The 448,388-nt window shown below is 65.5% G+C and carries 433 protein-coding genes, 4 tRNA genes, 1 other RNA gene and 4 riboswitches (2 of these 442 only partly in view); of the genes, 200 read left to right on the forward strand and 238 right to left on the reverse strand.

Annotation, left to right across the window (positions count from 1 at the left end):
- Together AC4D2Q_RS02930 and AC4D2Q_RS02935 are read left to right on the forward strand one after the other, a co-directional pair.
- On the forward strand, window positions 1-829 hold the 3' portion of the coding sequence (locus AC4D2Q_RS02930; RefSeq protein ID WP_490944817.1) for an LLM class flavin-dependent oxidoreductase. 191 nt of this gene lie to the left of the window's left edge; only the last 829 of its 1,020 coding nucleotides appear in the window; its start codon lies off the left edge, out of view; the stop codon is at window positions 827-829.
- 58 nt (window positions 830-887) lie between these two features.
- A riboswitch (SAM riboswitch) is annotated at window positions 888-1,027 on the forward strand.
- Between the two features lie 15 nt (window positions 1,028-1,042).
- The gene (locus AC4D2Q_RS02935; protein WP_490944819.1) at window positions 1,043-1,426 is read left to right on the forward strand and encodes a hypothetical protein; all 384 of its coding nucleotides are present in this window, start codon (window positions 1,043-1,045) and stop codon (window positions 1,424-1,426) included.
- Here AC4D2Q_RS02935 and AC4D2Q_RS02940 read toward each other — a convergent pair.
- The 4 genes from AC4D2Q_RS02940 to AC4D2Q_RS02955 are packed head-to-tail and all read right to left on the reverse strand — an operon-like array spanning window position 1,383 to window position 4,933.
- Window positions 1,383-2,108, reverse strand: coding sequence for a tyrosine-protein phosphatase (locus tag AC4D2Q_RS02940; RefSeq protein WP_490944822.1), 726 nt, complete (start codon window positions 2,106-2,108; stop codon window positions 1,383-1,385). The genes AC4D2Q_RS02935 and AC4D2Q_RS02940 overlap by 44 nt on opposite strands.
- A gap of 9 nt (window positions 2,109-2,117) precedes the next feature.
- A complete protein-coding gene (locus tag AC4D2Q_RS02945; RefSeq protein WP_490944824.1) occupies window positions 2,118-2,966 on the reverse strand; it encodes a 3-hydroxyacyl-CoA dehydrogenase family protein in 849 nt (282 codons plus the stop codon).
- Complete coding sequence (locus AC4D2Q_RS02950; RefSeq protein WP_490944826.1) at window positions 2,966-3,721, reverse strand: enoyl-CoA hydratase/isomerase family protein; 756 nt, start codon at window positions 3,719-3,721, stop codon at window positions 2,966-2,968. Before AC4D2Q_RS02950 ends, AC4D2Q_RS02945 begins: the two co-directional genes overlap by 1 nt.
- Entirely contained in the window at window positions 3,722-4,933 is a 1,212-nt protein-coding gene (locus tag AC4D2Q_RS02955) for a thiolase family protein (RefSeq protein ID WP_490944828.1), read from the reverse strand.
- A gap of 193 nt (window positions 4,934-5,126) precedes the next feature.
- Between AC4D2Q_RS02955 and AC4D2Q_RS02960 the strand changes: the two genes are divergently transcribed.
- The gene (locus tag AC4D2Q_RS02960; RefSeq protein WP_490944830.1) at window positions 5,127-5,564 is read left to right on the forward strand and encodes a VOC family protein; all 438 of its coding nucleotides are present in this window, start codon (window positions 5,127-5,129) and stop codon (window positions 5,562-5,564) included.
- Window positions 5,565-5,610: 46 nt separating this feature from the next.
- Here the strand turns inward: AC4D2Q_RS02960 and AC4D2Q_RS02965 are convergent, their stop codons facing one another.
- Genes AC4D2Q_RS02965 through AC4D2Q_RS02985 form a run of 5 tightly spaced genes read right to left on the reverse strand, consistent with a single transcriptional unit; the run spans window position 5,611 to window position 9,361 of the window.
- Window positions 5,611-6,339 (reverse strand): CPBP family glutamic-type intramembrane protease, encoded by a 729-nt coding sequence (locus AC4D2Q_RS02965; protein WP_490944833.1) that lies wholly within the window; start codon window positions 6,337-6,339, stop codon window positions 5,611-5,613.
- A 2-nt stretch (window positions 6,340-6,341) separates the two neighbouring features.
- On the reverse strand, window positions 6,342-7,217 hold the full coding sequence (locus tag AC4D2Q_RS02970; protein WP_490944835.1) for an NAD(P)H-hydrate dehydratase: 876 nt from the start codon (window positions 7,215-7,217) through the stop codon (window positions 6,342-6,344).
- Complete coding sequence (locus AC4D2Q_RS02975; RefSeq protein ID WP_490944838.1) at window positions 7,201-7,929, reverse strand: histidine phosphatase family protein; 729 nt, start codon at window positions 7,927-7,929, stop codon at window positions 7,201-7,203. The genes AC4D2Q_RS02970 and AC4D2Q_RS02975 overlap by 17 nt, the downstream gene beginning before the upstream one ends.
- A 41-nt stretch (window positions 7,930-7,970) precedes the next feature.
- A complete protein-coding gene (locus AC4D2Q_RS02980; RefSeq protein ID WP_490944842.1) occupies window positions 7,971-8,747 on the reverse strand; it encodes a hypothetical protein in 777 nt (258 codons plus the stop codon).
- Window positions 8,744-9,361, reverse strand: coding sequence for a hypothetical protein (locus tag AC4D2Q_RS02985; protein WP_490944843.1), 618 nt, complete (start codon window positions 9,359-9,361; stop codon window positions 8,744-8,746). Before AC4D2Q_RS02985 ends, AC4D2Q_RS02980 begins: the two co-directional genes overlap by 4 nt.
- A gap of 421 nt (window positions 9,362-9,782) precedes the next feature.
- Between AC4D2Q_RS02985 and AC4D2Q_RS02990 the strand changes: the two genes are divergently transcribed.
- Together AC4D2Q_RS02990 and AC4D2Q_RS02995 are read left to right on the forward strand one after the other, a co-directional pair.
- A complete protein-coding gene (locus AC4D2Q_RS02990; protein ID WP_490944845.1) occupies window positions 9,783-10,127 on the forward strand; it encodes a hypothetical protein in 345 nt (114 codons plus the stop codon).
- 46 nt (window positions 10,128-10,173) lie between these two features.
- A complete protein-coding gene (locus tag AC4D2Q_RS02995) occupies window positions 10,174-10,782 on the forward strand; it encodes a hypothetical protein (RefSeq protein ID WP_490944847.1) in 609 nt (202 codons plus the stop codon).
- Window positions 10,783-10,800: 18 nt separating this feature from the next.
- Here AC4D2Q_RS02995 and AC4D2Q_RS03000 read toward each other — a convergent pair whose 3' ends face one another.
- The 5 genes from AC4D2Q_RS03000 to AC4D2Q_RS03020 are packed head-to-tail and all read right to left on the reverse strand — an operon-like array spanning window position 10,801 to window position 19,053.
- Window positions 10,801-12,033 (reverse strand): MFS transporter, encoded by a 1,233-nt coding sequence (locus AC4D2Q_RS03000; protein WP_490944849.1) that lies wholly within the window; start codon window positions 12,031-12,033, stop codon window positions 10,801-10,803.
- 36 nt (window positions 12,034-12,069) lie between these two features.
- Window positions 12,070-12,879 carry a respiratory nitrate reductase subunit gamma gene (narI, locus tag AC4D2Q_RS03005; RefSeq protein WP_490944851.1) on the reverse strand — a complete coding sequence of 270 codons (810 nt, stop codon included), beginning with the start codon at window positions 12,877-12,879 and terminating at the stop codon, window positions 12,070-12,072.
- Window positions 12,876-13,574: a nitrate reductase molybdenum cofactor assembly chaperone gene (gene narJ, locus AC4D2Q_RS03010; protein ID WP_490944854.1), complete on the reverse strand. Its 699-nt coding sequence runs from the start codon at window positions 13,572-13,574 to the stop codon at window positions 12,876-12,878. Before narJ ends, narI begins: the two co-directional genes overlap by 4 nt.
- A complete protein-coding gene (gene narH, locus AC4D2Q_RS03015) occupies window positions 13,571-15,334 on the reverse strand; it encodes a nitrate reductase subunit beta (protein ID WP_490944856.1) in 1,764 nt (587 codons plus the stop codon). Before narH ends, narJ begins: the two co-directional genes overlap by 4 nt.
- Window positions 15,334-19,053 (reverse strand): nitrate reductase subunit alpha, encoded by a 3,720-nt coding sequence (locus AC4D2Q_RS03020; protein ID WP_490944860.1) that lies wholly within the window; start codon window positions 19,051-19,053, stop codon window positions 15,334-15,336. The genes narH and AC4D2Q_RS03020 overlap by 1 nt, the downstream gene beginning before the upstream one ends.
- 162 nt (window positions 19,054-19,215) lie before the next feature.
- On the opposite strand from AC4D2Q_RS03020, the gene AC4D2Q_RS03025 reads away from it, so the two are divergent.
- The 3 genes from AC4D2Q_RS03025 to AC4D2Q_RS03035 all read left to right on the forward strand — a co-directional run bounded on the left by AC4D2Q_RS03025 (window position 19,216) and on the right by AC4D2Q_RS03035 (window position 22,279).
- Window positions 19,216-20,169, forward strand: a complete 954-nt coding sequence (locus AC4D2Q_RS03025) for a 1,4-dihydroxy-2-naphthoyl-CoA synthase (RefSeq protein WP_400933188.1) — start codon at window positions 19,216-19,218, stop codon at window positions 20,167-20,169.
- Window positions 20,170-20,179: 10 nt separating this feature from the next.
- Window positions 20,180-21,322 (forward strand): AMP-binding protein, encoded by a 1,143-nt coding sequence (locus AC4D2Q_RS03030; RefSeq protein ID WP_490944863.1) that lies wholly within the window; start codon window positions 20,180-20,182, stop codon window positions 21,320-21,322.
- Between the two features lie 72 nt (window positions 21,323-21,394).
- Window positions 21,395-22,279 carry a 1,4-dihydroxy-2-naphthoate polyprenyltransferase gene (locus AC4D2Q_RS03035; protein WP_490926284.1) on the forward strand — a complete coding sequence of 295 codons (885 nt, stop codon included), beginning with the start codon at window positions 21,395-21,397 and terminating at the stop codon, window positions 22,277-22,279.
- 80 nt (window positions 22,280-22,359) lie between these two features.
- Here AC4D2Q_RS03035 and AC4D2Q_RS03040 read toward each other — a convergent pair whose 3' ends face one another.
- Entirely contained in the window at window positions 22,360-22,671 is a 312-nt protein-coding gene (locus AC4D2Q_RS03040) for a DUF4229 domain-containing protein (protein ID WP_490926283.1), read from the reverse strand.
- Window positions 22,672-22,792: 121 nt separating this feature from the next.
- Here AC4D2Q_RS03040 and AC4D2Q_RS03045 point away from each other — a divergent pair, with 121 nt between their 5' ends.
- Complete coding sequence (locus AC4D2Q_RS03045) at window positions 22,793-23,173, forward strand: PLD nuclease N-terminal domain-containing protein (protein WP_490926282.1); 381 nt, start codon at window positions 22,793-22,795, stop codon at window positions 23,171-23,173.
- A gap of 236 nt (window positions 23,174-23,409) precedes the next feature.
- On the opposite strand, the gene ccsB is transcribed toward AC4D2Q_RS03045, so the two are convergent.
- The 5 genes from ccsB to AC4D2Q_RS03070 all read right to left on the reverse strand — a co-directional run bounded on the left by ccsB (window position 23,410) and on the right by AC4D2Q_RS03070 (window position 28,544).
- Entirely contained in the window at window positions 23,410-24,495 is a 1,086-nt protein-coding gene (gene ccsB, locus AC4D2Q_RS03050) for a c-type cytochrome biogenesis protein CcsB (protein WP_490926281.1), read from the reverse strand.
- A complete protein-coding gene (gene resB, locus AC4D2Q_RS03055) occupies window positions 24,495-26,192 on the reverse strand; it encodes a cytochrome c biogenesis protein ResB (protein ID WP_490926813.1) in 1,698 nt (565 codons plus the stop codon). The genes ccsB and resB overlap by 1 nt, the downstream gene beginning before the upstream one ends.
- A gap of 191 nt (window positions 26,193-26,383) precedes the next feature.
- The gene (locus AC4D2Q_RS03060; RefSeq protein ID WP_490926280.1) at window positions 26,384-27,184 is read right to left on the reverse strand and encodes a cytochrome c biogenesis CcdA family protein; all 801 of its coding nucleotides are present in this window, start codon (window positions 27,182-27,184) and stop codon (window positions 26,384-26,386) included.
- Window positions 27,185-27,189: 5 nt separating this feature from the next.
- Window positions 27,190-27,825 (reverse strand): TlpA family protein disulfide reductase, encoded by a 636-nt coding sequence (locus AC4D2Q_RS03065; RefSeq protein ID WP_490944864.1) that lies wholly within the window; start codon window positions 27,823-27,825, stop codon window positions 27,190-27,192.
- A 56-nt stretch (window positions 27,826-27,881) separates the two neighbouring features.
- A complete protein-coding gene (locus AC4D2Q_RS03070) occupies window positions 27,882-28,544 on the reverse strand; it encodes a histidine phosphatase family protein (RefSeq protein WP_490926278.1) in 663 nt (220 codons plus the stop codon).
- Window positions 28,545-28,685: 141 nt separating this feature from the next.
- Between AC4D2Q_RS03070 and AC4D2Q_RS03075 the strand changes: the two genes are divergently transcribed.
- From AC4D2Q_RS03075 to AC4D2Q_RS03085, 3 genes are all read left to right on the forward strand, one after another.
- Window positions 28,686-29,228, forward strand: coding sequence for a YceI family protein (locus AC4D2Q_RS03075; protein ID WP_490926277.1), 543 nt, complete (start codon window positions 28,686-28,688; stop codon window positions 29,226-29,228).
- A 160-nt stretch (window positions 29,229-29,388) separates the two neighbouring features.
- Window positions 29,389-30,162 carry a hypothetical protein gene (locus tag AC4D2Q_RS03080; protein ID WP_490944865.1) on the forward strand — a complete coding sequence of 258 codons (774 nt, stop codon included), beginning with the start codon at window positions 29,389-29,391 and terminating at the stop codon, window positions 30,160-30,162.
- 211 nt (window positions 30,163-30,373) lie between these two features.
- Entirely contained in the window at window positions 30,374-31,141 is a 768-nt protein-coding gene (locus tag AC4D2Q_RS03085) for a hypothetical protein (protein WP_490944866.1), read from the forward strand.
- A gap of 42 nt (window positions 31,142-31,183) precedes the next feature.
- On the opposite strand, the gene AC4D2Q_RS03090 is transcribed toward AC4D2Q_RS03085, so the two are convergent.
- Together AC4D2Q_RS03090 and AC4D2Q_RS03095 are read right to left on the reverse strand one after the other, a co-directional pair.
- Window positions 31,184-31,894, reverse strand: a complete 711-nt coding sequence (locus tag AC4D2Q_RS03090; protein WP_490944868.1) for a redox-sensing transcriptional repressor Rex — start codon at window positions 31,892-31,894, stop codon at window positions 31,184-31,186.
- 102 nt (window positions 31,895-31,996) lie between these two features.
- Entirely contained in the window at window positions 31,997-32,251 is a 255-nt protein-coding gene (locus AC4D2Q_RS03095) for a glutaredoxin family protein (protein WP_490944869.1), read from the reverse strand.
- 87 nt (window positions 32,252-32,338) lie between these two features.
- Between AC4D2Q_RS03095 and AC4D2Q_RS03100 the strand changes: the two genes are divergently transcribed.
- Window positions 32,339-33,151, forward strand: a complete 813-nt coding sequence (locus tag AC4D2Q_RS03100) for an HAD family hydrolase (protein WP_490944870.1) — start codon at window positions 32,339-32,341, stop codon at window positions 33,149-33,151.
- 82 nt (window positions 33,152-33,233) lie between these two features.
- Here the strand turns inward: AC4D2Q_RS03100 and AC4D2Q_RS03105 are convergent, their stop codons facing one another.
- The 5 genes from AC4D2Q_RS03105 to AC4D2Q_RS03125 form a co-directional block, all read right to left on the reverse strand.
- The gene (locus AC4D2Q_RS03105) at window positions 33,234-33,332 is read right to left on the reverse strand and encodes a 30S ribosomal protein bS22 (protein WP_003792170.1); all 99 of its coding nucleotides are present in this window, start codon (window positions 33,330-33,332) and stop codon (window positions 33,234-33,236) included.
- A 147-nt stretch (window positions 33,333-33,479) separates the two neighbouring features.
- The gene (locus AC4D2Q_RS03110; RefSeq protein ID WP_490926271.1) at window positions 33,480-33,692 is read right to left on the reverse strand and encodes a helix-turn-helix domain-containing protein; all 213 of its coding nucleotides are present in this window, start codon (window positions 33,690-33,692) and stop codon (window positions 33,480-33,482) included.
- Window positions 33,693-33,865: 173 nt separating this feature from the next.
- Entirely contained in the window at window positions 33,866-35,206 is a 1,341-nt protein-coding gene (gene gdhA / locus AC4D2Q_RS03115) for an NADP-specific glutamate dehydrogenase (RefSeq protein WP_490944871.1), read from the reverse strand.
- Window positions 35,207-35,290: 84 nt separating this feature from the next.
- The gene (locus AC4D2Q_RS03120; protein ID WP_490944872.1) at window positions 35,291-35,878 is read right to left on the reverse strand and encodes an ArsR/SmtB family transcription factor; all 588 of its coding nucleotides are present in this window, start codon (window positions 35,876-35,878) and stop codon (window positions 35,291-35,293) included.
- Window positions 35,879-35,965: 87 nt separating this feature from the next.
- Window positions 35,966-37,174, reverse strand: coding sequence for an acetoin utilization protein AcuC (locus tag AC4D2Q_RS03125; RefSeq protein WP_490944874.1), 1,209 nt, complete (start codon window positions 37,172-37,174; stop codon window positions 35,966-35,968).
- A gap of 168 nt (window positions 37,175-37,342) precedes the next feature.
- Here AC4D2Q_RS03125 and AC4D2Q_RS03130 point away from each other — a divergent pair, with 168 nt between their 5' ends.
- A complete protein-coding gene (locus AC4D2Q_RS03130) occupies window positions 37,343-38,752 on the forward strand; it encodes a TrkH family potassium uptake protein (RefSeq protein WP_490944876.1) in 1,410 nt (469 codons plus the stop codon).
- Complete coding sequence (locus AC4D2Q_RS03135) at window positions 38,745-39,413, forward strand: potassium channel family protein (RefSeq protein ID WP_490926266.1); 669 nt, start codon at window positions 38,745-38,747, stop codon at window positions 39,411-39,413. The genes AC4D2Q_RS03130 and AC4D2Q_RS03135 overlap by 8 nt, the downstream gene beginning before the upstream one ends.
- Window positions 39,414-39,763: 350 nt before the next feature.
- Here AC4D2Q_RS03135 and proC read toward each other — a convergent pair whose 3' ends face one another.
- The 6 genes from proC to AC4D2Q_RS03165 form a co-directional block, all read right to left on the reverse strand.
- A complete protein-coding gene (proC, locus tag AC4D2Q_RS03140; RefSeq protein ID WP_490944878.1) occupies window positions 39,764-40,612 on the reverse strand; it encodes a pyrroline-5-carboxylate reductase in 849 nt (282 codons plus the stop codon).
- Between the two features lie 35 nt (window positions 40,613-40,647).
- Window positions 40,648-41,478, reverse strand: coding sequence for a sugar phosphate isomerase/epimerase family protein (locus AC4D2Q_RS03145; RefSeq protein ID WP_490944879.1), 831 nt, complete (start codon window positions 41,476-41,478; stop codon window positions 40,648-40,650).
- Window positions 41,479-41,481: 3 nt separating this feature from the next.
- Window positions 41,482-42,582, reverse strand: a complete 1,101-nt coding sequence (locus AC4D2Q_RS03150; protein ID WP_490944881.1) for a Ppx/GppA family phosphatase — start codon at window positions 42,580-42,582, stop codon at window positions 41,482-41,484.
- Between the two features lie 89 nt (window positions 42,583-42,671).
- A complete protein-coding gene (gene topA / locus AC4D2Q_RS03155; RefSeq protein ID WP_490944883.1) occupies window positions 42,672-45,407 on the reverse strand; it encodes a type I DNA topoisomerase in 2,736 nt (911 codons plus the stop codon).
- 175 nt (window positions 45,408-45,582) lie between these two features.
- Window positions 45,583-47,271 (reverse strand): DUF7059 domain-containing protein, encoded by a 1,689-nt coding sequence (locus AC4D2Q_RS03160; protein ID WP_490944885.1) that lies wholly within the window; start codon window positions 47,269-47,271, stop codon window positions 45,583-45,585.
- A gap of 9 nt (window positions 47,272-47,280) precedes the next feature.
- Window positions 47,281-49,080, reverse strand: coding sequence for an FAD-binding protein (locus tag AC4D2Q_RS03165; protein ID WP_490944887.1), 1,800 nt, complete (start codon window positions 49,078-49,080; stop codon window positions 47,281-47,283).
- 240 nt (window positions 49,081-49,320) lie between these two features.
- On the opposite strand from AC4D2Q_RS03165, the gene AC4D2Q_RS03170 reads away from it, so the two are divergent.
- From AC4D2Q_RS03170 to AC4D2Q_RS03215, 10 genes are all read left to right on the forward strand, one after another.
- A complete protein-coding gene (locus AC4D2Q_RS03170; RefSeq protein ID WP_490944889.1) occupies window positions 49,321-51,525 on the forward strand; it encodes an acyl-CoA dehydrogenase family protein in 2,205 nt (734 codons plus the stop codon).
- A 97-nt stretch (window positions 51,526-51,622) separates the two neighbouring features.
- On the forward strand, window positions 51,623-53,776 hold the full coding sequence (locus AC4D2Q_RS03175; protein ID WP_490944890.1) for an acetate--CoA ligase family protein: 2,154 nt from the start codon (window positions 51,623-51,625) through the stop codon (window positions 53,774-53,776).
- Between the two features lie 80 nt (window positions 53,777-53,856).
- Window positions 53,857-54,468 (forward strand): TetR/AcrR family transcriptional regulator, encoded by a 612-nt coding sequence (locus AC4D2Q_RS03180; RefSeq protein WP_490944891.1) that lies wholly within the window; start codon window positions 53,857-53,859, stop codon window positions 54,466-54,468.
- 25 nt (window positions 54,469-54,493) lie between these two features.
- Window positions 54,494-55,318, forward strand: a complete 825-nt coding sequence (locus tag AC4D2Q_RS03185) for a VOC family protein (protein ID WP_490944893.1) — start codon at window positions 54,494-54,496, stop codon at window positions 55,316-55,318.
- Between the two features lie 81 nt (window positions 55,319-55,399).
- Window positions 55,400-56,605 carry a thiolase family protein gene (locus tag AC4D2Q_RS03190; RefSeq protein ID WP_490944895.1) on the forward strand — a complete coding sequence of 402 codons (1,206 nt, stop codon included), beginning with the start codon at window positions 55,400-55,402 and terminating at the stop codon, window positions 56,603-56,605.
- A gap of 10 nt (window positions 56,606-56,615) precedes the next feature.
- A complete protein-coding gene (locus AC4D2Q_RS03195) occupies window positions 56,616-57,047 on the forward strand; it encodes a Zn-ribbon domain-containing OB-fold protein (RefSeq protein ID WP_490944898.1) in 432 nt (143 codons plus the stop codon).
- 1 nt (window position 57,048) lies between these two features.
- A complete protein-coding gene (locus AC4D2Q_RS03200) occupies window positions 57,049-58,515 on the forward strand; it encodes an aldehyde dehydrogenase family protein (protein ID WP_490944900.1) in 1,467 nt (488 codons plus the stop codon).
- Between the two features lie 141 nt (window positions 58,516-58,656).
- Window positions 58,657-60,141, forward strand: a complete 1,485-nt coding sequence (locus AC4D2Q_RS03205) for an MFS transporter (protein WP_490944902.1) — start codon at window positions 58,657-58,659, stop codon at window positions 60,139-60,141.
- A gap of 99 nt (window positions 60,142-60,240) precedes the next feature.
- Window positions 60,241-61,725, forward strand: coding sequence for an MFS transporter (locus AC4D2Q_RS03210; RefSeq protein ID WP_490944904.1), 1,485 nt, complete (start codon window positions 60,241-60,243; stop codon window positions 61,723-61,725).
- A gap of 64 nt (window positions 61,726-61,789) precedes the next feature.
- Window positions 61,790-62,719: a MaoC/PaaZ C-terminal domain-containing protein gene (locus AC4D2Q_RS03215; RefSeq protein ID WP_490944906.1), complete on the forward strand. Its 930-nt coding sequence runs from the start codon at window positions 61,790-61,792 to the stop codon at window positions 62,717-62,719.
- A 76-nt stretch (window positions 62,720-62,795) separates the two neighbouring features.
- Here AC4D2Q_RS03215 and trhO read toward each other — a convergent pair whose 3' ends face one another.
- Window positions 62,796-63,689 carry an oxygen-dependent tRNA uridine(34) hydroxylase TrhO gene (gene trhO / locus AC4D2Q_RS03220; protein WP_490944908.1) on the reverse strand — a complete coding sequence of 298 codons (894 nt, stop codon included), beginning with the start codon at window positions 63,687-63,689 and terminating at the stop codon, window positions 62,796-62,798.
- 82 nt (window positions 63,690-63,771) lie between these two features.
- Here trhO and AC4D2Q_RS03225 point away from each other — a divergent pair, with 82 nt between their 5' ends.
- A complete protein-coding gene (locus AC4D2Q_RS03225; protein WP_490926246.1) occupies window positions 63,772-64,422 on the forward strand; it encodes a GNAT family N-acetyltransferase in 651 nt (216 codons plus the stop codon).
- 106 nt (window positions 64,423-64,528) lie between these two features.
- The gene (locus tag AC4D2Q_RS03230) at window positions 64,529-66,913 is read left to right on the forward strand and encodes a DEAD/DEAH box helicase (RefSeq protein ID WP_490944911.1); all 2,385 of its coding nucleotides are present in this window, start codon (window positions 64,529-64,531) and stop codon (window positions 66,911-66,913) included.
- Window positions 66,914-66,957: 44 nt separating this feature from the next.
- On the opposite strand, the gene AC4D2Q_RS03235 is transcribed toward AC4D2Q_RS03230, so the two are convergent.
- The 7 genes from AC4D2Q_RS03235 to ssd form a co-directional block, all read right to left on the reverse strand.
- On the reverse strand, window positions 66,958-67,341 hold the full coding sequence (locus AC4D2Q_RS03235) for an Rv3654c family TadE-like protein (protein WP_490944913.1): 384 nt from the start codon (window positions 67,339-67,341) through the stop codon (window positions 66,958-66,960).
- 36 nt (window positions 67,342-67,377) lie between these two features.
- The gene (locus AC4D2Q_RS03240; RefSeq protein WP_490944916.1) at window positions 67,378-67,752 is read right to left on the reverse strand and encodes a TadE family type IV pilus minor pilin; all 375 of its coding nucleotides are present in this window, start codon (window positions 67,750-67,752) and stop codon (window positions 67,378-67,380) included.
- A 5-nt stretch (window positions 67,753-67,757) separates the two neighbouring features.
- A complete protein-coding gene (locus AC4D2Q_RS03245) occupies window positions 67,758-67,991 on the reverse strand; it encodes a DUF4244 domain-containing protein (protein ID WP_490944918.1) in 234 nt (77 codons plus the stop codon).
- Between the two features lie 309 nt (window positions 67,992-68,300).
- A complete protein-coding gene (locus AC4D2Q_RS03250) occupies window positions 68,301-68,930 on the reverse strand; it encodes a type II secretion system F family protein (RefSeq protein WP_490944920.1) in 630 nt (209 codons plus the stop codon).
- A complete protein-coding gene (locus tag AC4D2Q_RS03255; RefSeq protein ID WP_490944922.1) occupies window positions 68,930-69,730 on the reverse strand; it encodes a hypothetical protein in 801 nt (266 codons plus the stop codon). Before AC4D2Q_RS03255 ends, AC4D2Q_RS03250 begins: the two co-directional genes overlap by 1 nt.
- Window positions 69,727-71,025 (reverse strand): TadA family conjugal transfer-associated ATPase, encoded by a 1,299-nt coding sequence (locus AC4D2Q_RS03260; protein WP_490944924.1) that lies wholly within the window; start codon window positions 71,023-71,025, stop codon window positions 69,727-69,729. Before AC4D2Q_RS03260 ends, AC4D2Q_RS03255 begins: the two co-directional genes overlap by 4 nt.
- Window positions 71,022-72,302, reverse strand: coding sequence for a septum site-determining protein Ssd (gene ssd / locus AC4D2Q_RS03265; protein WP_490944926.1), 1,281 nt, complete (start codon window positions 72,300-72,302; stop codon window positions 71,022-71,024). Before ssd ends, AC4D2Q_RS03260 begins: the two co-directional genes overlap by 4 nt.
- A gap of 155 nt (window positions 72,303-72,457) precedes the next feature.
- Between ssd and AC4D2Q_RS03270 the strand changes: the two genes are divergently transcribed.
- Window positions 72,458-74,173 (forward strand): bifunctional 3'-5' exonuclease/DNA polymerase, encoded by a 1,716-nt coding sequence (locus AC4D2Q_RS03270; RefSeq protein WP_490944928.1) that lies wholly within the window; start codon window positions 72,458-72,460, stop codon window positions 74,171-74,173.
- A gap of 8 nt (window positions 74,174-74,181) precedes the next feature.
- On the opposite strand, the gene AC4D2Q_RS03275 is transcribed toward AC4D2Q_RS03270, so the two are convergent.
- Genes AC4D2Q_RS03275 through AC4D2Q_RS03285 form a run of 3 tightly spaced genes read right to left on the reverse strand, consistent with a single transcriptional unit; the run spans window position 74,182 to window position 77,104 of the window.
- Window positions 74,182-74,865, reverse strand: a complete 684-nt coding sequence (locus tag AC4D2Q_RS03275; RefSeq protein ID WP_490944930.1) for an NUDIX hydrolase — start codon at window positions 74,863-74,865, stop codon at window positions 74,182-74,184.
- Entirely contained in the window at window positions 74,862-75,659 is a 798-nt protein-coding gene (nth, locus tag AC4D2Q_RS03280; protein WP_490944933.1) for an endonuclease III, read from the reverse strand. Before nth ends, AC4D2Q_RS03275 begins: the two co-directional genes overlap by 4 nt.
- Window positions 75,660-75,718: 59 nt before the next feature.
- Window positions 75,719-77,104, reverse strand: a complete 1,386-nt coding sequence (locus AC4D2Q_RS03285; RefSeq protein WP_490944935.1) for a hypothetical protein — start codon at window positions 77,102-77,104, stop codon at window positions 75,719-75,721.
- 315 nt (window positions 77,105-77,419) lie between these two features.
- Here AC4D2Q_RS03285 and acs point away from each other — a divergent pair, with 315 nt between their 5' ends.
- Window positions 77,420-79,408, forward strand: coding sequence for an acetate--CoA ligase (gene acs / locus AC4D2Q_RS03290; protein WP_490944937.1), 1,989 nt, complete (start codon window positions 77,420-77,422; stop codon window positions 79,406-79,408).
- Window positions 79,409-79,505: 97 nt separating this feature from the next.
- Here acs and AC4D2Q_RS03295 read toward each other — a convergent pair whose 3' ends face one another.
- The gene (locus AC4D2Q_RS03295; protein WP_490926228.1) at window positions 79,506-79,925 is read right to left on the reverse strand and encodes an organic hydroperoxide resistance protein; all 420 of its coding nucleotides are present in this window, start codon (window positions 79,923-79,925) and stop codon (window positions 79,506-79,508) included.
- Between the two features lie 101 nt (window positions 79,926-80,026).
- Here AC4D2Q_RS03295 and AC4D2Q_RS03300 point away from each other — a divergent pair, with 101 nt between their 5' ends.
- The 3 genes from AC4D2Q_RS03300 (at window position 80,027) to aroQ (ending at window position 82,511) form a co-directional block, all read left to right on the forward strand.
- Window positions 80,027-80,584 (forward strand): TetR/AcrR family transcriptional regulator, encoded by a 558-nt coding sequence (locus tag AC4D2Q_RS03300; protein ID WP_490944939.1) that lies wholly within the window; start codon window positions 80,027-80,029, stop codon window positions 80,582-80,584.
- An 87-nt stretch (window positions 80,585-80,671) separates the two neighbouring features.
- Window positions 80,672-82,036 (forward strand): MFS transporter, encoded by a 1,365-nt coding sequence (locus AC4D2Q_RS03305; protein WP_490944941.1) that lies wholly within the window; start codon window positions 80,672-80,674, stop codon window positions 82,034-82,036.
- 7 nt (window positions 82,037-82,043) lie between these two features.
- Window positions 82,044-82,511 (forward strand): type II 3-dehydroquinate dehydratase, encoded by a 468-nt coding sequence (gene aroQ / locus AC4D2Q_RS03310; protein ID WP_490926225.1) that lies wholly within the window; start codon window positions 82,044-82,046, stop codon window positions 82,509-82,511.
- A 7-nt stretch (window positions 82,512-82,518) separates the two neighbouring features.
- Here aroQ and AC4D2Q_RS03315 read toward each other — a convergent pair whose 3' ends face one another.
- A complete protein-coding gene (locus AC4D2Q_RS03315; protein WP_490926224.1) occupies window positions 82,519-83,703 on the reverse strand; it encodes a MarP family serine protease in 1,185 nt (394 codons plus the stop codon).
- Between the two features lie 228 nt (window positions 83,704-83,931).
- Between AC4D2Q_RS03315 and AC4D2Q_RS03320 the strand changes: the two genes are divergently transcribed.
- Window positions 83,932-84,609: a Crp/Fnr family transcriptional regulator gene (locus AC4D2Q_RS03320; RefSeq protein WP_104053107.1), complete on the forward strand. Its 678-nt coding sequence runs from the start codon at window positions 83,932-83,934 to the stop codon at window positions 84,607-84,609.
- A gap of 101 nt (window positions 84,610-84,710) precedes the next feature.
- Here AC4D2Q_RS03320 and AC4D2Q_RS03325 read toward each other — a convergent pair whose 3' ends face one another.
- The 4 genes from AC4D2Q_RS03325 to sp36 form a co-directional block, all read right to left on the reverse strand.
- Window positions 84,711-85,580: a pentapeptide repeat-containing protein gene (locus AC4D2Q_RS03325; protein ID WP_490944944.1), complete on the reverse strand. Its 870-nt coding sequence runs from the start codon at window positions 85,578-85,580 to the stop codon at window positions 84,711-84,713.
- Window positions 85,581-85,783: 203 nt separating this feature from the next.
- Window positions 85,784-86,695, reverse strand: a complete 912-nt coding sequence (locus AC4D2Q_RS03330) for an NUDIX hydrolase (RefSeq protein ID WP_490945698.1) — start codon at window positions 86,693-86,695, stop codon at window positions 85,784-85,786.
- Window positions 86,688-87,107, reverse strand: coding sequence for a RidA family protein (locus AC4D2Q_RS03335; RefSeq protein ID WP_490926809.1), 420 nt, complete (start codon window positions 87,105-87,107; stop codon window positions 86,688-86,690). The genes AC4D2Q_RS03330 and AC4D2Q_RS03335 overlap by 8 nt, the downstream gene beginning before the upstream one ends.
- A 59-nt stretch (window positions 87,108-87,166) precedes the next feature.
- Entirely contained in the window at window positions 87,167-87,325 is a 159-nt protein-coding gene (gene sp36, locus AC4D2Q_RS03340) for a Sp36 family protein (RefSeq protein WP_400933078.1), read from the reverse strand.
- 37 nt (window positions 87,326-87,362) lie between these two features.
- On the opposite strand from sp36, the gene AC4D2Q_RS03345 reads away from it, so the two are divergent.
- The 6 genes from AC4D2Q_RS03345 (at window position 87,363) to AC4D2Q_RS03370 (ending at window position 95,637) form a co-directional block, all read left to right on the forward strand.
- Window positions 87,363-89,624: a transglycosylase domain-containing protein gene (locus AC4D2Q_RS03345; RefSeq protein WP_490944946.1), complete on the forward strand. Its 2,262-nt coding sequence runs from the start codon at window positions 87,363-87,365 to the stop codon at window positions 89,622-89,624.
- Between the two features lie 2 nt (window positions 89,625-89,626).
- On the forward strand, window positions 89,627-90,559 hold the full coding sequence (locus tag AC4D2Q_RS03350; RefSeq protein ID WP_490944948.1) for a metallophosphoesterase: 933 nt from the start codon (window positions 89,627-89,629) through the stop codon (window positions 90,557-90,559).
- A 310-nt stretch (window positions 90,560-90,869) separates the two neighbouring features.
- On the forward strand, window positions 90,870-92,741 hold the full coding sequence (locus AC4D2Q_RS03355) for an ABC transporter ATP-binding protein (protein ID WP_490944950.1): 1,872 nt from the start codon (window positions 90,870-90,872) through the stop codon (window positions 92,739-92,741).
- A complete protein-coding gene (locus AC4D2Q_RS03360; protein WP_490944952.1) occupies window positions 92,738-94,630 on the forward strand; it encodes an ABC transporter ATP-binding protein in 1,893 nt (630 codons plus the stop codon). Before AC4D2Q_RS03355 ends, AC4D2Q_RS03360 begins: the two co-directional genes overlap by 4 nt.
- A 94-nt stretch (window positions 94,631-94,724) precedes the next feature.
- Window positions 94,725-94,801 (forward strand) — tRNA-Pro (locus AC4D2Q_RS03365).
- A gap of 194 nt (window positions 94,802-94,995) precedes the next feature.
- A complete protein-coding gene (locus AC4D2Q_RS03370) occupies window positions 94,996-95,637 on the forward strand; it encodes a dihydrofolate reductase family protein (protein WP_490944954.1) in 642 nt (213 codons plus the stop codon).
- A 10-nt stretch (window positions 95,638-95,647) separates the two neighbouring features.
- On the opposite strand, the gene AC4D2Q_RS03375 is transcribed toward AC4D2Q_RS03370, so the two are convergent.
- Complete coding sequence (locus tag AC4D2Q_RS03375) at window positions 95,648-96,541, reverse strand: phosphoribosylaminoimidazolesuccinocarboxamide synthase (RefSeq protein ID WP_490944956.1); 894 nt, start codon at window positions 96,539-96,541, stop codon at window positions 95,648-95,650.
- Window positions 96,538-97,929, reverse strand: a complete 1,392-nt coding sequence (gene purD / locus AC4D2Q_RS03380; protein WP_490944958.1) for a phosphoribosylamine--glycine ligase — start codon at window positions 97,927-97,929, stop codon at window positions 96,538-96,540. The genes AC4D2Q_RS03375 and purD overlap by 4 nt, the downstream gene beginning before the upstream one ends.
- Before the next feature lie 117 nt (window positions 97,930-98,046).
- Between purD and AC4D2Q_RS03385 the strand changes: the two genes are divergently transcribed.
- The 6 genes from AC4D2Q_RS03385 to purM all read left to right on the forward strand — a co-directional run bounded on the left by AC4D2Q_RS03385 (window position 98,047) and on the right by purM (window position 104,282).
- Entirely contained in the window at window positions 98,047-99,789 is a 1,743-nt protein-coding gene (locus tag AC4D2Q_RS03385) for a molybdopterin-dependent oxidoreductase (protein ID WP_490944960.1), read from the forward strand.
- 4 nt (window positions 99,790-99,793) lie between these two features.
- Window positions 99,794-100,816 carry an asparaginase gene (locus tag AC4D2Q_RS03390; RefSeq protein WP_490944961.1) on the forward strand — a complete coding sequence of 341 codons (1,023 nt, stop codon included), beginning with the start codon at window positions 99,794-99,796 and terminating at the stop codon, window positions 100,814-100,816.
- 18 nt (window positions 100,817-100,834) lie between these two features.
- The gene (locus tag AC4D2Q_RS03395) at window positions 100,835-101,215 is read left to right on the forward strand and encodes a sterol carrier family protein (RefSeq protein WP_490926206.1); all 381 of its coding nucleotides are present in this window, start codon (window positions 100,835-100,837) and stop codon (window positions 101,213-101,215) included.
- Window positions 101,216-101,240: 25 nt separating this feature from the next.
- Window positions 101,241-101,528, forward strand: coding sequence for a hypothetical protein (locus AC4D2Q_RS03400; protein ID WP_490926205.1), 288 nt, complete (start codon window positions 101,241-101,243; stop codon window positions 101,526-101,528).
- Between the two features lie 73 nt (window positions 101,529-101,601).
- Window positions 101,602-103,170, forward strand: coding sequence for an amidophosphoribosyltransferase (purF, locus tag AC4D2Q_RS03405; protein ID WP_490944962.1), 1,569 nt, complete (start codon window positions 101,602-101,604; stop codon window positions 103,168-103,170).
- Window positions 103,167-104,282: a phosphoribosylformylglycinamidine cyclo-ligase gene (gene purM, locus AC4D2Q_RS03410; RefSeq protein WP_490926203.1), complete on the forward strand. Its 1,116-nt coding sequence runs from the start codon at window positions 103,167-103,169 to the stop codon at window positions 104,280-104,282. Before purF ends, purM begins: the two co-directional genes overlap by 4 nt.
- A 180-nt stretch (window positions 104,283-104,462) precedes the next feature.
- On the opposite strand, the gene AC4D2Q_RS03415 is transcribed toward purM, so the two are convergent.
- Window positions 104,463-104,699: a DUF3073 domain-containing protein gene (locus AC4D2Q_RS03415; protein ID WP_104102792.1), complete on the reverse strand. Its 237-nt coding sequence runs from the start codon at window positions 104,697-104,699 to the stop codon at window positions 104,463-104,465.
- Between the two features lie 275 nt (window positions 104,700-104,974).
- On the opposite strand from AC4D2Q_RS03415, the gene AC4D2Q_RS03420 reads away from it, so the two are divergent.
- Window positions 104,975-106,066, forward strand: coding sequence for a septum formation family protein (locus tag AC4D2Q_RS03420; RefSeq protein ID WP_490944963.1), 1,092 nt, complete (start codon window positions 104,975-104,977; stop codon window positions 106,064-106,066).
- A 36-nt stretch (window positions 106,067-106,102) separates the two neighbouring features.
- Here AC4D2Q_RS03420 and clpB read toward each other — a convergent pair whose 3' ends face one another.
- Both clpB and AC4D2Q_RS03430 read right to left on the reverse strand, forming a co-directional pair.
- On the reverse strand, window positions 106,103-108,733 hold the full coding sequence (gene clpB, locus AC4D2Q_RS03425) for an ATP-dependent chaperone ClpB (protein ID WP_490926201.1): 2,631 nt from the start codon (window positions 108,731-108,733) through the stop codon (window positions 106,103-106,105).
- Between the two features lie 258 nt (window positions 108,734-108,991).
- A complete protein-coding gene (locus tag AC4D2Q_RS03430) occupies window positions 108,992-109,600 on the reverse strand; it encodes an SRPBCC domain-containing protein (protein ID WP_490944964.1) in 609 nt (202 codons plus the stop codon).
- A gap of 392 nt (window positions 109,601-109,992) precedes the next feature.
- Here AC4D2Q_RS03430 and betT point away from each other — a divergent pair, with 392 nt between their 5' ends.
- The gene (betT, locus tag AC4D2Q_RS03435; RefSeq protein ID WP_490944965.1) at window positions 109,993-112,101 is read left to right on the forward strand and encodes a choline BCCT transporter BetT; all 2,109 of its coding nucleotides are present in this window, start codon (window positions 109,993-109,995) and stop codon (window positions 112,099-112,101) included.
- 49 nt (window positions 112,102-112,150) lie between these two features.
- Window positions 112,151-114,106, forward strand: coding sequence for a penicillin-binding transpeptidase domain-containing protein (locus AC4D2Q_RS03440; protein ID WP_490944967.1), 1,956 nt, complete (start codon window positions 112,151-112,153; stop codon window positions 114,104-114,106).
- A gap of 2 nt (window positions 114,107-114,108) precedes the next feature.
- Here the strand turns inward: AC4D2Q_RS03440 and AC4D2Q_RS03445 are convergent, their stop codons facing one another.
- Complete coding sequence (locus AC4D2Q_RS03445) at window positions 114,109-114,585, reverse strand: YccF domain-containing protein (protein ID WP_490944968.1); 477 nt, start codon at window positions 114,583-114,585, stop codon at window positions 114,109-114,111.
- An 89-nt stretch (window positions 114,586-114,674) separates the two neighbouring features.
- Between AC4D2Q_RS03445 and AC4D2Q_RS03450 the strand changes: the two genes are divergently transcribed.
- Window positions 114,675-115,160, forward strand: a complete 486-nt coding sequence (locus tag AC4D2Q_RS03450) for a pyridoxamine 5'-phosphate oxidase family protein (protein ID WP_490944969.1) — start codon at window positions 114,675-114,677, stop codon at window positions 115,158-115,160.
- Window positions 115,161-115,186: 26 nt separating this feature from the next.
- Complete coding sequence (locus AC4D2Q_RS03455) at window positions 115,187-115,750, forward strand: HutD/Ves family protein (RefSeq protein ID WP_490944971.1); 564 nt, start codon at window positions 115,187-115,189, stop codon at window positions 115,748-115,750.
- Between the two features lie 79 nt (window positions 115,751-115,829).
- On the opposite strand, the gene AC4D2Q_RS03460 is transcribed toward AC4D2Q_RS03455, so the two are convergent.
- Window positions 115,830-117,452: a DEAD/DEAH box helicase gene (locus AC4D2Q_RS03460; RefSeq protein WP_490944974.1), complete on the reverse strand. Its 1,623-nt coding sequence runs from the start codon at window positions 117,450-117,452 to the stop codon at window positions 115,830-115,832.
- Between the two features lie 323 nt (window positions 117,453-117,775).
- On the opposite strand from AC4D2Q_RS03460, the gene trmB reads away from it, so the two are divergent.
- The 5 genes from trmB to AC4D2Q_RS03485 all read left to right on the forward strand — a co-directional run bounded on the left by trmB (window position 117,776) and on the right by AC4D2Q_RS03485 (window position 122,301).
- Window positions 117,776-118,657 carry a tRNA (guanosine(46)-N7)-methyltransferase TrmB gene (gene trmB, locus AC4D2Q_RS03465; RefSeq protein ID WP_490926194.1) on the forward strand — a complete coding sequence of 294 codons (882 nt, stop codon included), beginning with the start codon at window positions 117,776-117,778 and terminating at the stop codon, window positions 118,655-118,657.
- Between the two features lie 5 nt (window positions 118,658-118,662).
- Window positions 118,663-119,676, forward strand: coding sequence for an NYN domain-containing protein (locus tag AC4D2Q_RS03470; protein ID WP_490944976.1), 1,014 nt, complete (start codon window positions 118,663-118,665; stop codon window positions 119,674-119,676).
- Between the two features lie 115 nt (window positions 119,677-119,791).
- Window positions 119,792-120,472, forward strand: coding sequence for a class I SAM-dependent methyltransferase (locus AC4D2Q_RS03475; RefSeq protein ID WP_490944977.1), 681 nt, complete (start codon window positions 119,792-119,794; stop codon window positions 120,470-120,472).
- 87 nt (window positions 120,473-120,559) lie between these two features.
- Window positions 120,560-121,531, forward strand: coding sequence for an ABC transporter ATP-binding protein (locus tag AC4D2Q_RS03480; protein WP_490944978.1), 972 nt, complete (start codon window positions 120,560-120,562; stop codon window positions 121,529-121,531).
- Window positions 121,528-122,301, forward strand: a complete 774-nt coding sequence (locus tag AC4D2Q_RS03485; RefSeq protein ID WP_490944979.1) for an ABC transporter permease — start codon at window positions 121,528-121,530, stop codon at window positions 122,299-122,301. The genes AC4D2Q_RS03480 and AC4D2Q_RS03485 overlap by 4 nt, the downstream gene beginning before the upstream one ends.
- A 25-nt stretch (window positions 122,302-122,326) precedes the next feature.
- Here the strand turns inward: AC4D2Q_RS03485 and AC4D2Q_RS03490 are convergent, their stop codons facing one another.
- From AC4D2Q_RS03490 to AC4D2Q_RS03510, 5 genes are all read right to left on the reverse strand, one after another.
- Complete coding sequence (locus AC4D2Q_RS03490) at window positions 122,327-122,839, reverse strand: heat shock protein transcriptional repressor HspR (RefSeq protein ID WP_490944980.1); 513 nt, start codon at window positions 122,837-122,839, stop codon at window positions 122,327-122,329.
- Between the two features lie 85 nt (window positions 122,840-122,924).
- Entirely contained in the window at window positions 122,925-123,920 is a 996-nt protein-coding gene (locus AC4D2Q_RS03495; protein WP_490944982.1) for a DnaJ C-terminal domain-containing protein, read from the reverse strand.
- A 121-nt stretch (window positions 123,921-124,041) separates the two neighbouring features.
- A complete protein-coding gene (locus AC4D2Q_RS03500) occupies window positions 124,042-124,677 on the reverse strand; it encodes a nucleotide exchange factor GrpE (protein ID WP_490944983.1) in 636 nt (211 codons plus the stop codon).
- A 2-nt stretch (window positions 124,678-124,679) separates the two neighbouring features.
- Window positions 124,680-126,560 (reverse strand): molecular chaperone DnaK, encoded by a 1,881-nt coding sequence (gene dnaK, locus AC4D2Q_RS03505; protein WP_490926185.1) that lies wholly within the window; start codon window positions 126,558-126,560, stop codon window positions 124,680-124,682.
- 127 nt (window positions 126,561-126,687) lie between these two features.
- Window positions 126,688-127,194 (reverse strand): DUF3995 domain-containing protein, encoded by a 507-nt coding sequence (locus AC4D2Q_RS03510; RefSeq protein ID WP_490944984.1) that lies wholly within the window; start codon window positions 127,192-127,194, stop codon window positions 126,688-126,690.
- Window positions 127,195-127,347: 153 nt separating this feature from the next.
- Here AC4D2Q_RS03510 and AC4D2Q_RS03515 point away from each other — a divergent pair, with 153 nt between their 5' ends.
- The 3 genes from AC4D2Q_RS03515 to pabB are packed head-to-tail and all read left to right on the forward strand — an operon-like array spanning window position 127,348 to window position 130,910.
- Entirely contained in the window at window positions 127,348-128,151 is an 804-nt protein-coding gene (locus AC4D2Q_RS03515; protein ID WP_490944985.1) for a class I SAM-dependent methyltransferase, read from the forward strand.
- A gap of 57 nt (window positions 128,152-128,208) precedes the next feature.
- Entirely contained in the window at window positions 128,209-128,727 is a 519-nt protein-coding gene (locus AC4D2Q_RS03520; RefSeq protein WP_490944986.1) for a low molecular weight protein-tyrosine-phosphatase, read from the forward strand.
- Entirely contained in the window at window positions 128,724-130,910 is a 2,187-nt protein-coding gene (gene pabB, locus AC4D2Q_RS03525; RefSeq protein WP_490944988.1) for an aminodeoxychorismate synthase component I, read from the forward strand. Before AC4D2Q_RS03520 ends, pabB begins: the two co-directional genes overlap by 4 nt.
- 9 nt (window positions 130,911-130,919) lie before the next feature.
- Here pabB and cls read toward each other — a convergent pair whose 3' ends face one another.
- Window positions 130,920-132,395 carry a cardiolipin synthase gene (cls, locus tag AC4D2Q_RS03530; RefSeq protein ID WP_490944989.1) on the reverse strand — a complete coding sequence of 492 codons (1,476 nt, stop codon included), beginning with the start codon at window positions 132,393-132,395 and terminating at the stop codon, window positions 130,920-130,922.
- 70 nt (window positions 132,396-132,465) lie between these two features.
- Here cls and AC4D2Q_RS03535 point away from each other — a divergent pair, with 70 nt between their 5' ends.
- The gene (locus tag AC4D2Q_RS03535; protein WP_490944992.1) at window positions 132,466-133,341 is read left to right on the forward strand and encodes an aminodeoxychorismate lyase; all 876 of its coding nucleotides are present in this window, start codon (window positions 132,466-132,468) and stop codon (window positions 133,339-133,341) included.
- A 17-nt stretch (window positions 133,342-133,358) separates the two neighbouring features.
- Here AC4D2Q_RS03535 and AC4D2Q_RS03540 read toward each other — a convergent pair whose 3' ends face one another.
- From AC4D2Q_RS03540 to AC4D2Q_RS03550, 3 genes are read right to left on the reverse strand one after another with little or no spacing between them, the layout of a single operon-like run.
- Window positions 133,359-134,213, reverse strand: a complete 855-nt coding sequence (locus AC4D2Q_RS03540; RefSeq protein ID WP_490944994.1) for an energy-coupling factor transporter transmembrane component T family protein — start codon at window positions 134,211-134,213, stop codon at window positions 133,359-133,361.
- A complete protein-coding gene (locus AC4D2Q_RS03545) occupies window positions 134,210-135,769 on the reverse strand; it encodes an ABC transporter ATP-binding protein (protein ID WP_490944997.1) in 1,560 nt (519 codons plus the stop codon). Before AC4D2Q_RS03545 ends, AC4D2Q_RS03540 begins: the two co-directional genes overlap by 4 nt.
- The gene (locus tag AC4D2Q_RS03550) at window positions 135,756-136,397 is read right to left on the reverse strand and encodes an ECF transporter S component (RefSeq protein WP_490944999.1); all 642 of its coding nucleotides are present in this window, start codon (window positions 136,395-136,397) and stop codon (window positions 135,756-135,758) included. Before AC4D2Q_RS03550 ends, AC4D2Q_RS03545 begins: the two co-directional genes overlap by 14 nt.
- A 58-nt stretch (window positions 136,398-136,455) precedes the next feature.
- A riboswitch (TPP riboswitch) is annotated at window positions 136,456-136,595 on the reverse strand.
- Between the two features lie 90 nt (window positions 136,596-136,685).
- On the opposite strand from AC4D2Q_RS03550, the gene AC4D2Q_RS03555 reads away from it, so the two are divergent.
- Entirely contained in the window at window positions 136,686-136,949 is a 264-nt protein-coding gene (locus tag AC4D2Q_RS03555; RefSeq protein WP_490926175.1) for a DUF4235 domain-containing protein, read from the forward strand.
- A 27-nt stretch (window positions 136,950-136,976) separates the two neighbouring features.
- Here the strand turns inward: AC4D2Q_RS03555 and mnhG are convergent, their stop codons facing one another.
- Genes mnhG through AC4D2Q_RS03585 form a run of 6 tightly spaced genes read right to left on the reverse strand, consistent with a single transcriptional unit; the run spans window position 136,977 to window position 143,524 of the window.
- Window positions 136,977-137,543 carry a monovalent cation/H(+) antiporter subunit G gene (mnhG, locus tag AC4D2Q_RS03560; protein ID WP_490945001.1) on the reverse strand — a complete coding sequence of 189 codons (567 nt, stop codon included), beginning with the start codon at window positions 137,541-137,543 and terminating at the stop codon, window positions 136,977-136,979.
- Between the two features lie 3 nt (window positions 137,544-137,546).
- Window positions 137,547-137,807, reverse strand: a complete 261-nt coding sequence (locus tag AC4D2Q_RS03565; protein WP_490926174.1) for an MrpF/PhaF family protein — start codon at window positions 137,805-137,807, stop codon at window positions 137,547-137,549.
- A complete protein-coding gene (locus tag AC4D2Q_RS03570; protein ID WP_490926173.1) occupies window positions 137,804-138,430 on the reverse strand; it encodes a Na+/H+ antiporter subunit E in 627 nt (208 codons plus the stop codon). The genes AC4D2Q_RS03565 and AC4D2Q_RS03570 overlap by 4 nt, the downstream gene beginning before the upstream one ends.
- Window positions 138,427-140,037 carry a Na+/H+ antiporter subunit D gene (locus tag AC4D2Q_RS03575; protein ID WP_490945006.1) on the reverse strand — a complete coding sequence of 537 codons (1,611 nt, stop codon included), beginning with the start codon at window positions 140,035-140,037 and terminating at the stop codon, window positions 138,427-138,429. The genes AC4D2Q_RS03570 and AC4D2Q_RS03575 overlap by 4 nt, the downstream gene beginning before the upstream one ends.
- The gene (locus AC4D2Q_RS03580) at window positions 140,034-140,522 is read right to left on the reverse strand and encodes a Na(+)/H(+) antiporter subunit C (protein WP_490926170.1); all 489 of its coding nucleotides are present in this window, start codon (window positions 140,520-140,522) and stop codon (window positions 140,034-140,036) included. Before AC4D2Q_RS03580 ends, AC4D2Q_RS03575 begins: the two co-directional genes overlap by 4 nt.
- A complete protein-coding gene (locus tag AC4D2Q_RS03585) occupies window positions 140,519-143,524 on the reverse strand; it encodes a Na+/H+ antiporter subunit A (RefSeq protein WP_490945009.1) in 3,006 nt (1,001 codons plus the stop codon). The genes AC4D2Q_RS03580 and AC4D2Q_RS03585 overlap by 4 nt, the downstream gene beginning before the upstream one ends.
- A 243-nt stretch (window positions 143,525-143,767) precedes the next feature.
- Here AC4D2Q_RS03585 and AC4D2Q_RS03590 point away from each other — a divergent pair, with 243 nt between their 5' ends.
- Window positions 143,768-145,138, forward strand: coding sequence for an MFS transporter (locus tag AC4D2Q_RS03590; protein ID WP_490945014.1), 1,371 nt, complete (start codon window positions 143,768-143,770; stop codon window positions 145,136-145,138).
- Here the strand turns inward: AC4D2Q_RS03590 and dcd are convergent.
- The gene (gene dcd / locus AC4D2Q_RS03595) at window positions 145,135-145,710 is read right to left on the reverse strand and encodes a dCTP deaminase (protein ID WP_490926166.1); all 576 of its coding nucleotides are present in this window, start codon (window positions 145,708-145,710) and stop codon (window positions 145,135-145,137) included. The two genes, AC4D2Q_RS03590 and dcd, sit on opposite strands and share 4 nt — an antisense overlap.
- 45 nt (window positions 145,711-145,755) lie before the next feature.
- Complete coding sequence (gene kynA, locus AC4D2Q_RS03600; RefSeq protein ID WP_490945017.1) at window positions 145,756-146,610, reverse strand: tryptophan 2,3-dioxygenase; 855 nt, start codon at window positions 146,608-146,610, stop codon at window positions 145,756-145,758.
- 122 nt (window positions 146,611-146,732) lie between these two features.
- On the opposite strand from kynA, the gene AC4D2Q_RS03605 reads away from it, so the two are divergent.
- From AC4D2Q_RS03605 to AC4D2Q_RS03615, 3 genes are all read left to right on the forward strand, one after another.
- A complete protein-coding gene (locus tag AC4D2Q_RS03605) occupies window positions 146,733-147,254 on the forward strand; it encodes an SseB family protein (RefSeq protein WP_490945019.1) in 522 nt (173 codons plus the stop codon).
- Between the two features lie 134 nt (window positions 147,255-147,388).
- Window positions 147,389-148,435 carry a M4 family metallopeptidase gene (locus AC4D2Q_RS03610; protein ID WP_490945021.1) on the forward strand — a complete coding sequence of 349 codons (1,047 nt, stop codon included), beginning with the start codon at window positions 147,389-147,391 and terminating at the stop codon, window positions 148,433-148,435.
- 8 nt (window positions 148,436-148,443) lie between these two features.
- Window positions 148,444-148,689 carry a protealysin inhibitor emfourin gene (locus tag AC4D2Q_RS03615; protein WP_490945023.1) on the forward strand — a complete coding sequence of 82 codons (246 nt, stop codon included), beginning with the start codon at window positions 148,444-148,446 and terminating at the stop codon, window positions 148,687-148,689.
- A 10-nt stretch (window positions 148,690-148,699) separates the two neighbouring features.
- Here AC4D2Q_RS03615 and AC4D2Q_RS03620 read toward each other — a convergent pair whose 3' ends face one another.
- Entirely contained in the window at window positions 148,700-149,029 is a 330-nt protein-coding gene (locus AC4D2Q_RS03620; protein ID WP_490945025.1) for a hypothetical protein, read from the reverse strand.
- Window positions 149,030-149,135: 106 nt separating this feature from the next.
- Here AC4D2Q_RS03620 and AC4D2Q_RS03625 point away from each other — a divergent pair.
- The 7 genes from AC4D2Q_RS03625 (at window position 149,136) to AC4D2Q_RS03655 (ending at window position 156,006) form a co-directional block, all read left to right on the forward strand.
- Window positions 149,136-149,209: transfer RNA gene (locus AC4D2Q_RS03625), tRNA-Gly, on the forward strand.
- A 198-nt stretch (window positions 149,210-149,407) separates the two neighbouring features.
- Window positions 149,408-150,334: an AEC family transporter gene (locus AC4D2Q_RS03630; protein ID WP_490945027.1), complete on the forward strand. Its 927-nt coding sequence runs from the start codon at window positions 149,408-149,410 to the stop codon at window positions 150,332-150,334.
- A 166-nt stretch (window positions 150,335-150,500) separates the two neighbouring features.
- Window positions 150,501-151,820 (forward strand): extracellular solute-binding protein, encoded by a 1,320-nt coding sequence (locus tag AC4D2Q_RS03635; protein WP_490945028.1) that lies wholly within the window; start codon window positions 150,501-150,503, stop codon window positions 151,818-151,820.
- A complete protein-coding gene (locus AC4D2Q_RS03640; protein ID WP_490926157.1) occupies window positions 151,817-152,779 on the forward strand; it encodes a carbohydrate ABC transporter permease in 963 nt (320 codons plus the stop codon). The genes AC4D2Q_RS03635 and AC4D2Q_RS03640 overlap by 4 nt, the downstream gene beginning before the upstream one ends.
- On the forward strand, window positions 152,779-153,621 hold the full coding sequence (locus tag AC4D2Q_RS03645) for a carbohydrate ABC transporter permease (RefSeq protein ID WP_400930865.1): 843 nt from the start codon (window positions 152,779-152,781) through the stop codon (window positions 153,619-153,621). The genes AC4D2Q_RS03640 and AC4D2Q_RS03645 overlap by 1 nt, the downstream gene beginning before the upstream one ends.
- 36 nt (window positions 153,622-153,657) lie before the next feature.
- Window positions 153,658-154,926, forward strand: coding sequence for an ABC transporter ATP-binding protein (locus tag AC4D2Q_RS03650; RefSeq protein WP_490945030.1), 1,269 nt, complete (start codon window positions 153,658-153,660; stop codon window positions 154,924-154,926).
- 96 nt (window positions 154,927-155,022) lie between these two features.
- Window positions 155,023-156,006 carry a hypothetical protein gene (locus tag AC4D2Q_RS03655; protein WP_490945032.1) on the forward strand — a complete coding sequence of 328 codons (984 nt, stop codon included), beginning with the start codon at window positions 155,023-155,025 and terminating at the stop codon, window positions 156,004-156,006.
- 85 nt (window positions 156,007-156,091) lie between these two features.
- On the opposite strand, the gene AC4D2Q_RS03660 is transcribed toward AC4D2Q_RS03655, so the two are convergent.
- From AC4D2Q_RS03660 to AC4D2Q_RS03705, 10 genes are all read right to left on the reverse strand, one after another.
- Entirely contained in the window at window positions 156,092-158,071 is a 1,980-nt protein-coding gene (locus AC4D2Q_RS03660; RefSeq protein WP_490945034.1) for an NHL domain-containing thioredoxin family protein, read from the reverse strand.
- Window positions 158,071-160,098 carry a bifunctional copper resistance protein CopD/cytochrome c oxidase assembly protein gene (locus AC4D2Q_RS03665; protein ID WP_490945699.1) on the reverse strand — a complete coding sequence of 676 codons (2,028 nt, stop codon included), beginning with the start codon at window positions 160,096-160,098 and terminating at the stop codon, window positions 158,071-158,073. Before AC4D2Q_RS03665 ends, AC4D2Q_RS03660 begins: the two co-directional genes overlap by 1 nt.
- A 218-nt stretch (window positions 160,099-160,316) precedes the next feature.
- Window positions 160,317-160,604, reverse strand: coding sequence for an HU family DNA-binding protein (locus AC4D2Q_RS03670; RefSeq protein ID WP_104053170.1), 288 nt, complete (start codon window positions 160,602-160,604; stop codon window positions 160,317-160,319).
- 288 nt (window positions 160,605-160,892) lie between these two features.
- Entirely contained in the window at window positions 160,893-161,198 is a 306-nt protein-coding gene (gene rpsN / locus AC4D2Q_RS03675; protein ID WP_400930857.1) for a 30S ribosomal protein S14, read from the reverse strand.
- 2 nt (window positions 161,199-161,200) lie between these two features.
- Window positions 161,201-161,368: a 50S ribosomal protein L33 gene (gene rpmG, locus AC4D2Q_RS03680; protein WP_013602737.1), complete on the reverse strand. Its 168-nt coding sequence runs from the start codon at window positions 161,366-161,368 to the stop codon at window positions 161,201-161,203.
- Window positions 161,368-161,604, reverse strand: coding sequence for a 50S ribosomal protein L28 (rpmB, locus tag AC4D2Q_RS03685; RefSeq protein WP_104053173.1), 237 nt, complete (start codon window positions 161,602-161,604; stop codon window positions 161,368-161,370). The genes rpmG and rpmB overlap by 1 nt, the downstream gene beginning before the upstream one ends.
- Window positions 161,605-161,994: 390 nt before the next feature.
- Window positions 161,995-163,143: a glucose-1-phosphate adenylyltransferase family protein gene (locus tag AC4D2Q_RS03690; protein WP_490945036.1), complete on the reverse strand. Its 1,149-nt coding sequence runs from the start codon at window positions 163,141-163,143 to the stop codon at window positions 161,995-161,997.
- A 50-nt stretch (window positions 163,144-163,193) separates the two neighbouring features.
- Complete coding sequence (locus AC4D2Q_RS03695; protein ID WP_490945038.1) at window positions 163,194-163,709, reverse strand: MarR family winged helix-turn-helix transcriptional regulator; 516 nt, start codon at window positions 163,707-163,709, stop codon at window positions 163,194-163,196.
- A 65-nt stretch (window positions 163,710-163,774) separates the two neighbouring features.
- On the reverse strand, window positions 163,775-165,274 hold the full coding sequence (locus tag AC4D2Q_RS03700; RefSeq protein WP_490945040.1) for an MFS transporter: 1,500 nt from the start codon (window positions 165,272-165,274) through the stop codon (window positions 163,775-163,777).
- Between the two features lie 238 nt (window positions 165,275-165,512).
- The gene (locus tag AC4D2Q_RS03705) at window positions 165,513-166,292 is read right to left on the reverse strand and encodes an SGNH/GDSL hydrolase family protein (protein WP_490945042.1); all 780 of its coding nucleotides are present in this window, start codon (window positions 166,290-166,292) and stop codon (window positions 165,513-165,515) included.
- Window positions 166,293-166,397: 105 nt separating this feature from the next.
- Here AC4D2Q_RS03705 and AC4D2Q_RS03710 point away from each other — a divergent pair, with 105 nt between their 5' ends.
- Window positions 166,398-167,360, forward strand: a complete 963-nt coding sequence (locus tag AC4D2Q_RS03710) for a diacylglycerol/lipid kinase family protein (RefSeq protein WP_490945044.1) — start codon at window positions 166,398-166,400, stop codon at window positions 167,358-167,360.
- A gap of 85 nt (window positions 167,361-167,445) precedes the next feature.
- Here AC4D2Q_RS03710 and AC4D2Q_RS03715 read toward each other — a convergent pair whose 3' ends face one another.
- From AC4D2Q_RS03715 to AC4D2Q_RS03740, 6 genes are all read right to left on the reverse strand, one after another.
- A complete protein-coding gene (locus tag AC4D2Q_RS03715; RefSeq protein ID WP_490945046.1) occupies window positions 167,446-168,192 on the reverse strand; it encodes a M23 family metallopeptidase in 747 nt (248 codons plus the stop codon).
- A gap of 205 nt (window positions 168,193-168,397) precedes the next feature.
- A complete protein-coding gene (locus tag AC4D2Q_RS03720) occupies window positions 168,398-169,378 on the reverse strand; it encodes a siderophore-interacting protein (protein WP_490945700.1) in 981 nt (326 codons plus the stop codon).
- Window positions 169,379-169,452: 74 nt separating this feature from the next.
- Entirely contained in the window at window positions 169,453-170,364 is a 912-nt protein-coding gene (locus AC4D2Q_RS03725; RefSeq protein WP_490926146.1) for an ABC transporter ATP-binding protein, read from the reverse strand.
- Between the two features lies 1 nt (window position 170,365).
- Window positions 170,366-171,379: a FecCD family ABC transporter permease gene (locus AC4D2Q_RS03730; protein WP_490945701.1), complete on the reverse strand. Its 1,014-nt coding sequence runs from the start codon at window positions 171,377-171,379 to the stop codon at window positions 170,366-170,368.
- A gap of 77 nt (window positions 171,380-171,456) precedes the next feature.
- Window positions 171,457-172,476, reverse strand: a complete 1,020-nt coding sequence (locus AC4D2Q_RS03735) for a FecCD family ABC transporter permease (protein ID WP_490945702.1) — start codon at window positions 172,474-172,476, stop codon at window positions 171,457-171,459.
- A 191-nt stretch (window positions 172,477-172,667) separates the two neighbouring features.
- On the reverse strand, window positions 172,668-173,726 hold the full coding sequence (locus AC4D2Q_RS03740) for a glutathione S-transferase family protein (RefSeq protein ID WP_490945048.1): 1,059 nt from the start codon (window positions 173,724-173,726) through the stop codon (window positions 172,668-172,670).
- Between the two features lie 154 nt (window positions 173,727-173,880).
- Here AC4D2Q_RS03740 and AC4D2Q_RS03745 point away from each other — a divergent pair, with 154 nt between their 5' ends.
- Window positions 173,881-174,918, forward strand: a complete 1,038-nt coding sequence (locus tag AC4D2Q_RS03745; protein ID WP_490945050.1) for an NAD-dependent epimerase/dehydratase family protein — start codon at window positions 173,881-173,883, stop codon at window positions 174,916-174,918.
- On the opposite strand, the gene AC4D2Q_RS03750 is transcribed toward AC4D2Q_RS03745, so the two are convergent.
- Window positions 174,884-175,837 carry an NAD(P)/FAD-dependent oxidoreductase gene (locus AC4D2Q_RS03750; RefSeq protein ID WP_490945052.1) on the reverse strand — a complete coding sequence of 318 codons (954 nt, stop codon included), beginning with the start codon at window positions 175,835-175,837 and terminating at the stop codon, window positions 174,884-174,886. The genes AC4D2Q_RS03745 and AC4D2Q_RS03750 overlap by 35 nt on opposite strands.
- Before the next feature lie 66 nt (window positions 175,838-175,903).
- Between AC4D2Q_RS03750 and AC4D2Q_RS03755 the strand changes: the two genes are divergently transcribed.
- On the forward strand, window positions 175,904-177,220 hold the full coding sequence (locus AC4D2Q_RS03755; RefSeq protein WP_490945054.1) for an APC family permease: 1,317 nt from the start codon (window positions 175,904-175,906) through the stop codon (window positions 177,218-177,220).
- A 93-nt stretch (window positions 177,221-177,313) separates the two neighbouring features.
- Here AC4D2Q_RS03755 and AC4D2Q_RS03760 read toward each other — a convergent pair whose 3' ends face one another.
- The 6 genes from AC4D2Q_RS03760 to AC4D2Q_RS03785 all read right to left on the reverse strand — a co-directional run bounded on the left by AC4D2Q_RS03760 (window position 177,314) and on the right by AC4D2Q_RS03785 (window position 182,353).
- A complete protein-coding gene (locus AC4D2Q_RS03760) occupies window positions 177,314-178,387 on the reverse strand; it encodes a YihY/virulence factor BrkB family protein (protein WP_490926139.1) in 1,074 nt (357 codons plus the stop codon).
- Between the two features lie 105 nt (window positions 178,388-178,492).
- Complete coding sequence (locus AC4D2Q_RS03765; protein WP_490945056.1) at window positions 178,493-178,804, reverse strand: PRC-barrel domain-containing protein; 312 nt, start codon at window positions 178,802-178,804, stop codon at window positions 178,493-178,495.
- A gap of 112 nt (window positions 178,805-178,916) precedes the next feature.
- Window positions 178,917-180,071: a mechanosensitive ion channel family protein gene (locus AC4D2Q_RS03770; protein ID WP_490945058.1), complete on the reverse strand. Its 1,155-nt coding sequence runs from the start codon at window positions 180,069-180,071 to the stop codon at window positions 178,917-178,919.
- Between the two features lie 217 nt (window positions 180,072-180,288).
- Entirely contained in the window at window positions 180,289-181,338 is a 1,050-nt protein-coding gene (locus tag AC4D2Q_RS03775) for an iron-siderophore ABC transporter substrate-binding protein (RefSeq protein ID WP_490926136.1), read from the reverse strand.
- A 130-nt stretch (window positions 181,339-181,468) separates the two neighbouring features.
- Window positions 181,469-181,807 (reverse strand): bifunctional 3-phenylpropionate/cinnamic acid dioxygenase ferredoxin subunit, encoded by a 339-nt coding sequence (locus tag AC4D2Q_RS03780; protein ID WP_490926135.1) that lies wholly within the window; start codon window positions 181,805-181,807, stop codon window positions 181,469-181,471.
- A gap of 105 nt (window positions 181,808-181,912) precedes the next feature.
- Window positions 181,913-182,353: a MarR family winged helix-turn-helix transcriptional regulator gene (locus AC4D2Q_RS03785; RefSeq protein ID WP_490926134.1), complete on the reverse strand. Its 441-nt coding sequence runs from the start codon at window positions 182,351-182,353 to the stop codon at window positions 181,913-181,915.
- A gap of 231 nt (window positions 182,354-182,584) precedes the next feature.
- Between AC4D2Q_RS03785 and AC4D2Q_RS03790 the strand changes: the two genes are divergently transcribed.
- From AC4D2Q_RS03790 to AC4D2Q_RS03805, 4 genes are all read left to right on the forward strand, one after another.
- Window positions 182,585-184,558: an acyl-CoA dehydrogenase family protein gene (locus AC4D2Q_RS03790; protein WP_490945060.1), complete on the forward strand. Its 1,974-nt coding sequence runs from the start codon at window positions 182,585-182,587 to the stop codon at window positions 184,556-184,558.
- Between the two features lie 168 nt (window positions 184,559-184,726).
- Window positions 184,727-185,509: an SDR family oxidoreductase gene (locus AC4D2Q_RS03795; RefSeq protein ID WP_490945062.1), complete on the forward strand. Its 783-nt coding sequence runs from the start codon at window positions 184,727-184,729 to the stop codon at window positions 185,507-185,509.
- A 20-nt stretch (window positions 185,510-185,529) separates the two neighbouring features.
- A complete protein-coding gene (locus AC4D2Q_RS03800; RefSeq protein WP_490945064.1) occupies window positions 185,530-186,816 on the forward strand; it encodes an acyl-CoA dehydrogenase family protein in 1,287 nt (428 codons plus the stop codon).
- Window positions 186,816-187,940: a phosphotransferase family protein gene (locus AC4D2Q_RS03805; protein WP_490945066.1), complete on the forward strand. Its 1,125-nt coding sequence runs from the start codon at window positions 186,816-186,818 to the stop codon at window positions 187,938-187,940. Before AC4D2Q_RS03800 ends, AC4D2Q_RS03805 begins: the two co-directional genes overlap by 1 nt.
- Window positions 187,941-187,950: 10 nt before the next feature.
- On the opposite strand, the gene AC4D2Q_RS03810 is transcribed toward AC4D2Q_RS03805, so the two are convergent.
- The 3 genes from AC4D2Q_RS03810 to AC4D2Q_RS03820 form a co-directional block, all read right to left on the reverse strand.
- Complete coding sequence (locus AC4D2Q_RS03810; RefSeq protein ID WP_490945068.1) at window positions 187,951-188,985, reverse strand: NAD(P)-dependent alcohol dehydrogenase; 1,035 nt, start codon at window positions 188,983-188,985, stop codon at window positions 187,951-187,953.
- Window positions 188,986-189,149: 164 nt separating this feature from the next.
- Window positions 189,150-189,260, reverse strand: a complete 111-nt coding sequence (locus AC4D2Q_RS03815; RefSeq protein WP_490926128.1) for an MFS transporter small subunit — start codon at window positions 189,258-189,260, stop codon at window positions 189,150-189,152.
- Window positions 189,257-190,648: an OFA family MFS transporter gene (locus AC4D2Q_RS03820; protein ID WP_490926126.1), complete on the reverse strand. Its 1,392-nt coding sequence runs from the start codon at window positions 190,646-190,648 to the stop codon at window positions 189,257-189,259. The genes AC4D2Q_RS03815 and AC4D2Q_RS03820 overlap by 4 nt, the downstream gene beginning before the upstream one ends.
- Before the next feature lie 330 nt (window positions 190,649-190,978).
- Between AC4D2Q_RS03820 and AC4D2Q_RS03825 the strand changes: the two genes are divergently transcribed.
- Window positions 190,979-193,858, forward strand: a complete 2,880-nt coding sequence (locus AC4D2Q_RS03825; RefSeq protein WP_490945070.1) for a beta strand repeat-containing protein — start codon at window positions 190,979-190,981, stop codon at window positions 193,856-193,858.
- A gap of 125 nt (window positions 193,859-193,983) precedes the next feature.
- Here AC4D2Q_RS03825 and AC4D2Q_RS03830 read toward each other — a convergent pair whose 3' ends face one another.
- The 7 genes from AC4D2Q_RS03830 to AC4D2Q_RS03860 all read right to left on the reverse strand — a co-directional run bounded on the left by AC4D2Q_RS03830 (window position 193,984) and on the right by AC4D2Q_RS03860 (window position 201,121).
- Window positions 193,984-194,604: a dihydrofolate reductase family protein gene (locus tag AC4D2Q_RS03830; RefSeq protein ID WP_490945073.1), complete on the reverse strand. Its 621-nt coding sequence runs from the start codon at window positions 194,602-194,604 to the stop codon at window positions 193,984-193,986.
- 69 nt (window positions 194,605-194,673) lie between these two features.
- Window positions 194,674-195,222, reverse strand: coding sequence for an acyl-CoA thioesterase (locus tag AC4D2Q_RS03835; RefSeq protein WP_490945075.1), 549 nt, complete (start codon window positions 195,220-195,222; stop codon window positions 194,674-194,676).
- A gap of 45 nt (window positions 195,223-195,267) precedes the next feature.
- A complete protein-coding gene (locus tag AC4D2Q_RS03840; protein WP_490945703.1) occupies window positions 195,268-196,644 on the reverse strand; it encodes an APC family permease in 1,377 nt (458 codons plus the stop codon).
- A 201-nt stretch (window positions 196,645-196,845) separates the two neighbouring features.
- Window positions 196,846-198,219, reverse strand: coding sequence for an HNH endonuclease (locus AC4D2Q_RS03845; RefSeq protein WP_490945077.1), 1,374 nt, complete (start codon window positions 198,217-198,219; stop codon window positions 196,846-196,848).
- A 330-nt stretch (window positions 198,220-198,549) separates the two neighbouring features.
- Window positions 198,550-199,248, reverse strand: coding sequence for a DUF6308 family protein (locus AC4D2Q_RS03850; RefSeq protein ID WP_490945080.1), 699 nt, complete (start codon window positions 199,246-199,248; stop codon window positions 198,550-198,552).
- A gap of 217 nt (window positions 199,249-199,465) precedes the next feature.
- Complete coding sequence (locus AC4D2Q_RS03855; RefSeq protein WP_490945082.1) at window positions 199,466-199,936, reverse strand: DoxX family protein; 471 nt, start codon at window positions 199,934-199,936, stop codon at window positions 199,466-199,468.
- Window positions 199,937-199,945: 9 nt separating this feature from the next.
- Window positions 199,946-201,121: a M20 metallopeptidase family protein gene (locus AC4D2Q_RS03860; protein ID WP_490926119.1), complete on the reverse strand. Its 1,176-nt coding sequence runs from the start codon at window positions 201,119-201,121 to the stop codon at window positions 199,946-199,948.
- A gap of 258 nt (window positions 201,122-201,379) precedes the next feature.
- Between AC4D2Q_RS03860 and AC4D2Q_RS03865 the strand changes: the two genes are divergently transcribed.
- The 7 genes from AC4D2Q_RS03865 (at window position 201,380) to AC4D2Q_RS03895 (ending at window position 208,766) form a co-directional block, all read left to right on the forward strand.
- Window positions 201,380-203,299, forward strand: coding sequence for a hypothetical protein (locus AC4D2Q_RS03865; protein ID WP_490945084.1), 1,920 nt, complete (start codon window positions 201,380-201,382; stop codon window positions 203,297-203,299).
- A complete protein-coding gene (locus tag AC4D2Q_RS03870) occupies window positions 203,300-203,944 on the forward strand; it encodes a hypothetical protein (RefSeq protein WP_490945086.1) in 645 nt (214 codons plus the stop codon).
- A 10-nt stretch (window positions 203,945-203,954) separates the two neighbouring features.
- A complete protein-coding gene (locus AC4D2Q_RS03875) occupies window positions 203,955-205,331 on the forward strand; it encodes a sensor histidine kinase (protein WP_490945089.1) in 1,377 nt (458 codons plus the stop codon).
- A 76-nt stretch (window positions 205,332-205,407) separates the two neighbouring features.
- Window positions 205,408-206,142, forward strand: coding sequence for a response regulator (locus tag AC4D2Q_RS03880; protein WP_490945091.1), 735 nt, complete (start codon window positions 205,408-205,410; stop codon window positions 206,140-206,142).
- A 111-nt stretch (window positions 206,143-206,253) separates the two neighbouring features.
- Window positions 206,254-207,135 carry an ABC transporter ATP-binding protein gene (locus AC4D2Q_RS03885; protein WP_490945093.1) on the forward strand — a complete coding sequence of 294 codons (882 nt, stop codon included), beginning with the start codon at window positions 206,254-206,256 and terminating at the stop codon, window positions 207,133-207,135.
- The gene (locus AC4D2Q_RS03890; protein WP_490945096.1) at window positions 207,132-208,325 is read left to right on the forward strand and encodes an ABC transporter permease; all 1,194 of its coding nucleotides are present in this window, start codon (window positions 207,132-207,134) and stop codon (window positions 208,323-208,325) included. Before AC4D2Q_RS03885 ends, AC4D2Q_RS03890 begins: the two co-directional genes overlap by 4 nt.
- Window positions 208,326-208,433: 108 nt before the next feature.
- A complete protein-coding gene (locus tag AC4D2Q_RS03895; protein WP_490945098.1) occupies window positions 208,434-208,766 on the forward strand; it encodes a DUF6507 family protein in 333 nt (110 codons plus the stop codon).
- On the opposite strand, the gene malQ is transcribed toward AC4D2Q_RS03895, so the two are convergent.
- Together malQ and AC4D2Q_RS03905 are read right to left on the reverse strand one after the other, a co-directional pair.
- Window positions 208,763-210,922 carry a 4-alpha-glucanotransferase gene (gene malQ / locus AC4D2Q_RS03900; protein WP_490945100.1) on the reverse strand — a complete coding sequence of 720 codons (2,160 nt, stop codon included), beginning with the start codon at window positions 210,920-210,922 and terminating at the stop codon, window positions 208,763-208,765. The two genes, AC4D2Q_RS03895 and malQ, sit on opposite strands and share 4 nt — an antisense overlap.
- Before the next feature lie 40 nt (window positions 210,923-210,962).
- The gene (locus AC4D2Q_RS03905; protein WP_490926110.1) at window positions 210,963-211,292 is read right to left on the reverse strand and encodes a DUF6221 family protein; all 330 of its coding nucleotides are present in this window, start codon (window positions 211,290-211,292) and stop codon (window positions 210,963-210,965) included.
- Between the two features lie 123 nt (window positions 211,293-211,415).
- On the opposite strand from AC4D2Q_RS03905, the gene AC4D2Q_RS03910 reads away from it, so the two are divergent.
- Window positions 211,416-211,667: a hypothetical protein gene (locus AC4D2Q_RS03910; protein ID WP_490945103.1), complete on the forward strand. Its 252-nt coding sequence runs from the start codon at window positions 211,416-211,418 to the stop codon at window positions 211,665-211,667.
- On the opposite strand, the gene AC4D2Q_RS03915 is transcribed toward AC4D2Q_RS03910, so the two are convergent.
- From AC4D2Q_RS03915 to AC4D2Q_RS03925, 3 genes are all read right to left on the reverse strand, one after another.
- Window positions 211,664-212,422: an SDR family NAD(P)-dependent oxidoreductase gene (locus AC4D2Q_RS03915; RefSeq protein WP_490945105.1), complete on the reverse strand. Its 759-nt coding sequence runs from the start codon at window positions 212,420-212,422 to the stop codon at window positions 211,664-211,666. The genes AC4D2Q_RS03910 and AC4D2Q_RS03915 overlap by 4 nt on opposite strands.
- Window positions 212,423-212,569: 147 nt before the next feature.
- Window positions 212,570-212,824 (reverse strand): hypothetical protein, encoded by a 255-nt coding sequence (locus AC4D2Q_RS03920; protein ID WP_490945107.1) that lies wholly within the window; start codon window positions 212,822-212,824, stop codon window positions 212,570-212,572.
- A 275-nt stretch (window positions 212,825-213,099) separates the two neighbouring features.
- Window positions 213,100-216,576, reverse strand: a complete 3,477-nt coding sequence (locus AC4D2Q_RS03925) for a proline dehydrogenase family protein (RefSeq protein WP_490945109.1) — start codon at window positions 216,574-216,576, stop codon at window positions 213,100-213,102.
- A 133-nt stretch (window positions 216,577-216,709) separates the two neighbouring features.
- On the opposite strand from AC4D2Q_RS03925, the gene AC4D2Q_RS03930 reads away from it, so the two are divergent.
- Window positions 216,710-217,609, forward strand: a complete 900-nt coding sequence (locus AC4D2Q_RS03930; protein WP_490945704.1) for a LysR family transcriptional regulator — start codon at window positions 216,710-216,712, stop codon at window positions 217,607-217,609.
- A gap of 71 nt (window positions 217,610-217,680) precedes the next feature.
- Here the strand turns inward: AC4D2Q_RS03930 and AC4D2Q_RS03935 are convergent, their stop codons facing one another.
- From AC4D2Q_RS03935 to AC4D2Q_RS03960, 6 genes are all read right to left on the reverse strand, one after another.
- Entirely contained in the window at window positions 217,681-218,607 is a 927-nt protein-coding gene (locus AC4D2Q_RS03935; RefSeq protein ID WP_490945111.1) for a YsnF/AvaK domain-containing protein, read from the reverse strand.
- Window positions 218,608-218,864: 257 nt separating this feature from the next.
- Window positions 218,865-220,580, reverse strand: coding sequence for a long-chain-fatty-acid--CoA ligase (locus AC4D2Q_RS03940; RefSeq protein WP_490945705.1), 1,716 nt, complete (start codon window positions 220,578-220,580; stop codon window positions 218,865-218,867).
- 96 nt (window positions 220,581-220,676) lie between these two features.
- Window positions 220,677-221,633 (reverse strand): ATP-grasp domain-containing protein, encoded by a 957-nt coding sequence (locus AC4D2Q_RS03945; protein WP_490926104.1) that lies wholly within the window; start codon window positions 221,631-221,633, stop codon window positions 220,677-220,679.
- A gap of 73 nt (window positions 221,634-221,706) precedes the next feature.
- A complete protein-coding gene (locus AC4D2Q_RS03950; protein WP_490945113.1) occupies window positions 221,707-223,296 on the reverse strand; it encodes an AbgT family transporter in 1,590 nt (529 codons plus the stop codon).
- Window positions 223,297-223,313: 17 nt separating this feature from the next.
- Entirely contained in the window at window positions 223,314-224,684 is a 1,371-nt protein-coding gene (locus tag AC4D2Q_RS03955) for a M20 family metallopeptidase (protein WP_490945115.1), read from the reverse strand.
- Window positions 224,685-224,749: 65 nt separating this feature from the next.
- On the reverse strand, window positions 224,750-225,511 hold the full coding sequence (locus AC4D2Q_RS03960) for an SDR family NAD(P)-dependent oxidoreductase (protein WP_490945117.1): 762 nt from the start codon (window positions 225,509-225,511) through the stop codon (window positions 224,750-224,752).
- Between the two features lie 139 nt (window positions 225,512-225,650).
- On the opposite strand from AC4D2Q_RS03960, the gene AC4D2Q_RS03965 reads away from it, so the two are divergent.
- The 5 genes from AC4D2Q_RS03965 to AC4D2Q_RS03985 all read left to right on the forward strand — a co-directional run bounded on the left by AC4D2Q_RS03965 (window position 225,651) and on the right by AC4D2Q_RS03985 (window position 229,946).
- Window positions 225,651-226,340 carry a phosphoribosyltransferase gene (locus AC4D2Q_RS03965; RefSeq protein WP_490945119.1) on the forward strand — a complete coding sequence of 230 codons (690 nt, stop codon included), beginning with the start codon at window positions 225,651-225,653 and terminating at the stop codon, window positions 226,338-226,340.
- Between the two features lie 30 nt (window positions 226,341-226,370).
- Window positions 226,371-227,240: an SGNH/GDSL hydrolase family protein gene (locus AC4D2Q_RS03970; protein WP_490945121.1), complete on the forward strand. Its 870-nt coding sequence runs from the start codon at window positions 226,371-226,373 to the stop codon at window positions 227,238-227,240.
- 9 nt (window positions 227,241-227,249) lie between these two features.
- Entirely contained in the window at window positions 227,250-227,762 is a 513-nt protein-coding gene (locus tag AC4D2Q_RS03975; RefSeq protein ID WP_490945123.1) for a DinB family protein, read from the forward strand.
- A gap of 165 nt (window positions 227,763-227,927) precedes the next feature.
- The gene (locus tag AC4D2Q_RS03980) at window positions 227,928-228,515 is read left to right on the forward strand and encodes an HdeD family acid-resistance protein (RefSeq protein WP_490945126.1); all 588 of its coding nucleotides are present in this window, start codon (window positions 227,928-227,930) and stop codon (window positions 228,513-228,515) included.
- Between the two features lie 150 nt (window positions 228,516-228,665).
- A complete protein-coding gene (locus AC4D2Q_RS03985) occupies window positions 228,666-229,946 on the forward strand; it encodes an ammonium transporter (protein WP_490945129.1) in 1,281 nt (426 codons plus the stop codon).
- Between the two features lie 21 nt (window positions 229,947-229,967).
- On the opposite strand, the gene AC4D2Q_RS03990 is transcribed toward AC4D2Q_RS03985, so the two are convergent.
- The gene (locus tag AC4D2Q_RS03990; RefSeq protein ID WP_490945133.1) at window positions 229,968-231,794 is read right to left on the reverse strand and encodes a thiamine pyrophosphate-requiring protein; all 1,827 of its coding nucleotides are present in this window, start codon (window positions 231,792-231,794) and stop codon (window positions 229,968-229,970) included.
- A gap of 168 nt (window positions 231,795-231,962) precedes the next feature.
- Between AC4D2Q_RS03990 and AC4D2Q_RS03995 the strand changes: the two genes are divergently transcribed.
- The 4 genes from AC4D2Q_RS03995 to AC4D2Q_RS04010 all read left to right on the forward strand — a co-directional run bounded on the left by AC4D2Q_RS03995 (window position 231,963) and on the right by AC4D2Q_RS04010 (window position 235,617).
- The gene (locus tag AC4D2Q_RS03995; protein ID WP_490945137.1) at window positions 231,963-232,499 is read left to right on the forward strand and encodes a dihydrofolate reductase family protein; all 537 of its coding nucleotides are present in this window, start codon (window positions 231,963-231,965) and stop codon (window positions 232,497-232,499) included.
- A 152-nt stretch (window positions 232,500-232,651) separates the two neighbouring features.
- Window positions 232,652-233,467 (forward strand): alpha/beta fold hydrolase, encoded by an 816-nt coding sequence (locus AC4D2Q_RS04000; protein ID WP_490945141.1) that lies wholly within the window; start codon window positions 232,652-232,654, stop codon window positions 233,465-233,467.
- A gap of 8 nt (window positions 233,468-233,475) precedes the next feature.
- Window positions 233,476-235,059, forward strand: coding sequence for an ATP-binding protein (locus tag AC4D2Q_RS04005; protein WP_490945143.1), 1,584 nt, complete (start codon window positions 233,476-233,478; stop codon window positions 235,057-235,059).
- 87 nt (window positions 235,060-235,146) lie between these two features.
- Window positions 235,147-235,617 (forward strand): GtrA family protein, encoded by a 471-nt coding sequence (locus AC4D2Q_RS04010; RefSeq protein WP_490945145.1) that lies wholly within the window; start codon window positions 235,147-235,149, stop codon window positions 235,615-235,617.
- A gap of 147 nt (window positions 235,618-235,764) precedes the next feature.
- Here AC4D2Q_RS04010 and AC4D2Q_RS04015 read toward each other — a convergent pair whose 3' ends face one another.
- The 4 genes from AC4D2Q_RS04015 to AC4D2Q_RS04030 form a co-directional block, all read right to left on the reverse strand.
- On the reverse strand, window positions 235,765-237,147 hold the full coding sequence (locus tag AC4D2Q_RS04015; RefSeq protein WP_490945147.1) for an NAD-dependent succinate-semialdehyde dehydrogenase: 1,383 nt from the start codon (window positions 237,145-237,147) through the stop codon (window positions 235,765-235,767).
- 53 nt (window positions 237,148-237,200) lie between these two features.
- Window positions 237,201-238,007, reverse strand: a complete 807-nt coding sequence (locus AC4D2Q_RS04020; RefSeq protein ID WP_490945149.1) for a trimeric intracellular cation channel family protein — start codon at window positions 238,005-238,007, stop codon at window positions 237,201-237,203.
- 95 nt (window positions 238,008-238,102) lie between these two features.
- Window positions 238,103-238,543: an SRPBCC family protein gene (locus AC4D2Q_RS04025; RefSeq protein ID WP_490926086.1), complete on the reverse strand. Its 441-nt coding sequence runs from the start codon at window positions 238,541-238,543 to the stop codon at window positions 238,103-238,105.
- 47 nt (window positions 238,544-238,590) lie between these two features.
- Window positions 238,591-239,292: an NUDIX hydrolase gene (locus tag AC4D2Q_RS04030; RefSeq protein WP_490945151.1), complete on the reverse strand. Its 702-nt coding sequence runs from the start codon at window positions 239,290-239,292 to the stop codon at window positions 238,591-238,593.
- A 146-nt stretch (window positions 239,293-239,438) separates the two neighbouring features.
- Between AC4D2Q_RS04030 and AC4D2Q_RS04035 the strand changes: the two genes are divergently transcribed.
- A complete protein-coding gene (locus AC4D2Q_RS04035) occupies window positions 239,439-240,068 on the forward strand; it encodes a GyrI-like domain-containing protein (protein WP_490945153.1) in 630 nt (209 codons plus the stop codon).
- Window positions 240,069-240,149: 81 nt separating this feature from the next.
- The gene (gene yczE / locus AC4D2Q_RS04040) at window positions 240,150-240,734 is read left to right on the forward strand and encodes a membrane protein YczE (protein WP_490945155.1); all 585 of its coding nucleotides are present in this window, start codon (window positions 240,150-240,152) and stop codon (window positions 240,732-240,734) included.
- Window positions 240,735-240,754: 20 nt separating this feature from the next.
- On the opposite strand, the gene AC4D2Q_RS04045 is transcribed toward yczE, so the two are convergent.
- Window positions 240,755-241,303, reverse strand: a complete 549-nt coding sequence (locus AC4D2Q_RS04045; RefSeq protein WP_490945157.1) for a dihydrofolate reductase family protein — start codon at window positions 241,301-241,303, stop codon at window positions 240,755-240,757.
- 128 nt (window positions 241,304-241,431) lie between these two features.
- On the opposite strand from AC4D2Q_RS04045, the gene AC4D2Q_RS04050 reads away from it, so the two are divergent.
- From AC4D2Q_RS04050 to AC4D2Q_RS04065, 4 genes are all read left to right on the forward strand, one after another.
- Complete coding sequence (locus AC4D2Q_RS04050; protein ID WP_490945159.1) at window positions 241,432-241,767, forward strand: hypothetical protein; 336 nt, start codon at window positions 241,432-241,434, stop codon at window positions 241,765-241,767.
- A gap of 62 nt (window positions 241,768-241,829) precedes the next feature.
- Window positions 241,830-242,489: an alpha/beta hydrolase family protein gene (locus AC4D2Q_RS04055; protein WP_490945161.1), complete on the forward strand. Its 660-nt coding sequence runs from the start codon at window positions 241,830-241,832 to the stop codon at window positions 242,487-242,489.
- A 123-nt stretch (window positions 242,490-242,612) separates the two neighbouring features.
- Complete coding sequence (locus AC4D2Q_RS04060; RefSeq protein WP_490945163.1) at window positions 242,613-244,415, forward strand: NAD(P)/FAD-dependent oxidoreductase; 1,803 nt, start codon at window positions 242,613-242,615, stop codon at window positions 244,413-244,415.
- A gap of 65 nt (window positions 244,416-244,480) precedes the next feature.
- A complete protein-coding gene (locus AC4D2Q_RS04065; RefSeq protein ID WP_490945166.1) occupies window positions 244,481-245,284 on the forward strand; it encodes a hypothetical protein in 804 nt (267 codons plus the stop codon).
- A 14-nt stretch (window positions 245,285-245,298) separates the two neighbouring features.
- Here the strand turns inward: AC4D2Q_RS04065 and AC4D2Q_RS04070 are convergent, their stop codons facing one another.
- Entirely contained in the window at window positions 245,299-245,544 is a 246-nt protein-coding gene (locus AC4D2Q_RS04070) for a hypothetical protein (protein ID WP_490926078.1), read from the reverse strand.
- A 112-nt stretch (window positions 245,545-245,656) separates the two neighbouring features.
- Between AC4D2Q_RS04070 and AC4D2Q_RS04075 the strand changes: the two genes are divergently transcribed.
- The 3 genes from AC4D2Q_RS04075 to galK all read left to right on the forward strand — a co-directional run bounded on the left by AC4D2Q_RS04075 (window position 245,657) and on the right by galK (window position 248,879).
- Window positions 245,657-246,496 (forward strand): SDR family oxidoreductase, encoded by an 840-nt coding sequence (locus AC4D2Q_RS04075; protein ID WP_490945168.1) that lies wholly within the window; start codon window positions 245,657-245,659, stop codon window positions 246,494-246,496.
- Between the two features lie 104 nt (window positions 246,497-246,600).
- Window positions 246,601-247,725, forward strand: a complete 1,125-nt coding sequence (gene galT / locus AC4D2Q_RS04080; protein ID WP_490926072.1) for a galactose-1-phosphate uridylyltransferase — start codon at window positions 246,601-246,603, stop codon at window positions 247,723-247,725.
- Window positions 247,722-248,879: a galactokinase gene (gene galK / locus AC4D2Q_RS04085; RefSeq protein WP_490945170.1), complete on the forward strand. Its 1,158-nt coding sequence runs from the start codon at window positions 247,722-247,724 to the stop codon at window positions 248,877-248,879. Before galT ends, galK begins: the two co-directional genes overlap by 4 nt.
- Window positions 248,880-248,920: 41 nt before the next feature.
- Here the strand turns inward: galK and AC4D2Q_RS04090 are convergent, their stop codons facing one another.
- Window positions 248,921-249,868, reverse strand: a complete 948-nt coding sequence (locus AC4D2Q_RS04090; protein ID WP_490945172.1) for an ABC transporter substrate-binding protein — start codon at window positions 249,866-249,868, stop codon at window positions 248,921-248,923.
- Between the two features lie 195 nt (window positions 249,869-250,063).
- Here AC4D2Q_RS04090 and AC4D2Q_RS04095 point away from each other — a divergent pair, with 195 nt between their 5' ends.
- On the forward strand, window positions 250,064-250,456 hold the full coding sequence (locus AC4D2Q_RS04095; protein ID WP_490945174.1) for a nuclear transport factor 2 family protein: 393 nt from the start codon (window positions 250,064-250,066) through the stop codon (window positions 250,454-250,456).
- A gap of 47 nt (window positions 250,457-250,503) precedes the next feature.
- Here AC4D2Q_RS04095 and ssrA read toward each other — a convergent pair.
- Window positions 250,504-250,873, reverse strand: a transfer-messenger RNA (tmRNA) gene (gene ssrA, locus AC4D2Q_RS04100).
- Window positions 250,874-250,989: 116 nt separating this feature from the next.
- On the reverse strand, window positions 250,990-251,484 hold the full coding sequence (locus AC4D2Q_RS04105) for a hypothetical protein (RefSeq protein ID WP_490945176.1): 495 nt from the start codon (window positions 251,482-251,484) through the stop codon (window positions 250,990-250,992).
- 157 nt (window positions 251,485-251,641) lie between these two features.
- Here AC4D2Q_RS04105 and AC4D2Q_RS04110 point away from each other — a divergent pair, with 157 nt between their 5' ends.
- On the forward strand, window positions 251,642-252,304 hold the full coding sequence (locus AC4D2Q_RS04110; RefSeq protein WP_490945178.1) for a nucleoside/nucleotide kinase family protein: 663 nt from the start codon (window positions 251,642-251,644) through the stop codon (window positions 252,302-252,304).
- Between the two features lie 8 nt (window positions 252,305-252,312).
- Here AC4D2Q_RS04110 and AC4D2Q_RS04115 read toward each other — a convergent pair whose 3' ends face one another.
- Window positions 252,313-252,618 (reverse strand): hypothetical protein, encoded by a 306-nt coding sequence (locus tag AC4D2Q_RS04115; protein WP_400930669.1) that lies wholly within the window; start codon window positions 252,616-252,618, stop codon window positions 252,313-252,315.
- A gap of 110 nt (window positions 252,619-252,728) precedes the next feature.
- Between AC4D2Q_RS04115 and AC4D2Q_RS04120 the strand changes: the two genes are divergently transcribed.
- On the forward strand, window positions 252,729-253,664 hold the full coding sequence (locus AC4D2Q_RS04120) for an SMP-30/gluconolactonase/LRE family protein (protein WP_490945180.1): 936 nt from the start codon (window positions 252,729-252,731) through the stop codon (window positions 253,662-253,664).
- 38 nt (window positions 253,665-253,702) lie between these two features.
- Here AC4D2Q_RS04120 and AC4D2Q_RS04125 read toward each other — a convergent pair whose 3' ends face one another.
- The 3 genes from AC4D2Q_RS04125 to AC4D2Q_RS04135 are packed head-to-tail and all read right to left on the reverse strand — an operon-like array spanning window position 253,703 to window position 256,931.
- Entirely contained in the window at window positions 253,703-254,542 is an 840-nt protein-coding gene (locus AC4D2Q_RS04125; protein WP_490945182.1) for a sugar phosphate isomerase/epimerase family protein, read from the reverse strand.
- Entirely contained in the window at window positions 254,539-255,753 is a 1,215-nt protein-coding gene (locus AC4D2Q_RS04130) for a dihydrodipicolinate synthase family protein (RefSeq protein ID WP_490945184.1), read from the reverse strand. The genes AC4D2Q_RS04125 and AC4D2Q_RS04130 overlap by 4 nt, the downstream gene beginning before the upstream one ends.
- Window positions 255,753-256,931 carry a Gfo/Idh/MocA family protein gene (locus tag AC4D2Q_RS04135; protein WP_490945186.1) on the reverse strand — a complete coding sequence of 393 codons (1,179 nt, stop codon included), beginning with the start codon at window positions 256,929-256,931 and terminating at the stop codon, window positions 255,753-255,755. The genes AC4D2Q_RS04130 and AC4D2Q_RS04135 overlap by 1 nt, the downstream gene beginning before the upstream one ends.
- Window positions 256,932-257,195: 264 nt before the next feature.
- Here AC4D2Q_RS04135 and AC4D2Q_RS04140 point away from each other — a divergent pair, with 264 nt between their 5' ends.
- The 4 genes from AC4D2Q_RS04140 (at window position 257,196) to AC4D2Q_RS04155 (ending at window position 260,872) form a co-directional block, all read left to right on the forward strand.
- Window positions 257,196-258,284 (forward strand): LacI family DNA-binding transcriptional regulator, encoded by a 1,089-nt coding sequence (locus tag AC4D2Q_RS04140; RefSeq protein WP_490945188.1) that lies wholly within the window; start codon window positions 257,196-257,198, stop codon window positions 258,282-258,284.
- A 174-nt stretch (window positions 258,285-258,458) separates the two neighbouring features.
- Window positions 258,459-258,522: riboswitch (guanidine-III (ykkC-III) riboswitch) on the forward strand.
- Between the two features lie 11 nt (window positions 258,523-258,533).
- A complete protein-coding gene (locus tag AC4D2Q_RS04145) occupies window positions 258,534-258,848 on the forward strand; it encodes a DMT family transporter (RefSeq protein ID WP_490926060.1) in 315 nt (104 codons plus the stop codon).
- 13 nt (window positions 258,849-258,861) lie between these two features.
- On the forward strand, window positions 258,862-259,242 hold the full coding sequence (locus tag AC4D2Q_RS04150; RefSeq protein WP_490945191.1) for a DMT family transporter: 381 nt from the start codon (window positions 258,862-258,864) through the stop codon (window positions 259,240-259,242).
- A 163-nt stretch (window positions 259,243-259,405) separates the two neighbouring features.
- The gene (locus AC4D2Q_RS04155; RefSeq protein WP_490945193.1) at window positions 259,406-260,872 is read left to right on the forward strand and encodes an amino acid permease; all 1,467 of its coding nucleotides are present in this window, start codon (window positions 259,406-259,408) and stop codon (window positions 260,870-260,872) included.
- Here the strand turns inward: AC4D2Q_RS04155 and AC4D2Q_RS04160 are convergent.
- Together AC4D2Q_RS04160 and AC4D2Q_RS04165 are read right to left on the reverse strand one after the other, a co-directional pair.
- Window positions 260,869-262,353: a sensor histidine kinase gene (locus AC4D2Q_RS04160; RefSeq protein ID WP_490945196.1), complete on the reverse strand. Its 1,485-nt coding sequence runs from the start codon at window positions 262,351-262,353 to the stop codon at window positions 260,869-260,871. The two genes, AC4D2Q_RS04155 and AC4D2Q_RS04160, sit on opposite strands and share 4 nt — an antisense overlap.
- A gap of 206 nt (window positions 262,354-262,559) precedes the next feature.
- Window positions 262,560-263,303: a response regulator transcription factor gene (locus tag AC4D2Q_RS04165; RefSeq protein WP_490926056.1), complete on the reverse strand. Its 744-nt coding sequence runs from the start codon at window positions 263,301-263,303 to the stop codon at window positions 262,560-262,562.
- 528 nt (window positions 263,304-263,831) lie between these two features.
- Here AC4D2Q_RS04165 and AC4D2Q_RS04170 point away from each other — a divergent pair.
- From AC4D2Q_RS04170 to AC4D2Q_RS04185, 4 genes are all read left to right on the forward strand, one after another.
- Window positions 263,832-264,185 carry a hypothetical protein gene (locus AC4D2Q_RS04170; RefSeq protein WP_490945198.1) on the forward strand — a complete coding sequence of 118 codons (354 nt, stop codon included), beginning with the start codon at window positions 263,832-263,834 and terminating at the stop codon, window positions 264,183-264,185.
- A gap of 265 nt (window positions 264,186-264,450) precedes the next feature.
- Window positions 264,451-264,747, forward strand: a complete 297-nt coding sequence (locus AC4D2Q_RS04175) for a hypothetical protein (RefSeq protein ID WP_490945200.1) — start codon at window positions 264,451-264,453, stop codon at window positions 264,745-264,747.
- Window positions 264,748-264,885: 138 nt separating this feature from the next.
- The gene (locus tag AC4D2Q_RS04180; RefSeq protein ID WP_490945202.1) at window positions 264,886-265,254 is read left to right on the forward strand and encodes a DUF1622 domain-containing protein; all 369 of its coding nucleotides are present in this window, start codon (window positions 264,886-264,888) and stop codon (window positions 265,252-265,254) included.
- A gap of 243 nt (window positions 265,255-265,497) precedes the next feature.
- Window positions 265,498-265,734: a PLDc N-terminal domain-containing protein gene (locus tag AC4D2Q_RS04185; protein ID WP_490945204.1), complete on the forward strand. Its 237-nt coding sequence runs from the start codon at window positions 265,498-265,500 to the stop codon at window positions 265,732-265,734.
- 107 nt (window positions 265,735-265,841) lie between these two features.
- On the opposite strand, the gene AC4D2Q_RS04190 is transcribed toward AC4D2Q_RS04185, so the two are convergent.
- Both AC4D2Q_RS04190 and AC4D2Q_RS04195 read right to left on the reverse strand, forming a co-directional pair.
- Window positions 265,842-266,345 carry a hypothetical protein gene (locus tag AC4D2Q_RS04190; protein ID WP_490945206.1) on the reverse strand — a complete coding sequence of 168 codons (504 nt, stop codon included), beginning with the start codon at window positions 266,343-266,345 and terminating at the stop codon, window positions 265,842-265,844.
- A 186-nt stretch (window positions 266,346-266,531) separates the two neighbouring features.
- The gene (locus AC4D2Q_RS04195; protein ID WP_490945209.1) at window positions 266,532-268,322 is read right to left on the reverse strand and encodes an HNH endonuclease signature motif containing protein; all 1,791 of its coding nucleotides are present in this window, start codon (window positions 268,320-268,322) and stop codon (window positions 266,532-266,534) included.
- Between the two features lie 334 nt (window positions 268,323-268,656).
- Between AC4D2Q_RS04195 and AC4D2Q_RS04200 the strand changes: the two genes are divergently transcribed.
- A complete protein-coding gene (locus AC4D2Q_RS04200; RefSeq protein WP_490926801.1) occupies window positions 268,657-269,889 on the forward strand; it encodes an Nramp family divalent metal transporter in 1,233 nt (410 codons plus the stop codon).
- 45 nt (window positions 269,890-269,934) lie between these two features.
- Here the strand turns inward: AC4D2Q_RS04200 and manD are convergent, their stop codons facing one another.
- Both manD and trxB read right to left on the reverse strand, forming a co-directional pair.
- Window positions 269,935-271,164 (reverse strand): D-mannonate dehydratase ManD, encoded by a 1,230-nt coding sequence (gene manD, locus AC4D2Q_RS04205; RefSeq protein ID WP_490945211.1) that lies wholly within the window; start codon window positions 271,162-271,164, stop codon window positions 269,935-269,937.
- A gap of 60 nt (window positions 271,165-271,224) precedes the next feature.
- Window positions 271,225-272,202 (reverse strand): thioredoxin-disulfide reductase, encoded by a 978-nt coding sequence (gene trxB / locus AC4D2Q_RS04210; RefSeq protein ID WP_490945213.1) that lies wholly within the window; start codon window positions 272,200-272,202, stop codon window positions 271,225-271,227.
- 114 nt (window positions 272,203-272,316) lie between these two features.
- On the opposite strand from trxB, the gene AC4D2Q_RS04215 reads away from it, so the two are divergent.
- On the forward strand, window positions 272,317-272,934 hold the full coding sequence (locus tag AC4D2Q_RS04215; RefSeq protein WP_490945216.1) for a GNAT family N-acetyltransferase: 618 nt from the start codon (window positions 272,317-272,319) through the stop codon (window positions 272,932-272,934).
- A gap of 9 nt (window positions 272,935-272,943) precedes the next feature.
- Entirely contained in the window at window positions 272,944-273,528 is a 585-nt protein-coding gene (locus tag AC4D2Q_RS04220; RefSeq protein WP_490945218.1) for a GNAT family N-acetyltransferase, read from the forward strand.
- Between the two features lie 23 nt (window positions 273,529-273,551).
- Here AC4D2Q_RS04220 and AC4D2Q_RS04225 read toward each other — a convergent pair whose 3' ends face one another.
- From AC4D2Q_RS04225 to AC4D2Q_RS04235, 3 genes are read right to left on the reverse strand one after another with little or no spacing between them, the layout of a single operon-like run.
- Complete coding sequence (locus tag AC4D2Q_RS04225) at window positions 273,552-274,430, reverse strand: ABC transporter permease (protein WP_490945220.1); 879 nt, start codon at window positions 274,428-274,430, stop codon at window positions 273,552-273,554.
- Window positions 274,427-275,356 (reverse strand): ABC transporter ATP-binding protein, encoded by a 930-nt coding sequence (locus AC4D2Q_RS04230; protein WP_490945222.1) that lies wholly within the window; start codon window positions 275,354-275,356, stop codon window positions 274,427-274,429. The genes AC4D2Q_RS04225 and AC4D2Q_RS04230 overlap by 4 nt, the downstream gene beginning before the upstream one ends.
- 51 nt (window positions 275,357-275,407) lie before the next feature.
- Window positions 275,408-275,962 (reverse strand): GNAT family N-acetyltransferase, encoded by a 555-nt coding sequence (locus AC4D2Q_RS04235; protein ID WP_490945224.1) that lies wholly within the window; start codon window positions 275,960-275,962, stop codon window positions 275,408-275,410.
- Window positions 275,963-276,040: 78 nt separating this feature from the next.
- On the opposite strand from AC4D2Q_RS04235, the gene AC4D2Q_RS04240 reads away from it, so the two are divergent.
- The 6 genes from AC4D2Q_RS04240 to AC4D2Q_RS04265 all read left to right on the forward strand — a co-directional run bounded on the left by AC4D2Q_RS04240 (window position 276,041) and on the right by AC4D2Q_RS04265 (window position 281,928).
- Complete coding sequence (locus tag AC4D2Q_RS04240; RefSeq protein ID WP_490926041.1) at window positions 276,041-276,724, forward strand: DUF6308 family protein; 684 nt, start codon at window positions 276,041-276,043, stop codon at window positions 276,722-276,724.
- A gap of 58 nt (window positions 276,725-276,782) precedes the next feature.
- Window positions 276,783-277,148, forward strand: coding sequence for a hypothetical protein (locus AC4D2Q_RS04245; RefSeq protein ID WP_490945227.1), 366 nt, complete (start codon window positions 276,783-276,785; stop codon window positions 277,146-277,148).
- A 183-nt stretch (window positions 277,149-277,331) separates the two neighbouring features.
- Window positions 277,332-278,357 (forward strand): hypothetical protein, encoded by a 1,026-nt coding sequence (locus AC4D2Q_RS04250; RefSeq protein ID WP_490945229.1) that lies wholly within the window; start codon window positions 277,332-277,334, stop codon window positions 278,355-278,357.
- Window positions 278,358-279,965: an efflux RND transporter periplasmic adaptor subunit gene (locus AC4D2Q_RS04255; protein ID WP_490945231.1), complete on the forward strand. Its 1,608-nt coding sequence runs from the start codon at window positions 278,358-278,360 to the stop codon at window positions 279,963-279,965.
- Complete coding sequence (locus AC4D2Q_RS04260; protein WP_490926037.1) at window positions 279,962-280,639, forward strand: ABC transporter ATP-binding protein; 678 nt, start codon at window positions 279,962-279,964, stop codon at window positions 280,637-280,639. The genes AC4D2Q_RS04255 and AC4D2Q_RS04260 overlap by 4 nt, the downstream gene beginning before the upstream one ends.
- Window positions 280,636-281,928, forward strand: coding sequence for an ABC transporter permease (locus AC4D2Q_RS04265; RefSeq protein WP_490945233.1), 1,293 nt, complete (start codon window positions 280,636-280,638; stop codon window positions 281,926-281,928). Before AC4D2Q_RS04260 ends, AC4D2Q_RS04265 begins: the two co-directional genes overlap by 4 nt.
- Here the strand turns inward: AC4D2Q_RS04265 and AC4D2Q_RS04270 are convergent.
- Window positions 281,925-283,070, reverse strand: a complete 1,146-nt coding sequence (locus AC4D2Q_RS04270) for a glycerol dehydrogenase (RefSeq protein ID WP_490945235.1) — start codon at window positions 283,068-283,070, stop codon at window positions 281,925-281,927. The genes AC4D2Q_RS04265 and AC4D2Q_RS04270 overlap by 4 nt on opposite strands.
- A gap of 178 nt (window positions 283,071-283,248) precedes the next feature.
- Between AC4D2Q_RS04270 and AC4D2Q_RS04275 the strand changes: the two genes are divergently transcribed.
- Together AC4D2Q_RS04275 and AC4D2Q_RS04280 are read left to right on the forward strand one after the other, a co-directional pair.
- Window positions 283,249-283,680 (forward strand): LexA family protein, encoded by a 432-nt coding sequence (locus tag AC4D2Q_RS04275; protein ID WP_490945237.1) that lies wholly within the window; start codon window positions 283,249-283,251, stop codon window positions 283,678-283,680.
- Between the two features lie 24 nt (window positions 283,681-283,704).
- Window positions 283,705-284,991, forward strand: a complete 1,287-nt coding sequence (locus AC4D2Q_RS04280; protein ID WP_490945239.1) for a Y-family DNA polymerase — start codon at window positions 283,705-283,707, stop codon at window positions 284,989-284,991.
- 125 nt (window positions 284,992-285,116) lie between these two features.
- On the opposite strand, the gene AC4D2Q_RS04285 is transcribed toward AC4D2Q_RS04280, so the two are convergent.
- Window positions 285,117-285,419: a helix-turn-helix transcriptional regulator gene (locus AC4D2Q_RS04285; RefSeq protein ID WP_490945242.1), complete on the reverse strand. Its 303-nt coding sequence runs from the start codon at window positions 285,417-285,419 to the stop codon at window positions 285,117-285,119.
- A 56-nt stretch (window positions 285,420-285,475) separates the two neighbouring features.
- Entirely contained in the window at window positions 285,476-285,928 is a 453-nt protein-coding gene (locus AC4D2Q_RS04290; RefSeq protein ID WP_490945244.1) for a hypothetical protein, read from the reverse strand.
- 85 nt (window positions 285,929-286,013) lie between these two features.
- Here AC4D2Q_RS04290 and arfB point away from each other — a divergent pair, with 85 nt between their 5' ends.
- Window positions 286,014-286,436 carry an alternative ribosome rescue aminoacyl-tRNA hydrolase ArfB gene (gene arfB / locus AC4D2Q_RS04295; protein ID WP_490945246.1) on the forward strand — a complete coding sequence of 141 codons (423 nt, stop codon included), beginning with the start codon at window positions 286,014-286,016 and terminating at the stop codon, window positions 286,434-286,436.
- 127 nt (window positions 286,437-286,563) lie between these two features.
- Here arfB and AC4D2Q_RS04300 read toward each other — a convergent pair whose 3' ends face one another.
- Entirely contained in the window at window positions 286,564-287,448 is an 885-nt protein-coding gene (locus AC4D2Q_RS04300; protein ID WP_490945248.1) for an NAD-dependent epimerase/dehydratase family protein, read from the reverse strand.
- 466 nt (window positions 287,449-287,914) lie between these two features.
- Here AC4D2Q_RS04300 and AC4D2Q_RS04305 point away from each other — a divergent pair, with 466 nt between their 5' ends.
- Window positions 287,915-288,058, forward strand: coding sequence for a hypothetical protein (locus AC4D2Q_RS04305; protein ID WP_490945250.1), 144 nt, complete (start codon window positions 287,915-287,917; stop codon window positions 288,056-288,058).
- Between the two features lie 143 nt (window positions 288,059-288,201).
- Here AC4D2Q_RS04305 and AC4D2Q_RS04310 read toward each other — a convergent pair whose 3' ends face one another.
- Together AC4D2Q_RS04310 and AC4D2Q_RS04315 are read right to left on the reverse strand one after the other, a co-directional pair.
- Window positions 288,202-288,744: a helix-turn-helix domain-containing protein gene (locus AC4D2Q_RS04310; protein ID WP_490945252.1), complete on the reverse strand. Its 543-nt coding sequence runs from the start codon at window positions 288,742-288,744 to the stop codon at window positions 288,202-288,204.
- A 156-nt stretch (window positions 288,745-288,900) separates the two neighbouring features.
- Window positions 288,901-288,973, reverse strand: a tRNA-Ala gene (locus tag AC4D2Q_RS04315).
- 246 nt (window positions 288,974-289,219) lie between these two features.
- Between AC4D2Q_RS04315 and AC4D2Q_RS04320 the strand changes: the two genes are divergently transcribed.
- Window positions 289,220-289,639 (forward strand): four-helix bundle copper-binding protein, encoded by a 420-nt coding sequence (locus tag AC4D2Q_RS04320; protein WP_490945255.1) that lies wholly within the window; start codon window positions 289,220-289,222, stop codon window positions 289,637-289,639.
- Window positions 289,640-289,656: 17 nt separating this feature from the next.
- Here the strand turns inward: AC4D2Q_RS04320 and AC4D2Q_RS04325 are convergent, their stop codons facing one another.
- The gene (locus tag AC4D2Q_RS04325) at window positions 289,657-290,172 is read right to left on the reverse strand and encodes a mycothiol transferase (protein ID WP_490945257.1); all 516 of its coding nucleotides are present in this window, start codon (window positions 290,170-290,172) and stop codon (window positions 289,657-289,659) included.
- A 155-nt stretch (window positions 290,173-290,327) separates the two neighbouring features.
- On the opposite strand from AC4D2Q_RS04325, the gene AC4D2Q_RS04330 reads away from it, so the two are divergent.
- The 4 genes from AC4D2Q_RS04330 to corA all read left to right on the forward strand — a co-directional run bounded on the left by AC4D2Q_RS04330 (window position 290,328) and on the right by corA (window position 294,501).
- Complete coding sequence (locus tag AC4D2Q_RS04330; protein ID WP_490928144.1) at window positions 290,328-290,552, forward strand: hypothetical protein; 225 nt, start codon at window positions 290,328-290,330, stop codon at window positions 290,550-290,552.
- 40 nt (window positions 290,553-290,592) lie between these two features.
- A complete protein-coding gene (locus tag AC4D2Q_RS04335) occupies window positions 290,593-291,342 on the forward strand; it encodes an IclR family transcriptional regulator (RefSeq protein WP_490945260.1) in 750 nt (249 codons plus the stop codon).
- Window positions 291,343-291,417: 75 nt separating this feature from the next.
- Window positions 291,418-293,325, forward strand: coding sequence for a heavy metal translocating P-type ATPase (locus AC4D2Q_RS04340; RefSeq protein WP_490945262.1), 1,908 nt, complete (start codon window positions 291,418-291,420; stop codon window positions 293,323-293,325).
- Window positions 293,326-293,505: 180 nt separating this feature from the next.
- Complete coding sequence (gene corA, locus AC4D2Q_RS04345; protein ID WP_490945263.1) at window positions 293,506-294,501, forward strand: magnesium/cobalt transporter CorA; 996 nt, start codon at window positions 293,506-293,508, stop codon at window positions 294,499-294,501.
- Here the strand turns inward: corA and AC4D2Q_RS04350 are convergent.
- From AC4D2Q_RS04350 to AC4D2Q_RS04360, 3 genes are all read right to left on the reverse strand, one after another.
- Window positions 294,498-295,616, reverse strand: coding sequence for a zinc-binding dehydrogenase (locus AC4D2Q_RS04350; protein WP_490945265.1), 1,119 nt, complete (start codon window positions 295,614-295,616; stop codon window positions 294,498-294,500). The two genes, corA and AC4D2Q_RS04350, sit on opposite strands and share 4 nt — an antisense overlap.
- Window positions 295,613-296,965, reverse strand: a complete 1,353-nt coding sequence (locus AC4D2Q_RS04355; RefSeq protein WP_490945267.1) for an MFS transporter — start codon at window positions 296,963-296,965, stop codon at window positions 295,613-295,615. The genes AC4D2Q_RS04350 and AC4D2Q_RS04355 overlap by 4 nt, the downstream gene beginning before the upstream one ends.
- A gap of 189 nt (window positions 296,966-297,154) precedes the next feature.
- A complete protein-coding gene (locus tag AC4D2Q_RS04360) occupies window positions 297,155-298,036 on the reverse strand; it encodes a manganese catalase (RefSeq protein ID WP_490945269.1) in 882 nt (293 codons plus the stop codon).
- A gap of 258 nt (window positions 298,037-298,294) precedes the next feature.
- Here AC4D2Q_RS04360 and AC4D2Q_RS04365 point away from each other — a divergent pair, with 258 nt between their 5' ends.
- Window positions 298,295-299,845: a S10 family peptidase gene (locus tag AC4D2Q_RS04365; RefSeq protein ID WP_490945271.1), complete on the forward strand. Its 1,551-nt coding sequence runs from the start codon at window positions 298,295-298,297 to the stop codon at window positions 299,843-299,845.
- Between the two features lie 30 nt (window positions 299,846-299,875).
- Here the strand turns inward: AC4D2Q_RS04365 and AC4D2Q_RS04370 are convergent, their stop codons facing one another.
- The gene (locus tag AC4D2Q_RS04370; RefSeq protein ID WP_490928133.1) at window positions 299,876-300,376 is read right to left on the reverse strand and encodes a DUF456 domain-containing protein; all 501 of its coding nucleotides are present in this window, start codon (window positions 300,374-300,376) and stop codon (window positions 299,876-299,878) included.
- A gap of 126 nt (window positions 300,377-300,502) precedes the next feature.
- Here AC4D2Q_RS04370 and AC4D2Q_RS04375 point away from each other — a divergent pair, with 126 nt between their 5' ends.
- Window positions 300,503-301,453 (forward strand): hypothetical protein, encoded by a 951-nt coding sequence (locus tag AC4D2Q_RS04375; RefSeq protein WP_490945273.1) that lies wholly within the window; start codon window positions 300,503-300,505, stop codon window positions 301,451-301,453.
- 81 nt (window positions 301,454-301,534) lie between these two features.
- Here the strand turns inward: AC4D2Q_RS04375 and AC4D2Q_RS04380 are convergent, their stop codons facing one another.
- Together AC4D2Q_RS04380 and AC4D2Q_RS04385 are read right to left on the reverse strand one after the other, a co-directional pair.
- Window positions 301,535-302,443: an SDR family oxidoreductase gene (locus AC4D2Q_RS04380; protein WP_490945275.1), complete on the reverse strand. Its 909-nt coding sequence runs from the start codon at window positions 302,441-302,443 to the stop codon at window positions 301,535-301,537.
- Between the two features lie 310 nt (window positions 302,444-302,753).
- Window positions 302,754-303,959: a multidrug effflux MFS transporter gene (locus tag AC4D2Q_RS04385; protein ID WP_490945277.1), complete on the reverse strand. Its 1,206-nt coding sequence runs from the start codon at window positions 303,957-303,959 to the stop codon at window positions 302,754-302,756.
- 108 nt (window positions 303,960-304,067) lie between these two features.
- On the opposite strand from AC4D2Q_RS04385, the gene AC4D2Q_RS04390 reads away from it, so the two are divergent.
- Entirely contained in the window at window positions 304,068-304,514 is a 447-nt protein-coding gene (locus AC4D2Q_RS04390; RefSeq protein ID WP_490945279.1) for a universal stress protein, read from the forward strand.
- A 44-nt stretch (window positions 304,515-304,558) separates the two neighbouring features.
- Here the strand turns inward: AC4D2Q_RS04390 and AC4D2Q_RS04395 are convergent, their stop codons facing one another.
- Window positions 304,559-306,082, reverse strand: a complete 1,524-nt coding sequence (locus AC4D2Q_RS04395) for an MFS transporter (protein WP_490945281.1) — start codon at window positions 306,080-306,082, stop codon at window positions 304,559-304,561.
- A 122-nt stretch (window positions 306,083-306,204) separates the two neighbouring features.
- On the opposite strand from AC4D2Q_RS04395, the gene AC4D2Q_RS04400 reads away from it, so the two are divergent.
- From AC4D2Q_RS04400 to AC4D2Q_RS04410, 3 genes are all read left to right on the forward strand, one after another.
- Window positions 306,205-306,777, forward strand: coding sequence for a TetR/AcrR family transcriptional regulator (locus tag AC4D2Q_RS04400; RefSeq protein ID WP_490928126.1), 573 nt, complete (start codon window positions 306,205-306,207; stop codon window positions 306,775-306,777).
- Between the two features lie 73 nt (window positions 306,778-306,850).
- Window positions 306,851-307,318 carry a ribonuclease E activity regulator RraA gene (rraA, locus tag AC4D2Q_RS04405; RefSeq protein WP_490945283.1) on the forward strand — a complete coding sequence of 156 codons (468 nt, stop codon included), beginning with the start codon at window positions 306,851-306,853 and terminating at the stop codon, window positions 307,316-307,318.
- 9 nt (window positions 307,319-307,327) lie between these two features.
- Complete coding sequence (locus AC4D2Q_RS04410; protein ID WP_490945286.1) at window positions 307,328-307,909, forward strand: dienelactone hydrolase family protein; 582 nt, start codon at window positions 307,328-307,330, stop codon at window positions 307,907-307,909.
- A 28-nt stretch (window positions 307,910-307,937) separates the two neighbouring features.
- Here AC4D2Q_RS04410 and AC4D2Q_RS04415 read toward each other — a convergent pair whose 3' ends face one another.
- Window positions 307,938-308,783: an HpcH/HpaI aldolase/citrate lyase family protein gene (locus AC4D2Q_RS04415; protein ID WP_490928123.1), complete on the reverse strand. Its 846-nt coding sequence runs from the start codon at window positions 308,781-308,783 to the stop codon at window positions 307,938-307,940.
- A gap of 137 nt (window positions 308,784-308,920) precedes the next feature.
- On the opposite strand from AC4D2Q_RS04415, the gene AC4D2Q_RS04420 reads away from it, so the two are divergent.
- Entirely contained in the window at window positions 308,921-310,063 is a 1,143-nt protein-coding gene (locus AC4D2Q_RS04420) for an XdhC family protein (protein WP_490945288.1), read from the forward strand.
- Between the two features lie 24 nt (window positions 310,064-310,087).
- On the opposite strand, the gene AC4D2Q_RS04425 is transcribed toward AC4D2Q_RS04420, so the two are convergent.
- From AC4D2Q_RS04425 to AC4D2Q_RS04435, 3 genes are all read right to left on the reverse strand, one after another.
- Window positions 310,088-310,255 carry a hypothetical protein gene (locus AC4D2Q_RS04425; RefSeq protein WP_490928121.1) on the reverse strand — a complete coding sequence of 56 codons (168 nt, stop codon included), beginning with the start codon at window positions 310,253-310,255 and terminating at the stop codon, window positions 310,088-310,090.
- 86 nt (window positions 310,256-310,341) lie between these two features.
- Window positions 310,342-311,739, reverse strand: coding sequence for an FAD-binding oxidoreductase (locus AC4D2Q_RS04430; RefSeq protein WP_490945290.1), 1,398 nt, complete (start codon window positions 311,737-311,739; stop codon window positions 310,342-310,344).
- Between the two features lie 2 nt (window positions 311,740-311,741).
- Complete coding sequence (locus AC4D2Q_RS04435) at window positions 311,742-313,520, reverse strand: L-lactate permease (protein WP_490945292.1); 1,779 nt, start codon at window positions 313,518-313,520, stop codon at window positions 311,742-311,744.
- Window positions 313,521-313,748: 228 nt separating this feature from the next.
- Here AC4D2Q_RS04435 and AC4D2Q_RS04440 point away from each other — a divergent pair, with 228 nt between their 5' ends.
- Window positions 313,749-315,233: a mannitol dehydrogenase family protein gene (locus AC4D2Q_RS04440; protein WP_490945294.1), complete on the forward strand. Its 1,485-nt coding sequence runs from the start codon at window positions 313,749-313,751 to the stop codon at window positions 315,231-315,233.
- Here the strand turns inward: AC4D2Q_RS04440 and AC4D2Q_RS04445 are convergent.
- Window positions 315,230-316,096 (reverse strand): sugar-binding domain-containing protein, encoded by an 867-nt coding sequence (locus AC4D2Q_RS04445; RefSeq protein WP_490945297.1) that lies wholly within the window; start codon window positions 316,094-316,096, stop codon window positions 315,230-315,232. The genes AC4D2Q_RS04440 and AC4D2Q_RS04445 overlap by 4 nt on opposite strands.
- Window positions 316,097-316,302: 206 nt before the next feature.
- Between AC4D2Q_RS04445 and AC4D2Q_RS04450 the strand changes: the two genes are divergently transcribed.
- From AC4D2Q_RS04450 to AC4D2Q_RS04460, 3 genes are read left to right on the forward strand one after another with little or no spacing between them, the layout of a single operon-like run.
- On the forward strand, window positions 316,303-317,685 hold the full coding sequence (locus AC4D2Q_RS04450; RefSeq protein WP_490945299.1) for an ABC transporter substrate-binding protein: 1,383 nt from the start codon (window positions 316,303-316,305) through the stop codon (window positions 317,683-317,685).
- Window positions 317,682-318,626, forward strand: coding sequence for a carbohydrate ABC transporter permease (locus AC4D2Q_RS04455; RefSeq protein ID WP_490945301.1), 945 nt, complete (start codon window positions 317,682-317,684; stop codon window positions 318,624-318,626). The genes AC4D2Q_RS04450 and AC4D2Q_RS04455 overlap by 4 nt, the downstream gene beginning before the upstream one ends.
- A gap of 2 nt (window positions 318,627-318,628) precedes the next feature.
- On the forward strand, window positions 318,629-319,522 hold the full coding sequence (locus AC4D2Q_RS04460) for a carbohydrate ABC transporter permease (RefSeq protein WP_490945303.1): 894 nt from the start codon (window positions 318,629-318,631) through the stop codon (window positions 319,520-319,522).
- A gap of 24 nt (window positions 319,523-319,546) precedes the next feature.
- Here AC4D2Q_RS04460 and AC4D2Q_RS04465 read toward each other — a convergent pair whose 3' ends face one another.
- The 6 genes from AC4D2Q_RS04465 to gcvP form a co-directional block, all read right to left on the reverse strand.
- Window positions 319,547-319,969, reverse strand: coding sequence for a ChaB family protein (locus AC4D2Q_RS04465; RefSeq protein WP_490945305.1), 423 nt, complete (start codon window positions 319,967-319,969; stop codon window positions 319,547-319,549).
- 38 nt (window positions 319,970-320,007) lie between these two features.
- Window positions 320,008-321,423 (reverse strand): L-serine ammonia-lyase, encoded by a 1,416-nt coding sequence (locus AC4D2Q_RS04470; RefSeq protein WP_490945307.1) that lies wholly within the window; start codon window positions 321,421-321,423, stop codon window positions 320,008-320,010.
- Window positions 321,424-321,433: 10 nt separating this feature from the next.
- Complete coding sequence (gene glyA, locus AC4D2Q_RS04475; RefSeq protein WP_490928108.1) at window positions 321,434-322,735, reverse strand: serine hydroxymethyltransferase; 1,302 nt, start codon at window positions 322,733-322,735, stop codon at window positions 321,434-321,436.
- Window positions 322,732-323,109, reverse strand: a complete 378-nt coding sequence (gene gcvH / locus AC4D2Q_RS04480; protein WP_490928107.1) for a glycine cleavage system protein GcvH — start codon at window positions 323,107-323,109, stop codon at window positions 322,732-322,734. Before gcvH ends, glyA begins: the two co-directional genes overlap by 4 nt.
- A gap of 118 nt (window positions 323,110-323,227) precedes the next feature.
- Window positions 323,228-324,349, reverse strand: coding sequence for a glycine cleavage system aminomethyltransferase GcvT (gene gcvT / locus AC4D2Q_RS04485; RefSeq protein ID WP_490945309.1), 1,122 nt, complete (start codon window positions 324,347-324,349; stop codon window positions 323,228-323,230).
- 19 nt (window positions 324,350-324,368) lie between these two features.
- Window positions 324,369-327,281, reverse strand: coding sequence for an aminomethyl-transferring glycine dehydrogenase (gcvP, locus tag AC4D2Q_RS04490; protein ID WP_490945311.1), 2,913 nt, complete (start codon window positions 327,279-327,281; stop codon window positions 324,369-324,371).
- Between the two features lie 151 nt (window positions 327,282-327,432).
- A riboswitch (glycine riboswitch) is annotated at window positions 327,433-327,555 on the reverse strand.
- 285 nt (window positions 327,556-327,840) lie between these two features.
- Here gcvP and cycA point away from each other — a divergent pair.
- Window positions 327,841-329,337, forward strand: a complete 1,497-nt coding sequence (gene cycA, locus AC4D2Q_RS04495; RefSeq protein WP_490945313.1) for a D-serine/D-alanine/glycine transporter — start codon at window positions 327,841-327,843, stop codon at window positions 329,335-329,337.
- 136 nt (window positions 329,338-329,473) lie between these two features.
- Here the strand turns inward: cycA and AC4D2Q_RS04500 are convergent, their stop codons facing one another.
- The 7 genes from AC4D2Q_RS04500 to AC4D2Q_RS04530 all read right to left on the reverse strand — a co-directional run bounded on the left by AC4D2Q_RS04500 (window position 329,474) and on the right by AC4D2Q_RS04530 (window position 333,460).
- The gene (locus AC4D2Q_RS04500; RefSeq protein ID WP_490945315.1) at window positions 329,474-329,974 is read right to left on the reverse strand and encodes a DUF805 domain-containing protein; all 501 of its coding nucleotides are present in this window, start codon (window positions 329,972-329,974) and stop codon (window positions 329,474-329,476) included.
- Between the two features lie 164 nt (window positions 329,975-330,138).
- Window positions 330,139-330,993, reverse strand: a complete 855-nt coding sequence (locus tag AC4D2Q_RS04505; RefSeq protein WP_490945317.1) for an MBL fold metallo-hydrolase — start codon at window positions 330,991-330,993, stop codon at window positions 330,139-330,141.
- 4 nt (window positions 330,994-330,997) lie between these two features.
- Complete coding sequence (locus tag AC4D2Q_RS04510) at window positions 330,998-331,597, reverse strand: hypothetical protein (protein ID WP_490945319.1); 600 nt, start codon at window positions 331,595-331,597, stop codon at window positions 330,998-331,000.
- Window positions 331,598-331,662: 65 nt separating this feature from the next.
- The gene (locus AC4D2Q_RS04515) at window positions 331,663-332,229 is read right to left on the reverse strand and encodes a DUF6286 domain-containing protein (protein ID WP_490945321.1); all 567 of its coding nucleotides are present in this window, start codon (window positions 332,227-332,229) and stop codon (window positions 331,663-331,665) included.
- On the reverse strand, window positions 332,226-332,648 hold the full coding sequence (locus AC4D2Q_RS04520; protein WP_490945324.1) for an Asp23/Gls24 family envelope stress response protein: 423 nt from the start codon (window positions 332,646-332,648) through the stop codon (window positions 332,226-332,228). Before AC4D2Q_RS04520 ends, AC4D2Q_RS04515 begins: the two co-directional genes overlap by 4 nt.
- Entirely contained in the window at window positions 332,645-332,824 is a 180-nt protein-coding gene (locus AC4D2Q_RS04525) for a hypothetical protein (protein ID WP_400930503.1), read from the reverse strand. Before AC4D2Q_RS04525 ends, AC4D2Q_RS04520 begins: the two co-directional genes overlap by 4 nt.
- 72 nt (window positions 332,825-332,896) lie before the next feature.
- The gene (locus AC4D2Q_RS04530) at window positions 332,897-333,460 is read right to left on the reverse strand and encodes an Asp23/Gls24 family envelope stress response protein (RefSeq protein ID WP_490945326.1); all 564 of its coding nucleotides are present in this window, start codon (window positions 333,458-333,460) and stop codon (window positions 332,897-332,899) included.
- Window positions 333,461-333,657: 197 nt separating this feature from the next.
- Here AC4D2Q_RS04530 and AC4D2Q_RS04535 point away from each other — a divergent pair, with 197 nt between their 5' ends.
- The 5 genes from AC4D2Q_RS04535 to aceB all read left to right on the forward strand — a co-directional run bounded on the left by AC4D2Q_RS04535 (window position 333,658) and on the right by aceB (window position 337,583).
- Window positions 333,658-334,293 (forward strand): RNA polymerase sigma factor, encoded by a 636-nt coding sequence (locus AC4D2Q_RS04535; protein ID WP_490945328.1) that lies wholly within the window; start codon window positions 333,658-333,660, stop codon window positions 334,291-334,293.
- A complete protein-coding gene (locus AC4D2Q_RS04540) occupies window positions 334,284-334,844 on the forward strand; it encodes an Asp23/Gls24 family envelope stress response protein (RefSeq protein ID WP_490945330.1) in 561 nt (186 codons plus the stop codon). The genes AC4D2Q_RS04535 and AC4D2Q_RS04540 overlap by 10 nt, the downstream gene beginning before the upstream one ends.
- A complete protein-coding gene (locus AC4D2Q_RS04545; protein ID WP_490945333.1) occupies window positions 334,837-335,241 on the forward strand; it encodes an Asp23/Gls24 family envelope stress response protein in 405 nt (134 codons plus the stop codon). The genes AC4D2Q_RS04540 and AC4D2Q_RS04545 overlap by 8 nt, the downstream gene beginning before the upstream one ends.
- 6 nt (window positions 335,242-335,247) lie before the next feature.
- Complete coding sequence (locus AC4D2Q_RS04550) at window positions 335,248-335,892, forward strand: hypothetical protein (RefSeq protein ID WP_490945716.1); 645 nt, start codon at window positions 335,248-335,250, stop codon at window positions 335,890-335,892.
- A gap of 92 nt (window positions 335,893-335,984) precedes the next feature.
- Window positions 335,985-337,583: a malate synthase A gene (aceB, locus tag AC4D2Q_RS04555; protein WP_490945335.1), complete on the forward strand. Its 1,599-nt coding sequence runs from the start codon at window positions 335,985-335,987 to the stop codon at window positions 337,581-337,583.
- Here aceB and AC4D2Q_RS04560 read toward each other — a convergent pair.
- Complete coding sequence (locus AC4D2Q_RS04560) at window positions 337,565-338,611, reverse strand: alpha/beta hydrolase (protein ID WP_490945338.1); 1,047 nt, start codon at window positions 338,609-338,611, stop codon at window positions 337,565-337,567. The two genes, aceB and AC4D2Q_RS04560, sit on opposite strands and share 19 nt — an antisense overlap.
- A 159-nt stretch (window positions 338,612-338,770) precedes the next feature.
- On the opposite strand from AC4D2Q_RS04560, the gene AC4D2Q_RS04565 reads away from it, so the two are divergent.
- A complete protein-coding gene (locus AC4D2Q_RS04565) occupies window positions 338,771-339,265 on the forward strand; it encodes a helix-turn-helix domain-containing protein (protein ID WP_490945341.1) in 495 nt (164 codons plus the stop codon).
- Between the two features lie 73 nt (window positions 339,266-339,338).
- Window positions 339,339-340,457, forward strand: coding sequence for an alanine dehydrogenase (gene ald, locus AC4D2Q_RS04570; RefSeq protein WP_490945343.1), 1,119 nt, complete (start codon window positions 339,339-339,341; stop codon window positions 340,455-340,457).
- Window positions 340,458-340,539: 82 nt separating this feature from the next.
- Here the strand turns inward: ald and AC4D2Q_RS04575 are convergent, their stop codons facing one another.
- Window positions 340,540-341,277, reverse strand: a complete 738-nt coding sequence (locus AC4D2Q_RS04575; protein ID WP_490945345.1) for a GAF and ANTAR domain-containing protein — start codon at window positions 341,275-341,277, stop codon at window positions 340,540-340,542.
- Window positions 341,278-341,433: 156 nt separating this feature from the next.
- Between AC4D2Q_RS04575 and AC4D2Q_RS04580 the strand changes: the two genes are divergently transcribed.
- On the forward strand, window positions 341,434-341,619 hold the full coding sequence (locus tag AC4D2Q_RS04580) for a hypothetical protein (RefSeq protein WP_490945347.1): 186 nt from the start codon (window positions 341,434-341,436) through the stop codon (window positions 341,617-341,619).
- Window positions 341,616-342,038 carry a hypothetical protein gene (locus tag AC4D2Q_RS04585; RefSeq protein WP_490945349.1) on the forward strand — a complete coding sequence of 141 codons (423 nt, stop codon included), beginning with the start codon at window positions 341,616-341,618 and terminating at the stop codon, window positions 342,036-342,038. Before AC4D2Q_RS04580 ends, AC4D2Q_RS04585 begins: the two co-directional genes overlap by 4 nt.
- A 103-nt stretch (window positions 342,039-342,141) precedes the next feature.
- On the opposite strand, the gene AC4D2Q_RS04590 is transcribed toward AC4D2Q_RS04585, so the two are convergent.
- Both AC4D2Q_RS04590 and AC4D2Q_RS04595 read right to left on the reverse strand, forming a co-directional pair.
- Entirely contained in the window at window positions 342,142-344,346 is a 2,205-nt protein-coding gene (locus AC4D2Q_RS04590; protein WP_490945351.1) for a catalase, read from the reverse strand.
- An 87-nt stretch (window positions 344,347-344,433) separates the two neighbouring features.
- Complete coding sequence (locus AC4D2Q_RS04595) at window positions 344,434-345,030, reverse strand: TetR/AcrR family transcriptional regulator (protein ID WP_490945353.1); 597 nt, start codon at window positions 345,028-345,030, stop codon at window positions 344,434-344,436.
- A gap of 105 nt (window positions 345,031-345,135) precedes the next feature.
- Here AC4D2Q_RS04595 and AC4D2Q_RS04600 point away from each other — a divergent pair, with 105 nt between their 5' ends.
- Window positions 345,136-345,696: an NAD(P)H-dependent oxidoreductase gene (locus AC4D2Q_RS04600; RefSeq protein WP_490945355.1), complete on the forward strand. Its 561-nt coding sequence runs from the start codon at window positions 345,136-345,138 to the stop codon at window positions 345,694-345,696.
- A gap of 84 nt (window positions 345,697-345,780) precedes the next feature.
- Here the strand turns inward: AC4D2Q_RS04600 and AC4D2Q_RS04605 are convergent, their stop codons facing one another.
- Window positions 345,781-345,972: a hypothetical protein gene (locus AC4D2Q_RS04605; RefSeq protein WP_400930474.1), complete on the reverse strand. Its 192-nt coding sequence runs from the start codon at window positions 345,970-345,972 to the stop codon at window positions 345,781-345,783.
- A 42-nt stretch (window positions 345,973-346,014) separates the two neighbouring features.
- Window positions 346,015-346,971, reverse strand: coding sequence for a lantibiotic dehydratase C-terminal domain-containing protein (locus AC4D2Q_RS04610; protein ID WP_490945358.1), 957 nt, complete (start codon window positions 346,969-346,971; stop codon window positions 346,015-346,017).
- A 498-nt stretch (window positions 346,972-347,469) separates the two neighbouring features.
- Here AC4D2Q_RS04610 and AC4D2Q_RS04615 point away from each other — a divergent pair, with 498 nt between their 5' ends.
- Window positions 347,470-348,426, forward strand: a complete 957-nt coding sequence (locus AC4D2Q_RS04615) for a helix-turn-helix transcriptional regulator (protein ID WP_490945706.1) — start codon at window positions 347,470-347,472, stop codon at window positions 348,424-348,426.
- A 47-nt stretch (window positions 348,427-348,473) separates the two neighbouring features.
- Window positions 348,474-349,766, forward strand: coding sequence for an aminotransferase-like domain-containing protein (locus AC4D2Q_RS04620; RefSeq protein ID WP_490945360.1), 1,293 nt, complete (start codon window positions 348,474-348,476; stop codon window positions 349,764-349,766).
- 12 nt (window positions 349,767-349,778) lie between these two features.
- Here AC4D2Q_RS04620 and AC4D2Q_RS04625 read toward each other — a convergent pair whose 3' ends face one another.
- The 5 genes from AC4D2Q_RS04625 to AC4D2Q_RS04645 form a co-directional block, all read right to left on the reverse strand.
- Window positions 349,779-349,988 (reverse strand): hypothetical protein, encoded by a 210-nt coding sequence (locus AC4D2Q_RS04625; RefSeq protein WP_490945362.1) that lies wholly within the window; start codon window positions 349,986-349,988, stop codon window positions 349,779-349,781.
- 70 nt (window positions 349,989-350,058) lie between these two features.
- On the reverse strand, window positions 350,059-351,468 hold the full coding sequence (locus tag AC4D2Q_RS04630; RefSeq protein ID WP_490945364.1) for a dihydrolipoamide acetyltransferase family protein: 1,410 nt from the start codon (window positions 351,466-351,468) through the stop codon (window positions 350,059-350,061).
- 63 nt (window positions 351,469-351,531) lie between these two features.
- Entirely contained in the window at window positions 351,532-352,506 is a 975-nt protein-coding gene (locus tag AC4D2Q_RS04635; RefSeq protein WP_490945366.1) for an alpha-ketoacid dehydrogenase subunit beta, read from the reverse strand.
- A complete protein-coding gene (gene pdhA / locus AC4D2Q_RS04640) occupies window positions 352,503-353,723 on the reverse strand; it encodes a pyruvate dehydrogenase (acetyl-transferring) E1 component subunit alpha (RefSeq protein ID WP_490945369.1) in 1,221 nt (406 codons plus the stop codon). The genes AC4D2Q_RS04635 and pdhA overlap by 4 nt, the downstream gene beginning before the upstream one ends.
- Window positions 353,724-353,865: 142 nt before the next feature.
- Window positions 353,866-355,005 carry a histidinol-phosphate transaminase gene (locus AC4D2Q_RS04645; protein WP_490945371.1) on the reverse strand — a complete coding sequence of 380 codons (1,140 nt, stop codon included), beginning with the start codon at window positions 355,003-355,005 and terminating at the stop codon, window positions 353,866-353,868.
- A gap of 83 nt (window positions 355,006-355,088) precedes the next feature.
- Between AC4D2Q_RS04645 and AC4D2Q_RS04650 the strand changes: the two genes are divergently transcribed.
- Entirely contained in the window at window positions 355,089-355,487 is a 399-nt protein-coding gene (locus AC4D2Q_RS04650; RefSeq protein WP_490945373.1) for a phage holin family protein, read from the forward strand.
- Here AC4D2Q_RS04650 and AC4D2Q_RS04655 read toward each other — a convergent pair.
- Together AC4D2Q_RS04655 and AC4D2Q_RS04660 are read right to left on the reverse strand one after the other, a co-directional pair.
- Window positions 355,464-356,792 carry a hypothetical protein gene (locus tag AC4D2Q_RS04655; protein WP_490945378.1) on the reverse strand — a complete coding sequence of 443 codons (1,329 nt, stop codon included), beginning with the start codon at window positions 356,790-356,792 and terminating at the stop codon, window positions 355,464-355,466. The genes AC4D2Q_RS04650 and AC4D2Q_RS04655 overlap by 24 nt on opposite strands.
- A 33-nt stretch (window positions 356,793-356,825) precedes the next feature.
- Entirely contained in the window at window positions 356,826-357,260 is a 435-nt protein-coding gene (locus AC4D2Q_RS04660) for a hypothetical protein (RefSeq protein WP_490945380.1), read from the reverse strand.
- A 91-nt stretch (window positions 357,261-357,351) separates the two neighbouring features.
- On the opposite strand from AC4D2Q_RS04660, the gene purB reads away from it, so the two are divergent.
- Both purB and AC4D2Q_RS04670 read left to right on the forward strand, forming a co-directional pair.
- Window positions 357,352-358,773, forward strand: a complete 1,422-nt coding sequence (gene purB, locus AC4D2Q_RS04665) for an adenylosuccinate lyase (protein WP_490945382.1) — start codon at window positions 357,352-357,354, stop codon at window positions 358,771-358,773.
- Between the two features lie 92 nt (window positions 358,774-358,865).
- Window positions 358,866-359,279, forward strand: coding sequence for a VOC family protein (locus tag AC4D2Q_RS04670; RefSeq protein WP_490945385.1), 414 nt, complete (start codon window positions 358,866-358,868; stop codon window positions 359,277-359,279).
- Window positions 359,280-359,292: 13 nt separating this feature from the next.
- On the opposite strand, the gene rlmN is transcribed toward AC4D2Q_RS04670, so the two are convergent.
- The gene (gene rlmN, locus AC4D2Q_RS04675; protein WP_400930448.1) at window positions 359,293-360,546 is read right to left on the reverse strand and encodes a dual-specificity RNA methyltransferase RlmN; all 1,254 of its coding nucleotides are present in this window, start codon (window positions 360,544-360,546) and stop codon (window positions 359,293-359,295) included.
- 102 nt (window positions 360,547-360,648) lie between these two features.
- On the opposite strand from rlmN, the gene AC4D2Q_RS04680 reads away from it, so the two are divergent.
- The gene (locus AC4D2Q_RS04680; protein ID WP_490945387.1) at window positions 360,649-361,221 is read left to right on the forward strand and encodes a GNAT family N-acetyltransferase; all 573 of its coding nucleotides are present in this window, start codon (window positions 360,649-360,651) and stop codon (window positions 361,219-361,221) included.
- A 7-nt stretch (window positions 361,222-361,228) separates the two neighbouring features.
- Here AC4D2Q_RS04680 and AC4D2Q_RS04685 read toward each other — a convergent pair whose 3' ends face one another.
- On the reverse strand, window positions 361,229-361,714 hold the full coding sequence (locus tag AC4D2Q_RS04685) for a nucleoside deaminase (protein WP_490945707.1): 486 nt from the start codon (window positions 361,712-361,714) through the stop codon (window positions 361,229-361,231).
- Window positions 361,715-361,976: 262 nt separating this feature from the next.
- Here AC4D2Q_RS04685 and AC4D2Q_RS04690 point away from each other — a divergent pair, with 262 nt between their 5' ends.
- The 3 genes from AC4D2Q_RS04690 to AC4D2Q_RS04700 are packed head-to-tail and all read left to right on the forward strand — an operon-like array spanning window position 361,977 to window position 365,229.
- The gene (locus AC4D2Q_RS04690; RefSeq protein WP_490945391.1) at window positions 361,977-362,387 is read left to right on the forward strand and encodes a VOC family protein; all 411 of its coding nucleotides are present in this window, start codon (window positions 361,977-361,979) and stop codon (window positions 362,385-362,387) included.
- A 26-nt stretch (window positions 362,388-362,413) separates the two neighbouring features.
- Complete coding sequence (locus AC4D2Q_RS04695) at window positions 362,414-362,785, forward strand: VOC family protein (protein WP_490945395.1); 372 nt, start codon at window positions 362,414-362,416, stop codon at window positions 362,783-362,785.
- A 44-nt stretch (window positions 362,786-362,829) separates the two neighbouring features.
- Window positions 362,830-365,229: an ATP-binding cassette domain-containing protein gene (locus tag AC4D2Q_RS04700; RefSeq protein ID WP_490945397.1), complete on the forward strand. Its 2,400-nt coding sequence runs from the start codon at window positions 362,830-362,832 to the stop codon at window positions 365,227-365,229.
- Between the two features lie 3 nt (window positions 365,230-365,232).
- Here AC4D2Q_RS04700 and AC4D2Q_RS04705 read toward each other — a convergent pair whose 3' ends face one another.
- Window positions 365,233-366,117, reverse strand: coding sequence for an alanyl-tRNA editing protein (locus AC4D2Q_RS04705; RefSeq protein WP_490945399.1), 885 nt, complete (start codon window positions 366,115-366,117; stop codon window positions 365,233-365,235).
- A gap of 95 nt (window positions 366,118-366,212) precedes the next feature.
- Between AC4D2Q_RS04705 and AC4D2Q_RS04710 the strand changes: the two genes are divergently transcribed.
- The 6 genes from AC4D2Q_RS04710 to AC4D2Q_RS04735 all read left to right on the forward strand — a co-directional run bounded on the left by AC4D2Q_RS04710 (window position 366,213) and on the right by AC4D2Q_RS04735 (window position 372,195).
- Window positions 366,213-366,289 (forward strand) — tRNA-Met (locus tag AC4D2Q_RS04710).
- 190 nt (window positions 366,290-366,479) lie between these two features.
- Entirely contained in the window at window positions 366,480-367,100 is a 621-nt protein-coding gene (locus AC4D2Q_RS04715) for a (2Fe-2S)-binding protein (protein WP_490945403.1), read from the forward strand.
- Window positions 367,097-368,176: an FAD binding domain-containing protein gene (locus AC4D2Q_RS04720; RefSeq protein ID WP_490945405.1), complete on the forward strand. Its 1,080-nt coding sequence runs from the start codon at window positions 367,097-367,099 to the stop codon at window positions 368,174-368,176. The genes AC4D2Q_RS04715 and AC4D2Q_RS04720 overlap by 4 nt, the downstream gene beginning before the upstream one ends.
- Window positions 368,173-370,257 carry a xanthine dehydrogenase family protein molybdopterin-binding subunit gene (locus AC4D2Q_RS04725; RefSeq protein WP_490945407.1) on the forward strand — a complete coding sequence of 695 codons (2,085 nt, stop codon included), beginning with the start codon at window positions 368,173-368,175 and terminating at the stop codon, window positions 370,255-370,257. Before AC4D2Q_RS04720 ends, AC4D2Q_RS04725 begins: the two co-directional genes overlap by 4 nt.
- A 51-nt stretch (window positions 370,258-370,308) precedes the next feature.
- Window positions 370,309-370,980, forward strand: a complete 672-nt coding sequence (locus tag AC4D2Q_RS04730; RefSeq protein WP_490945410.1) for a GNAT family N-acetyltransferase — start codon at window positions 370,309-370,311, stop codon at window positions 370,978-370,980.
- A 57-nt stretch (window positions 370,981-371,037) separates the two neighbouring features.
- Entirely contained in the window at window positions 371,038-372,195 is a 1,158-nt protein-coding gene (locus AC4D2Q_RS04735) for an alpha-hydroxy-acid oxidizing protein (RefSeq protein ID WP_490945413.1), read from the forward strand.
- Window positions 372,196-372,233: 38 nt separating this feature from the next.
- Here AC4D2Q_RS04735 and AC4D2Q_RS04740 read toward each other — a convergent pair whose 3' ends face one another.
- The 3 genes from AC4D2Q_RS04740 to AC4D2Q_RS04750 all read right to left on the reverse strand — a co-directional run bounded on the left by AC4D2Q_RS04740 (window position 372,234) and on the right by AC4D2Q_RS04750 (window position 374,648).
- The gene (locus AC4D2Q_RS04740) at window positions 372,234-372,866 is read right to left on the reverse strand and encodes a TetR/AcrR family transcriptional regulator (RefSeq protein WP_490945418.1); all 633 of its coding nucleotides are present in this window, start codon (window positions 372,864-372,866) and stop codon (window positions 372,234-372,236) included.
- A 96-nt stretch (window positions 372,867-372,962) separates the two neighbouring features.
- Window positions 372,963-373,697 carry a glucose 1-dehydrogenase gene (locus tag AC4D2Q_RS04745; protein ID WP_490945421.1) on the reverse strand — a complete coding sequence of 245 codons (735 nt, stop codon included), beginning with the start codon at window positions 373,695-373,697 and terminating at the stop codon, window positions 372,963-372,965.
- 117 nt (window positions 373,698-373,814) lie between these two features.
- Window positions 373,815-374,648, reverse strand: coding sequence for a DUF1295 domain-containing protein (locus AC4D2Q_RS04750; protein ID WP_490945424.1), 834 nt, complete (start codon window positions 374,646-374,648; stop codon window positions 373,815-373,817).
- 133 nt (window positions 374,649-374,781) lie between these two features.
- Between AC4D2Q_RS04750 and AC4D2Q_RS04755 the strand changes: the two genes are divergently transcribed.
- A complete protein-coding gene (locus AC4D2Q_RS04755; protein WP_490945427.1) occupies window positions 374,782-375,324 on the forward strand; it encodes a GNAT family N-acetyltransferase in 543 nt (180 codons plus the stop codon).
- Window positions 375,325-375,533: 209 nt separating this feature from the next.
- Here AC4D2Q_RS04755 and AC4D2Q_RS04760 read toward each other — a convergent pair whose 3' ends face one another.
- Window positions 375,534-376,424, reverse strand: a complete 891-nt coding sequence (locus AC4D2Q_RS04760) for a Rieske (2Fe-2S) protein (protein ID WP_490945429.1) — start codon at window positions 376,422-376,424, stop codon at window positions 375,534-375,536.
- Between the two features lie 222 nt (window positions 376,425-376,646).
- On the opposite strand from AC4D2Q_RS04760, the gene AC4D2Q_RS04765 reads away from it, so the two are divergent.
- Complete coding sequence (locus AC4D2Q_RS04765; protein WP_490945431.1) at window positions 376,647-377,129, forward strand: hypothetical protein; 483 nt, start codon at window positions 376,647-376,649, stop codon at window positions 377,127-377,129.
- On the opposite strand, the gene AC4D2Q_RS04770 is transcribed toward AC4D2Q_RS04765, so the two are convergent.
- The 4 genes from AC4D2Q_RS04770 to AC4D2Q_RS04785 all read right to left on the reverse strand — a co-directional run bounded on the left by AC4D2Q_RS04770 (window position 377,126) and on the right by AC4D2Q_RS04785 (window position 382,399).
- Complete coding sequence (locus AC4D2Q_RS04770) at window positions 377,126-378,103, reverse strand: aldo/keto reductase (RefSeq protein ID WP_490945433.1); 978 nt, start codon at window positions 378,101-378,103, stop codon at window positions 377,126-377,128. The genes AC4D2Q_RS04765 and AC4D2Q_RS04770 overlap by 4 nt on opposite strands.
- 222 nt (window positions 378,104-378,325) lie before the next feature.
- Entirely contained in the window at window positions 378,326-380,926 is a 2,601-nt protein-coding gene (locus tag AC4D2Q_RS04775) for an MMPL family transporter (RefSeq protein ID WP_490945435.1), read from the reverse strand.
- Window positions 380,927-380,963: 37 nt separating this feature from the next.
- Window positions 380,964-381,620 carry a TetR/AcrR family transcriptional regulator gene (locus tag AC4D2Q_RS04780; RefSeq protein ID WP_490927866.1) on the reverse strand — a complete coding sequence of 219 codons (657 nt, stop codon included), beginning with the start codon at window positions 381,618-381,620 and terminating at the stop codon, window positions 380,964-380,966.
- Window positions 381,621-381,715: 95 nt separating this feature from the next.
- Entirely contained in the window at window positions 381,716-382,399 is a 684-nt protein-coding gene (locus AC4D2Q_RS04785) for an alpha/beta hydrolase fold domain-containing protein (RefSeq protein ID WP_490945439.1), read from the reverse strand.
- A 356-nt stretch (window positions 382,400-382,755) separates the two neighbouring features.
- Here AC4D2Q_RS04785 and AC4D2Q_RS04790 point away from each other — a divergent pair, with 356 nt between their 5' ends.
- The 4 genes from AC4D2Q_RS04790 (at window position 382,756) to AC4D2Q_RS04805 (ending at window position 385,164) form a co-directional block, all read left to right on the forward strand.
- Window positions 382,756-383,520, forward strand: coding sequence for an SDR family oxidoreductase (locus tag AC4D2Q_RS04790; RefSeq protein WP_490945441.1), 765 nt, complete (start codon window positions 382,756-382,758; stop codon window positions 383,518-383,520).
- 63 nt (window positions 383,521-383,583) lie between these two features.
- Complete coding sequence (locus AC4D2Q_RS04795; RefSeq protein ID WP_490945443.1) at window positions 383,584-383,802, forward strand: hypothetical protein; 219 nt, start codon at window positions 383,584-383,586, stop codon at window positions 383,800-383,802.
- Window positions 383,803-383,942: 140 nt separating this feature from the next.
- Window positions 383,943-384,620 (forward strand): YrzE family protein, encoded by a 678-nt coding sequence (locus AC4D2Q_RS04800; RefSeq protein ID WP_490945445.1) that lies wholly within the window; start codon window positions 383,943-383,945, stop codon window positions 384,618-384,620.
- Between the two features lie 43 nt (window positions 384,621-384,663).
- A complete protein-coding gene (locus AC4D2Q_RS04805; protein ID WP_490945447.1) occupies window positions 384,664-385,164 on the forward strand; it encodes a PGPGW domain-containing protein in 501 nt (166 codons plus the stop codon).
- Here AC4D2Q_RS04805 and AC4D2Q_RS04810 read toward each other — a convergent pair.
- The gene (locus AC4D2Q_RS04810) at window positions 385,152-385,616 is read right to left on the reverse strand and encodes a MarR family winged helix-turn-helix transcriptional regulator (protein ID WP_490945449.1); all 465 of its coding nucleotides are present in this window, start codon (window positions 385,614-385,616) and stop codon (window positions 385,152-385,154) included. The genes AC4D2Q_RS04805 and AC4D2Q_RS04810 overlap by 13 nt on opposite strands.
- 85 nt (window positions 385,617-385,701) lie before the next feature.
- On the opposite strand from AC4D2Q_RS04810, the gene AC4D2Q_RS04815 reads away from it, so the two are divergent.
- Entirely contained in the window at window positions 385,702-386,970 is a 1,269-nt protein-coding gene (locus AC4D2Q_RS04815) for a multidrug effflux MFS transporter (RefSeq protein ID WP_490945451.1), read from the forward strand.
- 96 nt (window positions 386,971-387,066) lie between these two features.
- Here the strand turns inward: AC4D2Q_RS04815 and AC4D2Q_RS04820 are convergent, their stop codons facing one another.
- Window positions 387,067-387,603: a hypothetical protein gene (locus AC4D2Q_RS04820; RefSeq protein ID WP_490945453.1), complete on the reverse strand. Its 537-nt coding sequence runs from the start codon at window positions 387,601-387,603 to the stop codon at window positions 387,067-387,069.
- A gap of 755 nt (window positions 387,604-388,358) precedes the next feature.
- On the opposite strand from AC4D2Q_RS04820, the gene AC4D2Q_RS04825 reads away from it, so the two are divergent.
- Entirely contained in the window at window positions 388,359-389,312 is a 954-nt protein-coding gene (locus AC4D2Q_RS04825) for a lantibiotic dehydratase C-terminal domain-containing protein (protein WP_490945456.1), read from the forward strand.
- Window positions 389,313-389,744: 432 nt separating this feature from the next.
- Here AC4D2Q_RS04825 and AC4D2Q_RS04830 read toward each other — a convergent pair whose 3' ends face one another.
- The 3 genes from AC4D2Q_RS04830 to pstS all read right to left on the reverse strand — a co-directional run bounded on the left by AC4D2Q_RS04830 (window position 389,745) and on the right by pstS (window position 392,443).
- Window positions 389,745-390,869: an AI-2E family transporter gene (locus AC4D2Q_RS04830; protein ID WP_490945458.1), complete on the reverse strand. Its 1,125-nt coding sequence runs from the start codon at window positions 390,867-390,869 to the stop codon at window positions 389,745-389,747.
- 156 nt (window positions 390,870-391,025) lie between these two features.
- A complete protein-coding gene (locus AC4D2Q_RS04835; protein ID WP_400930387.1) occupies window positions 391,026-391,226 on the reverse strand; it encodes a hypothetical protein in 201 nt (66 codons plus the stop codon).
- Window positions 391,227-391,327: 101 nt separating this feature from the next.
- On the reverse strand, window positions 391,328-392,443 hold the full coding sequence (gene pstS / locus AC4D2Q_RS04840) for a phosphate ABC transporter substrate-binding protein PstS (RefSeq protein ID WP_490945460.1): 1,116 nt from the start codon (window positions 392,441-392,443) through the stop codon (window positions 391,328-391,330).
- 183 nt (window positions 392,444-392,626) lie between these two features.
- Here pstS and AC4D2Q_RS04845 point away from each other — a divergent pair, with 183 nt between their 5' ends.
- Window positions 392,627-393,010: a DUF1304 domain-containing protein gene (locus tag AC4D2Q_RS04845; protein ID WP_490927854.1), complete on the forward strand. Its 384-nt coding sequence runs from the start codon at window positions 392,627-392,629 to the stop codon at window positions 393,008-393,010.
- A gap of 9 nt (window positions 393,011-393,019) precedes the next feature.
- Here the strand turns inward: AC4D2Q_RS04845 and AC4D2Q_RS04850 are convergent, their stop codons facing one another.
- The 7 genes from AC4D2Q_RS04850 to AC4D2Q_RS04880 form a co-directional block, all read right to left on the reverse strand.
- A complete protein-coding gene (locus tag AC4D2Q_RS04850) occupies window positions 393,020-393,565 on the reverse strand; it encodes a DNA-3-methyladenine glycosylase family protein (protein ID WP_490945462.1) in 546 nt (181 codons plus the stop codon).
- 16 nt (window positions 393,566-393,581) lie between these two features.
- Entirely contained in the window at window positions 393,582-393,938 is a 357-nt protein-coding gene (locus tag AC4D2Q_RS04855) for an AlkA N-terminal domain-containing protein (protein WP_490945464.1), read from the reverse strand.
- Window positions 393,935-394,624 (reverse strand): alpha-ketoglutarate-dependent dioxygenase AlkB family protein, encoded by a 690-nt coding sequence (locus AC4D2Q_RS04860; protein WP_490945467.1) that lies wholly within the window; start codon window positions 394,622-394,624, stop codon window positions 393,935-393,937. The genes AC4D2Q_RS04855 and AC4D2Q_RS04860 overlap by 4 nt, the downstream gene beginning before the upstream one ends.
- Window positions 394,621-395,274, reverse strand: coding sequence for a methylated-DNA--[protein]-cysteine S-methyltransferase (locus tag AC4D2Q_RS04865; RefSeq protein ID WP_490945469.1), 654 nt, complete (start codon window positions 395,272-395,274; stop codon window positions 394,621-394,623). Before AC4D2Q_RS04865 ends, AC4D2Q_RS04860 begins: the two co-directional genes overlap by 4 nt.
- Window positions 395,271-395,780 carry an RNA polymerase sigma factor gene (locus AC4D2Q_RS04870; RefSeq protein WP_490945471.1) on the reverse strand — a complete coding sequence of 170 codons (510 nt, stop codon included), beginning with the start codon at window positions 395,778-395,780 and terminating at the stop codon, window positions 395,271-395,273. Before AC4D2Q_RS04870 ends, AC4D2Q_RS04865 begins: the two co-directional genes overlap by 4 nt.
- Before the next feature lie 61 nt (window positions 395,781-395,841).
- Window positions 395,842-396,393 (reverse strand): methylated-DNA--[protein]-cysteine S-methyltransferase, encoded by a 552-nt coding sequence (locus tag AC4D2Q_RS04875; RefSeq protein WP_490945473.1) that lies wholly within the window; start codon window positions 396,391-396,393, stop codon window positions 395,842-395,844.
- 21 nt (window positions 396,394-396,414) lie between these two features.
- Window positions 396,415-397,914, reverse strand: a complete 1,500-nt coding sequence (locus tag AC4D2Q_RS04880) for a SulP family inorganic anion transporter (RefSeq protein WP_490945474.1) — start codon at window positions 397,912-397,914, stop codon at window positions 396,415-396,417.
- 277 nt (window positions 397,915-398,191) lie between these two features.
- Here AC4D2Q_RS04880 and AC4D2Q_RS04885 point away from each other — a divergent pair, with 277 nt between their 5' ends.
- Window positions 398,192-399,745 carry a long-chain-fatty-acid--CoA ligase gene (locus tag AC4D2Q_RS04885; RefSeq protein WP_490945475.1) on the forward strand — a complete coding sequence of 518 codons (1,554 nt, stop codon included), beginning with the start codon at window positions 398,192-398,194 and terminating at the stop codon, window positions 399,743-399,745.
- A 40-nt stretch (window positions 399,746-399,785) separates the two neighbouring features.
- Here AC4D2Q_RS04885 and AC4D2Q_RS04890 read toward each other — a convergent pair whose 3' ends face one another.
- Entirely contained in the window at window positions 399,786-400,787 is a 1,002-nt protein-coding gene (locus AC4D2Q_RS04890) for an EamA family transporter (protein WP_490945476.1), read from the reverse strand.
- 107 nt (window positions 400,788-400,894) lie between these two features.
- Between AC4D2Q_RS04890 and AC4D2Q_RS04895 the strand changes: the two genes are divergently transcribed.
- From AC4D2Q_RS04895 to AC4D2Q_RS04915, 5 genes are all read left to right on the forward strand, one after another.
- The gene (locus AC4D2Q_RS04895; RefSeq protein WP_490945477.1) at window positions 400,895-401,455 is read left to right on the forward strand and encodes a CGNR zinc finger domain-containing protein; all 561 of its coding nucleotides are present in this window, start codon (window positions 400,895-400,897) and stop codon (window positions 401,453-401,455) included.
- A 237-nt stretch (window positions 401,456-401,692) separates the two neighbouring features.
- Window positions 401,693-404,272 carry an LPXTG cell wall anchor domain-containing protein gene (locus tag AC4D2Q_RS04900; protein ID WP_490945478.1) on the forward strand — a complete coding sequence of 860 codons (2,580 nt, stop codon included), beginning with the start codon at window positions 401,693-401,695 and terminating at the stop codon, window positions 404,270-404,272.
- Window positions 404,273-404,364: 92 nt separating this feature from the next.
- Window positions 404,365-405,048 carry a hypothetical protein gene (locus tag AC4D2Q_RS04905; protein ID WP_490945479.1) on the forward strand — a complete coding sequence of 228 codons (684 nt, stop codon included), beginning with the start codon at window positions 404,365-404,367 and terminating at the stop codon, window positions 405,046-405,048.
- A gap of 89 nt (window positions 405,049-405,137) precedes the next feature.
- On the forward strand, window positions 405,138-405,578 hold the full coding sequence (locus AC4D2Q_RS04910; RefSeq protein ID WP_490945480.1) for a hypothetical protein: 441 nt from the start codon (window positions 405,138-405,140) through the stop codon (window positions 405,576-405,578).
- 177 nt (window positions 405,579-405,755) lie between these two features.
- Entirely contained in the window at window positions 405,756-406,538 is a 783-nt protein-coding gene (locus AC4D2Q_RS04915; protein ID WP_490945481.1) for a sigma-70 family RNA polymerase sigma factor, read from the forward strand.
- Here AC4D2Q_RS04915 and AC4D2Q_RS04920 read toward each other — a convergent pair.
- The gene (locus tag AC4D2Q_RS04920; RefSeq protein WP_490945482.1) at window positions 406,535-407,482 is read right to left on the reverse strand and encodes a glycosyltransferase family 9 protein; all 948 of its coding nucleotides are present in this window, start codon (window positions 407,480-407,482) and stop codon (window positions 406,535-406,537) included. The genes AC4D2Q_RS04915 and AC4D2Q_RS04920 overlap by 4 nt on opposite strands.
- Window positions 407,483-407,616: 134 nt before the next feature.
- Between AC4D2Q_RS04920 and AC4D2Q_RS04925 the strand changes: the two genes are divergently transcribed.
- The 7 genes from AC4D2Q_RS04925 to AC4D2Q_RS04955 all read left to right on the forward strand — a co-directional run bounded on the left by AC4D2Q_RS04925 (window position 407,617) and on the right by AC4D2Q_RS04955 (window position 414,340).
- A complete protein-coding gene (locus AC4D2Q_RS04925; RefSeq protein ID WP_490927841.1) occupies window positions 407,617-408,171 on the forward strand; it encodes a D-glycero-alpha-D-manno-heptose-1,7-bisphosphate 7-phosphatase in 555 nt (184 codons plus the stop codon).
- On the forward strand, window positions 408,168-409,229 hold the full coding sequence (locus AC4D2Q_RS04930) for a glycosyltransferase family 9 protein (protein ID WP_490945483.1): 1,062 nt from the start codon (window positions 408,168-408,170) through the stop codon (window positions 409,227-409,229). Before AC4D2Q_RS04925 ends, AC4D2Q_RS04930 begins: the two co-directional genes overlap by 4 nt.
- Entirely contained in the window at window positions 409,226-410,293 is a 1,068-nt protein-coding gene (locus tag AC4D2Q_RS04935) for a glycosyltransferase (RefSeq protein WP_490945484.1), read from the forward strand. Before AC4D2Q_RS04930 ends, AC4D2Q_RS04935 begins: the two co-directional genes overlap by 4 nt.
- A complete protein-coding gene (locus AC4D2Q_RS04940) occupies window positions 410,290-411,555 on the forward strand; it encodes a glycosyltransferase (protein WP_490945485.1) in 1,266 nt (421 codons plus the stop codon). Before AC4D2Q_RS04935 ends, AC4D2Q_RS04940 begins: the two co-directional genes overlap by 4 nt.
- A 104-nt stretch (window positions 411,556-411,659) precedes the next feature.
- Window positions 411,660-412,229 carry a D-sedoheptulose-7-phosphate isomerase gene (locus tag AC4D2Q_RS04945; RefSeq protein WP_490945708.1) on the forward strand — a complete coding sequence of 190 codons (570 nt, stop codon included), beginning with the start codon at window positions 411,660-411,662 and terminating at the stop codon, window positions 412,227-412,229.
- Entirely contained in the window at window positions 412,226-413,587 is a 1,362-nt protein-coding gene (locus AC4D2Q_RS04950; RefSeq protein ID WP_490945486.1) for a PfkB family carbohydrate kinase, read from the forward strand. The genes AC4D2Q_RS04945 and AC4D2Q_RS04950 overlap by 4 nt, the downstream gene beginning before the upstream one ends.
- 51 nt (window positions 413,588-413,638) lie before the next feature.
- Window positions 413,639-414,340, forward strand: a complete 702-nt coding sequence (locus tag AC4D2Q_RS04955; RefSeq protein WP_490945487.1) for an SDR family oxidoreductase — start codon at window positions 413,639-413,641, stop codon at window positions 414,338-414,340.
- Window positions 414,341-414,359: 19 nt separating this feature from the next.
- On the opposite strand, the gene AC4D2Q_RS04960 is transcribed toward AC4D2Q_RS04955, so the two are convergent.
- Complete coding sequence (locus AC4D2Q_RS04960) at window positions 414,360-415,526, reverse strand: glycosyltransferase family 9 protein (RefSeq protein ID WP_490945488.1); 1,167 nt, start codon at window positions 415,524-415,526, stop codon at window positions 414,360-414,362.
- Window positions 415,527-415,711: 185 nt separating this feature from the next.
- Between AC4D2Q_RS04960 and AC4D2Q_RS04965 the strand changes: the two genes are divergently transcribed.
- Window positions 415,712-417,190, forward strand: coding sequence for an aldehyde dehydrogenase family protein (locus AC4D2Q_RS04965; protein ID WP_490945489.1), 1,479 nt, complete (start codon window positions 415,712-415,714; stop codon window positions 417,188-417,190).
- Entirely contained in the window at window positions 417,187-418,845 is a 1,659-nt protein-coding gene (rfaE2, locus tag AC4D2Q_RS04970) for a D-glycero-beta-D-manno-heptose 1-phosphate adenylyltransferase (protein WP_490945490.1), read from the forward strand. The genes AC4D2Q_RS04965 and rfaE2 overlap by 4 nt, the downstream gene beginning before the upstream one ends.
- On the opposite strand, the gene AC4D2Q_RS04975 is transcribed toward rfaE2, so the two are convergent.
- From AC4D2Q_RS04975 to AC4D2Q_RS04995, 5 genes are all read right to left on the reverse strand, one after another.
- Entirely contained in the window at window positions 418,842-419,228 is a 387-nt protein-coding gene (locus AC4D2Q_RS04975; protein ID WP_490945491.1) for a hypothetical protein, read from the reverse strand. The two genes, rfaE2 and AC4D2Q_RS04975, sit on opposite strands and share 4 nt — an antisense overlap.
- Before the next feature lie 133 nt (window positions 419,229-419,361).
- Window positions 419,362-419,955, reverse strand: a complete 594-nt coding sequence (locus tag AC4D2Q_RS04980; protein ID WP_490927828.1) for a hypothetical protein — start codon at window positions 419,953-419,955, stop codon at window positions 419,362-419,364.
- Window positions 419,956-420,013: 58 nt separating this feature from the next.
- The gene (locus AC4D2Q_RS04985) at window positions 420,014-421,372 is read right to left on the reverse strand and encodes an MATE family efflux transporter (protein WP_490945492.1); all 1,359 of its coding nucleotides are present in this window, start codon (window positions 421,370-421,372) and stop codon (window positions 420,014-420,016) included.
- Between the two features lie 2 nt (window positions 421,373-421,374).
- Entirely contained in the window at window positions 421,375-422,577 is a 1,203-nt protein-coding gene (locus AC4D2Q_RS04990; protein ID WP_490945709.1) for an MFS transporter, read from the reverse strand.
- Between the two features lie 62 nt (window positions 422,578-422,639).
- Complete coding sequence (locus AC4D2Q_RS04995; RefSeq protein WP_490945493.1) at window positions 422,640-423,530, reverse strand: DUF4031 domain-containing protein; 891 nt, start codon at window positions 423,528-423,530, stop codon at window positions 422,640-422,642.
- 127 nt (window positions 423,531-423,657) lie between these two features.
- Here AC4D2Q_RS04995 and AC4D2Q_RS05000 point away from each other — a divergent pair, with 127 nt between their 5' ends.
- Window positions 423,658-424,761: a WD40/YVTN/BNR-like repeat-containing protein gene (locus tag AC4D2Q_RS05000; protein WP_490945494.1), complete on the forward strand. Its 1,104-nt coding sequence runs from the start codon at window positions 423,658-423,660 to the stop codon at window positions 424,759-424,761.
- Between the two features lie 47 nt (window positions 424,762-424,808).
- Window positions 424,809-425,105, forward strand: coding sequence for a MoaD/ThiS family protein (locus AC4D2Q_RS05005; protein ID WP_490945495.1), 297 nt, complete (start codon window positions 424,809-424,811; stop codon window positions 425,103-425,105).
- 121 nt (window positions 425,106-425,226) lie between these two features.
- Here the strand turns inward: AC4D2Q_RS05005 and AC4D2Q_RS05010 are convergent, their stop codons facing one another.
- Window positions 425,227-426,021 carry a transglycosylase family protein gene (locus AC4D2Q_RS05010; RefSeq protein ID WP_490945496.1) on the reverse strand — a complete coding sequence of 265 codons (795 nt, stop codon included), beginning with the start codon at window positions 426,019-426,021 and terminating at the stop codon, window positions 425,227-425,229.
- 430 nt (window positions 426,022-426,451) lie between these two features.
- Here AC4D2Q_RS05010 and AC4D2Q_RS05015 point away from each other — a divergent pair, with 430 nt between their 5' ends.
- Window positions 426,452-428,437: an APC family permease gene (locus tag AC4D2Q_RS05015; protein ID WP_490945497.1), complete on the forward strand. Its 1,986-nt coding sequence runs from the start codon at window positions 426,452-426,454 to the stop codon at window positions 428,435-428,437.
- 66 nt (window positions 428,438-428,503) lie between these two features.
- Here AC4D2Q_RS05015 and AC4D2Q_RS05020 read toward each other — a convergent pair whose 3' ends face one another.
- From AC4D2Q_RS05020 to AC4D2Q_RS05090, 15 genes are all read right to left on the reverse strand, one after another.
- Window positions 428,504-429,151 (reverse strand): hypothetical protein, encoded by a 648-nt coding sequence (locus AC4D2Q_RS05020; protein ID WP_490945498.1) that lies wholly within the window; start codon window positions 429,149-429,151, stop codon window positions 428,504-428,506.
- Window positions 429,152-429,240: 89 nt separating this feature from the next.
- Entirely contained in the window at window positions 429,241-430,623 is a 1,383-nt protein-coding gene (gene dnaB / locus AC4D2Q_RS05025) for a replicative DNA helicase (RefSeq protein ID WP_400930274.1), read from the reverse strand.
- A 563-nt stretch (window positions 430,624-431,186) separates the two neighbouring features.
- Window positions 431,187-431,636, reverse strand: coding sequence for a 50S ribosomal protein L9 (rplI, locus tag AC4D2Q_RS05030; protein WP_400930271.1), 450 nt, complete (start codon window positions 431,634-431,636; stop codon window positions 431,187-431,189).
- A gap of 18 nt (window positions 431,637-431,654) precedes the next feature.
- A complete protein-coding gene (rpsR, locus tag AC4D2Q_RS05035; RefSeq protein WP_003800144.1) occupies window positions 431,655-431,894 on the reverse strand; it encodes a 30S ribosomal protein S18 in 240 nt (79 codons plus the stop codon).
- Window positions 431,895-432,041: 147 nt separating this feature from the next.
- On the reverse strand, window positions 432,042-432,611 hold the full coding sequence (locus tag AC4D2Q_RS05040) for a single-stranded DNA-binding protein (protein ID WP_400930267.1): 570 nt from the start codon (window positions 432,609-432,611) through the stop codon (window positions 432,042-432,044).
- 33 nt (window positions 432,612-432,644) lie between these two features.
- Window positions 432,645-432,998, reverse strand: a complete 354-nt coding sequence (gene rpsF, locus AC4D2Q_RS05045) for a 30S ribosomal protein S6 (RefSeq protein WP_490927820.1) — start codon at window positions 432,996-432,998, stop codon at window positions 432,645-432,647.
- Window positions 432,999-433,201: 203 nt separating this feature from the next.
- Window positions 433,202-434,476 carry a M18 family aminopeptidase gene (locus AC4D2Q_RS05050; protein WP_490945499.1) on the reverse strand — a complete coding sequence of 425 codons (1,275 nt, stop codon included), beginning with the start codon at window positions 434,474-434,476 and terminating at the stop codon, window positions 433,202-433,204.
- A 173-nt stretch (window positions 434,477-434,649) separates the two neighbouring features.
- Window positions 434,650-435,528 carry an ABC transporter permease gene (locus tag AC4D2Q_RS05055; RefSeq protein ID WP_490945500.1) on the reverse strand — a complete coding sequence of 293 codons (879 nt, stop codon included), beginning with the start codon at window positions 435,526-435,528 and terminating at the stop codon, window positions 434,650-434,652.
- Window positions 435,525-436,499: an ABC transporter ATP-binding protein gene (locus AC4D2Q_RS05060; RefSeq protein WP_490945501.1), complete on the reverse strand. Its 975-nt coding sequence runs from the start codon at window positions 436,497-436,499 to the stop codon at window positions 435,525-435,527. Before AC4D2Q_RS05060 ends, AC4D2Q_RS05055 begins: the two co-directional genes overlap by 4 nt.
- A gap of 155 nt (window positions 436,500-436,654) precedes the next feature.
- Window positions 436,655-437,518: an ABC-2 transporter permease gene (locus AC4D2Q_RS05065; protein WP_490945502.1), complete on the reverse strand. Its 864-nt coding sequence runs from the start codon at window positions 437,516-437,518 to the stop codon at window positions 436,655-436,657.
- A complete protein-coding gene (locus AC4D2Q_RS05070) occupies window positions 437,515-438,468 on the reverse strand; it encodes an ABC transporter ATP-binding protein (protein ID WP_490945503.1) in 954 nt (317 codons plus the stop codon). The genes AC4D2Q_RS05065 and AC4D2Q_RS05070 overlap by 4 nt, the downstream gene beginning before the upstream one ends.
- A gap of 28 nt (window positions 438,469-438,496) precedes the next feature.
- A complete protein-coding gene (locus tag AC4D2Q_RS05075; protein ID WP_490927814.1) occupies window positions 438,497-439,336 on the reverse strand; it encodes an ABC transporter permease in 840 nt (279 codons plus the stop codon).
- Window positions 439,333-440,376, reverse strand: a complete 1,044-nt coding sequence (locus AC4D2Q_RS05080) for an ATP-binding cassette domain-containing protein (RefSeq protein ID WP_490945504.1) — start codon at window positions 440,374-440,376, stop codon at window positions 439,333-439,335. The genes AC4D2Q_RS05075 and AC4D2Q_RS05080 overlap by 4 nt, the downstream gene beginning before the upstream one ends.
- Window positions 440,377-440,502: 126 nt before the next feature.
- The gene (locus AC4D2Q_RS05085; protein WP_490945505.1) at window positions 440,503-441,729 is read right to left on the reverse strand and encodes an MFS transporter; all 1,227 of its coding nucleotides are present in this window, start codon (window positions 441,727-441,729) and stop codon (window positions 440,503-440,505) included.
- 14 nt (window positions 441,730-441,743) lie between these two features.
- A complete protein-coding gene (locus tag AC4D2Q_RS05090; RefSeq protein ID WP_490945506.1) occupies window positions 441,744-443,426 on the reverse strand; it encodes an ABC-F family ATP-binding cassette domain-containing protein in 1,683 nt (560 codons plus the stop codon).
- 114 nt (window positions 443,427-443,540) lie between these two features.
- On the opposite strand from AC4D2Q_RS05090, the gene AC4D2Q_RS05095 reads away from it, so the two are divergent.
- A complete protein-coding gene (locus AC4D2Q_RS05095) occupies window positions 443,541-443,861 on the forward strand; it encodes a putative quinol monooxygenase (RefSeq protein WP_490927810.1) in 321 nt (106 codons plus the stop codon).
- 35 nt (window positions 443,862-443,896) lie between these two features.
- On the opposite strand, the gene AC4D2Q_RS05100 is transcribed toward AC4D2Q_RS05095, so the two are convergent.
- From AC4D2Q_RS05100 to AC4D2Q_RS05115, 4 genes are all read right to left on the reverse strand, one after another.
- Window positions 443,897-444,166, reverse strand: coding sequence for a hypothetical protein (locus AC4D2Q_RS05100; protein WP_490945507.1), 270 nt, complete (start codon window positions 444,164-444,166; stop codon window positions 443,897-443,899).
- 81 nt (window positions 444,167-444,247) lie between these two features.
- Entirely contained in the window at window positions 444,248-445,549 is a 1,302-nt protein-coding gene (locus AC4D2Q_RS05105; protein WP_490945508.1) for a hypothetical protein, read from the reverse strand.
- A 93-nt stretch (window positions 445,550-445,642) separates the two neighbouring features.
- Window positions 445,643-447,088 carry a phytoene desaturase family protein gene (locus AC4D2Q_RS05110; protein ID WP_490945509.1) on the reverse strand — a complete coding sequence of 482 codons (1,446 nt, stop codon included), beginning with the start codon at window positions 447,086-447,088 and terminating at the stop codon, window positions 445,643-445,645.
- A protein-coding gene (locus AC4D2Q_RS05115; protein ID WP_490945510.1) for a glycosyltransferase family 87 protein crosses the window boundary here: on the reverse strand, window positions 447,085-448,388 show its 3' portion. 157 nt of this gene lie beyond the right edge of the window; 1,304 of the gene's 1,461 nt are visible here — the last part of the coding sequence; its start codon lies off the right edge, out of view; the stop codon is at window positions 447,085-447,087. Before AC4D2Q_RS05115 ends, AC4D2Q_RS05110 begins: the two co-directional genes overlap by 4 nt.

The raw sequence follows: 448,388 nt of genomic DNA on the forward strand, positions 1-448,388 counted from the left end.
CGCCATGGCCGCACGGACAAGCCGGATTGAACTGGGTACGGCGGTCATCGACATGCGTTATGAAAATCCGCTGTATCTCGCGGAAGAAGCCGCGGCCACGGATTTGATCAGCGGCGGCAGGCTGCAGCTGGGCCTGAGCCGCGGTTCCCCCGAGCCGGCTCTGCGCGGTTACGAGGCCTTTGGCTATGTTCCGGATGCGGGAAGCACCGACGCGGACGAGGCACGCAAGCACACCCTGGTGTTCCGTGCAGCGATTGCCGGCGCAGGCCTGGCCTCAGCCGATCCGGTCATGACCGGCAGCTCCGGAACGCTGGCGGTTGAACCGCAGTCCCCTGGGCTCAGCGAACGAATCTGGTGGGGATCCGGAACGCGGGCCACCGCCAAGTGGACCGGCGAGCAGGGCATGAACCTGATGAGCTCCACTCTGCTCACGGAGGACACCGGGGTGCCCTTTGACCAGCTCCAGGCGGAGCAGATTCAGGTGTTCCGCGAAGCGCGGGCCGACGCCGGCCATGAAGGCACCGGGCTTGTCTCGGTCAGCCGTAGCGTCATTCCGCTGGTGACCGAGACCGACCACCGGTACTTCGGGCTGCGGGCCCAGACGGATTCCCGTGACCAGGTGGGCCGGCTGGACGGCGGACTGGCCCGGTTCGGCAAGAGCTACATCGGTGAACCGGATGTAATCGCCGCGCAGCTTGCTGCCGATGCCGCGGTCCAAGCCGCCGACACCGTGCTTATTACGGTGCCGAACCAGCTGGGCGTGGAATACAACGCGCAGCTGCTGGAGAGCCTGGTGAAGCACGTGGCGCCCGCGGCGGGCTGGCGCTGATGCCTCCGGTCCGGTGACAGTTCCCGACTGTCACCGGCATGCGCTATGGTTGTCTCAGCTTCACGAGAGGTGGCCAACATGCCCGGAGGAATCCGGGTCTGTAAAAGCTCCGACTGGCCTCACACCAACCCCACTGTTCGGCGGGTGGTTCGGATGACGAAGCGGCCCGCGGCCAACCGGTGCGGGCAAGGACAAACCGTAAAGGAACACACTGTGAGTATCTCCAGTGGCGCCCGCTGCATCAGCTACACCCCCGGCCACAACGTCCACCTCATTCACGGCAAGCGCCTGGCTGTTTACGATGACTGGGTGGATGCCCAGGCCTACGTCGATCTCGATCTGGACCTGATCCAGTTGGTCGTGGACGGCGAGCAGCAGCTGATGTGGTTCCACGACCTGCCCTCCCTGGCGCAGGCGCTGGCCCATTCCAACGGCCAGGTGCAGTGGTGCGCACGCTATTCGTCGCTGCTGGTGCCCGGAGGCTTTGACAGCCCCGCACGGCGCTCTTTTTTCTACTTGGCGACGCCGGAAAGGGTCCATCCCTGTAAACAGCTCAACGCAAACGACTCCGAAGACGCCCAAGCTCAGCGGGGCTAAGCCCCGCTGAGCGCAGGTACTGCTCCGCGTCAAAACCGTCCAGGGCGCGGAGCAGTTCCTTCCGGCCGTCTGCCACCCGCGCGTCTTCCTGCTCCGCCGTCAGCGGTTTTTCCCGCGGATGCGGCTGCGTGGAGTGGAAGGCGTTGATGCCGCGGACCGCCTGCTCGTAATCGTCGGCAATGGCTTCGGGCGAGGCCCCGGCCAGCTGCAGCAGCAGCATGGCGATGAGTCCGGTGCGGTCCCGCCCGGCAGAGCAGTGGATCACCACCCCACCGTCACCGGCCTCCGCTATGGCACGCAGAACAGCGGCGATTTTCTCCGGCCAGCGGCGCAGGTTCTCCCGGTAGAAGCGCGGGGAGTCCATGTAGGGGCCGGTGAGCGCGGTGAACTCCGGATCCTTCGCTTCCTGCGTGGGCCGGGTGAGGAACGTGATTCCTGCGGCAGCCTCCGCATCCGGCAACGGATCGGTGTCCCTGCGTCCCTGCTCCTCTTCGTTGCGGAGGTCGACGACGGTGCGGACTCCCGCGGCGCGGGCCTGTTCCCAGCCGCGCGTGGTGAGCCATTCGGACCGCCCCATGCGGAAGATCCGGCCCGGGGGGACGGCGCCGCCGCCGGCGACCGGGATCCCGCCCAGGTCCCGTGCGTTGGCGGCGCCCTCCCAGTGAACGTCGCGGCTGCTCATGACAGCCGGCTAGGACCAGTCAAAGAAGCCCTTGCCGGATTTGCGGCCGAGCTCCCCGCGGGCCACCTTGTCACGGAGGATCTGCGGCGGTTCGAAGCGCGGGCCGAGCGTGGACGCCAGATACTCGGCGATGCCCAGGCGCACATCCAGGCCCACGATGTCGGTGGTGCGCAGCGGGCCGGTGGGGTGCTTGTAGCCCAGCACCATGGCGGCGTCGATGTCTTCGGCGGAGGCCACGCCCTCTTCAACCATGCGCATGGCTTCCAGGGCAATCGCCACGCCCAGCCGCGAGCTGGCAAAGCCCGGGGCGTCATTGACGGTGACGGGTGTCTTTCCCAGATCCCGGGCCCAGGAAGCGGCGGCTTCGGCCAGCTCTTCGGAGGTCTGCTTGCCCAGCACCACTTCGATCAGGGCGGAGGCCGGCACCGGGTTGAAGAAATGCAGGCCGCAGAACCGTTCCGGACGCTGCAGCTTTTGTGCCAGCTCGGTGACGGACAGCGAGGACGTGTTGGATGCCAGCCAGGCCTCCGGTGCCAGCTGTTCCTCGACCGCGGCCAGGGCAGCGCCCTTGAGGCCAAAGTCCTCCGGCACCGCTTCCACCACCAGCCCGGCCGCAGCAAAAGCGGCGTAGTCGGTGGACACGGACAGCCGCGCGGTCAGGTCGGCCAGGCTTTCGGAAACGGTGGCGCGTTCAACGCTTTTCGCCAGCGCGGACGCCACGCGGTCGTAGGCGGCGGAGGCGGCGTCGTCGTCGCGCTCCACGACGACGACGGCGGCTCCCGCGGTGCAGAAGGCGTGCGCAATGCCCGCCCCCATCCGGCCGCCGCCGAGCACTCCTACTGTGGAGGGAACTGCCATTACTTTTTCTTCCTCTCAAGGAACGCTGACATGCGGTCAAACTTGGCCTGCGATTCAAACAGAATTCCCTGCGCCAAATTGTCGATGGCGGGGTGGGCATCCGCCGGGGCTGCGAACACGGTTTTGGTGAGCCGGACCGCCAGCGGATCCTGGCGGGCAATCCGGTCAGCCAGCGCCTGTGCTGCGGTCAGCAGGTCTTCCGGTTCGGCGAGCTCGGTGACCAGGTGCGCGGCCAGCGCTTCCTCGGCGTTCAGCACCCGTCCGGCCAGCAGGATCTCCTTGGCCAGCGGTTCGCCCACAAGTTCCTTCAGCCGCCAGCCCGCGCCGGCGGCTGCCAGGATCCCCAGCGAGGTTTCCGGGTTGCCGATCTTGACGCGGGGTGTGCCAATCCGGAAGTCCGCGGCGAAGGCCAGCTCCGCCCCGCCGCCCAGGGCGTATCCGTCCACCGCGGCGATGACCGGCATCGGCAGTTTGGCGATCCGGGCAAACACGGTGGAGTTGATGCCGCGCAGGGCGTCGTCGCGGCGGCGTTCGCGCAGCTGGGCAATGTCCGCACCGGAGGCGAACACCCCGCCGCTGCCGGTGAGGATGAGGATCCGGGGGTTCTCCTCGAGATCGGCGCAGAGCAGGTGCAGCTCATCGACCATGGCGGCGTCAATGGCGTTGCGGACCTCCGGGCGGTTCAGGACCGCGGTGACGCGCCCTTCCCCCTCCGTGACCTGCAATGTGGTGAAGGAAGAGTAATCAGCTCCCACTTAGACGGCCTCAATCAGCATGGCGGTGCCCTGGCCAACGCCGACGCACATGGTGGCAATCCCATGTGTTGCGCCCTCGCGTTCCATCCGGTTCAGCAGCGTGATGGCAATCCGGGATCCGGAGGAACCCAGCGGGTGCCCCAGTGCAATGGCGCCGCCGTCGTTGTTCACAATGTCCTCCTTCACGCCGAGCCGGCGGATGCAGGCCAGCGACTGAGTGGCAAAGGCTTCGTTCAGTTCAAAGGCGCCGACGTCGGCAAGTTTCACGCCGCTGCGGGCGAGGACCTTTTGGGTGGCCGGAACGGGGCCGGTGCCCATGATTTCCGGCGGCACTCCCGCGGACGCGCCGTCGACAATCCGGGCCCGGGCGGTGAGTCCGTATTCGCGGATGGCCCGCTCGGACGCGACGATAATGGCCGACGCCCCGTCATTGAGCGTGCTGGAGTTGCCGGCAGTGACAATGCCGCCGGGCCGCACCACGGGCCGCAGCTTGGCGAGCACCTCAGCGGTGGTGCCCTCGCGCGGACCCTCGTCGGTATCCACGACGGTGTCGCCCTTGCGGCCGCGGACGGTGACCGGAACTATTTCGTCCTTGAAGTGTCCGGCGGCAATGGCGGCCAGCGCATTCTCATGCGATCGGACGGCAAACGCGTCGGCGTCTTCACGGGAAATACCGTCCACGGCGGCCAGTTCCTCTGCGGTTTCCGGCATGGAGTACGTCATCTTGCCGTCGCGGGAGAGATCTCCCGAGGTAAAGCGCTCGTTCACGAAGCGCCAGCCGATCGAAGTGTCAAAGGTTTCACCGGGCTTGGCGAAGGCCTTGGTGGGCTTTTCGGTCACCCAGGGCGCGCGGCTCATGGATTCAGTACCGCCGGCAATGACAATGTCCGCTGCTCCCGCCTTGATCATGTGCGAGGCCATGATGATGGCCGACAGCCCCGAAGCGCACAGCCGGTTCACCGTGATGCCGGGAACGTCGCTGGGGAAGCCTGCCAGCAGGGCAGCCATCCGCGCCACGTTGCGGTTTTCCTCGCCGGCACCGTTGGCGTTGCCCAGGATCACCTCGTCAACGACGGCGGGATCCAGTCCCTCGCGCGCCACCAGTTCCTGCAGCGTCAGAGCCGCCAGGTCATCGGGCCGGACACTGGACAGCGCGCCGCCGTACCTGCCCACCGGAGTCCGTACTCCGCCCACGAGAAACGCTTCAGTCATTGTTGCTCCCACCGTCTGTGTGCCGCCGGCCGACGCTGACCGGACAGCATTTACTGACCATTCGTTCTGTAAAGAATCGCACGGCGGCGTACCGCGGTCAATGTGACCGGCCTTGCGTGACGAATGGCTCCGGCGGACGAAAGTTGTCCGCAGAATCTCCGCAGCCGGCGGTTCGCGAGGCTAGGCTTCGGGCATGAGCTTCAACATCCAAATATGCGTGGACTGCGAAAACGCCCATGAGCAGGCTGATTGGTGGGCGGAAACGCTGGGCTGGGTCATTGAACCCCTGGACCAGGCCATGATTGATTCCCTGCTGGATCAGGGGACCATTTCCCCGGACATACTGGTTGACCATAAAGGGCAGCGGCGGTGGCGCGACGGCGCGGCGATCTGCCGGGAAAGCGAGGTCGGCTCCCCGGAACGCCTGCGCATCCTTTTCCAGCCCGTGCCCGAGCCCAAGACGGCAAAGGACCGCATACATCTGGACATCCATATCAACGGGGCGGACAAGGACGTGAAGCGGGCGGAGCTTGAGGCACGCGGAGCCACCTTCCTGTATTCGGAAGAGCAGGGGCCATCCTCCTGGTACACCATGGCCGATCCCGAAGGAAACGAATTCTGCATCGCCTAAGCCAATGGGCAGCAGCGGGAGGGTCCGGCGTGCGGGGCTTCCATGGTTATTGCAGCAGCTCGGCCGGAATCGCGTAGGTCACCAGGACGGCCAGCAGATTCTTCGCGGCGTGCACGGCATAGGACAGCATGAAGTTGCTGCCCGCCCATACAAAGACGCCTACCAGCACGACCCCCATCACCAGGTACGGCAGCAGGACGGCCAGCGCCGGCGCTTCCTTTCCCGCAACGTGGATACCCGCGAACAGCACCACCGAAATGACGCAGCAAACCCAGATGTTCAGGTACCTGCTCAGCTTGCCGATCAGCAGATGGCGGAAGATGTATTCCTCCACGAACGGCGCGATCAGCACCAAAAGGGGAATGATCAGCAGCGGCGGAAGGGACACCACCAGCCCTTGGACTGCTTCCTGGTTCACCGCCGTTTCCGGAGGCCCGGTGAGGGCCGCGGCCACGGCGGTGAGCACCAGCATGGCGAGGACGCTGGCAGGAATCACCGCCAGCGTCAGCCAGGGACGCGCGGCGAGGAGCCGGGCCTCCCGGACGGCAAACCGCCACGAGGCCCAGAGCGCCAGCGCCCCGGCCGAGAGGTAAAACGCCAGATTGACCGCATAGCCCGCCAGCACCGGATCCGGTATCAGCCGGGTCAGTCCGGGAATACCGAGTCCCGGTGCAAAACTGAAAATCCCAACAAACAGCACATAGAAACCGGCCGCAATAACGTCGCGGCGGGTGAACGCGCCGGACAGGGAGGCCTGCACGCGGGGGTCTGCCACGGCTAAACGGTCAGTTCCGCCATGACGCGCGGCATGGCATCCAGCAGTTCTCCGGCCAGGAAGCTCATGGGACCCTGGGCAGCCGAGAGGCGGTCACCTGCCGTGGAGTGCAGATAGGTTCCCCAGCAGGCGGCCTGTTCGGGGCTGGCTTTCCGGGCGAGGAAACCGGCAATGGCGCCGGCCAGAACATCTCCGCTGCCGGAGGTGCCCAGGCCGGAGTTGCCGGCGGGGACCTCCCAGCGCCGGCCGTCCGGAGCCGCAATCAGCCCCTGGGCCGCCACTACTGCCTGGTACTTGGCCGCAATGTCGAGGGCGGCCTGTTCCATGTCTAGGTCTGTTTCCGGATCCAGCTCCAGGAGCCGGGCAGCTTCTTTCTTGTTCGGAGTCAGCACCAGGCGACCGGCCCACGACTTGTAGACCTCCGGATACTGGTGCAGGACACCGAGGGCGTAGGCGTCCAGGACTATCGAGGTCCGCTCTTTCAGCAGCGGGGCGATCCCCTGAAGCAGTTCACCGGTGGAATCGGCATCATCCAAACCGGGACCCACCACCACAACGTCGGAAGTTTCCAGGTCGGTTTGCATGGCCTTCGCTGCCCGGGAGCCGGAAATCACGCCGTCATCTTCAGGCAGCGGGGCGCACCCTGACTCCGGAACAGCCACGGCCACAGCCACGGCCACGGATTCTGTCACGGCGAGGGTCAGCCGGCCGGCTCCTACGCGCAGGGCAGCACGGCCGGTGAGCATGGCTGCACCGGGGGAACGGCGTGCGCCTCCCACCACCAGCACATTGCCGCGGTCGGATTTGCCGCTGGCCTCGCGGTTGACCTGCCACCCCTTGAGGAGTGCCGGGGTTACGGGTTCAGCGGGGGTGGACATTATTTTCATCTCCTGCATGTTCGGTTACCGGGGCGCCGCCGGACTCCAGATGGTCCACGGCGTTGAAGTCCGCCAGCTCCCAGCGGCCCCTGCCTTCCGGACGCACCAGACGGGTAAGGGAAGCATTGCGGACACTGGTAGTGGAGGCAATATCCAGCAGTTCGGCCTCGGTCAAATTCTCACAGATGTACCGGATCAGCAGGATCACCGCGTCGTGGCAGACGATGGCCACACGCCGGCCGTCCGCTTCGTCGTCAAGATCCCGCAGCACCGAACGCAGCCGCAGGGCGACGTCGGCCCACGACTCGCCGCCCGGCGGCCGGTAGGAAAACTTGCCCAGCCAGTTGCGCCGCTGCGCTTCCTCGGGAAAGCGTGCCTGGACCCCTGCGGAGGTGAGCAGGTCCAGGATGCCCAGCTCCCGGTCGCGCAGCCGTTCGTCAAGCCGCGCGTTCTCCAGCCCGGCGAGTTCAGCAGTTTGCCGGGCCCGCAGGTAGGGCGAGCACCAGACGGCTTCGGGGCGTTCATCCTCCGGCAGGGCTTCAAGCCAGCCGCCAAGGGCTTTCCCCTGGTCCCGGCCGGCGTCGCTGAGCGGAACATCCGCGTCCCGTATGCCAACCTCGATGACTTCCGCGCCGGAGCGCTGAGCCGCTGTGGCAGCGACGTTACCGGCGCTTTCGCCGTGACGAATGAGGACCAGTTCAATTGCACCCATGCCCCGACTCTACTCCGCGTCCGGGCGGCAGCCCCGCATCCTCAGACCCGGTCCTTCCGGACAGTGCCGGAGGAAGTTTTGCTCTTCACGTCAGGGGAAGTGCCGCCCTTGCTGGCCGCGGCCGAGGTGCGCCCCTTCACCCGCTTTCCGGTGCCGGGCGTGCTGGAGGTTGAGGTGATGTCCTGCCAGAAGTTGCTCCAGAACGCCTCCTGTTTTTTAAAGGTTTTGGGGACGGGGCCGCGCTCACCGCCGGGGCTGCCGGTCTCGGGAGGATCTGGAGGACTTTCTGCTTCCTCGGCCTGGACCGCCTTCAGTGCAGCGGCCACCGGAGCGTTAAAGGCGAGGTCACGCATGATCACATCAAATTCCGCCAGTCCGAAGTCGCCGAACCGGCTCCGTGCCGTGACGGTATAACCGAACTTCATCCCCCGCAGCCGAGCCGGTTTGCTGAGGGTCAGGGTAAGCCGTGAGCCGCTGCCCAGGTTGGCCGACAGGTTTCCGGTCCGCAGCAGTTCCCGGAAGTCCCGGACCCGGATCACCGGGGAAAGGGGAAAGAACTTCCGGAGCTTTGGAGCGAAGGCCGCTGCGTCTCTTTTGGCAGCGACGCCGCTGATGACCAGTCGGGTTACTTCCCTCAGGAACAGCAGGCCGGCCAGCCACAGCCACACGTCCCACTGGAGAAGGGACAGGGCACCGTTGGGAAACGGCTGCCAGAGGTGGCACGCCAAGAGGGCGGCCAGCGCCGCCGCCCGGCGGAGCATCCGGATCCGGCTGTAGGTACGCGTGTTGGTGACAAAGGAGAAGGTAGATGTTTTCACTTCAGTTCGTCCCGCCGCAGCGCCGCGAGGGCCTCCGCCTCGTAGGTGAGCCGGGTGGCATCACGCACTCTGCCCTCCAAGTCCCAGGTCACGGAGGCAGGGATCGGAGACAGCCCGGCAGGAGCAAGGTCAGGGACCTGTTGGTCCAGTGTCTGAAGCCGCTCCCGGTAGCCGTGTTTGAGGTCCCGGAGGCGGGCCTCGTTCTCCTTTTCAAGCCGGACCTGTTCAAGCCCGGCCAGAGCTTCGGTCAGGCGGGCGGCCGCGGCATCGATCTTGGCCACTATTGCTGCCGCACCGCGGTGGCGTTCCTTGACGGCGGCGCGCGCCTCGGCCACTTCCGTCCGGGCTTTCTCGACATCCGCGAGCAGCGCCGCCGCGGTCCCCGCCAGTTCTGCGGCGGGTTCTGAATCCTGCGGCTGCGCCTGAACCGCGGCGAGCAGATGGTCCCGGCGGCGTTCAAAACGGGCTGCCACGTCCGCGAGATATTCCAGGTGTTTGTCCAAAAACTTCAGCTGGCCGGTCAATTCCCTGCGGGCTTGCGCGGCCGGGATCCGTGCCCGCTCCAAGCGCCGCATGGCGGCCTCAGCACCGATAACGTCAGACCGATTCCCCACAGCGCTCCCCCTGAATTAACCTGTTGTCCACGACAATACCAAGGCTCCGGCGGCCGGGCTGCGCAGGGCATCTTTTACAAAAAATGCGGAATAACCACAACAGAATTCACCGGACAATTTTGCGGAAACCTTGATTCCGGCTCCCCGCCTGTGTTTAGGGTCTGATATGGACACCATGAGAAAAAACGCCCGCGGACCATTCAGCACGTCCGGCTGCTTTTCGACGAGTGGAAAAACCGGCAAAAGCCGCGCCGTTCAGTTTCTCGTGGCGTGCTCCCTTACCGCTGTCCTCGCGTCCTGCTCCGCTGGGTCGGGTAGCTCCGCTGGCTCGGGTGGCTCGGCTGGCGCTGCGGACGAGCCGCTGTCTTCAATCCCTGCACCCGCGGAGCCGGCAAGTCCAACCACCTCCCCCGATGCGGACATGGACGCACTTCAGGACCCTCTCGCGGACAAGCCCTTGGGGACCACTCCGGCACGGACGGTAGTTTCCGAGAAGGGCACGGGGAACGGGACTTACCAGGTGAAAGGCGGGCTGGCGCCCGGACAAACGGTATTGGTGACCGTGTCCTGCCGGCCCGGGTCCCGTGCCGCGGTGACGGCTACGACCACGCCGCTGATTGATTCGAATTTTCCCTGCAGCAATAAATCGCAGTCCTCGTATACCAGCGCTCCGGCCCCTGAGTCCCTGCCGGAATTCACAGTCACCATCACCACCGATGAGGAAACCCCCTACTGGCTTGGCATTAGGGTTGCCGATGCACAATAAAGCGGACTTCAAGCCCTTGCCTCAAACAACCGATTAGCTAAACCCCTTGAATCAGGCCTCGCGGATGTGCTTAGGGTTATCAATGGAAAATACACTTTGGAACCGCACAACGGACATTTCCAAGTCTTCCAGAACGCCTGTGATCCTGCTGGCCTGTTCCGCGGCGGTGCTTCTGGCATCGTGTTCGGCCGGTCCGGCGGACGGCACCGCCGCAGGGAGTACGGCCAGCCCGGAACCCTCGACTACCTCGGCAGTTCCGTCACCCTCTGCCGAAAGCGAGCCGCTGCATGAGCCCTTGTCAGCGGAATCAAGGTCGTATCCGCCGGAAGAACTGGTGCTCTCCGAAAAAGGGACAGGTACCGGTAACTACGTCATTGAGGGCGGATTGAAGGAGGGCCAATATCTCACCCTTGCGGTGTACGCGACGTGCCCTCCGGGTGAAAAGATTGCCCTGAGGACGGAACCCGCCATCGGCGGCATCAGCAACCATTCCTGCGGGAACTTGCCCTTCGTGATGTACAACCGCGCCTCGGCGGTGGCAGTTCCGGATTTGGAAGTCGCGGTCGAGACTTCAGCCGGTAGCTCCTTCTGGGTTCAGGCGCGGGTTTCCGATGATGCAACTGTCGTTGAGACAAAGGCGGGCACCGGCCAGTAGCTCTCCCGGGAAAGCAGCTTATGTGCGGGTGCGTTGATCCACTTTGCCGCCGTTGCGCACTGTGAAGGTCAGCAGGAAGGCGGCGGCGGCGAAGGCCGCCAGCAGCATCAGCCCCACAAAGTAGCTGCGGTTGGCTGGATCATAGGTGGCGCCCATGACCAGCGGCGGGAAATAGCCGCCCAGTCCGCCGGCGGCCGCGATGATCCCGCCCACGGTGCCCACGTCCTGTGCCGGAGCTGCGCGGCCCACCCAGGCAAACACGCCGCCGGTGCCCAGTCCCAGGAACAGGGCCATCAAAATGAACGCCGTGCCGTACACGCGTTCCTCTTCCGGCCGCAGCGCCACGACGACGGCCAGGACCACGGTTCCGGCCAGCGAGGTCAGCGTGACCAGCTTTGGGCCCACCTTGTCCGCAATCGTTCCGCCGATCGGACGGGCGATCACGGCGGCCACGGCGAAGCCGGCGGTGCGTGTTCCGGCCGCGGTGGCGTCATAGTCGTAAACGTTGCCCAGATAGGTGGGCAGGTAGTTGGAGAACGCCACGAACGCGCCGAACACCACTCCGTAGAGGAAGCACAGCTGCCAGGTCACGCGCAGGGTGAAGGCGTGGGTGATTTTCGGCAGCACCGGTTCGGTGGGCGCGGACCAGGCCGGGGACTCGCGCAGGATCAGCCAGCTCAGCACCGCCATGACCGCCACGACGACGGCGATGGTGATGTGGGTGCCCATGTAGCCGACGGCGGTGACCAGCCGCGGGGTGAAGAACGCCGAGACTGCCGTGCCCACCATGCCGGCCCCGAAGACGCCGGTGGCGAATCCCTTCCGGTTGCGCTCGTACCAGGCCGAGCAGAACGGAATGCCGATGGCGAACACTGTGCCGGCAATGCCCAGGAAGAACGCAATCACCACCAGGAACGGGAAGTTTCCCATTTGTCCCACGATCCCGGTGAGCAGCACCAGGGGCGCGGTGATGCCCAGAATGACGGTGAACATGACCCGTCCGCCGAACCGGTCGGTCAGGGCACCCACGGGGATGCGTGCCACGGACCCCACCAGGATGGGCATCGCCACCAGAATGGAGGTCTGACCGGCTCCCAAATCCATGTCCGCGGCATACCGGCTGGAAAGCGGACCGATAATCGTCCAGGCCCAGAACCCCACCGTGGACGCCACCGTGGCAACAATGAGGTTCTTCAGCTGCCCGGATTTCAGGTTGACGGCGGGCGCCGGGAACTGCGCTGAAGCTGGCATGGCAAACTCCTCTCGCTCCGGGCTGGTGCCGGGATGTCAGTCGCGGGTTACTCCCGGGCGGTTGCGGTCCGGGGTGCCCACCGGAGCCCAGCCCCGCCGCGGAGCAGCAGCTCCGGGAACGGGACGCCGGCCACGGGAGCGGTACACGATGTACGGGCGGAACAGGTACTGCAGCGGAGCGGTGAAAGCATGGACCAACCGGGTGAACGGCCAGAGGGCAAACAGTGCCAGGCCCCACAGGGTATGGATCTTGAAGGAGAGGGATGCGCCGGTCATCGCGGCGATGTCCGGCTGGAAGATGAAGATGGAGCGGAACCACGGGGCCACGGTGTCCCGGTAGTTCACGATTCCGGCATCAAAGACGGAGAAGACGGTGGTGGCCAGGCCGGCAAGGATGGCGGCAAGCAGGAAGATGTACATCACCTTGTCATTGCGGGTGGTGGCCATGAAGACCGGGCCGGTGGTCCGCCGCCGGTAGATCAGCAGCACAATCCCCACGAGCGTGGCGAACCCGGCGATGGATCCCACGCTCAGGGCAAAGAAATGGTACCGGTCCTCATTGATCCCGATGTCGTCCATCCAGTTCTTCGGGACGACCAGCCCCACGAAGTGGCCCACGATGACCGCGAGGATGCCGAAGTGGAACAGCGGAGAGGCCACCCGCAGCAGCCGGGATTCGTACAGCTGGGAGGAACGGGTGGTCCACCCGAACTGGTCATACCGGTAGCGCCAGATTGATCCCAGAACCAGCACGGCCAGCACCACATAGGGCAGCACGCCCCAGAGCATCACATCCCCCAGACCCACCTGCACATCGGCGGGCGGGGGTACGTCCGCACGTATCATGGCGCGTTCCTTTCATGCACCGGCAACAGCCGGGAGCTGTACGGTTCCAGCCCCACGGTTTCCGTGGGCGGCCCGTAGCCGGCGGTCTGCATCACCGTTTGCCGGTCCTCGGGAGAGACTCCGGGCAGGGTCGAGCACACCAGCGCCAGGGCGCCGGCGTAGGCCAGGCCGTCGTCGCGCAGCGCGAGCCGGAGCAGTTCCAGCGAGGGCCGGTAGCGCTGCAGCAGTTCATAGCCGTCAGCCGGGGAAACTTTGGCGGCAAATTCCAGCACCAGCGGCAGGTAATCCGGCAGCTCGCTGCCCTCCGGCAGCGCTCCGTGCGCCCGGTAAACCTCCTTGAAGGCTGCGAGTGCCTCGCCCCTGCGGCGGGTGTCGCCGTCTGTCCAGTAGGTCAGGTGCAGGCTGTGCCGCTTGGACAGGTCAAATTCCTGCACGTACTCCGCCTGCACCTGAGGCAGCGGTTCGGTGGTCAGCCAGGACAACAGTTCCTGGACCGGCCCGGCATCTGCACCGGCCTCGGCGAGCGCCGCCCGCATGGACGGCACCAGGTCCACCAGTTCCTGGTCCGGATATTCCAGCAGCAGGCCGCAAACCTGCCGGACGACGGCGCTGCGCCGGGGGTTGCTGTCCTTGTACGGTTCCGGCTCGACGGTTCCCTTGCCGGGCTTGCCGAGCAGTTTCTCCAGCAGGCTCACCTGCCACCTCCCTGCTGGTCAGGTCCGTCGCCCTCGGCCTGGTCGTAACCGGCGCCGATGCCGCTGTCGGACTGGGTACCGCCGGTGGTTCCAGGCACGCCACGGTTCCCGTCAGCCGGAAACAGCCCCCTGGGTGCACCCCGCCCGTCCCAGTTCAAGAGGTTGACCCGGCCGCCCAAATCACCGTTGTCGGTGGGATCGTCCCCGCGCTGGCGGGCCTGCAGCGCGGCGAAGTTTTCCACCGCCACCGGCATCGGCCGCCCGGAGGCCTCACCGAAGACCCCCGTCTGGCCCATTCCCGGACCGCCCTCGACATCCAGCGAGCAGCCGATTTCCTCCAGGTTGTGGGCATCCTCCAGATGTGCGCTGGGGATGACGTACCGCTCCTCGTACTTGGCGATGGCCATCAGGCGGTACATAGCCACGATCTGTTCCCCGGTCATTCCGACGTCGGCGGCAATCTGTTCATCGGGGGCGTCGCCGAGGGTGATGTTCCGCATGTAGGCACGCATGGCGGCGAGCTTTCGGAGCACGCCGGTGACCAGGTCCGTGTCTCCGGCGGTGAACAGTTCGGCCAGGTACTCCACGGGGATCCGCAGCGCATCGATGGCGCCGAAGAGATTGTCCGCGCTCTCGCCGTCGTGCCCCTGTTCCTTCAGCACATCCACAATCGGGGACAGCGGCGGTACGTACCAGACCATCGGCATGGTCCGGTATTCGGGGTGCAGCGGCAGCGCCACCCGGAAGACCTTGGCCATCGCGTAGACCGGCGAGCGCCGGGCGGCCTCCAGCCAGTCCTCGGGGATGCCCTCGGCCCGCGCTGCGGCGATGACCTCCGGGTCGTTGGGATCCATCATCAGATCCAGCTGGGCCTCGTAGAGGTCCTTTTCATCCGGAACGGACGCCGCCGCGGTCACCCGGTCGGCGTCGTACAGGAAGATGCCGATGTAGCGCAGCCGGCCCACACAGGTCTCCGCACAGACGGTGGGCAGGCCCACTTCGATGCGCGGATAGCAGAAGGTGCACTTCTCCGCCTTGCCGGAGCGGTGGTTGAAGTACATCTTCTTGTACGGGCAGCCGGTGATGCACTGCCGCCAGCCGCGGCAGCGGTCCTGGTCCACCAGGACAATACCGTCCTCTTCACGCTTGTAGATGGCGCCGGAGGGACATGAGGCCATGCAGGAGGGGTTGAGGCAGTGCTCGCAGATCCGCGGCAGATAGAACATGAAGGTGGAGTCGAATTCCAGCTTCACCTTCTCCTCCGCCTCGCGGCGCATCTTTTCCAGCACCGGATCGCTGAGCTCGGTGCGTGCCGAGCCGCCCAGGTCGTCATCCCAGTTGGCGGACCACTGGATCTTCATATCTTCACCGGTGATCAGCGACTTCGGCTTCGCCACCGGAAAGTCATTGCCGGCCGGAGCGTTGATGAGGTTCTCGTAGTCGTAGGTCCACGGCTCGTAGTAGTCGTCCAGCTCCGGCTGCACCGGGCTGGCGAAAATACCGAACAACTTCGCCAGCCGGCCGCCGGCCTTCAGCTTCAGCTTGCCGCGGCTGTTCAGCTCCCAGCCGCCCTTCCACTTCTCCTGGTCCTCGTAGCGGCGCGGATAGCCCTGCCCGGGCCGGGTTTCCACATTGTTGAACCAGACGTATTCGGTTCCCGCCCGGTTGGTCCATGCCTGTTTGCAGGTCACGGAGCAGGTGTGGCAGCCAATGCACTTGTCCAGTGCCATCACCATTGCTGTTTGGGCCATGATTCGCATCAGTACGCCACCTCCTGGGAACGCTTGCGGACAACGGAGACAATGTCGCGCTGGTTGCCGGTGGGCCCAAGGTAGTTGAAGGCCCAGGAGAGCTGCGCGTAGCCGCCGATCATGTGCGTGGGTTTGACCAGGATCCGGGTCACCGAGTTGTGGATGCCGCCGCGCCGGCCGGTCGCTTCGGACTTGGGCACGTCGATGATGCGCTCCTGGGCGTGGTGGACGTAAATGACCCCTGCCGGCATCCGGCTGGACACAATGGCCCGGCCCACCAGGACCCCGTTGTTGGAGATGCACTCCACCCAGTCATTGTCATTAACTTCAATCAGTGCGGCATCCTGCGTACTCATCCATACGGCCGTTCCGCCGCGGGAGAGCGAGAGCATCAGCAGGTTGTCCTGGTATTCGGAGTGGATGGACCATTTGTTGTGCGGGGTCAGGTAACGCACCGCCACCGACAGATCGCCGCGGGTCCCCAGCTGCGGTTCCCCGAAGAGCCGGTGCATGTCCAGCGGCGGCCGGTAGATGGGCAGGGCCTCGCCCATGTCCTGCATCCAGTCGTGGTCCAGGAAGAAGTGCATCCGGCCGGTGAGTGTGTGGAAGGGCTTGAGCCGTTCAATGTTGATGGTGAAGGGAGCGTAGCGCCTCCCGCCGGTTTCCGAACCGGACCATTCCGGGGAGGTGATGACCGGGGTGGGGCGGTCCTGGGTGTCACGGAAAGTGATTTTCCGGTCCTCGGCGCCTTCGGCCAGGTCCGCCAGCGGGGTGCCGGTCCGCTTCTCCAAGGTCCGGAAACCCTGCACCGCCAGTTCCCCGTTGGTGGTTCCGGAGAGCCGCAGGATGGCCTCGGCCATCCGCGCATCCGTATCCACGGCCGGGCGGCCCGCCGCAGCGCCCCGGTCATACACCCCGTGCATCCGGGCCAGCTCCTGCACCGGCTTGGTGACGTCATACTTCACGAACTTGGTGACCAGGCCCAGCTTGTCCGCCAGCGGCCCGACAGCCACGAACTTCTGCGCAATGGCCGTGTAGTCCCGCTCCACCACTTTGAGGTCGGGCAGGTTCCTGCCCGGGATCGCCGGGATGTCGGTGCCCTTCCAGTCCGGGGCGTGGCCGCCGGGCTGGGCAATTTCACCCGGGGTGTCATGCGTCAGGGCCGTGGCCACCAGGTCCTTCCGGACGCCCAGGTGGGTCACGGACTGGCGGGAGACTTCCTCGGCCAGCAGCCGGAAAAGATCGTAGTCCGTCTTTGCTTCCCACGGCGGTGCAATGGCGGGCGTGAACGCATGCACATACGGGTGCATGTCCGTGGAGGAGAGATCGTATTTTTCGTACCAGGTGGCGGCCGGGAACACGACGTCGGAGAGCAGGGTGGAACTGGTCATCCGAAAGTCGGCGGACACCAGCAGGTCCAGCTTTCCCTGCGGTGCTTTTTCGTGCCAGACGACGTCGGCGGGCCGGGATTCGCCGTGGTCCTTCCCCATCACGTTGTTCAAAGTGCCCAGCAGATGCTTCTGGAAATACTCCTCCCCCTTGGCCGAGGAACCCAGCAGGTTGGAACGCCACAGAACCAGGGTCCGCGGCCAGTTCTCCGGTGCATCCACATCTTCGACGGCAAACCGGAGCCGGCCGTCCTTGAGCCGCCGGGCCACCCAGGACGCTTCATCGGCTGCCTCGCCGCGGGCCACGCCGGCTGCTGCCTCATCGGCCACGTCCAGCGAGTTCTTGGCGTCAAACTGGGGATAGAACGGCATCCAGCCCATCCGGGTGGACTTCGCGATGACGTCGGCCGTGTGCATGCCGCGCAGGTGGCCCGAGGCCAGCGGCGACTGCATCGAATCAGAGGAGTAGCCGTCGGAACGGAACTGGTCGGTGTGCATGTACCAAAAGGCGGTGCCGATCATGAACCGGGGAGGCCGGTTCCAGTCTCCGGCTGAAGCCATTGCGGCCCAGCCGGTGATCGGCCGGCACTTTTCCTGGCCCACGTAGTGAGCCCAGCCGCCGCCGTTGCGGCCCTCGCAGCCGGTGAGCATGAGCATCGCCAGGATCGCCCGGTAGGTAACGTCCCCGTGGTACCACTGGCAGATTCCGGCGCCGAGGATGATCATGGACCGGCCCTTGGACTTTTCAGCGTTGGCCGAGAACTCACGGGCGGTGCGGATGACCGCTTCCGGGGACACATTGGTGACTTCCTCCTGCCAGGCAGGAGTGTAGGGGGTTTCCGCGTCGTCATATCCGACTGCCCACTCCCCCGGCAGTCCGTCCCGGCCCACCCCGTACTGGGCGAGCATCAGGTCAAAGACCGTGGTCACCGTCCGTCCGGCGACGGTGGTCACCGGTACGCCGCGGCGCATCACGGATCCCACGCCGCTGGGATCGGTGAAGGCCGGAAGGTCCACCCGGCTGGTTTCCCCCTGCCAGGAGGAAGCGTCAGCGATGGACAGCGCCGGAACCACGCCCTGCAGGTCCAGGTTCCATTTCCCGGCGTCGCCGTCGTTGTAGCGGAAGCCCACGGAACCGTTGGGCACCACGGGGGTACCGGCGTCGCGGTCCAGCAGCACCGTCTTGAAGGCGGCGTCCGCGGCCCCGGATTCACGCCCGCCGAGGTCCGAGGCGGTGAGGAACTTGCCCGGAACCACCGTTCCGTCGGTGCGGGTGTCCACGGAGACCAGGAACGGGAGGTCGGTGAACTGGCGGACATAGTCCTCGAAGAACGGAACCCTGCGGTCCACGAAGTTTTCCTTGAGGATCACATGGCCCATGGCCATGGCGAGCGCACCGTCGGATCCAGCCTGGGCGGGGAGCCACTCGTCCGCGAACTTGGTGTTGTCCGCGTAGTCGGGGCTGACTGAAACCACCTTTGTCCCGCGGTAGCGCCCCTCGACCATCCAGTGCGCGTCCGGGGTGCGGGTGACCGGGATGTTGGAGCCCCACATCATCAGGTAGGTGGCATCCCACCAGTCCCCGGATTCGGGCACGTCCGTCTGGTCCCCGAAAACCTGCGGGCTGGCCACCGGCAGGTCCGCGTACCAGTCGTAGAAGCTGTTCATCACCCCGCCGATGAGGTTGATGAACCGCGCACCGGCAGCGTGGGACACCATGGACATGGCCGGAATGGGAGAGAAGCCGGTGCAGCGGTCCGGACCGTAGTTCTTGATGGTGGCCACGTGCGCCGCGGCGGTCATCTCCAGCGCCTCGGCCCAGCTGGAGCGGACCAGCCCGCCCTTGCCGCGGGCCTGCTGATAGGTGCGGCGGCCTTCGGGATCTCCGACAACCCTTTCCCAGGCCAGCACCGGGTCCCCGGTTTCCTTCTTCGCCGCCCGGTACATCTCCAGGAGCACGCCGCGGATGTACGGATAGCGCACCCGGGTGGGTGAATAGGTGTACCAGGAGAATGCGGCACCGCGCGGGCAGCCGCGGGGTTCATACTCCGGCCGGTCCGGGCCCACCGTCGGATAGTCCGTCTCCTGGGCCTCCCAGGTGATGATGCCGTCCTTGACATACACCTTCCAGGAGCAGGAACCGGTGCAGTTCACGCCGTGGGTGGACCGGACCACTTTGTCGTGGCTCCAGCGGTTGCGGTAGAAGGAATCGCCCTTCCGCCCGCCTTCCCGGAACACGGCGCGGCCATCGTCGGTCTCATCCCAGCGGGTGAAAAACCTGCCGAGTTTGAGCATTGCCTCTGTTGCCGGGCCATCGATCCCCGGAGCGGTGCCAGCCATGAATTCACGCTAGGCCCGGAGCCGGTATTCCCGACAGCCCCCAGCGCCAAATACCCGAGGCGGGCCGCAGACCGGCCGCCGGAACATGGCTGGGCACGCGTCTTCGCCGCTCCGCGGGAGCCCCGCGCACCCGGTTTGGGCCGGAACGATAAACTCAGAAGTGTGAGCACAGAACTTCCAGAACAGGTGTCCGATATTTTCGACCCGCAGCAGTGGCGTCTCGTCTCCGGGTTCGAGGACCTGCAGGACATGACCTACCACCGCCAGGTGGAGCGCGCGGCCGACGGCGGCATCATCCGGGATCTGCCGACGGTGCGTATTGCCTTCAACCGGCCTGAGGTACGCAATGCCTTCCGTCCGGGCACCGTGGACGAGCTGTACCGGGCCATGGACCACGCCAGGATGACCCCCGACGTCGCCACCGTCCTGCTCACCGGAAACGGCCCCTCCCCCAAGGACGGCGGGCATTCCTTCTGCTCCGGCGGCGACCAGCGGATCCGCGGCCGTGACGGCTACCGGTACGCCGAGGGAGAAACCCGGGAAACCATTGACCCGGCCCGCGCCGGCCGGCTGCACATCCTGGAAGTCCAGCGGCTGATGCGCACCATGCCCAAGGTGGTCATCGCCGTCGTAAACGGCTGGGCCGCCGGCGGCGGGCACAGCCTGCACGTGGTCTCGGACCTCACCATCGCGTCGCGCCAGCACGGCAAGTTCAAGCAGACCGACGCCACCGTGGGCAGCTTCGATGCCGGATACGGCTCCGCACTGCTGGCCCGCCAGATCGGCCAGAAGAAGGCGCGGGAAATTTTCTTCCTGGCCCGCGAGTACTCGGCCGAAGACATGGTGGCCATGGGCGCGGTGAACGAAGCCGTGGATCACGAGAATCTGGAAAAGGTGGCCCTGGAATACGCTGCAGACATTGCCCGGCAGTCACCGCAGGCCATCCGCATGCTCAAGTTCGCGTTCAACCTGGCCGATGACGGTCTGGCCGGACAGCAGGTCTTCGCCGGAGAGGCCACCCGCCTGGCCTACATGACGGACGAGGCGGTGGAGGGCAAGGAAGCCTTCCTTGAGAAACGCGACCCCGACTGGTCCTCCTTCCCCTACTACTTCTAGGCCGCCGACCATGGAATTGCTGACCGTCCACACTCCCGCCGGATTCAAAGCCGAGACGCTGCTGGCTCCGCTGGCCGCCGCCCTCGCCGGCGAAGGTCCGGCAGTTGCCCCGCACGCGGACCCGCTGCAGACGTTCACCGGCGAGCTGCCCAATGATGACATTGCCCTGGTGATCAGCACCTCCGGGTCCACCGGGACGCCCAAGCAGACCATGCTCAGCACCGATGCGCTCGCCGCGTCCTCCATGGCCACGGCCATGGCACTGCACGCGGACGGCCAGTGGCTGATGGCCCTGCCGGCACACTACATTGCCGGCGTTCAGGTCCTGATCCGGTCGCTGTATGCCGGCACCCAGCCCGTCTTCATGGACACCTCCGGGTCCTTCAGCGCCGCCCGCTTCACGCAGGCCGCAGCTGAGATGACGGACCGCAACCGGTTCACCTCCCTGGTTCCCACCCAGCTGCACCGGCTGCTGACCAACCCCGAACCGGAAACCCTGCGCGTGCTGCGCCGCTTCAACGCGATCCTGCTTGGCGGAGCACCGGCCGGCGCCGGCCTGCTGGCCAATGCGGCCGCACTGGGCCTGAATATTGTCACCACATACGGCATGAGTGAGACCTGCGGCGGCTGTGTGTACGACGGCGTTCCGCTGCCGGGCGTGGATGTGACGGTGGAATCCGGCGTCCTGTGGATTGCCGGGGATGTCCTTGCCGAAGGTTACATGGGCCAGCCGGAACTGACCGCCGAGCGCTTCCGTTTCAACTCCGGAAAGCGCTGGTACCGGACCGATGACGCCGGCAGCGTGCAGGACGGCCGGGTCAGTGTCTCCGGACGGCTGGATGACGTTATTGTCAGCGGCGGCATCAAGATTTCCGCCGCAGCCGTGGGAGCCGCGATCGAGCAGCTGCCGGAAGTTTCCGAAGCTGTGGTCCTGGGCCTGGACAGCCCGGAGTGGGGCAGCCTGGTGGGCGCCGCCGTCGTCGGCTCCATTGATCCTGAAAAGGTCAAAGATGCGGTCCGCGCGGCGCTGGGAAAGCCCGCCGTCCCCAAGGTGGTTCTGCTGCTGGAAGCCCTGCCGCTGCTGCCCAACGGCAAAACAGACCGGGTGGGGATCCGGCAGCTGCTGGCCGCCGCCGGGCACACGCACCCCTGAACGTACCGCGGCACCTTCGCGCCGCTGATCACATCACCCACGAACCATCACTAGAACAAGAGGACGTTGATTGTGGCTACAGCCGCGCAATGGTTAGAAGGAGCCCGCCCCCGCACCCTGCCCATGGCGGTGGCGCCGGTCATTATCGGCACGGCGGCGGCCTATGACCTGGGTTCCTTTAAGCCCCTGAACGCCGTGCTTGCCGCACTGGTGGCCGTCCTGCTGCAGGTGGGCGTGAACTACGCCAACGACTATTCGGACGGCATCCGCGGAACGGACGACAACCGGGTGGGCCCGCTGCGGCTCACGGGTTCCGGAGCGGCGCCGGCCCAGCAGGTCAAGCGCGCTGCCTTTGCCTGTTTCGGCGCTGCCATGGTGGCCGGGCTGGTGCTGGTGATCCTCTCCTCCGCCTGGTTCCTGATCCTGGTGGGAGTGGGCTGCGTTGCCGCGGCCTGGGGGTACACGGGAGGCCGCAACCCCTACGGCTACAAGGGCCTGGGCGACATTTTCGTGTTTGTGTTCTTTGGTTTGGTGGCCACTCTCGGGACCACCTACACGCAGGCCGGCGAGATCAGCGCACCCGCCGTGATCGGCGCCGTCGGCACCGGCCTGATTGCCACGGCCCTGCTCATGGCCAACAACGTGCGGGACATCCCCACCGACCGCGAGGTGGGAAAGCGGACGCTGGCCGTGCGGCTCGGCGATGAAGCGGCACGCATCAGCTACGTCATGATGCTGGCCGTCGCCATTCTCCTGCCGCTGTTCCTCACGGCGGATTACCCCTGGATACTGCTGGTGCTGCTGCTGATTCCGGCGTGCCTCATGCCCAGCTGGCTGATGCTCAGGGGCAAGGAACGCCGGAGCCTGATCCCGGTGCTGAAGCAGACCGGGCTGATCAACCTGGGCTTCGCTGCGTTGTACAGCCTCGGGCTGGTGCTGACCCGCCTGCTCGCCTAGGGCTGGACCCCGCCTAGGGCTGGACGGAGGTAGTCCAGTTACCGGGGCGCTCTTGCTGAGCAGCCTCGGTTGAGGCCCTTTTACTGCTCGTCGCGGGGGCGGCGGTCGGAGTTGATCTGCACCTCGGGGTTGGAGTCCAGCAGGCTGTCTTCGGCGCTGGCGTCTTCGCGTTCCACCCGGTTGGGGGTCCGCGGCGCCCCGCCGCGGAAGCGGTTCTGCACGGTGCGGGCTGCCTCATCGCGCATATCGCGGAAGAACAGGTACGTTACGCACCAGGCGAGCACGGCGCCGACGATGGCCGAGAGGACAAGGCCCAGTCCCAACCAGACGCATGCTGCAAAAAAGACGGCCACCAAACCAAGGCGGAGAGCGGTAAATTTCCAGAAAGCCACACGCTCATTCTAGTGGCTGTTCCTCCTCCGGGCTTCTGCTCGTGTTCCTCCACACCCCGTCCGACCCGCCCGGCACCAAACCCGAAGCTGCACGGGGGCCGCACTCCACTACAATTGGGGCATGCCTCGCCTCGTGCTTTTCGGTGTAATCATTGTCGCCGCCGTCATTATTTACGCCATCATCGACTGCATCATGTCGCGGGCGCAGGAGGTGCGGAGCATCTCCAAGATCGCCTGGCTCTTCACGATCGTGCTGCTTCCGGTCCTGGGTGCTCTCCTGTGGTTCCTTTTCGGGCGCCCGATGAGCGGCCCGGAACCCAAGAACCGGAAGCCCCGGCATCCCACCGCACCCGACGATGATCCGGAGTTCCTGCGCAATCTGGCCATCCGCCGCCGCCAGCAGGAGAAGGAAGCCGAGCTGAAGCGCCGCGAGGCCGAGCTGCGTGAGCGCGAAAAGCAGTCCGGCAACAAGAAGAACGACGACGAAAAGCCCAGCGCCTGACAGCCGCCGGCTCTCACCATCACGCCCGTCTCCGGAATTCCGGAGGCGGGTTTTTTGCTGTCCGCCGCTGTGGCTGTGCAGCGGACCGCCGCCGAGTGCGGCGATGATGCCGCATTGCGCGCGTCTAAGCGGCATCACCCCGACACTCGATGACCCAATGCCACCCCGGAAACAACAAAGCCCGCTCCCGGAGAACCGGGAGCGGGCTTTGCAGGGGCTGAGCAGCTGGGCGGGTGCTAGACGCCGGAGTAGCTGTGCAGGCCGGCGAAGAAGACGTTGACGATCGTGAAGTTGAAGACCACGCACAGGTAGCCGACGATGGACAGCCAGGCGGCACGGGTTCCGGTCCAGCCGCGGGTTGCACGGGCGTGCAGGTAACCGGCGTAGACCACCCAGATGACGAAGGTCCAGACTTCCTTGGTGTCCCAGCCCCAGTACCGGCCCCAGGCCTGTTCGGCCCAGACTGAACCGGCCATCAGGGTGAACGTCCACAGGACGAAGGCCACGGCGTTGATGCGGTAGGCGAAGTTTTCCAGGCTCTGGGCGGACGGAACGATCCGAAGGAAGGACAGCTTGGAGGTTCCGCCGCTGCGGATCTTGGTTTCGCGGTCCGCCTGCAGCAGCTGCAGCACGGACATGGCGAAGGTGAGCGTGAAGAGTGCGGAGGCGATGACGGCTACTGATACGTGAATGATGAGCCAGTAGCTCTGCAGTGCGGGGATCAGGTGCGCCACCGGGGTCGGGAAACCGATGGTGGCCACCATCATCATGATCAGGACCAGGCCCAGCACAAAGGTGCCGAGGAAGCGCAGGTCGCGGCGCAGCAGGACCACGAGGAAGACGACGGCGACAACGAGGGCGCCGGTGGTGCAGAACTCATACATGTTGCCCCACGGCACGCGGTGGGCGGCCATTCCGCGGGAGATCACTGCTGCGGCGTGGATCAGGGCGCCGAGCACCGTCAGGGCCACACCCACACGTGCAGCGTTGCGGCGTGCTCCGACGTAGCCCATGGAGGCATCGGCAGTCTGCGCCACCGCTCCGCCGTCGGCGTTCCAGCCGCGGACGTTGCCGTCCGCCAAGTAGCTGTCATCGCCTGCACGGCTGTCGCTTCCGGCGCGGCCCGAACGGACCGATGCGCCGGCGGCAACGCCTGCGGGCACTCCGGACTTGTGCTGCGTGAGCTTGGACTCGACCGCTTGGATGGTCTTGCTGCTCTTGGCGAGGTCCCATGCGAAGGCGAGGAACGCCACCGTATAGGCAAACGCCGCCAGCAGCATGAACAGCTCACTGTATTCAGCGAGGGTGTAGTCGATGGGCATTACGAGTCCTTACCTGTTTCCTTCTCCGTAACGGCACTGCTGTCCGCCGCTGATGCTCCGGGCACTGCGTCCCGGTCTGTGTGCTGCTGTCCGGACTCCGGAGCAGAGGCTTCCCCTGCGCCATTGTCCTCCACCGTGCTGCCGCCCGCCAACCACTGCTTCTCCAGCAGGCTGCGGACCGCAGCGGCCTCGCCGGCCAGTCGCTGGTCTTCGCCGCGTGCCAGCAGTCCGTATTCGACCATGATGCGCCCGTCAGCGTGCGTGCCGGTGCGGATCCAGACGCGGCGGCGGGCCAGGAACAGTGAGGCCGCCAGCCCTGAGAGGGACAGCACGGCGAAGACGAGAACCCAGATCTTGGCGGGGTCATAGTGGATATCCAACGCGGCGTAACGCTTGATGCCGTCAAAGGTGATCGAGCCCTTGCCCTCGGGCAGCTCGTAGGTCTGGTTCTCGCCGAGGACGATGCCGCCGGCGTCCAGGTTGCGGCTGTTGATCTCCGTGAGGTCTTCGGTGTCCAGGACGTAGACGTTGCTGGGCACGCCTTCGTCCAGTCCGAGGTCTCCGTAGTAGGCGTTCAGGTTCAGCTGCGGATTGATCGGATCCGGATCGCCGGAGTAGGACACGCCTTCCTCGTCCAGCATTGCCGTGGGCAGGAAGAAGCCCACAAAACCGAGCTGGTCGGGCTTGGCATCGGGAGCCTTGATCACCATCAGGGAGGTGTACATGCCGTCACTGGGAATGGACACCACCGGGCCCTGCAGCGCAATGTTGCCTTCGCCGTCGCGCACCGTGACGACGGGCGCGTAACCGTTGCCGACGAGGTAGACGCGGCTGCCGCCGATGGTCAGCGGCGAGTTTACCTTGAGCGTTTCCGAATGTTCGGCGGCATCAGGGCTCTCCTTGACCGTCATGGAAGCGGTGAAGTCCAGCGGCTGCCCGTAGTGGGTGGTGGATTCACGGTCAAACGTGGCGTCGAAATCGTCCAGCGTCAGCGAGTAGGGGGCCAGCTGATCCTCGCTGAAGCTGGTGCCGGGGGTGAACGAGTCATAGCCCACCAGGGTGTTGACGAACGATTCCCCCTCCACCACCACCTTCTGGCCGGTGTAACCAAAGAGTCCGCCGACGCCGATCGAGAACAGCACTCCGATCAGGGCGGTGTGGAAGACCAGGTTTCCGACTTCCTTCGCGAAGCCGCGCTCGGCGCCCACGGAGGGACGGTCGGTGTCCAGGTCGCGGACGTCCACCCGGTACCCGCGCTTGCGCAGCATCTGTGCCGCCTCCTGGACGGCGGAAGCGGCGGTCAGCCCGGACGCCGCAGGAACGGCCAGCGTGCCGTATTCCGGCAGGCGGGAGAGGCGTTTGGGGGTGCGCGGCGGCTTGGACCGCATGGCGCGGTAGTGCGCCCGGGCCCGCGGAATGACGCAACCGATCAGGGAAATGAACAACAGGAGGTAGATGGCCGAGAACCAGACGGAGGAGTACACGTCAAAGAGCTGCAGCCGGTCCAGCCAGGGGCCGGTGTCCGGGTTGTCCTTAAGGTACTGGGTCACGACGGCGGGGTTGGCCGGCCGCTGCGGGAACAGTGATCCCGGCACGGCAGCCACGGCAAGCAGCAGGAGCAGGAACAGTGCGGTCCGCATGCTCGTAAGCTGCGTCCATGCCCACCGGATCATGCCCAGCGGGCCGAGGGCCGGCATCTGGACGTCACCGTTGCGGCCCTTGCGGCCCTTCTTCCCGGGCACGCCGGAGGTACTCGCGCCGTTTTTCTCGGCTTCGGTCAAAACATCCGGTTCGCGGTTCAACTTGCTCTCATGGTTCTTTGAAGGGGTTCGTGCGGGATACAGGGTTCAGCCGGCTCCCGGTTGGATAGCCGGGAACCGCCGGTGCATCAGATTGGCAGGGTCACACTATCCAACCAACCTTGGAGATTGTTGATCCAGATGTTCCAGACACCCGTGAGCATCAGGACGCCCAGGACAATCAGCATGCCGCCGCCAAAGCGCTGCAGTGCCAGACGGTGACGGCGGAAGATGCCCAGGGCACCCATCCCCCGGCGGAATCCCAGGGCTATCAGCAGGAACGGAAGGCCCAGGCCGAGGCAGTAAATGAAGGTCAGGAACGCGCCCTTGGCGGCGGTGGCGTCATCCCCGGAAAAGGACAGGAGCTGCACGGCGGAGAGGGTGGGTCCAAGGCAGGGCGCCCATCCCAGTCCAAAGGTAATGCCCAGCAGGGGTGCGCCCCAGAGTCCGGCCGGCGGACGGGCGCTGATTTTCCGGTCCCGCTGGAACCAGCTCAGGCCGCCCATGAAGACGATGCCCAGGATGATGATGGCTGCACCCAGAACCTGGGGAATCCAGGCCTGGTCAGAGCCGCGGAGCCATCCGCCCAGCTGGCCGACGCCGGCTCCGATAATGACGAAGACCACGGAGAAACCGAGGACAAAAAGGCCGATTCCGGCCAGCATCCGTCCGCGGCGCTGTTTTTGCAGGTCCACTCCGGTCAGGCCGGTGACGTAGCCCAGATAGCCCGGGACGAGCGGCAATACGCACGGGGAGAGGAAGGAAACGAGGCCCGCCAGGGCAGCCACGGGGATGGCCAGCAGCATGGAGCCGTTGAGGATGGTTTCGGCAAAGACGTTGGCTGAGGGAACAGCGGCAGGCAGGGCGGTGGCGAGGTGGAGGGGGACCATGCCGGCTAGGCTGCCAGTGCGTCAGTGATAAGTGCCTTCAGGGTGCCCTTGTCCGCCAATCCCAGGATGCGGGCGGCGACGCGGCCCTCACGGTCCAGGACCAGCGTGGTGGGAACGGCCGACGGCGGGACAAACTGCGTCATGGCCAGCAGGATTCCGCCGTCCTTGTCCTGGAAGCTGGGGTAGGGAATCCCGAATGAGCGCTCAAAAGCCTCGGCCGTATTGGCTTCGTCGCGGATGTTGACGCCGTAGAAGCGGGCACCTTCGGGCTCAAACTGGTCGTGCAGTTCCACCAGGTCCGGAGCTTCCTTGCGGCACGGTGCACAGGCGGCGTACCAGAAGTTCAAAACCACCACGTCGCCTTCAAACTCGGACGAAGAGACGGTGGTGCCGTCAAACAGGGTGCCCTCGAGCTGTACCGGTTCACCGCGCTGATCAGCGGCGTACTCGGTGACGGATCCGTCACCGGCAATGTAGTTCTTGTTGTCGCCTGCTTTAGCCTGTGCTGCCAGCGGATCCTCCACCGCGCAGCCTGCTGATGCCGCCACCAGGGATGCACTGAGAGCCAAGCCGGCGCCGAGCTTCAGGAAGGATCGGCGGCGCAAGGCTTCCGGCTGGGAGGTGCTTTGAGGATTCTTCAACTATTTCCAGCTTTCATCGTGGCAGGGGGCCACTTCTACAACGCGTAGTAATTCTATTATGCTCCCGGGATATTCGCGGCACCCGGCAGAAGGTCCGCAGAAGGCTCCGCATAACGCACGCCGATCAGCGTATCGCCGTCAAAGTCCAGGGTGGTGACCGAAGTCAGCGTGCACTCGCGGTTGCGGGGATCATGCCAGAGCTTCCGGCCCTCCGCGGACAGCCGCGTCACCCAGATGGGCAGCTGATGGCTGACGAGAATGGCTTCGGCGCGGTTCCCGCCCAGCTCGGTGGCGCGTATGCGTGCGTCGTTCACGGCTGCCATCACCCGTTCTGCCTGCGCCGCATAGGGTTCGCCCCAGGACGGCTTGAACGGGTTGTACATCAGCGGCCAGTAACGCGGGTTGCGCAGCCGGCTGGTGACACCCGAGAGCCCCTCGAACTTGTTCGTGGCCTCCAGGATCCGTTCATCGGTGGTGACTTCGAGGCCCAGGGAGGCGGCGATGGGAGCAGCGGTCTCCTGCGCCCGGGTCAGAGGCGAGGCCACGAGGTGGACCAGGTTGGCGCCGTCGTTCTTCTGGGCTTCAAAGTAACCGGCCACGCGGCGGGCCATTTGCTGGCCCAGCTCGGACAGGTGGAACTCCGGCAGGCGTCCGTAGAGGACTCCGTCGGGGTTGAAGACTTCTCCATGGCGGACGAGGTGGATCGAGGCACGCGACATGTCCTAAGTTTCGCAGAGAGCGGGCGCAGGATTAAATCTGCCAGATACTTGAAGCTTGAACTTTTATGTGCGAGAGTAAATGCAAATGCATGAACATGCAGCGGGCAGCGTCCCGAAACCCACCAGCATCAGGAGCACACCATGATCCCCAGCGGACTCACCACCGGCACTTGGACCCTCGACGGCTCGCACAGCGAGATCGGTTTCACTGTCCGCCACGCCGGCATCAGCAAGGTGCGCGGCAGCTTTGACGACGTAACCGCTGTGATGGAAATCGGTCCGTCCCTGGAAGAATCGGCCATCAACGCCGTCATCCAGTCCGCCTCCTTCAACTCCAACGACGCCAACCGCGACGGCCACGTCAAGGGAGCGGACTTCTTCGACGTCGAGCAGTTCCCCCAGCTGACCTTCACCGTGACCGGCATCGAAGGTTCCGGTGAAACCTACCGGGTGGCCGGCGATCTCACGATCAAGGGCAACACCCGCCCGGTGGTCCTGGACACCGAATTCAACGGCGTGGCCGTGGACCCCTTCGGCGCTACCCGCGCCGGCTTCTCCGGTTCCACCGTCATCAGCCGCAAGGACTTCGGCCTGACCTGGAATGCCGCCCTGGAAACCGGCGGCGTCCTCGTCGGCGACAAGGTGACCATCAGCGTTGACGCCGCATTTGTGGCCGCAGCCTAGTTCCACCGCCGCCTCAACCTCCGCACAACTGACACTCTGCCCACACCGGGCGGGGTGTCAGTTGTTTTTGCCCCGCGATAGGCTGGAGCAATCCGATTGCGGTTCCCTGATCGGCACCCCGTAGGGAGCAGTACCTGCACCAACAAGCAAGTAGGCGGCAATGAGCACTCCTCCGAATAACCCGGACCCCCGTGACCCGAACAACCCGCAGCAGCCCGATGCCGACGAACCACGGTACGGACAGCGGCTGCCGCAGCCGCCCCGGTACGGGCAGCCCGACCAGCCGTACACACCGTACGGGCAGCCCGGTTCCGCCCCTGAGGGCAGCCAGCCCACGTCCCCCTACGGACAGCCGTACGGCCAGCCCTACGGCCAGCAGCCGCAGAGCCCCTACGGCTATCAGACCGCCCAGCCCTCCGGCTACGCCTACCCGGGACCGGGCAACCCGGCTCCCGCCAAAGGGCCGGCACCCCGTGAAGTGATGACCGGGTTCTGGCTGATCGTGGCCGCAGGAATCCTCACGTTCATCTCCACCCTCGTCTCCACGTTTTCCGCAGCGGATGACCCGTTGGCCGCGCTCACGCCGGAAGAACGGCAGATGTTCGAGGACAACGGCGTCACGGATGAGCTGTTCCGCACTACGTTTGTCACGGCCGGCATTATCCTTTCCGTGATTGCGCTGCTGATCTACGTCCTTCTGGCTGTGCTCATCCGCAAGGGCAAAAACTGGGCACGTATTGTCGCCACCGTCTTTGCCGCGATTTCCGCCCTCGGCCTGCTGGCTTCGCTGGTGACGGGACTCGCATTCTCCTCACCCCTGAACCTGCTGTCCACCCTGAGCTCGCTGGCCGGAATTGCCGGAGTGGTGATGCTGTATCTGATGCCCTCGCGGCCGTATTTCCGCAGCCAGCCGCGCTTCGGCCCCTACTACTAAATCCGCCTCCGCGGCACCCACGGACCGGCCCCGCATCCTGGAATCCCCCGGATTCCAGCGGGCCGGTCCTTTTTTCTGCCTTTGCCCTGCCCTTACCGGCCGGCACTGGTCACAGCCGGTGGATACGGGCGTAGCGTTTGATCTCCCGCCGGGATGGACGCCCCGTTCCGGCGCTGAGAGCGTATCCCTTTTGGCAAAGGCGGCACCCGCGATGAGTTCACTTCCCGCTTCCCCGAATCCACAAAAATCCCGTGCATTCCGTCTTGGCCGCCGGGCCCGCAGTGCCCTGGCCGCCGGCTTCCGCACCCCCGCCACTCTTCATGAGGACACCGCGGACGGAGCCCGCACCGCACCCGCTGCTGCTGTCAGTCCGGCGGCTTCGCCGGCGCCCGCGAAGCCGGCACCGGCACCGGCCCCAGCGGCACCGCTGAACGTCGAGGAAAGGTCAGTGCCGTTCGCGGTCCCGGCCTCCGTGGCGATCCCTGCGGCACCTGGTTCCTCCCCTGCCCCTGCCCTGCCCGCACGGATCCCCTACAGCGAGTGGAAGGGTCCGCGGCCGCGGACGGTGCGTCTGGGCTTTGCGCTGATGATGCTGGCAGGCTTCATCAGTCTCGCCGGAGGGGTGGCTGCCAGCCGCCGTCCGCTCACCGAGCTGCCGCCGGACGCCGCGCAGCTGGGGCAGCTGGGGGTCACACCCGCCGACTACTCCGCTGCCATGCAGGCTGTCACCCTTGCCGCCTCTGTGGTGGTCTTTGGACTCTATGTACTCTTCGCGTTCATGATTCGGGAAGGACGGAACTGGGCGCGCATCGGAGCCTCGGTGATTGCCGCCGCGGCACTGGTTCTGGCGCTGCGCGAGGACAACATGCCGCAGACTGCCGCGTTGCTCCTGGCAGCCGCGGGGCTTGTGCCGCTCTACCGGCAGCGGTGTTCCCGGTACTTCCGGCCGCGCCGCAGCCAGTATCTGGGCGAGCCCTGAACCAGGACGGACCGACGACGGCGCCGTAACGACGACCAGGTCTTACGGCGCCATCCGGGCCCGGGCCTGGGCCGCGATGTCCGAAACCTGGGACCGCTGTGCGTGATACGCCAGAATCTGGAGTTCGGTTGCCATATCCACCTTGCGCACCTGGACGTGGTCCGGAACCTGCAGCACCACGGGGGCGAAGCTCAGGATGCTGGTGATACCCGCGGCAATGACCCGGTCACAGAGGTCCTGGGCCACCTCGGCGGGAACCGACAGGACAACCATGTTGGTCCGGGTCCGCACCAGCACGTTGTCCATGTCATCCACGGAACTGACCCGGAGCCAGCCGACTTCCTGCCCGATCACCAGCTGGTCGGCGTCAAACAGGGCCACCACTTCAAAGCCGCGGGAACCAAACCCCGGGTACCCGGCCAGTGCCCTGCCCAGGTTTCCGGCACCGATGATGGCCACCCGCCAGTTGCGGGTCAGGCCCAGGGCTGCGGCAATCTGTTCGCTGAGGTAGGAGACGTCGTATCCGACGCCGCGCGTGCCGTAGGACCCCAGATAGGACAGGTCCTTGCGCAGCTTGGGCGAGTTGACCCCAGCCGCTTCAGCCAGTTCATCCGAGGACACACGCTCGATGCCGTCCGCCAGCAGGGCGCTCAGTGCCCGCAGATAAATTGTCAGGCGGGCGAGCGAGGCAGGCGGGATGCGCCGGTCGGCTACTGCGCTCGCCGGCGGGGCTGGTTCCTCCGAGATGCTCACGTGTACCTATCCATAGTTGGTGTCCACGGCTGGCGGTAACCACGGCGCTGGCCCGTTTTCCCACTCTAAGCCCGCTGCGGGGTGTGGACAAAGCGTCCCGGATCAGGCTCCCAGGAGGCGCCGGATCCTGGACTCGTCAAGCTGCCAGAAGTCGCGCTGCACGCCGTCGATCAAGAGCACGGGAATCTCTTCACCGAAGCGGGAGGTCAGGTCGGTGTCCCCTTCGATGGACTGTTCACGCCAGCCGACGCCCAGGTCAGTGCGGATCCGTTCCAGCACTGCGCGGGCTTCCACGCACAGGTGGCAGCCGGGCCGGGTGAGCAGGAGGAGGTCCGGGGCAGCGGCGGAAGAGGTCATACATCTAAAGTAGCCGCTGCGTCCACCTGGTGCGGACGCCGGGCGACCCATCGGCCACCGGAGCCAGTTTTTGCGTAGACTCGGGGTATGCCCAGAAGCAGCGCAGTACGAGCCGCCGAGCCCCTGACCGCTGCGGTCAAACCCGGCGAGGCTGCGTTCTTCGACGTGGACAACACCCTCATGCGCGGAGCAAGCCTGTTCCACGTGGGGAGGAAAATGTACCAGCGCAGGGTCTTCACCCTCCGCGAAGCATTCGGCTTCGCCCGCAAGCAGGCGCGCTTCATGCTGCAGGGCGAGAATCTGAAGGACGTGCATTCGGTGCGCGACGCCGCGCTGACGCTGGCGACCGGCCTGGCGCAGGCGGACATTCGCATCATGGGCGAAGAAGTCTATGACGAAATGATCGAATCCAAGATCTGGCCGGGCACCCGCGCCCTCACCGAGCAGCATCTGAAGTCCGGCCGTCCAGTCTGGCTGGTCACCGGTACCCCCGTCGAAGTGGCCTCAGTCATTGCAGAGCGGCTGCACCTGACCGGTGCACTGGGAACAGTCAGCGAGATTTACGACGGGCGTTACACCGGGCGGCTGGTAGGCGACTTCCTGCACGGTCCGGCGAAGGCCGAAGGCGTCCGGATCCTGGCCGAGAAGGAAGGCCTTGAGCTGGAGCGCTGCTGGGCCTACAGCGATTCCTACAATGATGTCCCCCTGCTGAGCATGGTTGGTCATCCGGTGGCCATCAATCCCGATGCGCGGCTGCGCCGTCATGCCCGGGACCGCAACTGGCCCATCTACGACTTCAGGTCCGGCCGGCGCGCCGCAACCCTGGGCCTCAAGGGTGCCACGGTGGCCGGCAGCGCCTACGGTTTGTGGCGCGGGTTCTCCTGGGTCCGTTCCCGCTAGCAGTCCGGGCGGACACACCGCGTCGTTAAATAACAAACCCGCCGGCCCGATGGGCGGCGGGTTTGTCCAGGAAAGATCCTGCTTACTTCTTGTTGCGACGCTGGTGGCGGGTCTTGCGAAGCAGCTTACGATGCTTCTTCTTTGCCATACGCTTGCGGCGCTTCTTAATTACTGAACCCACAGAGTCCTCACAAACTTGAAATAGTCAGACGCCGGCTCCAACGCTTCGGTACCGTTGGCACCCGCGCGTCGACACCGGCAGTTGGTTGCCACGATGTAAAACGTTCTTTAACAGGGTACCGCCTCGCCGCGGTATCCAGTGACAGCGCTACGCAGTGTCCGTTCGCCGGTCAATCACGGCGTTTTTCAGCACCTGCTGCACTGCGGATTCCGGTACACGGTAGGACCGCCCGAAGCGCACGGCAGGCAGATCCCCCGAGTGCACCAGACGGTACACGGTCATCTTGGAGACCCGCATGACCTCCGCTACCTCTGAAACGGTCAGAAACCGTACGTCCGAGAAATTCCCCTCGTCTGCCATATGACTTACGTTCCTTTGCTGATGTGCAACAACCGGATGCACTGCAGCGTCATCGGGGAGACGCGTGTGCCTGGCACTGGGATTGTCGTCCGGTCTTCCACTCTAGTGTCTTGGGTCACGGTAGCGGAAGTTCAGATGCCGTCTTCAGGCCCCGTCAGATTGCTTCCGGCCGGCTAGATGATGCCCTGGGCGAGCATGGCGTCGGCCACCCGCACAAAGCCGTTGATGTTTGCACCCACCACGTAATTCCCGGGGGCGCCGTACTCCTCGGCGGTGCCGGCGCAGTTGTCGTGGATGTTGACCATGATTTCCGTCAGGCGCCTTTCGGTGTGCTCAAAGGACCAGGAATCGCGGCTGGCGTTCTGCTGCATTTCCAGGGCCGAAGTGGCCACCCCTCCCGCGTTGGCGGCCTTGCCCGGACCAAAGAGAACCCCGGCCTCCTGGAAGATTTCAATGGCCCCGGGAGTGCAGGGCATATTCGCCCCTTCGGCCACAGCCACCACACCGGAGGCAACCAGCGCGCGGGCATCGGCGTCGTTAAGTTCATTCTGCGTGGCACACGGCAGCGCCACAGTGGCACCGGCGTTCCAAATGGAACCCCCGGAAACATAGGCGGCGGAGCTGCCGCGGCGCTTGGCGTAGTCCGTCATGCGTCCGCGCTCCACCTCTTTGATCTGGCGCAGCAGGGCCACGTCGATACCCTTTTCATCCACGACGTAGCCCTGGGAATCGGAGCAGGCAATGACATTGGCTCCCAGGAACTGGGCTTTCGCGATGGCGTTGATGGCCACGTTGCCGGAGCCGGAGACAATGACGCGCTGCCCGTCCAGGCTCATGTTCCGGGTCTTGAGCATTTCCTCCACGAAAAGCACCACCCCGTAGCCGGTGGCCTCGGGACGGACCAGCGATCCGCCCCAGCTGACGCCCTTGCCGGTCAGCACTCCGGACTCGTAACGGTTGGTGATGCGCTTGTACTGGCCAAAAAGGTAACCGATCTCGCGGCCGCCAACACCGATGTCGCCGGCGGGCACGTCGGTGTATTCACCGATGTGCCGGTAGAGCTCCGTCATGAAGGACTGGCAGAAGCGCATGACCTCAGCATCCGATTTGCCGCGGGGGTCAAAGTCGGAACCGCCCTTGCCGCCGCCGATGGGCATCCCGGTCAGGGCGTTCTTGAAGATCTGTTCGAAGCCGAGGAATTTGACGATGCCCAGATACACGGAGGGGTGGAACCGCAGGCCGCCCTTGAAGGGACCGAGAGCCGAGTTGAACTCCACCCGGAAGCCGCGGTTGATCTGCACCTGTCCCTTGTCATCGACCCAGGGCACCCGGAAGATAATCTGGCGTTCCGGCTCGCAGATGCGCTCCAGAATGGCGGCGTCGCGGAACTCGGGGTGCTTGCGGAGCACCGGCTCCAGACTGTCAAAGACCTCCAGCACCGCCTGATGGAATTCAGTTTCGCCGGGATTCCGGCGAAACACTTCATCGCGCACGCTAACGAGTGATGGCTCCATTTTCAGTTGCTCCTTCGAAGTTTTCCCACCTTCAAAGCTAGCGTTCGCGTGCCCGGCTTGCGATGTGTGACGGGGAAAACCGGTCTAGGAGCGGCGACGCCGGAACTTCGGGAACTGCCCCAGCAGATCGGCTGCCCGTTCCGCTGCCCGCCCAACGGTGCGTCCCAAATTGGGGGCCGATGCCGGATCCGCGCCGGCCGGCACGATCTCGGCGCTGCCCGGTTCCAGTCCGGCAGCCACAACCTCCGCTGCGGAGCGCGGAGTCGACGACGTCGTGGGCCGTGCCGTGAACAGCGGCCGGTTGGTGCGCATTCCCGCGGATGCCGCACCGGTTCCCGGCGCGCCTGCTCCGGCGCTTCCGGCGGCAACGGATGCCAGGCGCTGTCCGGAAGCCGCGCCGGTTTGCAGCGACGGGAGATCAAAAGCCTTCAGCCACAGCACGATCTCCTCCAGCGGAGCCGGCTGCAGCGAATAGTAGCGTTTCTGCCCTTCGGCCCGCATTGTCACCAGCCCGGCTTCACGGAGCACCTTCAGGTGCTTCGACACCGTGGGCTGGCTGACTTCCAGCTCCTCCACGAGGGCGCCTACGGATTTATCCCCGCTGCGCAGCGCGCCAAGCAGTTCCCGGCGGGTGCCTTCCGCAATGACGGCAAAAACATCATCGATGACCATGGGCACCACTTTATCCGTTCCGCGGACAAAGGCTGGCTTCGCCGCTGCCCGTCCCTTAGGGCGAGCCGCTGCGTTCCGCCGCACCAGTCAGTCAAACCAGGGATCAAGTCCGTACAGCGGGAAGATCTCTTTCCGGGTGGCCATCACGGTGCGGTCAATTTCGTCATTGGGGTCATATCCCACTTCCCAGGACCGCCACCACAACTCGACGCCGTCACCCATCAGCGGCGGGGTGTCCTCCCCGTAGCGTTCCTTCACATATGCCCGCCACGGTGCCGGCACCTCGGTGCTGCAGCGGATTTTTCCGTTGGCCGCCACGGACATCAGCAGGGACCAGGAGCGCGGCACCACGGACGCCACGTTGTAACCGCCGCCGCCGGTGGCTATCCACCGGCCGCCGCAGAGGGTGGCGGCGAGATCGGCAATGGACAGTGCAGCCTGCCTTTGGGTTTCCACGCTGAGCCGCAGATTGGTGAGTGGATCATGGAGGTGGCTGTCACAGCCGTGCTGGCTCACGATCACCTCGGGGGCAAAGGCTTCGGCAAGCTGCGGAACCACCGCGTGGAAGGCACGCAGCCATCCGGCGTCGGAAGTCCGGGCCGGCAGGGCCACGTTGACCGCCGTCCCTTCGGCCCCGGGGCCGCCGGTTTCATTGGCGAATCCGGTGCCCGGGAAGAGGGTGAGCCCGGTCTCGTGCAGCGAAATGGTCATGACGCGCGGATCATTCCAGAAGATGCTCTGGGTGCCGTCACCGTGGTGGGCGTCGACGTCGATGTAGAGGACCTTGCTGACGCCGCTGTCCAGCAGCCGCGCGATGGCGGCAGCGGCGTCGTTATAGATGCAAAAACCTGAGGCGCGGTCCGCGGCCGCGTGGTGCATGCCGCCGCCAAAGTTCACCGCATGCACGACCTCCCCGGACAGGACGGCGTCCGCGGCGGCCAGGGAGCCGCCCACCAGCCGTGCACTGGCGTCGTGCATTCCGGCGAACGCGGGATTGTCCTCGGTTCCGAGCCCGAATTTCTCATTGGGCGACGCCGGGTCAGCGCTGACGGCGCGGACTCCGGCAATGTATTCGCTGCCGTGCACCGTGCCCAGTTCCTTGTCGCTGGCGACAAAAGGCTCACCCACGGAAACGCCGGGCAGCTCAAAGATTCCCAGCTCACGCGCCAGCCTGGCGGTGAGGTCCAGGCGCAGCGGACTCATTGGATGGCCGGGACCAAAGTTGTAATCCAGCATGGACTCATGCCAGATGATGCGGGTTGGCATGATCGGTTGGCTCAATCCGCGGGTGATCATGCTGAACAGGCTACGCGATCTGCGCGATACTTGGAGGTTGAAGCTGCGGCCGCAGTGGCGGACCGGCTTCGGTGGGTCCGCGCAGTGGTGTACTACTGTTGAGCACCGCGCCGCAGAACAGCGTCTCTCTTGAACAGCGCCCCTTTGAGCCAAGGAAACAAGCACGATATGGCAACCATCCGGCAGCCCCGGCTGAAGCTGCAGCAGTTTCGACCCGCAAACGTTTTCTCCGCCGTGCGTGATTTTGTGGATTCCCTGGCCGCCGGCTCCCCTGCCCGGCTTGCCCTGATGGTGTTCGCCCTGGTGATTCTGCTGTTCACCGCACTGCTGTCATTGCCCGCGTCCTCCAGCGCCGGCGTCGTGACGCCCCTGCACGATGCCCTCTTCACCGCCGTGTCGGCCGTCTGCGTTACCGGGCTCACCGTGGTTTCCACCGCTACGCACTGGTCCGGTTTTGGCCAGGTCCTGATCCTGATTGCCATCCAGGTGGGCGGGTTGGGCATCCTGACCATGGCATCGCTGCTGGCCCTGGCCGTGAACCGCCGGCTCGGTGTGCGCGGAAAACTGATTGCCCAGGAAGGCATGAACACCGGCCGGCTCGGCGAAGTCGGTTCGCTGCTGCGCATCGTCGTCAGCACCACCGTTGCCATTGAGCTGATCCTGGCCGCGGTCATGGCGCCGCGGTTCATGATCCTGGGTGAATCCGCCGGCCAGGCGATCTGGCATGCAGTGTTCTACTCGGTGTCCGCGTTCAACAATGCCGGCTTCACCCCGCACTCGGACGGGCTGGTCCCCTATGACGAGGACCTGTGGATCCTCGTTCCCCTGATGGTGGGGGTCTTCATCGGAAGTCTTGGCTTTCCTGTCATCATGGTCCTGCTGCAAAGCAAGCTGAACGTGCGCGCGTGGAACCTGCACACCAAGCTCACCCTCCTGGTCACGGGCATCCTGCTCGTGGGCGGCAGCATCCTCTGGGGTGCCTTCGAGTGGTTCAACGAGCGGACCATCGGCGAGATGAACGTGGCGGACCGGATCCTGCATTCGGTGTTTGCGTCCGTCATGACCCGCTCCGGGGGTTTCAGCCTGGTCAACATGTCCGACCAGGATTCCAGCACGCTGCTGATCACCGACATGCTGATGTTTGCCGGCGGCGGCTCGGCCTCCACCGCCGGCGGCATCAAGGTGACCACGCTTGCCGTCATCTTCCTGGCCATCGTCGCGGAAGCCCGCGGTGACTCCGATGTCCGGGCCTTCGGCCGCACCATCGCCTACAGCGCCATGCGCGTCGCCATTTCCGTGGTCATCCTCGGTGCCACGCTGGTGGCTGTCTCCACCGTGGCGCTGCTGGCCATCACCAAGGAGACACTGCAGCCCGTGCTGTTCGAGGTGATTTCCGCGTTTGCCACCTGTGGGCTGAGTATTGGACTTAGCGAAGCGCTGCCGCCGGAAGGCAAGTACCTGCTGTCCGCGCTGATGTTTGCCGGCCGCGTGGGTACCATCACCCTGGCCGCGGCACTGGCGATCCGGCAGCGCAGCACGCTTTACCACTACCCCGAAGAAAGGCCGATCATTGGCTGACAGACCAGCTCACAATGCTCCCGTCCTGGTGATTGGGCTGGGACGCTTTGGCTCCGCCACCGCCGAACAGCTGGTCAAGCAGGGCCGGGAGGTCCTGGCCATTGAGCGTGATCCGGCTCTGGTCCAGAAGGCGTCGGGCATCCTCACCCACGTGGTGCAGGCCGATGCGACCAACATCGACGCGCTCAAGCAGCTCGGTGCCCAGGACTTTTCCTCCGCCGTCGTTGGCGTGGGAACGTCCATTGAATCCAGTGTGCTGATCACCGTAAACCTGGTGGATCTGGGCATCGAGCACCTGTGGGTCAAGGCCATCACGTCCGCCCACGGAAAGATCCTGGCCCGCATCGGCGCCAACCACGTGATTTATCCGGAGGCCGACGCCGGACGCCGGGCTGCACACCTGGTGGGCGGCCGGATGCTGGACTTCATCGAGTTTGACGACGATTTTGCGATCGTGAAGATGTATCCGCCCCGGGAGACCCAGGGCTTCACGCTCGGCGAGTCCAACGTCCGCTCCAAGTACGGCGTGACGGTGGTGGGCGTGAAGTCACCCGGCGAGGACTTCACCTATGCCCGGGCCGACACCAGGGTGTCCTCCCGCGACATGCTCATTGTGTCCGGCCACGTGGACCTGCTGGAGCGGTTCGCCGCCCGCCCGTAGCGCTGAGTACGCAGGCCCGGCGGGATTCCGACGACGGGAAGTTCCCGGCTGCCCGCTGGAATCCTTCGGGCAGATAACGGGCTCTGCGGAAATTCCTCGTACAGATACGGGGCTCAAAACATCGGGATTAGCGGATTTGGCCCCGTTATCTGTACGAAGGATTCCAGCACTGGCCCAATAAGCCCGTTATCTGCACGAAGGATTCCAGCGCAGGCCGAATAGGCCCGTTATCTGCACAAAGGATTCCACGGATCGGAAGCGGAGGCAGGCTATCCCCGCAAAACCCCGGCGACTGGCCCGGAAAACCCGGACCAGTCCGCTGCCCACTCCGCGACGTGCCCGCCGGATCGCTATTTCTTGGCGGAAAGTTCCGCAGTGATTTCAGCTGCGCGCTCGGCTGCGGCACGCGCCCCGCGCGCAATGACGCCGGGCAGGTCCTGGGAGTCGAAGCTCTTGATGGCCGCTTCGGTGGTGCCGTTGGGGCTGGTCACTCCGCGGCGCAGCGCGGTGGCATCCGCGCCGGGCTCGGCGAGCATGTAACCGGCCCCGGCGACGGTGTCACGCGCCAGGACGGCTGAGAGCTCGGGGTCCAGACCGAGTTCCACGCCGGCGCGGGCCATCGCCTCGGCCAGATAGAAGGCGTAAGCGGGACCCGATCCGCTCACCGCGGAGACGGCGTCCACCTGGTCCTCGGGAACCTGAACCACGCGCCCGGTGGCCGAGAGCAGCTCGGCGGCCAGTGACATCGTGGCCTCGGTGGCGCTGTTTCCGGCGGAGATGGAAACCACTCCGCGGCCCACTTTGGAAGGCGTGTTGGGCATGGACCGGATAACCGGCTGTCCCGCGGGGAGACCGGCCTCGAGCATCTCCAGCGACACCGCAGCGGCCACGCTGATCACCACGGCACCGTGCGGCAGGGCCGGGGAAATCTCGTCCAGCAGGTCGGCTACGCCCACGGGCTTGACGCCAATGATGACGACGTCGGCGTCCGCGACGGCGGTGCGGTTGGCCTCGGCGTCGTCGCTGCCCGCCAGTACGGTGATGCCGTGGCGCTCGCGCAGCTCGGCGGCGCGCTCGGGCCGCCGCACCGTGGCGGTGACCTGCGAGGCGGGAAAACCGCCCGCGAGGATGCCGCTGAGGATGGCTTCGTTCATTGAGCCGCAGCCCAAAAAGGTCAGGTGGATTTCTTCGGTCTCCATGTCCCCGATTCTGTCACGGCAGGCGTGCAGCCCTGCTATTCGGAGATCTGGCCCAGGTTCATGCGGGCAAAGTCCAGTGTCTGCTTCAGCTGGTCCTCGCGCTCTCCGGCCCCCTTGGCCTTGCGGGTGCTCACTTCAATGGCCACAACGCCGTTGAATCCGGTTTCGCTCAGGTACTGCAGTGCTTCGGCACAGCGCTGGGTGCCTTCGCCGGGGAGCATGTGCTCGTCCTTGCCGTTGGGTGTTCCGTCGGTGAGGTGCACGTGGTGCAGCCGCGGGCCGAGCTTGAGCAGCTCCTCATAGGAGTCCATTCCGGCGATGGCAGCATGGGAGAAGTCCCAGGTGACGTGTTCGTAGGGTTCCGGAATCGGATTCCAGTGCGGCAGGTAGGCCTTGGCTTCACGGCCGCGGACCCGCCAGGGGTACATGTTCTCCACCGCAATGGTGACGCCGTACTGTTCGGCAATATGCCGCACGCCCTCGGCAAAGTTCTCCGCATAGCCTGACTGCCAGCGGAACGGCGGATGGGCCACCACGGTGCGGGCGCCGACTTCCGCGGCCATAGCTGCGGAGAGTTCGATCTTGGTCCATGCCTTGCCCCACACCTGCTGGGTCAGCAGCAGCGTGGGCGCATGGATGGCCAGGATGGGCTGCTGATACTGCTCGCTCAGCGCGTTCAGGGTCTGCGGGTTCTGGCTGTCGCTGTTCCCGGTGACCATGACCTCCACACCGTCATAACCCAGGTCATGGGCGATGGCGAAGGTGTCATGAACGCTCAGGGGATAAACGGAAGCACTGGAGAGGGCCACCGGGATGGCCGGGGAGGTGCTCTCCTGCTCCGGTGACAGTTGGGATGAAGTGGACATCGTTCAGCTGGACTTTCCGTAGAGGAGGCTGTGCCGGTCATCAAAGCCGGACCGGCTGCCGGCGGCACCGACGGTTTCCAGGCCGTCGAATGGAGCGATGTCAGCTGCGCTTTCAAGCCGGGAAACCCCGGGAATGCCGGTTGCCGCCGGGCTGTCCGGGAGAGGTCCGTCGGTCTCGAACCGGAGGGTGTCGAAGCGCTGCAGGATCAGGCCCTCGCGCAGCGCCCACGGGCAGATGTCCAGCTCGAAGAGGTCAAAGGCCTTCATGGCGGCATGGGCCGTCATCGCCCCGGCCAGCACCTGCGCTGCGCGGATCTGCGAAACCCCGCCCAGGTTGCTGCGGTCATCGATGGTCATGGTTTCCAGCCGCTTCATCCACAGGCGAAGGTCCTCGCGCTGCAGACGACGGCGGACGTAGGGGCCCGCCGCGGACGGCGCGGCTCCGGCGATGCGTGCCAGCGACCGGAAGGTCTTGGAAGTGCCGACGGCGAGGTCCGGGCGGCCCAGCGGCTCAAACTCCGCGGCGGCTTCCTGAACGGAGGAACGGATGTACTTGCGGAGTTTCTTGATGCTCTTGGCCGTGGGCGGATCCTCTGCCAGCCAGTCCCGGGTCAGCCGGCCGGCCCCCAGCGGCAGGGACAGGGCTGTTTCAGGCAGTTCATCGGCACCCTGGGCCATCTCGAAGGACCCGCCGCCAATATCCAGGTCCAGCAGTGTTCCGGCGCCCCACCCGTACCAGCGGCGCACGGCCAGGAATGTCAGGGACGCTTCCTCGGGGCCGCTGAGTTCGCGGAGATGAACGCCGGTCTCGGCCGCCACCCGGGCAAGCACGGCCTCACCGTTGGGTGCTTCACGGATTGCCGAGGTGCAGAAGGACAACAGGTCCTGGGCACGGTGCCGGCGGGCGAATTCCTCGGCTTCGGCCACAAAGTTGATCAGCTCGCGCTGGCCCGCTTCGGTGATGGCGCCGTCGTCGTCCAAATGCGCGATCAGTGACAGCGGGCGCTTGTGGGAGGCAAACGGTACCGGCCGGGCACCCGGATGGGCATCCACCAGCAGGAGGTGGACGGTGTTGGAACCAATGTCGAGCACGCCTAATCGCATGGTTCCATTATCCCGCCCCGGGACGCAGCCACCGTACACGGCAACTGCGTCCCGGCAAGGGGACTTTCACTGCACGAGTCCGTGTGGCCCTACTTCTTGGCCGTTGCGCGCTTGCGGGCCGCGGGCTTGCGGGCTGCCGGCTTCTTGGCCGGACCCTTTTCGCGCTTCTCGGCCAGCAGTTCGATGGCCTGCTCGCGGGTCAGCTCCTCGATGGCCGTGGACCGCGGCACCGTGATGTTGGTGATGCCGTCGGTGATGTACGGACCAAAGCGGCCGTCCTTGACCACAATGGGCTTCTCCGAGACCGGGTCCGTGCCAAACTCGGCCAGCGGAGCCGCAGCCTGCCGGCCGCCGCGCTGCTTGGGCTGGGAATAGATCTCCAGCGCCTGTTCCAGCGTGATGGTGAAGATCTCTTCCTCGGAGCCGATCGACCGCGAGTCCGTGCCCTTCTTCAGGTACGGACCAAAGCGTCCGTTCTGCACGGTGATCTCGTTGCCTTCGGCGTCGGTGCCCAGAACGCGCGGGAGCTTCATCAGCTTCAGTGCTTCCTCCAGCGTGACGGTGTCCACGCTCATGGATTTGAACAGCGATCCGGTGCGCGGCTTCTGCTTCACGGGCTTCTTCGGCGGCTTGGGCTTGCCGTTCTTGTAATACTCCACCGGCTGGTTGGCCAGTTCCTCGGCCGTGACCTCGGGGATCAGCTCAATGACGTACGGACCGTAACGGCCGTTGCGCGCCACGATGGTGCGCCCGGTTTCCGGGTCCTCGCCCAGGACGCGTTCTTCCGGTCCGGCGGTTTCCATCAGCTCGATCGCCTTTTCGGCGGTCAGCTCATCCGGCGCCAGGTCCTCGGGGACGTTGGCGCGCTCCGGCTCCGTGCCTTCCGGCGCGTCCGCGGGCAGCGGGCGTTCCAGGTAGGGTCCGAACTTGCCCACGCGCAGCACGATGCCCGGTGCAATTTCAATCGAGTTGATGGCCTTGGCATCAATCTCGCCGAGGTCGTTCACGATCGTGTGCAGGCCGGTGTCCACGTGGTCACCGTAGTAGAACTGATTCAGCCATTCCACGCGGCCGGCTTCGCCGCGGGCAATGCGGTCCAGGTCCTCTTCCAGCTCGGCGGTGAAGTCATAGTCCACGTAGTCCGTGAAGTGCTCTTCGAGCAGGCGGACCACGGAGAACGCAATCCAGCTGGGCACCAGCGCCTGGCCGCGGTTGGTGACGTAGCCGCGGTCCATGATGGTGGAGATGGTCGCGGCATAGGTGGACGGGCGGCCGATGCCGAGTTCTTCGAGCACCTTCACCAGCGAGGCTTCGGTGTAGCGCGGCGGCGGTGAGGTTTCGTGTCCCACGGCGTTCAGTTCGGCTGCCGTGAGGACGTCGTCGGCCTTCAGGACCGGCAGGCGTGCGCCCTCGGTGCCCTCGGCGTCGTCGTCGCGTGCCGCGTCGCGGCCCTCTTCGTAGGCGGCCATGAAGCCGCGGAAGGTGATGACCGTACCGGAGGCGGAGAACTCGGCGTCCCGGCCGTCGGAGGCCACGGCGCCGAGGCGCACGGACGCGGTGGAGCCCTTGGCGTCGGCCATCTGCGAGGCGACGGTGCGCTTCCAGATCAGTTCGTACAGCTTGAATTCGTCGCCGCGCAGCGAGGACGCCACCTGTGCCGGGGTGCGGAAGGAGTCACCGGCGGGGCGGATGGCCTCGTGGGCTTCCTGGGCGTTCTTGGACTTGCCCTTATATACGCGGCGGGCTTCGGGCACATACTCGGGGCCGTACAGTTCCGAGGCCTGGCGGCGGGCGGCGTTGATTGCCTGGTCCGACAGGGCCGGCGAATCGGTACGCATATAAGTGATGTAGCCGTTCTCATACAGCCGCTGGGCCACCTGCATGGTCACCTTGGAGGAGTAGCGCAGCTTGCGGCCGGCCTCCTGCTGCAGGGTGGAGGTGGTGAACGGGGCGGCCGGACGGCGGGTGTACGGCTTGGTGTCCACGGAGCGGACAGTGAACGACGACGACTCCAGGTTCGCGGCCAGCGAGGTGGCTGCCGCTTCATCCAGGTGGGCCACTGACTTGGCCTTGAGCTGGCCCAGGTCGCTGAAGTCCTTGCCGGTGGCCACGCGGGCACCGTCCACAGAAACCAGCTTGGCCTTGAAGGATTCAGCAGCACCGGTGGCGAAGGTCCCCAGCAGGTCCCAGTAGGACGCGGGACGGAAGGCCATGCGCTCACGTTCGCGCTCCACCACCAGACGGGTGGCAACGGACTGCACGCGGCCGGCGGACAGGCCGCGGGCCACCTTGCGCCAGAGGACGGGGGAAATTTCGTAGCCGTAGAGGCGGTCCAGGATGCGGCGGGTTTCCTGGGCATCCACCATGGCCACGTCCACGTCGCGCATTTCCAGCAGGGCACGCTGGATGGCTTCCTTGGTGATTTCGGGGAAGGTCAGGCGGTGCACCGGAACCTTGGGCTTGAGCACCTGGAGCAGGTGCCAGGCAATGGCTTCACCTTCACGGTCACCGTCAGTTGCGAGGTAAAGTTCGTCGGCGTCCTTCAGTGCTGCCTTGAGCTCGGCAACCTTCTTCTTCTTGTCCGCGGACACCACGTAGTACGGCTCAAAGTCGTTGTCCAGATCCACCGCGAACTTGCCCACGGCTGTCTTCTTCAACTCGGCCGGCAGGTCAGAGGGCTGCGGCAGGTCCCGGATATGGCCCATCGAAGCCGTCACCTCAAAGCCCTCCCCCAAATAGCCGGCAATGGTCTTGCCTTTGGCGGGAGACTCGACAATGACTAACTTCTTCTTGCCGGTCTTCTTGTCCGTGGCCTTAACTGGCACTGTTCTCCTACGTAACGAAGGTGGTTCTCAAAGTATGGGGTTGTGGTGTCCGGGCTCTGCTGCCTGGCCCGGTTCATCCTCAGACAGTATGCGGGATGCCCCAGCACTAGGGTAACCGCATTGAATGGGAGTTGCTGACGAGCCGTCCAAATTCCCGGAGGCCCGCCGGGAGGCACTAGTCGGCTGCCGGCAGCAGGAATCCGTCCAGCACCAGGTTGCGGACCTCGGCTTCCAGACCGGCGGCGAAGTCCGGATCGGAGCGGCCCAAAAGTGCCGCCAGTGCTCCGATAATCTGTCCCGCGGACAGTTCGCCGTCGCTGGCGGAGACAAACCCGGTCAGCTCGGTGCTCATCAGGTTGGTGCGCCGCAGCCCGGCACCCTGGCGCAGCAGGATGACACCGGGATGCTCCGCTCCGGGACGGGCGTGGCGTTCCTCCGTGACGTCGTCGGCCACTTCCAGATGCTCCTCCGCCAGCGAGGGATGCGCGGCCAGCCAGTCAAAGCGCTCGACGGCAGCCCCCAGGTGCGGTCCCACAGGCTGTTCCAGCGGGTGGGTGATTTCTTCAAAACGGCGCAGCGGAGCAGCTTCGGGGGCGGGACGCCGGCGCAGGAACAGGGAGCCGAAGCCGATGGCCGAGACGTTCCGTGAGGCGAAATCCTCCAGATAGGCGGCGTAGGACGCAAGGTATTCGTCGCGGTCCCGGTTTTCGGCGGCGTCCCGCAGCCACATCTCCGCGTACTCTGCCGGTTCCAGGACCTCGCGCTGAATGACCCAGGCGTCCGTCTCCGGCGGCAGCCAGGACTCGATCCGGCGGGACCAGCGGAAGGAGTCCGCAGTGTCGGTTTCCTGCGGCTCAGTGTCGGCAAGATCACGTGCCGGAATCTCCCAGTTGCCGAGCATCTGCGCCGTTCCGCCCGGAACCAGCACGTCCTGAAGCGTCCCGACGAGCGTGGACACAATCGCATCGCCGGCCAGGCCGCCGTCGCGGTACGTGAAGCGGTCCTGCGGGCTGTCGGATGAGCTGCGCGGAGTAATAACAAAGGGAGGGTTGGACACCATCAGGTCGAACTGCTCACCGGCCACCGGTTCCAGCAGGCTGCCCAGGCGGAGCGACACACGGTCCTGAAGATTCCGCGGATCCAGGTCCAGCGACTCGGCATTGAGCACGAGGTTGAAGCGGGTGAAGGCGAGCGCCCGTTCGGAAATATCAGTTGCGGTCACATGCCGGGCATGGCGCAGGAGGTGGAAGGCCTGGATGCCGCAGCCGGTCCCCAGGTCCAGTGCCCGTTCCACCGGGCGGCGGACGGTCAGCTGCGCCAGGCTCAGGGAAGCCTGGCCGATCCCCAGTACATGGTCATGGCGAAGCACCCCCGGACGCTGATGTGCGCCGAGGTCACTGGCCACCCAGAGGTTGGTGCCGGCAGCTCCTGCGGTTTCGGAGCCGGTGGCGGCGTCGTCGTCATCCGCAGCGGCGGCGTCGTCAATTTCATACGGGCGAAGGTCAACCGCAGCGCGGACGTCTCCTCCGGGCACCGTCTCCACCAGTCCCAGTTCCTGCAGCCCTCCGGTCCCGGTCCGCGGCAGCGCTGCGTCCAGCTCAGCGGCCGCAACGGTTTCCCCGGCAAGCCAGAGCCGGATCAGTACGGATACCGGGTCCGGATGTTCCGCTGCAGCCTCTGCCCGGCAGCGCAGAATGGCCGGCACCAGCTGATCCCGGCCCAGGGCGGCGGCAGCGGACTCCCCCAGGAAGTCCGCCACGCCGTCCACCGTGTAGCGGGCCGCCGCCAGATCCGAGGCAAGGCTCCGGATCAGCGGCAGGTTGGAACTCTGGGGTGCATCCGGTACTCCGGCGAAATCAGTCACTCCCCCAGTTTATGGCCGCGCCGCACCCGCCGCCGGTTCGGGCTCCCGTGCCGGCTCACGGGCAGGATCCCCGATTGCGGCGGGCCGGGCTGCCGCATGCCGCGCGGCCAGGTAACCGAAGACCGCCGCCGGGGCGATGGTGGCACCGGCGCCGGGATAGGTCCGCCCCATGACCGAGGCCGTGGTGTTCCCGGCCGCGTAGAGGCCTTCCATCACGGAGCCGTCTTCGCGGAGCACCCGGGCATCCGGATCCGTCACCAGTCCGCCCTTGGTGCCCAGATCCCCCGGATAGAGGCGGACGGCGGTGAACGGCCCCTTCTCCAGGGCGCCCAGGTTGGGGTTGGGCTTTACCCCGGGGTCACCGTAGTAGTTGTCATACGCGGTGTTGCCCCGCCCGAAGTCCTCATCCACGCCGGTGCGGGCAAATCTGTTGAACCGCTGCACGGTGGCCATCAGGCTTGCCGCCGGAACACCCATTTTGTCCGCCAGCTCTTCCACCGTGTCCGCCTGCACCAACAGCCCTTCGGCAGCCCACTTCTTCTTTCCGACCATGATGGCGGAGAACAGGTAGCGCCGCCGGTGCCGGGCCTCCATCACCAGCCAGGACGGGTTGGCCGTCACCGTCTTGTTGCGTTCGAGCATGTGGTGCCCAAAGTCGACATAGGACTCGGACTCATTCAGGTACCGTTCGCCGGAGGCATCCACCACCAGGGAGTGCGGCATGGAGCGCTCGGCCAGCGAGAACGCGACGCCTCCGCCCGGAGCCACCGTGGACGGACCCCACCAAGCATCATCCATGAGCGCCAGGGCTCCGCCGCGCCGGGCCACCAGGTCAATGACATCACCCCGGTCGCCCTCCGGCGCAGAGGAGTACTCCTGCTCCAGCCCGTGGTACTTTTTGCGCCATTCGGCGTTGCGCGCGAATCCGCCGGCGCCCAGCACCACGCCCTTCCGGGCCCGGATGCGCACGCTGCGCCCGCGGCGGGTGACGACGGCGCCCACCACGGCGCCGTCGTCGTCCTGGATCAGGTCCGTCAGCGGCGAGGACAGCCACACCGGGGTCTGCTGCTGGCGCACAATGTGCATCAAGGAGCAGGACAGGGCGCCGCCCAGCCCGTACAAGCGCTTGCCGCGGGCCAGCCCGCCCAGGGTGCGGAACACGAAGCGCGCACCGCGGATGAATCCGCTGGGAGTGGACCACGCACGGGAGAGCTCCCATACATCGTCGGTCATCAGCGGCACCGGGATCCCCGATTTGGCGGCGCGGGACTGCTTGAACCAGGCGCCGAGCACTTTGATGTCAAACGGCTTCACCTCCAATGACCGGCCGATCATGCCGCCGGGCTTGTCCGGGTAATAGTCCGGATAGTCCTTGGACCGCATCCACTGCACGCCCAGTGAGGAAAGCATGGTCACGACGTCGGGGACGGCATTGAGGAACGCCAGCTTGCGCTCGCGGGAGGAGACCGGGCCGACGTCGTCGATCACCGTCTCCATATAGGTCAGCGCTTTTTCGGTGCTGTCCGGCACGCCGGCCTTGGCCATCAGGGGATTATTCGGCATCCACAGCCCGCCGCCGGAAATCGAGGTGGTGCCGCCCCAGACGTCGGTGCTTTCCACCACCAGCACGTCCAGCTCCTCCTCGGCCGCGGCAACGGCGGCCGTGAGCGCTGCGGCTCCGGTGCCCACCACCAGGACGTCGACAATCCGGTCCCAGTCCCGGCGTCTGCCGGAACCGGTGTTTTGGATCGGCGTTGGATTCTCTCCGCTGCCGGAAAGATCAGTGTTTCCGGAGTACTCCTGCGTCATGGTCTGCTCCCCTGTATGGGTCCGTTGTGCCGGACGGCGTTGTCCGGGATGGCGCGAATGCTACAGGGCGGCAGGCGGGACGGCACGGGAGTTTCCAGGCAAGTGGAAAAGTTGGAGAAATGTTGCCTGCGTCACATTTGTGAATTAGAGTCCAGTTTCAGTTCATGATCGATAAACCAGCGCTGCGCCCTCCGGGAAATTCCGGCCTCCGCCGCGTTTCTATGACATTGGAGTCATTAAATGGCACTGGCCCTCACCGAAGAGCACGCGGATCTGTGTGCGGTCGCTGCAGATTTCGCTTCCCGATTCGCCGATATCCGGGCAACACGCGAAATCCTTCCGGCATACGGAGCAGGTGAGCGGCCTTCCTTCTGGGATGAACTGGTAGCCAACGGGCTGCATGCACTGCATATCGGCGAAGAGCACGGAGGCCAGGGCGGAACCGTCGCGGACACCGTCATTGTGGTGGAGGAATTTGCCCGGCGGCTGGTCCCCGGTTCATTTGCCTCCACCGTTTTCGCCAGCGCGGCCGTGGCCGCAGCGGACAACTGCAAAGCCAATACCCGCGGACTGGCTGCCTTCGCCGAGGGCGCCCAGGGCGCCGTCGTGCTTGCCGAGGGGATCAGCGGCACCGCCGGCGCCGGCGGCTGGGTTCTGCAGGGCAGCGCCCGGGTGCTCTCCCTTCTCTCCGCGGATCTTCTCGTCATCGGCTTCTCCGCCGAAGGGATCGTCCGCTTTGCCCTGGTCGATGCAGGCGCCCCCGGAATCACCAGCACTGCCGAAGCGTGCACCGACCTCACCCGCGATGCCGGAACCCTTGACCTGTCCGGCGTCGTCGTCGGGCAGGAAGCAATTCTGGAAGGTTTGAACGCCACCCGGGTGGACACCCTGCAGTCCTGCCTGCTGGCCGCAGAAGCAGCAGGCATTACCCGCTGGGCGGTGGAAGCCTCCACGGAATACGCCAAGCTGCGCGAACAGTTCGGTGCCCCGATCGGTTCCTTCCAAGCCATCAAGCACAAATGCGCCAACCTGCTCATCACGGCCGAACTCGCCGCTGCGGCAGCCTGGTCCGCCGTCGTGTCCCTGGACCAGGATGAGGACCAGCAGAAACTCGCAGCCGGAGCCGCCCTGCAGGCTGCCGTCTCCCCCTCGGTGGAGGCGGTCACCGAAGCGGTGACCATCTTCGGCGGCATTGGCTTCACCTGGGAGCATGATGCCCACCTCTACTGGCGGCGGGCGATGACGCTTGCCGCGCAGGCGCCGTCCCGGAGCGACCGCGGCGTGGCCCAGGGCAGGACCGCCCTGGGCCTGGACCGCCGCATTGACATTGAATTGCCGGATGAAGACCCGGCCTTCCGCGCCCGCATCGGCCAGCTGCTTGACCACGCCCGGACACTGACCAATGAGCACGACGGCGGCCGCTGGTACTCGCGCGGATCGCAGCGGACTTTCCTGGCCGAAGAGGGCCTCGCCGCCCCGCACTGGCCCGCACCCTACGGTTTGGGCGCCACTGCCGCCCAGCAGGTGGTCATCTCCCAGGAGTACGCCCGCCGCGGGATGACACAGCCGTCGTCCGTAATCGGTGAATGGGCGATGCCCACCATCCTGGCCTACGGCAGCGACGCGGTTAAGGAACAGTTCGCGCTGCCGACGCTGCGCGGCGAATTGATCTGGTGCCAGCTCTTCTCTGAACCGGGAGCAGGTTCGGACCTTGCCGGCCTGGCCACCCGGGCCGTGAAGGTGGACGGCGGATGGGAACTGCGGGGGCAGAAGGTCTGGACCTCCGGCGCCCATGAAGCAGACTGGGGCATCTGCCTGGCCCGCACCGATGCCGAGGTGCCCAAGCACAAGGGCCTCAGCTACTTCCTTATAGACATGCGAAGCCCCGGCGTGGACGTGCGCCCCCTGAAGCAGTCCACCGGCGACGCCGAGTTCAATGAGGTTTTCCTGGATTCGGTCTTTGTCCCCGACGCCTATCTGCTGGGTGAACCCGGCCAGGGCTGGCGCATCACTGCCATGACGCTGCAGAACGAACGGACCCAGATCTCCTCCGGTGTTTCGGTGGGTACGGAAGAGGCCCTGCGCACGTTGATCAGCCAGGGCAGCTACTTCGGCAGCGAGGAGGAGGCCTTCACCTCCCTCGGACGGATCGCGTCCGTCAGCTCCGCCATCGGGGCGCTGAACCTGCGCGAGACCCTGCGCCAGGTCAACGGCATGGCGCCCGGAGCCGGATCCTCGCTGGCCAAGGTGGCCCATGCCCGGCTGACCCGCGAGGCCGCTTCCTCCGTTCTGGCCCTAGCCGGACCGGGAGCACTCTTTGCGCAGGCTCCCGGCGACGCCGTGACCGCCCAGCTTGCCGTCCCGCAGGTCCTGATCGGCGGCGGAACGGTGGAAATCCAGCTCAATGTCATTGCCGAACGCATCCTCGGCCTCCCCCGCGGCTGACGGCCCCGGGAGCACCACCCGCAGCATCCGCAGCATCCGCAGCATCCGCAGTGCAGTTACCCCGACCGCTGAGTTTCACCGAGAGGAACCGTTTCGCATGACAACGTTGACGAGCGAGACCGACAGCCCGCAGATCCTGGACCCAGCCCGCCTGCGCGAGCTTCTGGAGCCCAAGTCCATTGTGATCATCGGAGCGAACACCCGGTCCACCTGGTCCCACTTCACCTACAGCAACCTTCTGTCCGGAGGATTCGACGGCGACCTCTACCTGGTAAACCGCCGCGGTGAAGAGTGTCACGGCCAGTCCACCTTTGCCTCGATCGCGGACCTGCCGGTTGCCCCTGATCTGGCGATTGTCCTCACCGGAACAGATTCGCTGGCGACCATCCTCGAAGAAGCCCGGCTCAAGGGCATCCGGAACCTGATCCTCCTCGCAGCCGGACTGGGCGAGGCCGGTGCCGAGGGCGCCGCCCTGCAGGCGAGTCTGGTGCAGCGTGCCCGGGCAGCGGACCAATTGATCCTGGGCCCGAACAACCTCGGTTTCCTCAACACCCATTCCAAGGTGGCGGCCTTCAGCCACATGACGCAGATGCCCATGATCAGCGGCGGTGTGGGAATCGCCACCCAGTCCGGCGCCCTGGCCATTTACCTGCTGCCGTACATGGCTTCCCGCGGCGTGGGCTGTTCCACTGCCGTGACGGTGGGCAATGAGGCAATGATCTCCGCCATTGACGTGATGAGCCTGCTCGTTGATGATCCCAACACCACGGTCGTCGCCGCCTATCTGGAACAGATCTCCGACCCGGCGCAGTTCCTGGACGTGGCCAGCCGTGCCCGGGCAGCGGGCAAGCCGATCGTCGCGTTCAAGGCCGGCCGCAGCGAGGCGTCCGCGCGGGTGGCTGCCGCCCACACCGGTTCGCTGGTGGGAGATGACACCGTCATTGACGCTGCCTGCCGCCAGTACGGAGTCATTCGGGTGGAGAGCATCGAAGACCTGGTGGCCACCGCAGGCCTCATCGAGGCGTACGGAGCCCTGCCGGGACCGCGCATGGGCGTGGTGACCGGTTCCGGTGCCATGTGCGCGCTGGTGGCGGACAAGGCCGACGCCGCGGGCCTGGATTTGCCCGCGCCGCACCCGGCGACGGTGCAGGGACTGCACGACGCAGGGCTTCCAGCCTTTTCCACCGTGAACAATCCGATGGACACCACCGGGTATGTCTCGGTTGACCCGACCATCCTCACGAAGGCCGCCCAGTGCTTCATCGACGACCCGAATTACGACTTTGTGGTGGTCAACGGTTCCTGGCCGGCCACCCAGGCCATGGCGGACATGAGCCGGGCCACGCAGGATGAGATGCTCCGCCAGCTCACCTCCTCGCCCAAACCGGTCATCGCGATGAGTTTCCTGCCCACCGAAGTCACCGAGTTCGGGCGGACCTTTGCCGCTGAGCACGGCTTCCCGCACGCCTCGGATTCCTTTGACCGCGGCATCCCCGCGGCAGCCCGCAGCGCGTGGTGGGGACGCCGCGCCGCTGAACTGGCGGCCGACGGCGAAACACCTGCAGCAGCACCCATCGCCAAACCTGTTGGCGCCGAAACGTGGACGGAAGTGCAGAGCGGTGCCTTCCTGCGCAGCCACGGGGTGCCGTACGTTCCGGCCACGGTGGCCTCATCCGCCGAAGAAGCCGTGGCAGCCGCCGAGGACCTGGGCTACCCGGTGGTCCTGAAGATCGCGTCGGAAGACATTGCCCACAAGACCGAGGTGGGCGGCGTCCGTTTGATGCTTTCTGATGCCGACGCGGTGGCCGAGGCCTACCGGATTATCCGCGCCTCGGTGGCCGAACTGGCACCCGAGGCACGGATCCAGGGCGTTGCGGTATCCCCCATGCGCCCGGCCGGCACCGAAATGCTGGTGGGCGTGGTCCGGGACCCCCGCTGGGGGCTGGTCCTCGCCGTCGGGTTCGGCGGCGTCATGGTGGAACTGCTGAAGGACTCCGCCGTCCGCCTGCTGCCGGTGGGACCGGCAGAAATCCGCCGCATGCTCGAATCCCTCAAGGGCATCGATCTGCTGACCGGATTCCGCGGCAGCGAGGCCACCGACCTGGACGAACTGGCCGAAGCCATCTTCAAAATTTCCCAGGTTGCCGCGGGGCTCGGCGATGAGCTTGAAGAACTGGAGATCAATCCGCTCCGGGTTTCCGGAAACCAGATCGAGGCGCTGGACGCGCTGATCCGCTGGAAGGACCGGTAGATCGGTGAGCCACGGCACAAGACGCCGGGAGGCGGTGATAACGTTGCAAATTCCGCGGGTGTCCAGCCAGGAGGCAAGTAATGGTTCGGCAATTCACACGCGAGACTACCGACCTGCCCGCCTATCAGGTGGAACGCCGGCAGCGGATCTTGGACGCCGCCAAAACCCTGCTCCGCAGCACCGATTACGAGTCCATTCAGATCCGCGATGTGGCCTCCGAGGCGAACGTGGCCCTTGGCACCCTGTATCGGTACTTCTCCTCGAAGGAACATCTGTACGCGAACGTGGTGTACGACTGGGGCGTGCCGTTCAATTCAGCGGATCAGGGATGGCCGGCAAGCCTCGGCACCACCGAACGGGTCGCCCATCGGCTGCGGCAGGCGGTGGCAGCCTTCTCGCGGCGGCCGAACTTCTATCAGACGATCCTCGTGCTGCGCACCTCTTCCGATCCGGAGGTGCGCGATCTGATGCAGCAGCTGGTCCTGGTCCTCGAGGAACCCTTCCGCAGCGACTTCTCCACCCTGTCTCCGGACGAGGCTGCGGACATTACCGCCATGGTGTGGGCCGTCCTCATGGATCTGGTGGGACGCCTGCTGACGGACTACTACACGCTGGCCGATGCCAACCGGGTCCTGGGCCGGTTTGTGGAAATGATCGGACTGCGGCTGGAGCAGGTCGAAGCGCACCGCTGACCGCGATTCTGTGCGGGGCGTTCGCATGAGCGCCCATGAACTGGACCACGTTGCCTTTGCCGTTCCCGCCTGGGGCCCCGCCGGCGAGGTGCTGCACCGGGAGCTCGGTGCGCGTTTCGTCACCGGATTCAGCCTTCCGGCCTTCAACCCGTGCCAGCTTGCCCTCGCGGAGGACATGCGCCTGGAGCTGCTGGAACCGGGCAGCTCCCCCGCGTCCTTTGTTGACCGCTTCCTCGCCGGCAACGCCGGAAACGCCGTGCCGCACCACGTCACCTTCAAAGTGCAGGATATCTTCGCGGCCATCACTCTGGCACAGGCCGCCGGAATTGAACCCATCCTGGTGAACACCGAGCAGCCGCTGTGGCGGGAAGCCTTCCTGCATCCCAAAGACACCGGGCTCGGATTCCTGGTGCAGATCGTCCAGACCCTTGAAGCGCCGGAGGACATTACCGCGGGCAGCGAATTCACCGCGGACTGCCCGTGGGAGGAACACCCCGCACCGCAGGCCCGGCTGCCCGTTGTCTTTGGACAGGTCGCCGATCTGAGGCAGGCCGGCCGCGTGCTTGTGGACGTTTTGGGCGGAACAGGTCATTCGCTGCCCGTGGTCGGCGACGGCGCCCCGGTGCGGATGTTCCGGTGGCCCCAGGGCGCCAACCTGATCCTGCAGGAAACCGCCGATGCTGCCGGGCCCTCGGGCCTGAAGGCTTTGGGATTCGTGCCGGAGGGCGAGCCCTGGGCGGAACCGGGCCACCCTGCGCTGCTGGAGCTGCTCGCCGGCGGGTCCTTTTATCCCGAGCTGGGAATCAAGCTGTCGTTCCTGCGCCTTCCCGCCTCCGCCCACCCCCGCTAACCGGAGCTTCCGCGCCGCACCGCCGGCCGGCGTCGCACACCAACACCGAACTTTTACACCGCTATAAAGGAGAACGATCGTATGGGACTTCGTGGAGAAGCCGCTATCCTCGGCTATTTCGAATTGCCGCCCGAACGCAAGCTGGCCCGTGACAAGACCTTCAACCTGGAGCAGTGGGCCCGCCTTTCCAAGGCGGCGCTGGACGATGCCGGACTGGACGCCACCGACGTCAACGGCATTGTGACGCCGATGATCGGGGAAGCGGACATGTTCGTGCCCTCCACCATCACCGAATACCTGGGCATCAACGCGAACTTCGCCGAGATCGTGGACCTGGGCGGCGCAGGTTCCGCGGCCGGAGTGTGGCGGGCCGCCGCAGCGGTGGAGCTGGGGCTGTGCGACGCCGTACTGGTCACCTTCCCGGGCACCCACGACGTGCCGACGGACGCCCGCCGCCCGTTCGTGATGGACGACAAGATGTACTTCGGAGCTTCTTCCAACGCCTACGGCTCGCCGCAGGCCGAATTTGAAATCCCGTACGGCAACCTGGGACAAAACGGTCCCTACGGCCAAATCGCCAAGCGCTACGGCCACGAATTCGGCTACGACGAGCGTGCCATGGCGAAGATCGCGGTGGACCAGCGCACCAATGCCTGCGCCACCCCGGGCGCCGTGTTCCATGGCAAGCCCATCACCATCGAGGACGTGCTGGCCTCGCCCATGGTTGCTGATCCGCTGCACATGCTGGAGATCGTGATGCCCTGCCAGGGCGGCGCCGCCGTGGTGATCGGCAACCGGGACCTGGCGGCCAAGTCCAGGAACCGCCCGGTGTGGATCAAGGGATTCGGCGAGCGGGTGCCCTACAAGACCCCCACCTACGCCGCGGACCTGATGTATTCACCCATGATCCACGCCGCGGACCAGGCCTTCGGCATGGCCGGCATCAGCCGCTCCGAGGTGGACATGGTCTCCATCTACGACTGCTATTCGATCACCGTGCTGATGAGCCTGGAAGACGCGGGTTTCGCTGAAAAAGGCAAGGGCATGCAGTTCGTCAACGACCACGACCTGACTTTCCGCGGAGACTTCCCGATGAACACCGCCGGCGGGCAGCTTTCCTTCGGCCAGGCGGGCATCGCCGGCGGCATGCACCACGTGATCGACGGCGTCCGCCAGATCATGGGGCGCGCCGGCGAGGCGCAGGTTGCGGACTGCAACCGGGCTTTTGTCACCGGCAACGGCGGCATCATGAGCGAACAAACGGCACTGATTCTCGAAGGCAACTAGGAGCACCCCCATGAGCACCGCATACACCCCGCCGGTCCTGCAGCGTCCCATGCCGGTCCCCACACCGCTGACCAAACCCTTCTGGGACGCCCTGGCCGAACACCGGGTCCGCATCCAGTATTCGCCCTCCCTCGGCGAGTACATCTTCTACCCCCGCCCGCTGGCTCCCGGAACCCTGGCGGACGACCTGGAATGGCGCGAGATTTCCGGCGCCGGCACCCTGTACACCTACACCGTCTCCACCCGGCCCGTGGCACCGCACTTCGCCAACGAGGGCCCGCTGGTGCTCGCCGTCGTGCAGTGGGACGAAGGCCCCAAATTCTCCACCGAACTGGTCAACGTGGCTCACGAAGACATTCAGGTGGGCATGCGGGTAAAGCCCGTTTTCTGCGATTACCCGGAAGCGGGAATCACCATGCTGCGCTACGAACCGGAGAGCTGAAATGACCACCACCACTGATTTTGTCCTCCCCCCTGTCACCCTGCGCATCGGCGGCGAGGCCCGCAGCACCGGCGGCGGCGTCCACTCGCACGTGGATCCGGCCACCGGGCGGACCAACGCGCAGATTCCCCTGGCGAGCGCGGCCGACGTCGACGACGCCGTCCAGGCCGCGCACGCGGCCTTCGCCGTCTGGCGGGCCACCCCGGCAGGAACCCGGGCCAAGGCCCTGCTCAAGCTGGCGCAACTGGTGGAGGAGCACACCGAGGATTTTGTGGAGCTGGCCATCGCCGACAACGGCATCGCCCGCTCCAACGCCTACCCCACGGTGAGCGCGGCCGTGGAGTGGATCCGGTACTACGGCGGCTGGGCGGACAAGCTCCCGCTGGGCCGGATTACTTCGGTGGCCGGTGCCGGAGGGTCCTTCGGGCACACGCTGCGCCAGCCGTACGGCGTCATCGGTGCCATCATCACCTGGAACGCGCCGCTGATGTCCCTGTCCATGAAGGTCCCCGCAGCCCTGGCCGCAGGAAACACCGTGGTGGTCAAGCCCAGCGAGCTGACCCCGTTCAGCGCCATGCTCTTTGCCGATCTGGTCACCGAGGCGGGGATCCCCGACGGAGTGTTCAATGTGGTTCCCGGCGGCGCCGAAGCAGGGGCCGCCCTGGTGGAACACAAACTGGTCAAAAAAGTCACGTTCACCGGCGGCCCGGAGACGGCACGCAAAATCACTGCGGCCTGTGCACAAACCTTCAAGCCGGTGGTCCTGGAACTGGGCGGCAAATCCGCCAACCTCATCTTCGCCGACGCGGACCTCGAGGCAGCAGCCATGCACTCCACGTTCATGGCTTTTGGCATCATGAGCGGCCAGGCCTGCGCACTGCCCACCCGGCTGCTGGTGCAGGACTCCGTCTATGACTCCTTTGTGGCCACGGTCGGCGCCATTGCCTCCTCCTTCAAGACCGGAAATCCGCAGGAACCGGACACCATCTGCGGCCCGGTCATCAACGAGGCCGCCATCGACAGGATTCACGCGATGGTCACCCGTGCCCGCGACGACGGCGCCCGCCTGGTCACCGGCGGACAGCGGCTTGCCGACGAGCTGGCCGACGGGTTCTATTACCCGCCGACCGTCCTGGCCGACGTGGATCCCGCCAGCGAACTGGCGCAGAAAGAAGTCTTCGGGCCGGTGCTGGCCATCACCCGCTTCAGCGACGAAGCGGAGGCCATCGCCCTTGCCAACGGCACCGAGTACGGGCTCTCCGGATACGTCTGGACCTCAGATGCACGCCGCGCCGTCCGAGTGACGGAGGCCCTGGAAACGGGCGAAGTGACCATCAACGGCGCCCCCAGCGCGGTGGCTGAACGCCCCTTCGGAGGCATCGGCCACTCCGGCAACGGCAACGAAGGCGGACTGGAGGGACTCGAAGAGTTCTTCTGGACCAAATCAGTGGCTTACGGGAACGGCTAACACCCCTCCCTGCAGCCCGGCACCAAAGACGAAGCACTGAATACCGAACACCTTTCCAAAAGATTGTCTGCTCTACCGCCGCCGGATACTTCCATCCGCGGAGGCCAACGCATTCTTTTCACCCCGAAAGGCAGGACACCGATGTCCTCCACCACACGGGCGCTCAAGCGCCCCGGCTTCGCGCCGGTAGTCATAGTCCTGGTTCTGGCTGAGATCATTTCGGCCTTCGAACTGTCCATGATGTACGTCATGCTCCCGACCCTGATCAAGGATTTCCAGGTGGACGCCAACACCGTCGCCTGGGTAGTCACCGCTTATCTGCTGGTTTCGGCCTCTGCCGCAGTGCTGGGCGGCCGCTTCGGTGACATGTACGGCCGGCGGAAGGTCATGATCATAGTCCTGGCCATCGCCGCAGTCGGTTCGCTCATCTCCCTGCTCGGCGGCTCCCTCGGCATGATTATCTTCGGCCGGGCCATTCAGGGTGTTGCCGGCGCTGTCCTGGGCCTGGCCTTCGGCCTGGCGCGCGAGCACCTGGATGAAAAGCGCGTTCCGGTCGGCATTTCAATGGTCGGCGCCTCGGCCCTCATCGCCGGGGCCGCCGGGTCCATGATTGCCGGGTTCATGATCGATCTCTTCTCCTGGCACGGCATCTTCGTCTTCGCTGCGGTCCTCGCAGTCATCGCAGCTGTGGCCATCCGTGTGGTCATCCCGCGTGACACCAACGCGGCCACCACGGACAAGCCTGATTACATTGGTGCCATCCTGCTGCCCATCGCGGTCAGCGCCCTGCTGCTGGGGCTCTCCAACAGTTCCAAGACCGGCTTCCTGTCGGTGGAGTTCCTCGGCTTGTTCGGCCTGGGCCTTGCTGCTGCTGCGGTGTGGGCGTGGTGGGAGCTGAGGGTTGAAGCGCCGATCGTGAACCTGCGGATGTTCAAGAACAAGCAGATTGCCCTGGCCATGACCGCCACGGTGTTCGCCGCCGTCGGCCCCTTGGGCGGGGTGTCGGTTCCCTCGCAGATGATCATGCAGTCCCCCGAATCGCTGGGTTACGGGCTGGGCTTCACGCCCACCGAGTCGGGCGTCATCATCTGCCTTACCGCGCTTGTGGGCTTTGCTCTCTCACCGGTGGGCGGCAAGCTTGCCTTCCGGTACGGGGCGCGGATTGTGTTTATCGCAGGGCTCGTGCTCATGGCCCTGGTCCTTCCCCTCATCCTGCTCACCTACGGAAACGTGGCGATGTACGTAGTGGCGATGACGCTGAACGGCGTCGGCATTTCCCTCACCTACGGTGCGCTGCCGAACCTGCTCGTTGAGGTGGTCCCGGAAACCCACACCTCGGAAACAGCGGGCACCAACACCATGATCCGCAATGTCGGCCAGTCCGCCGCGATCGCCATCGGTGCCTTGATCCTCGCCCGGAACACGGACCCGGCAACCCAGGCCATTTCGCAGCAGGGCATCAGCGCCGCCCTGCTCCTGGTCCTGGCCTTTGCCGTGCTCTCAGTAATCATGGGGCTGATGCTCAGCCGCAGTCCCAAGCCCTGGGTGCCCGAGACGGTTGGCGAGCGCGACATTCGCCGCGGAACGGCTGCCGACCCGGAAGACATCGTTTCCGCCACCGCGTAGGCACCATCCGGCGGAACGCGCCGCCGCCGGCATGCACCGCGTCCCGTACGGGGTGCATGCCGGCCCCTTATTTTCCTCAACCCGAAAGGCTGGACACCGATGTCCTCCCCTGCACGGACGCTCAAGCGCCCAGGTTTCGTTCCGGTCGTCATGGTCCTGGTCCTGGCCGAGATTGTCTCGGCCTTCGAACTGTCGATGATGTACGTAACGCTGCCCACCTTGATTCGGGACTTCCAGGTCGACGCCAACACCGTCGCCTGGGTGGTCACCGCCTATCTGCTGGTGTCTGCCTCCGCGGGAGTTCTGGGCGGGCGCTTCGGTGACCTGTACGGCCGGCGGAAGGTCATGGTCATTGTCCTGGTGGTCGCCGGAATCGGCTCCCTCGTTTCCCTGATCGGCGGCTCGCTGGGCATGATCATCCTGGGCCGCGCCATCCAGGGCGTCACCGGTGCCGTGCTGGGGCTCGCCTTTGGCCTGGCCCGCGAGCATTTGGAGGAAAAACGGGTTCCGGTGGGCATCTCCATGGTGGGCGCCTCCGCGCTCATCGCCGGTGCCGGCGGAGCCCTGATTGCCGGCTTCATGATTGACGCCTTCTCCTGGCACGGGATCTTTGTCTTCGCAGCCGTCGTGTCCGTCCTGGCCGCTGCCGGCATCAGCACGGTCATTCCCCGTGACACAGTGGTGCCCACCAGGGAACGCCCGGACTATCTGGGCGCCGTCCTGCTGCCCGTCGCCGTGAGCGCCATTCTGCTGGGGTTCTCCGGTGCTTCCAAGACCGGCTTCGCCTCCACACAGTTCATTGGCCTCATCAGCGTTGGCGTTGCCGCCACCGCAGTCTGGGCCTGGTGGGAGCTGCGGGTGGAATCGCCGATCGTGAACCTGCGGATGTTCAAGAACCGCCAGATTGCCCTGGTCATGACCGCCACGGTGCTTGCCGCCGTCGGGCCCCTGGGTGGAGGCAACGTCCCCGCGCAAATGATCATGCAGGCCCCCACCTCGCTGGGCTACGGACTGGGGTTCTCCCCGACCGGAGCAGGCGTCCTCATCAGCTCCACCCTGCTGGTGGGCTATTTGTTCTCTCCCCTGGGCGGCAAACTCGCCTTCCGCTACGGCGCCCGCACCGTGTTCATCGCCGGCCTGGCGCTGGTGGCACTGGTGATCCCGATGATCCTGCTGACCTACGGAAGCACAGTGCTGTTCTTCATCGCCATGGTCCTGAACAGCACCGGCATTTCGCTGGCCTACGGCGCTCTGCCGAACCTGCTGATTGAAGTGGTGCCGGAAACCCACACCTCCGAAACCGCGGGAACCAACACCATGATCCGCAACGTGGGCCAGTCCGCCGCCGTCGCCATCGGCGCCTATATCCTGGCCAGCCACACGGACCCGGCCAGCGCTGCCGTTGCCCAGGAGGGCATCAGCGCCGCCTTCATTTTCGTGTTTATTTTTGCCGCGCTGTCCGTCGCGGTGGCGCTGATGCTGCGCCGGTCTCCCGCACAATGGGTTCCCGAGACGCCCGGTGAACGCGACATCCGCCGCGGCACCGTGCGCAGCGCTGACGAGACTCTTTCCTCGCCGTTCTAACCGCAGTGGGTGAAGGATCCAGCCCGGAGCCCGGACAACCCGAGAACTTTTGAAAGGCAACACCATGACCATCCATATTGCCAACATCGGAAAAACATCCGAGGGTGCCCCCGTCTCCTGGGAGTCCAAGGACGCGCTCCTCTATGCGCTCAGCGTGGGTGCGGGAGCCCTGGACCAAACAGCCAACCTCGCCTTCACCACGGAAAACTCCCGCGGTGTCCAACAAAGCGTGCTCCCGACCTTCGCTGTCCTTCTGGGCAATTCTTCCCTGCCCATGGACCAGCTCGGAGACTTCAAGCTCTCCCAGATCCTGCACGGCGGACAGACCGTGACCGTCCACCGCTCCCTGGAACCGTCAGGGACCGTGATTCCGGTCAGCTTCATGAGCGCGGTTTATGACAAGGGCAAGAACGCCGTCATCGAGGTCACCACCCATCTGCTCGACCCCGAAACCCGCGACACCGCTGCCACCTCGGTGACGTCCATGATCATTCGCGGCGAGGGCGGCTTCGGATCGGAGCCGGCGCCTCGGGACGGATGGGAGCTGCCCGAGCGCCCCGCCGATTTCATCAGCACGCAAAGGACCGCCCTGGACCAGGCGCTGCTGTACCGGCTCAACGGGGACCGTAATCCGCTGCATTCGGATCCGGCCATGGCTGCCCTGATCGGCTTTGAGAAACCGATCCTGCACGGACTGTGCACCATGGGATTTGCCGGACGAACGGTGCTGGAAGCCGTGTCCGGTTCGGATGCGGACGTCTTCGGATCGCTCAGTGTCCGCTTTGCTTCGCCGGTGATTCCGGGCGATGAGCTGACCACAAGCATCTGGACAACGGAGTCCGGCGCCCTGTTTCAGGTGCGGGTGGGCGAGACCGTGGTCCTGGACCGGGGAACGTATCTTCGCCGCGACGCGCTGGGCACGGGGGAAGTCACCGCGGAAACCGCGGGGGAAGTCCGGCAGGAAGGTCTGCATACCGAGGGGGCCCTGGCCTAACGTCCCTGCACCACAACCCTTGGCCGGGGCGCTGCCCTGAGCGGGCGGCACCCCGGCCGGTTTGTTTCAGGCTTCGCTATTCCTGGCAGCCGTCGGGGCAGCGCAGAGTGGACGGGTCCGAGGCGCAGTCCGCGCAGTACAGGGTGAGCTTGCGGCAGGAGGGGTTGGAGCAGTTCTCGAACTTGCTGGTGGGCGCCTGGCAACGCACGCACTGTCCGATCGTGACGGCGTCGGGCGTAAATTCCGTGTGCATCCGCTTGTCGAACACGTACAGGGAGCCCTCCCAGAGTCCCTTGTCACCGTAGGCTTCGCCGTAGCGGACAATCCCGCCCTGCATCTGGTAGACCTCTTTGAATCCCCGGTTGACCATCAGCGAGGACAATACCTCGCACCGGATGCCGCCGGTGCAGTAGGTGACCACGGGCTTGTCCTTGAGGTCGTCATATTTGCCCGAGTCCAGTTCGGCAATGAAGTCGTGCGTGGTCGCAACATCGGGAACCACGGCACCCTTGAACTTGCCGATCTGGGCTTCAAAGGCGTTCCGCCCGTCAAAGAAGACCACTTCCTCGCCGCCGGCCTTCTTTTCTTCCACGAGCTCGTGCAGCTGCTCGGGCCGCAGGTGCGTGCCGCCGCCCACCACGCCGTTCTCGTCCACCAACAGTTCGCCGGGAGCGCCGAAGCTGACAATTTCCTTGCGCACCTTGATGCTCAACCGCGGGAAGTCATCGGCTCCGCCCTCGGAGTACTTGATGTCCATCTTCTTGAACGCCGGATACTCGCGGGTGGCCTTCACATAGGCCTTCACGGCGTCGAGCTCACCGCCCACGGTTCCGTTGATGCCGTCCGGAGAGATGAGGATCCGCCCGCGCAGTCCCAGTTTCTCGCAGAGGGCACGCTGCCACAGGCGCACAGCCTCCGGATCGGGAAGGGGCGTAAAGGCGTAATACAGAGCAATTCGGTTCAAAGCCACTCATCAAGGGTAGACCGAGGTGAGAGCTGCAATTTCATCAGCATGCATACCGTTCACCTGCCTGCGCCGTTAGTGTTCATTCATGAGAGTGCTGAACGATGATTTGCTGGAAACCTGGGTCACCGGATGGGCGCGCGCCCGGGGCTACCAAACCCGCAAGGAGGGCCGTTTTCCTGCGGCCCTCCTGCATGACAAGACGAACGACTGGGAGTACTTCGCGCTCGAGCCCTCCAATGACGAGTTTGCGGCGCTTGCCTCCTCAGCACGGAAGAGTCCGGGGCGCCTTTTCACCATCGTCACCGGACAGATGAATGAATTCGACGGCGCGGCACGTGTCTACGGCCTGAACCTCCGGTCCGTGGATGAGGTTTTCATGACTCTGGACATGAGCGGCCAGGACATCGAAGATCCGCTCCCGCTGGACGGGTTCGAGGCTGAAACAGTCCGCAGCGGAGAAGTGGGAACTGTCACTGTGACTTTCAACGGCGAGCCCGCGGCGCACGGCAGCGTGGCCATGGTCGAGGGATACGCGGTGTATGACCGGATTGTCACCGAACCGGATTTCCGCCGCCGCGGGCTGGGCAGCTATGTGATGCGCGCGCTGACGGCGGTGGCGTTGGAGCACGACGTCGACGCCGGGCTGCTGGTGGCCACCGTGGACGGGCTGGGCCTGTACACCTATCTGGGCTGGGAAAACCTGGCCAGCGTGGTGATGTTTGAACCGCGGCTCTGAACCGGCGTGTTTGGCCTGCTTGGGCGCGGGCAACGCGGGTTCAGCCTGAAGCTGAGCGGCCGCGTTTGGCTGCGGCCTCCCGGGCATCCGGTGGGAGAATTGCACAGTGGCCCTACATGATTCCCTGATTCCCCTGCTCGGCTCCGGTGCCGACCCGGAACAGCTGGTGCATGTCCACGAAATACCTGCCCGCGAGGCCGTTCCGGTGCCCTGGCCGGACTGGGCACATCCCGACGTCGTTGGCGCCTACGCCAAGGTGGGTGTCTCTGAACCGTGGCGCCATCAGATCGAGGCCGCAGAAGCTGCCCACTCCGGGCAGCACACGATTATTTCCACCGGCACCGCGTCCGGAAAGTCCCTGGCCTACCTGCTGCCGGTGCTGGATGAAATCCACCGCACGGCACTGGATGACCGGGTCACGCTCGAGCCGACCGGTTCGGTGGCCCTGTATCTGGCACCCACCAAGGCTCTGGCCGCCGATCAGCTTTCCGCCGTGAACGCACTGCAGCTTCCCACGGTGCGTGCTGAAACGTACGACGGCGACACGGACACCGGTGCGCGGCGCTGGATCCGGGACCACGCCAACCTGGTGCTGGCCAACCCAGACATGCTGCATTTTGGCGTGCTCCCCAACCACGCCTGGTGGGCGCGGTTCTTCCGCCGGCTCAAGTACGTCATCATCGACGAGGCCCACAGCTACCGCGGTGTCTTCGGCTCGAATGTTGCCAACCTCATGCGCCGGCTGCGCCGGATCTGCCGCTATTACGGCGCCAACCCGGTGTTCATCGGCGCCTCCGCCACCTCCGCGGACCCGGCCTCCTCCTTCGGCCGGCTAATCGGCGACGAGGTCACCGCCGTCACCCGCGATGCCTCCCCGCACGGCGCCACCACCGTGGCACTCTGGGAGCCGCAGCTCACCGAGCTCAAGGGTGAGAACGGAGTACGCTCCCGCCGGACGGTCATTGCCGAAACCTCCGATCTGCTGGCGAATCTGGTGGCCGCGCAGGTCCGGACCATCGCCTTCATCAAGTCCCGCCGCGGCGCCGAGACCATTGCCACCATCACCCGGCGGCTCCTGGACGAGGTGCACCCCTCGCTGCCGGACCGGGTGGCCGCGTACCGGTCCGGCTATCTGCCCGAGGAGCGGCGTGAGTTGGAACGGCGTCTGCGCAGCGGTGAACTGCTGGGGATTTCCAGCACCTCCGCCCTGGAGCTGGGTATTGATATCTCCGGGCTCGACGCCGTGCTGGTAGCCGGCTGGCCCGGCACCCGGGCTTCCCTGTTCCAGCAGATTGGCCGTGCCGGCCGTTCCGGACAGGATGCACTGGCGGCGTTTGTGGCCAGCGATGACCCGCTGGACACGTACCTGGTGCACCATCCGGAGGCGATCTTCGACATTTCAGTGGAAGCCACCGTCTTTGACCCCTCCAATCCCTATGTGCTGGGTCCGCACCTCTGTGCTGCAGCCGCTGAAATCCCGCTGACTCCCGATGAACGGGAACTGTTCGGTCCCACTGCTGCGGGCCTGCTCGATCAGCTGGTGGACCAGGGATACCTGCGCCGGCGGCCCTCGGGCTGGTTCTGGACGCACGCTGAAAGCGCCGCCTCGATGGTGAATCTGCGGGCGGACGGCGGCGGGCCCATCAATATCGTGGAGTCGGACACCGGCATGCTGCTGGGCACCATGGACTCGCCGCAGAGCCAGTATCAGGCCCATACCGGCGCGGTCTACGTGCACCAGGGACAGACTTTCCTGGTGGACGAACTCAACGAGGCCGACCACTGCGCCATGGTCACCCGCGGCAACCCCGAGTTCTACACCCAGGCCCGGGACATCACCCAGATCCAGGTGCTCGAAACGGAACGGACCTCGCACTGGGGGGAAATCCAGGTCTGCTTCGGCACCGTCAAGGTCACCACCCAAGTTGTCTCCTTTCAGCGAAAGGCCCTGATCTCCAACGAGATCCTGGGCGAGGAGCCGCTGGAGCTGGAAGCCAAGGAACTGTTCACCAAGGCGGTGTGGTTTGTCATCGACGAGCACCTGCTCACCGGTGCGGGCCTGATTCCGGCCGACTTCCCCGGCGCCCTGCACGCGGCCGAGCATGCATCCATCGGAATGCTGCCGCTGATCGCGACCTCCGACCGATGGGACATCGGCGGTGTTTCCACGGCGCTGCACGCCGACACCGAGAAGCCCACCATCTTCGTGTACGACGGTCACCCCGGCGGTGCCGGCTTCGCCGAACGGGCCTACGAAGCGGCCGAGCTGTGGCTGACCGCCACCCGGGATGCCATTAGGGCCTGCGAGTGCGAGCGCGGCTGCCCCTCCTGCGTGCAGTCGCCCAAGTGCGGAAACAAGAACAATCCGCTGTCCAAATCCGGTGCAGTGACCCTGCTGCAGGTGCTGCTGGACAACGCCCGCAACAGGGAAACCGAACCCGGCCGGCGGCTGGATCCCGCTGCCGCCTCCGCCGCCCCGCCCACTGACTGATTCCGAACCGCGGAACATCATCGGTGACGCCCGGCCACGCCGTGTCACGGCGGCGGACCTGCCCTGGCATGACCGGTGGCAGAACCCATGAGCAGGGGAACCGTCACCTGGGTTTCCACCTGCACGCTCTTCTCACCGGCGGTCACCGTGCAGCCGGACAGCACGGCACCGTTGCGTCCGGCGACCTCCCCGGCCACCAGGCACGGGTCTCCCACCCGGAGTTCCCGCACGGCATCTGCGGCCGCCAGCGCCGCCAGATCCGCGGCGGTGGCAGCCCGGCTGGCTGCCACTGAAGTCTGCAGCAACAGCAGGACCGTGCCGCAGAGGAACAGCAGCAGCAAACCTGTTCCAAGCATCAGCACGGTGCCCGCACCCTGCTCGGAGTTACCTCCTTTCCCGGTTAGGGCCTTGGCCCTCTCCTTACCCACGGCAGATCCCTTCCTGCTGGTTGTTCTGCTGGACGTCTACTTGCCCGGCGGCAGGGACTCCGGAAGTGCCGAGGCTGAGGCGGTCAGCTCGAGCGGCAGCCGGTCCAGCAGCGGCGCCGAGACGGACGAAATGACTTCCACCCGGGCCCATTCGCCGTCGGCCGAGACCTTTACCTGTGCTCCGTCTCCCGCGATTCGACGGGCCGCCGCTTCCGCTTCCACAGTGCTGCCGCGCATGACTTCACGGGCCGCAGCACGCGCTGCCTCCTCGACGCGGAGCTGGGTTGCCCCCGCAGCCACACCGGTTAGTACTGCGGCCAGCAGCAGCGCCACTGCGGGCAGGCCGACCGCCAATTCGGCGGTTACCGCGCCCCGGTCAGAGGCAGCAGAAGCAGCCGGATCCGTCCGCATCGCGGTTACCCCAGGGTGAGGGCGCTGCGGATCAGCCCCATCAGCAGGGAACGCACCTCCCCGCTGCCCAAGACGGCAACCAGCAGGGCGGCAAAGGCAACGGCCGCCAAGGTGGCAATGGCATATTCTGCAGTGGCCATTCCCGCTTCAGGGTGACGGAAGCTCATCCGGCTGCGGGCGGCGCCGGCAGGCGGGCCCAAAGGAACGTTCTCGGCTGTCCGCGGGTAGAGGACGGTCACGCTGCCCTTTCCCCTGCCATTGCCGCCGCCCTCCGCGGAAACCCGAGTTCCGGACAGCCCCTCGGCCTGTACGGCCCTGACATCCAAAGTCGGGACTGTTGCATCCGGGCAGCTGCGGCCGCGCTGAGCGGTGCTGGCGGATCTGCTTATACCTGGCATGGTTCCTCCTGGTGTGATGACGAGTATTCATAACTGCGCCGCTCTTGAAACGGTGACTTGATTCTTCAGCGGCCCCTGCTCCGGCAACAGAAACGATCCGGCCGTTCCGGATAACGCTCCAGCTCAAGTCGGCTGTGGAGGATGAGCAGGTTATGGAAGAGCGGGCAGGAGGGACAGCAGCAGGGGCACCACGGTCAGCACTACAAAGGCGGGCAGCGCGCACAACCCCAGGGGAACCACGAGCCGCACCCCCAGAGCTGCCGCCCGGCGTTCCGCTTCCCGGGCGCGCCGTCGGCGGATCTGCGCGGCTTCCGCCAACAGGACCGCGGCGGACGGCGCCCCCGTGGTGGCAACGAATTTCAGGGCATCACGCAGATCGGCTGCCGGAGTCGTCACAGCACTCGAATGCGATGCCGCCAGGTCCCAGGCCGCCGCCCAGGGAGCGCCGAGTTCCAAAGCGGCCTGCACCCGCCGCAGACATGCTGACGTACCCGGGTCGACCACATCGGCGAGGATGCCAAGCGCTTGGAGCAGGGGTTGGCCGGCGTCCAGCATGGCTGCCGTCAGATCCAGCATCAAGGCAGGGTCCGCGATGCCCGGGGCGCCACCGGCAGGGTCCGCAACGCCTGCACGCCGAAGGGGGCCTGCCCCCGGCGCGGGCCGGACCCCGGAGCCAGCGAATCCGTCGGGCAGAAGATTCCGCCGCGCGGCATTCGTTTCTGTCCCCCACAACAGGCTGAAGGCTGCAGCCAGCAGGACCGCCACCAAAGCCCCTGCCATCAACTACCGGCTGCCTGACGCACCAGCCCACGCGACCAGAATCTGCCGATCAGCGCCAAAGCAACACCGGCCGCTCCTGCCAGCCATCCCAACGGGCTGCCCAGCAGCACGCCCAGGGGGTCCCCTCCCACCACATATCCAAGGCCCAGCCCTCCCGCCGGCAGCCAGGTCAGCAGCCTGGCCGTTGCCTGCGGCCCGGCCATCGCCGTTTCGCGGGCAGCCTCACTGTCCAACCCGCTTTCGAGCTGCGCCGCGTACCTGCCGAGGACCCCTGCGAGGGCCGCCCCGCTGCGCTCGGACACTGCCACACAGGCCGCCAGTTCCACCCACAGCGCCGCCAGGGGATCGGTGCGTCCGTGTTCCTTTCTGCCTCTCGTCCTTTGAGCCGGATCCCGACGGCTCCGTTGACCGCCCCGGGCCGCCATCTGAAATACCGGTACCGGGCTCAGCCCCAGCGAAGCAGCCTGCGCCGCAGCGTCCAAAACCGGCAGCAGCCGTTGTGCCAACGAACCGTCAGATGGCGGACCGTTGGAGCTTTGCAGGGCGGCCGCGTCCGCCCACAGCAAGTGCGGTGCCCGTCCGGCGGCCAGCAGCCCGGTGAGCTGATGGATCAGCAGCGGCACATCCTGCAGCGCGGGATCGGAGCGGCGCCTGCGGAACCGTCGTCGAAACCATCCGGGCACCGCATCGGCCGGTGACCGGGGGAAGCGCTGCCGCGAGAGCTGAACCGGCACACGGGAACTTGGCAGCAGCAGCGCCGCTCCCACCCCCAGCAGCACAGCCACCCACACTCCGGTCATGAGACGGAGGTTTCCAGCACTGCGGCAGGATCTGCGGGCTGCTGCCGTGTGCCCGGGGGAACAGTGCCCGGCGCGGGTTGGCCTTCACCGCCGAGGCGTTCCTGCAGCGCTGCCCACCCCCGGGCATGGCGGCCGGGAGCGTCCGGGGGCAGCAGGGGCAACAGCGCAGGCACAGCCAGCAGCCGGCCGTCCGGGTCAGCGGTAATGGCGGCGATTTCTGCAATCCTGCGGCCGGAGGCACCGCGGGTAAGGTGTACCACCACATCCAGTGCACTTGCCGCCTGCAGGTTGACCGCGGTACTGCTCATTCCGGCCAGGGCGCCGAGGGCTGCCAGCCGGGCAGGGACGCTGGCGGCGGAGTTGGCGTGGATGGTGCCGCCGGCGCCGTCGTGGCCCGTGTTCATGGCGGCCAACAGTTCACGGACCTCGGCGCCGCGGCATTCCCCCACAATCAGCCGGTCCGGCCGCATCCGCAGCGCCTGCCGGACCAGCTCGGCCTGGTCCACGGAACCGGCTCCCTCCACGTTTCCGTGCCGGCTCTGCAAACCAACAACGTGGGGATGACGCGGGTCCAGTTCTGCAGCATCCTCAACGAGCACCAGCCGCTCATGCGGCTGGCTGAGGGACAGCAGGGTGGACAGCAGAGTGGTCTTTCCGGTGCCGGTGGCTCCGCTGATCAGAAAATTCAGGCGGGATGCGATGATCCGCCGAAGCACCACCGCGACCTCCGGGTCCACGGCACCGCCGGCCTGGAGTTCCTCCAGCGTGAAGGTCAAGGTGCGTCGGATGCGGATGGAGAGCAGCGTGGAACCGGTGGAGACCGGACGAAGCACTGCATGCACCCGATAACCGCGCAGCTGCACATCCACGCAGGGGTTGGCATCGTCCAGCCGGCGTCCACCAGCGGCAATCAGCCGGGCGGCCAGGGACTGGACCTCGGCATCGGAGCCGAACCGCAGGCCGGTCAGTTCCAAACCATGCCCGCTGTCCACCCACACCCGGTCCGGACCGTTCACCAGGATGTCGCTGATGCCGGGCAACTCCGCGAGTTCCTGCAGCGGCCCCAGGCCCTGCAGTTCTGCCTGCACCCGGTCCACGGCGCGCAGGGCACCCTCGGCGCCCAGCAGCCGCCCGCTCGAGTGCACGGCTGCCGCCAGCCGTGCAGGGGTCACTGGTTCGCCGTCATCGAGCATTCGCCGGCGGACCTCCCGAACCATCGGCGCATCGCCCGCACGGGGAGACTCTTGGGCACCGGACACCGCATGTGAGGCCCGGCGGCCCCGCTGCCCGCTCATGACCGGACCTCGCCGGCTGCTGCGACAGGCTCGCTCAGTTCAGGGGCCAGGCGTCCCACCAGCTGGCCGGTGACCCTGCGGATGTTCCTCCGGCGGCCACGTTCCAGCAGCAGCCCGCGGGCCTCGGCATGCTCGAGATTTCGGGCATGGGGCAGATATCCGGCCAGCGGCAACCCGGCGGAGTCCGCGGCTCGGGCGTCATCCAGACCGTCACCGAGCGGGCCCCGGATGACGGCTGCCTTCGGCACTCCGGTCCCAAGGCTCCGGTGCAGGGATCTGGCCGCCAGCACGGGTCGCAACCGTCCCAGGACCACTACCAGCAGGGCGTCGCAGGAGAGCAGCAGCTGACCGGAACGGGCAGATGCACAGTCCACTACGGTCAGGGCGAAGGCGGCCCGGGCCGCGTCCATGACCGCACGGTTGCTCTCCGGATTGGATTCTCCGGAGGATTGCTCTTCGAAGTAGCCGGCTTCGGTACTTTCTGCCGGTTCGGCGGCACCGGAAAGCAGCGCGAAACCGGAGACGTGGGGAAGCGCAGAGACGAGCTGCACCGGATTCAGGGCGCCGCGGACATCCGCCAGGTCCGGCCAGCGCACCCCGGGCACTTCGCTGCTCCCCAGGCTGGTGTCCAGTCCTCCTCCGCAGGGATCGCCGTCCACCAAAAGCGCGGACATCCCCTGTTCGGCAGCTTCGTGTGCGAGCCAGCAGGACAGCGTGGAGGCCCCCGCTCCGCCGCTGCCGCCAATCACTCCCAGCACAAAACCCGAGGCGTGGCTGCGTCGGCGGCTCAAAAACTCGGCCAGCCATGCGGAAGCATCCGGAAGCACAGCAACCCGAGCCGCTTCCAGCCGGGCCGCATCCTGCCACAGGCCGGTGTCCTGCGCAGTGCCCACCAGAATTGTCTCAATACCGCGGGGATCCAACCGGCTGTGCTGCCGACGGCCGGGCAGGCCTGCAGCCGCCAGGTCGCTGCCCAGCAGCAGCACCTCAGGATTCCGGGCGAGGGCTGCGGCAGCTGTCGGCAGCACTTCAAGGCTGATGCCAGCCGCCGCCGCGATCCGCGCCACTTCATCCTGCAGCCGTTGCGATCCGGTGGCCAGGACCACCGCCGTCGAAGTATCTAAGGCCGCGGAATGGGCGGGAGCCGAACGGTTTTGGGTTCGGAGCCGGAAACGTAAGGGCGCTCGAGGAACATCTCCGAGCATCTGCGCGGCCCGCTTCGCCGGAACGGCCCTGCGGGGTTGAGTCGCCGGTATCCACAGCTGTTGATCGCTCATGGTGCCACTCTGCCCCTGTCCAGGCAGGGAAAGGCAGGTGCCTCCCCTGATGGGGACAAGGCGGAGCTCCCAGCGCGCTGTGGAGGAGGAGCCGGACCTGGTGGCCCGTCATGCTGCGGAAAACATCCGCATCGCCGAGCAGGGACAATGGAACCATGTACGTTCTCCTCACCCTTGCCGGGCCGGGCGAAGCCGCCGGGTCCCTGCTGCTGCAGGAAACGGACGACGCCGGGCAGCCCACCGCGCCTCCCGCCGTCGTCGCCCCCTCTTCGCTGGCCGCAGCAGTGCGCAGTTACGAGGACCGTCCGCAGAACGTCCGCTGGGTTTTCGGCAGCACAAGGGAGATTTACCCCCTGCTGCTCGAGGCCGGCGCCACGGTGGAACGCAGCCATGATCTGGCCCTGGTCCGCGGCATCCTGCGTTTTTCCGAAGCCGTTCCGGCGTCCCCTTATATAGAGAAACTGCGCGCCGAGACGCCGGGCGAGGAAGCAGACCTGCTCCCCCGCCAGCTGCTGCCGGTGCAGCCGGCACCGAACCAAAGCTCACTGTTTGAGGAACTCGAAGGCTTCGACGCCCTGGCCGGCACGCGCGGCCCCTCGCTGCAGGACCAGGTAGGAGAGCTGCAGGACCAGCTCGCTGCCGCGGCCGGCTCCTCCGCCCCGCGGCGGCTGGCACTGCTGCTGGCGGCGGAATCCGCCGGCGGACTGATTGCCGTGGAAATGGAACACGCCGGTCTGCCCTGGCGGCGGGACATCCACGAAGCCATGCTGGAGTCCGAACTGGGACCGCGCCCGGCCGAGGGAGCGCGCCCGGTGCGGCTGGAACAATTGGCCGCGGAGCTGCGGGACAAGCTGGGCAACCCGGGGTTCAATCCGGACTCGCCGCAGGAACTGCTGCGCGCCCTGCACCGGGCCGGCATTGAAGTGAAGACCACCCGGTCCTGGGAACTGCAGCAGCACGAGCATCCCGCCGTCGCGCCGCTGCTGGAATACAAGCGGCTGTCCCGGCTGCTGACCGCCAACGGCTGGACCTGGCTGGATGCCTGGGTGGACGGCGGCCGGTTCCGGCCCGAGTACGTAGTGGGCGGGGTCGTCTCCGGCCGCTGGGCCTCCCGCGGCGGCGGCGCCCTGCAGATCCCCAAATATGTGCGCGACGCCGTGCGCCCGGATCCGGGGCACCGCCTCATTGTCGCCGATGCCGCCCAGCTTGAGCCGCGGGTCCTCGCCGCCCTGGGACAGGACAACGCCCTGGCCGCCGCAGCCCGCGGCAAGGACCTGTACCAGGGCATCGCCGACCAGAACTTCAACGGCGACCGGGCCCTGGCCAAGATGGCGATGCTCGGGGCCATGTACGGGGCCACTTCGGGCGAGGCCGGACGGCTGATGCCCGCCCTGACCCGGTCCTATCCGCAGGCCATTGCCGTGGTGGAGCGCGGGGCCCGGGCCGGGGAGTCCGGCAGAGTGGTCAGCAGCCATCTGGGCCGCAGCTCCCCTCCGGTCTCCGACCGCTGGCTGCGTGCCCAGCAAAGCACCTCCGCCGAAGAGCAGCGCCGTGCCGACTCACTGGCCCGCTCGCAGGGCCGGTTCACCCGCAACTTTGTCGTGCAGTCCACAGCGGCGGAATGGGCCCTGTGCTGGCTGGCGGAAATACGACGGCGGCTGCGGGCGGCGTCGTCGGCGGCACCTGCCGGACAGCTGGTGTTTTTCCTGCATGACGAAGTGATGCTCCATGTGCCGGCGGAGCGGGCCGAGGAAGTCAGCGCTCTGGTCACCGAAGCGGCCGCGGCAGCCACCCACCTGCTGTTCGGGCAGATTCCGCTGGAGTTCCCGGTGGTGGCCGTAACCGTGGACTCCTACGCGGAGGCCAAGTAGCGCTCCGGCTAAATAGCCGGAACGATCTCCCGGCTTTCATCCCAGGGCAGGGTCCAGCCCAGTTCTTCAAGCACCCCGTTAAGGATGATTCCGGTGAAGCCCCACACCAGGACGCCGTTCACGAGGAACGCCGGCGAGCGGTGCTTCTGCCGGCCGTTGCCCAGCATCGCGGTGCGCCGGTTCTCCGGGTTCAGCAGGTCCGCGACCGGCACCCGGAACACGGACGCGGATTCGCCGTAATCCACCACGTCCACCGGCGTGGGCCGGTCCCACCAGCCCAGCACCGGGGTCACCAGAAAGTTGCTGATCGGCAGTCCCGCTTCCGGCAGGGTTCCCAGCACGACGACGCCGGACGGGTCCAGTCCCGTTTCCTCCTGCGCTTCGCGCAGCGCGGCAGCCACCGGGCCGGAGTCAGCGGCGTCCACGGATCCGCCCGGAAAGGCCACCTGCCCGGGATGGTCGTTCAGGGTTGCGGCCCGTTCCACAAGCAGCACGTCCAGTTCTTCCGGAACGCCGGCGGAACGAAAATCAGCGGGCTTGTCATCCAGGTTTCCAAAAAGGATCAGCACGGCGGCACGGCGGGCCGTGGCCGGATCCACGCTGCGGCGCAGCAGCTCCAGGTTGGCATCAAAACTGGTGGTGCGCGCGGAGGCCGAGGCCCCCAGCTCGCGCAGGTCAGCATAGGCACTCATGCTTCAAGCCCGTAGCCGGCGGCGCGCAGCTGGGCACGGGTTTCCGCAGCCATCATCCGGGCGTGCAGCTCCTCGCGGCCGGGAGCCAGCTCATACTTCAACAGTTTCTTCGCCTTCACGGGATCCGTTTCACCCTCACCGTAAGAGGGGCACAGGGCCGCAACGGCGCAGGCTCCGCAGGCGGGGTTCTTGGCGTGGCAGACCCGGCGCCCGTGGAAAACTACCCGGTTGGACAGCGGAGTCCAGTCCTTGGGTTCAAACAGCTCGGCCACATCTTCTTCGACCTTCACCGGGTCCTTGGCGGTGGTCCAGCCGAACCGGCGCGAAAGCCGGCCAAAGTGCGTGTCCACCGTGATGCCCGGAATGCCGAAGGCATTGCCGAGCACCACGTTCGCCGTCTTCCGGCCCACTCCCGGCAGGGTGACGAGCTCTTCCAGCTTGTCCGGCACCTCGCCGTCGTACTCATCAACCAGCCGGGTGGACAGGGCCTTGATACTGGCCGCTTTGGCACGGAAGAAGCCAGTGGGCCGGATCAGTTCCTGCAGTTCCATCTCATCCGCCTCGGACAGGGCCTTGGCGTCCGGATAACGGGCAAAAAGCGCGGGAGTGACCGCGTTGACCCGGATATCGGTGGTTTGGGCGGACAGGACGGTTGCCACCAGCAGCTCAAAGGCGTTGGTGAAGTCCAGTTCCGCCACAGCGTAGGGATACAGTTCCCCCAGCATCCGGTTGATCTTCCGGGCCCTGCGTTTCAGTGCCAGCAGGGAGGAGTCGCTCCCGGTTGCCTTTGCCACGTGGTTGATGTCCTTCTGTTGCCGGTTACGCCGGTTCGGCTGGTGCGGACGGTTCCGGACTACTCGCCGGAATCTTCGCCCACACGCTCAATGTTGCTCAGGTCCCGCAGCACGCCAATGCGGCCGGTGCGCTTGTCCTGCACCAGGAACTCAGTGCCGCGGTCTTCCAGACCCAGCTCCCAGTCCCCCGGATGGAACATGAACAGCGGCAGGCCGGTGCGCTCATCCACGATCTGGCGCGGAGTGCCAACGGCAAACCAGAACGCTTCAACCACGTTCTCGGACTCTTCGCGGGTGGCGCTGATGGATTCGGTGGCAGGCGACGACACCTGGGCCGACGCCTTGGCAGCAGGCTCGGCTTCCGCGGACTTTGCCGGTACCACCGAGTTAACCGTGGTGGCCGCGAGGGCATTGTCGCTGCTGGGGGCAGCGGCGGCCTGAGAGGCCGCAGGAGCCTGAGAGGCGGCAGGAGTCTTGGCAGCACCGGCTGCCGTGGGGGCAGCTTCCGTGCGGGCAGGTTCGGCGGCGGAAGAGGCCGGGGCAGGTACGGGGTTGGCGGCGGCGGGGGCCACGGCACCCTGGGCCGCGGATCCCTTGTTCACGGATCCCTTGTCTGCCGGCGCAGCGGTTTCAGCAGCAGCAGGTTCGACGGCGGCGGGTGCAGCACCGGTTTCGGCGGCTGCAGGAACGCCGTTGACTGCAGGTTCGTCGGCCTCGGGGGCAACACCGTCGTCGGCCTTGCGGCCGAACAGCCCGGTCGGAGCCAGCTTGCCCATTCCCTTGCCCATTCCGGCGAAGCGCGACTCAGCCGGCTTGGCACCGTTCACGGCATTCTCGCCGGTTTCGGTGGAAGCGGCGGGGCGCTCCGGTGCGGGGCGTGCAGGGCGACGGGTCAGACGCACGGCATCGCGGGCCATCACGTGGGCAGGCGTTTCGGGGCGCTCAGCGAACTCGCGGGAGAAGGGCGGGATGTGCGGGGCGAGCGTGGTGGCAGCCACCAGGCCGAGGGAACCGATCAGGGTCAGCAAGGCACCGATGGTGAACTCGTTGACCAGCTGCAGGAAGAAGAAGGCAAGGGCCAGAAGTGCCACCACGGAACCGAACTGGTCAACCGACAGCGAGCCAACGCGGTATTTCAGCTCGGGGGCCAGCCGGCGGGCGGCAAAGAGTCCGGCGACGACCAGCGGCAGGATGATGCCGATGGCCAGGAAGAACAGCGGCGTTGCCGGTGCCCACAGATTGACTTCAAGCCCAAAGGCAAGGCTCCACGGCAGCAGGGATCCGATCAGCATGAGGAGGACCGAACCGCCAACCACGGTGTCGCGCAGGCCAAACGGGCCCAGAACTGCAGTCCGGGCTTTGTCCTGGCCGGCGGAAAGGCTCTCGGCTGGCGCCGGAGTCTCCGCCGCCTTTCGGGCGTCGTTCTCAACGGGGGGCTGATTCATTCTGTTCTCCATTCGCGGCCGCCGCCTGCGGACCCGCAGACAGCTGCGGATGACGGCAAAGGGCGGGTCGCTTGCACGGTTCAAAAGTGGTTGCTTCCCTGCACAGCCTAGTCAACACCCGGACGTCAGACTAGCCGAACTGCCGCACGCCCACCGGCCGTGATCGACCGCTCACCGCACGTTTGCCCCCGCTGCCGGGCGCAAATGTGACGGTTGACACGCATGAGCACGATCAGCGTTAGGGTTGTTCCAACGCTACGGCAGCCCCCCGATCCGGGCTGGACCGTGGGCAAGCAGCTAGCGAAAGGGTTCACGATGTCTGAACAGTCCCCCGTCAAACAGCACGGCGACGCACTGGAGAACCTGCTCCATGAGCACCGCAGCTTTCCGCCCAGCGCTGATTTTGCGGCCAACGCAGTCGCCCAGCCCTCGCTGTATGAAGAGGCCTCGGCGCAGGGACCGGAGTTCTGGGCCAACCAAGCGCGCAGCCTGCTGACCTGGGACGAGGACTTCACCCAGACCCTTGACTGGTCGGACGCCCCCTTCGCCAAGTGGTTCGTCGGCGGAAAGCTCAACGCCGCGTACAACGCGCTGGACCGCCATGTTGAGGCCGGCCGCGGCGACCGCGTGGCCATTTACTTCGAGGGCGAGCCGGGCGACACACGCACCTACACCTATGCCCAGCTCACCGAAGAGGTCAAAAAGGCAGCCAATGCCTTCGAATCCCTCGGCGTGAGCAAGGGCGACCGGGTGGCCGTGTACCTGCCCATGATTCCCGAGGCAGTGATCACCATGCTTGCCTGCGCCCGAATCGGTGCCGTCCACTCGGTGGTCTTTGGCGGCTTCTCCGCCGACGCGCTGCGCAGCCGGATTGACGACGCCGAAGCCAAGCTGGTGGTTACCGCTGACGGCTCCTACCGGCGCGGCAAGCCCACCGCCCTGAAACCGGCTGTGGACGAGTCCCTGTTGAAGGAAGGCCACACTGTCAGCAGCGTCCTGGTGGTCCGTCGCAACGGCGAACCGGTGCAGTGGACCGAGGGCCGGGACATCTGGTGGGATGACGCCGTGGGAAACGCGAGCGCCGAGCACACCCCGGTGGCACACGATTCCGAACATCCGCTGTTCATCCTGTACACCTCCGGCACCACGGGCAAACCCAAGGGCATTCTGCACACCACCGGCGGATATTTGGCACAGACCGCCTTCACGCACCGCAACACCTTTGATCTGCGCCCCGAAAGCGACGTGTACTGGTGCACTGCTGACATCGGCTGGGTCACCGGGCACAGCTACGTGACCTATGCCCCGCTGGTCAACGGCGCCACCCAGCTCATTTACGAGGGCACCCCGGACACCCCCCACCAGGGCCGCTGGTGGGAACTGGTGGAAAAGTACAAGGTTTCCATTCTTTACACGGCTCCCACCGCCATCCGGACCTGCATGAAGTGGGGCCGGGACATTCCCGGGAAGTTCAACCTGGACTCCCTCCGCGTCCTGGGTTCCGTGGGCGAACCCATCAACCCCGAGGCCTGGATGTGGTACCGCACGGTCATCGGCGCCAACGGCGGCAAGAAGGAAAACCCGGCCCCCATTGTGGACACCTGGTGGCAGACGGAGACCGGCGCGCACATGATCGCTCCGATGCCCGGCGTGACCGCCACCAAGCCCGGCTCCGCGCAGGTTGCCGTGCCCGGCATCTCCATTGACGTGGTGGATGAAATGGGCGAATCGGTGCCCAACGGTTCCGGCGGCTTCCTGGTGGTGAAGGAGCCGTGGCCCGCCATGCTGCGCGGAATCTGGGGTGACCCGGAGCGTTTCAAGCAGACGTACTGGTCCCGGTTCGACAACATGTACTTTGCCGGCGACGGCGCCAAGAAAGACGAGGACGGCGATATCTGGCTGCTGGGCCGCGTGGATGACGTGATGAACGTATCCGGCCACCGGCTCTCCACCACGGAGATCGAGTCGGCGCTGGTGAGCCACCCGTCGGTGGCGGAGGCCGCCGTCGTCGGGGCGCGGGACGAAACCACGGGTGAAGCCGTGGTGGCGTTTGTGATCCTGCGCGGCAGTGCCAAGGACGACGACGACATCGTCACCACCCTGCGCAACCACGTGGGCAAGGAAATCGGTCCGATCGCCAAGCCGCGGCACATCCTGGTGGTGCCGGAGCTGCCCAAGACCCGCTCCGGCAAAATCATGCGCCGCCTGCTCAAGGATGTTGCCGAAGGCCGCGAAGCCGGGGATTCCAGCACGCTGGCGGACAACACGGTGATGCAGCAGATCGCGGAGTCGATGCGGAAGTAACCCCTCCAAGAAACTACCCCGCGAAATAACAGAAGGTGCGCTTCCCAGATCTGGGAAGCGCACCTTCTGCCATTTCGCGCCGGGGGTAGGAAGGCAGTTAGCCGACGGTGACGTCGAGCTCGACGTCGATGTTGCCGCGGGTCGCGTTGGAGTACGGGCACACCTGGTGGGCTGACTCCACCAGCTTCTCGGCGGTGGCCTGGTCCACGCCGGACATCTCCACATGCAGGGCAACGCCAAGCTTGAAGCCGACTTCCTGCTTGTAGATGCTGACGTCGGCGGTGATGGCGGCGTCGGCGATCGGAGCCTTTTCCGCACGGGCGATCATCTTCAGGGCGGACAGGAAGCAGGCCGCGTAACCGGCGGCGAAGAGCTGCTCCGGGTTGGTGCCGTCTCCGGCGCCGCCCATTTCCTTCGGAGTGGCCAGGTTGAGCTTCAGCTGGCCGTCGCTGGTCTGGGCTTCTCCGTTGCGGCCGTCTCCGGACGCGGTGGCAACTGCTGTGTACAAAGCGCTCATGGCAACTCCTTCAGGTTCGTGGTCAGGTAGACTAACTAGTACGTCTACCTGTCGCCCCAGTAAACGCGCCTTTGCAGCATTCCGCAACTCAGGAGGATTTCATGACCGTCCAGCCGCCGGTGCGCACCCGCATCCTGGATGCCGCCGCCGCACTGTTCTATTCCGAGGGCATCCGCGCCGTCAGCGCGGACCGGATTATCGCCGCGGCCAAAACCACCAAGGTGACGTTCTACCGCCACTTCCGCACCAAGGAAGATCTGGTGGTGGCCTACCTCCAGGCGCAGTCGGACCGGATCCGTGCGGCGGCAGAAAACCTGAGCCCGGACCCCTGCACCGGCCTGGCGGAACTCGCCCGGGCCATGGGAGCCGAAACCTGCCTTCCCGGTTTCCGCGGCTGCCCGTTCATCAATGCTGCCGCTGAGTTTCCGGATGCCGATTCTCCGGTCCGGGCCGTGGTCAATGAGCATCGGCAGTGGCTGCATGCGGAGGTCAGCGGCCGGCTTGCCCGGCTGGGGGCGGCGGATCCGGATGCCTTGGCGGATCAGCTGCTGATGCTGCGCGACGGCGCCATGGTGCACGGCTACGTGGCCGATCCCGAAGGTGTAACCCAATCCCTGGTCAGCGCCGGGCGGGCCATCCTCGGCAGTGCACTGCACTGACCCGGACTGTTCCGAAACCCTGCCCCAATGTGACATCCCGCTCATGAACTTGGCAGCGAAGCACCCGGGGTAGCAGAATCAGTGCTCGTGTCTACCACCAGCACTTCCTCCCCAAGCCTCCCGCCCGCCTCTTCGGCCCCGCAGCAGCCGCTTCCCCGCTCCCGGCGGATGGCCCGCAAGGTTGCCGGCGCCTCCTTTGTGGGCACGGCCCTGGAATCCTATGACTTCTACGTCTTTGGAACCGCAGCCGCCCTGGTCCTGAACCGGATTTTCTTTCCGGAGGTCGATCCGCTGATCGGCACCCTGCTGTCCTTCCTGTCCCTGGGTATCGGCTTCATCGCCCGCCCCCTCGGTGCCATTCTCTTTGGCCACATCGGCGACCGGATCGGCCGCAAGAAGTCCCTGATCTGGACCATCGTCCTGATGGGCACCGCCACCGGCGTCATCGGCCTGCTGCCGGACTACAACACCATCGGTGTCTGGGCCCCCGCACTGCTGGTCCTCCTGCGGCTGCTGCAGGGCCTGGCAGTGGGCGGCGAGTGGGGCGGAGCCGTCCTCATAGCCACCGAGCATGCCGAACCGCGCCGGCGCGCGCTCTATGCCGCCATCCCGCAGATCGGTTCCCCCGTGGGAACCATCATGGTCACGGGCATCTTCCTGGCCCTGGCCAATGTTTCGCCGGAAACCATGGAGGCCGGCCTGTGGCGGGTTCCGTTCCTGCTGGCCTTCCCCTTCATGGCCGTGGCCCTGTACCTGCGCTTCGCCATTGAGGAAACTCCCGTTTTCAAGGACGTGGCCGGACACCAGGCCCTGCCCCGCGTGCCGGTGCTGGAGGTCCTGAAGACCCAGCGGCTGGCCGTACTGGTTGCCACCGCAGCCTCCCTGCTGGGCATCGGTTCCTACTTCCTCATGACCACCTACACCCAGGCCTACGGCACTGAGCAGCTGGGCCTGAGCAGCTCCACGGTGCTCAATGCCGCGCTGGTGGGATCAGTCCTGCAGCTGGCCACCATTCCGGCGTTCGGCTGGCTCGCCACCCGGATCGGCTCGGCCCGCATGGTGGCCGCCGGCGCCGTGGCCACCCTGCTGATTTCCTTCCCGCTGTACTGGATTATCAGCACGGCGGACCAGACCACCTATATCCTGACCATCCTCATCGGCGGCATTGCTCCCACCGCGGCCTGGGCAGCACTGGGCGGCCTGATGGCCGACCTCTTCCCGGCCCGGACCAGCTTCACGGCCCTGTCCCTGGCGTACAGCTTCGCCGGCATCCTCGCCGGCTTTGCCCCGGCCGTTACCTCCGCCTTTGCTCAGGCGACGGACAGTGCGTGGTGGCATCCCGGCGTCGTACTGGCCCTGATGTCACTGGTGACGATCATCGGCGCGCTGGCAGCGGGCCGCATGACACGCCGCCATGAGTCGGCCGCCGCATCCGATCGGATTGGCGCATAGTTAATCCATGACTGCCTCCCGCACCCGCAACCTGCTGATCCTCAACGGACCCAACCTGAACCTTCTGGGCATGCGTGAACCCGGAATCTACGGGACCGGAACGCTCGACGACGTTGAGGCGCTGGTGCAGGAGGCGGCGGAATCCTCCGGCTGGACGGTGGACTGCATCCAGTCCAACCATGAAGGGGATCTGATCGACGCCATTCACGGAGCCCCGGGGCTGGCCGACGCGATTGTCATTAATCCGGCGGCGTACAGCCACACGTCGGTGGCCATCCCCGATGCGCTCTCCGGCGTGGGCCTGCCCGTGGTGGAGGTCCACCTGAGCAACATCCACCGGCGCGAGGAATTCCGGCACCACTCCTACGTGTCCGCAGTGGCCGACGCCGTCATCTGCGGGGCGGGGATCGCCGGCTACAAGATGGCCGTGGACTACCTAACCGCCCGGCTGGACAGGGAAGCGGCGCAGGACTGAGCCCGGGTTACTCGCCGGAAATGCACTGACCGGAAGATACCGCGTCCTGATACCCCGGGGCGGCATCCGCCACCGGACCGAGTTCAGCCAGGGACAGCGCATAGCCAATCGGCTGGTCTCCGGTGGTCTTGGCGAAGATGACGCCGGCCACCCGGCCGTCAACGTCCAGCAGCGGTCCGCCGGAATTGCCCTGCTGCACGTCGGCGGCGAGGGTGTAGACCTCCACCGTTTCAGGCGAAGACCCGTAGATGTTCCGGACGGAAACATCGGACAGGCGTTCCACGTTCGCGGCCTGGAGCCGGAACGGACCGCCGGCGGGATACCCGGCAAAAGCGGCTTCGGTGCCGTTGGGCAGGACGTCCCCCAGCGGAATCGGATCCGCCTCCAGGTTGTCCACGGCGAGGACGGCCAGGTCGTGTGCGCTGTCGAAGTACACCACTTCACCGGGGAGCGCACCGCCGCCCGGAACCTGAACCACGGGCTTGGAGACTCCGGCCACCACATGGGCGTTGGTAATCACCCGGTCATCGGCCACCACAAAACCTGAGCCGGTCTGGTTCTGCCCGCATTGGTACGCAGTTCCCGTGATCTTCACCACCGAGTCCGACGCCGTCTGCAGCGCTGCCGAGGACAGCTCCTGGTCGGGAGCAACCACGGTTTCGGGCGCCGCGCTGTCCAAGATGGTCGGCAGGCCTTCGGCCAGCGTGAAGGACCGCACCTCGGCGGTCCAGGTCTTCACCCGCTCCGGAGTGGCCTCGTCAATGGTGCTCAGCACCTTGGAGGAGGTGATCTGCTGCGAGAGGAACGGCACACCCAGCGTGTTGACGCTGAACGCCAGCATGGACATGATCACGGCGGACACCGCCAGGTTCACGGCGCCGCCCAGCAGACGGTCCAGGAAACGCAGCGGCGGAAAGTTGAGCCAGCGGCGGATTCCGCGGCCCAGCGCGGCTCCCGCCGCGTGGCCGCCCAGAACCAGCACCACAATAGTGGCAATGACCGCCACCAGGCGCCAGCCCTCGTCGGGCACCCAGGACGTCACCAGCGGGATTGCGAAGAAGGCAGCCACAGCTCCGGCAACAAAGCCGACGATGCCGCCCAAAGTCACCACCAGGCCATTGCGCAAACCGGCGATGAGATAGAACAACAGCGCCAAAAGCAGAATGACGTCGAGCAGTGAAAATCCGAGCAAAACAGCTCCAAATGCGTTGAAGAAGGGGTCGTGGAGGCCGTGGACAGGCGACTCCTGCCTCCCGAGTTTAGCGGTCCAAGCTGTGGGCGCCGTCCGCAGCACCTCCCGCAGGGCAGCACGTCGGGGCGTCCTTTTTATCATCCGTGGGCGAACAAAGCTATTACAGGTGTCACATGGGGCCGCAGTGCGAGAAGATAATAGAAGGGACAACTATTTACAGGAGATTTCATGGATATCGAGGTACTGCGCCGTGCGCCACTGTTCGCCTCACTGGGAGACGACGTCTTCGCAGCTCTGACCGACGAGTTGACCGAGGTCGACCTTTCGCGCGGTGCATCAGTTTTCCGCGAGGGTGACCAGGGCGACCAGCTGTATTTCATCGTGTCCGGAAAGATCAAGCTCGGCCGCTCGGCCCCAGACGGCCGCGAGAACCTGCTGGCCATCCTCGGCCCGGGCGAACTCTTCGGCGAAATGGCGCTGTTTGATCCCAGCCCGCGCAACGCCACCGCCACCGCGGTGTCTGAGACCCGCCTCGCCGGACTGCGTCATGACAACCTGAAGGCGCTGCTGGAAACGCGCCCCGAGGTGTCGGTCCAGCTGCTTCAGGCTTTGGCCCGCCGCCTGCGCCGCACCAACGAGTCCCTTGCGGACCTCGTTTTCTCGGACGTTCCCGGCCGCGTGGCCAAGGCACTGCTGGATCTCGCGGACCGCTTCGGCCGGCCGGCGACTGACGGCATCTTGGTAGCCCACGAGCTGACCCAGGAAGAGCTGGCCCAGCTGGTCGGCGCTTCCCGCGAAACCGTGAACAAGGCACTTGCTGAGTTTGTCCAGCGCGGCTGGCTGCGCCTGGAAGCACGCGCAGTCGTCATTCTGGACGTGCAGCGCCTGCGCCAGCGCTCCCGCTAGGTCTTTCCGACCCGTAGACAACGACGACGGCGCCGCTCCCCTTAACCGGGGGCGGCGCCGTCGTCGTTTTTAAGCCGTTGCTCATCCGGCAGCCCGGCCGGTCACCCGTCCAGCCAGTGCGGCGGCACCGCCAGGTCCGGCGGCAGGACGGTTGCCGCATTGCCCCGGGCAGCGCTGAGCTGCGGCTGCGTCAGGTACAGGGCTCGAGAGAGGTCGGCACCTTCCAGCCGGGCGTCCCGAAAATCCGCGCCGAGCAGGTCCGCGCCGGACAAATCACTGCCGCGCAGGTCGGCGGCGATGAGATAGGCGCCCCGCAGATCCGCACCGCACAGTTGCCGGGCACTGAGGTTCCGCCCCATCAGGTCGGCGCCGGGCCGCATCTCGGCGCCCAGGTGGCCGGTACCGGCAGCCCGGTAAGCGGACCGCACCTCTTCACTGACGTCCATCAGCGTGCGCCTCACCCGGGAATGCAGATCCGGCACATCCAGCACCAGCAGCTGCGGCAGTTCCTCCATGGCTGCCAGGATGGTGGTCCGCAGCCCCAGCACGGCGGCCACCGTGTCGGGGTCATAAGTGCGGGTCCGGGCCTCGGCCAGGTACCAGAGCATTTCGTGGAGCTGCCGGACGGATGTGAACGCGGCAAACATCGCGTCTTTGCTGCCGGGGTCCTCGAGCCAGCTGATTCCCTCGAATAAGTCCCGGGACACCTTTTGGCCGGCCCCGAAGCAGTCGAAGACTGTGCACCCGCGGAATCCGCGGGGGCGCAGCCGGTCGTGGATGGTGCAGGAGAAGTCGGCCGAGAGGTTCGGGCACACAGAGCCCGCGGGTTTGTCGAGTGCGAAATCTGCCGACCGGGAGAAGCCAAAGGCCGTACAGCAGAGGGCAAAGCAGTTACTGCAGTCGGGGCGCAGGGACTGCCGGGCAGCGGCAGTGTTCAGGGATGTCGGGGATTGTGCTGAAGAAGGTCGCATGGTGTCTTCCAGTGGTGAGTCCGGTGGCGGGCCGTGGCGGGGGAACTCCGCAGGGAGTTCCCCCGCAGGACACACATCATCACCGCTCCGCACAGGAGCGAACTGGAATTACTGCGAAGGCTCTGGGTCACAGAGGAAGGGTAAGTTTCACTGCGGCCAGAGTACCTGACCGCGGGCCTGGACAAGGCCGGCAGGCCGGCGTGTCAGCGGCCCCGCTGCGCAGAACCTTCGGGGACGCCGCTGAGCGGCACCGCAAGCCAGTAGCCGCCGTCGGCCTGCACCAGCTCGGGCTGGAAAACGGCGGCGGGCCGGCGGGAGGTCAGATACGCGATGCAGCCGCGGGCCCGGGCCAGCTTTTCCAGGACCAGCTCGACCTGCGGAACGGTCAGTTCCGCCAGGGTCAGGCCGGTCGTGTCCGGCAGCCCGATTTCATCCCCCAGAGCGGTGGTGTCCCGGTTGGCTATCTCCGCCGCTGCGGAACGCCACTGCCCCCAGCTGCCCTTGCCCTCCAGCAGCGAGGCTTCCTGGCCCATGGGCTGCACCACGGCAAAGTAGCGGGTATCAAAGCGGCGCAGGGCAAAGTCGGCGGTCTGCCAGTTGGAGAGCGGACGCAGCAGATCGGTGCGCAGGCCCAGGCCGCGGCGGGTCAGAAGATCCAGGAAGGACGCGTCCGAGCTGGCAATCGCTGCGCGTGCAGCCATCCATTCCGGGCCGCGGTTTGCCTCGAGCAGGGTCGACTCGTCCGGACCGGCAAGGAGGATTCCGGTTTCCTCGAACAGTTCACGGATGGCGGCCACCACGTGGCGGCGGGCCAGCCGGGCATCGTCGATGCCCATGGTCTTGGCCCACACTGCCGGCGCCGGACCGTACCAGGTGGTGGCGTCGTCGTCACCCGGATCGATGCTCCCGCCCGGGAAGGCCACCCTGCCCAGCGGAGATTCACCGCGGCGGTACGCCAGATAGGTCTCGGTGCCGCGCGGCGAATCCCGCACCAGCACCACCGAGGATGCCAGGCGCGGCTTGCGCGGGGTGCGGTCACCATGTTCAAACCAGCTTTCCGCGGCTCCCCGAAGATACGGGGGAACCGGGAAAAGCCGTACGGAGGAGTTAGGCAAATTCAGCAATCACTTCTACTTCAACGGGAGAGTCCAGCGGCAGTACGGCCACCCCGACGGCGGAGCGGGCATGGATGCCTGCCTCACCGAAGACCTTTCCCAGTAATTCGGATGCACCGTTGATGACGGCGGGCTGTCCGGTGAAGGACGGGTCCGAGGCCACGAAGCCCACCACCTTGACGATGCGGCTGATGCGGTCCAGATCACCGATCTGGGCCTTGATGGCGGCCAGCGCGTTCACGGCGCAGGTGGCAGCATAGGCGGCTGCGTCCTCGGCGGACACTTCGGCACCCACTTTGCCGGCCGCAGGCAACACGCCGGAGACAAACGGCAATTGGCCGGATGTGTAGACGTAGTTGCCCGTCACTACGGCCGGAACGTACGCGGCCACGGGGGCAGCGACGTCGGGCATGTCAATGCCCAGCTCCGCCAGCCTCCGTTCCACGGCCGAGACCGCTCCGGTCAGCTCAGTCACTGCGACTTCTCGCGTTTCATGTAGGCCACGGAGCCGGTGCCGTTGGGCGCAGGCGTGATCTGGACCAGTTCCCAACCTTCTTCGCCGTGCATGTTAAGGACAGCTCCCGGTGTGTGAAGAGGCAGCGGTGTAATGAAATATTCCCATTTGCTCATAATCCAAAGACTAACGCGTGCTTGTAGACTGATGCGCATGGCAGCTCGCAAATCACCCTTGTTTGACACGGCTACCACCCTGGGCAAGATTGTCGCGTTCTTCGGCGTCAGCGCGCTCTGTGGTGTTCTGGCCGCGGGACTCCTGGTTCCCGCCGCCGCAGCCGCGGGCACCGCCGCGTCCGGATCCCTGCAGTTCTTCGACGATCTGCCGTCGGAACTGCAGACCGAAGCCCTGGCCCAGCCGTCAAAGATCCTTGCCAATGACGGCTCCCTGATCGCCACTGTCTACGCGGAAAACCGCCAGCCGATCAATCTGGATCAGGTGTCCCCCACCATGATCGATGCGATGCTTGCCATTGAAGATGACCGCTTCTACGAGCACGGCGGCGTGGACATGCAGGGGATCCTGGGGGCACTGGCCTCCAACCTCACCTCCGACACGAACCGCGGCGCCTCCACCATCACGCAGCAGTATGTGAACAACGTCATCATTGACACGAACCTGCAAAACGGAAAAGAAGTTGTCCTCAGCGGCAGTGCAGACCGTAAGTACGGCGACAAGATCCGCGAAATGAAGCTGGCCATCGCGCTGGAAAAGCAGATGTCCAAGGACGAGATCCTTCAGGGCTACTTCAACATTGTTCCGTTCAGCGGCACCACGTTCGGGGTGCAGGCCGCTGCCAAGTACTTCTTCAACCTCGACGCTTCGCAGCTGAACCTTCCCCAGTCTGCCCTGCTGGCCGGCATCGTCAACGGGCCCACGGTCTACAGCCCCACCGGCAACCCGGACATGGCGCTGAAACGCCGCAACGTGGTGCTCCACGCCATGCTGGACAAGGGGCGCATCACCCAGGAAGAACACGACGCCGCCGCCGCCACCGGCCTGGACCTGAACGTCACGCCCGTCCCCAGCAACTGCACGGGAGCCGCCCAGGCACCGTACTTCTGCGACTACGTGGTGCACCTGATCCTCAACGATGAGCGTTTCGGTGCCACCCCGGAGGACCGGGAGAAGCTGCTGTACCGCGGCGGCCTCACCGTCACCACCACCCTTGACCCTGAGATCCAGGCTGCGGCCCAGACTGCGGTTTTTGAGACCGCGAATCCTGACACCACTGATCCTGAGATCGGCCATTCGATGACGTCCATGGAGCCGTCCACGGGCAAGATCCTCTCCATGGCGCAAAACACGAGGTACAACCCTGAAGCCGGCCCGGGAAACTCGGTCCTGAACTTCAACGTGGACCTGAACCAGGACGGCGATCCCAACAAGCCGCTGGGCGGCATGGGCGGTTTCCAACCGGGTTCAACGTACAAGCCGTTCACGGTTGCGGCCTGGCTCGATGCCGGCAAAACCCTGAACACCACGCTGAACGGCAGCAAGCGCACCTACCCGGCCGGGTACAGCTGGAACGCCAGCTGCCTGCCCGGAGGCCGGTACGGCATTCCGGAAGCTTGGACGCCGATCAACTACGGAGACACCAACTACAAGACCACCACGGTCATTGACGGCCTGGCGAACTCCCTGAACACCATCACCATGGCAGAAATCAACCAGCTGGATCTGTGCAAGTTCCAGCAGATGGCCTTTGCCGCGGGCGTCCACGACGGCAAGAGTTCCACCGGCACCAATGAGATGCTGGGCATCAACCCGCCGTCCTCCTTCGGCGGCGGCGGGGATGCCTCCCCGCTGTCCATGGCCACCGGTTTTGCGACCTTTGCGGCGGAGGGGCTCAAATGCGAGCCGCGCGCCCTGGTGTCGGTCAAGGCAGTGGACGGACGGGACTTCGATGTTCCGCCGCAGGACTGCGAGCAGGTCATGAAGAAGGAAGTGGCGCAGGGCGTCAACGCCGCCACGCAGCAGGTCATGACCAAGGGTTCCGGCTACTACCTGCAGAACGGCCAGCCGGTGGCCGGCAAGACCGGAACCAACGACTACCGTTCGCAGACCTGGTTCATGGGGTACACCACGGGCATGGTGACCGCTTCCTGGCTCGGCAACCATGTCTGGGGCAATGAGAAGGGGTCCATGGAAGGCAAGCAGATCGGCGGCCGGACCTATCCCGAAATTGACGGCTCCAAGATCGCCGGACCGTCCTGGAAGAACTTCATTGACCGGATCCCCGGCCAGTACGAGGCCAAACCCTTCACTGCCCCGCCCGCCAGCATCATGGGCAATGTCACCCCGGCCCCGGCCCCTTCCCCGGCTGCCAAGCCTGCCCCGGCTCCCTCCCCCAAGGCTGATCAGGACAACGGCGGAGACAATAAGGACAGCGACAAAAAGGATGACGACGACTAGCCATGGCATCATCTTCCTGGGGAAAGGCCCTGCGTTCCGCTGCCTGGGTTGCGGGCGGTACGGCGGGCGCCGGAACCGCCGCGCTGGCCTACGCTTCGCTGATCGAGCGCAATCTCTTCGGCGTCCGTGAGGAAACGGTGGCCGTACTCCCTGCGGGGAGCACGCCGCTGCGGGTGCTGCACCTCTCGGACATCCACTTTGTCCCCCACCAGAACATCAAGGTCCGCTGGCTGCAGTCCCTTGCTGACCTGGAGCCGGACCTCGTGGTCAACACCGGCGACAACCTCAGCCATCTCGAAGCCGTTCCACCGCTGTTGGAGGCGCTCAAACCGCTGATGCGGTTCCCCGGCGTGTATGTGCCCGGCTCCAACGACTACTACGGCCCTCGGCTCAAGAATCCGCTGACGTATTTCACGGGTCCTTCGAAAATCACCAAGGACCCGCCCGCTCTTCCCTTCGGAGAACTGTTCGGCGCGTTCGAGGACGCCGGCTGGGCGGGGCTGACCAACCGCAGGGACTCCATGAACCTTGGCGGAGTGCGGCTGGACTTTTCGGGTGTGGATGATCCGCACCTGAACCGGGATGTCTATGCCGGGTTCCCCTCCTCCGATCCGGACAGCAGCGCTCCCTCCATCCGGGTCGGGGTGGCGCACGCGCCCTATCAGCGCGTCCTCAACTACTTCACCGACGGCGGCGCGGACCTGATTCTGGCAGGGCACACCCACGGCGGCCAGGTGTGTGTTCCGTTCTACGGCGCGCTGGTCAGCAACTGTGACCTGCCCACGCGTCTGGCCAAGGGCCTGGCCGTGTGGGAACACAACGGCCGGCGGGTGCCGATGAACGTCTCGGCCGGAATCGGTACTTCCCGCTTTGCGCCGGTCCGGTTTGCCTGCCGTCCCGAGGCAGTACTGCTCACCCTGACACCGCGGAACTAAGCAGGCTCCCGCCCCGGATCGCTGCCGGCTCCTCAGGGCGGGTGTCGAGTTCGTGCCGCTTTGCATCGTCGATTGTCGAGATAAGACCCTTCACGGCGCCGCAAAGCGTCATCATCTCTGCTCTCGACGAGCGGGAATGGACGAAGGCGGCATCATCGCTCCTCTCGGCGGCCGCAGATCTGCGCCCAATGCGCCAAACATGACCAAACTCCGGACTGCCATCGATTCCTTCCGGGGTGAGGCTTAGGATTGAGCCCTCAAAGGGACGTCCTGCTGTGGCGGCACCCTCCATCCGCTTCAAAGAGGTTTCATGCCTGCGCAGACATCACTGTGGCTATCCCTTGCTCGGCTTTTTCCCCATTTGCGGCCCATCCTCCCCCGCTTAATCCTCGGACTGTTCTGTGCCCTCGGGGCCAGCCTCATGGCGCTGGCCATTCCGCAGGTGTTCCGGGTCCTGATCAACACCTCCCTCACCCCCGGCGCCTCCTCCTCAGCAGTGTGGGCCGCCGCAGGAGTGGTCCTGGGCTTGGGCATCCTCGAAGCAGGGTTCATTGCCCTGCGCCGCCAGTTTGTTATTGCCCCTGCCACCACGGTGGAAACCCGGATGCGCACTTCCTTCTACCGGCACCTGCAGGACCTCTCGGTGGCCTTCCACGACCGCTGGGGCAGCGGACAGCTGCTCTCGCGGGCCATGAGCGACCTGAACCTGGTCCGCCGCTGGATGGCTTTCGGAGCGATCATGCTGGTGGTTACCGCCCTGACCGTGGTGGTCGGCTTCATCATCATGCTGTTCACCAGCTGGATCCTGGCACTCATTTTCATAGCCGCTGCAATTCCCATTGTCATTTACGGCTTCCGCTTCAACCGGTTCTACCGGCAGGTTTCCCGCCAGAGCCAGGACCAAACCGGCGACCTCGCCACCACGGTGGAAGAGTCCGTCCACGGCATCCGCGTCCTGAAGGCCTTCGGCCGCAGCCGCGAAGCCCTGGATTCCTTTGAAGAACAGGCGCAGGAGCTGCGCCAAACCGAGGTATTCAAGGCCAATTCGCTGGCGAAATTCTCGCTGGTGGTCACTCTCCTGCCGGAAGCCGCCCTCGCCGTCGCCCTGGTGGTGGGCATTATGTCGGTGGCTGACGGCACCACCAGCATCGGCGCCCTGGTGGCATTCTTCGCCACTGCCGCCGTCGTTGCCGGACCGGTGGAGGCGATCGGCCCGCTGCTGTCCATGACTCTCACGGCCAAAACAGCAATAGACCGGCACTACGAGGTGATGGACGCCCAAAGCAGCATCCAGAGCCCCGAGCATCCGGCGCATCTGCGCGACGTGCGCGGCGAGCTGGTTTTCGACAACGTACACTTCGCGTACCCGGACACCAAGGAGGGCACCCGGGACCTGATTGACGGCGTGGACCTGTGCCTGCGCCCCGGCGAAACCATGGCGCTGGTGGGCGTTACCGGCAGCGGAAAGTCCACCCTGCTGCAGCTGGTGCCCCGGCTCTATGACGTGACCGGCGGTGCAATCCGGATCGACGGAACAGACTTGCGGCAGCTGGACGTGGAAGAACTGCGCACCATCGTGGCAGTGGCCTTCGAGGACACCACACTGTTCTCCAGCTCGGTCCGCGACAACGTACTGCTGGGTGCGGAACCGGACAGCCAGGCCGAAGCGGATCAGCTGCTCGCCCAGGCGCTGGACGTGGCGCAGGCCGACTTTGTCTATTCGCTGCCCAACGGCACTGACACGCTGATCGGCGAGGAAGGACTCAGCCTGTCCGGCGGGCAGCGCCAACGCGTCGCCCTGGCCCGCGCCATCGCCGCCCGGCCCACCGTCCTGATCATGGATGATCCGCTGTCGGCCCTGGACGTCAGCACCGAGGAGCTGGTGGAGGGCCGGCTGCGCGAGGTGCTCCATGACACCACCACCCTGGTGGTCGCGCACCGCCCCTCCACTGTCTCCCTGGCTGACCGCGTTGCCCTGATGGAGGACGGACGGATCAGCGCCGTCGGAACCCACGCGGAACTGCTGGCCGGCAACGACCACTACCGGTACGTCATTGCCAGCCTGCCGACCGAGCCGGAAGACCTGGACAGCAGCCTGGAAGACGCAGCACCGCCCGTTGAAAACGCCGACGACGGCACCCTCGCGGCACCGCGCCTGGATGATGAGGAGATAGTCCGATGAGCCGCTTCACCGTGCGCCGCGGCGCCGATGATTCCGCCAAGCCCGCCAGGCCTGCCAAAGGAGCCGACCCGGAGTACGACGCCGGCGCCCGGCTGGGAACTGCCGGCGAGGATGCCGTCCACCTGGGCAAGGAAGAAAACCGGGCGGTCCGGCGCCGTTCGCTGGCCCTGCTGGGGTCCCTGATCCGACCCAACCGCGGCCGGTTCATCGGCACGGTGCTGCTGGTGGTCTTCTCCCAGGCCGCCCGCGTCGCGGGACCGGCCATCATTGCCTACGGCATCGACCATGCCCTGCCGGACCTGCAGGCAGGCAACAATCTGCCGCTGATCCTTTCGGGGGCGGCGTATCTGGTGGCGGCCCTGCTGGCCGCGGGCTTGACCGCCGGTTACGTGCGGGCCACCGCCCTGCTGAGCCAGGCCATGCTGCTGGACCTCAGGCTGCGGGTCTTCCGGCACACCCAGCGGCTGAGCCTGGAATTCCACGAAAAGTACACCTCGGGGCGAATCATTTCGCGGCAGACCTCGGACCTTGAGGCGCTGCGCGAACTGCTGGACTCCGGCATCAGCTCGCTGGCTTCCGGCGCCATGTACATGCTGTTCACCGCCGCCAGCATCTTCCTGCTGGACTGGCGGACCGGGCTGCTGATGCTGGTGGCGTTTGTGCCCATGTACCTGCTGACCCGCTGGTACCAGAAACGCTCCCAGCTGGCCTACCGTGCCTCCCGGGTGACCTCCGCGAAGCTGATTGTGCACTTCATCGAAACCATGACCGGCATCCGTGCGGTCAAGGCGTTCCGCCGCGAAAAGGTGAACGCGGAAAAGTATGACGAGCTGGCCGAGGATTACCGGGTGGCCACCGTCCGCTCCATTAACCTCAACGGCGTCTTCCAGCCCGGACTGGTGCTGATCGGCAACGCCACCGTGGCCGTGGTGCTGCTGGCCGGCGGCTTCCGGGTGCTCGACGGCGGCCTCGAGGTGGGTGCCCTGTTGGCCCTGCTGCTGTACTCCAAGCGCTTCTTCCAGCCGGTGGACCAGATGGCCATGTTCTACAATTCCTTCCAGTCCGCCTCGGCTGCACTGGAAAAGGTCTCCGGCCTGCTGGAGGAAGTGCCCACCGTCCGCCCGCCCAAGCAGCCGGTGGAGCTGCGCAATGCCAAAGGCGACATCCGGTTTGACGGCGTGGAATTCCGCTACGGCACCGGCCCCGTCATCCTGCCGCAGATGGACCTGCACATTCCCGCCGGCCAGACCGTGGCCCTGGTGGGGCAGACCGGCGCCGGCAAGTCCACGCTTGCCAAGCTGATCGCCCGCTTCTATGACCCGTCACAGGGTTCCGTGCTGCTGGACGGCGTGGACCTGCGGAGCCTGACCCAGCGGGACCTGCGCCGCGCCGTCGTCATGGTGACGCAGGAGGCGTTCCTGTTCAGCGGTTCGGTGGCGGACAACATTGCCCTCGGCAAGCCCGAAGCCACCCGGGCGGAGATTGTTGCCTCGGCCAAGGCAGTGGGCGCGCACGAGTTCATCGAAGCGCTGCCGGAGGGGTATGACACCGATGTGAACAAGCGCGGCGGCCGGGTCTCCGCCGGCCAGCGCCAGCTGATCAGCTTCGCCCGGGCCTTCCTGGCCGATCCCGCGGTGCTGATCCTGGACGAGGCCACCTCCTCACTGGACATCCCCAGCGAGCGGCTGGTCCAGCACGGGCTCAAAACCCTGCTGGGCAACCGGACGGCGCTGATCATTGCGCACCGCCTGTCCACCGTGGAGATCGCGGACCGGGTCCTGGTGATGCACTCAGGCGAAGTGGTGGAAGACGGCACCCCTGCTGAGCTCACCGGCGGCACCGGCCGGTTCGCCAAGCTGCAGGCCGCCTGGCAGGAGTCCCTGGTGTAGGCGGGGAGGCCCGGTTTCGCGGAATCAGTGGTGATCGTCTACACTTGTAAAGTTGCTTCAGCGACGGGGAAACCCGGAGCAAAAGCAGTGGTTACGGGGTGTGGCGCAGCTTGGTAGCGCGCGTCGTTCGGGACGACGAGGTCGCAGGTTCAAATCCTGTCACCCCGACCAAAACCAAATACAGAAAAGGCACCGAGAAATCGGTGCCTTTTCTGTTGCCCGGAATCCGACCCGCCTCGACGGCGAACCCACCGGCAAGAAATGCGTCCTCCAGCTCCGGGACGGGCAGTGACCGGGAACCCTTTGATGCACCCGCCGCCGCGGCTAGGCTCGGCTTAGGACCGGTCAGTGCCCAGGAGGATTCCATGGTTGTCCGCGTTGATCTCAATATTTCCCTCGACGGCTTCGCCGCCACCAGCGACCAGACCCCGGAGCAACCATTCGGTGAGGACTGGGGCCGCCTGGTGGGCCCCTACACCGCAACCCGGACCTTCCGCGAACGGGTGCTGCATGAGACCGGCGGTGAAGGCACCACAGGCGTAGACGACAAATACGCCGAGGCCTACTTCGACGAAATCGGGGCGGAAGTGATGGGCGCCGGGATGTTCGGTCTGCACAACTTCCCCGATGATCCTGATTGGCAGGGCTGGTGGGGCGATGAACCGCCGTTCCGGGTCCCGGTGTTTGTCCTGACCCACGCCCCGCACCCGGCCATCGACATGGCCAACGGAACTCGGTTCGAGTTCCTCAGCGTGTCCCCCGAAGAAGCGCTTCGCCTGGCCGCGGATGCCGCCGCTGGCGGGGATGTGCGGATCGGCGGCGGCCCGACCCTCGCCAAGGAGTTCCTGGCAGCCGGGCTCGTGGACCGGCTGCACGTGGGCATCACCCCCATCCTGCTGGGACGGGGCATCAATCTCTGGGAGGGCCTGCGCGGCTTCGAGGCCGGCTACGAGGTCAGCGCGGAGACGGCGGAAAGCGGCGTCGTGCATCTAACCTTCCAGCGCTGAAGTCAGCGCGTCAGGCGAAGGACCGCCCCGTCAGCCGCTCATAGGCTTCCACATAGCGGGCGCGGGTCCGCTCGATCACGTCAGCGGGCAGCGCCGGCGGCGGCGTGTCCGAGGCCTTGTCCCAGCCGGATTCCGGGGAGGTCAGCCAGTCCCGGACGTACTGCTTGTCAAAGGACGGCTGGGCCTTGCCCGGCTCGTACAGCTCTGCGTCCCAGAACCGGGAGGAATCCGGCGTCAGCACCTCATCGCCCAGCGTCACTTCGCCGGTGGCCGGATCCAGGCCGAACTCCACCTTGGTGTCCGCCAGGATGATGGCGCGCTCCCGGGCAACCGCCTCGGCCGCCGTGTAGATGTCCAGCGTCAGCGAGCGCAGCTTCTGCGCCGTCTCGGCACCGACAATCTTCACCACGGCGTCGTAGTTGATGTTCTCGTCGTGCTCTCCCACTTCGGCCTTGGCCGACGGCGTGAAGATGGCCGGATCCAGCCGGGAACCATCCACCAGCCCGTCCGGCAGCGGCACATCGCACACGGTCTGCGAGACGCGGTATTCCGCCAGGCCGGTCCCGGTGAGGTATCCGCGGGCAATGCACTCCACCGGATACATGTCCAGCTTTTTGCAGATCATGGCCCGGCCCGCCACCTCGGCCGGCACTCCCTCATCCGCGGAGATCACATGGTTAGGCACATTGAGCTGGTCAAACCACCACAGGCTCAGCTGGGTCAGGATCCGTCCCTTGTCCGGGATCTCGGAGGACAGCACATGATCAAAGGCACTGATCCGGTCGCTGGCGACCACCAGAACCATGTCTTTTGCCCCCGGGACGGACAGATCCGCGGGAACGTACAGGTCGCGGACCTTTCCGGAATAGGCGTGGGTCCAGCCGGCCAGCTCGGGGGCACTCATGCCAGGTCTCCTTCAACGTCGCTGTCGGCAATGTCGCGGTCCGTCATGCCCCTCGGAGCAACGTCGCCGTCGGGCAGGTCCCGGCCTGCTGCAGGTTCTACGCTCTGCGAACCTGCGGGAACCAAAATTTCTCCGCGCAGCGCCTTCAGGGCAATGTCGGTGCGGTGCAGGGATCCGTCCAGCCGGATTTTCTCCACACCGGCGTAGGCCTTGTCCCTGGCGGCCTCCAGGTCGTCGCCCAGCCCGACGACGGCGAGGACCCGCCCGCCGGAGGACACCACTTTGCCGTCCCCGTTGAGGCGGGTGCCGGCATGCAGCACATGCACGCCGTCGATCTTTTCAGCCTTTTTCAGCCCGCGGACCCGGTCTCCGGTGCGAGGTGCCTCCGGATAGTTGGCGGCGGCCACCACCACGGACACCGCGGTGCGCGGATCCCACTTGAGCTGCTCCAGCTTATCCAGCTCTCCCTTGGCCGCGGCCTGCAGCAGCCCGCCCAGCGGCGTCCGCAGCCGGGCCAGGACTGCCTGCGTTTCCGGATCGCCAAAGCGTGCGTTGAATTCAATCACGCGCATCCCGCGGGAGGTCAGGGCCAGGCCGCAGTACAGCACACCCACAAACGGCGTTCCCCGGGCGGCCATCTCATCGATGGTGGGCTGGGCCACCCGGCGGACGACCTCCGTCACCAGGTCGGCCGGAACCCAGGACAGCGGCGAATAGGCGCCCATCCCGCCGGTGTTGGGGCCTTCGTCGCCGTCGTGGATGCGTTTGAAATCCTGCGCCGGTGCCAGCGGAACCACTGTCCGGCCGTCGGAGATGACAAAGAGGGACACTTCCGGACCGTCCAGGAATTCCTCGATGACCACGGTGCCGCCCACGTCAAAGCAGGACTGCGCGTGGGCCAGGGCTTCGTCCCGGTTCGAGGTGACCACTACGCCCTTCCCCGCGGCCAGCCCGTCATCCTTGACCACATACGGGGCGCCGAAGGTATCCAGTGCGTCGGCGGCCTGCTCGGGAGTGGCCGCCACACGGGCCATGGCGGTGGGAACGCCGGCCGCCGCCATCACCTGTTTGGCGAAGGCTTTGGAGGCCTCCAGCTGGGCCGCGGCTTTGGAGGGCCCGAACACGGGGATTCCCGCCTCGCGGAGGGCATCAGCCACTCCGGCGGCCAGCGGAGCCTCGGGGCCGATGACCACCAGATTTGAGCCCAGTTGACGGGCAAGCGCGGTCACCTCCGCCGGGCTGGAGGCATTGACGGCATGGACCGGAACCAGCTGCGCTATGCCCGCGTTGCCGGGGGCTGCGTGCACCTCGCGGACATACGGATCGGCCAGCAGGGATCGGACAAGGGCATGTTCGCGGCCGCCGGGGCCAACAACGAGAACCTTCACAGTAGATCAGCGTACTGGCTGCGCTCCGGCAGCCGAAAGAACGCCGCCCGTGTGACGAAGGACCCTTGCATCCGCGGCTCCGCCCATACAAGCGGGCACCGGCTGCGAATAGGAGCCATGACCGCTTCCCCGAAGTACCCCGCCGTCCCCACCCGGCCCCGGCACGGAACCGTGCACCGGCCCGTGCACAGGGCCCTGTACGCTGCGCTTGCGGGAATCCTCGCCGCCGCAACCGTGCTGGCCGCAGCGGAACTGTCCGCCGCCTTCTTCTCGGCCCGGGCCCGCCCCCTGATTGCGCTGGGGTCCACGTTCATCGACTTCACCCCCCTGTGGCTCAAGAACTTTGCGGTGGAAACCTTCGGCACCAATGACAAGGCCGCCCTGTTTGCGGGCATGGCCCTCACGATTGCGGTGCTTGCCGCCTGCGCAGGAGTGCTGGCGAGCAGGCGCTGGAAACTTGGGGTGGCCGCCGTCGTCGTCATGGGAGCGGTGATTGTGGCGTGCGTGCTGACGCGGGCGGGTGCGGCCGCCGCGGATGCGGCCCCCGCGGTGCTGGGCACCACCGTCGGAATCCTTGTCCTGCGGGGACTGATTCGGCGCATTCCTGCCTCCGCTTCCGGACCAACCGTTGCAGCGCCCGCGGAGCAGGCGGATAGTGGGGACCTTGCAGCGGGTTCCCCCGAACGTTCTCCCGCTGTTCAGGCAGTCTCAGCGGGGGGCGGAGAGAACGACGGCGGTGCCGGGGCCGTCGTCGGCGACCCGTCCCCCGCGCCCCTCCACCCCCTGAACACCACCCGCCGCGGGTTTTTCGCCGCCGCCGGACTCACCGCCGTTGTCGCTGCCGCCGCCGCTGCCGGCGGACGTGCCATCGCCTCGGCCCGCAGCACCACTGCGTCCTTCCGAGCCGCCCTGAAGCTGCCAACCGCGGCGGATCCGGCGCCGGCGCTGCCCGCCGGACTGCAGTCACCGGTATCCGGTGTCACCCCGTGGCTAACGTCAAATGCGGATTTCTACCGGATTGACACTGCTTTGAGCGTGCCGGAAATTGACGCGGAAACCTGGGAGCTGCGCATCCACGGCCTCGTGGAACAGGAAGTGCGGATCAGTTTTGCCGAGCTGCTGGATTCTCCGCTGGTGGAACGCCACCTGACCCTGACCTGCGTCTCCAACCCCCTCGGCGGAGACCTCGCCGGAACCGCCAAGTGGCTGGGCCTTCCGGTGCGCGAGCTGCTGGCCCGGGCGCGGCCCACCGCCGACGCGGACATGGTGCTCTCCACCAGCATCGACGGCTTCAGCGCCTCCACCCCGCTGGCAGTGCTGCGCGATGACCGGGATGCGCTGCTGGCGGTCGGCATGAACGGTGAACCCCTGCCGCCGGTGCACGGCTATCCGGTCCGGATGGTGGTTCCCGGCCTGTACGGGTTTGTCTCCGCCACCAAATGGATCATTGACATGGAAGTAACCCGTTTCGATGCGCAGAAGGCTTACTGGACGGACCGCGGATGGGCTGAAAAAGCGCCCGTGAAAACCATGGCGCGGGTAGAGGTGCCGGGGTCCTTTGCCCGGGTACCTGCCGGACCCGTGGACGTGGGCGGCACGGCCTGGTCCCAGCAGCGCGGCATCACCGGCGTGGAGGTGCAGGTGGACGACGGCGACTGGCAGCCGGCAGTCCTGGCCGCCGAAGCTTCGGTGGACACCTGGCGCCAGTTTTCCTTCCGCACCGAAGCCCTGTCCCGCGGCAACCACACGGTCCGCGCCCGTGCCACGGACCCCCGCGACGGCGTACAGACCGAGGCACGGGCGGACACGGTTCCCGACGGGGCCTCCGGCTGGCAGTCGGTGCAGTTCATGGTGGAATAGAAGTATGCCTGCCACTTTTACTGCGTCCGATGCCGTTGAACTTGCCGTTGTGGAACGCAGCGGATTCATTGAGTCCCGCCATATCGGTTCCGCCGTGGTGATGGCCGCTGACGGAACCGTAGTCACCGCCCTGGGCGACATCACCACGCCCATCTTCCCGCGGTCCACACTCAAGCCTTTCCAGGCCATTGCCGCGATGCAGTCCGGGGTTCCGCTGCGCGGACCGCAGGTTGCCCTGGCCGCCGCCAGCCACATCGGCGCCAAAGAGCACACCGACGTGGTGTTGACCATGCTGGCCGCCGCCGGCGTCACCGAAGACCATTTGCAGTGCCCCGAAGACTGGCCCCAGGACGAGACCGCCCGCCACGAGCTTATCCGTGCCGGCAAGGGCAAGAACCGGCTCGCCTTCAACTGCTCCGGCAAGCACGCGGCCTTCCTCTGGGCCTGCACCGAGAACAACTGGGACCACGCCACCTATCTGGACCCGCAGCATCCGCTGCAGCAGCGCATTGCCGACGTCATCGAGGAATTCACCGGTGAAAGCATCACCCACTGGGGCACTGACGGCTGCGGTGCCCCGCTGGCCGCGGTTTCGCTGACCGGCCTGGCCCGCGGAATCGGGCGCTTGTCCAAAGCTCCCTCAAACAAGCACGGCAATGCCCGGGCTGCCACGGTGGCGACCGCCATGCTGGATTACCCCTGGGCCGTCCACGGCCACGGCCGCGAAAACACCGTGGTGATGGAGGATCTGGGCATCATCTGCAAGAACGGCGCCGAGGGCGTGCTGGTTCTGGGCACTGACACGGGCGTGTCTGTGGCCCTGAAGATGCTCGACGGCGACACCCGGGCCGCGTCCCTGGTGGGTCTGACCCTCCTGGCCGCCAGCGGTGCCGTGGACCCCGGAAAGATCAGTGCCGTGCTGGACAAGATTGTCCGCCCCATTCTGGGCGGCGGAGAGCCGGTGGGCAGCATCCGCTTGGGCGCTCCGGTGATGGCCCTGCTGGATTCAGCCCTGCTCGATTCCTGAGCGGCCGGCCCAAAAGAGATGGCACGACGACGGGTTCCCGCCCCTGACGGCGAATCGGCGCTGCGTGCGGCTCTGGCCGCCGCAGCAGCCGGAACCAAGACCGACCGCAACACCCTGGCGACGGCGGTCCGCTTCACCCTGGAGGAACTGGCGGAGCGCGCCCCGGGCAACAGCGTGGAGGTGCGGGTGCCGCCGTTCGGAGTCACCCAGTGCGTTGCCGGACCGCGGCATACCCGCGGCACGCCGCCCAATGTGATCGAGACCGACGCCGCCACCTGGCTGGCGCTGGTGTCGGGCGGGCAGTCCTGGGACGGCGCCGTCGGGGCCGGCAAGGTGGCGGCATCGGGACTGCGGGCCGACCTTTCCCAGTGGCTGCCGCTTTTCCGTGCAGCCCGATAATCTCTACTGCCGGTAGAATTTGGATATGAATTCCGAGCAGCACAGCCCCGAGCGCCGTGAGATCACCGTCCGCCGCGCTCCCCGCTTCGTTCCGTTCCTGTTGCTGGGCGTGGTCCTCGGCTTTATTGCCGCACTGGTGGTCGCGTACAGCGGCCCGGAAGATCCCACCTACACGCGCACTGCGACCCTTGGGTTTTTCACCATCATGTTCGCGATTCCCGGCGTAGGCCTGGGTGCCTTGGCAGCCTTGCTGCTGGACTGGATCAGCGTCCGCAAAATGCGCCGCGCCGTGGTTGAACGGGACGAAGACTAAACCGTTTCTGCACGCGGCCGTAATGGTTGCGCATCAAGGTAAACCTTTCGCTGCGGCGTGAGAGACTACTCACATGGCACGCGGTGATGGAAAGCTTTCCCACGATCTCATGCCCGGCGAAAAAGGTCCGCAGGATGCCTGCGGAGTTTTCGGCGTCTGGGCCCCCGGCGAAGAGGTAGCGAAGCTTACCTATTACGGGCTGTACGCCCTGCAGCACCGCGGACAGGAGTCCGCGGGCATTGCCACGAGTGATGGCAAAAGAATCAGTGTCTACAAGGACATGGGCCTGGTGTCCCAGGTCTTTGACGAGACAACCCTCAATACCCTCACCGGATACATTGCGGTGGGGCATTGCCGGTATTCCACTACGGGCGCCTCGCAGTGGGCCAATGCGCAGCCCACTCTCGGAGCCACCGCCAGCGGCACGGTGGCTCTGGCCCACAACGGGAACCTGACCAATTCCGCCGAACTGTACGAGCGGATCGTTGAACGCGAGGGCCACCCCCGTTCGGGCGAGATTGCCCAGGGCAACACATCGGACACAGCCCTGGTCACGGCCCTCCTCAACGGCTCGGACGGACGCTCCCTGGAAGCCACGGCACTGGAACTGCTGCCTCAGCTGCGCGGAGCGTTTTCCTTTGTCTTCATGGATGAAGGCACGCTCTACGCCGCCCGCGACACGTACGGCGTGCGCCCGCTGGTCCTGGGACGGCTGAGCCGCGGCTGGGTGGTGGCCTCCGAAGGTTCCGCCCTGGCCACCGTTGGCGCCAGCTTCATCCGGGAAATCAAGCCCGGTGAATTCATCGCGATAGATGAAGACGGCATCCGGAGCACGATGTTCGGCGAACCCACCCCCGCCGGCTGCGTGTTCGAGTACGTCTACCTTGCCCGGCCCGACGCCGTCATCAGCGGCCGGTCCGTCTACGAGAGCCGGGTGGAGATGGGCCGCCAGCTGGCCCGTGAGCATCCGGTGGAAGCCGACATCGTGATTCCGGTGCCGGAATCCGGAACCCCTGCGGCCGTGGGGTACGCAGAAGAATCGGGAATTCCCTTTGCCCACGGGTTCGTCAAGAACTCCTACGTGGGCCGCACCTTCATCCAGCCCAGCCAGACACTCCGCCAGCTGGGCATCAAGCTCAAGCTCAACGCCCTGGAATCCGTCATCCGCGGCAAGCGTGTGGTGGTGGTGGATGATTCCATCGTCCGGGGCAACACCCAGCGGGCCATTGTGCGGATGCTTCGCGAGGTGGGTGCCGCCGAAGTACATGTGAAGATCTCCTCCCCTCCGGTCCAGTGGCCGTGCTTCTACGGGATCGACTTCGCTTCCCGGGCGGAACTGATCGCCAACGGTGCTGCGGTGGAGGAAATCTGCGCCTCCGTGGGCGCGGACACCCTGGCGTACATCTCCCAAGACGGAATGATCGGCGCCACCCAGCAGCCGCGCGAGCGCCTCTGCACTGCGTGCTTCACCGGCGTCTACCCCATTGAGCTGCCCTCGGCGGACAAACTCGGCAAGTCCTTGCTGGAAACCGCTGCCCCGGCCAACCCTGCCGAGGACAGCAGTGCCAACGGCTGCGACCCGGGCCCTGATTCCGAGTATGAGAACCTCCTCACCGAGTCCGACAAGAAGGAAGCCGTATGAGCTCGTCCAACACCGCCATCACCTATGCCTCTGCAGGCGTTGATGTTGAGGCCGGAGACAAAGCCGTTGAACTGATGAAGTCGGCAGTCAAGGCCACCCACAACTCCTCCGTCCTGGGCGGGGTGGGCGGTTTCGCCGGCCTCTACGATGTGTCCCGGCTCCTGACCTACAAGAAGCCGCTGCTGGCAACCTCCACCGACGGCGTGGGCACCAAGGTGGCCATTGCGCAGGCCCTGGACATCCACGACACCATTGGTTTTGATCTGGTGGGCATGGTGGTGGATGACATTGTGGTGGTGGGTGCCGAGCCGCTGTTCATGACCGATTACATCGCCTGCGGCAAAGTGGTTCCGGAGCGTATCGCCGATATTGTGCGCGGCATCGCGGCAGCGTGCGAGGTGGCAGGGACCGCGCTGGTGGGCGGCGAAACCGCCGAGCACCCCGGGCTGCTGGGCGAACACGAGTACGACGTCGCCGGTGCCGCCACGGGTGTGGTGGAAGCCGCCAACCTGCTGGGTCCCGAACGGGTGCGGAACGGCGACGTGGTGATCGCCATGGCGTCCTCGGGCCTTCATTCCAACGGTTACTCCCTGGTCCGCAGAGTCATCAATCATGCCGGCTGGCAGCTGGAGCGCCAGGTCAGCGAACTGGGACGCACGCTGGGTGAAGAGCTGCTGGAACCGACACGGGTTTATGCAGCCGACTGCCTGGACCTGGCCCGTCTGGAAGCCGCCGGAGTCCACGGGTTCAGCCATGTCACCGGAGGCGGCCTGGCAGCCAACCTGGCGCGCGTACTGCCCAAGGGACTCGAAGCCACAGTGGACCGTTCCACCTGGGAACTGCCGCCCATCTTCAAGCTGGTGGCCGAGCTGGGCAACGTTCCGCAGCCGGATCTTGAGCGCACGCTCAACCTCGGAGTGGGCATGGTGGCAATCGTCGATGCTGCCGGAGCGGATGCAGCCGTTGCCCGGCTGACAGAGCGCGGAGTTCCGGCCTGGGTGATGGGCACCGTGGGCGCTGCGGGCTCCGTACAGCCCGGCCCGGACTACGTTCAGGGCGCCAAGGGCGTTGACGGCGGAGCCGTCCGGCTCGTGGGAAATTACGCCGTCTAACCAAAGCGTCCGCTTCCCTCAGCGTCCTGTGCAAAGGGTGCCCATCGGCTTCGATGGGCACCCTTTTCCGTGCTGAAGATACGGCCTTGAGCAGTAAACGTGTCTTAACGGCCTTCAGCGGATCAACCCGGGGGTGATCCGCTGAAGGATAGCAATTGGCCGACGCTTTGAAGAGCCGCTTTAGCCGGTGCGGCGGGAAGTACCTTCATCGTCGTCATCGTCGCCAAATTGATCCGCGTACTTGTCTTCGTACGCCGAGTAGTCCGGCTCAGCCGGCTCCTCGGGATATCGACTCGATGGACGGCTCGTTGGTCCCGCAAGCTCACGCTGCAGTGCCGAGTAGTCCGTGGCCGGGGTGAAGTACTTCATTTCCCGGGCCTGCTTGGTTGCTTTTGCCTTTTGACGGCCGCGCCCCATGGCGTGACCCCCTTTTTGCGTCGATCCGGAGGTGGTCGCTCTGAGCAAATGAGCGAGGCCCCGGAATATTTGGTCAATTTGTCGTAAGTACAGGTTACATGTTTTCCGGGCACCTTGGTGCCCGCCTCGCCTTATAAGGCACTCGAAGCTACCCGATTGTTCACAGCCCGTGAAAGCCCCGGCCCTGCGGTCCTCCGGCAAGACTGGGTAAAGTCAGGGGTAGAGACCAATTCGGGGCCGCAGAAGGCCGTCTGCAGGGAGGAATGACGTTCACCATGAGCGATAAAAACAGCACACCGGAGAACCGTCCCTCTCCTGCGCACGAAGCTTCGACACCCGCGGCAAAAGCCACTCCGGAGCCGTCACAGGAAGCGGAGGAGGCGGCTGCGGTTCTGCCCGATCTTGAAGCCCACGCAGAGCCGCCGCAGTGGCTCACGGGCGACCAGGGCCACGACAGCGAGCTGTGGTCCACAGCCTTTGACGGCCAGGCGGAGAACCCCGCCGGCCCGCAGGATGAGCCCGCCCATACGGCAGCGGAACCCGAGCTGACCGATGACGTCACTTTGGCGGAGCCGGCACTGGAGAGCCCGGACATCAGCGCCGATGCCGCGGAGGCCTCCTCCCTCGCTGACGCCGAGGACGAGGTCAAGGCCGTGGAGGCCGAAGCCGCAGATGCAGCCGTTCTGACCGATCCGGCGGCGAATCACCCGGCCGCCCTGACTGCCGGCCAGCCCGGGGCGGCGAAGGCCTCCCGCCCGGAGAGTGCAAAAGACGATGCCGGCGCTGCTGAGAAGCCAGCCGCCGCACCGGCTCCGGAGTCGCGCCGCTCCCACCGGAATCCAGAACAGCCCGCGGGAGCCGGCAGCAACAGCACGGGCAATGGCACCAGCGACGGCGGGAACACGAAGCGGGTCCTGATCATCCTCGGCATACTGGGCATCCTTGCCGTCCTCGTGGTACTGCTTTTTACGGTGGTGCTCCAACCGGAAAAGGCTCCCGGAGTCGTGGAAGAAAACGTGGAACCTCTGGATCTGTCGGCAGGCGACTGCCTGCAGGGATTTGAGGCGTTCGACCAGCCCGTCACCGTGGTGACCTGCGAGACGCCGCATAATGCTCAGTTGGTGGCAACTGACTCTTATCCGGAGGATGACGACTTTCCCGGCTCCGAGGCCCTTTCGGCCAAGGCCACAGAGGTCTGCTCCCAGGTGCAGTACTCAGAGGCGCTGACCGCCAACCCCGATTTGAAGCTGCAGGAAACCAAAGTGGTTCCCACCGAAGACTCCTGGGATGACGGGGACCGCCGGGTCGACTGCTTTGTGGTCTCCAGCGGCGACCAGGACCTGACAGCCTCCCTGCTCCAGGAATAGAAGCGGGGAGGCTGTCAGGGAGAAGGCTGCTGCCGCCTAGGCGGCTTCCACCGTCAGCCCCGCCGGTTCAGCCACCAGCTCTTCGCCGTCCACGCTCATACTGCCCTCGGGGCGGTCCACCAGCACAGTGTCACCGTCGGAGATCTTGCCGGCCAAAATGCCCTTGGCCAGTTTGTCTCCGATCTCGCGCTGCACCAGACGGCGCAGCGGGCGGGCACCGTACGCGGGATCGTAACCCGTCAGCGCCAGCCATTCCCGGGCCGCATCGGTGACGTCGAGAACGAGCCGGCGTTCATGCAGCCTGTTCGCCAGCGCCTGCACCTGGATGTCCACGATCTTGGAGAGGTCCTCCAGGCTCAGCGGATCAAAGAGGATGACGTCGTCGAGCCGGTTCAGGAACTCAGGCTTGAAGTTGGCGTTGACCATGGACATCACCGACTCCTGCTTCTGTTCTTCGGTCAGGCCCGGATCCACCAGGAACTGCGAGCCGAGGTTGGACGTCAGGATGAGGATGACGTTCCGGAAGTCCACCGTGCGGCCCTGGCCGTCGGTGAGCCGGCCGTCGTCGAGCACCTGGAGCAGGATGTCGAAGACTTCCGGGTGGGCCTTTTCCACCTCGTCGAGCAGGATCACCGAGTACGGCCGGCGGCGGACCGCTTCGGTCAGCTGGCCGCCCTCCTCGTAACCCACGTAACCCGGAGGAGCACCCACCAGCCGCGAGACCGAGTGCTTCTCCGAGTACTCGGACATGTCAATGCGCACCATCGAGCGCTCGTCATCAAAGAGGAATTCCGCCAGGGCCTTGGCCAGCTCCGTCTTGCCCACGCCCGTGGGGCCGAGGAAGAGGAAGGAACCGGTGGGACGGTCCGGGTCACTCACACCGGCACGGGACCGGCGGACGGCATCGGACACGGCGTTGACCGCCTTGGTCTGCCCGATCAGGCGCGAGCCGATGTTCGCCTCCATGTCCAGCAGCTTTTGGGATTCACCCTGGAGCATGCGCCCGGCCGGTACCCCGGTCCAGGCCGAAACGACCTCGGCAATGTCGTCGGCAGTGACTTCCTCCGACACCATCAGCTCATGCGTTTCCTCGCCGAATTTGCTTTCCTCCGCCTGCTGAGCTGCTTCCAGCTCCTTCTGGAGAGCGGGGAGCTCCCCGTAGAGGATGCGGGAAGCCTCGGTGAGGTCTCCGTCGCGCTGGAACTTTTCCGCCTCGCTGCGCAGCTCGTCGATCTGCGCCTTGATGTCACCCACCCGGTTGAGGCCGGCCTTTTCCGCTTCCCAGCGGGCGTTCAGCGCAGCCAGCTGTTCCTTCTTATTGGCCATGTCTTCGCGCAGGACTTCCAGCCGCTCAACCGAGGCGGCGTCCGTTTCATTGGCGAGCGCCAGTTCCTCCATGGTCAGCCGGTCCACTGCCCGGCGCAATTCATCGATCTCCTCCGGGGCGGAGTCAATCTCCATGCGCAGCCGCGACGCGGCTTCATCCACCAGGTCAATGGCCTTGTCCGGGAGCTGACGGCCGGTGATGTACCGGTTGGACAGGGTGGCAGCCGCCACCAGGGCAGAGTCCGCAATGGCCACCTTGTGATGGGCCTCGTAGCGTTCCTTCAGGCCGCGCAGGATGCCGATCGTGTCCGGCACGCTGGGCTCGCCGACGTACACCTGCTGGAACCGCCGCTCCAGCGCTGCGTCCTTCTCGATGTTCTCCCGGTATTCGTCCAGGGTGGTGGCGCCGATCAGGCGCAGCTCTCCACGCGCCAGCATGGGCTTAAGCATGTTGCCCGCATCCATGGAACCCTCCGCCGCGCCGGCTCCCACCACGGTGTGCAGCTCATCGATGAAGGTGACAATCTGGCCTTCGGCGTTGGAGATTTCCTCCAGCACGGCTTTGAACCGTTCCTCGAATTCGCCCCGGTACTTGGCACCGGCCACCATGGACCCCAGGTCAAGGGACAGCAGGGTCTTGCCGTTCAGGCTTTCGGGCACATCGCCGGCCACAATGCGCTGGGCAAGGCCTTCGACGACGGCGGTCTTTCCAACTCCCGGTTCGCCAATCAGGACGGGGTTGTTCTTGGTGCGGCGGCTGAGCACCTGGATCACCCGCCGGATTTCCGCGTCGCGGCCGATCACGGGGTCCAGTTTGCCGCTGCGTGCCATCTCGGTCAGGTCAGTGCTGAACTTTTCCAGTGCCTGGAAGGTGTTCTCCGGATCGGCTGTAGTCACTTTTCGGTCTCCTCGTACGGATGGAAGGGCGGCCCGCAGGGCATCGTGGCCGGCGCCGTTGTCCCGCAGGGCCTTGCCTGCAGGCCCGCTGTCCAGGGACAGCCCCAGCAGAAGGTGCTCGGTGGACACGTAGGCGTCGCCGAGCTGTTCGGCTTCCTGCTGCGCCGCGTTAATCACCTGCAGCAGCGGACGCGAAAACTGCGGCTGCGCCACGGATGAGCCGGAGGACGAGGGCAGGGCATGGATGGCGTTGCTGGCGGCGACGCTTACGGTGTCCGGATTGCCTCCCGCGGCCTTGAGCAGGGCAACCGCAACCCCCTGCCGCTGGTCCATGAGTGCCTTCAGCGCGTGGGCCGGCTCGATCTGGGGGTTGCCCGCCGTGGTGGCGTTCATGGCAGCTGCCTGCAGCGCCTCTTGGCTCTTGTTGGTGAATTTGGTGTCCACTACGGGCTCCTTCCAAGCTCAAACTGATCATTCAGCTCCCGGAAGGATGGCAAAGAAGAAGATCACCCGACCGGACGCAACAAACTTGAGTGTATTCCGCTCAACTTAGTCTGTAAAGTTATCCACAGCTTCTGGCGGGACGTTTGCATCAATTCGAACGGTGCCGGCAGAGAGCGGGCAACCGGGGTCGAATACGGGTGTGCAGGGATCAGGCCGGAGCCGCCTCAGAGCCGTGTCAGGATGTGGGCCGGGTCCGGATCAGGAAGGTCCCGGAGCTGCTTCGTGTTCGTGGTCCCAGTGAGCCTTGGCCCCTTCCCACTGAGCGTTGCGCGTCTCATACAGTTCACGGCGGTCCCCTTCCAGCGACGTCCAGCCGATAATTCCCAGCGCCTCGTCGGGTTCGGTGCCGCCCAGATAGTCGATGAGGCTGTCGAGGAAAAACTCCCATCCGGGCCCTGCAGCCCATTCGCCTGATTTCGCGTCAATCAGAACGAAGCCTGGCCGGATCGAGGCATACTTCAGCTCGGCCACGGTCCGGGCATTATCAGCCGTCAGATGGATTTCCAGTTCCGCCGAGTGGCCGCCCGGACGTTTCACTGACACGGTCAACAGCCGCGGAGGGTCACACCGCAGGATCTCCCCCCGCGTTCCGTCTGGAAGTTCATAGGATCCGCCGCGTCGCAGGTCCCCCTCCGGCCGTCCAATGTAGCGTTCCAAAGAATCCGGATCTGAGATGGCGGACCAGACCTCTTCAATCGGATAATGGATGGGCCGGGTCAGCACCATCATGAGGGCGTGGCCTGCCTGGATCTGCCGCCGGCCGAAAGTGCGCTCGGTGGATGCGGTCGCGAAGTCCGGTTCGGACATGTTTTCCACTCCTCTGTAGAACAGCAACCGGCCGCCGGTTCCGGGTCCTCCGGCAGCAGTCAAGGCCGGTGGGCCGTCAGCAGGAATCAGCGGAAGCGGGTTGGGCGCCGAGGCCGCGGACGGCCTGTTTTGCAAAACGGTAGCAGGGAAAACCAGCGGTGGACAGGGTCCGGCGCAGTCGCGGCAGCACCGTCCGGCCGTGACCGGAGCCATACAAATAGTGGTGCTGATCAGGCTTTTGATAAATTCGAAATGTCCTCCGCAGCCGCTCAGCCGTCCGCTGTCACGGGTCCTGCCGTGACGAAAAGTGCGGGCTGGTGCGTTGCCGGAACACCAACGCTTTTGGCTGCCGGAGTACTGCAACTCCACAGCAACCTGAAGGATTGTCCCCAATGAGAAAACTTGCGGAGCCGGAGCCTGCGGAAGCCGCTGAGCTGCGGACCCGCGTTAACAAGACAGTCTTCATAGGCTCGGCCGCCGGTGTCCTGTCCATTGCCCTGTGGGCCATGCTGGCCACGGACAACGCTGAGTCAGTCATCGGTTCCATGGTGCGCTGGGTCTCCGTCAACATGGGCTGGTACTACTTCCTGGTGGTCAGTCTGGCCCTCATATTTGTCCTGGTGACAGCGTTGACCCGCGTGGGCAAAACCAAGCTCGGCCCGGACCATTCCAAACCCCACTTCAGCATGTTCACCTGGGCCGCCATGCTGTTCGCGGCCGGCATCGGCATTGACCTGATGTTCTTCTCCGTCTCCGAGCCGGTCTCCCAGTACCTTGCTCCGCCGGCCGGCGACGGCGGCACCGCGGAAGCGGCGCGGCAGGCACTGGTGCTGACCCTGTTTCACTACGGCATTACCGGCTGGGCGCTGTATGCACTGATGGGCCTGGCGCTGGGCTACTTCGCGTACCGGCACAACCTGCCCCTCAGCATCCGGTCCGCGCTGCACCCCATCTTCGGAAAGAAGATCGACGGGCCGCTGGGACACGGGGTGGACATCGCTGCCCTCCTGGGCACCATCTTCGGCATCGCCACCTCGCTGGGCATCGGCGTCGTGCAGTTGAACTACGGGCTGAGCACCATGTTCGGCCTGCCGGAAAACCTGACGGTCCAAATCTCCCTGATTGTCCTGTCGGTTCTCATGGCTACCATCTCCACGGTCTCAGGCGTGGAAAAGGGAATCCGCCGGCTCTCGGAGCTCAACGTAATCCTTGCCGTTGGACTCATGCTTTTTGTCCTGATAGCCGGCCGGACCAGCTTCCTGCTGGACGGCATTGTCCAGAACACCGGCGACGTCCTCAGCAGCTTCCCGTCCATGACCATGGACACCATGGCCTATGACCGCCCGGATGACTGGCTGAGTTCCTGGACCCTGTTCTTCTGGGCCTGGTGGATTGCCTGGGCACCGTTCGTGGGGCTGTTCCTGGCCCGGATTTCACGCGGCAGGACCATCCGCGAATTTGTCCTGGGCACCATGATTGTCCCGTTTGCCTTCATCCTGCTGTGGATCTCCATCTTCGGCAATTCCGCCCTGGACCTGGTCATGGGCGGCAACGCCGCCTTCGGGGATACGGCCATGAACCAGCCCGAGCGGGCCTTTTACGGGCTGCTCGAACAGTATCCGTGGGCACCGGCGACGGCTGCCATCGCCACTTTCACCGGCCTGCTGTTCTATGTGACCTCCGCGGACTCCGGTGCACTGGTGATGGCGAACTTCACCTCACACCTGAAGGACGCAGACTCCGACGGACCGAAGTGGCTGCGCATCTTCTGGTCCGTGGCCACCGGGCTGCTCACCCTGGCCATGCTCATGGTGGGCGGGGTAACCACGTTGCAGAACGCCACCATCATCATGGGGCTGCCCTTGTCCATCCTGCTGCTGTTCATCATGCTGGGCGTCTACAAGGCACTGCGGGTGGAGAACTCGCTGACGGACAGTTACCGGGCCTCCCTGCCGAGCATCATCGCCGGACGCAGCATGGATGCCCGCGGCGGGCGCAGCTGGCGCCAGCGGCTTTCGCGCGTGATGACCTATCCGGGGCCGCGGCAGGCGGCACGCTTCATCCAGGATGTGGCACGGCCCGCCCTGCAGGAGGTCCATGACGAGCTGAGGGAGCGCGGCGCCGACGCCGTCCTCTGCGAAGGCGAGGTGGCCCCGTACGGCATCCACCATCTGGATCTGCAGGTGGGCATGGCCGAAGAACGGGGTTTCAAGTACCAGATTTACCCCGTGCAGTGTGACACCCCGTCCTATGCCCACAACGCATCGGCGGACAGCAAGTATTTCCGCCTGGAGGTGTTCTCCCTTGAGGGCAGCCACGGTTATGACCTCATGGGCTACACCAAGGAACAGGTCATCACCGATGTCCTGGACCACTATGAGACTCATTTGGAGTTCCTGCACCTGAACCGGGAAGTACCCGGCAACACGTCGATTGCGGAGGACCAGGCAACAAAAGACAACTGGGAGTCGGATTTTGCCGGCGGAGCAGGACGCGCCTGACCAGGTGGGCGTCGCATCATCCCGATCACGGACCGGGTAGATTGTGCGAATGGGGAAAAACCACAAGCTCACATCTGTTTTGGCCGTATCGGCCCTGGCGCTGACGCTGATGTCCTGTTCGGAGCAAAAGTCCTCCCCCGACGACGCCGCGGCTGCCCTGGCCGAGGGTCTGGCCAAGGCGGACGTTGCGGCGTCGGCCTTTACCTCGGGAACCCCCGCACAGGTGAACACCGAACTGGAGACACTGCTGGCAGGCATGGGCACAGTCCGCCCCGCTGTCACCGTGGCCGGGATCGAGGAAGACTCCGAGAACGAAGACGCCGCCACCGCCCGCCTGGCCTACGCCTGGGACGTGAACATGGACTCGGAGCCGGACTGGCAGTACGAGACCACTGCGGATTTGCAGCGCGGGGAAGACGATGCCTGGCTTGTCCAGTGGGCTCCGTCCGTGTTCTTTGACTCCCTTGCCGACGGCGACCGCTTAGTCCGCACCACGTTCCGCGGGATTCGCGCCGACATCCTGGACCGCAACGGCCAGCCCCTGATGAGCTCCCGGCCGGTACTGCGGATCGGCATCAACAAGCCGGATGTGTCCGCGGAACAGCAGGCCTCCTCCGCCGCCGCGCTGGCCGCACTCGCCGGCCTGGATCCGGCCGCGTACACGGCCCAGGTTGAAGCGGCCGGCCCGGAAGCCTTCGTTGAAGCGATCGTCCAGCGCCAGGAAGCCGACGGCCCCACCACTCCCGAAGCGCTGGCCGCCATTCCGGGTGCCGTGACATTTCCCGATACCCGCACGCTCGCTCCCACCCGGACCTTTGCCCGCGCCCTGCTCGGCACCGTGGGCGAGGCCACCGCTGAGGTGATTGAGAAGTCAGACGGCAAGCTTTCACCCGGCGACCAGACCGGACTCTCCGGGCTGCAGCAGCAGTATGACGATCAGCTGCAGGGCAGTCCCGGCGTGGCAGTCAGCATCGAACATCCCACCGGCGTCACCCCGGTTTTTGACCTTCACCCGGGAACGAACGGCGTTCCCCTGCAAACCACCCTTGATCCGCGGCTGCAGACACTGGCGGAGGACGTCCTGGCTCAGGAGCCTTCGGCGTCCGCGATCGTGGCCGTCCAGCCCTCCACCGGCGACGTTCTCGCCGTCGCCAACGGCCCCGGCAGCGAGGGCCAGCAAACCGCGCTCCTGGGCCAGTACCCGCCCGGCTCCACCTTTAAGATTGCAACCTCGCTCGCCCTGCTCCGCCAGGGGAACACCCCGGATACCGCCCTGTCCTGCGCGGAAGAAGTCAGCGTTGACGGACGAAAGTTCAACAATGCGAGCAGTTATCCGGCGGCGTTCGTGGGCAACATCCCGCTCCGTGACGCCTTTGCGCAGTCCTGCAACACCGCTTTCATCAATGCCCGGGACACCATTCCGCAGGACGCACTGGCGGCTGCCGCCGCGGATCTGGGCATTGGGGTCCCCGCGTCGATGGGCGTGGAGGCCTTCTTCGGGTCCGTGCCGGAGAAGGCAGACGGCACAGCCCATGCAGCCTCCATGATCGGGCAGGGCGAAATCCTGGTTTCCCCGCTAACCCTGGCCATCGCCGCCGCATCAGTGGGCAAGGGAGAACGGGTGACGCCTCGTCTGGTCACCCCGGCGGCAGCAACCGAGGCAGACGGCGGGGCGGCAACACCGTCTGCGACCGTCTCCCCCGAGCCGACCGCCATAGCCGACGCGGGCTCACTCACCGCCGCCGAGGCGGGTACGCTGCGCGAGCTCATGCGCGGGGTGGTCACCGACGGCGGCGCAAAGATGCTGCTGGACGTACCGGGTGAACCGGTGCTGGCCAAGACCGGCACCGCGGAGTTCGGCAGTGAGACGCCGCCGCGCACACACGCCTGGGTCGTTTCCCTGCAGGGCGACCTGGCAGTGGCGGTCTTCGTGGCCGAGGGCGAACTGGGCTCCACTTCCGGCGGACCGCTGATGAAGGCCTTCCTGGAAGGCGTCGCCGGATAGTTTTAGCGGCCGTACTGCCCGTAGGTCGAGCCCGGCCCGGATCCCTGGCCGGGACCGTACGCATCGTAAGGGACAGCCGAACCGTACGGCGTGATGCCCGCACGGCCCGTGGGAACAATAACTTTGCCCAGCGGCATCAGGGAAATCGGCACCATTTTGAGATTCGCAATGCCCAGCGGGATGCCAATGATGCTGAGGAACATCGGAATAGCCGTCATGATGTGCCCGGCGGCGATCCAAATTCCGGCCACCACCAGCCAGATCACGTTGCCCACAGTGGAGAAAAATCCCGGGGCGCCGCCTCGGTCCACCACCGTTCGTCCGAAGGGCCAGAACGCGTAAGCCGCGATCCGGAAAGAAGCAATGCCGAACGGGATGGTCACGATCAGCGCGCAGCACACGATGCCGGCCAGCACATAGCCCAGGGCCAGCCAGATGCCGCCGAACAATAGCCAGATGATGTTCAGGATGAGGTTCATCGTCTCATTGTGGTGCACACTCCCGTGCGGCACCATGCTTCACGGCCGTGGCTGGCGGCGGTTCGGGCCGCTGCAACTAGACTGGGTGCATGTTGCCAATCAATGATGATGCCGGAACACCCGCCGCCAAGCCCGTCGAACTGACTGCCAACCAATGCTGGGATTACATCCGCAGCGCGGAGATCGGCCGGCTGGCCGTCATCACCGACGCGCATCCCGAGATTTTCCCGATCAACTTTGTCGTGGACCGCGGGTCCGTTGTTTTCCGGACCGCTGAAGGAACCAAGCTTCGGGCAGCCCTGGAAGGCAGCGCTGTCGCTTTCGAAGTGGACGGTTACGATGACAACCTCGGCTTCGCCTGGAGCGTTGTCCTGAAGGGATCCGCCGTACGGCTGGAGTCCATCGAGGAAGTCCTCGCCTCGGATGAACTCCCCCTGTTCCCCTGGCAGTCCGGGGAAAAGAACCACTTCATGCGGATCGAGCCGGCAGAGACCAGCGGCCGCAGTTTCCGAATCAACAGCGCTGCCCGCAGGCATTACCTGCGCGGAGCCAATCCGCAGCCTTCGATCGAGTAAGAAACAGTTCAGCGAGTTAGGACACCGTGAGCAGTACAGCAGACATGGACAACACCGTCATTCGCTTTCCAGGGCTGGCCTCCGCCTCCTGGGGAAAGAACAACGGCCGGGTCAAGGAGCTCGCGGCAGGAGCGGGGTGGCGCCTGAGCATTGCGTCCATCGACAAGCCCGGCGCCTTCACCGCGTTCCCGGGAATGGACCGGATCACGGTGCCGGTGGAGGGAGAACTGCTGGTCCTTTCCGTGGACGGCGTGGAACACGGCATGGAGAAATTCCGTCCTTTCCGGTACTCCGGCGACTCTCCGGCCGAGGCCGCTCTGCCCACCGGTCCGGTGACCGTCCTGAACACGCTGGCGGACCGGAACACCACCGGTGCTGCCGTGATGGTGGCAGAGCTGTCCAAGAAGAACCCGCAAACCCTCGGCGAAGGCCAGTTCCTGGTGCTGCTGCACGGAAGCGCCACGGTCACCGCAGCGGACGGTTCCTCGGCGGCGCTGGAGCCGCTGGACGCCGTGGCCGGGGATGCGGAGCGTCCCGCGGTGCTGGGACGCGGGTTTGCCGCCGTCGTATCCTTTTACGAGCTGGACTAGGGCCGGAGCCCTTTAAAAGCCAAAAAGGCGCCTGCTTCCCGAAGGAAGCAGGCGCCTTTTTGTGCTTTAGAGCTGAACCCTAGCGGGACCGGCGCTCATTGGAGGCCGGAGCCGTGGCACGGCGCGGGCCTGCGCCGCGGGCGGGACGGCCGGCACCGGAAGGTGCCTGTCCGCGTGTTCCGGCCGCGGGGCGGCCGGATGCTGCGCCCTCGCCTCCGGCACGCTGGCCGGTGGCCGGGCGGCGGTTGCGGCCCTGTGCGGTGGCAGCAGCAGCTGCTCCGCGGCGTCCGTCCTGGGTGCGCTGGGCGCGGGGTGCGTCGGGCGTGAAGTCGTTGCGGTCACGCTCGCTGCGGTCGCTGCGCTCAGCCGAAACGCGTCCGCGGCCGCCTGATCCGCCCCGGCCGCCGGCACGGGGTGCGGTGGTGGAACGGGCAGCGCGCTTGCGCTGGGCATTGGCGCCGGTGGAGCGGCCGCCGCCCTGCTGCGGGGACTTCGACGCCAGTTGGGCGGCGCGCACATGCGGCTCCACAACAGCGGCTCGGTCACCGATCAGCTTGGCGATGGACGGAGAATTGTGCGAAACCTTTTCAATGGAGACGTCAACGCCTGCAGCCTTCATCAGCTTGGACACTTCGCTCTTCTGCTCCGGCAGGGTCAGCGTGACGACGGTTCCGGAAGAACCGGCGCGTGCCGTACGGCCTGAACGGTGCAGGTATGCCTTGTGTTCCGTGGGCGGGTCGATGTGGACAACCAGCTCAACGTCATCCACATGCACGCCGCGGGCTGCGACGTCGGTGGCTACGAGTACGCGCACGTCACCGGAGGAGAATTCCGCCAGGTTCCGGTCGCGGGCGTTCTGGGACAGGTTGCCGTGCAGGTCAACGGTGGGAATTCCGCTGTCCGTCAGGAACTTGGCCATCTTGCGGGCGTGGTGCTTGGTTCGCATGAACATGATGCGCCGGCCGGAGCCTGAGGCCAGTTCCTTGACGAGCAGCTTCTTGGCCGTCTGGTCCTGGACCAGCAGCACGTGGTGGTCCATGGTGGACACCGCTGCCTGCGGCTCATCAACGGAGTGTGTCAGCGGGTTGGACAGGTAGCGGCGGACGATCTTGTCCACGCCGTTGTCCAGCGTCGCGGAGAACAGCATGCGCTGTCCCTTTTCAGGAGTGCGGTCCAGCAGGCGCTGCACAACCGGCAGGAATCCAAGATCAGCCATGTGGTCGGCTTCATCGAGCACAGTGATTTCAATGGATTCCAGGCTGATGACCTTCTGCTTCATCAGGTCTTCAAGCCGGCCGGGGCAGGCAATGACAATGTCAACGCCGGCCTTGAGTGCCTTTTCCTGGCGCTGCTGGGAGACGCCGCCGTAAATAACGGTGGTGGTCAGGCCCAGTTCCTTGGCGAGCGGCTCAATCACGTTGTTGATCTGTGTGGCCAGTTCGCGGGTAGGTGCCAGGACCAGCCCAAGCGGGCGGTTGGGCTTGCGGCGGTAAGCCGCTTCAGCCTCGGCCAGCCGGGTAACCAGCGGAAGTGAGAAAGCGAGGGTCTTGCCGGAGCCTGTGCGGCCACGGCCGAGCACGTCGCGGCCCTTAAGTGTGTCGGGAAGGGTTTCAACCTGAATCGGGAATGCTTCGTCAATTCCGGAAGCGGAGAGGGAGGAAACCAGAGCCTTGGGTACACCAAGGGCAGCAAAAGTAGTCATTAAAAGACAAGCAACTTTCGGTAAGTGGCCCCCAAAACCGTATGGCGCCGGGGGTTCGCCGAAGAAAAGTCAGACAGTGTCCAGTGGCTCGGCCGCAAGGGGCCGGCGGGACAAAAGAAAGCGTTCTATCGACGCAGGTTGCGCTGCTTACACACGCGCTTTGAGGCGCGGCAGTCACAACAACTTCGTCCAGTTTACCGGTTTGTTCCCAGTTTCCTAATCGGCGGCTCAGCGCAGGGCCTCGGAACCGTCCCAAACCGGCCGGTTCCGGCCCGGCGGAGGGCTGCGAACGAGCCGCTGCGCAGCCGATAACATTAACAGTGATGACTACTGAACCAGCCCTGCCCGATGCCGGCTCCCTGAACGCTGAAGATCCGGCGGATGCCGGCGTGCCGGATGAAACCGGAGACGCCCGGCACTTCCGCTCGCCGGTCTCCTTTGTCCGCCGCGGATCCCGCCTCCAGGGCCGCCGCCAGCAGGCCTGGGACGAGCTGTCGGACCAGTTTGTCATTGACGTCCCCCGCGCCGAAGCGGACACCTCGGTGGATCCGGAGTACGTGTTCGACGCCGCCGCGGAGTTTGGGCGGTCCGCTCCCCTGGTGGTGGAAATCGGTTCCGGCTTGGGCGAAGCCGTCACGCACGCCGCAGAACAGAACCCGGACAAGAACTACCTCGCGGTGGAGGTTTACCTTCCCGGCCTGGCCCAGACCCTGCAGCGCATTGGCCAGAAGGAACTCACCAATGTCCGCGTGGTGCAAGCCAATGCTCCCGAGGTCCTGACCACTATGCTTCCGGCCGGTTCAGTGGACGAGGTCTGGGTCTTCTTCCCCGACCCCTGGCACAAGACCCGCCACCACAAGCGCCGCATGGTCAAGGACGAGTTCGCCGAGCTGGTGGCCCGCGTCCTGGTGCCCGGCGGCATTTGGCGCCTGGCGACCGACTGGTCCGACTACGCGGTCCAGATGCGTGAAGTACTGGACGCTTCGGCCCGGTTTGAAAACCTGCACGACGGCGAGCGCGCCGGCGAAGACAGCCCGCTGACGCGCGTCAACCGGGAGGGGCTGGAAAAGAAGGCGCCGGTGAACGACGTCGACACCCGGGGCGGGTGGGCGCCGCGCTTTGACGGCCGCACCCTGACCAGTTTCGAGAACAAAGCCCACCAGGCCGGGCGCCTGATCTTCGACCTCACCTACCGCAAGGCATGATTCCCATGACAGAACCCAATGATGCCCGCGTCGGCCTCTACATAGACTTCGACAACATTGTCATCTCGCGATACCAGCAGCTGCACGGCCGCAATGCCTTCCAGCGCGACGGCATCCGCAACTTTGACAAGTTCAGCCGCGACGCGGATCCCGAGATTGCAGCCAAGCTGACCGCGGCAACCGTCGATTTCAACGCCATTATCGACTTCGCCGCGTCCTTCGGCACGCTCGTCGTCAACCGCGCCTATGCCGACTGGTCCGTTCCGGTCAATGCCAGCTACCAGCGCCAGCTCATGTCCCGCGCGGTGGACCTGACCCAGCTGTTCACCACCACCACGAGGGGCACCAAAAACGGTGCGGACATCCGCCTTGCCGTTGACGTGGTGGAGGACCTCTTCCGCCTGCCGGACCTCACGCACGTCATTATCGTGGCCGGAGATTCCGATTACATCGCACTGGCGCAGAAGTCCAAGCGGCTCGGCCGCTTTGTGGTGGGCATCGGCGTCGCCGGATCCACCAGCACGTCCCTCGCCGCAGCATGTGATGAATTCGAAGACTACGATTCGCTGCCGGGCATCGACAAGGGTGCTGCAGCCGCTGCCGCGGCGGACCGCCCCGCAGCAGGCGGGAAGCTTCCCCAGCCTGCGGAAGTCCAGCCCGAGCCGGTCTCCGGCAAGACCCGGATTCTCACCACGATCCCCATGTTCTCCGACGCCGGTGACATCCAGCTCGACGAGCCGGAGGAACCCGAGGACATCGATCCGCAGACCATCGCCACGGAACTGCTCCTCCGGGCACTGCAGATCGGCCACGCCAAGGGCGATGCTGACGAGTGGCTCAATACCGGCACCATCAAGAACCAGATGCGCCGGATGGATCCCTCCTTCAACGAGAAGCCGCTCGGTTACCGGTCCTTCACGGACTTCCTCGCCTCGCACAGCGATCTGGTGGAGCTGGAGGAAAGCGGACCGCAGCGCCTCATCCGCCTGCGGCCGGACGCGGATACTCCGAAGCGCTGATTTATCGGCTCCTGCCCCATTGCGCATCTGCGCATCGGAGACTTCGGGCAGGCGTTGTTTGCCATGGCGGCAAAAGGACTTTGCCGGCGGCAGGTCCCCGATGCATGCTTCAGTAATGGAACACAGAAATCACCACGCCGCGGACTCCGCCGAACCGGTTGAGCCCGGCATGACCCCGCCAAAGACGCCGGAAGCAATCAGGTCCTTCTGGGACCAGCGCTACACCGAAAAGCCCGCACTCTGGAGCGGACAGCCCAACGCCGTCTTGGTGGGCGAGGCGAGCGGGATGCAGCCCGGCAGGGTATTGGACGTTGGCTGCGGGGAGGGCGCCGACGCCGTGTGGCTGGCGGAGCAGGGCTGGGACGTCACGGCGCTGGAGGTCTCCCGGGTGGCTCTCGACCGGGCCGCCCGGCAGGCCGGGCAGCGGGGCGTTACCGTCCGGTGGCTGCACTCCGGCCTGGTGGAGGCGGCCCTTCCCCCGGCCTCCTTTGACCTGGTATCGGCGCAGTATCCGGCGCTGCTGCGCACCGGGACAAACGCAGCCGAAAGAGCCCTCCTTAATGCCGTGGCTCCCGGAGGCGTGCTCCTCATGGTGCACCATCCGCTGCCCACACCTGAGGAAGCTCAAAAGCACGGTGTCGATCTCCGCGACTACGTGGGCCTTAGGGACGTGGCGGACCTGCTGGACGGCAACTGGCGCATCGAGCTGGACGAGACCCGCCCCCGGCATGTGTCCACCGGAGCGGGCTCCCACCACACCGAGGACGTCATCCTGCGGGCACGCCGCCTGAGCTGAGCAACAGTCTCCGTTGATTAGCGGCCCCGCTCATCGTCCCAGGGAACCTTGACAGGCCGGACGGGCGGTCGACAGCATGAAGGAACCGTGACTTCCATTCCCAGTTCCGCAACTCGGTCGGCCGGCTCCGCCGGCACCTCAGAGGTGTTGGCAGCTGCGCGGTCCGTCACTAAAAGCTATGCCGGGAAGCCTGCCCTGCGCGGGGTCAGCCTGGACATCCGGGCCGGAGAAGCTCTGGGGCTGCTCGGCCCCAACGGCGCAGGAAAGTCCACCCTGCTGAACCTGCTGTGCGGGATCCGTACCCCGGAAGCTGGAACGGTGGAGCTCTTTGGCCGCAATCCCCGTGAGCCTGCCGCGCGGCGGCAGCTTGGAACAACACCCCAGGCAACGTCGGTGCCGCCCACGCTGCGGGTACGGGAAACGGTGGACTTTGTTGCTGCCCACTATGAACATCCGGTACCGGCGCCCCAGCTGCTGGCCGAATTCGGGCTCACGCACATTGCAGACAAGCAATGCGGCGGGCTCTCGGGCGGCCAGCAGCGCCGGCTGCTGGTGGCACTTGCGTTGGTGGGCCGGCCACGGCTGGTCATCCTGGACGAACCCACCACCGGGCTGGATGTCGAGGCACGCGAAAACCTCTGGGAGCGGCTGGGCCAGTACCGGCGGGACGGCGGCACACTGCTGGTGACCAGCCATTACCTGGAAGAGATCCAGGCCCTCTCCGGAAGGGTGGCGGTTCTGGACAACGGAGAGGTGGTTGCTGACGGAACCGTGGACCAGATCCGCAGCCGGGTCTCCGTCAGCAGGGTGTCATTCCACACCGACCGTCCGCCGTCGTGGTTTGAATCCCTGCCTGAAAGCGCAGGGGCCACCGCCGGGGCGGACGGCTCAGTGACGGTGCTGAGCCGGGACTCGGATGCAACGGTACGGCGCCTGGTCCGTGACAACGTTCCGTTTTCCCGGCTGGAGGTCCACACGGCCAGCCTCGAAGAGGCATTCCTGTCCCTGACGCATCTGGGTGCCGGCATGCGGGAACCCGCTGCCGAGGAGGAGCCATGAGTACGGCCGCTTTGGTCCGCGCGCACACCAAGGCTCAGGTGCTGGAACAGCTGCGCATCCCGATTTCCGTCATCTCGTCGACGCTTTTCCCCACTCTGGCCCTGGTCTTCTTTGTCCTTCCGCAGCAGGCAGTGACCTCCAACCCCGTGGCCTCGCTGATCGCCGTCGCGCAGCTGGCGCTCTTTGGCGTGATGAGTTCGTTCCTGTTCAACTACGGCATCGGTGTTGCCGAGGACCGCGCCAATCCGTGGAGCAGCTACGTGCGGACGCTGCCGGCCGGCGCCGTCCCGCCAACTGTGGCCCGGGCACTGACGGCCATGCTGTTTGCGTTCTTTTCCCTGATTCCGGTGATGCTGGTGGGCATGTTCACCACGTCGGCGCTGGACGCTTTCAGGTCAGGCGCGCTGTCCTGGTGGCGGGTGCCGGCTGCCATGCTGGCGTGGCTGGCCTGCGGGCTGCCGTTCCTGTTTTTGGGCCTGCTGATCGGCTATCTGTGCACCTCGAAGGTCGCAATCGCCGTGACCCAGGTGGTGTTCTTTCCGCTCGCTTTTGCCGGCGGGCTGATGCTTCCTCCGGAGCTGTTCAGTTCCGGGCTGAACAGTTTTTCCCTGTTCCTGCCCACCCGGGCTGCCCGCGACCTTTCAGTGGCGGTCTTTGCCGGTCAGCCGCTGAGCACGGCGGCAATCCCCTGCCTCGTCGCCTGGACGCTGGTGCTGGGAGCCCTGGCTGTGTGGGCCAACCGGCGGGACCAGGGGCGGCGTTTCCGTTAGGCGCCGGGACCTGCCGTATCCGTGCCTAGAGCGATTGCACGTAGCCGTCGTCGGCGTAGTCCATGGCATCCTTCTTGCCGGCCGGAAGCGCCCGCAGCCTGCCCCGCCGCTGCACCAGGGAGGCCAGGCTCAGCTGGGTCCCGAACGGCCTCGACGCCGGCGGACGCTGTCCGCGGGTCAGGGTCACGACGTCGCCGGCCAGACCCGCGGCGAACACCCGGCTGCGGTCGGGAGTGCGCTGCTGGACCGCGTCCAGCTCGGCTGAGAGTTCATCAATCCGGGCGCGGAGCCCGGACACCTGGTTTTCCAGCTGCATGATGCGCTTGATGCCCTCCAGCGAGACACCCTCCTGGGACAGGCGCTGAACCTCGCGCAGCATGTCGATGTCATGCTGCGAATAGCGCCGGGACCTCCCGGGAGCGCGGCTCGGACAGACAATGCCCAGCCGGTCATACTGCCGCAGTGTCTGCGGATGCATGTCAGCCAGTTCTGCGGCAACGGAGATCACAAAGATAGGCGCGTTGACGTCTATTCCCATTGTTCCTCCTTGACAGCTGTTGAAGTAGTAACCATAGCCCGGTTCGGCTCCCGCGGCACGGGAAACCGGACCTCGAATCCGTCAGCTACAGGCGGGCCTTGGATGCCAGCCCGGCGCGGGGATCCTCGCCCTTGGTGGCATCGGCAAAAGCCTCAACCGCAGCCTTCGCTTCCTTATTGAGATGTGACGGAACGGCGACGTCGACCGTCACCAGGAGATCGCCGTTGCCTTTGGACGTCTGCACGCCGCGTCCCTTGACCCGCAGGGTGCGCCCCGACGGCGTACCGGCAGGAACCTTCAGCTTCACGGTCTCCGAGGTCAGTGTCGGCACCTCGATGGTGGCGCCGAGTGCGGCCTCGGGGAAGCTGACCGGAACATGGATGCGGATGTTGTTGCCGTCCCGGACAAAGAAATCATGCGGGGTGACGTTTACGGTGACCATCAGGTCGCCGTTGCCTGCGGCACCGGGCTGGCCCTTGCCGCGGACCCGGATCTTCTGGCCGTCCTTGACTCCGGCAGGCACCCGGACTTCCACCACTTCACCGCTGGGCTCCCGCAGCCCGATGACGGTGCCGTTAATCGACCCGGCAAAGGAGATGGTGGTGCTGGCCGTGCGGTCGGCGCCCTTCTGCGGCGGAGCGGAACCAAACCCGCCGCCGAAGCCTCCGCCGCCAAACAGGTCGGCGAACTCCGGCGGAATGTTGCTGCCGCCGGTGCTGTAGCTGGTGCGGCGGCCGCCTCCGGGACGCGCTCCCTGACCAAACAGTCCGCCAAAGAGATCCTCGAAACCGGCTCCTCCTGAGGGGCCTGCGCCGCCGGGGCCGCCCGCGGAGAACCGTGCACCGCTGCCCATCGCGCGGATGGCGTCATACTGCTGGCGCTCCTCGGCGTCCGAAAGCACCGAGTACGCTTCCGAAAGATCCTTGAACATCCGCTCAGCCGAGGGGTCGTCCTGGTTCTGGTCCGGGTGATACTTGCGCGCCAGCTTCCGATACGCCTTCTTGATATCGGCTTCCGACGCGTCCTTGGGGACGCCCAGAATCTTGTAAAAATCCTTATCGACCCAATCCTGACTAGCCAATTGGCGTCCCCTTCCTCGGTTTTACTGCTCCCGCCCGCAACCCGCGGGTTGCGGACCGGACATGCACTGCTGAATAAGAAGTACCCGGGGCCGCCGTGAGACGGCCCCGGGTACCCGTTTCCTACTGCTCCGGAACGGAGACGATAACCTGCGCCGCCCGCAGAACCCTGTCGTTGGCCTTGTAGCCGGCCCGCAGAATCTGCGTCACAGTATCGAACTGCACGTCCGCGCTTTGCTGCTGGATCAACGCTTCGTGGATGTTCGGGTCAAATTCAACCCCCACCTCGTCAATCCGGGTCAGCCCGTAAGACTTCAGCGTGTTTTCCAGTTTGTTGGCGATTGAGGCAAACGGCCCCTCCACCAAGTCACCGTGCTGGCGTGCTGCGTCGATGTCATCCAGGACCGGCATCACGGAGTTCATTACTCCGATGACTGCCATTTCCCGGGCGACGTCGCGGTCACGCTCCACCCGCTTGCGGTAGTTGACGTATTCCGCCTGGAGCCGCAGCAGGTCATTGCGCAGTTCCACGGCTTCCGGTGATCCGGCAGCGGAGGGCTGCGGCGGAACATCGGCGCTGTTGAGGATCTGCTCGGCCTGCGCCAGGGCGTCGCCGTCGGCGCCGCCCTCAGGCTGCGGTGTTTCCTCGGATGCCGCCGACGCAGGGTCCGTCGCTTCGGAGTCCGCCGGCACCTGGCCGGCGGCTTCCTGCTCTTCGCCGTTCGGCTTGTCGTTGGGGAACTCGTTACCAGCCGTCATGATTACTTCTTGTCTTCGTCGTCGACAACCTCGGCGTCAACGATGTCCTCGTCGCCGGCGGAGGATCCGCCGGCTGCGCCTGCGTCACCGGCACCGGCACCGCCTGCGGCACCTGCAGCGCCTTCAGACTGGGCCTGAGCGTAAATGGCTTCGCCCAGCTTGGTCTGCGAGGACTGCAGCTTCTCGAACGCCGACTTTACTTCGTCGTCGTTCTCGGTGCCTTCGAGTGCCTTCTTCAGCGCGTCAACGTCGCCCTTGACCTCGGTCTTGACGTCTTCGGGCAGCTTGTCGTCGTTGTCCGTGAGGAGCTTGTCCACGGAGTAGGCCAGCTGCTCGGCGGAGTTGCGGACGTCCGCAGCCTCGCGGCGCTTCTTGTCCTCCGCTGCGTGCTCTTCGGCTTCGCGGACCATGCGGTCGATGTCTTCCTTGGAGAGGGAAGAACCGCCCGTGATGGTCATGGACTGCTCGGCGCCGGTGCCCTTGTCCTTGGCGGACACGTGCACAATGCCGTTGGCATCGATATCGAAGGTGACCTCAACCTGCGGGACGCCGCGAGGAGCCGGAGCAATGCCGGTCAGCTCGAAGGTGCCCAGCGGCTTGTTGTCGCGGGTGAACTCGCGCTCACCCTGGAAGACCTGAATGGCCACGGACGGCTGGTTGTCATCCGCCGTGGTGAAGGTCTCGCTGCGCTTGGTGGGGATGGCCGTGTTGCGCTCGATCAGCTTGGTCATCACACCGCCCTTGGTTTCGATGCCCAGGGACAGCGGGGTGACGTCGATCAGCAGAACGTCCTTGCGCTCACCCTTCAGCACACCGGCCTGCAGGGCGGCGCCAACGGCCACAACCTCATCCGGGTTCACGCCCTTGTTGGGCTCCTGGCCGCCGGCCAGTTCCTTCACCAGTTCGGACACGGCCGGCATACGGGTGGAACCGCCAACGAGGATGATGTGGTCGATGTCCGCAACCTTGATGCCGGCTTCGGAGATGACGTCCTTGAACGGCTTCTTGGTGCGGTCCAGCAGGTCCTTGGTCAGGTCCTGGAACTTGGCACGGGAAAGGTGCTCATCCAGGTGGACCGGGCCTTCGGGGGTGACCGAGAGGTACTGCAGGGAGATGTTGGTGGAAGTCGCGGAGGAGAGTTCCTTCTTGGCCTGCTCGGCAGCTTCCTTCAGGCGCTGCAGGGCGATCTTGTCCTTGGACAGGTCAGCACCCTTGGCCTTGGCCTGGCTCAGCAGGTAATCCACAATGCGCTGGTCCCAGTCGTCGCCGCCGAGACGGTTGTCACCGGCGGTGGCGCGCACCTGAATGGTGGAGAAGCCGTCTTCATCCTTGCCGACTTCGAGCAGGGAGACGTCGAAGGTTCCGCCGCCGAGGTCGAAGACCAGGATGAGTTCGTCTTCCTTGCCCTTGTCCAGTCCGTAGGCCAGAGCTGCGGCGGTGGGCTCGTTGACAATGCGCAGGACGTTCAGGCCGGCGATCTCGCCGGCTTCCTTGGTGGCCTGGCGCTCGGCGTCGTTGAAGTACGCGGGGACGGTGATCACGGCGTCCGTGACCTTCTCACCCAGGTACGATTCGGCGTCGGACTTCAGCTTCTGCAGGATGCGGGCGGAGATTTCCTGGGCGGTGTACTTCTTGCCGTCAATGTCCACGTTCCAGTCGGTGCCCATGTGGCGCTTGACGGAGGAAATGGTGCGGTCAATGTTGTTCACGGCCTGGCGCTTGGCGATTTCGCCTACCAGGACCTCGCCGGACTTGGCGAAAGCAACAACCGAAGGGGTGGTGCGGCCGCCCTCTGCGTTGGCGATAACCGTGGGCTCGCCGCCTTCCAGGACAGAGACAACCGAGTTCGTGGTTCCAAGGTCAATACCTACTGCACGTGACATATTTGCTTCCTCTTTCCGTGGCAAACTGCGCCGGGAGGGCCAGGCACTCCCGCAGCGCGTCTTGAGCGTTCTGCACTCAACTTTACTCAGGACGCGTTCTTTGTCAACAAAGTTGAGTCGAACCGACTCAACTTCTGAGAGGTGGTCCGGACAGCTGAACGGCTCCGGGCCGGGAGAACAGCAAATAAGCCAACAGGGCCAGCCCCCAGAGCAGGAACAGCGGATCCCACAGCCAGGCGTGTCCGGCCATCGCCGGGAAGTTGTATCCGCCGGCGGGCACAATCCATCCCGCGAGCACCAGGTTGCTGACCACGGTGTTGGCACCGCCGTAGAGCACCAGGAGTACTGCGCCTGCCCAGCTCAGACGCCGCCACAGCTTTTCCCGGCCCAGCCGCCCGTACTCAACAGCCACCGGAATCACGGCGGCCGCCGCCTTGGCGAGGACAACCAGCCCCAGGCCGAGCCCGGTAAGCAGCGGTGATGCCGAGGAGATCCGCACGGCCTCCGTGCCCACGGTGTCCAGCAGCCAGTGCCCGCCAAGCGCCCAGTAACCGCTGAATGAGGCATGCACCAGACCCGCTGCGCACGCCGTCCACACGCACACGCGCTGCCGGCGCTCCCGCGATGCCTCCATCTCAGCCCTCCGGCCGCAGCCCCGGGGCGTCAGCCCAGAGACCATCGTCCCGAACGGGAAAGCCCCGGCACAAGGGTCCCCGGGAATCTCCGGCCGCAGACACACGCAGCAATCTCCCGCCAATACGTCATCCGGTCCGCGTATTCTCCTCCTATGGCTCCGGAACAGTATTCGCACGGCCACCACTCCAGCGTGGTGGGGGCCCATGCGGTCCGCACGGCCGCCGACTCGGCAGCGTATCTGCTCCCCTACCTTGAGCCGGGCATGGCCCTGCTGGATGTGGGCTGCGGCCCGGGCAGCATCACCGCGGACCTGGCCAACCTGCTGGACCCGGGAACGGTCATCGGGCTGGACCAGTCCGAAGACGTGGTTGCGCAGGCCCGGAAGCTGACTGCGTCCCGGGGTCTGGCGAACGTGGAGTTTGCGGCAGGCAACGTGTACGACCTGGATTTTCCCGATGCGGCGTTCGATGTCGTTCACGCCCACCAGGTCCTCCAGCACCTCGCCGATCCCGTGGCCGCGCTGCGCGAAATGCGGCGGGTCACCCGGCCAGGCGGAATCGTGGCCATCCGGGACGCGGATTTCCGCGGGATGAGCTGGTACCCGGAACTTCCGGAGCTCTCCGAATGGATGGACGTCTATCAGCGCATAGCCCGCGGCAATGCCGCCCAGCCCGACGCCGGCCGCCGCCTGGTCTCGTGGACCCTCGAGGCAGGTTTCACCGAATTTGTTCCATCCGCCTCCAACTGGCTGTACGCCACCGAGGACCGGCGCACCTGGTTCGGTGAAGGATGGGCGGAGCGCGTGCTGCACTCGGCGTTTGCTGATCAAGCGCTGGACCGGGAACTCACGGACAGGGACGGACTTGAACGGATGGCGGCCGGCTGGCGGCGCTGGGCCTCGGCAGCGGACGGATGGTTCCTGCTCCCCTCCGGGGAAATTATCGCCTGGGCCTGACCATGCGGGCGCCCGCAGCCGGTCCAGGGCAGGTGCGGCGCTGGGTAGGCTTGGGGAATGTACCGAATCATCACGGTCTGCACCGGAAATATCTGCCGCTCCCCCATGGCCCAGTTCTGTCTGGCCCGCGCCTTTGAAGAAGCCGGGCTCGGGTCCGAAGTCTCGGTGGATTCCGCCGGAGTCACCGCCTGGGAAGCAGGCAACCCCATGGACCCCCGTGCCGTGGAGGAACTCCTCTCCCACGGCTATGATGCAGAGCAGGCGCGCCGTTTTCGCGCCCGCGAGTTCGAGGAGGAGTGGTTCGAGGACCGTGACCTGGTGCTGGCCATGGACTTTGGACACCTTCGCCGGCTCCGGGAGCTGGCCGCCGATCGCCCGGACCGCGATAAAATCCGGCTGATCCGCAGCTTCGATCCCGCCTCGGCGGCCCTTCCCCCGGAGGAACAGGGCATCGAAGATCCCTGGTACGGGGACATGACGGACTTTGATTCCTCCTACGCCATGATCCAGGCGTCCCTGCCCGGCGTGGTGCAGCATGTCCGGACAGCCCTTGAAGCTGCCTCCGGGCCATCGTGACGTTTTTCCAGGCGGCGGCCGCCACCACGGCCGCTTCCCTGACGCTGCCCGTCCTCATCGCCATCGACGGCTTTTCCGGTGCCGGGAAAACCACGCTCGCCACAGAACTGGCAGCGGCATTGCGTGCCCACCACACCGTTTCCCTGTTCCATCTCGAGGATGTTTACCCCGGCTGGGACGGCCTCGCGGACGGAATCACCTATTTCAGTGAGCATGTGGCCGCTCCCCTGGCCGCGGGACGCACGGCCCACTGGCAGCAGTGGGACTGGGTGGCCGGCCGCTACGGGGAGCAGCGCACAACCGAACCGGCGGAGATCGTCATTTTTGAGGGCGTCGGGTCCTCCGCAGCTGCAGTGCGCCACCTGCTCGACGCCGCCGTATGGGTTGATGCGCCCGCAGGACTGCGCCGCGAGCAGGCACTGGCACGCGACGGTGACACCTATACCCCGCACTGGGAAAGGTGGGCTGCGCAGGAACGGTCCTGGGCGTCGGACGATCCGGCGCCCGGCCGCGCGGACATCACGGTTGACCGGCAGCACGCCTCCGGAACTCCGCGGGCCGCCGCCGGTTACGTCCTGCGTGCCCTCGGCGGGTTCGCGCTGCCCAGACTCCAGCCGACCTGGCCCGGCGGCAATGCCGCGGGCGCTGAAACCGTCCGGGTGGAACGGCTGGATACCTGGGTGGATCCCGAGCAGCTGTTCGGGGAACTTTTTGGTTCGGCTTCCCGCTCTGTGTGGCTGGACAGCTCCAGTGCGGGCGCGGGGTTCGAGGCTCCGGGGTTCGAGACGCCGGGGCCACGGAACGCAGCGTCCGGCGCCGCCCATATTGCCTCCCGCAGCCGCTTCAGCATCATGGCTGACGACGGCGGCCCGCTGGGCAGGTACGCGGAGCACCGCAACGCAGTCACCACCGTTGTTTCGGGGCCGGTGACCCTTTCCCGTCCCGGCGCCTTCTTTCCGTGGCTCGATTCGGTCTGGGGCTCAGCCCGGGCCACGGTCCCGGCGGACTATCCCTGCGGCTTTGCCCTGGGCTGGCTCGGGTTCCTGGGGTACGGACTCAAGCGTGAAACCGGCGGAACACAAAATCCTGCCGGCCCCGGAGCCGATACTCGTCCCGAGGCTGCGCCTGATGCTGCCTTGATTTTCGCGGGCCGGGCAGTGGTGCTGGACCATGAGCAGCAGTGCCTCTACGTCTTAGCCCTGACGGACGACGGATCCGGCAGCGGTTCCGTCGGAGACCAAGCCGGCGGCGAATGGACCGACCGGGTCCGGCGGGCAGCGCAAAGTGCTGCCGCCGCCCGGCCCGGAGCATCTCCGGGTGCGGTGCCCGCCGGCCTGCAGTTCTCCGTCCGGGATCACCGGAGCTCCTACCTGGCCAAGGTTCGTTCCGCCCAGACGGAAATCAGCGACGGAAACTCGTACGAGGTATGCCTGACCACCGCTCTGACCGCCCGGCTTAGCGCGCCCCTGGCAGCACCAGACATCCTGGCCGTGTACCGGGAACTTCGGCAGCGCAATCCGGCTCCGTTCGCATCGCTGCTGCGTTTTGGCGGCTATGCCCTGGCAGGCACCTCGCCGGAGCGCTTCCTGTCCTTCACCGGAGCCGGTGCGCTGCGGGCCGAACCGATCAAGGGGACCCGGCCGCGCGGAGCCACGGAACGGGAAGACCGGGCGCTGGAAGCTGATCTGGTCTCTTCATCCAAGGACCGTGCGGAAAACATCATGATTGTGGACCTGCTGCGCAACGACCTCTCCCGCTTCGCCGTTCCGGGGTCCGTCACCGTTCCCCGGCTCTGCGCGGTGGAAAGCTACGCCACCGTCCACCAGCTGGTGAGCACGGTGGACGCCCAGCTGCTCCCCGGAGCCTCCCGCGCCGAAGCCGTTGCCGCTGCCTTTCCGCCCGGATCAATGACCGGTGCACCGAAAATCAGCACCATGGACATCCTGGACCGGCTGGAGGGAGCTCCGCGCGGCGCCTATTCCGGCGCCGTCGGCTGGTTTTCCCTCACCGGCGCGGCGGACCTGTCCGTGGTGATCCGGACCCTGGAGATCCGGGATTCGTCCCTGACTCTGGGCGTGGGCGGAGCGGTCACGGCGGATTCGGATCCGGCAGCGGAATGGGACGAGGTCCGGGCAAAGGCCTTTGGGGTGCTGAGCGCGCTGGGGGCGGCGTTTCCGCAGTAGCCGGCGGCGCTACTGCAGGGTGGCTGTCAGCCGGCAGACATTGTCGATGTAGCGCTGCCAGACGGGCCGACCGATCCATTCGGACAGCAGGAGTTCCCGGGACAGGGAGCGGTAGGTGTCTTCGATGCGCCGCATGTTCTCCACGATGTTCCCGTCGAACATCATGACGGACACTTCCAGGTTCAGGGAGAAGGACCTCATATCCATGTTCGAGGAGCCCAGGACGGCCACCTCGTTGTCAATGGTGAAGTGCTTGGCGTGCAGGACCAGGGGTTTGGGATAGAGGTAGATCCGGATACCGGCACGCAGCAGGGCCTCATAGTAGGAACGCTGGGCGTGGTCCACCAGGAACTGGTCGCCGCGCTCGGACACGAACAGTTCCACCTGCACGCCGCGCTGGGCGGCGGTGGTAATGGCGTACAGCAGCGAATCGTCCGGGACAAAGTACGGGCTGGTAATGGAAATGCGGTCCGACGCTGAATAGATCAGGGACGTGAACAGCCGCAGGTTGTTTTCCGTGCTGAACCCGGGGCCGCTCGGAACCACCTGGCAGGTCACATCGCCGGGCTTGGTCTCCCACTCGTACAGGCTCAGTTCCCGTTCCAGGTTTTCATCTGTTTCGGCGTTCCAGTCGGTGGCAAAGACGACGTTGATCTCATCCACCACCGGTCCTTCAAGGCGGGCCATCAGCTCCACCCATTTGCGGCCAATCTTCTGGTTGTGCGGCTTGCGGTAGGAGGGCTCCACCAGGTTTTGCGACCCGGTGTAGGCCACCCTTCCGTCCACCACCAGGATTTTGCGGTGGTTGCGCAGGTCCGGCCGGCGCCACTGGCCGCGGGCCGGCAGGACGGGCAGCATGCGACGCCACTGGATTTCCGAGCTGCGCAGTTCCTTCAGCAGACTGCGGTACCCGTGCACCCGAAGCGTGCCGATGTGGTCGAACAACAGACGCACCCGCACTCCACGGGCCGCGGCCTCCTTGAGGGCCGCAAAGAACTCCCGGGTCACGTCGTCGTAGCTCATGATGTAGAACTCAACGTGCACGTACTTCCGCGCCCCGCGCACCACTTCGGTCATCTCGCGGATGGACTCGTTGTAGTCCCGCTGCAGATGTACTTCGTTGCCGTCGAGGCTGGGAAAAGAGCCCAGCCGCCGGTTCAGTTCCGTGGCCGAGACCACCCATTCGGGCCCGGAATACGTGCTGCCTTCGGCCTCAAGCTCCCGGGTGTTCTCACGGACTGCACGGTTGATTTGCGCCTGGCGTTTCACCCGGTGCTGGGACAACCGGAAGTTACCGAAGAGCAGGAACAGGATGATGCCCGGAAGCGGCAGAAAAAAGATGCACAGGAGCCAGGCCATGGCGGTAGTGGGCCGACGGTTCCCCGGCACCACTCCCAGCGACACAACGCGGATGACATAATCCAGCACGGTCAATACCGTGGCAATCCACACGGGGAGCGCTGATCCCGTTAAAGCCACCCACACACGACGCTCCTATCAGCAGATTTGTCCTTCCTTAGACTAGTCTGCCGGGACGGCAAACTAGTCTGGGTCCATGACTGTATTGGTATTCCTGGACCCAGAATTCCCCGAAGGCCGGCTGGCGGAGGCAGATGTTCCGCAGCTCAGGGCCACTGACCTCGGCGCCACGCGCGGCGACGGCATCTTTGAATCGATGCTCGCAGTGGACGGAGCCGCCCGCAAAATGGACGCGCATCTGGACCGGATGGCGTCTTCGGCGCAGGCGCTGGACCTTGTTGTGCCGGAGCGGGAAACCTGGGAACGAGCCGTTGCCACTGCCCTGACGGAGCTGACAATCCGGGAGGGAAACGGCGAGGCAGTGGTGAAACTGCTGCTGACGCGCGGCGTGGAAGGAGCGGATTCCCCCACTGCCTGGGTGGCGGCCACCCCCGTTCCGGCCGGAGCCCGGGAGCGCACGGCCGACGGATTGGCGGTCCTGCTGCTGGACCGCGGCTATGACAGCACCCTTGCCGACCGGGCGCCGTGGCTGCTGCTGGGCGCCAAGACCCTGTCCTACGCCGTCAACATGGCTGCCCTGCGGTATGCGAAAGCCAACGGCGCTGACGACGTCATCTTCACCTCCTCGGACGGCAAGGTCCTGGAGGGGCCCACTTCCAGTGTGATCCTGGCGGTGGAAGAAGACGGGCAGAAAATGCTGCTGACGCCCGAGCTGGAGAGCGGGATCCTTCCCGGCACCACGCAGCGCGCGCTCTTTGATGCGGCCGAGGCGGCGGGCTGGGCCCGGGGCTACGGCCCGCTGGAGCCGGTCCACCTGATGGAGGCCGACGCCGTGTGGCTGGTTTCCAGCATCCGGCTGCTGGCCCCGGTTACCTCCATTGACGGCACCCCGATCAGTTCCTCCCCTGCCCTGACGGAAGAGCTGACGGCGCTGCTGCGCGGCGCCCTGTAACCGGGCACGGCTGGGGCCTAGCTGAGGATGAAGTTGAAGCTCCCGGCCGCAACCGCCGCCGTCAGCGCTCCGGCTGCCAGCACCACTCCGTAAAGCGTGACCCAGGCGTCCAAACCGGTAAACACCGAGGTCCGGGCCCAGGTCCTGCCGCCGCTGCCAAAGCCGCGGGCTTCCATGGCCGAAGCCAGGCGGGTGGCGCGGCGCACGGCCTGGACCAGCAGGGCAACCGCCTGGCCGAAGAAGGACCGGATGCGTGTCAGGAGGCCGGAATCGGCGCCCACTCCGCGTGCATGCCGGGCCATGCCCAGGGACTGCCATTCCGAGACCAGCAGCCCCACCAGCCTCATGCCGGCCAGTGCCCCAAGCACAAACCGGTGGGGCAGATGCAGTTTTTGCGCCAGGGCGTCGGCCAGATCGGTGGGGTCGGTGGAAGCGAGCAGATAGATCCCGGGCAGCGCGATTGCCAGGCCCCGCAGCCCGATCGCGATGCCGGCGGCCACCGAATCGGAGGTGAAGAGGACGGGGCCGGCATCCAGCAGCACGGTGCCGATCTTTTCCGCCAGCAGGGCCGTGCCCCAGGCGCCCACCAGCGCGCCGATGAGCAGCGGCCAGATGCGTTTGAGCAGGGTGAGCGGCGCAATCCGCAGCAGCGGAAGCAGGAGAAGTTCCCCGGCCAGGATGATGGTTGAACTGACCCAGTCAACGCTGACCAGCACGGCGAGCGTCACCGCCAGGGCGGCAGCCAGCTTGGAAAGCGGGTTGGCTCGTTCCAGCAGCGTTCCGGCGGGACGGCGGGAGGGATTGCGCAGATCCGCATGTGCCTCGACGGAATTGATGCCTGTTTCCGGCGCACCTGTGTCCGAAGCCCTCATGGACGCATCCCCCTTCCTGCGCGGCTCTTTCCTGCCCGGCTTTGTTCCGCGGGTGCTGCGGTGCCGTCCTGTACGTGCAGCACGTCTCCGCCCAGGGCGGCCAGGAAATCCGCGTCATGCGTTACCGAAACCACCGAGCGGCCCTCAGCCAGCAGAGCGCGGAGCAGATTCACGAGTTCAGCCCAGGTATTGGCGTCCTGTCCGAAGGTGGGCTCATCAAGGAGCAGGATGTCCGGTTCGGTGGCGATCATGGTGGCCACCGAAAGACGGCGCTTTTCCCCGCCCGAGAGCGTGAACGGGTTGGCGTCCAGCAGGGCGGTAAGACGCAGCCGGCCGGCCAGGGTTTCCACGAGTTCCTCAATCGTGGCTTCCGGCATTCCGGCGCGGCGGGGTCCGAATGCCAGTTCACCGCGGACGGTGCCGGTCAGGAACTGATGCTCGGGTTCCTGGAAAACAGTGCCGATCCGGGTTACCAGCTCAGTGGATTTCCAACGGCCCGGGTCCGCTCCGGCGGAACCGGACAACAAAGGTGCCGCCTGCAGGGTGCCGGACACGGGTTTCAGCAGCCCGCCCAGCGTGAGGGCCAGCGTTGACTTGCCCGCCCCGTTGGGGCCGGTGATTCCCAGCGACGTCCCGGCACGCAGCAGCAAATCCACGCCCGCCACAACGGCAGGGGTGCGTTTGCTGCGCCCGGCACCGAGCCCGCTGGCTTCCAGCAGTGCTGCCCCCGGCTCCTGCGGAAGCGGAGCGCTCACGGCAGGCGCGGATCCCGGAAGCCAGACCCCGGCAGCCGTCAGCCGGGTCCGGTGGCCGGGATCGGCCAGCACCTGTGACGGCGGACCGTCGGCGAGTATTCCGCCGTCGGCCGCCAAAACCACCACCCGGTCCACAATGTCCGCCCACACCGCAACCCGGTGTTCCACCACAATCAGCGTTGCGCCGGTGCGCGCCAGCACGCGTTCGACGGCGGCACGGACTTCCGTCACCCCGTCCGGATCAAGGTTGGCTGTGGGCTCGTCGAGCAGCAGCAGGCCCGGCTGCATGGCCAGCACTCCGGCCAGGGCCAGGCGCTGCTTCTGTCCGCCGGAGAGTGCGGCCGTGGAATGGTGCAGCGGCACCCGCAATCCGACGTCGTCCAGGCTTGTCCGCACCCGCTGCCAAATCTCCTGCGGCGGCACCCGGAGGTTTTCCGCGCCGAAGGCAACCTCGTCCCCCACCCGGGAGAGCACCAGCTGGGACTCGGGATCCTGCAGGACCAGGCCGGCCCGGCCGCGGGCCTGCAGCGGAGCAACCCCGTCCAGGGTGAGGCTGCCGTGTTCTTCTCCCGCCGCGTCCGGTCCGGAGCCCTCGCCGAGCACACCGGCCAGGGCATGCAGCAGCGTGGACTTCCCCGCGCCGGAGGCGCCGAGCAGGAGCACCTTTTCGCCCGGTTCAATGTCCAGGGTCAATCCCGAGATCGCGGGGGTGCTGCGTCCGGCATGCCGCCAGCCGTAGTCCCGTGCCCGTACGGTCACGGGGGAAGACACAGGGGACGAAGATGGATTACGAACGGGCATTGGATCCCGCGTCAGCTGCCCGTCCCGAGGCGAACGGAGCCAGGACGCCGGTCCGCGCCAGCGCCCGGGCGGCAAGCCAGGACAACACCCCGGCCAGGACGGCGCCGGAGACAGCGGCGAAGAGCGTGTAAAGCGCCTGCCACTGCAGCGCCCATTCAGGGCGGTAAAGGATGTTCTCGCTGACCCCCAGGAACACTCCGGAGACCAAGCCGGCCAGCATGGCCACGGACAGGGTGTACCGGACATAGAGGAAGGCGAGGAACACCAGCTCCGCGCCCAGCCCCTGGATGAATCCGGACAACAGCACCGAGAGGCCAAACTGGGTTCCGAGCACGCCGGACACCGCAGAGGCGAGAACCTCGCAGTAGATGGCGGCTCCGGGTTTGCGGATGATCAGCGCACCCAGGACTCCGGCTATCAGCCAGCCGCCGGCGTACAGGCCACCGAGCGGGGGAAAGGCCAGGAACACAACTTCCACCCCGTTGTAGGCCAGGGACCAGGCCCAAAAAATGACGCCGACGGCCACTGCGAGCACGGAGGCCACCACAATGTCGACCACGCGCCACGGACGCCGCCACGGTGAGTTCTGCCGGCGGGAAGGTTGTGCCGGGGACATGTTCTGCTGCATGAAAAAACCTCCTGAGGAACAGGAGGGGAGGGATGGCTCACGACGGATTGCCGTGAGATCCCGTGAGATCTCGACTCCCTAGCGCCGGTACTAACCGGATCAGGTTCGAGGGTCTGCGGTTGTCCGCACTCTCAGCGCCTTGGTCCTCCCGCATCGTGCCGAAGCACGGGCGGGGAGGGCGCTCCCCTGTCGTATGTTTTGCGCTTCCCACTCTACACACGGGCAAACCACTTTGGGCGGCCCGGCGGGTAGGGTTAGGGAAACGGCCCCCACAAACTAGGAGCATCCATGAACCTGATCCTGAAACTGCTTGGTACCGGCGCAAGCGTTGGCGCGGGCATTCTGTCCGCCAAAATCCTGGACTTCATCTGGACCAGGGTGACGGGCAACGAACCGCCCCGGGACAAGGACGGAGTGCTGGACGTCAACCTCCGCACCGCGGTGATCTTCGCCGTCGTCTCCGGCGCCGTCAGCCAGGCCATCCGTGTCCTGACCAACCGCGGCACGCAGCGCGCCATCCAGCGTTACCAGAAGACGCCGGACGTCGTCTAAGCAGCAGCACCCTCCACCACAGGGCGCTCAGCCCTCGGGATTTCCTCCCGGGCGGCGGGCGCCCTGTGCTGTGTCCGGCCTCGATCCGGGAAACACTCCGTGATGTGCTTCGGTGGATCCCGTCCGCGGCAGGACGTCATCATCCAGCGAACTTTCCTGGTCCGGGGCCCCGGGATTGTCATCCACCAGCGGGTCTTCCCCTTCTCCGTCATCCCCGGGGCTGTCCGTCCTGGCCTGGATCAGGAGTTCCTGCGCCCGTCCCACAACGTCATCCAGCTCGTCGATGCTGAGCAGCTCCGGGCGCAGGTGCTTTGTCCGGTAACCGGCGCGGCCCACCATGTGGGCGGACACCGGGGCGGTGAGGATCATGAACAGCCAGCACACTCCCAGCACGGGCAGCAGCACCCAGCTTTCAAAGCGGACCGCCATTGCCAGCAGGAACAGCAGCAGTCCCAGCACCTGCGGCTTGGAGGCCGCATGCATGCGGCTCATCAGGTCCGGAAACCGCGTCAGACCGATGGCGGCAGCAAGGGACATCAGTGCCCCGCCCGTCATCAGGATTCCCACGATCAAATCATTCAGTTCCTGGCTCACGGGCTACCTCCGGTCCGTAACAAAGCGGGCAACGGTGACGGAGCCGATGAAGCCAATCAAGGAGATCGAGACCAGCAGCGCCAGATAATCCAGGTTGCGCTCGATGATCATCTCCGTGGCCAGCGCCGCTCCCACAATCGTCAGCAGCACGTCCGCCGCCAGTACCCGGTCCAGGATGGAAGGGCCCCGGGCAATCCGGAAAATGGCGCCGGCAGCCGCGAGGGACAGCATGACGGCCACGAGGACCAGAAAAACGCTCATCATGAGTTTGCTCCCTTTGACGACTCGGCCTGTCCGGTGCGGAGGGCACTGCCCCGGCGGGCCAGCGCCTTTTCCGCTTTCAGCACCTCAAGATCCTCACGGGTTCCGATGGAACGGATCAGCCACGATTCGGTGTCCCGCACATCTTTGCGCACCTTGTCCGCCTGCTCGGGAGTGGAAACATTCAGGCAGTGCAGGTACAGGGTGGAGGTGGACCGGTCCACCTCCACCACCAGCGATCCGGGGATCAGGGAGAGCGCGTGTCCGGTGGCAGTGACCAGCAGGTCCGAGTGGCTGCGCAGCTTCACGCCGACCACGGCATTCTTGATCTTCGGGCCCTTGGCAATGGCCAGCCACAGCACCTCGAAACTGGCGTGAACCAGCTTGTAGAAGAACCGGACGGCGAAGCCCAGGGCGTAGAGCGGGTTGAAGCGTCCGCTCAGATCCACCGGGGGAAGATAGAAGATATTCGCCACCACAAAGGCGATGACAGCGCCGAAGATCAGGTTGCCGGCACTGAAGTCCTGCCAGAGGGCTCCCCACAGGAAGACCAGCCAGACCAGCAGCGGGATTTCTTTGAGCAGCGGTACGCGCGGACGGTTGCGCATCTGGGCTCTGCGGGTCATTGTCCGGCCCCCTCTCCCAGCACGGCTTCAATGTAGGGCGTTCGGTCCAGCAGATCCTGAGCGGCGTTGTCGCTCAGCGAGAACAGCGGCCCGGCCAGGACGGTCAGTGCGACGCCGAGGGCCACCAGTCCCACGGTGGGATAAACCATGGTGCGCGGCAGCAGGTCCACTGCTTCGCGGCCGGAGAATTTTCCGGTGGACTTCTCGTTCACCTCGCCGGAGTGCCGCAGCGATGACCCGTCCGCGCCGGTGGCCAGCAGGATCGGGTCCGGATGGACGGCGTCCTCCGGTGTGCGCCAGAAGGCACGGTTCCAGACCCGTGCCATCACCAGCAGCGTCAGGAGGCTGGTCACCACGCTGGCCGCCATCAGGACGTAGGCCAGCGGAGTTCCCAGGTCCGCGCCGGCTTCCAAAAGGCCCAGCTTGCCCAGGAATCCCGAGAAGGGCGGGATCCCGCCAAGGTTGATGGCGGGGATGAAGTAGAGCACGGCCAGCAGCGGGGACAGCTTCGCCAGCCCGCCCAGCCGGTCCATGTTCGCCGTGCCGCCGCGGCGCTCGATCAGCCCCGTGACAAGGAACAGTGAGGTCTGGATCGTAATGTGGTGGACCACGTAGAACACTGCAGAGCCAATGCCGATCACCGTGCCGACCGCCAGGCCAAACACCATGTACCCGATGTGGCTGACGAGGGTGAAGGACAGCATTCGTTTGATGTCGGTCTGCGCCAGGGCGCCGAGGATACCCACCACCATGGTCAGGCCGGCCACCACCATCAACAGTGTGTTGATCCGGTCGCCCGGGAACAGCAGCGTCTCGGTGCGGACCATGGCGTAAACGCCCACCTTGGTCAGCAGTCCGGCGAACACTGCCGTGACCGGCGCCGGAGCGGTGGGATAGGAGTCGGGAAGCCAGAAGGACAGCGGGAACACAGCCGCCTTGATACCGAACGCCACCAGCAGCATGAGGTGGAGCATCAGCTGGGTTCCGGGATCCAGGTCGCCCAGCTTCAGCGCCAGATCGGCCATGTTCACCGTGCCGGTGGCCGCGTAGATCATGGCGATCGTGATCAGGAACAGCAGCGAAGACACCACGCTGACCACCGTGTAGGTGATGCCGGCCCGGATCCGCGGCGTGGTTCCGCCCAGGGTCATCAGCACGTAGCTTGCCGTGAGCAGAATTTCGAAGCCCACGTACAGGTTGAACAGGTCCCCGGCAAGGAAGGCGTTGGACACGCCCGCCACCAGGATCAGGTAGGTCGGATGGAAGATCGAGATCGGGCCGTCTTCATCGCCGTCGGTCATGCCCTGGCCGGCAGCGTAGATCAGGACCGCCAGGCTCACGGCGGAGGACACCACCAGCATCAGGGCGGAGAACTGGTCCACCACCATGGTGATGCCCACCGGCGGAATCCAGCCGCCCAGGTCCACGGCCTGCGCTCCGCTGTCCCAGACGGAAAACAGCAGGATCACTTCAAGGATCAGCGTGACTGACAGGATGCTGATGCTGATGGTGCGCTGGGCGCGGGTGTGCCGGATCAGGATGAAGGCCAGCGCCGCACCAAGGAACGGCAGGACCACCGCCAGCGGGGCCAAACTTATCGTGTTCATTCCTTAGCCTCCGGGCTGGTGGTCTGACCGGTGGCGCGCAGGGATCCCGGCGCCTCCTCAGCCTCTTCGGGCGGGGTGAATTCGGTGGTGTCTTCGGGGACGTCGGCGTCGTCTTCCGCGTCGAAGCTGCTCTGGCTGGCCACGCGGCGGTCTTCGATGTCGTCCTGGACCTCGTCCTGCCGGCTCAGCACCCAGGACCGGTAGATGATGCCCAGCATGAAGGCCGTCACGGAGAAGGAGATGACGATGGACGTCAGAATGAACGCCTGCGGCAGCGGATCGTTGTAGTCCTCCGCCGGAATGTCCGCGCTGAACAGCGGGGCCAGGCCCTGGAATCCGCCGGTGGAGAGCAGCAGGATGTTCGTGGCGTTGGTGAGCATGGTCAGCCCCAGCACCACGCGGGTCAGGCTGCGTTCCAGGAGCAGGTAAATGCCGCAGGCGTACAGCGCTCCCATGATGATCATGAAGGTGATGTTGACGCTCATCGGGCTACCTCCTCCTCTCGGCTGGCAATTTCCGGTTCGGGCTCAATCAGTTCCTCGTCATCGGCGGACCCGCCTTCGCTGCGTTCATCGATCTCCGACCCCAAGCTGCGCAGTACGTCCAGGACCAGCCCCACCACCACCATGTAGACACCAATGTCGAAGATCGTGGAGGTCACAAACTTGACCTCGCCGAAGATCGGCCAGGTGAACTTGATGATCGCGCTCTGCAGGATCTGGCCGCCGAAGAACAGCGGAGCGGCAGCGGAGAGGCTGGCCAGGCCCAGACCGCCGCCCAGGAGCAGCCCGGCGCTGACCGGGCTGGCTTCGGCCAGTTCAAACCGGCCGCCGGCAAGGTAGCGGATGGTCAGGGCAAGTCCGGCCATGAGTCCGCCGGCGAAACCGCCGCCGGGGATGTTGTGACCGGCCAGCAGCAGGTAAATGGAGAACAGGATCACGGAGTGGAACAGCAGGCGCGTGATCACTTCAAAGATAATGGAGCGCCGTTCCGGTGCCAGGGTCCGTCCGGCCACCAGCCACGCGTCGCGGCTCACGCTGGAGAACTTGCGGGCCAGCGCCAGGGTTGCTTCCTGGCGGCCGGAGGACGCAAAGTTCTCGCGTCCCCGGTCCACGGATCCGGTGGCAACGCCCTCGGCACGGCGGCGCTTGTCTCCGCGGCCGCGGACGAAGATCAGCGATGCCACACCCGTGGCGGCCATGGCCAGCACTGAAATCTCTCCGAAGGTGTCCCAGGCGCGGATGTCCACCAGCGTGACGTTGACAATGTTGGCGCCGCCCCCGCCCTCATAGGCGAGATCCGGGAAGAGCAGGGAGATGGGCTCGGCAACACGGGAGGCCATGGCTGTCATGGCGATGATCACCATGGTGGCGCCGAAGGCGATCCCCAGGAGGGCGCGCAGCAGCCGGTGTCCGGCGGGCTCGCGCTTCCACAGCCGCGCCGGCAGCGAACGCAGTGCCAGCACGAAGGCCACCAGCACAATGGTTTCCACCAGCATCTGTGTCAGGGCCAGGTCCGGCGCACCCTGCAGGGCAAAGATCAGGGCGATTCCGTAGCCGGTGACGCTCACCATCAGCACGGCCAGGAAGCGTTTGTTGGCCCGGGCCGCCGCGACGGCGCCGAGGATGATGCCCACTCCGATCACGGGCTGCAGCGGAGAATCAAACCAGTGGAACTGCTCCGGCAGCGGGGCACCTCGCCACACCAGGGCGGACAGCGGCGTCACGACCGCCACCAGCAGGATGACGAAGAGGTAGAACATCAGGGAACCGCGCTGCGTGCGGCCGGTGACCCACACCGCCACGTCGTCCAGCACGCCGATAATCTGGCGGTAGGAGCGCTCGGCATCCAGCGGGGCGGTGAACCGCGCCTGGGCTTTTTCCACCCGTCCGCGCTGCCAGAACAGCAGGACTCCGGCGCCGATGGTGATGACTGTCAGCAGCAGCGCCGCCGTAAAGCCGTGCCACAGCGCCAGGTGCGTGGGGTCGCCGTCGGCCGGGTACAGGTCCGCATAGGAGGCAATGGCGGCGTCGAGCGGGTGCGGCCACAGTCCGAAGATTACGGTCACCACGGCCAATACGGCGGGCGCTGCGATGAAGGCGCCGGGAACCCGCTTAAAGGGGGTGGGCTGGCAGCCGGGCTTGACCGCGAAGCCTCCCCACACGAAACGGGCCGAGTAGGCAAAAGTCAGGATGGAACCAACGACGACGCCGGCCAGCAGCACGACTGCGCCCGCGGTTCCCTGGTGCTCGGCGAAGTGGACAAAGGTCTCATAGACCGATTCCTTGGCCACGAATCCCAGGAGCGGCGGCACCCCGGCCATGGAGGCGGCACCGATCAGGGCCACCGCAAAGAGCTGGGGCGAGGAGCGGAAGATCCCGGACAGCTTGCGGATGTCGCGGGTACCTGCCTGATGGTCCACGATGCCCACCACGAGGAACAGCGTTGCCTTGAAGAAGCCGTGGGCCAGCAGCAGTCCCAAACCGGCCACCGCGGCTTCGCGGTTGCCCAGGCCCACTACGAGGGTCAGGAAGCCGAGCTGGCTGACGGTTCCGTAGGCAAGAATCAGCTTCAGGTCGTACTGGCGCAGGGCGCGCCATCCGCCCAGCAGCATGGTGGACAGCCCCAGGACCAGTACGACGGCGTGCCAGTAGGTGGAGTCGGAAAAGCCCGGTGCCAGCCGCGCAACGAGGTAGATGCCGGCCTTGACCATGGCTGCGGCGTGCAGATAGGCGCTGACCGGGGTGGGTGCGGCCATGGCCGCGGGCAGCCAGAAATGGAACGGCAGCAGCGCGGACTTGGAGACCGCGCCAACGAGCATCAGCACAATGGCCACGTCCACTATGGCGCCGCGCTCCAGCAGCTGCGGAGCCATGGCCAGAATCTCGGAAAGCCGGAAGGTTCCGGCGGCGTCGCCCAAGAGCACCATGCCCACGAGCATCGCCAGTCCGCCGAAGGTGGTGATAATCAGCGCCTGCAGTGCGGCCCGCCGGGCCGAAAGGCGGTGGGCCGAATACCCGATCAGCAGGTAGGACAGGACGGTGGTGATTTCCCAGAAGATGAACAGCAGGATCAGGTCATCTGCCGTCACAAGGCCGAACATCGCCGCCGCGAACGCCAGCAGCTGGGAACCGAAGGCGCCCATCTGGGTGTCACCGGGGCGGAAGTACCGCGCACAGTAGAACAGCACCAGCGAGCCGACGCCGAGGATGAGGATGGACAGAACCGCGGACAGCGTGTCCATCCGGAACGCGAGCTCAACTTTGAGGTCGGGAATCCAGGGGATCACTACGGACGGCGGGGCGTTGGGAGCGCCCGAGGCTACCATTTGGCTGGCTGCTGTGTAGCGGTGGAACGTGGCCAGCAGCCAAACAAAGGCGGCAGCGGGGACGGCAGCCAGGACGTAAAACGCCGACCGGCCGATCCTGCGGAACAATAAGGGCGCCACCAATGCCACCGTAAACAAAACGGTGAGCACAATCAGCACTAGATCTCCCGAGCTTTATTGACAGTCTTCCAGCGGTGAATTCAGCTGTAGTTATCAAGGTGGTGGTCAGAGGGCGTACGTCTATTCTACCCATGGCATACACCCGCAAAATTTCGTACACCCCTCGGCAGGCATCGCGGAACCGCCGACGGGCGGCCGATCGCACGGCATCAGGCAGGTCGGAAGGACATGCCGGAGCAGCCAAAAAGACGATGTGGCTCCGGACACCTATAGCATTCGGCTATGGTCTCCACCACTCGATTGACCGGCCCGGCTTCCGGCACCGCCGCACAACGCATCCGCATTCGTCAGGTCCTGGCGTGGGCATCCTGGGACTGGGGCACTGCTGCCTTCAACGCCGTGATGACCACCTTCGTCTTCACGGTCTACCTCACCTCGGACAGCTTCGGGGGTGAAGCCCACGCCTCCTCCGTGCTGGGTTACGGCATTGCGCTGGCTGGAGTGGCAGTTGCAGTGCTGGCACCGGTCATGGGGCAGCGCTCGGATGCCGGCGGCCGGCGCCGGACCTGGCTGGGCATCAACACGGCCCTGGTGTGCCTGGTCACTGCCCTGTGCTTCTTCGTCTTTCCGCGGCCGGAGTTCCTGCTGCTGGGTGTGGCGCTGATCGCGCTGGGCAACGTCTTCAGCGAATTCGCCGGCGTGAACTACAACGCCATGCTGTCCCAGATTTCGACGCCGGCAACAGTCGGCAGGATCAGCGGATTTGGCTGGGGCATGGGCTATGTCGGCGGGATCGCCGCCCTTTCCATGGTGCTGGTGGGATTCATCAACCCCGAGACGGGGTGGTTCGGCGTGACCTCCGAGGACGGCTTGAACATCCGCGCCGTAGCCGTGTTCTCGGCCGTTTGGCTGGCCGTGTTTGCGCTGCCCGTGATGTTCGCCGTTCCCGAGGTGTCCCGCCGGGAACGTGCCGCAGGCATTGGCTTCCTCGCCTCTTACGGACTGCTGTTCCGCCGCATCAAGGCCATTTACAAAACCAGTCCGCACACCATCTGGTTCCTGCTGGCCAGTGCCGTGTTCCGCGACGGGCTGGCCGCAGTCTTTACCTTCGGCGGGGTCATTGCCGGCGGAACGTTCGACTGGGCCATCTCCGAGGTCATCATCTTTGCCATTTTCGGCAATGTGGTGGCGGCGGTCGGCGCCATCGCGGGCGGAGTCCTCGATGACCGGGTCGGGCCCAAGAACGTCATCATCTTCTCGCTGGTCGGCCTGCTGATCTCCGGCGGAGTGATTGCGCTGCTCGGTCCCGAGCCGCAGAGCATGCTCGGACTGCAGTGGAGCGGGGACACGACGTTCTGGATCTTCGGGCTCCTGCTGTGCCTGTTTGTCGGTCCCGCGCAGTCAGCCTCCCGCGCGTTCCTGGCCAGGCTGGCCCCGGAGGGCCAGGAAGCGGAATTTTTTGGACTCTACGCCACAACGGGACGGGCCGTAAGTTTCCTGGCGCCCAGCCTGTTCGCCGCATTCATTACCATTTTCGGCGCCCAGCGGTACGGCATCCTCGGCATTCTGGCGGTTCTGCTGGCGGGCCTGCTGGTACTGCTGCCGGTCCGATCCCCCGGCCGTGCGCCGCGCGCCGTGGTCCCGGAGGTTTAGACCGAGGTGCGGTGGAAGTTCAGGTGGCTGCGCGACGCCGTCGGCCCGCGCTGTCCCTGATAGCGGTTGCCGTACTGCCCTGAACCGTAGGCGTATTCCGCCGGCGAGGTGAGGCGGAAGAAGCACAGCTGGCCGATCTTGGAACCGGGCCACAGCTTGATCGGCAGCGTTGCCATGTTGGAGAGCTCAAGGGTGACGTGCCCGGAAAAGCCGGGGTCGATGAAACCTGCGGTGGAGTGCGTCAGCAGCCCGAGCCGTCCCAGCGAGGACTTGCCTTCAAGCCGGGCAGCGATGTCATCGGGAAGCGTAACAGTTTCGTAGGTGGAGCCCAGGACAAATTCTCCCGGGTGGAGGATGAACGGCTCATCCGGATCCACTTCCACGAGCCGGGTCAGCTCCGGCTGGTCCATCGAGGGATCAATGTGCGCGTACTTGTGGTTGTCGAAGAGCCGGAAGAACCGGTCGATGCGCACGTCCACGCTGGACGGCTGGACCATCGAGGGATCATAGGGATCGAGGACGATCCGCTGGTCGGCAATTTCGGTTCGGATGTCGCGGTCAGAAATCAGCACCCTCTAAAAATAGCGCATGACGGCGCAGCCCTTTTCCGGCGCGGATCAGCGGCCGATCTCCGTCCTGACCGCATAAAGCTCAGGAAAAAACGTCAGTTCAAGTGCCCGCTGGAGGAATGACGCCCCGGAGGATCCGCCCGTTCCCCGCTTGAATCCAATGGTCCGCTCTACGGTCTTGAGATGGCGGAAGCGCCAAAGCTGGAAGTTGTCTTCCAGATCCACCAGCTCTTCGCAGGCCTCGTAGATGTCCCAGTTCTCCGCGGCGTTCTCATAAACGTGTTGGTAAACACGCATCAGGGCCTCGTTGGGCACGTGCGACTGGCTCACGTCCCGCTCCAGCAGTTCTTCAGGCACGGCGTATCCGCGCCGGTGCAGGAGAAAAATGAACTCGTCATAGATGCTGCTGCGTTCCAGCAGTTCGGTCAGCAGTGCCTGTGCGGCCGGGTCCGCTGCGAAGACCTTCAGCATGGCCGCATTCTTGTTGCCCAGCAGAAACTCCACGGCGCGGTACTGGTAGGACTGGAAGCCGCTGGATGCCCCCAGGTCCCCGCGGAACTCCGCATATTCCGACGGCGTCAGCGTGGCCAGCACGGACCACTGCTCGGTCAGCGAGCGCTGGATGTGCTTGATCCGGGCAATGCCCTTCATTGCCCCGCGCAAATCATCAGCGGCCAGCTTGCTCCGCACGGCCCGCAACTCGTGCAGGACCAGCTTCAGCCACAGCTCGGAGGTCTGGTGCTGAATGATGAAAAGCATCTCATCGTGGTGCTCGGGGCTGCTCACCGGATGCTGGGCGGCCAGCAGATCATCCAGTGCCAGATAGGAGCCGTAGCTCATTTTGTCGGTGAAGTCCCGCTCGATGCCTGGCTCCAGGCTGCGGGTGTTCCTGCTGATGCTCATCGGATGCTCCATGCTGCTGGGATGGTCGGCCAGCTCCTACGGTAGCTTGTTCCACCCCCGGCCCCCTGTGCCAGACTTTAAGGCTACGACTGTGGCCGAAACCAATATCCAAGGAGATACCCGTGGCAGAAAACATGGCAGAGAATACGGACAACACCGACGGCGGTGTATCCGGGCCGGAAGCTACCCTGCCCGGCTCGGCGCAGTATTCGGACCCCGCAGGCGCAGCTGCACTGGAAGAAGCCATCACCGCAGGCCAGGAAGGGCGCATCAGCAGCCAGGAACTGGTTGCCCGCATCTGCGAGTCGGAGCTCCTGAGCGTGGGCCGGCTCCTGGACGATGCGGATCCCGCTTCCTTCCAGGCACTGGTCCTGAAATCTCCGGAAAGCGACTCGGCCGTGGCCGCCACCTTCACCAGCGCTGAGCGGGTGCCGCCGCAGATCCGCGAAAAGGCGCCGGTTATGGTCAAGGCCGGCGGCGAGGCAACACTGCGGAGCATCGCCGAGGGCTACGGGCTGGCCATCAATCCCGGCAGCAGTGTGGGTCTGGAAATGGGTCCCGAAGGCGTAGCGGCCATTGTTGCCGCCTATGACCAGGCGGCGGCCAATCAGGCAGCCGCCAGCGAGCGGCCGCAGGCGCAGTAACGTCCCGTTCGGCCCTCCTCCCTTGCGCTGTCAGAGGAGGGCCCTAGGCTGGGGCCATTGGTGCAGCAACCCGCCCATGGAACACCATGGACCGGAGCCCCACGGATCCCGGTACCCGGACCTCGGAGGACAGCATGACCTGTTCAATCGTTCCCCCTTACCTTCTGTCCCGCATTGTCGAGCATCAGCAGACGGACGGCTTCGGCCGGGCTGCGGAAGCAGCCCGGCGCGCACTGGCTGAGATTCCTCCGGTCCGGCAGGCCAGGGCCTCTGCCCGGCAGGCTCCGCCGCCGCAGCGGGACACTGCGGTGGTGCCCTCCCTTCGGCGGCAGGTTTCCGATGCCAAGCAGAGCGAGACGCTGCCGGGCGTCCTGGTCCGGTCCGAAGGAGACGAGCCCACCCGGGATGAAGCAGTGGACGAAGCCTACGAGGGCCTCGGCGCTGCGCACGCGCTCTTCCGTGACGCTTACGGCCGCCCCTCCCTCGACGGCGCCGGTTCAGCGCTGGCGGCCACCGTCCATTACGGCCGCGACTATGACAACGCGTTCTGGAACGGTGAGCGCATGGTCTGCGGCGACGGCGACGGCGAGGTTTTCCTGCGGTTCACCAAGTCCCTGACGGTGATTGGGCATGAACTCACGCACGGGCTGATCCAGTACACGGCCCGGTTGGATTATCAGGGGCAGGCCGGGGCGCTCAATGAGTCCGTTTCCGATGTCTTCGGCGTCCTGGTGGAACAGAAGCTCCTGCACCAGGAGGCGGCGCGTGCCACCTGGCTGGTGGGTGCGGGCCTGTTCACTGACCGGGTGTCAGGCTCGGCGCTGCGCTCCCTCAAGGCTCCCGGCACGGCGTACGACGACGACGTGCTCGGCAAGGATCCGCAGCCGGCCACCATGGCCGGGTACGTAGAGACTGCGGCGGACAACGGCGGAGTCCACCTCAACTCGGGCATCCCCAACCACGCCTTCTATCTGGCGGCCACCACCCTGGGCAACTTCGCTTGGGAGCGGGCCGGGCAAATCTGGTATGACGCCCTTACCGAGCAGAACCTTCCGGCGGACTGCACGTTTACCCGGTTCGCCGCCGCTACGCTCTCCGCTGCCGACAAACGCTACGGATCCGCAGGTGCCGAGTACGGCGCGGTGTCGGATGCCTGGGAAGCAGTGGGCGTTCTGCCGTGAGGATCGTGGTGGTCCGCACCGGAGGCTTCGGCGGACTGACCCGGGTCTGGAGCACCCAGGTGAGCACTGAGGAGGCCGAGCGGGAGTGGCTGCCCCTGCTGCAGGAGGTTCCCCCGGAAAAGCCCGCCGGTGCGGACCGGTTCATGTACGAGATCACGGTGGGCCCGGCCGCCGTGACCCTGCCCGAGCACTGCGTGCAGGGCAAATGGCGTGACTTGGTGGAACGCGCCCGGGAGGGCGGCGAGCAGGAGTGAGGCCCTGCAGTCATCCGTTCTTCCGAAGATCCTCAGCCTCCGCCTGCCGCCTTCGACGGCGCAGCATCAGCGGGAGAACGGTGAACAGGGCAATGGTGACAGACACCAGCGTCGAGGGCCCGCGAACGATCCAGTCCTCCGCCAGATCGGTCCAAAAACCCGGTTCAGGGTTCTCCGGCAGGATCATCGCCAGCGCAAACGGGATGATCACCAGGAGCACGAGGATGCCCGCAACGTAGAATCTCCCCGCCTTACCTGCCCACAGCCGACGCCACACACCGCGCATTGTGTAGTAGCCCGCGGGCAGCTCACTGGCCGGCACTATCCTGTTCCCGGTCATCTTTTCCCCCTGGTCGCTGTCGGCAAACATGCCCAAGATACCGTCGAATTCGGTGCGGCCCGGGTTCCATGTAAAGTAGTTTTTTGTGCCGGAGGACTTCGGCGCTGCGGGCGTAGCTCAATGGTAGAGCGCTAGCTTCCCAAGCTTGATACGCGGGTTCGATTCCCGTCGCCCGCTCCACGGTGGAAGACCCCCGGAATCAGTGTGATTCCGGGGGTCTTTCTGTTGCGGGAGGGGCTTGCAGCGGAGGCTATACTTGCCCCGATGATCCGCTCCGCGTCCCGGCCCGCAGATGCCGCACCCCCAGTCCTCCGCCTTATTGCACCGGCCCCCGCTCCGCGCCGGCTGCCCCGTACCGCAGACAGCCGGTAGAGGCCGGTGCTGGGGGTACTGACCGGGTTCGCCGTTGTCTGGATCATCATTTTGGTGGGCTACCTGATCGGGCGGCTGGACGTCCTTGGATCCAATGCGCAAAACGTCCTGAGCCGGCTGGCGTTCTTTGTAGCCTCACCCGCGCTGCTGCTGGTAACCCTGAGCGACGCAGACCTGCACACCGTTTTCTCCCTGCCGCTGCTCGTTGCCGCGGCCAGTGCCTTCGGGACAGCCCTCGTTTTTGTCCTGTGCACCCGCTGGTGGCTGCGCCGGCCGCTGCCCGAAGCGCTGATCTCCGCGATGTCCTCATCACTGGTCAACGGCGCCAACCTCGGCTTGCCGATTGCCGTCTATGTCCTGGGCGACGCCGCATACATTGCGCCCGTCCTGATCTTCCAAATGGCGTTCTTCACCCCGCTCTTCCTGATGCTCATGGACTCGGCCACGAGCGGCCGGCGGACTTCGCTGCTGACCTTCCTGGCCCAGATCGTGCGCAATCCGATCATTATCGGCACCCTGATCGGACTGGTCCTGGCCGCCACCGGCACTGCGCTGCCCGTCATCATCCAGGAGCCCGTAAGCCTCATCGGCGGAGCCGCGGTCCCGGCCATGCTGCTTGCCTTCGGGATCTCGCTGGTGGGCTCGCGGCCGTTGACGCGCGACGGCGGGCGCCGCACCGACGTCGTTCTGGCCACCGTGTTCAAGCTGGGACTGCAGCCGCTCCTCGCCTATGCGCTGGCGCGGTTTGTGCTGGGCATGGACGGGCACCTGCTGTTTGCCGTTGTGGTCACCTCGGCCCTGCCCACCGCCCAAAATGTCTTTGTTGCAGCCAGCCGCTACGGAGAGGGCGTCCTCGTGGCGAAGGACACCGTCCTGATCACCACCATCATGTCGCTGCCCGTGCTGGTACTCATTGCCGCCCTCCTGACCTGACGTTTCACTGCGGACACCCCCCTTCCGCAGTGGCGAAATTCACACCTAGGGCATAGTGTCTTTTGGAAGGCTGCTCAGCGTGCAGTCCCGCGGAAGCAATGGGGCCCCGTCGCCTGATTCGGGCCCCCGAAATCCGCGCCTACGACGAGGTGGAGGCACTACACCGATGCCAACGGACGCAACACATTACGGCCGGCCCGGCAAGAGGGCACGGACAGCGGCAGGGCTAGCCCTCGCCGTCGGCGCCACACTGCTGAGCGGCTGCGCTTCCTCGGAAGGTCCGCCCGTCCTCACGTGGTACATCAACCCCGACGACGGCGGGCAGGCGGCCATCGCGAAGATCTGCTCCGACCAAGCAGACGGGGCCTACACAATTGAGACTTCGCTGCTGCCCAGCGACGCGGGCGCGCAGCGGGAACAGCTCGCCCGGCGCCTCGCTGCCGGCGACGACACCATGGACATCATGAGCCTGGACCCGCCGTTTGTTCCTGAGCTCGCCGAACCTGGCTATCTCGCACCGGTGCCGGAGGACGTTGCTGAGCGCACCACCCAGGACGTGGTTGAAGGCGCAGTGACAGGTGCCAAGTGGAAAGACAAGGTGGTGGCCGTTCCGTTCTGGGCCAACACCCAGATCCTCTGGTACCGGAAATCCGTAGCCGCAGCGGCGGGCCTGGACATGACCCAGCCCGTCACTTGGCAGCAACTCATTGACGCAGCGGAAAGCCAGGGAAAGTACCTGGGCGTCCAGGGCGCACGTGCGGAGTCCATGACGGTTTGGGTTAACGCCCTCATCGAATCCGCCGGCGGCACCATCGTGGAAAACCCCGATGCCCCCGCAGACGAAATCAAGCTGGGCCTCGATTCAGAGGCCGGGACACAAGCGGCGGAAATCATTTCCACCATCGGCAAGGCAGGCCTGGGCGGCCCCGGTTTGCCCACCCAGACCGAGAACACCTCCATGATCCAGTTCCAGGGCGACCAGGGATCCTTCATGGTCAACTATCCCTTTGTCTGGCCGGCCACCAACGCCGCAGTGGAGGCCGGAACGCTGCCCTCCGACCTGATCGACGACATCGGATGGACCCTGTATCCGCAGGTCAACGCCGGCGAGGAAACTGCTCCGCCGCTGGGCGGTATTGATCTTGGGGTCGGCTCCGAAAGCAAGCACCAGGACCTTTCTTACCAGGCTATTGAGTGCATCGTCAGCCCGGACAACCAGTCCCTGTACTTCACGTCCAACGGAAATCCGCCGGCAAAGACGGAGGCGTACGACGCAGCCGGCGTGTCGGAAACGTTCCCGATGGCGGACACCATCCGTGAATCCCTGGAGCTGGCCAAGCCGCGCCCGCAAACCCCGTACTACAACGAGGTTTCAACCGGCATCCAGCAGACATGGACCCCGCCAAGCGCGGTTAATCCGGACACCACGCCGGCGACCAGCGCCGAGTTCATCCTTCAGGTCCTGAAAGGGGAGAAGCTGCTGTGAGTACTTCCGTAGAAGCTCAGCGGGGAGCACCACCCGCGCCGAAGCCGGCTAAGCCCCGACTGAGTGACCGGGCCCGGTCCGAGCGGCGGCTCGGGCTGTTGCTGGCGGGCCCGGCCTTCGTCATCATGCTGGCGGTCACGGCCTATCCGATTCTGCTTGCTGTATGGGACTCGTTGTTCAAGTACCGCCTGACCGCTCCGTCGGACCGGGAATTCATCGGCCTGGGAAACTACTCGGTCATCCTGACCGACAGCGTCTTCTGGCGGGATCTGGGAGTAACGCTCCTGATCACGGTCATCACCGTTGCCGTCGAACTTGTCCTGGGCTTTGCCCTGGCCCTGGTCATGAACAGTGCTTTGAAAGCAGTGCGAGGCTGGCTTCGCACCGCCATCCTCGTCCCCTACGGCATCATCACGGTGGTGTCGGCGTTTGCCTGGTTCTATGCCTTCGACATCAATTCCGGGTATATAAACCACTGGTTCAACTGGGTGCCGGGCATCAGCCCGGACCTGAACTGGTTTGCCGACGGCCCCACCGCCCTGTTCGTCATCATCGCGTCCGAAATCTGGAAGACCACGCCGTTCATTTCCCTTCTGCTGCTGGCCGGCCTGGCCCAGGTTCCCGGGGAACTGACGGAAGCAGCCGAAGTGGACGGCGCCACCTGGTGGCAGCGGATGGCACGGGTGATTCTCCCGAACATGAAGGCCGCCATCATGGTTGCAGTCCTGTTCAGGGCGCTGGACGCCTTCCGGATTTTCGACAACGTCTACATCATGACCAACGGCGCCTACGGGACGGAAGTCCTGTCACTGCTGGCGTACCGCACCTCAATTTCCCGCCTGGAGATCGGAATGGGCTCCGCCATTTCGGTGCTGCTGTTCCTGTGCGTCATCATCATCTGTTTCATTGCCATCAAACTGTTCAAGGTGGACCTCACCGGTGCACGAGGGGGTAACTAATGAAAGCCTCACCCGTCCGTCGGAGACTCGTCTGGACCATCATCTCGATTGTGGTGATCGTCTACGCACTGTTCCCCGTGGCTTCCATTTTGGCCACGTCATTCAAAATCCCCAGCGACCTCACCTCGGGAACCTTCCTTCCCAACACCTGGTCCTGGAGCAATTACGAGGAAATCCTGGTGGGCGACGCCCAGGACCTTTTCCTCTCGGCACTGCGCAATTCCATCGGCATTTCCCTGATTGCGACCTTCGTTGCCGTGGTCCTGGCGACACTGTGTGCCTACGCGATTGCACGGCTCGATTTCCCGGGAAAGAAGCTGATCCTGACCACCGCACTGGGCGTCTCGATTTTCCCGGTCATTTCCATCGTGACCCCGTTGTTCAACCTCTGGCGCACCATCGGTTTGTATGACACCTGGCTTGGCCTGATCATCCCCTACCTGTCGCTGACGCTGCCAATCTCCATTTGGACCCTGTCCGCGTTCTTCCGGCAGATTCCCTGGGAACTGGAACAGGCTGCACAGGTGGACGGGGCCACTACCTGGCAGGCCTTCCGCAAGGCGATAGTCCCGCTGGCCGCACCCGGCGTTTTCACCACGGCAATCATTGCGTTCTTCATTGCCTGGAACGACTTCGTGTACGGCATTTCGCTGACCTCCACCGATGCGGCCAGGCCGGTTCCCGCGGCCTTGGCGTTCTTCACCGGCGCCTCCCAGTTCGAAGAGCCGACGGGCGCCATCTCGGCGGCCGCAATCATTGTCACCATTCCCGTTGTCATACTGGTGCTGGCGTTCCAGCGCCAGATCGTCTCCGGTCTAACCCAGGGCGCAGTCAAGGGCTAGTTCCTTTCGTCCGGTCGAAGAAAAGGATTTACTCTCATGGCATCGATCACCCTCAACCACCTCGTCAAGAAGTACGGAGACGGTTTCCCGGCCGTCAATGACGTCACCCTGGACATTGCGGACGGTGAGTTCATCATCCTCGTTGGCCCCTCCGGCTGCGGAAAATCCACACTGCTGCGGATGATTGTCGGTTTGGAGGACATTACGTCCGGAGACCTGCTGATCAACGGGCAGCGCGTGAATGACAAAGCGCCCCGGGACCGCAACCTGGCCATGGTGTTCCAGAACTACGCCCTGTATCCGCACCTGACGGTGTACGAGAACATCGCGTTCCCGCTGCGTCTGGCCAAGGGGAAGTACACCGACGAGCAGGTGAACAAGCTGGTACGGGATGCCGCCGCCACATTGGAATTGACGGAGCACCTGGACCGCAAGCCGGCCAACCTCTCGGGCGGCCAGCGGCAGCGGGTTGCCATGGGGCGCGCAATCGTCCGCCAGGCGGATGCCTTCCTCTTTGACGAGCCGCTGTCCAACCTGGATGCCAAGCTCCGCGGACAGATGCGCTCGGAGATCTCCCAGATGCAGCGCCGTCTGGGCGTCACCAGCGTCTACGTGACCCACGACCAGACCGAGGCCATGACCCTGGGCGACCGGGTTGCCGTCCTGAAGAAGGGCATCCTGCAGCAGGTGGCCTCTCCCCGTGAGCTGTACGAGCAGCCCATCAACCTCTTCGTGGCAGGCTTTATCGGTTCACCGTCAATGAACTTCCTGCCGGCGACGCTGGACGGCAACATCCTGCGGACAGCGGTGGGCGACCTCACGATTCCAGCGGAGAAGGCAGAGAAGGCAGCCGGAAAGAAGATTGTGCTCGTGGGCCTGCGACCGGAATTCTTCGAGGATGCCAAGTTTGTGGACGAGGCCAAGCGCCCGCACGGATCGCACTTCACGGCTCCGATCAGCCATACGGAATGGCTGGGCAACGAGCAGTACGGATACATCCCCTTCCACCCGGACCCCGAGGTGAAGGAACTGCTGGACAACCTGGCCCGGGACATGGACGCCGACGAGCTGCGCCCGCAGATCGTCGTCACGCTGGACGCCGCTTCCCGGATCCGCGGCGGCCGCGACGCCGAACTGTGGCTGGATACCCGCAAAGTGCATCTGTTTGATCCGGAGACCGGAGATAACCTGACCCGTGACGCACGTGCCGGAGCGGAGTTGACCGAGGAAGCGAACGCAGCACGGGCTGAAGAAATTGCCATGGCCCGCGAGAATGATGCGGTCACGAGCGGCGCCGATTCGTAGCAGCCGCACAATGAAAGCCCGGGCCGGCGGAATTGCCGCTGGTCCGGGCTTTCAATGTTCCGGCCTGCATGCCTTTAGCCCGGTATTGTTTGAGCAGTGCACGGAACAACTCCAGTAATCAAAGCGTTGGCCACCTGGCTGCTCGCGGTAATGCTCACCATCGGTGCTGCTGCGGTAATTATCCATTTCGTCAACGCCGATGTTTACGGGCCGGAGCAACAGGTGGTCAGCTACCTTGAGGCGCTGCAGGATGGCGACGGAGAGCGCGCACTGGGTTTGCTGGGCGCCAAGGTCCCGAACTCCAACGCAGTTCTTTTGGATGATGCCGGACTGTTGGCTTCCACAGCCGGTTTGCAGGTCCTGGACGTTTCAGAGGCGGATCGCTCGGCTAATGACCGGGCGGACGTCCGGGCCAGGTACACACTGGGCGGTGAAGAACGGGAGAGCAGCTTCCGCCTCACCCGCACGGATAAGCAGTGGCTGTTCTTTGACCGCTGGTCCTTTGCCCCCTCCACGCTTCCCACGGTGACCGTGACGGCGGCCAGCCAGCGGGAAGCCACCGTCAACGGCGTCCGGGTTGCCCTGCCCGCCGAAACCACCACCTTCGCAGCCTTCTACCCCGCCCGGGTGGAGGCGTCCTACACCTCGGAGTTCCTGGCCGCACCTGCGACATCGGGGATTGTGGGTTCTCCCGCGGACACCGTTGACCTGGTTCTGTCCACGGAGGCAACCGAGGCCCTGAAGAGCGCGGTGGATGCAGAGGTTCGGGATTTCCTTGACGGCTGCACCAGCGCGCGGGACCGCCTCGCTCCCCCGGGCTGCCCCTTCTTCCACTTCACCGACAATCAGGTACAGCCGCCCATTGTCTGGGAAATCACGGAGTATCCCACCGTGGACATCAGGAACGTCGCCGGCAAATGGGTCCTCTCACCGCTGAACGGGAAGGCCCGGCTCACCGCCACGCAGACCGACCTTTTCAGCGGTGTTAAGAGTCCGCTGACAGTGGAAAAAGAGTTCAGCTTTGCGGCCCGGCTGTCCATGGGCTCCGGCGAAGTCACCGTCACTCCCCTCATCGACTGATCCCGCTGCCGCGAGCTAGCAGAAACGGCGCTTCCCAGCCCTGGGAAGCGCCGTTTCTGCTTATTTCGGCGGGATGGAGGAGCGGCTAGTCGAGTCCGCGCAGGTCCAGGGTCAGCGCCGTGTCTCCGGCGGCGTCAATCGTCACCGGAATGCCCCAGTCCTGCTGGTACATGTGGCAGGCCGCGTGATCCGGGATTTCCCCGCCGGGCTCGCCGTCGCAGGCCGCCGCCCGGGCGGTGATGTGCAGGACACCGCCGGCAACGGAGTCCGACAGCACCAGTTCACGGGTCAGGCCGGTGGAGGTTCCGCCGCCCGAAACCAGCAGCTCCTCCGGGGACGAGGAGATTTTCAGCTGCGTGGGGTCGCCCCAGCGGTCATCGAGCTTCTGGCCCTTCGGCGCGGCAAACCGGACGGACAGGCCCACCGGACCGGCCGCCATGGGACTGGCCGGGCGCTGCGTCTGGCGCGCTCCCTCGTCCACAGACTGTGCTTCCTTGGGGATCGCCACGCGTACCAGTTCGTGCTTGTTGGCTTCCACCACCACCAGCAGAGGCTCTCCGGTGGTGGTGTCCACCAGGACGCCGGAAGGCTCCGACAGACCGCGGGCAAGGGTCGATACGGTCTGCGTTACCGGGTCATAGCGGCGGACCGCACCGTTGTAGGTATCAGCGATCGCCACGGAACCGTCCGGCAGCACCGCAACGCCCAGCGGGTGCTGCAGCCGCGCTTCACCGGCGGCGCCGTCGCGGAAACCGAAATCGAACAGCCCGGCGCCGACGGCGGTGCTGACGGACACCCGGGTGTCGCCGTCGTCGCCGGTGAAGCTCAGCCGGCGCACTGCCGATGTTTCGGAGTCGGCCACCCAGATGTTGCCGGCAGCATCTTCGGCAAGGCCGGAGGACTGGGCAAACCAGGCCTCGCTGCCGTCTCCGTCCAGCAGGCCTTCCAGCCCGGTCCCGGCAAGAATGCCCACCGCGCCGGTGAGCGGATCAAAGGTGAAGATCTGATGGGTGCCGGCCATGGCCACCACCAGCCGTCCCAGCACCGTGGACCAGGTGAGGTCCCACGGGGAGGACAGTGAAATCTCCAGCGCATCGGTCCCGAGGAGAGCCGGTACGGTTTCCGTCCCGGCCACACCGCCCGGAGCCGCTGTGCGGGACTCGGAAGGATGATCATCACCCGGAGTGCGCTTTGCCTGGTTTCCGGCGTCCAGGAGGCGCTGAACACCGTTTCCGGCCACGGTGGTCACCATCCCGGAGGACAGGGACACCCCGCGCAGGCGGTGGTTAACCGTGTCCGCGACGACGACGTCGTACCCCGCCTGCTCGGCCACGGCGGCCGGCAGGACTGCCACGCCCTGGGGTTCGTTGAAGCGTGCGGTCTCGGCAGTGCCGTCGCGCCAGCCCTTGGTGCCGTCGCCGATCACGGTCCGTACCGTGGTGAGGTCTGATTCCAGTTCCACGAGCCGGTGGTGGCCGGTGTCCGCGACGAGGAAGCTCCCGCCGGGCAGCGGAACTGCCTTGCCGGGGAAACGCAGGTTCCCGGCAGTGGGCTCGGCCGGCACGTACGGACCGTCGCCGCGGTGCAGGGTGCCCTTGGCCTCGTGTTCGGCTACGAGCTCGCTGACCAGGGATTCCAGACCTGCCGCATGGCCTTCACCGGAGAGGTTGGCCACGATGTAGCCCTCGGGGTCCAGGACCACCAGGGTGGGCCAGGCGCGTGCGGCGTAGGCCTGCCAGGTGAGCAGCTCGGGGTCATCCAGGACCGGGTGGTGGATCTCATAGCGCTCCACGGCCGCAGCGAGGGCCACGGGATCCGCTTCGTGCTCAAACTTCGGCGAGTGGACGCCCACGGTCACCAGGACGTCGGAGAACTTCTCCTCCAGCGGCCGGAGCTCGTCCAGGACGTGAAGGCAGTTGATGCAGCAGAAAGTCCAGAAATCCAGGAGGACGATCTTTCCGCGCAGGTCTTCCAGCCCAAGCTGGCGGCCGCCGGTGTTGAGCCAGTTGCGGCCCTCAAGCGCTGAGCCTCGCACCCGGTATCCGGCACGCACGGTTTCAGTCATTAACGATCTCCTTCAGAGCTGCTGGCATCCCGCTTGGCCAGATTGGCGAACATATCGTTGTAAGCATTCAGCTCCGCATCATTATTCCGCTCGGCCGCCCGGTCTTTACGCCGTGTTTCGCGGGCGTCCGTCCGTGACCACTGCAGCGCGACGCCGATCGCCACCATGACGGTGGGAATTTCACCCAGTCCCCACATGATCGATCCGCCCAGCTGCTGGTCCTCAAGGACGCCCAGCCCCCAGTCCCGGCCCATGTTCCCGAAGTAGGAGGCTTCGATCAGCGAAGTGCCGCCCATCACCGCCACCCCGAAGAAAGCGTGGAAGGCCATGGTGGCCAGCAGGATGACCAGGCGCAGCGGATACGGTGCCCGGTAGGGCAGCGGATCGATGCCGATCATGGTCAGGACAAAGATGTATCCGGTCAGCAGGAAGTGGACCACCATCAGCTCGTGGCCCACGTGCTGGCGCAGGGCAAAGCCGAACAGCTCGGAGTAGTAGAAGATCACAATGGAGCCGGCAAAGTTCACCGCGGCGAAGATGGGGTTGGTGACCAGCTTGGAGAACCAGGAGTGCACCCCGACGAGGATCCATTCGCGGATGCCGCGGGTGCCGTCTCCGCGCGGGGTCAGCGCCTTCAGTGCCAGGGTCACGGGGGCTCCGAGGACCAGGAACAGCGGAATGACCATGGTCAGGGACATGTGGGCCAGCATGTGGGTGCTGAACAGGACCATGCCGTAGACGGCGGGAGCACCGGATGTGACGTAGGTGAGTCCGGCCAGACCCACCAGCCAGCACAGGCCGCGGACCACGGACCAGGAGTCGCCGCGGCGCCGGACCTTGATCATGCCGGCAATGTAAGCGACAGCCAAAGTCAGCACAATCGCCACCCACAGCCAGTCCCAGCGCCACTCGGTGAGGTAGCGCTGCGTCGTCAGTTCCGGCGGAAGGTCGTAGCCGGTGAGAATGCGTGCCGGAGAGGCATCCGTCGGGAGTTCCTCCGGCCGCGGCGTTGCGGTGCGGCCCAGCGCCACTGCCACACCCGAGACGGCGGCCATGATCAGCAGCTCCACGCCGATCAGCTGCCAAAGGATGCGCTGGGCGCCCTTTGACCGCGGTCCGCCGTGTTCGCTGGATCCGGCCGCGGAGCCGGGAACCTTGGCCGGCAGCTGCGGAATAATCCAGCGGCGGTGGAGGAATCCGATGACGCCCAGGATCAGGGTCGCCGCTGCCTTGAAGATCACCAGTTGCCCCCACTCGGAGTTCAACTGGGACAGTGACGTGATGCGCAGCGAGGCGTTCACGATGCCTGAAAGGAAGACCAGCACGAAGGCAAAACCTGCCAGCGCGGAGTAGCGGCGCAGCACCACTCCGGTGATGGGGCCAAGCTGGCGTGAAATGACGGCGAGCACAATGAGCCCGCCGATCCACAGGCAGACTCCGGCCAGATGCAGGCCAATCGAGTTCACGGCTGCACTGTGGTCGTCGCCGCCGGCCGAGTGGCCCACCAGGGCAATGGGAACAATGGCCCCGAAAGCGAGCACGGCCGTGGCCGCCAGGGCGTTCAGGGACCGCACACCGAAGCACAGGGTGGTTACCACTGCCGCAATGATGCTTACGGCCAGCCAGGCGCGGCCGGTGGAAAAGTCAGTAAGGAATGATCCCAGCCCCTGCGTGTAGGTGGCGTCCGCGCTCAGCGGCAGCCCGGAGACGTCCGAGTAGGTGAACAGCAGCACCGCCACGGCGGACAGCGTCCAGACGCCGGATGCAACCCCTGCCAGCGACATCGTCCTGGCAAAGGCCGGATGCTCCGGTTCATCCGCCCGGACCTTGCGGGCACGGGAGAGCTTCAGGGATTTCGGCAGGATGGCCACTGCAAACACCAGCGAGCCGATGACCGCTGCCATGGCACCGTTCTGCACGGCCTTGGCAACGGGCAGGGCCCAGCGGGTCAGCGCACCGGGATCGGAAAGCTCCTGCGCCGCGGCGGCACCGGAGAAAAGCAGCGCAGCCGTCAGCGCGAGGATCATGACGGCGGCAGCGGCAGCCAGCCAGCCGTTGCGGACGGCAGGGGCGGCCTGCGGAGCGCCGGGGGCCGGGCGGGTGTTCTTCGCCGTCCGCTCGGCGCCAGCGGTATCGGTGTTGGCAGTTTTAGGCACGTTACCTATTCTCTACCCGCGGTAGAAATTTGGGCGAATTGCGCAAAAAAGGCCGGCGCCCCCAGGCGCCGGCCTTGCCTCCGGAGAGGTTACTTCTTGGTGGAGACGGCAGCCTTCAGCTTGGAGCCGGCGGTCAGCTTGACGCTGTGGCCGGCGGGGATCTGAATGGTTTCGCCGGTCTGCGGGTTGCGGCCGGTGCGGGCAGCGCGGTCAGTGCGCTCGACTGCGAGCCATCCGGGGATGGTGATCTTCTCGCCGTTGGCAACAGAGGTTGCGAAGATGTCGAAGACAGCGTCAAGAACGCCGTTCACTGCGGTCTGGCTGTTGCCGGACTTCTCTGCGACTGCGGCAACAAGTTCACTGCGGTTCATAGCCAATTTATGTCCTCCTGGACTAGGTGTTAGCTCGAGCGGATCACGGATGCGAAACCGCCACTGTTGGAAAACTTACCAGTCCGACCCGGAAAATCAGGAAAAATCCGCTGTTTTTAGCGGTTTTTTCCGCTTTTAGCCCACAAACCGGTGCCATTTTCCCCTTCCGGCCTTCTAGTCTGCTTCCCAGCAACGGCGCGGAATTTGCGTTCCTCACCCAGCCGGGGGCCCGGACGCGCAAAAAGGGCGGCAACCCGAAGGTTGCCGCCCTTTTCAAAGCGGGATAAGCAGTGCTTACCAGCTGGACTTCTTGACGCCCGGCAGTTCGCCTGCGTGGGCCATGTTGCGGAAACGCACGCGCGAGATACCGAACTTCTGGAGGGTACCGCGGGGGCGGCCGTCAATCTGGTCGCGGTTGCGAAGGCGAACCGGGGAAGCGTTGCGCGGCAGCTTCTGCAGGCCGAGGCGTGCAGCTTCGCGGGCTTCGTCGGTAGCGTTAGCGTCTACCAGGGTCTTCTTCAGTTCGAGGCGCTTTGCAGCGTAGCGCTCAACAACGACCTTGCGCTGCTCGTTGCGGGCAATCTTGGACTTCTTTGCCATTCTTAGCGCTCCTCACGGAATTCGACGTGCTGGCGGATCTTCGGGTCGTACTTCTTCAGGACCATGCGGTCCGGGTCGTTACGACGGTTCTTGCGGGTCACGTAGGTGTACCCGGTGCCGGCGGTCGACTTCAGCTTGATGATCGGACGTACGTCCTTGTCCTTAGCCACTAGAGCTTCACACCCTTCGCGATAAGGTCAGTGATGACGGCGTCGATACCGCGCACGTCGATCGTCTTGATGCCGCGGGCCGAAACCTGCAGCGTCACGTTGCGGCGCAGGGACGGAACCCAGTAGCGCTTCTTCTGAATATTCGGGTCGAACCGACGCTTGTTGCGGCGGTGCGAGTGCGAAATGCTGTGACCAAAGCCGGGGATGGCTCCGGTTACCTGGCAATAAGCTGCCATGATCTCTCCTCCAGTTGTAGTAAATATGACGGTCCTCAAAAAACAGACACAAGGCCAAAGCGCCTAAGCACCTGCCATAAAGAGCGTCCCGCCACCAGTTTTGACACCGTTATTACTGCGACTTTCCGGAGGTTGACCTGGCGGGGTGAGATCCAGCCGAAGTGCCTCGCCGCGGGGAAGACGGTGAAGTTCAGGATGCCAAGCAGTATCTGCCGGGACAGCCTTCAATTCTAGGTTTATACGGGTGGCCGCGCAAATGTCCATTGTCCCTCTGTGGAAGCGGGCCCTCTGAACACAGGCGCAACTTAACGCCTCTCCATCCTAGGGGCAACCCGGCTTTCATTCAAACCGGGGGGATACTGTACCCGGCAAAGGTGCCTGACCTCACCCTCAGGACGACGACGACGGCTTTTCCACCGCTCCGTCCGCCCCGACAACCACCACCGCAGCATCCGGATCCAGCTCTGCGCCGTTCAGTTCGGTGCCGCCGCCGATCACGGCGCCGGCATCCACGATCGCGTTGCGGAGCTTAGCCCCGGAGCGGATCCGCACGTCGCCCAGAATCACGCAGTTTTCCACCTCGGCACCGGCTTCCACCAGGGAACCGGGGCCCAGGACGCTGCGGCGGACGCTGCCCTCCACCCGGGAGCCCGGCGCGAGCAGGCTGCTGGAGACCCTGGCGCCTTCGCCGGCGAAACCGGGCAGCCGGCGCGGCGCCGCGCTGAGGATCGGCCACCGCGGGTCATCGAAGTTCAACCCCCGGCCGTCAATGAGGTCCATGTGCCCCTGGTGGTAGCTGCGCGGCGTGCCCATGTCCCGCCAGTAGCTGTCCAACCGGTGTTCGGCTACTTTTTCGGTCCGGACCAGGTAGGGAATCAACTGGTCGCCATAGTCTTCCAGCTGGCCGTCCCTCTCCATCAGGTCATCCATGGCCTGCAGCAAAACGTTGGCGTCATAGAGGAAAATCTCCGCGGCGACGAGGTCAGACTTCGGGTTCTCCGGCTTGTACTCAAAGCCCCTGACCATGCCGTCCTCCACCTGCACCACCCCGTGGTCGGAGGGATTATGGCGAATCTTCGTGGTCACCACCGTGAGCGCAGCTTTGGTCCGCTCGTGGGTGTCCAGGACGTCCCGGTAATCGAGCCGGTAGAGGTGGTCCGCGCTCAGGACGAGGACCAGGTCAGGATCATATTCCCGGATGTAGTCGGCCTGCCGGTAGAGCGCGTCTGCGTTGCCATCGGAAAAACCTTCGCCCTCGCCGCCCTGGTAGGGCGGCAGGACCCGCAGGCCTCCGTTGGTTCGGTCCAGGTCCCAGGGACGGCCGCTGACCAAGTGGTCGTTGAGGGATTTCGGCTTGTACTGCTCCACGATCCAGACATCGGTCAGGCCGCTGTTGTGCAGATTGGACAACGGAACGTCAATCAGCCGATAGGAACCGGCGACTGGCATGGCCGGCTTGGCACGGTGGTCGGTGAGCGCACCGAGGCGCCCGCCTGTTCCGCCGGCAAGGATGATGGTCAGAATTCGGGGGGCGTGCATGGGGGATTACCTCTCGAAGGGGGCGGTAGTCTCTCTGCTGTCCTTCAAGGCTAACAAATGCCGTTATCCGGATTGTTGTCCTCAACGATGCTGTTGCCCGGCTCAATCCGGCTCAGGATGCGGCGGCCAATGCGTTCAAGGTCCGCCACATCCCGCGCGTCCAGTCCGTCAAAGACAAGGTTCCGCACTGAGCGGACGTGGTCGGGAGCGAGCTGCTCCAGGGCCGCCATGCCCTCGTCCGTCAGAGATGCGGTCGTAACGCGCGCATCATCCGGAGACGGAGAGCGTTCCATCCAGCCGCGGCCTTCCAACTTCTTGACCACATGCGAAAGCCGGGACAGTGATGCGTTGGACCGGGCGGCCAATTCACTCATCGGCAGGTTCCGGTCCGGAGCCTCGGACGTCATCGCCAGGACATGGTAGTCAAAGAGCGTGATCCGGGACCGCTTGAACAGCTCAGCGTCCAGCGTGGGATTGAGCCGTGTGGCCAGGGCGTACAGCGCGAGCCACGCCCGCCGTTCGTCGGAGGACAACCAGCGGACGGGGGTTGGCTCGCTTGTGTTCATGCTGCCATTCTCCCATGCGTGGTTGAGCCTTCAATGAAGGGCGGACGCGGCTCCCGCTGTCTCTGCTATTTGTCGGAAACGGCGGCTACGGTGTCGAACGGCAGGGAATCGACGTCGAGCCGGGGGTTTTCGTCCTGGGTCGCCACCAGTTCCCGGGCCTCGGCGGGCGTGTCCACGCTGGGCATGGAGCCGGGCATGGGCCGGTTGGCGGATTCCCGCATGACGTAGACCGCCACGGCGCCAACCACGGACGTTGCCATCAGCCAGAATGCCGGCATCAGGTCGTTGTCCGTCAGGTTGATCAGACCCTGCATAATCAGCGGCGCAGTGCCGCCGAAGATTGCCACCGCGAAGTTGTAGGAGATACCCATGGCTCCGTAACGGCTTGCCGTGGTGAACAGGGCCGGAAGCGCGGAGGCAAGGTTGGAGACGTAGAACGTTACGGGCACGGCCAGCAGCACCAGCCCCAGCAGGGTGGACCAGACCGGGCCCATGGCGATCAGCAGGAACGCCGGGACCGCCAGTACAATGGTGGAACCTGCACCCATCAGCAGCACCGGACGGCGGCCAATGCGGTCCGACAGCTTTCCGCACAGCGGAATGCACAGTGCCATCAGCACCAGGACGGGGATGGTCAGGAGCGTACCGTGCAGCGGATCGTAGCCCATGGAATCCGTGAGGTAGGACGGCATGTAGGACGTGAGGGTGTAGCCCACGGTGTTGGCAGCGGCAACGAGCACCATGGCCACCAGGATCGGGCGCCAGTAGAGGCCGATCATGGCCAGGGTGCCGGGAGGTGCCGTTTCACTCTGGGGATTGCCTGAAGCCGCATTTTCTTCCTGCGCATCCAGGGTTGCCTGGAACGCCGGGGATTCTTCGATCTTCAGCCGGAAGTACACGGCAATCAGCCCCAGCGGGCCGGCGATGAGGAACGGAATGCGCCAGCCCCAATCCAGCATGGTTTCCTCGCTGAGGGAGAGCTGCATGATGGAGACCACGCCGGCACCGAGGGCGAAGCCCATGTAGCTGCCCAGGTCCAGGATGCTGGAGAGGTAACCGCGGCGCTTGTCCGAGGCGTATTCCGTGACAAAGGTAGTGGCACCGGCATACTCGCCGCCCGTGGAGAAACCCTGTATGAGCTTCATCAGGATCAGCAGGGCCGGAGCCCACATGCCGATCTGGTCGTATCCGGGCAAGAGCCCGATCACGAAGGTGGAAGCTGCCATCATGATCAGCGTTACGGCCAGGATCTTTTGGCGGCCCAGCCGGTCACCGAGGCGGCCGAAAACGACTCCGCCCAGGGGACGGGCCAGGAAGGTGGCAGCGAAAACGCCAAGGCTGAAGATCAGCTGGGCGGAGGCGTCGGCCTCGGAGAGGAAAACGGCACCCATGGTGACGGCAAGGTAGCCGTAGACACCAATATCGAACCATTCCATGGTGTTGCCGACAACGGTGCCGCCAACGGCTTTTTTCATCATCGATTTGTCGACGACGTTCACGTCATCGACCTTCAGTCGCCGGCGCCTGAGGACAGGACGGCGCACGGTGGGTGCATCTTTAGGCATGGTGGCTTTCTTTCCTAGAAGTCAGCTGCGTGTATCGGAAGCAACCGGCCATACGCCGCAAAAAGGCGTCAGCAGACCAACAAGTTTAGGAAAAACAGCGGGGGTTGCCGAATTATCAGCACGCCTGGACCGATTTGAGCGCACTCATTCGGAGGTAAACTCCACGAATTTACGGGGCTGGCGGGGAATTCTGTGAAACACCTCACCATAACCGTTTTCAGCCCGTTAAAAACCCGATTCAGGAACGCACGGGAACCGGCAGATGCACCGGAACCGGGTACTTGGGCGAGAGGTTGTCCCCCGAGGAGACCCCCCTCAGCCGGCGGCCCACCCACGGTCCCAGATACTGCTTGGCCCACCGGGCGTCCCGGCGCAGCTGATCCGCCCGGGTCCGGGCCGGCAGCTTGTCCAGCTCCGGCACATCAATGGCATCCGTGGACCGCAGGACCTCCAGGACTTTCTTGGCGGTCAGCATGTGTCCGGCGGGGGACATGTGCAGCCGGTCGACGTCCCAGTACCTTTCGTCCTGCAGTTCCTTCATCCGCCAGTAATCCACCAGTTCCGCACCGCGGCGGTCAACAGCTTCTCGCACCAGCTCGTTGTACAGAGCCGTACGTCCCCTGGTGGCCCCGAAGACGGGGGCGCGGCCGGAGTCGAACCCGGTGAACACGAGCACAGCGGCACCGGAGGCGCGCAGGGCTGCTATCCCGGCGTCGTACGCGTCCACCAGGGCATCAATGTCCACTTTGGGCCGCAGGATGTCATTACCGCCGGCGTACAGGGTCACCAGGGTGGGCTCCAGGGCGAGGGCGGCGTCGATCTGCTCCGCGAGCACCTGGTGGAGTTTCTTGCCGCGGATTGCCAGGTTGGCGTATCCCCAGGACTCGTCGGCAAGGATCAGCTGTTCGGCCACGCGGTCCGCCCAGCCCCGCACGCCGTTGGGGCGGGAATCATCCCAGTCCCCCACACCTTCAGTGAAAGAGTCGCCCAGGGCAACGTATCGAGAAGTAAAAGTCACTCCCACAGGGTACAAGCCGATTCGCTACTTTCCGCATCCGCCCCGGGCCGGCGCCAAGGCGGATTAGACTCTGAACAAGCCGTACCGCAGCAATCAAAGGAACCCATGGCCAGCTCATCTGCCCAAAAGCGCCAGCGTGTCGCCGTCATCGTCAATCCCATCAAGAAAACGGATGTGGACATCCGCGCCCTGGTGGACGGAATTTGCCGGGACGAAGGCTGGGACGAGCCGCTCTGGCTGGAGACTACTGCGGAGGATCCCGGCCGCGGCATGGCTCGCCAGGCGCTGGAAGCCGGCGTTGATCTGGTGATTGCCGCCGGAGGCGACGGCACGGTGCGCTGCGTCGCCGCGGAGCTGACGGGTACGGACACTCCCCTGGGCCTGCTTCCCCTGGGAACGGGAAACCTGCTGGCCCGGAACCTGGACATTGCCGTGGATGATCCGGCAGCCGCCGTCACGGCCGCCCTGACCGGAACTGACCGCAATATCGACGTCGTCCACGTCACGCTGGACCGTGCGCTGAAAGGCGATGTCTTCTTGGTCATGGCCGGTCTTGGCTATGACGCGGCCCTCATGGGCGACACGAATGATGCGCTCAAGGACCAGGTGGGCTGGCTGGCTTACGTGGATGCCGGCATCCGCAACCTGCCCGGCAAACCCGTCAAGAGCACCATCCGGATGGACGGCGGGAAGGAAATTCACGGCTATCCGCGCAGCGTCATGGGCGGGAACTGCGGAAAGATCATGGGCGGACTTGAAATCTTCCCCGGCGCCCGGATTGATGACGGGCTGCTGGACATCATGACCATGGCCCCCAAGGGCCGGCTTGGCTGGCTCGGCGTGATGGCAGGCCTGCTGCGCCGGGGCAAGGGCAAGCAGGCGTCGGTGGAGTATTACCAGTGCAAGGAAGCGGAAATCTTCACGGAAATCCCGCAGGAGTTTGAGGTCGACGGCGACAACCTGGGTAAGGCTTCCCACGTGGCCTTCCGGGTGGATCCCAGCGCGCTCCGGGTCCGCATGCCGCAGGGACCCAAGGATCCTGCCATCCTCAGCAACCCGCAGGTCTAGCAAACGCACGGAGCCGGCCCCGAATGCGGGGCCGGCTCCGTGCGTATATGCAGTTTCAGGAATGTGCCGGTGAGGGAGGCGCAGCCTAGAGTCCCAGCCAGACAGCGGGATCCTGGTATTCCTCGTTCAACAGCACTTCAAAGTGCAGGTGCGGGCCGGTGGAGTTCCCGGTGCTGCCAACGGCGCCGATCACTTCGTTGAAGCCCACTTCCTGGCCCACCTCAACCCAGATTTCGTTGAGGTGGTTGTAGGTGGTCTGCACGCCGTCTCCGTGGTCCACCACAATGCGCAGGCCCCCGTACTGGTGGTACTCCGCGTAAACCACGGTCCCCGGGGCGGTGGACTTCACCGGGGTGCCCAGAGCGGCGCCGAAGTCGATTCCGGTGTGCCATTCCAGGGCACCGTTGCCCAGCAGCGGGTTCTCCCGCCAGCCGAACGGAGACGTCACGCGCAGGGAGTCCAGGGGTACGGAGGCGGCTTCCTCTGCAGGTTCCGCAGCCGGTTCAGCCGCAAGTTCCGGAGCAGGTTCAGCCGCAGGTTCCGCAGCCGGCTCCGCAGCCGGAGCTTCCTCCGCCGGCGGAGCAGGCTGGGCGTTCTCTTCAGGGGCCGGCTGTGCCGGAGCCAGATCCGTCACTATTGCTGTCCGGTCCAGGGCCAGTGCGTTCTGGGACGCTTCAGCGGTCCCCAGAACCACCGAGCCCAGTGCGAGCACTGTGCCCGCACTCAGGGCACAGGTCCTGCGGACCGGGTCGGACATCCGGTGCGGATTCAGCTGCGTTGCCAGATTCGAAACGCGTTCCCGGAGTTCGGACAGAAAGTGCGGGGTCTGCAATGAGTATTTCGTAATCCATCACCTCTGAGCAGTTGTCGGCCAAGGGGTAGTGAAAGGCAAAATCTCTATGAGGCGGGAGCCCTGCTCCCAGCGGTTTTAACTTTAAGACCGGGCACGGGGCAATTACACAAAAATGTGAGCAATTACCGGACCCTCGCAGATCCGCGTCACAGCGGAGCTTTCCGGCAGCGGCAGGCTTAGAGCACTACGACTCGGCGCGCCCGCTGCGCCAATACCCCATGAACGCAACCTGTTTCCGGTCGATTCCGGCTTCGGTAACCAAGTAGCGGCGCAGCCCGCGGACCACTGCGGCTTCGCCGGCAATCCAGGCATAGAACGGCAGCGCCCCGGACGGGGTATGCGGGTTCGGCGTTCCCTGCACCGCTGCCGGAGTCAGCCGCTGCGGGGTCTCCCAGAGGATGGTTTCATCCACGTTGACGTCTTCAATCTGAGGCCGGGGCGGCACCGGCGCTCCGTCCACGGAAGCCCAGCCCGGCAGGACGACGGCGTTGCGGACGGCGGCCTCGAGCAGTTCGCCGTGCGGCCGGGCGCCGCGGGGCAGCCAGGTCACCTCCACGGCGGATTCCGTGGATACCGGCTGTTCGTCGGTTCCGGAGGGAACCTCCAACAGCGCGTGCCCGGTGATATCTGCGGGCAGGGATTCCAGGATTGCGGTGATGGCCGGAACTGCGGTTTCATCCCCGGCGAGCAGAATGTGGCGTGCCATGCCCGGCCGCCATTCAATGCCGCCGTAAGACTCGGCGGTGACGCAGTGGGCAGCGTTGGGGCCAATAATGCTGACCCGGTCCCCGGGTTTCGCGTCGGCGGCCCAGCTGGAGGCAGGACCGCCCCGTCCCTGCTCATCGAAGTGCAGGACAAAATCCACGTCGATTTCGGGTTCCGCACCGGAGCAGCGGGCTGCCCGGACCGTGTAGGTCCGCATGGAACCCCTGACGGCCGCATCCAGCTGCAGCCAGTTCCGGTACCAGGAGGTGTCGCTGCAGTCGAACTCCGGCACGGGGATCTGCCGGCCGTCGGTGCCGATGGAGGGCACCACCACTTTGATCCGCAGGTCATGGGTCAGCCCCTGCACGCCGAATTCCGCCAGGCAGGACCCTGCAAAGGTGATGCGCTGGAAGTTTTCGCTGAGCCGCTGGATCCGGCGTACTTCCACATCGAAGCACATCACGGCTCCCGTACTTGAGGCACGGCGGGCCTTGCGGGGTGCCGCAGTTGCTCCGGTGCGGATATTGACCTGCGTCACGATGCGGCCTCCAGGCGGGTTTCTGATTCGGGTTCGGGGCGGGCGTCCTGCGGGTTGGGCAGATAGCCCACGGGTTTGGGCGGTTCGGTCTCCGCGCGCGGACGCGCATGGTGGCGGCCGAGCGGCACCACCATGGGGGTTCCGGAGACCGGATCTTCAATGACCCGGGATTCAAGGCCAAATACGTCGCGGACCAGGTCCTCGGTCAGGATGTCCGCCGGCGCACCCTGGGCAGCAATGGAGCCGGACTTCATGGCAATCAGGTGATCGGCGTACCGGGCGGCAAGGTTCAGGTCATGCAGGACGATTGCCACAGTGGTGCCCGCCCGGCGGTTGAGGTCCGTGACGAGATCCAGCACCTCAATCTGATGGGTGACGTCCAAGAAGGTGGTGGGCTCGTCCAGCAGCAGGATCTCCGTCTCCTGGGCCAGGGCCATGGCAATCCACACCCGCTGGCGCTGGCCGCCGGAAAGCTCGTCCACGTTCCGTTCAGCCAGGTCCAGGGTCCCGGTGGCTTCCAGCGCGGCGGCGACGGCGTCGTCGTCGTCGGGCGTCCACTGGCGGAACCATCCCTGGTGCGGATAGCGGCCCCGTCCCACCAGGTCGGCCACGGTGATGCCGTCCGGTGCGGTGGGCGTCTGCGGCAGCAGGCCAAGCGTGCGGGCCACCTCTCGGGCGGGCCGGGCATGGATGTCGCGGCCGCCCAGCAGCACGACGCCGCCGGCCGGCTTGAGCAGGCGTGACATGCCCCGCAGCAGAGTGGATTTTCCGCAGGCATTGGCCCCGACGATGATCGTGATCCGGCCGGCGGGCAGAGTCACGGACAATCCGTCCACGACCACGCGCTCGCCGTAGGAAAGCACCAGATCCCGGGCACTCAGGGTGTTGTCGTTGGGTTTTGTGCCCATCTCAGCCTCCTCGGCCTACGCGGTTGGCGGTGACCAGCAGCCACAGCAGGAACGGGGCGCCGAGGGCACCGGTCACTACCCCCACGGGCAGTGATATTCCGGGTACCAGATTGGCTCCGGCAAAATCGGCCGCAAGAACGATCACCGCTCCCACCAGGGCTGATACGGCGAGGGAGTTGCGCCCGCCCAGCAGCCGGCGCGCAATGGGCCCGGAGAGGAACGCAATGAAGGAGATCGGCCCGGCAGCGGCGGTGGCCACGGCAGCCAGTGCCACTCCGGCGGCGAGCAGTCCCAGCCGTGACGCTTCCACCCGCACGCCCAGGCCTGCCGCTGTGTCATCACCCAGTTCAAGTCCGCGCAGCTGCCGCGCCAGGACCGCAGCCGCGGGGAGCAGGACGACCAATGCCGCGGCCAGGGGAACGGCGCGGTCCCAGCTGCTGGAGTTCAGGGAACCGTTCAGCCAGATCAGCGCCTGGGACGCAGTCCGCACGTCGGTGCGCGTCATCAGGAAGGTCACGATGGACTGCATGACGGCCGCGAACCCGATGCCCACCAGGATCAGCCGGTAACCGGCCGCGGCGCCGCGGCGGGACAGCAGGTAGATGGCCAGCGCCACCACCAGTGCCCCGCACAGGGCAGCCAGCGAAACCGTACTCCCGGCGGCACCGAAAACCACAATGGCCGTTACTGCGCTGGCGCTGGCACCGTAGCTGATGCCGATGATGTCCGGGCTGGCGAGCGGATTGCGCAGCATGGTCTGGAAGATGCTGCCGGAAATCCCGAACGCGGCGCCCACCATGAGGCCGATGACGGCCCGCGGGAGCTTGCTCTCCATCACGATGAAAGTGGCGCCGGGAATCTGTTCCCCGCCAAGGATCCGGAAAAAATCGGGGATGGTGACGGTGTAGGTTCCCAGCAGGATGCTGACGGCAAAAAGGATGACGACGGCGGCGGCCAGGACCGCAGTTACGGTGTGGCCGCGGCGGAGGGACCGGCGGCGGGCCGCCCGGACCAGGGCCGCTCCGGGCCCGGCATCCGTACGCCTGCGGGCACCGGATTCCCCCGGCGTTCCCGCCTGCTTCAGCAGCGCGCTCACAGCTGGGCCTGCTTCCGGCTGCGGACCAGCCAGATGAAGACCGGGGCGCCGATGATTGCGGTCATGACCCCCACCGGAACTTCACCGGGGGGCAGCACCAGACGGCCGATGATGTCCGCCGCGATCAGCAGCACCGGTGCCAGGACCAGGGAAAAGGGAAGGATCCACCGGTAGTCCGGGCCGGTCAGGGAGCGGACCATGTGCGGGATAACCAGCCCCACAAAACCAATGGGTCCGACGGAGGCCGTGGCGGCGCCGCACAACAGCACCACTCCCAGCGCAGTGACTGCGCGGCTGAGGCCCACCCGCTGCCCCAGTCCGCGGGCCAGGTCATCGCCCAAAGACAACCCGTTCAGTGCCCGGCCGGCGCACAGGGTAATGACGGCGCCAACCGCGAGGAAGGGAGCGACGGCGGTGATGACGTCCCAGCCCCCGCCGGAGAGGCTGCCCGCCTGCCAGAACCGGAAGATGTCCAGCGTCTGCTGGCTGGAGACCAGCACTGCGCTCATCAGTGAACCGAGTCCGGCGGACAGTGCGGCACCGGCCAGGGCAAGTTTCACCGGAGTGGCTCCCTCCCGGCCCAGACTCGCCACGGTATAGACCAGGACGGCGGCCAGTGCCGCCCCGGCCAGCGCAAACCAGACATATCCGAGGAAGGTGGAAACTCCGAAGCCGTAGATGCCGAGCACCACAAAGAACGCCGCCCCGGCATTGACGCCAAGAATCCCGGGATCCGCCAGTGGATTTCGTGCCACGCCCTGCATGGCGGCACCGGCGAGTCCCAGCGCTCCTCCGGCCAGCAGACCGAGCACGGTGCGGGGAATCCGGGACAGGACCACCGCGTGGTCGCCGTTCGCCGGGTCGTTGGCGGTCAGGGCGTCAATGACGGTTCCGAAGGGAAGAGCGCGGGCCCCGAAGGCAACCGATGCCAGGCAGGCCAGCGCCAGCAGACCGAGGGAGGCGGCCAGCAGGGCCAGCCGGCGGCCGTTCCGGGCAGGCCCTGACGGGGACGGCACTTGCCGCGCCGGCGCCCCGGACCGAATGTTCTGCGGTGCCGGTGCGGGGGAGCTGATGTTCACGCCCACGGCGGCACCTCCTTAAGACGGAATGGTCTTAAGTAAGGCTAACCTACGGTCGCGGCGCTTAAGAAACATTTCTGTGCCCTATTACCGTCCGGCTGACGTAATAGCCGCAGGACCGGTTGGACTCAGAGTGCTCCGTGCCCCGGAGCGACCTGTTCACCCTCGCGCACCGGTCCCGGAGGCGTTCCGTCGCCGAACGGCCGGCCGCCGAGCTGCTCGCGGTGGTGTTCGGTCAGCCAGCCGGACAGATCCGGGCCCTTGGGCACGATCCCGGTGGGGTTGATGTCCTCGTGGACGATGTAATAGTGGGCTTTGATCTGCTCAAAATCCACGGTGTCCCCGAAGCCCGGCGTCTGGAAGAGATCCCGGGCGTAGCCCCAGAGATTCGGCATTTCCGTGAGCTTGTTCCGATTGCACTTGAAGTGGCCGTGATAGACCGCGTCAAACCGCACCAAGGTGGTGAAGAGGCGGACATCGGCCTCGGTGATCGTATCCCCGACAAGGTAGCGCTGGCGGGAGAGCCGGTCCTCGAGCCAGTCCATTGCCGCCCACAGGCGGTCGTAGGCGGCGTCGTACGCTTCCTGGGATCCGGCGAAGCCGCAGCGGTAAACACCGTTGTTGATCTCGGTGAAGACGCGCTTGTTGACGGCACGCATCTCCTCCATGTGCTCCGCCGGCAGCAGGTCCGGAGCTCCCTCGCGGTGGAAGTCCTTCCACTGCGTGGAGAAGTCCTCGGTAATCTGCGGGAAATTGTTGGTCACCACGGCTCCGCTGGGAATGTCCACGATGGCCGGAACGGTAATGCCGCGGCTGTATCCGGGCGTGCGCCTGAAAAAGGCTTCCTGCAGGCGCTCAATACCCAGCACGGGATCCCTGCCGTCCGGATCCAGGTCGAAAGTCCAGCTGCGGGCATCGTGGGTGGGCCCGGGGGTTCCCAGCGAGATGGCGTCTTCCAGGCCCAGGAGCCGGCGCACAATGATGGTCCGGTTGGCCCAGGGGCAGGCCCGGGCAGCGATCAGCCGGTACCGCCCCGCTTCCACCGGATAGCCGTCGCGGCCGTCGCGCGTGATCCGCGTTTCGATGTAGTTGGTGTCCCGGGTGTATTCCGTTCCGCCGGTGACATACGCTCCGCGCGTGCTGAACTCCGAGCCGTTGTCCTGGTCTGTTGCAGTGCTGTCAGCCATGGGATTTCCCGTTCTGGTGCGTGCTTCGTTCTGGTACTCAACCCTAACGGCGCCAACCGGTCCTGCATTCCCTGCTCCGCCGCCCGACTCACCGGTAGAGTCGAAGACAACGCCAGCCGTATCCCATCACCATCAGCCGGAGGAATTGAGCCACATGCGAGTAGCTGTTATCGGAGCAACCGGAAATGTTGGCACAGCCCTGCTGCGCCGGCTGGCACAGGCCCGCGGTGAACGCGGAGGGGACCTGGAAATTGTGGGCATTGCCCGCAGGGTGCCCGACACCAGCGCCCCGCCGTACGACGGCGTCCAGTGGCACAGCATCGATATCGCCACCGGTGAGGGCCGCGAGAAGCTGACGGAGGCACTGAGGGGAGCCGACGCCGTCGTCCATCTTGCCTGGGCCATCCAGCCCAACCATGACGAGGCGGAGCTGCACCGCATCAACGTGCACGGAACTGAAAACGCGCTGGCGGCAGCAGCGGCGGCAGGAGTGCGCCAGTTTGTCTGCGCCTCCTCCGTGGGGGCCTACTCCCCTGCGCCCAAGGACCGGCTCACCGACGAGTCCTGGCCGGCACGCGGTATCGCCAGCTCGCACTACAGCCGGCACAAGGGCGAGCAGGAAGCACTGCTGGACGCGTTTGAGCGTGAGTACCCCGAGATCCCCGTGGCCCGGCTTCGTCCGGGCCTGATCTTCTCGTCGGACGCCGGAAACGAAATCGGCAATTACTTCCTGGGGCCGCTGGTTCCAAAACTCATCCTGAACAAGCTCAGCCTGCCGCTGATCCCCCTGCCGCAGGAGTTTTCCTTCCAGATTGTCCACGCCGATGACATGGCAGATGCCTACTGGCGGGTGCTGGACCAGCGTGCCGAGGGCGCCTTCAACATTGCCGCGGATCCGGTGATCACTCCGGAGATCCTCGCCGGGGTGCTCGGCGCCCGGCGCCTGCTGAACATTCCGGTGAAACTGGTGCGCGCCGTTGTCGGCCTGACCTGGGCTGCGCACCTGCAGCGCACCGATCCTGGCTGGATCGACATGGCGGCCGGCGCGCCGATCATGGACACCTCGCGGGCGCGGGAGGTTTTGGGCTGGAACCCGCGCCGCACCTCCATTGAATCGCTGAAGTTTGTTCTGGACGGACTGACCCGGGGTGAAGGGGTCAAAGGCTCACCGCTTCTCGCTCCGCGGCGCTGAGCGCAGCCCGGACGTCCTCTTCCAGCAGCTCCGCGTTCAGGCCCACCGCAAGGCGGTAGGCATCCCCGGCAGCAGCCACCACCTGGCTGGAAGGATCGGTGACGTTGCCAACAGCCCAGATGCCGTAGGCGCCGGTCCGCCCGGTGGAGTCGGTTTCAAGGCAGCCGTCGGCATCCCGGCGGCACCCGGGAACCGACCACGGCAACGGGTCCACCGAGGCGCCGGGTTCACAGAACACGGCCCGGCAATCCAGCTGCCGCCCGTCTGCCAGTGCCACGCCCGTGAGGGCATCATCATGCACCAGCAGGTTCTCCGCGGTGCCCTCCACGATCTGAACGCCCATGGCCGTCAGGGACCGGACATCCTCCGCCGTCAGGTCCAGTCCTTCCTGGACGAGCAGCGTCACCTCTGACGAAAAGCTGCGGACCAGGAATGTCTGCTGCACCGAGGACGGGCTTGAACCCAAGACAACCAGCGGACGGTCCGCCACCTCCCAGCCGTGGCAGTAGGGGCACTGCAGCAGGTCCTTGCCCCAGCGCTCCCGTGCCCCGGAGACCTCCGGCAGGACATCCCGCAGCCCGGTGGCAATGACCACGTGCCGGCCGCGCAGCACCCTTCCGTCCGCCAGCTTCACCGACCGGTCCGGCTGCAGCTGTGTGGCCTGCCCGGACAATACGTCCACGTCATACCGTTCCAGGTCGGAGCGGCACAGCTCCAGCAGATAGTCCGGAGCAACGCCGTCGCGGGAGGGAAAGCCGTGAACATGGTCGGCGGGAGAATTGCGGGGGTGGCCGGCGTCGATCACCGCCACCTTGCGGCGGGCACGTCCGAGCACGGTGGCCGCCGTCAGGCCGGCGATTCCTCCGCCAATAATCACCACGTCATAGCGGGCAGCGGGGGCAGCAGAAGCAACAGTCATAATTCCTTTGTACAACAGATTTCGGGAAATAGTCAGCAGGCTTACTTGTGCCATAAAATTGCTCCCATGGACAACAGCACACGGGCCGCATCAGGCTCCAAACTCAAGCAGGGGATCACCGGTCCCATGCTGTATCTCTTCATCCTGGGGGATGTTCTGGGAGCGGGAATCTACGCTCTGGTGGGCGAGGTCTCCGGCGAAGTCGGCGGCGCCGTGTGGGTGCCGCTTGCAGTGGCCCTGCTCCTGGCGCTGCTCACGGCTTCCTCCTATGCGGAACTGGTCACCAAGTATCCCCAGGCCGGCGGAGCCGCGGTTTTTGCCGCACGCGCCTTCAAACGCCCTGCCGTTTCCTTCCTGGTGGGGTACTGCATGCTGGCGGCCGGGGTCACCAGCGCCGCCGGGCTGTCCCTGGCGTTTAGCGGCGACTACCTGTCGCCGTTCCTGGATGTGCCGCCGGTGCCCACGGCCATTGTCTTCCTGCTTCTCATCGCCCTGCTCAACGCGCGGGGAATTTCCGAGTCCGTGCGCAGCAATGTGGTGATGACGGTTATCGAACTCTCCGGCCTGATCCTCGTGATTGTGCTGGTGGCGTTCATGGTGGGCCGCGGAGACGGTCACACCGAGCAGATCACGCAATTCACCGACGGCGTCAACCCCGCAACGGCCGTCCTGGGCGCATCGGTGATCGCGTACTACTCCTTCGTGGGCTTTGAAGTGTCCGCCAATGTTGCCGAAGAGGTCCGCGACGTCAGCCGCGTCTATCCGAGGGCACTCTTCGGGGCTCTGCTGACGGCCGGAGTGGTGTACGTGCTGATCGGCCTGGCGGCTGCGTCCGCCCTGCCCACAGAAGACCTGGCCAATTCCAGCGGACCGCTCTTGGATGTGGTCAGCGCCACCGGATACGGCGTACCGGATTGGCTGTTCAGCCTGATTGCACTGGTAGCCGTTGCCAACGGCGCCCTGCTGACCATGATCATGTCCAGCCGCCTGACCTACGGAATGGCCGAACAGGGCCTGTTCCCCGGGGTCTTCGCCAAGGTCCTGCCGAACCGCAAGACGCCATGGGTGGCCATCATTGCCACCACCGCCGTCGCCATGATCCTGACGATGACCGGCGAGCTGGCCTCACTGGCTGAAACCGTGGTGCTGCTCCTGCTCTTTGTCTTTCTGAGCACCAACATCTCTGTCATTGTTCTGCGGAAGGACGAGGTGGACCATAAGCACTTCCGCACCCCCCTGGTACTGCCCTACCTCGCCATTGCCTCCTGCATCCTGCTGCTGGCCCAGCAGTCCGGGGCGGTGTGGCTGCGGGCCGGAATCCTGCTCGCCCTCGGAGTGATCCTGTACTTTGTGCGCCGGGTGGTCAAGGCCAAGCAGCACTAGCCGCAGCAAACCCACAAGAGGCCGGCCCCGAGCGTTCAAGCTCGGGGCCGGCCTCTTGCGGAGTCAGCTAACGCAGGATGGCTGCGTTGTCAGCTAGCGCAGGTCGTCGTCGTAATCCTTGCCCGCGTGCTGCTGGCGCAGCTCGCGGCCCTGCTCAATGTCCTTTTCCATCTGTTCCTGGCGCTTGTCGATCTGGCGCGTGTCACGCGGGGGAAGCTGGACGGACTCCTCGGCCTGGATTCCGGCCTGCAGTTCGCGTCCGCGCTCCACCTCGGCGTCAAACTCGGCACCGAACAGCAGCGACACGTTAGCCAGCCAGAGCCACAGCAGAAGCACGATCACGCCACCAATGGCGCCGTACGTGGCGTTGTAGTTGCCGAAGTTTGCCACGTAGAAGCTAAAGCCCAGCGTGACGATCCCCAGCACGATCAGTGCGATGAATGCACCCATGCTCATCCAGCGGAATTTGGGCTGCTTCACGTTGGGAGTGGCGTAGTACAGAATGGCCACGAGCAAAACGGCGAAGACCAGCATCACTGGCCATTTGGCGATGTTCCAGACCATGACAGCCTCGGAGCCGAGCCCAATAAAGTTGCCCAGCGTTTCGGCAACCGGGCCGCTGAGCACCAGCATCATCAGCAGTGCGGCAACCAGCAGGATGAGGATCAGGGTCACCAGGAGCTGGGTCGGCAGCAGCTTCCAGGCCGGCCGTCCCTCCTCCACTTCATAGATGCGGTTCATGGACCGGCCAAAGGCTTTGACGTAGCCGGAGGCGGACCAGAGGGCGCCGACAATACCGACGATCAGCGCGAGTCCGGCGCTGCTCGAGGACGTCAGCTGTTTGATGGGGCCCTCCAGGACGTCCACGGCGCTGCCGGGGGCGAATTCCTTGAGGAGGTCCAGCATGGCGTTGGTGGTGCTCTCAGCCTGCCCCACCAGTCCAAGAATCGACACCAGTGCCAGCAGCGCCGGGAAGAGTGCCAGGACCGTGTAGTACGTCAGTGCCGCAGCGAGGTCGGTGCACTGGTCCTTGCTGAACTCGCGGAGCGTCTTCCGTGCAATGTACTTCCAGCTGGGCTTGGTGACCTCTGCCGGGCTGTCCGGTTTGCTCGCGTCGTCCGGGCTGGGAGCCGTTTGGGCCCCTTCCCGATTGTCCTGCTGTGCCATCACGGCCTCCTGGATCCATTGGAATACTGGCTTTCATCCTATTGGTAAGTGTGCTTACTCCCAAAGGACCTACTTGTATGGATCCGGTTCCTGCGGCCGCCGGAGTCAAAACTTTTTGTAGTAGTCAGTCAGCAGCGTCTCTTCCTCCGCGCTGAGGGCGCTGTCGGGGTCCACCTGCGGTGAGTCATCCACGGCCTGCAGGGTGTAATTCACGTAGATGTCTTCGCCGTCGCGCCGTGCGCCGGCCAACGGAACAAAGTGCTGGCGCGTTTCAAAGAGCCCGAGCGCCACCGTAATCCACTCGGGGGCACCGGTTGCGCGATCCAGGTGCACCTCGCCCACAAGTCCCAGCCGTTCACCGTCCTTGGCCCACACGGTGGAACCCTGAAGTTCGTGGACCACAAATTCATCAGCCATTGCTGCACCCCTCTTCAGTGCCCGCCGGCCGCGGGTCGCCTGCCCCAAGCCAGCCAGACGGCGCCCGGGTTGTCAACGGCGGGAAGCTGAACGGCCGCCTTCGAAACCGGCGCTACTCCTCGGAGGAGGATTCCTCACGCTCGTCAAAGACCTGCTGCCCCGGCCCGGTGAAGGAGTGGCGCCGGTCCACTGCTTCAAGGGAGCCGGTGAAGAACTGGGACGTGCTCGTGTCCAGCGGATCTCCGCCACCGGTGGAACGCGGACCGCGGTGCACCTCCGGGGCAGCCGGACGGACCTCTTCCCACCGCTGGCGAGGCAGCGCTCCGGGATGCCATTCCTGCAGATAGGTAACCATCGCTTCGCGCACCAGGCAGCGCAGGTCAAACAGGGTGCCGCTGTCCGCCGCGCTGACCAGGACACGCACGCGCACCATCCCGTTCACCGCGTCGGTTACCTGCAGCACAGAGGTACGGCCGTCCCACAGATCAGTGCCTGAGAGGGTTTCCGTCAGATGGGCGCGCAAATCACCCACCGGCGCCCGCCAGTCCAAATCCAGTTCCACCGTGCCAAGGATGGCGGACTGCTTCCGCGTCCAATTCTCAAAGGGCGTGGTGGTGAAGTAGGCGGAGGGGAGGATCAACCGCCGGTCATCCCACAGATGCACCACCACGTAGGTCATGGTGATTTCCTCGATCGTGCCCCACTGCGTTTCAACCACCACCACATCGTCAACGCGGATGGCGTCGGTGAAGGCCAGCTGCATGCCGGCAAAGACGTTGGTCAGGGTGCTCTGAACGGCAAGGCCCGCAACAATGGAGATCAAACCTGCGGAGGCGAGAATACCGGCTCCCAGCGCCTGCACCTCCGGGATAGTGAGCAGGACGCAGGCCACCGCAATGATGACAATGATGGCCACGCCCACGCGGCGCCCCAGCATCACCTGCGTCTTCAGCCGGCGCATCCGGCGGTTGTCTTTGGTGTCCGTCTTGTACTTGGTGAGGAGCATCGCCTCAACGATGAGCAGGATCACCACGGCCAGCCAGGCAAGGGATGCAATAAGCGCCAGGGTCAGCCCGTAATTGATCGACGGGAACCACTCGGAGCCGCGCATCGTGACGCCCACGGCAATCCGGATGCCTATCAGGGACAGCGTCAGCCGCAGCGGGTTGCGCCCCAGTGCGGTTACCTCGCGGATCCTCGGAACGCGCCGGAAAATCCTTGCGGTGGATTCCCTCACGATCCGGGCCAGCAGCAGGGCCACTGCCACGGCTATGAGAACACCTAAGAGGGGCTTGAACCCGGACACAGCGGAAAGAAGATCTTGCATACGTTCGATCGTGACAGCTTCCCCGGGGGTCCTGTCCAATCGGCAGCGGCTGATTTCCGTGAGATCCGAATCACCCCGGCAACGCCGGAGGGCACCCCTGAATTCAGGGATGCCCTCCTGCGTCAGCCTCGCCCGCTCAAGGGGGCGAACGGCGGACCTATTTGGCGGCGTCGGCCGCAGCGGCCGCCTTGGCGACCATCGGCACTACGTTGTCCAGGGCGTACGGCACGCTGAGGATGTTGATTGCGGAGACCGAGAAGACGCGCTCGGCGTCGGAGTCTGCAACCAGGGCGCCGTTCTTCACGGCGGGGATCTGGCCCAGCAGCGGATCATTGACGATGGCAGCAGCGGCCTCGTCATCGGCAACCCACGTCACGAAGATGTCCGAATCCAGCTGGTTGGCATCTTCATCAGCCCACGGGAAGTAGAAGGCATCGGCGGGCGCATTCTCATCCACCACGGGGGCCTGCACCATGCCCAGCTCGGTCAGGAACTTGGGACGGTTGTCCAGAGAGGTGTAAACCGAGGAGGCTCCCTTGGCGAGGTTGCCGTAGATGAAGGACTTGCCGGCAAGTTCCGGGTACTGCGCACCGGCATCCTTGATGGACTGCTCAGTGTCAGCCACCAGCTTCTCCGCCTTGTCGCTGACGCCGAGCGCCGTACCGATCATCGTGGCGGTGTCCTGCCAGGAAGTGCCCCAGGGAGCATCGGGGTAAGCGACCACGGGGGCAATCTTGGAAAGCTTGTCGTAATCTTCCTGCGTCAGCCCGGAGTACGCAGCAAGAATGACATCAGGGTTGGTGGCTGCCACATCGTCAAAGGCAATGCCGTCTGCTTCGGAGTACTGGACCGGAGCGTTTTCCGATCCGATCGGCGCATCCAGCTCTTCCAGTGCTTCATCGATCCATGGGGTGGTCCCCTGCTCGTTGCCGCCGTACACGATGGTGGGCATGCCCACCGGAACAACGTCCAGAGCCAGGGCAGTTTCCGCATTGGCCCAGGCTACGGTGGCTACGCGCTCGGGAGCAGATTCAATGGTGGTTTCACCAAAGGCGTGCTCAATGGTGACCGGAAACGAATCGGCTGCCGCTTCTGCGGAACTTCCGCTGTCGCTCGATCCGCCGGTAGAGCCGGTTGAGCAGGCGGAGAGGGACAAGACGGCGACGGCGGCAACGGCCGCAGCGCGGCGCATCCGGGACAGGGCCATGGGGGCTCCTTGACTAAGGGTGTGGATTTTTACGAGACGTTGCCCGGAAAATCCGGACAAAGTAAGGCTAACCTATCCTCATGGTAATTACGCAACGTCTATCTTGCGTAATCGGAAGTCCGCCCGGCTGTTATGCCGGGGCTTCTCCGGGATACAGGTAGACCTCGCCGTCGCGCACTTCCACGCGGTGGGCCTTTGCGTTCACCAGGGCGGGCAGGCAGAGTGCCTCACCGGTGCGCAGGCAGAAGCGCGCGGAATGAATGGGGCACTCCACTTCGGTGTCCTCGATCCACCCCTCGGACAGCGACGCCTCCTCGTGGGTGCACGTGTCGTTGAGCGCGTAAAAGTTTCCGTTATCGCTGTGGAACACCGCAATATCGTCGGCTGTTCCGGCAGCCTCGGCGTCGACCTTGACCGCCGTACCTTCTTCGATCTCATCGGCGGCGGCAACCCGAATGCCAACAGTCATTTTCAACCCTCTTCCGGCCTGGGGCCGTAACGATGTTTCCCTCTGCATCAATCACGTTACCCGGCGCGGCCGGCACCGCGCACAAGCCCGCAGCGGGGCTGAGGCCTACAACGGGGCGGAGGCCCCGGCGCCGCGGTGAACTTCCAGCTCCCGGATCAGGGCAATAAGTTCGCTGCGAAGCTCAGGGCGGATATCAGCGCTGAATCCTGCCGCTTCAATGTCATCGGCCCGCACCAGCAGTTGGCGGCCAAGGTCGGAAATGGCCACAACCCTGCGCGGGGCCCCTGCAGCGGCAGGGGGCAATTCACGCACCAGTCCCTGGCGGGCCATGGTCACCAGCGACGTTCCAAGTGTTTGGGCGGTCACCCGCAGCCGCCGGGCCAGTTCGGCGCGCTTCATCGGTCCGTCCGTCTTCAGGACCCTCAGGACAGTGACCCGCTCCTGCGTCAGGCCCACATCCCTCAACCGGTTATCCACTTCCCGCCGCACCAATCGCGCTGCCGTGGACAGCAGCCGGACGGCTTCCCAATCCCCCTCGTTCTGCATTTGCCTGCTTCCCTGTACGTGTTCCGTGTACGTGTCTCCAGTTGGCATGTAAATAATCAGTGTGCTTACCATTCCAACGCTAAGCAGGGGGGTCTTGTCAAGATTCTTACGTCCGGACCGAATGGGCGGACATACTCCCGAACACCCTTTCTGCCCGTGGTGACCGCGCGTATGCTGAGCCGCACGGCCAACGGGGGCTGCCTGGAGCAGCCCGAGCGAAGGGGAAGTGCCATGAGCACAAAGGACCTGCAGGATGCCCGCAGCACCTCGACCGACGGCGCCAAAACGGTCAGGGAACGGGTGGTCACCGCCCGGGATGCCAGGGCGCTGGCGGAGGAATCCCGGATCGCCGAGGACCGGCGCCCCAGTTTCGCCAAGGGCATTTACATGGGCAGCTACAACCTGGACCTCATCCGCCCCCAGCTTCCCGATCCGGAAGAAGCGATCCGGGAACGCGACTTCCTCGACCGGCTGGCCGCTTTCTGCAAGACGCTGGACGGACAGGTGATCGAAACCACCGGCGTCATCCCGGACGACTACCTGCGGGGCCTGACGGATTTGGGGGTTTTTGGCATGAAGATTCCCCGCCGGTATTCCGGGCTCGGGTTGTCCCTCCTTGCCTACGGACGCGCCCTAATGCTGCTCGGATCCGTGCATCCCAGCCTGGGTGCACTGGTGTCCGCCCACCTGTCCATCGGTGTACCGGAACCGGTCAAGGTGTTCGGCACCGAGGCGCAGAAGGAAGAGTATCTGCCCCGCTGCGCGTCCGGAGCCATCTCCGCCTTCCTGCTGACAGAGCCCGACGTCGGCTCCGACCCCGCACGGATGCGTGCCACCGCGGTGCCCTCCGAAGACGGCAGTGAATACGTCCTGAACGGGGTGAAGCTGTGGACCACCAACGGGGTCATTGCGGAACTGGTGGTGGTCATGGCAGCCGTACCGCCGCACGGCACGGAAAAAGGCGGCATCAGCGCCTTCGTAGTGGAAATGGACACCCCGGGGATCACCGTGGAAAACCGGAACAACTTCATGGGCCTGCGGGGCATTGAAAACGGTGTGACCCGGCTGCGCGGCGTGCGGGTGCCGGCTGCCAACCGGCTCGGCAGGGAAGGCCAGGGCCTGAAGATCGCCCTCACCACACTGAACACCGGCCGCCTGTCCATTCCCGCACTGTGCGCCGGAGCGGGGAAGTGGTCACTGAAAATCGCCCGGGGCTGGACCGGCACACGTGAGCAGTGGGGCCAGCCGATCGGCCGGCACGAGGCAGTGGCGAAGAAAGTTGCCTTCATCGCCGGAACCGCCTTTGCCTTGGAGAGCGTCTTTGAGTTGTCGGCTTCCATGGCCGACGCCGGGACCAAGGACATCCGGATTGAGGCAGCGCTGGCCAAACTGTGGGCTTCGGAGATGGCTTACCGGATCGCTGACGAGCTGGTGCAGGTCCGCGGCGGGCGGGGATTTGAAACGGCTGCTTCCCTGGCCGCGCGCGGCGAGCGTGCGGTGGCCGCCGAGCAGCAGCTGAGGGACCTGCGGATCAACCGGGTTTTTGAGGGCAGCACGGAAATCATGCACCTTTTGATTGCCCGGGAGGCGGTGGATGCCCACTTGAAGGCCGCGGGCGATCTGGCCGTAGCCGACGCACCGCTGGGCAACAAGGCCCGGGCAGCCATGAAGGCCAGCGGATTCTACGGCCGCTGGCTCCCCACCCTCGCAGCCGGCCGGGGTTCCGTGCCAACGGCCTACGCCGAATTTGGCCCCCTGGCCGTGTACCTGCGCTACGCTGACCGCGCGTCCCGGCGCCTTGCCCGTTCCACGTTTTACGGGATGGCCCGCTGGCAGGCGGGGCTGGAGCACCACCAGGTGTTCCTGGGCCGGATTGTGGACATTGGCGCTGAACTCTTTGCCGTGTCTGCGGTCTGCATGCGGGCGGAAACCATGCGGCTGAAGGACCCCGCCGCCGGCGCAGAAGCCTATGAGCTGGCCGCCGCCTTCTGCGCCCAGTCACGGGTCCGGACGGACACGCTCTTTGATGACCTGTGGCGCAATTCGGATGCCGAAGACCGGCAGCTCGCCAAAGGAGTGCTGGCGGGACGCTACACCTGGCTGGAAGACGGAGTGCTGGACCAGTCCGAGGGCACCGGGCCGTGGATCTCCGAGTGGGCCAACGGACCGGAGGCCGGTGAGAACCTCCACCGCCGGTACCGGTAAAGGCTGCGCCTCCTAAACACGGCACTTCCCCAGACCGCGCGCGGCCGGCGCTGACTGCCGGCGCTGGAACCCTTGACACGCGATGGCTGCTGCTAAAGACTGGCCGTATCCGCGCGCCATACCGGTCGGTTGGTCGGTATCGCGCCCCGCAGCATCCCAAGGAGCTCCATGCCAGAGAACACCGTCCCCGCCCGCCGGCTGGAAGGAAAAACGGCCATTGTCACGGGCGCCAGCAGGGGCATAGGCCTGGCAGTTGCCCAGCGGTTCGTTGCGGAAGGTGCCCGAGTTTGCATTACTGCACGCAAGCCCGGACCGCTCGCGGAGGCAGCGGCCCTGTTTCCGGAAGACTCTGTCCTGGCTCTTGCCGGCAAATCCGACGACGCCGAACACCGCGCCGAGGTTCTGGACACCGTCGCGGCAAATTTCGGCCGGCTGGACATCCTGGTCAACAATGCCGGCATCAATCCGGTCTACGGCCCGCTGATGGACCTGGATCCGGATGCTGCGCGCAAAATCATGGAGGTCAATCTCTACGGCACCCTCGGCTGGGTGCAGGCCGCCTACCACCACGAGAAACTGGATTTTGCCGGGCGGGGCGGATCCGTCATCAACCTGTCCTCCGTCAGTGCTCAGACGCCGTCCCCCGGCATCAGCTTTTACGGGATCAGCAAGGCGGCCATTGAGCAGCTCACCCGCTCCCTGGCAGTGGAGCTCGGTCCGGCTGTCCGGGTCAACGCCCTGGCGCCCGCGGTGGTCAAGACTCAGTTTGCCCGGGCGCTCTACGAGGGACGCGAAGAGCAAGTTGCCGCTGCCTATCCGCTGGGCCGCCTGGGAACCCCCGACGACGTGGCCGCTGCGGCCGCCTTCCTGGCTTCCGATGACGCAGCCTGGATCACCGGACAGATCCTCAACCTCGACGGCGGCCTGCTGGCTGCCGGCGGCAACGCCTAAGTACGCAAAGGAAGCACCCCATGACTCCGCTTTCCCCTCTGCTGTCCCCCGAGATCGAAGACCTGCGCCTGCGCACCCGCGACTTCATTCGTTCCGTAGTGATACCGGCCGAGCCTGCCCCCGGCGAGCGCCTGGAGGAATCCGAACGGACCCGGCTGCAGGCGGCAGCCAAAGACGCCGGAGTATTTGCCCCGCACGTTGCCCGGGAGTACGGCGGGCAGGGAGTCCCGCTGGCCTCGTGGTCCCCCATCTTCCAGGAAGCCGGTTACTCGTTGATTGGCCCCACGGTGCTCAACTGCCAGGCACCGGATGAAGGCAACATGCACATGCTGGAGCTGATCGGCACGCCGGAACAGAAGGAGCAGTACCTCCGGCCCCTGGTTTCCGGCGCCGCCCGCTCCTGCTTCGGCATGACCGAACCCCATCCCGGTGCAGGATCGGATCCCGCCGCGCTGATGAGTTCTGCAGCAAAGGTGGACGGCGGCTGGGTCATCAACGGCCACAAGCGCTTCACCAGCGGAGCCAACAATGCGGCATTCTGCATCGCCATGGTGCGCACTGCCGCCGTCGACGGCGCCGCCGGAGCGGACTCATCCTCCCCGGCGGCCGCTCCGGCCGGAGCCACCATGCTGCTGGTGGACATGGACACCCCGGGTGTGCGGATCGGCGAGCAGGTCTCCACCATGGACCGGGCCATTGGCGGCGGTCATCCGCACGTACATTTTGAGGATGTCTTTGTCCCGGACACTGCCGTTTTGGGCTCCCCCGGGCAGGGCTTCCGTTACGCCCAGGTGCGTTTGGGCCCGGCCCGGCTGACCCACTGCATGCGGTGGCTGGGGCTGGCGCGGCGGGCAATGGACATTGCCCTGGACCGGACCAACACGCGGGAGATCTTCGGTTCCGCCATGCACGAGCTGGGCATCGCCCAGGACATGCTGGCCCTGAACGTGATGGACCTGGAAACGTCCGACGCAATCATCACTAAAACCGCCGCACTGCTGGAAACCGATGCCAAGGCCGGATCCGCCCTCTCCTCGGTGGCCAAGGCCCATACTTCCGAAGCGGTGTACCGGGTGATCGACCGCTCGTTGCAGCTGTGCGGGGGCGACGGCGTCACCAACAGTTTGCCGCTGGCGTCCTACCTGAACGAGGTGCGGGCCTTCCGCATTTATGACGGCTCCAATGAGACGCACAAGTGGGCCATCGCGCGCCGCGCTTCCACAGCCCGACGGCGCGAAGTCGAAGCAGGCGCGCAGTTCCTGGCGTCCGTCGGCGCCGATCAGTCCTTCACCGGCGCGGGGGCCTGATGTCAGTCACAGCAGTTTCCCTGCAAACCGTCCCCGACGGCCGGGAAGTAGTCGCCACCGCGGCCGATGCCGCAGCACTGGCCTCACCTCCGCTGCTGATCGTGGACGCCGTCACGGCCTTCCTGGACGAGCACAATCTCGGTTCCGGGCCCTTGTCCTGGGCACAGATCGGCGACGGACAGTCCAACGTCACGTACCGCCTGGAGCGCGGAGGCGAGGTTTTCGTGCTCCGCCGGGGTCCGCGGCCGCCCCTGCCCCGCTCAACCCATGACATGATCCGCGAAGCACGCATCCAGCAGCTCCTGCAGGACCGCGGCATTCCGGTACCCGCCATCCTCGCTGTCTGCGCTGACGAATCTGTCCTGGGCGTGCCCTTCTACGTGATGACGTTCCTGGAAGGACTGGTCATCACCGACAGCACTCCCGCCGCACTGAACTCGCCCGAACAGCGGCTGGCCACCAGCAACGCCGTCGTCGACACCCTGGTGCAGCTGCACCAGGTGGACGTCACCACCGGCGATCTGGCGTCCTTCGGGCGGGCCGACGGATATCTGCGCCGGCAGGTGGAGCGATTTTCCGCCCTCTGGGAGATCAACACCACCCGGTCGCTGCCCGATGTCGCCGTGCTGGGCAGCTGGCTGGCCGACAACCTGCCCGCCAGCCAGCAGGCATCGGTGCTGCACGGCGACTACCGTCCCGGGAACCTGATGTTTCAGGCGTCCGCGCCGGCGCGGGTCGCCGCCGTCCTCGACTGGGAGATGGCGGCCATCGGCGACCCTTTGGCGGACCTCGGCTACCTCACCGCCACCTATTCGGAACCCGGCAGCCCGCCCAGTCCGCTGGAGCTGACTCCCGTAACCCGAAATCCGGGTTACCTGCGGCGGGCGGACCTCATTGCCCGTTACCGGGAGCAGACGAACCTCTCCCTGGACGCACTGCCCTGGTATCAGACCCTGGCCCTGTGGAAGGCTTCCATTTTCTGCGAAGCCATCTACACCAGGTGGCTCAAGGGAGAGCGGCCCGGCGACACCCTGTTTGCGCCGTCGTTGGAGGCAGGCGTTCCGCAGCTGCTCGCCCAGGCCCGGGGCTTCGCCGGACTGTCACGGGCGCAGACCGGCCAGTGACCGCCGCCCCTCAGGGAACAACGACGGCGCGGCCCAGGATTTGGTTGTTCTTCAGCCTTTCGTAGGCCTTGGGCGCCTCGTCGAGGGAGTAAACCTCCGTGTGCACGTTGATGCCGCTGGACCGCGCCAGGTCCAGGACTTCAATCAGCTCCGGACGGCTCCCCCAGTACGGTGAACGAATGGAGGCTTCCCAGGCTCCGGCCATCAGGCCCACCGGCAGCGCTCCGGCGCCAACGCCCACCAGGACCTGATCCCCCTGCGGACGCATCATGGCCTGGCCCAAATCCATGGTGGCCTGATTGGCAACAAAGTCGAACACCACATTCGCGCCTTCCCCGTGGGTGAGGTCCCGCACCAGCGCCACTGTCCCCTGCTCCGACGGGAACGTGTACTGGGCTCCCACCTCGGTGGCGAGATTCAGCTTGTCTTCGCTGATGTCCAGCGCCACCACTGTGGCCGGAGTCATCGCCCTCAGCAGCTGCACCGCCACATGCCCCAAGCCGCCGACTCCGATCACCACGCACGTGGCACCGGCATGCAGTTTGGAGAGCGATCCCTTGATCGCGTGATACGGCGTCAGCCCCGCATCCGTCAGGGACACGTTCTGCACGGGATCCAGATCTCCCAGCGGCACGAGATGGCGGGGGTCATCCACGATCATGTATTCCGCCATGGCGCCGGGCGATCCAAGTCCCGGCGGCGTGATGCCGAATTTGGCCGCATTGGTGCAGTAGTTTTCGCTGCCCTTGGAACACTCATAGCAGCGTCCGCAGCCCCAGGGCCCGTAGACGGCAACGGAGGTTCCCAGCTCCAGGTGCTCAACACCCTCGCCCAGCTTGTCCACCAAACCAGCACCCTCGTGTCCCAGTGTTTGCGGGCGGCCGTACACGTACTGGTCATCCGGCAGGCTCATGATGAAATCGTCCGAGTGGCAGACGCCGGCCGCAGTCACCTTAATGCGGACCTGACCCGGGCCGGGCTCCGGTGTTTCAATCTCGACTACTTCGGGCGGGGAACCGATGGTGCGGTATTGCAGGGCCTTCATGTCTAGCTCCTAGTCTCCGCGGCGGAACCAATGCTGGGCAGGCTGCAGCGCGGCTGGATGGTCGGGACCTAATAGTGACATTTCTGCCCGGCCGCGGGCAGCCCCCTGCCCCGCTTGGATGGCTGGGAGCAGGCAACCCGGGTCTGCCGGCAGCGGGCCTGTTGTCAGCCGCCGAAGAGAGCGGCGGCGCGGGAAAGCGTCTGGAAGACGCCGTAAGCCAGCGGGACGCCCACCAGCAGCCAACTCACCGCGATGCGGATACCTGTCTTGCTCATTTGCGGTCCTCTTTCAGCTCAGCGGTCCCGGGGTTGCGCGCCGGTTCATGATGTTTGGCGTCCACCGGACGAACCATCAGGTTGGCAATGAATCCGATGACCAGCAGTCCAACCATCGTCAGCAGTGCCGGCTGGTAGGCACCGGCATCCAGCTCTCCCGGCTTTCCGCGGGCGTCCAGGAACGAGTTCACGATCAACGGGCCGGCAATCCCCGCCGCGGACCAAGCCGTCAGCAGCCGGCCGTGGATGGCACCAACCTGGAAGGTTCCAAACAGGTCCCGCAGGTAGGCCGGCACGGTAGCAAAACCGCCGCCGTAGAAGGAGATGATCACGAAGGCCAGCAGGACGTACAGAATGGTGGACGAGTCACCGAACAGCGAAAGCACCAGGTAGAGCGCGGCTCCCACGCCGAGGTACACCATGTAGATGCGCTTGCGCCCGATGAGGTCCGACGTGGCTGACCAGACAAAGCGCCCTCCCATATTGCCGATCGAAAGCAGCCCCACGAATCCGCCCGCAACGGCCGCGCTCACCAGGGAGACGCCGTCGGGCTGGCGGAAGAAGTCCTGGATCATGGGCGCGGCCTGTTCCAGGATGCCGATGCCGGCTGTGACGTTGCAGAACAGGACAATCCACACCAGCCAGAACTGCCGGGTCTTGATCGCGTTGGCCGCGGACACATGGGCTGTGGTGACCAGCGACTTCGAGGCCACCGTCCGCGGGTCGAATCCCTCTGGACGCCATCCCTCCGCGGGCACCCGGATGGTTAATGCCCCGTAGAGCATATAGATGAGGTAGATCACGGCGAAGGTGAGGAAGAGTTTGCCGACGGCGTCGCCGGCGTTGGCTCCGGGCGTTCCGAAGTTCGGGTCGTAAAAGGTCAGCAGCGCGGAAGACAGCGGGCTGGCAATCAGGGCACCTCCCCCGAATCCCATGATCGCCATGCCCGTGGCGAGGCCCGGGCGGTCCGGGAACCACTTAATCAGCGTGGATACCGGCGAGATGTAGCCGATGCCGAGGCCGATGCCGCCAATGACACCGTAGCCGAGGTAAAGCAGCCACAGCTGATGCGTGAAAATTCCGAGCGCTCCCACCAAAAAACCGCCGGACCAGAAAACCGCGGACACGAACATTGCCTTGCGCGGTCCGTTGCGGTCCACCCAGGTTCCCATGACCGCCGCGGACAAGCCCAGCATCACAATTGCGACCGAAAAGATGATGCCGATCTGGGTGAGGCTGGCGTCGAAGTGTTCCACCAATGCGTTTTTGTAAACGCTCGTGGCGTACACCTGCCCAATACACAAATGAACAGCCAGTGCCGCGGGCGGAATCAGCCACCGGTTAAAACCCGGCGGGGCAATGGTGTTTTCACGGGCAAGCCAGCTCATCCGGAACTCCCTTGGAATGGTGAAACGCGCAGTTACTGCTGTGCCTGCCAGCATTCACCATTGCCGGCTGCACGGGACACGGACACGCCGGAGCCGCTTCCCAAGTAATTTGCCGGCACGGCGAACCTACCGGCCGGTAACTTTTTCATCAAAATCCCTTGCATTGTTACCGAACAGTAAGTTAGATGTAACGGACATCACATTTGTGTCGGAGGAATTCGTCGTCAGAGCAGAGGCGCTTCCGATCCGGCACCACCGAATGCAAGAGCCCACCCGCCCTCTTGCTTCCCGTCCGGATATCGGACCGGCTTATGACACAAAGGAATTTCAATGACGAGTTCTCCGTCCGAAAGGGCCGATTCCCGGCCGCATAAACTCCTAACGGCGCTGCTGGCGTTGTTCCTCATTCTGCTTCTGGCCTTTTTTGTCTTGTTCTCCAGCAAGGTTGCCGCCGGCGCCACCGAGCTCAGCGACGGTGCAGTGCGGGCTTCCACCGGCGCCGGCGATCTTCGGGACGGAGCGGCGAAGGCCCAGGAAGGTGCGGAAGAGGTAGCGGCCGGAACCAAAAAGGTCGACGACGGCGCCATCACCCTGGCCAAGGGCATCGCCAGCGCCAAGACCGGCGCCACTTCGCTGAAGGACGGTGCCGTTGCCCTGGACGAGGGCGCGGTGAAGCTTCAGACCGGCGCAGTTTCGGCAGCTGAAGGGGCACTGAAGATAGCGGACGGTGCCGGAACGGCTACCGCAGGCGCGGACCAGCTCGCCAGCGGCGGGATCCAGCTGCAGGACGGGGCGGTACGTGCTTCCAACGGCGCGCAGCAGCTTGCTGACGGCTCCGGCGAACTGAACAAGGGTGCACTCACTGCCGCTGAGGGGGCCGGTGCACTGAACGCCGGTGCCGTAAAGCTCAACGACGGCGGGTTGGCACTTCGCGACGGTGCCGGACAGATTGTGGGAGGCGCCAAAGCGCTGAACGACGGCGGCTTCAAGCTCCGCGACGGCGCCAAGGCAGCCAATGCCGGAGCGGGACTGGTGGCCGGCGGAGCTCGGGACCTCAATACGGGTGCCAAATCGGCAAAAGACGGTGCGGAGCAGTTGAACGCAGGCGCCGAGACCGCCAAAGAAGGAGCCGACACGGTTTCCGCCGGCGCAGGGGCACTCGCCGATGGCGCGTTGACGCTGGAGGGTGGCAGCACCAAGCTGCAGTCCGGCATCAAGGATGCAGACGCCGGGGCCCAGCAGCTGGCGGCCGGCACCAGGGACCTGAGCGCAGGCACGCAGGCAGCCAAGGCCGGAGCAGATCAGGTTTCCGCCGGTGCTGTTGAGCTGAACGCCGGCGTTTCGAAGCTGGCAAAGGGTGCCGGCGACCTCCAGGTAGGCGCCGCGACCCTGTACGAAGGAACCGGCTCTGCAGTGGCCGGCACCGAAGCGCTGCTGGCCGGAGCCAACCGGGTAAATACCGGGGCATCCGCACTCAGTGACGGCGTTAACAACGCTGCAGCCGGCTCAGCCGATTTGGCGACGGGTGCTCGCAACCTGTCCAACGGCATCAACGCCCTGGTCAACGGCGGACCGCTGCTGCGCGACGGGGCAGCGGCGCTCCAAGCCGGAATTCCTCTGGTCAACGGCGGCGCAGCCGCACTGGCAACCAACGCGGATACCGTTGCCGGCGGTGCGGGAACCGCATCTGCCGCTGCAGCAAACATGGTGGATCAGCTGCAGAAGCTGCAGCAGGAGGCGCCCTCGCTGACTGCCGCCGAGCTGGCTGATCGGCTTGCCGCCGTCACAGCGCAGGCACAGGGCACCAAAGCCGGCGTGGACGGCATCGCTGCCGGTGCCACTAACTTCAGCAACGCCTACACCACCCAGCTTCAAGACGGCCTGGAGAAGGTTCGCTCCGGCGCTGTCGATGCCGGGGCCGGCGCGGCAGCGTTGTCCGCTGGAGTCCCTGCCGTACAGGACGGCGGAATGCAGGTAGCCGCCGGAGCCGAGTCGCTCAACAGCGGCATCCTCACCATCAAGGCCGGTTTCGACGGCCAGGGAACGGCTCAGGAACCCGGTCTGCGCAATGGAGCCAAGGGTGTGGCGGACGGTGCGGCAGCGCTTGCCGCCGGTTCCCTGCAGCTGCAGGGCGGAGCGAAGCAGATTGTTGACGGAGCCGGCTCGCTTGAAGCCGGTATTACGCAGCTGAGTGCCGGTTCCGCCGCCTTGGAAACGGGATCCGCTGACCTCGCAGACGGCAATGGAAAGCTCGCTGCAGGTGCCGAACAGCTCGGTACCGGCGCCGAAACACTTGCCGCCGGAACGCCGCTGCTCTCTGCGGGTGCAGGCGAGCTGGCCGCAGGCGCCGGAAAGTTGAACGTTGGCGCAACCGATCTCTCCACCGGAGCGACCAGCCTTTCCGCGGGTCTCAACGTTCTCCGCACCGGAGCCGGCAGCCTCGCCCTCGGGAACGCTTCCATTGCTGACGGGGCCGGCAAGCTCAATGCCGGTGCCACTTCCCTGGCCGCCGGAACTGCGGCTTTGGAAACCGGCGCAGGACAGCTGGCCACCGGTGCGAGCACCCTCTCCACGGGTGCAGAAAGCCTTTACGCCGGAACCGGTGAACTCTCCGCGGGCCTAATCACGCTCCGCGACGGTGCAGGAACCCTGGCCGCTGGAAACGGTGCCATTGCTGAAGGCGCCGGAAAGCTCAATACCGGAGCAGCCGAGCTGGCAGTGAAAACGCCGGAGCTGGTCACGGGAGCGGGCAAGCTGGCCACCGGCGCACAGACCCTCTCCACTGGTTTGGTAACGCTGCAGACCGGAGCGGTAACGCTCTCGGAAGGCAACGACAAGCTGGCCGAAGGCGCCACCACGCTGTCCGAGGGCACCAGCAAGCTGGTCTCCGGCAGCGGCTCGCTCGCCGACGGAACCGTCAAGCTCGACGACGGCGCCAAGACGCTCGCCGAAGGAACCGGCAAGCTGAAGACCGGCACTGAGACGCTGGCGGACGGAAACACCCAGCTGGCCGAGGGCAGTGTCACTCTGGCCGACGGAAACGGGGAAATCTCCGAGGGAGCTGACACCATGCGGGCCAGCACCACGGCCATGACCCCGGGTGAAATCATCACGTCCCCGAAGGTCCTGGTGCTGCTCATTCCGCTGCTCCTTCTGATGATTCCGCTGGTCATGCTGGCCTCCGGCCGCCAGCGCAGGAATCAGCACTAGTAAAACTGAGCGCTGGAAAGACCCAGCATTCGAGGAAAGAAAAAGGGCGGGGCCGCAACACACGGCTCCGCCCTTTTGTTTAGCTGAAACCTGTTCGACCGAGCCTTCCCTGCTGGGGAGACCGCTCAATATTCTTCCCTGGGGCCGATGTCAGCGGTGCCGTAGGGGATGGGCCGAAACCTGAGGCTCAGTGCGCCGGCCGGAAGAGTTTCGGCTGAGAGCAGCTGCAGGCCCGAGGGAACGGATCCGTCGCTGAAGAGGCGCTTGCCCGTTCCCACCACCAGCGGCAAAAGGAGCAGCCGGTACTCGTCTACCAGTCCGGCATTGTGCAGTGCTTGAACCAGCCGGTGGCTGCCATGGACCTGCATGTCACCTGGGTGCTCCTTGAGCGCGGCAATTGCCGTCAGTGGGTCTCCGGAGATTACCCGCGTGTTGTGCCAGGGCGAGTCGACCGCCGTCGAAGTGACCAGATACTTCGGAAGGTGATTGAGGGCGAAGGCCACCGCATCGTCCGGATCGGCCACCGGCTCCCAGAACGGCTGCATCTGGTCGTAGGTATTCCGGCCCATCAGAAACGAATCCGCCCTGCGGATCCAGCCACCGATGGTTCGGCTCACTTCGCGGTCCTCCAGCTGCGGGGCCAGCCAGCCCCCGCGGTCGAAGCCGCCGGAACGGTCCTCGTCCGCGGCACCCGGCCCCTGCATCACGCCGTCCAAGCTCAGATACACATTGACGGAGAGAGTCATGAGCCACAACTTACGCCGAACGGAAGGCAGGCGGCAGGCGTACTGCCCGTTTTGGTGGTGCCCGCCGCGTCAGTTCCAGAGGTGGGGCGCAGGCCGGCGGGTGCTGGGCAGCGCACCGTCGGCCCGCCACTGACGAACCCATTCAGGCAGATCAAGGTCCGACGGCGGCAGGACACCGGCCGCCTTGAAGATCTCCTCGTTGCTCACCGGGCCGGACTTGGACACGAAGCGTGCGGCGACATAGGCACGCGCGTAGATTTCGCCGTCGGCCACCATCCGCTGCTCAATGTAGCTGGCGCGCTCATCGAAGCCGATGATCTTGGTCTCGATGGTGTAGCGCTGACCCAGCTGCAGTGATTTGCGGAAGCTGATCGTTTCATTGGCCACCACCGGATTCCAGCCCTTGCGCCGCATGGTGGCCCAGAATCCGCTGCGGATCATGAGGTCGAAGCGGCCCAAGTCCATCAGTGAGAAGTACATGCCGTTGTTCACGTGCATGGCGATGTCGATGTCGGTGGGCAACACCCGCATTGGCAGTGTTGCAGAGTCGAAAAAGTCCAGTTTCGAACGCCGGCGTGAACGGAACAGGACCAGGAGGGTGCGAAGGAGAAGGTGCATGGACGCTATATTACTGCTCAGTAACTTAGTTGTCCCGCCTGGTTCTTACGGGCGACCCAGTTTCTCGAGGAGGTGTTCCTCGGCGTCGGGGCCCGCCTTGATGCCGGCCGGAACACGCAAGAAGAAGAACACGCCAACAATCCACCACAATCCAAACAAGAGCCACGGCTCCATCCCCAGCTTTGCGGGCATCCCCGGCATGTAGAGGCTGAACAGGGCCAACCCCAGGATCGCAGCAGCAACACCGATCACGATGCCGCCCTTCCCCCGGCCCCCAACTCGGAGAGGCCGGTCCATTTCCGGTTCGCGCCGGCGCAGGATTAGGAAGGAAACAGCCACTAGGGTGTACGCCAGGACGATGCTCGGAGCACCTGAATCCACCAGCCAGCCGAGCATCTCCGCGCCGCCGAAGGGCGCCAGGAAACTCAGCGCACCGATGAACAACAGCGCGTTGTGCGGCGTGTGGTACTTCGGATGAAGCTTGCCGAACCAAGCCGGCAGCATGCCTGAACGGGCCAGGGAGTACATAAGCCGAGAGGCGCCCATCAACAGCGAGTTCCAAGACGTGAGAATGCCCGCGATGCCGCCGGCAATCAGAATTTTGGCCATGAAATCCGAGCCGAACATGGAGCCGACGGCGTCAGCGGTGGCGATATCTGCCCCGGCAAGTGCGGAAGCAGGCATGGCGGACGAGGTGGTCAGGACAACCATCACGTACCAAATAGTTGCGAGGACCACTGAAACCACCACCAGCTTGCCGATTTGTTTGGCGGGGATGTTCACCTCTTCCGCTGACTGGGGAATCACATCAAAACCGATGAACAGGAACGGGACCACCACCAAGACTGCAAAGAATCCGTTCATTCCGCCGTGGAACCACGGTTCCATATTGGAGACGGCTCCGCCGGTGAAGGATCCGGCGATCATGACCACGCCGATGGCAAGCAGGAAAAGCACCACGAAGGTCTGCACGATTCCGGCTTCCTTCACGCCGCGGATGTTGATCCACGTGATCAGGACGGCGGCAACGGCACCAACCAATGCCCAGGTCAGGTGGACCTGGAACCCGGCAACTTCCCAAAGCGGGATCTGGCTTAGCTTCGGAAAAATGTACTCCGCCGTTCGCGGCAGCGCCACGGCCTCAAAAGCCACGATCGTGACATAGCCCCCGATGATCGCCCAAGAACCAATAAACGAGGTGCGGGGGCCCATGGCACGCATGATGTAGTTGTGCTCCCCGCCAGCCTTCGGCATTGCCGCGCACAGTTCTGCATAAGTGAGCCCGACGACGGACATGATGACCCCGCCCGCGATCATGGCAGTAACAGACCCCATGGTGCCTGCTGATTCCAGCCATCCGCCGGTGAGGACGACCCAGCCGAATCCAATCATGGCGCCGAAGCCTAGGGCCAGGACGTCCATCCTGCCGAGCACTTTTTTCAATGAGGGTTCGGTCTTGAGTTGGTCAACTGCCACGCCGGAGCCACTTTCTGTCGAGACTTTCTGAGACTTCCGCGTTGGTTCAATGCGGACCTAAAACGTACCGGCCAGTGATGCGGACCACTAAATTCATGACACTGCGGGGCTTCCGACCGCCCGATCTTTGGTTGGCTGAAGGCTTGTTCAGCTCGGGCAGGAGCGCGAATGAGCAACAATCAGCGGTTTCCGGGCTGTCGTCTTCCGGACGGCACGGACTGTCCCCGGCAGGGGCGGTGCAGTGGAACGGTAGAGGTGGCCGGTAGGCGTTCGGGTTGTGACTGTGTGGCGGATTGCCGGGACCTGCGCGCTCCCCGCTTCCACGGTGCTGACGGCGGAGCTCCAGCCGGGGGCTTCCTTGGTTTGGTTGCAGGCTTCGCAGAGCCCCTGCAGGTTCTCGGTGCGGGTGGGGCCTCCCTCATGGAACGGCCTAACGTGATCGAAGTTCCGGATCGGCGCACCGCACCACGGCATCCGGCAGAGCTGGTCCCGGGCTGCTATGAAACGGGCCATTCCTTCCGGAACGAGCCGGGCTCTGGAGTCCATCGCCACCAGCTGACCCGTGGACGGTGCCGTGTACAGCCTCCGCAGCCACGTCTGGGCGGTTCGGTTCGGCGCCAGGGTGTCCGCGCCTGCACCGTCCGCAGGGACGCCGCAGCCGGTGCCCGCGGGTCCAGCCGTATTACGGATCAGGTTCCGGGCAACCTGCCCCGGAATCATCCCGTAGCCGGGCAGTACCGCTGGTTCCGACGATCCTTCAAGGAGCGTCCGGTCCGTCATGATGAGCTGCACGTCAATCCGTACGTCCTCAGCCCGGGTTTGTCCTGTGGTGCGTTCAACGAGGGTGTCCGCCATGATCTGGCCTCTGGTCCGGGGATCTCCCGTGGCGCGCAGCCGGTCGGCTTCCCGGGTCAAAGCCGCATAGATCCCCACGCCTTGGGCCACCGGCAGCAGTGCGGTCACATAAGTCATGGTGTCCGGCGCCGGACGGCAGGACACAAACCGCTCCGCCACAGCTTTGGCGGCCCGGTTCACCACAGACTGCGGATCCAGCGCATAGGACAGCGTCTTGATCCGTGCCAGCAGCTGCCGGTCCCCGAGCCGCTCCAGTTCGGTAAGGTTTCCGGCCACCTGCTGGTCCACCCGCTGCCGGTCTTCCAACGCCAGGCAGGCCGTCTCCCGGACCAGCAGAGCGGCCCGCCATTCGCTGATGACCCCCAGGGTCAGGGCGTGCAGAGTGTGCGGCATTTCCTGTGTCAGGATTCGGGCCAGCCCCAGCAACCGCGTCCCTCGGTGGGGCGACTCCCGCCGGGCAAAGCCAATCTGTGCTCCGACACCCTTGCCCAGATGCTCCGGTCGAACGCCAGCAGCTGCCTGGGCACGGCGGGTCATGGCATCAAACACAGCCGCAGCCCTGGCTTGGGCAGCCGACGCCGCAGCTTTGAGTTCTTCCAACGTCCGGATTTGATCAATGAGGCCGGCCAGTATTCGTTCATCGGCGATGGCGGGTAATTCCGGCAAGGGCGAACCGACATATTCAGCCAAGGTTTCCGCTAGGCACTTCATGAGGGCGGGATCAGGACTCAACACTAAATTAGACGGTTCAGCACCCTTGCTGAATCGTGTGTTAATTCGCATTCCACCGTCGGGCGTTGCCTCGTACATGTGTTCCATTTTATCGGCAAAAACCGTATTTATACAGGCTTTTGACGGCTCATCCGATATTGGTTTACCGGAGTTTCGGGGCTAATTACTTAGAGTAAATAGTTCCTGAACCCCATCCCCGGCGGCCGGGTACGGGCAGCCCAAAGCGCACCGACACCCGGCCACCACAGCCCTTGTTCCGGAGGCTTAGGCGGCTTCGTCTTCACCTGTGGGTGGCTGCGGCACACCGCCAGTCCCATGCATCCAGAGGACCACGTCCATGGTTCGAAGCGCTGAGATGGCGTGCGGCAGTTCCGCCCTCCGCTGGATGTCCTCCAGATGGCGGACAAGGGCACTGTTATTCTGCGTCAGGACCTCATGCCAGTCGCTCCACTGAGTCCCCGAATCCTTAAGACCCGTCTCCTTGCGCACGACTGAATCCCAGATCGGGATGAGCCGCGGGCGTTTCCGAGCCATCAGTTTGCTGGCCTTGGTCGCACCGATGCCCCAGCTGTCAGAAACATCCTTGCCTCTCAAGAGGTCCCACAGCTGCCAGGCAGGGCTTTCTTCTCCCAGCACGCTCTTGAAATTCTCATGTGTAACGTCTGCCAAATCGAGGTCCAACGGAATCTGCTCCAGCAACGCGGTTACATCTTCGCGGCGCTGCTCCAGGATCCCCATAACAGCCTTGGGAGAAAAACGGACCGAAAGGAATGACGCGGCGAAAAAATCATCTGCGGTGAGGATGTTGGCCACATCAGGCGCGTCGCCACCACCGGCCCAGTCGTCGAAACGGGCACCGCTCCGCAATCGCTTCTTACCCGGTTGCGGTTTGGTGTAGTAATTCCTGAGCAGCAGGACCGCATTGTCGGTCTGGTCATCATGGAGAATTTCCGGAAACTGCACGTTCAGCGCCTCTCGGTCGGTGAGAAGGGCGCGATTACACCCCGTGGCCTTGATAGTACAGATTCATCCAGCTCGTTTACCGGAAGGGACGTGCTCGAAAATCCCTCCGCTTTGGGAAAAATCGCACGTTGTGGGAAATTCCGGCCGCTTTAAACCGTCCGAATTTTCCCAAAGTGGCCGGAAATTCCCAAACCGGAGGGAAATGCCGCCGCTACCCCTATTTCATCCCAGCCCGCAGAGCCTTCCATGCTCCGGTGGCCCACAGTGCCCAAATGACCAGCAGCGGCTGGAAGAACAGCCGGCCCAACCGTTTGCCGTCCGAATCCAGCCCGAAAGCGTCGGTGTGCGTCACGTACTGGGAAATGTTGCCGGGGAAGATCCCGATGAAGAACGCCGCAGCCGCAAGTCCCACAGGAACCCTCCGCTTGCGGAGCAGGATCAGCGCAGCGCCAAGGCTGATTTCCACAACGCCGGAAATCAGTACGACGGCGTCCTCCCCCACAGGAACCCACTCCGGAACCTGGGCCTGAAACTCAGACCTGGCGAAGGTCAGATGCGAGGTTCCGGCAAAAGCGAGGAACGCTCCCAGAGCAACGGCACCGATGCGCCGGGGCTTGGAGGTCGGCGGTGCAGGGCGGGTTGCCAGAGCGGCGAGGCGTGAGGCAAAGGACGTGGGAACCGAAGTCATGCGCCCAGCCTATGTCAGCCGGTTGTAAGCCAGCTGTGCAAGCGCGGCGGCCTGGTCTCCCAGCACCGAATCATCAAAGAGCACACGCGCCGAGTGGTTCCAGGCCACTGCGGCGGGATCCACCGACGGCGGCGTGGCCCCCAGGAACAGGAAGGTCCCGGGGATCTCATCCAGAACCAGGGAGAAATCCTCCGATCCCATCAGCGGGTCCCGTGATTCCAACACGCGGTCCTCGCCGAAAACTCCGCGCAGATCAGCCATGGCCTCTGCGGTGCGGCCCGCATCATTGCGGGTAACGGGATAGCGGACAGTGAAGTCGACGTCGGCGCTGCAGCCGTGGGCCGCCGCAATACCTTCCGCCAGCGCCTTCGATTCCATGATGACGCGGTCCAGGGACTCCTCCGACAGGGTGCGCACGGATGCCCCAAGCTTGGCCGTATCGGGAATGACGTTGATCGCCTCGCCGGCCTCCAGCTGGGTGACGGTCAGGACAATCGGATCAAAGACGGAGAAGCGACGGGTGGACATGGTCTGCAGCGCAGAGGCAATCTCGGTCAGGGCAGGAACGGGGTCGACGGCGGTCTGCGGCTGCGAGCTGTGGCCGCCGGAGCCCTTGACGGTAATGCGCAGCTCGTTGGCTCCGGCCATCAGCGTGCCCGGCTTCGTGCGGAACACTCCCAGCGGTCCGGGGCGGACGTGGATACCGTAGGCCGCCACCGGACGCTCCCCCGCGGCGTCGAGCACTCCCTCATCAATCATGAGGCTGGCTCCGTTGTGTCCCTCTTCGCCCGGCTGGAACATGAAGATGACGCTGCCGGCCAAATCCTGCTGCTGCGCGCAGAGCAGTTTTGCGGCGCCCACCAGACCGGCCACGTGCAGGTCGTGACCGCAGGCATGCATGTTTCCGTTGGCTGACGCGTACTCCAGGTCCGTCAGCTCCGTCACCGGGAGCGCATCCATGTCCCCTCGCAGCAGCACCGCCGGTCCGGGCTCGGCTCCCCGCAGCACGGCAACCACCGACGACGCCTTCAGTCCCAGGGTGATCTCCAGATCCAGCCCCTCAAGGGCCTGGAGGATGCGTTCCTGCGTCCGGGGAAGATCAAGCCCGATTTCCGGATCCCGGTGCAGGTCGCGCCGGAGTGCCACCAGTTCCGGAAGGATTGCCTTTGCTTCTTCAACAAACATGCTTATGGTCCCGTCGTCCGCGCCGTTGCAGGATTGCCTTTTCGGCATCTGAGCTACTAGGCAGTAAATCATCCCTTGCCCGCCAGCACAGCCGCAGCAGCTCTCATGAGCGGCGCCGGCGGGCAACCTGATGCCGAAATGGCCGGCGGAAGTTTTCCACAACCACCCAAATACGCTGCCAAAGAAGAAAGAGTTCGCCCTAGGGTGTGCCCCTGAGGAGTGGATTGATGAACGGCAGCAAGGTGAAGGTGTAGATCAATGGCCTCCCTCGAAGGCATCCCTGTTATTGATGTTCCCTGGGCGGACCTGACGGCCGCCGTGGAAGATATGCAGGCTCGCGCCTCGTCGACAGTCGGCATGTTCGATGCTGCGTCCTCAGCTTGGGATAGACTGCAGCAGGTTTACAGCGAATCCTCCACCCAAGGGAGGATTTACGCCGCGCTGAAGGAACTGCGGGATCCCCTGGTGAATTGGGCAGTGGCGCTTTCCGCAGCCTGCACCGTGCTGCAGGACTTCGCCGAGTCGGGAAAGCCTCTGCAGCGGGACGCACAAGAGTTGGCGGCAGAACGCTCCGGGCTCCTGAGAACCGTTGCCGCGGAGAACTGGCCTTCCGAGGACCGGTACGCATCGGACCGGGTCATATCCCTCTTCAACGAGCGGGCCCGAATCCTGCGGGACAAGTGGACTGTCCTGGTGGCAGAAACCGCGGCAGATCTGGCACGCATTTCAGGCGGAACCGGAGAGGGTCTCCCCGGAACCGCTGCAGTGGACAGTCCCGCGCCTTCCCCGGTGAACCGGATGCATCCAATCGGCTCCCTGGAGAACTTCGGAACCATGGACCCCGAATCAGTGGTGAACTCCATCATGGATCTCAGCGCAGATGAACTCCGGAAGTGGGCGGCGGCCCATCCGGATGCTGCACTGATGCTCGCGGAAAATAAGATGCCCCACCATGGCCGGGACCCCGAACGCACCTTCGGCAACATCAGCAGCGGCGGTTACCGGCGCCCGCGGGGCACTCTGGCTGCTGTCCTGGCTCCGGAAGGGATTGCATTGATTCGGAAAACCTGGCTGAACCTCACGGCCCGCGAACAAAAACGGCTGCTTCTCCTGTATCCGGGCGAGTTCGGAAACATGAACGGCATCCCGATGGCCCAGCGCGCCCTGGCCAACATCGTCACGGTTGCCGGCCAGCGGGAGCTCGTGACCCGGCAAATGGCCGCCATGGGAGGAGAACCCCGGCCGGAAAGATTCGCACAGAACCCCGGCGAACAGGCACTCTACGCAACGTTGCACGCTGTGTGGGCCGAACTGGACAGCAAGAAAACGGGGCTGGACAACGCCGTTGAGAATGAACGCCAGGTGGTGATGGTGAGTCTGGAAGGGGACGGCCGAATCGTCACCATGAACGGGACACCCTCGGCCGGCACCGAATCCAGCACCGTCCTGGTTCCGGGGACCACCAGCAATCTGTCGAACGTGGATGAGTATTCCGCCCGGTTGGACAGGGTCGCCGGGGAAAGGAGCGCCGACAGCCTCTCCTTTTATTGGCAGGGAACTGATTTTCCCAACAGGATTCAGGACAACGCTTCCAGCAGATACAACGAAACGGGAGGGCCGCTGCTCGCGGGCTTCGACGCCGCCCTGGATCTGGAGCTGCCGCCCGGAACAAGGAGCACGTACATCGGGTACAGCGCCGGCGCAGCGCTTGTGGGGACAGCTGAACGTGAAGGGCTGAACTCCACCAACATCATTTATCTCGCTCCTTCGGGTGCGGGAAACAACGTGAACAGCGTGGAGGACACCCAAAACATGGACGCGAACCGGTACTGGATCCAGGCCCGGGACGATCCCATCTTGGCTGCACAGTTCCTCGGCGGCATCTCGCAGGGTGGAGATCCTGAACAGATGGGCGTCACCCGGCTTGAATCCGGATTCATCAACCATGACCGGGGCGGTCCGCTGGTCTCGGGCCACGACCAGTATTTTTCGCCCGACTCGACGTCCGTCCACAACATGAAAGCGGTGGTGCAGGGCAAAAGCGTCTACCTGTACATTCCCGATGAAACCTACATAGACGAGGGAGGCGTGTGGTCGTACAGTCCGCTGCAGACCTCGCCGCAGGAATATGCGGGCCACAAAATGCCGTCGGTGCCCGTGGAAAGTACGGAGCGATAAATGCAGAAGAAAACTCCCGTGCTGCTGCACTGCGCAGCGGCGGCACTGTTAGTTCCCGGAATCGGAGGCTGCTCCTTGATCTCAAACACCGGGATGGGGCCCGCCGCTGAACCCCGCCCCAGCGCTGATGCCCGCCCCGCCGCTGAGCTGCTGCCGGAGATGGAAGTGATCCTGCCCGAACTGCTGGCCCTGGGCGGCGGCGATTCCCCGCTTGCCGTCCGGGAGTTTCGGGAAGTGTCCTGCCTTGACCCCATTGAGGATGACAACTGGAACACCGAAACCCGCCCCCTGGCGTGGATGACGGGCAGCTCTCCGGATCATGGGACTGCCCGGGCAACCATGGACGCGTGGAAAAGCCATCTCGAAGCAAAGCAGTGGATCCACGACAACGAGTGGAGCAATCCCCCGGATACCAACGGCGACGTCCAGGTCATGCTCTACCACCACGGCGACCTGGAGCTCACCGCCCGCTACGACCACGCTGAACTCAACGGGAGCCGGGTCCTGGAAGTACTGATCACCGGCTCCTGCACAGAAAACCCCGAAGACCACCAGATGATCCGCTCAAGACTGGACCCCGGTTATGGCCTGCACAGTTCGTACTACGACTACGCCGCGGAGAAGGCACAACGGGACCGCCCCTAGACTGGCTTCCATGATTGAGAGCGCCACCATGGCCGAGGCAGCCCCGGCCCAAAGCACCGGCTGGATTCGGGACCGGCTGCGGAAGAAGAACGACGACGACTGGGAACGTCCCGCGCCCACCCGCGAACAGCTGCGGCGCGACGTACTGGGCACCGCCGTCGTGCTCCTTATCGCTGCGCTCACGCTGGAAATCAGCCGCGGTTTCGGCGCCATGGGCGGGGAGGACAGGCCGCTGTGGCTGCAGCATCTGGTGATGGCACTTATGGTTGCGCCGCTGGCCGTTCGACGGCGCTATCCCGTCACGGTGCTGCTTGTGTCCTCCGCGCTTTTCCTTTGCCTGGCCGTGTACATGCCGATTCTTGCCAGCCAGCTCACCTTCCAGGCCGCGTATTTCGCCTCAATCTATACGGGAGTGGCCTGGGCACGGGACCGCCGGCTGCTGCGCCTTGCGCTGGCGGCGGTGATCGCAGCGATGGCGCTGTGGCTGATCCTTTCCTTCACCGTTTCCAACGCCTACGACTCCATCATTGAAATGTTCCAGCAAGAAGATGACACGCACCGCGGCCTTTTGCCTCCGATGGTTTCCTACGCCCTCTACAGTTTTCTGGTCAATGCCGCGTACTTCGGCGGTGCTATCCTCTTTGGCCTGACCTCCTGGCGCAGTGCGCACCAGCGTGAACAGCTCGCGGCCCAGGCCGAGAAACTCCGCCGCCAGTCCGAGGACCTTGCCCACCAGGCAGTGGTGAATGAGCGGCTCCGGATAGCCCGGGAACTGCACGACGTCGTTGCGCACCACATCGCCGTGATCGGAGTCCATGCGGGAGCCGCCCGGCGCGTGATGGAGAAAAAACCCGAAACCGCGGCCGGAGCCCTGCAGACCATAGAAGACTCCAGCCGGGAGGCGGTGGAGGAAATGCGCTCACTGCTCGGCGTGCTGCGTGCAGGCGACGAGGCGGCGCCTGCCGGAACCCAGCGCAGGCCCGAACCGGGTTTGGCGGAGCTGGACGAGCTGGTGGCAGAACATCAGGCAAACGGTTTGCGGGTGTCCTTCACCCGGGTTGAGGATGTTCCGGGTGCACTTGGCACCGTCCCCGATCCACTGGCCCTGTCCATCTACCGCACCGTTCAGGAATCCCTCGCCAACACGCGCCGGCACTCCACGGCCGCGTCCGCCGTCGTCGCACTGCGCACCGGGCACACCGACGGGGTTCGCTGGGTTGAAGTGGAAACAGTGGACGACGGCGCTCCCCGGCCGAGCGGGCGTCCCGGGTCCGGATTCGGGCTGCGGGGAATCCGGGAACGGGCGGCCCTGCACGGGGGAACAGCGGAGATCGGACCCCGTTCCGGAGGCGGCTGGCGGGTGCGCGTGCGCTTCACGCAGCGCTGAGGCTTGGAGCGGGCCGAGCGGTTCCCGATAAGCTCGACGCCGGGGGCGGCAACGGGCTGCCGATATGAAGGATGCAATGAAACCGATTCGCGTGCTGCTCGCCGATGACCAGTCCCTGGTGCGGGCAGGCTTTGCCATGATGCTCTCCGTCGAGGAAGAGATCGAGGTGGTCGGCCAGGTGGCCAACGGCGCCGAAGCTGTGGAGTTCGCCGCCGCACATCCCGTGGACGTCATCCTGATGGACGTTCAAATGCCGGTGCTGGACGGGATTGGGGCAACAGCTCAGGTCGTGCGGGCCGGCACCGCCAAGGTCATCATCGTCACCACTTTTGAACGCGACGACTATCTCTTTGACGCGATCCGGGCCGGCGCGAGCGGCTTCCTGCTGAAGAATGCCGACCCCGATGACCTCGTTGCGGCTGTGCACGCGGTTGCCTCCGGCCACGCCCTGCTGGCACCGGAAGTCACCATCCGCGTTATCGAGCGCTTCGCTCGCTCCCTCGACGCCGAGTCCGCGGAGGGGGCCGGAGCAGCGCGCGTTCCTGCCCCGGCCCCGGCCCAGCAGAACCTCCTCGGCACCTTGACCGCCCGCGAGCGCGAGGTCCTCAGCCAGATCGCCGCCGGCCGGAGCAACGCCGAGATTGCCCGGGAACTGTTCCTGGCCGAAGCCACGGTGAAGACGCATATTTCCAATCTGCTTGCCAAGATCCAGGTCCGTGACCGGGTGCAGGCCGTGGTGTTCGCCTATGAGAGCGGCCTCATCCTTCCGGGGGAGAACCCCCAGGATTCCGGCACCCGCAGCTGCCCTTGATGCAGCACGGGTTCACCCGCACGGCCGATCCGCGGTTCTCCCGCCGCAGCTAGGGTGAAAGGAGAAGATCCGCCTCACATACCCGGCCCTGCCGGGAAAGGAGCAGCCAGTATGCTGCAGGTTTCCAACCTGACCCGAAAGTTCGGGGACAAAACGGCGGTGGACAATGTCACCTTCGATGTCCCGGCCGGGCAGATGACCGGGTTTGTGGGCGGCAACGGCGCCGGCAAGACCACCACCATGCGCATGATCATGGGCGTCTTGACCGCCACTGAAGGACAGGTGCTGCTGGGCGGCTCCCCCGTCACCGCCGCGGACCGCTCCCGCTTCGGGTACATGCCGGAGGAACGCGGCCTCTATCCCAAGCAGCCCATCATCGACCAGCTGATCTATCTGGGCCAGCTGCACCGGATGAGCCAGGGCGATGCCCGCCGCGAGGCCATGGATTTGCTGGAACGCTTCACCCTGGCGGACCGGGCCAAGGACAAGCTGGAGTCCCTCTCCCTGGGCAACCAGCAGCGCGTGCAGATTGCCGCATCGCTGCTGCACCGCCCCAGCGTCCTGATCCTGGACGAGCCGTTCTCGGGACTCGATCCGGCAGCCGTGGATTCCATGGTGGAACTGCTGCGCGAACGCACCAGTGAGGGAGTGCCGGTGTTGTTCTCCAGCCATCAGCTGGATTTGGTGGACCGCCTCTGCGACAACCTGGTGGTACTCAAGGCCGGACAGGTCATGGCGGCAGGATCCAGCGACGAGCTCCGCGCCAACGCTCCCCGCAGGCACCGCCTCACTGTTTCGCCGGACGCCGGCTGGCTCCGGGATGAGCCGGGGCTGCGGGTTATCGACGTCGCCGGTCCCACAGCGCTGCTGGAGTTCGACGGCGGCGCCGCCGCCCAGCACGTCCTCGCCGCGGCCCTGGCCCGCGGCACCGTGGAAGAATTCACTCCGCTGCGGCCCACCCTCAGCGACATCTACCGGGAGGTTTCAGCATGAGCACCACGCCCGCCTGGGCCATTGTCACCCTTCGCGAAGTCATGGTGAAGGCTCGGGACCGCGGTTACCTCATCTCCACGGTGGTCACCCTCGTCCTGATCGTCGGCGCCGTGGTGTTCAACGCCTACATGAGCAGCCGCACCACCGACTACACCGTGGCGGTGACCGCCATGCAGAGCACCGCCCTCGAAAATCCCGCCGAAGAAATCGTGAATGCTGCCAATGAAGCAGGCCAGGCCGACGGCGGCAACACACGTTTTGAGGCCATCTCCGCGGACACGGCCGAGCAGGCCCAGGAACTGGTCCGTTCCGGGGAGGCCGACGCCGCACTCCTGGCGGCCTTCGACGGTTGGACGCTGACCGGCAACGAAGAACTTTCAACCGAACTGCAGCAGGGCATCGCCGACGCCCTGCGCGACTATGCCTTGGAGTTCAACGCCGCCGCAGCCGGCACCACCTCCGAGGCCCTGCTGGAAGGCAGCGAGTTCCAGACTGCTCTGCTGAACGGAAACGCAGAAAACGCCCTGCTGGCCACCGTCGTCGGCTTCGTGTTCAGCTTCCTGTTCTACATGGCGTCCATCATTTTCGGCATGGCGATTGCCAACTCCGTCCTGGAAGAGAAACAGAACCGGGTGGTGGAGATTCTGGCCACGGCCATTCCGGTCCGGCAACTGCTCTACGGCAAGGTGGCCGGCAACACCCTGCTCGCCATGATCCAGCTGGCCCTGTACGGAGGGGCTGCACTGCTGGCCCTGAATCTCACGGACACCGCCGATCTGGTGGGAAGCATCATTCCCGCCTCCGGCTGGTTCCTGGTGTTTTTCCTCGCCGGCTTCCTGATTCTCGCCTCTGCCTGGGCCATGCTCGGGTCCATGGCCAGCCGCAGCGAGGATCTGACCAACAGTTCCACGCCGGTAATGACGGTGATCATTGCTGCCCTGTTTGCCGGCATGTTCGCGAAGGGACAGCTTTTGGTCATTGCGTCCTATGTGCCGGTGATTTCTTCAGTGGCCATGCCCATCCGGATGCTGGGCTCGGAAGTCCCGCTGTGGGAGACGCTCCTGTCCCTGGCGGTTGCCCTGGCCGCCGCGTACGCCCTGCTGCGCTTCGGTGAGAAGATCTACCGGCGGGCCGTCATGCAAAGCGGCGGTGCCCTGACCCTGCGCAAGGCCATGAAGCTGGAGTCCTAACCAAAGGAAGTTCTCCACAAGCGCTGCGGACACGGCCCCGCAACCCGCGTTCTCTGCCTAGGGTGGCGGTCCCTGCCCAAGGCGGGCAGGGACCGAGGAGTGAAAAGGATGAATTACACCGTAGATGTGCCTGCCGTGCAGGCAGTGCTCATGAGAGTCGCAGCGGAAGCCGCAGCACTGAACGAGGCGGCCAACGCCGCGGAAACGGCAGGCGGCACCGCTGCGGCCCTCTTTGGGACCGCAGCGGAGGTGTCGGAAGCCTTCACCGGGTTCTGGAAACACCGCGAAGATGTGGGAAAGCAGGTTTCCCGCCTGGTGCTCCGCAGGGCCGACAGCGTGGCGGACGCCGCCCGGGCCTTTGCTGCCGCCGACGGCGAGATGACGGACACCGCAGGGCGTGCGCTCGCCGCAACCGGCACCGGTTATACGGCCCGCGCCTAAATTGCGTCCTTCATCAGGTCCGTCAGAGAGTTGAACCGCTCATTGGACGGCAGGTCATCCAGCAGGATGGCCAAGCCGTCCGGTCCGCAGAGCGGAATACGCCAGTTCGGATATTCATCCCCGGTGCCGGGCTGGTTCTGGGTGCGGCGCTCTCCCACAGCGTCAGCCAGAGCCACTCCAATGAGCACGGACGGAGTCTGCAGAATGTAGGCATGGAGCGCCTCGACCGTCTGCTGCACCTGTTCCGGAGCGCGGCCGTCTGCATCCTCGGGCAGCAGTTCGCGGCTGCGCACCAGGGCCAGAACGGCTTCCTGGGCGGCGGCGTCTGCCTCCCGTTCCTCCTCCACCGGGCGGTTCAGCAGGCCGAGTGACTCGCGCAGGTCAACATGCTCCCCGGCCAGATAACCCGCGGTGGGCGGCAGGTCATGGGTGTTGACGCTGGTCAGTGCTCCCTGCCGGTAATCCTCCGGGGGCCGGGGCCCGTCATCAGTGTGTTCGAACCACAGGATGGAGGTGCCCAGCACGCCGCGCTCGGCAAGGTATTCCTGGACCCAGGGCTCAAACACGCCCAGGTCCTCACCGATGACGACGGCGCCGGCACGCTGGGCTTCCAGGACCAGGATTCCGATCAGGGCTTCGTGGTCGAAGTGCACGTAGGCACCCTCGCCCGGAGTTGAGCCTTCCGGGATCCACCACAGCCGGAACAGGCCCAGGATGTGGTCCACTCGGACACCGCCGGCATGGCGGAGGACCGTGCGCAGCATGTCCCGGTACGGGAGGTACCCGGCATCGGCAAGGCCCTGCGGGTGCCACGGCGGCTGGCTCCAGTCCTGGCCCTGCTGGTTGAACATGTCCGGCGGCGCTCCCACTGAGACTCCGGGGGCAAGCACCGCGCGCAGCATCCAGGCGTCCGCGCCGGCCGGGTGCACACCCACCGCGAGGTCGTGAACGACGCCGATTTCCATCCCGGCGCTCCGGGCCGCGGCCTGTGCGCTCTCCAGCTGCTGGTCGCAGATCCACTGCAGCCACTGGTGGAACTGTCCGCGTTCTGCGAGCTCCTGCCGGTGCTCCCGGACCCAGCTGCTGTCCGGGCCGTCAATCTGCTGCCACCGGGGGTCTGAGGCCGGCACCTGCTCGGAAATGGAGCACCACAGGGCGAAGTCTTGCAACCCCTTGCCTTCCACCGCGCAGAACCGCTCAAACTGCTGCTGGCGGGAGATGCTCCGGGGTACGGAAAAAATCAGTTCCAGGGCTGCGAGCTTGGCGGCGTAGGTGGCGTCCCGGTCCAACTGCTCGGCGGACGAGTTGGCCGCTGCCAGGGACTGCGCTGCAGCTTCCACGCCGGCCCGGTCCGCAGCGGAGAGATAGCCGTACTCGGGAATGTCCTCCACCCGGATGTAGAGCGGGTTGAAGAACCGGCGTGTGGTGGGCAGATACGGCGAGGGCTCCACCGGAGGCACCGGCTCGGCGGCATGCAGCGGATTGATCAGGAGGAATCCTGCATCATGTTCGGCGCCGGAGAGGGCAGCCAGATCTGCCAGATCGCCCAGGTCTCCGATGCCCCAGGACCGGGAGGAGCGGACCGAATAAAGCTGCGCCATCAGGCCCCATTTGCGGCGGCGGGCGAGCGCCGCCGTCGTCGTCAGCCGCTCCGGCGTGATGACCAGGACGGTCTCTGCCCGCCGGCTCCCCGCCTGAACCTCAAGGCGGTGCCAGCCCAGCGGCAGGTCCGCGGGAAGGGCAACCAGGGTTCGGCCCGTCAAAGTGCCGTCAATGTCCAGTTCTTCCCCCGGCGCAGCCGGCCATTCGAGGTTTCGGCGACTGCCGTCTTCCAGGACGATCCAGACCTCTGCCCGGACCCCTGCCGCAAGGTGGACGGGAACCTGCCGACTCCGGCCTTCCCGGACAACGACGGCGCCGGGCAGAATCCGGCGCCACGGCTTCAGCTGCGCATCCGCAACGGCCTGAGCCAGCTCTTCCTCGGTTTCAGTAGCCTCACCCAAGGCAGCCAGCACCCTCCGGAGAGTCTGGTCGGAGACCTCACGCCGGGTTCCATCCCAGCCGTTGAACGTTGTGGCCACGTGATGATGTTCGGCAAGACGGTGCAGGAGTGCGGTGCTTCCCTCGGATACGCCAGTGGAATTCGGTTCAGTCATGTTCTAAGGGTACTAAGCCGACCAATGGTACTAAGCCGCCTTAGCTTCGTTTGCCGGTGAGGCGCCAGCTGTCCTGATAATCAGGGTGGTCCTGGTATGCAGCCGCCATGGACGCCAGCGCCAATGTTGTCCACTCCAACTCATCCGCGAACTGTTTGCCTTGCCCCTCGGGATCAAGCAGCATGCGGGCCAGGGCATTGCGCCGGGCACCGCCGATGATCTCGATCAGCATCAGCTTCGCCTCGCACTCGCGCAGCAGCCGTTCCTCGTACCACCGGTCGGACGGGGTAACACCCCTTGTAGTCAGGAGCTTTCGGGACTCCCCGGCGTCGTCCTGAAAGCGCGTCAGAAGGAAATCCACGATATCCATGTCCCCGATCGTACAGACGCATAACTGGGCGCGTCAGGGCTGCAGGCGAAAACGCCCATGCCGGTGAGGGAATATTTTCCGCAGCTGCTTGGTTGACATAACTAGTCTAGAGAAAGAGGTCCCGTGCCAGCAGTCAGCACGCCGCAATATTCCCCGGCCACCCGTTCCAAGCGGGTTCGAAACATTCGCTCCATCCGCCGCGGCGATCACGTTGAAGTGCGCAGCAGCGGGCACGTCTATTACCGCGGTGAGGTTCGGGACACCGCTCCCGGGCTCGGCACCATTTGGATCCGCGAAGATGATGAAGGAACCCGCACCGCAGTCAGCGTTGAGGACTTCAGCATCTGGAAAATCCCGGGCGGCGCAGGCCGCTAGCGGTCCATCAAGGCCCCGGCGCTGATGTTCAAGGTGGCGGCAGTCATGCTGGCGGCCCGATCAGAGGCCGCAAACGCTGCCGCGTTTCCCACCTCCTTCAGGGTTGCCGCCCGGCGCAGCAGCGTGGCGTCTGTAATGCTGTTGGCGATGTCCTCCCGTCCGTTCATTCCGGGCGGGAGGGATTCGGGAACTCCGCCGCTGCGCAGCGTCACGACTCTGATGCCGTACGGCCCCAATTCCACCGAGAGTTGTCGCCGCATGGCTTCCATGGCTTCGAAAGCCGTGAGGAGCCCGCCCAGATAGAGCCCCGGCTCCGGATTGCCGGAACCGCCAAAAGCCAGGATCACCCCCGACCTCTGCTGCATCATGTGACGCGCCGCCGCCCGCGCGGTCAGAAACATGGTCTGCACAGCGGTGGCCACCGGCCGCAGGTAATCCTCCACGTACATGTCCACCATCGGTGAGCCCTGCACATCGCCGTGCTGGATGACGTTCACGGAGATGTCCAGGCTCCCGGCCGAAATTGCGACGTCGTCAGCGTGTTCATCCACGGCCCGGCCGTTGGTGGCATCCAGCACAGCTGTTTCCGCCAGGCCGCCGTTGGAGGCAATGTCCTCGGCGACCGCCTGCAGCGGTTCCGGGTGTCGCCCGGCCAAAAACACGCGGGCGCCCTCCCCGGCAAAGGCACGGGCGACTGCTCCGCCAATGGCTCCGCCGCCGCCGTAGATCACAGCATTTTTGTTGTTGAGCAGCATGGTGCCTCCCGGGCTTGCCGATGCGGGGTTCCGGCGGGTGTCCGGAGCTGAGGCTGTCCATCATGGCACTGCGCACCTTGGCGTGCACAGGGGCCCGGGTTATTGCCCGGGCCCCTGTGCCGTAGTGGAATGATGGTTTATCCGCTGCTACCAGCGGACCTTTTTCTCCCTCCGGCCCTGTTTGCCGAAGCTGTGCGTGGGCTTATGGTCTTTGCCCATGCTCTGCCATCCGGGAAGGGCCGTCCCGGCTGCACCGGCACCGGTTTTGCCGGCGCTTTCCGTGCCAAGTTTGGCCGCCGCGGCGGGAGCAAGGTTGCCCGTCGCCGCCGGCACAGTGGGGTGGGCCATTCCCGGCACAACTGCCGGCAATGATACGGATCTGTTCTTTTGGGGTGATGCCATGGTTAATCTCCGGACTCTTCAGGTACCGGCCGGGAACTGCGCTGATCATGGCTGGCCTACCCGGGCGATACGGGGATGGTGTCAGCGATAGAAGTGGTGACGCGGCGCCGCGGAGTGCCGGTGCAGCAAAAGTGCAGCAGCAATCCGGCAGATCGGCGCGGGGTGCACCTACTCGTAAATCAGTTCCATGGGCACAACTTAACAACAAAAGACGGCGCCGGGATAGACCCGGCGCCGTCTTTGTTCCCGGATTTTCCGTACCCGGGGAGTGGAGGTTAGATCAGGGCGTCCGACAAGTGGTTCGGCGTTCCGAAGCGGTGAGCCGTGATGCTGACGGCCTGCTCATGCAGGAACGGCAGGAGCTCCACGCGTCCGGCTTCGGTCACCGGGTTCGCGTAGACGGCCACGTCCGGCCGCCCGCCAAGGGCTGTCGCCAGCGCCGAGGCATCCGAACCGATCAGCCGGATCCGTGTTCCGGAAACCGCCGGGTCAAACGTGGCAGCGGAGGCCAGCCAGTCGGCGTCGTTCTCCTCTGTCACCGGGATTCCCTGTTCCGTCAGGACAGCGCGCAGTGCCAGCGGGAGTTCGACGCCGGTGGAGACGCGGAGCGCGGATCCGGCCAAAAGCCCGGCAGCGGCAACCCGGACCAGCGCATCGATCGGCTGGTTTTCGGACAGCCGGATGGTGACCGGCAGCGGCCGGTACCGGAAGACGTTGCGTTCGGCGCTCAGCTCGGAGACGTCCTTGGCCGTACCAAACTCGTCGGCCCAGGCCGCGGCGTCACTGCTCAGCGCCCGCTGCAGGAATCCGGTGTCGGCGGCAAAGCTGCCGGACACTGCGGTGGCCAGCAGCTTTGCGGCGCCCTGATGGCGGACCGGAGCTCCGGTCGAGGTGGCCGCTGCGGGCTCCCACTCCCCCAGACCCATGAGGTAGTTGGGGCCGCCGGCTTTGGTTCCGGTTCCCACTGCGGACTTCTTCCAGCCGCCGAAGGGCTGGCGCTGGACAATGGCGCCGGTGATGCCGCGGTTGACGTACAGGTTGCCCGCGGAGATGTTCTCCAGCCAGAGATCCATTTCCGCCGGATCCAGTGAATGCAGGCCGGAGGTCAGTCCGTAGTCAATCTGGTTCTGCAGTGCGATGGCTTCTTCGAGGGTGTCAGCAGTCATCACGCCGAGGATGGGACCGAAGTACTCGGTGAGGTGGTACTCGGAACCGGGGCGGACACCGGTGCGCACGCCCGGGCTCCAGAGACGGCCGGAGTCGTCGAGCTGCTTCGGTTCAATGAGCCAGGACTCGCCTTCACCCAGCACCGTCAGTCCGCGCAGCAGTTTGCCTTCAGCCGGTTCAATGACCGGACCCATCTGCGTCACGGCATCCACCGGGTAGCCGACCTTCAGGGACTGGACGGCGTCCACGAGCTGGTTGCGGAAGCGCGGGGACTTGGCCACCGAGCCCACGAGGATGACCAGGGAGGCTGCCGAGCACTTCTGGCCGGCATGGCCAAAGGCGGAGGCAACGACGTCACGGGCCGCCAGGTCAAAGTCGGCGCTGGGCGTGACGATGATGGCGTTCTTGCCGGACGTTTCCGCCAGCAGCGGCAGGTCGGTGCGGAAGGAACGGAACAGTTCTGCCGTCTCATAACCGCCGGTGAGGATGACCCGGTCAACAGACGGATCCGAGATGAGCTGACGGCCGAGTTCGCGCTCGCCCAGCTGCACCATCTGCAGGACGTCGCGGGGAACGCCGGCTTCCCAGAGCGCTTCCACCATGACGGCTCCGCTGCGTGCGGACTGGCGGGCGGGCTTGATGATCACGGAGGAACCGGCGGCCAGGGCAGCCAGGGTGGAACCGGCCGGAATGGCTACCGGGAAGTTCCACGGCGGGGTGACCACGGTGAGCCGGGCCGGGACGAAGCGGGCGCCGTCGATGTTTTCCAGGTCCTTGGCGCGCTCTGCATAGTAGTGCGCAAAGTCGATGGCTTCGGAAACCTCGGGATCGGACTGGTCCAGGGTCTTGCCGGTTTCGGCAGCCATGACCTCCATCAGGTCCGCGCGGTGATCTTCGAGGACGGATCCCGCACGGTGCAGGATTTCGGCGCGGTCGGCACCGCTGAGGGCGGCCCAGCCCTTGCTGGCCGAGACCGCTGTTTCGATGACGGCGGAGAGCGCTTCTTCGTCGGCGACCCGGGCATCAGCCACGGCTGCCTTGCCCAGGGGGGATTCCTCGACGCGGGTCAGGATGGAGCGGCCCCAGGCCTGGTTCGCCGGCAGCGACGGATCGGTGTCCGGAGTGTTGGTGAAGCCCTGGTTCACGGCGTCGGCGCCGCTGGATACGGCGGGGCGGGGCTGGCTGCGGTCCTGGGTGCGGTTCGGGGCGGGAACCAGGTCATCCAGGTTTTCCAGCGAGCTGAGGAAGCGCAGCTTCTCCCGCTCGAAGAGGGCTTCGTTTTCGCTGAGCTCAAAAACGGCGGACATGAAGTTCTCTGAGCTGGCGCCCTCTTCGAGGCGGCGGATCAGGTAGGCGATGGCGACGTCGAACTCCGCCGGGTGGACCACCGGCGTGTAGAGCAGGAGCGATCCGACGTCGCGCTTGACCACTTCGGCCTGGCCCGTGGCCATACCGAGCAGCATCTCGAATTCGATGCCGCCGGTCACGCCGCGCTGCTGGGCGAGCAGCCAGGCGAAGGCGACGTCGAAGAGGTTGTGCCCTGCAACGCCGATGCGCACGTTGGCGACCCGCTCCGGGTGCAGGGCGTAGTTGATGACCCGCTTGTAGTTGGTGTCAGTCTCCGCCTTGGTGCCGCAGGTGGCCAGCGGCCAGCCGTGCAGGGAAGACTCCACCTGTTCCATGGGCAGGTTGGCGCCCTTGACGACGCGGACCTTGATGGGCGCTCCGCCGTCCGCCCGGCGTGCGGCGGCGAATTCCTGCAGCCGCATCATGGCCGAGAGGGCATCGGGGAGGTAGGCCTGGAGCACAATGCCGGCTTCCAGGTCCTTGAACTCGGGCATGGACAGGAGCTTGGTGAAGACCGCCATGGTCATCTCCAGGTCCTTGTATTCCTCCATGTCCAGGTTGATGAATTTCTTCTGCGCGGAGGACGCGGCCCGGCGGTAGAGCGGGGTGAGCTTTTCCACCACATGCTCAACGGCTTCATCGAACGCCCAGTGCGAGTGGGGAGAGACGGTGGAGGAAACCTTGATGGAGACGTAGTCGACGTCGTCTCGGGCCAGGAGTTCGTGGGTGCCTTCGAGGCGGCGGGCGGCTTCGCGTTCGCCGAGCACCGCTTCGCCCAGGAGGTTCATGTTCAGCCGGATGTCATCCTTGCGGATCCCGGCAATGGCCTTGCCGAGGCGGGCGTCGGTGGCGTCAACGATGAGGTGTCCGACCATGCGGCGCAGCACCTTGCGGGCGACAGGGATGACAACGTGGGGCAGCACCGGCGCCATGACTCCGCCCAGGCGGACGGCGGAGCGCATGTACCAGGGCAGGAAGCCCGGCACGCGGGGTGCGAGGGCGGCGAGGTTCCGGCCGGCCACGCGGAGGTCTTCAGGGCGGATGACGCCGTCGACGAATCCCACGGTGAAGTCCAGTCCGGCGGGATCTTTCAGCACCCCTGCCAGCTGTGCGGCCGAAGCGTCAACGGGAACGCTTTCAGCCTCGGAAAGCCAGCGGCGCACGAGCGCCACGGCGTCGGCAGCGAGGTCCTGGGGGGTGTCCGATCCCGTGATGGGTTCGGCGACGGTATTGCTCATGCGTGGTGCTCATTTCGACGTGCAGCGGGTGGGTATTCCTCTAAGTATCCGCACTATCTACCATTAGGCAAAGGTACGTTTTCTAACCGATATAGGTTAGTTTTACTAATCAATCCGCTTGGAGGTGGAAACAGTGCTCGATGTGCGCCGCATGACCCTTCTGCGGGAGGTGAAAGTTCGGGGAACCCTGGCAGCCGTGGCCGAGGCGCAGGGGCTGAGCCCGTCCGCAGTGTCCCAGCAGCTGGGGCTCCTGGAAAAGGCAGTGGGCGTGGAGCTGCTGCGAAAGACGGGGCGGGGAGTGCAGCTGACGCCGCAGGCCGAGATCCTGGCGGCCCACGCCTCGGACATCCTCGAATCGCTGGAACGGGCTGAAGCTGAGCTGGCCTCTTCGCTGACCTCGGTCACCGGATCCATCCGGGTGGCCGTGTTCCAGTCGGCCGCCCTGGCCCTGCTTCCGGGAGCACTGCGGACCCTGCGGCGCGAACATCCGGAGCTGCGGGTGGAGATGGTGCAGCGCGAACCCGAGACGGCACTCTATGAAACCTGGGCGCGGGACTTCGATCTGGTGATTGCCGAGCAATACCCGGGACACTCAGCGGTGCGGCACGCTGAGCTGGACCGGATGCACCTGACATCCGATGCAATCCGGCTTGCCGTTCCCCACGAGGGCCTCCCTCCGGTGCAGTCTTTGGCGGACACCGCAGAGCTGCCATGGGTCATGGAACCCAGAGGTGCCGCCTCCCGGCACTGGGCGGAGCAAGCCTGCCGGCGGGCGGGGTTTGAACCGGATGTACGCTTTGAAACGGCTGATCTGCAGGCCCAGATCCGGCTGATCGAATCAGGGAACGCCGTGGCGCTGATGCCGGACCTCGTGTGGACCGGACGCGAGCCAAGCGTGCAGCTGCTGGATCTGGAGGGCACCCCGCGGCGAAGCATCTTCACTTCCGTGCGGCGGGCCGGAGCAAAACGGCCCGCCGTCCTGGCCTGCCGGGAGGTGCTGGAACGCACGGCGCGGCAGGTGGCCGTCCTGTAGTCCAAAGGACATGCTTGTGACAAAGCAGGGCCCCGGCCGAAGCCGGGGCCCTGCCCATGACGCGCTTTTAGTTACTTGTCGGAACCGCGGTGCCCGCCTGATCCGTGGTGTCCGTCGGTTGAATCGGACCTGCGGATGCCGTCATCGGTTTCGATCTTCTCTTTGCGGACTTCCTCGGAGACGCTTTCCGTATCCGTGACTGTTTCCGTGTCCATCCGCACCCGCTCCACAGGAACCGTCTTCTTGTTCACAACGGGTTCCTCGGCGTGAAGCGTCACTTCATGCTCTTCTTCGCTGATCTCCGGTCCGGCCATAGCCGAATCGACGTTGGCGTCGGTGATCGGTTCCCTCTCGATCCGAACCTCTTCATGGCTGACCGGAACCTGAGTGGTCACGGTTTCCGTGACGACGTACTTGCGCAGCCGCGCCTTGCCGGTAACGCGGGACTGGGTCCCCACATCCAGCTGCTCTTCCGAACGGGTCATGGCGTCATCGGTGGTGGGCCCCGAAGTGTCCCGCCCCACGGTGGCGTCCGACGAGAATCCGGAACGGCTGATGTCGCTGTCATCGCTAAAATCCGAGTCGACACCTGACCCGACGCCCGAACGCGTGCCCGTGTCCGTCATGGTTCCGGTGCTCATGCTGGTGGTGTCAGTGTCGGTGTCGGCGCTTCCGTCGTCGTACGAGAATCCGTAGTAGCGGTAAAGCGTCACTTCCTCTTCCGGGCTGATGGAGCCATCGGACTCAACCTGCGGAGAGTTTTTGATCTCTTCCTTGGAATACGGAACGAGGACATCCACGCCCTCCACCGTTGCTTCGCTGAGCGGAACGAAGGACTCGCTGCTGCCGAACAGGCCGGTGTTGACCGTGACCCAGGCGGGCTCGTTGGTCTGGTCATCCAGGTAGAACGTTCCGACGGCACCGATCTTATCTCCGTTGGGTCCCAGGACGTTGCCTGAGCCGGCCATAAGACCTTCAACTTGCTGATTGCTGATCATGCTGTTCTCCTTCAGCTGCGAACTTCACCGTTGTCCGGTGCTTATTCACGTAGGTCCGGAGATTGACCGGCAGGTCGTCGGGCGAACGGTGAAGGGATCAGGACCTGATCGGCCTTCCGACTGCGCACCAAAATCCGGATGAGCCTCGTGAGGACCCTGTTGGGCGGCTCGTATGGTAAACAGGCCCGGAATCCCAAGCCTGCTTACCATTCCAACCCAACGCGAACACACCGTCAATAGGTAGTGCAGCCGGAGAGCTACTTCGATTCGGTCAGCAGCTCGCGCACTTCGCGGCGAAGCACCTTGCCCAGCAGGGACTTGGGCAGTTCATCGATGGCCACGATGCGGCGGGGAACTTTATACGGAGTCAACCGCTCCCGGCTCCAGGCCCGGAGAGCTGCTTCGTCCAGTTCGGCGCCCTCGGTGAGGACCACGGCAGCCACGACCTGCTCGCCGCCGTCGGCCCGGGGCAGCCCCACCACAGCAACGTCGGCAATGGCCTGGTTGCTGCGCAGCACTTCCTCCACCTCGGTGGGCGAGACGTTGAACCCGCCGGTGATGATCAGTTCCTTCCGACGGTCCACCACCTTCACGAACCCGTCGTCGTCCACGGTGACAATGTCGCCGGTGCGCAGCCAGCCGCCGTCGAGCAGAACCTGCTCGGTGTCCTCCGTGTTGTTCCAGTAGCCGGAGAACACCTGCGGGCCGCGGATCAGCAGTTCGCCCGGGGTGCCCTGCGGAACATCATTCTCCGGGTGTTCGGGGTCGGCCACGCGCATTTCGGTGCTCGGGAAGGGAACACCGATGGTCCCGTTGCGCCGGGTGTCAGCAAAGGGGTTGCCCAGGGCGACCGGAGAAGACTCGGTGAGGCCGTAGCCCTCCACCAGCAGACCGCCGGAAACCTCTTCCCAGAGCTTCACGGTCTTCGCCGGCAGCGTCATGGCACCGGAGATTGCAAAGCGGATGGTGGAGAGGTCAATGCCCCGCTTCTTCGATTCCAGCGCCGTCTTTTCGTAGATCGGCGGAACAGCGCAGAACACTGTGGGCTTGGACTTCTTGGCGGCATCCAGCACCAGGTCCACGTCGAACTTGGGGAACAGCACCAGCCGCGACCCGGTCAGGACGGAGAAGGTCAGGTACAGGGTCAGGCCGAAGGCATGGAACATCGGCAGCACGCCGTAAATGACTTCCTTCCCCTCCTGGGCACCGTGCATCCAGGCCTTGCCCTGCAGGGCGTTGGAGCGCAGGTTGTAGTGGGTCAGCATGACCCCCTTGGGAATGCCCGTGGTTCCGGATGTGTACTGCAGCGCGGCCAGGTCCCGCACCGAGGGACGGGGATGGGCGCTGTCGATCGGTCCGGACGAGAGCAGCTTTTCCCAGGACATGGTGTTTTCGGTCTTGGCGGTCAGCCCTGCCCGGGTGCGGCGGAGCGAGGGCAGCGGAAGCCTCAGCGCCATGCGCTTGAGCCGCGGCATCGCCTTGGTGATATCCACGGCGATGACCGTCTTCACGGCAATGTCGTCCGGGAAGTCCTGAATCTTTTCCGCGGCCTTGTCCCAGATAATGGCCACCTGCGCGCCGTGGTTTTCAAACTGGTGGCGCAGTTCGCGCTCCGTGTACAGCGGGTTGTGGCCGACGACGACCGCCCCCAGCCGCAGCACCGCGTAGAACGCGATGAGGTACTGCGGGCAGTTCGGCAGCACGATCGCAACACGGTGTCCGCGGCGCACACCCAGCCTCCGCAGACCCTCCGCTGCGCGGTTTATCTGGTCTCCCAGCTGAGCGTAGGTGGTTTCGGCACCAAAGAATTCCAGCGCCACCTTGGGGCCAAAGCGGACGACGGCGTCCTCCACCATGGCGGTCAGGGACTCGGTGGGCAATTCAATGGTTGCCGGAACGCCGGGCTGATAGTTCTTAACCCACATCGGTTCCTGGGCGGCAGTCATTGAGGAAGCTCCTTCAGTTTGATTAATTCTGACTATAGCGACGGGCCGCGCCTGTGGATAAATTTCTTGTCCTGTGCCACTGGCCCGCCGCCCCGCCGTCGCCCGCCTCAGAGCACGTTGAACTCAGAGCTGCTTGAGGTAGCGGGCCAGGGCGCGGGGAGCTGAACGCGGAGCTGCTGCTTCGACTGCCGCGTTGTAATTGGTGTTGGTGTTCACGTCATACGTGAGGATGCGCCCGTCAGCCGTTTCCATGAACTCAATCCCGCAGACCTCCAGCCCGGTGCGCCGGGCGAACTCCAGGTATTTGCCGATGATCGGATGGTCGAAGTCCTCCCGCAGGCTGAACAGCTGCGTATCTTCGTCCGGGGCAATGGTTGCGCCCGGAGGCATGATCGGCTTGCCGGTGGAAGGATCAATGGCGCAGGCATCCGCCGGGCAGAGCTGGAATCCGCCGCGGGCAGTGTCCGCTTTGATCGCGTAAATAAACTCTCCGCCCACAATCTCCACCCGGGTGATAAAGGGCTCGGCGGAGACGATGAACTCCTGGATCAGGGTGATGCCGTCGGCGGGTTCCTCAAAATCGGGACCGGCCACGTACTCGGCGAGCTCGCCGTGGGACTCGAACTTCCGCACGCCCAGTCCCTTGCCGCCCTGGTTGTGCTTGGTGATGAACGGGGTCGGGAATTCTTTGGCCGCGGCCAGGATGGCGTCGCGGCCAATCGCGGCAACGGTGCGCGGCGTATCGATGCCGGCGGCGCGCAGGGCAGTGAGCTGGTCCACCTTGCTCATTTCCAGTTCCAGGATCCGCCGCCCGTTGACGGTCCGCCGGCCGTGGGCTTCAAGCCAGGACAGCACCGCCCGGGCGTAGTCCTTGGACAGTCCGTGCTCCCGGGTGTGGGACGAGGCGCTGATGCGGGACCAGAAAATGCCTTCCGGCGGCACCGAGTCCAGGTCCAGGACGCCGTCGGTCAGCAGCCACTCCTCCACTTCCACGCCTTCGGCTTCAAAAGCCCGGGCAAAAGGCGGAAACCATTCGGGGTTCTCATGCAGGGCGTAGATTTTGGGGCTGGTGGAGCTCATCGCGTTCCTCTGTTCCTCTTGGACGGCCGGACACTGTTCCTTGGCGGTATCAGCACTTGATGTGATGCAGCGCCTAACCGTCGATGTATATTCCGTTGCCGGGACCCATGGGCAGGCCGAGAACGTAGAACACGGTCAGGACGGCCACCCACGCCAGCCAGAAAAGCACCGTGAAGGGGAGCATCCGCGCAATAACCGTGCCGAGCCCGGCCTGCGGCTCATATTTGCGGAGCATCGTCAGCAGCACAATCATGTACGGGTTCAGCGGGGTCAGGATCTGGGTCGCCGAGTCACCCACCCGGAAGGCACCCTGGATGAATGCCGGTTCAAAGCCCAGGAGTGCAAACATCGGCACAAACACCGAGGCCATCAGGGTCCACATGGCCGAGCCGGAAATGATGAACAGGTTCAGCACCGAGGCCAGCAGGATGAAGCCGATAATTGCCGGGTATCCGGTCAGCCCAATGGATTCCAGGCCGGAGGCGCCGGCGACGGCCAGCCAGTTGCCGATGCCGGACCAGTTGAAGAGGGCAATGAACTGCCCCAGGATGAACGCCAGCACCAGAAATCCGCTCATGTCCTTGAGTGAGGCTCCCATCACCCGGGGAACGTCCCTGCCGCCGGCGATGGTGCCGGTGAGCTTGCCGTACACCAGGCCGGGCACGGTGAACATGATGAAGACAATGAAGACGATGGAGCTCAGCAGCGGCGACTTGGGCAGGTAACCGCCGTCCTCATTGCGCCAGGGCGAATCCGGCAGCAGTGCGCCCACCAGGATGACGGCGGCGACGGCCGCGCCTGCAACCACAGCCCACAGCACGCCCCGGCGCTCCACCGGAGTCAGGACGGAGGACAGCGCCTCCGGGACGGCATGGGTGTCCTCGCCGTCCTCTCCGGCCGTTTCCTCGGTGGGGACCCCCTGCCGGCGGAGGCGGGGTTCCAGGATCCTGTCAATGATGAATCCGGCCAGCACAATCAGCACGAGCGAGGACGCGATGTTGAAGAAGTAGTTGGACAGCGGGTTCACCGGGGAGCCCGCGTTGGGCAGTGACTGGGTCACCGCCGTCGTAATGCCGGAAAAGAGGGCGTCCAGGCTGGTGATCAGCAGGGAGGTGGAGTATCCGGCACCGGCGGCTGCGAAGCCGCCCAGCAGCCCGGCCACCGGATGACGTCCCGCGGCCTTGAAAACCAGGGCCGCCAGCGGAGGAATCACCACAAACGCGGCGTCGGACATGATGGATCCGGTGACGCCTACAAAGCCGACGGCGTAGGGCAGGGCCCAGCGCGGCGCGGAACCGAAGGCCTTGCGGATCAGGGCCGAAAGCAGCCCGGATTTCTCCGCAACGCCCACGGCCAGCAGGATCGGCAGCACCGTGGCCAGCGGCGGGAAACCGAGATAGTTTGCGCCCAGGGTGGTGGTGAACCAGCTCAGCCCCTCGGCGGTGAAGAAACCTTTGATCACGGTTTCCTCTGTTGCTCCGGGCACGGTGACCGCAACGTTGGCCCAGGCCATGGCGGTGGAAACCACCGCCACAACAAGGAAGAGGATCAAAAAGAGCATAAACGGGTCCGGCAGTTTGTTGCCAACACGTTCCACGCCGCCCAGGAGGCGGTCGGAAAGGCTGCGGCGGGAACTGACGGGGGCAGCTGGAGTTGTGGTCATGCCGGTCTCATTTCCTGTCAGTCAAAGTAACGGGCAACATCAACGGGACCGCCGGCAGCAGCGAACTCCCGGGCCGCCGCAGCGCGCAGCTCCGGGTCGCAAAGGTAGTCCAGGGCGGTCAGGGCCAGGCCTGCGGCACCGTCCAGCGCACCGGATTCCGCGGCGGCTGATCCGGCGGCGTCCGCGAAGGCCCGGGTGTGCAGCGCCACGTCCGCCGGCGCAATGCCGATCAGCGGATGAATTCCCGGGATCCGGTAGCTGACATTGCCGAAGTCCGTGGAGGCGGCAATGGTCTCCGATACGACGCCGGCCGGCAGCGGACTGCGCCCGCGCCGCTGCTGGGCGCGCACCCACCGTCCGGTCAGCGCCGCGTTGGTGCGCACCGGCAGCGACGGCGGATGCTCATCCCAGTCGATGGACACTCCGGTGCCGGTCATCAGGGCGGCACCGCGGGCAACATCCTCCAGCCGGGCGCTCAGGTCCTTCAAGGTGTCCGGGTACTTGGAGCGTGCGTAGAGCTTCAGCACAGCCTTTTCCGGAATCACGCTGGGGCGCTGGCCGCCCTCGGTGATGATGGCATGGACGCGGTCCACCGGCGGCAGCTGCTGGCGCAGCAGGCCGATGGCGGTGTACGCCAGCGATGCGGCATCCAGAGCGTTCCTGCCCATGAACGGCTGCGCGGAAGCATGGGCGGCGACGCCGGAAAAGGTGACGGTCAGCAGCCGGCGTCCCAGCCAAACCTGCTCAGCCAGGTCCATTGCGTAGGGATGGACCATGATGGCGGCATCCACGCCGTCAAAGGCCCCGTTGCGGGCAAGGACTTCCTTGCCGGAGTGTCCCTCCTCCGCGGGCGTTCCCAGGAACACGACCCGGCCGGGGAACGCATCCGGGTTCTCGGCGACCGTCTGGGCCAGGGCAATAAACGCTCCGACTCCCGTAGCCGCAATGACGTTGTGCCCGCAGGCATGGCCCACCTCGGGCAGGGCGTCGTATTCACTGAGGATGGCGATGGACGGAACATTGTCGGCCGCGCCTGCCGTGCCGCCGACTTCTGCAGACCTGTCTTCCGCTCCGATTTCCGCCCGAATGGCCGTGGGTAATCCGTGTGCTCCCAGCTCCGCCTTAATGCCGTGGCGGCGCAGCAGGTCCACGAGGAACGCCGCGCTCCGGTGCTCCTCGTAAGCTGTTTCCGGGTCCCCGTGCAGGGTGTGGACAACGTCGTTGAGATCGGCGGCAAGCGCATCCACCCGCGCTTCCACCTGACCGGCAAGCTCTGCAGGTGCCCCGGCGAAATCGGAGACCGGACTCTGTGCGGTTTCCATCCGGCGCCCGGTTTCGGCGTCGAGCTGGTTGAGGTAAGCAGAGCTGGGGGATGTGATGCGCGTCATGGGGCACCACCCTAAGCGGCCGGCACCGGGGGTGCCAGTTTGATGACGCGGTGTTCCGCAGCGGCTTACCGGCCGCGGCCGGCAATGCGGGCCACGAGGGGCTGCGGCGCCCGGGCACCGATCCAGGCCAAAACCTTGTACCGCTTGCTGGGAATGGAAACACCCTTGCCGGCGAAAGCATCCGCCAGTCCTTCACGGACCACGCGCTCGGCGTCGAGCCACATCCAGCCGGGGTACACCGTTTTATCCATGTCCATGCGCTGGTGGAACTCTGTGTGGACAAACCCGGGGCACAGGGCCGTCACATGCACGCCCCGGCCGCTGTAATGAATGTTCGCCCAGCGGCTGAAGGTAATGACCCAGGACTTGGCTGCACTGTACGTGCCGCGGGGGATGAATCCGGCCACTGAAGCAACATTGATGATGTGTCCGCCGGGCTGCTCCATCCGGGACAGCATGGTGTTCAGCGCGGTGTGGCTCAGCTGCAGCGGCGCGGCTACCAGGACGTTGAGGTGGTCCATTTCCGCGGAGAGGTCATTGCGTTCAAAGTTGTTCTTCAGCCCGTAGCCGGCGTTGTTGACCAGCATGGTGATGTCCGGTTTTTCCAGTCTCCGGCTCACCCGCTCCACGCCCTCCGGGTCGGCCAAATCCGCCGCAATGTACTCCGTCTGCACCGCGTATTCACCGGCGAGCAGTCCGGCCGATTCCTTCAGCCGTTCCTCATTGCGGGCCGTCAGGACCAAGTTGTAGCCGCGGTTTGCGAGCTGGCGGGCAAATTCTGCGCCGATGCCGGATGTAGCGCCGGTGATCAAAGCTGTGGGAGTCATGGGTCCACCTTTCCACGCCTACCCTGCTATGGCACTGCGGCCTTTGGCAATGCGGAACACGGATCACGCCCGGGCACCTTGCCACCGGTCCCGGTCACACCTACCGTGACAAGAAACCAGCCCCCGCCAAGGAGGAGCCATGGCACCATCCCGGGGTTACCGGGACAGGCTGGACGCCGGGCAGAAGCTCGGCCTGCAGCTCAGCCCCTATTTTGGCGCGCCGAACCTGTTGGTGGTGGGGCTTCCCCGCGGCGGCGTTCCGGTGGCCGCCGCCGTGGCGGAGGTGCTGCGGGCACCGCTGGACGTGGTGGCCGTTCGGAAAGTGGGCTTTCCTCTGCAGCCGGAACTGGCTGCCGGTGCGCTGGCCTGGATTGCGGGGACCGTTACCACTGTGCGCAATGACGCCGTCCTAGCGGACTGGCAGCGGTCCCTTGACGCCGCCGGCAATGACGATCCGGGAGCGGCGGACGCCGCGTTCCGCAACGCCGCATCCATCCAGCAGCTCGAACTGATCCGCCGGGACAAGCTGTACCGCATGGGGCGCGAACCCCTGAACGCAGCCGGCCGGTCGGTGGTGGTGGTGGATGACGGGCTGGCGACCGGCGCCACCATGCGAGCCGCACTGCTGGGACTCCGCGAGCAGAACCCGGCCTGGCTGGTGGCCGCGGCTCCCGTCAGCTGCGGCCCGGGTGCGGAAACAGCGGCTGGCCTGGCCGACGACGTCGTGATCCCCTGGCAGGGCATCGGCCTCAGCGCCGTGGGACAGGCCTACGAGAACTTTGATCAGACCACTGATGCCGAAATCCGGCAGTTCCTGAATACTCCGTGACTGAGCCCCTCCCACCGAAGGCAGGAACCCATGAGCACAGCAGCACAACAGCCCAACGCTGCAGCCCGGACATCCGGCACACCCGACTGGAGCGGAGCCCGGTACGTTGCTTTGGGCAGTTCCTTCGCTGCTGCTCCCGGCCTGGGCCATCCGGTTCCGGGAAGCCCTCCGGAGGCCGGCCGCACAGACGCCAGCTATGCCCACCTGCTGGCCGGGCAACTGCAGATGTCCCTGACTGACGCCACCAGCTCCGGGGCCACCACGGCGGACGTGCTGTGGCGCTCGCAGTACGGGCAGCCGCCCCAGGCGGACTCCCTCAGCGCGGACACCGATCTGGTGACCGTCACCATCGGCGGCAACGACATCGGCTACGCAGCCTCGCTGATGGCGGCCGGTTTGCCCCCGCTGGCGCGGCTCAAGCACCTGCCCACCCTGGAAATGCTCAAGGGCCTCACCCCGGCCGTCCAAAACCGGCGGCTGGCGCTGCTCCCGGCGGCCATGGCGTCCGTCGGCCAGCTCATCCGGCGGCGTTCCCCGCGCGCCGTCGTCCTGTTTGTGGAGTACCTGACCGTGCTGCCTCCGGATCCGCGCATCCGCGTGGCCGGCATAAAGCCCGCCTCCGCCGCCGCGGGCCGGGAACTGGCCGTGCATCTGGCGCTCGCCACCGAAGCCGGAGCCAACGCCACGGGGTGTTCGGTGGTGCGCGTGGCCAAGGCCAGCCTGGACCACTACGCCGGGTCGGAGGATCCCTGGACCGTGGGCGGATTCGTCCCCGTGGAAGGCGGTCCGCTGCCCTTCCATCCCAACCAAGCCGGGCACGAAGCCGTTGCGCAAATGATCAGGGAGCACCTCTCCCGGCTCGCCGCAACGGGTTCCGGCGGGCCGGGGACGATGGATTAGATTGGGCCGATGACCAATGACACCGCAGTGGATTCCCGCACAGAACCGCCCGAGGCCGCCGGCGAAGCTCAGACGCTGACCGCTTTCCTGGACTACTTCCGCGCCACAGTGGTGATGAAGGCTTCCGGACTCAGCGATGCCGACGCCGCCAAGCGGCTGCTTCCCTCGCTCACCACCGTGTCGGGGCTGATCCGGCACCTGACCGACGTGGAGCGTTTTTGGTTCCGGAACCGGATGGACGGCCAGCAGGACGTTCAGGCCCGCTGGACGGCCGAGGATCCCGACGCCGAGTTCCGCGTGGCTGACGGAGAGAGCCTGGCGGAGATCGTGGCGGAGTATGAGGCTGCCTGCCGGGAATCGCGCGCGGTGCTGGAACGGTACGGCTTGGAAGACCGCTGCCGCGGAGGCGACGGCACGCAGAACGTACGCTGGGTCCTCGTGCACATGATCGAGGAAACCGGCAGGCACTGCGGGCACCTGGACATCCTGCGCGAACTGCTGGACGGAGCCACCGGAGACTGAGCAGGATCCGCTGCCCGCACTGCCCGCACCGGACCCGGACACCGCCGTCTGCCCGTTCCGAGGCCGCCGAAGGGAGCCTGCCCTAGAGATCGAAGCACCCGCGGCCGGATAATTTCTTCAGCTGCGTTTCCGCTGATCCGACTCTGTGGGAGGTTTCAAATGTCCATGTCAGGAAGCACTTTTGGGTTGGGCGGGTTGCACTTGGACGTCAGTGAACTCACCCACAAGGTGGTCCGGGGCATCCGCGGGGGGATGGTTCTCACCGGCGTCCTCTCGGTGGTCCTGGGCGCCCTTGTACTGTTTTGGCCCGAAGCCACCCTGGACGTGATTGCCGTCCTGTTTGGCCTCTATTTCCTTGTGTCCGGCGCGGTGCGCGTCGTGACCGGGCTCGTTACTCCGCTGCTCGGCGGCCTGCGGGTGCTCAACATCCTCGTCGGCCTTCTGCTCTTCATCGCCGGGGTGGCGGCCATCCGCAATCCGCTCGCTTCCCTTACCGTTCTGGCCCTCTTCATTGGAATCGCCTGGATTGTGGAGGGCATCATGTCCCTGACCGAGGTGGAGAGCGGCGGATCGCGCTGGTATGCCATCGCCTATGGAATTATCAGCATCATTGCCGGCGTGGTGGTGTTGTTCCTGCCGGTTAGTTCCCTTGCCGCCCTTGTTGTTTTTGGCGGCGTTGCCCTGGTGGTGCTGGGCATTGTGGAAGTGGTGCGGGCCTTTTCCTTCGGCCGCGGCCTGCCGCGTGCCTATTAGGAAACCTCCAGCAAGCTTCCAGCAGCTGTTAACACAGGCATAACCTGCCGGGAAACCTGGATGTAATACGGGGCGCCCACTCTGGGAAGGGTACGGTTTCCAACCGCCGCTTCCGGCCCGTTGGCCGGCCATCCCGAATGGAGCATCTCCATGGACTCTGGAAACACCGCCTGGCTGCTGGCCAGCGCCGCGCTGGTCTGTCTCATGATCCCCGGCATCGCCTTCTTCTATGGAGGAATGGTGGGCTCGCGCCGCATCCTCAACATGATGCTGATGTGCTTTGGCAGCGCGAGCCTCGTCGCAGTGCTGTGGGTGCTTTACGGGTACTCCGCAGCCTTCGGCAACTCTCTGTCCGGAGCAGGTCTGCTGGGCAATCCCCTTGAATTCGCTGGGCTGTCCCAACTGTTGGCCGAGGACCCGGAAAACTCGATCCCGCTGGCATTGTTCGCGGCCTTCCAACTGATGTTCGCCTGCGTTACCACGGCGCTGGTGGCCGGGGCAGCCGCCGGACGCATGAAGTTCGGTGCGTGGATGCTGTTCGCCGGCCTCTGGGCCACGCTGGTGTACTTTCCGGTGGCCCACTGGGTTTTCGCCTTCAGCAGCGAGGACGGCTCCGTGACGGGCGGCTGGATTGCCAACCGGCTGGGGGCGATCGACTTCGCCGGCGGCACGGCTGTGCACATGAATGCCGGCGTGGCCGCCCTGGCACTTGCCCTGGTTCTGGGACGAAGCCAGGGCTGGCCGCATGCCCAAGGGAAACCGCACAGCCGTCCGCTGGTGCTGCTTGGCGCCGGACTGCTCTGGGTTGGCTGGTACGGATTCAATGCCGGTTCGGCCCTGAGCGCCGGCAACTCCGCCGCCGTCGTTTTCCTGAACACCGCGGTGGCTGCTGCAGCAGGCCTGCTGGGCTGGATGTTGATGGACCGGCTGCGGCTGGGAACCTCGTCTTCCCTGGGTGCCGCTTCCGGACTGGTCTCCGCCCTGGTAGCCATCACTCCGGCGTGCGGGGCCGTCAGCCCGCTGGGCGCACTGGCCATCGGGCTGCTCGCCGGACTTGTCTGTTCGCTGGCCATTGAGTGGAAGTACCGGCTGGGCTACGACGATTCACTCGACGTGGTGGGCGTTCACGCCGTCGGCGGCCTGCTGGGCACCCTGCTGATCGGCCTGTTTGCCACCGACGCCGCGCCCAACGGTGTCAGCGGACTGTTTTACGGCGGCGGCTTTGAGCTGCTGGGCATCCAGGCGCTGGCCTCGGTGGCTGTTCTCGTCTACTCCTTCGTGGTCACATGGGTCATTGCCAAGCTGCTGGCAGTCACCATCGGGCTGCGCATTCCGGAAGAGAGCGAACTGCAGGGCATCGACCTGGCCGCCCATGCGGAATCCGCCTACCTGACCGACGAGGAGGCCGTGGAGCTGGGCGCCCGGCCGTAGCGACCGCGCCTCCGCCAGGGATCAGTCCTCCAGGGACTCTTCCTGGCGGAGGTACACGGAAAGAAGGTCCCGGGCGTGCTGCGTCTGAGGACCTTCCTTTTCCAGTGCTTCCATCATTGATGCTCCCTGCGTCTTTCCGCCCGGGAAGGGCGGCAGCAGCGGCACATCAGGGTCGGAAACCACCTCAATAATGCAGGGCATGTTGGCGGCGAGCGCGGAGTCCCAGGCATCCCCGAGCAGCTCCGGATCCTCCACCCTGATGCCCTTGAATCCCAGCAGTTCCGCATATCCGGCGTAGTTGAAATCCGGAAGCGCCTGGCTGTCCGCAAAACGGGGTTCCGTTTCCATCTCCCGCTGCTCCCAGGTCACCTCCGCCAGTTCACGGTTATTGAGGACGCACACGATGAAGCGCGGATCCTCCCAGTTCTTCCAGAGCCTGCTGACCGTGACCAGTTCGGTCAGCCCGGCCATCTGCATGGCTCCGTCACCGGAGAGAGCAATGAGCGGCCGGTCCGGATGCGCCAGCTTGGCCGCAATGCCGTAGGGAACCGCGCAGCCCATGCTGGCCAGCGTGCTGGAGAGGTGCGCGGGAACCCCCGCCGGCAGCCTCAGCTGGCGCGCGTACCAGTACACGCTGCTGCCTACGTCCACGGCCACCTGCGCGTCCGCGGGCATCCGCTGGCTCAGCTCGTAAAACGCGCGTTCCGGGTTCACCGGATGAGCGGGCGTGAAAGCCCGTTCGCGGGACAGGCCGTGCCAGGAACGGACGGCGTGTTCGACGTCGTTGCGCCAGCCCGATTCGCCGCGCTCCGTCAGCAGCGGCAGCAGGGCATCCAAGCTGGCGGCCGCCTCACCGGTAACGGCCACCTCCACCGGGTAGCGGTTTCCGATGGCCGCCGAATCGATGTCAATCTGCACGGCCCTGGCTGCCCCGGGCGGCGGATAGAACTCGGTCCAGGGGTCATTGGAGCCGATGATCAGCAGCGTGTCCGCGTTGGCCAGCGCAAATCCTGCGGCCGAGGTACCCAGATGGCCCATGACCCCTGCGGCCAGGGGCAGGGACTCATCCACGTACGGCTTCCCAAGCAGGCTGGTAGTAATTGCAGCACCCAGCTTCTCAGCCAGGGCTGCCACCTGCTCCTGGGCACCCTTTGCTCCCTGGCCCACCAGCAGCACCACCTTCTGCCCGCTGTTGAGCACATCCGCGGCGGCCTGGACGTCCTCCGGGAGGGGCAGGATGCGGGCCGGCCGCCAAACCGGGGCCGTGGTGAGCACGCCGTGTTCCTGACCCAGTTCCGGCGCAGCTTCCTGCTGCACGTCATGCGGCAGGATCACCACGGACGGGGTGCGGGTGGCGAGTGCCTCTTTAAAGGCCCGGTCAATGACCAGGGGTGCCTGCTCGGGGCTGGAGACCTGCTGGCGGAATCCGGAGGCAACGTCCCGGAACAGGTGCATCAGATCCACTTCCTGCATGTATGCGGATCCAAGGACACTCAGGCTCTGCTGCCCGATGATCGCCACCACCGGCACCGAGTCCATGCGCGCGTCGTACAGTCCGTTGAGGAGGTGAATGGCGCCGGGGCCCTGGGTGGAAACCACCACCCCCACTTCCCCGGTGTACTTCGCGTGTCCCACGGCCATGAAGGCGGCGTTTTCCTCATGCCGCGCCTGGACAAACTCCGGTCCGCCGGCCCGGCGGAGTGCTCCCATCACCGGATTGATGCCGTCTCCGCTGTATCCGAAGATCCGGCCCACACCCCACGCCTGCAGACGCTGCACCACCAGGTCCGCCACCAGTTGGGGTTCGCCCTCCGGTGGGTTGCCGTTCGCTTCAGTTCCGTCGGCCATTGCATGCCTCCCGTTAACGATCAGTGTGCTTGGTATCCCCCACTCTTCCATCCCCGGTGCGGGAATTGCACGTTTGGGCCGGCCGGAATTCGGCGACTTGGGGCTTCCCGGATGCCTGTGGCTTCGGCGCTGGTGTGCGGGGCCGGACCCGTCGCTATGCTCTGGAACATGGGTAAGGTCATCTACTACGTCGCGTCGTCACTGGATGGCTTTATAGCCGCCGAAGACTCCAATCTGGACTGGCTGCTGGCCTTCGGTTTCGAACCGTTCCAAAGCCACTATGACCAGTTCCTGGCCACCATAGGTTCGCTGGTCATGGGATCGGCCACGTATGACTCCATACGGAGCCAGGATCCGGATTCCTGGCCCTACGGCACCCTGCCCTGCCAGGTGCTGACCAGCAGACAGCTCGAGGCTCCGCCGGACACCGGCGTGCAGTTCGTTTCGGGGAACATCCGCCGCATCCGTGAAGACGCAGCAGCCGCCGCCGGAGACCGGAATGTCTGGGTTGTGGGCGGTGGGCTCGTGGCAGCCCAGTTTGCGGAGGCCGGACTGCTGGACGAACTGTGGGTCACCTATATGCCGGTGGCGCTGGGCGCCGGCCGCCGCCTGCTGCCCGTCACCACGCCGCTGGGTCCCATGCGCCTGGCCGGAACGACGTCGTTCAACGGCGGCGCCGCCGAGCTCCGGTTTTCGGCCACCTGAGCTCGCCACCTGAGCTCGCCCGGACCCCCGCCGGGGGCCGGCCCGGCCTGCCGGCTCCATCACTGTAGAGTGTGGTTCGTGCACGCCCGCCGCAGATCCCGGCGCTTGCCTGCATACCCTCCGCCAGTCTCAGGAAAGTTCAAGGTCATCCCATGGGGACAGATATCCGCACCCGCAACAATGTCCGTGTTCTGGGCAACCCGGAGGGGCCGGTCATCATGTTTGCGCACGGCTTCGGCTGTGACCAGGGGATGTGGCAGCAGGTCCTGCCCCGGTTCACCGCCGATTATCGGGTAGTCCTGTTTGACCATGTTGGCGCCGGCAATTCGGACCCCGACGCATATCAGTCAGCCAAGTACTCCTCCCTTGAGGGTTACACTGCCGATGTGCAGGAGATCATGGCCGAACTGGATCTCCAAGACGTCACTTTTGTGGGACACAGCGTCGGCGGCATGATGGGTGTTGCCGCCGCAGCCGCGGACCCCGCCCGGTTTCGCAATCTGGTGTTCCTGGCCTCCTCTCCCAGCTACATGGACTATCCGGAAGACGGCTACGTAGGCGGCACGTCCCAGGAGGACATCCGCGAACTCCTTGCCTCGCTGGACAACAACTACATGGTCTGGGCCGCCGCCATGGCTCCGGTGATCATGGGCAATCCCGGGTCCCCGCGGCTGCACAGCGAACTTGAGGGCAGCTTCTGCCGCATCAACCCCACCGTGGCCCGCGAATTCGCCAAGGTGTCGTTCCTCTCCGACGTCCGCCATCTGCTCAAGGACGTCAGCGTTCCCACGCTGGTCATGCAGTGCACCGATGATTTGCTGGCTCCCGTGCACGTCGGTGAATACACCCGGCGTCATCTTCCCCAAGCCACGCTGTCCGTTCTGAAGGCCACCGGACACCTGCCCCATGTAAGCGCCCCGGAGGAGACAGCAGACACGATCCTCGGATACCTTAGCCGCGCCGCTTAGCCCAGCAAATGGATGCCGTCCCCTCCGCCCACCTGCCGATGGATTATGAGTCGCTTTTTCAGGATGCCCCGGCCGGATATTTGGTGACCGACGAACACGGCATCATCCGTGAAGCGAACCGCACCGTCCTCAGCTGGCTGGGCCTGACCCGCGCGGAGCTCGTGGGCGCCAGCTTCCTCAAACTGTTGCCCATCGGTGACCGGATCCTGTACGCGACGCATGCTTCGCCGCAGACGGGTGCTGCCGGTGCCTTGGCGGAACTGGCAGTGGACCTGATCGCCGGGGATGGTTCCCGGATTCCGTCCCTGCTTTCCGCCCGGCGTTTTCCCGCCGCTGAACCGGGCCAACCCGCCCTGGATCGAATCATCGTCTTTAACGCCTATGAACGCCGGCTCTACGAACAGGAGCTGGTCAGCACCCTGCGCAAAGCCGAGGAAGCGGATGCTGCACGCGCCAGCGCAGAAGCATCGGTTGCCGCCCAGCAGGAGGTGCTCCGGCACAAAGATGTGGTCCTGCAGGAAAGCCTCACGGAGAGCCGGCGCAAGGAATCCCTGCTGGAAACCATCCTGAACACCGTGGAAGTGGGTGTGCTGGTGGTGGACGAAACAGGAAATACCATCCTCAGCAACAGCCGGCAGGATCACAACCGCAGGCGTGCCACACCGCCGGGGCTGATGAAGCCCAAAGAATCCGAGCTGCTGATATTCGGTCCTGACCGCGTGACGCCCATTCCCCCGGATCTGCGCCCCGTCCGGCGGGCGATCCTGGGCGAGTCCTTTTCCGACCAGCTGGTCTGGCTGGGAACGGGCGACCAGCAGCAGAGCCTGAGCGTGTCAGCCCGTTCCGTCCGGAACCAGGGAGCTTTCAGGGGGTCGGTCATCGCCTTCAGCGACGTCACCGGTCTTGTGGATGCGGTACGGGCCAAGGAGGACTTTGTAGCGAATGTTTCCCATGAGCTGCGCACGCCTTTGACGTCAATCATGGGTTACCTGGATTTGGCGCTGGAGGACGCAGATGAGCTGCCTGCCCACATCAATGCCTCCCTCCAAGTGGCGATGCGCAACTCGGAAAAGCTGCTGGCACTCGTCTCGGACCTGCTGACTGCGGCCACCGGCGACAGCGGTGTGGCCCTGATCCCGGCGGATCTCACGGAACTCATCCAGGCTGCCGTCACTTCAGCGGTTCCCCGGGCAGAAATCAACGGTGTACAGATTGTCACTGACCTCCCCGCCTCATTGGAGGACATTGTGGACCCCCGGCGGATCAGCCAGGTCCTGGACAATCTGCTCTCCAACGCCGTGAAGTACTCGCCCGACGGAGGCCGGGTCACGGTCAGCGCCCGCCGCACCGCAACCACCACGGTCATTGAGGTGGCCGACCCGGGCATTGGAATGACCGAAGCGGAGCAGGCCGAAGTGTTCACAAAGTTCTTCCGGTCGGACACGGCCCGCAGGGCTGCCATTCCCGGCGTCGGCCTGGGCCTGGCCATCAGCCGCAAAATCATCGAGGAACACGGCGGCACGATCACCCTGCGCAGCGAAGCCGGCAAGGGAACTGTCTTTACCGTCACACTGCCCTGTGGCGCGGTCTGAGCCGATTTTGTGCCCCGACCCCGGTTGTGAAAATATCACTTTTGAACCCGGCACCCTACCGGGCAGATTCAGCAGGGGAACACCTCAATGGCCAACAATGGCACCTCTTCCGTCCGCAAAGTAATTAGGCGGCTGGGATCCTTCTCCCTCGTCGGCGCGGTGGCATTCGTCGTGGACATCACGATCTTCAACGTGCTGGCTTCGACCGTCCTCGACAGCCACCCGATCACGGCCAAAGTCATCTCGGTCGCCTGCGCGACAACGGTTTCCTGGCTCGGCAGCCGTTATCTGACGTTCCGCGCCTCCAGAGGCCGGAGCGTGCGCAGCGAAACCCTGCTTTTTGCCCTGACCAATCTGATCGGCCTGCTCCTGGCCACCGGCTGCCTGTACGTGTCCCACTACCTGCTTGGTTTCACCAGCCAGTTTGCTGACAACATTTCCGGCAACGTGGTGGGCGTGGCTGCCGGCAACGTTTTCCGCTATTTCGCCTACCGGTACGTCGTATTCACCACGGCCGAGGAACGCGCGGCGCGGACCGCACTGAAGCAGAACGTGTAAGCGGCGCTTCCTTCCCGCACCGTCCCCCGCGACTTCCCCGCGCCTTCCCAACCAGCCAGCCAACCAGTCAGCCAACGACGACGGCGGCGCACCTCCGCTGGGAGGTACGCCGCCGTCGTCGTACGTAGTGCTGAAGTACCGGCGGTGTTACTTGCCGGAGCGCGGCGTGCGGATGAGCTTCTTGTTCACGAATTCATCCATGCCGAAGCGGCCCAGCTCACGGCCCACGCCGGAGCGCTTGACTCCGCCGAAGGGCAGGTCCGGCTGGGTTCCGGAGACGCCGTTGATCGAGACCATGCCGGATTCCAGGCGGTCAGCAATGTCCAGGGCCTTGTCCTCGTCAGCGCTGAAGACGGCTCCGCCGAGTCCGTACGGCGAGCTGTTCGCCAGGTCCACGGCTTCATCCGCGCTGGAGACCTTGTAGATGACAGCTACCGGGCCGAAGAGTTCCTCGGAGAAGGCGCGCATCTCCTCAGTAACGCCGGTAAGCACGGTGGGCTGGATGTAGGCTCCCGGGCCGTCGATCAGGGCGCCGCCGGTGTTGAGCGTTGCCCCCTTGTCCACGGCATCCCGGATCTGCTCGACCAGGCCGTCAGCGGCGGCCTGCGAGGAGAGCGGGCCGAAGCGCGTGGCCTCATCCATCGGATCGCCGGGCTGGATCTTTTCCATTGCGGCCGTGAATTTCTCCACGAAGTCTTCGTAGATCTCATCCATGACAATGAAGCGCTTAGCCGCGTTGCAGGCCTGGCCCGCGTTGCCCATCCGGCCGGCGACGGCGGACTTCACCGTGGCGTCCAGATCCTGGGCGTCGAGCACGATGAACGGGTCGCTGCCGCCCAGTTCCAGCACGTACTTCTTCAGGTTCCGGCCGGCAACCTCGGCAACGGCGGATCCGGCCCGCTCGCTGCCGGTCAGGGACACACCCTGAATCCGGGAGTCGGCGATGATGTCGGCTGCCTGGTCATTGGTGGCGAACAGGTTGATGTAGGTACCCTGCGGCAGTCCAGCGTCAGAGAAAATCTGCTCCATCGCCAGTGCAGACTGCGGGCAGTTGTTGGCGTGCTTGAGCAGGACGGTGTTGCCCAGCATCAGGTTGGGGCCGGCGAAGCGGGCCACCTGGTAGTACGGGAAGTTCCACGGCATGATGCCCAGGATCGCGCCGATCGGCTCGGTGCGGACGGTGGCTCCGCCGCCGCCCTTCACGTTCAGCTCCTCATCGGCCATGAAGCCGGGACCCTCGGTGGCGTAGTACTCGTAAATGTTTGCGGACAGCGCCACTTCACCCTTCGCTTCGCGCAGGGGTTTGCCCATTTCGGTGCTGATCAGGGCTGCCAGCTCATCGCTTCGTTCGCGGTACAGCTCAGCCACGCGGGCCAGAACCTTGCTCCGGGCTTCCACCGGCTGGGCTCGCCATGAGGCGAAGGCCGTATGGGCGGTGCTGATTGCTTCGGCAATCTCAGCGTCGGTAGCTTCAGCGAATTCCTTGAGTGTCTCCCCGGTTGCGGGGTTCACGGTCTTGTAAGCGGTCATTGGACCCACGTTACTCACGTGGGCACCAGAGGTCACAGCGGTTCGCTCCCGGCTCAATGTCCCGGCCGGCCGGCGCCGCCGTTCGGCTCCGGCGGTTTCCGACGCCGGGAGCGAGCCAGGGGAAGGCGTCCGAAGCGGGGGCGGGGCCAGCCCTGTTCCCTCCTGCGGCTGCTGCCGGAACCGGTATCGACGTCGTCGCCGGTGTTCCTGCGCGTCCGGCGCGGCAGCCGCACGCTCAGCTCACCGGGTCCGGGCAGGCGCCAGCCGCGGCGGCGGGCCACTGTGCAGAGCACTGCAGCGGAGACAATGGCCGCCCCCATGCCCACATTCTGCAGTCCAAGGTTGTACAGGATCACCATTTCCACGGCCGCAACCAGGGCGCCGGTGGCGTAGAGCGTGTTGCCGCCGAAGATGGCAGGCACCCGTCCCACGACAATGTCGCGGATCATGCCGCCGCCCACCGCGGTGGCCACGCCAATGAGGATGGCCGGCAGCCACTCCAGGTCCACGGCGAGGGCCTTGGACGTTCCCGTGGCTGCCCAGCAGCCCAGGGCAAAGGCATCGATCACAATCAGGAACCGGTTGGCCCACTTGCCCTTCAGCTCTATCAGGTAGGCAATGAAGGCTCCGGCGATGGCGGTCAGCAAATAGGCCGGATCAGCCAGGGCCACCGGCGTTCCCGCCTGCAGGAGGGTATCGCGCAGCACACCGCCGCCCAGGGCCGAGGTGAGCGCCAGCACCACAAAGCCCACCGGGTCCATGCGCAGCTGCCGCGCCACCGCCCCGCCAAGCACGCCGTTGGCCAGCACCCCGGCCAGGTCCACAAACCGAAAGACGGCCTCCGGATCAAAGATATCCACGCCGCTCCCGATGTGTTGTTGCTGCCGTGTTTTCCGGCGTCCATTCTAGCCCGGCGCAGCACCGCTTCCACGGCGGTGAGGTGTGCGGGGACGGGCTACTTCGCCGAGAAGTGGTCCGCCAGCTTCTCCAGCGTCTGCTCCAGGCTGGCCGGATGCCGGCGCGTCACGCCCATCACCCGATACATGACGCGGTGCCGGAGGTGCCTGGCGTCCCACTGCTCGGTCACCAGGGTGCCGCCGTCCTGCGGTTCCAGAAGGTAGCGCCAGACATGTCCGCCGGCATGGCGCCATGCGATCCGGTGCCCCTCATCAAATTCCGTCACCGTGTTGAGGATCTTGTAGGGAACCCCCATCTTCATGTCCATCCCGAACTTGGCGCCGGGCGTCAGCCGGGCAGGACCGTTGGGCTGGGCATCGCGGACCGTTCCGGACCCGTCAATGACGCTGTGCATGGCGGGCCGGGCCAGCAGATCGAACACGGATTCCGGCGAAGCGGCAACTAGGCGCTCGCGGCTGATCAGGTAGGGGCTGTTCATCCGGTCAGTCTAACTGCACGCGGTTTCGGCAGCGGGGACTCCAGGCGCTACCGGGTCCGCTCGTAGCTCCATCGGTTTTCGTCCATGATGAGACGGTGTCGGCGGGAAGGATCCCGGGGAGTTGTCCCCTCTCCGAGCGGTGCTGCCGGATCCGCGTTGTCCGGATACTCGGCGTCGCCGTGCCACACCATGGCCGGCGGCACGTGCCCGGGCAGCTGCCGCGTGGCGTAGGTTTCCGGTGCGGCAGCGCAGGCGCGAACGAGGGCCTGTTCAACGGTGTCTGCTCCCAGCAGTCCGTGCAGAGTCACCCAGGTGGGCGGAAAGAGGCTCATGGTTCCTGCCCGGTGCCGTTCCAGTGCCTCAGCCGGGGCCAGCCAGACGGAGTCGACGTGTTCGTCGGGGCTGAGCAGGACAGCGCCGTCCGGTGCCGGAGCCAGGAAGAACCAGGTCCTGTAGCGGCGGGGCGCTTCAGGCGGCGGAACCCAGCAGGACAGCCGCCGGAGTTCGGGCAGTTTCAGCTGCAACCCGGTTTCCTCCGCCGTCTCGCGCACCCCGGCCTGCCGCGCGGCGGCGAGTTCGACGTCGTCGTCCGCTGACTGGCCGTAGTCACCCGGGTCCACCACGCCGCCGGGAAAGACCCATGCCCCGGCGAAGGACCCCCGGTTGCGGGGCCGCTCCAGCAGCAGTACCTGCAGTCCTTCGGGGGCGTCGCGAAGCAACACCACGGTGGCGGCTGTGCCGTGAAACATGGGCGGGTTCCGTTCGTCGGGGACTTGATGGCAGCTACAGGGAAATGGTGGGTTCCCTGCATGGATGCTAGCCGTTTCTGCGCTGACGGTAGCCCGGGGCGCCCGCCGGACCTACCCTGATTACCGGCGGAAAGGCGGAACACGGGATGGAAAAGTTTGACTTCAAGAAGGCCTACCCCGAGCTTTACGCGCCAAAACGGGGCGACTTTTCGCTGGTGGATGTTCCGGCCCTGCAGTATCTCGCCTACGACGGCCACGGGGACCCGAACACCTCAGCCGAGTATGCGGGCGCCCTGGGATGCCTGTACCCCGCGGCGTATGCGGTCAAGTTTGCGTCGAAACAGGATCTGGAACGGGACTTCACAGTGGCTCCCCTGGAGGGGCAGTGGCGTGCCGCCGACATGGAAGCGTTCGCCCGCGGCGACAAAAATTCCTGGGACTGGACCATGCTGGTTGCCCAGCCGCCCTGGATCACGCAGGATCTGGTCCTCGCAGCCATCGATGCCGTCCGCAAAAAGAAGAACCCGCCGGGCCTGGACAAGGTCCGTCTGCGCACTCTGACCGAAGGCACCTCGGTCCAGATTTTGTACTTCGGCTCCTACGACGCCGAGGGCCCGGTTCTGCAGCGTCTGCACCGCCAGTGGATGCCGGCTCACGGGCTCACATTCAACGGGGACCACCACGAGATTTACCTGAGCGATCCGCGGCGGACCGCCCCCGAAAAGCTCAGGACGGTGCTGCGGCAACCGGTCCGCCCGCTCGGTCCCTCCGACTGAGCCCAGGGCGAGCCGCTGACATCTTTGCGGCGAAGCAGAGGCCAGCTTGAAGTACAGCGGCGAACCGGCTTGTCTTAGGCCATGACTTGGATCAACCTTCGCCGCGCCGTCCAGCTGCTGTTCGGGCTCTTTTGCTACGGCTTCGCGATCGGCATGATGATCCAGGCGCATCTGGGCGTGTCTCCGTGGGATGTCCTGGGGCAGGGCGCCGCCGGGCAGGCGGGCATATCATTCGGCGTGGCCAGCATCCTGATCGGAGCGCTGGTGCTGCTGTTGTGGATTCCGCTCCGGCAAAAGCCGGGTATCGGCACCGTCCTCAACGTCCTGCTGGTGGGCCCCAGCGCCGAAGTCTGTCTGGCCCTGATGCCCGCACCGGGGCAGCTTTGGGGGCAGGTGCTGGTTTTCACCGGCGGACTGGTGCTGCTGGCTGCGGCCACGGGCCTCTATATCGGTGCCCGAATGGGCCCGGGGCCGCGTGACGGGCTGATGACAGGCATGCACAGCCGGTTTGGCTGGCCCGTCTGGGCGGTGCGCACGGGCATTGAGGTGACAGTCCTTGCCCTCGGCTGGGTGCTCGGCGGCACCGTGGGACTCGGAACGGTGGCCTTCGCCCTGCTCGTGGGTCCGCTGGTCAACCGCGCACTTCCGCTCTTTCATATTCCGTAAATCCCGCCGGCCGCCAAACGTTACGCCCGCGGCGCGTAGGTCAGAATGGCGTTGCCCGAGGCCGTGATCTGTGAGTCCAGCAGTTTCAGCCGGGTCCGCGGGTCACCCGGCTGAAACAGGCGCTGCCCGTCTCCGGCCACCACCGGATGCACCATCAGGGTCAGGGAATCCAGCAATCCGGCAAAAAGAAGCTGGCGGACCAGGGAAATACTGCCGTTCACGGCGATGTCTGCGCCGTCGCGCTCTTTGAGCCGGCGAACAAACTCTTCCAATTCGCCATCCATGAGCCGCGCATTGTTCCAGCTGAGGTCCTCATCGGAGAGGGTTCGGGACGCGACAATCTTCTCGACCGGATTGATGAACTCACCGAATCCGTCATCCGTGTTTCCCGGCCAATAATCTGCCCACTGCTGGTACGTAACCCGGCCGAGCAGCACCGTGTCCTGCGTGGCCAGAACTGATTCCATCAGCGGTCCCATGTCCTCGTCAAAGTGGTCAAACTGCCACTCCCCCGGGTTCTCCACTACACCGTCAATCGAGCTGAACAGTGCTGCCGCTACCTTGCGCATTGCGGGCCTCCTTCCGCTGCCGGTGTCCTCGTCCTGCTCCCAAACCGCTCTTTCCAGCGGACTCTATCGGGTTCATCGGATGAGGCATACGATGGCCGTGCGATTCACCTTCCGCAGGAGGAATGGCCATGGCCGAAGGAACATCTTCTGGAACGCAGGGTCATCCTGCGAATTACGGCAATGTGCCGGTAATTATCTCCGCTGTCATGGCGGTGGTGGCCGGCGTGGCAGTGGCTGTCTTTTCCACCGGAGGAACCGAACGCGAGTTCCGGTGGGAACTGGGCGTTGCGGCCGCCTGCGCCACCTTCATTGTTTCGCTGCTGATTTTCCTCGTCCTGATCCTCACCGCCGCACCCAACCCCGAGGAGCTGGGCAAGGGCACCGGGGTCAAGCGCAGCTTTGGCTCGCTTCCGGACGCGTCCGACGGCGGCAGCGGCCTCCGTTCCGACGGCCCCGAACGCTAGCCTGAGGGGTTCGGCCCGTAGGGGAGTCCGGCTTCCTTCCCGCCGCCGGTAAGTTGGAACACATGCCTGTCTTGCGCGAGGAGTTCCATCTCACTGTCGGTGACCTCGAGGTCTCCGCCGCGTTTGCCGCACCCGATGACGCAACGGCCGCCGTCGTCGTCGCGCACGGGGCGGGAGCGGGAATGGACCATCCGTTCCTGACCGGTTTCACCGATGCCCTGAACGCCGGCGGCGTGGCGACGCTGCGCTTCAATTTTCCGTACCGGGAGGCCGGCAAGAAATTTCCCGACCGGCCGCCGCTGGCGATCGATTCCTGGCGTTCCGCCATGGAGGCGGCGGCGTCCCGAACAGCGGGCCTGCCGCTGTGGAGCTGCGGCAAGTCTTTTGGCGGACGCATGGCCTCCATGGCAGCGGCGGAGGGAATGACGACGGCGGGACTCATCTTTCTGGGCTATCCCCTGCATCCGCCGGGGAAACCGGAGAAAATGCGGGACGAGCATCTGTACGGCCTGACGCTGCCCATGCTGTTTCTGCAGGGCACCCGTGATCCGTTTGCGCTTCCCGGGGAGCTTGAGCCGGTGGCGGAACGGATTGGACCCAATGCCCGGGTGGAGCGGGTCGAGGGTGCAAACCACATGTTTGAGGTGCGCGGAAACAAGCGGTCGCCGGATGTTGTGGGGGCCGGTCTGGCGAATCGGGTGCTGGACTATTTGAAGCATTAGGACCGGCAGGCGGCCAGAACAGCCCCTCTGCCGCGCGGCAGGCCTACCGCCCAGCAGGCCAAAAGTGTTTACTGGAGCTGCGCAGCCCTGCACGGTTGCATCCGGAGCCACAAAGGAGTGGAAATGGCCGACAATGCACAGCCTCAGCTGGACGAAGCAGTTCAGGACTGGCTGCTCCAACTCGACAACGCACTGACCAGCCGGAATACCGAGGCAGCGGCCGCCTTATTCGAGGAGGACGGCCTTTGGCGTGATTTTGTTTCCTTCACCTGGAACTTGAAAACGCTTGAGGGCCGGCAGGAAATCATGGAGATGCTCTCCTCCGTCCTTGACGACGTACAGCCCTCAGGGTGGACACTGGCAGAGCCGGCCACGGGCGACGCCGCAGCAACGGAAGCCTGGATCACGTTCGAAACAGCAGCCTCACGCGGCTGGGGTCACCTGCGGTTGCGCGACGGAAGGGCATGGACCCTGCTGACCACCATGCAGGAACTCAAAGGTCATGAAGAGCAGAAGGGTGCCACCCGGCCCAAGGGTGTGGAACACACCATCGCACGTGGGCGGACGTCCTGGCTGGAGGAAAAAGAGCAGCACCGGACTCGGATCGGTTATGAAGAGCAGCCCTACTGTGTGATCGTTGGCGGCGGGCAGGGCGGGATCGGACTCGCCGCACGTTTGCGCCGGTTGAACGTTCCCACCATCGTCATCGAACGGAATGAACGGGCAGGCGATTCGTGGCGCAAGCGCTACAAGTCCCTCGCCCTGCATGATCCGGTTTGGTATGACCACCTCCCTTACCTCAAATTCCCCGATGACTGGCCGGTCTTCGCACCCAAGGACAAGATCGGCGATTGGCTGGAGCACTACACCGCTCTCATGGAACTGGATTATTGGTCCGGAACGGAGTGCCTGGGCGCCCGCTATGACGACGACGCCGGGGCCTGGGAGCTCAGAGTCAGGCGGGGCGGGCAGGATGTAACGCTGCATCCGCAGCAACTCGTCTTTGCCCTGGGCGTCTCCGGGTATCCGAACGTTCCGGAGTTCGACGGCGCCAAGGCCTTCCTCGGCGAGCAGTACCATTCCTCGCAGTACCCCGGCGGGGGTGACCAAACCGGCAAGAAGGCCCTCATCATCGGCTCCAACAACTCCGCCCATGACATCGCGGCGGACCTTTGGGAGCACGGTGCCGACGTTACTATGCTGCAGCGTTCCTCAACCCACATTGTCCGCAGCGACTCGTTGATGAACTTTGCCTTGGGAGACCTGTATTCGGAGCGCGCGCTGGAGGCAGGCACCACCACCGAAAAAGCGGACATGCTCTTCGCCTCACTGCCCTACCGGATCCTGCCGGAGGCGCAGATTCCCATCTATGAACAGATCGCTGAGCATGACGCCCTGTTCTACGATCAGCTGAGGCAAGCCGGGTTCAAGCTGGATTTCGGTGAAGACGGATCCGGTTTGTTCCTGAAGTACCTAAGGCGCGGCTCCGGTTACTACATCGATGTTGGCGCCTCCCAGCTCATCATTGATGGCCGGGTAAAGCTGCAGAGCGGTCAAGTTGCCAAGCTCACCGGCAACGGCGCAGTGCTCGAAGACGGCAGCGAACTGGACGCCGATGTGCTCATCTACGCCACTGGATACGGCTCCATGAACAACTGGCTGGCAGACCTGATCTCGCCCGAAGTGGCCGACCAGGTGGGTAAATGCTGGGGCTTCGGCTCCGGGACCACCAAGGATCCCGGGCCTTGGGAGGGCGAGCTGCGCAACATGTGGAAACCCACCAATGTGGAGAACCTCTGGATCCACGGCGGGAATTTGCATCAGAGCAGGCACTATTCCCTCTTTCTGGCGCTGCAGCTCAAGGCCCGGATGGAAGGACTGCCAACCCCCGTCTACGGATTGCAGCCATCCCACCATCCCCGCTAGCCGGTCAGCGTGAGGTGAGTCGCAACCCCTGTGCCTGCACGCCCGAGGTTCGGTAAGCTGGCGCCATGCTGAAGAGAGTGGCAAAAAGAGTCGCGGTAGCAGCACTTATCGTTGCGGCCTTGGCCGCAGGCCTGGTCGCCGTATTGGGTTACGGCGCCCTCCAGCTTGTCCAGGCTGCCGTATACGGTGACGACGGCGACCCCTCGATCTGGTCCTTCTTCGCCGCCTTTTTCACCCCGTCGCTGTGCATCGGCGCGGCGGTGCTCCTGGGCATGGGTGTGCGCTCCTCCCGGCGCCGTGCCCGGGCCGCACAAAACCGGCGGACCGACGCCGCTGCGCAGGCCGAGTCCTGGCGTCGGCTGTACCTGCGTAGGGATGAGCTGCTCGTACGGTGGTCGCGTTATGAGACGGACGTTGCCCTGATGATCGATTACCCGGCGATGACCGACTACACGGATCCGGTGATCCGGGACGTCGTTGTTGCCATGCAGGGAATCCGGGCCGCCGAGGCCGAGGCTCTGGATTTGGACCGGGGACCGGCCGAGCGTTCCAAGCTCTTCTCCGCTGTAAACCGGTTTGAGGTCGCCTTCCTGACAGCGGAACGGTATGCCCGGCGCCGCGGCCAGTCCGATCTGACGGCGGCCGAACGCAGTAAGCTCGCCACCGCCCGGCAGGCCCTGAACATCATTCTTGATGACTCGGCACCGCGGTCCGAAGTGGACGCGGCCTACCGCAGCCTGCGCGGTTCGCTGCGCGGCATCATTGATTTGCCGGATCGTGCCATCGCCGATCTGGAAGCCCACACCAGGCAGGTCCTTACCGGGTCGCTGCACGGCGCGACGGCAGCTTCAGCCCGACAAGCTGCCTGACGGCCGTCAGGGTTTTACTCCCGCTCGCCCTCGCTGCCGTGGGGGTAGTCATCCTCATCGGCAGTCGTTCCGCCGTCAGCATCCTGTTCCAGCCGGTCAGCCTCGGACCCGTCCGCACGGAGCGGATCTCCGTGCGCCCGAACGGAGTCCTGAATTCCGGAGTCTTCCTCGGCTTCGGGAACCGCCGGGGCCTGTTGGTCCAGCGCATCTGCTTCATTCTCCGTGGGTACGGCGGGACGGTCATCTGCTGCGGGCATCATGGTCTCCTCTGCTGAAAAGGTTTCCCCGGCTGAAAAACCTAAGGCTTCACAAGCAACGTCGGTACGTCTAGATTATAAGCCTGCTTACCACTTTCCCGGCGAGAGGAACACCATGAATCAGCCCGCTCAGCAGCAGGACACTCCCGGTACCCAGGGCAAGATGACGCCTACCCCGGACTGCGGTGAGAAGTCGTACCGCGGCATGGACAAGCTCAAAGGCAAAACCGCGGTCATTACCGGCGGAGACAGCGGCATTGGACGGGCGGTGGCCATCGCTTTCGCCCGCGAAGGCGCCGACGTCGTCATCTCCTACCTGAATGAGGACGACGACGCCAGGGAAACCGCCCGCTGGGTCGAGGAAGCCGGCCGCCGTGCCGTGCTCGTTCCCGGAGACTTGGATACCGCCGAGCAGTGCCGGAAAGTCATCGACACGGCCGTGCGGGAATTCGGCAAGATCGATGTCCTGGTCAACAATGCCGCGTACCAGATGGACCATGAATCGCTGGATGAGATTTCCGATGAAGAGTGGGAGTACACCTTCAAGGTCAACATCAACGCGATGTTTTACCTGGTTAAGGCCGCCCTGCCGCACATGGCACCCGGGTCCGCGATCATCGGCAGTTCGTCAGTGAATTCGGATATGCCCAGCCCCACGCTGGCGCCCTATGCTGCCACCAAGGCGGCCATTGCCAACTTCTCCGCCAGCCTGGCCCAGCTGCTGGGCGAAAAGGGAATCCGCGTCAACAGCGTGGCGCCCGGCCCCATCTGGACCCCGCTGATTCCGGCCACCATGCCGCCGGAGAAGGTGGAGTCCTTTGGATCAGATGTGCCGCTGGGACGCCCCGGGCAGCCGGCTGAGCTTGCCCCGGTCTATGTACTGCTGGCGTCCGACGACGGCAGCTACATTTCCGGCGCGCGCGTCGCCGTGACCGGTGGCCGGCCCGTTTTGTAACTGGCGTGGGGCGTTGCGCGGCGGTGCAGCGCCGCACGTTACGGGTCAGGTGCGGAGGCTGGGATAGTCTGTGATCTTCCGGGGATCGGCAGACTAAGGAATCCATGACAGTCCACACCAGCACTCGGCTCTCCGACGGCCGGGAGCTCATCTACTTTGACTCTTCCGCCGAGACCGCGCAGCGCCGCGTCTCCGCGCCGCTGGACAGCCGCGGCCTTCCCGCCCGGCCGGGAAACGGCACCGCCCGCTACGACGCCCTAACCGGGGAGTGGATTGCCGTTGCGGCGCACCGGCAGTCGCGCACCCATTTGCCGCCCGCGGACCAGTGCCCGCTGTGCCCGTCAACGCCGTCGCGCGCCTCCGAAATCCCGGCCGAAGACTACGAAGTGGTGGTCTTCGAAAACCGGTTCCCCTCTTTCGGCCCGGATCTGGGAACCCTGCCCGAGGGCCCGTCATGGGGCACGACGGCGCCGGCGTACGGCCGCTGCGAAGTGGTGGCCTTTGATTCGGCCCACGAAGGGTCTTTCGGTTCCCTTTCCCCCGACCGCGCGCGGACCGTGGTGGACGCCTGGGCGCAGCGCACGGAAGCACTGTCCGCGATGGACGGAATCCGCCAGGTGTTCTGCTTTGAGAACCGCGGTGCGGACATCGGCGTCACCCTGCTGCATCCGCACGGCCAGATCTACGCCTACCCGTTCATTCCGCCGCGTTCCGCCGTCATGGCGCAGCAGGCGGCTGCCTATTATGAGGCGTCCGACGGCCGGCAGACCCTTGTGGGGGCGGCGTTGGAGGCCGAACGAAGCTCGGGAGAACGGATGATCCTCGAAGGCGAACACTTCAGCGCCTATGTCCCCTTTGCCGCCCGCTGGCCGCTGGAAGTCCATCTTGTTCCGCACCGCCAGGTGGCTGACCTCGCTGAACTCCGGGATGAAGAACGCGATGACCTGACCGCCGTTTATCTGGATCTGCTGGCCCGCGTGGACGGCCTCTATTCCACCCCCACCCCGTACATCGCCGCTTGGCAGCAGGCGCCGCTGGACGCCCGGTTCCGTCCGGCCAGCCGCCTGCACCTGCAGCTCACCTCGCCCCGCCGGGCCGAAGACAAGCTCAAGTTCCTGGCCGGGTCCGAAGCCGCCATGGGTGCCTTCATCAACGACACCATCCCGGAACAGGTGGCCGCAAACCTGCGCGCCGCTGTTCCCTCGACTTCCGGAAAGGTGCTCTCATGACCCTCTCGGCTCCCGAACTCTCCGCCGCATTCACCGCCCGCTTCGGGCGGGAACCGGCAGGTATCTGGTCCGCTCCCGGACGCGTGAACCTGATCGGGGAGCACACTGACTACAACGACGGTTTTGTCCTGCCCTTCGCCATTGACCGGTCAACGGTTGTGGCTGCGGCGCCGCGCCGGGACCGGACCGCCCAGGTTTACTCGGCCTTTGGCGAGGGCAGTTCCGCAAGCGCAGACCTGAACACCCTCAGCGCGGGCAGCGTGAAGGGCTGGGCAGCCTATCCGCTGGGCGTGCTGTGGGCTTTTGAAGACCGCGGCACGGGTGTCCCCGGCGTGGACCTTTATCTCGATTCCGACGTTCCGCTGGGGGCGGGTCTCTCTTCCTCGGCTGCATTGGAATGCGCTGTCGCGGTGATGGCCAACGACCTCTCGGATGCCGGACTTACCGGCCCCGAGCTTGCTGCACTGGGTCAGCGCGCCGAAAACCTGATGGTAGGCGCACCCACCGGCATTATGGACCAGTCCGCGTCGCTGCTCGGCGAGGAAGGCCACGCCGTTTTCCTGGACTGCCGGAGCAGGGAAGCGCAGCTGGTGCCGCTGGACCTGGCCGGAAACGGGCTGACACTGCTGGTGATCGACACCCGCGTGAGCCACGAACATTCCAGCGGCGGCTACGCGTCCCGGCGGGCCTCCTGTGAAAAGGGAGCCAAGGCCATGGGCGTGGATGCCCTGCGCGATCTGGCCCTGGATGACCTGGCTGCGGCCGAGGAGGTTCTGGATGAGGAAACATTCCGGCGCGTCCGCCACGTGGTCACGGAGAACGCCAGGGTGCTGGCCGCCGTCGACGTCCTGCGGACGGACGGTCCGGGCAAACTCGGGAACCTGCTCAACGAAAGCCACGCCTCCATGCGGGACGACTTCGAGATTTCCTGCCCGGAGCTTGATCTGGCGGTGGAGTCGGCTCGAGGCGCCGGTGCGCTGGGCTCCCGGATGACCGGGGGCGGCTTCGGCGGTTCGGCCATTGCGCTGGTCACCAGCAACGACGCCGACGCCGTCACCGCCGCCGTTTCCGACGCGTTTTCTGCGGCGGGCTATGCCGCTCCCGCGGTGTTTACCGTGCTTCCCGCGTCCGGAGCCGGCCGGGTGGAAAACTGAGGAAAGCGCTCCGGTAACGGCCTCGGCAACCGCCCTGCCATCTACCGCTGAGATGCCTCCGGCATATTACTGACGAAGAACGGCGCCAGGTCACCGTGGGGATTGACCGCCGGATCGGCGTCGAACCCGTTGTACTGCTGGCGCAGGCCGATCACGGCACGGGCGGCGTCGTCGTCAATGGCGGTGTTCCGGGCGATGCCCCAGGGACCCAGCTCGGCGTCCAGCACCAGGCGTGCATCCGGTTTGAGCAGGCCGCGCATGCTTCCCACCAAGTCAGCCGCCTCGTCTTGGTTGGCCGGGTCCAGCACCCAGGCCAGCGCATTTTCATAGGCGTCACGGAACCGGGCTGCCGTGTCCCGGTTTTCCGAGTAGAAGTCTCCGTTCCAGGCAGCCACGCTGCCCACATACGGCATGCCGAGGGACGATTCATCGGCCAGCTGGTTCAAGCCCTCTTCGCGGGCCAGCGCTTCGAGACCGTTGCTAAGCAGCGTGGCCGCGGTGTAGCCGTCATTCATGTGCCGGAAGCGCTCCGCCACACTGCCCTGGCCCACCACGGTGTAGTCGGTGTCCCGGCGGAGTCCTGCCTTTTCAAGGATCGAGTAGATCACGTAGGCGTATCCGCTGTCCGCGTCGTCCACGGCCACCTCACCGCCGCGGACCGCTTCCAGCGAGGTGATCTCCGGCGGGCTGATGACGCTGAGGCCCATACCCAGATCCAGGGCAAAATCTGCCACGACGTCCAGCGGCCGGCCAAGGCTATTGGAGGCGTTGCAGCGGTAATTGACCACGTTGTCCCACGCAGTTTGCAGGACATCGTAGTTTCCGGCCGCGAAGTCGCGGAACTGCTGCTCCGAGGACTGGACCTGCTCCAACGTCACATGCACGTTATTGTCGGCGAAAAATCCCTTCTTCTCCCCTGCCGCCAGTGCGGGAGAGATGGAGAAAACGCCCATCTTCAACGGATTGTCACTGCTGCCCGGCTGTGCCATGTGAGGTCCTTGATCTCTTGGAGGAGCCCCCCTGCCCGTATTCCAGCCTAGGGAGTCGCCCCGGGTTGGAAAAGGGTGCGGGAAAAGAACGGGAGACATAGGCTGCACCGCAACCGTCGCCGCCATGCCCCGGATGCCCCGGCGCGGATAGCCCGGCGCGGATGCCCCGGCGCATAGTAGGCCAGACTGAAGCGCATGGACCCGAACAAACAGATTCAAGCCGCCGAACTCGAGCTTCTCGGCTCTTCGACCCGAAGCAACTCCGGACGGGTTCGCGAATTGCTGCATCCGGAGTTCATCGAAATCGGCCGTTCAGGCCGGCGCTGGACCCGTGCAGAGATCATTTCCGCCCTCAGCACCGAACAGCACCGGCCAACGCCGGACACCGATGACTGGGAATTCTTCCGGCTGGCACCCGAGCTCATCCTTGCCACCTACCGCCTCCGCACCCCGGCCGAGCCCGCAGCCGTACCGGGACCCCCTGTTGAGCCCGGCTCAGTCTCTCGACACTCGTCGGTGTGGGACGTCTCGGCTCCGCAGGTGCGGCTCCGCTTTCACCAGGGGACGGTAATTCTTCCCAACAGCTGAGAAAACAGCGAAGTCCTGCCCCTCCGCAGAGGGGCAGGACTTCGCAGTGGTGGAGATGGGGGGAATCGAACCCCCGTCCGATGTTGTATTGCCAGGACTTCTCCGGGCGCAGCATGCGTCGGATTTTCTTGGCCCCAGCCATCTTGCAAGCGAGTGGCTGATCCGGGCCCAGCCGTCCAAAAGTCCCGAACACCCAGACGGCGAAGGTGTTCAGCAGTGGCCCTCTAAACGACGCCAGGATCCGGAGCGAGAGCGACTCCGGGCTGACGGACTACTCCGGCTGCTTAGGCAGCGAGAGCGAAGTCAGTGCGCATAGGTTTGGCACTTATTTTTTTGCAGAGAGCGTTAACGAGATAACTCTGCGTTCTCGGCCCGCTTCCCCTGACTCAACAGACATCGTCGAAACCGATCATCCCCATATTCAGTTGCCAATCCCCGCATCCGCCGCCTCCGGCATCTGCGCGGTCCACAAATAATAACGCCGCCGGCCCCCCAATGATTCCCGTTCAGGGAACCGTCCGCGGGCCCGGCAGTCAGTGACTGGTGGTTCCCTGCCTGGATTCCAGATCAGGGCCAATCCAGGCGTCCGACACCAGTCCGGTAACCCACGCATAGACGGCCTTGTGCAGGACATCCACCGCTTGTTCCTCCGCTGGCCAGGTTGCCGGCGGAGCCCCGATACCCGTGGCGTTTTCCAGGGTCTGGTCCGTTGCCAGCCGCACCGCGGTGAACCCGGTGTTGGCCAACGGACCGCGGATACCGGTGACTGACCATACCCCCCGCAGCGCGCCGAGCAGAGCACCCGTCCCCCAGTGCATGGCATGGTTCCAGAGCGGTGGCTGCGCATCCGGCTCGGGGTGCCTGCCGAGCAGGCTCAACAGCGTCCGGGCCGGTACATAGGAATTGGAACGGCCGGTCACTGCCTGTTCCAGTTTCTCGCCTGCAGTCATCGCCGCTACTCCGGCCAAACCGGCGACTGCACCTTGTCCGGCGGCCTTCAAGAGCATCTGTCCACGGGAATTTGCCACGTCTGCCTCCTGTCGGTGCGGGTGTGGTTCGTCGTGTTCTTCCACCACGTCTTCCACTCTAGGAGAACAACCGCAGAGTTTCCTCCCGGCTGCCGGTGCCGCTCCTTCCGGGCGGAAACTGGTTCCGCCGAAAGGGTGATGGGGAAGAATGCTCTCCATGGACACTTCTCCCACCGGCTGGACATCTGCGGACATGCCGGAACTCATTGCCCGGGCCCGCAGTATGGCCGCTGCCGGAAGCCGCCGGATTCTGGGCATCGCGGGAGCACCCGGGGCGGGAAAGTCGACGCTGGCGCGGCAAATGGTCGAGGCCCTTGGCCCGGGCACTGCGGTTCTGGTGCCCATGGACGGGTTCCATCTGGCCAACAGCGTGCTGCAAAGCCTGGGCAGGCAAGAGCGTAAAGGGGCCCCCGATACGTTCGACCACGGCGGATATGCAGCGCTGCTGCAGCGCCTGCGCCGGCAGTCGGAGGAGGAACCGGAGATCTACGCGCCGGAGTTCCGGCGCGAGCTGGAGGAACCGATCGGTTCCGCCCTTCCCGTCCGGGCGTCCGTGCCGCTTGTCATCACGGAGGGCAACTATCTGCTGCTGCAGCAGGGCCACTGGCCCCGCGCCCGGGCAGCCATCCACGAGGTCTGGTATCTCGAAACGGACGACGACGTGCGCCGAGACCGCCTGATCCGGCGCCATGCCGAATTCGGCAAGACACCGGAACAGGCCCGGGCGTGGGCACTGGGCAGCGACGAGGCGAATGCCCGCCTGATCCGGGATTCCGCCGGTCGAGCCGACCATCTGGTGCGGCTAACCGGGGAATCCTAAAGAACCCGTTACAGGCCGCGGCGGCGTCCGAAGATCAGTGAAGCAGCAGCAGTGGCAGCAGTGACGGTGTAGACCGAAGGCCAGGCACCGAGCTTCTTCGCCAGCGGGTGGGACAGGCCGAAAGCGGCCACGTAGCCTGCGGTGAGGGCTGCGGCCGTGCCGGTGCCGGCGTCGCGCTTCCACATCGTGAAGGCTGCCGCTCCTGCCGCGGCCAGGACGGCGCCGCCCAGCTGGCGGTTGCCGGTGTCCCGTGCGGTCTTGTAGCCGCCGATCAGGCCGGCGCTGGAAACGAGGGACGTCAGAACTGCACTCACAGTGTTTTCTCCTATTGGCTGGATATTTCCACCAGCCTATCCCCGCAGGAAGGACCGACGCTGCGTCTATGCTGTGAGGCAAGCCCCTCCCCGACCCTGAAGGACCGCGCATGTCACCGACATCCGAAAACCTGCTCGCTGCCGACCCTGCACTGGAAAAGGTCGCCACCGGCGCCCAGTGGGCCGAGGGGCCGGTCTGGATTCCCGCCCGCGCCGCCGTACGTTTCAGTGATATTCCGGGCAACCGGATCCTGGAATACCGGGAGGCCACTGGCGCCCTTGAGGTCTATGCCACCGATGTGGAGTTCACCAACGGCCGCGCGCTGGACCTCGACGGTGCGGTGATCCAGTGTTCTCACGGCCGGCGCGCCATTGAGCGGGACACCGGAACCGGGCCCGACGCCGTTCCCTCCGTCCACACGCTCGTTGACTCCTACAACGGGCATCGGCTGAACTCGCCGAACGACCTGGTGGTGAAGTCCGACGGCACCATTTGGTTCTCAGACCCCTCCTACGGAATCCAGAAGGACACCGAAGGGCACCCGGGCCGCGAGGAATACGGAGACCGCTGGGTTTTCCGCTTCGATCCGGCCAGCGGAGAGCTGACGCCCGCCGTCGTTGACGTCGAAGTCCCCAACGGGCTGGCCTTCTCCCCCGATGAATCCATCCTCTACGTCTCCGACACTTCGCTGGGCACGCCCGCCATGGACGGCGGGCCGCGGCTGCACGGCCACGCCATCCACGCCTACGACGTCGTGCAGGGCAGGTTTGCGCGCAACGGGCGAACGTTTGCCGAAGTGGGGCCGGGGGTTCCCGACGGTTTCCGGGTTGATGTCCACGGCAACATCTGGTCCTCCTCGGAGGAAGGAGTGCAGGTCTTTTCCCCTGCCGGTGAGAGGATCCTGCAGATACCGGCTCCGGAAACCGTCAGCAACGTCTGCTTCGGCGGAGAGGACGGCCGCACCCTGTATATGACGGCCTCCAGCAGCCTGTACCGGATCCGGACCACTGTGAGCGATGCGGCCGTCGCCCTGCGTTCCCGGTGAACCCTGCGTTCCCGGTGAATCCTGCGTTCCCGGCGCAGCTAGGCAAAGGGCAGCACCAGTGACGCGTAACGTTCCTTGACGGTTTCCAGCAGTTCGTCACCGGGGTTGTCCCAGATCTCCTGGTTGAAGATCTCCACCTCAATATCGCCGGTGTATCCCGCCTCCGCCACCCAGCCGGTGATCGTGCCGAAGTCGATCACGCCGTCGCCCATCATTCCCCGGGAAAGCAGGGCATCGGAGGCGATGGGCAGATTGAAATCGCAGATCTGATAGGACGCAATCCGGTCTTCCCGGCCGGCGCGGGCAATGGTCTCGCGCAGCTGCGGATCCCACCACACATGGAAGGTGTCCACTGCCACGCCGACGACGGCGGCGGGGTAGGGCGCGGCCAGGTCCAGCGCCTGCCCCAGAGTGGAGAGCAGCGCCCGGTCCGCCGCATACATGGGGTGCAGAGGTTCCAGCACCAGCCGGACACCGTGCTCGGCGGCGAAGGGGGCCAGCTCCTCGAGCCGGTCCGCCACGCGCTGCCGGGCGGCGACGATGTCCCGGTCGCCGTCCGGCAGTCCGCCGACCACCAGGAACAGCTCTCCGGTGCCCAGGGTCTCGGCTTCCAGGATGGCGGCACGGTTGTCCCGGACGGCCGCCTCGCGGCCGGCCGGATCGGCGGCCGTCAGGAACCCGCCCCGGCACAGGGAGGAAACCCGCAGCCCGGCGTTGCTGATCAGTTTGGCCGCGCGCTCGGTGCCCACCTCCGCAACGCGGTCCCGCCAGGGGCCGATTGCCGGAATGCCGGTGCGGACGCACGCGTCAATGACCTGTTCCAGGGTCCAGTACTTGGTGGTGGCACTGTTCAGGGATAAGCGGGAAAAGTCGCTCATGAAGCCACTCCGTTCACGGTAAGCCACGCCTTCATCCGGGCGGTGCTGAGCTCCGGATCCACGAGCAGGCCGGCCTGGTCCGCCAATTCAAAGGTGCGGGCAAGGTGCCGGACGGACCGGCCGTTCTGCAGCCCGCCCACCATGGAAAAACCGGGCTGCCTGCCGTTGAGCCAGGACAGGAAGGCGATGCCGGTTTTGTAGTAGAACGTGGGGGCATTGAAGATATGCAGCCCCAGTTCCCGGGTGCAGTCCAGGATGGCCCGCGCTTTCTCCGGCCGGCCGGCGTCGTAATTCTGCAGCGCAGCTGAAGCCGCGGGATAAATGGCCGCAAAAATCCCGAGCAGCGCATCCGAATAATGGGTTCCGTCGCCCTCGATCAGTTCCGGATAATTGAAGTCATCGCCTGTGTAGAGCCGGACGCCTTTCGGCAGGACGGCCCGCAGCGCCGTCTCGTGCGCGGCGTCCAGCAGGGAGACCTTCACCCCGTCAACCTTGGCCGCGGATCCTTCGATCAGTTCGCGGAAGGTGGCCGTGGCCGCGCCGACGTCCGCTGCGCCCCAGTAACCGGCCAGGGCGGGATCGAACATATCGCCGAGCCAGTGCAGGATCACCGGCTCACGAACTTCCGCCAGCAGGGTTGAATACACGCGGAGGTAGTCATCGGGACCCGACGCCGCCTGCGCCAGCGCGCGCGAGGCCATCAGGATGACCTTGGCACCGGAGCCCTCCACCACGGAAATCTGCTCCCGGTAGGCGTCCAGGACAGCGTTCACCCCTGCCCTTCCTGCCGGCAGCGATGACAGGTCAAGGTGGTCCGATCCCGCTCCGGCGGCAATCAGGTCGCGGACACTCTTGCCTGCAACCGCCGGTGCTCCTGAGGCAACGACGGCGGCCGCCTCCGCCGCGGAGCGCTTGATCAGTTCCTGGGTTGCCGCCCAGTCCAGGCCCATTCCGCGCTGCGCGGTGTCCATGGCATCGGCCACGCCCAGGCCGTAGGACCACAGTTCATGCCGGTAGGCCAGGGTGGAATCCCAGTCCAGGTCCGCGGGCGCACCCGGGATGTTGTTGCCCGCAACCCGTGGAATGACGTGGGCTGCGGCGTAGGCGCGCCGGGCGAGCAGCGGAGCGGTGGGGCGTTGCCATGACGTTGCGGGAGCCGGAACGTAGCCGCGGGTGCCGCCGTCGTCGGCCGGAAGCATCAGGTGCGGCATCAGAGTTCGATCTCCGCAATGTCCAGGGTGCGCCGCTGCGCGGAGGACTGCAGACCGAGTTCGGCCAGCTGCACGCCGCGGGCTGCGGAGAGCAGGCCAAAGCGGTGTTCGCGGCCGGCGACGACGTCGCGCAGGAATTCTTCCCACTGGAGCTTGAAGCCGTTGTCCAGATCCGCGTTCGCCGGAACGTCCTGCCACTGGCTGCGGAAGGATTCGGTGACGGGAAGGTCCGGGTTCCAGACCGGCTTGGGCGTATTCACCCGGTGCTGGGAGACGCATTTGGTCAGTCCGGCGACGGCGGACCCGTGTGTGCCGTCCACCTGGAATTCCACCAGTTCGTCCCGGTAGACGCGCACTGCCCAGGAGGAGTTGATCTGCCCAATGACCGGATCCCCGGCCGGGGTTTCCAGCTCGAAGATGCCGTAAGCGGCGTCGTCGGCGGTGGCGTCGTATTCGTTGCCGGCCTCGTCCCAGCGGCTGGGGATATGGGTAACGGTCTTCGCGTTGACCGTGCGGACCTTGCCGATGATGCCCTCGAGGACGTAGCTCCAGTGGCAGAACATGTCGGTGGCTATGCCGCCGCCGTCTTCCTTGCGGTAGTTCCAGGACGGGCGCTGGGCCGCCTGGTGGTCGCCTTCGAAGACCCAGTAACCGAATTCGCCCCGGATGGAGAGGATGCGGCCGAAGAAACCTTCGTCGACCAGGCGGCGGAGTTTGACCAGCCCCGGCAGGTACAGCTTGTCGTGGACCACGCCCGCGGTCACTCCGGTTTCGCGGCCGATCCGGGCCAGGTCAATGGCTTCTTCCAGGGTTTCAGCGGTGGGCTTTTCGGTGAAGATGTGTTTTCCGGCCAGCATGGCCTTCTTCAGGGTGGCGGCGCGCAGGTTGGTCATGGAGGCATCAAATACGACGTCGACCGTAGGGTCCTCGATAACCGCATCCAGGTCCGTGGTCCATTCGGCAACCTTGTGCTTTTCCGCCAGTTCACGGAGTTTCGCCTCATTGCGGCCCACCAGGATTGGCTCCACTTGGACGCGCGTGCCGTCTTCCAGCAGGAAGCCTCCGGCTTCAACGATCGGCAGGATGGACCGCAGCAGATGCTGCCGGTAGCCCATGCGGCCGGTGATGCCGTTCATGGCGATCCGGATGGTGCGGGGCGGGGTCGCTGTGTTCTCCATGGGGCGGTCTCCGTTGACGGGAATGGGAAGGATGGGGAGGTGTGTGATGCCGAGCGGAAAGGGAAAGGAAAGCGTTTGGTGCGCTTTTGCAAAGCCCGTGGAAACGCCAGCTGGAAAGCACCGGTGGAAAAGCCAAAGTGGAAGTCAAAGTGGAAGTCAATCTGGAAAGCGCATTCCGAAGTGCCCATCCTGCCCCAGCGGGGCATTTCTGGCAAGCACTTTCCCGCGGTGCCATAATTGCGTTCTCACTACAGTGGAGGAAATGTGCCTGCTTGCACCTTGTATGAAGTCGCCCGGCACGCAGGGGTTTCCCTTGCCACCGCTTCCCGTGTGCTCAACGGATCCAGCCGCCGTCCGGGCGGCGCCATTTCCGAACGGGTTCGGGCTTCAGCTGCCGAACTGGGTTATATCGCCAACGCGCAGGCACAGGGTCTGGCGAAGAAGAGCAGCGGGATTCTCGGGCTCATCCTGCATGACATCAGCGATCCCTACTTCTCCATGATTGCCCGCGGCGTGGAGGAAGCAGTGCAGGAAGCAGTGCAGGATCAGGGGAAAGTGGTCCTTTTGGCCAGCACGGGACGCGGGCTGGAGGCAGAACGCCACGCCATCGCCACCTTTGCCGCCCGCCGCGCCGACGCCATCGTGATTGCCGGTTCACGCACCGACAGCACAGCGGCCAGCGGGGAAAACAGTCTCATTCTTGCTGAACTGCGCCGATATAAGGCCAACGGCGGCCGCGTGTGTGTCATCGGGCATCCGGTGATCGGTTCCCGCCCCGACGATGGCTTCCGCACCGTTCCGGTCTCGAACCGCGCGTTGAGCTCGCGGCTCGCCGCAGATCTGGCCGCCGCGGGACACCGGCACTTTCTGGTCCTGGCGGGACCCGAGGGCCTGGTCACCTCCGATGAGCGGCTGGCCGGCTTCCAGGAGGGAATCCGGCAGGCAGGGCTCGAGCCGGCGGAGGTCCACCGGACGGAATTCAACCGCGACGGCGGATACGATGCCGCCGTCGAACTGGGCGCCCGGCTGAAGGCGCCCGAGAGCCCGGAGCCGCCGAGCGGGCAGGACGGCATGCCCGCCCTCTGCGTCTTTGCAGCCAGCGACGTCATGGCGATCGGGGCAATAGCCGGTTTCAGGGAACTCGGGCTGCGTATACCCGAGGACATAGCCGTGGCCGGTTTTGACGACATCGAAACCCTGCGCGACTTCACCCCCGCATTGACCACCGTGCAGCTGCCGCTGGCCGAGCTGGGCCGTCAGGCGGTGGCCCAGGTGCTGGCGCAGGAAGCGCCGGCGGCTGCGAACAGCATCGAGGGGACCGTCATCCTGCGCCGCAGCACCGAGTTCCCCTAAGGCAGAGGCAATGGGCAACTGGACCTGACCCGCTGCGGAACCGGACTCTGTGGAATCGGATTCTGTGGAACAGGACGTGACGCTCTGGGAAACCGGAACCGGACCCGGCGCCCGTCCCCGGTCCGCAGCCGCAGGTGCAGGTGCCCTTCGGCTCCCGATTTGCTACCGTGGGAAGCCAAGACCGGATCCCGGTCTCCGGACGACGGCTCAGTACCCGGACAGCGACAAGACTGGCCAAAGGAATCTGTCATGGCATGGGTCATTCTTGTTCTCTCCGGCATGCTTGAGGCGGTGTGGGCCACCGCGCTGGGAAAATCGCAGAACTTCCGCCGCCCGGTACCCACCGTGATCTTCGCTGCCGGTGTCATCCTGAGCATGGCAGGGCTTGCCTGGGCCATGCAGAGTATTCCGGTGGGCACGGCATATGCCGTGTGGGTGGGAATTGGTGCAGTTCTCACAGCGGCCTACGCAATGGCCTTCGGCGGCGAAAAAGCCACGGCGATGAAGGTCCTGCTGTTGCTGGGCGTCGTGGGATGCGTTATCGGCCTGAAGTTGGTGGGCTAACGTGCCGTGGATCGTGCTGCTCCTGAGCGCAGTATTGGAAGCGGTATGGGCAACAGCCCTGGACGCTTCGGCCGGCTTCACCGTCCTGCTGCCAACTCTTGTTTTTCTGGCCGCCGGCATCGCCTCCATGGTGGGCCTCTCCTACGCCATGAAATTCATCCCCGTGTCCACGGCCTATGCCGTGTGGACCGGACTGGGGGCTGTCCTGACCGTTGCTTACGCCATGATCTTCGGCAACGAGGCTCCGGGGATACTGAAAATCCTTTTCCTCGCCGGGATCATCGGCTGCGTGGTGGGTTTGAAATTCGTGGACTCCGCCCCGAAGGACCGGGACCAGCATGCCGGAGCTCCCGACAGCGGGCAGTCCGAGACACCGCCGCGCGCCGTCGACTAGCGGCCCGCAGGCACGCTGGCTTCGACAGCGCCTCCTCCCGCCGGCAGGTTTTTAAGCGGCAGGCCTTTTCAAGGGAACCCGGCGGGACAATACTGCTCTGATTGCCGGAAAGATCGTCTTTTCCGGCCCTCGCGGTACCGGCAACGATGATCGGAGCCCTTCCATGACCACAGCAGAAAGTTCATCCTCCGCTTCCCTGTTCCGACGCAAACCGATCGATGACGTGGAGGACGAAAAAACCGGCAGCAAGCTCTTCAAGAGCCTGGGCCTGTGGCAACTCACTGCCATCGGCGTCGGCGGCATCATTGGCATTGGTATCTTCACGCTCGCGGGATTGGTGGCCAACGGCGGCGCCGATGCTCCCGGCGTCGGGCCCGGTGTCCTCATTTCGTTCCTGATAGCCGGGCTCGCGAGTGCCGCTGCCGCACTGTCCTACGCTGAGTTCGCCGGTATGGTGCCGCGTGCCGGGTCGGCGTACACCTACGGCTATGTGGCACTGGGGGAAATTATCGGCTGGTTTATCGGCTGGGACCTGCTGCTGGAATACACGGCCATTGTTGCCGTGGTCGCCATCGGCATTTCCGGATACTTTACGGAATTCATGTCCGGCATCGGCATTGACGTCCCTGCGTGGATGCAAGGCACCGGAGACACCGTGGAGGGCGGGGTAATCAACCTCCCTGCCCTGGTGGTCTGCCTCTTTATCACTTGGATCCTCAGCCGCGGCACCAAGACATTCGGCCGGTTCGAATTGGTGGCGGTGGGCCTGAAAGTGGTGCTGATTCTGTTCATCGTGGGGCTGGGATTCTTCTTCGTGAATACCGCCAATTACACGCCGTTCCTTCCCAACGGTTTCGGCGCCGTCTTCACCGGTGCAGCGACGGTTTTCTTCGCCGTGTTCGGTTACGACGCCATGAGCACCGCGGCAGAGGAAGCAACTGACGGCAAGAAGCACATGCCCAAAGCCATCCTGCTTTCACTGGCCGTGGCCATGGTGCTCTACATCCTGGCCACGCTGGTCCTGACCGGCATGCAGAACTACAGCGACATCAGTCCCACCGCAGGCTTTGCCTCGGCCTTCCAATCCGTGGGGCTGCCGATCATTGCCACCATCATTTCGGCGTTCGCAGTGCTGTCCATCCTCACTGTCATGCTCACGTTCCTGCTGGGTGTCACGCGCGTGTGGTTCTCCATGAGCCGTGACGGCCTGCTCCCGGGCTGGTTTTCCGGAACCGACCGGCACGGCACTCCGCAGCGGGTGACGTGGATTGCCGGCGGCGCGTCGGCGCTGCTTGCCGGGGTGTTTCCCATCCGTGCCGTGGCGGACCTGACGAACATCGGCATTCTTGCTGCCTTTGTGGTGGTTTCCGTCGCCGTGATCGTGCTGCGCCGCCGGCAGCCGGACGTTCCCCGGGAATTCCGCCTGCCGCTGATGCCCTGGATTCCCGCGTTTGGCGTCCTGTCCTCGGGCTTCCTGATGCTGCAGCTGCACTGGGAGACGTGGCTGCGCTTCGCTGTCTGGCTCATCATCGGCATTGTCATCTACTGGTTTTACGGCCGCCGGCATTCTCTGCTGAATCCCAACAGCCCGCGGCTGGCCACGCCGCCGCCGGCACCGGAAGCCGCCTAGTTTTCCGGCGGCGCTTCGTGAGGTTGCGCTTCTTTTTCCCCTTGTTGTACCGATCCGTCCGGCCGCACAGGCAGCCGGACGGTGAAGACGGTGTTCCCCGGGATGCTTTCCAAGGAAATCGTTCCGTGGTGGGCCGAAACAATGGCGTCCACAATCGCCAGTCCCAGACCTGAGGAGCCGGTCCGGTCCGAACGCGCGGCGTCACGGCGGGCGAAACGGGAAAAGATATGCTCCTGGAAGTCAGCCGGGATGCCCGCGCCGGCGTCGGCTACCCGCAGTACCGCATCGGTGCCGCCCTCCGCGCGGGACGCCAAGGCGAGGGACACATCCACCGTGGTGCCAGGCGCCGTATGCACATGTGCGTTCGCCACTAGGTTGATGAGCACCTGGCGCAGCTGGCCGGGATCGCCCCACACCGTGACGGGCTCGTCCGGCAACTGAATCCGCCAGTGATGGTCCCGAGCGGCTATCCGGGCATCGCTCACGGTTTCGATCACAAGACGCGTGAGATCCACTTCGGTGCGTGTTTCCTCCCGGCCTTCATCCAGCCGGGCCAGGAGCAGCAGGTCTTCCACCAGCCCGGCCATCCGCCGGGATTCGGCTTCCACCCGCCCCAGGGACTGAATTCCTTCGGGACTGAGCTGTTCGGTGAGCCGAACCATCTCGGTGTAGCCGCGGATGGAGGTCAGGGGCGTCCGCAGTTCGTGGCTGGCGTCGGCAACAAACTGCCGGATTTTGGTTTCGCTGCGCTGGCGCACCTGCAGGGCGTGGGCGACGTTGTCCAGCATTTTGTTGAACGCGAGCCCCACGCTGCCCACCTCGGTGCCGGAATGGACAAGACTCTCCGGCACACGCTCTGCCAGCGCGACGTCGCCGACGTCCAGCGGCATCCGGGAGACGTTGGTGGCCACCGCCGCCACTTCCTCCAGCGGGCGGAGGCTCCGCCGAATGATCAGATAACCCAGGGCTGCGGTCAGGAGCAACCCCAAAAGAGACACCATGGCGGTGCTGATTCCCAGCCACAGCAGAGTGTTGTTGGTGGCGGCCAGTGGCATTCCGGAGACCACGACGGCACCGGTTTGCTCCTGCATCTGGGCCACCAGACGGTAATCCCCAAAGGAGAGGTCGGCGGAAACCGGAACCTGATCGGCCGGCACCGAGGCGAGGATCCTGACGTCGTCCGCGGACAGTGCCTGCCGTGTGCCGTCGTCGAGCGTCACTCCGTTGCTGAAGGCGGTGTTTCCGTAAAAGCGCACGTCCAGCAGACCCGGGCCGCCTTGGCCCGGCGCGTCCAGCGGGTCTGTCCCGTTGACGCTGCCGGGAGAGTCCGACGGCGGTGCCCCTGCGGGCGGCAGCGGAAAGTTCAGGGCGCGGCCCGATGCCTCCAGCAGGGTTCCATCCAACTGCTGAACCAGGAACACGTTCATGACGACGTGGTTGAGGACGCCGATGGTGACACAGGTCAGGGTCAGCAGCCCCAACGTAGCCAGCAGCAGTTTGGTGCGGAGACGCCAGCCGCGCAGACGGGCCCTTATCCCGGGGGGCCTACCCGCCCCGCTTGCGGTATTTGCAGGACTTTCCGGGTTTTCCGGGGCGGGCGGGTTCTCCGGTGTTGCAGCGTTATCCGGAGTTGCCCGGCTTGCCGAGTTTTCCGGAGTTGGCGGGTTCTCCGGAGTTTCCGGGTTGCTCATGTTGCCGGTTTGAGCACGTATCCGGCACCGCGCACCGTGTGGATCATGGGCGGGCGGCCGGCGTCGATCTTCTTGCGCAGATAAGAGATGTACAGTTCCACGATGTTGGCCTGCCCGCCGAAGTCGTAGTCCCACACATGGTTCAGGATCTGCGTCTTGCTCACCACCCGGCGCGCGTTTTCCATCAGGAACGTCAGCAGGTGAAACTCGGTGGCGGTGAGCTGGATATGCTCTCCGCTGCGGGTGACTTCGTGCGTATCCAGATTCAGAACCAGGTCCCCAACCACCAGCTCCGCGGTTTCGGCAGCAGCGACCCCCGACCTTTGCACAAGCCGGTGCAGCCGGAGCAGCACCTCCTCCATGCTGAAGGGCTTGGTGACATAGTCATCTCCGCCGGCGGCCAGCCCGGTGATGCGGTCCTCCACCGAGTCCTTTGCGGTAAGGAACAGTGCCGGCACGTCCGGGGCAAAGCTGCGGATTTTCGCCAACACCTCCACTCCGTCAAATCCGGGAATCATAATGTCCAGAACCAGGACGTCCGGCCGGAATTCCCGTGCAGTATCAACCGCGCTGCGTCCGTCCGCCGCCACCGCCACCTGCCACCCGGCCATGCGCAGGCCCATGCGGACCAATTCGGCGAGGTTGGGTTCATCGTCAACCACGAGGGCGCGGATAGGGGTACCGTCGGGGTGGGACAGTTTGGGCAGATCGCCCACAAAAGAGCCAGTGGCCTCGGACATGTATTTTTCTTCCTATCGGTCCGCCCGCTCGGGGTTTGGTCCCAGCATAAACAGTTGGCCGGCCGTCCTGCAGGCAGTTTGGGCCGCGCAAGCAGTTTGGATAGTGCAGGCAGTTTGGGCCGCGCAAGCAGTTTGGATAGTGCAGGCAGTTTCGGTCGTTCAGGCAGTTTGGATGGTTCAGGCAGTTCGGGTAATTCGGTTCGGCCAGTATCCATCTTGCAGCCCATGATTAGCCGAAACCTGTCCGTCTGCTGTGTACGGGCTGTGCAGGCTGGCCCCAAAGAGTTGGGCCGGAGGGTCACTGCCCGGGATCAATGGGGCGGGAAGGACGTTTGCAACCAGCGGCTGCCAAACGCTGGTCTTCCACCCAACGCGGATTGGAACCGTAATTTTATCCTTTTAGATAACAATGCAATCTCTTAAAGGGACTACTATCGGCTTGAGGACCCTTTACCCGGGTCTGCTAGCTGGGGAGCAGAAATGAGCGTGGAGTCTCACACGGTGCCATCGGGGCGGAAAAAATCCGCCATGCTTTTTCGGCGGGGGCGCACCATGCTGGTGCTTGTTGCCGTCTTCTGGTTGTGGATGCTGCTGGGCAGCGCCAACTTTATTGCCGCTCTCTTCAACGCTCCTTTTTATGCATTGCTTGCCCTTTACGGACTGGGCGTACTAACCCTTATTTCCCTGTCGGTCGCCGGAGTTTCCGTATTTTTTATGATCTCCAACCGACCGGAGCGCATAAATGGCTCCGAAGGTGATTCCGCCCGCCCGGGTTTCACGGATCTGGCACCTGTCATCCGTATGGTTCCGCGCCGCGTTGCCGACCACAGTGCTGCCCTGACCACCAAGGCCGCTGCCAAGTGGCGGGACCTGGCCTCCTAGCGGACTGGCTCCACCTCCCCGCCTGAACCGCTCTGCGTGCATATAGGTGCGCCAGGAATGACGGCCTCAAAGTGTCAGTGCCGCACGGCAAGGTGGTCCCATGACTCCCGCTGCGACTCCCAGTGCTCCGGCATCCGCTGGCCCGTGTCCCTTTGGCGCGTCCACAGGAACGGGTTTAGGCACCGGCACCGGCACCGGAACAGGCGCAGCGCAGGAAGACACTCTCTCCTCCGCTGATTTTCATTCTCCGCTCTCACCTAATGGAGTGATTGGCAGAGTCACGCATGCCCCGTACCGCCGGGAGCCGTACGTCCGGTGCCGGACGCCGTCGTCGTCGCCGGCGTCGCCTTCGTCCGTCCTCGACGCGAAGGCTGCCGCGTGGACACGCACCGCAGTGCTCCTGCACTGGCTGGACGACGATGGCCGGGCACACAACAAGTGGGTCCCCGCGGAGTTTGTTCACCGGGTGCCCCGGGATGAGTCAGCCTGGCAGGACCCCTACGACGACTGGTCTTTCTACTATCCGCACCAAGCCTCACCCCGCCTTGCTGCCGCAGCTTAGCTTCGGCTCCGGTCCACCGCACGTTCGACACCGGTTCAACCTTGGTTCCCTTGACATGGAACGGCGCCGGCCTGCTTATGGAGGTACGGGTGGTTTGCCCGGACTGACCAGCGATTGCAGCCCGAAGGGGAGCATTAGATGGAGTTCAAGGGCATTATTGAAGCTGCCGGAGAAGCAGTGGACCTTGCCGGGGTCGCAGTAATCATTGTTGGGGCCATTCTTGCCACGGTGTCCGTGGTGCGAAAGCTTCTGCGACGCACCGGCAGCCCGGTTTATGAGGCGTACCGGCAGCAGTTGGGCCGGTCCATCCTGCTTGGCCTGGAACTGCTGGTAGCAGCCGACATCATCCGGACTGTGGCCGTCACCCCCACGTTCGAGTCGCTGGGGGTCTTGGCGCTCATCGTTCTGATTAGGACCTTCCTGAGCTACACGCTGCAGTTGGAAGTCACCGGCCGGCTGCCGTGGCAGCAGGCGCAGGGTCCGGAGCTAACTCCCCCTCAGAGATAGCCGGCTGCGGTCTGAGGAAGGTATAGAAGGCAGCCGCCTGCAGGGCCGGGGCCATGAGACCGCAGGACCCGGAGGCCTCACTTCCCCTCCATATGCAGAATGTTCCTCCCGAAAGTCATCACAGGGGATGAGGTGCCGATTGAGAAGCAAACCTATTCTGGATTTGCACCGCTGGATCCAACGCATCCGCAGCGTTAATTATTAGTTGTCATTCTGTTCATGATGAAAGAGCATGGTTTATTTATGCCTGTCGAATACCTCATGTGGGCTCCTTTCGTGGTGCTGTCCCTGATTCTCTACGTCACCCTGGCCGCTGCTGCACTTTTCAGTTTGGCCAGCTCATCATGGGTCCCCGTTTCGTCACGGCGTGCCTGGATGGTGGGTGTTGTCCTGTTTCCGGTTCTGGGAGCGGTGCTTTGGTTCGCTGTGTCGCATCGTCGGACGGCGGCGCTGCCCGCCGAAGACGACCAGGTCGCCTAAGCCGTTATTTCAGAACTTATGCGAACGATTGCCTGCGACAAACGACCACGGAGAACGTATTCGAGAAACCTGGTCGCCGTGTCGTCCTCACGCTCCGTGATGCTCAGCTAGGCCGATCGAGCAGCCGACCGCACCTTTACCGAGTTGGCCACGCACGCCACTGCCAGCACCGCGAGAGCTAAAACGGCCTGCGGAGCGGGCAGTAAGCCCACGACTAGGGACCCGACGAGAGCTACCCCTCCAACAACGGCCGTCGTCGAATAGCGAGTCCTCACCGCCAAAAGGATCAGCGCGATCCCATAGATGGGGCTGAATGGCAGGCTCACAGTAAACGGGACGGAAAATGCCGCCAAGCCGGCCAGAACGAGCAAGGCACCTCCCTGCTGGGCAATACCGGCCTTCCGTTCTGCGGGAGCAGCAATCAAGGCAGCGGCAAGGATCAGTGCGGGCGGAAGAAGCATCCACACAAAGCTCACCGCAACAGATGTCAGAGCATCTTCAGTCAGGAGCCGGACAACCGAAGCCAGGCAGCCGAGCGCCACGGCTCCGATAAGAGTCGATTCAGCCCTCCTGTCAGCGGCGACTTGCTGCGATGTGAGCTGAGTGGTCACGGGATCATCCATTCAGGTTGAGGTGGCGGCCAGATTCATTGTGTGACACGGTACCTTCCCCAGTGCGGCACACGATGGACATACGGCACCGGGACGGTGGAGTGACAGATGCGTCAGAACGCTGTCAGTGCTGAGTGATGTCAGAAGGGTGATCTCACAAAGGAACGATCCCGGAAGGGGTCGATCTCAGAAGGGCGGCGGGCTGTCGCCGTAGTCGTAAGGATCGGGATCGTCAGGTGATCCCCAAAGCGACGACGACGGCGGGGGCGACTCGCTGCCAGCGCCCGGCGTACCCGTGGAGGGAGAACCGGAATCCGTGCCCGAACCCGAGGCAAGGTGAAGATGCGGTTCGGTGCGGTAGATCCGGCCGCCCGGTGAAACCCATTCGATAATCCCGGGTGAACGCTGACGGGCTTTCCAAAAACCTTGGGTTTTGAACATGTGGTGCCGCCGGCACAAATGTTCCAGGTTGTCATGATCCGTGACCCCGCCATGGGACCAGGGTCTGGTGTGGTCGATCTCAGAGATCAGAGCATTGGTGCGGCACCCCGGGAACCGGCAGGTACCGTCCCGTGCCCGCAGCCAGCGCTGGAGTCCGGCCGGTACTTTGCGCCGGCGGCCGACCCGAAGGATCTCTTCGGTGTGCGGGTCGCGTTCCACCGGAGTCCACCGGGCCGCCTGCCGGGCGAGCCTGCGGGCTGTTTCAGCACTGATCGGCCCGTAACCGTGCAGTTCCGCAGGATCCTCATCAGCTCCGAGGAGGGTTTCGGCGGTAATCAGGACCAGAATCTCGGTCCGAGCACCGGAACCGTGCTCGATGGGACGGTCCCCTCCGCCGACACCTGCACTCTCCCTTTCACCGCCTCCGCCTTCACTGTCAGAGCGGTTGGAGCCCCGGCCGAGCCGATCACCGACTCCACTGCCAGTACTTTCAACACTGTCAGCACTATTCGAACTGTCAGCGGTCTCTTTCTCACCCCGGACCCACGCGCTGTCACCTTCAGCGTCACTGCCCGGGTCTCCGGTTCTGGCGCCGCTGGTCAGCAAGTCAGCGAGGATGTCGGCACGCAGCTGATCCACGGGACGGGGATCCCCGGCAGCCTGCTCACCCCGGGCTGCAACACTGAGCTGCGTATAGATCGCCTGCGCTCTCTGAGCCGGAAGAAATGCTGACAACCAGGACATTCCGTCAGTGTCCGGCTGCAAACACACCCGGCGGGTCTCGAACGCGCTCTTGTGCCGGACCGGAATGGTCTCCGGATACCGGGTTTCCCGCAGCCGGCGGGCTTTGACCCGGAACTGCGCCAGGGTCAGACCCCCGCTCTGCTGCCCGGCCGCCGTCAGCAGATCCTTCTCGAATCCGGGCAGGTCAGGGGCAGGAATGTTCTGGGACTGCTCCAGCACGGTCTGCACCTGCCCGTAACCGAGGGCTCCCGCTTCCAGACGCTGCAGGGTGGTTGTGTGGGTATCGCACAGGGTTCCGGCGTCCACCATGAGCATCTTCGCGGTGCCGGTGGGCAGGTGCAGGATTGCTGCTGCTTCCTCCGCGGCGAGGCTGAAAGCCAGACCCGGATCCAACTGCCGGTCTTCATTCGATCCTGTTTCCGGCAGGAAGCCGTTCCGGAAGATCCCTTCCAACCGGTTCAGGACCCTGGCCTGCTGGGCCTGCGCCCACCGGACAAGGTGGTCCAACCGGGCCAGGACGGCACCGGCTTCATCCTGGTCAAAGACTTCAACACCTTGCAGGGCCAGGCTGCCGGTGAACCCTTCCCGGCAGCCGGCATAGTCCGTGCTGGTGAACGCTGCGGCTTCGCTTTCAAGTGTGGCCGGGCAAGAACGGGCTCCACCGGGGCCGGGTTCGGCCGCGTACACGGACAGGCTGCGCGCCGGTGCCGTCCGCTCACCTGCGGTGATATCGCCGGCGGCCTGCTGCGCGCCAACCGGTGCGTGCCCTGAAGAAGATCCGTGCTGATCCATGTCTTCAGACTTTCACCCGCCACCGACATTCCCGACCCGAAAACAGCTCCGAAAGACCCAAATTCGGCCCTACCGGTACGGGCCGAATACCCGTATTTTCCCGAGCAGAGACTGCTACCCTGCTGCTGCCTCACAGCCACCCCCGCAACCATCCCAGCCCCTACTTTCAGCCAGACCTCCACCCAGACTTCGGTGCACCGAACTTTCGTGCTAGCTTGCTGTCATGAGCCGTAAGACAATCCTGCAGACAGGAGCAAGACAGTCTGAGGATGCCGCTGAATCAGGGGGCATCCGCGAAAAAGGAACCCAAAACGGCGGCATCCAAACACTGGCCATGCCGGCACCCAAACGGCTGATCTGGATGCTCGGACCGGCGCTGGTTGCCGGCGTTGCCTACTTGGACCCCGGAAACGTGGCCAGCAACATGACGGCCGGCGCGCGTTTCGGCTACCTGCTCGTATGGGTGGTGGTTGCTGCCAACGTCATGGCCTGGCTCATCCAGTACCTCTCCGCAAAGCTCGGACTCGTCACCGGCAAATCCCTGCCCGAACTGCTGGGACAGCGGATGGGCAGAAAGACGGGACGGAAGACGGGACGCCGTCTGTACTGGGTGCAGGCGGAACTCGTAGCAATGGCAACCGACATCGCAGAAGTGATCGGCGGCGCCGTCGCCCTCTGGCTGCTGTTCGATCTGCCGCTGTTGCTGGGCGGCATCATCACGGGCCTGGTTTCCATCGCAGTCCTCGGACTCCAGGGCAGCGGACGGCACCGAACGTTTGAGTACGTGATTGTGTCCATGATGGCGATCATCGCCGTAGGTTTCACCGCCGGAGTCGTCATTTCACCGCCCGATGCCGGAGGCGTGGCTGCCGGGCTGGTCCCCCGCTTCGAGGGCAGCGAGTCCGTGCTGCTGGCCGCGTCAATTCTTGGCGCAACAGTGATGCCGCACGCCATTTACGCGCATTCAGCGCTGACCCGGGACCGGTTCCCGGAACGCACCGCTGTGCTGACCACGCTGCGGCTGATCCGTGCCACAAAGTGGGATGTCACGATTGCCCTGGCGGTCGCCGGAACCGTGAATCTGGCGATCCTGCTGCTGGCCGCCAGCTCCCTGCAGGGCGTGGCAGGAACGGACACGTTGGAAGGTGCCCATGCAGCGATAGCCGCATCGCTGGGCGGCGCAGTCGCCACTTTGTTCGCCGTCGGGCTGCTGGCTTCCGGGCTGGCCTCCACCTCCGTGGGCGCCTACGCCGGCGCGGAAATCATGCACGGACTGCTGAACATCCGGATGCCCATGATCCTGCGCCGGCTCATCACGCTGATTCCCGCGCTGCTGATTCTGGCGGCGGGAATCGATCCGACCTGGGCGCTGGTCCTGAGCCAGGTCATCCTCTCTTTCGGCATCCCCTTCGCTCTGATCCCGCTGGTATGGCTGACGTCGCGGCGTGACCTGATGGGCGCGCACACCAACCGCTGGTGGACGACGGCGCTGGGCACCCTGGTGGCGGTCCTCCTGGTGGGGCTGAACATCACGCTGCTGGTGCTGACCTTCAGCGGAGCCGCCTGAGCCCGGCACCGCGAAAGCCCGGCAGGAGAACGACGACGGCGCGCCTCACCAGTCGTGGACGGTTCCGTCGGTCAGCCGGTTGTACGGAAGGTAGGCCTGCTGGTACGGGTACGACGCCGCTGCCTCCTCATTGAGCTCGACGCCGAGGCCGGGCTTGTCCCCCGGGTGGAGGTACCCGTCCTTGAAGACCATGGACTGCTCAAAGACCTCGTTGGTTCTGCTGCTGTGCTCCATGTACTCCTGGATGCCAAAGTTGTGGATGGCCAGGCCCACATGGCTCTGGGCCGCAAGACCGATGGGCGACACATCGGTGGGTCCGTGAAAACCTGACTTGATCTGGTACTGCGCCGCATAGTCCATGACTTTCTTCAGGGGTGAAATACCGCCGAAGTGCGTCGACGCTGCCCGCACGTAGTCAATCAGCTGTTCCCGGATCAGGGTTTGGAAATCGAACACCGTGTTGAAAACCTCCCCCACGGCCAGCGGCGTGGTGGTGTGCCGGCGGATGAGCCGGAAGGCATCCTGGTTCTCCGCAGGGGTGACGTCCTCGAGCCAGAAGAGGTCATACGGTTCCAGTGATTTGCCCAGCTTGGCGGCCTGAATGGGCGTCATGCGGTGGTGCCCGTCGTGGAGGAGCGGCAGCTCCGGACCGAATTCATTGCGGACTGCCTCAAAGACCGTGGGCACGTGGCGCAGGTAGGCGCGCGTGTCCCAGTCTTCCTCCACCGGCTGGGCGCCGCGGCCTGCCGGCTCAAAGTCGTAGCGCTCTCCGGTTGCCTGCACCTGCGCGGCAACCCCGTACAGCGCCTTGATCCCGGGCACGGAGGACTGCACCCGGATGGACTTGTACCCGGCTTCAAGATGCTCGCGGATGGAATCAAAAAGCTCAGGAATGTCGCGGCCGGACGCATGGCCGTAGGTTCGCAGGCCCGTGCGCGAGGCACCGCCCAGCAGCTGATACACCGGCATGTTGGCGGCTTTGCCCTTGATATCCCACAGCGCCATGTCGACGGCGGCAATGGCTGCCATGGTCACGGGGCCGCGCCGCCAGTAGGAACTGCGGTACAGAAACTGCCAGGTGTCTTCGATCCGGTGCGGGTCCCGGTCAATCAGCAGCTGGGTCACGTGCTCGGTCAGATATGCGGCCACGGCCAGCTCCCGGCCGTTCAGGGTGGCATCCCCGAGGCCGGTGATTCCCTCATCCGTGGTGATCTTCAGGGTGACGAAGTTCCGGCTTGGGCTCGTCACAATGACGTCAGCCGCAGTGATCTTCACGAGGAGCCTCCAGTTGGATCATGGTGCTTGTCTGGAGATCCTACGGCCCAAAGCAGTAATTCAGTCCGACGGCGTACCTTCCACCAGTGCCGTGGCGATGCTGTCCGCGTCCTGCACTGCAGCGAGATACCGCTCCGCATCAAGGGCAGCGGCACACCCCGTGCCTGCGGCGGTAATGGCCTGGCGGTAGCGGTGGTCCACCACGTCCCCGCAGGCAAAGACACCGTCAGCGGTGGTGGCCGTGGTGGGAGCGGAAACGGTGACGTAGCCCTCCGGGTCCAGCTCCACCTGGCCGTGCAGCAGTTCGGTGCGCGGAACATGTCCGATCGCCACGAACACACCCGTTGCCGCCAGCATCCGTTTTTCGCCGGTGACGGTGTCCGTGAGGGTTACACCGGTGACCTTGTCATCTCCGTGCACTGCGGTCACTTCGCTGTTCCACTCGAACCGGATCTTTTCGTGGTTCTTCGCCCGCATGGCCATGATGCGTGAAGCCCGCAGCTCGCCGCGCCGCACGATCACCGTCACGGTTTTACCGAACCGGCTGAGAAACAGCGCTTCCTCCATGGCTGAATCCCCGCCGCCCACCACCAGTACATCCTGGTTGCGGAAGAAGAAACCGTCGCAGGTGGCACACCAGGAGATGCCGCGGCCGTTGAGCCGATTTTCCTCGGGCAGGCCCAGTTCCTTGTAAGCAGATCCCGTGGCCAGGATGACGCTGCGCGCCTTGTATTTATCCCCGGCCCCGGTCTCCACCCGCTTGGTGTGCCCGCGCAGTTCCACCGACACGACGTCGTCGTACTGCACCACGGCGCCGAACTTTTCCGCCTGCCGGCGCAGGCTGTCCATCAGGTCCGGACCCTGGATCCCGTCCGGGAAACCGGGAAAGTTCTCCACCTCGGTGGTGTTCATGAGGGCTCCGCCGGCAGTCACCGAACCGGCAAGGACCCGCGGCTTCAAACCTGCCCGGGCGGCATAGATGGCCGCCGTGTATCCGGACGGCCCGGAGCCGATGATGAGAACCTGATCGGTATTCATGGGTACTCCTTGGCGTGCGGTCAGCTCGGAAACCGGAAGCGTTCTGACTCCCAGTGTGAGCGCCCCGGCTCCGGCCGTGAAGAAGTTCCGTGCCGGCGCACCCATAATGGACCGATGGCCACTCCGTCACCGACCCCCGCCCCGCCGCCGGCAGCGCAGCACTGCACACCGCAGCGCCCCACCTGCAAACACCCCGCCTCCAAGCAACCCACTTCCAAACAACCCGCCGTAGACCTGGTGCAGCTGCCGCCGGCCGCCATCAACGCGCTGGCCGCAGGGGATCTGGACACCGCCAACCGGCTTTCACCCGTCCCCCTGACCCGGCACTTTTCCTCCGACCGGCAGCCGCTGTGGAAATACCGCAGCGCCCAGCTGGCGGCCGCGCCCGACGACGCCGGCTGGATTACCGGGGCGATCGTGGACAAGGCCTCGGGCCAGGCCGTGGGCTGTGCAGGCTTTCACGGACCGCCGGATACGGACGGCATGGTGGAACTGGGCTATTCGGTGGATCCGTTGCTGCGCCGGCGCGGTTACGCCCGCGCCGCACTGGAACTGCTGCTTGCCCGCGCGGCGCGTGAACCGGCCGTCCGCACCGTGCGGGCCACCGTCAGCCCGGACAATGAAGCATCCCGGAACCTCGTGCTGCAGTACGGGTTTGTTGAAAACGGCTCCCAGTGGGATGACGAAGACGGGCTGGAAATCATTTACGAGGTTTCCGCAGGACACCAGTAGGCTAACCGGATGCTTCCCGGAAACCTCTTTGCCCATCAGGCCACCCTGACCACAGCACGGCTTCGTCTGGAACCGCTGGGGCCGGAGCACTTTGAGGGCGCATGGGCCGGCCTCCAGGATCCGGAAGCACGGCGGCTGACCGGCACCCACGCAGAATTCACCCCCCAACAGATCCGCGCATGGCTGGCAGGGCTTGCCGCCCGGCACGACCGCGGAGATTGGGCGGTGATCCGCCGAGCAGACGAACAGCACCCGGAAGAACGGTATCTGGGCGAAGTGGTCCTGAATGATCTCGACGCCGACAACGAGTCGGTGGGATTCCGGATCGCCCTGGCACCGGCGGATGTCCGGGGACAGGGGTACGGCACCGAGGCAACCGCCGCCGTCGTCGGGCATGCGTTTGATGACCTGGGCGTGCACCGGGTGGCACTGGAGGTTTTTGATTTCAATCCGCGCGCCCGCCGCGCCTATGAAAAGGCCGGATTCACGGTGGAGGGACGCCAGCGCGATGCCCTGCTGTGGGACGGCGCCTGGGCGGACTCGCTGAGTATGGGAATCCTTGCCCGGGATCCCCGGCCCGCCCTGCCGTTGTAATGCCGCGGTAATGCCGCCGCCAGTCAGCCGATCCGACGGCGGATCTGGACAGCAGCCAGCAGGGTGAACACCACAGTCATCGCGGCAAGAATGAACACCACATAGGTATTGGTGACTGCCCAGTCCCCCACGGAGGCGGTGATGCCGAACAGTTCCTGCAGCTCGGTGACCGCTTCCGGAGAGCCGCCGGTCAGTGCCTGCAGGGAGTCCGCCGTCATTTCCTGCCGAACGGGCACCGCCGACTGCATGAAGGGCAGCGCGTTGACCACCGTGCGGACCCCCTCGGGCAGGGCACCCACTGGAATATAGGAGCCGGCGAGAAAACCGAGAATGGTGCCCACAATGGTCGAAAGGGCCGAGTACGCCCCGGCAGTGCGCACCAGGGACACCGCAAAGGCGCTCAGCGCCGCGAACGCCACGCAGCTCAGCGCCAGAAAGCCGTACACCGTGGCGATTGTTCCCGCATCGAAGCTGATTCCGTCCACCAAGTACAGGTAGAGCAGGCTGATGATGAGCACCACCGTGGTCATGATCAGGGCAACGACGGCGGCGGAGAGCAGGTAGCCCACAATCAGCGTTTCACGGCGGATGGGGGAGACAAGGAAGTCCCGGAAACGGCCCGACGACGAGTCATCCACAAAAACGTTCATGGCGCCCAGGCCGGTGGTGACCGCGGTAATGCCCACAATGCCAGCGAACATCCAGGTGTCCACGAAGCCCTTGACGTCGTCCCTCGTGGCTGCTGGAAAGGACTCCTGAAGCCCGTCAACCTGGTTGCTGCCCAGGAACAGCGTGTAGAGCAGGAAAAGGATCAACGCCGAGAGCAGCGAGAAAAATACGCCCATCCGGTCGCGGAAGAACAGCCGCAGGTTGCGGGACATCAGCGTTCCGACGATGTTCATGCCGCTTCCCCCTCATGCCCGGTCAACGCCAGGAAAACGTCGTCCATGGTGCCGTGCCGGAATTCAAAGTCCTCCACAGCGTCTCCGTGCTCCGCAAGGATCCGGCGTGCGGTCTCGGCGCTGTCGACGACGAGACGCACTACCCCGCCGTCGTCCTCCTCGCGGATTTCTGCGCCCTGCGAGGCGGCAAGTGCCAGCAGGGCCGGACGGTCGGCAGTGGTGATGCTGAGGACGGAGCTGCTGTGCCGGGCCCGCAGCTGCGCCGGCGTGCCGTCAGCGATGATCCGGCCTCGCTCGATGATGCACACGCGGTCCGCCTCCTCGGTTTCCTCCATGTAGTGCGTGGTGAGGAAAACCGTGAGCCCGTGCCGGTCCCGCAGCTCACGGATGGTGGACCAGACCATGGCGCGGCTGGCCGGATCAAGCCCGGCGGTGGGTTCGTCCAGAAAGAGGATCGACGGCGAATGCAGCAGTGCGCGGGCAATGTCGACGCGGCGCCGCTGGCCGCCGGAATAGGTGCCGTAGCGGCGGTCCATGAAATCATCGATCCCGATCAGGACGCTCAGTTCCTTGATGCGGGCGTCATTGTCTGCGGCGTTGTCCGAATAAAACCTGGCCCGCGTCCGCAGATTCTCCCGGCCGGTAAGCATCGGGTCCAGCACGGAATCCTGGAAAACAACGCCAATGTCCCGGCGGACTTCACCGGCCTCGCTGCGCACGTCATGCCCGCTGACCGTGGCCTGACCGGCGTTGAAGGGAATCACGGTGGTGAGGCAGGAAATGGTGGTGGACTTCCCGGCTCCGTTGGTCCCCAGGAAAGCGAAGACGCTGCCGGGTTCCACCTCAAAGGAGAGGTCGTCAACGGCTGTGGTGGCGCCGTATTTCTTGGTCAGCCCGCGCACGGATATAGCGGTGTTAGAGCTCATGGCCACGATTCCCCCGGATCCTCCGGCAGCAATGGCCGGTTGCGGAGAAGTCTAGCGGGAGGGCAGAGGCAGATCGTCCCATTCCAGGGGCGTGGTCACTTTGTTTTCCCAGTCCGGGCGGAGAATGGCGTAGGCAACAGATGCCATCCGCGTACCTTCCGCAGTAGGCCAGGCCATCCGGTAGTGGGCCTCTTTGATAAACCCCGTCTTTAGGAAAGTCCGGCGCATGGCAATGTTGTCCTCCCGCGTTTGGCCCTCAAACCGCACCGGTTCGGGAAAGTGTTCAAACACGAACGAACAAAGTGCTTTCAGGACCTGCGGACCCAGGCCCCGGCCGCGGTGGGCCTCGCCCAGCCGCAGATCGAACATGGGAGTTTCATCTGTAAGGTCATCGAGCACCACCAGTCCAATGGTTTCCGTGTCAGCAAGAATCCAGTAGCCGGCCGACTCCGCGGACCAGAACCGGCCGCTGTCCACTGCTTCGCGGGCGGACTCCTCCGAGTGCTCCGCCCGCATATGGAACGGAAACCGGTTCGAGACGAGGAATTGCATAATGCTCCGCATTTCCTCCGCGGATTCGATCATGGGCCGAAAGGTTATAACCATAGCCGGAGCCTATAAGACGCCAGTAGGGTGTGGGTCATTAGGCGTCCACCACCGTTCCTACTTCCATTTGGGGCATTCATGAAACGAGTTATTTCGACGGGGGAAATCACCGTTGAGTCGGCGGCCCGGAATCTGCAGGACTTTTTCACCGAAATCATGCCTCGCACCGGCCAGGTCCGCAGCAGTTCACGGTTTGATTCCTGGGCCGGCGGCGGCGACGCCTCCGCTGTGGTGAACCGGTTCACGGCCGACGACGTCGTGGCGGCCTCTTTCCGCTCGGTGAAGGTTCCGGCCCGGACGGCTGTGGCTTTGCTGGACACGCACGCCGCAGCCATCTCCGATTTGCTGGCCTCCATTCCGGCAGACCTTGATCTGCCCGACGCGGATCCCCTGCAGCATCTGGGCCCGGACAGTCCGGCGCGCCAACTCTGGAACCTCCTGCGCGGCAGGCACACCGACGGCGGAGGCTGGGGTGTGGGACCGAGCACCGCCAGCAAACTTCTGTCCCGGAAGCGTCCCCGCCTGATTCCGGTGTATGACTCCATCATCCGCAGGGTAACTGCGCTGCCCGGGCCCGAGAAACAGTGGCAGTATTGGCACGACTCCTTCTCCGACGGGGTGCTGTCCGAACGGCTGGAGGATATCCGCAGGTTGTCCGGAATCACCGAGCCCGTCTCGGATCTTCGGGTGCTGGATATTGTGTTGTCGATGCACGGAAAACGGCAGGGGTTCCTGGCGCAGGAGGAGGATCTCGAGTCATGAGGTCTCTCCCGTCCCCGGCATCCAGCGCCACTGGCCATACTCCCGAAGGAACAGAGACATGAATGATACGGATGCCGGCACGGAGCCGGAAAAGACTGCCTCGGCCGTGCGGCCGGGAGCCGACCGCACGTGGCTGGGCACGCCGTCGGGCATTATTGCCCTCACCGCGCTCGTTCTGTCCGTTTTCCTCACTCCCCTGTTCTTCCCCCTCGCCGGACTCTCCCTGGTACTGGCGGTCATCGGCCTGGTTCGACGACGCCCGCGGCCGCGCAGTGCCTGGGTGATCGCCATCATCAGCGGCGTCCTGCTTGTTGCGGTCCTTGCCATCGGCATTCTGGCGTCAGTTTTCCTCTTTACGACGGAGTCGGGCAGCAGCCCCCAGTCGGCGGGCACCTCCGTGTCCGTCCCCGCGGACGCACCCTAAACCACATCCCTGCGGCGGCCGGAATCTGCCGGCGCGGCCCCGGAATCCTTCTCCTGCCATGCCGGAAGCAGATGAGATGGAAATGTTACCGGCGCGCAGCCTGTTTCCGGGCAGCGCGTGGGGCATTCTTTGACGTACCTGAATCCGCAGGTTCACTGCCCGCATTCCTAAAAGAGGATTCCCGTGCAACATTCACCGCGCGCTGCAGCGCTTTTTGCCGCTTTGTGTTTCTCCATTGTGCTCAGCGGGTGCGGTTCATCCGGTGAAGCTGAAGAGTCTCCCGCCGCCAAAGACTCACCTTTGACTGAATTCCTGGCGTCCGCCTATGGGGCTGACCTGAGCCCTGAGGAGCAGGAGAAGAAATATGCCGAGGAGGACCGCAAGCGGGAAGAGCTGGTGGCCCAGTGCATGAAGGAAGAAGGGTTCGAATACAAGCCGAATGTACAGAGTTTCTCCTTTTCCGAGGGATCGGCCGAGGAATGGAATCCTGACTCCCGGGAATGGGTATCCCAATACGGCTACGGAATGGCGAACTACCCCGGCCGGGAGGACATGGAGTCCAACAATGCGACCGAGTACGAAGACCCCAACGCCGACTATGTTGCGACCCTTTCGGAATCAGAGCAAACCGCTTTTTATGAAGCATTGAACGGTCCGTTCCCGGATGAGGAAGACATGCCGGCGGACGGTGAAGCCGTGGAATGGGACTGGTCAACGGCAGGCTGCTTTGGCTTTGCACAGCATGAAGTCGGCGGCGAAGATCCCACGTCAGCCGAAGAGCACAAGCCCCTCATGGACGCCATGAACACTCTCTATGAAGACATGATGACATCCCCGGAACTGTCCGACCTCGATGCCCAGTGGGCTGCCTGCATGGCCGACGCCGGCCACCCCGGATTCTCGGCGCAGCAGGATGCCCAGAACAGCATCAACGAAAAGATGAATGCCGTCTACGAAAATTCCGTCCCGACGGCCACGGCCACCAGCGCCGCGTCTGGCGAAACCGCCCCCGCCGGACCGGACGAAGCGGCGATGGACGCTGTGGCCAATGAAGAAGTCGAGCTCGCCCTCGTCGATCTCGACTGCCGGGAAAAGACGGATTACCGGGACAAAATGCAGGAGGTGCAGTTCAAGCGCGAGCAGCAGTTTGTGGATGACCATAAGGCCGAACTCGAAGCATTCCGGGCTGACCTTGAGCAGGGAAGCTGAGTGGCCCGGCTCGGACGCAGGCGCTCCCAACGGCAACCGGAAGACACCACAGATTTGGGTCTGCTCCTGGACGACACCGGCGGACGGCAAAGCGAGCAGGAGGACACCTCCGGGTCATCACGGCGGGCAGGCCTCGCCGCGGTTTTCCAGCGCAACCGGACTCTCTGGATTGTGGCCGCCGCGGCAATACTGAGTCTGGCGGCCGGCCTGGTCCTGGGCAGGTTCCTGGTTTCCCCCGCCGACGCCACTGATGCGGAGGCACCCGCTCCCGGCCTGATTACCGTCCCCGTCCAGTACGGGAAGCTCAGTAACGACGTGACCATCCGCGGAGAAGTGGCATACGCGGACCCCGTTGAAGTACGCATCGACACCACGTCGATTGCCGGGCCGGCAGTCGTCACCGGCCAGGTGCCGGAAGTGGGAGCGGATCTGGAGGCACTGTCGGTGGCCCTGGAGGTTGCCGGCCGTCCCGTCATTGTTCTTCCCGGCGAGCTGCCTGCGTACCGGGCTCTTTCCCTCGGGGTCTCCGGCCCCGATGTGGTCCAGTTCAAGACGGCCGTCCGCACGGTGGGCATTGATGCCGGTGACCCGGCGGATCCGGTCTTCGGCATTGAGGCGGCCAACGCCGTCGCCGCCCTTTATGCGACGGCCGGATACTCGGTTCCCGAGTCGGAGGAAGGAAGCCCGGAGTCCCTCCGGGCAGCTCAGGAATCAGTCCGGATGGCGGAGCAGAACCTGGCCGCGGCACAGAGTGAGCTTGCGGCAACCCGTGTCGGCGCCACGCCCGTCGAAATCCGCGAAGCCGACAACGCGGTGGCGAGCATGCAGCGGGAACTCGCCGCAGCCCGGCAGGCCAAGCCCCAGGATCCGGTACAGATCGGCAACCTGACCGATGCGCTCGGGCTGGCTCAGCTGCGCCGGCAGGAAATCGGCTCGGACCGGACCGATGCGCCGCAGCGGGCGGCGGTGGAAACCGCAACCGAACAGCTGGCTCAGGTGCAGGAGGAGCTCGTCCGTGCCGAGGAAGCCGCCCTGCCCGCTTTGCCGGCCGGTGAGGTGCTGTACCTGGCGAATCTTCCCCGCCGCGTGGACGCGGTCACCACCCAGCGCGGTTCCGTTTTGGACGGTCCCGCCATGACGGTTTCCGGTGCAACCCTGGGGTTGTCCGGCTCCGCTGCTGAAGCAGATGCCCGCCTGCTCAAAGTCGAGGACAAGGCCACTTTTGACCTGCCTGACGGCACCGTGCATTCGGCCACGATCACAGCAGTGGCTCCGGGGGAAGGCGACTCTTCCCGGTGGGCCGTCGCGCTGCGGCCCGATCCCCTGACTCCGGAACAAATCCAGGAGCTCCAAGGCTCCAACGTGCGCGTGTCGATCGCCGTCGGCGCCACGGACGGCGAGGTGCTGTCCGTCCCCTACGCAGCCCTCACAGCCGGTCCGGGCGGCGAGACCCGCGTGGAAGTTGTTGAAGGAGATCCCCGGGACGGTGAACAAACAGCCACCCGGCTGGTGGTTGTGCGCAGCGGCCTGGCAACTCCCGGCGCCGTGGAAATAACCCCGCTTGACGGGACGCTGGCCGGGGGCGACCTCGTTGTGGTGGGCAAGTGAGCGTCCCCCTTGTGGAACTGCGTGATGTCACCCGGTCCTTTCCCGGTCCGCCGGAGGTGCAGGCATTGAAAGGAATCAACCTCACCGTGCAGGAGGGTGACTACGTCTCGATCGTCGGCCCGAGCGGATCCGGCAAATCCACGATGCTCAATATCCTTGGGCTGCTGGACCGGCCCAGTGTCGGCGAATACCGTTTTGACGGCCACCTGACCGGCGTTCTGGACGAGGACCGGCGTGCGGCGGTCCGGGCACAGCGCATCGGATTCGTGTTCCAAGCCTTCCACCTGATGCCGCGGCGGTCGGTGCTGGAAAACGTCATGATGCCCATGCTTTACAGCGGAACTCCCCGCGGCGAACGTGTTGACCGTGCCCGCGAAGCGCTCGTCCGCGTGGGTCTGGGCCACCGCATCGATTTCCTGCCCGGCACCCTGTCCGGCGGTGAACGCCAGCGGGTGGCGGTGGCACGCGCCGTCGTCACCCGGCCCAGCCTGGTGTTGGCTGACGAGCCCACCGGCAACCTGGACGGAGCCACCACGCGCGATGTCATGGCACTGTTCGAGGAACTGGTCACCGACGGCCTGGCGCTGGTCATCATTACCCACGACCACGCCGTGGCGCAGCGCGCACCCCGGTGCGTTCGGATTGCCGACGGCCGGGTGAGTTCACCCGCATGAAACTCGCCCGCACAAAGCAACACCGGAACCCTGAGGATCCGGCAGCGACCGGACTCGTTGCGCCCGTTCCCGCCGCAGACCGCTTCAGCTTTGTTGACCTGCTGCTCGAAGCGACGGCGGATCTGGGGACTCGACCAGGCAGGCTCCTGATGACCCTTGCCGGAACCATCCTGGGCATCGGAGCGCTGGTTGCCACTCTCGGGTTCGCCCAGACCACTGCGGGGCAACTCGCCCGGCAATTTGATGCCTTCGCCGCCACCCAGGTCATTGCGTCCCCGGCCACGGCACGGAACGCCGACGGCAACAGCATGGCAACAACTTCCCTGCCCTGGGACTCGGTGGAACGCATGGAGCGCATCGCCGGAATTGAACAGGCAGCGCTTATTGCGGAAGTGGAACTCCGGGACGGCACAGTGACGGCGGTGCCCGTCAACGATCCCTCCGCTGCCGCCGGCGCGGCACCGCGGGTCTTTGCCGCCTCCGCCGGACTCATCGACACGCTTGAAGGCAACGTCCTGTACGGGCGCCTCTTTGACTCCGGGCACGACCTGCGGCATGACCGTGTGGCGGTCCTGGGCAACAGGCTCGCGGACCGCCTGGGCATCACCCGGGTGGATTCCCAGCCGTCCATCTTCATCGACGGCCTGCCCTACGCCGTCGTCGGTGTCTTCGGTGACGTGCAGCAGCGTACCGAGCTGCTGGAGAGCGTGGTCATTTCCACCGGAGCGGCCCGTTCGGACTTTGGTCTCAGCGCACCCGGGGAGGTCCAGGCCCGCATCGTCATCGGTGCCGGTCCCCAGGTTGCGGACCAGGCCGCGCTGTCCCTCTCTCCCGATGAGCCCGAACGCATCGACGTCGCCGCCCCGCAGGGACGGTCCCAGCTCGCGGGAAACATCCAGGCGGACGTCAATCTCATTTTTGTGGTGATGTCCGTGGTGGTGCTTCTTGCCGGCGGTGTGGGAATCGCGAACGTGACCATGCTCTCCGTCATGGAACGCACCGGAGAAATCGGTCTGCGTCGGGCCATCGGCGCCACCCGCCGCCAGATCGCGGCCCAGTTCGTCGCCGAGTCAGTCATTATCGGGCTCCTGGGCGGGATCCTCGGTGCGGCGGCGGGGGTTTTCGCCGTCATCACCATCTCCCTGTCCCAACAGTGGACGCCTGTCCTGAGCCCGTTGGTTGCGTGCGGTGGGGCGCTGCTCGGAGCGCTCGTCGGGCTTGTGGCCGGCAGCTTTCCGGCCCGCAGGGCGACGCGCATTGAACCCGTCGCCGCCCTGCGGGGAGCCTAGTGCGCCTTGTACGGCACCGGTTCGGGCAGACCGGCTTCCCGCCGCACCCGGCGTGAAAACCGTTCGATGGATTTCAGTGCAGCCACCACGTCGGCGGGGCTAACGTCAAAGGGCATGGACTTCATGGTCTCTCCGGGAACCGTGGCTGCCTCCGCCACGAGGTCCAGTTCGCGGGTGTCGTCCACGGACAGGCCCACCTCGGTCAGCGTATTCGGCAGGCCCACGCGCGTTGTGAACTCCACAAAGTCCCGAATCTCCGCCGTGGGAGCACCCTCGAGCACCAGCTGGGTCACCGATCCGATGTTCACTTTCTGCCCGTGGGCCAGGCCATGCGTCTGCGGTGCCGCGGTCAGGCCGTTGTGAATGGCATGGGCTGCAGCCAGTCCGCCGGACTCGAATCCCAGTCCGGACAGCAGTGTATTGGCCTCGATGACCTTCTCCAGCGCCGGCGTAACCAGGTGGTCCCGGGCGGCGTCGAGCGCCGGAAGCGCGAATTCCCACAGCACGTCCCAGCTCAGCCGGGCCAGTGCGGTGCCGGTCTCGGTGGGCAGGCCGCCGGCCATGGTCAGAGAAAAGGAGGCTGCCGTGGCGCGTGCTTCCAGCCAGGTTGCCAGCGCGTCGCCCACGCCGTAGGCCAGGAATGACGCCGGGGCGTTGGCGACAATCTGCGAGTCCACCAGCACCAGGTCCGGGTTTCGGGTGAAGAACCGGTACTCCTCGAAGGCGCCTTCGGCGGTGTAGACGACGGCGAGCGCCGACGTCGGCGCGTCGGTGGACGCGACGGTGGGCACCGACGCCCAGCGGATTCCGGCGGCGTCACCGGCCGCCTTGCACGCATCGATGGTGCTGCCGCCGCCCACTCCCACCACCACATCCGCGCCGGCGGAGCGGATGGCATCGGTGAGCCGGTCAATTTCGGCGGCCGTGGGGGTTCCGTTGAAGACTTCGCGGGTGAGCGGCAGTTCGGCGACCTGCAGGGAGGTGCCGATATCGTGCCCCACAAAACCCCAGACGATGTCGTCAGCCACCAGCAGCGGCGTCCTGCCGATTTGGCTGAGGAATTCGCCGAGCCGGTGGATGGCGCCGGCGCCCTGCACATAGCGGCCGGGGCTGATGACGGTACGGATTGGTGTCTGCTTCATCGGATCTCCTGGCGGACTTTGAGGGCGGTTTCGACGGCGGTAGGTGGCTGCCGCTGTCAGCTTAGGTTCCGCTTTCCAGGTCGGCCAGACCTGCCGACCGCCGCGGCGGGGGCTGGCGGAATTTCGGGCCGGTGCTAACCTGAGAGCATTCGAAAGTGTGTTCTAGGGAGGTTGCGCGGTGCCCGTCTTTTCTTCCGCTCCCGCCCCGCGTTCCGGCGGCGCGAATGAGCAGCCGCCCGCCCGCGGCTCCACCCTTCCCGCCGGGTTCGCATCGCCGGCCCAGGATTATTACGACGCCGGAATCGACCTGAACAGACACCTCATCCGTGATGCCACCTCCACGTTCATCATGCGGGTCTCCGGCGAGGCCATGAACGGAGCGGGCATCAGTGACGGTGACGAGCTGATCGTGGACCGTTCGCTGACGCCCAGGGACGGGTCCGTCGTCGTCGCCGTCCTCAACGGAGAGCTGATAATCCGCCGGCTGCTGCTGACGGGACAAGGCATTTTCCTGCATGCGGACAGCCCCGATTCTGTGGACATCCGGGTGCCGGATCCGGCGGAATTGTCCGTGTGGGGCGTTGTGACCCGGTGCCTGCACCATGTTTGAGGCGCTTGATGTTTAGCTTCCGACATGGCTGAGCGGCACCGCATCGCCCTGGTGGACGTCAACAGTTTCTACGTCTCCTGTGAGCGCGTCTTCGATCCCCGGCTGGCCGGCATTCCGGTGGTGGTGCTCTCCAACAATGACGGCTGCGTGGTGGCACGCTCCGATGAGGCCAAGGCGCTCGGCATTAAGACGGGCGAGCCGTGGTTCAAGCTGGCCGAGGCCGCCCCCAAGCTGGGCCTGGTGCAGCGCTCCAGCAACTACGAGCTGTACGGGGACCTGAGCTCACGGGTGATGCAGCTGCTGGCACGCTATTCCTCCGAGCACGAGATCTACTCGATTGACGAGTGCTTCCTGCATCTGCACGGCACCGATGAAGAACTGCGGAACCGGGGCACCGAGATTCGGGCCGGCGTGGCACGGAACATCGGCCTGCCGGTGTGTGTGGGGATCGGACCCACCAAAACCCTGGCCAAATTCGCGAACCGGATCGCCAAGCAGAATCCCCACATGGGCGGGGTCTGCAACCTCGACGCCCTGGGTCCCGCCGTCGTCGACACCATCATGTCCCGCGTACCCGTCACCGGATTATGGGGTGTGGGTGCGCGCAACGGTAAGCGGCTGAACGCGCTGGGAATCTATACCGTTGCCGACCTGCGCGCCGCGGATCCCGCCGCCATCCGCGCCAAATTCTCCGTGGTGCTGCAGCGGACGGTGCTGGAACTGAACGGCACCGCCTGCATTCCCATGGAGACTGAGTCCGCGGACAAGCAGCAGGTGCTGTTTTCGCGCAGCTTTGCGACGCCGGTGGTCACCCGTGAATCGATGCGCCAGGTCATGAGCCTGTATGCGCAGAAGGCGGCGATCCGCCTGGCGAAGGAGGGACAGCTGGCGACCGTCATGACGGTCTTCGCGGCCACCTCGCGGTTCAGCGGCAAGGAGGGCTCCTCGCCCTCGGCCACGGTGCGGCTTCAGCGGCCCACGGCCGATCCGCTGGTGCTCACCCGCGCCGCCATAGCCGCCATGGATCCCCAGGTGGTGGAGGGGGCCCGGTATGCCAAGGCCGGGATCATGCTTTCCGGCCTTTCCCCTGCCGGCGTCGAGCCGGCGTTCGACCTGTTTGACGCGGGGCCGGAGCAGAAGGACATCGGCCCGCTGCTGGCGCAGGTGACGGACAAGTACGGCGCCGCCAGCATCGGGCTGGGTCTGGCGGGAATGTCCTCAGCCAAGCCGGACTGGTCCATGGCCCGGAATTTCGCTTCGCCGCGCTACACCACGGAATGGTCGGACCTGCCGGTGGTGAAGGCGGTTTGAGCGCGGGGCAGCGGACCTAGCGAGGAACCGCGGATGCTGTCCGGCCGCGATAACCCGGGGACCGCGGCGTTGGGTCGGGCGTTGTCTCAATGCGTCGCCGCTTTGGACGACGCCGAGCCGGACGGTTAGGCCTCAGCTGCTGGAAATTCAACCAGGCTTGCGGTGATTCCTGCAAGGAATTGCGAGCCCAAGCCTGTCAGGGAGATCTCCTTGCGTTTTGCCCCGGTGCGCGGAACATCCACTTCTGCACTGTGCAGGAAACCTGTGTCCTGCAGCCTTTTCAGGGTGCGGTACAGACTGCGCTCGGTGATCTGCCACCCGGTGGCTGCGGCAACATCTGCTGCGATGTTGGCCACCGTTACCGGCTGGCTGTCGGCGACCGCCCGCAGAATCACCGGCGTCAGCATCGATTTTTTGTAGGTCTCCACCCAGGATTCAACCCGGGCCTGAACCCATTCCTGTTCCTCGCCGGGACGGGCCACGCTCAGTCTTCCCATCCGCGGCCCAGCACGACGCCGGAGAGATGGATGAGCAGCCCGGTGCCCCAGGCGGCACTCATTACGAGTGTGGCGCCGAACCAGGGGGTTGCCAGGAGCTCATGGGCCGCGGCGCCGTCGGCTCCGCCGGCCGAACCGAGGGAAACCGCACGGATGACGGCATGCAGGTTGAAGGATGCCGTTACGGTGACAAACGCCAGGGTGTGCGCGATGGTCAGCCCAAAACGGATCATGGTGAGTTTCCGGTAGTTGTGCCAGAACCAGACGACGATTCCGACTGCCACAAGGGCGGTGAGGATCCCCGCGAGAAGGGTAATCTCTCCTCCGGTGAAGGCGATCACGGCTTGTATTGCCGTGATAACGAGAACCAGAACCAGAAGGTACGGCAGAAGCACGGACCGGGCGTTGACAGGGGCCTGAGGCTGGGTGGAAGTAGTCATGTCGGGCACCGTACCAATGGAACACTACCGATGGAAGAGTAGTTTTCCCTGTGAGGCACCGACTAAGCCGTGCGAGGCTGGTGGTATGGACTTGACGGTATCGCCCGCGCTCACGATTCCCGCGTCGGAACTGAGCTGGCGTTTCTCGCGCTCCTCAGGCCCGGGCGGCCAGCACGTCAACACCTCCGACAGCCGGGTGGCGCTGTCTTGGAATGTGGCTGCTTCGACGTCGCTGACCGATACCCAGCGACAGATTCTGCTTCGACGCCTTAAGCGGCGTCTGATTGCCGGAACCGTCACTGTCACGGCCTCGGAGCAGCGCTCCCAGCTGCGCAACCGGGAGATTGCCCTGGCCAAACTTGCCGAGATGGTGGCTGACGGTCTCGCGCCGGAAGCTGCCGCCCGGCGCAAGACCAAACCGACCCGGGGCTCGAACCACCGGCGCCTCGACGCCAAGAAGCAGCGCTCCGCCACCAAGCGGCAGCGGCAGCGGCCGCCCACCGACTAGCTGCCCGCGCCGACCGGCTCGAGCCGCTGCCCCCACATCGGAAAAATCCACCAGACGTGCCGAGACCCGGCCGAGGAACTGCATCCCCAGCCGGGCCATCGACTGCCTCGGTGCTGCCGCGCAGGCACTATTTCTGCAGCGCTTTTCCTTCGGAGTCCAGGTAATCGCGCCAGGACCGCTTCGGCTTCCAGCCCAGCATCCTTTGCGCCTTCGCGGTGGAGATGCCCGAAGCGTCGGTACGGTCCAGATCACGCAGTTCGATCTGGTCGCCGTAGTACTTCGTCAGCACCTCGGCGAAGTCGTGGCCGCCCACGTTGTCCGGTGAAGCAATGTAGAAGACTTCGTGTCCGGGCAGGTCCGATTCGGTTGCGAGCACAATCGCATCGGCCAGGTCGTAGACGTCCACGTAGCTCCACAGTCCGGCGCTGAGTACCGAGCTGTCGCGGATCTGCGGCCCCAGATTGTTTTCATAGTTTCCCTCGAACTGCACCCAGCTGGGCCGGATCGAGATGCACTGGATGTCGGACCGGGCCACAGCGGCGTCCATGAGCTGCTCGCCGAAATGCTTGGCGAGCGCGTAGGGGTCCTGCGGGTGGATCGGGTGCTCTTCGTCCACGGGAGCGTAGTCCGGAAGGAAATCGCGCTCCGGAAAGAAGAAGCCGGGCACAGTTTCGCTGGAGATAAAGACAAAGCGCTTGACGCCGAAGCTGACCGCGGCTTCCAGGATATTGAACGTCGCCATGAGGTTGTTCTGGAAGACAACATGGGGGGCGTGGCCCGTGGGCTCGGGGATCGCGGCGACATGCACCACCGCGTCCACTCCCTTGGCCAGCGCGTAGGCTGCACCTGCATCAGTGAGGTCAGCCATGATGTAGCGGGGCGCACCCTCCGGCTTCCGCTCGTACGAGGGGCGGTCGAGGTCAGTGGTGACGACTTCATGTCCGGCGTCGATCATTGCCTGCGTTGTGGCACGTCCGACTTTTCCGTGGGCTCCGGTGATGAGGACTTTCATTGCTGCTCCTTGGGTTATTGCACGTCGCCCGAGTATAGGCCACGGAAAGGAGGGCGACGTGACGGCAGACACTGCACCGCGGACACATAAAGAGGTCCGCTTCCCCTAAGCACAAAGAAGTGAACTGCTCCCCGTAAGTATTGCCCGGCCGATATCCGGGCAAACCTGATATACAGACTCCGCGCGAATTCTGTGGCCCGGGATAACGGATCCAACTCCACTGCCTCAGCCGAAGGGCCCGATCAATTCATCGGCGGCGCCAGCAGTGTTGACGGGACCGAGGTGGCGGTCAACCTTCCCGAGTTGGTCAGCGGCGCACCGGCGCCCCTCAGGCTTTCAGCAATGGCGGTTTCCGGTGGGCGACCCGCTGCCGTTGGCGTTCCAGGTTCAGTTGAACGTGGGCTACGGTAATGCCTACATGACCTGCTCCGAATAGCTACGAGCTCGACGGAAGGACAAATGAAAAATGGGTGTCGTCGCCGGCTGGACATTGACCGTGTTTCTCATCATTTTCCTTATTTCCGCGGTGACCATAGGAATCATCTACGTTGCGCGCAGGGGTGTGACGCAGCGCGTGGTCAGACATACCGCCCGCCGCAGCAAAAATTGACGCTTCGAACCCCGGATCCGACCGGGGTCTTGTCATGTCCAGCCGAGATCGTCCGGCCCGCGCTATGAAGCCCCAAGAAGTGCGCTACCGTGGCCACGGGATGAGAAATTGCCTACAAAGAAGATCTGGGTCACAAACGACGGCTAAGCGGTGCCTTGATTCTCTTGCGCTACAGAGTCGAAATGCTCACGCCCCGGCGCCACCCTCTTAGGGGATCTATCCCCCGAAAGGCCATAGCGGGACTGCAATTCCGCCACCTGCTGCTCCAATTCCTGGATGCGGCGATCCTTCTCTCGAAGCATGACCGCGGCATCCGTGGCCACTGCAGTCAGACGATGGATCACGTCGACACCAGAATCCTGTGACATGTCGGCCCACGCATTCCTCTTCGACTCCTGCATGAAGGACAGCGGCACCTTTGAGAGGTCTGCATCCGGGTCAAGGCCGAGGATGTCGATCATCGCCCCACGACGCCAGTTAAGGACTTCCTCGATGCGGCGCTGGGTGATGTCACGCGGCACCCGCTCGCCCGCCTCAAGTGAATAAAGGGAGCGCTCTGAAACCCCAACCTTCTGGGAGAGGGACCGCCGGGTTAGGCCGGCCGCCTTGTATCCATCCTGGATCAGTTCGCCAAGACGTTTCCTGTTTCCCAGTTCGTCACTCTGTGCTTTCTCAGAAGTTGCCATAAGAGAAGAGTATGTACGAAATACGCAACAATGAAGAAGTTAAGGAAGCTTCTCTAAACCCTTGCCCTGCCCGCCAATAGGGGCCCGCATGTCCGTACATTTTCGGTTTTCGGCCGTTTTGCCTTGCCAGACCCCGTCTGACTAGGCGTTTTATTGTGGAGCTTAGGGGAATCGAACCCCTGACCTTTTCATTGCGAACGAAACGCTCTACCAACTGAGCTAAAGCCCCAAGCCCGGCGCTTCACCCTAAGGCCGGCCGGACAGCCCCGAGGGGCATAACCCCGATTCTAGACCCGGGCACAGGTTCATAGGCAAATCGCCGCGGCGTTCTGACGGCCCGCACTACCTGCGGCCACCCCTTCTCTGGTTGCCGCTTCCGGTGCGGCGCTATCCTGACAGCCCGGGCGGCAGCACTCCCCCGGCCGCACTCCCAGCGAAACCGCACCGATCAGCGAACGCCCAAAGGAGCAGTGCCATGACCCTCATCGAATCCGTACTTGCCGAACGTCCCGACGGCGCCGGAACGGACCTGGAAGCCATCTCCACCTGCATCATTGCCTGTTTTGACTGCGTGCAGGTCTGCACGGCCTGCGCCGACGCCTGCCTCAGCGAGGACATGCTCGGTGACATGGTGGAATGCATCCGCAAGGACCTCAACTGCGCGGACATCTGCGCTGCCACCGGAACGGTGATCGCCCGGGTCGGCACCAGGCACGCCAGCTATCCGGACACCACAACCGCACTGCTGCGTGCCTGCGCCGCAGCCTGCCACCAGTGCGCCGAAGAATGCGCCCAGCATGCCGCCGAACACGGACACTGCCGGATCTGCGCCGAGACCTGCCGCCGCTGCGCCGCCATGTGCGAAGAACTGCTGGTGGTCATGTCCCGCGGCTGAACGCGGCGGTTGCTCGGCTACGTGCCAGAGGCCAGCACCATTCCGCGGACATAGGCGGCCTGGCCCACATGCTCCAGCCCGTCACCGAGGATGCTGATCAGCCGCACCCCCAGGGTCACTGGAGGATCCCACGCCTCATCCACCACCTGGTCCAGGTCTCCTCCGGTGAGACCGGAAACAAAGGCAGCCGTGCGAGAGTGCACCGCTTCGTAGTAGCCCAGCAGCACCTCGGCGGACTCCACCTGCACGGCCGAAACCTGCTCCGAATCGTGACCGTATCCGGTGTCTTCAACAGCCAGCGGCAGCCCCACCCGTTCGTACCAGCCCTCTGCGGTCCAGGCCTGCTCGTGCCCGGCCAGGGGAGCAATCTGGGCGTCCTCACCCCGGGCCAGATGCCAGATCAGCCAGGAGATGGAGTTGCCCTCCGGATACGGGCGGTGGTTCAGTGCCCGGGCGTCCAGACCATGAACGGCACGGCGGACAGTCTGCGGAAGCCTGCCAAAGGCATCAATGAGGAGATCGCTCTGTTCCATGTAGGTACTCCGGAATCTTGTAGTGGGGGAACCGCCGCAATCCTTTCACGCACCGAAGCCCCGGAACAGGGCACACCGGCACGGACAAATGCCTTTGAAGAAAAACCCGCCGCCGGCCGGGTGCATCCTGCTCCGGCGGACCTACCATTGCTCCCATGAGTTGGACCGACCAGCGTCCTCCGTGGCTTCCTCCGATTCCTTCCCCCAACCGCGGCCGGATCCGCATAGTGGTGGGCATCGTCCTGGTTGTTTGCTGCATGCTGGGCATCCTGGTGGTCGCCTTCCTGGGCGAAACACTGAGCATGTACACCTGGTGGCCGCTGGCCACAGGACTCGGCCTGCTCATGTCCGGCCTGCTCAGCCGCCGCCGAATGCCCTAGCTTCACCGGTGCACAGTCATACCCACCTAAGATGGGGCTCATGACTGATGCCTCCGACGCCGGCGCGCCAGCACCTGCCCTCTCCCCGGGGTCCGGCGCCGGCTCCCTGTCCCAGACACTCTCGCGCGGCATTCAGGCCCTGGAGCTGCTCGCCGAGGCCGAGATTCCGCTGACCATCGCCGAACTGTCCCGGGGACTCGGCGTGCACCGCTCCATCGCCTACCGCATTTTGCGCACCCTTGAGGCACATTCGCTGGTCATGCGCGACGACGGCGGCCGGGTCACGACGGCGCCCGGGCTGGCTGCGCTGGCCCGGGGCGTATCGCGGGACCTGCAGTCCGCAGCCCTGCCCGAACTCACCGCTCTGGCCGACGAACTCTCCATGACCGCCTTTGTGGCCGTGTGGGACACCCGCGACTGTGTCACCCTCGTGACGGTGGAGCCGCGCCACAGCCGCACGGCGCTGGTGCAGCGCCCCGGAACCCGGCATTCCTTCGCTGCCGGCGCTCCGGGCATCGCCATCCAGTCCGCCGTAGGTGAGGAACAATGGGCCCTGCTCGCTCCGGGACAGCCCTATCGGCCGGAATCAGCGCTGGCCCGCACCCGGGGCTACGCCGTCAGCCACGACGAGGTCATTCAGGGCGTTTCCGCCGTCGCGTCACCCATCACTGCTTCCGGCCAGCTGCCCGCGGCAGTGTCCGTGGTGTACTTCGGGTCCGGCCGTGACGAGGAAACCCTGGGCCGCCGGCTGGCCGAAAGTGCGCGGCTGATCTCCTCCCGGCTGACGTAACCGGCCAGCCCCCAATAAGTTAGGCAAGCTTTCTCTTGCTGGCAACAGGCCACCGGCAGGCCTATAACAAGAGACATGGAAGCCTTGCGCACAATCCGGAATTATCCGGTGGTGGCGGCGACCGTCGTCGTCGGGCTGGCGGTGGCCGCACTCCTGGGAGCGGACCTGCACACCGCGGCCGCTTGGACCGCCTCCGGCTATGCACTGCTCGTCGCCGCCGTGACCGCTGCCCGCATGATCCGCGACATCCTGCGCGGCCACTGGGGACTGGACATCCTGGCCGTTGTCGCCATCGTGTCCACCGTAGCCGTGGGCGAATACATTGCCGCCCTGATCATTGTCCTGATGCTCACCGGCGGCGAAGCCCTGGAAGACTACGCCGCAGGGCGTGCCCGCGGCGAGCTCGACGCCCTCCTGGCAAAGGCGCCGCAGGCAGCACACCGGCTGCCGCCCAACAGCGGGACTCCCGCGGACATCCCGGCCGACGACGTCGTTCCGGGCGATGTGCTGCTGGTCAAACCGGCAGAACTCGTCCCGGTGGACGGCGTACTGCTGAGTGCAGAAGCCAGTTTCGACGAGTCCTCGCTGACCGGCGAGCCGCTGCCGGTGGGCCGCACCGAAGGCGACAAAGTCATGAGCGGCTCGGTGAACGGTACCCGGGCGGCACTGATCCGGGCCACGGAGACGACAGCGGACAGCCAGTACCAGCGCATCGTTGCCCTGGTGCGCGAAGCCGCAGAATCCAAAGCCCCCGTGGTGCGTCTGGCGGACCGGTTCGCCGTGCCGTTTACCGCCTTCTCGCTGCTGCTTGCAGGAGCGGCATGGCTGCTGACGGGCAACCCGGTCCGCTTTGCCGAAGTGCTGGTGCTCGCCACGCCCTGCCCCCTGTTGATTGCCGCACCGGTGGCCTTCATGGGCGGGATGAGCCGATCCGCCCGAAACGGCATCATCGTCAAGGGCGGAGCCACCCTGCAGCAACTCGCGCGGGCTCGCAGCATCGCTTTCGACAAGACCGGCACCCTCACGTACGGCAGGCCTGAACTTGCGGCCGTGGAACCCGCGTCGTCTTTTGCGGCTGAGGACGTGCTGCGCCTGGCCGCCTCCGCCGAACAGTATTCCTCCCATGTGCTGGCAGCCGCGGTGCAAAACGCCGCCCGCGAGCGCGGCATGCAGCTGAGTCCGGCAACCTCCGCGTCCGAATACGCCACCAACGGCGTGCGCGCGGAGGTGGACGGGCACATGGTCCTGGTGGGCAAGCGCAGCTTTGTGGCCGCGGAGGCTCCGGAAACGGCGGACGGCACCGGCACCCAGCAGCACGGCGGGCAGCTTCGGGTCTATGTGGCCGTGGACGGCCGTTTTGCCGGCGTCCTGCTCCTGAGCGACACCCCTCGGCCCAACGCACGCGCCACGCTGGAGCGGCTGGCCTCGCTTGGCCTGGAGCCGCCGGTCATGCTCACCGGCGACGGACGCGCCTCGGCCGAAAGCACTGCCGCCGCCCTGGGCATCCGGGAGGTCCACGCGGAGCTGCTGCCTGAAGACAAGGTTCGGCTGGTCGCCGCCCTGCCGGACCGGCCTGCCGTCATGGTGGGCGACGGCGTGAATGACGCACCCGTGCTGGCGGCAGCCGACGTCGGCATCGCCATGGGAGCCCGCGGTTCCACTGCCGCCGGGGAATCCGCTGATGCCGTGATCGTGGCGGATGACATCTCCAAGGTGGCCGACGTCGTCGTCATCGGCCGGCGAACGATGCGGATTGCGCTGGGCAGCATCTGGCTGGGGATTTCACTTAGCGTGGGCCTGATGCTGGCGGCTGCGTTCGGGTTCATCCCCGCCGTGGCCGGAGCCCTCATTCAAGAACTCGTGGACCTGGCCGCCATCCTGAACGCCCTGCGCGCCCTGGGCGGCGGGCAGCCTTCCGCTGCGCCCAAGCCGGACGCAGCCCTGCCGGCCCAGGTGGGCGGCTCAACGCCGCGAGCCAGCTGATCCCGACGCGGCCTGGACTCCACGGTCTCCATGAGCGGACACCATAGGCGCCTGACTCATCGCGTCACAGGCCGGAAACCGGGTCCGCAGTCCGGATGCACGCCAAAGACAGGGATAATGGACGAGGTCCGGCCGCAGCTGCGGCCGGCTGCGGCCGGTTCAACAAGCTAGGGGACGTCCATGACCTTGATCGATAACGGTGTGTATGCGGACGGCAAACGGCAGCACACCCCGGAAAGCCTCGACGAGACGTTTGAACTGACGCGCAGTTCCGGCGGAATGGCCTGGATTGGCCTGTACCGTCCCGATGACATTGAGCTGCTGGCGGTGGCCGAGGAATTCGGCCTGAACCTGCTGACGGTGGAGGACGCGCTGGCGGGCCATCAGCGTGCCAAGCTGGAGCACTACGACACCACGCTGTTTACGGTGCTGCGGCCCGCCCGCTATCTGGACGACGTCGAACGCGTGGAGTTCGGCGAGCTGCACGTTTTTGTGGGGTCGAATTTTGTGGTGACGGTCCGGCATGCCGAGTCCCCGGACCTGGGCCGCGTCCGCAAACGCCTCGAGCAGGAACCGGATCTGTTGGCGCTGGGCCCGCATGCCGTGCTGTACGCCGTCCTGGACCAGGTGGTGGATGAATACGCACCGGTGGCCGCGGGACTGGAGAACGACATTGACGAGATTGAGGACCAGCTGTTCGGCGGCGATGTTGAGGTGTCCCGCCGCATCTATGAACTCTCCCGCGAAGTCATCCAGTTCCAGCGGGCCATCTCTCCGCTGGAGGACGTGGTGGGTGCCCTGCAGCGCAGGGCCGACGAGTACGGGGTTCCCGCGGAGCTCCGCGACAACCTGGGAGACGTCCTGGACCACGTCCTGCGCCTGATCGACCGGGTGAACGCGTACCGCGCCCTGCTGGAGAATGCCCTGAACCTGTCGTCCACGCTGGCCTCGAACCGGTTGGCCGAAACCAGCATTGAGCAAAACGAACAGGTCAAACGCATCTCGTCCTGGGCCGCCATCCTCTTCGCCCCCACCCTCGTGGGCACCATCTACGGCATGAACTTCAATAACATGCCGGAGTTGGACTGGGAATGGGGCTATCCGCTGGCCCTGGTGGCCATGGTGGTCATGGGTGTGGCCCTGTACGCGACATTCAAGCGGAACAAGTGGCTTTAGGCGGTTGTCTCCTCCTCAAAATGGATGATCTGGCGCAGGGCACGGCCTTCGGCCAGGTCATCCATGGCCTTGTTGATGTCCGACAGCGGGATCCGGGCGGACACCAATTTCTCCACCGGCAGCCTGCCACGGCGCCAGAGGTCGGCAAAAGCGGGGATGTCACGGGCTGGAACCGCTGATCCCAGGTAACTTCCGATAACGGTCCGGGCTTCCGCCACCAGGGTGAGCGGCGAAATCTGCGCCAGCGCAGTTGGAGCGGGGAGCCCCACCGTGATCGTTGTTCCGCCGGGTTCCGTCTGCTGCACCGCGGTTTCAAAAGCACGCGCGTTGCCGGCGGCTTCCACCACGACGGGCGCCCTAATGCCCTTCGCTGCAGCGTCCGACGGCGTGTACGCCGCCGCTGCGCCCAGGGCCAGTGCCTGCTCCAGCTTCTCCTCGTTGGCATCAACGCCGATGACCTCGGCGCCCAGGGCCCGGGCCGTCAGCAGTGCAGCCATTCCCACTCCGCCAAGGCCCACCACCATGAGGGTGTCTCCCGGTTCAGGCCTGGCCAGGTTGAGCACGGCTCCGCCGCCGGTCAGGACCGCACAGCCCAGCAGAGCCGCAACCTCCGGCGGCACGTCGGCCTCCACTTTCACCACGGACCGCTGATCCACCACGGCGTGGGTGGCGAAACCGGACACTCCAAGGTGATGCAGCACGTCGGCACCGCCGCGGTGCAGCCTGACCTGCCCGGACAGCAGCGTGCCTTTGGTGTTTGAGGCCGTCCCCTCACTGCAGGGCAGCCGCCCGTCGGAGGCGCAGCCGCGGCACTTTCCGCAGCGCGGGAGGAAGGTCATCACCACCCGGTCCCCCGGAACCAGATCGGTCACTGAACCGCCAACACTTTCGACGATTCCGGAGGCTTCGTGGCCCAGCAGCATGGGAACCGGTCGCGTCCGGTCCCCGTTCACGACGGACAGGTCCGAGTGGCAAATACCTGCGCATTCAATCCGGACGCGGATCTCGTTGTCCCCCGGATCATCCAACTCCAGGTCGCAGACGGTCAGCGGGCGGGAATCCGCATATTTCGGCGGCGACCCTATCTGCTCAAGCACTGCTCCCCGGATTTTCACCGTACGCTCTTGTGGACCTCGTCCACGTGCAGGTCCGCACCCTTGGTTTCCTTGACCATGCTGACGGCGATGAAGGAAATGACGCACAGGACCATGATGTAGATGCCGATCGACGGCGACCATCCCGTTTCATTCAGCAGGGCCTGCGCAATGGTCGGCGCGAATGCCCCGCCCAGAATCGCCCCGAGGGCGTAGCCGATGGACACCCCTGAATAGCGCACCCGGGCAGGGAACATCTCCGCATACATGGCGGACTGGGGTCCGTAGGAGAGGCCCAGCCCGATGGTGAGCACAAAAATCGCCACGGCAAACGCGATGATGTTGGTGGTGTCGATCAGCAGGAACATGGGAACCGACCAGAGGAAAACCCATGCGTAGCCGATTTGGAAGGTGCGGATCCGGCCGATCCGGTCCGAGAGGATCCCGCCGTAGAGCGTAAAGATCAGCCAGCCGAAGGATCCCAGGGTGGTGGCCAGCAGGACGGAGGGCCGGTGCATACCCAGCCCGCCGGCTTCGGTCTTGCCCGCGGCATAGGAAGCGAAGAACGCGATGACGAGGTAACCGGCGGCGTTGTTGGCAATGAAGATCAGGGCGCTGAGGATAACTTCGCGGGTGTTGTGCTTGAACAGCTGGCCCAGGGGCGCGGAGGACTCCTTTTTGCGTTCCTGGATTTCTTTGAAAATGGGGCTCTCATCGACGGAGCGGCGAATGAAGTAGCCGACGCCGATCAGCACCACGGAGAGCAGGAACGGGATCCGCCAGCCCCAGGCCAGGAACTGGTCCTCAGTGAGGCTCGTGCTCAGCACGTACATAACGAAGGTTGCCAGGATCATTCCGATCGGAACACCGATCTGCGGATAGGCGCCGAACATCCCCCGTTTGTTCACCGGGGCATGCTCAACTGACAACAACGCGGCACCTCCCCATTCACCGCCGGCCGAGAAGCCCTGCAGGATGCGCAGCAGCACCAGCAGGATGGGGGCAGCCACTCCGATCTGCGCGTACGTCGGGACCAGACCGATCAGTGAGGTGGACGCGCCCATCATCAGCAGGGTGAAGACCAGCATTTTCTTGCGTCCCAGCCGGTCGCCAAGGTGTCCGGCCACGATGGCGCCGAGCGGGCGGAACAGGAAGCTGATGCCGATGGTGGCGAAGGACACCACCTGTCCCAGCGGGCCCTCGCTCACCGGGCCGAAGTACAGGGTGGCCAGGACCAGCCCTGCGGCCTGGGCATAAATGAAGAAGTCGTACCACTCAATGGTGGTGCCCACCAGCGTCCCGGCAAGGACCTTTCGCTCTTCCCGGGTCATCCGTCCGGTCGACGGCGTATCTGCAACGCTGCTGCTCATGAAAAACTCCGTTGTTAACTCAAGGGGGCGGGAATAACTGAAAGAACGTTCGGTAGTGTGCCTGCGGATAAGATACCGGAAATGTGACGCAAAGCACAGACTTGTCCGAAGGATGATTTGCAACCCGAAATGTTCCGTTCAGCCAAAGCAGCGGCCGGCAAAGCGCCGGCCGCTGCTTCACCCGTCCCGTCACTCCTTCTTGAGCTTGTCCTGCACCGCTCCCGCAGTCTTCTCGACGATGTTGGGAAGATCAGTGGTGCCGTAATAGCGGGCATCCACACGGGTGGGCGGCGGCATGGGGGCCGACGTCGTCGGACCGTCGTGGTAGGTGAACTCACCGTGCCCGTCCGGGGTGGGACCGGACGCCCAGCTGCCTTCGGAGGCTGCCGCACCGTCAGAGAAGTTCAGATACTGGTAAGACACTTCACGGTGTTCCTTGTTCAGCGGGAAGTTGCTGGGAACCGGGAGCTGTTCCATGTTGCTGGCCTGGAGCTCCAGTGCCGCGGTGGTCCACTGGTTCTGATGCATGGTGTCACGGGCCAGGAGGAATGAGAGCAGGTCCCGGACGCCGTGGTCATCGGTCATGTGATAGAGCCTGGCGACGGCGAGGCGGCCCTGCATTTCGGCGTTGGCGTTGGAGGTGAAGTCTGCGAGCAGGTTGCCGCTGGCGGTGATGTAACTGCCCTGCCACGGGTTGCCGTTGGCATCCACCGGCCGCGCGCCGGCGCCGGCAACGATGGCATGCTGCACGTCCATGCCTCCGACCACGGCCGCCACTGTGGGGTCATTCTGAACAGCGTCTTCCGTGATTCCCAGCGGCGCTTTCTCCAGCAGCTGCGCAATCATGACGGCCAGCATTTCCACGTGGCCCATCTCCTCCGCCCCGATACCGAAGAGCAGATCCCGGTATTTGCCGGGGATGTGCGTGTTCCAGGCCTGAAACTCATACTGCAGGGCGACGGTAATTTCCCCGTACTGCCCGCCGAGGACTTCCTGCAGCTTGCGGGCATAAACGGCGTCCGGCTGGTCAGGAGTGGATTTGAACTGAAGTTCCTGCTTGTGAAAAAACATAGGTACCTCCGTGGGGGTTGGAGCACCTGAGTCCGCGCCGCTGTGGAGCCGGCGAACCGGTGCGCGTGTCCTCAACGTAGCCCCGCAGCAGCCCTCTGGAAAGGGTAGTCAGCCTACTTAGTATCTATTTCCTTTCAGTTGGGTCAGGACTAGCGCAAAAGCCTGAATGGCGCTGATATGCTCCCCCGAATGAGCAATATGTGCGCCCGCATCGCACAGCCTGACGGGAGCCGAAGCAGAACTGGTTAGACTGCTCCAATGCCCCATGATGAGCAGCACCAGGACACCGACAGCCAGCCGCAGGACCGGGAACAGCACGGGCGGGAGAGCCGGGGCGTCCCGGCGGCCGCAACGCGGGTGACTGACGATTTCACCGTGCGCCGCCACACGCTGCCGTCGGGCCTGACCTACACCACCACCACCGGACGAATGGTGTTTCGCCGGGAGGAAACCAAGGACGGGAAGTCCGAGGGGTTCCAGCCGAAGGCGGAGATTTTCCTCGTTGCCTACACCGCGGACGAAGATACAACCGCCGACACGGACACAACCGGAACAACCGGGACCGCTGCGCCCGTCCCCAACCGGCGGCCTGTGGTGTTTGCGTTCAACGGCGGCCCCGGTTCCTCCTCCGTGTGGCTGCATATGGGCCTGCTGGGCCCGCGGATGGTGGACTCCGGGGACGTGGGTTCGCTGACTCCTCCTCCGTTTGGCCTGGTGGACAATCCGGAAACCATCCTGCAGCACGCGGATCTGGTGATGATCGATCCGGTCAACACCGGCTTCTCGCGCGTGGTGGACGGCAATGAGGCCGGCGAATTCCACGGCTTCGAGGAGGACCGCGACCTGGTGGCCGAGGTCATCCGGCTCTGGACCACCCGCAACAACCGCTGGCTCAGCCCGAAGTACCTGGCGGGCGAGTCCTACGGCACGCTGCGCGCCGTCGCCGTCGCGGGCCGCCTTTTCGACGCCTACGGCATGGCCGTCAACGGTCTGGGGCTGATTTCCACGGTGCTGAACATGGCCACCCTCGATTTCGCCCCGGGCCGCGACACCCCCTACGCGCTGCACCTGCCCACCTACGCAGCCATCGCCCACTTCCACGGCCGGCACGGGGACCGTGAACTCGCCGCGGTGGTGGCCGAGGCAGAAGACTTTGCCGGCCGGGACTTCGGCTACGCGCTCACGCAGGGCGCCCGGCTCACCGCGGAGGAGCACGACGACGTCGTTCGCCGGCTCGCCGAAATCACCACCCTGGATCCGGGCTTCATCCGCCGCACCAATCTGCGCTGGGACTATGCGCAGTTCTCCGCGGAGCTGCTGCGCAACGAGAACCTGGTGGTGGGGCGGATTGACGGCCGTTTTACCGCCCCGGGTGCCAACCAGCAGGACTCCATTAACTGGGATGACCCCAGCCTGCGCGCCATCAACGGACCCTACTCGGCCGCTATCAACCACTATGTGCGGGCGGAGCTGGGCTACGAAAACGACCTGCCGTATGAAATCCTCACCGGCCGGGTCCAGCCCTGGAGCTACAAGAACTTCGAAGGCGTTCCCGTGGACGTCACCGGCACCCTCGAGCGGCTGCTGGCGCACAACCCTGCCCTGCGGGTGCATGTGGACTACGGCTATTACGACGGCGCCACGCCCCATTTCGCGGCGGAGTACGTGTGGGCGCACATGCGGCTGGACGATGCAGCCCGGGCACGGTTCTCGCATCACTATCACGAGGCCGGGCACATGATGTATCTGAAGCCCGAATGCCGGCTGGATCAGCTCTCAGCCCTGGCGGATTTTGTCAGCGCCGGCTGAGCCTGCGCCGTGCGGGCCTGCCGATCGGGACTAGCGGCTCGCGAAGTGCCACCAGATTCCGCCGACAAAGACTGTGCCGGCGGCAAAAGCCAGCCCCAGCTCCACCAGGATGCCCAGCCCCATGGCCTTCAGCGCCGCGTAACTGGCGGACCAAGCCGCGGGCAGGCTGCGGCGGCGGAAGTATTCGCTCAGCAGCAGCCCCACGGCAAACCCGACGATCAGTCCCACCACGGGAATGAAGAACATTCCCACCACGCCCACCACTACCCCTGCCAGAACCGAGGTGTTGGGCACCTGGCGCTGCTTCAGCCGCCGGCCCGTCAGCACCGCGCTGGACAGCAGGCCGGCAAGGGCGAGCACCGATCCCACGCCGAAGGCCCACCACGCGGCGGCACTCTGCAGTCCGAGCGCCCAGCCCAGCAGCGCCGCAATGATCAGGATGCTGCCCGGCAGGACCGGAATAACAATTCCCGTCAGACCCACGGCAACGGCAAGGGCGGCAATGACGGTTATGACGATGTCGGGATCCATCCCCCCAGTCTTCCATTTGCCGTCCGCCGCCAAGTGCAGCCCTGCCGGGCGGGTGGAGTAAATAGTAAGGTTACTTATAAGGTTGCATTTACAGCCCGATCCACCGAATGGCAATAGGAGACACATATGAGCACGGAATCAGGCAACAACAGCCGGGCCGGAGCCAGCGACTCCGACCGCTTTGCGCCCGCTGACGAGACCCAGGTCCTTCCGACCGGAGAAGCAGCGCCGGCGCATCCTGCCGGTGCAACCGCCGCCGGCAGCGCAGCGTCCGCCGACGACGAAGGCCGCACCCGGGCACTGCCGCTGAGCCACACCAAGGATCCCAACGCGGATTATGCCGACGACGGCGCCGAGTACAGCCCGGACACCGGCAACACCCGCACCGGTGTTACCCGCACCGGTGTTACCCGCACCGGCGACACCGCCCGCCCCGGCGCTTCCGACGGCGCCCGGACCGGCGGGAATGCTGCCCGCAGCACGCGCACCGGCTCCGCCCTGCCGGAGAAGGCCAACCGCGAAGCCCTCCTGGCCCTGGAAAAGGAACGGTTCGGCGGCATGAAGTTCGGTGCCGCCTTCTTCGGCTGGCTGACCGCCACCGGCATGGTGGTGCTCCTGTCCGCACTGGCCGCGGCCATTGGTGCCGCCGTCGGCTTCTCCACCGACAATGACCTGGGCCAGTCGCTGGACCAGGCGATGGCTAACCAGAGTGCCGGCATCATCGGCACCGTGATCCTGCTTCTGGCCTACTTTGCCGGCGGCTACGTGGCGGGCCGAATGGCACGCTTCAACGGCTTCAAGCAGGGCCTGGCCGTCTGGCTGTGGGCCCTGATTGCCGGAGTCGTGGTGGTGGTGCTGGGACTGATCTTCGGTGACGACATCCGAAGCATCAGCCAGCTGAACACGGTGGCCCCGCTGCCGGAGGACCTGGACGGTGCCGGCGCGGCAACGTGGCTTGCCGTGGCTGCCACACTGGCTGCCACCCTGGTCGGCGCGCTGTTCGGCGGCCTGGCCGGCATGCGCTACCACCGCCGGATCGACCGCGCCGACTTCAGTGACACCGAGATCCGCGCCTAAGCGAAGCGAAAAAGAACCGGCCCGCACCTTTTGGAAGGTGCGGGCCGGTTCTTTTGTTTCCGGATCCAAATGCCTGTCCGGTTACGGAGTGGGCATTCCGCCGTTGACGTTCAGGGTTTCACCGATCACGTAGCTGGACTCCGGGGAGGCCAGGAAGACATACGCCGGTGCGAGCTCGGTCGGCTGGCCGGCGCGGCCCAGCGGGGTGTCCTTGCCGAACTCCGGCAGGGCATCCTTGGGCTGGCCGTCGGAGACCTGCAGCGGCGTCCAGAACGGGCCCGGAGCCACGGCGTTCACGCGGATGCCCTTGGGCGCAAGCTGCTGCGAAAGGCCCTTCGTGAAGTTGTTGATGGCCGCCTTGGTGCTGGCGTAGTCCAGCAGGAACGACGACGGGCTGTACGCCTGGATCGACGTGGTGTTGATGATGCTCGATCCGGCGGGCATGTGCGGCAGTGCAGCCTTGGTGATCCGGAAGAAGGCGTAGATGTTGGTCTTGAACGTGTCATCCAGCTGCTCGTCGGAGAGGTCTTCAAGGTTCTCCACGGCGACCTGCTTGCCGGCGTTGTTCACCAGGATGTCGAGGCCGCCCAGGGCCTCAACTGCGTCCGCTACCAGCTGCTTGCAGTAGGCAAGATCGCGCACGTCACCGGGAAGGGCCACGGCCTTGCGGCCGGCAGCCTCCACGAGGCGGACGATTTCCCGCGCGTCTTCCTCTTCCTCGGGCAGGTACGCCAGCGCGACGTCGGCGCCTTCGCGTGCGTAGGCGATGGCCACTGCGGCGCCGATGCCGGAGTCAGCGCCGGTAATCAGGGCCTTGCGGCCTTCCAGCCGGCCGGTTCCGCGGTACGAATCCTCGCCGCGGTCCGTCTGAGGCTCCAGGGTGGCGTCCAGTCCGGGCTCGGGCTGGTCCTGCTTCGGCGGAGTAATCGTCGGGAAGCGATCCACGGGATTCTGGAAGGTGTACTGATCGTTTGTGCTGCCGTTGGTCATAGAGTTTCCCCACTTTCGGTAGGTCATTCTGCATGCGGTACGCCAGGTGAGACAGTCACTTTTACTGCCCCAAGAGAAGCGTAAGTATGCTTACTACCCTAGACCTGCGGGCCCGATGGACTCAAGTTTTGTGCACAGCCGCGCGGAACCGAGGTGCAGGCGGACGCGCCTCGAGAGTCCTGCACCGGGAGGATCTGCGCTAGAAGATCAGGCCGAGGAACCCCACACTTACGCTGCCCACCAGCGCGATGACGAGGAGCCAGACAATGAGCGTTCGGTACTTGTTCATGGTTCGCATAGTCCGTCGAGTCTACCGATCCGCCGGGGTGCGCGTCCGGGTGGCCGCCAGCGCGGCTGCAGCCATCAGGGCGGAAAGGCTCATGATGATGGCCAGCGGCACCGCGGATTCCTTCCCGGCCAGCCCCGTCAGCGGGGAGACCAGCGCTCCGGCGAAGAACTGTCCGCCGCCCAGGATGGCTGATCCGCTTCCGGCCGCGGGGCCCACTTCCGCCAGGGCCAGCGAGGTGGTGTTGCCCATGATGAATCCCACCGAGGTGGCCGCGCAGAAGATGGGGATCGCCAGCAGCAGCGGCGGAGCACCCCCGACGGAAAGGGCGAGCACGGCGAGCGACATGACGAGAAGTACGGACACAGCCACCGTGACGGTTCTGCGCGGCGGTATCCGGCGGGCGAGACGGGCGGAGATGAAACCGGCAGCCACCAGCCCCATGGCGTTGACTCCGAAGGCAATGCCGTAGGCGGACGCTGAGAGCCCCATGAGATTTTGATAGACAAAGGGGGAAGCTGAGATGTAGGCCATGAGCACGCCGAAAGTACTCGCGAACAGGAGGGCGTAACCCAGAAATTTCCGGTTTCCCGCCACGCCGGCCAGCCCCGCCAGCAGGTGCCCGCTGCTGCGGTGGCTCCGGGGCTGGGACTCCGAAAGCACTCCGGCCACGCAGACAAACATCACCAGGGACAGCCCTGCCAGCACCCAGAGGACGCCCCGCCAGCCCAGACTTTCCGCCAGCAGTCCGCCTGCCGTGGGCGCAACCACCGGCGCCACCCCGCCAATGGTCATGAGCAAACTGAAGGTGCGTGCCGACGTCACACCGGTTGTGAGGTCCGCGACCATGGCCCGGGCGATGACCACTCCGGCGGAAGCGCACAGTCCCTGGAGCAGCCTGCCTCCCACCAGCACGGCCAGAGTGGGTGCCAGCGCGCAGACAGCTGAGGCCACCACAAAACCTGCCGAACCCAGGAGCAGCGGCCGAAACCGCCCGTGCCGGTCCGAAAGCGGTCCGAAGACCAGCTGCCCCGCCCCCATGCCCAGCAGGAAGGCCGTAAGAGTCAGCTGGACGCCTGTGGCAGATGCGCCAAGTTCAACTGTCATCGCCGGGAAAGAGGGCAGGTAAAGATCGGTTGCAAACGGTCCGGTGGCCGAGAGCAGCGCCAGGACCAGCAGCAGGCCGGTGGTCATGGAGGTGGCCGGCCTTCGGCGAAAAGGACTGAACATAGGCCTGATGGTACGGCTCCCCTCCCCCGGAGCTCCATTCAGGGGGAGGATGGCAGCACGGCACACCAGCCGGCATACCCCAAACCACCCAGAAGGACGGGATGCATCATGAGCACCAGTGAACAGGACCGCAAGCGCATAGTTGTGGGTGTGGACGGCTCCCGGCTCTCCATTGAAGCGCTCTGGAAGGCCCGGCGCCTGGCTGCTGTGCTGGGGTGTTCACTGGAGGTGGTGACGGTCTGGGAGTACAGCATCTCCCTTGCTCCGCCTGTTCCCTCGGACGTTTGGTCTCCGCACACCCAGGCCTCGCAGACCCTCACGGAGGCTGTGGAGGAAGCCTTCGGCGATGACATCCCTCCGGATCTCAAGCAGACTCCCCTGGTGGGACTGCCGGTGGAGCTCCTCATCGAGGCCAGCCGCGGGGCGGAAATGCTCGTGGTGGGCAACCGCGGGCGCGGAGGCTTCGCCGGACTGCTGCTCGGATCCGTTAGTTCAACACTGGCAGCACATGCCCGCTGCCCGGTGCTGATCGTGCACCGCGGCGAATCGGCGTAGCGGGGGAACCGGCCTCCCTCGGGAGGCCGGTTCCGCGGCGGGACTCAGTGCCCGGCCGGGGCCTTTCGCAGCAGCACTCCCGCACCGGCGGCAGCAGCCAGCATGATGACGACGCCGATCAGGGACGTGACGCTGACACCCGAATCGAACGCTGCCTGTGCCGAGTGCAGCAGGGCCGAACCCTGCTCCGGCGGCAGCGACTGCACTGCATCAACGGCGCCGCCAAGGGTTTCCCCGGCAGACTCGGCCTGTTCGGGGCTCAGCCCGGCAGGCACCTGCACGCCGTTGCGGTAAGCGGCCGTGAGGATGCTGCCCAGCACCGCAGTGCCCAGAACGGAGCCGATCTCATAGGCCGTCTCGGAGATCGCCGAAGCGGACCCGGCGCGGGACGGCGGAACACTGGCAAGGATGAGGTCGTTGGAAATGGTTTCCGCTGCCCCCACTCCCACGCCCAGGAAGAGGAAGGCCAGCACCAGCTGAAGCACGGTGACAGATTCTCCGGCGAAAAACACCAGGGCATAGCCGGCGGCGTTGAACAGCAGTCCGCCGGCCACCACGTAAGCCGGCCGCAGATGCTTGACCAGAGGCACCACGGCCAGGCCGGTGATGATGGTCAGCACCAGTCCGGGAAGCATCGTCAGGCCCGCTTCGATGGGCGACTGTCCCACCACCAGCTGCAGGTGCTGGGACAGGAAGAAGATGAAGCCCACCATGGCGAAGAGGCTGAGCAGATTGGCGCTGATGGAACCCGTGAACACCGGATTGCGGAACAGCCGTACGTCCAGCATCGGCTTTTCGCGGCTCAGCTGGCGGCGCACAAACAGTGTTCCCAGCACCAGGCCCGCGAGGATGAACGGCAGGCCGTGGACAACGCCGTCGGACGCGAAGGACTTAATGCCGTAGGTGATCGCCAGCATGGAGCCCATCACCAGCACGACGCCGAGGACATCCACGGCGCCCGGGCTCGGGTCCTTGGATTCGGGCAGCAGGATGGGTCCGAAGATCAGCAGCGGCAGCAGCACCGGAATGGAAAGCAGGAACACCGAACCCCACCAGAAGTTCTCCAGCAGCACGCCGCCCACAATCGGCCCCAGGGCCGCACCGCCGGAGAAACCCGCCGCCCAAATAGCCACCGCAACGCGCCGCTGGGACGGAACGGTAAAGATGTTGCGGATCAGGGACAGGGTCGCCGGCATCAGCATGGCACCGAAAACACCCATCAGGGCACGGGCCAGGATCAGCATGGAAGCGGTGGGGGCAAACGCTGCAACCAGCGACAGGACACCAAAACCGACGCTGCCGATCATCAGCAGACGACGGCGGCCGATCCGGTCCCCCAGGCTGCCCATGGGAACCAGCAGTCCGGCCAGGACCAGGGCGTAGATGTCCACAATCCAGAGCAACTGCGTGCCGCTGGGTGCCAAAGCCTGGGACAGCGACGGGATGGCGAAGCTGAGGACGTTGTTGTCGATGGAGATGAGCAGCACCGGCAGCATCAGGACGGCAAGGCCCAGCCATTCGCGCCGTCCGGCTCGATGGATCTGGGGTGTTTCCTGTACGGCAAGCACAGCTGTCTCCTTCGCGGGGTGATGGTGGGGGCGGCAGCAGCGGCAGAGCGGAAGTCTTCACGCTCTTGGCCACTTACTGTACCGTCTAGACTGTACAGCAAAAGATGGCGTAGCGTAAACGTATGCCTGAGCACACTTCCACCCGGGACCGCATTCTCTCCGCTTATGAGGAACTCCTGATCAATGAGGGTCCCCGCGGCGCCACCATGGACGCCGTGATCGCACTGGCCGGCGTGTCCAAAGGCGGACTGCTGTACCACTTCAAGAACAAGGAAGCGCTGGCTGCAGCCCTCATCGCCCGCCTTGAAGAGTTGGCGGCGGAGGACATGAGGTCCATGAGCGCAGACCCGGAAGGCCCGTCCCGGTACCTCGTGCGGGAATCCGTCTATGTGGGAAGCGCACTGGACCGGGCGCTGATCGGCGTCGTCCGCCTTGCCCAGGCTTCGGACCCGGAAGCCTCCGCCCTCCTGAAACGGATCCACCGCGGCTGGATGGACCTGGTCCTGGCCGAAGTTGGCCAGCCGACCATTGCGCGGGCCATTGTCCTGCTCGGCGACGGACTGTATTACAACGAGGGACTGCCGGGCGGTTGGCCGCGGGAAAAAGGTTCCACCACCACGGAGTCCGTCGCTGAACTGCTGGAGGTCGTGGACGTCCTGAAGTCCCATGCAGCCAGCCTTCCGCAGCCCCGGTAGGCGCGCGGCCCGCTTCGTCCGCTCCCGGCGGTGCCTCCCGGCGGCGCCCAGCCCCCTGTGCCACAGTGGGTCCATGGACATCAGCACAGCAAATCTTTATGACGAGCACGGCGAGTTCCTGGCGTCGGTATCCTTGCAGTTCCAGGACCTGGGCGGGCACACGGGCTTCAGCGGCCCCATCCGCACTATCCGCTGCCGGGAGGACAACGGCCTGGTCAAAGCCACACTGAACTCCCCCGGCGACGGTGCAGTGTTGGTGGTTGACGGTGCGGGATCACTGAACACCGCTTTGATGGGGGATCTGATCGCCGCCGCGGCCGTGGAAAACGGTTGGGCCGGCGTCGTCATTAACGGCGGTGTCCGGGACCGTGCAGCCCTGGCGAAGCTGCCGCTGGGCATCAAGGCACTGGGCTCGAATCCGCGCAAAAGTGCCAAGGATTCCGTTGGAGAGGTGGACATTCCCGTGGAGTTTGGCGGTGTCACCTTCCGGCCGGGCGCAGTCCTTTACGCCGATGAAGACGGCATCCTGGTAGAACGCTAGGAGAGATTCATGGCCAACGTCCTGCTGTTCCACTCCGCCCTGGGATTGACTCCGGGGATGGACGCCTTTGCAGAAGTGCTGCGGGAAAACGGACATACCGTCAATGTCCCCGACCTTTATGACGGACGCACCTTCGGGGATCTCGAGGCGGGAATCGACTACGCGGAGGAGATCGGCTTCCAGGAGCTGGAGGACACCGGAGTCCACATCGCCGCCCGGTTTCCGCCGGAGACGGTGTACATCGGATTTTCACTCGGGGTGATGCCGGCACAGCGGCTGGCGCAGACCCGTTCCGGCTCCCGGGGCGCGGTGCTGATCAGCGCCTGCGTTCCGCTCGGCGTCTTTGGCGATACGTGGCCCGCGGGGGTGCCCGTGCAGATCCACGGCATGGAGGACGACCCCGTTTTTGTGGACGAGGGTGACCTCAGTGCGGCCGAAAACCTCGTGGAGACCACGGCCGATGCAGAGCTTTTCCTGTATCCGGGCACCTCGCACATGTTTGCGGACATCAGCACGGAGGACTATGACGAAACAGCAGCACCCGCGCTCACGGCGCGGGTGCTGGATTTCCTGGCCCGGGCACAGCAGTAGCACCCCGCGGCCGGAGGGCCTGGAAGGGTTAGGCGTTCCAGAGGCCGTAGGAGTCGGCCAGCGAAGAGATTTTCTGTGCACGGGCCAGACGCGGAAGGTAGGAACCGTCGCCCACCACGGCACCGGCGGCATGCGCTTCGAGCAGCTCGTGGGCCCACTGGACCTCGGACTCGCTCGGGGACAATCCGTGGTTGATGGTGTCCGCGGCGTCCGGCAGCAGGCAGAGCTTGCCGGTCATCCCCATGGACTGGGTGACCTTGCAGGCGTCAAGCAGCTTCTCTCCCAGGGCCCCCACGGTGGGTCCGTCGATCGGGCCGGGCAGCTGCCCCACGCGGGACGCGACCACCAGCTTGGAGCGGGCGTAGGCCAGCGCCATCGGGTCATCGGAGGCACCGGTGTCGCGGCGGAAGTCGCCCACACCGAAGGCAAGGCGGAAAGTGCCCGGTGCTGAAGCGATCGCCGTCGCGTTCTCAATGCCGAGGGCGGATTCCACCAGGGCCAGCACCGGGGTTCCGGCCTGCAGGCGCATGGCCGTGTGGGTGACCTGCTCCGGCTTCTCGGTCATGGCCAGCATGACGCCGCGCAGGCCAGGGGCCTTGGACAGTGCGGCCAGGTCATCGGCCCAGTAATCGGTTTCGATGCCGTTGACGCGCACCCAGGCGGTCATTCCGGTGGAGAGCGCCTCGACAACGCGTTCGCGTGCAGCGGCCTTGCCGGGTGCCGGGACAGCATCTTCCATGTCGAACACCACGGAATCCGCCTCCGACGCTAGCGCCGGCCCAAAGTTGGCTTCATCAGCAGCTGATGCGAGCAGCCAGGAGCGGGACAGTTTTGCAGGCAGCGACGCGGCGCGGCTGTTACGAAAAGGGGCCATACTATAGACCCTACTTTCCAGCCGCCGCCTTATTCCAACTGGCGGCTGCGGCAGCGCCGGCATTACGGCTCCGGCAAGGGGTGCCCGTGCTACGCTTCCCTGCAATTACGTGCCGGCCGGGAGCGCTGCTGGAGGGTATGAGCACCATGTTGGAGTATGTGAATCACCTCGTCTCCATTCTCGAAAGCGGCAGCGCCTGCGCCGTTGCGACCATCATCGACGCTTCCGGTTCCGTGCCCCGGCCTGCGGGGACCTCCATGCTGGTTTCGGGCTCCGGAGCCGTCACCGGTTCACTGTCCGGCGGCTGCGTGGAAGCCGCAGTCGTTGAAGCCGCACTTTCAGCTCTCGGGGAGGGCCGGGCGCGCACAGAAACCTTCGGCTTCAACGCCGACGATGCCTTCGCCGTGGGGCTCAGCTGCGGCGGAACGCTGGAGGTGCTGGTCCAGCCCTTTTATCCCGCTGCCGGTCCCGGCACCGGCCTGCTGCTGCCCGACGGCGGCCGGGCGGCAGCGGTGGTGCGCCGGGCGGACGGGGAGGGCGGCGCCGTCGTAGTTGGTGATTCTTCCGCGCCCGGCCTTGAAGCCGCGCTGGAGGGGATTGCCGGCGCCGCCTCGGCTCCTGCAGCTGAACACCTTCGGGACTTGATGAGCCGCGGCTTTACCGGGACGGTTCACATCACCGGCAGCCCGCTGGTCCTGTTCCTGGAATCCCGGCAGCCGGCCCCGCGGCTGTACCTGGTCGGCGCGAACGACTTCTCCGCAGCGCTCTCGGCCATGGCCCATCAGCTCGGCTACCGGGTCACCGTCTGCGATGCCCGGCCTGCCTTCACCTCCCGATCCCGCTTCCCCGACGCCGAAGAAGTGGCAGTGCAGTGGCCGGACACATTTCTCCGCGAGCGCACCGAGGACGGAGAACTCGATGCCAATTCCCTGGTTTGCGTCCTGACCCATGACGCAAAGTTCGATCTGCCGGTGCTGGAGTATGTCCTCCAGCGGGATCTGGCCTACGTGGGTGCCATGGGATCACGCCGCAGCCATGCCCAGCGCATGGCTGCGCTGCGGGCTGCAGGCGTCTCCGAGGACCACCTCACCCGCCTGCATTCGCCTATCGGGCTGGACATTGGCGCGCTCACACCGGCCGAGGTGGCCGTTTCCATCCTGGCCCACATGGTGGCCGTGAGAAACGGAAACCGCAGCGGGGCACCCCTTACTGCCGTAGCCGGGCCCCTGCATCCTGCCGGACGCCACTCGGCAGAGATTACAGCTATGTGCGCACCGTGACGGCAGCGGCGGTGGCGCGCTTTTCTACCGGGGAGACGCGGATTCCGCAGACGCAGCGCGCAGTTCGGCAATGCGCAGCCGCAGGAAGATGATCAGCAGCACCAGCGCCCACACCGCCAGAACGGCCACTGCGGCGACCACCAGGAAATACAGAATGACGACCAGTGCGCCCACGCCTGTTCCTACGCTCATCACGTTTACCCCATCCTTCAGTGTTGCGGGACCTTCAGTGTTCCGGGGCGCCTGTGCGCCGCCGGTGCCCCGAATACTACCGGCGCTCAGATGGCCTTTCCCGGATTCAGGATGCCCAGCGGGTCCAGGGTACGGCGGATGGAGTGCTGCACGCCCACTGACACGTCGCCGAGTTCGGCTCCCACCCAGTCCCGCTTGAGCAGGCCGACCCCGTGTTCGCCGGTCAGGGTTCCGCCCAGCCCCTTGGCCAGGAAGAACATCCGGCCCAGGGCGTCCTTCGCCGGCCCGTCCGTTACGGAATCCCCGGGATCCATCACGATCATGGGATGCAGGTTTCCGTCCGAAGCATGGGCGATCGTAAAAATCCGCACTCCGGTGGCAGCGGAAATTTCTTCCAGCCCGGTGACGGCTTCGGCCAACCGGCCGCGGGGCACACCGATGTCCCCGATCGAAACCCGTCCAATCTTCTCCAGCGAGGGGATGGCGTCCCGCCGGGCGCGGACCATGGCGGCCGCTTCCTCGTCGTCGGCGGCTTTCTCGCACGAGGCGGAATGCTCGCGGACGGCCTGCTGCACCACGTCCTGCTCCAGGAAGGCACCGTAGCCGTCCGTCTGCACGAGAAGGAACGAGGCGCCGCGGGAGCGGAAATCAGTGCCCGTCGCAGCATCCACCGCTTCCAGGGTGGGCCCGTCCATCAGTTCCATCATGGAGGGCTGGATCCGGGCGGCCACCACCGCCGAGGCCGCCCGGGCTGCGCTTTCGACGTCGGGGAAAAACGCCGCCACGGTGGCCGTGGCGACCGGCAGCGGGCGCAGCCGCAGCGTGGCTTCGACGACGACGCCCAGGGTTCCTTCCGAGCCGATCATCAGCGCGTTCAGGTCATACCCGGTGACCCCCTTGATGGTTTCCCGGCCGGTGCGCAGTTCCCGGCCGTCGGCCAGGATAACGCGGAGGGCGAGCACGGATTCCCGGGTGACGCCGTACTTGGCGCAGCGCATTCCGCCGGCGTTGGTCGCGATGTTGCCGCCGATGGAACAGATGGCTGTGCTGGCAGGATCCGGCGCGTAAAACAGGCCGTATTCCGCGGCCGCCGCGTTGATCTCTGCGTTAAGGACCCCGGGCTGGACCACCGCCAGCTGCTCCAGGGGATCGATGCGCAGGATCTTGTTCATCCGGGAGACATCCAGGACAACTTCCCCCGCGCGTGCGGATGATCCGCCGGCCAGGCCCGTGCCGGCGCCGCGTGTTACCACCGGCACCCGATGCCGGGTGGCCAGGCGCAGCGTGGCCGCCACATCCTCCGCAGACTCGGCAAACACCACACCGTCCGGGTGCGAGTCAGCCACAAATCCCGAGCGGTCCGTGCTGGCATGCTCCCGGTGCGCTGCCTCGCGGGAAGCATGCGGTGCCAGATCCAGCAGCGTGGCGCTCGGTATCGGATCGGAGTGCCCGGCGGCGGCGTCAGCGTCGGAAAAAATACTCATGCCTACGGCACCATCCAGCCGAGAACCGAGGTTGACTGGAGCCAAATCAGCAACGTCATCAGCACCAGCAGGCCGAGGCTCCAGCCGATGAGTTTGCGCAGCAGCGTGCTCTCAGCCCCTTCAAGGCCCACCGCGGCAGAGGCAATGGCCAGGTTCTGCAGCGAGAGCATCTTCCCCAGCACGCCGGCGGAGGAGTTTGACGCCGCCATCAGAGTGGCCGAAAGCCCCGTCTCATTGGCAGCTGCCACCTGCAGCTGGCCGAAGAGCGAATTTGAGGAAGTGTCCGAACCCGTCAGCGCCACGCCTATCCATCCCAGCAGGGGTGAGAGCAGCGCAAAGAACCCGCCGGCCGAGGCCAGGGCCACGCCCAGTGTGGTGGTCTGACCGGAAAGGTTCATCACGAAGGACAGGGCCAGCACGGCACAGACCGTCACAATGGTCCAGCGCAGCTGCTTCAGCGTTTCTCCATAGACCTTTACACCCTGGCCGGGGCGGATCCGGTACAGCAGCATGGTCAGGATTCCGGCGAACAGCAACAGGGTTCCGGTGGCCCGGATGTGGTCGAAACGCAGCGTCTGGGCGCTGACCGGCTTGCCGTTCGAATCCACGACGTCCAGACCCGGCCAGTGAAAGGTGACGCTGCCGATCTCCATCAGCCAGGCCTTGACGGCCGGTATCTGCGCAACGGAAAAGACGGCAATGATGATCAGGTACGGGGCAGTGGCCATCCATACGCTGCGGGCATCGGGACGGGGAGTATTTCCGCCCGCAGCGACTCCCGCTCCCGGCAGCCCGGCCGAACGGCGGCCCCGGTCCGGAGCGTCCGGACCCGGGCCGTCCAGGGCGCTGCCTGCACTTCCCGCGCCGGCTGCATCCACCGTTTCGCGGGGTGCGGCCGCTTCCTCCCGGACATCCTCGGTTCCCTGCACCTGCCCCGACATGCCGATAATTTCCGCAGGCTGCCAGACCCGGAGCATCAGCAGCACGGCGATCACGGTGGCTACGGCAGCCACCACGTCAGTCAGTTCCACCACGAAGTAATTTGAGGCCACAAACTGCGCAAGCCCAAAGACAATTCCGGCCACCAGGGCAACCGGCCAGGTTTGCCGCAGCCCGCGCTTGCCGTCCACCAGGAAAACCAGAATCAGGGGTACCACCAGGGCGATGAACGGTGTCTGCCGCCCGGTCATGGACGACAGCTCCTGAAGCGGAATGCCGGTGACACCGTTCAACGCGATGATCGGGGCCGCCATGGCTCCGAAGGCTACGGGGGCAGTGTTGGCCAGCAGCGCCACGATTGCGGATTTGAGCGGTTTCATTCCCGCGGCCATCAACATGGCAGCAGCAATGGCCACGGGCGCGCCGAATCCGGCGAGGGACTCCAGCAGTGCACCGAAGCAGAAGGCGATTAGGATGGACAGGATCCGCAGATCGTCGGAGATGGATCGGATGGTGCGTCCCAGGACCTCGAACCAGGGGGTGGCGACCGTCAGCTTGTAGATCCACAGGGCATTGATCAGGATCCAGAGGATGGGGAAGATGGCGTAGAACGCACCCAGACCGGTGGCTGCTGCCACCTGTCCCGCGGGCATCTGCCATCCCACGACCGCCAGCACAATGGACAGCACCAGCGAGATGAGACCGGCCTGATAGGCCTTCATCCGGAAGACACCGAGCAGGACAAACAACAGCAGCAGCGGCAGGGCCGCCAACACAGCGGACAGGACCAGGGAATCGCCAATCGGGTCCAGCGGCTGGGTGAAAGCAAGCGGTGTCCTCACAAAAACTCCTTTGTCTTTGTTTCACGTCCGTCTGCCCGGTGTTGCCGCTCCAGCATCATCCGCGGTGACGATGGGTTGAGAGTAGGCCGCAACCGTGGGCGGGTCAACGGTGGCGGAGAGATTCCATCCCTCCTCATCACGCGGGGTATCCGCTCATCTGAGGACCCGATATTGCTCACATGATAAGTTGAGCGGCACCTATCCGACTGTCGGCCACGAGGCGGAACCATGAGCAAACTCAGCAGCGCATCCTTATCCAACCTGCCGGGCAATCTGTCCGTTCCCTCCTATGACCGGTCTGAACTCAGCGTTGGCATTGTCCATTTTGGCGTTGGCGGATTTCACCGGGCCCATCAGGCGATGTATCTGGACCGGCTCATGAACGACGGCGGGGCTCGGGATTGGGCGATCTGCGGCGTCGGGGTGTTGCCTGGCGACGCGGCCATGAAGACCGTAATGGATGCCCAGGACTGCCTGTACACACTGGTGCTCAAGAATCCCGACGGCAGCCGCGAGGGGCGCGTCATCGGCTCGATCATCGAGTACTTGCTGGCCCCGGAGGACCCCGAAGCGGTCATTGAGAAAATGGCTGCCCCGGGCACGAGGATCGTCTCGCTGACCATCACGGAGGGCGGCTACAACTTCCACCACGTCACCGGGGAATTTGACGCCGACAACCCCGCAGTCGCCGCAGATCTGCAGCCGGGCGCCACTCCGGCGACGGTCTTCGGGCTGGTTGCGGAGGCACTGCAGCGGCGCCGGGACAGGGGCCTGCCGCCGTTCACTGTTATGTCCTGTGACAACATCCAGGGCAACGGCGATGTGGCCCGCAAAATGTTCACGGCCTTTGCTTCCCTGCGCAATCGCGAGCTGGGTGCCTGGATGCAGGAGAACGTTGCCTTCCCCAACTCCATGGTGGACCGGATCACTCCGGTGACCACGGACCAGGACCGCGCCATGGTGGCGGAAGACTTTGGCGTGGAGGACGCCTGGCCGGTGGTGAGCGAGGACTTTGAGCAGTGGGTGCTGCAGGACGACTTTCCGCAGGGTCGTCCTGCCTATGAAGATGCGGGCGTTCAGCTGGTGGACGACGTCGAACCCTATGAGCTCATGAAGCTGCGCCTGCTCAACGCCAGCCACCAGGGCCTGTGCTACCTGGGTTATCTGGCCGGTTACCGATACGCACATGAAGTCAGCCAGGATCCGCTCTTCGCCGGTTTCCTGCTGGACTACATGAGCCGGGAGGCGAGCCCCACGCTGGCACCCCTTCCCGGCGTCGACCTCCCGGCCTATCAGCACCGGCTGATTGAACGGTTCTCCAACGAGCACGTCCGGGACACCCTTGCCCGGCTCTGCGCCGAGAGCTCGGACCGGATCCCCAAATGGCTCCTGCCGGTAATCCGCGAAAACCTGGCTTCAGGCGGGGAGATCCACCGCTCGGCGACCATTGTGGCCGGTTGGGCGCGCTACGCGGAAGGCACCGATGAGCAGGGCAGACCGATCGAGGTGGTGGACCGGCTGCGCGAAACCCTGATGGCGTCAGCGGCGCGGAACCGCGAAGATCCCCTGGCCTTCATTTCGAACAGTGACCTCTTTGGCGATCTGGCCTCCAACGACCGGTTTGTCCAGGCTTACACCGCTGCTCTGGAGTCCCTGCACGAGGCTGGCGCCGCAGCCACCGTCGCCGGCCTGACTGGGGGTAACCAGGCTTAGACGGCGCTGCCGGAAAGAGCCGCCGCCAGCTCTTCATCCACCACCAGGGTGGTCACAAAGCCGGCTGCCAGCACTGCCCGGACCGCTGCCGCCCGGGCGGCTCCCTGGGCCACGGCAATGACGCGGGGAGTGTGCTGCAGCTGCTCAAGGGTTACCGCCACAACGCGGCCGTTCAGCTCTGAGTCCACGGGCCTGCCCGCCGTATCCAGCAGCCGCCCGGAGCATTCGGCCACCGCGCCGGCGCGCGCTGCCGCCAGCCGCACACGGTTGTCCACCCGGTCCCAGACAGTGGAGAGACCCGGCTGCCAGGCGCCCACCGCTACGACGGCGACATCCAGGGTGCCGGCCCGTGCCAGGGTGTCGGCGATCTCGGGCTGTCCGCGCAGGCTTTGCGCCGTGGCGGCGTTTTCCACCACCAGGGGTGCCCAGAGCGGCCAGGTTTCCACGCCGTCGTGCCGGCCCAGGTTCTGGATCAGTTCCAGTGAATTTCCGCTGCCGGCAACCGGCAGCGCCCCGGCGAGCTGGACGATGCTGCAGGACGGCAGCGCTGTCACATGGCCCGCTGCGAGGTCCAGGGTGCGGGACCACGACATGCCCACGGCGGCGCCGTCAAAAACTGCTGCCATGAGCTCCTCCGCGGCGGCCTGTGCCATCCCTTCACGGGTGGTGCGGGCATCCGGCCCCGTGGACGTGATGCGAATCTGTTCGATGCCCAGGGCAGCAGCCAGCCCGGCGGGTTCAGCGCTGCAGGAGGCGGCGGCAGGGAAACGGACGTCGATGCGCACGATTCCGAGTGCACGGGCCTCTTCCAGATAACGCGCCACCTGAAAGCGGGAAATGCCGCAGGTCCGGGCTATTTCCACCTTGGAGAGGTTGTTGAGGTAGTAGTCACGGCCAATCCTGGCCAGCAGCTCCTCATGGGATGCATCTATTCCGGTAATGGCCCTCGCCCTTCCTGTCCAAAAGCCCGTCCTCGAAAAGCGCCCGACTGTTGCCCAATGGGGTGCATGTGTTTAGAGTTACTCCCCAAATGAGCACAACGCAATTCTCAGATGAGCAAAGGTGACATATGAGAACAGGACGCAGCAGGCCGGGAAGCCGCGGACGCGGTTACCGAAGGAGCGCGGCCGCAGGAGCGGCGGTCCTTGCCCTCATACTCGCGGGGTGCGGCAGCAACAACGCCGACGGACCCGAGGAAATTGTGGTGGCCATCGTTTCCAACCCGCAAATGACCGATGCAATCTCGCTGGAGGATGAGTTCCGCGCCCGGTACCCGGACGTCGATCCCCAGTTTGTTTCGCTTCCCGAAAACGAGGCCCGGGCCAAAATCACAGCATCCGTGGCAACCGGGGGCGGGGAATTCGACGTCGTGATGATTTCGAATTATGAAACGCCCATGTGGGCGGAAAACGGCTGGATCACCAACCTCCAGGACTACACGGAGGACACCCCGGGCTATGACCCGGAGGACTTCATTCCCAACATCAGGGAATCCCTGAGCTACGAAGGGGATATGTACTCGGTGCCCTTTTACGGGGAGTCCTCTTTCCTGGCTTACCGCTTGGACCTCTTCGAGGAGGCCGGGCTGGAGATGCCGGCCAAACCCACCTGGCAGGACATCACCGAGTTTGCCGAGAGGTTCAACGACCCGGACAACGGGTTCTCCGGTGTCTGCCTGCGCGGACTGGCCGGATGGGGCGAAGTGATGGCTCCGCTGACCACCATGATGAACACCTACGGAGGCGGCTGGTTTGACCAGGACTGGAATGCCACCCTGGACTCACCGGAGGTGGAGGCAGCCGTTACCGACTACGTGAACCTGGTGCGCAGCTACGGGCAGCCGGGCGCAGCCACTTCCGGGTTCGGCGATTGCCTCACCCAGTACAGCCAGGGCAACGCGGCCATGTGGTACGACGCCACTTCCATGGTCTCCTCGGTTGAAGATCCGGAATCCTCACTGGTGGTGGGAAAAACCGGCTACGCCCCGGCACCCGTGAATGAGACGGATTCTTCGGGCTGGCTGTACAGCTGGTCTCTGGCCATTCCCGCCACCAGCGAAAAGAAGGATGCAGCCTGGGATTTCATCTCATGGATGACCGACAAGGACTATATCCAGCTGGTCGGTGAGAAAATCAGCTGGGAGCGGGTGCCGCCGGGCAGCAGGCTGTCCACCTACGAGATTCCCGAATTCGCCGAGGTTGCCGAGGCCTATGCCCAACCCACGCTGACCGCCATGGCGGGGGCCTCGCAGGAGTCCAGCATGTTGGGCTCAGTACCGTATCCGGGGCTGCAGTTCGTGGGCATTCCCGAGTTCCAGGACCTCGGCACCCGGGTTGCTCAGCAGATCTCAGCAGCGATCGCGGGCCAAAAAACGGTGCCCGAGGCCCTTGAGCAGTCACAGCGCTACGCCGAAACCATCGCGGAGAGCTACCAGTCAGGAGACAGCAAATGAGCGCCCTGGTAGACAAGCACCAAGCCAAGGTCCGCCGGGACGCTGAACAGCGCCGAACCCGCGGCATCTCCAGTGCCGAAGGCTGGCGGCGCCGCGCACCGTTGCTGCCGGCACTGGTCTTCACGCTGATCGTGACCCAGGTTCCCTTCCTTTTCACCATTTGGTATTCGCTGCAGAATTGGAACCTGCTGAACCCTGAGGGCGACCGCTTTGTCTGGTTCTCCAATTACATTGAGATTTTTGCCGACTCCACCTTCCGCCAGGCCGCCCTGAACTCGGTAATTTTCACTTTGGGCTGTGTTTTCTTTGCAATGCTCCTGGGCATTGTGTTCGCCATCCTGCTGGACCGGTCCTTCAGGGGACGGGGAATCGTCCGAACCCTGCTGATCACTCCTTTCCTGATCATGCCGGTGGCCGGCTCCCTGCTCTGGTCGGTGTCCATCCTGAACCCCAACTACGGGTTGCTGAACTGGCTGATCGGCCTGGTGGGAATTTCCCCCGTGGACTGGACCTCGGCCCATCCGATTGCCTCCATCCTCATGTCCCTGGTGTGGCAGTGGACGCCGTTCATGATGCTGCTGGTCCTGTCCGGGCTCCAGTCCCAGCCCAAGGACGTACTGGAAGCAGCGCAGGTTGACGGGGCCGGCTGGTGGCGCACCTTTATTTCGGTGACGCTGCCGCAGCTGCGCCGGTACATCGAACTCGGCGTCCTGCTTGGCGCGATTTACGTGGTGAACACCTTCGACCAGATTTACCTGATGACCGCCGGCGGGCCCGGCACCGCCAGCGCCAACCTGCCGTTTTACATCTACCAGCGCGCCTTCCTGGGCTTCGACATTGGCCAGGCCGCTGCCATGGGCGTGGTGGTGGTGGTTGCCACCATCATCATTGCCACCTTTGCCCTTCGCCTGATCTTCCGCAGCTTCGACGTAAAGGACTAGCCGTGAGCACCCAAACCGAACCGGCTCCTTCCAGAGGCGTCCCCTCCGCATCCGAAACCCCGGCGGTCCGGCCGAAGCGGGGGAAGCCCCGGACAGGCGCATCGCTGCTGACCGCGCTGACCTGGATCCTCGCCATCGGCTTCTTCTCGCCGGTGCTGTGGATGGTGCTGACGTCCTTCAAGCAGGAATCGGCCGCCGCCTCCAACCCGCCCACCTTTTTCTTCACGCCCACGCTGGACCAATACCGCGCAGTGCTCGACGCCGGCGCCGGCAGTTACTTCATCAATTCAGCGATTGCCACCGGAGTGTCCACCCTGCTGGTGGTGATCATGGCCGTTCCGGCGTCCTACGCGCTGAGCATCCGCCCCGTGAAAAAGACCTCCGACGTGCTGTTCTTCTTTATCTCCACCCGAATGCTGCCGGTGGTTGCGGTCATCATGCCCATCTACGTAATTGCCGGGCAACTGAAGGTGCTGGACAACATCTGGACACTGGTGGTCCTCTACACCTCGATGAACCTGCCGATTGCAGTGTGGATGATGCGCTCCTTCTTCCAGGAGGTTCCCGCCGAGGTGCTCGAGGCGGCGCAAATGGACGGGGCAGGCCTGTTGAAGACACTTTGGCGCGTGCTGATGCCGATGGTCGCCCCCGGCCTGGCGGCCACCGCGCTGATCTGCGTGATCTTCGCGTGGAACGAATTCTTCTTCGCGCTGAACCTGACGGCGGCCAAGTCCGCCACGGTGCCTGTGTTCCTGGTGTCGCAGATGACCAGCGAGGGCCTGTACCTGGCGCAGTTGTCCGCCGCATCGGTCCTCGCGTCACTGCCGGTGGTCCTTGCCGGCTGGGTGGCGCAGAAACAGCTGGTCCGCGGCCTGTCCATGGGTGCCGTGAAATAAGGCGCGGGCAAGACCAGCGGGGAGTCAGTCCTCCCTGGACCTCCGGGTCGCCTTATCGTTGGCCTTTTGAATCGCGTCCACGAGCTCGCTCTTTGTCATTTTCGAACGGCCGGAAATGTCCAGTTTCGTGGCTACGTCATAAAGGTGTTCCTTGGACGCATTCGCGTCCACCCCGCCGGCGGTCTTTGAGGATGAATTCCGCCCTTCCGCAGCTTTGGCATCGGACGGGCCTTTCCTGTCCTTTTCTTCCCAGTGGTCCCCCACCTTTTCGTGGGTGTGCTTCAAAGCAGCATAGGCAGTGCGGGCAGCACGCTCCGGGTCCCCGTATTCCTCCTCGGCGGAGTCGAACGTCTTGGCGAAGGTGTCCTGTGCCAATGCGTCCGACCGCTGCAAAGTGGAAGGGATTTCTTCCTCGAGGGCATGGCCGTTCTTTCCGGTCTTTGGCATAACGCGTCCTCTCCGTCAGCTGTCAAAAGTCCTTGGAGTCAGCACTCCACCACATTGACGGCCAGTCCGCCAAGAGCGGTCTCCTTGTATTTTGAGCTCATGTCCCGGCCGGTTTCGCGCATGGTGACAATAACTTCATCCAGCGAGACGCGGTGGTCTCCGTCGCCCCAGAGCGCCATTTTCGCGGCGTTCACGGCCTTGGCGGCACCGATGGCGTTGCGCTCGATGCAGGGGACCTGCACCAGTCCGCCAATCGGATCGCAGGTCAGGCCCAGGTTGTGTTCCATGGCGATTTCGGCGGCGTTTTCCACCTGTTCCGGGGTTCCGCCCAGAATTTCGGCCAAGCCGGCTGCGGCCATGGATGACGCGGACCCCACCTCGCCCTGGCAGCCCACCTCCGCACCGGAGATGGATGCCTGTTCCTTGTAGAGAACGCCCACGGCGCCCGCGGCGAGCAGGAACCGCACAACGACGTCGTCCTTCTGTTCCTGCGTGGCGTTTTCCATGCCGGGGCCGTAGTGGGTGGCGTAGAACATGACGGCGGGAATAATGCCGGCGGCGCCGTTGGTGGGCGCGGTGACCACCCGTCCGCCGGACGCGTTTTCCTCGTTGACGGCCAGCGCCACCAGGTTCACCCACTCCTGCCAGAACTTCGGATCGCGGTTCGGGTCCTCGGCGCGCAGCCGGGCGTGCCAGGCCGGCGCCCGACGGCGGACCTTGAGTCCGCCGGGCAGCAGGCCGGTGCGGCGGATGGCAGAGTTTTTGCACTCCTCCATCACGTCGCGGATATGCAGCAGGCCCGCCCGGATTTCATCTTCGGGGCGGGAAACTCGTTCATTGGCGAGCATGACTTCGGAAATGCTCAGCCCGTTGTCGGTGCAGTGCTTGAGGAGCCCGACGGCGGTGCGGAAGGGGAAGGGCAGGGCCGCCTTGGTGGACTCGAGTTCTTCGCGCGCGGCGTCTTCCTCGCCGTCGCGGACAATGAACCCGCCGCCCACGGAGAAGAACGTGGCCTCGTGCAGCACCGATCCGTCAGCGGCACTGGCGGCGAACTTGATGCCGTTGGTGTGCCGCGGCAGGACGGTGAGCGGGTGCAGGACAATGTCCGCTTCGCCGTATTCCAGCACGCAGTCCCCGGCACCGGGCACCTGCGAGCAGAGCTGCAGTTTCCGGGTCGCTTCGATGGCGGCCAGGCGCTCCTCGACTTCTTCGGGCAGGATCTTCTCCGGAGCGAACCCCTCCAATCCCAGCAGCACCGCGGTCATGGTGCCGTGGCCGCGGCCGGTCGCCGCGAGTGACCCGTACAGGTCAACACGGAGACCGGCCACGGACTCCAGGATGCCGGCGTCGACCAACTCCGCCGCGAAAACGGCAGCGGCACGCATCGGTCCCACGGTATGGGAACTCGACGGGCCGATGCCCACGGAGAACAGATCAAAAACGCCAACAGCCATGAATATTCCTTTAAACGTGCGCCGGAGCGGTGGCCAGATCGGCCACCTCGGTGTAAAGCGGATGTGCGGAGGCCAGCGCGGTGACGCGGGCCTTCAGTTCCGAGAGGTCCTCGTCTGCACCGGCGATCAGGGCCAGTGCAATGATGTCGGCTACTTCGCGGAAGGCGTCTTCATCGAAGCCGCGGGTGGCCAGCGCCGGGGTACCGATCCGCAGGCCTGATGTCACCATCGGCGGCCGCGGGTCAAAGGGAACGGCGTTGCGGTTCACGGTGATGTCGATTTCCGCCAGCCGGTCTTCGGCTTCCTGGCCGTTGAGCTCGGCATTGCGCAGATCAACCAGCACCAGATGCACGTCAGTGCCGCCGGAAACCACGGAGATGCCCTTGGCGGCGACGTCGTCGGCCAGCAGGCGTTCGGCGAGGATCCGCGCGCCGGCGAGCGTGCGCTCCTGGCGTTCCTTGAACTCCGGGGTGGCCGCGATCTTGAAGGCAGTGGCCTTTCCGGCGATCACATGCTCCAGCGGGCCGCCCTGCTGTCCGGGGAACACAGCCGAATTGATCTTCTTGGCGATGTCGGCGTCGTTGGAGAGAATGATGCCGCCGCGCGGACCCGCGAGGGTCTTGTGCGTGGTGGACGTGACCACGTGGGCGTGGGGAACGGGGCTGGGATGCAGACCGGCAGCCACCAGGCCCGCAAAGTGGGCCATGTCCACCATGAGGTAGGCGCCCACCTCGTCGGCGATGCGGCGGAATTCGGCAAAGTCCAGCTGGCGGGCGTAGGCGGACCAGCCGGCCACGATCAGCTTGGGCTGGTGCTCGCGGGCGAGGCGCTCCACCTCTGCCATGTCCACCTGGTGGGTGTCCTCGGCAACGTTGTACGGCACCACGTTGTACAGCCGGCCGGAGAAGTTAATCTTCATGCCGTGCGTCAGGTGGCCGCCGTGCGCCAGCGAAAGGCCCAGGATGGTGTCACCCGGACGGATCAGGGCGTGCATCACCGAGGCGTTGGCCTGGGCGCCGGAATGCGGCTGCACGTTGGCAAAGTTGGCACCGAACAGCGCCTTGGCGCGGTCGATGGCCAGCTGCTCAATGACATCCACGTACTCGCAGCCGCCGTAGTAGCGGCGTCCCGGATAGCCCTCGGCGTACTTGTTTGTCAGCACCGAGCCCTGGGCTTCCATGACGGCCACGGAGGTGTGGTTTTCCGAGGCGATCATTTCCAGGCCGGACTGCTGACGGCGGCGCTCGTTGTCGATCTGCTCCGCCACCTCCGGGTCAATCTGGGCCAGATGGGAGTTCAGGTAATCGGTCACAGCTCGCCGCCGTTCTTTTCCGCGTACTCTTCAGCGCTGAGGAGTTCGCCCTCGGACGTGGTGCTCACGGTGAAGAGCCAGCCGGCACCGTACGGGTCCTCGTTCAGCAGGGCCGGATTGTCGATGGCCTCCTGGTTGATTTCCATGATTTCGCCGGAGACCGGAGCGTACAGATCCGAAACGGACTTGGTGGACTCGACTTCGCCGCAGGTCTCACCGGCGGTGATGACAGAGCCGACCTCGGGCAGGTCAACATAGACCACATCGCCCAGGGCGTCGGCAGCTACGGCGGAAATGCCAACCTTGACGGGGCTGGAAGCGTCCACCCACTCGTGTTCGGCGGAGTAGCGGAGTCCTGCGTTCACTTTGCTCATTGTGTGCCTTTCGGTGCATCTGAGGTTCTGCCGGGTTACTTCAAAGTCTAGGCCGCGCGAGATGGCAGTAAGTGCGCGTCTCAGGGCTGAGAGGCGCACTTACTGCCATCCCGGGAGATTAAGAGGGGCGCTTGTAGAACGGGAGAGCGACGACGGTGAAGGATTCAGGCTTCCCGCGAAGGTCCACGTCCAGGGAGGTGCCCGGTTCGGAAAACGCAGTGTCCACATAGGCCAGCGCGATCGGGTAACCGAGGGTGGGGCTGGGGGCACCGGACGTAACTTCGCCGACCACGGCGCCGTCGGACAGGACCGGGTAATGAGAACGGCCGGCGCGGCGGCCGGCACCCTTCAGCCCCACGAGGCGGCGGGCCGGAGCCTGCTCCTTCTTGGCCTCCAGGACGGCGCGGCCCACAAAGTCCCCCTCCTTGGAAAGGGCGACCACGGGGCCCAGGCCCGCAGCGTAAGGGTCCAGGTCCAGCGTGAGCTCGTTGCCGTACAGCGGCATCCCGGCCTCCAGCCGCAGCGAGTCACGGCAGGCCAGACCTGCGGGAATCAGTCCCCGGTCCGCTCCGGCGTCGAGCAGGGCAGCCCACAGGATGGGCGCGGCGTCGTTGGTTACGTAAATCTCAAAACCGTCCTCGCCCGTATAACCGGTGCGGGCCACCAGGAGGTCCGCAGTCCAGGCGCCCAGCACCATCGGCACCTTCGCGGCGGCGTAGTACTTCATCCCCGTGACGGCGTCCCGGTGTTCCGCCGGAACCAGAGCCAGCAGGATGGCTTCCGCGTTGGGCCCCTGTACGGCCACCAGCGACGTGTTGGCGGAGATGTCGTTGACGGTGACGTCAAAGCCCTCGGCGCGGGCTTCCAGTTCGGCGGCCACCACCGGCGCGTTGCCGGCGTTGGGCACCACCAGGTAGGAGTCGTCGTCGAGCCGGTAGCTGATCAGGTCATCGATGATCCCGCCGTCGGCATTGGTGATCAGCGAGTACTTGGCCTTGCCCACCTTGACGGCGGACAGCTTGCCCACCAGCGCGTAATCCAGGAAAGCACCGGCGTCGGGTCCGGTGACCTTCACTTCGCCCATGTGAGAGAGGTCAAACAGGCCCGCTGCTTTGCGGACGGCGTGGTGTTCGGCCAGCTCTGAGCTGTACTTCAGCGGCATCTGCCAGCCGCCGAAGTCGGTGAAGGAGGCGCCGAGGCGTTTGTGCTCTTCGTAGAGCGCAGTGTATTTCTCAGTCATTGTTCTCAGCCTTTGCGCTCTAGTTTTCGAAGTCTTCGATGGGCGGGCAGGAGCAGATGAGGTTGCGGTCCCCGGCTGCTCCGTCGATCCGGCCCACCGGAGGGAAGTACTTGTCCATGCGCTGGCTGCGCATCGGGAAGGCCGCCTGTTCGCGCGGGTAGGCGCGGTCCCACTCGTTGCCGGCCAGGACGACGGCGGTGTGCGGCGCGTTGCGCAGCGGGCTGCCCTCCAGGGTGAAGTCCCCGGCGGCAACCTGGTCGATCTCGGCGCGGATGGCGATCATGGCGTCGATGAACCGGTCAATTTCGCCCAGGTCCTCAGACTCGGTGGGTTCCACCATCAGGGTGCCGGCCACCGGGAAGGACAGGGTGGGCGCATGGAAGCCGTAGTCCACCAGGCGCTTGGCCACGTCTTCGGCGGTCACGCCGGTCTTCGCGGTCAGGTCCCGCAGGTCCAGGATGCACTCGTGCGCCACGAGTCCGCCGCGGCCGGTGTACAGCACGGGGAAGTACTCGTTGAGCCGTGCGGCCACATAGTTGGCGGCCAGCAGGGCGCTCTTGGTGGCTTCGGTCAGCCCCTCGCCGCCCATGAGGTTCACGTAGGCCCAGGAGATGGGCAGCACGCCGGCGGAGCCGAAGCGCGACGCGGACACCGGAATGTCCTCGCCTTCGGTCCAGGTGGCGGCATCGCCGGGCAGGAACGGTGCCAGGTGGGACTTTACGGCCACCGGGCCCACGCCCGGACCGCCGCCGCCGTGCGGGATGCAGAACGTCTTGTGCAGGTTCAGGTGGGAAACGTCGCCGCCGAATTCGCCCGGGCGGGCCAGCCCCACCAGGGCGTTGAGGTTGGCGCCGTCAATGTAGACCTGGCCGCCCGCCTCGTGCACGGCGTCGCAGACGTCGCGGACGTCGTCGTCGAACACGCCGTGGGTGGAGGGGTAGGTGATCATGATGGCGGCCAGGTTGTCGCGGTGCGCATCGATCTTGGCGCGCAGGTCCGCGTGGTCAATGGCGCCGTCATCGGCGGTGGCGACCACCACGACCTTCATGCCCGCCAGGACGGCGGAGGCGGCATTGGTGCCGTGCGCGGACGCGGGGATGAGGCAGACGGTGCGCTGGTCCTCGCCGCGGGAGTGGTGGTAGCCGCGGATGGCCAGCAGCCCGGCCAGTTCACCCTGCGAGCCGGCGTTGGGCTGGATGGACACCTTCTCGTAGCCGGTGATGACCGCGAGCTTCTCTTCGAGGTCCGCGATCAGTTCACGCCACCCCTCAGTCTGGGAATCCGGAGCGAACGGGTGGATGGATGCGAACTCGGGCCAGGTCATCGCCTGCATTTCGGCAGTGGCGTTGAGCTTCATGGTGCAGGAGCCCAGCGGGATCATGGTGCGGTCCAGCGCCAGGTCGCGGTCCGAGAGGCGGCGCAGGTAGCGCAGCATCTGGGTTTCCGAGCGGTAGGAGGAGAACACCGGGTGGGTCATGAAGTCTGACGTGCGACGGATGTCGGCAGCCAGCTCAAAGCCTTCCGGCTCGCCGGAGAAGTTCGCATCGGCACCGAAGGCGGCGGCGACGTCGGCGAGGATGGCCGGCGTCGTCGTTTCGTCGCAGGAGATGCCCACGGTGTCCGCGTCGATGCTGCGCAGGTTGATGCCGCGGGCTTCGGCTGCGGCAACGATTTCGGCGGCGCGTCCCGGGACACGGGCGGTGACGGTGTCGAAGAAGCTCGTATGCAGCAGTTCGACGCCGGCGGCCTCCAGGGCGGCGGCCAGGGTGCGGGCGGAGTCATGGGCGCGGCGGGCAATCCGCCGCAGGCCCTCGGGGCCGTGGTAGACGGCGTACATGGAGGCAACGATGGCCAGCAGCGCCTGCGCGGTGCAGATGTTGGAGGTGGCCTTCTCGCGGCGGATGTGCTGCTCCCGGGTCTGCAGCGCCAGCCGGTAGGCGGGAGTTCCGGCGGAGTCCTTGGAGACGCCCACCAGGCGGCCGGGCAGCGAACGCTCCAGGCCCTTGCGGACGGCCATGTACGCGGCGTGCGGACCGCCGAAGAAGAGCGGAACGCCGAAGCGCTGCACGGAGCCAACTGCAATGTCGGCCCCCTGTTCGCCGGGAGGAGTGATGAGGGTCAGGGCCAGCAGGTCCGCGGCCACGGTGACGAGTGCGCCGCGTTCCTTCGCCTCGGCAATCAGCGCCGCCTGATTGCGGACCAGGCCGGAAACGCCGGGCTGCTGCAGGACCAGGCCGGTGATGTCGCCGTCGGGCAGTCCGTTGGCGAGGTCCGCTACGATCACGTCGAAGCCCAGGGCCTTGGCCCTGCCCTTCACCACGGCGATGGTCTGCGGCAGGGTTTCAGAGTCAAGCACAATGGCGCCGCTGGCTTTGGACTTGTTGGAGCGGCGCATCAGCAGCACGGCTTCGGCCACTGCGGTGGCTTCATCCAGCAGGGAGGCGTTGGCGATGGGCAGGGCGGTGAGGTCCTGGACCATGGTCTGGAAGTTCAGGAGAGCTTCGAGCCGGCCCTGGGAGATCTCGGGCTGGTAAGGGGTGTAGGCGGTGTACCAGGCGGGGTCCTCGACGACGTTGCGGAGGATCACCGGCGGGGTGTGCGTGCCGTAGTAGCCCTGGCCGATCATCTGCACGGCCGTCTTGTTCTTGCCGGCAATGGTCCGCAGCTGCGCGAGGGTTTCCTCTTCGGAGCGGGCGGGATCGAGCACCAGTGCGCTGCCCTGACGGATCGCGGCGGGAACGGCCATGTCCGCCAGCGCGTCGAGGGAATCGTAGCCAACGGCCTTGAGCATGGCTTCGGCGGAGCCCGCGCGGGCACCAATGTGGCGGTCAACAAACCCTTCCGCCAGCGGCGCTGCCTCGGCGGCGCCAAGGGAATGCGCGGCGGACGCGGAAGCGGCGGGGGTTGGGGCAGTGGATAGATCAGCAGTCATTAGGGGCTCCTGGAAAGGCAGACGGGGTACGCCAACAAACGTTGGGTCCTCCCCGCTCTGTATTGGACCTGAGAGATTCCGCGGGGGTGGGTCCCGCTTGCACCGTCGGTGAGTTCCACACCGGAGTGTGGAAGCTGCTTTCCAGAGTTGCCTCGCTGTGGCGGTACAGGTGCCTGAGAGATTCCCGGGGAGGGTTTGCTCCTACGGCGCCCGCCGGTGCAGTCGCCTACAAAAAGAGGGGGCTGCAGTAGCGGAACTCTCCCGCCACGGCTGATAAAGGCATATTCACTTGTGTGTTTCCACATGTGACCCTACTCTCATGCGGGTAGCTCAACAACTGAGTGACGCCTGCCGCGGGCTTATTGACGCCGGTGTGCTGCGTCACTACGCAGATCTTCGGCCGCCGGGCCCTCAAATTGACACGGCGCGTCCGCGACTTCCACACTGGACTGTCGGCGGTGGCGCCAACACCTCTCATATGGCCTCATCCGGGCCTTCCGCGCGCGTAGCGGCGTCACGCGCGCCGGCGGGTGCCCATATATATATGAGAAAGATCGCCATGTCTGACCGCCTGACCAGCCCTTCCCCCGCGGAGACCGCTCCCGGAGGGACAAGCTCCTCCGAACCGGAACTCTCCCGCTCCCTCTCCAGCCGTCACATCCAGCTCCTGGCCATCGGCGGCGCCATCGGAACCGGCCTGTTCATGGGCTCCGGCAAGACCATCTCGGTCGCCGGTCCGTCAGTGATTTTCGTCTACATGATCATCGGCTTCATGCTGTTCTTCGTCATGCGGGCCATGGGCGAGCTGCTGCTCTCCAACCTCAAGTACAAGTCCTTCACCGACTTCTCCGCCGATCTCCTGGGCCCCTGGGCCGGGTTCTTCACCGGCTGGACCTACTGGTTCTGCTGGGTGGTCACCGGAATTGCGGACGTGGTGGCCATTTCGCACTACGTCACCTTCTGGTGGGCGGATGCACCGCTCTGGATTCCGGCCCTCGCCTGCATCCTGGTGCTGCTGGCCCTGAACCTCCCCACGGTTAAGGCCTTCGGCGAAACAGAATTTTGGTTTGCCCTGGTCAAAATCCTTGCCATTGTCACCCTCATTGTGGTGGGCCTGGTCATGATCTTCACCCGCTTCACCTCCGGCGACGGAGACACGGCCGGGTTCAACAACCTTTGGGAGCACGGCGGATTGTTCCCCACGGGCCCCATGGGCTTTGTGGCCGGTTTCCAGATTGCCGTGTTCGCGTTCGTCGGCATTGAACTGGTGGGCACGGCAGCCGCGGAAACCAAGGATCCGGAAAAGAACCTTCCCCGCGCCATCAACTCCATTCCGCTGCGCATCATGCTCTTCTACGTAGGTGCCCTGGTCATCCTGATTTCGGTGGTCCCGTGGGATAAGTTCAGCGCGGATGACAGCCCCTTCGTGGGCATGTTCGCCCTGGCCGGTCTGGGCGCAGCGGCCGCCGTGGTGAACTTTGTGGTCCTGACTTCCGCCGCATCTTCAGCCAATTCCGGCATATATTCCACCTCACGCATGGTGTTCGGCCTGGCGCACGACGGCGACGCCCCTCGCCCGTTCGGCCGCCTGTCCCGGCGCAAGGTGCCGCAGAACGCCCTGTTCTTCTCCTGCACCTTCCTGTTGGCCGGCGTGGCGCTGTTGTACGCCGGTGAATCGGTCAGCGCAGCGTTCACGCTGGTCACCACCATCTCCGCGCTGTGCTTCATGTTTGTGTGGACGGTCATCCTGTTGAGCTACCTGGTATTCCGCAAGCGCCGTCCGGCGCTGCACGAGGCTTCGAAGTTCAAGATGCCCGGCGGCGTGGTGATGGTCTACGTGGTCCTGGCATTCTTCGTCTTCATCCTGTGGGCGCTGACCACTCAGGCGGACACCCTGCAGGCACTGCTGGTCACGCCCATCTGGTTTGCACTGCTGGGTATTGTCTATGCGTTCCTGCGCCGGACTCCGCTGCACCAGGCCCGGGTGGCAGAGTACAAGGCCATGGCCGCAGGCGAGCGCGCCGCGCTGACGCCGCAGGCAGAAGCGGTCAAGTAACCCCAGCCCGGCGGGACCGCGGCTTACCGGGGATAAACGCAGTAACGCCGCTGCGCAGTGATGCACAGCGGCGTTACGCGGCGGCACCCGCAGGTCCGCTTCTTATTGCATTATTCTTTGGCTTTCCTCCCCCGGGTTATGCCTGGGGGTAGGGGACGTACTGTTCCTGCCGGGCGGCACCGGCGTCGAACCGTGCGCCCTCAGGCTTGCTGGGCATCAGAGCGAAAACCAGGAAAGCGATTGAACCGACAAACGGAATGAGTCCGAGCAGGATGAACCAGGCGGTGAAGCCGCCGTCGTGCAGCCGGCGGACGAACAACGCCAGGCCGGGCACCAGAATGGCCAGCCCGTAGAGCATGAGCAAGGCATACGGAAGAACAAATCCGTTGCCGGTCAACTCATTGGTGTAAGGGTCAATGCTGTTGACCAGGGAGGTGAAAGCCCAAGCCGCCAGCAGACCCGTGACGACGAAGTTGAACAGCATCACCCACCAGTACTCGCTGCGGCTCGCCCGGCCCGAAAAGGTAGCGTACTTCTTGAAAAACCGCTTGAGTGCCTGGCCGAAGCTGGCCCCGTACAGCGGCTGTGCCAGATCCGCAGGGTTCCCGGGATAAGCACGGGCATTCGTGTAGGACATTCGTTTCCCCCATGTGTCAGTTGAACAGACTTGTGTGCACGGAACCGGCACCGCTGCAGCGCACCAAAACTGAGTGCATCCGCAGGGCCTCCCGAACCGGGCGACGGCCAGTCTAGTACACATCGTTCCCGTGAAGCTGACCGCATCACCGACGAATCCGCCTGCTATTTGCCCCGTGTAAAGGCGAGGTACCGCCGGGCGGACTCCTGCACAATCCGATCTGCCCCGTGCGGGATGATCCGGTCCCACCAGCCGCCGTACAACCGGTCGAATTGAAGCGGTTCCAGTCGGGCTGCGGCCTCCTGCACCAGTTCGGGACGCTCGGGAATCTGGTTGGGGTAGCTGTACAGGAAGGACACGTGCGTTCGGTCCGGAATGACGTTGATGATGTCACCGGTGAAAAGTGCTCCGCCGCCGTCCGGATTCTCCTCCCAGTGCAGAACCGTTCCGCCGGCAAAGTGGATGCCCGCGCGGTAAAGGGTCAGGCCCTCGGCCAGGGCGAAACTGTCCCCGCCCCAGAACTGCAGCGCGGGATCCGCCCGCCCGACCCATTCCCGGTCGGCCGCGTGCAGATACACCGGCGCCTCAAATTCATGCGCCCATTCCACCATGGTGGTGTAGAAGTGCGGATGGCTGACGGCGATGGCACAGATGCCGCCTTCGGCACGGATCAACGCGGCCAGCTCGTCGTCCAGATAGGCCTGGCAGTCCCACAGCACATTGCCGCCGGCTGCACGGATCAACAGCGGGCGCTGTCCGATGGCGAAGGACGGCTCGCAGCCGATTCCAAGGACGCCCGGCCCCTGGGAATGAATGGTTCCGCGATGGGAGGGGCCGCGCAATTTCTCCAGCGTGCTCCAGGCTTGGCCGGTCAGCGGCACGTATTGGCGTTCGTCGTCGCAGATGGGACAGCTCTCCCGCGCCGCTCCATACTGTGTTCCGCAGGTAACGCACAGCGGGAACTCTGCGGAGGGGCCGGGCTGGGAGCGGGCGCTGCGCTCCTGAGGCGTAGCCGGCATGGGGCTAATAAACCACGGTTCCGGTGGAGCTGGCAGCACCACCGGCAAAGGCCGCCTTATTACTGGCTTCGAGTTGGATCCCCAGGCTGTGCAGCGGATTCTCCAGGGCCGACGCCAGGTTGGGCACTACTGTTTCCTGGATCCGGCGCACCACCTCGCCGATGTCCGCCCGGGCGTTGACCGTCACTTTCAGGGTAAGGTCCGGGTCCTCGGCGGTGCCGCGCAGCATTGCCGCGGAATCCACCACACCGGGAATCTGGTCCGTGTCATTTTCGACCGCGGCAGCCAGGACCGACGGATTGCAGACAGTGGTCCCGCGGGATGGACTCTCCTGCAGACGGAACGGTCCGGCGGCCGCGCGCCGCGGAATCTGGGCCAGGATCCACCACAGGCCCAGCAGGCCTATCAGCAGGCCGCCGAGGATAGCCACAACGGGCGCATAGTCCGGATCAGTAACATTTTCCGGCGGACCGTACAGGACCGGGTCCTCCGCGCTGCCCACCACTGAGGAAGCAAGCAGGATGACATAAAGTCCCGCTGCAAGGCACAGCAGTCCAAGAATGATCAGCCACACACGATTGGCGGTGCCGGCATGCTGGCGCATGATGTTGCCCTTCTGTCAGTGGTGGTCCAACAATGCGGTTCCGCCGCCTGCAGCGGCGTAACCGATCAGCTGTTGGACCTGATGGTGACGCTGATCTTCGGAACAGGTTCCAGGCCCGCTGCCTGCAGCCGTGAGCGGACCCCGTCCGTGACCCAGTGCTGCAGGTCGGCCGTGTCGCGCAGTGCCGTGTTGACGGAAACGCGCACTTCCCGGTCCGAGGCCGTGGCGGATGCCGAAGACACACCGTCGATGTGTTCGCACGTGGCTGCCGCCAACCGCGCGGCGGCACGGCGGGACATCACGGCGCGGCTTTGGCCTGTTACCTCCGGAACTGCACCCAAATGCAGGGGCAGAGAATGGAAACGCCCGGGAATGAGGACCGACAGCAACAGGACCACGCCTATAACCGCGAGGATGATTCCGGCGATCCAGCTTCCGGTGCTGTTCCAGCTCAGCGAAGCAAGCCAATCAGACACCGCTGTGAAGAAAGGCGGCCACTCGCCCCGGGCCAGCCGCTCAATTCCCGCCCAGACCAGCGCCACTGACAAAGCCAGCAGGACCAATCCGCAGATTATTGCCGGGACCGCCCTGCTGGGCCGCGGTCGCAGGGACACCTCAGGAGCGTCGCTCACAGCAGCCTCCGGCGGCCGTTTGCGGATTCTTTGGGCCGCAGCCAAGACACGGTGACGTCCACTTGGCGCACCTCCACCCCGGTGAGTTCGGTGACCCGGGAGGATATCCGGTCCCTCAGCTGGTCAGTGGCCTGACGAAGCGGAACCGGATACGGGAGCCCCACATCCACTTTCAGTGAGGCAATATTGCCTGCCAGCTCCACATGGGCCCGGGGCCTGGCAGAGAGATCAGCCCGCGCTCCGATGCCCAGGAAACCGCCCGAGCTGCCTCCCGCGAAGGTCTCGTCCTTTGCGATTTGGCCGGCAATTTTCTCCAGCACCTTCCGAGCGATCACGGTGGAGCCGTGGTCTGATCCAGCGGGCGGCGGCTGTCGGACGAGACCCGGAGACAACCCGCTCTGGATTTCAACTGTGCTCATCTGCTGGACGCCCTGCCGAACATTGTCTGGAAGTCGAGCCTGCCTTCGGCTGCCATACCCACCAGCAGTCCGACCAGCCCGAACAGCACCGCCAGCAAGAGGGCGTACCAGCCTCCGAAAGCAAGTACGATTCCCAGGACCAGGCCTACGGACATGCACCATTTTGTTGCAGACATGCTGATCTCCTTCAGTAGTACGCCGGCCGGGACCCGCTGGCTCCGGCCGGGTGGTTGCTTGGCACCCGGCGGCTATTCCAGCCGGCCGGACGGCTTTTTCGCGGAATCCTGATCGTCGTCGGAATCGTCGTCCGGCAAATGCACGTCAGTGACGTTGACATTCACTTCCAGGACTTCCAGACCCGTGGCGTTTTCCACCGACCGGATCACGTTGCGGCGGATGCCCTGGCTGACCTCAACAATGGAGAAGCCGTACTCCACCACGATGCTGACGTCGATCGCCGCCTGCCTTTCCCCTTTCTCCACGCTGACGCCGTTGCTGACATTGGTCTGGGATCCGGGAATCCGCTCGGTCATTGAGCTGAAGGCTCGCCGCGCAGCGTTGCCCATCGCGAAAACACCCGGAACTTCACGCGTAGCCATGCCCGCGAGTTTCTGCACCACCGTCTCTTCAATGGTGGTGTCGCCATGAGGGGTGTGCAGCGGACCCGACTTGCCGGCCTGTTCAAGGTCACTGGGGCTGGTCGCCGTGCTTGCGCCACCGGTGCCGGCATTGGAACCGGAAGATCCTCCGCTGCCCTGTGAGGTGGATACCGGCCCTACGGACGGTGCTGACGGTTTTTGGGCATCTGCCATGTCATTCATCTCCTGCTTTGGACTGGATCCCCGGGGATCTCGTACGGAATTAAAGACGCGGTGGCAGGACAATCGTCACGCTGTTCCGCAAAGTTCTTTTTCTTTATCCCGCCGGAGCCGGACAGTATTCCGCGCCGTGAAACGGTCTGCCATATTGGGAAAAGGACCGGCATCCGCCGGACCGGACAGGGGCCTGAATGGCAGCGGCTCAACTGCCGGAAGAGTCCGGCACCTTTGTGCACTCCAGCCTCCCGGCAGGATCCGGCGGCCTTTCAGAATTGGCCCGCTTGGACGAGGCAACAGTAGTGGCCCGCGCCCAGGACGGTGACCTGACCGCTTTTGAGTATTTAGTGGAGACCTATCAGGGGCGCCTGTTCCGTCTGGCCATGCGAATGCTCAATGACCGCGGGGAAGCCGAAGACGTCGTCCAGGACACCCTGACCGCGGGATGGCGGGCGCTCCCCGGCCTCGACAGGTCAAGTGCCTTCGGCGGCTGGGTCTACCGGACGGCAACCAACCGTTGCTTTGACGTGCTCCGCCGCCGCAGCACGCATCCGGAGGACAGCGTGGACGGGGCGGCGTTGTGGCCCGCGATGGACCTCCAAGCCGGTGATCCGCACCGCAACGCCGAACTCGCTGCGCTCTACGAGTGCTTGTCCAAGGCTTTAGCGGACCTGCCGCCTGATCAGCGTGCCTGCTGGCTGCTGCGTGAATTCCATGACCAGAGCTATGCGGAAATTGCTGCGACCCTGGGGATCGGCCCCGGCACCGTACGCGGCCGCCTGGCCCGGGCGCGCGAAAACCTTGCGGAGGCAATGATCCAATGGCACTAGAGAACCGGCCGTCCACGCTGGCCTGCGGGCGCAGCGTCAACCGCGTCTGGCAGGACATCAGCCGCTCCCCGGACCCCCACACCCTTTCCTGCGCGGACTGCCGGACAACCCGAAACACCCTGGAAGCACTGTCCAGCGCCACATCGCTCCTGCGCGACCAGGACCTGCTGCACCCGGAACTGCGTCCGCCGCGCGGTTTGAAAGAAGCCGTCCTGGACGTGGCCTGCTCCCAGGTCCGGCGGGGCATCCGGCTTCCCTTGGCCGGCAGCCGCGAGGGAAGCATCGTGATCAGCGAAACCGTCCTGGCCGGCGTCGTGCGGGATGCAGCCCGGGACCTTGGCGGCGTCCGGGCACGCCGCTGCCGCATCGACCAGGCTCCCGGTGCCGGATTGGGCTTGCTGATCCATTTGCGCACTGCCGTGGCACCCGGCGTCGATATCCAGCGTGCGATGACATACCTGCGGCTGCGCATCCGGGATGCCGTGGAAGCTTCGGTGGGAATTGTGCCGCACACCGTGAACCTGACCGTGGAGGATTTGTACGATGAGTGACCGTCCGCTGCGGGGCAAAGTGATCGGAAGTTCAGTAGTTGCGGGGGTTGCCGCACGCGCCGCGAGGGAGACTCCCGGAATCCTGCGGCTCGGAACAGGTCTCGGCCAACTCCTCGTACGGTGGGGCGCCGCCGCCAGGAACAACCTGCGCCGGGTTCCTGATTCCGGAACCCGGACAACCCGCGACGGCGTTGTTGCCTCCGTTGCCGACGGCCGGGCGACCATCGATGTGGAGGTGGCCACTGATGCCCGGTTCAACGCCCTGGAAGTGGCCGCCGACCTGCAACAGCGGGTCCGCCGGGCCCTGCGCGGTACCGGTGTTGCCGCAGGCCCTGTCAATGTCACCATTTTCGCGATTGAAGTACCCCCCTCCGCTCCCCCGCGTCCAGGACGGTGACGCGGATTGGGACCCTGGCAAAGCAACTTCACCCAGTGGGCTCCTGCCTGGGCCGCCGTCCGCGGCCTCCACAGCACGCTCGACGGCGATGCGGTGCTGATGGCTCCTGCGGGCGGCGGAGCCACGCCGCAGTACGTGGTCACCTGGCCGGGGCGGGACACTCCGCGTGCAGCGGCAGAGGTGGCAGGCCTCCGCGGAGCACGCCTGACTCTGGTTACGGACGATGCGGAGACCGCGGGTGAATTCGCGGCGGGACAGGGGCTGACCTCCCTGTCCCGGCTTGCCCTCCTCACGGCAGATCCGGCTGACCTGCCGCAGGTGCCCCAGCTGCCTGAGGGTGCGGAACTGGCCCTGACCGGCTTTCAGGATTACGCGGCGGCGGAGATCAGCGCCTACACGGAAGTGGTGGCGAGCGGGCGGATTGCCCGCGGAGACGGCTTCGCGGTGTTTGGCGGGATTGATATCCGTCGCCCGGACCCGGACCACACCATGGAGACGGCAGTGCTGGCTGCGCTGGCCGAGGAGGCGGCATACCGGGACAGCCCGTTGATCCTCATGCCCGCGCTGCCCAAGTCTGCCCTTTGGTACGCCCGGCAGGGGTGGGGGCCGACGGCGGATGTCCTCACCTTTATGCGCGCGCGTGACGCCTGAGGTTTCTGGGGTGCCGGAACCGGCGCAGGTGTAAACTCCCACACGGCGCCGCCCGCCATCCGCTAAGAGGCATAAGACTCAGGGAGAACACCATGGCCATTGATGTGAGCGACCTGTCCCCGGTGGAGGGGGCAGACAAAATCCTGACGCCCGACGCGCTGGAGTTCATTGAAGAACTGCACCGGCGGTTCCGGTCCACCAGGGACGAACTGCTGGCCGCACGCGCGGACCGGCGCACTGCCATTGCCGCAGGCAAGAGCCTTGACTTCCTTCCGGAGACAGCGCATATCCGCGAGGGGAACTGGAAGGTCGCGCCGGCCCCGGCTGCCCTGACGGACCGGCGGGTGGAAATGACCGGTCCCGCTTCTCCGGCCAAAATGGCCATCAACGCCCTGAACTCCGGCGCGAAGGTCTGGCTGGCGGACCTGGAGGACGCCCACACCCCCACCTGGCACAACGTGGTGGACGCCCAGGTGAACCTGTACGGCGCCGCTCGCGGGGACCTTTCCTTCACCAGCGGGGAGGGCAAGGAATATGCCCTTCGCAAGGACGCCCCGCTGGCCGTCATGGTGGTCCGCCCCCGGGGCTGGCACCTGCCGGAGAAGCATGTGACCATGGACGGCGAACCCGGCGTGGGCGCACTGGTGGACTTTGGACTGCACTTCTACGCCAATGCCCGCACCCTGCTGGAAAACGGCTCCGGCCCGTATTACTACCTGCCGAAGATGGAGAGCCACCGCGAGGCCCGGCTCTGGAACGACGTTTTCAACTTCGCCGAGGAGTACACGGGCGTTCCGCAGGGCAGCATCCGCGCAACGGTGCTCATCGAAACCATTCCGGCCGCGTTTGAAATGGACGAGATCCTCTACGAGCTGCGGGACCATGCCTCCGGGCTGAACGCCGGGCGCTGGGATTACCTGTTCAGCATGATTAAGGTCTTCCGCGACGCGGGCAAGACCTTCCTGCTGCCGGACCGTGCGGACGTAGCCATGACGGCGCCGTTCATGCGGGCCTACACCGAGCTGCTGGTGAAGACCTGCCACCGCCGCGGGGCCTTTGCCATGGGCGGCATGGCCGCCTTCATTCCGAACCGGCGGGAACCGGAGATCACGGCCAAGGCGTTCGAAAAAGTCACCGCAGACAAGACCCGCGAAGCCACTGACGGCTTTGACGGTTCCTGGGTGGCCCATCCGGACATGGTTCAGACGTGCCGCGAGGTTTTCGATTCCGTGCTGGGCGAGAAACCGAACCAGGTGGACCGGCTGCGGGACGATGTTTCAGTTTCTGCCGCAGATCTGCTCGACGTCAGTACCGCCGGCGGTTCCATCACCGAGGCCGGTCTGCGCTCCAATCTCTATGTGGCGGTGGCCTATACCGCCGTCTGGCTGTCCGGCAACGGCGCGGTGGCCATCCATAACCTGATGGAGGACGCGGCCACGGCGGAGATCTCCCGCTCGCAGGTGTGGCAGCAGGTCCGCAACGCCGTGGTCCTGGAGGACACCGGCGCCACCGTTACGAAGGATCTGGTGGAGCGGCTGCTGGCGGAGGAGACGGAACGGCTGCGCAGCGAGGTGCCGGAGGATATGTTCACCCGCTACTACGCTCCGGCCAGCCAGCTGATCGCGGATATCAGCCTGGCTGAAGACTACGTGGACTTCCTGACCCTGCCGGCTTACGAGCTGATCGACTGAGTACCCGCCCGCAGCTCCGGCACCGGTTTCGAAGCTGCGGGCAGGTAACCGCTGCCCCAGCGGGTCACTGCGGCATACGCGCGGCGCCGCACCGGGCCCGGTGACAGAAAAACGTCGTGGAGGGCGTCGGGAATCCGGTTGACGCTCACGCTGGAACCCAGCGACAGTGCCCGGTGGGCCACCACGTTCACGTCCAGGGCGACGTCGGAGGTCCCGGCGTCGACTGACCAGCGGGGCTGCAGGTAGCTTTTGTCTGAGAGCAGCACCAGGACGGGGATCTCCAGGTGAAGTCCCGCCGCGACGACCGCCTGCGCCCGGAACACGGCATTGAGGAAGGCCAAGGTGACCGGAAAGCCCCTCAGCGGCCGCCACGCCAGGTTATAGGTCCACTCACCGCCAAAGGCGGAGAAGGTGGCCCGCGAGTAGTTGCCCGAGTCCACCGGAGGAAGCAGTGCCAGCGGCCGGCGCTGCGCTTCCAGCCCCACCAGCGGAGAGATCAGCCGCCGGGCCAGTTCCGAGGCCTGGAATTCAAGCCACGGACTGTTGAGCACCAGGGCGGACACAGCAAGCGGATGCCTGGCTGCCCAAAGGCTCAGCGTGAGCCCGCCCGTGGAATGCCCCACCAGGATCAGGGGCCGCCCGGAGGCGGGGAACCCGGACGCGGGATCAGGGCGCCCCATGGCCGCGAGCGCGGCCGCAATATCGGCGTCGTAATCCCCGAGATCGGTGACGAACCCCGGGCTTTGCCCCGGGCGGAGGCTGCGCCCGTAATTGTGCAGGTCCAGGGCGTAGAACCGGGCTCCTGCTGCGGCCCAGTACTGCGCAAGTTCGGTTTGGAAGAAGTAATCCGACCACCCGTGGACGTAGAGGACATCGGCATCCCCGGCGCACTCTTCGTCAGGGGAATACCGGACCAGCGTGGCCGGAGCCCCGCCGGGAAGCTCGAGGGTCAGCCGCTCATAGCCATCCCCCAGGATGTCGGGACGCCAGGACGGGGAGCCGCCGGAGCTGGGTGCCAATTCTTGCAAGGAGTTCCCTTCACGCCGTCACTCACAGATCCGTTGGTGTCCGGACGGCTACTGTCCATCGTCCGTGCCGCCTCGCCGCCGGTCAACGCGGCCGGCGCCAGGTGGCATCCGCAGCGGGCGCATACACCGGATGCTTGCGATCTTTGGCAAGATGGCAGCATGACCCAGAGCCCCCACCACACCCCCGCGCTCCCCGCTTCGGAAGTGCGGGCACTGTCCCGGGCACTTTCCGCCGGGGACGTGACCGTATTTGTTGACGGCACGGCGCTTCGCCTGCCCGCTGCCGCCCGGGATGCGGTCCTGGACCTCCTCGTCCGGCTTGGACGCGGCGAAGACGTTGTGATCACTTCCGGCACTGCGCCCGGTGGCGAAGCGGCGGCCGCCGAGCGCGCTCCGGCAGATGCATCTGCCGCCCGGAACCCGGCGCCCGCCGCCGGGTCCAATGTTCCCCTGCTAACGACGTCGCAGGCGGCCGCCGCAGCAGGAATATCCCACACGTACCTGCGCAACCTCACGGACGCTGGCGTCATCCCGGTGGAATACCGCGGCACGCACCGCCGCATCCGCCTGTCCGACGTCGAAGCCTGGCTCCGTGACCAGCAGGCGGCAAGGACGGCCCGGGCAGCCGGCAGCGAAACACCCGGCGGGCAGTGACCGACTCCCTCCCCTATGCTGGTGGGGAAACCCGGCGGTCCGCCGCCTCACCTGCAATGCAATGGAGCAAGCTGTGATTATCGGTATCCCCAAGGAAATCAAGAACAACGAGTTCCGGGTGGCCATCACGGCCTCCGGCGTGCATGAATTCATCACCCGCGGACACACCGTCCTCGTGGAGAGCGGCGCCGGAACCGGCTCCAGCATCAGTGATGAGGAGTACGCCGGCGCAGGTGCCCAGATCCTTGATTCCGCCGACGACGTGTGGGGCCGGGCCGGCCTCATCCTGAAGGTCAAGGAACCCGTGGAGTCGGAGTACCGCTTCTTCCGTCCCGACCTGGTGCTGTTCACCTACCTGCACCTGGCCGCAGCGCCTGAGCTGACCAAGGCACTGCTGGCATCCGGCATGACCGCCATCGCATATGAAACCGTGCAGGAAGGGCGTGTGCTGCCGCTGCTGGCACCCATGTCCGAGGTGGCCGGGCGGCTCTCAGTCCAGGTGGGTGCGCAGTGCCTGACCTCACCGGCCGGCGGTCCGGGACTGTTGCTGGGCGGCGTTCCGGGCGTCCGGCCGGCAAAGGTAGTGGTTCTCGGCGCCGGAGTGGCCGGCACCAATGCTGTGGCCGGCGCGGTGGGAGCCCACGCCGACGTCTCCGTCCTGGACATCAACATCGACCGGCTGCGCCAGCTCGACGCCCAGTACGCCGGCCGGATCCGCACCGTCGCGTCCAACGCGTTTGAAATTGAACGTGCCCTGTCGGACGCCGACCTGGTGATTGGTTCGGTACTCGTCCCCGGTGCCCGGGCGCCGAAGCTGGTCAGCAATGAGATGGTCTCGCGGATGAAGAGCGGCAGCGTCCTGGTGGACATCGCAGTGGATCAGGGCGGGTGCTTCGAGGACAGCCGTCCCACCACCCATCAGGATCCGACGTTCCGTGTCCACGGGTCCCTGTTCTACTGCGTAGCCAACATGCCCGGAGCCGTCCCGAACACCTCCACCTACGCGCTGACCAACGTGACGCTTCCCTACGCCGTTGCGCTGGCCGACCGCGGTGTGCGCGGAGCCTTTGGCGCCTCTCCCGCGCTGGCCCGCGGACTGAATATTGCCGGCGGAAAGGTTGCTCACGCCTCGGTGTCCACGGCCCTGGGGCTGGAGCTTGCAGAGGACTGGACCGAGCTCCTGCCTGCCTGAGCTGAAAAAGCACGGCCTGTGCTGACACGTTCTGCTCTCTCGCCCTGCTGAACCGCGGCGGCCGCCGTTCAGCAGGGCGTTCCTACCCCGCCGTGAAGTGCGTAGTGGCCGGTTCGCCGTTCAGCCTTGCCACCATCTCCGCTGCGAGGACCCGTACCTTCAGGTTCCGGCTGTTGGACGCCCGCCGCAGAGTGTCAAAGGCCTCCTGCTGCGTGCAGCGGTTTTGTCCCATGATGATTCCCACGGCCAGGTCAATGTCGGTGCGGGAGGCCAGGACCGACTGAAGGTCGTCCACCGTGGCTGCGTGCCGGGCAACGCGGACCGCGAGGAGCAGCGCCTGGGAGGCCTCGGCGCCGTACGTCCGGGCTACGCGCCGGAAATCCTCATCAAAGACGTCCGGGTCTTTGGCATAGAGGTTCATTGCGGCTTTCGCGTGGCCCTCCAGTTTCAGCGGCACTGAATACATGGACCGGATGCCGTAATCCCTGATGTGTGCCATGTATTCAGGCCAGCGCGGGTCCGCTGCCGCGTTGCCGACGTGAACCTCATCCTGGATCCGGATGGCATGCAGGCAGGGGCCGTCGCCGAAGGCGTATTGGATTTCATCCATCTGCAGTGCTTCGTCGTCGCTGCTGGCCACGGTGAACTGGTGATCGCGGGAGCGCTGAAGAGTGATGCCGCAGTAGGTTCTCCCCCTGACCGACAGCGAAGACGCCGTAAGCCGGGCCAGCTCCTTCAGGAATTCCTGTACGTCCTCGTGGTGAACCAGCAGGTCCTGCAGCTGGGCCCACGGGGCTGTTTCACGCTTGGGGTCGTCCATGTTTCCTCTTGCTCGGGATTCCACGGAGATAGACACCGCTTCGTAGCCTCGGCAGCGCCGGTCCGGAATTGTCTGCCGTGCCGTTCGATATTACGATAATTTACCTACGGTCAAGACGCGGCCATGACATTCTGCAACCCCCAGCAGAGGATACTCATGGATCCCGCAGTGCAATTTCCCGTCTGCCACCAGTGCGGCGTGGACGACTTCCTCATTTTCGAGTCCTTCACCCCGGCCACCGGCAACCTCCCCGGTGTGGCCAATTACACCTGTTCCGCGTGCGAAACCTTTGCCGGTCACCCGGTTCCCGCCAGCTGGACCCCGCCGGGATGGCGCAGTTGAGTCCTGAATCTCACACAGCGGGCTACGTAGCGCGGCTGCTCTCCGCAGCGGCCTTCATCACCGAACGGGCAACTGAAGAGTCGCTGACGGAGCTTCGCCTCACCCAGGAGCGGGCTGCCGTCCTGGGCCTGTTGGTCGGCTCCCCCTCGGACCAGCCGGCTCTCGCGGAGGCCTCAGGTTTGGGGGAACATTGCGTGCGGGATTGCCTGTCGTCCCTGCAGCGCTGCGGGTATGCCGACGCCGGTGCAGACGGCCGGTGGAGCGTCACCGAAGCCGGTAAGGAGATTCATGCCACGGCCGCTGCCGCTGAAGCGCGGCTGCTCACCCGCAGCAGCGACGACGTTGAGGGGCTGCGCCAGGAGCTGCATGCCCTGATCCGCGCGCTGAAGCCGCCGGCGTCGGATCCGGCGCCGCAATAAGCAAACAGCTCAATTAGGCAAACAGACAGCAGAAGGGAGCTCCGGCGCGTTGCCGGAGCTCCCTTCTGGTGAAGCAGCCCCCGGGCAGGGGGGCTCATTTCAGTTATGCAACCGCAGTGGGAAACCGTTCCCAGACGCGGTGGTTGGCCAACAGTCCGCTGACGCCCGTAACGACGTCGGCGGCAGTGCCCGTGACAACACCGGGTGCCTCGACAGGGACACCGGCGGCCATGAGAACGGAGGCACCGTCACCGAAGGCACCGATGGCCTTCGCGTGGCGGAATGCTTCAGCCAGGAGCAGCGTGATCCGCGGGTCCAGGGAAGGATGCCCCTCGGGGTTGCCTGCCTTGGCGTCCAGGCTGTCCACGGCGTCGGGAGCCGGAGCACCTGAAACCGCCACCACTACGGCGTCGAACTCCGTGGAGCGGGCGGTGAGGTAGGTCCGCTGGACCGTAGCGCCTCCGGCCAGCGTTCCGCCGTGCGGAGCTACCACCAGCGGAACCATGCCCTCTGCGTTAACCGCGGTCAGAACCTCGGACAGCGCCGCGGGATCGGTGAAGTCGTCGGCAATAATGCCAACAATCCGGCCCGCAACAGGCCATGATCCGCCAAGCTGGCTCAGCGCCGGGCTCGGGGCGGTGTCCGCCACCTCGATCTCGGGCGCCGGGGCCTCAAGTCCGAGGCCGGTTGCCACTTCGGCGGCCAGCCGCTCATCGATGTTCGCCAGCGCCTGCAGCTGGCGCAGGCGGATGTTCTCCTCGTAGCACTTGCCCAGTTCAAACGTGTAGGCCTGCACCACGTGGTCCTGCTCCACCGGAGTCAGGGAGCGGAAGAACATCCGCGTCTGGCTGTAATGGTCATCGAACGTGGCCGGATTCTCGCGCACCTTGCGGGCAGCGGGAACCTCAACGGGGACGTCAATGAAGGCGCCCATGTCCGCACCGGCCATGAAGGGGCAGCCGCCGTCGAGGGAGTTGGGCTGATACGGCGCAACTCCGGCGTGGTCTGCATCCTGGTGGAACCCGTCGCGGAGCATGTCATTGACCGGTGCATGCGGGCGGTTGATCGGGATCTGGCTGAAGTTGGGTCCGCCGAGCCTGGTCAGCTGCGTGTCAATGTAGGAGAAGAGGCGGCCCTGCAGCAGCGGATCATTGGTGACGTCGATTCCGGGCACCAGGTGTCCGGGGTGGAACGCCACCTGCTCGGTTTCGGCAAAGTAGTTGGTGGTGTTCTTGTTGAGCGTCATGGTTCCGATGATCTGGACCGGGGCAAGCTCTTCGGGAACAAGCTTGGTCGGATCCAGCAGGTCAATGCCCTCAAACATTTCATCTTCGGTGTCCGGAAACACCTGGATGCCGAGGTCCCACTGCGGGAAGGCTCCGGCTTCGATGGAGTCGGCGAGGTCACGGCGGTGGAAGTCCGGATCCATGCCGTTGATGATCTGCGCTTCCTCCCAGACCAGGGAGTGCACACCCTGCCGGGGCTTCCAGTGGAACTTCACCAGAGTCGTTTCACCCTGGGCATTGACCAAGCGGAAGGTGTGGACACCGAAGCCTTCCATGGTGCGGTAGGAGCGGGGGATTCCCCGGTCCGACATGTTCCACATGGCGTGGTGCTGGGCTTCGGTGTGCAGCGAGACAAAGTCCCAGAAGGTGTCGTGTGCGCTCTGCGCCTGCGGAATTTCCCGGTCCGGATGCGGCTTGCCCGCATGGATTACATCGGGGAACTTGATGGCGTCCTGGATGAAGAACACGGGGATGTTGTTGCCCACCAGGTCATAGACGCCTTCGTCCGTGTAGAACTTGGTGCTGAAACCGCGGGTGTCACGGACGGTGTCCGCGGAACCGCGGGAGCCGAGCACTGTGGAAAAACGTACAAAGACCGGTGTCTCGGTTCCCTTCGAGAGGAAGCCTGCCCGGGTAACACCCTCTGCTGCACCGTTGGCCACGAAAACACCGTGGGCTGCCGCGCCGCGGGCGTGAACCACGCGCTCCGGAATACGCTCGTGGTCAAAATGCGTAATCTTTTCACGAAGGTGATGGTCCTGGAGAAGCACCGGTCCGCGGGGACCTGCCTTGAGGGAATGGTCCGTATCCTGCAGGCGGGCGCCCTGCGCCGTGGTGAGGAACCTGCCGCTCTGGGCGTTGGAGGACTTGGGCGCTCCGGAGGGAACGCCAGTGGGAGAAACGGTTTCCGGGCCGTCCTGGTCCGGTTTGGGCGGCAACGGTTCGCGCGGCTCCGTCGGTTCAGCCAGCTTCGGCGCTTCCGGTGCCGGAACGCCCGGGATGGGTGTGCTCTTGTCAGACATGTAGCCTCCATGATGGTTCGAACCTGACAGCCGCCCGAGTGCGGCGGCCCTCACTACACCCTACTTACTTGCTAAGCATGCTGACAATTACTTTTGCGTCAGAGTCTCCACGAGTTTTAGCCAGCCGTTAGTAATCCGCTCCAGCGGCATCCCTGCTGTCCGGTGAAGATGCAGCAGCAGGCCTGCCTCCAGAAACGCTTCCAGCTGATAGGCCGTCAGTTCGGGATCCCGAACATTCGGGAGCGCCGCAAGGAGCATCGTGAGGTGGGCAAGCTCAAGCCGGCGGACGGGGTGCCCGTGAGAGGAAAACCGGTCCACGTCCGCAGCCTTCCGCAGTTCACCGGTAAGGTCCAGGGCCCGGATCCGCGCAACTCCGAAGGCCCGCAGGCGATCCAGCGGTGCAGCCCCTGGGCCCAGCGGCGGCGGCCCGCTCATGTAGCTTTCCTGGAACCCCCGCTGGGCGTGGTCAAGGACAGCCTGCATCAGGCCTGCCCTGCTGCCGAAGCGTCGAAACACTGTTCCTTTTCCCACACCCGCACGCCGGGCAAGGTCATCCATCGTCAGCGCTTCGGCCCCGCGCTCGGAAATGATGTCCAGTGCCGTGGCAAGCAGCAGCCTCCGGTTTCGGGCGGCGTCGAGACGCTCGCATCCGATCTCTCCGGCTTCTGGTCCAATGTCCTGCATGCGCGCCAGTCTAACCCGCGCGGAATATAAACGGACCGGGGTCCGTTTATAGTTTGAGATGCACCATCTGTGCCGTCAGCGGCACGGTCCCCGATAGGAGTTCACTTGAGCACTAAAGTACTTACCCTGGTCGGCAGCCTTCGGGCCGGTTCAGTTAACCGCCAGCTCGCAGAAACGGCCGTCCTGAACGCCCCGGAGGATGTTGACGTCATCATCCACGAGGGCCTCGGCACCATCCCGTTCTACAACGAAGACATTGACGTTGAGGGATCCGTTCCTGAAGCCGCAGCCGCCCTCCGCGCTGCCGCAGCGTCTTCGGACGCCCTGCTGCTGGTCTGCCCGGAATACAACGGGACCATGCCCGCCGTCCTGAAGAACGCCATTGACTGGCTGTCGCGCCCGTTCGGCACCGGAGCTGTTTCCGGTACGCCCTCAGCCGTTATCGGGTCCGCCTTTGGCCAGTTTGGCGGCGTGTGGGCCCACGACGACGCACGCAAGTCCCTGGGCATTGCCGGCGCCCTCCTGGTGGAGGATGTCCGCCTCTCGATCGGCGGCTCGGTAACGCGCTTTGCCGAGATCCATCCGAAGGACGATGCAGAAGTTGTGGAGCAGCTCCGCGCTGTGCTCACAGCTCTTGCCGATGCTTCAGCCGCAACCGCGGCCTAACAGCTTCAACTCATACGCAAAAGGACGGGTCCGGCAACGCCGGACCCGTCCTTTTGCGTGTGACCCCAGCTGTTTCCAGAAGAGCTACTCCCAGAAGCCTCCGGCCCAAGCTGCGTCCCTGAGATAGTCGCGGGCCGGTCCCACATCCCACAGTTCACCACTCGATGAGACGATTCCCATGTCCCGCAGGTCTTCAACAACGTCTTCAGAGCATCCCAGGACCTCGGACAGGTCCTGGGAGCTGGCAGCTACGACCAGCTCGTTGCGATTTTCCACGGATTTCCTTCCAGATGGGCGTACGTTTTGCGGTGGGCTTTGCTACCTGGCCAGCAAAGTAGCTTCACGTTCCGTACTCCAGCTCCGTGCATAGAGACCGAGCGCGGCTTCTTCCCGGAGGGAGAGTCCAATCCTGTTGAGCAGCATGTGTGCCTGATACACCGTCAGGTGCTGGGCACTGCGGCTGAGACGGGCTTTATCTGCGCGGTAGAGGTAGCTGTCGATAGTCCTGAACCAGCGGCGGCGCCAGTTCTCGACGGCGTTTTCTGCAGCTGTGGCGGCCATCAACCGATGGGTGGGGGCAACCCTGGCGGCTACCTGAACGGTCATTGCCTGCCGGACGCTGGCGGCACGCGGCCCGAAACCCGCGGTGCAGCTGCGCAGATGGCTGTCCCAGTAATAGTCCCAGGAAACGCGCCGGCGGTCCGGCCAGCTGGCCGAGCGCGGTCCCTTCATCATGCTGCGCGCCGAATCAAAAAGAAGCAGGGATCCAAAGGCCCATCTGTTCTGGACCTTGGGGAAGCGAGCCGTAGCCCACGCACCCAGCTCCGATGAAAGTTCAAAAATTTCTTCAGCCAGTGTGAGGCCTTCGAAGCCGCCGTACTTGGCCAGATCGGCCTCGAGCCGCGGATTCTGCACCTCGGCACCCCCGGGACCCATCCGGTCCGCCGCAGGTTCACTGAACTGCTGGGTCATCTCCAAGTGGCCGATCACACCTGATGCCTGTTCGCGCAGCGCCGCCAAAAGGCACTGCAGCCGCTCAATAGTTCCGGGCTCTCCGAGGATCCGGAGCCGAACGTGTGCGTTGGCCGGCTCCATGCACCTGGTGTAATACCACCGCTGGACGCCTTGGGCCTGAGCTTGGGCCGCCAGCGGGGTAACCAGTTCTCCAATGATGCCGTCCGCTACATCGAAGCCCCCGGTGTAGAAGGAGAGCGTCCACCACTGCGCGGTTGAGCGAGTTCGCGAGGCGTTTCGAACTGCAGTCAGCTGAGTCATGGCGTGCATCCCTTCCGGGGTTGTGCTTGGCTACCGCCGCTGGCGGGACTAACTTTTTCCTACGGATACAACTGTTGGTTGATTTCCCCCCGAGGGGAGTTTGCTAGAGCCAGTCCCAAACTTTGGTCATTTTCATTCCCCTCCTGTACCTGCGGCTGAGTCCCAGCCTGTGCGGTTGATTGACTCCGAAAGCTTCCCCCGCGCAGCGATACCCCGTCTACCCTTTGAAATGCCCGGTTGCTGTCATGACCCAATCGACTCTTGCACTTCACGGGTCAATCAGAAACGCCGCCGGGAAAACCGCAGGGCGATGCCGAGTATCGGCAATTGGTGGCCTCCGGAGCGTCCGTCCGGCATAGTGGCATTAAGCGGCCATGTCCGTTATTTCCGCCCGCTGGGAAACCTCTTGGCTGCCGGCGGTCCGCCGCCCGGAAATAGACCCGCCCCGTGGGTAGGCTGGTCCCCAATTGATGAATAGGAGCGGATATCTTGGATGATGTGTCCCAGTCCGTCTACCGGTACGCGGTCAGCTCCCCGGGCTGGACGATCGAGGAGGCCTCTGAGGCGCTGGGCCTTACCACGCGCTCCATTCAGGGTGCCATCCGGGAGCTGGTCGACCGGTGCCTCTTGGTGCAGGCCAACGAAAACCAGCACAGTTACACCGCAGTCTCCCCCGACGTCGCGCTGGCCGAATTGGTGGACCCTGACGAACGGGCCCTCTTGGACCTTCGTTCGCGCATCGCAGCCAAGCGCCGCGAACTCGCGGGCCTGGTGCCGATTTTTGCCGAAGCAAGCCGCCAAGTGTCCACCGACGCCTCGGTGGAAGTTCTGGAAAATCCGGATCAGGTGCTGCGCATCCTGATCGAGTATGCCCGCTCGGCGTCCGAGAGCGTGCTCATGGCCCGCCCCGGGCAGGGCGCCACAGCTGATACTCAGGAGGAGAGCATCCAGAAGGATGTAGACCTGCTCCAACAGGGAATTGAACGCCGCACCCTCTATCACTCGAGCCTCCGCGACCACATGCCCACCCGGAAGGCCATCGAAATTGTCACGGCGGCCGGCGGGGAGTTCCGCACCCTGCCGCACATCCCTTTGCGGGCAGTCATTTTCGACCACAAGGTTGCCGTTGTTCCGCGCGCGAAGGACAGCCGGGACCGCGCTGGTCTGGTTGTCCGCGATCCTGACATCGTGCAGATGTTTGTCTACATGTTTGAATTCGCCTGGGAACTGGGCGAACCGTTCCTGACTAAGGATCCGGTTCCGGGCCAGCTCACCAGCACCCAGCGATCAATTCTTCGTGCTCTCGCCTCGGGACACCCGGATGAGGTGATTGCCCGCCGGATGGGCATCAGCGTACGGACGTGCCGCCGTCATATCGCGAAGATGCTGGAGGATCTCGGAGCCGGAAGCCGTTTCCAGGCGGGCGTGAAAGCTCACCGCGCAGGGTGGATTTAGGCAACGAATGTTGTCCCCAGGTGAACCTGAGGGACTAGGATGTGGGGATGACTTTCGAGGAGACGGCCGTCACAGTCCTGACCGCCGAGACCCAGACGGCATTGGACCGGGCAGTTGCCTCTGCCCACCGCCATGATGCCCTGTTCTCCGACCGGGCCTTCCACATCAAGCAGTCGGCCGTCCGAGACGTCTTCGACATTTCCATCCGCCCCGGACTGGTTTCCCTCGCCGGCGGAAGCCCCTATCTCCGGTCCCTTCCCCTGGAGGACCTGGGTGAATCGGTCCGACGCATCGTTGCGGATCATGGGCTGGAATCCCTGCAGTACGGCGCAGGTCAGGGCATGGAAGAGCTTCGGCTCCAGGCCTGCGAGGTCATGGCGGCGGAGGGCATCCACGACGCCGATCCCGCGGACATCGTCATCACCACCGGCTCCCAGTCCGCACAGGACGTAGCGGCCAAGGTTTTCTGCAACCCCGGCGATGTGGTGCTGTGCGAAGATCCCACCTACGTGGGGGCTCTTAACGCGTTCGAGGCCTATGAAGTGGACATGCAGGCCCTGCCGGTGGACAGCGAAGGACTCATTCCCGAGGCCCTGGAGGAACGAATCACCTCCCTGCGGGAGCAGGGAAAAACCATCAAAATGCTCTACACGATCCCGAGCTTCAACAATCCCAGCGGAGTGACCCTGGCCGCACACCGGCGCCCGCGCATTGTGGAAATCTGTGCCGCGGCGAACATCCTCATCCTGGAAGACAACCCGTACGGGATGCTGCGCTTTGACGGGCAGCCGCTCACTCCGCTGCGGGCCGGGAATCCGCACGATGTGCTGTACCTGGGATCCTTCTCCAAGATCTTCGCCCCCGGGGTCCGCGTCGGATGGGCACTGGTCCCCCGGCACCTGCACCGCCGCTTTTACCTGGCCTGCGAGGCTGTGGTGCTCTGTCCGTCCCCGCTGACCCAGATGCTGGTTTCCGCCTACCTGCGGGACTACGACTGGATGCAGCACATCAAAGATTCGCGGGTGCTGTACGCCTCGCGCTGCACTGCCATGCTCGCAGCTCTGGCCACGGAGCTGCCCGACGGCGTCACGTGGACGGTGCCCGACGGCGGCTTCTTCGTCTGGCTGAGCCTGCCCGGCGGCGTCGACACCTATCCCCTGCTCCATGAGGCCATCGAGGCGGGCGTCGTCTTCATTCCGGGAGCCGCCTTTTCACCGTCGGACGAACCCTCCAACAAGCTCCGCCTGGCCTTCAGCGCAGTGTCTGAAGCGGACATTGCCGAAGGCGTGCGACGCCTTGCTCCCGTCCTGCGCCGTGCAGTGGAGCAGGCTGCGGGGTAGCGGTTCCGCGGGTTACCGGTTTCTTCTGCGCCGTTCAAGGAACGGAAAAACCACGAGGAACAGGCCCAGGATAATCAGCAGCCGCCAGAAAGTCCCCAGCCCCGGGAAAAGTACGATCAGCAGGCTGGACACAACAAATGCCGCCACGAGCAGGATGAGTGTGCGCTTAAGGTCAATGGACGGAGGGCCGCCCCGGCCCTGGGGCCCGCGAGGATTAGTCATAATTCCCGATCGTATCCGGACCGCCGGGGCCTAAGCAGCACCGGCAGTCCGGAAACGGTCCGGCAGCAGGCTAATCGAGCAGCAGCGCCGGTTCCTCAAGGATTGAAGCGACGTCTGCGATGAACCTCGCGGAAAGGTCCCCGTCCACCACCCGGTGGTCAAAGGATCCGCCCAGGGTGGTCACCCAGCGCGGGACTACTTCGCCGTCCACGACCCAGGGCTTCTGCTTGATGGTTCCAAAGGCCACGATCGCAACCTCTCCGGGGTTGATAATCGGCGTTCCGGCATCAATTCCCAGCGCTCCGATGTTCGTGATCGTAAGGGTTCCGCCCCGCATGTTCTCCGGCGGGGTTTTCCCTTCCCGTGCGGTGGTTGCCAGGGAGTTCAGGGCAACCGCCAGCTCCTTCAGGGAGAGATCCTGGGCGTCCTTAATGTTCGGAACCATCAGGCCGCGGGGCGTAGCAGCGGCAATGCCGAGGTTCATGAAGTGCTTGACCAGGATCTCGTCGCCGGCCCAGGACGCGTTCACTGACGGATTGCGTGCGGCGGCCCAGATTACGGCCTTGGCCACGATCAGCAGCGGTGAGACCTTAATGCCCTCGAAATCCCGGGATGCCTTCAGCCGCTTGACGAATTCCATGGTCCGGGAGGCGTCCACATCCACGAAGATACTGGCGTGGGGGGCGGTAAATGCGCTCTCGACCATTGCCTTGGCAGTGGCCCGGCGTACGCCCTTGACCGGGATCCGCTCGATCCGCTGATCGGTGTGCGTTTGGGGCGCTGATCGGTTGGTGTCACCGGCGTCCTGCGCGGAGGTACGCTGCGCGGAGTAGGTGAGCAGATCCTGCTTGGTCACCTCGCCGCTCGCTCCGGTGGCCGGAACGTCCGCCAGATTGATGCCGAGGTCCTTGGCAGCCTTGCGCACCGGCGGCTTGGCCAGGACGCGCTGGACGAGCCGGGTGAGCGCGTCCTGCACGACCACCCCCGCAGCCTGCGGTGTCACGGCAGGGCGTGTCACAGCTTGCGGAGCGGCAGGCGCGGGTGTTGCTGCTGGTTCCGTCGGAGCCGCGTCCGGTCCGGCGGGCGGGCGGTTGGTCCGGGGACGCCGCTTCACGGCGTCGGCCTTGGGCCCGGTACCGGTAAGGGAAGCGCTGGGCTGTTCGTCGTCGCCCGCTGCCGCCGGAACGGGCGCGGGCGTCATGGGAGCTCCGGGCTGCTGGCCGGTTTCCTGCGCCGGGGAACCAGCCGCAACCGTAATGATCGGCGACCCGACGTCCACGGTCTGGCCCTCCTCCACGAGGAGCGCGGAGACGGTGCCTGCGTAGGGCGACGGCAGTTCCACCAGCGATTTCGCCGTCTCAATTTCGACGATGACATCATTGATCTCCACCGTGTCTCCGGCTTTGACCTTCCACTGGACAATGTCAGCCTCTGTCAGGCCTTCTCCCACGTCGGGAAGGTGGAAAGTTCTCTCAGTCATGGCTTCTCAATCTTTGTGGACGCATGGTGTGCTGCGGACGCGGGACGGGACCTTCGGTGCCGTTCAGTAGGCGAAGGACCGGTCCAGGGCGTCCATCAGTTTGTCGATGTCCGGCAGGTAGTGCTCTTCGACCTTTGCCACCGGATACGGCATGTGGAACCCGCCGACGCGGATCACCGGCGCCTCCAAAGACAGGAAGGCGCGCTCAGTGACCCGGGCCGCGATTTCACCGCCGATGCCGCCGAACGTGGGTGCTTCATGGGTCACGATCAGGCGGCCGGTCTTCCGGACCGAATCGGTGACAGTGTCAAAATCGATGGGCGAGATGGAACGCAGGTCCACCACTTCAATGCTGCGCCCGTCCTCCTCCGCCGCTTTGGCAGCGGCCAGTGCGACCGGCACCAGCGGCCCGTAGGTGACGATGGTGGCATCAGCGCCCTCACGGAGCACATGTGCCGCGTACGGATCCCCGGACGGCTTCCGGGTGTCAACATCACCCTTGAGCCAGTAGCGGCGCTTGGGCTCAAAGACGATGACGGGATCCATGCCGGTCATCGCCTGCTGGATCATCCAATATGCGTCCTGGGGATTGGACGGCGTGAGGATCCGCAGCCCGGCGGTGTGCGCGAACAACGCTTCCGGCGATTCCGAATGGTGCTCAATGGAACCAATTCCGCCGCCGTAGGGAATCCGGATGACCACCGGGGCGGTCAGGGCACCTTCGCTGCGGGAGTGCATCTTGGCCAGCTGGGTGGTGATCTGGTTAAACCCGGGGAACACAAAACCGTCAAACTGGATCTCGCACACCGGCCGGTAGCCGCGCAGCGCCAGGCCGATGGCCGTACCAATAATGCCGGACTCCGCCAGCGGGGTATCCATCACCCGGTCCGCCCCGAACTCTGCCTTGAGCCCCTCGGTCACGCGGTAGACGCCGCCGAGGTCTCCGATATCTTCGCCCATCAGCAGGGACTTGGGGTTTTCGGCCAGCCCAGCCCGCAGGCCGGCGTTGATGGCCTTGGCCATGGTCATGGTGCTCATGCGGTGGGCTCCTGGGAATCGGCGAAGCCGGCTTCATAGCGGCGGTGGAAGTCCAGTTCTTCCTGGATCAGCGGATGTGCCTCGGCGTAAACGTCAGTGAACGCATCAGCGAATCCGGGCGATGACATGGCCAGCACGTCCTCCCGAAGCTTGTCGGCCATGACCTGGCCGTCCTTGGCGACCGACTCAAAGAAGGAGTCATCGGCAAGCCCCGCGCTTCGCAGGTGCTTCTCCAGGCGGGTCAGCGGGTCACGGGAAACCCAGGCCTCTTCGTCGGCGCTCAGCCGATACTTTGTGGGGTCATCAGCAGTGGTGTGGGCACTCATGCGGTAGGTGAAGGCCTCGATCAGCACCGGCCCCTTGCCCGAGCGGGCGTGTTCGAGCGCCCATTTGGTTACTGCCCGGACGGCAACAACATCATTGCCGTCCACCCGGACGCCGGGGAAGCCGTAGCCCTTGGCACGGTTGGCCAGCGGGATCCGGGACTGCACCTCGGTGGGCACCGAGATGGCCCAGTGGTTGTTCTGGCAGAAGAAAACCACGGGCGCGTCATAGGAAGCTGCAAAGACCATTGCCTCGTGGACATCACCCTCGGAACTGGCGCCGTCGCCGAAATAGGCAACCGTGGCTGCTTCCGGGAGCTGCGGCTCCACCTTCCGGTCACGCGCCATGCCCATCGCATAACCGACGGCGTGGGGAACCTGGGCGGCCAGGACCAGCGTGTACAGGTGGAAATTAGCCTCCTTGGGATCCCAGCCGCCGTGGGAAACGCCGCGGAACCGGCGCAGAAGCGAGGACAGCTCCAGCCCGCGGGTCATCGCCACGCCGTGTTCCCGGTACGTGGGGAAGACGTAGTCCTGGGCCTGCAGGGCGCGGCCGGAACCGATCTGTGCACCTTCCTGGCCTGTCATGGGGACCCACATCACCAGTTCGCCCTGGCGCTGCAAAGCCGTGGCTTCCTGATCAAAGCGGCGGATGGTGGACATATCCCGGTACAGTCCGCGGAGCTCCTCGGCGCCGAGGTCTGCAGCGTAAGGGCTGTACACATCGTCCTTCAGGAGTTCTCCCTCGGGGCTGAGCAACTGCACCATCTCCGGACGTGCTCCATCCCCGGCAGGGCCGGCGGCCGCTCCGCCCGCGGCACTGCCGAGGTCAGCTCCGGGCAGGCCGAAGGAATCAGCGGCCTCCGTCCGGGCAGCCAGATGCTTCAGGTCCATACTTACTCCTCGCCGGGCCCAGATGACCTGCACCGCGCTAGATATATGCCCCGATGGGAATAGAACACCGGCAGGGCATATATGTGGAACGTTCTTCACTCAGCCTAACGAGCAGCGGCTCCCGGTCCGCACTTAGGACACGCTAGGAAACCAGGGGCCCCTTTGTATAAGTCGCACATAGAGCGAGGAATCGGGTGTTTGCCTCGTCCTCCCCGATGGTGACCCGAACGCCTTCGGAGCCAAAGGCCCGCACGGCGATGGCCTGCTGCTCCGCCAGAGCCGCAAACTCGGGGGTGTTGTCCCCCAGTTCCAGCCACACAAAGTTCCCCTGAGCCTCGGGAATCCGCCATCCGAGGGCCTTCAGGCCCTCAACCACCCGGGTCCGTTCAGCCACGAGTCCTTGTATTCTTTCCACAAGTTCGCCGTGGTGGCGCAGGGACACCACGGCGGCCGTTTCGGCCAACTGCGAGACGGCAAACGGGACAGCGGCAACGCGCAGGTACTGGGTCACGTGCGGATGTGACACGGAGTAGCCCACGCGCAGGCCGGCCAGTCCCGCGCCCTTGGAAAACGTGCGCAGCACCACCACGTTGGAGTACTTGCGGTACATGTCGATGCCGTTGACGGCCTCCGGGTCCCGGACAAAATCCTCGTACGCCTCATCGATTACCACGATCACGTCCGAGGGCACCTTTGCCAGGAAATCTTCAACCTGGACGGCGGTCAGGGCCGGACCGGTGGGGTTGTTGGGCGTGCACAGCAGGATCACGCGGGTCCGGGGGGTTATGGCCGCGGCCATGGCCTCCAGGTCATGGGTTCCATCCGCGCGCAGCGGCACCTGGACACTGTCGGCGCCGGACAGGCCAACACTGATGGGATAGGCCTCGAAGGAACGCCACGGGTAAATTACTTCGTCGGGAAGGCCGAGCGCATCCTGTCCGGCAAAGGTGGACAGCAGCTGGTTCAGCGCGCCCAGGCTGCCGCCTCCGGTAACGATGTCCTCTGCAGGAATGTCCAGGAAGGACGCGAGTTCAGTGCGGAGGGCTGTGGAGAGCGGATCCGGGTACCGGTTGATGTCCTGCCGGTTGCTGATTGCTTCGAGCACGGCAGAAAGCGGCGGAAACGGGTTCTCATTGGAAGACAGCTTGTAACTCTGCAGTCCGTCAATGCTGGCCGGCGGCTTACCCGCGGCGTAGCGGGGCAGCTTCGACATCACATTGCGGGGGAGGATCTCGGGTACCCGGACGTCAGCGGCGTGGTCGTCCTTTTCGGTGGTGGTCATAGGCTTAACCCTAATAGCCTCCGGGGGCTTTCGTGATCTGGGCCACCCGAACTCGGGAATTGCCGGTGTGCCAGCATGGAGCCATGCGCTTCCTGATTCAGATCATCATTAATGCCCTTGCCCTCTATGTGGCCGCGTGGCTGGTTCCCGGCATCACGGTCATCGAAACGGGAGGCGCCGTCACGGGCAACCCGACCGTGGATCTTGTCCTGGCCTTCCTCTTCATTGGTTTGTTGTTCGGCATTGTCAACGCCCTGATCCGGCCGATCGTCAAACTCCTTACCCTGCCGCTGACCATCCTGACCCTTGGCCTTTTCACCATCATCATCAATGCGGGAATGCTGATGCTGACCTCCTGGCTGAGCAGTTACACGCCGGTTGACTTCAGTGTGGACTCCTTCTTCTGGACCGCCGTCCTGGCCTCGATCATCATCAGCCTGGTCTCTCTGGTGGCCGGTTCATTGACCGGAACCCGGCGGTAACGGAGGCGCCTGGGGTGACCGCGAGGGTGTAGGCCGAGGCGCCGGCGCCGGCCTTGATGTCGCAGAAGCTCCGGGAGGGTGGCTGGGTTTCCTCGAGAACTTGAAGAGGCCACGCGTGGCGATCGACGCGGGCGGAATGATCTCCGCCAACGAGCCCAGGGACTCCCGCAGGGAAGGGTCTTGGCTGGCATCAGCTTCAGCGGCCAGTTCCAGGTACAAGTCCAAGTCGTGCGCCGGTCCGAGGCCGCCCGGGCTGCCTTCAGCCGGCGCAGGCTTCCGACCCGTCACCGTGATCCGGTCCGGTGTGTCAGGATTCATGGTTCCGTCCGTCCCCGGAACCCAATCCTGGTAATTCTCGAAATGCAGGACCGACACCCCGTCCGGCGTGCTCCTGTCCCCCGCCGGAGCGCCGGCCGTCACAATCATTTCAACGGAGAACTCACCGGACTCTCCCAGCCGGGCCCCCACATTCACTGCGTGAATCCCGCCCTGGCTGTAACCCACCAGGATCACCGCGTCATCCGCCGAGGCTCCCGCCAGACGGAGCGATTCCGCCACGGCGTCGGCAATGAAACGACTGTCCTCGGCACGGCCCTCAGCGTTGCCGTAATTATCAAAGGGGTTGGGTCCCACAAGAACGTCCCCGGCGTCCTGGGTACCGGGCAGAGTGACAACCCGAACGCGCCGTGTGCCTGTTTGCACGGTCAGGATCTCCACGACGCCGCGATCCGGTCCGTCCAACAGCACCTTGGAGCGCTCCAGGAGGGCGCGTGCCGTACCACGCAGCTCAATATCCACCTGCCCGCCCTGACCCCTGGTGACGTTGATGGGGCGAAGCTCTCCAAACCCGCGGCCCGCGAGCTGCTCCATTACTTTCTCTATGAGAAAGCCATTGAACGGCGGAACCATCAGTTCGCTCTCCACCCGGTCGGGCAATCCGCTGCCGCCGCGCCGCCACATTTCCAAACCCGCCGGCGCGCCCGCCAGCCAGGCCAGCCCCTCTGCCAGTCCTCCCTCAGCCTCCAGATAGTTCCGGGCAGCCTGGCGGAGATCGTCAGCCGCTTCCTCCACATCCCGCTTGTTCCGCGAAAGGTCTCTCAGAACAAGATCAACCGCATCGGCGGCCTCCCGGGCAGACGGATGCACGGGACTGGTGGTGCAGAGGAGCATGTACATATCCCTGCATCCTGTCCGCAGCGATGACAGCTGAGCGGCGGACTGATCCAAGGTTCCCGCCACCGAATCCAGTTCCCGGTACTCCACGGTCAACCCGCGTGCGCCGCCCCGGACATGAATCCCCGGCACTGAATTGTCCTCGGCAGACCACTGGGACGGCATCTAGTGCGTCTCAGTTCCTGCGGCACGGATTTTTTCCAGATGCCCCGAAACGGCGGCAGCGCAAATCTTCAGATCCTCCAGCGTTCCCGCAAGACTCTTGATGTGCCGGCTAAGGACCTCATCAAATTCCCGGGCCGCCGGAGAACGCCACTCCATCCTGCTGAGCGCCGGCAGGTCCTGTTTCATGCCCGCCAGTTTCTCCGCTGCCTCCGCCACATAGGCGGCAGCCTGTTCCGCCGCTTGAATATCACGCGGACTGGCCACCGGCTCCCCAAACATGTCCATCGATTCTCTCCATCCCTGACGCCGGAACACTCGTCCGCTGAATGCCGCTTCAGTTCTTTCATGCCGCAGCGCGCCACGGGCCACCCGCGCTTTCGCTGGGGAAAAAGAACCGCATCTTCGTTCCGCGCAGGCTCTGTGGAGGACAAGCATGTGCCTGCCGGGAACGGACACAGCGGAACGGGGCCCGGAACCGCCAAGTCACAGAGCGGGCCCTCCCGCCGGAGCATGAAAGAATTGCGGCATGGCTGAATCCGCTGCTCCCCGCGTCCCCCTTGCCTCCGTTACCCCCGCCATTGCCCTGGGCCCGTTGGATGGCCGGTACCGCGGCGTCACGGCTCCGCTGGTGGACTACCTGTCCGAAGCGGCCCTGAACCGCGACCGCACGCACGTGGAAGTGGAGTGGCTGATCCACCTCACCTCACATTCCGTCCTGCCGGGCACCTCGCCGCTGAGCACCGAGCAGCAGGCCCAGCTGCGCGAAATTGTCTCCGGTTTCGACGGCAACTCAATTGCCGAGCTTGCCGAAATTGAGCAGGTGACCGTCCATGACGTCAAGGCCGTGGAGTACTACATCGACCGCCGCCTGCCGGCGATCGGCATCGAGAACCTGACTTCCCTGGTGCACTTCGGCTGCACCTCGGAAGACATCAATAACCTCTCCTATGCACTGGGAGTCAAGGGTGCCGTCGAGAATGTATGGCACCCCGCAGCCCTCGACCTGGTGGACCGGATCACCGCCATGGCGGAGGAAACGCGTTCCATTCCCATGCTTTCGCGCACGCACGGGCAGCCTGCCACCCCCACCACGCTGGGCAAGGAACTGGCGGTCACGGCCCACCGGCTGACCCGCCAGCTGCACCGCATTGAAAAGACCGAATACCTGGGCAAGATCAACGGTGCCACCGGCACCTACGCCGCGCACTACGCCTCGGTGCCCGGTGCGGACTGGGAGCAGGTGGCCCGCAGCTTCGTGGAAGGCCTCGGCCTGACCTGGAACCCGCTGACCACCCAGATCGAATCCCATGACTGGCAGGCCGAGCTGTACGCGGACATTGCCCGCTTCAACCGGATCCTGCACAACTTCTGCACCGATGTGTGGAGCTACATTTCCATCGGCTATTTCAAGCAGATCCCCGTGGCCGGCGCCACCGGGTCCTCCACGATGCCGCATAAGGTCAACCCGATCCGCTTCGAGAACGCCGAGGCGAACCTGGAAATCTCCAACGGCCTGCTGGACACCCTGGCCTCCACTCTGGTGACCTCCCGCTGGCAGCGCGACCTCACCGATTCCTCCTCGCAGCGGAACATCGGGGTAGCCTTTGGCCACTCCGTGTTGGCCATTTCCAACGTGGTGAAGGGCCTCGAGCGCCTGGACGTCGCCGACGACGTGCTGGCCGCCGATCTGGACACCAACTGGGAGGTGCTCGGCGAAGCCATCCAGATGGTCATGCGGGCCGAGGCCATCGCCGGTGCTCCCGGTATGGACAACCCCTATGAGCGCCTGAAGGAACTGACCCGCGGACACCGGGTTGACGCGGATCGCATGCGTGAATTCGTTACCGGCCTGGGGCTGCCCGCCGAGGCCGAGGCCCGCCTGCTGGACCTCACTCCGGGCAAGTACATCGGCATTGCCGATTCCCTGGTGGACCACGTCACCAAATAGTCCAAAACGTACGACGACGGCGGGAGGCCGGGTTTTCCAACCCGGCCTCCCGCCGTCGTCATTTGACGGTCCGGCGCCGTTATTGTGGGCCCATGACCGGTTTCCCGCAGCTGCTCCACACCGTTTTGGACACGCCGGATGTGAGGGGGCTGGCGGAGTTCTACCGCCAGCTGCTCGGGCTGCAGTATCGCCACGGAGATGAACCCGCGCCGGGAGGCGCACCCGGCGACGTCGACTGGCTGGTACTGACCGACGCGCACGGCAACCGAAAACTCGCTTTTCAGCAGGCAACCCATCTTCGGCGAACCACGTGGCCCAGGCCTGATGTGCCGATGCAGATGCACCTCGACCTCACCGTTCCCGACCGTCAGGCACTCGAAGACCAGCATTCCAGGGCAATCGCGCTGGGGGCTGAACTTCTTTTCGACCGTACGGATGATCCCGATGAGCCGTTATATGTCTACGCCGACCCGGCCGGGCACCCGTTCTGCATCTTCGTCGCCTGAAGCAGACCCAAGACTAGTCCGCAGCAGCCAGCTGGCCGCAGGCGCCGTCGATCTCCTTGCCGCGGGTGTCGCGCAGGGTGGTGGGTATGCCGGCGTCGATCAGGCGGTTGATGAACTCGCGGGTCACGTGCGGTTCCGGCGAGGTCCAGATGGAACCCGGCGTGGGGTTCAGCGGAATCGGATTCACGTGCACCCAGCCGCGGCCGCGGGCGTTGAGCTTCTTGGCCAGCAGGTCCGCGCGCCACGGATGATCGTTCATGTCCTTGATCAGGGCGTACTCGATCGAGACGCGGCGGCCGGTGACGCGGTAGTAGTTGTACGCGGCGTCCAGAGCCTCGTCCACCTTCCAGCGGCTGTTGACCGGGATCAGCTCGTCACGCAGCTCGTCATCCGGAGCATGCAGGCTCAGCGCGAACGTGACCGGGATGTTCTCCTCGGCCAGCTTGTTGATTGCCGGCACCAGGCCCACGGTGGAAACGGTGATGTTGCGGGCGCTCATGCCCAGGCCCTCGGGAACCTCGGCGGCCATCCGGTGCACGGCATTCATCACGCGCTTGTAGTTGGCCAGCGGCTCGCCCATGCCCATGAAGACAATGTTGGTGACGCGCTCGGCGTCGTGCCCGCCGTCGCGGCGCTTGCCGCCCAGGCCGCCTTCCTTGATCACCCGGTTGGCCTGGACAATCTGGTCCAGGATTTCCGCGGTGGACATGTTCCGGGTCAGGCCGGCCTGGCCGGTGGCGCAGAACGGGCAGTTCATGCCGCAGCCGCACTGGCTTGAGACACACAGGGTGATCCGGCCGGGGTAGCGCATCAGCACGGACTCAACCAGCGAACCGTCAAAGAGGCGCCAGAGGAACTTGATGGTGTCGCCGTTGTCCGTGGTGAGCCGCTTCACTTCGGTCAGCAGCGTGGGGAACATTTCCTTCACCAAATCATCGCGGCGCTCCTTGGGGAGGTCGCTCATGGCTTCGGGGTCCGTGGTGTAGTGCTGGAAGTAGTGCACCGAGAGCTGCTTGGCGCGGAAGGCCGGCAGGCCCAGTTCCTTGAGCTTGGCCTGGCGCTCGGGCAGCGTCATATCGGCCAAGTGGGCCGGAGGCTGGGAAACACGCGGCGACTTGAACTGAAGCAGAGGACGGCCGTCGGGCTCCTTGGCCTGTTCCCAGCCCTCAGTGGCGGGCCGAACCTGCGTTTTCCGTGCCTGCAGCTGGGCCTTGGAGGTGCCAACCGGCTTGGACGGGGTTGCGGGGGAAGTTTCAAGGGAAGTCATCCCTTCTATTTTTGCACGCATCCGCATTCTCCGCTTTTCTGTTAGCCCACTTGGCACGATGCTGAAACACCGCTGAAACCGCCTGCTCCTAGATTGAAGGAAATGCCCGCTCCGGCACGCCCCCAGCAGGAGGTCTCCATGCTTGCCGACCAGCCACCGCACCTCACCATCCGCGAGGTGCCCTGGAGCAATCCCGTAGGCGCCGATCTGCGCGCTGCCCAGCAGGCGGAACTGGATGCACGGTTCGGGTCCTTTGACCATGAACCGGACCCGCCGTCCGCCGAGGACACCGCCGTGTTTCTCGTCGCCTATGACAAGAGTTCCGGCCAGCCGCTGGGCTGCGGCGGCCTGCGGCGGCTGGAAGAGTCCACCGCCGAAATCAAGCGGATCTACGTCCTGCCGTATGCCCGGGGGTCCGGAGTGGCCACCGCCGTGCTGACTGCCCTCGAGTACCGGGCCCGGGCCGCAGGCTACGCAGTCATCACGGCCGAAGCAGGGTCGGCCCAGCCGGACGGACGGCGGTTCTACCAGCACGGCGGCTACACGGTGGTGCCTAACTTCGGCCCCTACACCGACTTGGAGGACTCGGTGTGCTTTGCGAAGACCATTGACCCGGGCCGCTATCCGCCGGACTCTCCCGCCGCCGCGGCCCGTAACCGGATGACCCGGGACTGAAAGGAGCTCAGTAGGTGATGCGGTTCTCCGCCGCGGTCCAGGCGTCAAACGGCGAAGTGGCCGCAACCTCGTGCGGCTCCAGCTGCGTCACCTGCAGGGACCGGTCCGCCACCGGAGTCTCGAAGTACTCATAGAACACGGCGTCGTCGAACCCGGCGCGGGCGGCGTCGTGCCGGTCCGCCGCAAAGACCACCCGGTCCAGCCGTGCCCACAGGGACGAGGCGAGGCACATGGGGCAGGGTTCGCAGCTGCTGTACAGGACTGCACCGCTGAGGTCATGGGTTCCCAGGCCCGCTCCGGCAGCACGGATGGCGGTAACTTCGGCATGCGCCGTGGGGTCATGATTGGCCGTTACCCGGTTCACGCCCTCAAACACCCGTCCGTCCGGGGTGACGACGACGGCGCCAAACGGTCCGCCGCTTTTGGCCACATTGGCGGTGGCCAGGTTAACGGCACGGTCAAGGTATTCGGCGTCGGTGGTGGTCATGCGTATCTCCTTGGGTGCGGATAACCGGCGGCTGCCGCCGGCTCGGCCAGGTAGATAGCACCCGGAGGTGCCCGCCTTCGGCAGAACAAGGCTAGCACCCGGACGCACTGCTGCATCCGATGCCGCCCGCCGCTGCTCCGGGTTGAGAACTCTGGACTGGGGGGGCGCCCGTGTGGGAGCGTACAGGGACAGGCCTGGGCGCTCCGGTTGCTGTGTCCGCCCGGCCAATACCCCAAAGCGGTGCGATCGATTCCGGGAGGAACCCCCGATGGAACGCATGATTTTTCCGAACCTCGCCGTCATGGATCTGGCCAAATCAACGCAGTTTTACCGGGGGCTGGGATTTGTTGAGAACCCGCAGTTCAGCAATGAAGACGCTACCGCTATGGTCATTTCCGACACCATTGTGGTCATGCTGCTGAGGCAGGACTTCTTTCAGGGGTTCCTTCCCGAAGGAGACAGGCCGCATCTGCGGGCTGCCGGCAAGGAAGTCCTCAACTGCCTGAGCTGCGATTCACGCGAAGAAGTGGATGCCTTCCTTGAAAACTGCGCCAAGAGCGGCGGGGCCGTCTTCCAGCCGGCCCGGGAACAGATGCCGGGCATGTATTCCGGGGCGGGCACAGACCCGGACGGACACGTCTGGGAATTCATGTGGATGGATCCGTCCATCCCCGAATAGAACCGGCAGAGCACGGAAGGCAGCGCTTGTATCCCGTCATTTATCCGCATCTCCGGGTGGCCGATCTGGACCGGTCCACCGGCTTTTACATGGGCCTGGGATTTTCCCTTAACGAAAGACTCACCACTGCTGACCTGTCAGCCATGAACATCTCGGCCGCAATTGTCCTGGTCCTCGTGCCCAAGCCTGTTGAGCAGGTGACCCGAACCGCCCTGGCTCTTCCCACCCGCAGTGACGTTGATGAGATCCTCGCCGCCTGCCCGGAAAACGGCGGCAGGGTGACTTCCCGCGCCCGGCACCATGCCTCGGGCGTCTATTTGGGGACCGCCTCGGATCCGGACGGACACCTGTGGGATTTTTTGTGCTGGGACGACGAACCGTGGGCGGGAAACCTGTAGCCTCAGGCGAAACACTGACATTCATCAGAAGAAACGGCACGGCCATGGCCATAAGTTCAGGAACCGCAGAAGAAACGGGACCCGGGTCCCCGCACGCGGCGGACACCCAAGATGTAATCCGGGTCCGGGGAGCGCGGGAGAACAACCTCCGGGAAATCAGCGTTGAGATCCCCAAGCGCCGTCTGACTGCATTTACCGGTGTCTCCGGCTCCGGCAAGAGCTCGCTGGTTTTCAGCACCATCGCGGCCGAGTCCCAGCGGCTGATCAATGAAACCTACAGCGCTTTTGTGCAGGGGTTCATGCCGAACCTGGCCCGGCCGGACGTGGATCTGCTGGAAGGGCTCACCACCGCAATCATCGTGGACCAGGAACGGATGGGCGCCAATCCGCGCTCCACCGTAGGCACGGCCACCGACGCCAATGCCATGCTGCGCATTGTCTTCAGCCGGTTGGGCCAGCCGCAGATCGGCTCGCCCAACGCCTACTCGTTTAACGTCCCCTCGGTAAAAGCCAGCGGAGCCATCACCGTGGAACGCGGCGGCAGGACCAAGGCGGAGAAGGCCACCTACAACCGGCTTGGCGGCATGTGTCCGCGCTGCGAGGGCATGGGTTCAGTGAGCGACTTCGATCTGACCGCTCTCTATGACAGCAGCAAGTCCCTGAACGAGGGCGCGCTCACCATCCCGGGGTACAGCATGGACGGCTGGTACGGCCGCATCTACAGGGGCACCGGATACTTCGACCCGGACAAGCCGATCGCCAGGTTCAGCAAGCGGGAACTGCATGACCTGCTTTACAAGGAGCCCACCAAGATCAAGGTGGAGGGCATCAACCTGACCTATGAGGGGCTGATCCCCAAGATCTCCAAGTCCATGCTGTCCAAGGATCCGGAGGCCATGCAGCCGCACATCCGCGCCTTTGTGGACCGTGCCATCACGTTCAGCGTCTGTCCCGAATGTGACGGAACCCGGCTCAGCGCCGAGGCCCGCTCCTCCAAAATCAACGGCAAGAACATTGCCCAGGCATGCGCCCTGCAAATCACCGACCTCGCGGAATGGCTCCGCACCCTTCACGAACCGTCGGTGGCGCCGCTGCTGGCCGGGCTGCAGCACCTGCTGGACTCCTTTGCCGAGATCGGCCTGGGCTACCTCAGCCTCGACCGGCCCTCGGGCACCCTGTCCGGCGGGGAGTCCCAGCGCACCAAGATGATCCGCCACCTCGGATCTTCACTCACGGACGTCACCTATGTCTTCGACGAACCGACCGTGGGCCTGCACCCGCACGACATTGAGCGGATGAACCGGCTGCTCCTGCAGCTGCGGGACAAGGGCAACACGGTGCTCGTCGTCGAGCACAAACCCGAAACCATTGCCATTGCCGACCACGTAATCGATCTGGGCCCGGGGGCCGGGAGCGACGGCGGTACGGTCTGCTTTGAGGGCACCGTCGAGGACCTGCGCGGCAGCGGAACCGTCACCGGGAACCACCTCGATGACCGCGCCCGGCTGAAGGACACGGTGCGCTCCCCTGCCGGCGTCCTGGCGGTCCGGGGTGCTGCGGATAACAACCTCCAAAACGTCGACGTCGACATTCCTCTCGGCGTCTTCTGCGTCCTGACAGGGGTGGCGGGCTCCGGAAAAAGTTCCCTGGTGCAGGGATCGGTGGCCAGACGGGACGGCGTCGTCGTCATTGACCAGGGTGCGATCAAAGGGTCCCGGCGGAGCAACCCGGCCACTTATACCGGCCTGCTGGAACCGATCCGCAAGGCCTTCGCGAAAGCCAACGGTGTTAAACCGGCCCTGTTCAGCTCCAATTCCGAAGGCGCCTGCCCGGCCTGCAACGGTGCCGGCGTTATTTTCACTGATTTGGGAGTGATGGCCACCGTGGAATCCGTCTGCGAAGAATGCGGCGGCAAGCGGTTCCAGGCGGCCGTGCTGGAGTACACCCTGGGCGGCAGGAGCATTGCCCGGGTGCTGGAGATGACGGTGGCCGAGGCCGGGGAGTTCTTCGCCGGCAACGGGGAATCTCCGCTGCCGGCGGCGCATAAGGTCCTGGTCCGGCTTGCGGACGTCGGCCTGGGCTACCTGCGCCTGGGCCAGCCGCTCACCACGCTTTCGGGCGGCGAGCGCCAGCGCCTGAAGCTGGCGGCCCAGATGGCTGAAAAAGGAACGGTCTACGTCCTCGACGAGCCCACCACCGGCCTGCACCTGGCGGACGTGAACCAGCTGCTGGGCCTGCTGGACCGGCTGGTCGATTCCGGCAAATCGGTGGTTGTCATTGAGCACCACCAAGCCGTGATGGCGCACGCGGACTGGATCATCGACCTGGGTCCGGGGGCCGGGCACGACGGCGGCCGGATCGTTTTCGAGGGCACCCCCGCGGACCTCGCGGCCGGCAGGTCCACACTGACCGGCCGGCATCTGGCCGCCTATGTCGGCGCTTGAGGGCTAGCCCGCGGGCTGCACGCAGATGGTGTCCATGGTGACGGTCACGGCGCCGTCGCCCTCTTCCGCGGTCAGGGTGACCTGGATGCCCCCGGTCTCCTTGAGGGAGGCAGCGTGCGTGCCGCCGCAGGGAATGCGAACCGGGCCCTGGGGCAGGTCCACGGTCCAGCGGCGCATGTCGGTAAGCCCGTCGCCGTCGCACTCAATCCGCACCTCAGCACCGGTGGCGGTCCAGTCCGCCAAAATAGCGTTGATGCCTGCCTCGGCGGCGGGCAGATCTTCCAGCAGTGCCTCCGGCCGGAAGCCCTTGCGGCGCAGCGACTTTCCCAGCCGGTACACATCGGTGGAACCGTGCTCGGTAATGGTGGAGGTTTCGATGGCCAGGGCGTCAAAGTTCGGATTGCCCGCGGCGTCGGCCGGAACGTCCTTTTTCCAGGCCCCGGCAAGCTGCCGGTTCAATGCCAGCGACGCCAGGTGGCAGGCGGTGTGCCCCACGGAGAGGGCGCTCCGGTAGGCCGCGTCCACCTCGATCCGCACGGAGTCCCCTTCCTGCACGGCGGCATTGGGCGGGAGCACGTGTGCAACGGTGAAAGTCCAGCCCTCGGTGCCCTTCTTGACCGGAATATCAGCGCCCAGGAACAGCGCGGCTCCGTCGGTGGCCGCGACCACGGCGTCGCGCACCTCGTAGGAGTTCCCCGCGTCCGTGACCAGCACCGCACGATCCGCGCCCTGGTCCGGCCAGCCGGCATCGACGGGGTGAACGGCCGTGACGTCCAGCAGGACCACCCGGCTGCCGTCAGCCAGGTGCTCGGCGTGAAGGACCGTTCCCGTGGACTCCACGGCGCCGGAGGGATAAGTGACAGTTGTGTCTTCGGTAGGCAGGCTCACAACCCCACCCTACCGACAACTTTTCCGTCCCCGGCGTGACGGCCGTCACTGGATTCTTCGTATCGGACCACAGGGGGGTACAGTTCTAAGTACGACGCGGGGTGGAGCAGTTCGGTAGCTCGCTGGGCTCATAACCCAGAGGTCGCAAGTTCAAATCTTGCCCCCGCAACCAAGAAGACGGTCCTTATCGGTGAAAACCGATGGGGACCGTTTTGTTTAAGTACCCTGTCTCCCCGCCGGCGCCTGTGCCCGCCGGACGATTCCCCCGCAGTACGGACCGGACAGCCAAGAAAGTGTTGTCCCCGCCCTCCCCCTCCGGTAGGTTTGCGCACCATTGGACACTGCTGAAGGGCGGCCGGTACATGGATGCTGAAATAACCCTGAAGGTGGACGGCAGCGAACGGACGCTGACCGTTGATACCCGCACCACGGTGCTGGATGCGCTCCGGGACAGGCTGGGCGTAACGTCACCGAAGAAGGGCTGCGACCACGGGCAGTGCGGTGCCTGCACGGTCCTGCTGGACGGGCGCCGCGCCAACTCTTGTTTGACCCTGGCCGTGGCCCACAACGGAGCGGAGGTTCTCACCGCGGAGGGCCTGGCCGACGTCATTCCGGACGGCCACCTGCATCCGGTGCAGCAGGCGTTTCTGGAACAGGACGGATTCCAGTGCGGCTACTGCACCCCGGGCCAGATCTGCTCAGCCGTGGGCATCATTGAGGAAGCCGCAGCGGGGCATCCATCCGCTGCCACCGCGCATCTGGACACTGAAAGCGGCATCGACCTGACTGACGCTGAAATCCGCGAGCGGATGAGTGGAAACCTTTGCCGCTGCGGTGCGTACGTCAATATCGTGGCGGCCGTGCGGCAGGCCGCCGAGGCCGCAGCCACTCTCCGCAAGGGCCTGCCCGATCCACAGGAAGAGGCAGTTCACGACTCTCCCACCGCGGCCTCGATGCCCGCGCATCCCGAGGAGCGGGCATGATCCCCTTCGACTACCTCCGCGCCGAGGACCCGGCCGCCGCCGTCGCCCTGGTCTCCGCCAACCCCGACGCGGTTTTCCTGGCCGGCGGCACCAACCTCGTGGACCGGATGAAGCTCGGGATCGCCTCCCCCACTCTGCTGGTGGACGTCAGTCGGCTGCCGCTGGACACCGTGGACGTGCTCGACGACGGCCGGGTGCGGATCGGCACCAACGTGAGCAACTCCGACCTTGCCGCGAACACCTTCATCCGGCGCCGCTATCCGGCCCTGTCCTCCGCACTGCTGGCCGGGGCCTCCGGGCAGCTGCGCAATTTGGCCACCACCGGCGGCAACCTGCTCCAGCGCACCCGCTGCGTGTACTTCCAGGACCCCACCACCCCCTGCAACAAGCGCGAACCCGGGACCGGCTGTTCCGCCGTCGACGGCTACACCCGCTACCATGCGATCCTCGGCGCCTCGGAAACCTGCGTGGCGACGCACCCCTCGGACATGGCCGTGGCCCTGGCGGCGCTGGACGCCGCCGTCGTGGTGCTCGGCCCGGCGGGGGAACGGATCATTCCGGTGAGTGATTTCCACCGGCTGCCGGGGAATCAGCCGGAAAGGGACACCGTGCTGGAACACGGTGACCTCATCACCGCCGTCGAACTCCCGCCGGCACCCGCCCGGTCCGCCTACCGCAAGGTGCGGGACCGCGCGTCGTACGCCTTTGCCCTGGTGTCCGTGGCCGCGGCCATGGAACTGGAGGACGACGGCGCCTCGCCCCCGGTGATCCGGGACGTCCGGATCGCACTGGGCGGGGTGGCGCACAAGCCCTGGCGGGCCCTGCAGGCGGAGGCCGTGCTGCGCGGCGCGGCGGCAACGGAGGAAAACTTCCGGGCCGCCGCGGACGCCGAGCTGGCGGCCGCCGAGCCGCTGCAGGACAACGGCTTCAAAATTCCCATGGTCCGCAACACCCTGGCGGCAGTGCTGCGGGAACTGGCCGGGCTGGGAACCCCGGATGCCAGCGCCGAGGGAACCGATCATCCCGAGGGGCCGGACGGCCCCCGGGACGCAGGCTGGGAGGAACTGGACTCATGAGCAATTTGCTGCCCGCCCGGGCCATCGGCACCCCCTATGAACGGCTCGACGGCGAACTGAAGGTCAAGGGCACCGCGCCATACGCCTACGAGCAGCCGGTGGAGAACCCCCTGTATCTGTATCCCGTGCTCTCCACCATTGCCCGCGGAACCGTGCAGCGGGTGGAAACGGCGGCCGCGGAAGCCGTCAGCGGGGTCTTCACCATCCTCACCGCCGACACCGTGCCCCAGCTGGCGGATACCTCCGACCGGGAACTGGCAGTCCTGCAGGACAACCGGGTTGGTTACCGCGGGCAGATTGTTGCGGCAGTGCTGGCGGAGACTCCGGAAATTGCCCGCGAGGCGGCCGCCGCCGTCAGCGTGACCTACACGGAAGAGCCCTTCTCCGCCCAGCTGCGCAAAGACGCTCCGGACCTGTACGCCCCGGAGGAATTGAACGCCGGCACTCCCACGGACAGCAGTCAGGGGGACGCGGATGCCGCCTTTGAAACCGCCGCGCTGAAGATCGAGCAAACCTATTCCACCCCGGCCGAACACAACAACCCGCTGGAGCCCCATGCCACGGTGGCACAGTGGAACGGGCAGACGCTGACGCTGTGGGACTCCACCCAGGGCGTGCACGCGGTCAAAAGCACGCTGGCGCAGGTGCTGGGGCTCGAGGAAGAACAGGTTCATGTCATCGCCCCGCACGTGGGCGGCGGCTTCGGCTCCAAGGGCATGCCGCACGTGCAGGTGGTGATGGCTGCCCTGGCGGCGCAGGTCACCGAGGGGCGGCCGGTGAAGTTCCCGGTCAGCCGCCAGCAGATGTTCACCCTGACCAGCCACCGCACCCCCACTATCCAGCACATCCGGCTGGGGGCCGCCGACGACGGACGGCTCACCGCCATGTCCCTGGACATCGTGGAGCACACCTCACGGATCAAGGAATTCGCGGAACAGACCCCCGCACCGTTCCGGATGATGTACGCCTCCCCCAACCGGAGCACCACCACCCGCGTGGCGCCGCTGGACATCCCGGTTCCCTCTTGGATGCGCGCACCGGGTGAGTGTCCGGGAATGTTCGGCCCCGAGGTGGCCATGGATGAACTCGCCGCCGCTGCCGGGCTGGACCCCATTGAGCTGCGCCGCCGGAATGAGCCGGAGGTGGATCCGGAAACCGGGAACCCCTTCTCCAGCCGGCACCTGCTGGAATGCTTTGAACTCGGTGCCGAACGGTTCGGCTGGGACCGGCGGGTCACCCGTCCCCGCTCCGTGCAGGAGGACGGCTGGCTGGTGGGGCTGGGAACGGCCAGCGCCGTCTACCCGTTTATGCGCCAGCCCTCCAACACCGGGCGGATCCGCTACGAACAGGACGGCATTTATTCGGTGCAGATCGGAGCGGCGGACATTGGCACCGGCGCCTGGACGGCGCTGACGCAGATTGCCGCCGATGCGCTGGACGTGCCGATCGACCGGATCCGGCTGGGCATCGGCGACACGGCCTTCCCTGCCGCCTCGGTGGCCGGGGGATCTTCCGGAACGGCCAGCTGGGGCGGAACAATTATTGCCGCCGCGCGTGCGTTCCGGGCCGACCACGGAGAACATCCCTCCCCCGGGGCGCAGACCGAGGCTAACGCTCCGGAGGATCCGGATGCCGCGAACCTGGCCCTGTATTCCTTTGGCGCGCATTTCGCCGAGGTCCGGATCTCCGCGGACACCGGCGAAATCCGGGTATCCCGCATGCTGGGCGTTTTTTCCGCGGGACGGATTATCAACCCGCGGACCGCGCGGTCCCAGTTCCTGGGGGCGATGACCATGGGGATGGGCATGGCACTGCATGAGCAGAGCGTGCTGGATCCGCGGTTCGGGATCTTCGTGAACCACGACCTGGCCGAGTACCACATCCCCACCAACGCCGATGTGCTGGACATGGAAGCGCTGTGGATCGAGGACGTGGATGAGCATGCCGGACCGCTGGGAGCCCGGGGCATCGGGGAAATCGGAATTGTAGGCAGTGCCGCGGCGATTGCCAATGCCGCCTACAACGCTTCCGGAATCCGGATCCGGGACCTTCCGCTGACTCCGGACAAATTTCTGGAGTAACCGCCCGGTTCCGGACGGCCCGGGGAGAAGCAGCTATGCAACACTGGCGTCATGACTGCTGTGCGCCCCGCCTCCGCCCTCCTCACCGGCCGGTTTGTCCGGCTTGAGCCGCTGACCGCCGATCTGCTGCCGGACCTGCACCGCGCCATTGCGGCCCCGGACGTCTTTGCCGGCGGCTACGGAGGCGGACCGGCTGGGCTTCGCGCCGATCCGGATGCCTTCTCCGCCTGGGCTCTGACGTATTACCGATGGGATGAACTTCCCTTTGCGGTACGGCTGATCCGGGACGGGATCCCCGGCCCCGTGGTGGGCACCAGCACCCTCGCGGATTTGAACCTGCGGCAGGAGACAGTTCAGCTGGGCTGGACCGCCTACAGCCCGGCTGTCTGGGGCACTGCGGTCAACATCGAGACCAAGCTCCTGCTGCTCGGGCACGCCTTCGGTGCCGGATTCGGCCGCGTCAGCATCCAGGCCGATTCCCGCAACGCACGGTCCCGGGCCGCAACCGAGAAGATCGGCGGGGTCTTCGAAGGCATCCTCCGGCGGGAGAAGCTTCGCGCGGACGGCACCTGGCGCGACACCGCGGTGTATTCAATACTCGCCGCGGAGTGGCCCGGAGTGCGGGCCGGGCTTCAGGGCAGGCTGAGCCGCTTCACCGGCGCCGTGAAAACCACAACTGCGGAAACCAATGCCGCGGAATCCGTCTCCCCCATTCAGGAGTAGCATTTCCGCCACAACAGCATTTCGGCGACGGCGCCGGAAGCAAACGTGAGGACAATCGTGAGCAGCAACTTCGGGGACTACCAGCTGGGCATCTACCTGAACGGTGCACGGGGCACGCTGCCGGATCTGCCGATGGGTTTTGCCGCCACGGAGGAGCTCGCGCAGGTCAGCATGGACCCCCGGACACTCGGCTACGTAGCCGGCGGCGCCGGCGATGAACACACCCAGCGGACCAACGTGGCCGCCTTCGAGCGGCTGGGCATCATGCCGCGAATGCTCGTTGGCGCCCGGCAGCGGAACCTGGGGATCGATCTGCTGGGACATCAGCTGCCGACGCCGCTGTTCTTCGCGCCCGTGGGAGTCCTGGGTGCGGTGGCGGACGACGGCGACCTGGCCGCAGCGGCGTCGTCGGCTGAGCTGGGCATCCCCATGGTGGCCTCCACGCTGGCCTCCGCGCCCCTGGAACAGGTTCGTGCCGCGGGAGGCGACACCCCCGGGTTCTTCCAGCTCTACCCGCCGGCGGACCGCGAACTCGCGGAAAACCTGGTGCACCGGGCCGAGGCAGCGGGCTACGCGGGAATCGTCATCACGCTGGACACCTGGGTGAACGGCTGGCGTCCGCGGGACCTCAGCGCCGCCCACCTGCCCATGCTCTCGGGCCAGTGCCTGGCCAATTACCTCACCGATGACCGGTTCAAGAAGCTGCTGGCGGAACAGGGCTCCACCGACCCCGCCGCCGCGGTGATGCTCTGGGCCTCATTGTTCGGCAACCCCTCCATGACCTGGGAGGATCTGGCCTGGTTCCGCTCCCTGACCTCGCTGCCCATTTTGCTCAAGGGCATCTGTTCTCCGGAGGACACCCGGCGCGCCCTCGACGGGGGGATGGACGGCATTTACTGCTCCAACCACGGCGGCCGGCAGGCCAACGGCGGCATCCCTGCGATTGATTGCCTGCCCGGCGTGGTGGAAGCGGCCGACGGCGCCCCGGTCCTCTTCGATTCGGGGGTCCGTTCCGGGGTGGACGCGCTTCGTGCGCTCGCCCTCGGGGCAACCGCGGTGGGAATCGGCCGGCCTTACGTCTACGGGCTGGCAGTGGGCGGCCAGGCGGGAATCACGCACGTGATGCGCAGCCTGCTCGCCGAAGCGGACCTGACCATGGCGGTCAACGGCTATCCGGACCTGGCTTCCCTGCGCGGATCCCTGCACCGGCTCTGAGCAGCCCGCCTCAGCGTGCCTGTCCTTGTCTTCGCCGCTTAATCGGCTGTCGGGAAACCATCCCGCGGCCACCAGGCGGGCAGCAGGTGAACCAGCGAAGCCAGCCAGGCTTCGACGTCGTCGTCCTCCCGGACCACCCATTGCTCAATCCACGAGGCGTAGGCCCCACCGAAGAATGCAGCAATGACCTCCGGGTCCACGGGCGGCACCAAAGAGTAGCCCTGCCACACATACAGCGAGAGCAGGAACCGCCGCGCCAGATTGTCCGCCAGAACGCCCGTGAACGTTCCGGTGTGGAAGAGCGCGCGGTACACCCGTTCCTCTTCACGGGTGTGCTGCAGGATCAGCCGGACGGCGTCGACATACAGGGTGCTGATTTCCGCAACGGTTTTGCCGGTGCCCCGCTGGTCCAGCACGTCCACCGTGCCCAGCCGGTCCACCACGCCTGCATAGACGCAGGCAGCAAGCTCGTAGATGTTGCGGTGGTGGCCGTAAAAGGTGGTGCGGTGCACCCCGGCCTGCTTGCAGAGGGCGGAAACGCTGATATCTGCCAGATCATGATCGCGCAGCAGTGCCAGCAGACCGGCCTCCAGTGACTCCCGGGTACGCGCGGTCCGCGGCTCTTCCGGGGCGGGGCGCCGCAGCGCAGGGAAAAGTTCCGGTTCAGACATAGGACTTATCTTCTCAGATACACGGAAGGGCCCCGCCGAAGCGAAGCCCTTCCGTGCCGCGGCGCTGGGGGACGCCGCAAGCTTATGTGTTATCCGTCAGTGGTTTGCGAGTCCGGCGGTTTCGCCGCCGTCCACCACAAACTCCGCTCCGGATGAGAACGACGAATCGTCGCTGGCCAGGAACAGGACCATGTTGGAGACTTCCTCAGCCTCGCCCATGCGGTGCAGGGCCACATGGTTCATGGGGTTCTCCATGCCCTCGGTCATCGGGGTCTTGATAACGCCCGGGTGCACCGAATTCACGCGGATCCCGTACTTGCCCAGGTCCAGGGCCACCGACTTGGTCAGGCCGCGCACGGCGTACTTCGTGGCGGTGTAGCCCGGCAGCTCCACGAAACCCTGCAGGCCTGCGGTGGAGGAGATGTTGATGATGGAGCCCGCCTTGGATTCCTTCAGGGCCGGAATGGCGGCCTTGATGCCCAGGAAAACGCCGGTCAGGTTGATGCCCACAATGGCGTTCCACTGATCGAGGGTGAAGTCCTCAATATGGCCGAAGTTGGCGATGCCGGCGTTGTTGACCAGCACGTCCAGTCCGCCGAACTCGGTAACCGCCGTCTGGACGGCCGCTTCCCAGTCCTCGGGCTTGGTGACGTCCAGGTGGACATAACGGGCGTTCTCGCCGAGCTGTTCGGCCGTCTTCTGCCCCTCGGCATCCAAGATGTCGCCAATGACGACGCGTGCGCCCTCTTCCACGAGGCGACGGGCATGCGCGGATCCCATGCCCCGTGCGCCGCCGCTGATCAGTGCTACTTTGCCGCTTACGCGTGCCATTTCAAATCTCCTTAGGTGTGAACACGATGTTCTCAGTTATTCAACACCTGTCGAAAAGATTGTAGTCCGAAAATGCCAAGAGTGTGGCACGCAAGACACGCGGGCGTGTTGCAGCTCCTACCCGGCCGGTTGCCGCCCCGCCGCCGGACGCAGCCGGTGCCGGGGCGGCAGCGGAATAATCGCCGAAGTCCGGCGCTGGTACTGGACGTAGTCCGGATACCGCGAGCGCGAGATGCTCTCCGTAAACACCGTGGATCCGACAAAGAGGAGGGTCAGCAGCACGGCGCCCAATACGGTCCAGTGCAGCCAGCCGCCCGTGGCCGTCACCGCAAACCCGTAAAACAGCCACCACTGGGCCTGTTCGAAAAAGAAATTGGGGTGGCGGGAAAAACGGAACAGCCCTGTTTGGCGGAAACCCGGCCGGGGGGTTCGTCCCGCTTCCCGTTCAGCGGCTTTCCACTGGTGAAAGTCCCACTGCTGCTGATCAGCCGCGGTCTCTCCGGCCAGGGCAGCCATAAACAGCACCGCCAGGACCCAGTCCCCGGCGTTGAGCGGAGCGCTGTGGTCATAAACGGTGAGGGCCGGCAGTGTCATCAGGAAAATGATGATGTTTTGGTAGACACTGATGAACACCAGATTGAAGGCGGCGAACTGCCACGGCTTTAGACGCCGGCGGAGGATCGCCCAGCGGTAATCTTCACCGCCGGGCGCATAGCCGCCCTTGCGGGCGAAGTTGAATGTCAGCCGGGCGCCCCACAAAGTTACCAACACCGCCATCAGCACCAGCCGCGGCGCAAAGTCGGATGCCGCAGCGAAAACCCACACATACGCAAGGGGAACCAGGGACCAGATGCGGTCCGTCCACGAGTACTCCCGCGTTATCAGGGACAGCACCCAGGTTCCGGCACAGGCGGCGGCAAGGATCCACAGGCAAATCAGAACCGGGTTCATCACTGGAGACTACGCGCGCGGGCAGCCAGGGGGAACGCCGCCGGCCCGAAGCCTGAACGCAAGCCGCCGGTTAGGCTGCCGCGGCGGATCCCGCTCTGAAGCCCCGGACGACGGCGGCTGGTAGCCTCGGCCCATGACCTCGCTTTCCCTGCGGCCCTGGCTGCAGTCCGACGCCGCAGCCCTGGTAGCCGCGTACCTCGGCAGCCCGGATCTGGAGCACCAGCTCGACGCCGGCGCCGGAACGCGGGCAGGCGCGCAACAGGTCATCCGGAAAGACCTGGGCTGGGACCCGCAGGCCGCCTGCAACCTGGCCCTTGAGGTGGACGGTGCAGTGGCGGGAAACGTGGGCATCAGCAACATCAATGAACGCCACGGCACGGCGTGGACATACTACTGGCTTGCGGCGCCGTCGCGGGGAAGAGGTTTGGCGGCCCGGGCGGCAGCCTCGCTGGGTAACTGGGCGCTGACGGATCTGATGCTCCACCGCTTGGAACTGGGGCACCGCACCAACAATCCCGCCTCCTGCGCGGTGGCAGGAGCCGCCGGGTTTAAGCCGGAGGGAATCCAGCGTGCGAAGCTGCGCTACGGAATGGAACGGTTCGACGTCGAAACACACGCCCGGCTCGCCACGGATCCGCCGCCGGCCTTGCCCCTGATCGAATTGAACCTGCCCTGAGCGCCGGAACCTGCGGGGAAGTTTCCGGGTCCGTTAGGCCTTCCGGCAGTTCAGGAACCGGAGAAGGCCACGTACCTGCAGTGGTTTCCGCTGGACGCGCTCCCGCCATTGGTGGTTCCGCACGAACGCCTGGTGTTCCATGGACTGGCACGGAATGAGCTGGCACCCTTTTTGACTGTGGGTTTTGATTGGCGGGTTCCCCGCAACGATTAGTCCTCGGCGCCCGTGAGGCTGACTTCGAGCTGGCCGCCGCGGACCCGGGTCTGGAATACCGGCTGCGGCGCCGTGGCCGGACCCCGCATTACTTCGCCGCTCTCAACCGAGAAGGTACTGCCGTGCCAGGGGCAGACGACGCACAGCTGGCCGCCGGTTTCCTGAAGGTGCCCTTCATGCAGCGGTCCCCCCAGATGGGAGCAGGTGTCCGCCAGCACCGAGACGGCGGCCGCGCCCGTTCCCGCGCGGCGCAGCACCATCAGCGGAATGCTGCCCAGTGAGGCCGCCCGCGGCTGCCCGGCCGCGAACGCCTCCACGGGGCCGAGCGAGTGCCATCCGGCGGGGACTTCTTCCGAAAGATCTTCGTTGCGGTTCACTCCCGCGCCCTGGCGATAGGAGAGGTGGCCGCCGAGGAAGCCGCCGACGCCGGAAACGGCCAGGCCGCCGAAAGCCAGCATCTTTCCCTTTCCATGGTCGCCGCGGTTTCGGGCCAGCCACGAGGCGGCGTACAGGACGGTGGCAACGGCGTTGCTGGCCTGATGCACTATCCCGGTTCGCTGCTGCGGCGTGTCCAGCTGGGAAAAGTCGGTGACGCCGGTCAGCGCCGAGGGAACCGCCGACAAAACACCCAGACCGACCAGCGTTTTGGCGGCCCTCCGGTTGCCCGGCAACAGATCCAGGACAGCCGCGGAAACCCAGGCACCCAGCGGAACAACCACCATCAGCGGATGCACCGGATGCCCCAGCGGAACGCCGTGCAGCGCATCGGCGACCTTCCCCGAGGGCACCGCCTTCTTGACCAGCCCGGCCACCGCTCCTGCGGCGGGATCCAACCAGGCCGCCCCTTCAAGCTTGTCGACGTAATGAACCAAAGGCAGACGCGGCATGTTGTTCTCCTCAGACGGCGCTGGTGGAATGTTCAACAGAGTAACCACCGCCGTCGCCGGGCACCACCGTATTTGATGCCGGCGGCCATAAAGGCGGAAGCTCTACGGACAGCATGTGGTGACGGGAGCCTTCCACGTCCGGTGGCTGCGGACCCCTGCAGGGGAATGGCCTGAAACGGCTGAAAGGGGACAAACCGGGCACCCGTCCGGCACAATGGCGCCATGACTTCGGGGGATGACACTGGCGCATCAACGCTGACGTTCCGGACGCGGATGCCAACGCGGTACCGGCTCCTTCTCGGTTTCCTGGGACTTGCCGTCCTGGCCGGGACCGCAGCTGGCGCCGCCGAAGCCGGCGCGGGTGTCCTGCTGCCCGGACTGCTCGTCGCCGCGATCATCGCCCCCATCGTGATGATGCGCGCGCGGATCCGCGTGGGACCGCAGAGCCTTCACATCCGCGTGGCCGGCATCATCTCCACCGAGGTTCCCTACCGCGAGATTACGGCCATCTCCGCAGGCCCGGTCACCGGCCTGCGCGAGGGCATGGGCCTGCGCATCCTTCCGGAAGGCACCGGCTACCTTGTGGGCGGACCGTCGGTTCGCATCGGCTGCAGGTACACCGACGTGCTGGTGTCCTGCAGCGAGCCGGACCGGCTGCTCGCCGCCGTCGCACCGCTGCTGTCTGCCGGCCGGAACCGGACCTAGTACCGGCTGCCCTCCGGCTGGGGAGCATTGTTGAGCATGGCGAGGTTCTCGTTGCTGAGCAACAGGAGCGCGGCGGCCGCGTTCTCGCTCAGGTATTTGGGTGTCTTGGTGCCCGGGATGGAAACCACCCGGCGGCCCTGCGCGGCCACCCAGGCCAGGGCCACCTGCGAAGGCGTCGCTCCGATCCGTTCGGCCACCTGGTGCACCCGCTGCACAATCGCCAGGTTTGCCTTGAGGTTCTCCTGCTGGAAGCGCGGAAGCCTGCGGCGCATGTCATCAGCCGGCAGTGAGTCAAAGGAGGTGAACCGTCCGGTGAGGAAGCCGCGGCCCAGCGGCGAGAAGGCCATGAACGCCATCCCATGCTCCTCGCAGTAGGGCACGACGTCTGCCAGCCGGTCGCGGGTCCAGAGCGAGAGCTCGGACTGCACCGCCGTCACCGGATGGATCTTCCGGGCGAGCTCGATTTGCTCCACACTCACCTCGGACAAGCCGATTGCGCGGGCTTTCCCGTCGGTAACGGCCTGAGCCATGGCACCCCAGGAGTCCTCCAGCGGGACCTGCGGATCAACCCGGTGCAGGAGGTACAGGTCCACATGGCCGGTGCGCAGCCGGCGCAGGCTGGCGTCGATGGACCTGCGGATGTGTTCGGGGCTGCCATTCCTCACCATCCCGGGCACAGTCCCGGGGGCCGGAGCCGCGTTGCTGACTTCCAGTCCGACCTTGGTGGACAGCACTGCCCGTTCCCGGTAACCGTCCTGGAGCGCCCGTCCCACCAGTTCCTCGTTGGTGTACGGCCCGTAGACATCGGCCGTGTCAATCAGGGTGGACCCCAGGTCAACGGCGCTGCGGATCACCGATATGGAGGTTTCGTCGTCACGTTTTGCCTCCATGTCATACGCGTAACTCATGCCCATGCAGCCCAGGCCGATGACGCCGACCTCCGGCCCCTGAACTCCCAGCGTGGTGGTGCGCATAACAGGCTCCTCCGGTGGTTCGGCATCCGTTGACGGGGCCTAAAACGCGGGCCACTTCAAGGCTAGGAGGCCTGACCGGTTCCCGGGAAGGGTTCCTCCGGCAACCGGCTCGGAACCGGTCAGCCGCTGAAAGCGGTCCGGATAAAGCGGTCCGGTAAAGCGACGGTGCCGCCCTCCTCCAAACGGAGAAGGGCGGCACCGGGTACTGCGGAACTGAAGGGATCAGCGGCGGGCGGAGACGGCGTCGTCCGCTTCGGAAACAGCCGGCCCCGTGCCCGCTGTTTCCCCGGGTGACGCCGGCTGTCCATCCTCATGCGGGTGGCGGCGTTCCAGGGATGCACCCTCGACGTCGACATCCGGCACAATCCGGTCCAGCCACTTGGGCAGCCACCAGGCCTTGTCTCCGGCCAGGTGCATAAGCGCCGGAATCAGCAGCATCCGCACCACGAAGGCATCCAGAAGGACACCGAAGGCCAGCGCAAAGCCAATGGGCCGGATCATGGTGCTGTGCGAGAAGATGAAGCCGCCGAACACGGACGCCATGATGATGGCTGCGGCGGTCACCACTGAACGGCCGGCCCGCACACCCTGGACCACGGCGACACGCGCCGGGGCTCCGTGGGCGTAGGCCTCGCGCATGCCCGATCCCAGGAAGAGCATGTAGTCCATGGCCAGGCCAAAGAGAATGCCCACGAGGATGGTCGGCAGGAAGCTCAGGATCGGGCCGGGGGTCTCCACGCCGAAGACGCCGGAGAGCCAGCCCCACTGGTAGATGGCCACGACGCCGCCCAGGGCTGCGAAGTAGGACAGGATGAAGCCCAGGGTCGCAATCACCGGCACGAAGATGGAACGGAAGACCAGGATCAGGATCAGCAGTGACAGGCCCACCACGACGCCGAGGTAGATCGGCAGCGCGTCGGACAGCTTGTCCGAAATGTCGATGTTGCCGCTCGCGGATCCGGCCACGCCAATCTCATACTTGCCGTCCAGCGGGGAAAGGTCCCGGAGGGCGTGCACGAGGTTTTCCGTGGACTCACTGGTGGGTCCTTCGGTCGGAACCACCTGGAAGGCAGCCACCGTCCGGTCCTCGGAGGTGCCGATCGGAGCAACTGCAGAGACGTCCTGCTGATCGAACAGGGACCGGGCAATTTCTGCCTGGGCTGCTGTGGCTTCTTCTTCTGTGGGCTCCCCGGGCAGCTCTGCCACTACCAGCAGGGTGCCGTTCTGGCCTTCACCGAATTTCTCGGAAACCGCAGCGTAGGCCTGGTACTGGCTGGAGTCATGCGCCTCGGAGGAACCGTCCGGCAGGTTCTGCCGCAGGTCCAGCGCAGGGATCGCGATCAGCAGCAGTCCCGCGACGGCGGCGACCACGGTAAGGATGGCGCGTCCGGTGCCCATGGGCTTGGCAGGCACACTCTCGGGACGGCCGTTTCCGGCTGCCGGGCCGTCCGCTGTCGCGGCTGAGTGCTTGGGGCCGCGGCGGGCGGCATCGCCGTGTCCCTCGAGGGCGGCACGTTCCTTGCGGCTGAGCACGCGCATGCCGGCGATCTTCAGCAGGGCCGGCGTCAGGGTGACGGCGATCAGCACGGCAACCGCAACGCAGGCTGCACCAACGGTGCCCATCAGGCCCAGGAAGGGAATCCCGGTGACATTCAGGGCCAGCAGCGCGATGAACACGGTGGCGCCGGCGAACACCACGGCATTGCCGGAGGTGCCGTTGGCCAGGGCAATGGATTCCTGGATGGCGTAGCCGGACTTCAGCTGGCGCCGGTGCCGGTTGACGATGAACAGGGCGTAGTCGATGCCGACGGCCAGACCGAGCATCAGACCCAGGATGGGGGTGATGGAGGCCATTTCGACGACGCCGGAGAAGGCCAGCGCGCCCAGGGCACCGATGCCGACGCCGATCAGCGCGGTCAGCAGCGGCAGCCCGGCGGCGATGAAGCTGCCCAGCATGACCACCAGCACCACTGCGGCGACGGCGAGGCCCACCACTTCGCCAACACCGAAGAGGCTGGGGACGGCTGCGGCAACTTCAGCGGAGTAGTCCACCTTGACGCCGTCGATCGGCTCATCCTCGAAGGCGGCCACGAGAGCGTCCTTCGTTTCCTGCGTCACTTCCATCTGGGTCTCGCTGAAGACCACGTTCACCACGGCGGCGCTGCCGTCTTCGGAAACGGTGCGGATTTCCTTGGCCATTTCCAGCAGTTCGGCGCCCTGCTCGGCAGGAAGGGCCTGTGCTTCAAGATCGGCGCTGGAGGCGTCGAGTTTGGCACGGATGGCGTCCAGGGCAGCCTGCTGCGCATCCAGCCCGGCCATCATTTCTGCCGGGGCTCCGGAAGCCTCAGCCTGCGCACGCGCGGCATCAAGCTGGGCCTGGCCGGCGTCGAGCTGAGCCCGTGCCTGCTCCAGCTGGGTGCGGCCGGCGTCGATCTGTGCCTGCCCCTGGGCCAGCTGCTGGGCCTGGGCGGCCCGGTCAGCCTCGGTGGCAAAGGGGTCGACGACCGTTTCCACGCCGTCAAGTTCTCCCACCTTGGTGACCAGGGCGGAGATCTCCTGCTGCTGTTCCGGGCTGAAGGCGGAGCCGTCTTCAGTCTGGACAATTACCGAACCCGCTCCGCCGGAGGCCTGCGGAAGTTTTTCCTGGAGGCGTTCGGTCACCTGCGTGGTGGGGGTGTTGGGGATGGAAAATGAGGTGGCCAGTGTGCCGCCGAAGAGCGCAAATGCCGCTCCGGCAACCACCAGTACTGCGATCCAGACCGCCAACACGGTACGGGCACGGCGTGCAGCCGCCCGGCCTAGTCGGTAGAGGAATTCAGCCATGAGAGTCCTAACAGGGGGTGGACGGGATAGGGAAGTTTTAGGCCATTTGCCTGGGCGGCGATTCGGTGCCGTGGCCGTTCCGGACTGCTCGGATGAGCCGTTCCAGGTGCCGGGTCCAGACCTCGCGTGACTGAGGCGTATCCACGGCGGCTGTTTCCGCGGCCCAGTGGTGGTACAGGACCCCCACGCCGCCGGCGACGGATCCCACCAGGAGGTGGACGGCAAGTTTGTCCGCGTCCGGTCGGCGGCGGAGCATAGCGGCCAGCAGCCGGTTGCTCACCTCCGTAAAAACGCGGAGGGTCATCAGCGCCTGGCGCGGGGACGACTCTTCGTTGGGTCCGCCCAGCATGCGGGTCAGGTAGGCCATGGGAGCCACCAAATCGGTAGAGCGGAATGCTTCCGCCACTTCTTCCATCATCGATGCCTCGGTGCCGCCGCCCTCCGGCGGCACCTCCGCCAGGGTTTCGACGACGGCGTTGAGCACGTCGCCGCACACTTCAATCACCACGTCATCCACTGAGGAGAAATGGTTGAAGACGGTGCGCCGGGAGACATCCGCGCGCACGGCCAGCTCATCCACGGTGAAGTCGATTCCCGTCCGTTCCTCCATCAGCGCTGCGGCGGCATCGACAATGGCCTGCCGGTGGCGGCTTTTAAGGGCGGCACGGCGGTCGGGGGAAGAGTCTGGCAGCACGCTTCTACACTAAGTGCACCGATGCACTAGGTGCAATTTCTTTATGGGGCTTCTTCGGAGAGCATACGGGCCGGCCCGGCCGCGGCGGCGGAGGGTCACGCCGGCTTCACTGCCGCACCCTTCACAACGCCGGCAATACGGTCCAGGGCGCCGGCGGCTTCCGGGGTGAAGGCAGCCGCCACATAAACGTGGAAACCGTCCGGGGCAACCTGCAGTTCCACGGGCGTCCCCGCGGCCGCTGCCTTGGCTGCGAACCGCTCAGCGTCCGGCAGCAGCAGGTCGCTGCCGCCTTGGAAAAGAAGGATGGGAGGGAGGTCTTCGAGGGTGTCATTGACGGGGCTGACCCGCCACGAGTCCAGGGGCAGGCCGTCCGCCCAAAGCCGGGCGGCATAGAGGAGCCCGGGGACGTCCAGCAGAGGATCATGCCGCTGCAGCCGCTCAATGGCTGGGTTGGTCATACTGCAGTCCACCCAGGGAGCAACCAGGAATACGGCGTCGGGCCGGGCTTTCCCCCGGTTCCGGCGGTCTATCAGGTGGGCCAGGGCCAGGCCGCCGCCAGCCGAATCGCCGGCCAGGAAAAGGGGGGCTCCGGGCGAGCGGCGGCGGATGCCTTCACATACCGCATCGACAAACGGCAGCGCCTCCGCCACGGAGTGCTGCGGCGCCAGGCCGTACAGCGGCACCGTAACCGTTGCCCCGGTACGCCGGATGATGGCCGAAATAATCCACCAGTGCGGCCGCCGCAGCGGAAAGACGTAGGCACCTCCGTGCAGGTACATCAGCTCTGCACCGGACGGAAGACCAGTGCCGGACGGATGCCGGGGTGTCAGGGTGATGACCGGAAACCCCTCAACCGTGTTCCTCCCGACGCGGCATCTGCGGCGGAGGGCCAAGGGGACGTTCGGGGAGCGCCGCCGGCCGGCGGTGCGCCGGACCGCTTCCTCCGTCCGAAAGGGCCTTGGTGCCGCACTCAGGGCCAGCCGTACAAGCTTCATGCGCAGGGACATGGTTACGCTCCGGTTTTTTGGCGGCTGATTGGGTGGAGTTCACCTCAGGGTACCGGCGCAACACCCTGTGTGCGACGCTCGAATTACCGCAGCTGTCCGGGCTCAAGGCCCATAGCGAAGGAGATCCCATGACCACCATCCTGGTTGTCGGTGCCACCGGCAGCATCGGCCATCTGGTGGTCGCGGAAGCACTGCGCCAGGGGTACGCCACCCGGGCCCTGGTGCGGAACCGGGCCAAGGCGTCCCGGCTGCTGCCCGAGGATGCCGACGTCGTCGTGGGGGACGTGACCCGGCCCCAGACCCTGCAGGCGGCGGTGGAGAGAGTTGATGCCGTCATCCTCACTCTGGGGTCGGAAAGCGGGGAAAGTGCCGAAAGCGTCGACTACGGCGGAGTACGCAATGTGCTGGAGGCGCTGGCCAACCGGCAGGTCCGGATTGTCCTCATGACCGCCATCGGGCTGACCAGCCGTTCCGGCAGTTTCGCGGAAATGCTCGACTGGAAGCGCCGTTCGGAGCGCCTGGTGCGGGCCAGCGGCCTGCCCTACACCATTGTTCGGCCGGGCTGGTTCGATTACAACGATGCCGGCCAGCAGCGCCTCGTGGCCCTGCAGGGGGATCCGAGGCACACCGGAACACCGGCCGACGGCGCAGTGTCCCGCCGCCAGATTGCCCAGGTTCTGGTGCATGCAGCCGGTTCCGGGGAAGCGGTGGGCAAGACCCTGGTGCTGATCTCGGAAACCGGCTCCGCCACCATCGACTTCGACGGGTTCTTCGCTCCGCTGGAACGTGATCCGCAGGGTGCTTTGGACGGCGTCGGAGATCCCGGAAACATGCCGCTGGACCGGGAGCCCGCAGCCGTGCGCAGGGATCTGGCCGCCGTAGCCGGACACTGATTCCGGCACACTGTGCAAGGCTGGGCAGGTACGCGCAGCCCACATCACCGGCAGGAGAACAATATGAGTACCCAGGACCGCAACGTCAACCCCGGAGCCGACGCCATGGAAAACAATCTGGCCGGCACGCCTGACGAGTTCAACAACGAGGTAACGGCACGGCTCGTGGAAGCAGCCAAGTCCCAGGAGCAGGACGGGGGCCGAGACGAGGAACGCGAGGAACAGCCCGCCCTGGAAGTGGACGAGGAAACCCCTGCCTCGGAGGCCGAAGCTTCCTCGTAATGTCCCGCGGCCCCCGGGGCGGGTTGACCCGCTGTCTGGGAGCCAAACAGGGAAGTAGTAAGCAAGCTGTCTTTTTGGGGTGATTGTTCCTAGTCTGGTTATAGGAATGGGGGACACCGCACAGGAAAGGGAGTTCTGTCATGAGTACCAATCCAGGGCCGGCGGGCCAGCCGGAGCGCAAAGCAACCCCGTCCAACGTTCATCCAGCAGGCGAGGGCACAGGCACCCACGCAGCACACGCAGTCCCGGGTTCCAACCGGGACACTGATGCCACCAGCCGCGAACAGGTTGTCGACCGGGAGAAGGACCAGTTTGGCGGCGTCAAAATTGGGTCCGCCTTCTTCGGATGGCTGACCACGGCGGGAACCACAGTGCTGCTGAGCGCCATCGCCACAGCCTTCGGGGCAGCGCTGCTTGCCAACAATGTTGATGCAGCCGGCGAGGCCGCCTCAAATCCGGAGGGAGCAGGGATTGCCGGAGCCGTTCTGCTCACGGTCATTCTTTTCGTGGCTTACTTCTGCGGTGGTTACGTTGCCGGCCGGATGGCTCGGTTCAACGGCGTTAAGCAAGGAGTGGCGGTTTGGGTGTGGGGGATCATCATTGCCCTCGTGCTGGCCCTGATCGGAATGATTGCAGGGAACGAGCTGGACATTAACGCCCAGCTGAACACCTATCCCCAGTTCTCCGGGGACGATACGGCGGCGGCTGTTATTTCTGCCGTCATAGCTGCCTTGGTTGCCCTCGCCGGGGCAATTCTGGGCGGCCTGGCCGGCATGCGCTTCCACCGCCGCGTGGACAAGGCAGGCCTCGGCGCTTGAAGATGATTCACCAGGACCAGGCTCCACTCACGGAACGGAAGCAATGAACACCGGCAAACTGCCGCCATGGGTTAGGCGAACCGGCATAGAAGTGGCGGGATGGACGCTGATCGTGCTGGGACTGGCGGCATTGGTCCTCCCCGGGCCGGGCCTCCTCGGCCTAGTGGCGGGGCTGGCCGTCCTGTCCCTGAGATACGAGTGGGCCCAGCGGTTTCTGCGCCCGGTGAAGGCGAAGGCCTTCCAGGCGGCGGCAACGGGGGTCCAAACCTGGCCTCGCATCTGCGTCAGCGTTGTCGCCGCCCTTGCCGTCATGGCTGCAGGAATTGTCTGGGGGGTCTGGGCCAGGGCGCCGCACTGGTGGCCCTATGCCGACAAGCTGTGGCTTCCCGGCGGCTGGGGCACGGGGACCGGGCTGATCATCTCGAGCCTGATTGCCCTGGGCCTCATTGGCTACAGCTTCCGCAGGTTTCGCCGGAGCTCTCCGCAAAAACTCCAAAATACGGACCCCAGAAGCAGTGAGCCGGCAGAGCGTCAGGAACCCTGAGCGGACCTAAGCGACTGGTTGAGGGTACGGAGCGCTTGGACCGCAGCATCCAATGCTGCCGTCTCCGGTTCGTCAAGGCCGGCAAGCGCCTTCCGAATGGGCCCCGCCCAAGCATCGGCGATGGCTTCATCCTGATCCAGGGCTTTGTCCGTCGGGAAGAGCCTGCTCACGCGGCGGTCACTCGAACTGCTTTCCCTGGTGACCAGGCCGCGCTCCGTGAGGGTGCGGACGGCCGCGCTCGCGTTGCTCTGCTTCAGCGCCATGTCTCTTGAGAGTTCAGTCACCGTCATTCCCGGTGCGTCCAGCACATGCTTCAGCACAGCCAGATCCGTGGACGTCAGGGGGTCGATCCCGGTCACTTCCGGGACACGCCTGTGAATGGTCCAGGAGAGGTCCCGCAGAAGCATGGCCAATTCGCGCCTGCGCGCTGCAGCCTCAGTGTTGTCCGCCATACCTTCAGCATATCCCATATATTGACATATATATGTTGCCATAACTATAATCGATGGAATCCTGGCCGCACCTCAGAAAGTCGTCATGCCCGATTCCACCGTTAACCCGCCCTCGCCGGTGCGCCGCACCAGCGGACAACTCATTCTTCTCCTGGCCCTGCTGACCGCCCTGGGCCCCCTTTCCATTGACCTTTACCTGCCCGCTTTCCCGGGCATGGCCGGGGATTTGAACACCACTGCCGCCGGTGTCCAGCTGACCATGACCACGTTCCTGGTGGGCCTCGGCCTTGGCCAGCTGTTCATCGGCCCGCTGTCGGACGGAATTGGCCGGCGCAAGCCCCTGCTGGTGGGCACCTTCGTCTGCGCCGCAGCCAGCGCTGCCTGCGCCCTCGCCCCCACTGCGGAAATTCTCGCCTCGGCCCGCTTCCTGCAGGGCCTTGGCGGAGCGGCGGGCGTCGTCCTGGCCCGCGCCATTGTCGCGGACACGTCGCGCGGTGCTGCCGCAGCCAAGCTGCTGGGTGTACTGACCATCATCTGCGTCATCGCACCCGTGATCGCCCCCTTGGCAGGCGGGGCCATCATCGCCGCCGCCGGGTGGCGCGCCGTGTTCTGGATTTTGGCTGTACTGGTCTTGATCCTCTTCGTCTGGGGAGTCTTCGGAGTCAAGGAAACCCTCGCGGATGAAGACCGCAACCGCGGCGGGATCAAGACCACGCTGCACGTGGCCGCAGTGGTCCTCAGCAACCGGAACTACACCGGCTACCTGCTGACCTTCTGCTTCGCCTTCGCGGGACTGTTTGCCTACATCTCAGCTTCTCCGTTCGTCATCCAGAACATCATGGGCCTCTCGGAGACGCGGTTCTCCCTGATTTTCGCCACGAACGCCCTGTGCATCACGATTGTCAGCGTTGTTGCCGCCGCACTGGCTGGCAAGGTTTCCTACCGCCGGATGATCGCCATTGGCCTGGCGGTGGCCGTGCTGGCCGCAGCCGGCCTGCTGACCTTCGCACTTTCCGGAACACCGATGGTGCCGATGCTGATCCTGTTCGCAGTGTTCCAGGGATCTCTGGGGTTCATTTTCGGCAACGCCACCGCACTGGCCCTTGAGGAAGCCGGGCACCACGCCGGAACCGGGTCCGCATTCCTGGGCTGTCTGCAGTATGTGCTCGCAGCGGCCGTAGCACCGGTTGTGGGCCTGGGCGGCGAGGACACAGCGGTGCCGATGGGTGTTGCCATGGTTGTTTTTGCCGTTCTCGCCGCCGTCTCTTACGCAACACTGACGCGAAAGACCGCCACGGCACCCGCCGCCGGGTCCGAACTGCGGACCGAGGACACCCAACAGCCCGTCGCCTAGGCGGCTACAACCCGGTTTAACACTCCCCCGTCGCCGGAAGCCGAGCCGCTTTCGGCAACGGGGGACAGCAGGAATCTCCAGGGGACATCCGGCGGCTTAAAGGGAGAATGCCGGTTTGACACACAGGGTGCACCGGCACAGCAGTGACTCCTGCCCGCCGATGTACCCGCCCGCTGCTTCCTCCCCCGTGAAGCTTGTTGATTCAAACAGAAGGTCCAGGAACTCCAGGATCGTTCCTTTGTCGGCACCAAAACGGCACCCGGTGAGGACGGGCGGCAGGGCATGCAGCCGCTCGATGTCCGGATCATCCGCACCAACTCCCAGATCAGCAGCCAGGACCTTCATCAGCATTTCCTCCGCCGCCGGGCTCATGGTTCGGCGCTTGGAAATCCTGTCGATCCTGACGCCGCTGGCCTGGGGTGTCCCCCATGTATCCAGATTCGCGCGGAGAATGAACTCCAGCGCAACCAGGTCCACTTCGTGCAGGGCGGGCCCGTTTGTCCACGCCACGTCGATTGTGGCGACGTCATAGACCTCCAGCGGAGCTGTCCGGAAGTCGACTCCGGTGAAAGCGCCCGCCAGATGCTCACTCAGCCTCTCGGATACTTCCGTTGGCCAGAAATGATCTTTCATCTTTCCTTCCCTGCCCCGTGCCGACCGCGGGGAACAGGTGTTGCATTGCCCGGGGCGGTCTGATCCGCCCGGGTTTGGTATTTGTCGCTGCCGGAAACCTATTGGAGACTAGGGCTAATCGGCACCCACGCGCCAGAGTGTTGAACGATTTTGTCCAAAAATTCTTACTCCCCTTGCGCTGTCGCGGGTTGGCGGGGCTGGACGCGGGGACATTGTGGAGGTAAGCGCGAACCTTCGCGGCCGGCAGAAAGGGACGCCTCTGCCCTGAGCTCGGATCCCGCCCGAAGGTGTGTCAGCAGCCCCATTACCCGATATTTCATCAGGTGCAACTGGTTCCTCCGTTAACGAAGGGTTTTCCTAAAATCTCTGGTGGACGCGGCGTGGCGACTGGAAGGATATGAGCCTGACGGCATCACTTCACCAGTCAGCCGGCAGGACAGGTCAGTACACGCAAGACGGTTAGTGAACGCAGATGGATTCCGCACCTTCAGTCTCCGACCCCGCAGGACAGCCAGGCAACGGACCCCAGCCATTTGGGGGCGAGCTCGCTGGACTGCCCCCGGGTCGGAGAACCCCAACACCGCCAAGAGGCCATATCACCATGCCGCCCTCCACTCCGCCAGCTCTCTTCTCGAAGAGTTCCTCCCGGAAGGACATGTCCCGCCGGGCCGCGGGACAGAGGCGTGCAGAACGGCAATAACTTCGCTAGGGCCGGAGCGACATCTCCGGTACGACACCAACGGGAGGCATCTCCAATGAGCCAGTTAGCGCAACTCCAGCAAACCAAGCCGCTGACCAACGGTGCCGAGTGGTGGTCCTTGACCATCCAGCCCACGGCCAAGGATGTTTGTGACGCGATCATAGGCGACGTGGTCACACCTTTGGCCGCCCAGGCGCGTTCCTGGGGAGCACAGCGCTGGTTCCATACGCGCTGCATGGACCCGGTCCATCCCTTCATCCAGGTGCGCATCCTTGGTGCCCCGCGGGTTCTGGACCGCTTGCAGTCCCTGATGCGGGCCCTGGTCGACCAGGCTGTGCCCCATTTGGGTGAATTGCAGACCTCGGAATATCGGGAGGAACCGATTCCTACCCGCTGGGAGTCGGGGCCGGTCTCCCCCCGAGCAGAGTCGGACCTCGCAAAGTACGGCGGTGCGGATGGACTGGCGCTGGCGGAAGAGGTTTTTGAGCTGTCATCGGATCTGGCAGCCTGGGCCACGTCCCGCTTCCCGAAGGCAAACAGCCGCTCGTCCCTGGCGGCGCTGCTCCTGTTCGATGCCAGCTACGCAATGATGCGCGGACCGCGTTCCCCGGTCTGGGCGGACCGCCGGGCCATCTCGTGGGATTACTACTGGGACAGCCATCTCCGCAGCTGCACAGCAGCCTCGGGCCCGCAGGCCGCCCACATGCGCAACGCCCTGACCTCACAGCTTGCACCCCGGATCCTGCCGGCCCACCGGCTCATGGCCGCCACCGCGTCGGAGCCGGCCGTGGACAACTGGCGCAAGCGCTGGTCCCGGGCCATCGACACCTACCTGTACCGGGCGGACAAAGTCAGGGCCAGCCGCAGTGCGCAGCAGCTTACCGTGTACCAAAGCCGGCTCATGCTGAACCGGCTCGGCATCTCGGTCCGCGATGAGGCAGGCCTGGGACTGTATGCCCGGTCCTGGAGCAAGGAGCGGGAAGCGGATTTCCTGAGGATGGCTCCGTAGCTTCTCGGATCCGTGCTGTCGGGCACCTTGCCAGCGGCACCCTGCCGAGGCGGCATTCAGAGTCCTCACAGGTCGATTGGTAATACTAATAGGGCAGCAACGCGAGGGGCGCTTCCGGAAGTGAGACCACCGGGGGCGCCCCGCCCTTTTAATCCCTGCTTACCCTTCGCCGCCCGCCCGGGCCGCGGTTTTCCCTTCCGGAAGCGGTTTGGCACAATATTTGGTGGTGAGCCCGCGCGTGCCCTGAGGCCGCGCAGCAGCAGATCGGTATCTGAAAGGCATCTGAAGCGTGCATTACCCCTGCACCTGCATTTACCGTTCCCATCCGGAAACTGGACGCATGGAAGTCGAAGTCTTTGACCCGTTCTGTCCCCGGCGCGTCCACCGCATCTCCGGCTCAACCAAGTACGAGCCGAACTACACTTTCCGCCGCTAGGAATCCGCCGGCACAGGTCCGTGCTGAGGCTGCGGTTCGGGGCCCTCCAGCTCATCCGTTCCCGCGGCTTCAGGAACCTTCCCGGAAACCGCGGCATTGGCCGTGGACAGCGACTGGTCCCGCAGATACCGCAGCACCACAATGGCGACGGCGGTGGCAGGCACCGCCAGGAACGCCCCCACAATGCCGAAGAGCGTGCTGCCCACGGTCACGGATCCCAGTACGACGGCGGGATGCAGCTTCAGCGTTTTACCCACCAGCAGGGGCTGCAGGATGTTCGACTCAAGCTGCTGGACCACCAGGACAACGCCCAGCACCAGCAGCGCCGTCACCCAGCCGTGGGCCACGAGGGCAACCAGGGTGGCCAGGACTCCGGTGGCAACAGCACCCACAATGGGAATGAAGCTGGCAAAGAAGATCAGCACCATCAGGGCCGGTGCCAGCGGAATATCCAGCACCCATAGCCCCAGCCCAATGAAAACAGCGTCCGCCAGGGCTACTGTGGCCTGCGCGAGGATGTAGGCGGAGAGGGTTTGCCACGCTTCTTCGGACACCCGCACGGCGTGGACAAAGGCACGGTTATTGGTCCACCGGCTGGCCCAGGGGAGGAACTTGTCTCCGTCCTTGAGGCAGAAGAACGTGAAAACCAGGGTCAGCAGGAACACCACGGTGACGGATGAAACCGTACCCAAACCGGCCGTGACGCCTGAGACAATGTCGCTGCTGTGTTCCCGGAGCTGGGCCAGGCCGGCATCCAGCAGTTCGGTGAAATCGATCTCCTGGACGGCAAACGGCAGGTCAGCCACAAAGTTGCTGAGCTCCTGCATGTTCTCGCCGGCCATCCGGACAAGTTCCTTGGAACCGGAGGAGATCGAAGGCACCACCGCCATGGCTACTGCGGCGATGGCCGCCAGCAGCCCCAGCAGGGAGAGCAAAGCGGCCAGGGCCTTGGGCAGCACCGCCCGCAGCACCCGGTTCAGCGGCCACAGGATGGAGGAGAGAAGCAGCGCCAGCAATCCGGGGAGGGCTATTGACCACAGGGAGCGGATGCCGAACCAGATCACCACGAGACCTGCGAGGATGATCAACCCCCGGGCAACCCACACGGATGACGCCGCCATGCCCCTGGCGAACGTGCCCCGCGGCTTCAGGCGGCCGTCCGCACGGGACCCCGGGGCCGAGGATTCTTCTGATGGCGTATGCCGCTGCGGGAAAACTGGAGAAGCTGGGGAATCGGTCCTGGTCACCCTTTCATTTTGCCTCAGCCGGCGGCAGAACTATTCCGCGAACTCCGGCTGGGCTTCAATGAACACCCAGTCCCGCTCCTCAAGGAGCGGTTCGATCACCGGACCTCCGGCTTCGGCGATGCGGTCCTGGATCTTTCCCGGGATACCCTCGTCGCGAAGGTTCTCGCGCAGCCATGACTTGGCCGAGCCGTCTAGATACGGCCACCAGCGCTCTATCTGAATCGGTTGCATTGCGGCCCCCTTTAGATTGCGGTGAATCAACGGTGCCACCGCTGCCCGGGCCGCGCAAGAGGGCTCCGTTAGCGCCGGCCCGTGCCGCCGTCGTCCCGCCGTCAGGGCAGCGTGGTGATGCTTTCAATGGCGTCGCGGGCCTCATCTGCCAGAGATGCCGGCAGCGGCGCGCTCTTGGCCGCGTCCTCCGACGCTGCCTGCCCCTCGTCGCTGACAACATACTCGCCGAAGGCCTTTACCAGCTCCACGGTCTCTGGATCTTCATAGCCGCTGCAATAGATCTGATAGGACACGAGGACCAGTGGATAGGCACCGGGGGCGGTGGTGGTGCGGTCCAGCTGGAGGGCAATGTCATGCAATCCGCGGTTCGGAACCCGCTTCGCCTGCTCGACGGCGATCGCAGCGCCGTCCGCACTGATCGGCACGTACTCGCCGCCAACCCGCAGGTTCACGGTGCCCATCGAGTCATCTATGACTGAATCATCGGCGTAGGTCACAGCACCTTCGGTGCGGGTCACCGTGCTGACCACACCCGCATTGCCCTGGGCATTTTCACCGCTCAGGTTCCCCGGCCAGGTCCCTGACGGGCTGTCCGGCCACGCCTGGGGAGCGGCCTCGTGCAGGTATTCGGTGAAGTTCTCGGTGGTGCCGGAGTCATCGGCCCGGCTGACCGGCGTGACGCGGATATCCGGAAGGGTAACCCCGGGGTTCTGTTCGGCGATTGCCGGATCGCTCCACTTCTCGATGTCCCCGCGGAAGATCGCGGCGATGGTGGGGGCATCCAGGTTGAGGGAGTCGATGCCCGGCAGGTTGAATGCCACCGCTATCGGGGAAATGTAGGCCGGAATGTCCATGGCACCGTTGGGCCCGCAGACTTCCCGGGCTTGGCCCAGTTCCTCTTCCTGGAGATAGGCATCCGAACCGGCGAAGTCCACCGCGCCGGCCAGCAGCGCGTTGCGTCCGGCGCCTGAACCATCCGGGGAGTACTGCACCTGGACCTTCGGATTGATGGTGCCGAAACCGGCCATCCAGGCGTCCATGGCGGGGCCCTGGGCACTGGATCCGGAGCCGGAGAGAATACCCGACAGGGTGGACGTGCTGTTTTCCGCTGCCTCGCGCTGTTCATCTCCCAGGGGGTAGTCCGAACCGCAGGCGGACAGCGCCAGGACGGCGGCGGCTGCCGCGGCAAGGGGACGGACGGAACGGGGTATGGGCACTGAGGCTGTCCTTCCGGGGACTGTGGCAGAGGCTGACGGCGCGGCCGGGATGCTCACGGAAAGAACACCGGGCACCCCTTCAAGGCTAGCGGCCATTCCTGCTCCCCCGCCAACCGAAAGGCCTCCCGGGCCTTGGCCGCGCTCAACAGGGGTGGAAGGATTGATGGCCAAGGAGGCGTCACCGTGCTCATTACCGCTGCAGTTTTTGCCGTGATTGCCGCGGCTGTACATCTGTACATTTTTGTTTTGGAATCCCTGCGCTGGACGGTTCCGGCGACCATGAGGGTTTTTCGGATTTCCAGCCCGCAGGAGGCGGCCTACACCCAAGCCCTGGCCTACAACCAGGGGTTCTACAATCTGTTTTTGGCAGTCGGGGCGCTGCTGGGGATTGTCCTGCTTGGTGCCGGCAGCAGGGTGGCGGGGCTGACCCTGATGAGTTTCACGTCAGCGTCGATGGTCCTGGCCGCCCTGGTGCTGATCCTGAGCAACCGGAAAATGATCCGTCCCGCCCTTGTTCAGGGCGGCCCGGCCGTCCTCTGCCTGCTCTTTACCCTGCTCGCAGCCTGACGGCCGCGGCTACCGTCCGGATCCGTAGGCTGCGGCCGTCCACAGGTGGAACAGTGCGTAGGCCCGCCAGGGCCGCCACGGCTCGGACAGGGCGGCTGCAGCACGTCCGGTTCCAACCCCCAGCGCCCGCTTAAGCACGAGGTCATCCGCCGGATAGGCGTCCCGGTCGCCAAAAACCCGGACCGCCAGGTAATCAGCCGTCCACTGGCCGATTCCGGGAAGCGCCAGCAGGGCCGCACGGGTGGCAACCGGGTCGGACCCGGCACCGAGCACCAGCCCTGAGGCGGATGCTTCCGCCAGTGCGGCTACGGTCCGCGCCCGCGAATGCGTGAGACCAATTGCCGCCTGCAGATCTTCCGCCGGCACGGCGGCCAGCTGTTCGGGGAAGGGAAAGGCTCGAAGCCCGTCCCGTTCCGGGCCGCCGAAGGCTGCCGCGAGCCGGGCGCCGAAGGTACGCGCGGCGGCGAGGGAAACCTGTTGGCCCAGCACCGTGTGAACGGCGGTTTCAAAGCCGTTGACGGATCCCGGCACGCGCAGTCCCGGTGCGGCCGCCACCAGCGGTGCCAGCAGGTCAAAGCCGGAGAGGAATCCGTCGATGACGGCGGGGTCCGGCGTCCAGGTCCAGCCAGCGCCGCACCAGGACCAACACGGCAGCCTCCTCCTGTGCCAGCAACTCGGCCGGAGTTTCCGGGGCCAGGGAAAGCTCCACCTCCACGGCGCCCGGCCGGCCGAAGCGGACGCGGACCCGGGCCGGTCCGGACGGTGCCGGCACCAGGCGCTCAACCTCCGCGCCGCCGTCGTCGTCGTATTCCGCCCGCTCCAGGCCGGGCACTGCGTGGGCGGCAAGCGCCCGGAACAACGGTTGCCAGGCGAACGGTTCAGCGCAGGCCAGTTTGTGCCGAAGGGTCCGGGCCGGCGGGAGGATCACGGAGTCATTCCGGTCATGCGCAGAGTGATGTTGATCCGTCCCTGCGCCAGCCCCGAGTCGGGATCGGCCGTGCCCGGCAGGGTCTTGGGCACGCCGTGGTAGGCGAAGCGCGAGGGCCCGCCAAAGACAAACAGGTCTCCGGAGCTGAGCTCAATATCGGTGTAGGGCTTGGTCCGCGTGGAAGTATTCCCGAAGCGGAATATGCAGGTGTCGCCAATGCTGAGGGACACCACGGGGGCACTGGACTTCTCCTCTTTGTCCTGGTGCATGCCCATGTGGGCGCCGTGGGCGTAGTAATTGATCAGTGCGGTGTCCGGGGTGTAGTCCTCGGGCTTCCAGAGGTCCGGCGCGTATCCGGGTTCGCCCGGGCGTCCGTAGGCCTCGGCCAGGGCGCGCCGTCCCAGGGCGATCAGCCACTGGGGCACCTCGGCCACCCGGCCGCCGCCGGCGTCGTCGGCCGTGCGGGTGTATTTGTACGGCTGCCAGTGCCAGCCAAGGCACACGGTCTGCACGGACATGGGATGGCCGCCGGGCAGCACCGCGGCGCGCATGGGCACCGGCCCGATGGCCCACTGCCGGCAGGCCTGAACTATCTCGCGCTGCGCCGCCGGATCCAGCCAGCCGGGAACATGGACGGCGCCGGCGGCCAGCTCTGCCCGGTCGGGCGGAAACAGTGCGCCGCTCATGCCGCAGCCTCCAGATTCAGCAGCAGACGTTTGGCGGCCGGGCCGCCGCGGTAGCCGCCCGTGCTCCCGTCCGAACGAACGACCCGGTGGCAGGGCACCACCACCGGCAGCGGGTTCAGGGCGCAGGCGGTGCCGACGGCGCGCACTGCACCGGGACTGCCGGCCAGCGCGGCGAGGGCGGCGTAGGTAGCCGTGGATCCGTATCCGATGCCGGAAAGATGTTCGACGACGGAGCGGCGGAAACCCGCTGCCAGCCGCAGGTCCAGGGGCAGGTCGAAGCTGCGGCGGGCGCCGGCGAAGTACTCTCCGATCTGCTCGGCCGCAGCCTGCAGCCGCTCCGGCGCCCGCAGGATCCGGGGGCTGATCCGCTGCGCCAGCGCGGCCAGCACCGTGTCGTGGTCCTCGCAGGCGAAGGACACCCGCACCAATCCGGCGTCGGTTGCCGCCAGGAGCAGTTCCCCCACGGGGGTATCAATGACCGTGTAGGCCACGTCCAGCACGCCGGTCTCCTCAGCGGCGGTGACCAGTCTTCCGTGCAGCCGCTCCAGGACGGCGGCTTCGGCGGCGTTCCCGCCGGTCTGCGGGCGCAGCTCCGGCGGCAAACCGTTCGGTGTTTCCTTCAGCGGCAGTTTCTCCGGCGGTGTCATCATGATTCCTCCAAGTTCAGGCTGCGCAGTTTCTTCATGCCGTCCGCTGCGGACCGGCGGCACGCCGCCTCGGTGCCGCCCAGCACCACGGCAACTTCCGCATAGGACAGCCCGGCCAAGTGGTGATAGGCAAGGGCCTCCCGCTGCCTGCGCGGCAGGGTCTTCAGTGCAGCCCAGAGCGGATCATAATCGTTGGCCTCGCCGGGGGCCGGATAGCCGGCGCTGCGCCCTTCGCGGCCATTGCTGCCCGCGGGCGGCGGCAGATCGGAAACCGGAACCGGACGCCGGGCGGCGGCACGGTGCAGGTCAATGGCCTTGTGCTTGGCAATGGTCACCAGCCAGGCCTGGATGTTGGCGCCCGGCGCCAAGTCCGGGTAGGCGCGCAGCGCCGCCAGGAACGTCTCGGACCAGGCGTCGTCCGCATCCTGCGGCCCCAGCACGGCGCGGCAGACCCGCAGCACGGCCGGACCGTGTTCGGCGACAACGGCTTCGAACGGTTTCACATCCACACCCGGTAAACGATCCCGGAGCAGCTTTTGTGAGCCTGCTCCCGCTGGCGGTCCCATGGTCTCAGAAGAGTGCGTCCTGGACCCGCCGCGGATCCTCCAGCCCCAGCAGGTGCTGCTTGCGCTGCAGCCCGCCCGCATAGCCGGTGAGGGCGCCGGCAGCTCCCACCACGCGGTGACACGGAACGATGACCGAGATCGGGTTGCGGGCATTGGCGGCACCCACCGCCTGCGCGAGGTTCCGGTCCCCCAGCTGCCGGGCCAGATCCCCGTAAGAGCGCGTCTGGCCATACGGGATTTCGCGCAGCAGTGACCAGACCCGCTGTCGGAACGGATTGCCAACCGGAGCCAGCGGCAGGTCGAATTCCCGCCGTTCCCCGGCAAAGTACTCGCCCAGCTGGACTTGCGCCCGGAGGAGGACGGCGGCGTCTTCCTCCGTGGTGCCGGCCGCGGCCTGTTCCGGTGCGGAGGCGTCCAGCAGAATCGCCGTTCCGAGACTTCCGGCGGCCGGACCGCGCTTGTGGTTTTCCATATAGACCGCGGTGAGGGCACCGCCGTCGGCCACCAGGGTCAGGGGCCCGATGGGCGAAGCGATCACACAATGGACGGCAGTCATGAGCCGAGCGTAGCGGCTTTTTCAGCCCAGCCGGCCGCTGAGCCGGGAACGAATCGCATCGGAGGAATCATCCAGGCCGGTGATCCGGACCGTTTTGCCGCGGCTGCGGTACTTCTCGGTAATGGCATCCAGTGCGGCCACCGTGGAGGCGTCCCAGACGTGCGAGGCGCTCAGATCGATCAGCACCTGGTCCGGATCCAGGGCGTAGTCGAACTGGGTGTAAAGGTCATTGGAGGAGGCGAAGAACAGCTCGCCCTGCACCGTGTAGGTGACCGCACCGCCGTCGCCGTCCAGGGTGCGGTGCACGGTGACAAAGTGCGCCACCCGGCGGGCAAAAAGCACCATGGCCGTGAGCACTCCTGCTCCGACGCCGATCGCCAGGTTGTGCGTGAACACCGTGGCGAGGACGGTGATGACCATGACGGCGGTCTCGGACTTCGGCATGCGCTTCAGGGTGGAGGGACGGATGCTGTGCCAGTCGAACGCGGCCCAGGCCACGAAGATCATCACGGACACAAGCGCCGCCATGGGAATCAGCGCCACCACATCTCCCAGGACCACCACCAGGATGAGGAGGAAAACCCCGGCCAGGAAAGTGGAAATCCGGGTGCGGGCACCGGAGGCCTTCACGTTCATCATGGTCTGCCCCACCACGGCGCAGCCGCCCATGCCGCCGAAGAATCCGGTCACAATATTCGCGATGCCCTGCCCTGCCGCCTCGCGGGGCTTGGAAGAGCGGGTATCGGTGATGTCATCCACGAGTTTGGCGGTGAGCAGTGATTCCAGCAGGCCCACAAAGGCCATGGCGAGCGCGTACGGGGCGATGATCCGCAGTGTCTCCAGGGTCAGCGGAATGTCCGGGAAGAGCAGGGCCGGCAGACTGTCGGGCAGCTCCCCCTTGTCCCCCACGGTCGGCAGGTCCCAGCCGGCGACGACGGCGGCCACCGTCAGGACGGCGATCGCCGCCAGCGGCGCGGGAACCGCCGTCGTCAGCCGGGGCAGGCCGAACACGATAACCAGCCCGACGGCGACAATCGGGTAGACCAGCCAGGGCACGCCAATGAGTTCGGGCAGCTGGGAGGAAAACACCAGGATGGCCAGCGCATTCACGAAGCCCACCATCACCGACCGGGGAATGAAGCGCATCAGCTTGGCCACACCGGCCAGCGCGAGCAGGATCTGGATCACGCCGGCCAGGATCACGGTGGGCACCAGGTATCGGACGCCGTGGTTGGCCACCACCGGTGCAATCACCAGCGCGACGGCGCCGGTGGCGGCGGAAATCATGGCGGGGCGGCCGCCCACAAAAGCGATGGTGACCGCCATGGTGAAGGAAGCGAAAAGTCCCATCCGCGGATCCACGCCGGCGATGACCGAGAAGGCGATGGCCTCGGGGATCAGGGCAAGCGCCACGACAAGCCCGGCCAGCACCTCCGTTTTGAGCAGCCGCGGAGATTTCAGGGTGGTCAGCACCGACTGCCGGGTGACAGGAGTGCGGGCGGGCGCCTCTGAAGAGGGCATGGGGGTTCCTTTGAAGGCTGAGGACATCGGTTGGAATTGGGGTTGCGGCGGCGGGAATGCACACCGCGCCTAGGACCAGATTACCGCCGGATTGCTGCGGTCCTACGCGGGGCCGGCAGCGTTCGCCAAGAAAAACACCGTTTGCCCGTCCATCTGCGCCCCGGTGGCCCTAGACTGCTCCATACCGAGCGGTATGGAATGGGGAGTACCGGCTCGGCGGGCCCTCTGGGGGTCCATAACCGCTTGGACGCTGAACGCCAGATCAAAGGAGATCTTCATGCAAAACCTCGCCGGCATTCTCACCGACACCGCGGCCCGGATTCCGGACCGGCCGGTCCTGCTGCTCGATGAGGCCACTGTCTCTTACGCAGCCCTGGACGCCATGAGCGCCAAGGTGGCGGGCGTCCTCGCCGCGCGCGGCATCGAGCCCGGTGACCGCGTCGCCCTGATCATGCCCAACATTCCGCAGATGGCCTTTGTCTACTACGGCGTGCTGCGGTACGGAGCCGTGGTGGTTCCCCTGAATCCGCTGCTCAAGGCCCGCGAAGTGGCCTATCACCTGCAGGATTCCGGGGCCCGGCTGGTCTTCGCCTGGGAAGGGATCCTGGCTGAGGCCCTGGAGGGGGCGGAGCAGGCCGGCGGCGTTGAAGTTATCCCGGTGAATGCGGGGTCGTTCCTTCAGCTGCTGGCCGAGACGGATCCGGTTTCCGAAGTGCGTGAGGTGGACGGGGAGGACACCGCCGTCATCCTTTACACCTCCGGCACCACCGGGCGGCCCAAGGGGGCCGCGCTGACCCACAACAACCTGGTCACCAACGCCGAAATTTCCCGCAATCTGCTGCACACGGTGGAATCGGATGTGATTTTTGGCGGTCTGCCGTTTTTCCATGTGTTCGGACAGACGTCCGCACTGAACTCAGCGGTCATGGCCGGTGCCTCGATCAGCCTGCTCCCGCGGTTTGACGCCGGCAAGGCCCTGGAAATCATTGAACGCGACGGCGTGACCATCTTTGAGGGCGTTCCCACCATGTACGTGGGCATGCTGCGCCATCCCCGCCTGGCGGACACCGATGTCTCGTCACTGCGCGGAGCCATCACCGGCGGATCGGCCATGCCGCTGGAGGTGCTGCATGAATTTGAGCGTGTTTTCGGCACCCAGCTGCTGGAGGGGTACGGCCTGTCCGAAACCTCACCCGTGGTTTCCTTCAACCTGCCGGGACCGGACCGCATGGCCGGCTCCATCGGCAAGGCGGTGGAGGGCATGCACGTGCGCGTGGTGGATCCCGACGGCGGAGACCTTCCCGTGGGTGAGGTGGGCGAACTCGCCGTGCAGGGCACCGGTGTGATGAAGGAGTACTGGAACAATCCGGAAGCTACGCAGGCGGCCATTCCCGACGGCTGGTTCCGCACCGGGGATCTGGGCCGGCTCGACGACGCCGGAAACATCTACATTGTGGACCGCAAGAAGGATGTCATTCTGCGCGGCGGCTACAACGTGTATCCCCGCGAGGTGGAGGAAATCCTGTACGAGCATCCCGCCGTGGCCGAGGCGGCAGTGATCGGCATCCCCGATGAACTGCACGGCGAGGAAATCGTGGCCGTGGTGGGCTTGAAGGAGGATGTCCGGGTGGCCGACGACGTCGCCCGCGAGGCGCTGCTGGCGGATATCCGCAGTTTCGCGAAGGACCGGCTGGCAGCCTACAAGTATCCGCGGCGGGTGGTGCTGACCGATGCCCTGCCCAAGGGTCCCACCGGAAAGATCCTCAAGCGGGAGATCCGGGTGGATACCCCGGCCAGCCAGGGCGAGCCTCAGGTCGAACCCCAGGCGTAGCGGCCGGGCCCGCCGCAGCAGAGGCTGCGGCGGGCCCGTCTCACGCGTAGGGATCGGGCTCTTCAAGGGCCTCGCCGGGCAGGCCGGCCGCCCGGTCCGAGCGCACCAGCACCACTCCCAGGACAATGAGTGCCCCGCCGATGAGCTGTACCGTGGCGGGAAGTTCCGCCAGGAACAGCCAGGCCCACAGGACGGCGAAGAGCACCTCGGTGAGGGAGACAAAAGACGCGACCCGCGAACCCAGACTGCGCGCCGCCACAATACCGGTGACGTAGGCCAGCACGGTGGAGAGCAGGACCAGCCCGGCGAGCGGCACCCACCACGGCGCCATCTGGCCGGCCAGCACCACGTTGGCGGTGCTGAATCCCGTGGGGAGAATTCCGGCGGCCCCGAGCAGCACCATGGTGGCGGCTCCTACGATCATTCCGCCGGTGGCGAGCACCAGGGGCGGCAGCGAGTCGTTCTGCTTGGCCGTGATGAAGAAGTAGATTGCCAGGCAAACGGCCGCCGCCAGACCCCACAGGACGCCCACCGGATCAATGCGCACGGCGCCGCCAATATCCAGGACGAGCACCAGGCCTGCGATCGCGGCCAGGGCGCCTCCTATGGTCTTCAGGCCCGGCCGACGGCGGGTGGCCGCCCAAATCCACAGCACCATCAGTACCGGTGCAAGGAATTCCAGCAGCAGCGCCACTCCTACGGACAACCGTTCCACTGCGTTGAAGTAGAAAAACTGGCACCCGGCAACCCCGATGAATCCAAAGGCCAGGATGGTCTTCCAGTTCTCCCGGACCTGGTACCAGCGCCCGTGCAGCACCACCAGGGCGGGAATGAGCAGCACCAGTGCCGCTCCGCCCATCCGTACGGCCACGGCGCTGGTAGACGTCCAGCCCGTTTCCAGCAGTGACTTGGCGAAGGACCCGGAGAGTCCGAACACTGCCGATGAAAGCAGGGCCACCGCTATGCCGGCACTGCCGGCCGGGTTGCCGCGGATGCCCGCGGTGCCGGCCCCGGCTGCCCGCTTATGCTCTACGCGTTTCATGGTCCCTCCAGGAACAAAGATTGGATGTCCCGCGGGACAGGTCAGGACCATTCTGCCTCTTAGACCATTACACTGGGAAGACCACTTCGAAGATGTCAGGATTCATAATGGTTTTAGGACATGACACCGCAGACTCCCTGGGAACTGTGGCGGCGCTCATCAACACCGGCGTGGCCGGACCGGACAAACTCCTCACCCTGGAAGACCTGGATGACTTCCTGGCTCAGGAGCGCTTCAGCGGTTCCCGCACCCGCACGGCAGCAGAACTGCGGGCCGTCCGGCACCTGCGCACCGTGCTGCGCCGACTCTGGACGGCCGACGCAGAAGAGCTGGCGGCGGGCGTCAACCAGCTGCTGCGCAACTCCCGCGCCCTCCCGCAGGTGGTCCGCCATGACGAGTGGGGATGGCACCTGCACTGCACCTCCCCGGCCGCACCGCTGGAAGAAAGGATGGCCACGGAGGCTGCCATGGCCCTGGCGGACATCCTGCGCGGCGGCGAAATGAACAGGCTCGGCACATGTTCCGCTCCGGACTGCTCGGCCGTGATCCTGGACCTGACCCGGAACCGTTCCAAGCGTTACTGCGACACCGGGAACTGCGGCAACCGGGAACATGTCCGGTCCTACCGCAGCCGCCGGGCGTCGAGTGGGGCCCCGCACACCAAGTAGTAAGGGGTCTTGTTACTTGGAACACGTGTAGTTACACTGACCCTGAGCTGCGCCCGTCGTCACGGAGGACAGCTATTCCACTCAGTCTCGACTCCGCGAAGTGCCGCCACAGGGATACCCCTGTGCCCATCGCGGGGTGCAGTCTGTGCCAGCACAAAATGGGGGTTTCAATTGCAGGACAACTCAACCGCGTTTTACAAACGCGTCGGCGCTCTCGGCGCCGCAACAGCATTGGCAGTGAGCGGAGCATTCTTCGCTTCGCCGGCCATCGCCGCACCGGCAGCAGAGCCGGACACAACATCCGCACCGGTCACGGCGACCACTGAGGCGCCGGTCGACGCAACCGCCGCTGACGGAACAATTCCCGGCGCCGTTGCGCCCACTGAAGCTGCTCCCGCCGAGGAGGCAGGAACCCTGCCCCCCGGCCTGGCTGAAGCGCTTCTCCGGGACCTCGGCATGACCGTTGAAGAATTCGAAGCGGCGGGTGAGCTGGGCAAGAAGGCCGCAGAGGCGCTTCCCGAGCTCCAGGCAACCGAAGGCTTCGCCGGCATCGCCCTCGAAGACGGCAAGATGGTCATCACCGGTTCCGGAGAGGCACTTGTTGCTCTGGCCCGCAAGCTGGATGCCCTCCTCGTAGCTCCCGCCACAGCAGAAGCCGACGTCGAACCTGCAGTTGAAACCCCGGCTCCCGCCGAGACGGCAACCGACGCGCCGAGTGCCGAGGCACCCGCAGCCTCCGAAGAACCCAAAGCCACCGAGGAACCTGCTGCAGGGGAAGAGACCGCCTCTCCGCTCAGCCTCACGGGAGATTACCGCGCCAACATCGAGAAGATCCGCGCCGACTACATAGCCAATGTCGGTGTTGCGGGCCTGCAGTCCATCATGTGGAACGGCGCAGGCTACGTCATCAGCGTGGACAACCAGGCCGCACCCGGCGGCTCCGTTCTCTCGAAAAGCCCCGGTGCAGCAGCCGAATCTTCGGTTGATGCGATCGCCCAAAAATACGCCAACGTCACTGTCGCCCAGTCCTCGGGAACAGCCACGCCGGTCGAGGACGTCGTCAACGGCCAAGGCTATGCCAGCCCCGTTGCCGACGGCGCCGCCCTGTGCTCCATCGGCTTCAACGGTTTCAACAGCACAGGTGAAGCTGCTGTCATCACCGCCGGTCACTGTGCCCATGACGGTGAAGTCACCGAAGCGCTCCTGACCGATCCCACCGGCGATCCGGCCAGCGGAACCGACAATCCGTCTCTTCTGGCTGAACTCGGGACCTGGGGTTTCTCCCAGTTCGGCGGCGCCAACAACTCGCCGGTTGATCTCCAGACGGGCACCAACGTTGGTACGGATGTTGCCGTTATCAACAGCATCGACAGCAAGCTGAACCTGTTGCCCGAGGTGACTCAGTGGGAAGACGCCAAGGATCTCACTGCGGCAACCACCAAGATCACCGGAACCGTGGACGCTGTTGTCGGCGCGCCGGTCTGCAAGTCCGGCCGCACCACCGGCTGGAGCTGCGGTGAGGTCACCGGAGTCGGTGACTTCTTCGTTGGCGGCCATAAGGGCACCGAGGAAGATATCCGCGGCGTCTTTGGTTTTGAGTCCACTCTGACCACCAATGCAAAGCCCGGCGACTCCGGCGGATCCACCATCTCGGGATCCAATGCGATGGGCATCAACAGTGCCGTAGGTGATCGCGAGGGCGTGGAACGAATGTTGTCCACCTCGCTTTCCGACGGTCTCACCCACCTCGGCGGCTACACCGTGGCGGTGTTCGTTGACGCACCGGCACTGACCTCCCACGAGAACAAGGGCACCGTCCTCACGGACCAGCCCATCAGCGGTACGGCCCCCGAGGGCAGCACGGTCAAGCTCACCCAGGGCAACAAGACCACTGACCTGGTAGTTGAAAACGGCGTCTGGAGCTTCACTGCTCCGTCCACCGTTCCCGCCGAAAAGCTGGAATTCAAGGTCCAGGCAGTCAACGGCTTCAACAAGTCCAAGACGTCCTCCTACGAGCTGACCGTCAAGGAAGCACCGCTGGCCGCCCCGGTCATCACGAATCCGGCTGCCGGTGCCCAGATCGTGGATTCACTCACGACCATCACGGGCACCGGCGTTGCCAAAGCCAAGGTCACCGTGGACATCACCGGTGTGGCCACCGCTGACAAGCCCCAGTCCGCAGCGGCAACCGCCGCCCGCGAAGAAACGGCCACCGCCACCGTTGATGCGGACGGCAACTGGGCAGTGAAGCTGGACAAAGCACTGTCCTACGGTGATTACACCGTGACCGCTACGCAGGACGGTATTGAAGGCAAGCTGGAATCGGCTGCGGCGGCTTCCGGGTTCGCCGTCATCCTGGCCGCACCGGCCATCACCTCCGTGGCTGAGGGCCAGAAGTTCGATGAAGGCTCCAACCCGCGGGACATCTCGGGCACCGGCACCGCCGGCGCCAAGGTCTCCGTCTCCATCGGAGATACCACCCTCACCGCCCAGGTTGCCGACAACGGCAGCTGGTCCGTCAACGGTTTCCCAGCCCTCAAGGCGGGTGACTTCACGGTGAACGCAGTCCAGACGCTGAACGGCGCCGAGTCGGCAGCAGCTGCCGTGTCCTTCACTGTGAACGCCGTCGTCGAGGTTGCGCCGCAGGGCCCGCAGCCCACACCGGCGCCTGCTCCGGCGCCGGGCAACAACAGCGGCGGTCTGCCCCACACCGGTGCGTCCGGCATGGGTTTCTTCACCGGAGCAGGCGCGCTGCTCATGGCCGGCGGCATCAGCGCCCTGCTGATCAACCGCCGCCGTCAGGCACAGGATGCCTAATCCGTCGCTGACGTGAGAACACCAAAGCGGGTCCCGGCCTTGTGCCGGGGCCCGCTTTGGTATTACGTGCCTATCAAACCCAGGAGGCCCTGATGCTTATCTCGAAGAAGACCCGCGGTGCCGCTGCCGCACCGGTTGCCGCAGTTGCCGCCGTTGCCCTGATGGCTCTTGGCGGGTGCGGACAGGAGGCGCAGGGACCCGGTGCCGCCGACTCATCACAGTCCACCGCAGACTCCTCGGCGAACCCCGAGATGTCCAATGTCCCCAGCGCCCCGCCGGCCTCCAGCGTCCCGGACAGCCCCGGCGGCACGGTCGGCGCAGTTCCGGCGCTGCCCAGTGATCCCGAGACGGCTATGGATGAAAACATGACTCAGCTGCTGCAGCTTCACGCCCAACTCAAAACGGATCTCGGCCCGGCCTATTCCGATGCCTGGATCGAGGAAAGTCAGCTTCACGTGGCCGTGACCACGCCGGAGGCAGAGGCGGCAGTGCGTGAAGCCGGGGCTGTCCCCTACCGGACGGATTTCACCGCACAGCAGCTGCAGGAGGCTGCGGATACCTTCCGGGCCTGGCTCGGTTCGGACGCGGCTCCACCGGTCCGGGTCCACTGGCTCGGCACCAGCGGACGCACCGCCAGTATCACGGTCCGTGTTCCGGCAGAGCAGGTCCAGCCCCTGACCGATGCCGTGGCCGAACAGCAGCCCGCCGGGGCAGTGAAGGTCATTGTGGAGGAGTCCAGCGGCCCGGCAACCCCTCTGGGCACAAACGGGTCTTAATCCAGTAAAGGCCGGTCACCACCCGGGACCGTCTCCCTAGACTGGAGGGCGTCAAGCAACGGCACCACGGCTTTCCCTAGGACCCGTTCATGGATCAGAAGCTGCACCACCTGCTGCATTCCCTCCCCTCCCGGACCGCCTGGATCATCATTGGCAGCTGCGCCGCATTCTGGCTCGTCTGCTTTACCGGAGTCCTGACTCCGCCGGTGTCCGCCCCGCCGAACGTGGCGCTGTTCTGGTTCTACGCCATGCTCATGCTGGCCCTGGCTTCCGCGATGGCGGCGATAGGTGCCGCCGCCGTTCTCTTGGTACGGCAGCAGCAGATTCCGGCGCCGGCGGGCGCGCAGCAGGCTCCCGCAGAGTCCGACGACGCCGGGCAGGACCAAGACGCGGAGCAGGACCAATTGGCCGGCCTCGGCCGGATGCTGGATGGTCCGGACGGCCTTCTGGCAGCGGACAGCACCGAGCGGCCGGTTCCGCCTCAGAAGATTCCGAAAGCTCCAAAGCGGCCTCCGCGCAAGCGGCGCTAACGGCTAGGGAGATCACGGGTCAGCCAGACCAAAATGCACCTATACCTTCTTCTCCGCCGAGAGGTAAAGCCCTCTGTACCGAGACCGGGACAATTCCCTTGATAACTAAGGGGGCTTCTGGTTTCCTGAGGTAGCGGTCCAGCAGAGGGCCTCGTCGCCACTGCGAAGAGCTGCCCCATGACGCCTCCCGAGTCCGCTTCCCTCACCCATTTCACCCGCGCCCGGCATGCCCGCGGGGACCTGCAGCAGGCGCTGCACAATGAACTGGTCCTTAAACACCGCGAGCTTGCGGACAGTGTGGCCGGTTCCTACGCCGGCCACGGCCGGGACCGCGGAGATCTGCGGCAGGTGGCTTACATTGGGCTCATCAAGGCCGTCAAACGTTTTGACCCCGCCGTCGGCCGGCATTTCCCGGCCTTTGCCATTCCGACCATCCACGGGGAGATCAAGCGTTACCTGCGGGACCAGTCCTGGATGGTGCGGCCCCCGCGGGAGGTGCAGGACCTGCGCACCACCATTGCCAAGGTTTATCCTCTGCTCACCCAGCAGCTGGTTCGTGAACCCTCCCTGGCGGAACTGGCGCTGGAACTGGGCTGCGAGGAGAAAACCGTGTCAGAAGCCCTGAACTGCCAGAGCAGCCTGCAGCCGGATTCCCTGGATGCCCCCTTTGAAGGCGGATATGTAGCGGATGTCTACGGACACATCGACACCCGGCTGGAGCGTGCGGAAAACCTGGCAATGCTGGCCCTGGCCATCCGGAAACTGACGGATCGGGACAAAGACCTGCTGTTTCGCCGCTACTTCCATGAGGAGCCTCAGCAGGTGATTGCCGACCGGCTGGGCATGACGCAGATGCAGGTCTCACGCCGGCTTGCCCGGATACTGGTGACCCTCCAGCAGGAAATCCTTGGCCCAACGGAGGCCGCGGCCCCGCTCTCCGCCGAGGCCGCCAGCGCCTAGAGCAGCTCCAGCTTCGCGGCGGCGGCCAGCACGTCCTGGACCGAGACCGCCAGCAGGGCAGGGTCCGGCTCCACGGCAAAGGTGTCCCCCACCCGCTGCGACTCGTCAGTCAGGGCAATGTGCGGCCCCTTGGGCGGGCCCCACTCGGCCACCGGCGCCGGGCCAAAAATCACCACGGAGGGCCGTGAGTACGCCGAGGCCAGATGCGCGGCGCCGGTATCGGCGGAGATGACCAGCGCAGCGCCGGCCACGGCGGCCGCAAACGCGTCCAGCCCCAGCTTCCCCGCCGCTACGGCGGCCTCCGGCAGCCCTGCGCTTTCAGCCACGGCAAGTGCCCGGGGCCGTTCGCCGGCGCTGCCGGTGAACACCACCTCATGCCCGGCGCGGTGCAGTTCCGCCGCCACGGCGGCAAAGCGCTCCACAGGCCAGAGCCGGCTTCCGTAGGCCGCCCCCACATGGACGACGACGGCGCCCGGGGCGGGGCTGGCGGTGCGCGGCGGCAGCAGGAGGTAATCCAGCGGATCCGCCGGGATGCCGTGCCAGTCCATGAGCTCGGACCACCGCTCACGTTCGTGGATGCCGTGACGCCAGGCCGGTCCGGGCAGCCCGGGCCCCGAGTGTCCGAGCAGGACGCGCGGCGCCAGCGCCTGCAGCCGGCCCGTGCTTTCCGGGCCGCTGCCGTGCAGGTTCACTGCCACGTCAATCCGGCCGGGCTCCAGCGGTATGGGGACATCGAGCCCGTGCAGCGGCAGGAGATCGTCAACGCTGCCCACCAGTTCCACTACCGGACGCAGCCATTCCTGTGCCGCGTAGCTGATGCGGTGCTCCGCAAATGCCCGGCGCAACGCCCGCAAAGCCGGCACGGCCACCAAAAGATCCCCCAGTTTCAAGGCTCTCAGCACCAGCAACTCCGGCTGGCCCGTCCTCGCACTGCTGCCGCCCATGCCCGCCCCTTCATCCGCTCCGCGTCCGCGGCCGCGGAGCAGTGAAGCACATCCTGCCAGAATTCCCGCCGCCGGCTAAGCACCGGGACGAGCCGGAGAAGATGTGGCAGCAAACCTGTTTAGGAGCGGTGCGGATGGGGAACAAGCTCCTTATGGAACATCAGGAGTCAGACAGGCCACGGGCGGTGCTCTTCGACCGGGACGGAACACTGGTGCGCGACGTCCCCTACAACGGCAACCCTGACTTGGTGGTCCCCTTTCCCCGCGCGGCGGCAGTGCTGCGGACACTTCGCCGGCAGGGAATCCGCACGGGCGTGGTCAGCAACCAGTCCGGAATAGCCCGCGGACTGCTCACACCCGCCCAGGTGGCCGCCGTCAACGCCCGCGTGGAGGAACTGCTGGGCCCGTTCGATGTCTGGGAAATCTGTCCGCACGGTCCCCAGGACGGCTGCAGCTGCCGCAAACCCGAGCCGGGAATGATCCGCAGCGCCTGTGAGCGCCTGGGGTTGCAGCCGCGCGACGTGGCCATGATCGGAGACATCGGCGCGGACGTAGAAGCAGCCGAAGCCGCCGGTGCACGCGCCGTCCTGGTTCCAACCGCCGTCACCCGGGTTGAGGAAACCGCCGCCGCCAGGTGCGTTGCCCCTGATCTTGCCGCCGCCGTCGGCATCCTGCTGGGGACCCCGTGACGCGCCGCGTCCTGGTGGCCCGCCTGGACAGTGCGGGAGATGTCCTGCTGACCGGCCCCGCCGTCCGTGCCGTGGCCGCCGCCGACAATACCCGCGTCACCTTGCTGTGCGGACCGCAGGGTGCCGATGCCGGCGCCCTGCTGCCCGGGGTGAACTCAGTGCTGACCTGGGCCAGTCCCTGGATTGTCGATCCCGCGCCTGCCGCAACTGCAGCCGCCGTCGCTGCCCTGGAAGCGGACATCCGTCATGAGCAGATCGACGAAGCGGTCATCCTGACCTCCTTCCACCAGTCACCGCTGCCGCTGGCGCTGGTGCTGCGGCTCGCCGGCGTTGCCCGGATCACCGGTGCCTCCGTGGACTACGCCGGGTCCCTGCTGGACGTCCGGCTCAAACCCGGCGAAGACTTCCCGGAAGACCAGCCGGAAGCCGAGCGGGCCCTGCAGATCGCCGCAGCAGCGGGCTATCGGCTCCCGCCGGACGACGACGGGCGCCTGCGCCTGTCCGGCACCGCCGACGTCCGGGATCTGGTGGGCTCCGAACCGTACATTGTGGTCCATCCCGGCGCCGCGGTTCCGGCGCGGGCCTGGCCGGCCCTGCACCACGCAGCTGCCGTGGAGCTGCTGACCGCCGCCGGACACCGGGTAATCGTCACCGGCGGACCCGGGGAAACCCGCCTGACCGCCACCGTGGCGGGGGTCGCCGGCCTGGACTTGGGCGGGCGCACCGATCTTCGCACCCTGGCCGGTGTGCTGGCCGGCGCGTCGGCCGCCGTCGTCGGCAATACCGGCCCGGCCCACCTGGCCGCTGCCGTGGGAACGCCCGTCGTCAGCCTGTTCGCTCCCGTGGTGCCGGCAGTGCGCTGGGCACCGTACCGGGTGCCGCTGGAGCTGCTGGGCGACCAGAACGCACCCTGCCGGCTCAGCCGTGCCCGCATCTGTCCGGTACCGGGCCACCCCTGTCTTTCCGGCGTAACGCCGGAGCAGGTGGTGGAGGCAGTGCACCGTCTGACCACCGGAGTGAGATCCCTGGGAACACGCAGAGAAACGAGGACTGTATGAGGATCCTGCTGTGGCATGTGCACGGCGGCTGGATGGAAGCCTTCATCCGGGGCGGACATGAGTACATCCTCCCGGCAACGGCGGAGGGCGGAGCCTGGGGGCTGGGCCGGGGCGGACGGGACTGGCCGGACACAGCCGTTGAATGCGCGCCGGAGGACCTGCGGGACCAAGAGATCGATGCGGTGGTGCTGCAGCGCCCCGAGGAGATCGCCGCCTGCGAACGCCTGCTGGGCCGCCGGCCTGGAGTGGACCTGCCGGCCGTGTATCTGGAGCACAACACGCCCAAGGACAGCGTTCCCTCCGCCGTCCACCCGCTGGCCAGCCAGAGCAGCATCCCCGTCATCCACGTGACGCACTTCAACAATCTCTTCTGGGACAGCGGCAGGGCCCCCGCGCGGGTGATCGAGCACGGCATTCCGGACCCCGGTTACCGGTACACCGGCGTCCGGGAGCACCTGGGCGTGGTCATCAACGAGCCGGTGCGCCGGTGGCGGGTGACCGGAACGGACCTGCTGCCGCAGTTTGCCCGCGCGGCCCGTCTTGAGGTGTTTGGCATGGGCACGGAAGGGCTTCCCGCCGCCACCGGCCTGGGCCCGGATGAACTGACCGTCCGAGGGGACCTGCCCACCGGGGAACTGCATACGCAGCTGGCCGGGTGCAGGGCGTACGTCCATCCCATGCGCTGGACCTCCCTGGGGCTTTCCCTGCTGGAAGCGATGCAGCTGGGGCTTCCGGTGCTGGCGCTGGCCACCACCGAAGCTGCCCGGGCCGTGCCGCCGGAGGCCGGAACCGTCTCCGGAAATGTTCAGGAACTGGTGCGAGCAGCAGCGCGCCTCATCCGTGATCCCGACGAAGCACGGCAGCGGGGCCTGGCTGCCCGCAGCTTTGCCCTGCACCGCTACGGGCTGGATGCCTTCCTGGCGGCCTGGGACAACACGCTGTCGGATATCACCACGCGGACCGGCGGCCGGCTCCCCGTTTTCGAGGACCCGGCCGTCGCCGCGGAACTGCCGGTGGCACGGCCTACTGAACTGTCAGGTGCTGTTGGAGGGGGCAAGCAGTGAGAATTTCAATGGTGTCCGAACATGCCAGTCCGCTGGCGGCGCTGGGCGGTGTGGATGCCGGCGGGCAGAACGTGCACGTAGCGGCGCTGTCCGTGGCGCTCGCCCGCCGCGGGCACTCCGTACGCATCTACACCCGCCGGGATGATCCGGCGCTGCCGGCCGTGGTGCCGGTAGGGCCGGGCCTGGACGTGGTGCATGTGGATGCCGGACCTGCACGCGTGCTGCCCAAGGACCATCTGCTGCCCTACATGAGCGAACTCGCGGACGGGATCTCCGCTGACTGGGGCTCCGCTCCCCCGGACGTGGTGCACGGGCACTTCTGGATGTCCGGGGTGGCGGCACTGGATGCCGCACGCCGCTTCGATACCCAGGGTTATCCGGTTCCGGTGCTGCAAACCTTCCATGCCCTCGGCACGGTGAAGAAACGGCACCAGGGCACCGAGGACACCAGCCCGCCGGAGCGCACCTGGCTGGAACCATCGGTGGGGCGCAATGCGGACCGGATCATCGCCACCTGCTCAGACGAGGTCTTTGAACTCAAGGCCCTGGGCATCCCGGGGCATCGAATTTCCGTTGCCCCCTGCGGGGTGGACCTGGACCTGTTCGGCTCCGCCGGGGCGGCTGAGCCGCGCAACAGACGGTGGCGGATAGCCGCCGTCGGCCGGCTGGTGCCGCGCAAGGGCATTGACCTGGCGGTCCAGGCGCTGGCACTGCTGGCAGAACGCGGAATCGACGACGTCGAACTCCTGATCGTCGGCGGGGCCTCCGACTCCGCCGGGCTGGCCTCCGATCCGGAAGCCCGGCGCCTGCTGGCGCTGGCCCGCGACCTGGGCGTCGGGGGCCGGGTCCTGCTGCGGGGGCAGGTCCCGCGCGAGGAAATGCCCGCCGTGCTGCGCAGCGCCGACGCCGTGGTGTGCACGCCCTGGTACGAACCGTTCGGCATTGTTCCGCTGGAGGCCATGGCCTGCGGGGTTCCGGTGGTGGCCTCGGCCGTGGGCGGACTCATCGACACGGTGGTGCACGGCAAAACCGGGCTTCACGTGCCGCCGAAAGATCCGGAGGCGCTGGCTCAAGCGCTGGCGGAACTGCTTCAAAACCCCGGATATGCCACCCGCCTGGGCACCGCGGGCCGGCAGCGGGCGAGGGCACGGTATTCCTGGGACCGGGTGGCCGCTGACACCGAAAAGGCCTACCAGAGCGCCGTGAGCCAGACGGCCGCCACCGATCAGGTCAGTCTGCAGCCGCTGGGAGGAGCATTGTGAACGCTGAAACCACCACAGCCGCCGGTGCCGGGCTGGCCGGGACCCTGGGTACGGATACCCGGCCGGCCCCGACCGCACCCCACGCCGCTGCCCACCGGGCGGTGCTGCAGCACTTCACTGATCTGGGACCGGCGGTGGCGTCCGTCCAGGCACAGGCCCGGCAGCTCACCGCGTGGGGAGTGGAGCTGGCCGGCCGGCTCCTGGCCGGACACCGGCTGCTTGCCGCCGGCAACGGCGGATCCGCGGCGGAGGCGCAGCACCTGACCGCGGAGCTGGTGGGCCGGTTCGACGGCGACCGGCGCCCGTTCTCGGCCATCGCCCTGCACGCGGACACCTCGGCCGTCACGGCCATTGCCAATGATTACGGGTTCGATCAGCTCTTTGCCCGGCAGGTGCTGGGTCACGGCCGCCGCGGCGATGTCCTGGTTCTGCTGTCCACCAGCGGACAAAGCCCCAATCTGCTGGCCGCCGCCGCTGCCGCCCGCAGCCTCGGCCTCAGGACCTGGGCCCTGACCGGGCGCGGGCCCAATCCGCTGAGCATCGCCTGTGATGAGGCGGTGTGCATCGATGCGCGCTCGGCCAACGCCCAGGAAGCCCATCTGATTGCCGTCCACGCGCTCTGCCGCGCCTTCGACGCGGAAGTGCTGCGCCGCAGCGGAGAGGAACAGTCATGAAAATTGTGGTGGTGGGCGACGTCCTGCTGGACACCGACATCACGGGCAGCGCGCAGCGGCTGTCCCCTGACGCCCCCGTGCCGGTGGTGGAGGTGGAGACGGTTCGACGGCGTGCCGGCGGCGCCGGGCTGGTGGCCCGGATGCTGCAGCGCGAGGGCCACGAGGTACAGCTGGTTACGGTCCTGTCCAACGACGGCGCCGCCGGGGAACTGCGTGCTGCGCTCGCAGGCATTGCGCTGACCGCCGGGCCCTCAGGCGTTCCCACCCCGGTAAAAACCCGGATCCGTGCCGGGGCGCAGGCGGTGGTGCGCTTTGACGAGGGCTGCGCGCCGCCCGCGGTGCCGGAGGTGACCGAGGAGATGCTCTCTGCAGTCGCCGCGGCGGAAACAGTCATTGTGGCGGACTACGGCCGCGGACTGACCGGAAACCCTCGGCTGCGGACCGTGCTGGAAGGACTGGCCGGACGGATTCCCGTGGTCTGGGATCCGCATCCCGCCGGGGCGGAACCGGTGCCCGGCGTCGCTGCGGTGACTCCCAACCTTCCCGAGGCGCTGCGCGGCGCAGGCGTAACCGGCGGCGGCGTTTCCGCGGCCCTGCGGGCTGCCGAGCGGCTGCTTGAGCGGTGGCAAAGCCGCTCCGTCGTGGTGACCCTCGGCGCCCTGGGCGCACTGGTCCTGCCGCGGTCCGGGCTGCCCCAGGTGATCCCGGCGCCGCAGGTGTCCGCCTCGGACACCTGCGGCGCCGGCGACCGGTTCGCCGCCACGCTGGCTCTTGGCCTGCGCCGGGGCCACCCGCTGGAATCCGCTGCCGAGAAAGCCGTTCTGGCCGCAGCGGGTTTCCTGGCCGGGGGCGGTGTTGCCTCCCTGCACCGGGACAAAGAGCCAGCCCGGCTGCACAGCGAAAGCCTCGACGCGCTGCACGCCGCGCAGCAGGTCCGCGAGCGCGGCGGAACGGTGGTGGCCACCGGAGGTTGTTTCGACCTGCTCCACGCCGGCCATGCCAGGACCCTCGCGGCGGCACGCCGGCTCGGCGACTGCCTCATCGTGGTGTTGAACTCGGACAGCTCCGTCCGGCGGCTCAAAGGCAAGCAGCGGCCGATCATCGGTCAGGAGGACCGCGCCGAACTGCTGCTGTCTTTGGGCTGCGTGGACGGCGTGCTGGTCTTTGAAGAAGACACTCCCGAAGCGGTGCTGGAGCGGCTGCGTCCGGACATCTGGGTCAAGGGCGGGGATTACCGCGAGGATCAGCTTCCCGAAGCCGGCCTGGTCAGGACCTGGGGCGGAGAAACCGTAACCGTTCCCTATCATCCGGCCCGTTCCACCACGGCCCTTGCCGCTGCCTTGGCCCAGGTGGGCTGAGCGAAAATCCATCCGCTAAGAATCCGGAAACCCTTCTGAAAGGAAACAAGCATGTTGTTGAATCTCTCCAATCCCGGACGGGTGCTGATCACCGGCGGAGGCTCCGGCCTGGGCGCTGCCGTGGTGCGCGCAGTTACTGAAGCCGGCGGAACCGCCGTCGTGCTGGACCGCGACATCAGCGGCGTTACCGAAGCAAAAGCCTTTGAAGTGGACGTGGCGGACCGCGCAGCCGTGGAAGCCGCAGTGCGGGAAGCGGCGGAGTCCCTGGGCGGGCTGGACGCAGTGGTGACGGCTGCCGGGATCGACCGCTGCGGGCGGCTCGAAGACGTGGCCGCAGAGGAATGGGAAAAAGTCATTGGCGTGAACCTGCTGGGCACCGTGTCCGTGGTCCGCGCCGCGCTGCCCTACCTCCTTGAGAGCCATGGCCGTGCCGTCACCGTGGCGTCGAGCCTGGGGATCAAGGCGGTTTCCGACGCCACCGCCTACTGCGCCTCAAAGTTTGGGGTGGTGGGCTTCAGCCGGGCGCTGGCGGCCGAAACCCGCGGCCGGATGGGGGTGACCACCATGATTCCCTCCGGCATGAAGACCAACTTCTTCGATGACCGCACGGAACAGTACAAACCCCGGGACGATTCCCGGCTTAACGATCCGCTGCGCGTGGCCGAGGCCATTCTCTTTGCCCTGCACCAGCCCAAGGGGTGCGAGGTACGGGAAATGGTCATCTGCCACGAGGAGGAGGACTCCTGGCCCTGACAGTAGCCGGCGGGCCGCCCTAGGCGGGCGGGGCGGCCCGCAGCTCGGCCACGTCCGCATACACCGCCGCGGGATCCACCGAGGCGACAAAGGAATCGTCGTGCTCGCAGCGCTCGGCAGTCCAGCCAACCTGAGTGACATCCACTGAGCACACGGGGCAGCGGGACACCCAGGCCATGTGGACCCGGTGGCGGGTGCGGCCCATGGCCCCGGCATTGATCACGTTGCCAAACCAGTAAATCCCCACCGTGGGTGTTCCCACCGCCTGCGCCAGGTGCCGCGGGCCGCTGTCATTGCCCACCATCACGCTGCTGGCCTTCAGCAGCGCCGCCAGGGTGCCGATTTCCAGTTCGCCCGCCACGGAGCCAATATCGGCATTGTGTCCGGCCGCATCGAGGGCCAGGGCAAGGATCCGGTCGCCCAGAATCCGGTCGCCGTCGTCTCCCACCACCAGCACCCGGCACCCGTCTGCCGCGGCCCGCGCCGCGACGTCCGCAAAGGCCGACGCCGGCCAGCGGCGCCGCGGATCCGTGGCACCGGGGTGCAGGGTTATCAGGTCCCGGCCGGGCGCCAGATAGGCGGCGGCCTTTTCTTCTTCCTCGGGCAGGACCTGCAGCTGGGGTTCCAGCGACACCGGAACGGCGCCCGCCAGACCCGCCACCTCCAGGAAGCGGAGCACCTCGTGCTGGTAATAGACATAGGGAATGGTGCGTTCCAGATGCACCGCGTCCGGTGTCCGGGTTCCCACCGTGTGCTCGGCGCCCAGCCCCAGCAGGAACGGGTTGGAGTTGCGGCCCCCGCCGTGCAGCTGCACGGCCAAATTGAAGTTCCGCGCCTCCATCTCTGCGCGGAACTGTTCCAGGGCAGCCGCATCCTCGGGACCCGGGTGGATCCCCGGCGCCGAAGGCAGCACTTCGACGCGCTGCACCGGTCCGGGACGGCCGTCCAGCAGCGCCGCGTGCAGCGGAGTTCCCAGCAGGGTGATTTCTGCTTCCGGGTAGGCCGCGGCGAGGGCGTCCAGGGCAGGCACGGCAAACATGAGGTCCCCGAGACCGCCGCCGCGCAGCACCGCAATCCGCTCCACTCCGGCAAACGGTTCCAGGACCGGGCCCACCCCGCGGCGCAGCGGCTCAGCCTGCGGCTTCCCGAACGCTGATCCGTCCTGCTCCGCCAATCCGTGCACCATGTGCCCTCCGCAGTCTCTTGCTCCCGGTCCTTTTCTGGGCTTCACCCTAGGGCCTGCACCCACTGAACCCAACCCTCGGGACGCACCTCAAAACTCCCGCTGCAAACCTGTGTAAAGCGCCGCCCAAACGGGTAGGAACCCTACACAGGATCCAGCCAGTTCGCCTGCCGACCGCAAGGAACCCCATGCCTCACAGTGCCGCTCCCGCCTCTCCGGCTGTCTCTCCCGCCACGGCTGCAGCCCCTCCTGCCCCTGCCGCCGCTTTGGCCGGTACTGCCGGCGCGGTGCCGGGAAGCGGCAGAATCCTGGTCTTCAACCCGAATGACGGCACGCCGGTGGGTGAACTTGCCGCCGCGGACCGGGAGCAGGTGACGCGGGCGGTGGCCGCGGCACGCAGGGCACTGCCCGGATGGGCCGGGACCGATCCCGCTGACCGGGGCCGGATCCTGCGCTCAGCTGCCGCCGCCGTCGCCGAACGGGCCCGGGAACTCGCGGAACTGAACCACCGGGAAACCGGGAAACCGGTGGATGAGGCCCTGGGCGGGATAGCCGCAGCGGTGTCCACGCTGGAGCAGTACGCCGAACTCGGCCCGGTGCACCGCGGCCTCAGCCTGCGCGGATCCGTGCTGGCAGCGGACTACACCGTCTCCGAACCCCGCGGCGTGGCAGTGCTGCTCACGCCGTGGAATGATCCGGTGGCTGTGGCAGCCGGCCTCATTGGCGCGGCGCTGGTCACCGGCAACACCGTCATCCACAAGCCGAGTGAACGCTCTCCCCACACCGGCATCCTGCTTGGCGACATCCTGGCACCGTTCTTCCCGGCCGGCGCCTTCAGCACTCTGACCGGAGATGCGGAGACCGGGTCGCTGCTCACCCGCGAGGACGGGGTGGACGTCTTCGCCCATGTTGGTTCCAGCCCTGCCGGCGGGCGGATCGCGCGGGCGGCCGGCCTGACCGGGGCACACGTCATTCGTGAAAACGGCGGCAACGATCCCCTGCTGATCGATGCCGGGGTGGATCCGGTCTGGGCGGCTGAGCAGGCGGCAATCGGCGCTTTCAGCAACAGCGGACAGATCTGCACCGCCGTGGAGCGCATTTACGTGCACCGGGACCTGGCCGAACCGTTTTGCCGGGCCCTGACCCAGGAAGCCCGGCGCCGCAACCGGGACCAGCCGCCGGCCCCGCTGGTGGATGTCCGGCTCCGCTCCTCGGTCCATGCCCAGGTCACCGATGCGGTCCGGAACGGAGCGGAGCTGGCCGAGGGCGGCGTACTGCCCGACGGTCCCGGCGCCCACTATCCCGCCACGGTGCTCCTGAACTGCTCCCGTCCCATGGCTGTTTTTACCGAGGAAACGTTCGGACCGGTGGCTCCGGTGCAGGTGGTGGACAGCTTCGCCGAAGGACTGGAACTGGCTGCGCGGGACAGGTTCGGGCTCGCTGCCACCGTGCTGACGCCGAGCATCGACTCCGCCCACCGCGCCGTGGCAGCCCTGCCGGTGGGAACGGTGAAAATCAACGCCGTCTTCGGCGGCGCTCCCGGCGGCTCCGCCGAACCCCGCGGGGAGAGCGGGCGCGGCTTTGGCTACGGACCCGAGCTCCTCGACGAGTTCAGCCTGGTCAAAGTGGTCCATGTGGGCCTGGCGAAGGTGCCGGGACAGGCATGATCGTCCCGCCGGAACTGTCCGGGCTGCGCAGTCTGGCCCCGTGGCTGCCGGGCCGCCTGGCGGCCCGGGCGCCGCTTGTCGCCGTCGTCGGGGACGTCATGCTGGACGGCTGGTGGTCCGGCACCACGGACCGGTTCTGCCGTGAAGCCCCGGCTCCCGTGGTGGACATGGTCAGCCGGGACTACGCACCCGGCGGCGCCGCAAACACCGCCATGAATCTCCGGGGCCTGGGCGCGCGGGTCCGTCTGGCCGGGCTGGTGGGCGAGGATGAACCCGGGCGCCGGCTGCGGGCCGTGCTCGCCGCCGCCGGCATCGACCTCCAATTGCTCCATGCCAGGCCGGACGCGCGGACTGCCACCAAATACCGGGTCCTGGCAGGAGATCAGGTGCTGCTGCGCATGGACGACGGCGGCAGCCCGGTTCCGGGGCAGGCGGAGGAGGACCTGGCCGATGCCCTGCCCGCATGGCTCGGAGAAGCGGACGCCGTGGTGGTGTGCGATTACGGCAGCGGACTGCTGCACGGGCGTGTGCGCGAGGCCCTGATCCGGCAGCGCGGAAACCGCCTCACCGTCGTGGACGCCCACGCGCCGGGACTGTGGGCTGCACTGGAACCCGACGTCGTTACCCCCAATTTCCAGGAGGCGGCCCGGCTGCTGGACCTGCGGCCGGAGCCCGGCCGGGAGCGGGCCGAGCAGATCGGCGGCCGCGGCGCTGACCTGCTGCAGGCAACGGGTGCCCGCTCCGCCGTCGTCACCTTGGACCGTGAGGGAACGCTGCTGTTGACGGGCGGCGGCCAAATCCACCGCACCTGGGCGCGGCCTGCCACCGAGAAGCAGGCGTCCGGGGCCGGCGACACCTTTGTGGCGTGCCTGACCGTGGCCCGGGCCGCCGGGCTCCCTCTGAGCACGGCCGCGGACCTGGCCCAGAACGCTGCGGACGTGGTGGTCCGGAGGGCGGGAACATCGGTGTGCACGTGGGCGGATCTGGAACTGCATCTGACGGCCCTGGCGGACACCGCCCTGTCACCCGATGAACTTCAGGCGAGGGTGGACGCGGACCGGGCCGCCGGCAAGCGGATCGTGCTGACCAACGGCTGTTTTGACGTGTTGCACCGCGGACACACCCGTTATCTGCAGCAGGCCAAGGCTCTCGGGGACGTTTTGGTGGTGGCGTTGAACGGAGATGACTCGGTGACGCGGCTCAAGGGACCGGGCCGGCCGATCAATCCGGTGCATGACCGCGCCGGCGTCATTGCGGCGCTGAGCTGCGTGGACTATGTCACGGTTTTTGACACGGACACCCCCATTCCGCTGATCGAAGCCCTTCGTCCGGACGTCTACGCCAAGGGCGGGGACTACTCCCCGGAGATGCTGCAGGAGACGCGGGTGGTGCGCGAATGCGGCGGGCAGGTGCGGATCCTGGACTATGTCGCGGACCATTCGACGACGGCGCTGGTCGAACGAATCCAGTCCTCCTCCCCCGGAGTCCACCGGCGCACTACGGAGGCAGGGACAGGAGCGGAAGCAGGGGCGGGGAGATCAGGCCCGGGCGAATCAAGCGTCCGGGGATCCAGGGCCTCAGGAGCCTCGCCCGCCGGTCCGGGAACTGGTCCGGAGGAAGAAGCCGGAGCCCGGCTACCTGCGGACGGAGCCTAGGCTGTAGGGTCCGTGCTGCCCGGATTGGCGGGGCGGGAGGCGCCGTTGGCCGTATTCGAAGGGGTCTCCGGAGCTTCCGGAACTGCGTTGCCTGAAGGCGCTGCGTTGCCCGAAGGTGCTGCGTTGCCGGAAGGCGCTGCGCTGCTGCGGGGGGCACCAATCGAGCCGGCGCCGCCGGGAATCTTGGCCGAGCTTCGGTGGACGCCGGAGCCCTCGCTGAGGTGGTCCGGGTTCGGCTTTTCCGTCATGAGCAGCAGAGAGCAGATCAGGACGGAGGCAATGAACGCAATGCCTGCGGCGGTGAATCCCAGATCAACCCGCAGTTCCTTTTCTCCGCCGCCGGTGGCGAAGATCATGGTGGCAATGCCCGCAATCACAGCCAATACGGCAGAAAAAATGAGCGGGGCCTTCACGGAGTTCCGCTTCTGCGGCCCACCGGATGAGCTGTTCGCCACTGATTTCCTCCTGCTGCGTTGATGATCGCGGTTCTACAAACGGTAGAACCGATTTTCCAGTTTACGGCTTTTGCCGGCCCGCTGCTGCCGGATCCGTGTTGCCCGCGGAACGGGCATCAAACCGGGCACCCAGACCCGAGGTGGCCAGCATGACCGCAATGATGAGGGCAGAACCGCCGGTAACTCCCAGCATCGCCTGCGCACCGAGGTCCATGGCCTGCACGGCTACCAGGATGATGGCGGCTCCCAGGCTCACCACTCCTGTGATCAGCCAGTCACGGGCCGGCAGGAATGTGGTGCGGGACTTGAGCCAGAGATAAAGCTCGACGGCGCCGCCCAGTGCCAGCGCAATGCCGGCGGCGGCGCAGAAGGCTTCCACCGAGCGCAGTGCGAGGACGGCCACACCGGCAAGGGCGTAAACGGCGGCCTCAAGCAGCTGCAGGGTGCGGATCCGGGGTTCCCCGCTGAGACCGGCGAGAACGGACATCCGCCATACGCTGACCGCTGTGAGCAGCAGGTAGAGCCCGCCGGCAACGGACAGCACATTGATTCCGGGTCCCTGCCAAAAGACGGTCAGGATCCCAAAGGCAGCCGCCGTGGCCGAACGGAGGAGGATGGGTTTCCACGGGGTCATTCCGTGGCTGGATTCGCCCACTGCCGAGCCTCCGCTTTCGTGTCTGCACCTTCGTGGAGCCGGTTGGCCCCCCACCAGCTTAGTCGCTCGCGCTGCCCGGTGCCGCCCCGGTGACCATCCAGGCGTCCTGCCGGATCCGCCAGGTCAACGTGAGTGCGCGGGCACTCATGTATCCCAGTGCGAAGGCGGCCCACAGCCAGGCGATGCCGCCGGGACCTTCGAGGCCGGAGGCTTGGACCCACCACAGCAGCGGCAGGTAGGCGACCAGGTTCAGCACGCCGGTGATCGCCAGGTACCGTGCGTCGCCGGCACCGATGAGCACGCCGTCGAGCACGAAAACCAGGCCGCAGATCGGCTGGGACACGGCCAGCACCCACAGTCCGGCGGTCAGCGCGGACTGCACGCCAGCGTCGGGCGTGAAAATCCAGCCGGCAAAGGGAGCCGCCGCGGCCAGCAGCACTCCGGTGATCACCCCGAATCCCACGCCCCACCGGATCATCCGGCGGGTCAGCTCCCGGGCCAGGGACGCGTTGCCGGCACCGAGCTCCTTGCCGATCAGTGCCTGCGCGGCAATGGCCAGGGCGTCGAGGGCGAAGGCCAGGAAGGTGAAGACGGTCATGACCAGCTGGTGGGCAGCCAGCGACTGCGGTCCCTGCGCGGTGGCCACCAGCACCGCCGCCAGCACGGCCAGGCGCAGGCTCAGCGTCCGCAGCATCAGCCAGGAGCCCACGTGCGCGGTGGCGCGGATCCCGGCGGCGGCAGGACGCAGCGGAACTCCGGCACGCCGAGCCATCCGTCCCACCAGCACCAAATAGACGGCGGCCATGCCCCACTGGGTGATGCTGGTGCCCAGCGCGGAACCGGCAACGGAGAGGTTGAAACCGTACACCAGCAGATAGTTCAAGCCGATGTTCACTGCGCAGCCGACGCCGGCCACCATCAGAGGCGTCCGGGTGTCCTGCAGCCCGCGCAGCACGCCCGTGGCCGCCAGGACCACCAGCATGGCGGTAAGCCCGGGCATTGAATACTGCAGGTAATCCACGGCGAAGGCATGCACTTCACCGGTGGCGCCCAGTGCGGTGGCCAGAGCCGGGGCAGCCAGGATTCCGGCAACGGAGAGCAGCACGCCCAGGATCAGGGCCAGCCCGATCCCGTCCCGGCCGGCCGCCACGGCCTCACGGTGCCGGTCCCCGCCCAGATATCTGGCCACGGTTCCGGTGGTGGAATAGGCCAGGAACACCATGAGCCCGACGGCGGTTTGCAGCACCGTGGACGCCAGCCCCACCCCGGCCAGTTCATTGACGCCAAGGTGGCCCACGATCGCCGAATCGGCAATCAGGAACAGCGGTTCGGCGATCAGTGCACCCAGTGCCGGTACGGCCAGGGCGAGGATGCGCCGGCCCAGAGCGGAGCCTGAGGTCTGTGCTGAAGTGCCCATCTTCACAGCTTACGGTTCTGCCGCAGGGGAGCCTGCACCGGCGGGGTGCCCCGTTCCGGAGCGAGGACCGCGGCGGCCGCGGCGGCGGCCAGGGCCATCAGCACGCCCACAAAAACACTCAGTCCGGTCCAGCCCCAGTGCTGGAAAAAGATGCCGCCCGCCCAGCCCAGCAGGCTGGAACCGGCGTAGTAGAAGAGGTTGTACAGCGAGGAGGACTGTGCCCGGCCCTCGGTCGCGAGGAAGGGCGCCCAGCCGGAGGCAATGGAGTGGGCGGCGAAGAATCCGCCGGTGAACACCACGAGCCCGGCGATCACGGCCGGCAGCCAGGACCCAAGAGTGAGGGCCAGCCCGGAGGCCATTACCGCTATTGACCCGAGCAGCACCGTCTTGCGGCCTCCGTGCGCCGCCAGCCGGCCGGCCAGGGATCCGGCGGCACGGGAGGACCAGGTGCCGGCGAGGTAGGCCAGGAACAGGAAGCTGGCCACGCTTTGCGGCAGCGAGAACGGTGCAGCGCCGAGCCGGAACCCCAGATAGTTATAGACCGCCACGAATCCGCCCATCAGCAGGAAACCCTGCAGATACAGGCTGATCTGCAGGGGATTGCGCAGGTTCAGCAGCAGCCGCCCGCCGAGTCCGGGTCCGGGATCGGTGCGGCGCAGCGGCGAAAAACCGCGCTGCTTCGGTGCGGTGAGCATAAAGACGACGGCGGCTCCGGCGGCCAGCAGGCTGACGGTGCCGACACCCACCCGCCAGTTTGCGGCGTCGGCCATCGGGGCGGCAACGATCCGGCCGGCGAGCCCGCCGATGGTGGTGCCCGAAACGTAGCTGCCGGCGGCCACGGCGGCATGGACCCGGGACACCTCTTCGCTGAGGTAGGCCAGGGCGACGGCGGGAATCCCGCCCATCGCCGCGCCCTCCGTGAACCGGAGCATCAGCAGGACCGGAAGATTGGGGCTGAACGGAACCAGCAGTCCCAGGACCACGGCGGCAATGATTGCCAGCCGCATGACGGGCAGCCGGCCGAAGCGGTCAGCTGCCGCGGACCAGGAAATGACGGAAGCTGCCAGGCCCAGTGTTGCCGCTGATACAGCCAGTGCGGCGGCCGGGGCGGTGATGTCCAGGTCCCGGGCCAGGCCGGGCAGGACACCCTGGACGGAATACAGCTGGGCGAAAGTTGCCATTCCTGCCGCGGCCAGTGCCACCATGACGCGGCGGTAGCCCCGGCTGCCTTTGGGGTGACCGGTCCACGGGATTGATGTGTTGCCGCTCAATCCTGCTGCCCCCGGGCCGGCTGTGGAAGTTTCAGTTCGGAGCGCAGGTTGCGGCGCGCCTGCTCCTCCCAGCGGTTCCGGGCTGCGGGAGTGGAAAACAGCGGGTCGGCCTCCAGCAGCTGCTCCACCACCCGGCGGCGGCCGGCGGTGAAATCGGCGTCGCCCACGTGCGCGTATTCACGTCGGACATCGGCAACGTAGCGGCGGTAGGCTTCCGGGCTGCGACCCAAAACCGACAGGTCGGCGTCACAGAGCAGCATTCCGGCCGTGTCCCCCGGCTCAGGCCGGTGTCCGGCCGTCAGCCGGACCAGCCGCTGCACTTCGCGAATCTCCTCCTCGGGTGAGCCCGCCTCCGGAAGCAGTGTCCCGGCGAGCTCCGCGGAGCACTCCTCATCCTCGGGGGCCCCGCGGTACACGGCGTCGTGGAACCAGGCCGCCAGAAGTACCGTCCGCGGCGGCGGCCCCTCCGAAAGCTGCTCCGCTGCCTCCAGGACGGCCAGCAAGTGCCTGCGGTCGTGGTAGCGGCGGTGCGGCTCGCCCCAGCGGTTCAGCAGCTCGGCGCCCAGCCCGTTGGCTCCGGGCACCAGCGCTTCCCAGCGTGCCAGCAAAGGGTGCACCAGCGAGGAACTGCGTTCACGCGCCTTGATGCGCAGCCCGCTGCGGATGAGCAGGCGCACCAGGGTGCCGCCGTCGACCTCCGCCGCACCCCGGGCCACCAGATCCCGGTAGCGGCGCACCGGCACATCGTAGTGGTCCAGATCGAAGGCGCGGGCATCGATTCCGGCGGCGGCCGCGAAGCCGTGCAGTTCAGCCAGGGAGGTGTCCGAGACCAAGTGGGAGAACACCGTATTATGGGCCGGCCACAACGGCGGATCGATGTAGATCATCCGGCAGTGCGCCGGAACGGGAAGCGGAAAGGCATGCTCCATACCTACCGGATGCGGCCGCGCATTTCCACGCGGGACCTTTCGGCGGACCCTTGTCCGTGCCGCGCCTGCATGGTCCAATACCAGCATGAATGAAGGGGACACAGCCGTCCTGGCCATTGGTACGCGCAAGGGCCTGTGGCTGGCGACCAGTACTGACAGGCACCACTGGCACCTGGCCGGGCCGCACTTCCTCATGGATGAGGTCGCGTCCGTGGCCCTTGATACCCGGGGTCCGGCTCCCCGGATCCTCGCCGGCATCATGAACTGGCACTGGGGCCCGTGTGTGGTCCACTCGGATGACCTCGGGCAGACCTGGAGCGAGCCGGAGGACGGCGCCGTCCGTTTTCCGGCGGACACCGGCGAAGCGCTGACCCGCGTCTGGCAGCTGCAGCCGGACAGCGCGGACCGCCCGGGAGTGGTCTGGGCGGGGGCGGAACCCATTTCCGTGTGGAAATCCACGGACGGCGGCGAGCATTTCGAGATGAACCAGCCGTTTTGGGACCATCCCCACCGCAGCGGGTGGGGCGCCGGGTTCGGCGGTGCCGCGGCCCACACCGTGCTGCCGAGCCCGGTTGATGACACCGTCCATGTGGCGATCAGTGCGGCAGGTGTTTACCGCACGGACGACGGCGGGGCATCTTGGGTGCCGCGCAACACCGGAATCAGCGCGTACTTTATGCCCGATCCGAATCCGGAGTACGGGCAATGCGTCCATAAGGTGGCACGGGACGCCGGTGATGTCCGTCGCCTGTATGCCCAGAACCATCACGGGGTCTATCGCACCGACGACGCCGGGGACTCCTGGCAGTCCATCGCGGACGGACTGCCCGCCGATTTTGGCTTTGTCATGCTGGCGCATCCAACCCGGCCCGGAACCATTTGGACGATCCCGTTGAAAGCCGACGGTGAGCGTATTGCCCCGGAGGGGCATCTGGCGGTGTACCGCAGCGAGGATGCCGGGGATTCGTGGACGCGGCTGGATCACGGCCTCCCGGAGACGGACTACAACGCGGTGCTCCGCGATGCGGCCGCGGTGGACACCGCAGAGCCGGCCGGCGTGTACTTCGGCACCCGGGGCGGGCAGGTATTCGGGAGCGCAGATGAGGGCAACACCTTTTCCCTGGTTGCGGGAAACCTTCCTGACGTACTGTGCGTCCGGGCCGCGGTTGTGCAGGCTGCGGGACTGTAAAGGAGGCTGCACTTTGACGGGTGACAGGGCTGCGGGGAGGTGAAAGTGTGACCGCAACCGATCCGGTTCGCCTGGTCCTGCCGGCGGCGCTGTCCGCCGCAGCCGGCGGGCAACGTGAACTCTCGCGCACATCCGGTCCGGGACTTACCGCCGCCGCCCTGCTGGACGGCCTGGCCGCCGACTATCCCAGGCTGGAGCGCCGCATACGGGACGAGGCCGGCCGACTGCGCCGGTATGTGAATGTCTATATTAACGGAGAAGAGCTCCGCTCCCTGGACGGCCTGGCCAGCTCGGTGCCTCCGGGATGTGAAGTCCTCGTCCTGCAGTCCGTGGCGGGCGGCTGACGGCGGAGGGCGTCCCGGCCTGTCGGTTAACGCAGCAGGCGCCCCGCCGTGAAGCGGGGCGCCTGCTTACTGTTAATATCCGGTCCTGCAAAGATGCTGCAGATTCCGGGCTAGGCCTTCACTAGGCCGGCAGCTGCAGAACAGCGCCGGTGAAGATCAGGTTCGGGTCGATGACGGAGTCGGCGTTGGCGTTGTACAGCGTCTGCCAGCCTCCTTCGATGCCGAGCTTCTCGGCGATTCCGGAGAGCGTGTCACCGGACTGGATGGTGTAGGTCTCACCGGTCACAGCGGGGGCGGGGGTCTCCACCGGTGCGTACTGCTGAACCTGTGCCTCCGGGATAACCGGGGTCTCGGGCACTGCAACCTCAGGGGCTGCCGGGGCTTCGGGAACCGAGTAGGTTTCCACCGGTGCCACGTATTCCTGAACCGGGGCGGGAGCCACGTATTCCTGAACCGGGGCCGGAGCCACGTATTCCTGAACCGGGGCGGGAGCGGTGTACGTAGCCTCGGGGGCAGTGTACTGCTGGGTCTGCTCCGGAACAGTGCTCTGGGGAGTCACCGCACCGGTGGCTCCGCCGGAGAGGCCGAGCTTTGCGGAGCAGGCAGGCCAAGCGCCCCAGCCCTGTCCGGCGAGAACGTTCTCAGCCACGGCAATCTGCTGCTCACGGCTGGCAGAGGTGGGATCACCGGTACCGCCGAAGGCGGCCCAGGTGCTCGGGGTGAACTGAAGGCCGCCGGAGAACCCGTTACCGGTGCTGATGCTCCAGTTGCCGCCGCTTTCACACTGTGCGAGTGCATCCCATGTACTCGCGTCTGCAGCCTGGGACGGTACTGCGGTCAGGGCCACGCCAGCACCCGAGATTGCTGCTACAGCTAGTCCCCGGCGAACGTTACGGCTGATCTTAGACTTAGTCATTTGGATTTGGCTGCTCCCGGGGCCCACCTGCGTTCCACCCTTCCCAAGGCTTCTCGACGCCGTCGCCAACCCCTTGACGATAGAGGTCATGAAAGCGGTGCCTGACGATGTGGCGACGTGTGGTGGCTCGAGGCACCGAGCGTTTTGCGGCTGCACCCGGAACGGTGCCAGCCATCTTCCGGGACTTCATCTGCCCGGGGGGTTCTATTTCCGAACCCGCTAAACACCGTAAGGGATGTCCTGCTTGATAACAAATTGGTATCGGTCGAGCAAAACGTGACCGCCTCCGCACTCTTTTGCGCTCCTCCCCGTCAGCGCGCGGGCCGATGGCCGGAAGGGTGCAACAACCCGTCCCGCATAGCTGTGGTGAAGGTCACAGCTATTGGGGTCTTGTGGACACGAACCAACCGCAGGTCTAGGGTTTGACCTCGTGCTCACATTCTTCAATGCGCTCAAGCGCATTCTGGTCGGGCGTCCCTACGGCAACGAACGGCTCTCGCACACCCTGCTTCCCAAGCGCATCGCGCTGCCGGTATATGCCTCGGATGCTCTTTCGTCGGCAGCGTACGCTCCCGACGAAATTTTGCTCACACTGGCCCTGGCCGGCGTCACTGCGGTAACCGTCTCTCCCTGGGTGGGACTGGCCGTCATCGTCGTTTTGCTCACAGTGGTTGCCTCCTACCGGCAGAACGTCCATGCCTATCCCTCCGGCGGCGGGGACTACGAAATTGCCAGCACCAACCTGGGTAAACCCGCCGGATTGACGGTTGCATCCGCCCTGCTGGTGGACTATGTGCTCACGGTCGCCGTATCCATGTCTTCCGCGTCGCACTACCTGATCACTGCCATGCCGGTGCTGGACGGACACCAGGCGGTGATTGCCGCCGTCGGCGTGGCCGCCCTGGTCCTTGTCAATCTGCGCGGGATCCGGGAAGCCGGGGCCGTATTCGCCGTTCCCACCTACGTTTTTATCGCTTCAGTGCTGGGCATGTGTGCCGTCGGTGCCTTCCAGGCTGTCACCGGCACGCTGGGCAAGGCGCCGTCCGCAGACTTTGACCTGGTGCCTGAATCCGCGATGGATTCCGGTCTGGTGGGCCTGGCCGGAGCGTTCCTGCTCCTGCGTGCCTTCTCCTCGGGTGCAGCTGCGCTGACCGGCGTGGAGGCAATCAGCAACGGTGTTCCCACCTTCCGCAAGCCCAAGAGCACCAATGCCGCCACCACTCTGCTGCTCCTGGGGGTGGTGGCGGCCTCGATGCTCGCCGGAATCCTCGCCCTTGCCAGCGCCACGCATGTGCGCATGGTGCAGGACCCCGCCCTCCAGCTGACCATCAACGGGAACCCGGTCGGCCCGGAATACGTTCAACATCCGGTGATCAGCCAGCTCGCGGAAACGGTCTTCGGCAACGGAAGCCTTCCGTTCTACATTGTGATTGCAGCCACGGGACTGATCCTGGTTTTCGCCTCGAACACGGCCTTCAACGGGTTCCCGGTCCTGGCCTCGATCCTCGCGAAGGACGGGTTTCTGCCGCGGCAGATGCGCACCCGCGGTGACCGGCTCGCGTTCAGCAACGGCATTATTGCCCTTGGCGTGGGCGCGCTGGTCCTGATCCTTCTTTTCGACGCCGATGTCACCCGCCTGATCCAGCTTTACATCGTGGGTGTGTTCGTTTCCTTCACGGCCAGCCAGCTCGGCATGATCCGTCACTGGACCGCACGACTGCGCACGGAACGCAGCCGGGAAGCGCGCCGCCAGATGAAGCGCTCCCGGGTCATTAATGCCGGCGGATTCGGCATGACGGCGCTGGTCCTCGTGATTGTCCTGGTGACAAAATTCACCCACGGTGCGTGGATTGCGCTGTTGGCCATGGCCGGGCTGTATCTGCTCATGTTCACCATCCGAACGCATTACGATTCCGTGGCCAGGGAACTGGCAGTGGAGGAAGACGCGCATGGGCTGGCGCTCCCGTCCCGCGTCAATGCAGTGATCCTGGTGTCCAAGGTTCACAAGCCCGCCCTGCGGGCCCTGGCCTACGCCCGCGCGTCGCGCCCCTCAACCCTGAACGCCATCATCGTGGACATCGACTCCGAGGACACCAAACGGGTGATGGAGCAGTGGGAGAGGATGCAGATCCCCGTTCCGCTGACGGTGCTTTCCTCCCCGTACCGCGAGACGGTGTCCCCCGTGCTGACCTATCTGCGCGAGGCACGGCGAAATGCTCCCCGCGAACTCTTTGTGGTCTACATCCCCGAGTATGTGGTGGGCCGCTGGTGGGAACAGCTGGTGCACAACCAGACCGCCCTGCGGATGAAAGCCCGCCTGCACTTTGAGCCGGGCATCATGGTGGCCAGCGTCCCCTGGCAGCTGGCTTCCAGCCGGGACCGGGACGCCACACCTACAGCGGGTTCCGGGCTGTAGCAAGAGGTCTGCCCGGAGCCTGAACCGGTCGCAGATGGATCCGGCGGCAGGAGCAACAGCTCCGGCTCAGGCCTCCGGCTTGGCGGTCGGTTCCGGAACGGGCATGCCCCGCCCGGCAAGGACCGACCGGTAGGCGTAGTCCGTGAGGAGCCCGTCAGCGTGGGCCTGCACCACGGTCTCGAAGGACCGCGGTCCCTGCTCGGTGCTGTAGGGGAAATGGATCAGCTCGGCAATGAGCTCCCAGTCCTCGGCAATGGTCTCAATGAGGTCCGCCGGGGTTTCCTCCGGTCCGGGCCCGCCGCTGAGGACCGTCCAGGATCCCTCCGGAACCCGGTAGGCCTCCAGCCGTTCCAGGTCGGCTTCGAGTTCCTCCAGGGAACCGTATTCGGTCTGCGCCTCGGGCGGAACAGAGCCGTCCGGTGTTGCCAGCTGGCTCACGAAGCCGGTTTCGAGCGGGAAGACGGACGTCGGCACGGGTTCGCCCTCTTCCAGATAGGCGGGCAGCTGCGAGGGCATCCAGTACCAGGCATCGCCGTCGAGCGCACCGCCGGGCTGGCTCCGTTCGCTGATCCAGCCGCGTTCGGTCAGCAGCGACTCACCTTCGTCGCTGGTGAAGGATTCGGTGTTGCCGAAGATCCGGTTGGTCTCATGCTCGGCACGGCGGGCCTGCTTCTTCTTGGCTGCTGCCTTCTTGCGGGGCTTTGACTTGGGCACGGTACTCCTAGGATGCGGCTGGTCGGGAATGCGGCCGTGACGGACCGTCAGGGCGCAGACCGGCAGCATCAATTCTAGACGCCGGGCGCCTAGAAGCCGGAGCCGCCCTCCACTGCCATGTTGGAGAACCGGGAGTAGTGGCCCTGGAAGCCCACCACGATGGTTTTGGTGGGGCCGTTACGGTGCTTGGCCACAATGACGTCGGCCTCGCCGGCACGCGGGGACTCCTTGTCGTAAATGTCCTCACGGTGCAGCAGGATCACCATGTCCGCATCCTGCTCAATGGAACCGGATTCACGCAGGTCCGAAACCATGGGCTTCTTGTCCGTACGCTGCTCGGAACCACGGTTCAGCTGCGATAGGGCGATCACCGGCACTTCAAGCTCCTTGGCCAGCAGCTTCAGGGCACGGGAGAACTCTGAAACTTCCTGCTGGCGGGACTCCACCTTTTTGCCCGAGGACATCAGCTGCAGGTAATCCAGCACCACGAGCTTGAGGTCATGGCGCTGCTTCAGCCGCCGGCATTTGGCCCGGATTTCCATCAGTGACATGTTCGGGCTGTCGTCAATGAACAGCGGGGCGTCATTCATCCGCCCCATGGTGGTGGCGATCTTGCCCCACTGCTCGTCCTTGATGGTTCCCTTGCGCAGGTCCTGCAGCCCGATGGTGGCTTCCGCGGAGAGCAGGCGCATGGCAATCTCGTTGCGGCCCATTTCCAGGGAGAAGAAGACGGTGGTCATGTTGTTCTTGATTGCCGCGGAGCGGGCAAAGTCGAGGGCAAAGGTGGATTTACCCACGGCGGGACGGGCAGCGATCACGATCATCTGGCCCGGATGCAGCCCCTGGGTCAGCTCATCCAGTTCGTAGAATCCGGTGGGCACGCCGGTCATGCCTTCACCGCGGTGGCCGGCGGACTCGATCTCGTCCACCGTGCCCTCGATGATGTCCTTCAGCGGAACATAGTCCTCTGCGGTGCGGCGTTCCGCCACGGCGTATACCTCGGCCTGCGCTGCGTTGACGATGTCATCCACTTCCATGCCGTCGCTGGAATATCCGAGCTGGACAATTTTGGTGCCGGCATCCACCAGCCGGCGCAGGACCGCGCGTTCGCGGACGATTTCGGCGTAGAACCCCGCATTGGCAGCGGTGGGAACGGATTGGATCAGTGTGTGGAGATAGGCCGGGCCGCCGATTCGCCCGATCTCGCCGCGCTTGGTCAGTTCATCCGAGACGGTGACGGCGTCGGCAGGCTCGCCGCGGCCGTACAGGTCAATGATGGCTTCGAAAATGGATTCGTGGGCCGGACGGTAGAAGTCGATCCCCCGGAGGACCTCCACGACGTCGGCAATGGCGTCCTTGGAGAGCATCATGCCGCCCAGGACGGACTGCTCAGCAACCAAATCCTGCGGGGGCGTCCGTGCGAAGTCGGAGCCTGCGCTGGATGCCGGTGAATCAGTATGCGTGAGCGACACTGTGTAACCCTTTCCCAAGGTCCTGCTGTGGTGCGATCCCTGCCCGGTGGGCAGCTGATTCAGGTCTATCCCGCCGCGGTGACACTTCTGCGGCGGCCGGAGAACGGCACCGTCCCGGTGAAAGGCAGGGAGTCGAATAGATGGGATTCATCCGCAACCGTAGTCCCGAATCCCCCTGCTCCCAAATGAGTTATCCACAGCCCTTGTGGACAAGGTGTTGATAAGGCGGCGTGTCTTGTGCACAGGTTGGGTATAAGGGTGTGGATAAACATTTATTTTCACCCTAAATATGGCTCTGACGTGGGAAAACGTTCATCCACACCTGTGCACAACAAGTATTTTTTGTGGACATGCACGCCGGAATTTCAGGTTGACAGATGGCCGAATCAGGCATATGGCCGAGGTTATCCCCGGTTTGGTGAGAATTTTCCACAGCCGGTATCCACAGGATTTATCAGCATGCCGCCACAGCCGCGAGGATGCACGCTGCACGCAAAAGCGCCCCCCGCCCGAAGGCGGGAGGCGCAGAAGCCAAACACGCGCTAAGGCGTGCCTGCGGCGTACTAGCTGGCTACGACGTTCAGGTCGATGACAGCAGCAACGTCGTCGTGCAGACGGACGTTGGCCTGGAAGGAACCAACCGACTTGATGTGAGTCGGCAGTTCAACCTTGCGCTTGTCGATGGCGCCGAGACCGGCAGCTTCGACAGCAGCGGCAACATCGGCGGGCTTGACGGTACCGAAGAGGCGTCCGGACTCGCCGGCCTTGACGGCCAGAGTGACCGGCTTGGCGGAGAGTGCAGCAGCCTGCTTCTGAGCATCTTCCAAGGAAGCGTGCTCGCGGGCAGCGCGGGCAGCCTTGATGGACTCAACCTGCTTCTCGCCACCCTTGGTCCAGGTCAGAGCGAAGCCGCGGGGCAGAAGGAAGTTACGTGCGTAACCGTCCTTTACCTCGATGACGTCGCCGGCAGCGCCGAGACCGGTTACTTCGTGGGTCAGAATGAGCTTTGCCATGAGTTAGGTTCCTTTCCTTTAGCCGCGGCCAGCGCCGGAGTACGGCAGGAGAGCAACTTCACGGGCATTCTTGATTGCCTGTGCAATTTTGCGCTGTTCCTGCACAGTTACGCCAGTTACGCGACGAGCGCGGATCTTTCCGCGGTCGGAAATGAACTTGCGCAGCAATGCTACGTCCTTGTAGTCGATGACAGTGATGTCAGCGGCCTTCAAGGGATTGGACTTTGGTTTGGGCTTGCGAAGTTCAGCCTTAGCCATCGTGGAGCTCCTTATGTCTAGTGGAGCCCGTGGATCATTCCACGGGATGGGCTCGACGGCGGGTGCCGTCTGAGGTTGCGCCCGAAGGCGCAGGGGGTGAAAAGCTGTGCGTTTCCCGTTGGGCAACGCACCGCTCTCCGGTCGAGCTTAGAAGGGCGGATCGTTGGAGTCCGGACCGTTGCCCCAGCCGCCGGCGTTTCCGCCGCCTGCAGGAGCACCCCAGGGATCGTCAGCCGGTGCAGCCTGTGGCTGCTGCTGGCCGCCGCCCCATGCGGGGTTGGAATTGCCGCCGAAGCCGCTGTTTCCGGAGTTTCCGTTGTTGCCGCCAAAGCCGCCGCCACCGCCGCCGGAGCGCTGGGTGCGGGTGACCTTTGCGGAGGCGTACCGAAGCGAGGGACCGATCTCGTCGACCTCAAGCTCCATAACGGTGCGCTTTTCGCCTTCTTTGGTTTCATACGAACGCGACTTCAGGCGGCCCTGGCAAACAACACGCGTCCCCTTGGTCAGGGATTCGGCCACGTTCTCAGCGGCTTCGCGCCAGACAGATGCACGGAGGAACAGCGTTTCGCCGTCCTTCCAGTCATTTGACGTGCGGTCGAAGGTCCGCGGAGTCGAGGCAATGGTGAAGTTAGCCACTGCCGAACCTGACGGGGTGAACCGGAGTTCCGGATCATTCGTTAGGTTGCCGACGACGGTAATAGTTGTCTCGCCTGCCATGTTGCCTCCTGATTTCGGTTTGGTTTGCAGAAATTACTCTGCGGAAACCTTTGCAGCTTCAGCCTTTGCGGCCTTCTTGGCATCCTTCTTCGAGATCTTCTGCTCTTCCGGGCGGATGATCTTGGTGCGCATGATGGTCTCGTTCAGGCTCAGCTGGCGGTCAAGCTCAGCAGCAGCAGCAGGCGTCGCGGTGAAGTTAACCACTGCGTAGATGCCTTCAGCCTTCTTCTGGATTTCGTAGGCGAGGCGGCGACGGCCCCAGATGTCGACCTTCTCGATGGTTCCACCATCGTTGCGGACAACATTGAGGAACTTGTCGAGCGAAGGCTCGACTGTACGCTCTTCTACCTCGGGGTCGATGATAACCATCAGTTCATAAGCACGCATTTGTGAACCCACCTCCTTTGGGCTATACGGTCACGGCATTTCCGTAACAGGAGGTTCTTTTGCGTTGTCGTCCCGCCGGCCCTGGAGGACCAGGGGGCAGGAAAAGCGTCGGGCAAGCCGACAGCACAGACTTAGCTAGTCTACCGGACCCGGACAGGTGGTTCTTACGCTCCCGCCCGGGTCCGGCATCCTGCGGCCGGCGGTTACTTGGTGAAGAAAACTTCACTCACCCGGGACAGGTGGAAGGGATCCTGAACGCCGCCCATCTCGCGGGCCGAGTGCATGGACAGCAGCGGAATGCCGACGTCGACCGTGCGGATGCCCAGCCGGGTGGCCGTCAGCGGGCCGATGGTGGAGCCGCACGGCATGGAGTTGTGGGACACGAACTCCTGGTACGGAATCCCGGCTTCCCGGCAGAGCCCGGCCCAGCGTGCTGCGCCGGGAGCGTCGGTGGTGTAGCGCTGGTTCGCATTGATTTTCAGCAGCGGGCCGCCATTGAGCACGGGGTGGTTGGCCGGATCATGACGTTCAGAGTAATTGGGGTGGACCGCGTGGCCGGCGTCGGCGGAGATGCAGAAGGAAGCCGCGAAGGCCCGCTGCTTGTCCAGCTCGGACGCACCCAGACCGCCGGAAATCCGGGTGAGCACATCTTCCAGGAACGGGCCTGCGGCACCGGAGCGGCTCCCGCTGCCCACTTCCTCATGATCGAAGGCAGCCAAAACGGCAATGGATCCGCCGGTTTTGCTTGCTGCTGCGGCAATCAGGGCCGCCAGTCCGGCATGGACCGATGACAGGTTGTCCAGGCGGCCCGAGGCAAAGAATTCATTCTCCGCCCCGAAAGTCCGCGGCTCCTGCGTGTCCGCGGCAACAATGTCATAACCGCCCACCTGGTCTGCCGTCAGTCCGGCGCGGGCGGCCAGCAGCTCCAGCAGATCAGCGGTTGAGGGATCCCCAAGTCCCCACACCGGATTCATGTGCTGCTGCTTGTCCAGTTTGAGGCCCTCATTCACGGCCCGGTCCAAATGGATGGCCAGCTGGGGGAACCGCATCAGCGGTCCGGTTTCCACCAGGTGTTCTTCACCGTCAAAGGTCACCAGCCGCCCGGCCAGCTGCAGTTCGCGGTCCAGCCACGAGTTCAGCAGGGGGCCGCCGTACACCTCCACGCCGGCCTGCAGCCAGCCGAGCCGTCCGGTGGTGGAACGGGGCTTGAGCTTGAAGGAGGGCGAATCGGTGTGGGAGCCCAGAATGGAGAACCCGGTTCCGGAACCGGCGCCTTCGGGAACGATCCAGGCGATCAGGGCGCCGTCGCGCACCACCAGGTATTTTCCTGGATCCGCCGGCCACTGAAGGCTTTCGTCCAGTTCGGTGAACCCGGCGGCAATGAGGCGGCGGGCGCCCTCACGTGCGGCATGGAAGCTGGAGGGGGAGGCGCTGACAAAAGCGCCAAGGTCATGGATGTGATCCGATGCATCAGACATGCTTCGATTCAACCAGAGCCGGGAGGGAGCGCGTAACAGTGACGCGAACCGTGGGTAAACCGGGTGCTTAAACACGAAAACTCCCCCTGTGGAGGAGTTGGTGCCCTGCGAAGGATCCGGCCGGAGGCGGCGGCTGTTCATCCGCCGCCTCCGTCCCCCAACGGTTGTTGTCCCTAGACGTCGCGGCGTTTGGCCACAAGCAGGGAAATGATGAGCAGCCCCACGGCCCAGGCTGCCATCACCAGGCCGCCCTCCAGGGCGGTGAGCTGCCCGGCTTCATCCGCTGGAATCAACAGCATCCGGTCCCCGGCGTTGGTGGGCAGGAAGCGGGCGGCGTCGGGAATCCAGTCGGCCAGCCCCTGAATGAGGTTCACGATGATCACCGGAAAGACGAAGAACAGTCCGATGGCCGTCACCACGCCGCCTGCCGTATTGCGCAGGAGCGTGCCAATTGCCATCGAGATCACGGCAATGAACGCCAGATAGGTTCCGGTGTTCAGGATGGAGCGCAGCACGCCGTCTTCGGTCAGGGCAAAGTCCAGGCTTTCCCCGGAGAGGATTGGCTGGGCAATGAAGTAGGAGATGAACGCCGCGCCGGCACCGAGGACAAAAGCGATGAGGGCAATGACCAGATTCTTCGCCAGCAGGGCCGGGATCCGGGTGGGAACGGCCACCATGGTGGACCGGATCATGCCGGTCCCCCACTCCGAGGCGATCAGGACAACCGCCAGTGAGGCGATGAGCAGCTGGCCGAAGATGTAACCGCTGGCAGGTGCGATGAGCGCCTGTTCGCGGAGCATGTCCAATCCGCCGCCCATTTGGGCCTGCATCTCCGGGGTTGCGTCCGCCATGAATTGGACCGATACCGCCAGCTGCCAGGCGTACAGGGCGCTGAGCCCCACCATGACGACGAGCGTGATGGCCAAAAGGATCACGGTGGAGGGCACGGTGGTGACCTTGATCCACTCCGAACGCAGGATGCGCGAGAAGCTCAGGCCCGAGCCGTCCCGGCTTCGGGCCGGAGCCGGTGTTGGTGCTGTCTGGGTGCTCATGCTGACTTTCCTCCGCCGCTGATCAAAGTTGGCTCGGCTGCGGGCGCCGGTTCCTCCCGCTGCTCAATGCCGTGTGACTGGTATTCGACCTGGTCCCGGGTCAGCTCCATGTACGCCTCTTCCAGGGAGGTCTTGCGGGGAGTCAGCTCGTAGATCAGGATCTGCCGGGCCAGGGCGGCCTCGGCGATGCTGCGCGGCTCGGGGCCGGTGATTTCCAGGAGGCCCGGTTCAAGCTGGGTGAAGGTGGTTGCGCGGTTTTCGAGTTCCCGCCGCAGTTCCTCCGGCTGGTCCGTCCGCACCAGCGTGCGGATTTTGTCCTGCCCGGCAATGACCTCGCTGATCGGTGCGTCGGCAATGATGCTGCCGCGGCCGATGATGATCAGGTGGTCCGCGGTGACAGCCATTTCGCTCATGAGGTGCGAGGACAGGAAGACGGTCCGCCCCTCAGCGGCGAGGCCCTTCGCCAGGTTGCGGACCCAGAGAACGCCTTCCGGGTCCAGGCCGTTGACCGGCTCGTCGAAAATCAGTGTCTGGGGGTCACCCAGAAGTGCGACGGCGATGCCCAGGCGCTGCCCCATGCCCAGGGAGAAGCCGCCCACCCGCCGTTTCGCCACCGGTCCCAGGCCGGTGAGTTCAATGACCTCGTTGACCCGTTTGTTCGAGATCCCGTGGGTGGCTGCCAGGGCGCGCAGGTGGTTGTAGGCCGTGCGCTTGGTGTGCACGGCCTTGGCATCCAGCAGTGCGCCGACTTCGTGCAGCGGCGCGCGGTGCTGCTGGTACGGCTTGCCGTTGACCGTCACGGCACCGGCCGAGGGGCGGTCCAGCCCCACGATCATGCGCATGGTGGTCGATTTGCCGGCGCCGTTGGGGCCCAGGAAGCCGGTGACCCTGCCGGGTTGGACGGTAAAGGAAACGTCGTTGACGGCGGTTTTGGGGCCGTAGCGTTTCGAGAGGCCGGATGCCTCGATCATGGTGATCCTCACGTTGGGGCGGATGGAAGCTGGGGGGCTCCTCTCACCCTATGGGAGTGAAACGCTGTCCGGACCGTTCGAAAGGATGATTTCGGCAACTTTCCAGGGATGAATCAGGGATAACCCGCAGTCAGCCGTGGACTCGGAGGCACGGCTCAGACGTCCCGTTTTTTCAGGAGAACGACGGCGGCCACCAGCAGCACCAGCGCCCAGCCGGCCAGGATGAGGCCCCCTTCCACCTGGTTGAACTGGTCCGGCTGGATCCTTGTAGCGACGAGTTGGGTGGCAGCACTGCTGGGCAGGAAACGGGCCGCGTCATCCACCCAGTCCGCGAGCCCGGACAGCAGGCTGGCAATGATCGGAAGGACAAACAGTGCGCCCACGAACGTCACCACTCCCCCGGCCGTGCTGCGCAGCAGGGCGCCGATGGCCACACCCATGACGGCGATCAGCGCCAGGACGGTTCCGGTGTTGATAATTGACGGCAGCACCCACTCGGCGTCCAATCCGAAGCCCAGATCCTGGCTGTCCAGTATCGGCTGCGCCACCAGGTAGGCGGCCAGAGCAGATAAGACACCCACGACAAAGGACACAACGGCAATCACCAGGGTTTTGGCCAGAAGCGCGGGGGTCCGGGTGGGCACGGCCACCATGGTGGTGCGGATCATCCCCGTGGTGTACTCGCTGCCCATCAGCACCACGGCCAGGGCAGCGATCAGCAGCTGGCCGAAGGGCAGCCCGGAGGCCGGAATATCGTAGGCGAGGCTCTGCGCCGAGGCATCGAAACCCCCGGGCGGACCGGCTGCCGGTTCGCTCACCAGCTGGACGGTGCCCCAGGCCACCAGCGCGGCCAGGCCAACCATCACCACAAATGTCACGGTCAGGAGGATCACGGTGGAGGACACGGTGACGGTTTTGATCCATTCCGAGTTCAGGACCCGGGGGAACGTGACCCGTCCGGCCTCCTGCCGGGGCGCCGGTGGGACAGGGGACGCAGGGGAAGCCGCGGAGGTACTCACGCCGTCCGTCCTTCCTGCGCCGGCAGGGATTCCGGCGGCTGGTTCATCGATTGGGACTGGTATTCCACTTCACCCCTGGTGAGCTCCATGTATGCGTCCTCCAGGGAGACCTTCTGCGGAGTGAGCTCGGTGATGAGGATGTCCCGGGAGTGCGCCGCTTCGGCAATCGTGCGGGTAGACAGGCCGACAATCTGCAGGACATCCCCGCCTGTCCTGTCCATGTCCACCCCGGGAGCGGCGACGGCGGCCGCCAGCGCCGCGACGTCGTCGGTACGGACCAGGACGCGTTCCTGCTGGCTGCCCGCGAGGACCTGGTCAATCGGCGCGTCGGCAAGGATCCTGCCCCGGCCGATCACAATCAGGTGGTCCGCGGTGACCGCCATCTCGCTCATCAGATGTGAGGAAATGAAAACGGTGCGGCCCTCCGAGGCCAGGCCCCGGACGAGGTAACGCACCCACTTCACCCCCTCAGGGTCCAGGCCGTTGACCGGTTCGTCCAGGATCAGGGTCTGCGGATCCCCCAGCAGGGCCGCTGCAATGCCGAGCCGCTGGCCCATGCCCAGCGAAAACCCGCCCACCTTCTTCCGGGCCGCCGGTCCCAGGCCGGTGAGCTCAATGACTTCACGGACCCGGGCAGCAGAGATCCCTTCGGTGGCGCCAAGGGCCCGCAGGTGGTTGTAGGCCGTGCGCTTGGGGTGGACGGCCTTGGCCTCCAGCAGGGCGCCCACTTCATGCAGGGGCGTCCGGTGCCGGGCATACGGTTTTCCGTTGACCGTCACTGTTCCGGCGCTGGGGCGGTCCAGGCCCACGATCAGCCGCATGGTGGTGGATTTGCCGGCGCCGTTGGGGCCAAGAAAGCCGGTCACCCTTCCCGGCTGGACGGAAAAGGTAATGCCGTCGACGGCGGTCTTGTCACCAAAGCGCTTGGCGAGTTCATGTGCCTCAATCATTGCGTGTCCTCACAGGGAACGGACGGACCTACCTGGAGCTCACCGACGCGAACTTCCGCACGGCAAGGGGAACAAAGACCAGCAGCATCACCGCAGATCCGATCAGCACCGTAGCAATGGCGTGCTGCATGGGCCAGGTGTCGGGCACGGGCGTGGTGCCCAGGTTCCCGAATAGTTCCCGCACTGCCTGCACCAGGGCGGACACCGGGTTCCATTCCGCGAAGACGCGCAGCGGCCCCGGAAGCGTGGAACTCTGCACAAACGCGTTGGAGATGAAGGTGATGGGGAACAGGATGATGAAGGATGCGTTGTTGATCGTTTCCGGCGTCCGCACGCTCATGCCCAGCAGGGCCATCACCCAGCTGAAGGCGTAGGAGAAGAGCAGCAGCAGTCCAACGGCTGCCGCAAAGGAGGCAAAGTTGGTGGTGACCCGCCAGCCCACCAGCAGCCCGGTTCCCATCATGATCAGCATGGAGATGCCGTTGAGGGCGAGGTCCGAATTGGTCCTCCCGATCAGCACCGCGGAGGGGCTCATGGGCAGGGTGCGGAATCTGTCGATGATTCCTTCCTTCAGGTCCTGCGCCATGGCGGCCCCGGAAAACGTGGATCCGAAGACCACCGTCTGGGCGAAAATGCCGGCCATCAGGTATTGGGTGTAGTCGGTGCCGGCCACGCTGATCGACCCGCCGTAGACCTGGCTGAACAGCAGCACGAACATGATGGGCTGCAGCACCGCGAAGACGATCATGTCCGGCGAGCGTTTGATCTTGATCAGGTTGCGTTTGGTGACGGTCCAGCCGTCGGCTGCCCAGTTGGCCGTGGTTGAGGTGCCGCGGCCGGCCGGAATACTTACTGCAGCGGCGCTCATCGGCGGGCTCCTTCCGTGCTCCGGGCGTCCTGGGGCTCAGCTTCCTCATCGGTGGGACGGCCGGTCAGCTGCAGGAACACATCATCAAGGGTGGGCCGGCGGATGCCCGCGTCATGCAGGTCAATATGCTCTGTCTGCAGGTCCGCGAGGATCAGCTGCAGGGACGCCGGGCCGTTCTGCACCGCTACTTCCAGGCTGCGGCCGTCATCGGCGGTATGGGGCGGCCCCGAGCCGTGCCGGGTCAGGATGCCGCGTGCGGTCTCGGCGTCGTTCCCGTCGATCAGCGCCACCGCAACACTGTGGCCGCCGATCCGGGACTTCAGCTGGTCTGAGGTGCCCTCGGCAATAACCGCACCATGGTCAATGACGGCTACGGTGTCCGCAAGCTGGTCTGCTTCCTCCAGATACTGGGTGGTCAGCAGCAGCGTGGTGCCGGCAGCCACCAGATCCTTGATGACCCCCCAAAGGGCCAGGCGGCTGCGCGGATCCAGGCCCGTGGTGGGCTCGTCCAGAAACAGGACACGGGGACTGTTGACGAGGGCGCCGGCCAGATCCAGCCGCCGGCGCATGCCGCCGGAATAGCCTTTGACGGGGCGGTTTCCCGCATCGGTGAGCTCGAACATGTCGATCAGTTCCGCGGCCCGCACGCGCGCCTGCCGGCCCGGCAGGTGGTAGAGGCGGCCCACCATCCGCAGGTTTTCCTGGCCGGTGAGGTTTTCATCCACCGCGGCGTACTGGCCGGAAACGCCGATAATCCGGCGGACATCCTTGGGAGCAGCCAGCACGTTGATGCCGTCGATTGTGAGGGTGCCGGCATCGGGCCTGATGAGTGTGGTGAGGACCTTGACGGCAGTGGTTTTCCCGGCGCCGTTGGGTCCCAGCAGCGCCATGACCGTGCCTTCCGGAACGGAGATGTCCAGGCCGTCCAGGGCCCGGACCGGACCGGATTTGGAGTTGTAGACCTTGGTGACTCCCTCTGCCTGAATCAGGCCGGGGGCGGGGCCGGGCAGCCCCGATGAAGGGTTGGGGGAAGTGGACATCGTCCGAAGTTAGACCCTGCAGCCCGCCTCCGGAAGCCCCATTGCGGACAGATTTGGTCCGCTGGTTTCGTGGCTGAGGTTCGCCTCCCCCGAATCAGGACCGCACCGAGTCAGGACGGCCCCGAATCAGGACCGTGCGTCCGAAGATTCCTTTTGTTCTGCGGCGGCGGGGGCAAAGATGATGGAGAGCAGCATGGCTGCGCCCACTACCAGCAGCGAGTTGCGGATCCCCCAGTGTTCGCCGAGAAAGCCGAGCACGGGCGGCCCGATGAAGAAGGCCGAGTAGCCGATGGTGGACACGACGGAGACCCGGGCTGCGGCGTGTGCCGGGTTCTCTCCGGCGGCGGACATGCCCATCGGGAAGCCCAGCGCCGCACCGACGCCCCACAGCACTGCGCCAAGGGCAGCCAGCGCGAGGTTGGGCGCCAGGACAAAGAGCAGCAGGCCCACCAGGGACGCGCCCATGCACATACGCAGCGCCGGCACGCGGCCCATCCGGTCGATCAGCCGGGCGCCGAACCAGCGGGTGAGGGTCATCGCGGCAACAAAAACAGCGAACATCACGGCGCCGGTGGACTCGCTGGTTCCCAGTCCGTCAACCGTCGCCTTGGCAACCCAGTCGTTGGCGGCCCCCTCGGTCAGGGCGGCGCCCAGGACGACGACGCCGATCAGCAGCGTGCGTCCCTCTTTCCAGGCGCCGAAGCGGGACGGCGCCACCTGCGCGCCGGTGGAATCCGTGCCGTGGTCAGCGTGGGAAACCTGCAGGAAGTTGCGCGGCACAATCAGCACCGCAACGCAGACGACGGTCAGGATGGCCAGCAGATGCAGGGAGAGGGAGACCCCCAGGGCGGACAGGCCGGCGCCGATCAGGGCGCCCACAAAGGAACCCCCGGAGAAGGCGCCGTGGAATTTGGGCATGATGGTCCGGCCCAGCTGCCGTTCCACGTCCGCACCCTCGAGGTTCATGGCAACGTCCCAGCCGGCGATCCCCACGCCGAAGATCAGCAGGCCGGCGGCGGTCAGCGGAATGGAGCCGGTGTACAGGCCGGCGGCAATGATCAGGGATGCGGCCGACGTCGTAATTCCGCCGGCGCGCACGGTGCCGGCGGTGCCGATCCGCTGGGCCACCGAGCCGGCCAGCGGCAGCGCGAGCACCGAGCCGACGGCGGAAAACAGCAGCAGCAGGCCAACGCCCGCGGCACCGATGCCGAGGTCCTGGGCGGCGGCCGGGATGCGGGCCGCCCAGCTGGCGAAGACCAGGCCGTTGAGGCCGAACACCACGAAAACGGCAATGAGTGCCTTGTTGAGGACGATGTCTTTTCGGGCAGTGTCAGTCGGGTTCTTTTCGGTCACGGCAATATTGTCCCCTACCGCGCGCGGACCACTCGTTTTTCGTCCCAGACCGGGGTCTCGGATTCGTAGACCTTGCCGTCGGAGCCGAACACCAGGAACCGGTCAAAGCTGCGCGCAAACCAGCGGTCATGGGTCACGGCCAGGACGGTGCCTTCAAAGGCGTCGATCGCCTTTTCCAGGGCTTCGGCTGAATGCAGGTCCAGGTTGTCGGTGGGTTCATCCAGCAGCAGCAGCGTGGCGCCGGAGAGTTCCAGCAGGAGGATCTGCAGCCGGGCCTGCTGCCCGCCGGAGAGTGAGTCGTACTTTTGCTCGGAGGATGCGGCCAGGCCGTAGCGGTCCAGTGCTCCGGCGGCGGCTTCACGGCCCAGCCCGGAGCGGTGCTCGTCACCGCGGTGCAGGATGTCCAGCAGGGTTTTGCCGAGCAGATCCGGGCGCATCATGGTCTGGGCGAAGAATCCCGGCCGGATGCGGGCACCAAGTTTGACGGAACCCTCATGCGGGACCGGAGCAATCTCCACCTCGGAGACCGGCTCATGTTCCCGGTCAGGATCGGTGCCGCCCAGGGCCAGCAGGCGCAGGAAGTGGGATTTTCCGGAGCCGTTGGAGCCCAGCACGCCCACCCGGTCGCCAAACCAGATTTCCGTGCTGAACGGCTTCATCAGCCCGGTCAGCTCCAGCTTCTGGGCAACCACGGCACGCTTGGCGGTGCGGCCGCCGCGCAGCCGCATCTTGACGTTCTGCTCTATGGGCAGCGCCTCGGGCGGCCCGGCTTCGAGGAACTTGGCCAGCCGCGTCTGCGCGGCCTGGTAGCGGTTGGCCATGTCGGAACGGAACGCCGCCTTGTTCTTGTACATGTTGACGAGTTCCTTGAGCTTCAGGTGCTCCTCGTCCCAGCGCCGGCGCAGTTCCTCGAACCGGGCATTGCGGTCCTCGCGTGCCGTGACGTAGCTGCTGAAGCCGCCGCCGTGGATCCAGGCGGAAGCGCCGTTGATGCCCGGTTCCAGGGTGACGATGCGGGTGGCGGCGTTGTCGAGCAGCTCACGGTCGTGGCTGACGAACAGGACGGACTTCCTGGACTCGGCCAGTTTGGCTTCCAGCCAGCGCTTGCCGGGCACATCCAGGTAGTTGTCCGGCTCGTCCAGCAGCAGCAGTTCATCGGGGCCGGAGAACAGGGCTTCCAGGACCAGGCGTTTCTGCTCGCCGCCGGAGAGGGTGGAGGCCTTGCGGTACTGGGCACGGTCAAAGGGCATGCCCAGGGCCGCCATGGTGACCTCGTCCCAGACGGTCTCCTGCTCGTAGCCGCCGGCATCTCCCCAGTCCGCAATCGCCGTGGCATAACGCATCTGGGTGGGTTCGTCGTCGTGCTCCATCATGGCCAGCTCGGCGTCATCCACGGCCTTCGCGGCGGCGGCGAGCGCGGGCGGGGCGGCGGAAACCAGCAGGTCCCGGACCGTGCTGTCATCGCGGACCTGGCCCACAAACTGGCGCATGATCCCCATGGACCCGGATTTGGACACCGTGCCCTCATCGGCCTTGATGTCCTCGGCAATGATGCGCAGCAGCGTGGTCTTTCCGGTGCCGTTGGGGCCGATCAGGGCGGTCTTGTGCCCGTCCCCCACCTTGAAGCTGACGCCGTTGAGCAGCTGCCGGCCGTCGGACAGGAAATAGTCAATGTTGGATACGTCGAGGTGTGCCACGCATCCATCCTCCCATCCGCCGGGATGGACAGCCGCCGCATTGACGTGCCTACGATGAAGACCGCGCGTCCCCGCCCGGGACGTCAGCCGGAAACACGCCGCTAAGGAGCGAAAATGATCTTCATTACCGTCAAGTTCAATGTCAAGCCCGAATGGGTGGAGCGCTGGCCGGAACTGACCGCCGATTTCACCGCAGCCACACGCGCAGAGCCCGGCAACCTGTGGTTCGACTGGTCCCGCAGCTTGGAAAACCCCAACGAATTTGTCCTGGTTGAGGCCTTCCAGGACGACGCCGCAGAGGCCCATGTGGGCAGCGACCACTTCCAGCAGGCCATGAAGGACATGGTTCAGGCACTGGTGGAGACTCCGAAGATCATCAACACGGTCATCGACGGCGAAGACTGGTCCCGCATGGGTGAACTCACGGTCGAATAGAGCCCGCCGCCCAGCTGCCCGGAACGGCGGCTGGGCTATTTGGTATCCAGCGTGTAGCCGGCCCGGGTCAGGATCTTCCGCAGGTCCACGACGGTCCGCTCGTCGATGTCCTTGCCCCGGGGCGGCTCCAAATAATCCGTCTGCCCCGCAATGGTCACCTCGTACTTGCCGTTGTGCTCGCGCGTGGTGTCGGCCACTGCTTCCAGCAGGGACACCACCCTCTTCCATTCAATGTTGGAGCTGGTGGGATGACGCAGGATCTGCTCCAGCGTGTCCCTGTGGTGGTTGTTCAGGTGCTCGGTCATCAGCACACCTCCTGCTTCCAGTTCGCCATGCCGGAGCTCCGGGCGCAAGGGGAAGCCGGGCTCCCGCCCCCCGCAGTACCCCTACTTCGGAGTGTTGCCGGTGAGGAAGTTACTGATCCGCTGCGGCACCAGATGTGCCACCTGCGGCGCCAGGATCCGGGCGCCCAGCTCGATCACCGCTCCCCAGGCGGCCAGCACCAGGAACGTCCACCATGCCGGTCCCAGGGTTCCGATTCCCGGACCAAGGCCGTCGCTGCCGCCGGTTCCGGCCCGGCCCGCGGCCACGAGGCTCAGCAGGGCGACGGCGGCGCCGACGAGGCCGAAGGCCACCGGCAGGCTCAGCCACGAGGTGCGGCGGGCCGGGGAGCCTTGCCGGGCCAGGTACCAGGCCAGTGCTGCCGCCGCTGCCAGCAGCACTCCCAGAACTCCGGCTGCTGCACTGGCCCAGACCGGCAGATCAGCTACGGAGGCCGGGATCTGCCCGTCTCCGGGCAGATCCCGGTTAGCCACGGTGGACAGGTGGCCGGCCGCGTACGCCCAGGCCGACGCCGTCGGCAGCCACAGCGGAGCGGCGAAGGTCACTGCCACTCCGCCGCGAATCAGGGCGGTGGTCAGCAGGATCGCTCCGGCCACTGCTGTGTAGAACAGGTAATGGCCGCCGGCCAGGCGAAGGGCCGCGCGGAGTTCCGGCAGGGCGCGCTCCGCCCGGATGAACCACTGCAGCGGTGTGCCGGACTCTTTTTTGCGTCCCGCCCAGCTGACACCGGTTCCCAGCAGCACCGCCCCGGCCACGAGGCTCGGCGAGGCTGCGGTCAGGAACACGGCACCAATGTCGGTTTCCGAACGCTGGGAAAACAGCAGGCTCAATGTCACGGAGAAGGCGGCCAGCACCAGGCCGGTCACCCCCGCGTACAGCCACCGCGTCCCATCGGATTCAAGTGGCTGCCTGCGCTCGGCACGCCGGCCCTGGCGCCACAGTGTGAGCACCGCAACCCCTGTCAGCAGCAGCGGCAGCGCACCGGTCCAGACACTCACCAGCGGGCCGGCAGCCGAGTACACGGCTGAGGAGACCGTCAGGACCGTTGTGCCGCCCAGCGCCATTGACGCCAGGAAAAACGGATAGATCAGCAGCGCCGAGGGACCGTCAAGCCGGGCACCCACGTTGGAGGCGGAATCGGTCATGGCGTCCAGGGCACCGGTGCCGCCCAGGAAGAATCCAAGGACCAGCAGCGCCATGGTGACGAGCGCGGCGCCCAGGGTCAGGGAATACGCAATGAGTGCGGCCCGCACCGCCAGCCACCACTGCGGGTCCCGGCGTCCGGACCCGACGGGCGGAACAAGGGTGTCGGGGTTTCCCGGCATCCCGCCGTCCTGGTTATGCATTCCATTCCCCCTGCAAAGCGTGAGCGGCGTTGCGCCGGATTCAAACATACAAGCTTACGGCGCCGCCCTCCTGCCGGACTGCTCCCCCGGGGGCTAGTTTCCGGTCCCCAGGGCCGGCAGCGGAAGTCCGTGCTCCCGCCGCAGAGCCAGCTCGGCGGCATGGAATCCGCCCATCCCGTGGACACCGGGTCCGGGCGGCGTGGATGCCGAGCACAGGTAGACCCCCGGCAGCGGGGTTTGCCACGGGTTCAGGGCCAGAACGGGCCGGGCCGCCATCTGCCACAGGTTGACGGCGCCGCCGCCAAAGTCACCGCCCACATAGTTTTCGTTGTACCGCTCCAGATCCGCCGCCGTTGTGGCCTGCGAGCGGACGACGACGTCGCGGAAGCCGGGCGCGAAGCGTTCGATCTGTGCGGTGACGGCTTCGGTCATGTCCACGGTGGAACCGGCGGGAACGTGGCAGTAGGTCCACAGGATGTGCCGGCCGGCCGGGGCACGGGAGGAATCGAAGCTGCTGGGCTGGGACAGGAGCACATAGGGCTTCGCGGGATGCCGTCCGGCCGCCACCTGCGCTTCGGCTTCGGCCAGTTCGGCACGCCGTCCCCCCAGGTGGACGGTTCCTGAGCGGTGCACCTCATCGTTTGCCCAGGGAACGGGCCCCGAGAGGATGAAATCCACCTTGCAGGCTGCGTTTCCGTAGCGGAACCGTTCCAGTGAGCGGGCGTAGCGGCCAGGCAGCCGCGGTCCGGCAAGTTCCAGCAGGGTCTTCGGAGAAACATCGAGCAGCACCGTCCTGGAGCTGCTGACCTCGTCCAGGGAGGACACCCGGTGGCCGGTGACCACCTCTCCCCCGTGCGCCTGCAGGTCCTGGACCATGGCGTCGGCGATGGCCTGCGAACCGCCGTCGGGCACGGGCCAGCCCACGGTGTGGGCCAGCAGCGACAGAAGCAGGCCGCCGCCGGCGGAGGGGAGCGACGGCATGCGGCCCACCGGGTGGGCCGCCACACCGGTGAGCAGCGCGGGTGCCTTGTCCGTGGAGAACCGCCGGTTCCACAGCACGGTGCCCTGGTCCAGGGCGGCACGCCCGAAGGCCAGCGCGGCTGCGGGTTTGCGGTAGCCGCGGAACAGCGGGGACATAAGGAATTCCGTGATGTCCTCACTGCGCTGCACCAGCGGCCGCATCAGGGAACGGAACGCCGGGCCGTCCGCGCCAAGACCGGCCACGGTGCGCTCCAGGTCCCGGTACGCCAGGCCGGCATCGCCGCCGTCCAGCGGATGCGCGTAGGAGATCTCCGGCACGGTGAGCCGAATCCGGCCGGCCAGGTCAAAGCGGCGGAAGAACGGCGAGGCCAGGGCCATGGGATGCACGGCGGAGCAGACGTCGTACCGGTGGCCGGGTTCCAGAAGTTCCTTCGTCCGGCTGCCGCCGCCCGCGGTGGCTCCCGCTTCAAACACCCGCACCGACAATCCGGCGCGGGCCATGATCACGGCGGCCGCCAGTCCGTTGGGGCCGGCGCCTACTACTGATACATCCGTCACGGGGTTCCTGCTTCCTCTGCCGGGGTCCGGATAGCCGCCGGTTGTCGGGCTTTGCGGCCCAGCCGGAACCGGTCCGGCGCGTGGTCGAAGGGACCGCCCTGGGGATCATCGACGTCGAGCCGGCGCACCGGATCATCTGCCGGATCGAGGATATCGCGGACCACCCGCACCATCAGCCAGGCAGTGGCAAGCCAGTGCCCGGCCACTGCCCACACATAGTAGGCCGCATCAATGTTGCTGCGCTCGGGTCCGCCGGAGGTGACGGCACCCAGATACATCCAGATTGCCCACCAGTGCAGCACTTCAAAGAACTGCCAGATCAGGAAATCCCGCCACCGCGGCCGTGCGAGCGCCGCCAGCGGGATCAGCCACAGCACAAATTGCGGGGAGTACACCTTGTTGGTCAGGATAAAGGCCGCCACGATCAGGAAGGCCAGCTGCGCCAGCCGGGGGCGGCGCGGTGCGGCAAGCCCCAGCAGGGCAATGCCGGCGCAGGCAGCAGCGAACAGGACGTACGCCCAGAAATTGATGAACCGCGGATCCGCTTCCGCCTGTCCCCAGCTCCCGGCGAGCAGGTTCCAGGCAAACCACACCGAGGAGTATCCGGCCGGACGTTCGCCGGTGTAGGTCAGGAAGTACTTCCAGCCGGTGAAGTCGGAAACCATGAACGGCACGTTCACCGCGAGCCACGCGGCCGCGGCCGCTCCCGCTGTCTGGACCACCGGGCGCAGCCGCAGGGTCCGCAGGCCAAGGACCAGGATGGCACCCAGAATCAGGACCGGGTACAGCTTGAGCGCGGTGCCCAGTCCCAGAAGCACGCCCGCGAGCACCGGACGGTTGCGGGCAAAAGCCAGCATGCCCAGGGCGGCCAGGAGCACCGCCCATATGTCCCAGTTGATGAAGACCGAAAGGACCATGGCCGGTGCCACGGCAACCATGGATGCGTCCCAGGGCCGGCGGTTGGCCATCCGCATGGTGGCCGTGACCGTGGCAATCCAGGCCAGGACCGCCAGCACCGCATTGATGTCGAAATAGGCCAGGGCCCGTTCCGCAGATGCGCCGCCCGGCACCAGCAGGGCTGTGGCCCCGGCCAGCAGGCCCAGCAGCACCGGGTACTCAAAACTGGATCCCGGGGTCAGGAAGGGAAAGATTCCCGCGGCCAGGCCGCGGGAATCAAACAGGACGGGCCAGTCCGAATAGCAGGCCTGGTAGAAGTGGTCCGGGGAGGTCCAGCCGCCAACGCGGCAGGGAGTCTTGATCAGCATGGCCAGCAGTGCGGCGGCGGTGGTCAGCAGGATCA

It is taken from the genome of Arthrobacter sp. TJ-178 (assembly GCF_058269275.1).

Excerpts from the sequence above, each read along its gene's own strand:
- AC4D2Q_RS02940 (WP_490944822.1), bottom strand. The coding sequence starts at position 2,108 with ATGAGCAGCCGCGACGTTCACTGGGAGGGCGCCGCCAACGCACGGGAC.
- AC4D2Q_RS02945 (WP_490944824.1), bottom strand. The coding sequence starts at position 2,966 with ATGGCAGTTCCCTCCACAGTAGGAGTGCTCGGCGGCGGCCGGATGGGG.
- AC4D2Q_RS02955 (WP_490944828.1), bottom strand. The coding sequence starts at position 4,933 with ATGACTGAAGCGTTTCTCGTGGGCGGAGTACGGACTCCGGTGGGCAGG.
- AC4D2Q_RS02960 (WP_490944830.1), top strand. The coding sequence starts at position 5,127 with ATGAGCTTCAACATCCAAATATGCGTGGACTGCGAAAACGCCCATGAG.
- AC4D2Q_RS02970 (WP_490944835.1), bottom strand. The coding sequence starts at position 7,217 with ATGTCCACCCCCGCTGAACCCGTAACCCCGGCACTCCTCAAGGGGTGG.
- AC4D2Q_RS02975 (WP_490944838.1), bottom strand. The coding sequence starts at position 7,929 with ATGGGTGCAATTGAACTGGTCCTCATTCGTCACGGCGAAAGCGCCGGT.
- AC4D2Q_RS02990 (WP_490944845.1), top strand. The coding sequence starts at position 9,783 with ATGGACGCACTTCAGGACCCTCTCGCGGACAAGCCCTTGGGGACCACT.
- AC4D2Q_RS03000 (WP_490944849.1), bottom strand. The coding sequence starts at position 12,033 with ATGCCAGCTTCAGCGCAGTTCCCGGCGCCCGCCGTCAACCTGAAATCC.
- narI (WP_490944851.1), bottom strand. The coding sequence starts at position 12,879 with ATGATACGTGCGGACGTACCCCCGCCCGCCGATGTGCAGGTGGGTCTG.
- narH (WP_490944856.1), bottom strand. The coding sequence starts at position 15,334 with ATGCGAATCATGGCCCAAACAGCAATGGTGATGGCACTGGACAAGTGC.
- AC4D2Q_RS03020 (WP_490944860.1), bottom strand. The coding sequence starts at position 19,053 with ATGGCTGGCACCGCTCCGGGGATCGATGGCCCGGCAACAGAGGCAATG.
- AC4D2Q_RS03030 (WP_490944863.1), top strand. The coding sequence starts at position 20,180 with ATGGAATTGCTGACCGTCCACACTCCCGCCGGATTCAAAGCCGAGACG.
- AC4D2Q_RS03045 (WP_490926282.1), top strand. The coding sequence starts at position 22,793 with ATGCCTCGCCTCGTGCTTTTCGGTGTAATCATTGTCGCCGCCGTCATT.
- ccsB (WP_490926281.1), bottom strand. The coding sequence starts at position 24,495 with ATGCCCATCGACTACACCCTCGCTGAATACAGTGAGCTGTTCATGCTG.
- resB (WP_490926813.1), bottom strand. The coding sequence starts at position 26,192 with ATGCCGGCCCTCGGCCCGCTGGGCATGATCCGGTGGGCATGGACGCAG.
- AC4D2Q_RS03060 (WP_490926280.1), bottom strand. The coding sequence starts at position 27,184 with ATGGTCCCCCTCCACCTCGCCACCGCCCTGCCTGCCGCTGTTCCCTCA.
- AC4D2Q_RS03070 (WP_490926278.1), bottom strand. The coding sequence starts at position 28,544 with ATGTCGCGTGCCTCGATCCACCTCGTCCGCCATGGAGAAGTCTTCAAC.
- AC4D2Q_RS03075 (WP_490926277.1), top strand. The coding sequence starts at position 28,686 with ATGATCCCCAGCGGACTCACCACCGGCACTTGGACCCTCGACGGCTCG.
- AC4D2Q_RS03080 (WP_490944865.1), top strand. The coding sequence starts at position 29,389 with ATGAGCACTCCTCCGAATAACCCGGACCCCCGTGACCCGAACAACCCG.
- AC4D2Q_RS03085 (WP_490944866.1), top strand. The coding sequence starts at position 30,374 with ATGAGTTCACTTCCCGCTTCCCCGAATCCACAAAAATCCCGTGCATTC.
- AC4D2Q_RS03095 (WP_490944869.1), bottom strand. The coding sequence starts at position 32,251 with ATGACCTCTTCCGCCGCTGCCCCGGACCTCCTCCTGCTCACCCGGCCC.
- AC4D2Q_RS03100 (WP_490944870.1), top strand. The coding sequence starts at position 32,339 with ATGCCCAGAAGCAGCGCAGTACGAGCCGCCGAGCCCCTGACCGCTGCG.
- AC4D2Q_RS03110 (WP_490926271.1), bottom strand. The coding sequence starts at position 33,692 with ATGGCAGACGAGGGGAATTTCTCGGACGTACGGTTTCTGACCGTTTCA.
- gdhA (WP_490944871.1), bottom strand. The coding sequence starts at position 35,206 with ATGGAGCCATCACTCGTTAGCGTGCGCGATGAAGTGTTTCGCCGGAAT.
- AC4D2Q_RS03120 (WP_490944872.1), bottom strand. The coding sequence starts at position 35,878 with ATGGTCATCGATGATGTTTTTGCCGTCATTGCGGAAGGCACCCGCCGG.
- AC4D2Q_RS03125 (WP_490944874.1), bottom strand. The coding sequence starts at position 37,174 with ATGATCACCCGCGGATTGAGCCAACCGATCATGCCAACCCGCATCATC.
- AC4D2Q_RS03130 (WP_490944876.1), top strand. The coding sequence starts at position 37,343 with ATGGCAACCATCCGGCAGCCCCGGCTGAAGCTGCAGCAGTTTCGACCC.
- proC (WP_490944878.1), bottom strand. The coding sequence starts at position 40,612 with ATGGAGACCGAAGAAATCCACCTGACCTTTTTGGGCTGCGGCTCAATG.
- AC4D2Q_RS03145 (WP_490944879.1), bottom strand. The coding sequence starts at position 41,478 with ATGTCCACTTCATCCCAACTGTCACCGGAGCAGGAGAGCACCTCCCCG.
- AC4D2Q_RS03150 (WP_490944881.1), bottom strand. The coding sequence starts at position 42,582 with ATGCGATTAGGCGTGCTCGACATTGGTTCCAACACCGTCCACCTCCTG.
- AC4D2Q_RS03165 (WP_490944887.1), bottom strand. The coding sequence starts at position 49,080 with ATGACGCAGGAGTACTCCGGAAACACTGATCTTTCCGGCAGCGGAGAG.
- AC4D2Q_RS03170 (WP_490944889.1), top strand. The coding sequence starts at position 49,321 with ATGGCACTGGCCCTCACCGAAGAGCACGCGGATCTGTGTGCGGTCGCT.
- AC4D2Q_RS03175 (WP_490944890.1), top strand. The coding sequence starts at position 51,623 with ATGACAACGTTGACGAGCGAGACCGACAGCCCGCAGATCCTGGACCCA.
- AC4D2Q_RS03180 (WP_490944891.1), top strand. The coding sequence starts at position 53,857 with ATGGTTCGGCAATTCACACGCGAGACTACCGACCTGCCCGCCTATCAG.
- AC4D2Q_RS03185 (WP_490944893.1), top strand. The coding sequence starts at position 54,494 with ATGAGCGCCCATGAACTGGACCACGTTGCCTTTGCCGTTCCCGCCTGG.
- AC4D2Q_RS03190 (WP_490944895.1), top strand. The coding sequence starts at position 55,400 with ATGGGACTTCGTGGAGAAGCCGCTATCCTCGGCTATTTCGAATTGCCG.
- AC4D2Q_RS03195 (WP_490944898.1), top strand. The coding sequence starts at position 56,616 with ATGAGCACCGCATACACCCCGCCGGTCCTGCAGCGTCCCATGCCGGTC.
- AC4D2Q_RS03200 (WP_490944900.1), top strand. The coding sequence starts at position 57,049 with ATGACCACCACCACTGATTTTGTCCTCCCCCCTGTCACCCTGCGCATC.
- AC4D2Q_RS03205 (WP_490944902.1), top strand. The coding sequence starts at position 58,657 with ATGTCCTCCACCACACGGGCGCTCAAGCGCCCCGGCTTCGCGCCGGTA.
- AC4D2Q_RS03210 (WP_490944904.1), top strand. The coding sequence starts at position 60,241 with ATGTCCTCCCCTGCACGGACGCTCAAGCGCCCAGGTTTCGTTCCGGTC.
- AC4D2Q_RS03215 (WP_490944906.1), top strand. The coding sequence starts at position 61,790 with ATGACCATCCATATTGCCAACATCGGAAAAACATCCGAGGGTGCCCCC.
- AC4D2Q_RS03225 (WP_490926246.1), top strand. The coding sequence starts at position 63,772 with ATGAGAGTGCTGAACGATGATTTGCTGGAAACCTGGGTCACCGGATGG.
- AC4D2Q_RS03240 (WP_490944916.1), bottom strand. The coding sequence starts at position 67,752 with ATGCGGACGGATCCGGCTGCTTCTGCTGCCTCTGACCGGGGCGCGGTA.
- AC4D2Q_RS03250 (WP_490944920.1), bottom strand. The coding sequence starts at position 68,930 with ATGGCAGGGGCTTTGGTGGCGGTCCTGCTGGCTGCAGCCTTCAGCCTG.
- AC4D2Q_RS03255 (WP_490944922.1), bottom strand. The coding sequence starts at position 69,730 with ATGACCGGAGTGTGGGTGGCTGTGCTGCTGGGGGTGGGAGCGGCGCTG.
- AC4D2Q_RS03260 (WP_490944924.1), bottom strand. The coding sequence starts at position 71,025 with ATGAGCGGGCAGCGGGGCCGCCGGGCCTCACATGCGGTGTCCGGTGCC.
- ssd (WP_490944926.1), bottom strand. The coding sequence starts at position 72,302 with ATGAGCGATCAACAGCTGTGGATACCGGCGACTCAACCCCGCAGGGCC.
- AC4D2Q_RS03270 (WP_490944928.1), top strand. The coding sequence starts at position 72,458 with ATGTACGTTCTCCTCACCCTTGCCGGGCCGGGCGAAGCCGCCGGGTCC.
- AC4D2Q_RS03275 (WP_490944930.1), bottom strand. The coding sequence starts at position 74,865 with ATGAGTGCCTATGCTGACCTGCGCGAGCTGGGGGCCTCGGCCTCCGCG.
- AC4D2Q_RS03285 (WP_490944935.1), bottom strand. The coding sequence starts at position 77,104 with ATGAATCAGCCCCCCGTTGAGAACGACGCCCGAAAGGCGGCGGAGACT.
- acs (WP_490944937.1), top strand. The coding sequence starts at position 77,420 with ATGTCTGAACAGTCCCCCGTCAAACAGCACGGCGACGCACTGGAGAAC.
- AC4D2Q_RS03295 (WP_490926228.1), bottom strand. The coding sequence starts at position 79,925 with ATGAGCGCTTTGTACACAGCAGTTGCCACCGCGTCCGGAGACGGCCGC.
- AC4D2Q_RS03300 (WP_490944939.1), top strand. The coding sequence starts at position 80,027 with ATGACCGTCCAGCCGCCGGTGCGCACCCGCATCCTGGATGCCGCCGCC.
- aroQ (WP_490926225.1), top strand. The coding sequence starts at position 82,044 with ATGACTGCCTCCCGCACCCGCAACCTGCTGATCCTCAACGGACCCAAC.
- AC4D2Q_RS03320 (WP_104053107.1), top strand. The coding sequence starts at position 83,932 with ATGGATATCGAGGTACTGCGCCGTGCGCCACTGTTCGCCTCACTGGGA.
- AC4D2Q_RS03325 (WP_490944944.1), bottom strand. The coding sequence starts at position 85,580 with ATGCGACCTTCTTCAGCACAATCCCCGACATCCCTGAACACTGCCGCT.
- AC4D2Q_RS03335 (WP_490926809.1), bottom strand. The coding sequence starts at position 87,107 with ATGCCCGACGTCGCTGCCCCCGTGGCCGCGTACGTTCCGGCCGTAGTG.
- sp36 (WP_400933078.1), bottom strand. The coding sequence starts at position 87,325 with ATGAGCAAATGGGAATATTTCATTACACCGCTGCCTCTTCACACACCG.
- AC4D2Q_RS03345 (WP_490944946.1), top strand. The coding sequence starts at position 87,363 with ATGGCAGCTCGCAAATCACCCTTGTTTGACACGGCTACCACCCTGGGC.
- AC4D2Q_RS03350 (WP_490944948.1), top strand. The coding sequence starts at position 89,627 with ATGGCATCATCTTCCTGGGGAAAGGCCCTGCGTTCCGCTGCCTGGGTT.
- AC4D2Q_RS03355 (WP_490944950.1), top strand. The coding sequence starts at position 90,870 with ATGCCTGCGCAGACATCACTGTGGCTATCCCTTGCTCGGCTTTTTCCC.
- AC4D2Q_RS03360 (WP_490944952.1), top strand. The coding sequence starts at position 92,738 with ATGAGCCGCTTCACCGTGCGCCGCGGCGCCGATGATTCCGCCAAGCCC.
- AC4D2Q_RS03370 (WP_490944954.1), top strand. The coding sequence starts at position 94,996 with ATGGTTGTCCGCGTTGATCTCAATATTTCCCTCGACGGCTTCGCCGCC.
- AC4D2Q_RS03375 (WP_490944956.1), bottom strand. The coding sequence starts at position 96,541 with ATGAGTGCCCCCGAGCTGGCCGGCTGGACCCACGCCTATTCCGGAAAG.
- AC4D2Q_RS03385 (WP_490944960.1), top strand. The coding sequence starts at position 98,047 with ATGACCGCTTCCCCGAAGTACCCCGCCGTCCCCACCCGGCCCCGGCAC.
- AC4D2Q_RS03390 (WP_490944961.1), top strand. The coding sequence starts at position 99,794 with ATGCCTGCCACTTTTACTGCGTCCGATGCCGTTGAACTTGCCGTTGTG.
- AC4D2Q_RS03395 (WP_490926206.1), top strand. The coding sequence starts at position 100,835 with ATGGCACGACGACGGGTTCCCGCCCCTGACGGCGAATCGGCGCTGCGT.
- AC4D2Q_RS03400 (WP_490926205.1), top strand. The coding sequence starts at position 101,241 with ATGAATTCCGAGCAGCACAGCCCCGAGCGCCGTGAGATCACCGTCCGC.
- purF (WP_490944962.1), top strand. The coding sequence starts at position 101,602 with ATGGCACGCGGTGATGGAAAGCTTTCCCACGATCTCATGCCCGGCGAA.
- purM (WP_490926203.1), top strand. The coding sequence starts at position 103,167 with ATGAGCTCGTCCAACACCGCCATCACCTATGCCTCTGCAGGCGTTGAT.
- AC4D2Q_RS03415 (WP_104102792.1), bottom strand. The coding sequence starts at position 104,699 with ATGGGGCGCGGCCGTCAAAAGGCAAAAGCAACCAAGCAGGCCCGGGAA.
- AC4D2Q_RS03420 (WP_490944963.1), top strand. The coding sequence starts at position 104,975 with ATGAGCGATAAAAACAGCACACCGGAGAACCGTCCCTCTCCTGCGCAC.
- AC4D2Q_RS03430 (WP_490944964.1), bottom strand. The coding sequence starts at position 109,600 with ATGTCCGAACCGGACTTCGCGACCGCATCCACCGAGCGCACTTTCGGC.
- betT (WP_490944965.1), top strand. The coding sequence starts at position 109,993 with ATGAGAAAACTTGCGGAGCCGGAGCCTGCGGAAGCCGCTGAGCTGCGG.
- AC4D2Q_RS03440 (WP_490944967.1), top strand. The coding sequence starts at position 112,151 with ATGGGGAAAAACCACAAGCTCACATCTGTTTTGGCCGTATCGGCCCTG.
- AC4D2Q_RS03445 (WP_490944968.1), bottom strand. The coding sequence starts at position 114,585 with ATGAACCTCATCCTGAACATCATCTGGCTATTGTTCGGCGGCATCTGG.
- AC4D2Q_RS03450 (WP_490944969.1), top strand. The coding sequence starts at position 114,675 with ATGTTGCCAATCAATGATGATGCCGGAACACCCGCCGCCAAGCCCGTC.
- AC4D2Q_RS03460 (WP_490944974.1), bottom strand. The coding sequence starts at position 117,452 with ATGACTACTTTTGCTGCCCTTGGTGTACCCAAGGCTCTGGTTTCCTCC.
- trmB (WP_490926194.1), top strand. The coding sequence starts at position 117,776 with ATGACTACTGAACCAGCCCTGCCCGATGCCGGCTCCCTGAACGCTGAA.
- AC4D2Q_RS03470 (WP_490944976.1), top strand. The coding sequence starts at position 118,663 with ATGACAGAACCCAATGATGCCCGCGTCGGCCTCTACATAGACTTCGAC.
- AC4D2Q_RS03475 (WP_490944977.1), top strand. The coding sequence starts at position 119,792 with ATGGAACACAGAAATCACCACGCCGCGGACTCCGCCGAACCGGTTGAG.
- AC4D2Q_RS03485 (WP_490944979.1), top strand. The coding sequence starts at position 121,528 with ATGAGTACGGCCGCTTTGGTCCGCGCGCACACCAAGGCTCAGGTGCTG.
- AC4D2Q_RS03490 (WP_490944980.1), bottom strand. The coding sequence starts at position 122,839 with ATGGGAATAGACGTCAACGCGCCTATCTTTGTGATCTCCGTTGCCGCA.
- AC4D2Q_RS03500 (WP_490944983.1), bottom strand. The coding sequence starts at position 124,677 with ATGACGGCTGGTAACGAGTTCCCCAACGACAAGCCGAACGGCGAAGAG.
- dnaK (WP_490926185.1), bottom strand. The coding sequence starts at position 126,560 with ATGTCACGTGCAGTAGGTATTGACCTTGGAACCACGAACTCGGTTGTC.
- AC4D2Q_RS03510 (WP_490944984.1), bottom strand. The coding sequence starts at position 127,194 with ATGGAGGCATCGCGGGAGCGCCGGCAGCGCGTGTGCGTGTGGACGGCG.
- AC4D2Q_RS03515 (WP_490944985.1), top strand. The coding sequence starts at position 127,348 with ATGGCTCCGGAACAGTATTCGCACGGCCACCACTCCAGCGTGGTGGGG.
- AC4D2Q_RS03520 (WP_490944986.1), top strand. The coding sequence starts at position 128,209 with ATGTACCGAATCATCACGGTCTGCACCGGAAATATCTGCCGCTCCCCC.
- AC4D2Q_RS03535 (WP_490944992.1), top strand. The coding sequence starts at position 132,466 with ATGACTGTATTGGTATTCCTGGACCCAGAATTCCCCGAAGGCCGGCTG.
- AC4D2Q_RS03540 (WP_490944994.1), bottom strand. The coding sequence starts at position 134,213 with ATGAGGGCTTCGGACACAGGTGCGCCGGAAACAGGCATCAATTCCGTC.
- AC4D2Q_RS03545 (WP_490944997.1), bottom strand. The coding sequence starts at position 135,769 with ATGCCCGTTCGTAATCCATCTTCGTCCCCTGTGTCTTCCCCCGTGACC.
- AC4D2Q_RS03550 (WP_490944999.1), bottom strand. The coding sequence starts at position 136,397 with ATGCAGCAGAACATGTCCCCGGCACAACCTTCCCGCCGGCAGAACTCA.
- AC4D2Q_RS03555 (WP_490926175.1), top strand. The coding sequence starts at position 136,686 with ATGAACCTGATCCTGAAACTGCTTGGTACCGGCGCAAGCGTTGGCGCG.
- AC4D2Q_RS03565 (WP_490926174.1), bottom strand. The coding sequence starts at position 137,807 with ATGATGAGCGTTTTTCTGGTCCTCGTGGCCGTCATGCTGTCCCTCGCG.
- AC4D2Q_RS03570 (WP_490926173.1), bottom strand. The coding sequence starts at position 138,430 with ATGACCCGCAGAGCCCAGATGCGCAACCGTCCGCGCGTACCGCTGCTC.
- AC4D2Q_RS03575 (WP_490945006.1), bottom strand. The coding sequence starts at position 140,037 with ATGAACACGATAAGTTTGGCCCCGCTGGCGGTGGTCCTGCCGTTCCTT.
- AC4D2Q_RS03580 (WP_490926170.1), bottom strand. The coding sequence starts at position 140,522 with ATGAGCGTCAACATCACCTTCATGATCATCATGGGAGCGCTGTACGCC.
- AC4D2Q_RS03590 (WP_490945014.1), top strand. The coding sequence starts at position 143,768 with ATGGTCTCCACCACTCGATTGACCGGCCCGGCTTCCGGCACCGCCGCA.
- kynA (WP_490945017.1), bottom strand. The coding sequence starts at position 146,610 with ATGAGCATCAGCAGGAACACCCGCAGCCTGGAGCCAGGCATCGAGCGG.
- AC4D2Q_RS03610 (WP_490945021.1), top strand. The coding sequence starts at position 147,389 with ATGACCTGTTCAATCGTTCCCCCTTACCTTCTGTCCCGCATTGTCGAG.
- AC4D2Q_RS03620 (WP_490945025.1), bottom strand. The coding sequence starts at position 149,029 with ATGACCGGGAACAGGATAGTGCCGGCCAGTGAGCTGCCCGCGGGCTAC.
- AC4D2Q_RS03635 (WP_490945028.1), top strand. The coding sequence starts at position 150,501 with ATGCCAACGGACGCAACACATTACGGCCGGCCCGGCAAGAGGGCACGG.
- AC4D2Q_RS03645 (WP_400930865.1), top strand. The coding sequence starts at position 152,779 with ATGAAAGCCTCACCCGTCCGTCGGAGACTCGTCTGGACCATCATCTCG.
- AC4D2Q_RS03650 (WP_490945030.1), top strand. The coding sequence starts at position 153,658 with ATGGCATCGATCACCCTCAACCACCTCGTCAAGAAGTACGGAGACGGT.
- AC4D2Q_RS03660 (WP_490945034.1), bottom strand. The coding sequence starts at position 158,071 with ATGACTGAAACCGTGCGTGCCGGATACCGGGTGCGAGGCTCAGCGCTT.
- AC4D2Q_RS03665 (WP_490945699.1), bottom strand. The coding sequence starts at position 160,098 with ATGATCCTCGCGCTGACGGCTGCGCTGCTTTTCTCCGGTGCCGCCGCG.
- rpsN (WP_400930857.1), bottom strand. The coding sequence starts at position 161,198 with ATGGCAAAGAAGTCCAAGATTGCCCGCAACGAGCAGCGCAAGGTCGTT.
- rpmB (WP_104053173.1), bottom strand. The coding sequence starts at position 161,604 with ATGGCAGCTTATTGCCAGGTAACCGGAGCCATCCCCGGCTTTGGTCAC.
- AC4D2Q_RS03690 (WP_490945036.1), bottom strand. The coding sequence starts at position 163,143 with ATGCACGCCCCCCGAATTCTGACCATCATCCTTGCCGGCGGAACAGGC.
- AC4D2Q_RS03695 (WP_490945038.1), bottom strand. The coding sequence starts at position 163,709 with ATGAACACAAGCGAGCCAACCCCCGTCCGCTGGTTGTCCTCCGACGAA.
- AC4D2Q_RS03700 (WP_490945040.1), bottom strand. The coding sequence starts at position 165,274 with ATGCCTAAAGATGCACCCACCGTGCGCCGTCCTGTCCTCAGGCGCCGG.
- AC4D2Q_RS03710 (WP_490945044.1), top strand. The coding sequence starts at position 166,398 with ATGGCCAGCTCATCTGCCCAAAAGCGCCAGCGTGTCGCCGTCATCGTC.
- AC4D2Q_RS03720 (WP_490945700.1), bottom strand. The coding sequence starts at position 169,378 with ATGTGCTTCGATGTGGAAGTACGCCGGATCCAGCGGCTCAGCGAAAAC.
- AC4D2Q_RS03725 (WP_490926146.1), bottom strand. The coding sequence starts at position 170,364 with ATGGGCACAAAACCCAACGACAACACCCTGAGTGCCCGGGATCTGGTG.
- AC4D2Q_RS03740 (WP_490945048.1), bottom strand. The coding sequence starts at position 173,726 with ATGGCTGACAGCACTGCAACAGACCAGGACAACGGCTCGGAGTTCAGC.
- AC4D2Q_RS03745 (WP_490945050.1), top strand. The coding sequence starts at position 173,881 with ATGCGAGTAGCTGTTATCGGAGCAACCGGAAATGTTGGCACAGCCCTG.
- AC4D2Q_RS03750 (WP_490945052.1), bottom strand. The coding sequence starts at position 175,837 with ATGACTGTTGCTTCTGCTGCCCCCGCTGCCCGCTATGACGTGGTGATT.
- AC4D2Q_RS03755 (WP_490945054.1), top strand. The coding sequence starts at position 175,904 with ATGGACAACAGCACACGGGCCGCATCAGGCTCCAAACTCAAGCAGGGG.
- AC4D2Q_RS03760 (WP_490926139.1), bottom strand. The coding sequence starts at position 178,387 with ATGGCACAGCAGGACAATCGGGAAGGGGCCCAAACGGCTCCCAGCCCG.
- AC4D2Q_RS03765 (WP_490945056.1), bottom strand. The coding sequence starts at position 178,804 with ATGGCTGATGAATTTGTGGTCCACGAACTTCAGGGTTCCACCGTGTGG.
- AC4D2Q_RS03775 (WP_490926136.1), bottom strand. The coding sequence starts at position 181,338 with ATGGCCCTGTCCCGGATGCGCCGCGCTGCGGCCGTTGCCGCCGTCGCC.
- AC4D2Q_RS03780 (WP_490926135.1), bottom strand. The coding sequence starts at position 181,807 with ATGACTGTTGGCATTCGGGTTGCCGCCGCCGATGAGATCGAAGAAGGT.
- AC4D2Q_RS03785 (WP_490926134.1), bottom strand. The coding sequence starts at position 182,353 with ATGCAGAACGAGGGGGATTGGGAAGCCGTCCGGCTGCTGTCCACGGCA.
- AC4D2Q_RS03790 (WP_490945060.1), top strand. The coding sequence starts at position 182,585 with ATGAGCACAAAGGACCTGCAGGATGCCCGCAGCACCTCGACCGACGGC.
- AC4D2Q_RS03795 (WP_490945062.1), top strand. The coding sequence starts at position 184,727 with ATGCCAGAGAACACCGTCCCCGCCCGCCGGCTGGAAGGAAAAACGGCC.
- AC4D2Q_RS03800 (WP_490945064.1), top strand. The coding sequence starts at position 185,530 with ATGACTCCGCTTTCCCCTCTGCTGTCCCCCGAGATCGAAGACCTGCGC.
- AC4D2Q_RS03805 (WP_490945066.1), top strand. The coding sequence starts at position 186,816 with ATGTCAGTCACAGCAGTTTCCCTGCAAACCGTCCCCGACGGCCGGGAA.
- AC4D2Q_RS03810 (WP_490945068.1), bottom strand. The coding sequence starts at position 188,985 with ATGAAGGCCCTGCAATACCGCACCATCGGTTCCCCGCCCGAAGTAGTC.
- AC4D2Q_RS03815 (WP_490926128.1), bottom strand. The coding sequence starts at position 189,260 with ATGAGCAAGACAGGTATCCGCATCGCGGTGAGTTGGCTGCTGGTGGGC.
- AC4D2Q_RS03820 (WP_490926126.1), bottom strand. The coding sequence starts at position 190,648 with ATGAGCTGGCTTGCCCGTGAAAACACCATTGCCCCGCCGGGTTTTAAC.
- AC4D2Q_RS03825 (WP_490945070.1), top strand. The coding sequence starts at position 190,979 with ATGACGAGTTCTCCGTCCGAAAGGGCCGATTCCCGGCCGCATAAACTC.
- AC4D2Q_RS03830 (WP_490945073.1), bottom strand. The coding sequence starts at position 194,604 with ATGACTCTCTCCGTCAATGTGTATCTGAGCTTGGACGGCGTGATGCAG.
- AC4D2Q_RS03835 (WP_490945075.1), bottom strand. The coding sequence starts at position 195,222 with ATGCACCTTCTCCTTCGCACCCTCCTGGTCCTGTTCCGTTCACGCCGG.
- AC4D2Q_RS03840 (WP_490945703.1), bottom strand. The coding sequence starts at position 196,644 with ATGGACGTCCTGGCCCTAGGCTTCGGCGCCATGATTGGATTCGGCTGG.
- AC4D2Q_RS03855 (WP_490945082.1), bottom strand. The coding sequence starts at position 199,936 with ATGACTTCGGTTCCCACGTCCTTTGCCTCACGCCTCGCCGCTCTGGCA.
- AC4D2Q_RS03860 (WP_490926119.1), bottom strand. The coding sequence starts at position 201,121 with ATGTTTGTTGAAGAAGCAAAGGCAATCCTTCCGGAACTGGTGGCACTC.
- AC4D2Q_RS03865 (WP_490945084.1), top strand. The coding sequence starts at position 201,380 with ATGGCCTCCCTCGAAGGCATCCCTGTTATTGATGTTCCCTGGGCGGAC.
- AC4D2Q_RS03870 (WP_490945086.1), top strand. The coding sequence starts at position 203,300 with ATGCAGAAGAAAACTCCCGTGCTGCTGCACTGCGCAGCGGCGGCACTG.
- AC4D2Q_RS03875 (WP_490945089.1), top strand. The coding sequence starts at position 203,955 with ATGATTGAGAGCGCCACCATGGCCGAGGCAGCCCCGGCCCAAAGCACC.
- AC4D2Q_RS03880 (WP_490945091.1), top strand. The coding sequence starts at position 205,408 with ATGAAACCGATTCGCGTGCTGCTCGCCGATGACCAGTCCCTGGTGCGG.
- AC4D2Q_RS03885 (WP_490945093.1), top strand. The coding sequence starts at position 206,254 with ATGCTGCAGGTTTCCAACCTGACCCGAAAGTTCGGGGACAAAACGGCG.
- AC4D2Q_RS03890 (WP_490945096.1), top strand. The coding sequence starts at position 207,132 with ATGAGCACCACGCCCGCCTGGGCCATTGTCACCCTTCGCGAAGTCATG.
- AC4D2Q_RS03895 (WP_490945098.1), top strand. The coding sequence starts at position 208,434 with ATGAATTACACCGTAGATGTGCCTGCCGTGCAGGCAGTGCTCATGAGA.
- malQ (WP_490945100.1), bottom strand. The coding sequence starts at position 210,922 with ATGACTGAACCGAATTCCACTGGCGTATCCGAGGGAAGCACCGCACTC.
- AC4D2Q_RS03905 (WP_490926110.1), bottom strand. The coding sequence starts at position 211,292 with ATGGATATCGTGGATTTCCTTCTGACGCGCTTTCAGGACGACGCCGGG.
- AC4D2Q_RS03915 (WP_490945105.1), bottom strand. The coding sequence starts at position 212,422 with ATGCTGCTCAACAACAAAAATGCTGTGATCTACGGCGGCGGCGGAGCC.
- AC4D2Q_RS03920 (WP_490945107.1), bottom strand. The coding sequence starts at position 212,824 with ATGGCATCACCCCAAAAGAACAGATCCGTATCATTGCCGGCAGTTGTG.
- AC4D2Q_RS03925 (WP_490945109.1), bottom strand. The coding sequence starts at position 216,576 with ATGAGCAATACCGTCGCCGAACCCATCACGGGATCGGACACCCCCCAG.
- AC4D2Q_RS03935 (WP_490945111.1), bottom strand. The coding sequence starts at position 218,607 with ATGATCAGCAATCAGCAAGTTGAAGGTCTTATGGCCGGCTCAGGCAAC.
- AC4D2Q_RS03945 (WP_490926104.1), bottom strand. The coding sequence starts at position 221,633 with ATGAGCTCCACCAGCCCCAAAATCTACGCCCTGCATGAGAACCCCGAA.
- AC4D2Q_RS03950 (WP_490945113.1), bottom strand. The coding sequence starts at position 223,296 with ATGACCACAACTCCAGCTGCCCCCGTCAGTTCCCGCCGCAGCCTTTCC.
- AC4D2Q_RS03955 (WP_490945115.1), bottom strand. The coding sequence starts at position 224,684 with ATGACGCGCATCACATCCCCCAGCTCTGCTTACCTCAACCAGCTCGAC.
- AC4D2Q_RS03960 (WP_490945117.1), bottom strand. The coding sequence starts at position 225,511 with ATGACTCCCACAGCTTTGATCACCGGCGCTACATCCGGCATCGGCGCA.
- AC4D2Q_RS03965 (WP_490945119.1), top strand. The coding sequence starts at position 225,651 with ATGGCACCATCCCGGGGTTACCGGGACAGGCTGGACGCCGGGCAGAAG.
- AC4D2Q_RS03970 (WP_490945121.1), top strand. The coding sequence starts at position 226,371 with ATGAGCACAGCAGCACAACAGCCCAACGCTGCAGCCCGGACATCCGGC.
- AC4D2Q_RS03975 (WP_490945123.1), top strand. The coding sequence starts at position 227,250 with ATGACCAATGACACCGCAGTGGATTCCCGCACAGAACCGCCCGAGGCC.
- AC4D2Q_RS03980 (WP_490945126.1), top strand. The coding sequence starts at position 227,928 with ATGTCAGGAAGCACTTTTGGGTTGGGCGGGTTGCACTTGGACGTCAGT.
- AC4D2Q_RS03985 (WP_490945129.1), top strand. The coding sequence starts at position 228,666 with ATGGACTCTGGAAACACCGCCTGGCTGCTGGCCAGCGCCGCGCTGGTC.
- AC4D2Q_RS03990 (WP_490945133.1), bottom strand. The coding sequence starts at position 231,794 with ATGGCCGACGGAACTGAAGCGAACGGCAACCCACCGGAGGGCGAACCC.
- AC4D2Q_RS03995 (WP_490945137.1), top strand. The coding sequence starts at position 231,963 with ATGGGTAAGGTCATCTACTACGTCGCGTCGTCACTGGATGGCTTTATA.
- AC4D2Q_RS04000 (WP_490945141.1), top strand. The coding sequence starts at position 232,652 with ATGGGGACAGATATCCGCACCCGCAACAATGTCCGTGTTCTGGGCAAC.
- AC4D2Q_RS04005 (WP_490945143.1), top strand. The coding sequence starts at position 233,476 with ATGGATGCCGTCCCCTCCGCCCACCTGCCGATGGATTATGAGTCGCTT.
- AC4D2Q_RS04010 (WP_490945145.1), top strand. The coding sequence starts at position 235,147 with ATGGCCAACAATGGCACCTCTTCCGTCCGCAAAGTAATTAGGCGGCTG.
- AC4D2Q_RS04015 (WP_490945147.1), bottom strand. The coding sequence starts at position 237,147 with ATGACCGCTTACAAGACCGTGAACCCCGCAACCGGGGAGACACTCAAG.
- AC4D2Q_RS04025 (WP_490926086.1), bottom strand. The coding sequence starts at position 238,543 with ATGAACAGCCCCTACCTGATCAGCCGCGAGCGCCTAGTTGCCGCTTCG.
- AC4D2Q_RS04030 (WP_490945151.1), bottom strand. The coding sequence starts at position 239,292 with ATGTTTCACGGCACAGCCGCCACCGTGGTGTTGCTTCGCGACGCCCCC.
- AC4D2Q_RS04035 (WP_490945153.1), top strand. The coding sequence starts at position 239,439 with ATGGAAAAGTTTGACTTCAAGAAGGCCTACCCCGAGCTTTACGCGCCA.
- yczE (WP_490945155.1), top strand. The coding sequence starts at position 240,150 with ATGACTTGGATCAACCTTCGCCGCGCCGTCCAGCTGCTGTTCGGGCTC.
- AC4D2Q_RS04045 (WP_490945157.1), bottom strand. The coding sequence starts at position 241,303 with ATGCGCAAGGTAGCGGCAGCACTGTTCAGCTCGATTGACGGTGTAGTG.
- AC4D2Q_RS04050 (WP_490945159.1), top strand. The coding sequence starts at position 241,432 with ATGGCCGAAGGAACATCTTCTGGAACGCAGGGTCATCCTGCGAATTAC.
- AC4D2Q_RS04055 (WP_490945161.1), top strand. The coding sequence starts at position 241,830 with ATGCCTGTCTTGCGCGAGGAGTTCCATCTCACTGTCGGTGACCTCGAG.
- AC4D2Q_RS04060 (WP_490945163.1), top strand. The coding sequence starts at position 242,613 with ATGGCCGACAATGCACAGCCTCAGCTGGACGAAGCAGTTCAGGACTGG.
- AC4D2Q_RS04065 (WP_490945166.1), top strand. The coding sequence starts at position 244,481 with ATGCTGAAGAGAGTGGCAAAAAGAGTCGCGGTAGCAGCACTTATCGTT.
- AC4D2Q_RS04070 (WP_490926078.1), bottom strand. The coding sequence starts at position 245,544 with ATGATGCCCGCAGCAGATGACCGTCCCGCCGTACCCACGGAGAATGAA.
- AC4D2Q_RS04075 (WP_490945168.1), top strand. The coding sequence starts at position 245,657 with ATGAATCAGCCCGCTCAGCAGCAGGACACTCCCGGTACCCAGGGCAAG.
- galT (WP_490926072.1), top strand. The coding sequence starts at position 246,601 with ATGACAGTCCACACCAGCACTCGGCTCTCCGACGGCCGGGAGCTCATC.
- galK (WP_490945170.1), top strand. The coding sequence starts at position 247,722 with ATGACCCTCTCGGCTCCCGAACTCTCCGCCGCATTCACCGCCCGCTTC.
- AC4D2Q_RS04090 (WP_490945172.1), bottom strand. The coding sequence starts at position 249,868 with ATGGCACAGCCGGGCAGCAGTGACAATCCGTTGAAGATGGGCGTTTTC.
- AC4D2Q_RS04095 (WP_490945174.1), top strand. The coding sequence starts at position 250,064 with ATGGACCCGAACAAACAGATTCAAGCCGCCGAACTCGAGCTTCTCGGC.
- AC4D2Q_RS04110 (WP_490945178.1), top strand. The coding sequence starts at position 251,642 with ATGGACACTTCTCCCACCGGCTGGACATCTGCGGACATGCCGGAACTC.
- AC4D2Q_RS04120 (WP_490945180.1), top strand. The coding sequence starts at position 252,729 with ATGTCACCGACATCCGAAAACCTGCTCGCTGCCGACCCTGCACTGGAA.
- AC4D2Q_RS04125 (WP_490945182.1), bottom strand. The coding sequence starts at position 254,542 with ATGAGCGACTTTTCCCGCTTATCCCTGAACAGTGCCACCACCAAGTAC.
- AC4D2Q_RS04130 (WP_490945184.1), bottom strand. The coding sequence starts at position 255,753 with ATGCCGCACCTGATGCTTCCGGCCGACGACGGCGGCACCCGCGGCTAC.
- AC4D2Q_RS04135 (WP_490945186.1), bottom strand. The coding sequence starts at position 256,931 with ATGGAGAACACAGCGACCCCGCCCCGCACCATCCGGATCGCCATGAAC.
- AC4D2Q_RS04145 (WP_490926060.1), top strand. The coding sequence starts at position 258,534 with ATGGCATGGGTCATTCTTGTTCTCTCCGGCATGCTTGAGGCGGTGTGG.
- AC4D2Q_RS04155 (WP_490945193.1), top strand. The coding sequence starts at position 259,406 with ATGACCACAGCAGAAAGTTCATCCTCCGCTTCCCTGTTCCGACGCAAA.
- AC4D2Q_RS04165 (WP_490926056.1), bottom strand. The coding sequence starts at position 263,303 with ATGTCCGAGGCCACTGGCTCTTTTGTGGGCGATCTGCCCAAACTGTCC.
- AC4D2Q_RS04170 (WP_490945198.1), top strand. The coding sequence starts at position 263,832 with ATGCTTTTTCGGCGGGGGCGCACCATGCTGGTGCTTGTTGCCGTCTTC.
- AC4D2Q_RS04180 (WP_490945202.1), top strand. The coding sequence starts at position 264,886 with ATGGAGTTCAAGGGCATTATTGAAGCTGCCGGAGAAGCAGTGGACCTT.
- AC4D2Q_RS04185 (WP_490945204.1), top strand. The coding sequence starts at position 265,498 with ATGCCTGTCGAATACCTCATGTGGGCTCCTTTCGTGGTGCTGTCCCTG.
- AC4D2Q_RS04195 (WP_490945209.1), bottom strand. The coding sequence starts at position 268,322 with ATGGATCAGCACGGATCTTCTTCAGGGCACGCACCGGTTGGCGCGCAG.
- AC4D2Q_RS04200 (WP_490926801.1), top strand. The coding sequence starts at position 268,657 with ATGCCGGCACCCAAACGGCTGATCTGGATGCTCGGACCGGCGCTGGTT.
- trxB (WP_490945213.1), bottom strand. The coding sequence starts at position 272,202 with ATGAATACCGATCAGGTTCTCATCATCGGCTCCGGGCCGTCCGGATAC.
- AC4D2Q_RS04215 (WP_490945216.1), top strand. The coding sequence starts at position 272,317 with ATGGCCACTCCGTCACCGACCCCCGCCCCGCCGCCGGCAGCGCAGCAC.
- AC4D2Q_RS04220 (WP_490945218.1), top strand. The coding sequence starts at position 272,944 with ATGCTTCCCGGAAACCTCTTTGCCCATCAGGCCACCCTGACCACAGCA.
- AC4D2Q_RS04225 (WP_490945220.1), bottom strand. The coding sequence starts at position 274,430 with ATGAACATCGTCGGAACGCTGATGTCCCGCAACCTGCGGCTGTTCTTC.
- AC4D2Q_RS04230 (WP_490945222.1), bottom strand. The coding sequence starts at position 275,356 with ATGAGCTCTAACACCGCTATATCCGTGCGCGGGCTGACCAAGAAATAC.
- AC4D2Q_RS04235 (WP_490945224.1), bottom strand. The coding sequence starts at position 275,962 with ATGGTTATAACCTTTCGGCCCATGATCGAATCCGCGGAGGAAATGCGG.
- AC4D2Q_RS04240 (WP_490926041.1), top strand. The coding sequence starts at position 276,041 with ATGAAACGAGTTATTTCGACGGGGGAAATCACCGTTGAGTCGGCGGCC.
- AC4D2Q_RS04245 (WP_490945227.1), top strand. The coding sequence starts at position 276,783 with ATGAATGATACGGATGCCGGCACGGAGCCGGAAAAGACTGCCTCGGCC.
- AC4D2Q_RS04265 (WP_490945233.1), top strand. The coding sequence starts at position 280,636 with ATGAAACTCGCCCGCACAAAGCAACACCGGAACCCTGAGGATCCGGCA.
- AC4D2Q_RS04270 (WP_490945235.1), bottom strand. The coding sequence starts at position 283,070 with ATGAAGCAGACACCAATCCGTACCGTCATCAGCCCCGGCCGCTATGTG.
- AC4D2Q_RS04280 (WP_490945239.1), top strand. The coding sequence starts at position 283,705 with ATGGCTGAGCGGCACCGCATCGCCCTGGTGGACGTCAACAGTTTCTAC.
- AC4D2Q_RS04290 (WP_490945244.1), bottom strand. The coding sequence starts at position 285,928 with ATGACTACTTCCACCCAGCCTCAGGCCCCTGTCAACGCCCGGTCCGTG.
- arfB (WP_490945246.1), top strand. The coding sequence starts at position 286,014 with ATGGACTTGACGGTATCGCCCGCGCTCACGATTCCCGCGTCGGAACTG.
- AC4D2Q_RS04300 (WP_490945248.1), bottom strand. The coding sequence starts at position 287,448 with ATGAAAGTCCTCATCACCGGAGCCCACGGAAAAGTCGGACGTGCCACA.
- AC4D2Q_RS04305 (WP_490945250.1), top strand. The coding sequence starts at position 287,915 with ATGGGTGTCGTCGCCGGCTGGACATTGACCGTGTTTCTCATCATTTTC.
- AC4D2Q_RS04310 (WP_490945252.1), bottom strand. The coding sequence starts at position 288,744 with ATGGCAACTTCTGAGAAAGCACAGAGTGACGAACTGGGAAACAGGAAA.
- AC4D2Q_RS04320 (WP_490945255.1), top strand. The coding sequence starts at position 289,220 with ATGACCCTCATCGAATCCGTACTTGCCGAACGTCCCGACGGCGCCGGA.
- AC4D2Q_RS04325 (WP_490945257.1), bottom strand. The coding sequence starts at position 290,172 with ATGGAACAGAGCGATCTCCTCATTGATGCCTTTGGCAGGCTTCCGCAG.
- AC4D2Q_RS04330 (WP_490928144.1), top strand. The coding sequence starts at position 290,328 with ATGAGTTGGACCGACCAGCGTCCTCCGTGGCTTCCTCCGATTCCTTCC.
- AC4D2Q_RS04335 (WP_490945260.1), top strand. The coding sequence starts at position 290,593 with ATGACTGATGCCTCCGACGCCGGCGCGCCAGCACCTGCCCTCTCCCCG.
- AC4D2Q_RS04340 (WP_490945262.1), top strand. The coding sequence starts at position 291,418 with ATGGAAGCCTTGCGCACAATCCGGAATTATCCGGTGGTGGCGGCGACC.
- corA (WP_490945263.1), top strand. The coding sequence starts at position 293,506 with ATGACCTTGATCGATAACGGTGTGTATGCGGACGGCAAACGGCAGCAC.
- AC4D2Q_RS04355 (WP_490945267.1), bottom strand. The coding sequence starts at position 296,965 with ATGAGCAGCAGCGTTGCAGATACGCCGTCGACCGGACGGATGACCCGG.
- AC4D2Q_RS04360 (WP_490945269.1), bottom strand. The coding sequence starts at position 298,036 with ATGTTTTTTCACAAGCAGGAACTTCAGTTCAAATCCACTCCTGACCAG.
- AC4D2Q_RS04365 (WP_490945271.1), top strand. The coding sequence starts at position 298,295 with ATGCCCCATGATGAGCAGCACCAGGACACCGACAGCCAGCCGCAGGAC.
- AC4D2Q_RS04370 (WP_490928133.1), bottom strand. The coding sequence starts at position 300,376 with ATGGATCCCGACATCGTCATAACCGTCATTGCCGCCCTTGCCGTTGCC.
- AC4D2Q_RS04375 (WP_490945273.1), top strand. The coding sequence starts at position 300,503 with ATGAGCACGGAATCAGGCAACAACAGCCGGGCCGGAGCCAGCGACTCC.
- AC4D2Q_RS04380 (WP_490945275.1), bottom strand. The coding sequence starts at position 302,443 with ATGACCAACGGCAGCACAAACGATCAGTACACCTTCCAGAATCCCGTG.
- AC4D2Q_RS04385 (WP_490945277.1), bottom strand. The coding sequence starts at position 303,959 with ATGTTCAGTCCTTTTCGCCGAAGGCCGGCCACCTCCATGACCACCGGC.
- AC4D2Q_RS04390 (WP_490945279.1), top strand. The coding sequence starts at position 304,068 with ATGAGCACCAGTGAACAGGACCGCAAGCGCATAGTTGTGGGTGTGGAC.
- AC4D2Q_RS04400 (WP_490928126.1), top strand. The coding sequence starts at position 306,205 with ATGCCTGAGCACACTTCCACCCGGGACCGCATTCTCTCCGCTTATGAG.
- rraA (WP_490945283.1), top strand. The coding sequence starts at position 306,851 with ATGGACATCAGCACAGCAAATCTTTATGACGAGCACGGCGAGTTCCTG.
- AC4D2Q_RS04410 (WP_490945286.1), top strand. The coding sequence starts at position 307,328 with ATGGCCAACGTCCTGCTGTTCCACTCCGCCCTGGGATTGACTCCGGGG.
- AC4D2Q_RS04415 (WP_490928123.1), bottom strand. The coding sequence starts at position 308,783 with ATGGCCCCTTTTCGTAACAGCCGCGCCGCGTCGCTGCCTGCAAAACTG.
- AC4D2Q_RS04420 (WP_490945288.1), top strand. The coding sequence starts at position 308,921 with ATGAGCACCATGTTGGAGTATGTGAATCACCTCGTCTCCATTCTCGAA.
- AC4D2Q_RS04425 (WP_490928121.1), bottom strand. The coding sequence starts at position 310,255 with ATGAGCGTAGGAACAGGCGTGGGCGCACTGGTCGTCATTCTGTATTTC.
- AC4D2Q_RS04430 (WP_490945290.1), bottom strand. The coding sequence starts at position 311,739 with ATGAGTATTTTTTCCGACGCTGACGCCGCCGCCGGGCACTCCGATCCG.
- AC4D2Q_RS04440 (WP_490945294.1), top strand. The coding sequence starts at position 313,749 with ATGAGCAAACTCAGCAGCGCATCCTTATCCAACCTGCCGGGCAATCTG.
- AC4D2Q_RS04450 (WP_490945299.1), top strand. The coding sequence starts at position 316,303 with ATGAGAACAGGACGCAGCAGGCCGGGAAGCCGCGGACGCGGTTACCGA.
- AC4D2Q_RS04455 (WP_490945301.1), top strand. The coding sequence starts at position 317,682 with ATGAGCGCCCTGGTAGACAAGCACCAAGCCAAGGTCCGCCGGGACGCT.
- AC4D2Q_RS04465 (WP_490945305.1), bottom strand. The coding sequence starts at position 319,969 with ATGCCAAAGACCGGAAAGAACGGCCATGCCCTCGAGGAAGAAATCCCT.
- AC4D2Q_RS04470 (WP_490945307.1), bottom strand. The coding sequence starts at position 321,423 with ATGGCTGTTGGCGTTTTTGATCTGTTCTCCGTGGGCATCGGCCCGTCG.
- gcvH (WP_490928107.1), bottom strand. The coding sequence starts at position 323,109 with ATGAGCAAAGTGAACGCAGGACTCCGCTACTCCGCCGAACACGAGTGG.
- gcvT (WP_490945309.1), bottom strand. The coding sequence starts at position 324,349 with ATGACTGAGAAATACACTGCGCTCTACGAAGAGCACAAACGCCTCGGC.
- gcvP (WP_490945311.1), bottom strand. The coding sequence starts at position 327,281 with ATGACTGCTGATCTATCCACTGCCCCAACCCCCGCCGCTTCCGCGTCC.
- cycA (WP_490945313.1), top strand. The coding sequence starts at position 327,841 with ATGTCTGACCGCCTGACCAGCCCTTCCCCCGCGGAGACCGCTCCCGGA.
- AC4D2Q_RS04500 (WP_490945315.1), bottom strand. The coding sequence starts at position 329,974 with ATGTCCTACACGAATGCCCGTGCTTATCCCGGGAACCCTGCGGATCTG.
- AC4D2Q_RS04505 (WP_490945317.1), bottom strand. The coding sequence starts at position 330,993 with ATGCCGGCTACGCCTCAGGAGCGCAGCGCCCGCTCCCAGCCCGGCCCC.
- AC4D2Q_RS04510 (WP_490945319.1), bottom strand. The coding sequence starts at position 331,597 with ATGCGCCAGCATGCCGGCACCGCCAATCGTGTGTGGCTGATCATTCTT.
- AC4D2Q_RS04520 (WP_490945324.1), bottom strand. The coding sequence starts at position 332,648 with ATGAGCACAGTTGAAATCCAGAGCGGGTTGTCTCCGGGTCTCGTCCGA.
- AC4D2Q_RS04525 (WP_400930503.1), bottom strand. The coding sequence starts at position 332,824 with ATGTCTGCAACAAAATGGTGCATGTCCGTAGGCCTGGTCCTGGGAATC.
- AC4D2Q_RS04530 (WP_490945326.1), bottom strand. The coding sequence starts at position 333,460 with ATGGCAGATGCCCAAAAACCGTCAGCACCGTCCGTAGGGCCGGTATCC.
- AC4D2Q_RS04535 (WP_490945328.1), top strand. The coding sequence starts at position 333,658 with ATGGCAGCGGCTCAACTGCCGGAAGAGTCCGGCACCTTTGTGCACTCC.
- AC4D2Q_RS04540 (WP_490945330.1), top strand. The coding sequence starts at position 334,284 with ATGGCACTAGAGAACCGGCCGTCCACGCTGGCCTGCGGGCGCAGCGTC.
- AC4D2Q_RS04545 (WP_490945333.1), top strand. The coding sequence starts at position 334,837 with ATGAGTGACCGTCCGCTGCGGGGCAAAGTGATCGGAAGTTCAGTAGTT.
- aceB (WP_490945335.1), top strand. The coding sequence starts at position 335,985 with ATGGCCATTGATGTGAGCGACCTGTCCCCGGTGGAGGGGGCAGACAAA.
- AC4D2Q_RS04565 (WP_490945341.1), top strand. The coding sequence starts at position 338,771 with ATGACCCAGAGCCCCCACCACACCCCCGCGCTCCCCGCTTCGGAAGTG.
- AC4D2Q_RS04575 (WP_490945345.1), bottom strand. The coding sequence starts at position 341,277 with ATGGACGACCCCAAGCGTGAAACAGCCCCGTGGGCCCAGCTGCAGGAC.
- AC4D2Q_RS04580 (WP_490945347.1), top strand. The coding sequence starts at position 341,434 with ATGGATCCCGCAGTGCAATTTCCCGTCTGCCACCAGTGCGGCGTGGAC.
- AC4D2Q_RS04590 (WP_490945351.1), bottom strand. The coding sequence starts at position 344,346 with ATGTCTGACAAGAGCACACCCATCCCGGGCGTTCCGGCACCGGAAGCG.
- AC4D2Q_RS04595 (WP_490945353.1), bottom strand. The coding sequence starts at position 345,030 with ATGCAGGACATTGGACCAGAAGCCGGAGAGATCGGATGCGAGCGTCTC.
- AC4D2Q_RS04610 (WP_490945358.1), bottom strand. The coding sequence starts at position 346,971 with ATGACTCAGCTGACTGCAGTTCGAAACGCCTCGCGAACTCGCTCAACC.
- AC4D2Q_RS04620 (WP_490945360.1), top strand. The coding sequence starts at position 348,474 with ATGACTTTCGAGGAGACGGCCGTCACAGTCCTGACCGCCGAGACCCAG.
- AC4D2Q_RS04625 (WP_490945362.1), bottom strand. The coding sequence starts at position 349,988 with ATGACTAATCCTCGCGGGCCCCAGGGCCGGGGCGGCCCTCCGTCCATT.
- AC4D2Q_RS04630 (WP_490945364.1), bottom strand. The coding sequence starts at position 351,468 with ATGACTGAGAGAACTTTCCACCTTCCCGACGTGGGAGAAGGCCTGACA.
- AC4D2Q_RS04635 (WP_490945366.1), bottom strand. The coding sequence starts at position 352,506 with ATGAGCACCATGACCATGGCCAAGGCCATCAACGCCGGCCTGCGGGCT.
- pdhA (WP_490945369.1), bottom strand. The coding sequence starts at position 353,723 with ATGGACCTGAAGCATCTGGCTGCCCGGACGGAGGCCGCTGATTCCTTC.
- AC4D2Q_RS04645 (WP_490945371.1), bottom strand. The coding sequence starts at position 355,005 with ATGACCACCACCGAAAAGGACGACCACGCCGCTGACGTCCGGGTACCC.
- AC4D2Q_RS04650 (WP_490945373.1), top strand. The coding sequence starts at position 355,089 with ATGCGCTTCCTGATTCAGATCATCATTAATGCCCTTGCCCTCTATGTG.
- AC4D2Q_RS04660 (WP_490945380.1), bottom strand. The coding sequence starts at position 357,260 with ATGCTTGTCCTCCACAGAGCCTGCGCGGAACGAAGATGCGGTTCTTTT.
- purB (WP_490945382.1), top strand. The coding sequence starts at position 357,352 with ATGGCTGAATCCGCTGCTCCCCGCGTCCCCCTTGCCTCCGTTACCCCC.
- AC4D2Q_RS04670 (WP_490945385.1), top strand. The coding sequence starts at position 358,866 with ATGACCGGTTTCCCGCAGCTGCTCCACACCGTTTTGGACACGCCGGAT.
- rlmN (WP_400930448.1), bottom strand. The coding sequence starts at position 360,546 with ATGACTTCCCTTGAAACTTCCCCCGCAACCCCGTCCAAGCCGGTTGGC.
- AC4D2Q_RS04680 (WP_490945387.1), top strand. The coding sequence starts at position 360,649 with ATGCCCGCTCCGGCACGCCCCCAGCAGGAGGTCTCCATGCTTGCCGAC.
- AC4D2Q_RS04690 (WP_490945391.1), top strand. The coding sequence starts at position 361,977 with ATGGAACGCATGATTTTTCCGAACCTCGCCGTCATGGATCTGGCCAAA.
- AC4D2Q_RS04700 (WP_490945397.1), top strand. The coding sequence starts at position 362,830 with ATGGCCATAAGTTCAGGAACCGCAGAAGAAACGGGACCCGGGTCCCCG.
- AC4D2Q_RS04715 (WP_490945403.1), top strand. The coding sequence starts at position 366,480 with ATGGATGCTGAAATAACCCTGAAGGTGGACGGCAGCGAACGGACGCTG.
- AC4D2Q_RS04720 (WP_490945405.1), top strand. The coding sequence starts at position 367,097 with ATGATCCCCTTCGACTACCTCCGCGCCGAGGACCCGGCCGCCGCCGTC.
- AC4D2Q_RS04725 (WP_490945407.1), top strand. The coding sequence starts at position 368,173 with ATGAGCAATTTGCTGCCCGCCCGGGCCATCGGCACCCCCTATGAACGG.
- AC4D2Q_RS04730 (WP_490945410.1), top strand. The coding sequence starts at position 370,309 with ATGACTGCTGTGCGCCCCGCCTCCGCCCTCCTCACCGGCCGGTTTGTC.
- AC4D2Q_RS04740 (WP_490945418.1), bottom strand. The coding sequence starts at position 372,866 with ATGTCTGAACCGGAACTTTTCCCTGCGCTGCGGCGCCCCGCCCCGGAA.
- AC4D2Q_RS04745 (WP_490945421.1), bottom strand. The coding sequence starts at position 373,697 with ATGGCACGCGTAAGCGGCAAAGTAGCACTGATCAGCGGCGGCGCACGG.
- AC4D2Q_RS04750 (WP_490945424.1), bottom strand. The coding sequence starts at position 374,648 with ATGAACCCGGTTCTGATTTGCCTGTGGATCCTTGCCGCCGCCTGTGCC.
- AC4D2Q_RS04755 (WP_490945427.1), top strand. The coding sequence starts at position 374,782 with ATGACCTCGCTTTCCCTGCGGCCCTGGCTGCAGTCCGACGCCGCAGCC.
- AC4D2Q_RS04760 (WP_490945429.1), bottom strand. The coding sequence starts at position 376,424 with ATGCCGCGTCTGCCTTTGGTTCATTACGTCGACAAGCTTGAAGGGGCG.
- AC4D2Q_RS04765 (WP_490945431.1), top strand. The coding sequence starts at position 376,647 with ATGACTTCGGGGGATGACACTGGCGCATCAACGCTGACGTTCCGGACG.
- AC4D2Q_RS04770 (WP_490945433.1), bottom strand. The coding sequence starts at position 378,103 with ATGCGCACCACCACGCTGGGAGTTCAGGGGCCGGAGGTCGGCGTCATC.
- AC4D2Q_RS04775 (WP_490945435.1), bottom strand. The coding sequence starts at position 380,926 with ATGGCTGAATTCCTCTACCGACTAGGCCGGGCGGCTGCACGCCGTGCC.
- AC4D2Q_RS04785 (WP_490945439.1), bottom strand. The coding sequence starts at position 382,399 with ATGTACCTGCACGGAGGTGCCTACGTCTTTCCGCTGCGGCGGCCGCAC.
- AC4D2Q_RS04790 (WP_490945441.1), top strand. The coding sequence starts at position 382,756 with ATGACCACCATCCTGGTTGTCGGTGCCACCGGCAGCATCGGCCATCTG.
- AC4D2Q_RS04795 (WP_490945443.1), top strand. The coding sequence starts at position 383,584 with ATGAGTACCCAGGACCGCAACGTCAACCCCGGAGCCGACGCCATGGAA.
- AC4D2Q_RS04800 (WP_490945445.1), top strand. The coding sequence starts at position 383,943 with ATGAGTACCAATCCAGGGCCGGCGGGCCAGCCGGAGCGCAAAGCAACC.
- AC4D2Q_RS04805 (WP_490945447.1), top strand. The coding sequence starts at position 384,664 with ATGAACACCGGCAAACTGCCGCCATGGGTTAGGCGAACCGGCATAGAA.
- AC4D2Q_RS04810 (WP_490945449.1), bottom strand. The coding sequence starts at position 385,616 with ATGGCGGACAACACTGAGGCTGCAGCGCGCAGGCGCGAATTGGCCATG.
- AC4D2Q_RS04815 (WP_490945451.1), top strand. The coding sequence starts at position 385,702 with ATGCCCGATTCCACCGTTAACCCGCCCTCGCCGGTGCGCCGCACCAGC.
- AC4D2Q_RS04820 (WP_490945453.1), bottom strand. The coding sequence starts at position 387,603 with ATGAAAGATCATTTCTGGCCAACGGAAGTATCCGAGAGGCTGAGTGAG.
- AC4D2Q_RS04825 (WP_490945456.1), top strand. The coding sequence starts at position 388,359 with ATGAGCCAGTTAGCGCAACTCCAGCAAACCAAGCCGCTGACCAACGGT.
- AC4D2Q_RS04830 (WP_490945458.1), bottom strand. The coding sequence starts at position 390,869 with ATGGCGGCGTCATCCGTGTGGGTTGCCCGGGGGTTGATCATCCTCGCA.
- AC4D2Q_RS04835 (WP_400930387.1), bottom strand. The coding sequence starts at position 391,226 with ATGCAACCGATTCAGATAGAGCGCTGGTGGCCGTATCTAGACGGCTCG.
- AC4D2Q_RS04860 (WP_490945467.1), bottom strand. The coding sequence starts at position 394,624 with ATGAGCGGCGCACTGTTTCCGCCCGACCGGGCAGAGCTGGCCGCCGGC.
- AC4D2Q_RS04865 (WP_490945469.1), bottom strand. The coding sequence starts at position 395,274 with ATGATGACACCGCCGGAGAAACTGCCGCTGAAGGAAACACCGAACGGT.
- AC4D2Q_RS04875 (WP_490945473.1), bottom strand. The coding sequence starts at position 396,393 with ATGACTGCCGTCCATTGTGTGATCGCTTCGCCCATCGGGCCCCTGACC.
- AC4D2Q_RS04880 (WP_490945474.1), bottom strand. The coding sequence starts at position 397,914 with ATGCCCTCTTCAGAGGCGCCCGCCCGCACTCCTGTCACCCGGCAGTCG.
- AC4D2Q_RS04885 (WP_490945475.1), top strand. The coding sequence starts at position 398,192 with ATGCAAAACCTCGCCGGCATTCTCACCGACACCGCGGCCCGGATTCCG.
- AC4D2Q_RS04890 (WP_490945476.1), bottom strand. The coding sequence starts at position 400,787 with ATGAAACGCGTAGAGCATAAGCGGGCAGCCGGGGCCGGCACCGCGGGC.
- AC4D2Q_RS04895 (WP_490945477.1), top strand. The coding sequence starts at position 400,895 with ATGGTTTTAGGACATGACACCGCAGACTCCCTGGGAACTGTGGCGGCG.
- AC4D2Q_RS04905 (WP_490945479.1), top strand. The coding sequence starts at position 404,365 with ATGCTTATCTCGAAGAAGACCCGCGGTGCCGCTGCCGCACCGGTTGCC.
- AC4D2Q_RS04910 (WP_490945480.1), top strand. The coding sequence starts at position 405,138 with ATGGATCAGAAGCTGCACCACCTGCTGCATTCCCTCCCCTCCCGGACC.
- AC4D2Q_RS04915 (WP_490945481.1), top strand. The coding sequence starts at position 405,756 with ATGACGCCTCCCGAGTCCGCTTCCCTCACCCATTTCACCCGCGCCCGG.
- AC4D2Q_RS04920 (WP_490945482.1), bottom strand. The coding sequence starts at position 407,482 with ATGGGCGGCAGCAGTGCGAGGACGGGCCAGCCGGAGTTGCTGGTGCTG.
- AC4D2Q_RS04925 (WP_490927841.1), top strand. The coding sequence starts at position 407,617 with ATGGGGAACAAGCTCCTTATGGAACATCAGGAGTCAGACAGGCCACGG.
- AC4D2Q_RS04935 (WP_490945484.1), top strand. The coding sequence starts at position 409,226 with ATGAGGATCCTGCTGTGGCATGTGCACGGCGGCTGGATGGAAGCCTTC.
- AC4D2Q_RS04950 (WP_490945486.1), top strand. The coding sequence starts at position 412,226 with ATGAAAATTGTGGTGGTGGGCGACGTCCTGCTGGACACCGACATCACG.
- AC4D2Q_RS04955 (WP_490945487.1), top strand. The coding sequence starts at position 413,639 with ATGTTGTTGAATCTCTCCAATCCCGGACGGGTGCTGATCACCGGCGGA.
- AC4D2Q_RS04960 (WP_490945488.1), bottom strand. The coding sequence starts at position 415,526 with ATGGTGCACGGATTGGCGGAGCAGGACGGATCAGCGTTCGGGAAGCCG.
- AC4D2Q_RS04965 (WP_490945489.1), top strand. The coding sequence starts at position 415,712 with ATGCCTCACAGTGCCGCTCCCGCCTCTCCGGCTGTCTCTCCCGCCACG.
- rfaE2 (WP_490945490.1), top strand. The coding sequence starts at position 417,187 with ATGATCGTCCCGCCGGAACTGTCCGGGCTGCGCAGTCTGGCCCCGTGG.
- AC4D2Q_RS04985 (WP_490945492.1), bottom strand. The coding sequence starts at position 421,372 with ATGGGCACTTCAGCACAGACCTCAGGCTCCGCTCTGGGCCGGCGCATC.
- AC4D2Q_RS04990 (WP_490945709.1), bottom strand. The coding sequence starts at position 422,577 with ATGGTGGCACTGGCCGCGGCAGGAATGGCAACTTTCGCCCAGCTGTAT.
- AC4D2Q_RS04995 (WP_490945493.1), bottom strand. The coding sequence starts at position 423,530 with ATGATCTACATCGATCCGCCGTTGTGGCCGGCCCATAATACGGTGTTC.
- AC4D2Q_RS05000 (WP_490945494.1), top strand. The coding sequence starts at position 423,658 with ATGAATGAAGGGGACACAGCCGTCCTGGCCATTGGTACGCGCAAGGGC.
- AC4D2Q_RS05010 (WP_490945496.1), bottom strand. The coding sequence starts at position 426,021 with ATGACTAAGTCTAAGATCAGCCGTAACGTTCGCCGGGGACTAGCTGTA.
- rplI (WP_400930271.1), bottom strand. The coding sequence starts at position 431,636 with ATGGCAAAGCTCATTCTGACCCACGAAGTAACCGGTCTCGGCGCTGCC.
- rpsR (WP_003800144.1), bottom strand. The coding sequence starts at position 431,894 with ATGGCTAAGGCTGAACTTCGCAAGCCCAAACCAAAGTCCAATCCCTTG.
- AC4D2Q_RS05040 (WP_400930267.1), bottom strand. The coding sequence starts at position 432,611 with ATGGCAGGCGAGACAACTATTACCGTCGTCGGCAACCTAACGAATGAT.
- rpsF (WP_490927820.1), bottom strand. The coding sequence starts at position 432,998 with ATGCGTGCTTATGAACTGATGGTTATCATCGACCCCGAGGTAGAAGAG.
- AC4D2Q_RS05050 (WP_490945499.1), bottom strand. The coding sequence starts at position 434,476 with ATGTCTGATGCATCGGATCACATCCATGACCTTGGCGCTTTTGTCAGC.
- AC4D2Q_RS05055 (WP_490945500.1), bottom strand. The coding sequence starts at position 435,528 with ATGAGCACCCAGACAGCACCAACACCGGCTCCGGCCCGAAGCCGGGAC.
- AC4D2Q_RS05060 (WP_490945501.1), bottom strand. The coding sequence starts at position 436,499 with ATGATCGAGGCATCCGGCCTCTCGAAACGCTACGGCCCCAAAACCGCC.
- AC4D2Q_RS05070 (WP_490945503.1), bottom strand. The coding sequence starts at position 438,468 with ATGATTGAGGCACATGAACTCGCCAAGCGCTTTGGTGACAAGACCGCC.
- AC4D2Q_RS05075 (WP_490927814.1), bottom strand. The coding sequence starts at position 439,336 with ATGAGCGCCGCTGCAGTAAGTATTCCGGCCGGCCGCGGCACCTCAACC.
- AC4D2Q_RS05080 (WP_490945504.1), bottom strand. The coding sequence starts at position 440,376 with ATGTCCACTTCCCCCAACCCTTCATCGGGGCTGCCCGGCCCCGCCCCC.
- AC4D2Q_RS05095 (WP_490927810.1), top strand. The coding sequence starts at position 443,541 with ATGATCTTCATTACCGTCAAGTTCAATGTCAAGCCCGAATGGGTGGAG.
- AC4D2Q_RS05100 (WP_490945507.1), bottom strand. The coding sequence starts at position 444,166 with ATGACCGAGCACCTGAACAACCACCACAGGGACACGCTGGAGCAGATC.
- AC4D2Q_RS05105 (WP_490945508.1), bottom strand. The coding sequence starts at position 445,549 with ATGCATAACCAGGACGGCGGGATGCCGGGAAACCCCGACACCCTTGTT.